The organism is Solwaraspora sp. WMMD937 (assembly GCF_029581175.1).
Lineage (GTDB): Bacteria > Actinomycetota > Actinomycetes > Mycobacteriales > Micromonosporaceae > Micromonospora_E.
This window is the reverse complement of sequence record NZ_CP120738.1, coordinates 1,498,288-1,959,660: the sequence shown is the minus strand read 5'-3', so window position 1 is coordinate 1,959,660 and position 461,373 is coordinate 1,498,288. Positions and strand designations below refer to the sequence as shown.

General features: G+C 71.0%; 371 protein-coding genes, 1 tRNA gene, 7 pseudogenes and 2 riboswitches (2 of these 381 cut by a window edge). Of the genes and pseudogenes, 161 read left to right on the top strand and 218 right to left on the bottom strand.

The features are described 5' to 3' along the window. Positions 1–46, top strand: the 3' end of a protein-coding gene (locus O7621_RS08320; RefSeq protein ID WP_282233484.1) for a DivIVA domain-containing protein. Its footprint begins 389 nt before the window's first position; 46 of the gene's 435 nt are visible here — the last part of the coding sequence; its start codon lies beyond the left edge, outside the window; its stop codon occupies positions 44–46. After that, positions 43–2,031: a hypothetical protein gene (locus O7621_RS08315; protein ID WP_282233483.1), complete on the top strand. Its 1,989-nt coding sequence runs from the start codon at positions 43–45 to the stop codon at positions 2,029–2,031. Before O7621_RS08320 ends, O7621_RS08315 begins: the two co-directional genes overlap by 4 nt. Positions 2,032–2,383: 352 nt before the next feature. On the opposite strand, the gene O7621_RS08310 is transcribed toward O7621_RS08315, so the two are convergent. Both O7621_RS08310 and O7621_RS08305 read right to left on the bottom strand, forming a co-directional pair. Then, positions 2,384–2,938, bottom strand: a complete 555-nt coding sequence (locus tag O7621_RS08310; protein WP_282233482.1) for a hypothetical protein — start codon at positions 2,936–2,938, stop codon at positions 2,384–2,386. Positions 2,939–3,278: 340 nt separating this feature from the next. After that, positions 3,279–3,959 carry a transposase domain-containing protein gene (locus O7621_RS08305; RefSeq protein WP_282233481.1) on the bottom strand — a complete coding sequence of 227 codons (681 nt, stop codon included), beginning with the start codon at positions 3,957–3,959 and terminating at the stop codon, positions 3,279–3,281. An 887-nt stretch (positions 3,960–4,846) separates the two neighbouring features. Between O7621_RS08305 and O7621_RS08300 the strand changes: the two genes are divergently transcribed. From O7621_RS08300 to O7621_RS08270, 7 genes are all read left to right on the top strand, one after another. Then, on the top strand, positions 4,847–5,875 hold the full coding sequence (locus O7621_RS08300) for a hypothetical protein (RefSeq protein ID WP_282233480.1): 1,029 nt from the start codon (positions 4,847–4,849) through the stop codon (positions 5,873–5,875). A 102-nt stretch (positions 5,876–5,977) separates the two neighbouring features. After that, complete coding sequence (locus O7621_RS08295) at positions 5,978–6,955, top strand: hypothetical protein (protein WP_282233479.1); 978 nt, start codon at positions 5,978–5,980, stop codon at positions 6,953–6,955. A gap of 56 nt (positions 6,956–7,011) precedes the next feature. Further along, complete coding sequence (locus O7621_RS08290) at positions 7,012–7,254, top strand: hypothetical protein (protein ID WP_282233478.1); 243 nt, start codon at positions 7,012–7,014, stop codon at positions 7,252–7,254. Then, positions 7,251–7,922 (top strand): ABC transporter ATP-binding protein, encoded by a 672-nt coding sequence (locus O7621_RS08285; RefSeq protein WP_282233477.1) that lies wholly within the window; start codon positions 7,251–7,253, stop codon positions 7,920–7,922. Before O7621_RS08290 ends, O7621_RS08285 begins: the two co-directional genes overlap by 4 nt. Next, positions 7,916–9,163, top strand: a complete 1,248-nt coding sequence (locus O7621_RS08280) for an ABC transporter permease (protein ID WP_282233476.1) — start codon at positions 7,916–7,918, stop codon at positions 9,161–9,163. The genes O7621_RS08285 and O7621_RS08280 overlap by 7 nt, the downstream gene beginning before the upstream one ends. 360 nt (positions 9,164–9,523) lie before the next feature. Beyond that, complete coding sequence (locus O7621_RS08275; protein ID WP_282233475.1) at positions 9,524–10,027, top strand: SigE family RNA polymerase sigma factor; 504 nt, start codon at positions 9,524–9,526, stop codon at positions 10,025–10,027. Next, positions 10,024–11,034 (top strand): hypothetical protein, encoded by a 1,011-nt coding sequence (locus O7621_RS08270; protein ID WP_282233474.1) that lies wholly within the window; start codon positions 10,024–10,026, stop codon positions 11,032–11,034. The genes O7621_RS08275 and O7621_RS08270 overlap by 4 nt, the downstream gene beginning before the upstream one ends. Before the next feature lie 108 nt (positions 11,035–11,142). On the opposite strand, the gene O7621_RS08265 is transcribed toward O7621_RS08270, so the two are convergent. The 3 genes from O7621_RS08265 to O7621_RS08255 are packed head-to-tail and all read right to left on the bottom strand — an operon-like array spanning position 11,143 to position 14,403. Then, entirely contained in the window at positions 11,143–12,708 is a 1,566-nt protein-coding gene (locus tag O7621_RS08265) for an aminotransferase class V-fold PLP-dependent enzyme (RefSeq protein WP_282233473.1), read from the bottom strand. Positions 12,709–12,758: 50 nt separating this feature from the next. Continuing rightward, positions 12,759–14,096 carry an MFS transporter gene (locus O7621_RS08260; RefSeq protein WP_348775292.1) on the bottom strand — a complete coding sequence of 446 codons (1,338 nt, stop codon included), beginning with the start codon at positions 14,094–14,096 and terminating at the stop codon, positions 12,759–12,761. A gap of 4 nt (positions 14,097–14,100) precedes the next feature. Beyond that, complete coding sequence (locus O7621_RS08255) at positions 14,101–14,403, bottom strand: MGMT family protein (protein WP_282233472.1); 303 nt, start codon at positions 14,401–14,403, stop codon at positions 14,101–14,103. A 61-nt stretch (positions 14,404–14,464) separates the two neighbouring features. Here O7621_RS08255 and proB point away from each other — a divergent pair, with 61 nt between their 5' ends. Both proB and O7621_RS08245 read left to right on the top strand, forming a co-directional pair. Then, positions 14,465–15,574 (top strand): glutamate 5-kinase, encoded by a 1,110-nt coding sequence (proB, locus tag O7621_RS08250; protein ID WP_282233471.1) that lies wholly within the window; start codon positions 14,465–14,467, stop codon positions 15,572–15,574. 36 nt (positions 15,575–15,610) lie between these two features. Continuing rightward, positions 15,611–16,855, top strand: coding sequence for a glutamate-5-semialdehyde dehydrogenase (locus O7621_RS08245; protein WP_282234497.1), 1,245 nt, complete (start codon positions 15,611–15,613; stop codon positions 16,853–16,855). Positions 16,856–16,890: 35 nt separating this feature from the next. Here O7621_RS08245 and O7621_RS08240 read toward each other — a convergent pair whose 3' ends face one another. The 5 genes from O7621_RS08240 to O7621_RS08220 form a co-directional block, all read right to left on the bottom strand. Beyond that, a complete protein-coding gene (locus O7621_RS08240; protein ID WP_282234496.1) occupies positions 16,891–17,679 on the bottom strand; it encodes a prenyltransferase/squalene oxidase repeat-containing protein in 789 nt (262 codons plus the stop codon). Positions 17,680–17,805: 126 nt separating this feature from the next. Next, positions 17,806–18,966 (bottom strand): adenylyltransferase/sulfurtransferase MoeZ, encoded by a 1,161-nt coding sequence (moeZ, locus tag O7621_RS08235; protein ID WP_282233470.1) that lies wholly within the window; start codon positions 18,964–18,966, stop codon positions 17,806–17,808. 159 nt (positions 18,967–19,125) lie between these two features. Continuing rightward, positions 19,126–20,016: a DUF3152 domain-containing protein gene (locus tag O7621_RS08230; protein ID WP_282233469.1), complete on the bottom strand. Its 891-nt coding sequence runs from the start codon at positions 20,014–20,016 to the stop codon at positions 19,126–19,128. Between the two features lie 208 nt (positions 20,017–20,224). Beyond that, positions 20,225–21,142 (bottom strand): DUF3152 domain-containing protein, encoded by a 918-nt coding sequence (locus O7621_RS08225; protein WP_282233468.1) that lies wholly within the window; start codon positions 21,140–21,142, stop codon positions 20,225–20,227. A 144-nt stretch (positions 21,143–21,286) separates the two neighbouring features. After that, positions 21,287–24,292, bottom strand: coding sequence for a hypothetical protein (locus tag O7621_RS08220; protein WP_282233467.1), 3,006 nt, complete (start codon positions 24,290–24,292; stop codon positions 21,287–21,289). Between the two features lie 236 nt (positions 24,293–24,528). Between O7621_RS08220 and O7621_RS08215 the strand changes: the two genes are divergently transcribed. The 4 genes from O7621_RS08215 to O7621_RS08200 all read left to right on the top strand — a co-directional run bounded on the left by O7621_RS08215 (position 24,529) and on the right by O7621_RS08200 (position 29,073). Then, positions 24,529–25,167, top strand: a complete 639-nt coding sequence (locus O7621_RS08215; protein ID WP_282233466.1) for a TetR/AcrR family transcriptional regulator — start codon at positions 24,529–24,531, stop codon at positions 25,165–25,167. Positions 25,168–25,233: 66 nt separating this feature from the next. After that, positions 25,234–25,458 carry a DUF3107 domain-containing protein gene (locus tag O7621_RS08210; protein ID WP_282233465.1) on the top strand — a complete coding sequence of 75 codons (225 nt, stop codon included), beginning with the start codon at positions 25,234–25,236 and terminating at the stop codon, positions 25,456–25,458. 685 nt (positions 25,459–26,143) lie between these two features. Further along, the gene (locus O7621_RS08205; protein ID WP_282233464.1) at positions 26,144–27,868 is read left to right on the top strand and encodes a DEAD/DEAH box helicase; all 1,725 of its coding nucleotides are present in this window, start codon (positions 26,144–26,146) and stop codon (positions 27,866–27,868) included. Next, positions 27,865–29,073, top strand: coding sequence for an SAM-dependent methyltransferase (locus tag O7621_RS08200; RefSeq protein WP_282234495.1), 1,209 nt, complete (start codon positions 27,865–27,867; stop codon positions 29,071–29,073). Before O7621_RS08205 ends, O7621_RS08200 begins: the two co-directional genes overlap by 4 nt. Here O7621_RS08200 and O7621_RS08195 read toward each other — a convergent pair. Further along, entirely contained in the window at positions 29,060–30,046 is a 987-nt protein-coding gene (locus O7621_RS08195) for a hypothetical protein (RefSeq protein ID WP_282233463.1), read from the bottom strand. The two genes, O7621_RS08200 and O7621_RS08195, sit on opposite strands and share 14 nt — an antisense overlap. A 125-nt stretch (positions 30,047–30,171) precedes the next feature. Here O7621_RS08195 and O7621_RS08190 point away from each other — a divergent pair, with 125 nt between their 5' ends. Continuing rightward, positions 30,172–31,137, top strand: a complete 966-nt coding sequence (locus O7621_RS08190) for an NlpC/P60 family protein (RefSeq protein ID WP_282233462.1) — start codon at positions 30,172–30,174, stop codon at positions 31,135–31,137. A gap of 49 nt (positions 31,138–31,186) precedes the next feature. Here O7621_RS08190 and O7621_RS08185 read toward each other — a convergent pair whose 3' ends face one another. Both O7621_RS08185 and O7621_RS08180 read right to left on the bottom strand, forming a co-directional pair. After that, positions 31,187–33,433 (bottom strand): DEAD/DEAH box helicase, encoded by a 2,247-nt coding sequence (locus O7621_RS08185; protein WP_282233461.1) that lies wholly within the window; start codon positions 33,431–33,433, stop codon positions 31,187–31,189. 56 nt (positions 33,434–33,489) lie between these two features. Then, positions 33,490–34,602, bottom strand: a complete 1,113-nt coding sequence (locus O7621_RS08180; RefSeq protein ID WP_282233460.1) for a glycerophosphodiester phosphodiesterase — start codon at positions 34,600–34,602, stop codon at positions 33,490–33,492. A 168-nt stretch (positions 34,603–34,770) separates the two neighbouring features. On the opposite strand from O7621_RS08180, the gene O7621_RS08175 reads away from it, so the two are divergent. Beyond that, the gene (locus tag O7621_RS08175) at positions 34,771–36,105 is read left to right on the top strand and encodes a potassium transporter TrkG (RefSeq protein WP_282233459.1); all 1,335 of its coding nucleotides are present in this window, start codon (positions 34,771–34,773) and stop codon (positions 36,103–36,105) included. Beyond that, the gene (locus O7621_RS08170) at positions 36,098–36,772 is read left to right on the top strand and encodes a TrkA family potassium uptake protein (RefSeq protein WP_281551944.1); all 675 of its coding nucleotides are present in this window, start codon (positions 36,098–36,100) and stop codon (positions 36,770–36,772) included. The genes O7621_RS08175 and O7621_RS08170 overlap by 8 nt, the downstream gene beginning before the upstream one ends. Before the next feature lie 30 nt (positions 36,773–36,802). Here the strand turns inward: O7621_RS08170 and O7621_RS08165 are convergent, their stop codons facing one another. The 3 genes from O7621_RS08165 to O7621_RS08155 form a co-directional block, all read right to left on the bottom strand. Next, the gene (locus tag O7621_RS08165; protein WP_282233458.1) at positions 36,803–38,410 is read right to left on the bottom strand and encodes a serine/threonine-protein kinase; all 1,608 of its coding nucleotides are present in this window, start codon (positions 38,408–38,410) and stop codon (positions 36,803–36,805) included. A gap of 48 nt (positions 38,411–38,458) precedes the next feature. Further along, the gene (locus tag O7621_RS08160; RefSeq protein ID WP_282233457.1) at positions 38,459–40,024 is read right to left on the bottom strand and encodes a fused MFS/spermidine synthase; all 1,566 of its coding nucleotides are present in this window, start codon (positions 40,022–40,024) and stop codon (positions 38,459–38,461) included. A 96-nt stretch (positions 40,025–40,120) separates the two neighbouring features. Next, positions 40,121–41,131: a hypothetical protein gene (locus tag O7621_RS08155; protein WP_282234494.1), complete on the bottom strand. Its 1,011-nt coding sequence runs from the start codon at positions 41,129–41,131 to the stop codon at positions 40,121–40,123. 307 nt (positions 41,132–41,438) lie between these two features. Between O7621_RS08155 and O7621_RS08150 the strand changes: the two genes are divergently transcribed. Further along, entirely contained in the window at positions 41,439–41,768 is a 330-nt protein-coding gene (locus O7621_RS08150) for a DUF2218 domain-containing protein (RefSeq protein ID WP_282233456.1), read from the top strand. Here the strand turns inward: O7621_RS08150 and O7621_RS08145 are convergent, their stop codons facing one another. The 4 genes from O7621_RS08145 to O7621_RS08130 are packed head-to-tail and all read right to left on the bottom strand — an operon-like array spanning position 41,769 to position 45,813. Further along, positions 41,769–42,569: an inositol monophosphatase family protein gene (locus O7621_RS08145; protein ID WP_282233455.1), complete on the bottom strand. Its 801-nt coding sequence runs from the start codon at positions 42,567–42,569 to the stop codon at positions 41,769–41,771. Positions 42,570–42,572: 3 nt separating this feature from the next. Next, positions 42,573–43,022, bottom strand: a complete 450-nt coding sequence (locus O7621_RS08140; RefSeq protein WP_282233454.1) for a response regulator — start codon at positions 43,020–43,022, stop codon at positions 42,573–42,575. Continuing rightward, positions 43,022–44,650 carry a sensor histidine kinase gene (locus O7621_RS08135; protein ID WP_282233453.1) on the bottom strand — a complete coding sequence of 543 codons (1,629 nt, stop codon included), beginning with the start codon at positions 44,648–44,650 and terminating at the stop codon, positions 43,022–43,024. Before O7621_RS08135 ends, O7621_RS08140 begins: the two co-directional genes overlap by 1 nt. Then, a complete protein-coding gene (locus tag O7621_RS08130) occupies positions 44,647–45,813 on the bottom strand; it encodes a fused response regulator/phosphatase (protein WP_282233452.1) in 1,167 nt (388 codons plus the stop codon). Before O7621_RS08130 ends, O7621_RS08135 begins: the two co-directional genes overlap by 4 nt. A 268-nt stretch (positions 45,814–46,081) precedes the next feature. On the opposite strand from O7621_RS08130, the gene O7621_RS08125 reads away from it, so the two are divergent. After that, positions 46,082–48,499, top strand: coding sequence for a M28 family peptidase (locus O7621_RS08125; protein ID WP_282233451.1), 2,418 nt, complete (start codon positions 46,082–46,084; stop codon positions 48,497–48,499). Positions 48,500–48,542: 43 nt separating this feature from the next. Here the strand turns inward: O7621_RS08125 and O7621_RS08120 are convergent, their stop codons facing one another. The 5 genes from O7621_RS08120 to O7621_RS08100 all read right to left on the bottom strand — a co-directional run bounded on the left by O7621_RS08120 (position 48,543) and on the right by O7621_RS08100 (position 53,482). Next, positions 48,543–50,750 carry a glycoside hydrolase family 9 protein gene (locus O7621_RS08120; RefSeq protein WP_282234493.1) on the bottom strand — a complete coding sequence of 736 codons (2,208 nt, stop codon included), beginning with the start codon at positions 50,748–50,750 and terminating at the stop codon, positions 48,543–48,545. Between the two features lie 218 nt (positions 50,751–50,968). Then, positions 50,969–51,904, bottom strand: a complete 936-nt coding sequence (rsmI, locus tag O7621_RS08115) for a 16S rRNA (cytidine(1402)-2'-O)-methyltransferase (protein ID WP_282233450.1) — start codon at positions 51,902–51,904, stop codon at positions 50,969–50,971. 54 nt (positions 51,905–51,958) lie between these two features. Further along, entirely contained in the window at positions 51,959–52,672 is a 714-nt protein-coding gene (locus O7621_RS08110) for a cation transporter (RefSeq protein WP_348775291.1), read from the bottom strand. Next, entirely contained in the window at positions 52,672–53,001 is a 330-nt protein-coding gene (locus O7621_RS08105) for a metalloregulator ArsR/SmtB family transcription factor (RefSeq protein ID WP_282233449.1), read from the bottom strand. The genes O7621_RS08110 and O7621_RS08105 overlap by 1 nt, the downstream gene beginning before the upstream one ends. Positions 53,002–53,242: 241 nt before the next feature. Beyond that, positions 53,243–53,482 (bottom strand): hypothetical protein, encoded by a 240-nt coding sequence (locus O7621_RS08100; protein ID WP_282233448.1) that lies wholly within the window; start codon positions 53,480–53,482, stop codon positions 53,243–53,245. Between the two features lie 192 nt (positions 53,483–53,674). Between O7621_RS08100 and O7621_RS08095 the strand changes: the two genes are divergently transcribed. Further along, complete coding sequence (locus O7621_RS08095) at positions 53,675–54,439, top strand: MerR family transcriptional regulator (protein WP_282233447.1); 765 nt, start codon at positions 53,675–53,677, stop codon at positions 54,437–54,439. Continuing rightward, positions 54,436–55,164 (top strand): hypothetical protein, encoded by a 729-nt coding sequence (locus tag O7621_RS08090; protein ID WP_282233446.1) that lies wholly within the window; start codon positions 54,436–54,438, stop codon positions 55,162–55,164. Before O7621_RS08095 ends, O7621_RS08090 begins: the two co-directional genes overlap by 4 nt. Here the strand turns inward: O7621_RS08090 and O7621_RS08085 are convergent. Continuing rightward, positions 55,094–55,843, bottom strand: coding sequence for an SDR family NAD(P)-dependent oxidoreductase (locus O7621_RS08085; protein WP_282233445.1), 750 nt, complete (start codon positions 55,841–55,843; stop codon positions 55,094–55,096). The genes O7621_RS08090 and O7621_RS08085 overlap by 71 nt on opposite strands. Positions 55,844–55,874: 31 nt before the next feature. On the opposite strand from O7621_RS08085, the gene O7621_RS08080 reads away from it, so the two are divergent. After that, positions 55,875–56,489 (top strand): TetR/AcrR family transcriptional regulator, encoded by a 615-nt coding sequence (locus O7621_RS08080; protein WP_282233444.1) that lies wholly within the window; start codon positions 55,875–55,877, stop codon positions 56,487–56,489. 27 nt (positions 56,490–56,516) lie between these two features. Here O7621_RS08080 and O7621_RS08075 read toward each other — a convergent pair whose 3' ends face one another. The 3 genes from O7621_RS08075 to O7621_RS08065 form a co-directional block, all read right to left on the bottom strand. Next, positions 56,517–56,771, bottom strand: coding sequence for a Smr/MutS family protein (locus tag O7621_RS08075; RefSeq protein ID WP_123606272.1), 255 nt, complete (start codon positions 56,769–56,771; stop codon positions 56,517–56,519). Further along, a complete protein-coding gene (locus O7621_RS08070; RefSeq protein ID WP_123607363.1) occupies positions 56,768–57,139 on the bottom strand; it encodes a tetratricopeptide repeat protein in 372 nt (123 codons plus the stop codon). The genes O7621_RS08075 and O7621_RS08070 overlap by 4 nt, the downstream gene beginning before the upstream one ends. Before the next feature lie 186 nt (positions 57,140–57,325). Continuing rightward, entirely contained in the window at positions 57,326–58,078 is a 753-nt protein-coding gene (locus O7621_RS08065; RefSeq protein WP_282233443.1) for an ROK family protein, read from the bottom strand. A 39-nt stretch (positions 58,079–58,117) separates the two neighbouring features. On the opposite strand from O7621_RS08065, the gene O7621_RS08060 reads away from it, so the two are divergent. Continuing rightward, positions 58,118–59,776, top strand: coding sequence for an ABC-F family ATP-binding cassette domain-containing protein (locus O7621_RS08060; protein WP_282233442.1), 1,659 nt, complete (start codon positions 58,118–58,120; stop codon positions 59,774–59,776). A gap of 113 nt (positions 59,777–59,889) precedes the next feature. Here the strand turns inward: O7621_RS08060 and nhaA are convergent, their stop codons facing one another. Continuing rightward, complete coding sequence (gene nhaA, locus O7621_RS08055; protein WP_281551965.1) at positions 59,890–61,278, bottom strand: Na+/H+ antiporter NhaA; 1,389 nt, start codon at positions 61,276–61,278, stop codon at positions 59,890–59,892. Positions 61,279–61,377: 99 nt separating this feature from the next. After that, positions 61,378–63,309 (bottom strand): asparagine synthase-related protein, encoded by a 1,932-nt coding sequence (locus O7621_RS08050; RefSeq protein ID WP_282233441.1) that lies wholly within the window; start codon positions 63,307–63,309, stop codon positions 61,378–61,380. Between the two features lie 168 nt (positions 63,310–63,477). On the opposite strand from O7621_RS08050, the gene O7621_RS08045 reads away from it, so the two are divergent. Beyond that, positions 63,478–64,830, top strand: coding sequence for an LCP family protein (locus O7621_RS08045; protein ID WP_282233440.1), 1,353 nt, complete (start codon positions 63,478–63,480; stop codon positions 64,828–64,830). Positions 64,831–64,859: 29 nt separating this feature from the next. Here the strand turns inward: O7621_RS08045 and O7621_RS08040 are convergent, their stop codons facing one another. After that, positions 64,860–65,861 (bottom strand): bile acid:sodium symporter family protein, encoded by a 1,002-nt coding sequence (locus tag O7621_RS08040; protein WP_282233439.1) that lies wholly within the window; start codon positions 65,859–65,861, stop codon positions 64,860–64,862. A 116-nt stretch (positions 65,862–65,977) separates the two neighbouring features. On the opposite strand from O7621_RS08040, the gene O7621_RS08035 reads away from it, so the two are divergent. The 6 genes from O7621_RS08035 to O7621_RS08010 all read left to right on the top strand — a co-directional run bounded on the left by O7621_RS08035 (position 65,978) and on the right by O7621_RS08010 (position 76,186). Further along, positions 65,978–66,871: a LysR family transcriptional regulator gene (locus O7621_RS08035; protein WP_282233438.1), complete on the top strand. Its 894-nt coding sequence runs from the start codon at positions 65,978–65,980 to the stop codon at positions 66,869–66,871. Between the two features lie 261 nt (positions 66,872–67,132). Further along, positions 67,133–69,328, top strand: coding sequence for a carbohydrate-binding module family 20 domain-containing protein (locus tag O7621_RS08030; RefSeq protein WP_282233437.1), 2,196 nt, complete (start codon positions 67,133–67,135; stop codon positions 69,326–69,328). 119 nt (positions 69,329–69,447) lie between these two features. Further along, positions 69,448–70,383, top strand: a complete 936-nt coding sequence (locus O7621_RS08025) for a glycosyltransferase family 2 protein (RefSeq protein WP_282233436.1) — start codon at positions 69,448–69,450, stop codon at positions 70,381–70,383. Positions 70,384–70,564: 181 nt separating this feature from the next. Next, positions 70,565–73,840, top strand: coding sequence for a methyltransferase domain-containing protein (locus tag O7621_RS08020; protein WP_282233435.1), 3,276 nt, complete (start codon positions 70,565–70,567; stop codon positions 73,838–73,840). A gap of 113 nt (positions 73,841–73,953) precedes the next feature. Next, positions 73,954–75,306: a VWA domain-containing protein gene (locus tag O7621_RS08015; RefSeq protein ID WP_282233434.1), complete on the top strand. Its 1,353-nt coding sequence runs from the start codon at positions 73,954–73,956 to the stop codon at positions 75,304–75,306. A gap of 1 nt (position 75,307) precedes the next feature. Continuing rightward, complete coding sequence (locus O7621_RS08010; protein WP_282233433.1) at positions 75,308–76,186, top strand: peptidase; 879 nt, start codon at positions 75,308–75,310, stop codon at positions 76,184–76,186. A 73-nt stretch (positions 76,187–76,259) separates the two neighbouring features. Here the strand turns inward: O7621_RS08010 and O7621_RS08005 are convergent, their stop codons facing one another. Further along, the gene (locus tag O7621_RS08005) at positions 76,260–77,027 is read right to left on the bottom strand and encodes a hypothetical protein (protein ID WP_282233432.1); all 768 of its coding nucleotides are present in this window, start codon (positions 77,025–77,027) and stop codon (positions 76,260–76,262) included. 226 nt (positions 77,028–77,253) lie between these two features. On the opposite strand from O7621_RS08005, the gene O7621_RS08000 reads away from it, so the two are divergent. Next, positions 77,254–78,465, top strand: a complete 1,212-nt coding sequence (locus O7621_RS08000; RefSeq protein ID WP_282230845.1) for an IS110 family transposase — start codon at positions 77,254–77,256, stop codon at positions 78,463–78,465. 58 nt (positions 78,466–78,523) lie between these two features. On the opposite strand, the gene O7621_RS07995 is transcribed toward O7621_RS08000, so the two are convergent. Further along, the gene (locus O7621_RS07995) at positions 78,524–79,666 is read right to left on the bottom strand and encodes a branched-chain amino acid ABC transporter substrate-binding protein (protein WP_282233431.1); all 1,143 of its coding nucleotides are present in this window, start codon (positions 79,664–79,666) and stop codon (positions 78,524–78,526) included. Positions 79,667–79,725: 59 nt separating this feature from the next. On the opposite strand from O7621_RS07995, the gene O7621_RS07990 reads away from it, so the two are divergent. Then, complete coding sequence (locus O7621_RS07990; RefSeq protein WP_282233430.1) at positions 79,726–80,208, top strand: hypothetical protein; 483 nt, start codon at positions 79,726–79,728, stop codon at positions 80,206–80,208. A gap of 45 nt (positions 80,209–80,253) precedes the next feature. Here O7621_RS07990 and O7621_RS07985 read toward each other — a convergent pair whose 3' ends face one another. The 3 genes from O7621_RS07985 to O7621_RS07975 form a co-directional block, all read right to left on the bottom strand. Continuing rightward, positions 80,254–81,552, bottom strand: coding sequence for a HAMP domain-containing sensor histidine kinase (locus tag O7621_RS07985; RefSeq protein ID WP_282233429.1), 1,299 nt, complete (start codon positions 81,550–81,552; stop codon positions 80,254–80,256). A gap of 28 nt (positions 81,553–81,580) precedes the next feature. Next, positions 81,581–82,249, bottom strand: coding sequence for a response regulator transcription factor (locus O7621_RS07980; protein ID WP_282233428.1), 669 nt, complete (start codon positions 82,247–82,249; stop codon positions 81,581–81,583). A gap of 786 nt (positions 82,250–83,035) precedes the next feature. Next, positions 83,036–83,713: a TrkA family potassium uptake protein gene (locus O7621_RS07975; RefSeq protein ID WP_282233427.1), complete on the bottom strand. Its 678-nt coding sequence runs from the start codon at positions 83,711–83,713 to the stop codon at positions 83,036–83,038. 256 nt (positions 83,714–83,969) lie between these two features. Beyond that, positions 83,970–84,105, top strand: a riboswitch (cyclic di-AMP (ydaO/yuaA leader). A gap of 2 nt (positions 84,106–84,107) precedes the next feature. Between O7621_RS07975 and O7621_RS07970 the strand changes: the two genes are divergently transcribed. Continuing rightward, complete coding sequence (locus O7621_RS07970) at positions 84,108–85,124, top strand: hypothetical protein (protein ID WP_282233426.1); 1,017 nt, start codon at positions 84,108–84,110, stop codon at positions 85,122–85,124. Between the two features lie 74 nt (positions 85,125–85,198). Here the strand turns inward: O7621_RS07970 and O7621_RS07965 are convergent, their stop codons facing one another. From O7621_RS07965 to O7621_RS07950, 4 genes are all read right to left on the bottom strand, one after another. Continuing rightward, positions 85,199–87,568: a glycoside hydrolase family 65 protein gene (locus tag O7621_RS07965; protein WP_282233425.1), complete on the bottom strand. Its 2,370-nt coding sequence runs from the start codon at positions 87,566–87,568 to the stop codon at positions 85,199–85,201. Beyond that, complete coding sequence (locus O7621_RS07960) at positions 87,565–88,314, bottom strand: beta-phosphoglucomutase family hydrolase (protein WP_282233424.1); 750 nt, start codon at positions 88,312–88,314, stop codon at positions 87,565–87,567. The genes O7621_RS07965 and O7621_RS07960 overlap by 4 nt, the downstream gene beginning before the upstream one ends. A 96-nt stretch (positions 88,315–88,410) precedes the next feature. Further along, positions 88,411–89,724 carry an ABC transporter ATP-binding protein gene (locus O7621_RS07955; RefSeq protein ID WP_282233423.1) on the bottom strand — a complete coding sequence of 438 codons (1,314 nt, stop codon included), beginning with the start codon at positions 89,722–89,724 and terminating at the stop codon, positions 88,411–88,413. 126 nt (positions 89,725–89,850) lie between these two features. Continuing rightward, positions 89,851–91,761: a glycosyltransferase gene (locus O7621_RS07950; RefSeq protein ID WP_282233422.1), complete on the bottom strand. Its 1,911-nt coding sequence runs from the start codon at positions 91,759–91,761 to the stop codon at positions 89,851–89,853. 109 nt (positions 91,762–91,870) lie between these two features. Here O7621_RS07950 and O7621_RS07945 point away from each other — a divergent pair, with 109 nt between their 5' ends. After that, the gene (locus O7621_RS07945) at positions 91,871–93,340 is read left to right on the top strand and encodes a hypothetical protein (protein WP_282233421.1); all 1,470 of its coding nucleotides are present in this window, start codon (positions 91,871–91,873) and stop codon (positions 93,338–93,340) included. Between the two features lie 252 nt (positions 93,341–93,592). After that, positions 93,593–95,452 carry a S8 family peptidase gene (locus O7621_RS07940; RefSeq protein WP_282233420.1) on the top strand — a complete coding sequence of 620 codons (1,860 nt, stop codon included), beginning with the start codon at positions 93,593–93,595 and terminating at the stop codon, positions 95,450–95,452. Positions 95,453–95,587: 135 nt separating this feature from the next. On the opposite strand, the gene O7621_RS07935 is transcribed toward O7621_RS07940, so the two are convergent. After that, the gene (locus tag O7621_RS07935; RefSeq protein WP_282233419.1) at positions 95,588–95,884 is read right to left on the bottom strand and encodes an alpha/beta fold hydrolase; all 297 of its coding nucleotides are present in this window, start codon (positions 95,882–95,884) and stop codon (positions 95,588–95,590) included. A gap of 66 nt (positions 95,885–95,950) precedes the next feature. After that, a complete protein-coding gene (locus O7621_RS07930; protein WP_282233418.1) occupies positions 95,951–96,118 on the bottom strand; it encodes a hypothetical protein in 168 nt (55 codons plus the stop codon). A 220-nt stretch (positions 96,119–96,338) separates the two neighbouring features. On the opposite strand from O7621_RS07930, the gene O7621_RS07925 reads away from it, so the two are divergent. Then, complete coding sequence (locus tag O7621_RS07925; RefSeq protein WP_282233417.1) at positions 96,339–96,971, top strand: GNAT family N-acetyltransferase; 633 nt, start codon at positions 96,339–96,341, stop codon at positions 96,969–96,971. A 7-nt stretch (positions 96,972–96,978) separates the two neighbouring features. Here O7621_RS07925 and O7621_RS07920 read toward each other — a convergent pair whose 3' ends face one another. Further along, positions 96,979–97,848, bottom strand: a complete 870-nt coding sequence (locus O7621_RS07920; RefSeq protein WP_282233416.1) for an amidohydrolase family protein — start codon at positions 97,846–97,848, stop codon at positions 96,979–96,981. 108 nt (positions 97,849–97,956) lie between these two features. Here O7621_RS07920 and O7621_RS07915 point away from each other — a divergent pair, with 108 nt between their 5' ends. The 9 genes from O7621_RS07915 (at position 97,957) to O7621_RS07875 (ending at position 105,806) form a co-directional block, all read left to right on the top strand. Further along, on the top strand, positions 97,957–99,201 hold the full coding sequence (locus tag O7621_RS07915; protein ID WP_282233415.1) for a M20 family metallopeptidase: 1,245 nt from the start codon (positions 97,957–97,959) through the stop codon (positions 99,199–99,201). Further along, positions 99,198–100,199 (top strand): Gfo/Idh/MocA family oxidoreductase, encoded by a 1,002-nt coding sequence (locus O7621_RS07910; RefSeq protein ID WP_282233414.1) that lies wholly within the window; start codon positions 99,198–99,200, stop codon positions 100,197–100,199. Before O7621_RS07915 ends, O7621_RS07910 begins: the two co-directional genes overlap by 4 nt. A 16-nt stretch (positions 100,200–100,215) precedes the next feature. Then, positions 100,216–101,514, top strand: a complete 1,299-nt coding sequence (locus O7621_RS07905; protein WP_282233413.1) for an extracellular solute-binding protein — start codon at positions 100,216–100,218, stop codon at positions 101,512–101,514. Between the two features lie 74 nt (positions 101,515–101,588). Beyond that, entirely contained in the window at positions 101,589–102,551 is a 963-nt protein-coding gene (locus tag O7621_RS07900; RefSeq protein WP_282233412.1) for a sugar ABC transporter permease, read from the top strand. Further along, positions 102,548–103,384: a carbohydrate ABC transporter permease gene (locus O7621_RS07895; protein WP_282233411.1), complete on the top strand. Its 837-nt coding sequence runs from the start codon at positions 102,548–102,550 to the stop codon at positions 103,382–103,384. The genes O7621_RS07900 and O7621_RS07895 overlap by 4 nt, the downstream gene beginning before the upstream one ends. Further along, entirely contained in the window at positions 103,381–103,845 is a 465-nt protein-coding gene (locus tag O7621_RS07890) for an L-rhamnose mutarotase (RefSeq protein ID WP_282233410.1), read from the top strand. The genes O7621_RS07895 and O7621_RS07890 overlap by 4 nt, the downstream gene beginning before the upstream one ends. Before the next feature lie 84 nt (positions 103,846–103,929). Next, on the top strand, positions 103,930–104,277 hold the full coding sequence (locus tag O7621_RS07885) for a metalloregulator ArsR/SmtB family transcription factor (protein WP_282233409.1): 348 nt from the start codon (positions 103,930–103,932) through the stop codon (positions 104,275–104,277). A gap of 38 nt (positions 104,278–104,315) precedes the next feature. Continuing rightward, positions 104,316–104,798, top strand: coding sequence for a GNAT family N-acetyltransferase (locus tag O7621_RS07880; RefSeq protein WP_282234491.1), 483 nt, complete (start codon positions 104,316–104,318; stop codon positions 104,796–104,798). A 138-nt stretch (positions 104,799–104,936) separates the two neighbouring features. Continuing rightward, a complete protein-coding gene (locus O7621_RS07875) occupies positions 104,937–105,806 on the top strand; it encodes an AraC family transcriptional regulator (protein WP_282233408.1) in 870 nt (289 codons plus the stop codon). 2 nt (positions 105,807–105,808) lie between these two features. Here the strand turns inward: O7621_RS07875 and O7621_RS07870 are convergent, their stop codons facing one another. After that, the gene (locus tag O7621_RS07870) at positions 105,809–106,357 is read right to left on the bottom strand and encodes a hypothetical protein (protein ID WP_282233407.1); all 549 of its coding nucleotides are present in this window, start codon (positions 106,355–106,357) and stop codon (positions 105,809–105,811) included. 100 nt (positions 106,358–106,457) lie between these two features. Beyond that, positions 106,458–107,588 carry a mandelate racemase/muconate lactonizing enzyme family protein gene (locus tag O7621_RS07865; RefSeq protein ID WP_282233406.1) on the bottom strand — a complete coding sequence of 377 codons (1,131 nt, stop codon included), beginning with the start codon at positions 107,586–107,588 and terminating at the stop codon, positions 106,458–106,460. Positions 107,589–107,703: 115 nt separating this feature from the next. Between O7621_RS07865 and O7621_RS07860 the strand changes: the two genes are divergently transcribed. From O7621_RS07860 to O7621_RS07835, 6 genes are read left to right on the top strand one after another with little or no spacing between them, the layout of a single operon-like run. After that, positions 107,704–108,657, top strand: coding sequence for a thiamine pyrophosphate-dependent dehydrogenase E1 component subunit alpha (locus O7621_RS07860; RefSeq protein ID WP_282233405.1), 954 nt, complete (start codon positions 107,704–107,706; stop codon positions 108,655–108,657). After that, positions 108,650–109,633: a transketolase C-terminal domain-containing protein gene (locus O7621_RS07855; protein WP_282233404.1), complete on the top strand. Its 984-nt coding sequence runs from the start codon at positions 108,650–108,652 to the stop codon at positions 109,631–109,633. Before O7621_RS07860 ends, O7621_RS07855 begins: the two co-directional genes overlap by 8 nt. Continuing rightward, entirely contained in the window at positions 109,630–110,442 is an 813-nt protein-coding gene (locus O7621_RS07850) for an SDR family NAD(P)-dependent oxidoreductase (protein WP_282233403.1), read from the top strand. The genes O7621_RS07855 and O7621_RS07850 overlap by 4 nt, the downstream gene beginning before the upstream one ends. Before the next feature lie 57 nt (positions 110,443–110,499). Then, complete coding sequence (locus tag O7621_RS07845) at positions 110,500–111,822, top strand: hypothetical protein (protein ID WP_282233402.1); 1,323 nt, start codon at positions 110,500–110,502, stop codon at positions 111,820–111,822. Continuing rightward, positions 111,819–112,115: a YciI family protein gene (locus tag O7621_RS07840; protein ID WP_282233401.1), complete on the top strand. Its 297-nt coding sequence runs from the start codon at positions 111,819–111,821 to the stop codon at positions 112,113–112,115. The genes O7621_RS07845 and O7621_RS07840 overlap by 4 nt, the downstream gene beginning before the upstream one ends. A gap of 2 nt (positions 112,116–112,117) precedes the next feature. Then, the gene (locus O7621_RS07835; RefSeq protein ID WP_282233400.1) at positions 112,118–113,725 is read left to right on the top strand and encodes a hypothetical protein; all 1,608 of its coding nucleotides are present in this window, start codon (positions 112,118–112,120) and stop codon (positions 113,723–113,725) included. 49 nt (positions 113,726–113,774) lie between these two features. Here the strand turns inward: O7621_RS07835 and O7621_RS07830 are convergent, their stop codons facing one another. Together O7621_RS07830 and O7621_RS07825 are read right to left on the bottom strand one after the other, a co-directional pair. Beyond that, positions 113,775–114,953 (bottom strand): glycosyltransferase, encoded by a 1,179-nt coding sequence (locus O7621_RS07830; protein ID WP_282233399.1) that lies wholly within the window; start codon positions 114,951–114,953, stop codon positions 113,775–113,777. Then, positions 114,950–115,348: a hypothetical protein gene (locus O7621_RS07825; RefSeq protein WP_282233398.1), complete on the bottom strand. Its 399-nt coding sequence runs from the start codon at positions 115,346–115,348 to the stop codon at positions 114,950–114,952. The genes O7621_RS07830 and O7621_RS07825 overlap by 4 nt, the downstream gene beginning before the upstream one ends. 209 nt (positions 115,349–115,557) lie before the next feature. On the opposite strand from O7621_RS07825, the gene O7621_RS07820 reads away from it, so the two are divergent. Beyond that, on the top strand, positions 115,558–117,171 hold the full coding sequence (locus tag O7621_RS07820) for a glycosyltransferase family 2 protein (RefSeq protein ID WP_282233397.1): 1,614 nt from the start codon (positions 115,558–115,560) through the stop codon (positions 117,169–117,171). A gap of 31 nt (positions 117,172–117,202) precedes the next feature. On the opposite strand, the gene O7621_RS07815 is transcribed toward O7621_RS07820, so the two are convergent. Further along, positions 117,203–119,416 (bottom strand): bifunctional glycosyltransferase family 2 protein/CDP-glycerol:glycerophosphate glycerophosphotransferase, encoded by a 2,214-nt coding sequence (locus tag O7621_RS07815; RefSeq protein ID WP_282233396.1) that lies wholly within the window; start codon positions 119,414–119,416, stop codon positions 117,203–117,205. Then, complete coding sequence (locus tag O7621_RS07810; RefSeq protein WP_282233395.1) at positions 119,413–121,461, bottom strand: DUF5941 domain-containing protein; 2,049 nt, start codon at positions 121,459–121,461, stop codon at positions 119,413–119,415. Before O7621_RS07810 ends, O7621_RS07815 begins: the two co-directional genes overlap by 4 nt. 439 nt (positions 121,462–121,900) lie before the next feature. Between O7621_RS07810 and O7621_RS07805 the strand changes: the two genes are divergently transcribed. After that, positions 121,901–122,107, top strand: a complete 207-nt coding sequence (locus O7621_RS07805; RefSeq protein ID WP_123607371.1) for a PspC domain-containing protein — start codon at positions 121,901–121,903, stop codon at positions 122,105–122,107. Between the two features lie 46 nt (positions 122,108–122,153). On the opposite strand, the gene O7621_RS07800 is transcribed toward O7621_RS07805, so the two are convergent. The 7 genes from O7621_RS07800 to pdxH form a co-directional block, all read right to left on the bottom strand. After that, positions 122,154–124,151 carry an arabinofuranosyltransferase gene (locus O7621_RS07800; RefSeq protein ID WP_282233394.1) on the bottom strand — a complete coding sequence of 666 codons (1,998 nt, stop codon included), beginning with the start codon at positions 124,149–124,151 and terminating at the stop codon, positions 122,154–122,156. A gap of 69 nt (positions 124,152–124,220) precedes the next feature. Next, positions 124,221–125,447: a glycosyltransferase family 2 protein gene (locus O7621_RS07795; protein ID WP_282233393.1), complete on the bottom strand. Its 1,227-nt coding sequence runs from the start codon at positions 125,445–125,447 to the stop codon at positions 124,221–124,223. A 228-nt stretch (positions 125,448–125,675) separates the two neighbouring features. After that, positions 125,676–126,452, bottom strand: a complete 777-nt coding sequence (locus O7621_RS07790; RefSeq protein ID WP_282233392.1) for a DUF4230 domain-containing protein — start codon at positions 126,450–126,452, stop codon at positions 125,676–125,678. Between the two features lie 118 nt (positions 126,453–126,570). Beyond that, on the bottom strand, positions 126,571–126,882 hold the full coding sequence (locus O7621_RS07785; RefSeq protein WP_282233391.1) for a type II toxin-antitoxin system VapB family antitoxin: 312 nt from the start codon (positions 126,880–126,882) through the stop codon (positions 126,571–126,573). Positions 126,883–127,053: 171 nt separating this feature from the next. Continuing rightward, positions 127,054–127,674, bottom strand: a complete 621-nt coding sequence (locus O7621_RS07780; protein WP_282234490.1) for a nitroreductase family protein — start codon at positions 127,672–127,674, stop codon at positions 127,054–127,056. Next, a complete protein-coding gene (locus O7621_RS07775; RefSeq protein ID WP_282233390.1) occupies positions 127,674–128,639 on the bottom strand; it encodes an aldose 1-epimerase family protein in 966 nt (321 codons plus the stop codon). The genes O7621_RS07780 and O7621_RS07775 overlap by 1 nt, the downstream gene beginning before the upstream one ends. A gap of 85 nt (positions 128,640–128,724) precedes the next feature. After that, on the bottom strand, positions 128,725–129,384 hold the full coding sequence (gene pdxH / locus O7621_RS07770) for a pyridoxamine 5'-phosphate oxidase (protein ID WP_282233389.1): 660 nt from the start codon (positions 129,382–129,384) through the stop codon (positions 128,725–128,727). Positions 129,385–129,583: 199 nt separating this feature from the next. Here pdxH and O7621_RS07765 point away from each other — a divergent pair, with 199 nt between their 5' ends. From O7621_RS07765 to sepH, 3 genes are all read left to right on the top strand, one after another. Then, positions 129,584–130,690 carry a citrate synthase 2 gene (locus tag O7621_RS07765; RefSeq protein ID WP_282233388.1) on the top strand — a complete coding sequence of 369 codons (1,107 nt, stop codon included), beginning with the start codon at positions 129,584–129,586 and terminating at the stop codon, positions 130,688–130,690. 157 nt (positions 130,691–130,847) lie between these two features. Continuing rightward, entirely contained in the window at positions 130,848–131,975 is a 1,128-nt protein-coding gene (serC, locus tag O7621_RS07760) for a phosphoserine transaminase (RefSeq protein ID WP_282233387.1), read from the top strand. Between the two features lie 275 nt (positions 131,976–132,250). Then, positions 132,251–133,315 (top strand): septation protein SepH, encoded by a 1,065-nt coding sequence (gene sepH / locus O7621_RS07755; RefSeq protein ID WP_282233386.1) that lies wholly within the window; start codon positions 132,251–132,253, stop codon positions 133,313–133,315. 58 nt (positions 133,316–133,373) lie between these two features. Here sepH and O7621_RS07750 read toward each other — a convergent pair whose 3' ends face one another. From O7621_RS07750 to O7621_RS07740, 3 genes are all read right to left on the bottom strand, one after another. Further along, entirely contained in the window at positions 133,374–134,687 is a 1,314-nt protein-coding gene (locus O7621_RS07750) for an MFS transporter (RefSeq protein WP_282233385.1), read from the bottom strand. Positions 134,688–134,758: 71 nt separating this feature from the next. Then, complete coding sequence (locus O7621_RS07745) at positions 134,759–135,193, bottom strand: MarR family transcriptional regulator (protein ID WP_282234489.1); 435 nt, start codon at positions 135,191–135,193, stop codon at positions 134,759–134,761. Between the two features lie 129 nt (positions 135,194–135,322). Next, positions 135,323–136,786, bottom strand: coding sequence for an NCS2 family permease (locus tag O7621_RS07740; protein WP_282233384.1), 1,464 nt, complete (start codon positions 136,784–136,786; stop codon positions 135,323–135,325). 193 nt (positions 136,787–136,979) lie between these two features. Here O7621_RS07740 and O7621_RS07735 point away from each other — a divergent pair, with 193 nt between their 5' ends. Beyond that, positions 136,980–137,285 carry a DUF2530 domain-containing protein gene (locus O7621_RS07735; protein WP_282234488.1) on the top strand — a complete coding sequence of 102 codons (306 nt, stop codon included), beginning with the start codon at positions 136,980–136,982 and terminating at the stop codon, positions 137,283–137,285. Here O7621_RS07735 and O7621_RS07730 read toward each other — a convergent pair. Then, positions 137,254–138,111: a DUF3027 domain-containing protein gene (locus tag O7621_RS07730; RefSeq protein WP_282234487.1), complete on the bottom strand. Its 858-nt coding sequence runs from the start codon at positions 138,109–138,111 to the stop codon at positions 137,254–137,256. The two genes, O7621_RS07735 and O7621_RS07730, sit on opposite strands and share 32 nt — an antisense overlap. A gap of 85 nt (positions 138,112–138,196) precedes the next feature. On the opposite strand from O7621_RS07730, the gene O7621_RS07725 reads away from it, so the two are divergent. From O7621_RS07725 to O7621_RS07715, 3 genes are all read left to right on the top strand, one after another. After that, complete coding sequence (locus tag O7621_RS07725) at positions 138,197–139,978, top strand: MFS transporter (protein ID WP_282233383.1); 1,782 nt, start codon at positions 138,197–138,199, stop codon at positions 139,976–139,978. Positions 139,979–140,055: 77 nt separating this feature from the next. Beyond that, complete coding sequence (locus O7621_RS07720) at positions 140,056–140,778, top strand: futalosine hydrolase (RefSeq protein WP_282234486.1); 723 nt, start codon at positions 140,056–140,058, stop codon at positions 140,776–140,778. 1 nt (position 140,779) lies between these two features. Then, positions 140,780–141,646, top strand: coding sequence for a 1,4-dihydroxy-6-naphthoate synthase (locus tag O7621_RS07715; RefSeq protein ID WP_282233382.1), 867 nt, complete (start codon positions 140,780–140,782; stop codon positions 141,644–141,646). Between the two features lie 38 nt (positions 141,647–141,684). On the opposite strand, the gene O7621_RS07710 is transcribed toward O7621_RS07715, so the two are convergent. Together O7621_RS07710 and O7621_RS07705 are read right to left on the bottom strand one after the other, a co-directional pair. After that, complete coding sequence (locus tag O7621_RS07710; RefSeq protein ID WP_123607376.1) at positions 141,685–142,071, bottom strand: cold shock domain-containing protein; 387 nt, start codon at positions 142,069–142,071, stop codon at positions 141,685–141,687. A gap of 32 nt (positions 142,072–142,103) precedes the next feature. After that, a complete protein-coding gene (locus O7621_RS07705) occupies positions 142,104–142,718 on the bottom strand; it encodes an HAD hydrolase-like protein (RefSeq protein ID WP_282233381.1) in 615 nt (204 codons plus the stop codon). A 170-nt stretch (positions 142,719–142,888) separates the two neighbouring features. Between O7621_RS07705 and O7621_RS07700 the strand changes: the two genes are divergently transcribed. Beyond that, positions 142,889–145,420 (top strand): helicase-associated domain-containing protein, encoded by a 2,532-nt coding sequence (locus O7621_RS07700; RefSeq protein ID WP_282233380.1) that lies wholly within the window; start codon positions 142,889–142,891, stop codon positions 145,418–145,420. A gap of 73 nt (positions 145,421–145,493) precedes the next feature. Here the strand turns inward: O7621_RS07700 and O7621_RS07695 are convergent, their stop codons facing one another. From O7621_RS07695 to O7621_RS07665, 7 genes and pseudogenes are all read right to left on the bottom strand, one after another. Then, complete coding sequence (locus tag O7621_RS07695; RefSeq protein ID WP_282233379.1) at positions 145,494–145,754, bottom strand: hypothetical protein; 261 nt, start codon at positions 145,752–145,754, stop codon at positions 145,494–145,496. 236 nt (positions 145,755–145,990) lie between these two features. Then, a pseudogene (locus O7621_RS07690) lies at positions 145,991–146,251 on the bottom strand (cellulose binding domain-containing protein); the annotation flags it as partial. 571 nt (positions 146,252–146,822) lie between these two features. After that, positions 146,823–148,145, bottom strand: a complete 1,323-nt coding sequence (locus O7621_RS07685; protein ID WP_282233378.1) for a hypothetical protein — start codon at positions 148,143–148,145, stop codon at positions 146,823–146,825. A gap of 244 nt (positions 148,146–148,389) precedes the next feature. Then, positions 148,390–149,541, bottom strand: a complete 1,152-nt coding sequence (locus O7621_RS07680) for a serine hydrolase domain-containing protein (RefSeq protein WP_282233377.1) — start codon at positions 149,539–149,541, stop codon at positions 148,390–148,392. Positions 149,542–149,543: 2 nt separating this feature from the next. Then, positions 149,544–150,368 (bottom strand): carbohydrate ABC transporter permease, encoded by an 825-nt coding sequence (locus O7621_RS07675; protein WP_278173432.1) that lies wholly within the window; start codon positions 150,366–150,368, stop codon positions 149,544–149,546. Further along, a complete protein-coding gene (locus O7621_RS07670; RefSeq protein WP_282233376.1) occupies positions 150,365–151,291 on the bottom strand; it encodes a sugar ABC transporter permease in 927 nt (308 codons plus the stop codon). The genes O7621_RS07675 and O7621_RS07670 overlap by 4 nt, the downstream gene beginning before the upstream one ends. Continuing rightward, positions 151,288–152,649, bottom strand: coding sequence for an extracellular solute-binding protein (locus O7621_RS07665; protein ID WP_282233375.1), 1,362 nt, complete (start codon positions 152,647–152,649; stop codon positions 151,288–151,290). The genes O7621_RS07670 and O7621_RS07665 overlap by 4 nt, the downstream gene beginning before the upstream one ends. A 274-nt stretch (positions 152,650–152,923) precedes the next feature. On the opposite strand from O7621_RS07665, the gene O7621_RS07655 reads away from it, so the two are divergent. The 3 genes from O7621_RS07655 (at position 152,924) to O7621_RS07645 (ending at position 157,081) form a co-directional block, all read left to right on the top strand. Continuing rightward, positions 152,924–154,012, top strand: a complete 1,089-nt coding sequence (locus O7621_RS07655) for a LacI family DNA-binding transcriptional regulator (RefSeq protein WP_348775290.1) — start codon at positions 152,924–152,926, stop codon at positions 154,010–154,012. A 94-nt stretch (positions 154,013–154,106) separates the two neighbouring features. Then, on the top strand, positions 154,107–155,048 hold the full coding sequence (locus O7621_RS07650; RefSeq protein WP_282233374.1) for a glycoside hydrolase family 68 protein: 942 nt from the start codon (positions 154,107–154,109) through the stop codon (positions 155,046–155,048). Between the two features lie 362 nt (positions 155,049–155,410). Next, a complete protein-coding gene (locus tag O7621_RS07645; RefSeq protein ID WP_282233373.1) occupies positions 155,411–157,081 on the top strand; it encodes a DNA repair helicase XPB in 1,671 nt (556 codons plus the stop codon). On the opposite strand, the gene ligD (O7621_RS07640) is transcribed toward O7621_RS07645, so the two are convergent. Further along, positions 157,073–158,026, bottom strand: a complete 954-nt coding sequence (gene ligD, locus O7621_RS07640; protein ID WP_282233372.1) for a non-homologous end-joining DNA ligase — start codon at positions 158,024–158,026, stop codon at positions 157,073–157,075. The two genes, O7621_RS07645 and ligD (O7621_RS07640), sit on opposite strands and share 9 nt — an antisense overlap. Further along, a complete protein-coding gene (gene ligD / locus O7621_RS07635) occupies positions 158,016–158,987 on the bottom strand; it encodes a non-homologous end-joining DNA ligase (protein WP_282233371.1) in 972 nt (323 codons plus the stop codon). Before ligD (O7621_RS07635) ends, ligD (O7621_RS07640) begins: the two co-directional genes overlap by 11 nt. A 148-nt stretch (positions 158,988–159,135) precedes the next feature. Here ligD (O7621_RS07635) and O7621_RS07630 point away from each other — a divergent pair, with 148 nt between their 5' ends. Then, positions 159,136–160,239 carry a Ku protein gene (locus O7621_RS07630; RefSeq protein WP_282233370.1) on the top strand — a complete coding sequence of 368 codons (1,104 nt, stop codon included), beginning with the start codon at positions 159,136–159,138 and terminating at the stop codon, positions 160,237–160,239. A gap of 88 nt (positions 160,240–160,327) precedes the next feature. Here O7621_RS07630 and O7621_RS07625 read toward each other — a convergent pair whose 3' ends face one another. Further along, positions 160,328–162,076, bottom strand: a complete 1,749-nt coding sequence (locus O7621_RS07625; RefSeq protein WP_282233369.1) for a hypothetical protein — start codon at positions 162,074–162,076, stop codon at positions 160,328–160,330. Then, positions 162,073–162,402, bottom strand: a complete 330-nt coding sequence (locus tag O7621_RS07620; protein WP_282233368.1) for a DivIVA domain-containing protein — start codon at positions 162,400–162,402, stop codon at positions 162,073–162,075. Before O7621_RS07620 ends, O7621_RS07625 begins: the two co-directional genes overlap by 4 nt. 328 nt (positions 162,403–162,730) lie before the next feature. Between O7621_RS07620 and O7621_RS07615 the strand changes: the two genes are divergently transcribed. From O7621_RS07615 to O7621_RS07605, 3 genes are all read left to right on the top strand, one after another. After that, entirely contained in the window at positions 162,731–162,970 is a 240-nt protein-coding gene (locus O7621_RS07615) for a winged helix-turn-helix domain-containing protein (RefSeq protein WP_282233367.1), read from the top strand. 639 nt (positions 162,971–163,609) lie between these two features. Then, the gene (locus O7621_RS07610) at positions 163,610–164,725 is read left to right on the top strand and encodes a cellulose binding domain-containing protein (RefSeq protein ID WP_282233366.1); all 1,116 of its coding nucleotides are present in this window, start codon (positions 163,610–163,612) and stop codon (positions 164,723–164,725) included. Positions 164,726–164,767: 42 nt separating this feature from the next. Next, complete coding sequence (locus tag O7621_RS07605) at positions 164,768–165,931, top strand: DJ-1/PfpI family protein (protein ID WP_282233365.1); 1,164 nt, start codon at positions 164,768–164,770, stop codon at positions 165,929–165,931. A 215-nt stretch (positions 165,932–166,146) separates the two neighbouring features. Here the strand turns inward: O7621_RS07605 and O7621_RS07600 are convergent, their stop codons facing one another. After that, entirely contained in the window at positions 166,147–167,484 is a 1,338-nt protein-coding gene (locus O7621_RS07600) for a transposase (RefSeq protein ID WP_282233364.1), read from the bottom strand. A gap of 19 nt (positions 167,485–167,503) precedes the next feature. On the opposite strand from O7621_RS07600, the gene tnpA reads away from it, so the two are divergent. Next, on the top strand, positions 167,504–167,923 hold the full coding sequence (gene tnpA, locus O7621_RS07595; protein WP_282233363.1) for an IS200/IS605 family transposase: 420 nt from the start codon (positions 167,504–167,506) through the stop codon (positions 167,921–167,923). On the opposite strand, the gene O7621_RS07590 is transcribed toward tnpA, so the two are convergent. The 3 genes from O7621_RS07590 to O7621_RS07580 form a co-directional block, all read right to left on the bottom strand. Then, entirely contained in the window at positions 167,920–168,129 is a 210-nt protein-coding gene (locus O7621_RS07590) for a hypothetical protein (RefSeq protein ID WP_282233362.1), read from the bottom strand. The two genes, tnpA and O7621_RS07590, sit on opposite strands and share 4 nt — an antisense overlap. 138 nt (positions 168,130–168,267) lie before the next feature. After that, positions 168,268–169,365 carry an alkene reductase gene (locus O7621_RS07585; RefSeq protein ID WP_282233361.1) on the bottom strand — a complete coding sequence of 366 codons (1,098 nt, stop codon included), beginning with the start codon at positions 169,363–169,365 and terminating at the stop codon, positions 168,268–168,270. 48 nt (positions 169,366–169,413) lie between these two features. Beyond that, a complete protein-coding gene (locus tag O7621_RS07580; protein ID WP_282233360.1) occupies positions 169,414–169,788 on the bottom strand; it encodes a DoxX family protein in 375 nt (124 codons plus the stop codon). A 117-nt stretch (positions 169,789–169,905) separates the two neighbouring features. On the opposite strand from O7621_RS07580, the gene O7621_RS07575 reads away from it, so the two are divergent. Continuing rightward, positions 169,906–170,391: a MarR family transcriptional regulator gene (locus O7621_RS07575; protein WP_282233359.1), complete on the top strand. Its 486-nt coding sequence runs from the start codon at positions 169,906–169,908 to the stop codon at positions 170,389–170,391. Positions 170,392–170,444: 53 nt separating this feature from the next. On the opposite strand, the gene O7621_RS07570 is transcribed toward O7621_RS07575, so the two are convergent. From O7621_RS07570 to O7621_RS07510, 13 genes are all read right to left on the bottom strand, one after another. Further along, on the bottom strand, positions 170,445–172,313 hold the full coding sequence (locus O7621_RS07570; protein WP_282233358.1) for a LamG domain-containing protein: 1,869 nt from the start codon (positions 172,311–172,313) through the stop codon (positions 170,445–170,447). A 655-nt stretch (positions 172,314–172,968) separates the two neighbouring features. Beyond that, positions 172,969–179,760 carry an RHS repeat-associated core domain-containing protein gene (locus tag O7621_RS07565; RefSeq protein ID WP_282233357.1) on the bottom strand — a complete coding sequence of 2,264 codons (6,792 nt, stop codon included), beginning with the start codon at positions 179,758–179,760 and terminating at the stop codon, positions 172,969–172,971. Positions 179,761–179,808: 48 nt separating this feature from the next. Then, positions 179,809–183,465: a LamG-like jellyroll fold domain-containing protein gene (locus O7621_RS07560; RefSeq protein ID WP_282233356.1), complete on the bottom strand. Its 3,657-nt coding sequence runs from the start codon at positions 183,463–183,465 to the stop codon at positions 179,809–179,811. 23 nt (positions 183,466–183,488) lie between these two features. Beyond that, positions 183,489–186,563: a hypothetical protein gene (locus tag O7621_RS07555; protein WP_282233355.1), complete on the bottom strand. Its 3,075-nt coding sequence runs from the start codon at positions 186,561–186,563 to the stop codon at positions 183,489–183,491. A gap of 224 nt (positions 186,564–186,787) precedes the next feature. Then, the gene (locus tag O7621_RS07550) at positions 186,788–187,282 is read right to left on the bottom strand and encodes a hypothetical protein (protein ID WP_282233354.1); all 495 of its coding nucleotides are present in this window, start codon (positions 187,280–187,282) and stop codon (positions 186,788–186,790) included. A gap of 109 nt (positions 187,283–187,391) precedes the next feature. Beyond that, complete coding sequence (locus O7621_RS07545; protein WP_282233353.1) at positions 187,392–188,162, bottom strand: ABC transporter ATP-binding protein; 771 nt, start codon at positions 188,160–188,162, stop codon at positions 187,392–187,394. After that, complete coding sequence (locus O7621_RS07540) at positions 188,159–189,196, bottom strand: iron chelate uptake ABC transporter family permease subunit (RefSeq protein ID WP_282233352.1); 1,038 nt, start codon at positions 189,194–189,196, stop codon at positions 188,159–188,161. Before O7621_RS07540 ends, O7621_RS07545 begins: the two co-directional genes overlap by 4 nt. Next, positions 189,193–190,002, bottom strand: a complete 810-nt coding sequence (locus O7621_RS07535; RefSeq protein ID WP_282233351.1) for a class I SAM-dependent methyltransferase — start codon at positions 190,000–190,002, stop codon at positions 189,193–189,195. Before O7621_RS07535 ends, O7621_RS07540 begins: the two co-directional genes overlap by 4 nt. Further along, positions 189,999–191,012 (bottom strand): ABC transporter substrate-binding protein, encoded by a 1,014-nt coding sequence (locus O7621_RS07530; protein WP_282233350.1) that lies wholly within the window; start codon positions 191,010–191,012, stop codon positions 189,999–190,001. Before O7621_RS07530 ends, O7621_RS07535 begins: the two co-directional genes overlap by 4 nt. Before the next feature lie 80 nt (positions 191,013–191,092). After that, positions 191,093–191,956 carry a glutaminyl-peptide cyclotransferase gene (locus tag O7621_RS07525; RefSeq protein ID WP_282233349.1) on the bottom strand — a complete coding sequence of 288 codons (864 nt, stop codon included), beginning with the start codon at positions 191,954–191,956 and terminating at the stop codon, positions 191,093–191,095. 124 nt (positions 191,957–192,080) lie between these two features. Beyond that, entirely contained in the window at positions 192,081–193,064 is a 984-nt protein-coding gene (locus O7621_RS07520; RefSeq protein WP_282234484.1) for an NAD(P)-dependent alcohol dehydrogenase, read from the bottom strand. A gap of 32 nt (positions 193,065–193,096) precedes the next feature. Beyond that, positions 193,097–193,384, bottom strand: coding sequence for a hypothetical protein (locus O7621_RS07515; RefSeq protein ID WP_278173392.1), 288 nt, complete (start codon positions 193,382–193,384; stop codon positions 193,097–193,099). Beyond that, complete coding sequence (locus O7621_RS07510; protein ID WP_281552041.1) at positions 193,384–193,737, bottom strand: winged helix-turn-helix domain-containing protein; 354 nt, start codon at positions 193,735–193,737, stop codon at positions 193,384–193,386. The genes O7621_RS07515 and O7621_RS07510 overlap by 1 nt, the downstream gene beginning before the upstream one ends. Positions 193,738–193,872: 135 nt before the next feature. Between O7621_RS07510 and O7621_RS07505 the strand changes: the two genes are divergently transcribed. Continuing rightward, a complete protein-coding gene (locus O7621_RS07505) occupies positions 193,873–194,367 on the top strand; it encodes an NUDIX domain-containing protein (RefSeq protein ID WP_282233348.1) in 495 nt (164 codons plus the stop codon). 17 nt (positions 194,368–194,384) lie between these two features. Here the strand turns inward: O7621_RS07505 and O7621_RS07500 are convergent, their stop codons facing one another. Then, positions 194,385–195,968 (bottom strand): MDR family MFS transporter, encoded by a 1,584-nt coding sequence (locus O7621_RS07500; protein WP_282233347.1) that lies wholly within the window; start codon positions 195,966–195,968, stop codon positions 194,385–194,387. Beyond that, positions 195,965–196,486, bottom strand: a complete 522-nt coding sequence (locus O7621_RS07495) for a MarR family winged helix-turn-helix transcriptional regulator (protein ID WP_282233346.1) — start codon at positions 196,484–196,486, stop codon at positions 195,965–195,967. Before O7621_RS07495 ends, O7621_RS07500 begins: the two co-directional genes overlap by 4 nt. A gap of 129 nt (positions 196,487–196,615) precedes the next feature. On the opposite strand from O7621_RS07495, the gene rfaE2 reads away from it, so the two are divergent. From rfaE2 to O7621_RS07480, 3 genes are read left to right on the top strand one after another with little or no spacing between them, the layout of a single operon-like run. Continuing rightward, the gene (rfaE2, locus tag O7621_RS07490) at positions 196,616–198,337 is read left to right on the top strand and encodes a D-glycero-beta-D-manno-heptose 1-phosphate adenylyltransferase (protein WP_282233345.1); all 1,722 of its coding nucleotides are present in this window, start codon (positions 196,616–196,618) and stop codon (positions 198,335–198,337) included. Then, the gene (locus O7621_RS07485) at positions 198,334–199,263 is read left to right on the top strand and encodes a glycosyltransferase family A protein (RefSeq protein ID WP_282233344.1); all 930 of its coding nucleotides are present in this window, start codon (positions 198,334–198,336) and stop codon (positions 199,261–199,263) included. The genes rfaE2 and O7621_RS07485 overlap by 4 nt, the downstream gene beginning before the upstream one ends. Continuing rightward, entirely contained in the window at positions 199,260–199,664 is a 405-nt protein-coding gene (locus tag O7621_RS07480; RefSeq protein ID WP_282233343.1) for a DUF2267 domain-containing protein, read from the top strand. The genes O7621_RS07485 and O7621_RS07480 overlap by 4 nt, the downstream gene beginning before the upstream one ends. Here the strand turns inward: O7621_RS07480 and O7621_RS07475 are convergent. Both O7621_RS07475 and O7621_RS07470 read right to left on the bottom strand, forming a co-directional pair. Continuing rightward, positions 199,593–200,867 carry a glycosyltransferase family 9 protein gene (locus O7621_RS07475; RefSeq protein WP_282233342.1) on the bottom strand — a complete coding sequence of 425 codons (1,275 nt, stop codon included), beginning with the start codon at positions 200,865–200,867 and terminating at the stop codon, positions 199,593–199,595. The genes O7621_RS07480 and O7621_RS07475 overlap by 72 nt on opposite strands. Next, entirely contained in the window at positions 200,864–201,472 is a 609-nt protein-coding gene (locus O7621_RS07470) for an Hsp20/alpha crystallin family protein (RefSeq protein ID WP_282233341.1), read from the bottom strand. Before O7621_RS07470 ends, O7621_RS07475 begins: the two co-directional genes overlap by 4 nt. Before the next feature lie 158 nt (positions 201,473–201,630). Between O7621_RS07470 and nshR the strand changes: the two genes are divergently transcribed. Then, entirely contained in the window at positions 201,631–202,536 is a 906-nt protein-coding gene (nshR, locus tag O7621_RS07465; protein ID WP_282233340.1) for an NshR/TsnR family 23S rRNA methyltransferase, read from the top strand. A 20-nt stretch (positions 202,537–202,556) separates the two neighbouring features. On the opposite strand, the gene O7621_RS07460 is transcribed toward nshR, so the two are convergent. Together O7621_RS07460 and O7621_RS07455 are read right to left on the bottom strand one after the other, a co-directional pair. Beyond that, on the bottom strand, positions 202,557–204,050 hold the full coding sequence (locus O7621_RS07460; protein WP_282233339.1) for a fibronectin type III domain-containing protein: 1,494 nt from the start codon (positions 204,048–204,050) through the stop codon (positions 202,557–202,559). A 269-nt stretch (positions 204,051–204,319) separates the two neighbouring features. Continuing rightward, on the bottom strand, positions 204,320–204,658 hold the full coding sequence (locus tag O7621_RS07455; protein ID WP_282233338.1) for a hypothetical protein: 339 nt from the start codon (positions 204,656–204,658) through the stop codon (positions 204,320–204,322). Between the two features lie 52 nt (positions 204,659–204,710). Between O7621_RS07455 and O7621_RS07450 the strand changes: the two genes are divergently transcribed. From O7621_RS07450 to O7621_RS07435, 4 genes are read left to right on the top strand one after another with little or no spacing between them, the layout of a single operon-like run. After that, a complete protein-coding gene (locus O7621_RS07450; protein ID WP_282233337.1) occupies positions 204,711–205,637 on the top strand; it encodes a sterol desaturase family protein in 927 nt (308 codons plus the stop codon). A 53-nt stretch (positions 205,638–205,690) separates the two neighbouring features. After that, positions 205,691–215,227: a non-ribosomal peptide synthetase/type I polyketide synthase gene (locus tag O7621_RS07445; protein WP_282233336.1), complete on the top strand. Its 9,537-nt coding sequence runs from the start codon at positions 205,691–205,693 to the stop codon at positions 215,225–215,227. Positions 215,228–215,247: 20 nt separating this feature from the next. Beyond that, positions 215,248–216,978 carry an NAD(P)/FAD-dependent oxidoreductase gene (locus tag O7621_RS07440; RefSeq protein WP_282233335.1) on the top strand — a complete coding sequence of 577 codons (1,731 nt, stop codon included), beginning with the start codon at positions 215,248–215,250 and terminating at the stop codon, positions 216,976–216,978. Between the two features lies 1 nt (position 216,979). Continuing rightward, a complete protein-coding gene (locus O7621_RS07435) occupies positions 216,980–218,035 on the top strand; it encodes an NADP-dependent oxidoreductase (RefSeq protein ID WP_282233334.1) in 1,056 nt (351 codons plus the stop codon). A 160-nt stretch (positions 218,036–218,195) separates the two neighbouring features. Here O7621_RS07435 and O7621_RS07430 read toward each other — a convergent pair whose 3' ends face one another. From O7621_RS07430 to O7621_RS07410, 5 genes and pseudogenes are all read right to left on the bottom strand, one after another. Then, on the bottom strand, positions 218,196–218,654 hold the full coding sequence (locus O7621_RS07430; protein WP_282233333.1) for an rRNA adenine N-6-methyltransferase family protein: 459 nt from the start codon (positions 218,652–218,654) through the stop codon (positions 218,196–218,198). 23 nt (positions 218,655–218,677) lie between these two features. Then, positions 218,678–218,917, bottom strand: a complete 240-nt coding sequence (locus O7621_RS07425) for an rRNA adenine N-6-methyltransferase family protein (protein ID WP_282233332.1) — start codon at positions 218,915–218,917, stop codon at positions 218,678–218,680. A 298-nt stretch (positions 218,918–219,215) separates the two neighbouring features. Then, entirely contained in the window at positions 219,216–220,658 is a 1,443-nt protein-coding gene (desII, locus tag O7621_RS07420; RefSeq protein WP_282233331.1) for a dTDP-4-amino-4,6-dideoxy-D-glucose ammonia-lyase, read from the bottom strand. A 34-nt stretch (positions 220,659–220,692) separates the two neighbouring features. Beyond that, the gene (locus O7621_RS07415; RefSeq protein WP_282233330.1) at positions 220,693–221,910 is read right to left on the bottom strand and encodes a dTDP-4-dehydro-6-deoxyglucose aminotransferase; all 1,218 of its coding nucleotides are present in this window, start codon (positions 221,908–221,910) and stop codon (positions 220,693–220,695) included. Positions 221,911–221,993: 83 nt separating this feature from the next. Continuing rightward, positions 221,994–222,480: pseudogene (locus O7621_RS07410) on the bottom strand (GTPase HflX); the annotation flags it as partial. A 449-nt stretch (positions 222,481–222,929) separates the two neighbouring features. Here O7621_RS07410 and O7621_RS07405 point away from each other — a divergent pair. Next, entirely contained in the window at positions 222,930–224,189 is a 1,260-nt protein-coding gene (locus O7621_RS07405) for a transposase (protein WP_282233329.1), read from the top strand. Here O7621_RS07405 and O7621_RS07400 read toward each other — a convergent pair. The 11 genes from O7621_RS07400 to O7621_RS07350 all read right to left on the bottom strand — a co-directional run bounded on the left by O7621_RS07400 (position 224,186) and on the right by O7621_RS07350 (position 272,714). After that, entirely contained in the window at positions 224,186–226,096 is a 1,911-nt protein-coding gene (locus tag O7621_RS07400; RefSeq protein ID WP_282233328.1) for a helix-turn-helix domain-containing protein, read from the bottom strand. The genes O7621_RS07405 and O7621_RS07400 overlap by 4 nt on opposite strands. A gap of 286 nt (positions 226,097–226,382) precedes the next feature. Beyond that, entirely contained in the window at positions 226,383–227,723 is a 1,341-nt protein-coding gene (gene ccrA / locus O7621_RS07395) for a crotonyl-CoA carboxylase/reductase (protein ID WP_282234483.1), read from the bottom strand. Between the two features lie 102 nt (positions 227,724–227,825). Beyond that, positions 227,826–228,539 carry a class I SAM-dependent methyltransferase gene (locus O7621_RS07390; protein WP_282233327.1) on the bottom strand — a complete coding sequence of 238 codons (714 nt, stop codon included), beginning with the start codon at positions 228,537–228,539 and terminating at the stop codon, positions 227,826–227,828. An 11-nt stretch (positions 228,540–228,550) separates the two neighbouring features. Then, entirely contained in the window at positions 228,551–229,861 is a 1,311-nt protein-coding gene (locus tag O7621_RS07385) for an activator-dependent family glycosyltransferase (protein ID WP_282233326.1), read from the bottom strand. Further along, entirely contained in the window at positions 229,861–231,153 is a 1,293-nt protein-coding gene (locus O7621_RS07380; RefSeq protein WP_282233325.1) for a P450-derived glycosyltransferase activator, read from the bottom strand. The genes O7621_RS07385 and O7621_RS07380 overlap by 1 nt, the downstream gene beginning before the upstream one ends. Positions 231,154–231,207: 54 nt before the next feature. Continuing rightward, positions 231,208–236,577, bottom strand: a complete 5,370-nt coding sequence (locus O7621_RS07375; RefSeq protein ID WP_282233324.1) for a type I polyketide synthase — start codon at positions 236,575–236,577, stop codon at positions 231,208–231,210. A gap of 32 nt (positions 236,578–236,609) precedes the next feature. Further along, a complete protein-coding gene (locus tag O7621_RS07370) occupies positions 236,610–241,319 on the bottom strand; it encodes a type I polyketide synthase (protein ID WP_282233323.1) in 4,710 nt (1,569 codons plus the stop codon). A 58-nt stretch (positions 241,320–241,377) separates the two neighbouring features. Next, the gene (locus tag O7621_RS07365; RefSeq protein ID WP_282233322.1) at positions 241,378–252,438 is read right to left on the bottom strand and encodes a type I polyketide synthase; all 11,061 of its coding nucleotides are present in this window, start codon (positions 252,436–252,438) and stop codon (positions 241,378–241,380) included. Positions 252,439–252,494: 56 nt separating this feature from the next. After that, complete coding sequence (locus tag O7621_RS07360; protein WP_282233321.1) at positions 252,495–258,155, bottom strand: type I polyketide synthase; 5,661 nt, start codon at positions 258,153–258,155, stop codon at positions 252,495–252,497. Further along, positions 258,152–271,375, bottom strand: coding sequence for a type I polyketide synthase (locus O7621_RS07355; RefSeq protein ID WP_282233320.1), 13,224 nt, complete (start codon positions 271,373–271,375; stop codon positions 258,152–258,154). Before O7621_RS07355 ends, O7621_RS07360 begins: the two co-directional genes overlap by 4 nt. 127 nt (positions 271,376–271,502) lie before the next feature. Continuing rightward, the gene (locus tag O7621_RS07350; protein ID WP_282233319.1) at positions 271,503–272,714 is read right to left on the bottom strand and encodes a cytochrome P450; all 1,212 of its coding nucleotides are present in this window, start codon (positions 272,712–272,714) and stop codon (positions 271,503–271,505) included. A 1,106-nt stretch (positions 272,715–273,820) separates the two neighbouring features. Here O7621_RS07350 and O7621_RS07345 point away from each other — a divergent pair. From O7621_RS07345 to O7621_RS07335, 3 genes are read left to right on the top strand one after another with little or no spacing between them, the layout of a single operon-like run. Then, positions 273,821–275,038 (top strand): cytochrome P450, encoded by a 1,218-nt coding sequence (locus O7621_RS07345; RefSeq protein WP_282233318.1) that lies wholly within the window; start codon positions 273,821–273,823, stop codon positions 275,036–275,038. 47 nt (positions 275,039–275,085) lie between these two features. Then, complete coding sequence (locus O7621_RS07340; protein ID WP_282233317.1) at positions 275,086–276,273, top strand: DegT/DnrJ/EryC1/StrS family aminotransferase; 1,188 nt, start codon at positions 275,086–275,088, stop codon at positions 276,271–276,273. 39 nt (positions 276,274–276,312) lie between these two features. Beyond that, a complete protein-coding gene (locus tag O7621_RS07335; RefSeq protein ID WP_282233316.1) occupies positions 276,313–277,095 on the top strand; it encodes an alpha/beta fold hydrolase in 783 nt (260 codons plus the stop codon). On the opposite strand, the gene O7621_RS07330 is transcribed toward O7621_RS07335, so the two are convergent. From O7621_RS07330 to O7621_RS07320, 3 genes and pseudogenes are all read right to left on the bottom strand, one after another. Next, positions 277,052–277,330 (bottom strand): hypothetical protein, encoded by a 279-nt coding sequence (locus O7621_RS07330; protein WP_282234829.1) that lies wholly within the window; start codon positions 277,328–277,330, stop codon positions 277,052–277,054. The genes O7621_RS07335 and O7621_RS07330 overlap by 44 nt on opposite strands. 330 nt (positions 277,331–277,660) lie before the next feature. Further along, positions 277,661–277,707: pseudogene (locus tag O7621_RS07325) on the bottom strand (hypothetical protein); the annotation flags it as partial. Between the two features lie 253 nt (positions 277,708–277,960). Beyond that, a tRNA-Thr gene (locus O7621_RS07320) sits at positions 277,961–278,036 on the bottom strand. A gap of 123 nt (positions 278,037–278,159) precedes the next feature. Here O7621_RS07320 and O7621_RS07315 point away from each other — a divergent pair. Then, positions 278,160–279,941, top strand: a complete 1,782-nt coding sequence (locus O7621_RS07315) for a metallophosphoesterase (RefSeq protein ID WP_282233315.1) — start codon at positions 278,160–278,162, stop codon at positions 279,939–279,941. 27 nt (positions 279,942–279,968) lie between these two features. On the opposite strand, the gene ricT is transcribed toward O7621_RS07315, so the two are convergent. The 13 genes from ricT to O7621_RS07250 form a co-directional block, all read right to left on the bottom strand. Continuing rightward, on the bottom strand, positions 279,969–280,802 hold the full coding sequence (ricT, locus tag O7621_RS07310) for a regulatory iron-sulfur-containing complex subunit RicT (RefSeq protein ID WP_282233314.1): 834 nt from the start codon (positions 280,800–280,802) through the stop codon (positions 279,969–279,971). A gap of 235 nt (positions 280,803–281,037) precedes the next feature. After that, complete coding sequence (locus O7621_RS07305) at positions 281,038–281,769, bottom strand: hypothetical protein (RefSeq protein ID WP_282233313.1); 732 nt, start codon at positions 281,767–281,769, stop codon at positions 281,038–281,040. Then, positions 281,769–282,107 carry a hypothetical protein gene (locus O7621_RS07300; protein WP_282233312.1) on the bottom strand — a complete coding sequence of 113 codons (339 nt, stop codon included), beginning with the start codon at positions 282,105–282,107 and terminating at the stop codon, positions 281,769–281,771. Before O7621_RS07300 ends, O7621_RS07305 begins: the two co-directional genes overlap by 1 nt. Before the next feature lies 1 nt (position 282,108). Further along, positions 282,109–282,435 (bottom strand): YbaB/EbfC family nucleoid-associated protein, encoded by a 327-nt coding sequence (locus O7621_RS07295; RefSeq protein WP_282233311.1) that lies wholly within the window; start codon positions 282,433–282,435, stop codon positions 282,109–282,111. Between the two features lie 96 nt (positions 282,436–282,531). Then, positions 282,532–283,737, bottom strand: a complete 1,206-nt coding sequence (locus O7621_RS07290; protein WP_282234482.1) for a DNA polymerase III subunit delta' — start codon at positions 283,735–283,737, stop codon at positions 282,532–282,534. Positions 283,738–283,766: 29 nt separating this feature from the next. Next, a complete protein-coding gene (gene tmk / locus O7621_RS07285) occupies positions 283,767–285,845 on the bottom strand; it encodes a dTMP kinase (RefSeq protein ID WP_282234481.1) in 2,079 nt (692 codons plus the stop codon). Between the two features lie 202 nt (positions 285,846–286,047). Continuing rightward, on the bottom strand, positions 286,048–286,725 hold the full coding sequence (locus tag O7621_RS07280) for a TetR/AcrR family transcriptional regulator (protein ID WP_282233310.1): 678 nt from the start codon (positions 286,723–286,725) through the stop codon (positions 286,048–286,050). Positions 286,726–286,965: 240 nt separating this feature from the next. Then, positions 286,966–289,902: a type I DNA topoisomerase gene (topA, locus tag O7621_RS07275; RefSeq protein WP_282233309.1), complete on the bottom strand. Its 2,937-nt coding sequence runs from the start codon at positions 289,900–289,902 to the stop codon at positions 286,966–286,968. 354 nt (positions 289,903–290,256) lie between these two features. Beyond that, positions 290,257–290,937 (bottom strand): hypothetical protein, encoded by a 681-nt coding sequence (locus tag O7621_RS07270; protein WP_282233308.1) that lies wholly within the window; start codon positions 290,935–290,937, stop codon positions 290,257–290,259. Then, the gene (locus O7621_RS07265) at positions 290,928–291,473 is read right to left on the bottom strand and encodes a hypothetical protein (RefSeq protein ID WP_282233307.1); all 546 of its coding nucleotides are present in this window, start codon (positions 291,471–291,473) and stop codon (positions 290,928–290,930) included. Before O7621_RS07265 ends, O7621_RS07270 begins: the two co-directional genes overlap by 10 nt. A gap of 114 nt (positions 291,474–291,587) precedes the next feature. After that, on the bottom strand, positions 291,588–293,981 hold the full coding sequence (locus O7621_RS07260) for a sodium-translocating pyrophosphatase (RefSeq protein WP_282233306.1): 2,394 nt from the start codon (positions 293,979–293,981) through the stop codon (positions 291,588–291,590). Between the two features lie 261 nt (positions 293,982–294,242). Then, entirely contained in the window at positions 294,243–294,680 is a 438-nt protein-coding gene (locus O7621_RS07255) for an ATP-binding protein (RefSeq protein ID WP_278173352.1), read from the bottom strand. Continuing rightward, positions 294,677–295,048, bottom strand: a complete 372-nt coding sequence (locus O7621_RS07250) for an STAS domain-containing protein (protein ID WP_123604332.1) — start codon at positions 295,046–295,048, stop codon at positions 294,677–294,679. The genes O7621_RS07255 and O7621_RS07250 overlap by 4 nt, the downstream gene beginning before the upstream one ends. 153 nt (positions 295,049–295,201) lie before the next feature. Between O7621_RS07250 and O7621_RS07245 the strand changes: the two genes are divergently transcribed. Beyond that, on the top strand, positions 295,202–297,712 hold the full coding sequence (locus tag O7621_RS07245; RefSeq protein WP_282233305.1) for a DEAD/DEAH box helicase: 2,511 nt from the start codon (positions 295,202–295,204) through the stop codon (positions 297,710–297,712). Positions 297,713–297,768: 56 nt separating this feature from the next. Here the strand turns inward: O7621_RS07245 and O7621_RS07240 are convergent, their stop codons facing one another. The 9 genes and pseudogenes from O7621_RS07240 to O7621_RS07200 all read right to left on the bottom strand — a co-directional run bounded on the left by O7621_RS07240 (position 297,769) and on the right by O7621_RS07200 (position 302,853). Further along, entirely contained in the window at positions 297,769–298,482 is a 714-nt protein-coding gene (locus O7621_RS07240) for an Rv3654c family TadE-like protein (protein ID WP_282233304.1), read from the bottom strand. Next, the gene (locus tag O7621_RS07235) at positions 298,479–298,934 is read right to left on the bottom strand and encodes a TadE family type IV pilus minor pilin (protein WP_282233303.1); all 456 of its coding nucleotides are present in this window, start codon (positions 298,932–298,934) and stop codon (positions 298,479–298,481) included. The genes O7621_RS07240 and O7621_RS07235 overlap by 4 nt, the downstream gene beginning before the upstream one ends. Further along, the gene (locus O7621_RS07230) at positions 298,931–299,059 is read right to left on the bottom strand and encodes a DUF4244 domain-containing protein (RefSeq protein ID WP_233606454.1); all 129 of its coding nucleotides are present in this window, start codon (positions 299,057–299,059) and stop codon (positions 298,931–298,933) included. The genes O7621_RS07235 and O7621_RS07230 overlap by 4 nt, the downstream gene beginning before the upstream one ends. Before the next feature lie 137 nt (positions 299,060–299,196). Then, on the bottom strand, positions 299,197–299,898 hold the full coding sequence (locus O7621_RS07225) for a type II secretion system F family protein (RefSeq protein ID WP_282233302.1): 702 nt from the start codon (positions 299,896–299,898) through the stop codon (positions 299,197–299,199). After that, a pseudogene (locus O7621_RS07220) lies at positions 299,898–300,215 on the bottom strand (hypothetical protein); the annotation flags it as partial. The gene O7621_RS07225 and the pseudogene O7621_RS07220, both read right to left, overlap by 1 nt. 524 nt (positions 300,216–300,739) lie before the next feature. After that, positions 300,740–301,990 carry a TadA family conjugal transfer-associated ATPase gene (locus O7621_RS07215; protein WP_282233301.1) on the bottom strand — a complete coding sequence of 417 codons (1,251 nt, stop codon included), beginning with the start codon at positions 301,988–301,990 and terminating at the stop codon, positions 300,740–300,742. Between the two features lie 280 nt (positions 301,991–302,270). Continuing rightward, entirely contained in the window at positions 302,271–302,453 is a 183-nt protein-coding gene (locus O7621_RS07210; protein ID WP_282233300.1) for a hypothetical protein, read from the bottom strand. Continuing rightward, entirely contained in the window at positions 302,453–302,671 is a 219-nt protein-coding gene (locus O7621_RS07205) for a hypothetical protein (protein ID WP_282233299.1), read from the bottom strand. Before O7621_RS07205 ends, O7621_RS07210 begins: the two co-directional genes overlap by 1 nt. Continuing rightward, a complete protein-coding gene (locus O7621_RS07200; RefSeq protein WP_282233298.1) occupies positions 302,668–302,853 on the bottom strand; it encodes a hypothetical protein in 186 nt (61 codons plus the stop codon). Before O7621_RS07200 ends, O7621_RS07205 begins: the two co-directional genes overlap by 4 nt. Before the next feature lie 249 nt (positions 302,854–303,102). Here O7621_RS07200 and O7621_RS07195 point away from each other — a divergent pair, with 249 nt between their 5' ends. From O7621_RS07195 to O7621_RS07185, 3 genes and pseudogenes are all read left to right on the top strand, one after another. Continuing rightward, positions 303,103–303,864 carry a transposase family protein gene (locus tag O7621_RS07195; RefSeq protein WP_282230741.1) on the top strand — a complete coding sequence of 254 codons (762 nt, stop codon included), beginning with the start codon at positions 303,103–303,105 and terminating at the stop codon, positions 303,862–303,864. A 94-nt stretch (positions 303,865–303,958) separates the two neighbouring features. After that, a pseudogene (locus tag O7621_RS07190) lies at positions 303,959–304,813 on the top strand (helix-turn-helix transcriptional regulator). Beyond that, on the top strand, positions 304,810–305,001 hold the full coding sequence (locus O7621_RS07185; protein ID WP_282233297.1) for a DUF397 domain-containing protein: 192 nt from the start codon (positions 304,810–304,812) through the stop codon (positions 304,999–305,001). Before O7621_RS07190 ends, O7621_RS07185 begins: the two are co-directional and overlap by 4 nt. Before the next feature lie 687 nt (positions 305,002–305,688). On the opposite strand, the gene O7621_RS07180 is transcribed toward O7621_RS07185, so the two are convergent. Together O7621_RS07180 and ssd are read right to left on the bottom strand one after the other, a co-directional pair. Further along, positions 305,689–306,303: a hypothetical protein gene (locus O7621_RS07180; protein WP_282233296.1), complete on the bottom strand. Its 615-nt coding sequence runs from the start codon at positions 306,301–306,303 to the stop codon at positions 305,689–305,691. Positions 306,304–306,565: 262 nt separating this feature from the next. Next, positions 306,566–307,657 (bottom strand): septum site-determining protein Ssd, encoded by a 1,092-nt coding sequence (gene ssd / locus O7621_RS07175; protein WP_282233295.1) that lies wholly within the window; start codon positions 307,655–307,657, stop codon positions 306,566–306,568. A 525-nt stretch (positions 307,658–308,182) separates the two neighbouring features. Here ssd and O7621_RS07170 point away from each other — a divergent pair. Continuing rightward, complete coding sequence (locus O7621_RS07170; RefSeq protein WP_123604345.1) at positions 308,183–308,983, top strand: HAD-IB family hydrolase; 801 nt, start codon at positions 308,183–308,185, stop codon at positions 308,981–308,983. Positions 308,984–309,123: 140 nt separating this feature from the next. Here the strand turns inward: O7621_RS07170 and O7621_RS07165 are convergent, their stop codons facing one another. After that, complete coding sequence (locus O7621_RS07165; RefSeq protein ID WP_282233294.1) at positions 309,124–309,909, bottom strand: oxidoreductase; 786 nt, start codon at positions 309,907–309,909, stop codon at positions 309,124–309,126. Positions 309,910–310,066: 157 nt separating this feature from the next. Between O7621_RS07165 and acs the strand changes: the two genes are divergently transcribed. The 3 genes from acs (at position 310,067) to O7621_RS07150 (ending at position 315,296) form a co-directional block, all read left to right on the top strand. Beyond that, complete coding sequence (gene acs, locus O7621_RS07160; protein ID WP_282233293.1) at positions 310,067–312,031, top strand: acetate--CoA ligase; 1,965 nt, start codon at positions 310,067–310,069, stop codon at positions 312,029–312,031. 305 nt (positions 312,032–312,336) lie between these two features. Next, positions 312,337–314,715: an immune inhibitor A domain-containing protein gene (locus tag O7621_RS07155; RefSeq protein ID WP_282234480.1), complete on the top strand. Its 2,379-nt coding sequence runs from the start codon at positions 312,337–312,339 to the stop codon at positions 314,713–314,715. Between the two features lie 116 nt (positions 314,716–314,831). Beyond that, positions 314,832–315,296, top strand: coding sequence for a hypothetical protein (locus O7621_RS07150; protein ID WP_282233292.1), 465 nt, complete (start codon positions 314,832–314,834; stop codon positions 315,294–315,296). Here O7621_RS07150 and O7621_RS07145 read toward each other — a convergent pair. Next, positions 315,286–316,524 (bottom strand): C45 family peptidase, encoded by a 1,239-nt coding sequence (locus O7621_RS07145; protein ID WP_282233291.1) that lies wholly within the window; start codon positions 316,522–316,524, stop codon positions 315,286–315,288. The genes O7621_RS07150 and O7621_RS07145 overlap by 11 nt on opposite strands. 161 nt (positions 316,525–316,685) lie before the next feature. Here O7621_RS07145 and O7621_RS07140 point away from each other — a divergent pair, with 161 nt between their 5' ends. Beyond that, positions 316,686–317,624 (top strand): alpha/beta hydrolase, encoded by a 939-nt coding sequence (locus O7621_RS07140; RefSeq protein ID WP_282233290.1) that lies wholly within the window; start codon positions 316,686–316,688, stop codon positions 317,622–317,624. A 13-nt stretch (positions 317,625–317,637) separates the two neighbouring features. Here the strand turns inward: O7621_RS07140 and O7621_RS07135 are convergent, their stop codons facing one another. The 4 genes from O7621_RS07135 to O7621_RS07120 all read right to left on the bottom strand — a co-directional run bounded on the left by O7621_RS07135 (position 317,638) and on the right by O7621_RS07120 (position 320,715). Beyond that, positions 317,638–318,003 carry a hypothetical protein gene (locus tag O7621_RS07135; RefSeq protein ID WP_282233289.1) on the bottom strand — a complete coding sequence of 122 codons (366 nt, stop codon included), beginning with the start codon at positions 318,001–318,003 and terminating at the stop codon, positions 317,638–317,640. After that, positions 318,000–319,823, bottom strand: coding sequence for an SseB family protein (locus O7621_RS07130; RefSeq protein WP_282233288.1), 1,824 nt, complete (start codon positions 319,821–319,823; stop codon positions 318,000–318,002). The genes O7621_RS07135 and O7621_RS07130 overlap by 4 nt, the downstream gene beginning before the upstream one ends. 144 nt (positions 319,824–319,967) lie before the next feature. Next, on the bottom strand, positions 319,968–320,261 hold the full coding sequence (locus O7621_RS07125) for a WXG100 family type VII secretion target (protein ID WP_278174719.1): 294 nt from the start codon (positions 320,259–320,261) through the stop codon (positions 319,968–319,970). Positions 320,262–320,397: 136 nt separating this feature from the next. Beyond that, a complete protein-coding gene (locus O7621_RS07120) occupies positions 320,398–320,715 on the bottom strand; it encodes a WXG100 family type VII secretion target (RefSeq protein ID WP_282233287.1) in 318 nt (105 codons plus the stop codon). Positions 320,716–320,989: 274 nt separating this feature from the next. Here O7621_RS07120 and O7621_RS07115 point away from each other — a divergent pair, with 274 nt between their 5' ends. Then, positions 320,990–321,376, top strand: coding sequence for a phage holin family protein (locus tag O7621_RS07115; protein WP_282233286.1), 387 nt, complete (start codon positions 320,990–320,992; stop codon positions 321,374–321,376). A gap of 44 nt (positions 321,377–321,420) precedes the next feature. Here the strand turns inward: O7621_RS07115 and O7621_RS07110 are convergent, their stop codons facing one another. The 21 genes from O7621_RS07110 to mqnC all read right to left on the bottom strand — a co-directional run bounded on the left by O7621_RS07110 (position 321,421) and on the right by mqnC (position 344,896). After that, positions 321,421–322,110, bottom strand: coding sequence for a zf-HC2 domain-containing protein (locus O7621_RS07110; RefSeq protein WP_282233285.1), 690 nt, complete (start codon positions 322,108–322,110; stop codon positions 321,421–321,423). Continuing rightward, positions 322,107–322,601: a sigma-70 family RNA polymerase sigma factor gene (locus O7621_RS07105; RefSeq protein ID WP_233606748.1), complete on the bottom strand. Its 495-nt coding sequence runs from the start codon at positions 322,599–322,601 to the stop codon at positions 322,107–322,109. The genes O7621_RS07110 and O7621_RS07105 overlap by 4 nt, the downstream gene beginning before the upstream one ends. Positions 322,602–322,693: 92 nt before the next feature. Then, positions 322,694–323,488, bottom strand: coding sequence for a helix-turn-helix domain-containing protein (locus O7621_RS07100; RefSeq protein ID WP_282233284.1), 795 nt, complete (start codon positions 323,486–323,488; stop codon positions 322,694–322,696). 243 nt (positions 323,489–323,731) lie between these two features. Beyond that, entirely contained in the window at positions 323,732–324,790 is a 1,059-nt protein-coding gene (locus tag O7621_RS07095; RefSeq protein WP_282233283.1) for a polyprenyl synthetase family protein, read from the bottom strand. Positions 324,791–324,835: 45 nt separating this feature from the next. After that, positions 324,836–326,392, bottom strand: a complete 1,557-nt coding sequence (gene nuoN, locus O7621_RS07090) for an NADH-quinone oxidoreductase subunit NuoN (RefSeq protein ID WP_282233282.1) — start codon at positions 326,390–326,392, stop codon at positions 324,836–324,838. Continuing rightward, positions 326,389–327,924, bottom strand: a complete 1,536-nt coding sequence (locus O7621_RS07085) for an NADH-quinone oxidoreductase subunit M (RefSeq protein WP_282233281.1) — start codon at positions 327,922–327,924, stop codon at positions 326,389–326,391. The genes nuoN and O7621_RS07085 overlap by 4 nt, the downstream gene beginning before the upstream one ends. After that, positions 327,921–329,840: an NADH-quinone oxidoreductase subunit L gene (gene nuoL, locus O7621_RS07080; protein ID WP_282233280.1), complete on the bottom strand. Its 1,920-nt coding sequence runs from the start codon at positions 329,838–329,840 to the stop codon at positions 327,921–327,923. Before nuoL ends, O7621_RS07085 begins: the two co-directional genes overlap by 4 nt. A 12-nt stretch (positions 329,841–329,852) precedes the next feature. Further along, positions 329,853–330,152, bottom strand: coding sequence for an NADH-quinone oxidoreductase subunit NuoK (nuoK, locus tag O7621_RS07075; RefSeq protein ID WP_123607128.1), 300 nt, complete (start codon positions 330,150–330,152; stop codon positions 329,853–329,855). Continuing rightward, positions 330,149–330,904 carry an NADH-quinone oxidoreductase subunit J gene (locus O7621_RS07070; RefSeq protein ID WP_282233279.1) on the bottom strand — a complete coding sequence of 252 codons (756 nt, stop codon included), beginning with the start codon at positions 330,902–330,904 and terminating at the stop codon, positions 330,149–330,151. Before O7621_RS07070 ends, nuoK begins: the two co-directional genes overlap by 4 nt. Further along, on the bottom strand, positions 330,901–331,494 hold the full coding sequence (gene nuoI / locus O7621_RS07065; RefSeq protein WP_123607126.1) for an NADH-quinone oxidoreductase subunit NuoI: 594 nt from the start codon (positions 331,492–331,494) through the stop codon (positions 330,901–330,903). The genes O7621_RS07070 and nuoI overlap by 4 nt, the downstream gene beginning before the upstream one ends. Position 331,495: 1 nt before the next feature. Beyond that, on the bottom strand, positions 331,496–332,845 hold the full coding sequence (gene nuoH / locus O7621_RS07060) for an NADH-quinone oxidoreductase subunit NuoH (RefSeq protein ID WP_123607125.1): 1,350 nt from the start codon (positions 332,843–332,845) through the stop codon (positions 331,496–331,498). Continuing rightward, the gene (locus tag O7621_RS07055; protein WP_282233278.1) at positions 332,842–335,385 is read right to left on the bottom strand and encodes an NADH-quinone oxidoreductase subunit G; all 2,544 of its coding nucleotides are present in this window, start codon (positions 335,383–335,385) and stop codon (positions 332,842–332,844) included. The genes nuoH and O7621_RS07055 overlap by 4 nt, the downstream gene beginning before the upstream one ends. Then, positions 335,385–336,737: an NADH-quinone oxidoreductase subunit NuoF gene (nuoF, locus tag O7621_RS07050; RefSeq protein WP_278173310.1), complete on the bottom strand. Its 1,353-nt coding sequence runs from the start codon at positions 336,735–336,737 to the stop codon at positions 335,385–335,387. Before nuoF ends, O7621_RS07055 begins: the two co-directional genes overlap by 1 nt. Next, positions 336,734–337,732, bottom strand: coding sequence for an NADH-quinone oxidoreductase subunit NuoE (nuoE, locus tag O7621_RS07045; RefSeq protein WP_282234479.1), 999 nt, complete (start codon positions 337,730–337,732; stop codon positions 336,734–336,736). The genes nuoF and nuoE overlap by 4 nt, the downstream gene beginning before the upstream one ends. Beyond that, positions 337,729–339,051 (bottom strand): NADH-quinone oxidoreductase subunit D, encoded by a 1,323-nt coding sequence (locus O7621_RS07040; protein WP_282233277.1) that lies wholly within the window; start codon positions 339,049–339,051, stop codon positions 337,729–337,731. Before O7621_RS07040 ends, nuoE begins: the two co-directional genes overlap by 4 nt. Continuing rightward, entirely contained in the window at positions 339,048–339,794 is a 747-nt protein-coding gene (locus O7621_RS07035) for an NADH-quinone oxidoreductase subunit C (protein ID WP_282233276.1), read from the bottom strand. The genes O7621_RS07040 and O7621_RS07035 overlap by 4 nt, the downstream gene beginning before the upstream one ends. Before the next feature lie 31 nt (positions 339,795–339,825). Continuing rightward, positions 339,826–340,503, bottom strand: a complete 678-nt coding sequence (locus tag O7621_RS07030) for an NADH-quinone oxidoreductase subunit B (RefSeq protein ID WP_282233275.1) — start codon at positions 340,501–340,503, stop codon at positions 339,826–339,828. Between the two features lie 10 nt (positions 340,504–340,513). Beyond that, the gene (locus O7621_RS07025) at positions 340,514–340,879 is read right to left on the bottom strand and encodes an NADH-quinone oxidoreductase subunit A (protein ID WP_123607118.1); all 366 of its coding nucleotides are present in this window, start codon (positions 340,877–340,879) and stop codon (positions 340,514–340,516) included. A gap of 137 nt (positions 340,880–341,016) precedes the next feature. Then, the gene (locus tag O7621_RS07020) at positions 341,017–342,288 is read right to left on the bottom strand and encodes a geranylgeranyl reductase family protein (protein WP_282233274.1); all 1,272 of its coding nucleotides are present in this window, start codon (positions 342,286–342,288) and stop codon (positions 341,017–341,019) included. Positions 342,289–342,532: 244 nt separating this feature from the next. Then, positions 342,533–343,234 (bottom strand): demethylmenaquinone methyltransferase, encoded by a 702-nt coding sequence (locus tag O7621_RS07015; RefSeq protein ID WP_282234478.1) that lies wholly within the window; start codon positions 343,232–343,234, stop codon positions 342,533–342,535. 471 nt (positions 343,235–343,705) lie between these two features. Continuing rightward, entirely contained in the window at positions 343,706–344,896 is a 1,191-nt protein-coding gene (gene mqnC / locus O7621_RS07010; protein WP_282233273.1) for a cyclic dehypoxanthinyl futalosine synthase, read from the bottom strand. Between the two features lie 2 nt (positions 344,897–344,898). Here mqnC and O7621_RS07005 point away from each other — a divergent pair, with 2 nt between their 5' ends. From O7621_RS07005 to O7621_RS06995, 3 genes are all read left to right on the top strand, one after another. Then, entirely contained in the window at positions 344,899–346,374 is a 1,476-nt protein-coding gene (locus tag O7621_RS07005; protein ID WP_282233272.1) for a phospholipid carrier-dependent glycosyltransferase, read from the top strand. 685 nt (positions 346,375–347,059) lie between these two features. Beyond that, positions 347,060–348,331, top strand: a complete 1,272-nt coding sequence (locus O7621_RS07000; protein WP_282233271.1) for a glycosyltransferase — start codon at positions 347,060–347,062, stop codon at positions 348,329–348,331. 15 nt (positions 348,332–348,346) lie between these two features. Continuing rightward, a complete protein-coding gene (locus O7621_RS06995) occupies positions 348,347–348,892 on the top strand; it encodes an AAA family ATPase (RefSeq protein ID WP_282233270.1) in 546 nt (181 codons plus the stop codon). Positions 348,893–348,918: 26 nt separating this feature from the next. On the opposite strand, the gene paaE is transcribed toward O7621_RS06995, so the two are convergent. Genes paaE through paaA form a run of 5 tightly spaced genes read right to left on the bottom strand, consistent with a single transcriptional unit; the run spans position 348,919 to position 352,784 of the window. Beyond that, positions 348,919–350,052, bottom strand: a complete 1,134-nt coding sequence (paaE, locus tag O7621_RS06990; protein ID WP_282233269.1) for a 1,2-phenylacetyl-CoA epoxidase subunit PaaE — start codon at positions 350,050–350,052, stop codon at positions 348,919–348,921. Beyond that, positions 350,052–350,600: a 1,2-phenylacetyl-CoA epoxidase subunit PaaD gene (paaD, locus tag O7621_RS06985; RefSeq protein ID WP_282233268.1), complete on the bottom strand. Its 549-nt coding sequence runs from the start codon at positions 350,598–350,600 to the stop codon at positions 350,052–350,054. The genes paaE and paaD overlap by 1 nt, the downstream gene beginning before the upstream one ends. Next, complete coding sequence (gene paaC / locus O7621_RS06980; RefSeq protein ID WP_282233267.1) at positions 350,597–351,349, bottom strand: 1,2-phenylacetyl-CoA epoxidase subunit PaaC; 753 nt, start codon at positions 351,347–351,349, stop codon at positions 350,597–350,599. The genes paaD and paaC overlap by 4 nt, the downstream gene beginning before the upstream one ends. Further along, positions 351,346–351,648: a 1,2-phenylacetyl-CoA epoxidase subunit PaaB gene (gene paaB / locus O7621_RS06975; RefSeq protein ID WP_282233266.1), complete on the bottom strand. Its 303-nt coding sequence runs from the start codon at positions 351,646–351,648 to the stop codon at positions 351,346–351,348. Before paaB ends, paaC begins: the two co-directional genes overlap by 4 nt. Next, complete coding sequence (paaA, locus tag O7621_RS06970) at positions 351,645–352,784, bottom strand: 1,2-phenylacetyl-CoA epoxidase subunit PaaA (protein WP_282233265.1); 1,140 nt, start codon at positions 352,782–352,784, stop codon at positions 351,645–351,647. Before paaA ends, paaB begins: the two co-directional genes overlap by 4 nt. A 403-nt stretch (positions 352,785–353,187) precedes the next feature. Here paaA and O7621_RS06965 point away from each other — a divergent pair, with 403 nt between their 5' ends. Together O7621_RS06965 and O7621_RS06960 are read left to right on the top strand one after the other, a co-directional pair. After that, entirely contained in the window at positions 353,188–354,174 is a 987-nt protein-coding gene (locus O7621_RS06965; RefSeq protein WP_282233264.1) for a serine hydrolase, read from the top strand. A gap of 67 nt (positions 354,175–354,241) precedes the next feature. Next, positions 354,242–355,177 (top strand): serine hydrolase, encoded by a 936-nt coding sequence (locus tag O7621_RS06960; protein ID WP_282233263.1) that lies wholly within the window; start codon positions 354,242–354,244, stop codon positions 355,175–355,177. 17 nt (positions 355,178–355,194) lie between these two features. On the opposite strand, the gene O7621_RS06955 is transcribed toward O7621_RS06960, so the two are convergent. Further along, positions 355,195–356,067, bottom strand: coding sequence for a menaquinone biosynthesis protein (locus tag O7621_RS06955; RefSeq protein ID WP_282233262.1), 873 nt, complete (start codon positions 356,065–356,067; stop codon positions 355,195–355,197). Between the two features lie 286 nt (positions 356,068–356,353). Here O7621_RS06955 and O7621_RS06950 point away from each other — a divergent pair, with 286 nt between their 5' ends. Both O7621_RS06950 and O7621_RS06945 read left to right on the top strand, forming a co-directional pair. Then, complete coding sequence (locus O7621_RS06950) at positions 356,354–358,489, top strand: AAA family ATPase (RefSeq protein WP_282233261.1); 2,136 nt, start codon at positions 356,354–356,356, stop codon at positions 358,487–358,489. 92 nt (positions 358,490–358,581) lie between these two features. Beyond that, positions 358,582–359,574, top strand: coding sequence for a hypothetical protein (locus O7621_RS06945; protein ID WP_282233260.1), 993 nt, complete (start codon positions 358,582–358,584; stop codon positions 359,572–359,574). A 16-nt stretch (positions 359,575–359,590) separates the two neighbouring features. Here O7621_RS06945 and O7621_RS06940 read toward each other — a convergent pair whose 3' ends face one another. Next, positions 359,591–361,195, bottom strand: a complete 1,605-nt coding sequence (locus tag O7621_RS06940; protein WP_282233259.1) for an alpha/beta hydrolase fold domain-containing protein — start codon at positions 361,193–361,195, stop codon at positions 359,591–359,593. A 223-nt stretch (positions 361,196–361,418) separates the two neighbouring features. Here O7621_RS06940 and O7621_RS06935 point away from each other — a divergent pair, with 223 nt between their 5' ends. Continuing rightward, positions 361,419–362,186 carry a VOC family protein gene (locus O7621_RS06935; RefSeq protein WP_282233258.1) on the top strand — a complete coding sequence of 256 codons (768 nt, stop codon included), beginning with the start codon at positions 361,419–361,421 and terminating at the stop codon, positions 362,184–362,186. Between the two features lie 27 nt (positions 362,187–362,213). On the opposite strand, the pseudogene O7621_RS06930 reads toward O7621_RS06935, so the two are convergent. The 4 genes and pseudogenes from O7621_RS06930 to O7621_RS06915 all read right to left on the bottom strand — a co-directional run. After that, positions 362,214–362,969, bottom strand: a pseudogene (locus O7621_RS06930) (ABC transporter ATP-binding protein); the annotation flags it as partial. Between the two features lie 59 nt (positions 362,970–363,028). Further along, positions 363,029–364,024, bottom strand: coding sequence for an iron ABC transporter permease (locus tag O7621_RS06925; protein WP_348775311.1), 996 nt, complete (start codon positions 364,022–364,024; stop codon positions 363,029–363,031). Between the two features lie 73 nt (positions 364,025–364,097). Continuing rightward, positions 364,098–365,069: an ABC transporter substrate-binding protein gene (locus O7621_RS06920; protein WP_282233257.1), complete on the bottom strand. Its 972-nt coding sequence runs from the start codon at positions 365,067–365,069 to the stop codon at positions 364,098–364,100. A gap of 122 nt (positions 365,070–365,191) precedes the next feature. Continuing rightward, a riboswitch (cobalamin riboswitch) is annotated at positions 365,192–365,257 on the bottom strand. Between the two features lie 139 nt (positions 365,258–365,396). After that, positions 365,397–367,298 carry a M14 family zinc carboxypeptidase gene (locus O7621_RS06915; RefSeq protein WP_282233256.1) on the bottom strand — a complete coding sequence of 634 codons (1,902 nt, stop codon included), beginning with the start codon at positions 367,296–367,298 and terminating at the stop codon, positions 365,397–365,399. A gap of 391 nt (positions 367,299–367,689) precedes the next feature. On the opposite strand from O7621_RS06915, the gene O7621_RS06910 reads away from it, so the two are divergent. Then, on the top strand, positions 367,690–368,154 hold the full coding sequence (locus tag O7621_RS06910; RefSeq protein WP_282233255.1) for a DUF2809 domain-containing protein: 465 nt from the start codon (positions 367,690–367,692) through the stop codon (positions 368,152–368,154). A gap of 1 nt (position 368,155) precedes the next feature. Here O7621_RS06910 and O7621_RS06905 read toward each other — a convergent pair whose 3' ends face one another. Beyond that, positions 368,156–368,521, bottom strand: a complete 366-nt coding sequence (locus O7621_RS06905; RefSeq protein WP_278173272.1) for a GntR family transcriptional regulator — start codon at positions 368,519–368,521, stop codon at positions 368,156–368,158. Then, a complete protein-coding gene (locus tag O7621_RS06900) occupies positions 368,518–369,297 on the bottom strand; it encodes a hypothetical protein (RefSeq protein WP_282233254.1) in 780 nt (259 codons plus the stop codon). The genes O7621_RS06905 and O7621_RS06900 overlap by 4 nt, the downstream gene beginning before the upstream one ends. A 194-nt stretch (positions 369,298–369,491) precedes the next feature. On the opposite strand from O7621_RS06900, the gene O7621_RS06895 reads away from it, so the two are divergent. The 3 genes from O7621_RS06895 to O7621_RS06885 all read left to right on the top strand — a co-directional run bounded on the left by O7621_RS06895 (position 369,492) and on the right by O7621_RS06885 (position 370,573). After that, positions 369,492–369,731 (top strand): AbrB/MazE/SpoVT family DNA-binding domain-containing protein, encoded by a 240-nt coding sequence (locus O7621_RS06895; RefSeq protein WP_282233253.1) that lies wholly within the window; start codon positions 369,492–369,494, stop codon positions 369,729–369,731. Between the two features lie 13 nt (positions 369,732–369,744). Further along, a complete protein-coding gene (locus tag O7621_RS06890; RefSeq protein WP_282233252.1) occupies positions 369,745–370,185 on the top strand; it encodes a type II toxin-antitoxin system VapC family toxin in 441 nt (146 codons plus the stop codon). A 130-nt stretch (positions 370,186–370,315) separates the two neighbouring features. Then, positions 370,316–370,573, top strand: a complete 258-nt coding sequence (locus tag O7621_RS06885) for a hypothetical protein (RefSeq protein WP_282233251.1) — start codon at positions 370,316–370,318, stop codon at positions 370,571–370,573. Between the two features lie 66 nt (positions 370,574–370,639). Here the strand turns inward: O7621_RS06885 and O7621_RS06880 are convergent, their stop codons facing one another. The 7 genes from O7621_RS06880 to O7621_RS06850 form a co-directional block, all read right to left on the bottom strand. After that, positions 370,640–371,464, bottom strand: a complete 825-nt coding sequence (locus tag O7621_RS06880; RefSeq protein WP_282233250.1) for an SDR family NAD(P)-dependent oxidoreductase — start codon at positions 371,462–371,464, stop codon at positions 370,640–370,642. An 89-nt stretch (positions 371,465–371,553) separates the two neighbouring features. Further along, on the bottom strand, positions 371,554–372,438 hold the full coding sequence (locus O7621_RS06875; protein ID WP_282233249.1) for a LysR family transcriptional regulator: 885 nt from the start codon (positions 372,436–372,438) through the stop codon (positions 371,554–371,556). Between the two features lie 63 nt (positions 372,439–372,501). After that, positions 372,502–372,846, bottom strand: coding sequence for a hypothetical protein (locus O7621_RS06870; RefSeq protein WP_282233248.1), 345 nt, complete (start codon positions 372,844–372,846; stop codon positions 372,502–372,504). Beyond that, positions 372,816–373,154 (bottom strand): GPP34 family phosphoprotein, encoded by a 339-nt coding sequence (locus O7621_RS06865; protein ID WP_282233247.1) that lies wholly within the window; start codon positions 373,152–373,154, stop codon positions 372,816–372,818. Before O7621_RS06865 ends, O7621_RS06870 begins: the two co-directional genes overlap by 31 nt. Before the next feature lie 32 nt (positions 373,155–373,186). Further along, positions 373,187–373,486 carry a DivIVA domain-containing protein gene (locus O7621_RS06860; protein ID WP_282234477.1) on the bottom strand — a complete coding sequence of 100 codons (300 nt, stop codon included), beginning with the start codon at positions 373,484–373,486 and terminating at the stop codon, positions 373,187–373,189. Between the two features lie 162 nt (positions 373,487–373,648). Continuing rightward, the gene (locus tag O7621_RS06855; protein WP_282233246.1) at positions 373,649–373,828 is read right to left on the bottom strand and encodes a hypothetical protein; all 180 of its coding nucleotides are present in this window, start codon (positions 373,826–373,828) and stop codon (positions 373,649–373,651) included. Further along, entirely contained in the window at positions 373,818–374,129 is a 312-nt protein-coding gene (locus O7621_RS06850; protein WP_282233245.1) for a hypothetical protein, read from the bottom strand. The genes O7621_RS06855 and O7621_RS06850 overlap by 11 nt, the downstream gene beginning before the upstream one ends. Before the next feature lie 205 nt (positions 374,130–374,334). Here O7621_RS06850 and O7621_RS06845 point away from each other — a divergent pair, with 205 nt between their 5' ends. From O7621_RS06845 to O7621_RS06825, 5 genes are all read left to right on the top strand, one after another. Continuing rightward, positions 374,335–375,096 (top strand): transposase family protein, encoded by a 762-nt coding sequence (locus O7621_RS06845; protein WP_282230741.1) that lies wholly within the window; start codon positions 374,335–374,337, stop codon positions 375,094–375,096. 49 nt (positions 375,097–375,145) lie between these two features. Next, positions 375,146–375,928, top strand: coding sequence for a helix-turn-helix transcriptional regulator (locus O7621_RS06840; RefSeq protein WP_282233244.1), 783 nt, complete (start codon positions 375,146–375,148; stop codon positions 375,926–375,928). Beyond that, positions 375,925–376,116: a DUF397 domain-containing protein gene (locus tag O7621_RS06835; RefSeq protein WP_282233243.1), complete on the top strand. Its 192-nt coding sequence runs from the start codon at positions 375,925–375,927 to the stop codon at positions 376,114–376,116. The genes O7621_RS06840 and O7621_RS06835 overlap by 4 nt, the downstream gene beginning before the upstream one ends. A 133-nt stretch (positions 376,117–376,249) precedes the next feature. After that, a complete protein-coding gene (locus O7621_RS06830; protein ID WP_282233242.1) occupies positions 376,250–376,438 on the top strand; it encodes a DUF397 domain-containing protein in 189 nt (62 codons plus the stop codon). A gap of 961 nt (positions 376,439–377,399) precedes the next feature. Next, positions 377,400–377,978 (top strand): hypothetical protein, encoded by a 579-nt coding sequence (locus tag O7621_RS06825; RefSeq protein WP_282234476.1) that lies wholly within the window; start codon positions 377,400–377,402, stop codon positions 377,976–377,978. 203 nt (positions 377,979–378,181) lie between these two features. Here the strand turns inward: O7621_RS06825 and O7621_RS06820 are convergent, their stop codons facing one another. Continuing rightward, positions 378,182–379,009: an alpha/beta hydrolase gene (locus tag O7621_RS06820; protein WP_282233241.1), complete on the bottom strand. Its 828-nt coding sequence runs from the start codon at positions 379,007–379,009 to the stop codon at positions 378,182–378,184. A 567-nt stretch (positions 379,010–379,576) separates the two neighbouring features. After that, entirely contained in the window at positions 379,577–380,245 is a 669-nt protein-coding gene (locus O7621_RS06815; RefSeq protein WP_282233240.1) for a class I SAM-dependent methyltransferase, read from the bottom strand. A gap of 35 nt (positions 380,246–380,280) precedes the next feature. On the opposite strand from O7621_RS06815, the gene O7621_RS06810 reads away from it, so the two are divergent. The 6 genes from O7621_RS06810 to O7621_RS06785 all read left to right on the top strand — a co-directional run bounded on the left by O7621_RS06810 (position 380,281) and on the right by O7621_RS06785 (position 386,821). Beyond that, positions 380,281–381,048, top strand: coding sequence for a response regulator transcription factor (locus O7621_RS06810; protein ID WP_281552135.1), 768 nt, complete (start codon positions 380,281–380,283; stop codon positions 381,046–381,048). 3 nt (positions 381,049–381,051) lie between these two features. Next, positions 381,052–382,614, top strand: a complete 1,563-nt coding sequence (locus tag O7621_RS06805) for a HAMP domain-containing sensor histidine kinase (RefSeq protein ID WP_282233239.1) — start codon at positions 381,052–381,054, stop codon at positions 382,612–382,614. Beyond that, entirely contained in the window at positions 382,565–383,527 is a 963-nt protein-coding gene (locus O7621_RS06800; protein ID WP_282233238.1) for an SEC-C domain-containing protein, read from the top strand. Before O7621_RS06805 ends, O7621_RS06800 begins: the two co-directional genes overlap by 50 nt. Before the next feature lie 152 nt (positions 383,528–383,679). Continuing rightward, positions 383,680–384,573: a DUF2993 domain-containing protein gene (locus O7621_RS06795; RefSeq protein WP_282233237.1), complete on the top strand. Its 894-nt coding sequence runs from the start codon at positions 383,680–383,682 to the stop codon at positions 384,571–384,573. Then, positions 384,570–384,743, top strand: coding sequence for a hypothetical protein (locus O7621_RS06790; RefSeq protein WP_282233236.1), 174 nt, complete (start codon positions 384,570–384,572; stop codon positions 384,741–384,743). The genes O7621_RS06795 and O7621_RS06790 overlap by 4 nt, the downstream gene beginning before the upstream one ends. Before the next feature lie 8 nt (positions 384,744–384,751). Further along, complete coding sequence (locus tag O7621_RS06785; RefSeq protein ID WP_282233235.1) at positions 384,752–386,821, top strand: AAA family ATPase; 2,070 nt, start codon at positions 384,752–384,754, stop codon at positions 386,819–386,821. Between the two features lie 22 nt (positions 386,822–386,843). On the opposite strand, the gene O7621_RS06780 is transcribed toward O7621_RS06785, so the two are convergent. Together O7621_RS06780 and O7621_RS06775 are read right to left on the bottom strand one after the other, a co-directional pair. Beyond that, on the bottom strand, positions 386,844–388,874 hold the full coding sequence (locus O7621_RS06780; protein ID WP_282233234.1) for an AAA family ATPase: 2,031 nt from the start codon (positions 388,872–388,874) through the stop codon (positions 386,844–386,846). Positions 388,875–388,971: 97 nt separating this feature from the next. Further along, on the bottom strand, positions 388,972–389,550 hold the full coding sequence (locus O7621_RS06775) for a hypothetical protein (RefSeq protein ID WP_282233233.1): 579 nt from the start codon (positions 389,548–389,550) through the stop codon (positions 388,972–388,974). 200 nt (positions 389,551–389,750) lie between these two features. On the opposite strand from O7621_RS06775, the gene O7621_RS06770 reads away from it, so the two are divergent. After that, positions 389,751–391,724 carry an ABC transporter ATP-binding protein gene (locus O7621_RS06770; RefSeq protein ID WP_282233232.1) on the top strand — a complete coding sequence of 658 codons (1,974 nt, stop codon included), beginning with the start codon at positions 389,751–389,753 and terminating at the stop codon, positions 391,722–391,724. Positions 391,725–391,776: 52 nt separating this feature from the next. Beyond that, entirely contained in the window at positions 391,777–394,017 is a 2,241-nt protein-coding gene (locus O7621_RS06765; protein ID WP_282234475.1) for an ATP-dependent RecD-like DNA helicase, read from the top strand. A gap of 1,085 nt (positions 394,018–395,102) precedes the next feature. On the opposite strand, the gene O7621_RS06760 is transcribed toward O7621_RS06765, so the two are convergent. Together O7621_RS06760 and O7621_RS06755 are read right to left on the bottom strand one after the other, a co-directional pair. Further along, positions 395,103–395,300 carry a DUF397 domain-containing protein gene (locus tag O7621_RS06760; RefSeq protein ID WP_282233231.1) on the bottom strand — a complete coding sequence of 66 codons (198 nt, stop codon included), beginning with the start codon at positions 395,298–395,300 and terminating at the stop codon, positions 395,103–395,105. Beyond that, on the bottom strand, positions 395,297–396,181 hold the full coding sequence (locus O7621_RS06755; protein WP_282233230.1) for a helix-turn-helix transcriptional regulator: 885 nt from the start codon (positions 396,179–396,181) through the stop codon (positions 395,297–395,299). Before O7621_RS06755 ends, O7621_RS06760 begins: the two co-directional genes overlap by 4 nt. A 256-nt stretch (positions 396,182–396,437) precedes the next feature. Here O7621_RS06755 and O7621_RS06750 point away from each other — a divergent pair, with 256 nt between their 5' ends. The 4 genes from O7621_RS06750 (at position 396,438) to O7621_RS06735 (ending at position 397,783) form a co-directional block, all read left to right on the top strand. Continuing rightward, positions 396,438–396,755: a recombinase family protein gene (locus O7621_RS06750; RefSeq protein WP_282233229.1), complete on the top strand. Its 318-nt coding sequence runs from the start codon at positions 396,438–396,440 to the stop codon at positions 396,753–396,755. A gap of 4 nt (positions 396,756–396,759) precedes the next feature. Next, positions 396,760–397,110 (top strand): hypothetical protein, encoded by a 351-nt coding sequence (locus tag O7621_RS06745; RefSeq protein WP_282233228.1) that lies wholly within the window; start codon positions 396,760–396,762, stop codon positions 397,108–397,110. A gap of 120 nt (positions 397,111–397,230) precedes the next feature. Beyond that, complete coding sequence (locus O7621_RS06740) at positions 397,231–397,506, top strand: hypothetical protein (RefSeq protein ID WP_282233227.1); 276 nt, start codon at positions 397,231–397,233, stop codon at positions 397,504–397,506. A 13-nt stretch (positions 397,507–397,519) separates the two neighbouring features. After that, complete coding sequence (locus O7621_RS06735; RefSeq protein ID WP_282233226.1) at positions 397,520–397,783, top strand: hypothetical protein; 264 nt, start codon at positions 397,520–397,522, stop codon at positions 397,781–397,783. A 58-nt stretch (positions 397,784–397,841) separates the two neighbouring features. Here the strand turns inward: O7621_RS06735 and O7621_RS06730 are convergent, their stop codons facing one another. The 5 genes from O7621_RS06730 to mscL all read right to left on the bottom strand — a co-directional run bounded on the left by O7621_RS06730 (position 397,842) and on the right by mscL (position 400,073). After that, positions 397,842–398,537 (bottom strand): DUF6642 family protein, encoded by a 696-nt coding sequence (locus O7621_RS06730; protein WP_282233225.1) that lies wholly within the window; start codon positions 398,535–398,537, stop codon positions 397,842–397,844. Positions 398,538–398,687: 150 nt separating this feature from the next. Further along, positions 398,688–399,041 carry a hypothetical protein gene (locus O7621_RS06725; RefSeq protein ID WP_282233224.1) on the bottom strand — a complete coding sequence of 118 codons (354 nt, stop codon included), beginning with the start codon at positions 399,039–399,041 and terminating at the stop codon, positions 398,688–398,690. 7 nt (positions 399,042–399,048) lie between these two features. Then, positions 399,049–399,339 (bottom strand): hypothetical protein, encoded by a 291-nt coding sequence (locus tag O7621_RS06720; RefSeq protein WP_278173204.1) that lies wholly within the window; start codon positions 399,337–399,339, stop codon positions 399,049–399,051. A gap of 65 nt (positions 399,340–399,404) precedes the next feature. Next, positions 399,405–399,581, bottom strand: a complete 177-nt coding sequence (locus tag O7621_RS06715) for a hypothetical protein (protein ID WP_282233223.1) — start codon at positions 399,579–399,581, stop codon at positions 399,405–399,407. Positions 399,582–399,668: 87 nt separating this feature from the next. Then, positions 399,669–400,073: a large conductance mechanosensitive channel protein MscL gene (gene mscL, locus O7621_RS06710; protein ID WP_282233222.1), complete on the bottom strand. Its 405-nt coding sequence runs from the start codon at positions 400,071–400,073 to the stop codon at positions 399,669–399,671. A 205-nt stretch (positions 400,074–400,278) separates the two neighbouring features. Here mscL and O7621_RS06705 point away from each other — a divergent pair, with 205 nt between their 5' ends. Then, positions 400,279–400,914: a hypothetical protein gene (locus O7621_RS06705; protein WP_282233221.1), complete on the top strand. Its 636-nt coding sequence runs from the start codon at positions 400,279–400,281 to the stop codon at positions 400,912–400,914. Positions 400,915–401,060: 146 nt separating this feature from the next. Here the strand turns inward: O7621_RS06705 and O7621_RS06700 are convergent, their stop codons facing one another. Beyond that, complete coding sequence (locus O7621_RS06700) at positions 401,061–401,762, bottom strand: FadR/GntR family transcriptional regulator (RefSeq protein ID WP_282233220.1); 702 nt, start codon at positions 401,760–401,762, stop codon at positions 401,061–401,063. A gap of 50 nt (positions 401,763–401,812) precedes the next feature. Here O7621_RS06700 and O7621_RS06695 point away from each other — a divergent pair, with 50 nt between their 5' ends. Further along, positions 401,813–403,279 (top strand): MFS transporter, encoded by a 1,467-nt coding sequence (locus O7621_RS06695; RefSeq protein WP_282233219.1) that lies wholly within the window; start codon positions 401,813–401,815, stop codon positions 403,277–403,279. Here the strand turns inward: O7621_RS06695 and O7621_RS06690 are convergent. Further along, positions 403,197–403,553 carry an STAS domain-containing protein gene (locus O7621_RS06690; RefSeq protein WP_282233218.1) on the bottom strand — a complete coding sequence of 119 codons (357 nt, stop codon included), beginning with the start codon at positions 403,551–403,553 and terminating at the stop codon, positions 403,197–403,199. The genes O7621_RS06695 and O7621_RS06690 overlap by 83 nt on opposite strands. Positions 403,554–403,714: 161 nt before the next feature. Beyond that, positions 403,715–405,802, bottom strand: a complete 2,088-nt coding sequence (locus O7621_RS06685) for a S9 family peptidase (RefSeq protein WP_282233217.1) — start codon at positions 405,800–405,802, stop codon at positions 403,715–403,717. Positions 405,803–405,910: 108 nt separating this feature from the next. Between O7621_RS06685 and O7621_RS06680 the strand changes: the two genes are divergently transcribed. Then, positions 405,911–407,176: an FAD-binding oxidoreductase gene (locus O7621_RS06680; protein WP_282233216.1), complete on the top strand. Its 1,266-nt coding sequence runs from the start codon at positions 405,911–405,913 to the stop codon at positions 407,174–407,176. Positions 407,177–407,253: 77 nt separating this feature from the next. Here the strand turns inward: O7621_RS06680 and O7621_RS06675 are convergent. Further along, positions 407,254–409,332: pseudogene (locus O7621_RS06675) on the bottom strand (SpoIIE family protein phosphatase); the annotation flags it as partial. Between the two features lie 111 nt (positions 409,333–409,443). Between O7621_RS06675 and O7621_RS06670 the strand changes: the two are divergent. Then, entirely contained in the window at positions 409,444–413,808 is a 4,365-nt protein-coding gene (locus O7621_RS06670) for a HAMP domain-containing protein (RefSeq protein ID WP_278173192.1), read from the top strand. Further along, the gene (locus O7621_RS06665) at positions 413,805–414,368 is read left to right on the top strand and encodes a response regulator (RefSeq protein ID WP_282233215.1); all 564 of its coding nucleotides are present in this window, start codon (positions 413,805–413,807) and stop codon (positions 414,366–414,368) included. Before O7621_RS06670 ends, O7621_RS06665 begins: the two co-directional genes overlap by 4 nt. 28 nt (positions 414,369–414,396) lie before the next feature. On the opposite strand, the gene O7621_RS06660 is transcribed toward O7621_RS06665, so the two are convergent. After that, positions 414,397–414,726 (bottom strand): STAS domain-containing protein, encoded by a 330-nt coding sequence (locus O7621_RS06660; protein ID WP_281552162.1) that lies wholly within the window; start codon positions 414,724–414,726, stop codon positions 414,397–414,399. A gap of 117 nt (positions 414,727–414,843) precedes the next feature. Here O7621_RS06660 and hemL point away from each other — a divergent pair, with 117 nt between their 5' ends. The 6 genes from hemL to ccsB are packed head-to-tail and all read left to right on the top strand — an operon-like array spanning position 414,844 to position 420,914. Beyond that, positions 414,844–416,223, top strand: a complete 1,380-nt coding sequence (gene hemL / locus O7621_RS06655) for a glutamate-1-semialdehyde 2,1-aminomutase (protein WP_282233214.1) — start codon at positions 414,844–414,846, stop codon at positions 416,221–416,223. Next, entirely contained in the window at positions 416,220–416,867 is a 648-nt protein-coding gene (locus O7621_RS06650) for a histidine phosphatase family protein (protein ID WP_123607031.1), read from the top strand. Before hemL ends, O7621_RS06650 begins: the two co-directional genes overlap by 4 nt. Before the next feature lies 1 nt (position 416,868). Beyond that, positions 416,869–417,531 (top strand): TlpA disulfide reductase family protein, encoded by a 663-nt coding sequence (locus O7621_RS06645; RefSeq protein WP_282233213.1) that lies wholly within the window; start codon positions 416,869–416,871, stop codon positions 417,529–417,531. Continuing rightward, positions 417,524–418,324 carry a cytochrome c biogenesis protein CcdA gene (locus tag O7621_RS06640; RefSeq protein WP_282233212.1) on the top strand — a complete coding sequence of 267 codons (801 nt, stop codon included), beginning with the start codon at positions 417,524–417,526 and terminating at the stop codon, positions 418,322–418,324. The genes O7621_RS06645 and O7621_RS06640 overlap by 8 nt, the downstream gene beginning before the upstream one ends. Continuing rightward, positions 418,324–419,913, top strand: a complete 1,590-nt coding sequence (locus O7621_RS06635) for a cytochrome c biogenesis protein ResB (protein ID WP_282233211.1) — start codon at positions 418,324–418,326, stop codon at positions 419,911–419,913. The genes O7621_RS06640 and O7621_RS06635 overlap by 1 nt, the downstream gene beginning before the upstream one ends. Next, on the top strand, positions 419,913–420,914 hold the full coding sequence (gene ccsB / locus O7621_RS06630) for a c-type cytochrome biogenesis protein CcsB (RefSeq protein ID WP_282233210.1): 1,002 nt from the start codon (positions 419,913–419,915) through the stop codon (positions 420,912–420,914). Before O7621_RS06635 ends, ccsB begins: the two co-directional genes overlap by 1 nt. An 80-nt stretch (positions 420,915–420,994) precedes the next feature. Here the strand turns inward: ccsB and O7621_RS06625 are convergent, their stop codons facing one another. Then, positions 420,995–422,572, bottom strand: a complete 1,578-nt coding sequence (locus tag O7621_RS06625) for a hypothetical protein (protein ID WP_282233209.1) — start codon at positions 422,570–422,572, stop codon at positions 420,995–420,997. A gap of 155 nt (positions 422,573–422,727) precedes the next feature. On the opposite strand from O7621_RS06625, the gene O7621_RS06620 reads away from it, so the two are divergent. Both O7621_RS06620 and mqnP read left to right on the top strand, forming a co-directional pair. Then, on the top strand, positions 422,728–424,191 hold the full coding sequence (locus O7621_RS06620) for a menaquinone biosynthesis decarboxylase (RefSeq protein ID WP_282233208.1): 1,464 nt from the start codon (positions 422,728–422,730) through the stop codon (positions 424,189–424,191). Continuing rightward, a complete protein-coding gene (mqnP, locus tag O7621_RS06615) occupies positions 424,188–425,114 on the top strand; it encodes a menaquinone biosynthesis prenyltransferase MqnP (protein ID WP_282233207.1) in 927 nt (308 codons plus the stop codon). Before O7621_RS06620 ends, mqnP begins: the two co-directional genes overlap by 4 nt. Before the next feature lie 21 nt (positions 425,115–425,135). On the opposite strand, the gene O7621_RS06610 is transcribed toward mqnP, so the two are convergent. Then, on the bottom strand, positions 425,136–426,182 hold the full coding sequence (locus O7621_RS06610) for a terpene synthase (protein WP_282233206.1): 1,047 nt from the start codon (positions 426,180–426,182) through the stop codon (positions 425,136–425,138). A 111-nt stretch (positions 426,183–426,293) separates the two neighbouring features. Here O7621_RS06610 and O7621_RS06605 point away from each other — a divergent pair, with 111 nt between their 5' ends. Continuing rightward, positions 426,294–426,923 (top strand): UbiX family flavin prenyltransferase, encoded by a 630-nt coding sequence (locus tag O7621_RS06605; protein WP_282233205.1) that lies wholly within the window; start codon positions 426,294–426,296, stop codon positions 426,921–426,923. Positions 426,924–426,946: 23 nt separating this feature from the next. Here the strand turns inward: O7621_RS06605 and O7621_RS06600 are convergent, their stop codons facing one another. Further along, a complete protein-coding gene (locus O7621_RS06600; protein WP_347403703.1) occupies positions 426,947–427,207 on the bottom strand; it encodes a BldC family transcriptional regulator in 261 nt (86 codons plus the stop codon). Positions 427,208–427,454: 247 nt separating this feature from the next. Here O7621_RS06600 and O7621_RS06595 point away from each other — a divergent pair, with 247 nt between their 5' ends. Further along, the gene (locus O7621_RS06595; protein ID WP_282233204.1) at positions 427,455–427,904 is read left to right on the top strand and encodes an Lrp/AsnC family transcriptional regulator; all 450 of its coding nucleotides are present in this window, start codon (positions 427,455–427,457) and stop codon (positions 427,902–427,904) included. Positions 427,905–427,934: 30 nt separating this feature from the next. Next, on the top strand, positions 427,935–429,035 hold the full coding sequence (locus tag O7621_RS06590; protein ID WP_282233203.1) for a PLP-dependent cysteine synthase family protein: 1,101 nt from the start codon (positions 427,935–427,937) through the stop codon (positions 429,033–429,035). Between the two features lie 6 nt (positions 429,036–429,041). Here the strand turns inward: O7621_RS06590 and O7621_RS06585 are convergent, their stop codons facing one another. The 3 genes from O7621_RS06585 to O7621_RS06575 all read right to left on the bottom strand — a co-directional run bounded on the left by O7621_RS06585 (position 429,042) and on the right by O7621_RS06575 (position 432,074). After that, the gene (locus O7621_RS06585; RefSeq protein WP_282233202.1) at positions 429,042–429,662 is read right to left on the bottom strand and encodes a putative glycolipid-binding domain-containing protein; all 621 of its coding nucleotides are present in this window, start codon (positions 429,660–429,662) and stop codon (positions 429,042–429,044) included. A gap of 67 nt (positions 429,663–429,729) precedes the next feature. Further along, positions 429,730–431,190 carry a DEAD/DEAH box helicase gene (locus O7621_RS06580; protein WP_282234474.1) on the bottom strand — a complete coding sequence of 487 codons (1,461 nt, stop codon included), beginning with the start codon at positions 431,188–431,190 and terminating at the stop codon, positions 429,730–429,732. Between the two features lie 305 nt (positions 431,191–431,495). Beyond that, the gene (locus O7621_RS06575) at positions 431,496–432,074 is read right to left on the bottom strand and encodes a hypothetical protein (protein ID WP_282233201.1); all 579 of its coding nucleotides are present in this window, start codon (positions 432,072–432,074) and stop codon (positions 431,496–431,498) included. Positions 432,075–432,411: 337 nt separating this feature from the next. On the opposite strand from O7621_RS06575, the gene O7621_RS06570 reads away from it, so the two are divergent. After that, positions 432,412–432,843 carry a hypothetical protein gene (locus O7621_RS06570; protein ID WP_282233200.1) on the top strand — a complete coding sequence of 144 codons (432 nt, stop codon included), beginning with the start codon at positions 432,412–432,414 and terminating at the stop codon, positions 432,841–432,843. 209 nt (positions 432,844–433,052) lie between these two features. Here O7621_RS06570 and O7621_RS06565 read toward each other — a convergent pair whose 3' ends face one another. After that, complete coding sequence (locus O7621_RS06565) at positions 433,053–434,681, bottom strand: C40 family peptidase (protein WP_282233199.1); 1,629 nt, start codon at positions 434,679–434,681, stop codon at positions 433,053–433,055. Positions 434,682–434,978: 297 nt separating this feature from the next. Between O7621_RS06565 and mqnE the strand changes: the two genes are divergently transcribed. Beyond that, positions 434,979–436,148 (top strand): aminofutalosine synthase MqnE, encoded by a 1,170-nt coding sequence (mqnE, locus tag O7621_RS06560; protein ID WP_282234473.1) that lies wholly within the window; start codon positions 434,979–434,981, stop codon positions 436,146–436,148. Between the two features lie 89 nt (positions 436,149–436,237). Then, entirely contained in the window at positions 436,238–437,458 is a 1,221-nt protein-coding gene (locus tag O7621_RS06555; protein WP_282233198.1) for a DUF2254 domain-containing protein, read from the top strand. On the opposite strand, the gene O7621_RS06550 is transcribed toward O7621_RS06555, so the two are convergent. After that, a complete protein-coding gene (locus tag O7621_RS06550; RefSeq protein WP_282233197.1) occupies positions 437,426–438,640 on the bottom strand; it encodes a cation:proton antiporter in 1,215 nt (404 codons plus the stop codon). The two genes, O7621_RS06555 and O7621_RS06550, sit on opposite strands and share 33 nt — an antisense overlap. A gap of 164 nt (positions 438,641–438,804) precedes the next feature. Between O7621_RS06550 and O7621_RS06545 the strand changes: the two genes are divergently transcribed. Then, positions 438,805–439,224, top strand: coding sequence for a hypothetical protein (locus O7621_RS06545; protein WP_282233196.1), 420 nt, complete (start codon positions 438,805–438,807; stop codon positions 439,222–439,224). An 8-nt stretch (positions 439,225–439,232) separates the two neighbouring features. After that, positions 439,233–439,535 carry a DUF4229 domain-containing protein gene (locus tag O7621_RS06540; RefSeq protein ID WP_282233195.1) on the top strand — a complete coding sequence of 101 codons (303 nt, stop codon included), beginning with the start codon at positions 439,233–439,235 and terminating at the stop codon, positions 439,533–439,535. A 128-nt stretch (positions 439,536–439,663) separates the two neighbouring features. Here the strand turns inward: O7621_RS06540 and O7621_RS06535 are convergent, their stop codons facing one another. The 3 genes from O7621_RS06535 to O7621_RS06525 form a co-directional block, all read right to left on the bottom strand. Further along, positions 439,664–440,152 (bottom strand): glutathione peroxidase, encoded by a 489-nt coding sequence (locus tag O7621_RS06535; RefSeq protein WP_282233194.1) that lies wholly within the window; start codon positions 440,150–440,152, stop codon positions 439,664–439,666. Positions 440,153–440,633: 481 nt separating this feature from the next. After that, entirely contained in the window at positions 440,634–442,247 is a 1,614-nt protein-coding gene (locus tag O7621_RS06530; protein ID WP_282233193.1) for a ricin-type beta-trefoil lectin domain protein, read from the bottom strand. Positions 442,248–442,839: 592 nt separating this feature from the next. Further along, entirely contained in the window at positions 442,840–443,097 is a 258-nt protein-coding gene (locus tag O7621_RS06525; RefSeq protein ID WP_282233192.1) for a hypothetical protein, read from the bottom strand. Between the two features lie 387 nt (positions 443,098–443,484). Between O7621_RS06525 and O7621_RS06520 the strand changes: the two genes are divergently transcribed. The 13 genes from O7621_RS06520 to O7621_RS06460 all read left to right on the top strand — a co-directional run bounded on the left by O7621_RS06520 (position 443,485) and on the right by O7621_RS06460 (position 456,700). Then, positions 443,485–443,679, top strand: a complete 195-nt coding sequence (locus O7621_RS06520; protein WP_282233191.1) for a DUF397 domain-containing protein — start codon at positions 443,485–443,487, stop codon at positions 443,677–443,679. Positions 443,680–443,841: 162 nt separating this feature from the next. Next, positions 443,842–444,669 (top strand): hypothetical protein, encoded by an 828-nt coding sequence (locus O7621_RS06515; RefSeq protein ID WP_282233190.1) that lies wholly within the window; start codon positions 443,842–443,844, stop codon positions 444,667–444,669. 112 nt (positions 444,670–444,781) lie between these two features. Further along, on the top strand, positions 444,782–446,092 hold the full coding sequence (locus tag O7621_RS06510; protein WP_282233189.1) for an ATP-grasp domain-containing protein: 1,311 nt from the start codon (positions 444,782–444,784) through the stop codon (positions 446,090–446,092). Then, complete coding sequence (locus O7621_RS06505; RefSeq protein WP_282233188.1) at positions 446,089–446,970, top strand: DUF364 domain-containing protein; 882 nt, start codon at positions 446,089–446,091, stop codon at positions 446,968–446,970. The genes O7621_RS06510 and O7621_RS06505 overlap by 4 nt, the downstream gene beginning before the upstream one ends. Further along, positions 446,967–448,019, top strand: a complete 1,053-nt coding sequence (locus tag O7621_RS06500; protein WP_282233187.1) for a PLP-dependent cysteine synthase family protein — start codon at positions 446,967–446,969, stop codon at positions 448,017–448,019. The genes O7621_RS06505 and O7621_RS06500 overlap by 4 nt, the downstream gene beginning before the upstream one ends. Further along, positions 448,016–449,035, top strand: a complete 1,020-nt coding sequence (locus O7621_RS06495; RefSeq protein WP_282233186.1) for a dipeptide epimerase — start codon at positions 448,016–448,018, stop codon at positions 449,033–449,035. The genes O7621_RS06500 and O7621_RS06495 overlap by 4 nt, the downstream gene beginning before the upstream one ends. Continuing rightward, positions 449,032–450,294, top strand: coding sequence for an MFS transporter (locus O7621_RS06490; RefSeq protein ID WP_282233185.1), 1,263 nt, complete (start codon positions 449,032–449,034; stop codon positions 450,292–450,294). The genes O7621_RS06495 and O7621_RS06490 overlap by 4 nt, the downstream gene beginning before the upstream one ends. Next, positions 450,291–451,124 (top strand): class I SAM-dependent methyltransferase, encoded by an 834-nt coding sequence (locus O7621_RS06485; RefSeq protein WP_282233184.1) that lies wholly within the window; start codon positions 450,291–450,293, stop codon positions 451,122–451,124. The genes O7621_RS06490 and O7621_RS06485 overlap by 4 nt, the downstream gene beginning before the upstream one ends. Positions 451,125–451,160: 36 nt before the next feature. Beyond that, entirely contained in the window at positions 451,161–452,723 is a 1,563-nt protein-coding gene (locus O7621_RS06480) for an ABC transporter substrate-binding protein (RefSeq protein ID WP_282233183.1), read from the top strand. Further along, positions 452,720–453,670, top strand: coding sequence for an ABC transporter permease (locus tag O7621_RS06475; protein ID WP_281552213.1), 951 nt, complete (start codon positions 452,720–452,722; stop codon positions 453,668–453,670). The genes O7621_RS06480 and O7621_RS06475 overlap by 4 nt, the downstream gene beginning before the upstream one ends. Beyond that, positions 453,667–454,512, top strand: coding sequence for an ABC transporter permease subunit (locus O7621_RS06470; RefSeq protein ID WP_281552214.1), 846 nt, complete (start codon positions 453,667–453,669; stop codon positions 454,510–454,512). The genes O7621_RS06475 and O7621_RS06470 overlap by 4 nt, the downstream gene beginning before the upstream one ends. Further along, a complete protein-coding gene (locus O7621_RS06465) occupies positions 454,509–456,092 on the top strand; it encodes an ATP-binding cassette domain-containing protein (RefSeq protein WP_282233182.1) in 1,584 nt (527 codons plus the stop codon). Before O7621_RS06470 ends, O7621_RS06465 begins: the two co-directional genes overlap by 4 nt. Further along, positions 456,089–456,700, top strand: coding sequence for a GNAT family N-acetyltransferase (locus O7621_RS06460; protein ID WP_282233181.1), 612 nt, complete (start codon positions 456,089–456,091; stop codon positions 456,698–456,700). The genes O7621_RS06465 and O7621_RS06460 overlap by 4 nt, the downstream gene beginning before the upstream one ends. 118 nt (positions 456,701–456,818) lie before the next feature. Here O7621_RS06460 and O7621_RS06455 read toward each other — a convergent pair whose 3' ends face one another. Continuing rightward, positions 456,819–457,079, bottom strand: a complete 261-nt coding sequence (locus O7621_RS06455) for a hypothetical protein (protein ID WP_282233180.1) — start codon at positions 457,077–457,079, stop codon at positions 456,819–456,821. A gap of 101 nt (positions 457,080–457,180) precedes the next feature. Between O7621_RS06455 and O7621_RS06450 the strand changes: the two genes are divergently transcribed. Both O7621_RS06450 and O7621_RS06445 read left to right on the top strand, forming a co-directional pair. Continuing rightward, entirely contained in the window at positions 457,181–457,381 is a 201-nt protein-coding gene (locus O7621_RS06450; RefSeq protein ID WP_282233179.1) for a hypothetical protein, read from the top strand. Positions 457,382–457,621: 240 nt separating this feature from the next. Then, complete coding sequence (locus tag O7621_RS06445; protein ID WP_282233178.1) at positions 457,622–458,428, top strand: SAM-dependent methyltransferase; 807 nt, start codon at positions 457,622–457,624, stop codon at positions 458,426–458,428. A 167-nt stretch (positions 458,429–458,595) separates the two neighbouring features. Here the strand turns inward: O7621_RS06445 and O7621_RS06440 are convergent, their stop codons facing one another. After that, positions 458,596–458,988 carry a nuclear transport factor 2 family protein gene (locus tag O7621_RS06440; protein WP_282233177.1) on the bottom strand — a complete coding sequence of 131 codons (393 nt, stop codon included), beginning with the start codon at positions 458,986–458,988 and terminating at the stop codon, positions 458,596–458,598. A 1,028-nt stretch (positions 458,989–460,016) separates the two neighbouring features. Here O7621_RS06440 and O7621_RS06435 point away from each other — a divergent pair. After that, the gene (locus O7621_RS06435; RefSeq protein ID WP_282233176.1) at positions 460,017–460,232 is read left to right on the top strand and encodes a hypothetical protein; all 216 of its coding nucleotides are present in this window, start codon (positions 460,017–460,019) and stop codon (positions 460,230–460,232) included. Between the two features lie 39 nt (positions 460,233–460,271). Here O7621_RS06435 and O7621_RS06430 read toward each other — a convergent pair whose 3' ends face one another. Together O7621_RS06430 and O7621_RS06425 are read right to left on the bottom strand one after the other, a co-directional pair. After that, the gene (locus O7621_RS06430) at positions 460,272–460,490 is read right to left on the bottom strand and encodes a ferredoxin (RefSeq protein WP_348775310.1); all 219 of its coding nucleotides are present in this window, start codon (positions 460,488–460,490) and stop codon (positions 460,272–460,274) included. Further along, on the bottom strand, positions 460,484–461,373 hold the 3' portion of the coding sequence (locus tag O7621_RS06425; RefSeq protein WP_282233174.1) for a cytochrome P450. 325 nt of this gene lie beyond the right edge of the window; the window shows 890 of its 1,215 coding nt (coding positions 326–1,215); its start codon lies beyond the right edge, outside the window — the gene reads right to left on this strand; it ends in the stop codon at positions 460,484–460,486. The genes O7621_RS06430 and O7621_RS06425 overlap by 7 nt, the downstream gene beginning before the upstream one ends.

Below are 461,373 nucleotides of genomic sequence, written 5' to 3'. Positions count from 1 at the left end.
GACCGGCGCCGGCACTCCCACCACCAGGTACGCGGGGCAGTCGTGACCCACGACCCGACCCCGCACCACACTGTCACCGTCGTCAGCTGCCCCCGCTGCGACGGCAGCCCCGCCGCAGCGTGCCCGCGCTGCGGCGGGGCGGGCAAACGCCGCGCCCAGTTCGTGCTCACCGTCGCCAACATCGACACCGCCGCCGTCGCGTCGGCGAACGTCGTACCCGGCGCGGTCACCCCGACCCGCACCGACGACGGCCGCTTCTGGTGCCTCGACCTGGCACCCGTCGTCGACGACCTCGCCGCCCAGGTCGGCGCCGCCCACGTCTACGACCCCGAACTACCTGGCGAACCGATCTTCGCCCCGTGGGCGGAGCTGCCCGCCGGCTGGCAGCCCGACCTGCCCGACCACCAACGGCACGCCCTCGAAGCCGGGCCGATCGCCGGCGAAGGCTACGAACCATGGCGGATCTGGTACGGCCGCAGCGCCGCCCCACCACCACCCGACCCGGCCCGCCGCCTCGGCGAACTCTGCGAAACCGCCGAACTGCTCTGCCTCGACCTGGTCGTCGAAGCCCGCCGCGACCCACTCGCCCCCGACAGCGACCGCTTCCGCTGGGACGTCCGCTTCGAACTGCCCGGCAGCCCGGTCCCCGCCGGCACCGGCCGCTACGGCAGCTTCGCCGAGGCCGCCACCCGGGTCAGTGTCGCCCGCGCCTGCTACGAGCTCGTCGACCGCAGCCAGCACGCCCCCGCCCACTACGTGACCCCACGCCCGGCCAGCGGCATCAGCCTCGGCCCGCCACCGGTCGACGCCGACCAGCTCGAACGCCGCATCGTCGCCGACTGCACCGCGCTGCTCACCGGCGAACCGACCCCCGGCGCGCACGCCATCTGGCGCGACGGCCGCTGGTGGCACACCACCCTGCGCACCACCAGCACCGACACCAGCACCAACACCGACGCCGGCACCAGCACCGACACCGCCGTCAGGCTGGCCCGCTCCTGGCAGCCGCCCCCACCATCGTGGCAGGGACCACCGATCCCGCACCGGCGCTGCCCCGACTGCACCCACCTGCCCCACTGGGAAGACTGCGACTGCGAACCGATCGGTGGCTGCCGCACCTGCGGCGGCAGCCACCGCATCTACCACGGTGCGACCGTCACCATCGCCGCCGGCCGCCGCCGGGTCCGGCACCTCAACTGGCCACCCCTCGGCGGTACGCCGCCAGCCACACCGCCGTGGATCGGCTACCACCCGGGCGGCAAAGCGATCCACCAGCTCCCGCCGGAATACCAGCTCACCCACCATCTGACCGCGCTCGGCCTCGACCCGACTGAGCTGGCCACGCTCGACGGCCTGACCATGCACCTGCGCGACCACGAGCTGCTGCACGGCTACACCACCGTGCACCGGCCCGGCAGCAACCCGGTCACGGCGTACCTCAAAAATGTCACCAACGGGCACCCTGGCGGCCGGATCCTGCTGCACGCCACCCCACCGAAGGTGCCGCCCCTGGCCACAGTGGTCAAACTGGCGTACGCCCTCGGTCTGGCCCTGGTCGTCTCCGTCGCCGACCACCGCCGCAACGACGGCATCCCGTACCAGGTCCAGGGCCTGCGCTGGGGGATCCGCTTCGCCCCACCCGACACCACCACCCACCTCGACCGCTGGAACCCCGGAGCACACCAGCCCAGCCTGCCGAAAGCGATCGCGCAAGCCCTGGAGCACCTGCGCAACGCCAGCGACGTCACCGTGCCCACCGACCCGACGACCCCGGTCCCCGCACCGACCAACCTCGACGACCACGCGGGTGAGCCCGGCGGCGCAGGCGATGCCCGGCCCGACAACGGCACGCCCGACCCGGTGCCGGCGCTCACCGCACTCGCCACCCACCACCCCGGCACCGCCGTCACCGTCCTGCTCACCCCACGGCGATGCGAAGTCCACCTGCCCGACGGACCGCACCACACGAAGCTGATCGCCACCGCCGCCACCCTCGACGGGGCGGTCACCGCGGTGACTGCCGACATCTGACCGCACGCCGCCGGCTCGGCGCCCGGCGATAGTTGGCACCGGGACGATTGATCCCCCATCTCGGGAGGAGGGCGGGTCAACGCCTACGTAAGGCGGAACCCGCCCTCATCCCATTGCGGTGAATGTCACTTATTGAGGCGGCAGGGCCGCCGCCGTAGCCGGCTCGGCCGGTACGAGGCGATACCCTTCGGAAGGCGAGGGTCGTAGGCGGGCACGAGCCGTGGAGCATCTTCCGGCTCGGGAGCACGACGCGCCCGACGAGCGAGTCTCGCGACGAAGTCGCCAAGCCCACGAAGCACGTAGGCTAGATAGGCGGTCGACCGTGCCATACGCCTCCTTCGGACGATCCGACTCAGTCGCAGTTGATGCGTAGGTAGTTGAGCGACTGTACGGACTGGCTGTACGCGCCGAACTGAGCATAGCCCGTGGTGACCACTCGGAAGTCGTGTGTTCCGGTGCCAGCGCACTCGTAGTAGTCCCACAGTTCCTGCCACGGGTCGTACTCCCAGTTACCCGACGCGGAGGACATGGTCTCCCATCCGTACCACCGGCTTCGCTGGATTTTCACATCGACCTTGGCGGGCGTGTACCCGCTGCCGGAGCAGGACTGCCACCCGTTGCCCGAGAGGTAGGTGCCGTTGTGGTCGATGTCCGATGCGTAGACGGTGCAGATCCAGTCGGCCAGCGTGTCGACCCCACCGGAGCCGCTGGTGTTCGTCGATGTGTGTGGGACTGGCGCTTCCCTGGTCGGGAGATCGTTGTCCCATGCGGGAACGTGCGTGGCGACTGAGGCGTGGGTGGGCGCGTCAGCGCCGCCACTGGGCGCGGCTACTGCCACGGTGGGCGTCAGACCGAGAGCGATGAAAGCCGCAGCTAACGCACCGGCTAGAAATCCCCTTGTCCTCATTTCTCTCCTTTCGGACAGGGCGGCTATCGGGGAAGGGTGACTGTGGCGGTTCCTCGCCGCAGTCGTTCCATGATCGTCGCTTTCCGAACTTGAATGACTTCGGAAAGTTGTGATCGATCGATGTCTGAGAGTGGTTAACGACGTTGGTTGTGGCAACCCCGTTGCGAGGATGCTCCACAGGTGAGCTTGTTCACTGCGTTGTACGTCGCGGGCGCGATGACCACCGAGTCCCCCGGTGGCAAGGTCCGCCGGCCGTCGCCGTCCATGGGCCTGGTAGGCGCCGCGTACGGGGTTGCCGGTCAGCTCGGTGACAGCGGAGATGTCGATGACGTCGAGTGGGTCAGGCGCTTCGCGCTCTACGCTCGATGTCGCTAATACCGCCGTCGATACGCATTGCGGGGGTGGGTGGTGTGTCCGGTGCCGATCGCGTCGCAGGCCGCCGCTGTACAGGCTGATCGTGTGAGGCGGGAGCGGGTACCGTCGGACCTGACGGCGCGCCGGGAGGTAGAGACCCTGTCCGCGCCGTGTCGGCCAGGTCGAACACGGTGCCGTCGATCGCGGTGACCAGCAGACCGAACGCGTACGACTCGGGCCCGAACGTCGGTGTGGACCGAGCGCCGGTGGTGAACACCCGCTGGTGCACCGCCGCGGGGAGTCTGCCCCGGGCCTTCGACACCGCCGCGGCGGTCGGGGTGCCCTCCACCCGGGTCCGGGGGATCCGTGAGGTCACCCGTGAGGTCACCACCGACGTGCTCTCCCGCCGGAACAGGCACAGCCCGAGCACGATCATCACCGTGACCGCCCCGGTCAGCACCCGCCGCCGGGCGTCGACGTGCCCCACTACGGCCTGCGCCCGCTCGATCAGTGCGGCATCGGCCAGGAGCGGCCACAACCGGCCGGTCACCTGCTCGTCGAGGGTCCCGACACCGGCGGGCCCGGCGATCACCGCTGCCCGCAGCGTCTCCCGCTGATCGGCGGCCTGTCGCACCGCACCGGTCGACAGCATGGCAGAATCCGACACCGAAGCTCCTGGTTGGAACATGTGGATCTAGTCAATCCATGTCCTACCAGGAGCTTCTTCACGTCCCGCACCCGACCCACACTCACCCCGAAACCGGCGCTATCACCCACAAAACGACCAAAGTTTAGGTCAGTGCATCATAGGCCGTATCGGGCGATGGGCCCAGACACGCGGATTGGCAAAACGTAGTCGAAAAGGCCGAGAGTCACTCTTCGTACTCGCACGACTCCCACAGAGAGCGCAATAATCGCCCGCATTCTAAGCTGGGCACCCGTCCACCCAGCACCGTTCCCAACATCATCCCCTGGCGAGTCATCCTGGCATATGACGTGGGTGAATACGCTCAGTTACCCATTGCACGCGTTCCGCAACCTGGTGCAACGTGTCTCTGCATAGACGGTCGTCAACGGGGAGGCGAGTAGCCTATGGCCGTGCTCCAGGCGCACCACGCTCCCTCCATTAACGAGTGGAGGGCAACATGACAGTCCGATCTGCGTCATCCAAAATGGCGAGCCTCTTGGCAGCAGTAGTACTCACAGGAGCACTAATCGTTTCGCCACAGTCAGCTAGAGCAGACGTTGGCGATGGAACGCTCAATTGTTCTGTCGGTGAAATTTGCCTCAAAAAGCACGACGACGGATACTTCGAGCGCGACCTGCGGCATTTTTGGTACAACGACCTCGATCACGACAACGACAACTGGAGCGGCCCTGAGGGTGGCGTCGTAGGCGAGGCTGCCTCGATGTACTGGAACCGGGATACCGAGTGTGACGTATACGTTCTCGATTACAAGCCAATGATCGGCCTGTTTGCATGGCTCCAAATGTACCAGAACGGGTCGACATGGTACTGGCCAGCAAGCACCTTCATAGGCTGGAACGACAGGAATGACGGCCACCGTCGGTGCGCTCCAGAGTGAGATCCGAACGTCCAGCGAGGACCCGCGGAATCAATGCACCCCGTCCAAGTGGCAAGGTGAAAGGCAATCAAGAAAGATGCGATTGATTCGCAACCGCGCGGCCATACTTAGCGTTTTAACTGGATTTCTCCTGATGGGTTGCGGCACCACCGCGACGGATGGAGCAAGTCGCAATGCAAGTAACGGACAGCAGTCGTTCGACCTGTTCCTCGGGGACAAGGTAGGGGTGATCGACTACGCCCTGAACCTACTCCGCAACCGCTGCCTAGCCGACTCTGGCTACCCCCAGAACCTCCAAGGTATGGCGGCCGGCCCAACGACCAGCTTCCCGTACCTCAAGATTTCTGCAAAATCGTTTGGACCGACCAGTGAAGACGAGGCACGACGCTTAGGTTTCGGCCTTGATGCACCAGCCCAGCCTGGCCGAGTCGTGAGTTTTGACCCGAGCTACGACAGAGTTTTGGAACGTTGCCAGAAGGAGGCATACGATTCACTTGACTCCAACACCAAGAAAATACTGAATTCATATAAAGATCTCGGAAACGTTCTCATGACAGAATTCAGCGTAGCGATGGATAGATTCATCGAAAACGAGATGCCAGATGCGTCCACCGGGCTTCTGCGATGCCTCAAGAACAAGGGCTATCGTCCCGATGACGAGGTAGCGTTTCTCGCGAACCCCGATCATCGTGGTTTCGGCGTCAAGTTCGGGGATGTCGAGGGCGGCGAGGATAACTGGGAGCCCAAGCGAGTGAAAGGCACTGTACAACTGGGACCACCAATTCCAGCGAAACGCTACATTCCCACACCGCAGGAATCGAAGCTCGCGGTGGCCTGGTTTCAGTGCAGGCGTGACATCGGTTTAACCCCGCGCCTGATTGCGTTCTCCAATACAGCCCAGGCAAAAATTGTAGCTCAGCACGAGGCTAGGCTAGTTGAACTGAACACCGATATCGAACGAATAGCGCGGGATGCCGCCCAATTCGCCAATCGGTGAAGAAGCCTTTTTCGGTCGCTACGGATCGCTCACGCAGCGATCCGTAGCGCAATCCAATAGGCACTAGGGGCATGAAGGACTGACGCATTGAGATCAAATTGGATGTTCAGGTCGGCAGTCACCGCAACGCTCGGCGGGATCATCGTCGCGGTAATCGTGTTGGCATTCTTCCTCGGCGGCCGACTACAGTCCCCCGAGCAGGTCGCTGCGGACGCCGCGCCGCCATCGCCGTCCCTTGTCACCGTGGCCGCACAGCAACGGGCACTGGTCGAGCCGGTTGTGATGCGAGGTCAGGTCAGGGCAGGCCCGAGCTTCCATCTGCTACCACCCCCAGGTTCGGTGGGTGACACCAGCGTCGTCACCAAAGTATTGGTCAAGGTTGGAACCTCACTCGTAGAGGGGATGGTCCCTCTCGAGCTATCCGGAGAGCCGATGATTACGCTGCGGCTACCGTTCCCGCTCTGGCGCGACCTAAGCGGGGGAATGAAGGGCCCGGATGTTGTTGAGGTGCAGAAAGCCCTGGGTAGGCTAGGACATCAACTGCCGGTGAGTGGAACGTGGGACGCCTCAACCCAGCGAGCGGTCAGTCGACTATTCTCGGCCCGAGGGTACGACGCACAAGCTGGCGACAGCAAAGCAGCCGAGCAACTCAGCGCTGCCAGGACCGCAGTCGACGACGCCGAGTTCGCGTGGGAGACCGCGAATACCACGGGTGAACGTATCATGGAAGCTCAGCGGCGCCTGGACTCAGCTAAAGACGAACTGCGCCGAGCCGAAATCCTCGCCGGACCGGTGCTGCCACTGCGCACCGTTCTCCAGATCGACCAGGCTAAACGCAAAATAACCAGGGTAGGAGTCCGGCTTGGCTCGGTCTTGAGCGACCCACGCGCCCCACTGCTGGAACTTGACAGCGCGGACCCGTACGTCTCTGCGACCGTCTCAGCCGAGCAGGCCAAACTAGTCACCCCAGGCCAGGAGGGTGTCGTGGTTGACGAGATCGCTGGGAAAAAGCGATTGTCAAGGTATCTTCGGTGGCGACAGAAATGGCACCTGGGGCGACCGGTCTGGAGGTGCGGCTAGCGTTCGTTAGCGCAGCGGTATCGGCAGAAACAGAGCGTTCCGTACGGGTTGATCTAATGTCGGCGACCGACGAGGTCAAGAAGCTCTCCGTCCCTGTTACCGCAGTGTATGCCCGCCCGGATGGAACCATGTTCGTCAGTATCGCCGAAGCTACCGGAGATGTGACTGACGTAACTGTAAAGGTAGACCGAATCGCAGGGGGGTGGGTCGGGATAACCCCCGAGACGGATCTACTACGTCCGGGTACGCTCGTGGTAGTTGGCGAGCACGCCAACGAGCTACAGCCGGCGGACCCGTGACCGCCCTACTGGAGCTGCGCGACGTGAGCCGGACGTATCTCGCCGCGCAGCCGGTATATGCGCTACGCACCACCTCACTAGCCATTGACAGTGGTCAGTATATTACTATCATTGGCGTTTCCGGCTCCGGCAAGTCGACACTCCTGAACATCCTTGGCTTGCTCGACCAGCCTACGTCTGGCTCATACCATGTATGTGGCGTAGCCACGGAACGTCTGGACGAGGTCACTCGGGGAGCAATACGCGGACAGCTATTCGGGTTCGTGTTCCAGGCCTTCCACCTGCTCGCCGGACGCAGCGCGCTGGAGAACGTGGAACTAGGCATGCTCTACGGCGGGCAGCGCGCGCGGATCCGGCGGCAGCTGGCGACGGAGGCCCTGCTGCGGGTTGGGCTCGATAATCGGTTACATTCGGATCCCCGCACCCTTTCGGGTGGTGAGCGGCAGCGGGTGGCTATCGCTCGGGCTATAGCGACACGGCCACGGGTGGTGTTCTGCGACGAGCCGACCGGCAACTTGGACAGCGCGAATACCGAGAACATCTTGAGTCTTCTCCAAGACCTGCACAGGGACGGGCTAACCGTGGTGGTCGTCACGCACGATCCCAAGGTGGCGGGCCACGGCCGGCACCGTCTGAAGGTCAGTGACGGCGAGGTGACCTGGTGCTGAGGCTCCAGCGATTTGTGAGCCGGCGTGCGACGCGGCGTGCCGTTCGTGAGACGCTGGGCGTAACCCTCCCCCGCCTCGGCCTCTCTACCGTGCTCAGAGAGGCTGTCGTTTCGGTCCGGCGGTACCCCAGCCGATCGCTAGTTGCGGCGATCGGTACCGTCTTGGGATCCGCTGCGTTTGTTGCAACACTCGGGCTTGGCTCGACGCTGGAACGGCAGGTCTCCGCGTCATTCGACGTTTGGCGAGCCACCGAGGTGCTGGTACGGCCGGACGACAAGAGCCTCGACCCGTCGTGGCAGGGGCCGGAGGGCCTGACCCGATTGCGTCAACTGAACGGTGTCGAGGCAGCCGGACACCGACTGGTGCTCGGTGAGCGTCTGATTGCACGCGCCCCCGGTGCCGTCGGCATCGCTACGAATATGATCGGCGCAGATCCGCAGGCAGTAGCCGTCGTGACGCCAAGACTGCTAGCCGGCCGCCACTTCGACGAGTTCCACCAACGTCACTCTGTACCCGTGGTGTCGCTGCCTATCTCGGTGGCCGATCGCCTACATATCGGCCGCATCGGTGTCGCCGTCTATATTGCGGATCGCGCATTTACCGTAATCGGAATCTTCGACGATGTGGAGCGTCGGCCGGAGACGCTACTATCGGTGCTTATGCCGGCCTCGGTCGCGGAATCCCTGGTCGACCGGCAAGATGTAAACGTGGATCGGGATGTCGTCATCGCTACCGCTCCGGGTGCTGCACAATTGATCGGTACCCAGGCAGCGCTGGCGCTCTGGCCACAGGCACCGTTCTCACTGCAGGTCGTCGCACCGCCGGACCCACAAACGCTGCGCCGCGAGGTCGAGGCCAGCGTCAGCCGGTCCGGCCTGATCATCAGCGTTGTGGCGCTCGCAATTGGTGCCCTTACGATCGGCAACTCCGCCGCTGCCGCGATCACCGCACGGACTGCGGAGATCGGCCTACGTCGGTCCGTCGGTGCCCGGCCTCGGCACATTCTCGCTCAGCTACTGGCCGAGACAACGGCACTCGGCGGCTTCGGTGGCGTGGTCGGCGCAGTCGTCGGCGTTGTGATTACTATAGGTGTTTCCCTAGGGAACTCCTGGCAACCTGTCATCGATCTGCAGGCCGCGTTTGCGGCTTCGGCCGTCAGTGCCGCGGCCGGTCTACTCGCCGGATTCTGGCCGGCAGTGCGGGCGATGCAGGTCCAGCCGGTGTCCGCCCTCCAAAGGTGAACTGGGGTTGACCCGGTTTGACGGATAGGGTCAGCACGTCGATCCCACGCCACCTTGCTTGCTGACCTGCGGGAGCAGGCCCTAGCTGGTACTTGGCCTGGATTCATGTAGTCCAGGGTGGAATGGCAACGGTGAGTGCTACACCAGCCCTCGATCCCCTCGAAGATCGCCGCCCGTGCGGCGGCTGGCGTCGGCTCGCCCGGCGGTCCAACAGTTCCGTCTTGGCTGGAGCAAGATGCATCGGGTCGAGGATGCTGCTACCAGCGATGCGGGCTCAGCCACATCCGGACCTGCCGTGGTCAACAAATCGGCCCCGTGACCGCGTTTGAAGCGGTAGACACTCGGAGGGATACCAGAGCGATGACGTTCGAGGATTATGTGGTGGCGCGTGGTCCAGCGCTGGTTCGCCTGGCGCGGCTGCTCACCGGTGACTCCCATCGCGCGGAGGACTTGGTACAGGAAGCCCTCGGTCGAGCGTACGCCCGATGGTGGTCGATCAGCCGGATGGACCGGCCGGACGTCTACGTGCGGCGAATCTTGATAAACGTGAACTCGTCCTGGTGGCGACGCCGGTCCAGCCACGAGACACCGGTGACGTCGGAGCTGATGACCGCCGCGCTCGACCGCTCGGCCGCAGGCCGGGTAGGCAGCGACCTGAGCACCGCCGCCGCAGAACGCGACGCGATGTGGCGGCTCATCGCAGCCCTCCCGCCACGACAACGGGCTGTCCTGGTGCTCCGCTACTACGAAGATCTGGACGACGGCACAATCGCCGAGATCCTCGACTGCACTAAGACCACGGTCCGGACCCACACGATGCGGGCGTTGGCGGCGCTGCGCACGCAGCATCCGGTCAACAAATGACGAGGAAGGCCGAACCCATGAATGACGTTGAGGAACTTCTCACCGAAAGTCTGCAAAGCCGCGCCGCCGGCGAGGTGGACGGCGCTGCTCTGCTGGAGCGGGCCAGCTCGCGTGGTCGCGCCTACCGGCGTCGGCGCCGTTTCCTGGTCGGAACGGGGCTCGCCACGGTCACGGCGATCGTCGTCGCTGGCGTGTCCGCCGGAATAGCTCGCTGGCCGGTCGGCGGCGACACCTTCGCACCCGGGGCCGGAGTCATCAGCGCACTGCCCGAGGCGACTGGTGAACCCGGTGCTCGAACCGACCCGACCCGCGTCGGTGCCGACGCCAATCTGGTCCACTTCGACGCGCCGGAACTCATCACCGCCGCGCGCCACTTCGACTGGACCAGCGGCGACGGGTACGAGCAATTGGAGGTAGGCGTAGGCGAGCAGGATCTGGTCTACGCCGCGATCGGACACGACATGGCCGTCCTGGACAGTATCGAGCGCCAGAATGACCTGGGCGTCGTCACCCGAGAGCAGCCAGTGCAGGGTCTCTGGCTGCGGGTGCAGGCCCCGGACGACACATACGCACGGCAGGTGATCGCCGCTCTCGATCTCAACCGGGCACAGCGGATCGTATTGCCGTTCCAACTCGGCACCCTGCCGGACGGAACCCGGATAGTCCGCGCATCGGTGGGCTTCATCGACGGCCGGTACGCCGACGGAGGGGTTGTGCTGGAACGGGAGGGGGCCGACCGGATGGAGGTGCAAGCTCAGTACGCGCCGGGTCAGTCGGGCAATGCCGGACGGGCCAATCATGTGGTCGGTGGCCGGCAGGCATTCCTGTACCCGGGCCGAGACGAGGTGGAGTTGCTCGGTCTGCCGAACCTGAATCTCAGCGCCCGCATCGGCAAGGGCAACCACCAGGGGTTCAGCATCCAGGATGTCGACCTGATCCTTGCTTCGGTGCAGGTGGCAACCGACGTGGACGACATCTCGACCTGGCCTCAGACCCTGGTGCGCTGACGCATCGACCACCGGCGCAGAGGCCATCGATGTGAGGCTGAGCAACGTCGCCTCGCTCGGGATGGGTGTCTTAAGCCTCACATCGAGGTGGCGACCGTGCCGGATGGATCAGTAGCTGGGGCGCTGCAGCAGGCTGAGGAACTCGATGAGCAGCTGCTCCCGCACCCCCGGTGGAGCGAGATCCAGCACGGTGTTGACCACCGCCATCCGCTCCGGCAAAGGAGGCCCAGCAGGGCCACCCAAGCCGAGTTGGCCGGCGAGTGCGCCGACAACGTCCGGAGTAGGGACCGTCCCAGGTGACGCCGACGACCCTGACGAGCCAGGCGATCCCGGCGACGCCAGTGCGGCGAGCATGGTGGCCAGCTCAGGCGGCACCGTCACCAGGCCATGGGCCTGCGCGGCAGAAACGGCATCAGCCAAGGCAGGAGCGAAGGACGGTGCTTCCTCCGCCACTGACGCAGCGACGCTCAAATGGATGCTGGCCGGGATGTCGCCGTACGACATTTGGGGTTGGGTGTGCCAGCCGCGCGCCGCCAACTCGTCGGCCAGGACGAACACGTCGACAACGCCGGAAGTGTCGCCTGCACCGCCCCCGGTGTCAGCGGTGAAGCAGACGACCGTGGACTCTGGCTCGGCGAGCAGCCGTACGCCGTCCGTCGCCCGGACCGCGTCCGCCAGCACGTCGACGGCGGCCATGGTGCGTTCCGCCAGGGCCAGGTAACCGGCCTCACCCAAGTGGCGCAGGACGGCGTACGCGGCGGCGATCGGCCCACCGGAACGGGTGGACGACACCCCTGGGTTGATCATCGTGTAGCCGGGCCAGTCGGCGTACGCGAAGTACTGCGGGCGGCGCAGCGACGGATCCCGGTGCAGCAGCACCGACACCCCCTTCGGCGTGTACGCGTACTTGTGCAGGTCAACCGAGATCGACGTCACCCCGGGCACGGTGAAGTCGAACGCCGGCACCGGCCGGCCCAGCCGCCGCAGCCACGGCAGCGACCAGCCGCCGAAGCAGGCGTCCACATGGCAGCGCACCCCGGCCACCGCCGCCAATGACGCTATCTGCTCCACCGGGTCGATCACCCCGTGCGCGTACGACGGGGCCGAGCACGCCACCAGCACCGTGTCCGGGCCGATCGCCGCCCCGACATCCGCCGGATCCGGGCGCAACGTGACCGGCGACACCGGCACGGTGTCCACCCGTACGCCGAGGTAGTGGGCGGCCTTGGCGAACGCGGCGTGCGCGCTGGCGGGTACCACCATGCGTGGCTGGGTCACCTCCGGCCGGGCGTCCCGGGCCGCCTTGACCGCCAGGATCAGCGACTCGGTGCCGCCGCTGGTGACACTGCCGACGACCTCCGGCGCACCGGACTCAGCGCCGCCGGAGGCCGAGCCGCCGCCGACCGGGCCGCCGCCGAGCAGGGCTGCTGCCGCGCCGACCAGGGCGTTCTCCATCGCCAGCAGCGACGGGAACGCCGTCGGGTCCAGCCCGTTGACGTGCGCCGACAGCCCGTACGCGGCGTGCGCCAACTCGTCGAGCCCGGCGACCGCCGGATCGTAGACGTAGGCGAACAGCCGTCCGCCGTGCGTGGGCGCGTCACCGGCCCGCAACGCCCGGATCTCGTCCAGCACCTGATCACCTGGTACGCCGTCGACCGGCAACGCTCCCGCCATGGCGGTCACGCTAGCTCAGCGCGACGGCGGTCCTGCTAGCGTCATCCCCGTTACCCTGACGCCGTGACCTGGGCAAGCTTCTCCTCGGTCAGGTCGTAGCCGCGCAGCAGCAGCACCGGCACCGCCACCAGGATGGCCGGCAGCAGGGTGAAGCCGAGCAGGACACCGAGCCGCGCCGACGTCGGCTGGGCCGCGTCGACTCCCGCCTGCGACGACACGTAGCCGGAGACTTGCAGCACCAGGGCGTAGATGCCGGGGCCGAGCGCCAGCCCGAACGTCTCCCCGGCCGTCCACAGCCCGGTGAACACCCCGGCTTGCCGCCGACCGGTCCGGGCGGTGTCGTAGGCGACACAGTCCGGCAGCATGGCGAGGGCGAACACCTGCTGGCCGGCGTACCCGGCACCCATCGCCGCGACCAGCACGTACACACCGACTGCCGGCAGGACCAGGGCGGTGGCCAGCACACCGGCCGCCCCGGCGAGCAGCAGTGACGCGACCACCAGGGCGCACAGTTTGCCCCACCGCTTACCGGCCCACGACCACAGTGGCATCACCAGCAGCGCCGGCCCGACGAAGCAGCCGAACAGCAGCGTGGTCCCCAGGTCCGGCGAGTCGAGGATCTGGCCGGCGAAATATTTCACCCCGGCGAGGACGGTAGCGATCCCCGCCGACTGGATCACGAAGCAGGCCAGCAGCAGCCGGAACGGCCGGTTGCCGGCGGCGACGGCGAGCTGGGCGCACAGCGACGGCTCGCTGGCCTGGACCGATCCGGTCGGCGCGCCGGCCGTACCGGCGAAGACGCCGAGCGTGCCGGCGACGATCAACGCGGCGACGAAGACGCCCATCCAGCGGTGCCCGGTGATGCCGTCGCCGCCAGCGGTGACGACCAGCGGGGCGAGCGTGCCGGAGATCAGGATCGCCACCGCCAGGACCGCGATCCGCCAGGTCATCAGCCGGGTACGTTCCTCGTACGAGTCGGTCAGCTCGGCCGGCATCGCCACGTACGGCACCTGGAAGAACGCGAACGCGGTAGCGGTGACCAGGAACGCGACCGCCACATAAAGCGCCGGGCCGGCACCCGCGCCGGTGCCGGACGGGGCGGCGAAGATCGCGGCGAAGCCGGCCGCCAGGGCCAGGCCACCGACAAGCAGGTACGGCCGGCGGGCACCCCAACGGCTGCGGGTCCGGTCGGATATCCGCCCGGCGACCGGGTTGACCAGCACGTCCCAGGCTTTCGGCAGTAGCACCAGCAGACCGGCCAGCCCGGCGGCGACGCCCAGGTTGTCGGTCAGGTACGGCAGCAGCAGCAACCCGGGTACGGTGCCGAACGCCCCGGTGACCAGCGAACCGGACGCGTACCCGAGGCGCACCCGCTGCTGGACGGCCATGCCGTCATGGGTACCAGGCGGCGGCTTTCATGTCGACACCGTCACCGCGCAACGGGCAACCCTCGGCGCGCAGCAACGCCCGCGCCCGCTCCTCGTGCCCTGGCGGCAGCCGGCCGGCCGAGGAAACCACCCGGTGCCAGGGGACGGCGGAGCCGTGCCGCGCCATGATGTTCCCGACCAGGCGGGCAGAACAACGCCCGGAAAACTCAGAGAGCGCATCAGCGACCGCCCCGTACGACATGACCTTCCCAGGTGGGATGCGTTCGACGAGCGCCAGCACTTCCTCCACGTACTCCTGCGGGGTCACGCGCGCCACGATATGAGATCTCGGGCCAGGCGTCGCCGGGCAGGGAAGCAGAATGGGGATCGTGCGTGCCGCAGTTACCCAGGCGAAGCGGGTCGTCGTCAAGATCGGCTCCTCCTCCCTCACGACAGCGGAGGGCGGCCTCGACGGCGACCGGGTCGACGCCCTCGTCGACGTCCTCGCCTCCCTCACGAACGACGGACGGGAGGTCGTGCTCGTCTCCTCCGGGGCGATCGCGGCCGGGCTCGCGCCGCTCGGGCTGACCCGACGCCCAAATGACCTGGCCACCCAGCAGGCGGCGGCCAGCGTCGGGCAGGGCCTGCTGATCGGCCGGTACGCCGCCAGCCTGGCCCGGCACGGTCTGACGACCGGCCAGGTGCTGCTGACAGTCGACGACGTGACCAGGCGGGTGCACTACCGCAACGCGTACCGGACGTTGCGCAAGCTGCTCGACCTCGGCGCGGTCCCGATCGTCAACGAGAACGACACCGTCGCCACCGACGAGATCCGGTTCGGCGACAACGACCGACTGGCCGCCCTGGTCGCCGCCCTGGTCCACGCCGACCTGCTGGTGCTGCTCTCCGACGTCGACGCCCTCTACACCGGCGACCCGGCGAAGCCGGCCAGTGAACGGATCACCGAGGTACGCGACGCCGCCGACCTGGCCGGGGTGGCGATCGGCAGGGCCGGACGGGCCGGGGTCGGCACCGGTGGCATGGTCACCAAGGTGGAGGCGGCCCGGATCGCCACCGGATTCGGTATCCCGGTGGTCCTCACCGCCGCCCCGCTCGCCGCCGAAGCCTTGCGCGGTGACACCGTCGGCACCCTGTTCCACCGGGTGGAGCGCCGGCCCGCTGCCCGGCTGTTCTGGCTGGCACACGCCACCGCCCCCCGGGGCCGGCTGCACCTGGACCCCGGCGCGGTGCAGGCGGTGGTGGCCCGCCGCAAGTCGCTGCTGCCGGCCGGGATCACCGCCGTAGACGGCACGTTCACCGCCGGCGACCCGGTCGACCTGGTCGACGCGGCAGGTGCGCCGGTGGCCCGTGGGCTGGTCAACTACGACGCGGTGGAGTTGCCGACGCTGCTCGGCCGGTCCACCGGTGAGCTGGCCGCGGCACTCGGGCCAGGATATGAGCGGGAGGTCGTGCACCGCGACGACCTGGTACTGCTGTAGCGGACATGTGAGGAGACGACGACAATGAGCGCGAGCGTGAGCGTGACCGAGCAGGCCAAGCGGGCGCGGGTGGCCGCCGACGAGCTGGTCACCGCGACCCGGGCGGCCAAGGACGCCGGGTTGCTGGCGATGGCCGATGCGCTCGTCGCCCGTACCGCCGAGATCGTGGCCGCGAACGCGGCCGACCTCGACGCCGGACGGGCCAACGGCCTGTCGACGGCGATCCTGGACCGCCTGGCGCTCAACGAGCAGCGCATTGAGGACATGGCGCAGGCGTTGCGGGAGATGGCCGGGCTGGCCGACCCGGTCGGCGAGGTGGTGCGCGGCTCGACGCTGCCCAACGGGCTGGAGCTGCGGCAGGTGCGGGTGCCGTTCGGGGTGGTCGGCATCATCTACGAGGCGCGGCCGAACGTGACCGTCGACGCCGCCGGGATCTGCCTGAAGTCGGGCAACGCGGCGCTGCTGCGCGGCTCGTCGTCGGCGGCGCACTCCAACGCGATCCTCGTCGAGGTGCTGCGGGACGCACTGGCCGGCGTCGGACTGCCGGCCGACGCGGTGCAGCTGTTGGACGCCTCGTCGCGCGACTCGGTCAAGGAGCTGATGCGGGCGCGCGGCCTGGTCGACGTGCTGATCCCGCGCGGCGGGGCGGACCTGATCCGCACCGTGGTCGAGGAGTCGACGGTGCCGGTGATCGAGACCGGCGTCGGCAACTGCCACGTGTACGTCGACGCCGCCGCCGACCTGGACAAGGCCCTCGCCGTGGCGGTCAACTCGAAGACGCAGCGGCTGTCGACCTGCAACACCGCCGAGTCGCTGCTGGTGCACGTGGACGTGGCGGCGGCGTTCCTGCCGAAGCTGCTGAAGGAACTGCGTAACGCGAATGTGACCGTGCACGGCACCCCGGAGGTCGCGGCGTTCTCGGCCGACGTGGTGCCGGCCACCGACGACGACTTCGCCACCGAGTACCTGTCGGCGGACATCTCAGTCGCCGTCGTCGACTCACTCGACGCGGCGGTGACGCACATCAAGCGGTACGGCACCGGGCACACCGAGGCGATCGTCACCGACTCGGCGAGCGCCGCCCGTGAGTTCGTCGCCCGGGTCGACGCGGCCGCGGTGATGGTGAACGCGTCGACCCGGTTCACCGATGGCGGCCAGTTCGGCTTCGGCGCGGAGATCGGCATCTCCACGCAGAAGCTGCACGCCCGTGGGCCGATGGGGCTGCCGGAGCTGACCTCGACGAAGTACGTGGTCACCGGCGACGGCCACCTGCGCGGGTGACCCCACCCGACGGCGGGTGCGCACCGGGAGGCCGGTCAGCGGCAGGCGCGGATCGCGGCCAGGACGACGTGCACCTCGAACGGGTCGCCCGCGTCGCTGTCCCAGCCTCCGTCGCTGCGCTGGGTGGCGGCCAGCCGACGGCGGGCGTTGGTGAGCAGCCAGTCGTCGTCGGCCAGGCCGGCCCGGCGCAGCGCGGCGGCCAGCTGGGCGACGTCGCCGGGGGCCATGGTGGCGAGCCGGTCGTTGAGCACCACCTGCATCCGGGCCGACTCGTAGAACATGGTCTGCCGGTAGAGGGTGGCGGCGGCCAGCCAGCCGGCCAGCAGGTACGACGGCCAGGTGCCGTCCGGGCGCATCTGGGCAGCCAGGTAGTGGGCGGCGCGCTGCGCGGCGGCGCGGTGGCCGGGGTCGCCGGCGCCGTCGGTGTCGGCGACGCTCAGCCAGTAGCCGGCGTTGGCGGTCAGGTAGTAGGTGGCTTCCGGGTCGCCGGGCCGTGCCCAGTCGGGTGCCTCAACGGCCAGGCTCTCGTCCTCTTCCCAGCTGCCGTCGGCCCGTTGCCGGCCGGCCAGCCAGTCGAGCGCCTTGCGGGCCGGTGGCCGGTCGAGCGCACCGAGGTCGTCCAGTTCGGCGAGCCGGAAGCAGGTGGCGTCGACCGAGGCGACGTCGCCGGCCCAGAAGGCGGGCCAGCCGCCGTCCGGCGCCTGCCCGACCTCGGCGCTGGTGAGTGCGTCGGGCTGCGGGGCGGTCCCGGTCCGCAACCAGGACAGCCGGGCCCGGTCCACGGTGTCGCCGTGCGCTACGACGAACCCGATGGCGGCATCCATATCGACCACGGACGACAGGCTACCGCCGGGTCCGCCGGTCCGCCTCGGTAACTCAGTCAAGGTCAACTAGCCGGCCGGTGACCGGTGACCGCCGGCCAGGGAGGCGGGCGGTCACCGGCCGCTGGATCAGTAGCTGGGCAGCGACGGGTCGATCTGCTTGACCCAGGAGAGCACCCCGCCCTGGACGTGCACAGCGTCGGCGAAGCCGGCGGCCTTGACCGCGGCGAGGGCTTCGGCCGACCGTACGCCGGACTTGCAGTGCAGCACGATCTGCCGGCCCTGGGGCAGCTTCGCCAGCGCCTCGCCGTTGAGGAACTCGCCCTTGGGGATCAGCGTCGAGCCGGGGATCTTGACGATCTCGTACTCGGCCGGCTCCCGGACGTCGACCAGGAAGAAGTCCTTGCCGGCGTCCTGCCATTCCTTCAGCTCGCGGGCGGTGATCGTGGAGTCGACGACTGCCTCCTCGGCCTCGGCCGACACGGCGCCGCAGAAGTCGTCGTAGTCGATCAGGCCGGTGATCGGCTCGCCGTTCGGGTCCTTGCGGATCTTGATGACCCGGTAGGTCATCTCCAGGGCGTCGTAGACCATCAGCCGGCCGAGCAGCGGGTCACCGATGCCGGTGATCAGCTTGATCGCCTCGGTCACCATGATCGATCCGATCGAGGCGCAGAGCACGCCGAGGACGCCGCCCTCGGCGCAGGACGGCACCATGCCGGGCGGCGGCGGCTCCGGGTAGAGGTCCCGGTAATTCGGGCCGTGCTGGTCCCAGAAGACGCTGACCTGACCGTCGAACCGGTAGATCGACCCCCACACGTACGGCTTGCCGAGCAGTACGCAGGCGTCGTTGACCAGGTAGCGGGTGGCGAAGTTGTCGGTGCCGTCGAGGATCAGGTCGTACTGGCCGAAGATGTCGAAGACGTTGTCGTTGTCCAGCGACACGTCGTGGATCTGGATGTTGACGTACGGGTTGATCTCCCGCACCGACGACGCGGCCGACTCGGCCTTGGACCGGCCGATGTCCGACTGGCCGTGGATGATCTGGCGCTGCAGGTTCGACTCGTCGACGGTGTCGAAGTCGACGATGCCCAGCGTCCCGACACCGGCCGCGGCCAGGTACATCAGGGCGGGTGAGCCGAGCCCGCCGGCGCCCACGCAGAGCACCTTGGCGTTCTTGAGGCGTTTCTGGCCGTCGACCCCGACATCCGGGATGATGAGGTGCCGCGAGTAGCGGCGGATCTCATCGACGGTCAGCTCGGCGGCGGGTTCGACGAGCGGGGGCAACGACACGGTGAACTCCCCGGGATCGGCAATGCTGGCTGCGCTATTGTTGCTCGCTTCGCGCCGACTCGGCCATGAGTAGCGACACCGCCCGCCATCCGGGATCCGGGAATAGCCGTTCCCCGTGCGGATCGGCACCTGGCACTGTCGCCCGGTCACGGCCATCGGTCAGGTCATCGGCGGGCCGGCGTACCGCCTGCCGTCCAGGTACGGCCAGCCGTTGGCCACGCAGCCCTGCATCCCGTACGTCTGCTGCTGCATCACCGGAGCGGGTCGGCCGGGTGCCGGGCAGAGTTCGTGGCCCATGCCGAACTGGTGACCGACCTCGTGGTTGACCACGTAGGCGCGGTACTCGGCGAGCGTTCCGTCGTAGTGCGGTACCGCCTCCAACCAGCGCGCCAGATTGATGATCACCTGACCGGGCAGCCGGCACGAGGTGTACTTCTCGGTGGTCAGCCCTCCGAGCGCGCACATCTGCTCCGAGGTGCCCGGGGTGGCCAGGTAGATGGTGAACTCGGCGGCGTCGAGCCGGGGCACCCGCTGCAGCCGGAACTGCCGGGAGGCGATCCAACTGCGTCCGTCGCCGAGCGTCGCGTCGACGATCGCCGCGAACTCGTCGGCGCGCTGGCCGGTCCCGTCCTCGACGGCGACCCGGAACCGACGGAGTTCCCCGGCCCAGCCGAGCAGTGGGCCGGTCCCGGTGAGGTAGCCGAACGTACCCGGCCCGGTCTCCGGGTAGCTGGCTGGCGACGGTGCCGGTGGCAGACCGGCGCCGTCCGACGGTGCGCTGCCGGCGGGTGCCACCCCGCCGCCGGGGCCGGGCTCGTGTACCGCCGCCGCCAGCAGCCCGGTGGCGCCGGAACCGGCTCGTAGTACATCGGTGACGATCAGCGCCGCCGCCATCGTCACCAGGATGAGTGCCCCGGCCCGGCGGCGTCGGCGACGCGCCGCCCGTCGACGCTCCGGCCGGTGATCCCGCTGACGGTCCGGCCCCTGGCGGTCCGGCCCGTTGCCCGGCCGGCGGTCCGGCTCCTCGGTGACTCGTCGTCGGTCGTGCATCGTGGCCCGCCCCTCATGGCGTGCTTCGCCACCCGCGCCGGTCGGACTGGTGCACGACAGGGGGCGAACCGGCGCGAATCCCTGGCCTGACCTGCCCAGATTGTCACGGCATGTCGGTAAGGCCCGAACGACGCGCGGGGACCATCGGTTCAGGGATTCAATCCGACCGTACGCCCCGTATCCTCCGCCGATCCGCTGAGCGCCCCGGTCACAGCGGGGGACCGGCGTACCGCTCACCAGCCAGGAACGGCCACGGGTTCGCCACACATCCGTTGAGGAACAGGGTCTGCTGCATCATCACCGGGGCCGGTTCGCCCTCCCCCGGGCAGCGCTCGTGGCCGTGGCCCAGCTCGTGGCCGACCTCATGATTGATCACGTACGCCCGGTAGACGTCGAGCGGGACCTCGCCGCTGACGTAGTGGTCGACCGAGAACCGCCAGCGGTCCAGGTTGATGATCGCCTGGCCCTGCGCCCGACACGAGGTGTACGGCTCGCCGTCGATCCGGATGTCCACCCAGCCGGCCTGGCACATCCGGGCGGCGGTCTGCGCCGTGGCCAGGTAGACGGTGAAGTCGTGGCCGGCCTGGTCGGGCACCCGCTGCAGGCGCAGCTGACCGCCGCCGATCCAGCTCCGTTCGTCGGAGAGCAGCTTCTCCACCGCGTCACCGAACGCCTCGACGTCCTCCTCGGCGCCGATCTCCACGGCCACCCGGTAGCGGCGCAGCGTGCCGGACCGACCGGCGATCTTCCCCTGCTTCGTGCTGAAGTCGAACTCGCCGCTGCCAGCCGACGGCGCCGTGCCGGACAGCCGCAGCACCGGCGCGGGTGGCGCGGTCGTCGGGGGCGGGCCGGTCGTCGGGGGCGGTTCGACGCTGGACGTCGCCGCCGTGGTGTCGCCGGGCGGCGCGGCCACCGCGTCCCGATCGCCGCCCACTCCGACCCGGGGCAACGCGAACCCGATCGCCGCCAGCCCGAGCACGGTCACCAGCACCGCCGCCAGCACCGGCCACCGCAGCCACCGTCGGCGGGTACGCGACGCGCCGCGCCGCTGCCGGCGGTGCGCCGACCGGCTCCGTGCCCCGGTCGGGTGGTCACGGCGGGTCGGGCGGGTACGGCGGTCGGACATCGCTGACCAGCGTGCCACAGCCGACGCCGGTCCGGGCACCCCGGACCGGCGCGTCGGTCCGGGCACCCCGTCCCGCCGACCGGGCCACTGAGCGACCAGTCAGGCGGCCGGACCCCTGCGGATCAGGCCGCAGGTGCGTGTCGATCAGGCCAGCAGAGCGTCCAGTCGCCGGTTGACGGCGGCGAGTGTGGCTCTCACCACAGCCTGCCGCGGATCCCCCGAGACGACTGCCGAGCCGGCCAGCTGTTCCACCCAGCCACCACAGGCGAGCAGTACGACGACCACCGCCACCTCACAGCCGCCCATCGGCACCACGGCCGCGTGCTCGACGATGCACCGTCCCCGGTCCGCCGCGCCGGCCGGACCAGCCAACAGCTTCTCGATCGACGAGGCGGCGGCCACCGCGCACAACCGCAGCACGTACCCGTCGACCGCCGGCCCGGTCGCCACCCCGGACGTGGTCCGCTGACCGGCGGTCAGTCGCACCTCGACAGTGGCGTCCACGCCGAACGTGCTGACCTGGACGTGGTCCAGCACGACCCGGGGGCCGGGCCGGCCACCCGGGTTCAGCGGCCGGGGCGGCCCGCTCTCCGGCGCGGTACCGGCCGGCTCCAGGCACGGCACAGCGGATGTCGCGGCGGCCGCACCCGCGTCCCGGGGCGGCGGGTCGTCCTGGCCGGGGCGGGGACCCAACGGCTGACGGCGGCGGCGCGGTACGTCCGCCGGTTCCGGGGCGACCCAGCCGGGTATGCCGCCCGGCGCCGTCGGCGGCGGTGCCGTCAAGCCCGGCGGCCGACTCGGCGCCGGCGGATCGGCGCGGCCGGACAACGCCGGCAGCCCGTGGTCGGGTTCGACACCCGGCAGGTTCTGCGGGGCCGCCGCCAGGCCCATCCGTTCCTGGAGCAGGCGCGCCACCAACCGGCTCACCTCGGCCGGGTCGGCACCCTCGGCCAGATCGAGCCGGAGGCTGTGGGCACCGGCGTCGGTGGTCCGCAGCGAGGCGTCCCGGACTCCGCCGACGCCGCGTACCGCTGCCAGGATCGCTCCGACGTCGAAGCCTTCCGGCCGCTCCTGTGGCTGGTCGACGACGTCGCCTCGGCGCAGGTGGGACGCGATCCGCGCGAGTTCCGGCGTCTCCGCCGCGTGTTCGACCGGCGGCAGCTGCTGTGGCACGGTCGGCACGTCCGGGTCGGCGGGAACCCGCTGCGGCAACGCGTCCAGCGCGGCAGCCGCGATGGGGGTGGTGGACAGATCCGCCGGATGTTCGACCGGCGGCAGCGCACCACCGGCCGGCTCGGCAGTGACCGGTGCCCCAGGCGGCTCCGCGGGGACCGACACGCCAGTCGGCCCGGACGCCGTCGCCTCGCCCGGTTCGTCGTCCGCGCGGCGGGACACCGCCCGGCGGCGGGGCATCAGGTCGTCGGCATCCCCGCCGCTGTCGCCCTGGCCGGGCCGTCCCGGTCCGTACTGCCCGCCGGCGGGAGCCGTCGGTTCGTACCGGGGCTGGCCACTGACCGGCCGGTACCCGGCGGCCTGGCCCAGGTCGGCCGGGCGGTCGGGGCGCCACGGCACCTCCTCCGGCACGGTCGGCGGATCTGGCATCGCCCAGCCCGACTCGCCGCCCGCCGCGCCCGGCCAGCCGCCGCGGTCGTCGCCGCCCCAGCTCGGTGGCGGCGGACCGGACCAGCCGCTGTCAGCCGTGGCGGTCCGATCGTCGGTCCAGGCCGACGGCTCGGGGTCGTCCCGTTCCGCCGGGCCGCTCGGCCCACCGGCCGCCTCGGCCGCCCACACCTGACCGCCGGATTCCGCGGCCGCCCAGCTCGAATCGGTCGGCCCGTCCGTCCAGCCCGGCTCCGACGCCGACCAGTTCTGCCCGTACGACCAGTCCGGATCGCCGGCCGGGGGCCCGGAGGCCGACCCGGAGGGCGACCCCTGACCACGCTGGATTCGCTGGCCCGCCTCGTCGCCGGAGGGCCGGTCCCAGGCGGCGGAGCTGGTCGGTCGCGGCCATTCACCGGTGGCGCTCTGTCGATGCCACTGGTCGGCGACCGGTGCGGCGCTGGTCGGGACCGGCCGTCGCCACTCGTCGGTGGCACCGGGCCGGGGCCATCCGCCGGTCACCTGCCGGGACCACGGCCCGCCAGCACCTGGACCGGGCCATTCACCGGTCGGTTGCCGGAGCGGACCGGCGTTGGACGGCTGCCCAGCAGGCTGTGGCGGTGCCGAGGCGAAGTCATCGGGTCGGGCAGGGTCGTCGCGTCCGGCAAGGTCATCGTGTCCGGCAGGGTCATCGGGTCGGGCGGGGTCGTCACGTCGGGTGGGGTCGTCACGTCGGGTGGGGTCGTCACGTCCAGCTGCGTCCGCCGTACGGCTGGCGGGGCCGCCAGCAGACCGGTCGGCCGGCGCGCCCGGGGGGCCGGGCCGGTCGGGCGACATCCCGGGCCGGTCGGGCGGGAGGTCAGGCTGCTCGGGCGGGAGGTCGGACTGCGCGGTGCGCTGCCGGTCGGGTTCGACCGGGCGGCCGTCGGGCTCGGAACGTTGCCCGCCGGGCCGGCCGGTCGTCGGTGGTTGGAAACCCGGTGGGGTGCCGGGGCGGGTCTGCCGGGCGGGCGACACCGGTGCCGCCGAGGCCACCGGCACCGCGCGCAGCGGCGCGGTCGGCACCACCCGGGCCGTCTCCTGCCAGCGGGGCGGCGGGTTGACCGGCGTCGGGATCGGGCGTGGGTCGTCACCGCCCCGGCGCCCGGCGGGGCGGCCAGCTGCGGGTGGGTCGTGCGCAGGTCCACCGGCCACCCGGGCGGTCGGCTCGTCGTCGGCTCGTCCGGTGTCCGTGCCGCCCGGCTGAATCGACTCGCCGGCCGGCGCGGGGCGTGGGGTCGGTACGACGGTCTCGGCCGGCCCGGAGACCGGTCGGCCGTTGACGGCTGTGGCGCGGCTGTTGTCGGTGCTGCGGGAGCCGCGGGTGGCTGAGCCGCCGCGCGGCGTCCGGGTGAACGGCAGCACCTCGGCGTACCGGGACGGCGGGTCGGCCCAGTGCGGGCCGCTCACCGGTTCGTCGCGGGCGGCCCAGCCGGCACCGGCATGGTCGGCGTCCGGCTCGACCCCCGAGCCGTCCGACCACCGGGTCGGCGACCCTGTCCAACTGCCCATGCCCTGGTCACGACGGTCTCGCGGATCCGCTCCGCCGTCCTCTGGTCCCGGTGCAGCCCCGCGGGGTCCACCTGATTCGTCCACCGTGCGCTCCTCGGTCGCCCCCGCTGAGGCTACCGTGTGCTGACAGTGGCGATAAGTTGCAACGTCGGGCCAATTGACCGGCCAGGTGATATGCACTGATCGTTTCGTCTCATCGCCGACCAGATGGCCGCGACCGGACTCGGAGGTTCGACATGACCGCTGCGTCGAGCGACGCACAGACAGGCGGCCGACCGGCCCGGATGCCGCGGTCCGCCCGCCGCAAGCAGCTACTCGCCGCCGCCCAGGAAGTGTTCGTCGCACAGGGTTACCACGCGGCGGCGATGGATGACATCGCGGAGCGGGCTGGCGTGTCCAAGCCGGTGCTTTATCAGCATTTTCCGGGCAAGCTGGAGTTGTATCTGGCGCTGCTCGACACGCACTGCGACGCCATCATCGCCAAAGTGGCCGCCGCGATGGCCGCGACCTCCGACAACAAGGAACGGGTCAGCGGGGCGGTGCAGGCCTACTTCGACTTCGTCGACGAGGAGAGCGGCGCCTTCCGGCTGGTCTTCGACTCCGACCTGCGCAACGAACCGCTGGTACGGGCCCGGGTGGAACGCGTCGAACGCGAGTGCATCGCGTCGATCACCGACACCATCATCTCGGACACCGGGGTGAGCCGGTCCCGGGCCGAACTGCTCGCCTCCGGGCTGGTCGGCGCGGCCGAGACCGCCGCCCAGTTCTGGCTGGCCGGTGGTCGACAGGTGCCCAAGGACGAAGCCGAGTCGTTGCTCGCCGCGCTCTCCTGGCGGGGCATCGCCGGGTTCCCGCTGCAGGGCGAGGCATCCTGACCACAGCGCGTCCGCATCGGCTAACCTTCGCGTTGGCGTTGTTTTCGCCCACCTCAAGGAGGACCCGTGGAGGTCAAGATCGGCGTGCAGTACGCGCCGCGCGAGCTCGTTCTGGACAGTGCCCAGTCACCGGCTGAGATCGAGCAGATCGTGACCCAGGCAATCATGACCGAGGGGACTCTGTCACTCACCGATGAGCGCGGCCGCCGGGTCATCGTCCCGGTCAGCAAGATCGCGTACGTCGAGATCGCCGAGGCCGCTCCCCGTTCGGTCGGCTTCACCGTCCGCTGACCTGACCTGGCCGGGCCGGCCCCGGAGCCGCCAAGCCAGCTGTCGGCTCCCGGCTGCCGGTTCCCCGCCACCGACCGCACCGATCCGGATCGGTTCACCCTGATCCGGATCGGTCCGCCCAGAGCACCCGCCAGATGGCCGCGCGGGTCACGACTGCGGCTCGGCCGCGGGGCCGTCCGGCCGACACCGCCGACGACCGTGCCGTTCGTCACTGCCGCCGCGCCTGCAGCACCCCGGTGGCGTGACAAGAACCACAGCTGAGTCGTCGGTCCGGCCACCGGCGCCGAGGATCTGCACGTCGACGCGGACCGTCAGCTACCATGGTCAGCAATGCTGCGGCCGTCGAGGATGCTCGAGCGGGGTTCGCGGCGCGCGTGCGGCCCGCGACCTGTCGATCGCGTGTGGCCAGCGCCGTCAACTGACGCACTGCGGCACGCCGCAGACAACGCGTCGCCCCGGCATCGCGACGGCACGTCGCAGCACCCGCACCGCACCGACGCGACGTCGGTGCCGACGACCATCGGACGCGCCGGCTCGGCGCGCGACACAACCGGAGCCCTTCCGGCACCGGCCACAACCGGCGCGCACCGTGCGCACCGCACAACCGGCGCCGTCGCGGCGCCGCATCCGACACGCGCCCTCAGGAACAGGCGGGGCGCACCACGAGAGGCACCCCCGACACCTGATGACTGAGATTTTCGATCACAACGCCGGTGACGAGCCGGCGAAACGCCCACCGGCACGGCCGGACAGCCCCACCTTCGCCGACCTGGGTGCCCGCCCGGAGACCGTGACCGCTCTCGCCGAGGTCGGCATCGTCCACGCCTTCGCCATCCAGGAGTACGCCCTGCCGATCGCGCTGCGCGGCAGCGACCTGATCGGCCAGGCCCCGACCGGGACCGGCAAGACGCTCGGCTTCGGCGTACCGCTCATCGACCGGGTGCTCGCGCCGGCCGAGGGCGGTGACGGCGTGCCGCAGGCACTGGTCGTCGTCCCGACCCGCGAGCTCGGCCTGCAGGTCGCCAAGGACCTGGCCGCCGCCGGCAGCACCCGCGGCGTGCGGGTGCTGCCGATCTACGGTGGCGTCGCGTACGAGCCGCAGATCGAGACGCTGCGTTCCGGCGTGGAGATTCTGGTCGGCACGCCAGGCCGGCTGATGGACCTGGCCAAGCAGAAGAAGCTGCGGCTGGACCGGATCCGGGCGCTGGTGCTGGACGAGGCCGACCGGATGCTCGATCTGGGCTTCCTCGACGACGTCGAGCGGATCCTGGCGATGCTGCCGGAGGACCGGCAGACGATGCTGTTCTCCGCCACCATGCCCGACCCGATCGTGGCCCTCTCCCGGCGGTTCCTGCGCCACCCGGTGACCATCCACGCCGGGCACACCACCGAGGCGGGCGTTCCCCCGCTGACCCGTCAGGTGGTCTACCGCACCCACCCGATGAACAAGATCGAGATCGTCGCCCGGATCCTTCAGGCCGAGGAGCGCGGGCTGACGATGATCTTCACGCGTACCAAGCGGGCGGCCGACCGGGTCGCCGAGGACCTGGACTTCCGTGGCTTCGCGGTGGCCGCCGTGCACGGCGACCTCGGCCAGGGCGCCCGGGAACGGGCGCTGCGCGCCTTCCGTACCGGAAAGATCGACATTCTGGTGGCCACCGACGTCGCCGCCCGCGGTCTGGACGTCTCCGGCGTCACCCACGTGATCAACTACGACTGCCCGGAGGACCAGGACACCTACACCCACCGGATCGGTCGCACCGGCCGGGCCGGCGCGACCGGGGTGGCGGTGACCTTCGTCGACTGGGAGGACATGACCCGGTGGCGGATCATCGACAAGACCCTCGGGCTGGAGATGCCCGAGCCGCCGGAGACGTACCACACCTCTGAGCACCTCTACGCAGACCTGGACATCTCCCGCGACGTCTCCGGCACGCTGCCCAGCGCCGACCGTACCCGCGCCGGGCTGTCCGCCGAGGTCGAGGAGGACCTCGGCGGCCGCAGCGCCGGTCGACGGCGGCGCGGTGACGGCGACGGCCGCGCCGAGCGCGGTGCACGCGGTGACAGCCGGGGCCGCCGGTCATCGCGGTCGCGCCGCTCCGCTGCGCCGGACGACACCGACCGGTCCGCCGCCACCGCGACGACCGCCGGCGAGGACGATGCCCCGACCAGCCGCCGGCCACGTCGGCGGCGGCGCGGCGGCCAGCTCGTCGACGGCGGCGCCGGCACCGACTCCGGTACGGCGTCCACCGGCGGTACGGAGATCACGGCCGCCGCCACGTCGGACGGCGGCTCGGGCGGTTCGACGCGCCGCCGCCGGCGCCGCCGGGGTGGCTCAGGCGGAGCCGGCCGGGCCGAGCAGGTCGGCGGTGCCGGCCGGGCCGAGCAGGGCACCGGCGGCGAAAACTGACTCGGTCCCTCGCCGACGCCCTCGACGACGTCCGGGCGCTGCTGCTCAGCCCGCAGCTCACCCGGGCGGTCGCCGCCGGGCGTCGGCGCACCGCCGCCCCGTCGGTCGTTCGGGCCGAGCTCCGGCCGGTCGCTCTGCGGGCCGGTACCCATCTGCAGATCGTCACCAACGACGGCACCCGGCCGTTGACCCGTAACCTGCCGCCGGGTGCCCCCGCCGAAGCAGCGGTCGACCAGCTGCTCGCCGAGCCGTTCGGCAACTGGCACGTCGAGACCAGCACCAGCACGCTGCAGCTGCGGGTGACGAAGAAGGGCACGGCGCAGGTGCACCGGTCGACCGCCGACCGGGCCGACACCGGCCCCGGCGACCACGACCGGGCCAAGCGGTACCTGCTGGATCCGGACGACCCGCTGTTCGCCGCGATCGGCGCCAACGCCGCGAAACGCCGCCAGGTCGACGCGTTCCTACGGGCGCTCGCCGCCACCCTGCCCGACCCACTGCCCGCCGGGCCGCTGCACGTCGTCGACCTGGGCTGCGGCAACGCCTACCTGACCTTCGCGGCCTACCGCTACCTGGTCGCCCGTGGCGCGCAGCCGGTGGTGACCGGCGTCGACGTCCGCGAGGACCAGCGGCGACGCAACACCGCGCTGGCCGACCAGCTCGGCTGCGCCGGGCAGGTCCGGTTCGTCGCCGGCACGATCCGGCAGGCACCGGTCGAGCCGGCAACGGACCTGGTGCTGGCGTTGCACGCCTGCGACACCGCCACCGACGAGGCGCTGGCCCGGGCCGTCGACTGGCAGGCCCGGTGGGTGCTGGCCGCGCCCTGCTGCCACCACGACATCGCCGCCCAGCTGCGCCGGCAGCCGGCACCGCAGCCGTACGGGCCGCTGGTCTCCGCCGGCATTCTGCGGGAACGGTTCGCCGACGTGCTCACCGACACGCTGCGGGCGACCCTGCTCCGGGCGTACGGCTACCGGGTGGACGTGGTCGAGTTCATCGACTCCCAGCACACGCCGCGCAACCTGCTGCTGCGGGCCCGGCGCGGCGGCGTACCGGACCGGCGCGAGCAGCACCGGGCCTACCGGGCGCTGGTCGACCAGTGGGCGGTGACCCCCCGGCTGCAGACCCTGCTACCGGCGGTGCCGGACGCCGCCGGGGCGGCGGTACCCGACGCCGCCGGGGCGACCGTGGTCAGTCGACCGTGACGGTGAACTCGGCGGTGTGCACCTCGCCGGCCACCTGGAAGTCCAGGAACAGCCGGTAGTCGCCGGAGCTCGGGGCGGTCAGCCAGAACTTCACCGCACCGTCGACCAGCTCGGCCTCCGGATGCACGTGCAGGTAGCCGAGGTCGCCGTCGCGCAGCGCGACCAGATGCCCGTACGCGCCGAGATAGGGCTCCAGTGTCGGGGACCGGCCGGCCCGGCTCACCTCGAACAGCAGCGGCGTGACCACCCCGCGCTGCGCGACCCCACGCATCCGTACGGTGAAGTCGTCCACCTCGGCGGTGTCGGCGGCGGTCGGCAGGTCGGCCGGCAGGTACTCGCCGGCCACCGCGAGGTCGACGCCGAGCGTCAACGCGACCGGCGTACCGCCGGAGTCGCGCAGGGTGAAATCGGTGTAGAGCCGCCAAATGCCGGCGGCAGCCAGCCGGACCGGGACGCTCCAGGTGCCGTCCGGTGCCATCGTCGGGTGCAGATGCTGGTAGCCGGTCAGATCCCGACGGGCGATGATCAGGTGCATCGGCTTGTCGTGCACCACGTCGAAGGCGGTGACCGGCCGCTGATCGGCGTCGATGATCTGGAAGCGCAGGTCGACCTGCTCGCCGACCGGCAGCTGCCGCCGCACCGGCACCAGGGTGTAGCCGCCGGCGCTGACCGACAGGCCGGACACCTGGTCACCGCCGTCGGTGCCGTCGGTGCCGTCGTGCACATGCGGTGTGGTCCCGGGCGGGTGGGTGTGGTCGGCCGCGCCGGCCGCGTACTGGGTGCCGATGCTGGTCGGGGCGGTCACCGCCCGGCCCAGGGCGAACCCGGCGAGCATCGCGAGCACGACGGCGGCGACCCCGGTCGCCAGCCGCACGGTGGACGTCCCCGGCCCCGCCGGGTCTGCCTGATCCGTCGACTCAGCCGGGTCTGTCGGGCCCGTCGGATCGCCGGCACCGGTCACTGTTTCTCCCACCTCGCCGACGGTAGTCGCTACTGGCCGGCGACGCCTCGGCCGGGTCGTCGGCTGGTCGCCGGCTATGTCGTCAGCCGTGGCTTCCGCAACGTACCGTCGTTGTACCATCCGTGACCGTTAATAGCTTGGCAAGTAGGGCAGCCGCCCTCGTCACCGCTGTAACCGCCACGTTGCTGCCGGCTCCGGCCCAGGCGCAGGCCTCGATCGCCGAGTTGGACCGGCGGATCGACCAGGCGGCCCACCAGTTGGAGACGGTGGTCGAGCAGTACAACGAGATCCGGCTGGACCTGCGCCACAACCAGGAACGCGCTGGTGGACTCGGCGAAACGATCATCGAACTTGATCGACAGCTCGCGGCCCGACACGATCAGGTCGGCCAACTCGCGGCCAGCAACTACCGGGTGAACGGCGCCCGACCCGTCGCCACTCTGCTGTCCACCGCATCGGCGGAACACTTCGTCGACCAACTGCTCATCGCCGACGTGATCAACCGCGACAACGAGCGGACGATCGCCGGGCTGCGCGACACCCGGGACCGCAGCGAAGCGGCCCGCCGGGCGGCGAACGCGCTGATCGAGCAGCAGTTGCTGCAGCAGGAGCAGCTGTCCGCGACGCAGCGGCAGATCGAGTCGGACATCCGGGCGCTGACCGAGCTGCGGGACCGCCAGCAGGCACTGTTGGACCGGTCCGGCGCCGCCACCGCCGACCGCAGCCCGGCCGACCCACTGCCCGAGGCGGCGACCGGCAGCGCGGCCAGCGTCGTCGCCTTCGCCCACGCCCAGCTCGGCAAGCCGTACCGATGGGGGTCGGCCGGGCCGCACTCGTACGACTGCTCCGGGCTGACCTCGGCGGCTTGGGCGAAGGCCGGGGTGCAGCTGCCACACAACGCCCGCCGGCAGTTCGGCACCGTCACCCGCATCGGTCGCGCCCAGCTCCGCCCCGGTGACCTGGTCTTCTTCTACAGCAACGTGCAGCACGTCGGGATCTACATCGGGGCCGCCCAGATGATCCACGCGCCGCGGCACGGTGAAGTGGTCCGCGTCGACCGGATCGACCGGATGCCGATCAAGGGCTACGGCCGGCCGGGCTGACTCGGATCAGGCTGACCGGGCCGGGCGACCCCGTCCCGCTCGGACCGGGTCAGTTCGTGGTGGCGAGGGCGAACGGCAGCACCGCCGGGGCGCCGGAGCGCCGCAGCAGCCGGGCCACGGCGGTCAACGTCCAGCCGGTGTCGACCAGGTCGTCGACCAGCAGCACCGGGCCGGTCAGCCCGGACAGCGCCGCGGCCAGCTCCGGCGGTGCGGCGAACGCGTCGTGCACGGTCCGGACCCGTTGCGCGCTGTTACCCCGGCCCTGAGTCGACGGCGGCTCGGCCCAGGCCGGCTCGACCGAGCCGAGCAGCGGCAGCCGACCGACCTCGGCGATCCGTCGGGCGGTGCTTGCCACCAGCTCCGGGCGGGTCCGGGAGGCGACCGCCACCACCCCGACCGGTCGGGCCGGCCACGGTTGGGTGCCGCGCGCCCACTCGCGGAGCACGTCGATCACCGCACCGGCGACGTCGGCCGGCAGCACGGTGTCCGGCCGGCCGGCGGCGAGCAGGTCCCGCAGCCGGCTCCCCCAGCCCAGGTCGGACAGCCGCCCGACGGCCCGGCCGGGCAGTGCCTGCTCGTCGGGGCCGATCTTGCCGCGCAGCGGTACGCCGACCGCCTCCAGCCCGGTCGGCCAGAGCTTCTTCGGAGGGATTTCCACTCCGGCCCGGCCGAGGAAGGTCTCGGCGGCGCGCAGCGCGTCCGGGCTCACCTCGGACGGCAGCCACCCGCCGGCGCAGCGGTCGCAGCGCCCGCACGGCTGGGCCTGCGGGTCGTCCAGGCAGTGGCGGAGGAACTCCATCCGGCAGCCGGGCCGGCCGGCCGGCGGCGCGGTGTCGGCCGGTACCGCGTACTCCTGCATGATCTGCTGTTCGGCGGTGCGGGCCTGGGCCACCCGGTGCAGCCGGGCGGCGTCGTAGTGCCATGGCGCGCCGGTGGCGACCCAGCCGCCGCGCACCCGGCGTACCGCGCCGTCCACGTCTAGCACCTTGAGCATCAGTTCGAGCCGGGTGCGCCGCAGGTCGACGATCGGCTCCAGGGCCTGGGTGGACAGCGGACGGCCGGCGTCTTCGAGGGCGGCGAGCACCGAGCGCACCTGTTCCTCGCGGGGGAAGGCCAGTGACGCGAAGTACCGCCAGATCGCCTGGTCCTCGGGGCCGGGCAGCAGCACCACGTCGGCGTACCGGTCACCGTCCAGCGCCCGGCCGGCCCGACCCACCTGCTGGTAGTAGGCGATCGGCGACGGCGGCGCGCCGAGGTGCACCACGAAGCCGAGGTCCGGCTTGTCGAAACCCATGCCGAGCGCGGACGTCGCCACCAGGGCTTTGATCTTGTTGTCCAGCAGGTCCTGTTCGGCGGCGCGGCGTTGCGCGTCGTCGGACTGGCCGCTGTACGCGGCGACGGCGTAGCCCCGGGAGCGCAGGAACTCGGCGGTCTCGGCGGCCGCCGCGACGGTGAGCGTGTAGACGATGCCGGAGCCGGGCAGCGTTTCCAGGTGGTCGGCGAGCCAGCCGAGCCGGTGCGCGGTGCCGGGCAGGTCGAGCACGGCCAGCCGCAGCGACCGGCGGTCCAGTGGACCGCGCAGCACCAGCGTGTCGCCGAGCCTGCCGGCCTCGCCCTCGCTGGTGGCGCTGGTGGCGTCGAGCTGTTCGGCGACGTCGTCGGTGACCCGGGTATTTGCGGTCGCGGTGGTGGCCAGCACCGGCGTGCCGGGGCGCAGCTCGCGCAGGAAGGTCCGGATCCGCCGGTAGTCGGGGCGGAAGTCGTGCCCCCAGTCCGACACGCAGTGCGCCTCGTCGATGACCAGCAGGCCGGTGGTAGCGGCCAGGCTGGGCAGCACGTTGTCCCGAAAGTCCGGGTTGTTCAGTCGCTCCGGGCTGATCAGCAGTACGTCGACCGCGCCGGCCCGGATCTCCGCGCTGACGGTGTCCCACTCGTCGAGGTTGGCGGAGTTGATCGTGCGGGCCTGGATGCCGGCCCGTTCGGCGGCGGCAACCTGGTTGCGCATCAGCGCCAGCAGCGGCGAGACGATCACCGTCGGCCCGGCCGACGCGGTCGGCACCGGCCCGGCCGGGGTGGCCGGGCCGGTGCCGGCGCGCAGCAGCGCGGTGGCGATGAAGTAGACCGCCGACTTGCCCCACCCGGTGCGCTGTACGCAGAGCACCCGCCGCCGGTCGACGACCAGCGCCTCGATGGCCCGCCACTGGTCGTCGCGCAACGTCGCGCCCGGCCCGGCCAGCCGGTGCAGGATCTGCTCGGCGCGGTCGCGCAACTCGGCCCGGTCCGGCGTATCGGTCATCGGTGGACGGTAGCAAGGACCGGCGGAACCGACCGGCCGGCGGCCCCGGGCCGGGCTCAGCGGGTGGCGGCGCGGACCGCCACGGCGGTGTCCGGATGGTCGGCGAACAGTCCGTCCAGCCCGAGTCCGTAGAACAGTTCGTACTCTGCGGTGATGTCGCCCCGGGCAGCCGGGTCGGCACCGATGCGGTGGTCGGCCGGCAGGAACTGGTTCTCCGCCCGGAACGTCCAGGCGTGCACCGCCAGCCGGGCCCGGTGGGCGTCGCGGATCAGCGAGGTCGGGGCCAGCAGCGCGCCGTCGGCGTCGCGCGGCACGATCAGGTCCTTGGTGGGCCCGATGGCGTCGGCGTACCGGCTGATCCAGGCGAGCCCGTCCGGGGTGGCCAGGTCGGCGTAGCCGCGCGGGTCACCGGCCACGACGAAATCGTACGGCCGGCCGCTGCCGCCGAGCAGCTGCACCAGCCGCACGTCGGTCATCCGGCTCAGCTTGCGCAGGTTGGCCGTCTCGAAGGACTGGATGAACACCGCGTCGGTACGCCGGGTCAGCTTGTTGCGTCGCAGCGTGTCGACCAGCGGCTCCTCCAGGGGCAGCCCGATCGACTGGAAGTAGGTGGGGTGCTTGGTCTCCGGGTAGATGCCGATGGTCCGACCCAGCCGCCGGCTCTCCGACCGGGCCAGGTCGATGACCTCCTGCAAGGTCGGCACCGCGAACTCACCGTCAAAGGCCGTGTTGGTCGGCCGGACCTGCGGCAGTCGCTCCACGGCCCGCAGGGTACGCAGCTCGGCCAGGGTGAAGTCCTCGGTGAACCAGCCGGTGACGGATCGCCCGTCGATGGTCTTGGTTGCCCGCCGGTCGGCGAATTCGGCGCGGTCGGCGACGTCGGTGGTGCCGGAGATCTCGTTCTCGTGCCGGGCGACCAGCACCCCGTCGGCGGTCGACACCAGGTCGGGCTCGATGTAGTCGGCGCCTTGACGGATCGCCAGCCGGTACGCCTCCAGGGTGTGCTCCGGCCGGTAGCCGCTGGCCCCTCGGTGCGCGATGACCAGTGGTTTCGACTCGGCCTGCGGCTTGCCGCGGGTCGCCGGGTCGGTAGCGGTGGCGGCGGACGGGATCGCCATGGTGGCCAGCAGGGTGCCGGCGAGCAGCATGATCGGCAGAGTACGCGACAACGTCGTCTCCTCACAGGGGTTCCCGGGCACGGTCGGGCGTCAGTGAAGACGCCCCAGACGACGGGCGGGAGACCGGTGGGCGACAGGCGGACGGTGACCGGTCGACCACTACATGAATGTCAATCAATATACGGTGTTTTCCGGTTTTGCGGTGGTATGACATCATTGATGCGCCGGCCGCTGCGAAACCCCGCCCGGATCGTGCCGATCGCGTTCCTCGGGGCGATCGCCGTGGGCACCGTACTGATGATGGTGCCGGCCAGCCGCCAGGGACCCGACTCGGCTCCCTTCGTCACGGCCCTGTTCACCGCCACCTCGACGGTCTGCGTGACCGGGCTGGCCGTCACCGACACCCCGACCTACTGGACGCCGCTCGGCCTGGTGCTGATCACCGTGCTCACCCAGCTCGGCGGCTTCGGGATCATGTCGCTGGCCACCCTGCTCGGCCTGCTGGTGTCGCGCCGGCTGGGGCTGCGCAGCCGGCTCACCGCGCAGGCGGAGACCAACAGCCTCGCGCTGTCCGACATCCGGCGGGTGCTGCTGCGGATCGCGGCGACGATGCTCGGCGCCGAAACGGCGATCACCCTCATCCTGGCTGCCCGGCTGTGGCTGCACTACGACTACCCGCCGCCCCGGGCCCTGTGGTACGGGCTGTTCCACGCCGTCCAGGCGTTCAACAACGGCGGCTTCGTCCTCTACTCCGACGGGCTGGTCCAGTTCGTCGGCGACTGGTGGATCTGCCTGCCGCTGATCGTCGGCGTGGTGGTCGGCGGGCTCGGCTTCCCGGCCCTGTTCGAGCTGGCCCGCGAGCGCAGCCGGCCGCGGCGCTGGTCGGTGCACACCCGGCTGACCGTGTGGGGCACGTTAGCGCTGATCGGCATCGGCTTCGTCAGCATGCTCACCTTCGAGTGGGCCAACCCGCGTACCCTGGGCCCGCTCGACCTGCCGGAGAAGCTGTTGGCCGCGCTGTTCCAGGACGTGATGACCCGGTCCGGCGGGTTCAACACGGTCGACCCGGGAGAGTTCAACCCGGAGACGACGGCGGTCTCCATCGGGATGATGTTCATCGGCGGTGGCAGCGCCAGCACCGCCGGCGGGATCAAGGTGACCACCTTCTTCCTGCTCGCCTTCGTCATCTGGTCGGAGCTGCGCGGCGAGCACGACGTGGTGATCGGCCGACGCCGGATCGCGGCGGCCAGCCAGCGTCAGGCGCTGACCGTCGCGCTGATCGGCGTGGCGTTGGTCGGGGCCGGCACCCTGGCCCTGATCAGCCTGACCGACGACATCGGCGGTGAACAGGCGCTGTACGAGGTGACGTCGGCGTTCGGCACGACCGGGCTGTCCACCGGGATCACCGGCGACCTGCCCGACCCTGCTCAGGTGCTGCTCGTCGTGCTGATGTTCGTCGGCCGGATCGGCAGCGTCACGTTGGGCTCGGCGATCGCGTTGAACACCCGGCGGCGACGGTTCCACTACCCGGAGGAGCGACCCATCGTTGGCTGACCGTACCGGCACCAGGTCCACCCGGACCGTGGTCATCATCGGGCTCGGCCGGTTCGGCGGCCAGGTCGCCGACTCGATGCTGCGGATGGGTTTCGACGTGCTCGGCGTCGATTCCAATCCGGCGGTGGTCCAGCGGTGGGCGGACCGGCTCACGTACGTGGTGCAGGCCGACTCTACCGACACCGAGGCGCTGCGCCAGCTGGGTCTGCGGGACTTCCAGCGGGTGGTGGTCGGCATCGGCTCGGATGTCGAGGCCAGCGTGTTGACCGTGCTCAGCCTCGCCGAGATCGGCGTCACCGAGGTGTGGGCCAAGGCGGTCTCCGGCAAGCACGGCAAGATCCTGCGTTCCGTCGGCGCCCGGCACGTCATCTACCCGGAGGCCGCGATGGGCGACCGGGTGGCGCACCTGATCACCAGCAAGATGCTCGATTTCATCGAATTCGACGACGGCTTCTCGATCGCCGAGACCCGGCTGCCGAGCGGTACGGCGGGCCGGCGGCTCGGTGAGACCGACATCCGGTCGCGGTACGGCGTGACGGTGATCGGGGTGAAGATGCCGGGGGAACGGTTCACCTACGCCGACCGGGAGACCGAACTTCGTGACGGCGCCCTGCTGATCGTCTCCGGCACCACCGAACAGGTGCAGCGGTTCGCCGCCGCCACCTGAACCTGAACCAGTACCCCGGTCACCCGAGCCCTACCGCCCACCGGTGGCCGACCGGGCCGGGGACGGGTCGGTGGCGGGCTGCCCGGTCGCCGTTTCCAACAGTTCGGTCGTCGCGCCCGCCGCCTGTCCGGCGACCGCCGCGACGGACACGTCGCAGATCAGCTCGTCGAGGTGGAACTCCAGCGGCAGCGTGTTGACCCCGTCGTAGTCACCCGCCAGCTGGAGCTGTGCGGTCGCCCCCGGGGCCAGGGTGGTGGCGTCGGCCGCGGGCCGCAGCCGTACGTCGCCGCCCTGCTGTTCCCACTGCCCGCCCCGCACCGCGGTGAGCCGTTGGGTGCCGGGGAAGGCGAAGCGCAGCGACCAGTCGGTCAGCTCGGCGGACCCGGTGTTGGTGACGGTGGCCGCAGCGACGAACTCCCGTCCGGAGTCGCCGCGCACCGTGTATTCGACCCGGCAGGGCGCCGAGGACTGGGCGGCGAGCCCGAAGTCCGGCGGCGCGGCCACCGCCTCACGGAACCGGTCGGTGGCCGGCGTGGCACCGGCTCCGGCCCAGACCAGGGCGCTGAGCATCATCAGGCCGACCCCGATCACCACGGCTTCCGCCCGGCGCTGCACCCACGAGGTCCGTAGCCGGCGCCGCCGGCCCGTGCCGGTCGCGACCGGCAGGTCCAGCCCGGTGACCTCCAGCCCGCAGGTGACGTCAACGCCGACGGGTGGCGGGCCGTCGTCGGTGCCGTCGTCGGTGGCGGAGCCCGGCCGGTTCGGCAGCGGCGACACCATCGACGGCGACAGCCCGGCGGCGACCCCGACGGCTGCCGCCAACGTCTTCGCCACCTCCTCGCTGGTCGGCCGGTCCGCCGGGCATTTGGCCAGGCACCGCAGGGTGAGGTCGACCACCTCCGCCGGCAGTCCGGCGACCGGCGGCATCGGGTCGGGCACGGTGTGCAGGTGTGCCCGCAGCATCTGGGTGACGCTCGCGGCCTGCCAGGGCAGCCGGCCGGTGAGTGAGCGGTAGAGCAGCAGGCCGACGGCGTACACGTCGGTGGCCGGGGAGACCTGGTTGCCGTTGAGGCGCTCCGGCGCCAGGTATGCCGGGGTGCCGAGCAGGTTGCCGTCCGGGCCGACGTCGCTCTCGCCGGCCAACGCGGAGATGCCGAAGTCGACGACCTTTGCTCCGGTGCTGGTCAGCATGACGTTGGCCGGGGTGACGTCGCGGTGGACGACGCCGGTGGCGTGCGCGGCGGCCAGCGCCGAGGCGACCTCGGCGCAGGCCACCACCGCGTCCCGCCAGGACAGGATGTGTTCCCGGCGCAGCCGGGTGGCCAGCGACTCACCGTCGACCAGTTCCATCACCACGTACGGCAGGGTGGCTTCGTCCCGGACGGCTTCGCCGTAGTCGTAGACGTTGGTGATGTGTGGGTGGCACAGTCGGGCGGCGGCCTGCGCCTCCACCCGGATCCGGTGGCGGAACACCTGGTCCGGGGCGTACTGCGGGGCGAGGACCTTGATCGCGACCTGCCGGTCGAGGATCTCGTCGTAGCCACGCCAGACCACCGACGTCCCGCCGGTGCCGAGCCGTTCGATCAGCCGGTACCGGTCACCGAGCAGTTGCCCGCAGTCGTTCGCCACCCCACCCATGACTCCCGAGTTGCCCGATCTGGCCCGAGCTACACCTGCGGAAACGCGTCAGGGGGCGACGAGCAGCTGGTCGACCGGGGCATAGTCGTCGGTGAGCGGCTGCGCACCGGCCACGAAATCGGTCAGCTCGTCCCCGGCGAGCAGATCGAACTCGGCGCCGGCCGAAGCCGTCAACCGGGCCCGTACCTCGTCCAACGGCAGTGGCCGGTCGGCGGCGAGGATGACGAAGTTGCTCCCGCTGAGCCGGGTCGACGCCCCCGGCCGGGTGATCAGCGCCACCTCGGGGAACTCGGCCGCGACGGTGGCCACCTCGGCCTGGATGAACCGCAGCGGCGGGTAGTCGATCACGTTCTGCAGGTAGATGCCGTCCGGTCGGGTCACCCGACGGATCTCGGCGGCCATCTCCCGGGTGGCCAGGTGCCAGGGCACGACCAGGTGCCCGAACGCGTCCCCGACGACCACGTCGGCGCTGTCCGTGGGCAGGTCGGTGACCAGGATCCGGGCGTCGCCGACCACCACGGCCAGGTTGGGACCCGGCTGTACGTCGAGCTCCCGCACGCCCAGGTCGACCAGTCCACCGTCGATCTCGTAGACGGTGTTGCGGGTGCCCGGCCGGGTGGCGCTGAGGTACCGGGGCATGGTGAAGCCGCCGCCGCCGAGGTGCAGCGCGTCGAGCGGTTCCCCGGGTGGGGCGGTCACGTCGAGGGCGGCACCGATCCACTTGGTGTAGGCGAACTCCAGGTGGGTGGGGTCGTCGAGGTCCACGTACGAGTGGCGGGCCGAGTTGAGCAGCAGCAGCCGGCCGGAGCCGCGGTCCGGATCGGCCTGCACGGTGGCGCAGTGGTACTCGGTCTCCACATCGCACGGGTCGGGTGCGGCAACGGCGAGGCCGACGGCGAGCAGCCCGATCACGGCGACGGCGGACCGCGTGGCGGTGCCGGTCCGGCCACCGGGCGCTGCGCCGCCGTCGGCGCCACCGCCGGTGGCGGTGGCGTCGGTGGGTGGCCGGGTGCGGTGCAGATACACCCCGAGGGCGATACCGCTGCCGCCGAGCAGCAGCGCCAGCGTCATCATGATCACGCTGCTGGGTAGCGTGGCGACCAGGAAGAAGCCGGTGCCGAGGGTGGCGGTGATCGCGCCGAGCGTACCGATGCTGGACAGCTTGCCGACCACCTCGCCGGTGCGGCTCAGATCGCCGAGCTGCAGTTTGATCACCAGTGGGGTGACCGCCGACAGCAGCGCGGCCGGCAGCACGATGGCCACCATGGTGAGCAGCAGGATGCCCACCACGGCGCTGCCGCGCAGCAGCTCACCGGCGTAGCGCACCAGCGGAAGGGTGATCGCGGTGGTGATCCCGGCGAGGGCCAGCGCGGCCGGCAGCAGCGGGCGGGGGTCGCGCCGGTCGGCGATCCGGCCACCGATCCAGGTGCCGTAGGCGATCGCGGCCAGCGCGACGCCGATCACCGCGCTGTTGGTCTGCAGGGTCACCCCGATGTACGGCCCGACCAGCCGCAGCGCGACGATCTCCAGCACCAGGACGGCGCCGCTGGAGACGAAGACCAGCGCGGCGGCCAGGCCGGGCCGCAGCGGCGTGTCCGGTGGTGGCGAGTCCATCGCTGTGATGGTACGCATCCCGCCTGCCGTCCGACGGGCGGTCGAGCGGGATGCAGGGATGGTGGTTCGAAGCATCGACAGATGCGCCTGGTTGGGTCAGAGCATCGACAGATGCACGTGGTTGGTGTGGTCGCCGGCCGGGCTGCCGCCGCCGTTGTAGGACCGCCAACCGGTGCCGGGCATCCAGATCTGCCGGTACCAGATGACGTAGAGCACACCGAGCCGGTCGGCGTTGTTGATGTAGTAGCTGGCGAGGTTGTTGCCGTACGTGCGGTTGCCCCCGGTGGCGGCGCGGTTCTGGAATCCGCCGGCTTCGGCGGAGAAGTCGCAGGCCCGGCCCTTGGGATGCTCGCCGCTGCCGCCGTTGCGGAAGCAGGAGACGTACCGGGTGAAGCCGGCGGACTTCGCCTGGTTCAAGGCGTGCAGGGTGCGCGGGGTGATGCAGCCGGAGGTGGTCGGGTCGTCGACGTTGCAGGATTCGGAGGGCCAGGAGCCGTCGGAGTTGCGGGGCGCGGGTTTTGCGGCGGCCGAGGTGGTGCTGACGAATCCGCCGCTGGACTGGCCGCCGACGGCCGCCAGGGCGCGCTCGGCGTCCTGCTTCTTGCGGGCCATGATGGCGACCTGCTTTTCCTGCTCCCGTACCTCGTTGTCGATTGCGGCCTTGGCCCGGGCGGCCTGCTCGTGAGCTTCGGTGAGGGCCCGCAGGTTGCGGCCCTCCCGCTGGGCCATCACCTCCAGCCCGGCGGCGCGGTCCAGCATGTCGGCCGGAGAAGCGCTGTTCAGCAGCATGGTGACCGAGGTCAGTCGCCCCACCCGGTAGGACTCGGCCGCCATCAGCCCGACCTCGTCGGTGAGCGAGACGAGGCGCTCCTGTACGGCGTCGTACTGAGCGGTCAGCTCCTTCTGGCGCTTCTTGGAGTTGTCCAGCTTGGCCTTCGCCTCGATGTGCCCCTTGGAAGCGGCCTCCAGGACCTCGCGCAGGCTCTTGTTGTCGCCTTCGTCCGGCGCGTCGGGTGCAGCCGAGGCGACCGGCGCGCCGATCACCAGCGCGATCGCGGTGACCAGCGCAACGAGTGACGCCGCCACACCGCAGCGCCGCCGGAATATCGTCGTGCCGACCACAGTCGCGTCCTCCTGGATCACTTTGTCGGGTCGTGGTCCGTAAACCGGGCACAGCTTACCGGATTTCACCGTCGCCACTGGAACACCGGCGCGTCGAGCGCATTACCACACTATGCAGATGGCGCGCAGTCGAGTCCCAACTATTACCTGCAGCAATGAACCCATCACGCAGAATCAACACGATTTACAGATCGTGACAGCCGGCGTGTCGCACAGTCATCCCGGCAATGCCGAAGGTCGCCGGTTCATTAAGCTAGCCTAACCTTATCCAAAATCTCCAGTGAGGATTCCGGTGCCACGTTCCGAGGCTCACGTCCGGACCCCACGGTCGCGGCATCACCTGGCACACCTGTGCGAACACTTCGCCACCGCCGTACCCGTCAAACGGACCGCCGACCAGGGGCTGATCGACTTCGGCTTCGGCACCTGCCGGCTCGACGCCGCCGACGAGAACCTCCGGCTGCACGCCGACAGCGACGACGACATCGGGCTCGCCCGAGTGGAGTACCTCGTCGGCGAGCATCTGGAACGCGCCGGCGCCCGGGAGAGCCTCGCCGTCGACTGGCAGCCGGCTGACCCGGACCAGCCGACCGCCCCGGAGCACCCTACCGGCGGCGGCTGATCACCCGCCCGGCAGCAGCGCCACCCGTACCTCCTGCCAGGCCGCGTCGGTCCGGGCCACCAGCAGCCCCGCCCGATCGTCGGTGAAGTCGTACGGGCTGCCATCCAGCCGCATCGCCACCCCACCGGTCTCCCGCACCAGCAACGTGCCCGGCACGTGGTCCCACGGCAGGGTCCGCCAGAACACCGCGAAGTCCTGCTCCCCGGCGGCGATGTCCCAGTGCTCCCGACCGGCGCAGCGCTGCCCCGGCAGCACCGCACCCACCCGGACACCGCCGGCCTCGACAGCGGCCCGCACCGGCACCGGCAGATACTCCAGCGGCACCGCCCCACGCAGCCGACCCACCGGTGGTGTGGTCGACGGCGGTGCCAGCCGCACCCCGTCCAACCAGCAACCGGACCCGCGCTCGGCGGACACCAGCGACCCGGCCACCGGATCGAGAATCCAGCTCGCCACCGGCTCACCCCCGGCGAGCAGAGCCACCATCATCACGAACGGCCGACGGCCGGCCGCGTAGTTCGCCGTACCGTCGATCGGGTCGACCAGCCAGACCCGGTCGGCGTCGCCCAGCCGACGCAGCAGCCGCGGATCGACGGCGACCGCCTCCTCACCGACCACCACCGAACCCGGCACCAGCCGACGCAGCCCGGCCGCGATGACCTCCTCGGCCTGCTGGTCGGCCACGGTGACCAGGTCACCTGGAGCCTTCTCGGTGATGTGCTCGGCGGACAGCCGGTTGAACCAGGGCAGCACCGCCCGTGCCGCCGCTTCGCGCAGCAGCTCACCCACCTCGTCGATCATGAGTCAGCCGCGCGGGGGCAGCTTCACCACGCTGACGAAGAACTCGTCGATCTGCCGAATCACCGCGATGAACCGCTCGAAGTCCACCGGCTTTGTCACGTACGCGTTCGCGTGCAACTGGTAGGAACGCAGGATGTCCTCGTCGGCCTGCGAGGTGGTGAGCACCACCACCGGGATCCGACACAGCTCCTCGTCCTTCTTTATCTCCTCGAGGACCTCACGGCCGTCCCGTCGGGGCAGATTCAGGTCGAGCAGGATCAGGTCGGGCAGCACCGCGTCGGCGTACTTGCCCTCCCTGCGCAGATAGGCCAGGGCCTCGGCACCATCCGAGACGACGGTCAGCCGGTTACGGACCTTGTGCTCCTCGAACGCCTCCTGGGTCATCAGCACGTCACCCGGATCGTCCTCGACCAGCAGCACCTCTATCGGGCTCTTGCCGTCCGGTTCAGTCATCACACGCTCGCCTCCTTCTCGTTGCCGCCGTCAGCCGACGCGGCGGACACCGGGTCCGGGCGGGCGGTCACCGGAAGCGTAAAACGAATCGCCGTACCCTGGTCGACCTGGGTATCCACCCAGATTCGACCGCCGTGGTACTCGACGATCTTCTTGCCGATCGCCAGCCCGATCCCGGTGCCCGGGTAGGCGTCCTTGGAGTGCAGCCGCTGGAAGATCACGAAGATCTTGTCGGCGAACTCGGGCTCGATCCCGATGCCGTTGTCCCGGCAGGTGATTTCCCACTCGCCGGCCAGCTCACGGGCGGAGATCTCCACCCGGGGCGGTACCTGCGGCTGACGGAACTTGAACGCGTTGCTCACCAGGTTGACCAGCAGGTTCGTCAGCAGCGGCTCCTCGCCGGAAATCACCGGCAGCTGCGACCAGGTCAGCTCGCCGTCGGCGTACTCCCGACTCGCCTCCGTCTGAGCGGCCACCTCGGTCATCACCTTGTTCAGGTCGACGTCGGAGAAACCGGAGGTCATCCGGCCGATCCGGGAGAAGGCCAGCAGATCGTTGATCAGCCGCTGCATCCGTTGCGCGCCGTCGACCGCGAAGGCGATGTACTGGTCCGCGCGGGCGTCCAGCTGACCGGCGTACCGGCGCTGCAGCAACTGGCAGAAGCTGGCCACCTTGCGCAGCGGCTCCTGTAGGTCGTGCGACGCCACATAGGCGAACTGCTCCAGGTCACGGTTGGACCGGACCAGCTCCTCGGCCTGCTTCTGAAGCTGGCCGTTCACCCGCTCGACCTGCTCCCGGGCCTGCCGCACCTCGGCCAGATCGGCGGCGATCTTGCGTCGCATGCCGTCCACGTCGCTGGCCAGCGCGGCCAGCTCCGGTGGCCCGATGTTGGCGATGTCCCGGTGGTACTCGCCGTTGGCCACCTGCCGCACCTGCGCGGCGAGACCAGTGACCGGGCCGATCACCAGGCGGTTCAGCGACATCAGCAGGACCACCCCGGCCAGGACCACCACCGCCGCCGCCACGGCCAGCAAGCCGGCCAGGGTCCGACTGGTACTCCGGGCGTTCGCCGCGACCCGCTCCCGGACCGTCAGGATGTCCGCCTGCAGTTGGTCGACGTCGGCCCGTAGCTCGTCGAAACGTTCCCGGGCGGCGTCGCCGAGCAGCGCCTGCCCGGCGTCGGTCCCGTCGGACTCGACCGCAGCGATCGCCGGCTCGGCGACCAGGTCACGCCATTGCCGTGCCTGGTCGGCGATGGCCTCGATCTGGCCGCGCAGCGGATCGTCCTCCGCGATCAGACTCAGCATGTGGTCGATCAGCTGCCGTTCCTGCACCGCCCCCTGCCGGTACGGCGCGAGATCGGCCGGATCACCGGACACCGCGTAACCACGTACCCCGGTCTCCTGGTCGACCAGCACGGTCAACAAGCTCTCCGCGTCGGTCCGCAGCGGGCCGATTCTGGTGAGCATGGTGTCGATGTGGTCCTGGTTGGCTCGGGCGACCAGCGCCGCGCTGCCGGCCAGGGCCGCCAGCAGTCCGCCCACCACGACACAGAGCAGCGTCACCCGGGCGCGTAGCGTCAGCCGGCTGGCCGGGGACACCCCGGCCGGTGGCGGAGCGGCGGTCACCGGCCACCACCCCGGCTGACCAGCAGCATCGCCACGTCATCGGCGAGCGGACCACCGTTGCTCTCCTCGGCCCGGCCGACCAGCCAGCCGGGCAGCGCCGGCAGCGGCACATCCCGGGCCGCCGGCTCGGCCACCAGCCGTTGCAGGCCCGCCACGTCCAGCCGTTCGTCGGAGTCGCCGAGCCGCCCCTCGATCAGACCGTCGGTGTACATCAACAGGGACCACTCATCGGCGTCGAACTCCACATCGAAGGCGCGGGGCGGGCGGGGGTGGACGCCGAGCAGCAGGCCGCCCGGGGCGGGTACCGGCGCGACCTGACCGTGGCGGAACAGCAGCGGCGGCGGATGTCCCGCCAACCGTACAGTGGCCCGGTTGGCGGCCAGGTCCAGCCGGACGGCGGCCACCGTCGCGAAGATCTCCCGCAGCCGGCGTTCGCTCATCAGCACCTGCTCCAGCGCCGGCAGCACCGCGTCGTCGGCCACCCCGGCGAGCACCAGCGCCCGCCAGGCGACCCGCAGCTCGACCCCGAGCGCGGCCTCGTCGGCGCCGTGCCCGCAGACGTCGCCGACGATCAGGTCGATCCGCTCGGGCGTGGTCTGCACCACGTCGAAGAAGTCCCCGCCGATCAGCGCGGCGTGCCGACCCGGCCGGTAGAAGGTGTGCACCGAAACCTCGTCGGTGTCCATCAGCGGCTGCGGCAGCAGCCCGCGCTCCAGCCGGGCCGACTCGGCCTGCCGCAGCTCGACCTCACGCAGCCGGCGGGCATTCTCGTCGGCCCGCTTACGCTCCACGGCGTACCGCAGTGCCCGGCTCAGAAGTACCCCGTCGACCTGACCCTTGACCAGGTAGTCCTGGGCGCCTTCGGCGACCGCGCCGATGCCGAGGTGCTCATCCTGCCGGCCGGTGAGCACGCAGACCGCCGCCCGGCCGGCCACCCCGAGCACCCGGCGCAGACCGTCCAGCCCTTGCGCGTCCGGCAGCCCCAGATCGAGCAGGACGCAGTCAACCCCGGCGATCCGCTCCCGGGCCTGGTTCAGGCTGTTCGCCACCACCAGGTCGACCGCCGCCTGCGCCTCCGCCAGCAACTCGCCGACGAGGAACGCGTCGCCCTCGTCGTCCTCGACCAACAGCACCCGCAGCCGCTCCGTCGGTGCGACAGCCACCGGCGGGCCCGGCTCGGACCGAGGATCGGAACGGGGCGGAACGAGTGACGAACCGGTCATGCCGGCCTGCCGCTGGTCCGCCGCCGCGCCAGGTGAGTGTCGATGGTGAGCTCCTTCTCGATGACCCGCTGATCGTCTCCCAGCCAAACAGGGCACACAACAGCAAGCACTTGCACAAAGTAGGCCACCCGGCCGATGCCTGGTTACCCGGCCAGCCCGGATTGGGCAGGATGTAGCCACCCTTACCCACGCAGCGCAGGAGAGCACCATGGGCGTACCCCTCGTCGCCGCCGCCCACCGGGCGTTCGCCCGGCCCCACCGGCGGCCGGCCGCCGCGCTGGCCGCGCTGGCCGCCCTCGGCCTGGTGGCCGCCGCCGCGCTGGTCGACCTGCGCCCACCCGCGCCGCGCGGCGTCGACGCGCCAACCACCGAGTTCAGCGCCGACCGGGCGCACCGGCACATCGAACGGATTGCGCGCCGGCCGCATCCGAGCGGCAGCGCCGCCAACGACGACGTCCGCGACTACCTGATCGACACGCTGACCGGGCTGGGGCTGGCCCCGCAGACCCAGGACGCGGTCGGCGGCGAGGCCGGTCAGCTCAGCGGCGCGGCCAGTGGCGCCACCCTGGCCCGGGTACGCAACGTGGTCGCCCAGATCAAGGGAACCGACCCGACCGGACGGATCGTGCTGGTCACCCACTACGACTCAGTCCAGGTCAGTCCGGGTGCAAACGACGACGGCGCCGGCGTCGGCACCCTGCTGGAGGTGGCCCGTGCCATCATCGAAGGTGACCGGCCGCGCAACGACGTCGTGCTGCTGTTCACCGACGCCGAGGAGGCGTGCCTGTGCGGGGCGGCGGCGTTCGTCGCCGGGCATCCGCTGGCCGACGCCGACGACACCGTGGTGCTCAACCTGGAGGCGCGGGGCAGCGGCGGGCCGGTGGTCACCTTCGAGACGTCCCGCGACAACGCCGCCCTGGTCGACGTGTTCGGCCGCGCCGCCCCGCACCCGATCGGCACGTCGTTCGCCGTCGAGGTCTACCGGCTGCTGCCCAACGACACCGACTTCACCCCGTTCCTGGACGCCGGTTTCGCCGGGCTGAACTCGGCGTACATCGACGGCTCGGCCATCTACCACACCCCGCAGGACACCCCCGCGTCGATGGACCGGGCCAGCCTGCAGCACCACGGCGACAACACCCTCGGCCTGGCCCGCGGGTTCGGCGCGGCGGACATCCCGGCGCTGGCCGCCGACTCCGACGCCACCTACTTTCCCACCCCGCTCGGGCTGGCCCGCTACCCCGGCACACTGACCTGGCCGTTGGCGGTGCTGGCCGCCGTCGCGGTCGGCGTACTGGCGTGGGCGACCCGGCGACGTGGCCGGGCCGACTGGCCGCGACTGGCCGCCGGGTTCGGCCTGGCGGCGATCCCGCTGGTCGCCGCGCCGGCCACCGCGCAACTGCTGTGGACCGTCGTGGTCCGGCTCCGGCCGGAGTACGCCGACCTGCTCGACCCGTACCGGCCGGTGCCGTACCGGCTGGCGGTGCTGGCGCTGACCACGGCCGTGGTTTTCACCTGGTACGCGTTGCTACGGCGGCGGGTCGGCCCGGCGGCGCTGGCCGTCGGCGGGCTGGCCTGGCTTGCGCTGATCGGTCTGCTGCTCGCCGCCCTCGCCCCCGGCGGGTCGTACCTGGCGACGCTGCCGGCCCTGGCCGGCACGGCCGGTTGCCTGGTCGCGCTGTCGCTGCGGACAACCGGTCCGTGGCCGGTGGTGGCGCTGGCCGCCGGGGCGACGGTCGGCGTGCTGTTGCTGGCACCGACGGTGGTACTGCTCTTCCCGGCGCTGGGCATGGGTCTGGCCGCAGCCGCCGCGTTCGTCGCGACGCTGCTGGCGTTGGCTGCGCTGCCGGTGCTGGACCTGCTGCTGCCGCAGGCCGGCGGGCAGCGCGGCGTCGCCGCGGTCCGGGCCCGCCGGGCCGGGCCGGTGCCAGCGGTCGCCGCCGGGCTCGCCGCGCTGGTGCTCGCCGTGGTCGGCTTCGTAGTGGACCGGTTCGACGCCGACCATCCGGTACCCACCCAGCTGATGTACGCGCTGGACACCGACACCGGCGAGGCCCGCTGGTTGAGCTGGGAGACCCGGCCGCAGCCGTGGACCGCCGGGTACGTCGACCAGGCCGCCTCGGTGGCGGACGAGTTTCCGCTGATCGGCGACCATCCGCTGCGTACCGGGCCGGCCGAGGCGGCGGACCTGCCGGCGCCGGCGCTGGACCTGCTCGACGACAGCGGGGTGGCCGCCGACGGGCTGCGTACCCTGCGGTTGCGCCTGCTGCAGCAGCGGCCGGTCCGGCTGGTGGGGCTGCACGTGGCGGCCGGCGGGCCCGAGGTGGTGTCGGCGACGGTCGCCGGCCGGGAGGTGCCGGTCGAGCCGACCGGCACCTCGTCCGGTGACGGCTGGAGCTTCGGGACGGTGTTCCACGCCCCGCCGCCGCAAGGGCTGGAGGTCGTGCTGGTGCTGCGGGCCGGCGACGGCGCGAACGCCGCCACCGGCCCGGTCCGGGTGCGGGTGGCCGACGGCAGCGACGGCCTGGCGGACCTGCCCGGCTTCACCCCCCGGCCGACCGGGGTCGGGGTGGCCGGTTCACACACCAGCGAACTGGTGACCGTCGCCCGGACCTACACGTTCTGACCGCCACGCCCCTGCGCCGCCGGGCGGCGCAGGGGCGGTGGATTCAGCCGCGGCCCTGGTCGGCGATGAAGGCCGCGATCCAGGACAGCGGGGCGTTCCAGTTGATGGTCAGCTCGTTGGTGGCCCAGGACTCGATGTCGTCGACGTAGCAGAACTGCGGCGCGCAGCCGGTCAGCAGCCGCTGCGCCACCGGGTCCTGGATCGACGAGTTCGGACCGCCGGCGAGCGTGCCGCGCGGCGGGTTCGGCAGCTCGGGGTTGAGCTGGCGGGCGTACCAGCGGGAGTGCTGGTTCTGCGACGAGACCGTGCCGTAGCCGGTGACGTAGGAGATGTTCAGCGCGTTGCGGCCGAAGATGTAGTCCATCGTCTGCAGCACCCCGTCGCGGTACTTCTCCTTACCGGTCAGGTCGTACGCGGTGGCGATCACGATCGCGTTGTTGACGATGACGCTGTTCGAACCCCAGTCGTAGAGGTTGCCGACCGGGGCGTACGGGATACCGTACGGGTGGGCATCGAGCGTGGCCAGGTAGCGGTCCGCCGCATCGATCACCGATGCCCGCACCTGCCACCAGCCCGGCAGGCTGTTCGGCGTCGTGGCCAGCGCCATCCGGCCCAGCGGAGCGGTCCACTGCCAGCCGAAGGCGCCCTCCTTGAAGATGTCACCGGTGTGGTGCGGCGAGGCGAGCACGAAGTCGCGGAACTCGCGCTCCCCGGTGGTCAGGTACAGCTCGGCCGCCGCCCAGTAGAACTCGTCGGTGACGTCGGTGTCGTCGTAGGGGCCGCCGCCGATGGCGTCGGCCGGGTCGGCGTACATCTGCGGGTTGGCCTTGGCCGCCGCCCACGCGGTGCGGGCCGCGTCCAGGTTGCGGTCGGCGAAGGCCTCGTCGTACGGCTTGAACACCCGCGCAGCCTGGGCGGCGGTGGCCGCCAGGTTGAGCGTGGCGGCGGTCGACGGCGGGTGCAGCTCGCGCAGCTGGGAGTCGAGGTGCGGCAGCAGCGGCAGGCCGGTCCACGCCGCGTCGTGGATCTTGTGGTGGGCCATGCCAGCCAGCGGCTGCCCGGCCGGGACCTGCATCTTGAGCAGGAACTCCTGCTGCCAGCGCACCTCGTCGAGGATGTCCGGCAGCTTGTTGCCGCTCTCCGGCAGGTCGAGCACGCCGTCACGCTGCAGCCACGGCTTGCCCCGGTGCACCCGCAGGGCCCGCTCGTACTCGTTCATCAGCTGGTAGACGGAGATGCCACCGTTGACCACGTACTTGCCGTGGTCGCCGGCGTCGTACCAGCCGCCGGAGACGTCCAGGGTGTAGTCACAGACGCCGGGCTGGCACGGCACCTCCAGGTCGCCCTGGTTGGGCGCGACGCCGACGTGCCCGGCCGGGCGGCCGTAGCCGGGCCGCAGCTCGTCGGAGATCTCGATGCCGCTGCGCTGGGTGTAGTAGAACTTCAGCGCATCGGCGCGCAGCTGCGTGTAGAAGCTGGTGCCGATCTCGAACGGGAAGCTGGTTTCGCCGTCGGCGACCAGGGTGTAACCGGTGCCGGGCCGGACGAAGCGGCTGAACGTGATCGAGTGGACATTCTGCCCGGAGGATTGGTCCAGCCCACGCGGCTTGGTCTTGCCGTTGACGACGACCTTGCCGCCTGAGTCGTACAGTTTCCACGGCAGCGGGTCGGTGGCGTCGGTGACCAGGGTGGCGTTCTTCGGCCCCTTCGGCAGGTAGCCGACCTGGTTGACCCGCACCCGGGGTCCGGTGTCCGGCACGTACTCCTCCGGTTCGGCGCCGCCGCGCAGCGACACGTCGTCGAGGCACAGCCGCCACGGGTCGGCGCTGCCGCCGACCTGGAAGGCGACCTGGGCGTTGGGCAGGTCGGTCGGGGCGGTGAAGGTGTACGTGTAGTTGTTGCCGGAGACGCTGACCTCGGGGTTGGCCGCCATGAACTGGGTCCACGGGTCGACCGGCAGTTGGATCAGCGCCCGGATCACCTTGTTGGGGGTGGCGGTGGCGAAGAACTTGTATTCGTACGTCTCACCGGCGACCAGCGGGACGTCGTCCTGGCCGATGATGACGTCCCACGGGTTGACGGTGCCACCGGGGATGTCGGCGCAGAGCTGCTGGCTGCTGGAGTCGAGGGTGATGTTGGCGGTGCCCCACCAGGGGGCGTGGCCGTCGTCGAAGGTGCCGTTGACGATCTGTTCGGGTGCCTCGTCCTGCGCGTGCGCAGGAGCAGCGGCGGTGAGTGCGGTGGCGGTCAGCGCCGCCACCGCGGTGACGGCGAGCGGAACGGTCCGCCGCCGGGAGAATATCGACACGCCGGGTCCTTCCGATGGTCGTGCGGCGCGGGCGAGGCTCTGCCCGGCGCGCCGCGTCAGCGGTCATGCATCGAAAGCAGCGGATGGGAGCGCTCCCACCCGCAGTACTCGAATATTCTCAGCGTGTTTCGAGCATGTCAATAGATCTATGCAGGCGGCCTTCAGCGCGGGCGCAGCGCCGACACCCGGTCGTAGACCTCGTTGCGGGCCAGCCCGGTCAACTGGCCGGCCAACGACCGTACCGTCCGGGTGTCCAACCCGGCACCGAGCAACAACTCGATCACCCGGTCCGGGTCGAGGCCGCCGGCCCCGACGCCGCCGCCGTTGCTCGACTCACCCCGCCGGACGCCCTCCACCACCACGGTGATCTCGCCCCTGACCTCGTCGCGGGCGGCCAGGTCGGCGTGCACCCGGGACAGCGGGCCGCGCAGCCACTCCTCGTGTGACTTGGTCAGGTTGCGCACCAGCGCCGCCGACCGGTCGCCGAGCACCTCGCGTACGTCGGCGAGCATCTCCACCACCCGGTGCGGCGCCTCGAAGAAGATCAACGTGGCGGACAACGGGGCGAGCTCGGTCAACGCGGTGCGCCGCGCCGCCGACTTGCGGGGCAGGAAACCGACGTACAGGAATCGGTTGGCCGGCAGCCCGGAGCCGACCAGCGCGCTCAGCGCGGCGCTCGCCCCGGGCAGCGGGTCGACCCGCAGCCCGTCGGCCAGCGCCGCCCCGACCACCAGGTAGCCAGGGTCGTTGACCAACGGCGTACCGGCGTCGGAGATCAACGCGACGTCGGTGCCGGCGTTCAGCACGGAGATCAACTCGGCGGTACGGGCCTGCTCGTTGTGGTCGTAACAGCTGACGATACGGACGTCGATGTCGTGCGCGTCGAGCAGCCGCCTGGCCCGCCGGGTGTCCTCGGCGGCGACCAACCCGGCGGTACGCAGCACGTCCAACGCCCGCAGCGTGATGTCGCGCGGGTTGCCGATCGGCGTCGGCACCACCGACAACGTGCCGCGCCGCTCGTCACCCCGGCCGCTCGGGTCGACCTGCCCACCCGCATCGCCCTGGTCGCCCCTGCTGCCGCCGGCTGCCTCGTTCACCCGGCGATGGTAGCCACCCGGCCGACAGCTCTGCCGCCTCACCTCGATCAGGTTTCAGGCACAGCAGGTGTCGCCGCGCCAGGCCTCCCGGCCTTCCTTGACGGCGACGGCGGCGATGACCAGAGCGGCGGCGGGGTCGGCCCACCACCAGCCGAACAGCGAGTTGACCGCCAGCCCGACTAGCAGGACAGCGGACAGGTAGGTGCAGAGCAAAGTCTGTTTGGAGTCAGCGACGGCCGACACCGAGCCGAGCTCCCGCCCGGCGCGGCGCTGCGCGGTCGAGAGCACCGGCATGACCGCCAGGGAGAGCGCGGCGAGGATCAGCCCGACCGTGGAGTGGTCCGGGCGGTGCGCGTTCAGCAGCGCCCGTACCGATTCGGATCCGACGTAGCCGGCGAGGGCGAAGAACGACACGGCGATGACCCGTAGCGCGGCGCGTTCGCGGCTTTCGCGGCGCTCGTGGTCGGCGCCGGTGAACTGCCAGGCGACCGCGGCGGCGGAGGCCACCTCGACCACCGAGTCGAGGCCGAACCCGATGAGCGCGGTGGAGGAGGCGACGGTTCCGGCGCTGATCGCGACGATCGCCTCGATCACGTTGTAGGCGATGGTGGCGGCGACGAACCATCGGATCCGCCGGGCGAGCGTCGCCTGCCGGGCAGCGGACAGGTGGGCGCCGGACGGCTCGACGGCGGACGGGCAGGCGCCGGACGGCTTGACGGCGGACGGCCGGGTCGGACCGATCGGGATGAGCGGCAGCTGGGCGGACATCAGCAGCAGCCGTCGGTGTCAGCCGACGGGCAGGCCGCCGGGTCGACGGCCAGCACCAGGCCGAGCAGGTCACCCAGGGCGTGGGCGAGCCGGGGGTCGGCCAGCTCGTAGCGGGACCGCCGGCCTTCGGGCACGGCCACGACCAGGCCGCAGCCGCGCAGGCAGGCCAGGTGGTTGGAGAGGTTCTGCCGGCTGGTGCCGAGCAGGTCGGCCAGCTCGGCGGGATAGCCAGGGCCGTCGCGCAGTGCGAGCAGCAGCCGGGCCCGGACCGGGTCGGACAGGGCGTGCCCGAAGCGCGCCAGCACCTGCCCGTACGTCAGCGTCTCCATGGTACGACGGTACATCGAGCGCTGAATAAAGCAAAGACTGAACCGTTGCTCCGGTCGCTCTGGCCGACCTGGGACGACCTAGATCGAGCTGGCCGCTCGGGTTGCCCCGGAGCAGGAGTCTCCGCCGGCCTGATGCCGCAGGCGCATCCTGATGCATCTCTGGCATCCCCGGCCACCCCGAACGCCGCCCACACCACCGCCAGATGCTCCTCACAGAACCGGCACCCCGACCCTCTCGGAATCACGTTATGTGCACATCGAGGATGCTCAGCGTCATCGGCTTGTCCTGTGCAGACCCGGCCTGTCGTCGCGCCGGCAACGGCCGATCGAGGTGAGGCTGACGCACGTCAAAACGCGAAATAACGTGTGTCAACCTCACCTCGATGAGGGTGGAGGCGGTGGGCGTCGCCGCGACGATGGCGACATTTCGGGCGGCAAGTGCGGTGAGCAGGGCGACCGGGTCTTCGTCCTTGGCGAGCAAGCCGGTGGGGTCAGCTACGGCGGGACACTGTGATCATGTTGGTGTGATCGCCGTACGCCGTACCCGCCGTCATGGTCTGCGGCCGCCATAGCTGCTTTCCCCGACGTCTACCGGCGCTGACGCCACGGACGGCCACTCGCTGCGCCGCACGTTGCTTGACCTTGTCGTAGCGGCAACGTTTCTACTGGTGGCATGCGGATCGGCGAGCTCGCCGCGCTGGTCGGGGTCTCCACCCGGACCGTGCGCCACTACCACCATCTCGGGTTGCTGCCTGAGCCGGAGCGGCTGTCCAACGGCTACCGGGAGTACCGGCTACGGGATGCGGTCGCGCTGGCCCGGGTACGCCGGTTGACCGAGCTGGGGCTCTCGCTCGACGAGATCCGTGACGTGATCGCCGACGACCAGGGCCGGGAGCTACGCGAGGTGCTCACCGAGCTGGACGCCGACCTGGCCCGCCAGCAGGCGGCGATCGCCGAGCAACGGCGACGGCTCGCCGCGCTCCTGGCTGCAGGTGAGAACCTCGACGAGCTGGACGCCGATGCCACGGTCTCCGAGCCGATGGCGGCGGTGCTGCGGCAGCTGCCGACCGACGGCTCCGCGTTCGCCGCCCTGGACCGGGAGATGCTGGCGCTGCTGGACACCGGGGTCGGGCCGGAGCAGCGGGGTGAGTTCAGCGCGCTGTTCCAGCCGCTGACCGAGCCGGCGATGCTGGCCCGTACGCAGGAGTTCTACCGACGGCTCGACGAGATCGCCGACGCGGACCCGGCCGACGCGCGGGTGGCGTCGCTCGCCGCCGACCTGGAAGGCTTCCTGCCGGCCGAGATGACCGACGCGATCGCCACGAATGCCGGCGACGCGGACGGCGTCCAGTGGCTGACCGCGATCACCCGCGAGTTCTCCCCCGCCCAGGCCGAGGTGTTCCGGCTGCTGGTCGCCCGGTTACGAGGCCGACGATGACCGCGCGACGGCTCGGGGTGGTGCTGCGCCGGCTGGTCGGGTTCGAAGCCGCCGGCATGGTCAGCCTCTGGCTGTGGGTACGCCGTCGCCGCCACGGCGTACCGGAGTCGGCGACGGCGGTGCCCTACGCCGGGGCGGTGGCGTCGACGATGGTGATGTTCCTGGTGGTGTCGATCGTGGAGCTGGTCGCGGTGGAGATCCTGCTGCGGGCGATCGGTGCCCCGGACCCGCTACGGCACGCGATTCTGCTGATCGACGCGTACGGCGTACTGATCGCATTGGCCGTGATCGCCGCGACCGTGACCCGGCCGCATGTGATCGGGCCCGACGAGATCCGGGTCCGCAACGCCGCGTTCCTGGACGTACAGGTGCCCCGTCGGCTGGTCACCGAGGTCCGCCTGGTCCGCAACTACAACGAGCAGGGCACCATCCGGGTCGACGGTGACGTGCTCATCGTGTCGGCGATCGCGCAGACCAACCTGGTGGTCGAGCTGGCCGAGCCGCTGCGGGTGGTCCGCCCGTTGGGCAGGCTCGCACACGTACGGACGATCCGGTTCTTCGCCGACGATCCGGTTGCCGCGCTGTCGGCCTGGTCAACCCGGCAGGCCGCGAGCGGCCGGGATACGGCGACGCGGCCTGCGGCGGCGACGCCGGTCAGCCGAGCAGCTGCTCCGAGCGCTCCCACAGCCGGCGGGCGAGCTCAGGGTCGTACGCCTGGGAGTTGACGCGCTTGGCGGGCCGGCGCTTCTCGTAGTAGCGGCCGGGCTCCCAGTCGATGCCGGGCCGGCTGGCGGCAAGCCAGACCAGCTGGTCGGCACCCTTCTCCGGGGTGGTCAGCATGGCCCGGGTGACCGGGTTGGTGGTGATGAACCGCATCAGCCGGCTCGCCGACTGGGTGCCGAAGCTGGTCGCGACGTTGCCCGGGTGGAACGCGGCGGCGGCGATGCCGTCAGCGTGGTAGCGACGGTGCAGTTCCGTGGTGAACAGGATGTTCTCCAGTTTGGCGGCACTGTAGGCACGTACCGGGTCGAAGTTGCGGTCGAGGTTGAGGTCGTCGACGTCGAGCTTGCCGGCCAGCCGTGCGCCGACGCTCGACGTCTGGATCACGGTGGCCCGCGACGCGGTCAGCTTGTCGATGAGCAGCCGGGTCAGCAGGAACGGTGCCAGGTGGTTGATCTGGAAGGTCAGTTCGAAGCCGTCGGTCGTCCTGGTCGGGTCGCCGAAGACGCCACCGGCGTTGTTGGCGAGCACGTCGATCCGCGGGTACGCGGCGTCCAGCTCGGCGGCGAGCCGGCGCTGTGCAGCTGGCGGGCGGCCGCGGCACCGATGCCGTCGCTGGATCCGGTTATGACGATCACCTTGGTCATGACGACACTGTACGCCGAAACTGTCAGCTACTGGCAACTTCGACGGGCGGCGCTAGGCTGACCACATCATGACTGGAAAGCAACCGACCCTGCGCGAACGCACCCGCCGAGCCGTGCAGCGCGACATCGCCGACGCAGCCTTGCAGCTCTTCGTGTCCCGGGGCTACGACGCCACCACGATCGACGACATCGCGGCGGCCGTCGGCATGTCCCAACGCAGCGTCTTCCGCTACTTCCCGACGAAGGAGGACATCGTCGTCGGCAAGTTCGACCTCGGTGCCGACGACATGCTCGACAACCTGCGGGAGCGACCGGCCGACGAACCCGTCTGGACGTCGCTACGCCGGCTGTTCGACATCGTGGACGCCACAGCGGACACGTCAGGCCAGCAGCAGGTCAGCAAGCCCGTCCAGCGGGTGATCCTGGAGACGCCCGCGCTGCTCGCCGTCTACCTGCGCAAGCTGCAGAGCATGCAGCACGCCGTCGTCGCGGTGCTGCGGGAGCGGGCGGCGGCGGCCGGCGCCCCGTACGCCGCTGACGACCCGACGCCGGGAGCGCTCGCCGCCGCCGCCTTCGGTTGCCTGGTCGCGGCGCAGCACGCCTGGCTGGCGTCCACGACCGAACACTCACTCGCCGACTACGTCGACCGGGCGATGGCGGCCCTCAGCCCCCGATCCGGGTGACGCCTCACCGCCGGCGGGTACGCCGGGTCACTTCCAGCGGAAGTGGACGAACAGTCGGCCGAAGTTCTTCGAGTCCTTCTCCACCCGGTGGTAGAGCTGCTTGACGTCCTTCTGGTCGAGGAACCGCAGCACCCGCTTCTTCAGCTGGCCGGAGCCCTTGCCAGGGATGATCTCGACGAGGGTGGCCTTCTTGGCCACCGCCTCGTCGATGACACCCCGCAGCGCCCGGTCGATGTCCTGGCCACGGTTGTAGATGTCGTGCAGGTCCAGTTTGATCTTCACGACGCCCTTCCGTTGACCTTCGCCTCGACCCGGCGCAGCGCGGCCAGGTAGTCCGAATGCTCGGAGCGCATGGCGGCGGCGAGCCGCAGGTGCCGCAGCGCCTGCGACGGCCGACCGAGCCGTTCCAGGGTACGGCCCAGCACGTGATGGGCGTAGTGGTCACTCGGGTCGCGGTCGATCAGCTCGCGCAGCTGCTCCTCGGCCCGGCCGAGCTGCGCAGACTTGAAGTAGGAGCGGGCCAGCAGCTGGCGGACCGCCGAGTTGTCGGGCTCGGCGGCGATGATCGGCTCCAGCAGCCGGGCCGCCCCGGACGGGTCGCCGGACTCGAAGTACAGGTTCGCCCGGCGGTACTCCTCCAACAGATCCATGGCCGCCCCACCTTCCCGGTCGCGATCACCGACACCCTTGACGCTGGCACAACCACCGGCGGAATGCGACTGTTCCCGTACCGGACATCCGCCGGTCACCCAGCCAGCTTCGGGACGATCCGGCACAGACCAGTCAGGGTCGCGACCGGTCTCATGTGTCGGAACGGTCTCGCGGCCGGAGCGGTCTCAGGGGCGGATCAGCGTCCAGGCCCGTACGCCGCCGACGATGCCGGCCGTGTTCGGCACCACCACCACGTCGTCACCCATCCGGGCCACCTGCTCGGGACGGATCAGCCGCGAGTTGCCGCCGCCGAGGTAGAGCCGGTCCCAACAGAACACCGGTCGCAGACCGTCGACGGCGCCGCGTACCCGCCGGGACCAGAACGCGTCGCCGAGCCGGCGGCGTTCGTGCTCGCCGACGTAGGTGTCGTAGCTCTGCCCCCAGCGCACCGGCGCCTGGGACAGCTCCAGGTGCGGGGCGAGCCGGCCGCCGTCGAACAGCGCGCAGCCGAGCCCGGTGCCGAGGGTCAGGACCAGTTCGCAGCCGGCGCCGGCGACCACCCCGGCACCGTGCACCTCGGCGTCGTTGAGCACCAGCACCGGCAGGTCGAAGGCGGCGCCGAGCGCCGCACGGGCGTCGAAGCCGGACCATTCGGCGAACAGTCCCGGGTCGACCCTGGTCCGCGGACCGGCCTTCGTCACATAGTGCGGGGTGGCGACCACGACACCGTGCCGGATCATGCCGGGCATCCCGACGGTGACCCGGTCGGCCGCCGGCAGCTGGTCACTCAATCCGCGCAGGGTGTCGACGAACCGTTTCGGCGGCAGCGGGTACGGGGTCGGCACCCGCAGCGGCCGGGCCCGCATGGTGCCGGCCTCGTCGAGTACGGACGCCTTGATGCCGCCGCCGCCACAGTCGATCGCCAGCGTGGAAATCATCAGCACAGTGTGCCGGTCGGCGGCTACGATCGCCGGGCCATGAGCGCCACATTGATCGCCAGAGACCTGTCCGCCGGGCACGGTGACCGGCAGCTCTTCACCGGGCTGGACCTTGTCGTCGCGCCCGGCGACGTGATCGGGTTGGTCGGCGCGAACGGTGCCGGCAAGTCGACGCTCCTGCGGATCCTGGCCGGGGTGGCGGCACCCGAGTCGGGCGCGGTCACCCGCAACCCGCCGACCGCCACCGTCGGGCTGCTGCCGCAGGAGCCGCAGCGCCGGCCGGGTGAGGCGGTACGCGACTACCTGGCCCGCCGGACCGGGGTGGCGGCGGCGCAGCAGGCGATGGACGCCGCCGCCGAGGCGCTGGCCGCCGGGCAGCCCGGCGCCGACGACACCTATGCGGTGGCGCTGGAACGCTGGCTGGATCTCGGCGGCGCCGACCTGGCCGAACGCGCCGAGCAGGTGGTCGCGGACCTGGGTCTGACGGTGGCGTTGGATCAGCCGACGACGGCTCTCTCCGGCGGTCAGGCGGCCCGCGCCCAGCTCGCGTCGCTGCTGCTCAGCCGGTACGACGTGGTGCTGCTCGACGAGCCGACCAACGACCTGGACCTGGCCGGGCTGGCTCGGCTGGAGCAGTTCGTCACCGGGCTGCGCGCCGGAGCCGTACTGGTCTCGCACGACCGGGAGTTCCTGGCCCGTACGGTGAATCGGGTGGTCGAGCTGGATCTGGCCCAGCAGCAGGTCAACCACTACGGCGGCGGGTACGCCGGGTATCTGGCCGAGCGGGAGGTGGCCCGACGGCGCGCCCGGGAGGCGTACGAGGAGTACGCCGACACCCGGGCCGGGCTGCAGGCCCGCGCCCGCACTCAGCGGGCCTGGACGGACAAGGGCGTGCGCAACGCCCGGCGCAAGGCCAGCGACAGCGACAAGTTGACCACCAACGCCCGGACCGAGGCCGCGGAGAAGCAGGCGGCGAAGGCGCGGCAGACCGAGCGGATGATTGAGCGGCTGGAGGTCGTCGAGGAGCCGCGCAAGGAGTGGGAGCTGCGGATGGAGATCGCCGCCGCGCCCCGGGCCGGCGCGGTGGTCGCGGTGCTGCGCCGGGCGGTGGTACGCCGGGGCGGGTTCACTCTCGGCCCGGTGGATCTGCAGATCGACTGGGCGGACCGGGTGGCGATCACCGGGCCGAACGGGTCCGGCAAGTCGACGCTGCTCGGTGCGTTGCTGGGGCGGCTGTCACTGGATTCGGGCGAGTCGTGGCTCGGCCCCGGGGTGGTGGTCGGCGAGATCGACCAGGCCCGCCGGCTGTTCCTGCGCGACGAGCCGGTGCTGGACGCGTTCCGGGCGGCGGCCGACCTGGCCCCCGCCGAGGCCCGTACGGTGCTGGCGAAGTTCGGGCTGCGGGCCGACCATGTGCTGCGGCCGGCGGCCACCCTGTCGCCGGGCGAGCGGACCCGTACGGCGTTGGCGTTGCTGCAGGCGCGCGGGGTGAACCTGCTGGTCCTCGACGAGCCGACGAACCATCTGGATCTGCCGGCGATCGAGCAGTTGGAGTCGGCGCTGGCGTCGTTCACCGGCACGTTGCTGCTGGTCACGCACGACCGGCGGATGTTGGAGTCGGTGCGGCTGACCCGGCGGATCACGCTGGACGGCGACGGCCCCGCGTTCCGGTCGCTGCTGGACCTGTCCCTCGACTAGGGGCAGGACCAGGGGGTACGACCAGGTTGCGGGGCCGCCGCCGGTCGATCCGGGTCAGCGGCGGTCGCCGCCGGTCAATCCGGGTTAGCGGCGGTCGCCGCCGGCACTCCGGCTCAGCGTCGGTCGTCGTCCGGTGTCGGTTGCGGCAGTTGCTGGTAGATGTCCGGAATTCCGTCGCCGTCGCGGTCCTGCCGTTCCTGTTCGGAGATCCGCCGGTAGACCTTGTTTCGCCGGCTGAGAACGATGGCGGCGAGCAGCGCCGCGGTCAGCGAGCCGATCAGGACGGCCGCCTTGACGTGGGCGTCGCGGTCACTGCCGGCACCGAACGCCAACTCGCCGATCAGCAGCGAGACGGTGAACCCGATACCGGCCAGCAGGGAGACCCCGAGCAGGTCGACCCATTTCAGCCCGCCCAGGTCGGCGCGGGTGAAGCGGGTCATCAGCCCGGTGGCGCCCAGGATGCCGATCGTCTTGCCGAGGACCAGACCGGCGATCACGCCGATCGCCACCGGATCGGTCAGCACCGAGCCGATGCCGCCGTCACGCAGCGACACCCCGGCGGCGAAGAAGGCGAAGACCGGCACGGCGAAGCCGGCGGAGACCGGCCGCCACCGGTGTTCGAAGTGCTCGGCCATGCCGTGCTGCTCGCCCTTGCGGGGCAGCACCGGCACCATGAAGCCGAGCAGTACGCCGGCGATGGTGGCGTGTACGCCGGAGGCGTGCATCAGCGTCCAGGTGATGGCGGCCAGCGGGATCAGCGCCCACCACCAGGTCCTGCCGAACCGCAGCAGCAGCGCGAAGGCGAGCAGCGGTAGCAGGGAACCGGCCAGTGCCAGGAAGTTGACCTGTTCGGTGTAGAAGAACGCGATGATGGTGATCGCCAGCAGGTCGTCGACGACGGCCAGGGTGAGCAGGAAGGCGCGCAGGCCCTGCGGCAGGTGGGAGCCGATGACGGCGAGCACGGCGAGGGCGAACGCGATGTCGGTGGCGGTGGGGATCGCCCAGCCGCGCAGCGCACTGTCGCCGGTGTTGAGGTTGATCAGTACGTAGATGAGCGCCGGCATGGCCATGCCGCCGACCGCGGCGATCACCGGCAGCGCGGCCCGGCGTGGGCTGCGCAGTTCACCGGCGACGAATTCGCGTTTGAGTTCCAGACCGACCACGAAGAAGAAGATCGCCAGCAGGCCGTCCGCCGCCCAGTGCGCCAGGTCGACGTCCAGGTGCAGCGGTGCCCCGCCGGGCCAGGGCACGAACTGGCCCAGGTCCGTGTAGGCGTCACCCCACGGCGAGTTGGCCCAGATCAGCGCGATGACCGCGCCGAGCAGCAGCAGCCCGCCGCCGACGGTCTCGGTGCGGAGCACGTCGCCGATGAACTTGGCTTCCGCCCAGGAGGAGAGCTGGAACGGACGCCGGGACTCCGGCGGCCTGGTTGAGTCCGACTTTTTGCTCGATCCGGACTTGTCACCGGATCCGGAGGCCTTGGTGGGGGTCGGGTCGGTCATGTAGAAAACTCCACCTCCACGTACATGCAGCAGGTACAGCGACGCCGGTCCTGGTTGACCGGCGCGTCGATGATGATCACACTATCCGTTCCGGCACGGTTACCGAAGGTCTCCGGTTGGCGATGCCGCCGCCGGACAACCTCCGGCACCAGCTGTGCCGTACCCCGATTCTTCCAAGGTCATGTCGCGCTGACCAGCAAGTGCGGGGTCTCTCACCGACCCCGGCCGGTGCCGCAGCCAGAGTTCGAGTTGCAGCAACGTGTAGATCTCGCCGGCGTGGTCGAGCCCGGCCTGGTGCTCGTCGAGCAGCCGGCGGACCGCAGCCGGCTGGAACAGGCCACGGTCCTGGAAGGTCCGGTCGGTGAGCAGGTCCCCGGCGATTTCGCGCAGCTCGCCCCGCAGCCAGCTGGCCAGCGGTGGCCGGGCGTCCACCGGATCGGAGGTGACCACCCGGCCCGGCAACCAGCCGGCCGCCGCCCGCCGCGCCAGGTTCCGCCGCCGCCCCGGCACCTTCCACGATGCCGGCAGGCCGGCCACCCACTCGAGCAGCCGGTGGTCGAGTAACGGCGCCTGCAGCCGTAGTCCCGCGCCGGCCGACACGGTCGACCACCGGGCGAGTACGTCGCCGGGCAGGTATCCGAGCAGGTCCGCATCGGTCATCCGGGCCGCCTGGGAGTCCCCTGACGAGGCGAGGTAGGCCGCCTCGGCCAGCAGGCCGCTGTCCACGTCGGCGAGTTCGTCGCGCAGCCGCGCCGCGTAGAGGGCGTTCTTCTGCTCGGCGCTGCACTCAGCGACGATCCGCGCGTACCGGGTCGGCGGTGGGCAGCCGGCGACCTCGAGCAGCCGGCCGAGCCGACGCACCGGGGTTCCGGCCATGCTCCGCCGCACCAGCGCGGCCCCGGCCCGCTGCAACCCCGGCAGTCCGGCCGGCCGCTGCGGCCAGCCGTTGAGCCAGCCGAGCAGCAGGTGGTGCGGTGACCCGCCGTACAACAGGGCACCGCCTAGGCCGCAGAACGCCTCCGCCCGGCGCACCCCGGCGTACCTGGCGACCAGGTAGGCCGGGATCGCGGCCGGGCTGGCGAACGGTTCATCGAACAGGCCGGCGATCTGCTGCGGTACGGCCGGGTCGAGCCCGGTCACCCGATACTCCTGGTGCTCGGTGCCGAGCGCCCGGGCGACGGCTCGCGCCGCCGCCCGCTGGTCGAGCCGGGGTTCGCCGAACCCGACGGAGCAGGTGTGCGTCCTGACGCTGGTGCTGCGGGTCACGGCCGCCGCGACCAGCGTGGCGCTGATCCCGCCGGAGAGCAGCACCTGCGGTGGCCCGGTGGCCGGCAGCCGGGAGCGCACGGCGTCGACCAGCCGCCCGCGTAGCTGCTTGGCGGCCTGGTCGACACCGGGTGCCGACGGCCCGGCAGCGGTGTCGAGTGTCCAGTAGCGACGGGTGGTGACCCGCCCGTCCGCCCAGATCAGCGATGTGCCCGGGGGAAGCTTGCGGATGCCGGCGTAGATCGTCCAGGGCGCGGGGACGTACCGGTAGGTCAGGTAGTGGTGCAGTGCGACCGGGTCGAGCTCCTGGCTGGCATGCGGATCGGCCAGCAACGCCCGCAGCTGCGAGGCGAAGATCAACCGGCCGCCGCTGAGCCGCCAGTACAGCGTCCGCTCGCCGGTCCGGTCGGCCGCCAGCAGCAGTCGGTTCCGGTCGCGGTCCCAGACCGCGATCGCGAAGTCGCCGGTCAGCTGTGTGACGGCCGCCGTACCGTGCCGCCGGTACAGGTCGAGCAGGTCGGGTTGGGCAGTGCAGCTGACCGCGACCGCGTCCGCCGTGGCCGTGTAGTACGGCGACCGACCCGCGTAGCGCGGCGACCGGGCCACGGCCCGGTCCTCGTCGGACCAGCGGGCAACGATCGCCGCTCGGTCGTCCAGGTAACGGCTGGTCCGCTGGAGGTCGTGCGGGGTGCAGGCCAGGGCGAGTTGGTCGGCGCTCTGGCTGCGACCGCCGGCCTCACCGACAATACCGACTATTGCTGACATATTGTGACGCTAAACCGAGTTGGCTGTGCCGGGTGCCGAGTTGTCGATCCGGTTCACCCGACGACGCCGGCCAGCCCGAGTCTCGTCTTGATTTTAGCCGATTGGCGTTATAGATACGTAATGTCTGGTTAGCCTGGGTCTCTCAGCGATCGAGCCAGAGGTGATCACATGACCGGGCGACCTGACGATCAGGACAATCCGGCACCGGCCCGGGAGAACTGGGTTGATGCGCCCGCGCACGACCAGGGCCAGCACCGCCCCGCCACGGCGGACGACGACTGGGCCGAGTCACACCAGTGGACCATCGACCAGCAGCACGACCAATGGGCCACCACCGACCAGGCGTACGGCCAGTGGGCCACGACCGCGGACCAGCCGCAATGGACCGTCCAGCAGCAGTCGGCGGACCGGACGCAGTGGTCCGACCAGCCGGCGGCGGGTCCGGCGACCAGCCCGATGACGTTGACCCGATCGGGCGCCGGCATTGGCCAGCACCGGCGGCCACCGGCCCGGCACAACCGTCGCCGGCTGCGCCGCATCGCCCTGCTCGGCATCACCGGACTGGTGGTCGCCGCCCTCGCCGGGGTGGCCGGGGTGGCCGTCGTCAGTCACTACTACCTCGGCGAGATCAAGCGGATCCCCGACCCGTTCGCCACGATCCCGGCCGACCAGCGGCCGGCACCGACGCCGGAAGGGCTGACCGTGCTGCTCGCCGGCGTCGACAGCCTCGCCTCCAGCGCCACCGGCGCGGACTCCCCCACCGGACCGTACGGCCGGACCGACTCGCTGATGGTGGTCCGGATCACCGCCGACCGGGAGCGGGCGTACGTCGTCTCCATCCCCCGCGACTCGTGGGTGCCGGTCCCCGGGCACGGCAACCTCAAGATCAATTCCGCGTACGCGCTCGGTGGTGCCAGCCTCGCCGTGCAGACGGTCGAGAGCGTGACCGGGCTGCGCATCGACCACGTCGCCCTGATCGACCTCGTCGGGCTGCAGGACCTGACCGACGCGGTCGGCGGGGTGACCGTGGAGATCCCCGCCGGGACGCCCGGACCGAGCCTGCAATCCAACTGGCCCGCCGGACCGCAGCGGCTCAACGGCGAGCAGGCCGTCAAGTACGTACGCCAGCGCTACGGCCTGCCGGAGGGCGACTTCGACCGGATGCGCCGCCACCAGAACTACCTGCGCGCGCTGCTCGACGAGACCCTCGACCGGGACACCCTGACCAGCCCACGACAGCTCGGTGCGCTGCTCGACGCGATCACCGCGACCGTCACCGTCGACGACGGCCTGACCAACCACAAGCTCCGGCAGCTCACCTTCGACCTGCGCAAGATCCGCAACGACGTCCGGTTCGTCACCGCGCCGGTGGCGAACACCGGGTACGTCGGCGACCAGTGGGTGATGTGGCTGGACACCGATCGGGGCGTCGACTTCTGGACCGCGGTGCGCGACGGCACCTTGGAGCAGTACATCGAGCGGTACGGCGCCGAGCAGCTCGACTCGGTCGTCGTCCGCTGACCGGCCGACCCACCGTCGGCCGACCCCACCTACACCCGGGTCGTCTCGCCTGACGGACGGGCCGCTGGTGCCCGGTTCGACCACCACCGGGCCAGGGCCGCGCAGACGATCAACTGGATCTGGTGGAAGATCATCAGCGGCAGGACCAGCAGGCCGAGCAGCTGCGGGCTGAACAGCACGGCCGCCATCGGCAGCCCGGTGGCCAGGCTCTTCTTGGCACCGCAGAAGACCGTCGCAGCCCGGTCGGCGTGGTCGAAGCCGAGCAGCCGGGTGACGCCGAAGAGCAACCCCATCACCACCGCCAGCAGGGCGCCGACCGTGGCCCCGAGGACCAGTAGCTGGCTGACGGCGATCTGCTGCCAGATCCCGGCGACCACACCGGCGCTGAACGCGGTGTAGACCACCAGCAGGATCGAGCCCCGGTCGACCACCGAGGTCAGGCTCTTGTGTCGGCCGATCCAGTCAGCGGTCCACCGCCGGGACAGCTGACCCGCGACGAACGGTAGCAGCAGCTGCCCGACGATCGAGCCGATCGAACCTGCGGTCAGCCGCAGGTCACCGGTGTTCTGCATGAGCAGCACGGCGAGCAGTGGGGTGAGCGCGACCCCGGCGATGTTGGAGAACGACGCGCTGAACACGGCGGCCGGCACGTTGCCCCGGGCGATCGAGGTGAACGCGATCGACGACTGCACCGTCGAGGGGACCACGCAGAGGAAGAGGACCCCCTGGTAGAGCTCGGCCGGCAGCAGTTGCGGGCTGATCAGCGCAACGGCCAGACCGAGCAGCGGGAAGACCACGAAGGTGGTGCTCAGCACCACGGTGTGCAGGCGCCAGTGCCGGGCGCCGGCGAGCGCCGCCGCCGGGGCGATCCTGGCCCCGTGCAGGAAGAACAGCAGGGCGATGCCGACGCTGGCGACGACACCGGCGACCGAGGCGGCGGTGCCGCGCACCGGGAGCAGCGCGGCGAGCGCCACGACGGCGAACAGCATCGCGATGAACGGGTCGATGATCAGCCAGCGGGGCCAGCGCATCCGGGTGCTCCAGGTGGACAAGGGGGTTGGTCCACCCATTCTGAGCGGCTGGCCGATCAGCGGGAAAGCTGATCACCGCACTGACTGTCATCGCGCAACGCGATAGCATGCAGGTCGTGTACGAGCCTGTCCAGCTGCGCAGCTTCCTGGCGGTGAGCCAGTTGCTGAGCTTCACCCGGGCCGCCGAGCGGCTCGGTCTGCGGCAGTCCACGGTCAGCGCGCACGTGCGGCGGTTGGAGGAGGCGGCCGGGCGGCCGCTGCTGCTGCGCGACACGCACACCGTGCAGCTGACGGTGGACGGCGAAGCGATGGTCAGCTTCGCCCGGGACATTCTCGACGCGCACGACCGGGCCCGCCGGCATTTCAGCACCACGGTGGTACGCGGCAAGCTGCGCCTCGGCGTCTCCGAGGACCTGATCTCCAGCTATCTGCCGGACGTGCTGCAGACCTTCCGCCGCCGCAACCCGCTGGTCGACGTCGAGCTGACCGTGGCGCTGAGCGGCACGCTGCACCAGTTGCTGGACGCCCGGGCACTCGACCTGGTCTTCGCCAAGCGCCTGGCCGGTCAGTCCCGGGGTGCCCTGGTCTGGCGTGACCGACTGGTCTGGCTGGGCGCGGCGGACCAGCCGACACCGCCGTGGCGGACCGCCGGGGAACCGGTGCCGCTGGTGGTCTATCCGCCGCCGAGCATCTCCCGGGCGCAGGCGCTCGCCGCGCTCTCGTCGGCCGGTCAGCCGTGGCGGATCGCCTGCACCAGCGGGAGTCTCGGCGGTCTGGTGGCCGCCGCCCGCGCCGGCCTCGGCCTGCTGCCGCACTCGGCCCGGCTGGTGCCGGCCGGCCTGATCCCGGTGACCCCGGCCGATCTGCCGCCGCTGGGCGAGGTGGAGTTCATCCTGCTGTCCCGTCCGGACGCCGATCCGGCGGTGGTGGCGGCGGTCAGTGAGGCGGTGGGGGCCGCCGGTCGGCCGACCGGCGGTGGCCGGGAGCGGGCTCCGCGGACCGCAGGCTGACCCCAGCCCGGATCCCCAGAGCGACAGATCTTGCTGCAAGAGAATGTCGGTTCTTGCGGCCCTGTCGTCGGGCACAGCTCGGAGCACCCCAGCCTGGCGGCCGAAACAAGCTGTTCACAGCGAGACGTCTGATTGTTACCCTCACCACATGCCTGAAAGTGTTTGCGATCCTTGCAGATTCTTTCAGAACCCTGACCTATGCCTCCTCGCAGGCAAGCCATCACCAGCATTGGAGCGCTGATGTCCGTACCCGGATCGACCGTGTCCAGACCGATGGCCGCCGCCGTAGCGGCCGTCATCGGGATCCCGTTGGCCGTCACCCTGCCCGCGCCCGCCACCGCCACTACCCACGCAGCAGCCCTCGCCACAGACCCGGCAGCGGCCCCGGTCACGACCGCCGAGGCGACCGCCACCGCCGTCGGCAACGGCGACGCGATCGTGCACCTGTTCCAGTGGCGGTGGGACTCCATCGCCGAGGAGTGCGAGACAACACTCGGCCCGGACGGCTGGGGCGGGGTCCAGGTATCCCCTCCGCAGGAGCATGTGGTGCTGCCCAGCGCCGAAGGTGCCAGCTACCCCTGGTGGCAGGACTACCAGCCGGTCTCGTACCGGATCGACCAGACCCGGCGTGGCGGCCGGGCCGACTTCGTCGACATGGTCGAACGCTGCCGCGACCAGGGCGTGAAGATCTACGTCGACATGGTGCTCAACCACATGAGCGGCACCGGATCGGTCGGCAGCGGGCCGGGCAGCGCCGGCACCGTCTACAGCAAGTACGGCTACCCGGACCTGTTCGGCGACGGCTCCGGCGACAGCTACGGCTACGCCGACTTCGGCCCCTGCTACCGCACCATCAGCAACTGGGGCAGCAAGACCGAGGTACAGGACTGCGAACTGCTCGACCTGGCCGACCTCAACACCGCCGACCCGGAGGTACGCCGCAAGATCGCCAAGTACATGAACTCGGTGATCGCGCTCGGCGTCGCCGGGTTCCGGGTGGACGCCGCAAAACACGTCCAGGAAGCCCACCTGGCGGACATCATCTCCCGACTCGACGACGTGCCCGGCTTCGGCGGCCGACCCGACCTGTTCCACGAGGTGTACGGCGACGGCACCATCCCGTACACCGCGTACGCGCCGTACGGCAAGGTCACCAACTTCGACTACCAGCGGGCGGTCTCCGCGGCCTTTCGCGACGGCACCATCGCCCAGCTGGCCAGCATGCCGGACTACGGCGGGCTGACCGGCGACCAGGCCGTCGTCTTCATCGACAACCACGACACCCAGCGGGCCACCCCGACGCTCACCTACCAGGACGGCGACCGCTACTACCTGGCCGACGCGTTCATGCTCGCCCACCCGTACGGGACCCCCCAGTTGATGTCCAGCTATGCCTTCGGCCCGGTGGTCGCCCAGGGGCCGCCGAGCACCGGCGACGGCACCACGCTGCCGACCGACTGCGCCAGCGCAGAGTGGATCTGTGAGCACCGCGACGAGCAGGTCGCCGGGATGGTCGGCTTCCGCAACGCCACCGCCGGCGCCGGCATCAGCGCCGTGGTCACCGACGGCAACGGCCGGCTCGGCTTCGCCCGCGCCGACCGCGGGTACGCCGCGTTCAACGCGACCGGCAGCACCTGGAGCCGCAGCTTCACCACCAGCCTGCCGGACGGCTGGTACTGCAACGTGGCCCGGGGCACCTACCGGGCGGACAGTGGCACCTGCACCGGTGGCACGATCGCCGTCACCGACGGCGGCTTCCACGCCGACATCCCGGCGAACCGGGCGGTGGCACTGCACGTCGCGGCGCGGCTCGACTGCACCGACCCAGCCGGCTGCGGCCCGGTCGACCCGCCCCCGGGCGACGGCACCCCGGTAACGGTGACCGTGCAGACCACGCCCGGCCAGCAGGTACGGGTGGTCGGCTCGCTGCCTGAACTCGGCTCCTGGGACCCTGCCGACGCGGCACCGCTGGGCACCGACGCGGCCAGCTACCCGACCTGGACCGGCTCCGTCGACGTCCCGGACGGTACGGCGTTCGAGTGGAAACTGGTCAAGGTGGCGTCGAACGGCGCGGTCGAGTGGGAAGCTGGCGCCAACCGCAGCGGCGTCGGCGGCACCCCGCTCATCGCCACCTGGGGCCAGCCCGGCTCCGGCGGAGAGCAGCCGGGCACCGTCGCGGTCACCTTCGACGTCACCGCGACCACCTGGTACGGCCAGGACGTCCTGGTCGTCGGCTCGGTCCCGGCGCTGGGCTCGTGGGACCCGACCCGGGCGGTCGCCCTCGCTGCGGACGACTACCCGGTCTGGTCGGGCAGCGTCACGCTGCCGGCCGGCGAGTCCTTCGAGTACAAGTACGTCAAGCGCGCACCGGACGGCACCGTCGACTGGGAGTCGGGCGGCAACCGCAGTGCCACCCCGGCCGGCGACGCGACGACCCTCACCGACACCTGGCGATGACCAATCGGTGTACGGCGGACCGGCTCCGCGCGGTCCGCCGTACGCCCGGTGGCCGAGCTGATAGCCTCGGCCCAGGTGGACGGACCGGCTGCGGACGCCTGCCGTTCGGGAGGTCACCGGTGCGAATCGGGCCGCGGGTAGCAACCGTCGTAGTCAACTACCGGCACTACGACGACACTGTCCGTTGCCTCACCTCGCTGCAGGCCAGTGACACCGCCGACCAGCGGGTGATCGTCGTCGACAACACCGAACGGGAGCACCACGGGCCCAATCTCACCGACCTGCTGGATCCGGCCGTGGAGGTCGTCTCGGCCGGCGACAACGTCGGCTTCGCCGCCGGCTGCAACATCGGGATCCGGGCCGCTCTGACGTCGTCCGCCGAGTTCGTCTGGCTGCTCAACCCGGATGCGGTCGTCAGCGCGGAGACGTTGACCCGCCTGCTGCGCACCGCCGAGGAGCATCCGGACGCAGGGATCGTCGGCAGCCGTATCCTCGACGGCGGGCACCCGGCCCGCATCCTGTTCAACGGCGGCGTGATCAAGGGCCACGGGTCCACGTACCACGCCGACGCCGGGGTGTTCGATCCGTCCGTGCCGGACGGAGCGGTGCGCGACGTCGACTACGTCACCGGCGCGTGTTTCCTGATCCGCCGGGAGACGTTACGCCAGATCGGCCTGCTCTCCGAGGACTACTTCCTCTACTACGAGGAGACCGACTACTGTTTGCGTGCCCAGCAGGCCGGCTGGCGCACCGTCCTCGCGCCCTACTCCCGGGTGTGGCACTACAAACGGTCGGCCGGCAGGTACCCGCCGCCGTACTACGTCTACTACATGTGCCGGAACCGGTTGCACTTCAGCAAGCGGTTCTTCACCGCCCCGCTGAGCGAAATCGAGTCGGAGCTCGAGGCGTTCGTCACCTGTTGGCTCCGGCAGGTCGCCACCCATGCCCCGCAGTTGCGCGGCGGCTACGAAAAGCTCGTCGAACTGGCTCTCGCCGACGGCCGGGACGGTCGACTCGGCCGCCGCGACGACATCGACGCACTCGTCTCGGGCTAGCCGCAGACGGGCGGTTCGCTAACCGGGTCGGGTCGGCCCGGTAACCGGACTTGACATGGTTGCTGTCGCTTCGCCGCCAGTCACCCCGTTGATCCAGTAAAGTTGCTGTTCAGCCACCCCCTGCGCCCCCACTACGCACCGCCCGGCCGACGAGGCCCACGGCGCACCCGCGGAGGCGGACGTGAGCAGATACTCCTACAGCTTCGAGCCGGAGGACACCAACAACACCGCCGCCGCCGTCTACCGGCTGGCGGCGAGCGGTGGCCCCCGGGTGCTCGATCTGGGCTCGGGGCCGGGCGTCGTCTCCAGCATGCTCGCCACCGTCGCGGGGCGCACCGTCACCTGCGCCGACGTCGACGCCGAAGCGCTCGCCGAGGCCCGGGCCGGCGGCGTACAGGAGACAGTGGTCGTCGACCTGCGGGAACCGGACTGGCCCGGTGCGCTGGCCGGCCGCGAGTACGACGTGGTGATCCTCGCCGACGTGCTGGAGCATCTGATCGAACCGGGTTCCGTCCTGCGCGCACTGCGGGACGACAAGATCCTCGCGCCGGACGGTCTGCTGGTCGTCAGCTTCCCGAACATGGCGCACGAGTCGATCATCATCGAGTTGATGACGGGCAACTTCGAGTACACCAGGACGGGCCTGCTGGACTCGACCCACCTGCGCTTCTTCACCCGGACCAGCATGCAGACGCTGCTGGAGTCGAACGGGTTCCTGGTCAGCGCGACACACCGGACGATCCGGTCCGCCGAGCAGACTCCGCACCGCGCCCGCGCCTTCGAGATCAGCGCCGAGCTGCGCCGGGTGGTGGCCCAGCTCGGTGCGGAGGCCGAGACCTACCAGTACGTCGTGGAGTGCCGGCCGTCCACCGAAGCGGTCCGGATCAGCCTGGCCGAGCAGCGGCTCACCGCCGAGCATTCGGCCCACCTCGACGCGCTGGCCGTCAACGAGCGGCTGACCGCGCAACTCGACGACCTCCAGCACCGGCACCGGCAACTGGACGAGCAGTTCCGCCTCGCCCAGGACCTGGTCGGCCAGGAACGACTCGACGCGCTGCAGGCCCGCGAGACGCTGCGCCGGGCCGAGCAGGAACGGACGCAGTTCCAGGCAAAGTTGAAGGACTCGCAGCAGAAGGTCAAGGAACTGCAGGAGACGGCCACCAGGCTGCAGACCCGGATCAACAAGATGACCAACAGCAACACGTACCGGGCCGGAAAGATGGTCCGGTACGTGTTCCGGCCGAACGAGGGCCTGCGGGCCGTCAAACGCCGACGGAGCCGGTCGACCAACCGACGCGCCACGACCGGCACCGGTGCCGGTGCCGACGGCTCGGAGGGCCGCAGGGCGCCGGCCACCAACGTGCCGGCCCAGTTCCACGGGCTGACCGCTGATCCGGTGCTGTGCGACGCCTACCGGCGGGCCTGCGCGCAGGACCGGTTTCACCGCTCGGACGCGGTGCGGGTGGCGTTCTGCGTCTCCACCGTCGACCTGGACGCCGGCCGTGGCGACCTCTACGTCGCCGTCGGGATCGGCCGCTACCTGCAGCGGCACGGCTACGAGGTCGCGTACCTGCCGGCAGAGCGCTGGGCGGAGCTGCCACCGGAGACCGACGTGGCGCTCGCCATGATCCCGACGTTCGACCCGCTGACCGTGCCGGGCCGCTGCCGGATCGTCGCCTGGGTCCGCAACGAGACCGACCGCTGGCGGGAACATCCGCACCTCGCCCTGTTCGACACGGTGGTCGCCTCCTCGTCCGCCTCGGTCAGCCGGCTGCGCGAGCACTACGACGGGCCGGTCGGGTTGCTGCCGCTCGGGGTGGACACCGAGCTGTTCACCCTGCCCGGTGCCGACCAGGTCCGCGGTGGCGCGGTGACGACGGTCAACTCGTGGGGCCGGGAGCGGCACCTGTACCAGTGCCTGCGCGGGGTGGACATCACCTTCCCGTTCGTCGTCTTCGGCGAGCAGCGCGGGCTGAACTCGTACTTCTCCCGGTACGCCGGCGGCCCGACCAGCTATTTCAACCTGCCGGGCCTGTACCGGCGGGCGCTGCTGGTGCTCGACGACCTCAACCACACCACCCGGCCGTACGGCAACGTCAACTCCCGGCTGCTGGAGAGCCTGGCGGCGGGCGCGCTGCCCCTGACGAACTGCCGGATCGGGCTCGCCGAACTCGGGCTGGCGGAGCTGCCCACGTACAGCGACGCGGCCAGCCTCGGCGACCTGATCGCCCGGCTGACCGGCGACCCGGCCGGCACCGTCGCGCTGGCCGGCCAGCTGTCCGCGGTGGTACGCGAACGGCACTCGTTCGCCCGCCGGGCGGCGGACCTGCACGCGGTGATCGACGGACTGGACCCGCAGCCACGCCGGGCCAACAGCCGGTTCGTCGGCACGTACCCCTACTACGTGGACAATCCCTACCAGCAGCTGCTGATGTCGGGGCTACGCGACGTCGGGGTGCGCTGGTTCCCGGTCGCCGACGCCGTCCGAGGCTCCACCGCCCCGCACCTGGCCGCCGGTCGGCTGGACAACTACGTCCTGCACGTGCACTGGACCGACCCGATCGTGCACCCGGCCACCGACGCCCAGCAGGCGGCGACGCGGCTGGCCGAGTTCCAGAACCGGATCGCCGACCTACGGCGTCGGGGCGGCCGGCTGATCTGGACCATCCACAACGTCTTCCCGCACGAGTGGAAGTACCCGGAGGTGGAGAAGGAACTGGCCCGGTACCTCGCCGCCGAGGCCGATGTCGTGCACCTGCTCTGCCCGGAGACGGTGGCGGCGACCGCGCCGCACTATCCGCTGCCGCCGGAGAAGGTCCGGATCGTCCGGCACAGCAGCTACCTCGGGGTGTACCCCGACTCGGTCAGCCGGCTCGCGGCCCGTCGTCGGTTCGGGTATGCCGCAGACGACCACGTTTTGCTGTTCTTCGGTGGGATCCGGCCGTACAAGGGGGTCAGCGAACTGCTCGACGCGTTCAACGCAGCCGGTGCGCAGGATCCCCGGCTGCGGCTGATCGTCGCGGGGGCGCCGAAGCGGCTCGACCCGCGCGACGGGCTGGCCGAACGCTGCGAAGGTGACCCCCGGATCACCACGATGTTCGATCCGGTCCCGCACGACGAGGTCCAGTTCTACTTCAAGGCCGCGGACACGGTGGTGCTGCCGTACCGCACGGTGCTCAACTCGGGCAGCTTCCATCTGGCGGTCTCGTTCGGCCGCCCGGTGGTGGCGCCACGGCTGGGCGCGTTGACCGCACTGCTCGATCCGGCGTACACCATCGGCTTCGATCCGGCGGCCCGCGACGGGCTGACCGACGCCCTGCTGGCCTCGACCAAGCTGCGCGGCAGACACGTCGAACTGGCGGCCCGGGCCGCCGCCCGCAGCTACCAGTTCGGCGACATGGCCCGCGACTACGCCAAGATGGTCACTGAACTGTTCGAGACCCCACACCCCGACTGAGCCGGTACGCGCGACGACCACCCGGTCGCACCCTCATGGCCGCTGCCCGGTCCTGCAACGGGTCGCGCCCTGCCACTGTGGATAGCACATCGGATGATCACTAGGATCGCCCGGTGATCATCCGACGTACCGCCCAGGCTGTCCTGATCGGACTACTGGGCGTCATCATCCTGCCCGGAACCCCGCCCGCCGGTGCCGACGAAACCACCGAGAACCTGCGGATGCAGCTGGTCCTGGACGTCAGCGGCTCGATGCGGGAGCCCGACATGAACGGCCAGACCCGGATGGCCGTCGCCCAACACGCGTTCAACGAGGTCGTCGACGCCGTGCCGGCCGGCACCGACCTGGGCATCCGGGTCCTCGGTGCCACCTACCCCGGCGACGACAAGGCACTCGGCTGCCAGGACACCCAGCAGATCGTGCGGGTCGGGCCGGTCGACCGTGATCAGGCGAAGGCCGCGATCGCCAGCCTGCGGCCCACCGGCTTCACCCCGATCGGGCTGGCGCTGCGGGAGGCGGCCAAGGATCTCGGCTCTGGTGAGACCGCCCGCCGCATCGTCCTGATCACCGACGGTGAGGACACCTGCGCCCCACCCGACCCGTGTGACGTCGCCCGGGAACTCGCCGCCCAGGGCACCCGGCTGATCGTCGACACGCTCGGCCTCACCCTCGACGACAAGGTCCGCCAGCAGCTGGTCTGCATCGCCGGGGCCACCGGCGGCACATACACCACCGCGCAGAGCGCCGACCAGCTCGCCGACCGGATCAACCAGCTGGTCGACCGGGCCCAGGACACCTACACCCAGACCCCGGAGCTGGTCACCGGCAGCACCGACTGCACCGCGGCACCACTGCTCGCGGCCGGCGTCTACACCGACCGGGAACGCTTCGAGGAGCACCGCTGGTACCGCGTACCGATCCGAGCGGACCAGGAGCTGCGCGCCTCGGTGAGCATCGCGCTGGACCGACCGGTGAACCGGGACTACGGGATCCTGCTCCGCGCGGTCCATCCCAACGGCCGTGAACTGGTCCGGGGTACCGACGCCGGCAGCGGCCGGACCGACGTACTGTCCACCGGCCTGCGCTGGTCCGCCGGCCCGGAAGACGACCAGGCCGACGACACCGACCAGGCCAACACCGACCGAGCCGACGACACCGACGGAACTGCCGACCTGGCCGGTACGCCGTCCGCCGCCGCGCCGACGGCCGCCGGCGTGGAGCCACCGCCCGCCGAGGTCTGCCTGGTGGTCAGCAACTCGTTCGCCGCCGCCGGCGGGGCCGGGGACGCCCCGGGCATGCCGATCGAGCTCACCGTCGATCTGGTCGCCGCCTCCCCCACCCCGGACAGCCCGGGTCTCGGCCGTGGCTGGCTGCTGCTGGTCGTGCTGAGCCTCGCCGGGCTGGTCACCGGAGTCCTCGCCGGCTGGCTGACCCGCTGGTGGACCACTGTCTGGAAGGAGAGCTGAGTTGACCCGTCGTACATCCCGGCTGACCCGCGCCGGCCTGGCCGTCGGCGCCGCTGGCGCCGCCGTCCTCCTTGTCGCGACCCCGGCGGCGGCCGACGGCCCCACCCCGGCACCGGCGGAGGCCACGCTGACCAAGGCCGGCACGTCGTTCCTCACCGCCGCGGCGGTCCACATCGACCAGCCGGTCCGGGTCTCCGCCGCGACCGGCGAGTACCTGTACTGGTCGTTCCCGGCCCAGGCCGGCCAGACCAGCTCGATCGCGGCGACCGTGACCCTCGCCGATGCGGCGACGCGCAGCGGTGCGTCGACCTGGACCATCGACGTGTTCGACGGGCTGCGCCGCCGCCAGCCGTGCACCGCGGGCATGCAGTCACCCGTAGGATCCGCCACCGACCGGCAGGTACGGGCGGGCTGCGTACTGCGGCAGGTCCGGGCCTGGGCGGAGCCGTGGTCCGCCGATCCGCTACCCGGCACCTACTACGTCCGGCTCTCCGTCACCGACCTGCCGGAGCAGGACCTCGGTCTGCCGGTGCAGGTCGAGCTGCGGGTGAGCGCCGATATCTCGGACGACACCAGCCCGGAGGGCGGCCGGCTGGAGGCGCCGCTGACGCCGACCGTACGGCAGGGGGCGGTGCTCACCAGCGCGGCCGACGGCACCGACCCGGCGGACGCCACCGACCCGGCGGACGCCACCGGTCAGGTCAGCGAAGAGTCCTGGTGGGATGGCGTCGTCGGCTGGTTCAGCGACTGGTTGCCCGGCCTGACGAGTCGGTGGATCTGGACGGTGGCCGGTGGTGTACTGGCCGCCGTCGGTGGCGTGGTCGGCTTCGGGCTGACCCGCCGGCCGCGCCACCGGGCCGGCCCCACCGCAGCCGGCTGACCTGTTGACCGGCTGCGGACTCGGTCGGCCCGGCCGGTGGACTCGGTCGGCTGGCGGCCGCCAGCCGGCGCGGTCAGCCGGCGGCCGCCAGCCGGCGCATGGGTTCGGCCGGCAGCCGGCGGCCGACCGCCGCCACCGGCCGACCGCCGGGCGTGCTGTCACCCGCACCGGCGACGGCCGGGTCGATCTCGGTCAGCAGCCGGCGGAACAGCGTCGGGCGGTCCACCCGGATCACGGTGCTGCGCCCGCTGCGCTCGACGACCGTGTGCGGCAGCGCCAACGCCGGCGCGGCACTGCGCAGCAGCGCCGCCGCCGGGGTGCTCACCGAGATGGCGAGCACCCCGGCGGTCCGGTCCGCCGGAGCCAGCAGCGCGGCCATCCGCCAGACGGCCAGCGCAGCGGGGTAGTGCGCGGCCGCCAGCCCGGGACTGCCGAGCATCCGCCGCCCGTCGCGCCACGCGCCGGCCAACGCGCGCAACACCCGGTGGTACCCGTCCGAGGACACCTCGACCCTGGTCAGCGACGTGCATTCGCCGACCGGGCTGGTCACCGACCAGGTGATCGTGGACAGCAGGCGGGCGGTCCGGGCCGCGGCCGCGGGCTGCTCGGTCTGCGCCACCGGTAGCTGCCGGTCCGCGGTAACCGGCGCCGCCCCCAGCCGGCGCCAGCCGACCGGCCGCCGCTCGTTCCAGCAGAATGCGGCCTCCAACAACGGGTACGCGCCGAGCGGGCCGGCCGCGACGGCGCGCAGCACCTTCTCGGTGCCACCACCGGGCCGGTCGCCCGCCCCGGTGCAGGCGTCGCCGGCACCGCCACTGCCAGCCGTGGTCGGTAGGGTCATGACTGAACTCCATAAGGTTGTTGATCGTCTGGGGTTGGTACCTCAGATCCCCGGAGCGCAGGGTGTGGCTGATGACTGCTTGCCGTGAGGTGGCCTCGTGGGAGTGGCCGCCCTGCCGTTCTGGACGCCCCGGCTGCTGATTGAAATCTGTGCGTGGGTCGCTGTTTATGGAGCTGCTGGCGGGGTCGTCCACGGGGTCGAGGTGTAGGAGGGGAGGACGGGCCCGGTGAAGGTCCGCGAGATGATCTGGGTCGGTATCGATGTGGGCAAGACCCATCACCACGCCTGCGCGGTCGATGAGACCGGCAAGGTGGTGTTCAGTAAACGGCTGGTCAACAGCCAGGCCGATATCGAGGCGTTGATCGGCCGGGCGGGCAAGGCCGCCGAGCAGGTGCGGTGGGCTCTGGATATGACCTCGGGCACCGCCGGGTTGCTGCTGGCGGTGCTGCTCGCCGGTCAGGCGCGGGTGCTGTACGTGCCCGGCCGGCTGGTCAACCGGATGGCCGGCGCGTTCGCCGGGGAAGGCAAAAGCGATGCCAAGGACGCGTTCACCATCGCCGAGACCGCCCGGCTGCGTCGCGACCTGACCGCGATCACCAGCCCCGACCAGGTCGTTGCCGATCTGCGGGTGCTCACCGCACGCCGGGAGGACCTGATGGGCGACTGGGTACGCGGCATCAACCGGCTGCGGGCCCTGCTCGCCTCGATCTTCCCGGCCCTGGAGGCGTCGTTCGACTACTCCACCCGCTCGGCGCTGGTCCTGCTGACCGGGTTCCAGACCCCGCAGAGCATCCGAGACGCCGGAGCGGACGGTGTCACGGCGCATCTGCTGGCCGGCGGGGCCTGGCCCAAGGGCATCCCGGCCATGGTGGACAAGGCCCTGGCCGCCGCGGCCGCGCAGACCATCGCGCTGCCCACCGAGGCCACCACCGCACCGCTGATCGCCCGGCTGGCCGAGCAGCTGCTGGACCTGGACCGAGAGATCAAGGACCTCGACAAGCAACTGACCGATCGGTTCGCCGAGCATCCCCACGCGTCGCGGATCACCAGCGTGCCCGGCTTCGGGCCGATCCTCGGGGCCCAGCTGCTCGCCGACACCGGCGGCGACCTGCCCGCCGCGTTCGAGACCGCCGGCCGATTGGCCGCCTACGCCGGCCTGGCGCCGGTACCCCGCGACTCCGGCCGGATACGCGGCAACCTGCGCCGCCCCAAGCGCTACCACCGTGGCCTGCGCCGGGTGTTCTACATGGCCGCCCTGTCCGCGATCAGGCCGGACGGCCCGTCGCGGGTGTTCTACCAGCGCAAACGTGCCGAGGGCAAGCTGCACACCCAGGCGCTGATCGCCCTGGCCCGCCGGCTGATCGATGTCATCTGGGCACTGCTGCGCGACGGCCGCGAGTTCCATGACTCACCACCGCTCACCGCAAACGCGGCTTGACACGATCATTGAAACTCCTCTGCCACGTTCACGGGCGCGCCCGCCAGGGGCGCGCAGGTCAACTTGCCGGGATGGACCGCTCCGCCACGAACCGGCCCTGCTGGACGCGGAACGCCCAGACCACCACCGACGACGCCACCAGCTCGCCGGTGCCGGTCCAGGCGATCCGGGTGGTGACCCCGGGCGCGTCGTAGTCGTCGACGAACGCGGCCATCGCGGCCCGGTCTCCGTGTCCGGCCTGGATTCCGGCGAGGAACACCGTCGCCGCGTCGTACGACTCGGCGGAGTTGGTGCCCGGATCCACCCCGAAGCGTTCCCGGTATCGCTGCGGGAACTCGGCCCCGGCCCGCTCCGGCGGCAGGCAGGGGCAGGTGATCACCACCCCGGTCTCGGCGTCGTCGCCGGCCTCGCGGAGAAAGCCGTCCGCCTTCGCCCCGTCACCGGCGACGAAGGTCGCCGGGATGCCGGCCGCGCGGAGCTGGCGGCGCAGCCGACCGGCTTCCGCGTAGTACCCGCCGTAGAAGACCACGTCGGCGTCGGCGGAACGGATCTGTCCGACGACCGCGCTGAAGTCGGTCGCACCGGCGGCGACCGTCGCCCGCTGCACCACCTTGGCGCCGAGTCCGGCAGCCACCTGGTCGGCCAGCCCCTGGCCGTACGCCCCACCGTCGTCGACGACGAACACCGCCGTGCCGCCCAGCGCCTGGTCGATGTACCGACCGGCGGCACGCCCCTGCGCGGCGTCGTTACCGACCAACCGGTGAAAGGTGGACCAGCCGCGTTCGCTGAGTTCGGTACGGGTCGCCGAGGTGGTGATGGTGGCGACGCCACCCTGGTCGAGGATCGGCAGTGCCGCTTCGGCCTCGCCGGAGAAACCCGGACCGACCACCCCGATGACGCCGGCGTCGTTGACGATCTGCTGGGCCAGCGCGGGGGCCTGCTTCGGGTCGCCCTGCGAATCGAACTCGACCAGTTCCACCGGGCAGTCCGGATGCTCCGCCCGGTACTGGTCGAAGGCCAGGCGGGCACCGTCGCGGACGTTGCCGCCGAGGTCGGCCGAGTCACCGGAGAGCGGGCCGAGGACCGCGATGCGGCTGCCGCAGGCGCTGGCCGGTGCCGCCTGCTCGCCACCGGCCGCGACGCATCCGGTCAGCACCGACAGCAGGCCGAGCACCGCCGTCGGCCGCAGCAACGTGCGCACGTCCACCTCCTGTACCCGGTCGGACCCGCCTATCCTGCTGGTAGGAGCGTGAGGTTTTGATGAGACGGTCGATCCTGGGTGCGGTGCTGACCCTCACCGGGTTGGTCCTCACCGGGTGCAGTGACCCCGGGGCGGGGACCCCGGCGGGTGTCTCCGCCGCGCCGTCGTCCACCGCGACCGGCACCGCGTTGTACGCGGTCGACTCCCGGACGCTGGACGAGATCGTCATCGACGCGCAGGGGTTCGTGCTGTACCGGTCCGACCGGGACACCGCAGCACCGACCTGGTCCGCCTGCGAGGGACAGTGCCGGCAGTCCTGGCTTCCGGCACCCTGTGAGGGCGAGGTACGGGTGGAGGGGATCGACCGGCAGCTGGTTGGCTGCTTCGACCGGCCCGACGGGAGCCGGCAGCTGAGCCTGGCCGGCTGGCCACTGTACGGGTACGCCGGTGACCGGATGCCCGGCGACGCGAACGGTCACGGCCAGTCGGGCATCTGGTTCGCGATCCGCCCTGACGGCGACAACGCGGTCTACGTGCCCTGATCGGGTGGTCCCGGCACACTGGCCTGTCCGCTCGGGCATACCGCCCTACCCGCCCTGACCGCCGGGCAGCCGCAGCCGGGCCTCGGCACCGCCGCCTTCGGCGTTGACCAGCCGCAGCTGCCCGCCGTGCAGTTGCGCCACCCAGCTGGCGATGGCCAGCCCGAGCCCGGTGCCGTCCTCGGTGCCGCTGCGGAACCGCTGCTCAGGTGCGGCCGCGACGGCTTCGCTGAGCCCGGTGCCACGGTCGCGTACCCGTACCGTCGGCGGTCCAGGGGTGACCTCGAGTCGGATCTCGGCCGGCTGGTCGGCGGCCCGACCGTGCTGGACCGCGTTCTGAATCAGGTTGCGCAGCGCGATCCGGACCAGCGCCGGGTCGCCGTACGCCACCACCGCCTCGGTGACCGGCACCGCGCGGTGCGGCGCGACGACGGTGTCGGTCAGCACCTCCTCGGCCAGTTGGTCCAGGCGAAACGGCTCGCGGCGCAGGTCGCGCAGGCCGGCGACGAGCTGGGCCCGGGTGAGCAGGACGGAGACCGAGTCGGCGAGCCGGTCGGCGGAGCGCACCACCTGGCGCAGCGCCGCCGGGCGGCGCTGCGGCTCGGCCAGCGCGGTCTCGGAGACCGCACGGATCACGGTCAACGGGGTGCGCAGCTCGTGCGCGGCGTCGGCGACGAACCGTTCCTGCTGGTTGAGCGCGTCGGCGATGGGCTCGGTGCCGCGGCGGGCGAGCAGGTAACCGCCGGCGCAGGCCAGCGCGGTGAAGCTGACGCCGCCGGCGACCAGGGCCAGGGCCAGCCGCCGGTTGGCGGTCTCGGCCGGCCCGGTGTCGCCGAGCACCACGACGGCGCCGGCCACCGCCCCGGTGACGGCGTGCTGGAACGGCACGGCGAGCAGCGGGGTGGGGGTACCGGCGGTGTCGCCGACCCCACCGGCGAGCTCGGTGCCGGAGGTCCAGACCGTCCGGGCCGGTGCGAGCAGGTTGTCCGGCGGGACGACCGGCAGCCGGGCCGGGTACGCGAAGACCAGGCTGAGGTCGGTTCGGCCAGCCTCGTAGACGTAGACGGCGGTGGTGCCGTTGGCGACCGCGTTGTCGAACAGTTTGTCGAGCTGCAGCGCCCCGGACTCGTAGTAGAGCAGGGCGGCGGCGGTGCTGGCGGTACGCCGCAGCTCGGCGGCGACCACCTCGTCGCGCTGCCGCCCGTCGACCAGCAGCGCGACGGCGCCCATTCCGGCCAGGCCGACCACGTTGATCGCCATCACCAGCAGCGTGATCCGGATCCGCAGGTTGCGCAGCCGGTCGGCGGTCTGCAGCGGCTTGCCGCCCCGCCGGTCGCGGCGGTTCACGACGGCGCCCCGCCGATTCGGCCGGCGGTCACGGCGGCGCCCCGCCAACCCGGTAGCCGACCCCGCGTACGGTGTGGATCAGCTGCGGCTCGCCGAGCTTGCGGCGCAGCTGGGCGACCACCGCGTCCACCACGTTCGAGCTGGGGTCGGCGAGCTCGTCCCAGCAGTGTTCGAACAGGTCGCTCCGGCTGACCACCGCTGGGCGCCGGACCAGCAGCATCTCCAGGACGGCGAACTCCTTGCGGGTGAGCGTCAGTAGGACGCCGGCGCGGCGCACCTCCCGGCGGGCGGCGTCGACCTCCAGATCCGCCACCCGCAGCAGCGGCGGGGTGGTGGCGCCGCGGCGTCGGCAGAGCGCCCGGACCCGCAGCACCAGTTCGGCGGTGACGAAGGGCTTCACCACGTAGTCGTCGACACCGGCCTGGAAGCCGGCGATCCGATCCCCGGCGCTGTCCAGCGCGGTGAGCACCAGGGCCGGTGTGGTGAGCCCGGCCCGCCGTCGGTGGCCGAGCTGGTGCAGTGAGTCGCCTTCCGGGAGGATCCGGTCGAGCACCAGGCAGTCGTAGTCGTTGATGCTCATGCTCAGGTCGGCCTGGCTCCAGTCGGCCGCCTGGTCGACGGCGAATCCGCCGGAGCGCAGCGCGGTGACGACGGCGCTGCGTACCTCGGGGTCGTCCTCGACCACCAGCACCCGCATGCGGGCGAGGCTAGCAAGCCGCCGTCACCAGCGCGTCTTTGACGAGGGGTCCACCCGAGGACGTGCACCGGTCGCCGTTGAGCAGGAAGTTCGTCGGTGGCGGGTTGCTCGCCGAGTAGCTAGCCGGGCACCACCGCGCCGGCGGCGCGTGACCGGGTCGTCCGGTCGCGACCAGCTGATCGACCGACTGTGAGCTTGCCCACTACCTATCGACGAGCCTCGAACCCTTGCGGGACGACGGAAGGGCCCGGGCCGATCGTCACCGCAGACCGGGCGCGGCGGCCCAGCCACTGGCCAGGCCCTAATATACAACGAAGCCTGCCGATGCATCGGCAGGCTGGGCAGCGCTGTCGGACAGACCGGCGTCGCGGTCCTGACTTGTCGGCGATTCCCCGCCGTAACAATCGAGGACTAGCGTGGGGACGGGGAGGGCAACCCCCGTCCCCACCATCAGTTGCTAAACACGCACGAGCGGTCTGGCGTCCAGGTCGTGCGTGACGCGCGGGAGCCGGGCCACGCGAGTGGCTCTGGTTCCACCTCCTCTCGACAGGTGGTGCGCGGGCTGGCGGCGGAGTCCGGGCTTGGCCCGCCGCCAGCCCGGGGAGCTGTGCGGTTGACACGGTGATGTCGCCATCGCCGCGCCACGCGTCGACTACTTCAACGGGGGCACATCCATCGATGGAAGCGCTCCCATGCAGGGACTGTAGCCTGAGTCACGAGTTTGCGAAAGTCCAGCGGCTGATCAGCTCACGAAATGAAGGTGTGATGAGGCGGTCACGCCCATGTTCACCGGCCGAACTGCTGAACCGCCGTGGTCGCCCCGGCGACGATCAGCAGCGCATCCGGCGGGATCAACGTCTCAGGTCCCGCGTACCTCAGCTGCTGGTCCCGCTCCTTGATCCCGACCACCGTAATGCCGTACCGCTGACGTAGCCGGGACTCGGCCAACGTCCGGCCGGCGGCGTCCGGCGGGGCGCAGACCTTGGCGATGGCGAACCCGTCGTCGAACTCGATGAAGTCGAGCATCCGACTGGCCAGCAGGTGGGCCACCCGGTCACCCATCGCCGCCTCCGGAAAGATCACATGGTGCGCGCCGACTGAGGCGAGGATCCGGCCGTGCTTGGCGGTGATCGCCTTTGCCCAGACCTCCGGGACACCCAGTTCGGTCAGCGCCACCACGGTGAGGATGCTTGCCTCGACGTCCGAGCCGATGCCGACCACCGCGCGGGGGTAGTCGGCGACGCCACACTGGCGCAACGCCCGGTCATCGGTCGAATCCGCCTCGACCACCCTCGGCAGCCGCTCGGACCAGCGGTGCACCCGTTTGGGATGCTCGTCGATACCCAGCACGTCGTGGCCGAGGCGGAGCAGAGACTGGGCGACCTGACCACCGAACCGGCCGAGGCCGATCACCACCACGCTGTCGGCGTCCGGCGGCCCGACCGGGGAATCGTCATCTCTCACCGAGGATCCGTCCGACGCTACGACTTTCCCGCTTTTCCTCATACGCACTGTAGTCAGCCGCTAACCTCGGCGCAGCGATATCCCGGCCCCTGACGACTTGTCGTACGCCGCCGGACGCAGAAAGTGGACATCACCGAAAGTCGTTGCCTGGTAACGGATTTTTCCAGCTCAGTCAGGATTGTCGAGGTGTTGATGCCGGTGACCGATCCGGTAAGCTTGCCGGCGGTCTCCGCCAGGCGGCGCCCACCGGTGCCGGCGGTGACCGCCGCCCAATCACCCTCCGGGGTGAGCCGGGGAACCACGTTTCCACCGGGGTGAATCCGCGCCAGCGGTAGGGATCGTTCCGTCCCGAACCCGTCAGCTAACTCGGTCGGCGGCCAAGGAAAGGAACAGGATGACCGCACCCCTCCGCCGGCGGATTCCGACGGCTGCGGCGCTCGCCGCCGTCGCCGCCCTGCTCGCCGGCTTCGTCGTAGCGTCGCCGGCCGCCGCTCAGGATCCGGACGACGAAGGCGCCCCGCCACTGCTCAGCGAAGTGCTCGAATCGACCGGCCGAGGCTTCGTCGAAGCCAAGGCGGCGGTCGACGAGTCCCGCAAACGCCAGTTGAAGCTCAACCTCGAGTTGGAAAAGGTCGAGGAGCGGATAGCGGCGCTGACCCCACAGATCGGCCAGGTCGCCTCCAACTCGTACCGCCTCGGTCGGATCACCCCGGTGATGGTCCTGCTCAACAGCGCAGACCCGGACGCGTTGCTGGAACGCGCCGAAGGCCTGGACATGATCGCCATGCACGACAACAAGCGGATTCGGCAGCTCAACGAGGCCCGCGAACAGGCCGCCCGGGCGGTCGCCGCGATCGACGCCGAAGTGGCCCGCGAGGAACAGCAACTCGAGGCGATGGCCCGACAGAAGAAAGAGGCCGAAAAGGCCCTCCAACTGGTCGGCGCGGTCGCCACCAACGGGTTCGTCTCGGCCACCTCGCCGGTCGCCGCCCAGGCGCCGCGTAACTCGGACGGTTCCTGGCCGTCCCAGTCGTGCAGTCTGGACGACCCCACCACGAGCGGCTGCATCACGCCGCGCACCATGCACGCGCTGAACGAAGCGAAGAAGGCCGGCTTCACCCGCTTCGTCTCCTGCTTCCGCCCCGGTGGGCCGTTCGAGCACCCCAAGGGGCGGGCCTGCGACTTCTCCGCCCAGCAGCAGGGGTTCGGCGGCGACGCCTTCGGCGACGACCGGCTGTACGGCAACAACCTGACCGCCTTCCTGGTCCGCAACGCCGACAAGCTGGGCATCCTCTACGTCATCTGGTACCGCCAGTTCTGGTCACCGACCACCGGTTGGAGTTCGTACAGCGGTGCCGGCGGCGACCCGAACAGCGACCACACCAACCACGTACACCTGTCCCTGCTGTGACCACCTGACCTCGCTTCGCGCGGTGCCGGGCCGGGCCGGCACCGCGCGAAGAAACTGTCAGCCGGTACGCGCCGTCAGCCGGTACGCGCCGACCGGCGTACCGGTGACCGGCCGGTCGGCTGCTGCGGCGGCGGACCGACCGGATTGGCCGGCGGGATCGCCCGGGTGACCGGCTTGTCCGCAGCCACCGTGATCGGCTCGCCGTGGTGAGTGAGGTCAACGGTGGCGTTCGGGTCGACGTCACGCAGCGAATAGGTCACCTCGTCGTGTTGGACCGCCACCCGCAGCCGCAGGCCCCGCCACATCATGGCGAACTCCAGCCGGTTGATCCGCTGCGGCAACCGGGGAGCGAAGGCCAGCTCCCCGCCGTGGTCACGCATCCCCCCGAAGCCGGCGACCAGCGCGAGCCACGCCCCGGCCAGGGCGGCCACGTGGATGCCGTCGCGGGTGTTGCGGTTGATGTCGTGCAGGTCCATCAACGCGGCCTCACCCATGTAGTCGTGGGCGAGCTCCAGATGGCCGGTCTCCGCGGCGATCACCGACTGGGTGCACGCCGACAACGACGAGTCCCGCACCGTACGCCGCTCGTAGTAGGCGAAGTTGCGGGCCTTCTCCTCCTCGGTGAACGCGTCGCCCCGCCAGTGCATCGCCAGCGCCAGGTCGGCCTGCTTGACCACCTGCTTGCGGTACAGATCGAAGTACGGGTAGTGCAGCAGCAGCGGATAGTGGTCCTGCGGGGTGCCGGCGAAGTCCCACTCCTGGTGCCGGGTGAACCCGGCCGACTGCGGGTGCACGCCCAGCTCGTCGTCGTACGGGACGTGCATCGACAGCGCCGCGTCCCGCCAGGCCGCGGTCTCCTCGTCGTCGACGCCGAGCACCCAGGCCCGGTCGGCGTAGCGCAGCGCGCAGTCGGCAGCGGTCAGCAGGTTCCGCTGCGCCATCAGGTTGGTGTAGATGTTGTCGTCGACCACGGCGGTGTACTCGTCCGGCCCGGTCACCCCGTCGATGTGGAACCGGCCGTGCCGGTCGTGGTGGCCCAGCGAACGCCACAACCGAGCGGTCTCCACCAGCAGTTCCAGGCCGATCTCCCGCTCGAACTCGACGTCCCCGGTGGCGTGCACGTACCGCCGGACCGCGTCGGCGATGTCGGCCGCCACGTGGAACGCGGCCGTGCCGGCCGGCCAGTACGCCGAGCACTCCTGGCCGCGGATGGTCCGCCACGGGAACGCCGCCCCGTTGAGCCCGAGCATCCGGGCCCGCTCCCGCGCCTGGTCCAGGGTCGAGTGCCGCCAGCGCAGCACCGAGGCGACCGCCCCCGGCTGGGTGTAGGTCAGCACCGGCAGCACGAACATCTCGGTGTCCCAGAAGGCATGCCCGTCGTACCCCGGGCCGGTCAGCCCTTTCGCCGCGATCGGCCGCTGCTCGGCTCGGGCACCGGCCTGCAGCACGTGGAACAGCCCGAACCGGACCGCCTGCTGGATCTCCGGGTCGCCGTCCACCCGCACGTCCGAGTGGCCCCAGAAGTCGTCGAGGTACTTGCGCTGCTCGGCGCAGAGCCCTTCCCAGCTGGAGATCCGGGCGCCGGCCAACGCCGCGCCGACCTGGTCGCGCAGCGCCGGCAACGAGCGCTGGCTGGACCAGCCGTACGTCAGCAGCTTCACCATCCGCAGCCGCTGCCCCGGCTCCAGCAGGCAGGAGACGGTGGTCCGGACCCAGTCGTCGAAACCCTCGGTGCTGACCGAGACCTCGCCGGGGCCGTCGATCTCGTGCCCCATCGCCGCCGCCATCCGCAGCCCGCTGGCCTTGGTCCGGTGGATGAGCAGCCCGCCGTCGGGCTGCACCAGCCGCTCCTCGGCCTGCAGCGGCGTCTCCAGCACCGCGGCGACGCGCGGGTCCTTGCTCTGTGCCGGCAGCTCCTCGTTGGCGACCAGCTCGGACTGCACGATGATGCGCAACGGCTCGTCGACCGCCTCCACCTCGAAGCAGATCGCCGCGACCGCCCGTTGGGTGAACGACACCAGCCGGGTGCTGCGGACCCGGGCGGTACGCCCGGCCGGCGAGCGCCACTCCAGCCGGCGGTCCAGCAGACCGGCCCGCAGGTCGAGCACCCGCTCGTGGGAGAGCAGGTCGCCGTAGCGCACGTCGAACGGCTCGTCGTCGATCAGCAGCCGGATCGGTTTGCCGTTGGTGACGTTGACCAGCGTCTGGCCGGACTCGGGGAAGCCGTAGCCGGCTTCGGCGTACGGCAGCGGCCGCAACTCGTAGAACGAGTTGAGGTAGGTGCCGGGCAGCCCGTGCGGTTCGCCCTCGTCCAGGTTGCCGCGGAAACCGACGTGCCCGTTCGCGAGGGCGAAGACCGACTCCGACTGGGCCAGGATGTCGAAGTCGAGCCGGGTCTCCCGCACGTGCCAGGGCTCCACCGGGTAGGCCCGCTCCCGGATCACCGTTCGGCTCCGACCAGCAACTCCCCCAGATCGCTCACCACGATGTCGGCACCGTTGGCGAGCAGCTCGTCACCGATGCCGACCCGGTCGACACCGATGACACAGCCGAACTCCCCCGCACGCGCCGCCGTCACGCCGGCCAGCGCGTCCTCGAACACCGCGGCGTTGCCCGGCTCGACGCCGAGCTGCGCGGCAGCGGCCAGAAACGTGTCCGGTTCCGGCTTGCCCCGCAGGCCCTTTTCGCGCGCGATCACCCCGTCTACCCGCACCTCGACCAACTCCTCAATCCCCGCCGCGATCAGCACGTCCCGGCAGTTGGCGCTGGCCGAGACGACGGCCCGGTGCAGCCCGACCCAACGGGCAGCATGAAGGTAGGCCAATGAACCGTCGTAGACCTGCACCCCGTCTTCGGCGATGCGTCGCAGCAGCACCTCGTTCTTCCGGGTGCCGATGCCGTACACGGTGTCGGCCTCCGGGGGGTCGTCCGCCGACCCCTCGGGAAGCTCAACGCCTCGCGAGGCGAGGAAGGAACGCACCCCGTCGGCTCGTGGCCGACCGTCGACGTACCGGCTGTAGTCGGCGCCCGGATCGAATGGCTGGAACGGCTCGCCGGTCTCGTCGGCGCGGGCGCGGAGGAAGGTGTTGAAGATTTCCTCCCACGCCGCGTTGTGCACTTTCGCGGTCTGAGTCAACACCCCATCGAGGTCGAACAGGCAGGCGGTCACATGAGCGGGTAGACCGAGCACGCAGCCAATCTAACCTGATCTCCGGTCGGCCGGCTCGGTTTCCACCGGCGCGCCAGCCCATGGTGACCAGTCAGTTGCTCATCGCCATCTGCCCTCTCATCGCCAGCCGACGTCGATCCGGTCGCCCCGTTCGTCGAAGAAGTGCAGGGCGTCCATCCGGACCGAGACGGCCAGTGGATGGCCGGGGGTGACCGCCGGGTACGGAGCCAGTCGCACGGCCAGCTCGGCCGGCCGGCGGTGGTGCCGCCCCGGGTCGCTGAGCACGCTCTCCCGGTCCGGGCCGGACTCGGCCGACTGCTCGCCGACGGCCGCCCGGCCGACGGACCGACCGGTGAGCCGCTGCATCACGCTGCCGAACCGGCGCAGGCGGCCGCCGGCACCGGTCGGCTCCACCGCCGTGCCGGCGAGGTCGTCGACCACGATCGCGGTGGCCCCGATGTCGAGGTAGGCCAGCGACTCGTGGCCGTGGTGTTCGAGGAACCGGATCCGGCCCTGCAGCACGTCACCCGGGCTACCGGGGGCTACCGGGGTCAGGGCCTCGGCCCGCAGGCCGACCACGATGCGTTCCCCGTGGTAGTGCGACACGGCACGGGCGCGCAGATCGGTCCAGGGCAGGTAGAGGGTCTGTTCGCCCAGGTTGAGCGCGACATAGCGGTCGAGATGGACGTAGACCGACGCCTCCAGCAGGTTCATCCGAGGGCTGCCGAGGAACGCGGCGACGTAGAGGGTGGCCGGCCGACCGTACACCTCGGTCGGGGTGCCGACGTCCTGCAGCACGCCCTTGCGCATGATCGCCACCCGGTCGGCCATGGTGAGCGCCTCGGCCTGGTCGTGGGTGACGTAGACGGTGCTGACGCCGAGCTCGCGGACCAGCCCGGAGATCTCCGCCCGCAGTTCGGCCCGCAGCCCGCTGTCCAGGTTGGATAGCGGCTCGTCCATCAGGAACAGGCCGGGACGGCGGACGATGGCCCGCCCCATCGCCACCCGTTGCCGCTGGCCACCGGATAGCTGACTGGGCTTGCGGGCGAGTACGTCGCCGATGCCCAACGCGCTGGCGACGTCCGCCACTCGCTCCTGCCGGGACGCCATCTCCACTCCGGACAGGCGCAGCGGGAAGGCGATGTTGTCCCCCACCGACATGTGCGGATAGAGGGCGAAGTCCTGGAAGACCATCGCGACCCGGCGGTCCCGGGGCGGAATGTCGTTGGCCAACTCGCCGTCCAGCAGCACCGCACCGCTGCTCGGATCCTCCAGCCCGGCGATCATCCGCAGCACGGTCGACTTGCCGCAGCCGGACGGGCCGAGGAGCACCATGAACTCACCGTCGTTGACGTCGAGGTTCACCTTGTCGACGGCGACGGTCCCGTCGGCAAAGACCTTGGATACATCCTTGAGCGCGACGGTGGTCACCGTCACCTCCCCCAGCCATCGGTTGCCGGCCCCCGAATGACTGTGACGAGCACCATCGCCCTGGCACATCGGGTAAACGTGCCATGTTCATATTGTGACAGCTCGATTACCAGGAGGTCGGGTGGATTACCGAGCGGTTACTTCGGGTAGTCCGACCGGCGACGTACCGAACTCCGGATGCCGGGGCACCCCGTCCCACTGCTGGCCACCTCGACGTAGGAAGTAGTCGAGACCGGCGTCCCAGGTGTGCCCGGCCGCCCGCCGTTCGTACAGGTAGCCGAGCGGATGGGTGCGGTAGATCAGCCCGCCGGCACGCAGCACCCGGTCCATCAGGCCACGGTCCACCGACCGAGGCACCGGCCGCCAACCACCGACCGCCTCCAGGTCACCGCGCGCCATCAACATCGTGCCGCCGGCTACCGGGGCGCCGTACGCCTCCGGCGGCACCGCGGCCCGGCGGACCGTGACCCCGAGCATCTGCAGCACCACGAACTCGGCCGCCTTGCCGACCAGCATCGCGCCCGAGTACTCCCGGGCCAGCACCAGGTCCCAGATGTGCTCCGGGCCGTACACGTCGTCGTCGTCGACCTTGGTGACCAGGCTGCCCCGCGCCCGCGCGGTAGCCGCGCCCATCACCTCGCCGAAGCTGAACCCGGCCGGCGCGCTGAAGATCTGGATCGGGCGGCCACACTCACCGAGCCGCGCCCGCAGGTCCGCCGTCAACTCGATACCGTGCAGGCAGAGCACGATCTCCAGTTCCGGGTAGGTCTGCCCGGCCAGCTGCCGCACCACGTCCGGCAGGTACTCGGGCCGCCGGGTGACCAGCACCGCGCTCACCGACGGCGGTGCCGCCAGCGCCGGAAACGTGTCGGCGGTGACGTCACCGGCGGCGAACGCGGCGGCGTGCCCACGCAACGCCGCCGACCGCTGCCGTACGCTGCGGATCTCCCACTCCAACGGATCCGCGCCGACCCCGGGCAGGTCGCTGTGCAGCACCGCCAGCAACGGCTCGGCCAGCCGGTCCGCCACCGCCGGGGGCAGTTGCGGCACCCGCAGCACGGCACCGGTCGCCGCCAGCTGGGCCAGCAGCGTCGCCTCCGCCGCCGGCGCGACCGCCGGCACGTCGGGGCAGATCAGATGGGTGAACCGGCGGATCGCCGCCAGCTGGTCGCCGGACAGCGGCACGCCGGCCAACCCGCCGCGCGCCACCGGCACCGCACCGGCCGGCTCAGCACCGGCTCCGGCTGCCGGTGCCGGATCGGACTCAGCCGGCCGCACCTGCCAGCCCGGCACCGGGTCGCCGGGCAGGAACTCCAGCACCCCGATCGGCTCCGTCGGCCCGTACCGGCGGCCCCGGCCGACCGGGTTCGCCACCGCCGAATCGATCAGCACCAGCGGCTGCCGGTTGGCCACCCGGGCACCGGTGCCACCGGCGGTCACCGCCACCCCGACCAGGTCCGCCGCGGCGGCCAGCGTCGCCGCGTCCGGGGCGAGCGCCACGTCGTACCCACGGATCTCGGGGTTCGTCGTCAACGCCCCGGTCACCGAGTGGTTGGCGTCGACCGGCAGCCAGCCGGGCGCCACCCCGACCGCAGCGACGTCGGCGCTGGCCGGTCGGGGCAACGGCCGGACCGGCGCCAGCACCGCCAGCGCGGCGGTGAGCAGATCGTGCAGCGGGACCGGCTCGGCCAGGTCGACGCTGAGCCGTGCGTTGCCGCCACCGCGCGGCAGCCGCACCCGGTGCCGCCGCAGGCCCGGTACCGGACCCAGGCGGCCGGACCAGCCGGCGGTCGGCGGACGCCAACGGCGTACCCGGACCACCAGCTGGCGGGTCGGCGTGGCCGCGGCCGGCTCAGCCAACAGGCGGCGCAGCGCCGCCACCGAGTCAGCGTCCACCAGCGCCCGGCGGGCCGCCCCGGTGGTCGGCCCGGACACCGGACGGCCGTCCGGTCGATCAGTCAACCGGACCCGCCACCACCAGCGCCGGTGATCGGGGCTCCCGCCGCGCACGACGCCACCCACCGCATTCTCCGCCACCTGCGCCACCTTGTCGTTCCGGCTCGGAGCACCACGTCGGGCCGACGCACGCGACACCGACCCACATCACGGCAGAGGCTACCGGCCGGGCTTCCGGTACGCTGCACGCGTGTCCCTGCCTGGTGCCGTGTCCGCCGCTCCGTCACCACACAACGACTGGACCCTGATCGCTCCCGTGGAGCCCGGTCACCCGGCGCCCACCGCCCAGGTGAGCGTGCTGGTGGTCGGCGACGGTGGCGACCCGGCGGGCGCCGCCCGTACCGTCGCCGCGCTGCGCCAGCAGCGGTACCCGGACCGGCTGTTGCAGATCGTCACCGTCACCGCCGACAGCGACTTCGCCGACCAGGTCGGCACCGCGAAGGGCGAGATCATCGTCCGGATTCCGGCCGGGGCGGTCCCGGCACCGGACCTGGTCTCGGCGCTCACCCGCTGGCAGCAGGCCAGTCCGGCGGCGGTCAGTGTCGCCGTACCGATGATCTTCTCTGGCCGGGCCCCGGACCCGGATGTGATCGTGGCCCATGCCAGCGCCGGCACCCTCGGCCAGCTCTTCCCGGGCAGTACGGTCGACCCCGGGCTGGCCCGGCTGCTCGACACCACGCATCAGCTCCGCACCGCGGACCATCTCGTTTTCCTGGCCGCCGCCGGCACCGGTTACGCCTTCCAGCGGGACCGCTACCAGGCCGGCTCCGACCGGTTCCAGGGCACTGACGTCGAGGTCGCCTACCGGCTGGCGCAGGCTGGGGCGGTGTTCGTGCCGGAGCCGGCGGCGACGCTGTGGACGGCCGCCCCGGCGGACCCGGTCACCGCCGGGCAGCGGGCCGACGCCGAGCTGACCGACCTGGTGCCGTTCCCCCGCGAGCGTCGCAACCGGCCCGGCCGGGTCTGGCAGGTGCCACTGGTGACCGCCGTGGTGCCGGTCGACCAGCCGTACCAGGTGGTCCGGTCCTGCGTCGACCGGCTGCTCGGCGGCGACGAGCGCGACCTGCACGTGGCCCTGGTCGGCGACTGGGCCGTGGCCGGGACCGACAACAGCGGAGCCGACAGCAGCCGAGCCGACCTGCGGCTGCTGGCCGCCGAGTACCGCAGCGAACCACGGGTACGCATGGTCAGCAGCGCCCCGGTGACCGCTTTCCCCGCGCCGTACCTGCTCCGGGTGCCGGCCCGGCTGGGCGTCGGTCCGCGGACCGTCCGCTCGCTGGTCGCGGCGATGGAGAAGTGGCGGTGCGGGCTGCTCCGGGTGCTGCCGGCCGGTGCCGGTGCCCCGACCCACGCCGTCGAGTTGTGGTCCACCGCGGCCCGCAGCCGGGCGCTGCACGCCGGTACCGCCGACGGCGCGCTGGTCGAGGCGGTTGCCGCCAGCCACGGGCAACGGTGGGAGACCGGCAGCGAGTACGACGTCGTCGACCTGACCGCAGCCGGGTCGGGCGCGGCGGGCGGCTCGGCTACGGCCGGACCGCGCGGCGGCCGACGAGCCGGGCAGACGGTCACCGTCGGTGGGGCCCGCAGCCTCGGCCGGGCGACCGTCTTCGTCGCCCGCAAGTACGCCCGCGGGGTGCGCCGCCGGCTGGTCTCCCGCTGAGCCTCGAATGCCGCCCCGACCAAGGGCGATCATGAAAATTCCTTGTTTCAGACCGCCCGGCACCACCTGCTCTTCGGGCACGGCATTGCAGGTGGGCGATGATTCCGTCGGTTCCATCGCACCAGTGGTATAGACGTTTCGGAATATAACTTCCCAGTGTCGACTCAGATTACTCTCAGCAAGATCGGCGTTCACTGATCCGCTGTCACCGTCAGCGGACTGACGCCTGCCGATCTGATGGGAGGACGGGAGATGAATCTCCCCCGCAGGATCATCATCGTCGGTGCCACCGCACTGGCCATGGTGGCGGCAGTCACCGGACCGGTCACCGCCGCCGAACCGGAGGGGACGATCCGGCACGCCGGTGGACCGACCGCTGTACCGGACAGCTACATCGTGGTCTTCAAGAAGAGCGCGGTCACCCGGGGACAGGTCGCCGCGACCGCCCGCAATCTGGCCAGTCAGCACGGTCGGACGGTCGCCCGCACCTACACCGCCGCGCTGCGCGGCTTCGAGATCTCCGCCAACGCCAAGCAGGCGGCCCGGATCGCCGCCCACCCGGCGGTCGAGTACGTCGAGCAGAACCACACCGTACGGATCGCCGACACCCAGCCGAACCCGCCGTCGTGGGGGCTGGACCGGATCGACCAGCGCGATCTGCCGCTGGATGACTCGTACACCTACCCGAACACCGCGTCCAACGTGCACGCGTACATCATCGACACCGGAATCCGGTTCAGCCACAACGATTTCGGCGGCCGGGCGGTCAGCGGCTTCGACGCCGTCGACGGCGGGTCGGCGGACGACTGCAACGGCCACGGCACGCACGTCGCCGGCACCGTCGGCGGCACCGCGTACGGCGTCGCCAAGGGCGTCACCCTGGTCGGCGTCCGGGTGCTGAACTGCTCCGGCAGCGGCACCACCGCCGGCGTCATCGCCGGAGTGGACTGGGTGACCGACAACGCCGAACTGCCGGCGGTGGCCAACATGAGCCTCGGCGGCGGCGCCAACACCTCGCTGGACACCGCCGTGCGCAACTCGATCGCGGCCGGTGTGACCTACAGCCTGGCGGCGGGCAACAGCAACGCCAACGCCTGCAACACCTCCCCGGCCCGGGTCACCGAAGCGATCACCGTCGGCTCCACCACCAGCAACGACGGCCGGTCCAGCTTCTCCAACTACGGCACCTGCCTTGACGTGTTCGCCCCCGGGTCGTCGATCACCTCGGCCTGGCACACCAGCAACACCGCGACGAACACCATCAGCGGCACCTCGATGGCCGCGCCGCACGTGGCCGGCGCGGCGGCCCTGGTCGCCTCGACCAACCCCGGCTGGAGCCCGCAGGAGGTCCGCGACTACCTGTACGACAACGCGACGGTGGGCGCGGTGGGCAACCCGGGCAGCGGCTCGCCCAACCGGCTGCTGTACGTGGTCAACGACGGCACCCCGCCGGCGGACAACTTCTCCATGTCGGTCAGCCCGACGTCCGGCTCGACCACGCCGGGTGGTTCGGTGACGGCGACCGTCTCCACCGCCACCACGTCCGGCTCGGCGCAGTCGGTCAGCTTCTCGGCCAGCGGTCTGCCGAGCGGCGCGACCGCCAGCTTCAGCCCGTCGAGCGTCACCTCAGGCGGCTCGGCCACCCTGACCGTCAGCACCTCGGCGAGCACTCCGGGCGGCAGCTACCCGGTCACCGTCACCGGCACCGGCAGCACGGCGACCCGTACCGCGACGTTCACCCTGACGGTGATCGGTCCGGGCGGCAGCTGCACCGGCACCAACGGCACCGACGTGGCGATCCCGGACAGCGGGTCGTGGGTGAGCAGCAGCATCTCGATCAGCGGCTGCAGCAGCACCCCCTCGTCGTCGTCGACGGTGGACGTCAACATCCAGCACACCTACCGGGGTGACCTGATCGTCGACCTGATCGCCCCGGACGGCTCCTCCTACCGGTTGAAGAGCTGGGCGTTCTTCGACGGAGCCGACAACGTGATCGAGACGTACACGGTTAACCTGTCGTCGGAGACCGCCAACGGGACCTGGCAGCTGCGGGTCCGCGACATCTTCAGCGGGGACACCGGCTACATCAACACCTGGTCGCTCGAGCTGTGATCCTGTCCCGGGCCCGGTCGAGTCGACCCTGACCGGCTCCGACAGGCACTGCACCGGACCGGGGGCCTCGCAGGTCTGCGACGCCCCCGGTCCGGTTGCGCGCCGGGCTCACGCTCGGCGGGCAATCCGGTTGGGTCAGTCGAGGAGGTACGCCTCCAACTGGTCGGCCAGCTCCCGGTGGTGGGTGAGCGCCGCCAGATGGCCACCGCCGGTCTCGTCGGGCGTGATGCCGAGCCGCTGCGCGACCAGGCCACGGATGAACCCGGCGGGAAAGAACCGGTCGTCGCGGCAGACGACGAACCGGGTCGGCACATCCGGCCAGGCCGGCAGCGGCCAGGGCTGCCCGAACGGCGTGCCGGACTGGTCGCGGTCGTGCCGCAGCACCTCCGCCGCCAGGTCGTCCGGCATCCCGTGGGTGAACAACGCGAGCACGTCGACTCGGGCTGTCCGCCCAGGGCAGCCGCATGGCCGGTGTTCGCCCACCAGTCCCCGGTGGTCTCACCGGGCGCCGACGGTGTCGGCATACTCGTCGAGCCCTGCGGCGTCGTCCTCGCACGGCAGGTCGACCGAGATCGCCTCATGCCCACGGACCCGCAACTCGTCGACCAGCCGGTGCCAGTACCACGGATCGGTCCCACCGCCAGGGATCAGTACGAACGTCGCCATCGAGCCTCCAGCACACTCGGCTTTCAGCTGCCACAAACGGGACCAGCTGTCACACCGACGCCGGTCGGCGTATTGCAGTTTTCACCACCGAGGGTACAAGTGTCGGGCATCTGACCTGCCACTACGCCATCCGGCCCGGTCCCACGGGCGTCACCTGCATTGCCCGGCCCACCGGCTGGGCAACCGTCACGCAGATACGCCGACCGGCAGGAGGCCGCTGATGACCGCGATCCACCCAGCCGCGGTGACGATCCGTACCGCCGGAGTGGACGACCTTCCGCAGGCCGCCACCCTGCTCACCGAGGCGTTCCTGATCGCGCCGGTGTCGCAGTGGCTGATCAGTGACCTGGAGGCACGGGCGGAGGTTTTCCGGACGCTGTTCTCCATCGAGCTGGAGCACGCCATCCGGGCCGGCGGCACGGTGCACATCGCCGGCCAGTTCAGCGGGGTCGCGGTCTGGCACCCGCGCGGGCGGCGTACGCCCACCGACCCGGAGACGGTCAGCGACCACGAGCTGCACCTGCTCACCGCGACCGGCCGGTGGCAGCCCCGCTTCGCCGCGTTGGGCCGGATCCTGGCGGCGCACCATCCGTGGCAGCCGCACTGGCATCTGGCCTACCTGGCGGTGGCGCCGTGGCGGCAGGGCGGCGGGCTGGGCAGTGCGCTGCTGCGGCACCACCACCGGCATCTGGACGGTTACGGCACCCCCGGTTACCTGGAGGCGACCACGCCCCGCAACCGGGACCTCTACCTCCGGCACGGCTACCGACCGCACGGACCGGTCCGGCTGCCCGACGGCCCGCCGATCTGGCCGATGTGGCGCGAGCCCCGGCCCCGAGCGCACGACCGTTGACCGGCCGTTATCCGTTGTCGCCGAGAGCCCTCAGCAGGTTCCGGCCGGCCACGTCCGCGTGTTCGCCGACGCTCAGGCCGGCCAGGCCGACCGGATCGAGTGTCTGGGCGAACGAGACGTGGTCCAGACAGGGCGGGAAATCGGAGCCCCAGTAGAGCCGTTGTGGCCCGTACCACTCGATCAGCTGCTCGACGAAGGGCCGCGCGGCCGCGTGCGGGTGGTCGTACGGGGGGTCGCTGACCGCGTACAGACCGGAGACCTTCACCCCGACGTGGGGCAGCCTGGCCAGCCGACCCAGCGGGGCGAGGATGGTCGCTGCCGTCGACGGTGCCGGCGGTGTGGGTTGCCGGCCAGGCAGACCGAGGTGGCTGAACAGTACGGTGCAGTCGCCGACCGCGGCGAGCGCCGGGCCGAGCCGGGCGACGGCAGCCGGTACGGCGTTCAAGCTGAGCAGGCAGTGCGCCCGGTTGACGGTGGCGGTGTGCCGAGTCAACCAGTCGGCGAACCAGTCGGCGCTGTCCCGGTCGCCCAGGTACGCGGCGAAGCCGACGAACCCGGCGCCCAGCCATTGGCCGGGTGTGGTGTCACCGGTCTGGCTCCGCCGGCCGCCGCTCTCGTCGCCGGGTTTCGGTCCGCCGGGGTGCAGGTAGGCGACCGGGGCCAGCCAGTCGTGTACGGCGGCGAGGCTCGCCAGGTAGTGGTTGTTGCCGGCGAAGCGGGGCTCGCCCTCGTAGCCGACGACGAGAGCACGACTAATCCCGTGTTCACGTCGAATGTCCTGGTATACGGATATTTCTTGTCCGCCTGACGGGGATCTGCCGTACCGGCCCGGATAGCCGTCGGCGAACAGGTGCAGGTGTGCGTCGGCCCGTTCCATGGCCGGACCCTAACCCGGATCCGACCAGCCCATTGACGCGACGCACCCGCTGACCTAAGTTCTGTCTCTATTAGGTCCGGATTTATGTCACACGTGAGGTGAAGCTAGGTGACGCTGGCAGGCGACGAGGTCGAAGCGCTGACGCAGTTGCGGCGCCAACTTCACCAGCACCCTGAGCTGCGCTTCGAGGAGCAGCAGACGGCAGCCACACTGCAGAGACTGCTGGGGCCACTGGGCCGGCTACACACTGGCATAGCCGGCACCGGACTACTTCTGGAGCTCAACTCCGCCACACCTGGACCAGCCGTACTTATTCGGGCCGATATGGATGCGTACCCGGTCTCGGATGCCAAGGAGGTGCCTTACGCCTCCCGCACCCCGGGCGTCTGCCACGCCTGCGGGCACGACGTACACATGACCGTCGCGTACGGGGTCGCCGCCCGGATCGCCAGCGACCCGCCACCGGCCGGCAGCGTCACCGTGCTCTTCCAGCCCGCAGAGGAGATCCCGTTCGGCGCCGACTCAGGGGCCGCCGCCGTGCTCGCCGACCCGGCACTCGCCGACCGGCGCTTCGACGCCGTACTCGGCCTGCACTGCTGGCCAGGACTACCCGCCGGAGCCCTCGGTGTCGACCGGACCACCGCGATGGCTGCCAAGGACGCCTTCCGCGTCGAGTTGGTCGGCCGGGCCGCACACGCCGCCACCCCGGCCAGCGGTCGCGACGCCATCCTCGGTCTCGCCACCACTGTGACCGCCCTGCACGCCGCCGTCGCCCGCGCACAGAACCCCGACGATCTGGTCGCCTTCAACATCGGCACGATCACCGGCGGCGCCAGCCAGAGCCAGGTCGCCGAACGCGCCGAAGCGACCGGCACGCTGCGCACCCACGATCCGGCCGCCCGGGCCCGGCTGAAACAGGCGATCGAACGGGTCGCCCTCGGGCAGGCCGACGCTCTCGACCTCGACCTACGCTTCGCCTGGGCCAACGAGATGCCGCCCGTACGCAACGCGGACTGGCTCGTCGCCCTTGCCGACGCCGTACTGCCCGGTCTGGTCGACCTGCACCCGCTGTCGGTCCCACCGCTGACCACCGACGACTTCGCGCTGCTCGGCGCGCTCGGCCCCAGCTTGTACGTCAAACTCGGCGTGTCGAACGGCACAGTCGGCGGTGCACCACTGCACTCCGGCTCGTTCGACGTCGACGAACGGTGCATCGGCGTCGGGGTGACGGTGCTGGAACGGCTGACCCGGGCCGTCCTCGCCGGCGGGCTCGCCCAGCCCGGCACCACGATCCCGGCACAGCCGTCCGCACGAGCCGAACCGGCACGGGTCACCGGGACGGCGGACCGATGAACTCCGGACCGCGGCTCGCCGTGCTCGGAGCCGGTACGTTCGGCACCCGGCACGTGGCCGCCTACCGGTCACTCGGTGTCACCGTCGACGCCGTCGTCGACCCCGACCCGGCCGCCCGGGAACACGTCGCCCGGCAGTACGGCGTCGGCCGCACCTTCGGCACCGTCACCGAACTGCTCGCCGTGGCCCGGCCCGACGCCGCCTCGGTCTGCGTACCCGGCCCGGTCCACCGGGCGGTCGCCGTCGCCCTGCTCGCCGCCGGTGTACCCGTACTGGTGGAAAAGCCGCTGGCCACGACGGTCGACGACGCCGCCGCGATCGTCGCGGCCGCCCAGGCGCACGACGTGCTCTGCCAGCCCGGCCACATCCTGCGGTTCAGTCCCGCGCACCGGGCACTGTACGACGCCGTACGCGCCGGCCGACTCGGCCAGGTGCTGGCCGTCTCATCGCGCCGGGACCGGCCCCGCACGTTGAGCCGACTCTTCCCGCACGAGCATCCCGCACTGCTCACCGCGGTGCACGACATCGACCTCGCTCTGTGGTACGCGCAGGCGCCGGTGGTCGAGGTGCGCGCCACGGCCCGGACCCGACCCGGACCGGCCACGCCGGTCCTGGTCTGGGCGGAGCTGCGACACGCCAACGACGTCGTGTCGTCGATCCGCAACAGCTACCTGCTGCCCGAACACACGCCCAACCACACCAGCGACCTCGTCGAGGTGTACGGCACCGACGGGGTCGGTCACGTCGACCTCGCCCACCCCACCCTGCTGGTGCAGGCCGAACAGACCGAAGCGCCGGACTGGCAGGTGTCGCCCGCCGACGGCGGCGGTGCGCTCGCCGCCGAGCTGCGGCACTTCCTGCACCGCGTCGACGGCAGCGACCGCCGTCCGGTCGTACCGCTCGCCGACGGCCTGCACGTGGTCGAGGTCGCCGCCGCCATCGCCGCCAGCGCCGCCGCCGGTGGCGCTACCCACCGGATCCGCCACATTTCTCGCTGATTAGGAGCTTCACCGGATGAATCGACGACGTACCCTTGCCGGCCTCGCCGCCGCTGGGACGGCAGCCGCCGTGCTGCTCACCGGCTGCGGCGGTGACGACGGCACCGCCGACGGACCGGTCACCCTCAAGGTGCTGACCTGGGAGCCGGGCGGTGCCGAGTACTGGCAGCAGGTCAAGAGCCGCTTCGAGGCCAGCCACCCGGACATCAAGCTGGAGATGGAATCGGTCCCGTTCGACAAGTACCCCGAGGTACAGGGACCCTACATCACCTCCCAGTCCGGGCCGGACGTGATGGCCAACAACGCCGGGCTGGAGCTGTTCGATCGGCGCAACGCGTACGTGCCGCTCGGCGAGCAGGCGGCCGAGATCAACAAGGACCTGGTCTCCTACAGCGGCGCCTGCGAGGACTTCGACACCAGCAGGAACTGCTACGGCGTGCCGTTCTCCTACCAGGGCAACGTCCTCTACTACAACAAGGACGTGCTGGCCGCCGCCGGGCTCGACCCGGAACAGCCGCCGGCCACCTGGGACGAGTTCGGCGCGGCCTGCGAGGCGGTCGCCGCCACCGGCAAGACCTGCCTGGCGCTCGGGCTGTCCGGCACCTTCCCGGCGTACTGGGACTTTCCGGAGATTGCCCGCAACTACCTGACCGAGGACGACATCCGCGCCCTGCTGGCCGGCACCATCTCCTGGACCGACCCGAAACTGGTGTCCACACTGGAAAAGCTGGCGGAGATCACCACCAGCGGTTGGGCCAACGACAACGCTCCGTCGATCACCATGCTGCCCGACGGCGCGGACATCTTCCAGCGCGGTGACGCCGCCTTCGCCGGCACGATCATCTCCGACGCGGTGAACTGGCAGGCGTTCGGCGAGGCCCTCGGCGACGAGATCCTCGGTGTCACCCGCTGGCCGGTGATCAACCCGGACGCGCCGCTGGCGCAGAAGTTCTCCGGCATCGAAGGCGCCGTCTACGGCGTCACCCAGTGGAGCGACAAGAAGGACGCCGGTCTGACCTTCATCTCCTGGCTGGCCAGCAAGGAGAACGGCGAGCTGTGGGTGGAGTACGCCAAGGGGCAGCCGTTGAACAGCAACGTGGACTCCGCGCTGCTGCCCGACTCACCGGCGTTCCTCAAGATCCAGGAACTGGTCGCCAACCCGACCCTGCACGCCGGCGTGATGCTCTCCGGCCCGGAGGCCGACGCGCTGGCCCGCGGCTGGCAGCAGGTCACGCTCGGCCAGCTCACCGTTGACGCGTGGGCCGAACAGATGCAGCAGGCCCTGGAACGCAGCCCGACCAAGCAGCACAACTGACCGCCGCGTCGGTGGGCAGGCCGGCACCGCCTGCCCACCGACCGGTACCCCTGCCTGCCAGGTTAAGGACTCTGATGACGCTCTCCACCGCGCCTGCGCCGGAACCGACATCCGCCGACCGTACGCCCACCACCGCCCGCCGGCCGGCCCGCCGCCACCGGCACGCCCGCGAGTGGTGGCTGGCCGCGCTGCTGGTGACCCCGGCGTTGGCCTTGGCCGTGGCGTTCAAACTGGTGCCGCTGGTACGGGGCGTGATCACCAGCATGGAGTCATCGGCCGGCTTCGGCGGCGCCACGTTCGCCGGCGCCGACAACTACCTGCGGATGCTCGACGACCCGATGGTCATCACCAGCTTCCGCAACGCGCTGATGGTGGTCGCCACCCTGCCGGTGTGGGTGGTGCTGCCGCTGGTGCTGGCGGTGCTGATCCACCAGCGGGCCCCCGGCTGGAAGTTCTTCCGGGCCGTCTACTTCGTCCCGTACACGATCGCGCCGATCGTCGTCGGCATCATGTTCCGCCAGATCCTCGCCCCCGACGGCCCGATCAACGCCGGTCTGCGCACGATCGGGCTCGACCCGTTGGCGGTCGCCTGGCTCAACGGCCGCTACAGCGCGCTCTTCTCGCTGGTCGCCGTCGCGTTGTGGAGCTTCTTCGGGCTCGGGGTGATGACCTACCTGGCCGGGCTGGCCACCATTCCCGACGAGATGCTCGAAGCGGCGTACCTCGACGGGGCCGGTTTCTGGCGACGGCTGTTCTCGATCGTGGTGCCGATGCTGCGCCCGACCGTGGCGTACTGGAGTGTGCTGTGCGCCTCCGGGGTGCTGATCTGGCTGTTCCCGCTGATCTACGCGCTGACCCAGGGCGGCCCCGGTGACGCCACCATGCTGCCGGAGTACCTGGTCTTCCTGACCACCTTCACCTTCCTCGACCGCGGTTACGGGTCCGCGATCGGCATCGCCCTGTTCGTCTTCGTCGCCGTGCTGTCGATCTTCTCCGTGCGGCACATGTTCAAAGAGGGGACCCGCAAGCCGCGATGAGCCGACGGACCACCGCCCGACTCGGGCGCTACCTGCTGACGTTCGCGCTGGTCGTCGTCGCGGTCGCGGCGATCTACCCGCTGCTGTTCACCGTGATCAGCTCACTGAAGACGCAGTACGGCTTCGCCGAGGACCCGCTCGGGCTGCCGACCACCGGGGTGACCCTGGAGAACTACGCCGAGGCGTTCCGCCGGATGGACATGCCCCGGCTGCTGCTCAACTCGCTGATCACCACCGCGGGGGGGCTGGTGCTGTCGGTGCTGGCCGCGCTGCTCGTCGCGTACGCGGTGACGAAGCTGCGTTTCCGCGGCGGCAAGGCCGTCTTCCTGCTGATCATCATCACGCTGACCATCCCCAGCCAAGCGATCATCTACCCGCTCTACCAGACCGTGCTCGACCTGGGCATGTCCGGCGAATACCAGGGGCTGATCCTGGCGTACGCGGCGTTCGGCCTGCCGCTGGGCACCTACCAGCTGGCCGGCTACTTCCAGCAGGTGCCCGACGAGCTGATCGAAGCCGCCCGGATGGACGGTGCCGGGCACTTCACCATCCTGTTCCGGCTCCTGGTGCCGATCGCCACCCCGGCTCTGGCCGCGCTGGCCATATTCAACTTCGTGTGGATGTGGAACGACCTACTGCTTCCGCTGGTCATCATGGGCGGGTCGGACTCCAAGACCCTGATGGTCGGGGTGTCGCTGCTGTCCGGCCAGTACGACGTGTCGGTGCCGCTGGTCAGCGCCGGCCTGATCGTGGCGCTGCTGCCGGTACTGATCGTCTACCTGGTGTTCCAGCGGCAGCTGGTCTCCGGCGCGCTCGCGGGCTCCGGCAAGTGAGCGCACCTGCCGACAGCGAGAGGCCGGGCGCACAGCTGTGTCACGTGTACCGGCTGCGCCCCGGCGCCGAGCAGGAGTACGAGCGGCGGCACGCCGAGGTCTGGCCGGAGTTGTCGGCGCTGATCGACGAGGCCGGCATCTACGACTACCACATCTACCGGTACGGGCTGCTGCTGATCTGCGTGCTGCGGACCCGCAACGGCTTCGGTCACGCCAGCCGGGTCTCCGCCGCCTCGCAGGTGCAAGCCCGGTGGACCCGTTCGCTGGCACACCTGTTCGCCGAGGTCGCCGACGCCGACGGCGAGCCGCTGTGGGCGTACCCGGTCTTCGACCATCCGGGCCACCCGCCGCCGTCTGAGGGCGGACCGCTACGAGCACCAGCCGGTGGGGGACGAGCCGCCGGTCGCGGCGGTGACCTGCGCCCGACTTGGCAACGGGACGTCCCACGTCTCGATCATTGAGTAGACGGATACCTAGACAGCAAGCTTGCGCGCTGACTTGATGATCGTCAAGCTAGACGTGTGTCGAGACAAGAGTTACCGGTCGTGCCGGACCCGTCGACCTGCTGCGCCCCGCTGACCGACCAGGCGCTCACCGACGAGGCGGCGACGGGCCTGGCCCCCGGGTTCAAGGCCCTCGGCGACCCGGTACGCCTGCGGCTGCTGTCGCTGATCGCGTCCCAGGCCGACGGCGAGGTGTGCGTCTGCGACCTGACCGAGGCGTTCACCCTGACCGGGCCGACCATCTCCCACCACCTGAAGGTGCTGCGGGAAGCCGGCCTGATCGACTGTGAACGTCGGGGGACCTGGGTGTACTACTGGATCGTCCCGACCCGGCTCGCCGCCCTGTCCCGGCTCCTCGACGTCGCCGCAGCTGCCGGAGCCGGGCGGTGACCGCAGCTGGATCGGCACCGCCGGTGGTCCTCACCCCGATGACCGACGCGCACCGCGACGTCGTGCTCGACATCTACCGACTCGGCATCGCCACCGGCAACGCCACCTTCGAAACCGAACCACCCGGCTGGGACAGGTTCACCGCCACCCGATTGCCGGACCACCGCTGGGTCGCCGTCGACGCCGATGCCGCTCACCGCACCGTCCTCGGCTGGACCGCCTGCACACCGGTCTCCGACCGGTGCGTCTACGCCGGGGTCGTCGAACATTCCGTCTACGTCCACCCGGACGCCCGTGGGCGCGGCGTGGGCCGGCTGCTGCTCCGGCAGTTGATCGCCGCAACCGAGCAGGCCGGCATCTGGACCATCCAGTCCGGGGTGTTTCCCGAGAACACCGCCAGCCTCGCCCTGCACCACAGCTGCGGTTTCCGCACCATCGGCACCCGTGAGCGCGTCGGTCGCCACCACGGTCGCTGGCGCGATGTCGTGCTGCTCGAACGCCGCAGCCCGACCATCGGCTGACGTCTGACCGGCGCCCAAGGGCCTGACCGGCGCCCGAGTCGGCGGTCGGCGGTCGGCGGTCGATGATCGGATCGGGCCACGACGGTCGGGCGCGGCCAGGGGGCGTTCGGCCAGGCTGGAGGTCGAAGGGAGGCCTACGTGATCTCGGCACTCAACCGGCTGGTCGACCTCGTCGAAGAGCATCTGACCGACGAGCTCGACATGGACGCGCTGGCCAGGACGCTCGGCACGACCCAGTACCACCTGCGGCGGATGTTCTCGTCGCTGGCCGGGATGCCGCTGTCGGAGTACGTGCGCCGACGCCGGATGACGGTCGCCGGCGCCGAGTTGGTCCGCGGCGACGACGATCTGCTGAGCATCGCCGTCCGGCACGGGTACGGCTCGACCGAGGCGTTCGGGCGGGCGTTCCGGGCGGTCCACGGCGTCGGCCCGAGTGACGTGCGCCGTGACGGAGGCCCCCTTCGCAGCCAGTCACAGCTCAGGTTCCGCCTGACCGTCGAAGGGAGCATCCCGATGGACAACCGTATCGTCGACCGGCCCGAGTTTCGGCTCGTTGGACACGCGACCCGGGTCCCGCTGATCCACCACGGCGTCAACCCGCACATCCAGCAGCACATCGCCGCGCTGCCGGCGCAGGAGCATCTGCGGCTGAAGGCGCTGTGCAACACCGAGCCGACCGGCATCCTGCAGGTCTTCGCCGACCTCGACCCGGACGCCACCGAAGGCAGCGAGCTGACCTACCTGCACGGGGTCGCGGTCGCGGCGGAGACGTCCACGCCCGCCGACCTGGACGCCGTGGCGGCGCCGGCCGGCAGGTGGGCGGTCTTCCGCGTCACCGGGTCGTACCCGCAGGCCCTGCAGTCGGCCTGGGCGGCGACGGCGGCCGAATGGTTTCCGTCGAATCCGTGGCGGCTGCGGCCGGGTCCGTCGGTGGTCGCGGTGCTCGACCGCGCCGCCGATTTCAGCACCGCGACCTGCGAGCTGTGGCTACCGGTCGAGCCGGAGTGAAGTTACCGCGCCGCCGCCTCGCCGTGCTGGCGGCGACGCAGTAGCAGCCGGGCGATGAACATCGGTGCCAGATGCAGGAGGGCTGCGATCATCCCGGCGAGCACCGCGATCTGACCGACCGACAGCCCTTGCCACGCCAGCACCAGTGCCGCGCAGGCGACGGTGAACAGCGCGCCGCGCACGGCACGCAGCAGGACCCGGCTGGGCGGGGTGTCCGCGCCAGCTCGCTCAGCCGGGGTGGCGCGCCGCTGGACCAGGGTGGTGACGACCGTCGAGATCGCGATCAGCGTGGCGAACTGCAGGGCCCACAGCGCGGTCGCCGCGACGCTGGCCCCGCTGGTCGCCGACGGTGCGACGGCGGTCGCCACCGCGAGGACGACGAAGGCCGGCAGCCAGCTGAAGACGTAGGCGAACAGCGTGACCCGTACCAGCTCGGCCGCCGCGGGTTGCTGGATCTGCGGCTGGACCTGCTGCGCGATACGGCCCATCACCTCGTCGGAGGCGAAGACCAGTTGCCGGTCCGGACGGGTGTCGGGCGTCGGTTGCGACATGCCGACAAGCGTATCGACCCCTCGCTCGTCCGACCTGTCGGAATTTGCGTGACACAGTACGCCGGAGGGGTCCGGGTCGGGCAGGCCGGGGCTGTCGGGCTCAGACGGCGTAGGCGACGGAGCCGTCGGCGCGGCGCGGGATCCGGGTCAGTGGCCGGCCGGTGAGGTCCAGTGGTGCGGCGTCGGTCAGGTCGAGGGTGACGCCGAGGCCCGGCTGGTCGGGCACCGGCAGGTAGCCGCCGTCACGGCGGACCGCCGGGCGGGCGGGGCCGGTGGCGAGGGTGTCGTCCAGTGGCGAGTACTCCTGCACGACGAAGTTCGGGATCGCCGCGTCGAGGTGCACCGACGCCATGGTCAGCAGCGGGCCCAGGCAGTTGTGGGTGACCACGGCGGCGTGGTGCGCCTCGGCCAGGGCGGCGATCTTACGGGCGTGACTGAGTCCGCCGGCCAGGCCGACGTCGGGGCGCACGTACTGGGCACCGCCCTGGGCGAGCAACTCCTTGAACTCCCAGATGGTGTGCAGTCGTTCGCCGTTGGCCATCGGTACGCCGGCCGCCCGACGCGCCACGTCGGCTTGGCTGCTGACGCTGTCGATCTGGATCGGGTCCTCGACCAGCAGCGGCAGGTGCCGGGCCAGTGCGGGTACGACCGATTCGGCCTGCAGCGGGGTGAGTTTGCGGTGCAGTTCGATCAGCAGGTCGACGTCGGGCCCGACGGTGTCGCGTACGGCTGCGGTGGTGGCTTCGGTCTGCGCGACCAGCCGGGCCACCGACAGGTTCGCGTAGTCGGCCGGCAGTGGGTCGAACTTGACGGCGGTGAAGCCGTCGGCGACGGCGGCCGCCGCCTGGGCGGCCAGGTCGTCGGCGCCGGTTCCGCCCAGCAGCAGGTGCAGCCGGATCCGGTCCCGGACCTGGCCGCCGAGCAACTGCCAGACGGGTACGCCGAGTCGCTTGCCGAGCACGTCCCACAGCGCGATGTCGATCGCGGAGACGGCGGCGGTGAGCACCGAGCCGCGGAACGGCCCCATCCGGTACAGGTGGTGCCAGTGGTGCTCGATCCGCCGCGGGTCGGCGCCGAGCAGGTACGGGCGGAAGGCTTCGACCACGGCGTGCACCGCCGCGGGGTAGCCCCAGCAGGCGGACTGGCCGACGCCGGTCAGCCCGTCGGCGGTGTGCACCTGGACGAAGTGCGCGTCGCCGAGCACCACCGAGTCGACGGCGGTGATCTCCATAGCTGCCCCCAGAAAATTTGAGACCTATAACGGCCAGAAACTTGCCGCCTCACTCTTCCATAGCATGATGGCCCTGGTCTAGGCTCCATTCTCAACGAGCCTCAATAAGGGACTAATGAGCGTTGGGGGTGTGATGGGGCTGCCGGACGACTACCGGTCGATGGCCCGGATCCGCCGGTTCGAGGAGCGGCTGACCGCCCTCAAGGACGGCGGCGAGATTCCGGGGTCGATCCACCTGTGCAACGGCCAGGAGGCGGTCCCGGTCGGTGCCTGCCGCACGCTGCGCGACGGCGACTACGTGACTGCCACCTACCGTGGCCACGGCTGGGCGATCGCTCGCGGCGTCGACCTCGCCGGACTGTTCGCCGAGATGATGGGCCGCGACAGCGCGCTGTGCGGCGGCCGGGCCGCCTCGCCGTACCTGTCGGATCCGAGCCGCTGGTTCGTCGGAGAGAACTCCATCGTCGGTGCCGGGGTGCCGGTGGCCACCGGGGCCGCGCTGACCGCGCAGCGCACCGGCTCCGGCGCGGTGTCGGTGGTGAGCATCGGCGACGGCGCCATGAACCAGGGCAACGTGCACGAGGCGATCAACATGGCCGCCGTGCTGGACCTGCCGCTGGTCGTCGTCGTGGAGAACAACGTCTACTCGGAAATGTCGCGCATCTCCGACATGGTGCGGGTACGCCAGCTCACCGAGCGGGCACCCGGCTACGGCGTACCCGGTCGGGTCGTCGACGGCAACGACCCGGACGCGGTCGCGGCCGCCGTCGACGAGGCGGTGGCCCGCGCCCGCGAGGGCTCCGGCCCATCCATCGTGGAGACAATGACCGAACGCCTGGTCGGGCACTACAGCGGCGACGCCCAGCACTACCGGCCGGCCGGCGAGATCGCCGCCGCCCGCCAGCGTGAACCGCTCGCCCGCATCCGGCAGGCCGCCGACGCGGCGCTGACCGCCGCCCTGGACGCGATCGACGCCGAGATCGAAGCCGAGATCGAAGCCGCCGTCGCCGCCGCCCGCACCACGCCGCTGCCCGACCCGGCGACCGTCAAGGAGCACGTCCATGCCTGAGTCCTTGCGCTACATCCAGGCCGTCAACGCCGCCCTCACCTGGGCGTTGGACAGTCGGGACGACACCATCTACTTCGGCGAGGACGTCGCCCTGCCCGGCGGACCGTTCGGCGCGACGAAGGGGCTGCACAAGCGGTTCGGCTCGGCACGGATCTTTGACACCCCGATCTCCGAGTCCGGCTTCCTCGGCATGGCGCTCGGCGCGGCCATGACCGGCCTGCGGCCGATCGCCGAGATCATGTACGCCGATTTCTCGTTCGTCGCGATGGACCAGTTCGTCAACCAGATCCCGACGATCCACTACGCCAGCAACGGCCGGTGGCGGGTGCCGTTGGTGATCCGGATGCAGCAGGGCTACTCCCCCGGTGCCTGCGCCCAGCACTCGCACTCTCCGGAGGCGTACTTCGCGCACACCCCCGGGCTGCGGCTGGCTCTACCGGCCACTCCGGACGACGCGTTCCAGATGCTGCGTACCGCCGTGGCCAGCGACGACCCGGTGGTCGTCGCCGAGGCCCGGATGCTGTACCCGACCCGGGGCGAGGTCCGCACCGACGCGGCGGTGGAGCCGGTCGGCGGCGCGCGGGTGGTCCGCACCGGCGCCGACGTCACCGTGGTCGCCTGGTCCCGGATGGTGTCCGCGTCGCTGGACGCCGCCGGGCAGCTGCACGCCGACGACGGCATCGACGCCGAGGTGATCGACCTACGCTGGCTCAATCCGCTCGACTTCGACACCGTCGCGGCGTCGGTGGCCCGTACCGGCCGGCTCGTCGTGGCCCACGAGGCCAACCTGACTGGCGGCTTCGGCGCGGAGATCGCCGCCCGTGCCGCCGCCGAGTGCTTCGCCGACCTGCGTGCCCCCATCGCCCGGGTCGCCTGCCCGGACGTGCCGATGCCGGCCGCACCGGCGTTGCAGGCCGTCGTCGTGCCGGAGGCCGCCGATGTGGCCGCCGCCGTGCGCCGGACGGTCGGCGCGTGACCAGCGACGCCCGGGACGCCCCGCCGGCGGAGGATCCGGCGGCGGCCACACCGGCCAGCGGTACGGCGTCCGTGCTGGCCGGACGGCGGGTCGTGGTGCTCGGCGGCGCCTCCGGCATTGGGCTGGCCACCGTCCGGGCCGCCGCCACGGCTGGCGCCGCTGCGGTCGCCGTCCTCGACGCGGACGGACCCGGCGCGGCCCGCGCCGCCGACGAGATCCGCCACCTCGGCGTCACGGCGTACTCCCGTCAGGTCGACGTCACGGTCGAGATTGAGGTGGCCGACGCGTTCGGCGGCGTCGCCGCCGCCTGGGGCGGCATCGACGCGGTGCTGCACGTCGCCGGGATCATGCAGGGCCAGGGCCTGGACGTGGCAGGTGTGCCGATCGAGCTGTGGCATCGGGTGCTCTCGGTCAACCTGACCGGGCCGTTCCTGGTCGCCAAGCACGCCGTGCCGCACCTGGCCGCCGGCACTGGGGTGCTGGTGCTGGTCGGCTCCAAGGCGGGCGTGCTCACCGGATCCGGGTCGGTACCCTACGGCGCGAGCAAGGGAGGGTTGCACGGCCTGGCACTGACCCTGGACCGCCAGCTTCGCCCACGGGGGGTCAGAGTGCACGCGCTCTGCCCCGGCGACATCGACACCCCGTTGATGCGCCGCTCGCTGGACGAGGCGCGGACCAACGGGGTCGATGCCGGCCGGGTCGCCGGCATCGAAGCCGACCTGGGCCGGCCGGAAGATGTGGCGTCGGCGTTGGTGCTGCTCGCGGCACCACAGTCGGCCAGCATCACCGGCACCGTCTACACCGGCTGAACGGCCTGGCTCAGCAGCCCGCCCGCGAGCCGGCGACGACGTGGAGGCAAGCAACACATGATCGGCATCATCGGGCCGGAGGACTCCATCCGGCTGGTCCAGGAGGTCGCCGCCGGCGAAGGGCGGGCCGGCGAACTCACCAGCCGCGCGTACGCCCGGCCGGAGCAGGCCCCCGAACTGGCCCGCGAGCTCGACGAGCTCTGCCAGGTACTGCTGTTCACCGGCCGTATCCCGCACGCGCTCGCCACCGCCGCCGGTGACCTGCGCGCCGAGGTCGACTACATCCGCCACGGCGGCATCGACCTTTACCGCACCCTGTCCCGGATGCTGCTGGCGACCGGCGGGCAACTGCCGACGGTCAGCGTCGACACCATCGAGCCTGGGGTGGTACGGGAGACATACCACGACATCGAGGTGCCCGCACCGACCGAGATCCTGCCGATCGCCGACTCGACCGGACTGCTCTACGCCACCCTCGACGACGTCACCGCCTACCACCGTGACCGGTACGCCACCGGTGCCGTCGAAGCCTGCCTGACCTGCCTCGGTGCGGTGCACCGCGACCTGCGCGAGGCGGGCGTGCCGGTCTGGCGGGTCGAGCACACCCGCGCGTCGGTGCGCGACGCGCTGCGCCGCGCCTGGCTGGCCGCCGAGATCCGGCAGTCCCGGGCCACCCAGATCGCCGTGATGATGATCGAGTTCGCCGAGCCGACCAGCCGCCGGCAGGACCCGTACGAGGTGGAACGGCAGCGGCTGCGGCTGCGCGAGGCGCTGCTGGAACACGCCGAACGGATGCGCGGGCGGCTCAGCATGATCGACGACCGGACGATGGTGATCACCACCACCCGGGGCACCGTGGACAGCGCCCTCGCCCGCCACCGGGCCGGCCACGCCTCCCTGCTCACCCTGCGCGGCGTCGATGGCGGCCACACCGTCGGCTTCGGCGCCGGCACGACGATCGCCGCCGCCGAGGACAACGCCCGCAAGGCCCTCGCGTTGAGCCGGGGCAGCAGCGACACCCACGTCGTCTTCCCCGACGGGGAGATCCACTCCACCCGGGTGAGCCCGGTCAAGCAGCGCCTGCGGGAGACCGCGCCCGGCATCCTGCGCGTCTCCGAACAGCTCAGACTCGGCCCGCTGTCCACCCGACGCCTGCTGGAGGCGCTGCATCAACTGGACCCCAACGAGGTCACCGCCCGCGGCCTGGCCGATGCGTACGGGGTGGAGGCCCGCTCGGCACGCCGGCTGCTCAACTCGCTGCGCGCCGCCGGCTACGCCGACGAGGTCGGAGTGCACGTCAGCACCGGAGCCGGCCGCCCGCAGACGGTCTACCGGGTGGCGATGCAGCGGCTGTTCGAAGCAATCGGCGGTGACGCGTGAAGTTCGAGCCGACCTACCTGGTCATTGCCAGGTACGCCGCCGACGCGGCGCAGCGGCGCGGGCCGCACCGGTCCGCGCACCTGGACCGGGTCGCCACCCTGCTCGCCGACGGCATTGCGCTGGTCGCCGGCGCGTACGCCGATCTGAGCGCGTCGGTGCTCATCGTGCGGGCCGGCGACGACGCCGCCGCCCGCGCGGTGTGCGAGGCCGACCCGTACTGGCGGCACGGGGTGTGGACGGCCATCGAGGTGGCCGAGTACCTGGCCGCCACACCGCAATCCCTCGGGAGGTAGACATGTCGCAGTTACGCCGGATCGCCGGAGTCCAGGTACGCGGTGCCGAATCCGCGCCGTACGCCGCCCGGCTGCTCGCCGAGACCTTCGGCAGCTCCACCGACGGGGTGCCGGTGCACCTCGACGCCGACCCGGCGCTGCCGGAGGGTGCCTACCGGATCGAAGTTCCGGACGGTGGCGGGCCGGGTGCGGACCCGACCGGTGACGGTGGGATCCGGCTGACCGGCGACCCGTTCGCCGGCCTGATCTACGCCGCCCGGGAGCTGACCGACGCGGCCACTCCCGGCGGTGTCCCGGTGGGGGTACGGGAGCAGGCACCCGGGCTGGCACTGCGCACCCTGTGGACCTGGGACCACTCGACCAACTGGGATCTGCGCCAGCTCGGCCTACAGGAGATCGGCGCGCTCAACCCGTACGCCAAGTCAGCCGACGCGTTCGGCGCCGACTACCGGCGACTGGTCGACTTCTGCAGCCGGGAACGGATCGGCGGAATCGTCGTGTACGGGCTGCTGCGCGACGCGCACGGCGGTGTCGACGCGGCCCGCGACCTGTGCGGGTACGCCAACGAGCGGGGCGTGCGGATCATCGCCGGGATCGGGGTCAACGCCTACGGTGGCATCTACTTCGACGGCCGGCACCGCTACAACCTGGCCACCTGGCTGCGGCAACGTCCCGACCTGGCCGCCGAGCTGCCGAAGAAGATCGGCTTCGACATCGACGAGTTCGGCGACCTGCACTTCCCGGCCAGCGAGTACATGATGGCCGCCTGCCCGTCCCAGCCGGACAATCTGGCCTGGAATCGCGACGCCGTCGACTGGCTGCTGGAGACGATCCCGGTGGGCGGGATCAACTTCGAGACCGGCGACTACGGCAGTTGCGCCTGCGCTCGGTGCACCCGGCGCACCGGCGGGGAACGCACCTCCTGGTCGTACGAGGCGATGCGGTCGGTCTACCCGACGCTGCTGGACACGGCCCGGCGTACCGGGCCGGCCGGGGTGCCGCTGCGGCACCTGGTCGAGGTCTACTGGGACAACATCTTCGACCTGCCGGCACAGCGTCCGCTGGCCGACCTGCCCGACGACGTGGCCTACCAGTACTGCGTCAACCGGGGATTCTGGTACGACAACCGGGACCGGTTGACCGCCGCGCACGTCGAAGCGCTTCCGCACACGACGAACGTGCTGCGTACCCACGCCGGATCGCAGTGGAACCGGCAGCGGCACTCCTGGGTACCTCAGCTGTACGCCGACATGGCGGCCCGGGTCGGCGCGGCCGGCATGCAAGGGCTGACCATCTTCGGCGAGGCGGGCGCCTACCACCCGACGAACGAGATCAGCTATCTGGCGTACGCCCGGTTCGGCTGGAACCCGGAGCTGGACTGGGCGGACTTCTGGCGCGACGAGGTCGCTCCCCGGTTCGGTGGCGGGGCCGAGGCGGAGGCGTTCCGCGACGGAGCCGGGCTGCTCGACGCCCCGGCGGCTGACGCCGTCGCACTGGACAGGGTCCGCACCGACGCGCTCGGCATGGTCGCCGCGACCAGCGGGGCGGTGCAGCGCCGGTGGCTGTGGTTGGCCGAACGGGCCGCCCGGTACGCGTACAGCGCCGGCTGAGTCCGGCGGCGCGACCAGTCGGCAGGGCCGCCAGCCACTGGGCGCCCCGTCACGCCAGCGGGTCGAGGTGCCGCCGCAGCTCGGCCGCGAACCGGGCGCTGACCTTTGCCGGGGCCAGGGCTTCGACGTGGTCGCGGACCGCCGCGCGGACCGGTTCGGCACGGTCCCAGGCCCCACCGGACTCGGTGATCGTCTCGGCGGTCTTGTCCGGGTCGGACAGGTCGAACCGGCGCAGCGCGGCGTCCGGCAGCAGACCACCGACGGTGGTGCCGGTCGACACGTACGCCGGCAGGCCGAATCCGGCGGTCAGCGCCAGTGCGCCGGAGTTCAGCGACGACCGGTACGGATAGACGGCGGCGTCGGCCGCCCGCAGGAAGTACTGCACGTCGGTGTCGGGCGCGAAGCCGGGATGAAAGATCACCGCCGGGTGCTCGGCGGCCCGGCGCATGAACTCGGGGCCGCCGGCCTCCTCGCGTACCTTGCCGGCGACCAGCCAGCGCAACCGCTGGTCGTGCCGGACCGCGACGTCGAGCGCGTCGAGGAAGTCGCCGTGCCCCTTGTACGGCCGGACCTGCCCGAAGGTGACCAGCACCCGGGCGCCGAGCGGAATGCCGAGATGGCTGCGGGCGGCGGGCCGGTCCACCCAGTCCGGATAGGCGCCGGCGAAGGTGGGGTGCGGGGCGATCACGACGCGTCGGGGCTCGGCTCCGAAGGTGTCCCGCAGGATGTCGAGGTGGCTGTCGTGCATCAGGTGCACCACGTCGGCGGCAGCGAGCATGACCTGGCGCAGCCGGGTCTCGGTCGCCCGGTGCACGGTCTCGTGCGGGAGCAGGTTGTGCACCGTCCAGACCAGCCGTACGCCCTGGTCGCGCAGGGTGTCCAGCCGCTTGGCGAAGGCATCGACCGCTGCCTCGGCCTGGCCGGTGGTGGTGCAACCGGAGGTGACGTCGTAGAGCCAGTGCACGTGCAGCACCCGGCCGATGCCGTCGGGTAGTGCGGGCAGCAGCTTGTCCAGCTGGTCGAGTCGGCGGACCCGGATCGGCGTCAGGTTGTGCTGGGAGAACCGGCTGTACAGCAACGACTGGTACGGGTTGGCCATGTCGATCGGCCAGTGCAGCCAGGCGACCGGGGGGCGGCCGGTGTCGGACCAGTCGGCGGCGGCCAGCGCGCTCAGCGCGTCGTCAAGCAGGTGTCCGGCAGAGGTGCCACGGCGCCAGGGAACGATCACGGCTGCCCACCGTACCGTGCACCGGTGCCGGCGGCGACCGCTCGGGCGACGGAGGTGCTGGCCGGGTCGCCGGCACGCACCTCGGTGACGCCGCCGGTCGCCGCAAGTCGGGTGAGGACACTGGTGGTGAGCTGGTCTTGCAGGTCGGACGGCAGCCCTGCCCAGGCAGGACGCCAGTAGGACAGCGGTGTGGGTCGGCCGGTGACGGTGGCCTCGATCGGGGCGGCCGGATCGGGTCGGTGCAGGGTGAGCCGGACCTCGTCGCCGGCCGGTCGACCGGCGGGCGGCGGGTCGGCCGCCGGGGCGGGGGCGCCGACGCCGACGGACCGGACCCGCCGCTGCTCGGTCTCGTTCGCCGCCCCGCGCTGCACCAGTCGGAGCAGGGCCGCCGTCACGCCTTGACGATCGCCCTTGCGCTCGGCGATGCCGGCGAGAAGACGAACGTCGCTCGCGGTAACGTTCGGGCTGTAGAGTTGCGCCGCTGGCCGGCCGGCCACGCGCTGTAACCGACCAACCATCCGCCGGGCCGGGCGCAGCACGCGACGTACTCTACGAATCAGGGTCACCGATCCAGATTACCCAGTCGTGACGTGAGGTGAACGCGGTGCCATCCCCGACGGTCAGCGTCGTCGTGCCGGTCTACAACACAGAGAAATGGCTCGCGGAAGCGCTCGGATCCATCGAACGCCAGCCTGGTCGGGATCTGATCGAGGTCGTCGTGGTCGACGACGGCTCGACTGACGGGTCAGCCGAGATCGCCCAGCGGTACGCCGGTGAGGCCACCGCGGTGCGCTACGTCCGGCAGGACAACGCCGGGCTCGGCGCGGCCCGCAACCATGGCGTGCGCCTCGCCACCGGCCGTTACCTGGCATTCCTCGACTCGGACGACATCTACCCGGACGGCGCGCTCAGTCACCTGACCGGGCTCGCCGACCACCATGAGGCGGCGATCGCCGTCGGCGACATGCAAGGGCTGCCGCCCCGGCCGAACCCCGCCTGGCGTCGTGAACTGCTCATCGGTGAACGGGTCGTCGAGCACATCGCGCACGCCCCGGACCTGGTCGGCAACCCGTCGGCCTGCAACAAGATCTTCCGCCGGGATCTGGTCGACGCAGTCGGCGTCAAGTTCACCGAGGGCACCGCGTTCGAGGACGTATTGTTCACCATTCCGTTGCTGGCCAGGTCGCCCCGGACGATCCTCACTCCCCGGCTGAGCTACCTCTACCGGCAGCGGGGGGACAATTCCTCGCTGATGGATTCCCGCAGCCAGCCGGCCCGGATCATGCAGCATCTGACCATCATCGAACAGCTCGCCGACGAGGTGCGTGACCTGCGCCCGGACGACCGCGAAGCGGTGTACCGGTGGATCGCCTACATGCAGCTGCATTACGCGTGGCGGGCGGCGGCCGGCTGCGATGACGATCAGCTCGCCGAGTTCACCGCCCGGATGCACAGCCTCTTCAAGGACATCCCGATCGATGTGGCCAGCGAGTTCGTCGGCAATGCCGGGGCCGGGTTGCGCGCCGTCGCGATCTACGAGCAGGACGCCGCGACAGTACGCCGGCCGCGTTCCAGCCGACCGCTGCGGGTGCACGCCGGCCAGCCGTACCTCGGGCACCCCGACTTCGACACCTACCGCGATCTGCTCCGGGTCCGCGAGATGACGGTCAGCGTCAAGGCGCTGCGTGGCAGTCGGCCGGTCACCGGCCCGACAGCCGCTGGCCCGACAGTCGCTGTCGAGGGCACGGTGCGCTGCGCCGGCATCGACGGCGAACCCGGTCAGGTCCGCTCCGACCTGCTACTGGAGGTCGGTGACGGGCTGCTCCGCCAACCGGTCACCGTCGAGTACCGCAAGAGCAACGATCTGCGCTGGTCCTGCCGGCTGGCCGCCAGCGAGCTGGCTCCTGGCCGCTACCCGGTCCGACTGGTCGTCCGGGACAGCGGCCGCGAGTACGACGTACCGCCGGGTCCGGAGCGCGGCGGCCGGGGCACCCTCGGCACCCGACCGACCCGGGTCGGCACCCGGGTGCTCTGGCTGACGCCGGACGCCGCCGGGCCGACGCTGGTCGTCACCGACGGCACCGCCGGCACCCTGGCCCGCAGTCCGCAGTGGCTGTCCGAGATGGGTGCCCGGCAGAGCCGGAATCTGCTCCGCCGGGCATGGCGGACGGCACGGTCCGGTCGACGGCGGCTGACGTCCCGCCGTACCGACAGCTGACCGACCACCGTCCGTCCGCCCCGATCCGGGATCAGCTGGCGGCCGGCGATGCCGGCTCGCCGAGCAACGCGCGGCGGACCACCCGCTCGGCGGCGTGCCCGTCGTCGAGGTGGCAGAACCGCCCCCGGAACTGGGTCCGGGCCTTGGCCGCGGCGTCGTCGTCGACCGCTCCGGTACGGAACACGTCCAGCAGGTGGCCGAAGGTGGTGGCGACCGCTCCCGGAGGTTCCGCGGTGATGTCGAAGTAGACGCCGCGCGCCATCGCGTACGCTGCGGCGTCCGGCGCGTAGATCACGATCGGTCGGTCCAGGATCGCGTAGTCGAACATCGCCGACGAGTAGTCCGTGATCAGCACGTCGGCGGCGAGGTACAGGTCCTCGACCACCGGGTGCGCCGACACGTCCCGGACCCGGCCACTGGCCGGGGCGTTGGGCGCCCGGCCGGTCCGCTGCCGGTCGTGGAAGTAGTGGCTGCGGATCAGCAGCCAGGCGTCCGGGCCGAGGACCTCGGCGAAGGCGTCGGCGTCGAAGTCGGGCCGCCAGCCGGGCTGGTGTTCGCGGTGGGTCGGCAGGTACAGCACCACCCGCTCGCCGGGAGCGATGCCGAGCGCCTCCCGGGCCGCGGCCACCTCGGCGTCGGTGGCCAGCGCCAGCCGGTCGTTGCGTGGATAGCCGGTGTCCAGCGATTCGAAGCTGGCCGGGTAGGCGCGCTCCCACATCTGGGTGGAGAAGTGGTTGGCACTGACGCTGTAGTCCCACCGGTCCACCCGGCGCAGCAGCAGGGAGAAGTTCATCGAGGTGGCACCGATCGGGTGCCGCTGCTGGTCCAGGCCCATCACCTTGACCGGCGTGCCGTGGTGGGTCTGCACGTGCACGGAGCCGGGCCGCTTGCGCACGTAGTCGGGGAAGTTCACGTTGTTGATCAGCCACTTCGACCGGGCCAGGGCCCGGTAGTAGCCCCGGGTGCCGGCGACGACGTACGGCACCCCGGGCGGCATGCTCGGGGCCCGGTCCCGCCGGACCACCCAGACACTTCTGATCTGCGGGGCGATCTGCGCCGCCTTGGCGTGGATCGCCGCCGGGTTGCAGCTGTAGCCCCGATACCAGTACGCGGCGTACAGCGCCAGCGACTCGTCCATCGGCAGCCGCAGCTGCAGCCGGTAGTAGCCACGCAGCAACGTCCGCCGGCCGATCCGGGCCAGGCTGATCAGCCGCCGCTTGACCGGCCGACCGAACCGTCGGGTGACCGAGGGCAGCTTCTTGCGGGCCTGCTGGCCGACCCGCAACGCTGCGAAGGTACGCCACCGGTTGGCGGCCAGCAGCCGCCGCTTCAGTCCTTCCACGCCGTCCGGCTCGGGGTAACCGCCGGCCGGCAGCCGACGCTGGTAGTCGGCGTGTGCCCGGGCGAAGAACTCCCGGTGCAGCTCGCGGGGGAGCCGACCGCCGTGTCCCAGCACCATCAGGTAGTGGGAAATCATCAGACCGAACAGCTCGGGCCGGACCGGATCGGCTTGCGGGCCGCGGGCGTCCAACCAGTCGAAGGTGTGGCCCCAGTGGTCGAACATCTCGAAGTGCCGGGCGCTGCGGGTCCGGGTGATCGCCCCGGTGCGGCGCTGCCGGTAGTTGACGCACGCCCGGTCGAGTACGGTGATCCGCTCGGCCGCGACCAGCAGCGGGAAGGTGAACGAAACGTCCTCGTACCAGCCCGTCTCGAACCGCAGCCCGAGATCGACCAGGAACTCCCGGCGGGTGACCTTGTTCCAGGCGGTGTGCAGGACCTTGAGCGTCTCCGGTCGGGTCCGTACGTCGAACACCTCGGCACCGGGCGAGGTCGGGAACGCCTGACGGAGCGCGCTACCCGCCTGGTAGTTGTTCCAGAACACCCGTACGTGGTCGACGATCAGCACGTCGGGGGTGGTGTCGCGGAGCCGGTTGGCGACCGCCCGCAGCGCACCGTCGGTCAGCCAGTCGTCGCTGTCCAGAAACCAGACATACTCGCCGGTCGCCGCGTCCAGGCCGGCGTTTCGGGCCTTGCCCAGGCCGACGTTGGCCGGCAGCGACAGCACGGTCAGCCGGGGGTCGCGGGCGGCGTACTCGGCGAGGATCTGCCCGGAGGTGTCCGGCGAGCAGTCGTCGACCGCGATCACCTCGACGTCGGTGAACGACTGCCCGAGGATGGAGTCAAGGCACTCCCGCAGATAGCCCTGCACCTTGTACACCGGCACAACGATACTGATCAACGTCATCGGTCATCACCTGCGATCGTGCCGGCGGGGCGGCCGGCGGGGTGGAGGGAGGGAGCCGGGCCAACCGGCATGGCCGGCGGCCGGCGGGGTGCCGGGATCCGGGCGACGGCCCCCGGCGGGCGGTGATCCGCTGCTCGATCCGGCGCCGCCGGCCGATGATCGATCACCGCAGTCACGAGGAAGTGCAGCATCAGGTAGCCGGCGAACGCGGCGACCACACCGGTGGTCACCGCGACCGGGTCGACCGTCGCGGGCAGCCCTGCAGCGAGCAGCATCGGTCCGGCAGCGGCGGCGGCGAGCAGCAGTGTTCGGCCGTCCCAGCCGAGGCTCCACCGGCGCAGCGGTGGTCCGTCGAGCCGTTTCTCCAGCCGGGCGGTCAGATCGTAGTGGTGCAGGGCGAGGATCAGCAGCAGCCCGTAGGTGACCGCGGCCGGCACGCCGGCGACCACGCCGGCCGCGACGACGAAGAGAAGCTCGGCCGCCCGCAGCGCCGCCGGCACCAGCCAGTCGAGCGCGCCGGTGGCCGGCCGGGCCGCGCTGGCCGAGCCGGTCGCCAGCACGGCCGCCGCGCCGACGAGAACGGCACCGGCACCGGCGAACACGCCGGTCGTGGTCAGGGCCAGCAGGATCGCGGCTGTCCCGGCGGCGGCCACCGCGAGGGGCAACTGCCCGGCGGGGGACCGACCGGTCAGCAGACCGGCGATCCGACCGGCCAGGAAACCGTCGTCACGGTAGTTCGCGGTGTCCACCGCCGCCAGTACCGGGACCCGCATCGACCGGGCCCGCAGGGTCCGCAGGCCCGCCGTCCAGATGGCCGCGAGCAGCCCCCAGCCGAGTACGGCCCACAGGCTGACCAGCGGGCCGAACAGCGCCACGGTGACGGCGATCAGCGCCCACCGCTCGCCGATCGGAAAGACGATGGTCCGTTTCGCCCAGTAGATCGGCGAGCGCGGCCCGGCGAGCACCCGATCGGAGGCCTGGCTGAGCCGGTTGCCGAGCCCGCCCGCCGACGCGCCGGTGACCGGTCGGCCCGGCGTCCGGTGGGCGGCTTCGTCGTGCAGCGCCCCGTACCAGGCGTCGGTCATGTGCCGGACGGTCTGCAACACGATCGCTGCGGTGGCCAGCACCCATCCGTCGGTCGCCCACCCACCGGCCAGTCCCGCCTGGTGCACACCGACGCCGAGCCCCGCGTAGACCAGGTACTCCTTGCCCCGGTCGGCGATGGTGTCCAGCCAACCGCCGAACGCGCTGAACCGGCCGGTGTAGCGGGCCAGCTGGCCGTCGACGCAGTCGAGCACGAAGCCGAGATAGAGCAGGACCGCGCCGAGCAGCAGCAACGGCCGGTCACCGACGGCGAACAACAGCGCGGCGGCGGCGGCGAACGCGACCGAGATGGCGGTGACCCCGGTCGGGCTCAGCCCGATCCGGGCCGCGAGCTTCGCGACCATCGGTGACCAACTGCTCACGAAGTAGGTGGCGAACAGGTCGTCCTGTTCCTTCACCACGAGTCGCAGGCGGGCCCGGTCGGGGTCGACGGCACGGATCCGGGCCTCGGCGTCAGACAGACCCACCGGGTCGGCCACCCGCCGGGCCACCAGGTGCCGCAACGGGTACGCACCGACGACGGCGCCGTCGGCGACGAACTCGGCGAGGATCGCGTCCAACGGGTGGGTGCCCGGGGGCAGCAGCCGCCGGGTGGCGGCGGTCCGGGCCGCCGTGGCCAACGCGGACAGGTCACCGACGCCGACCCGCAGTACGCCGCCGAAGAGCGGAAGCGGGCCGGCGCCGGCCGGACCGGTGGCGACTTCGATGATCCGGCCGCGCAGCGCGCTGACGGCGGCGGCCTGACCGCCGCCGGAGCCGTCCGCGGCGGGCAGCAGCAACGCCCGGGTGGACTCGGCCGGCGCCACGGAGAGGATCCGGATCACCTCGGTGTGGGCGACGACGTCGGTGGCGCACAGCAGGACCGGCCCACCGGCCCGCTCGACGAGGTCGGCGACGCCGGCCGGTTCCGCCGTCCGCACCTCGGCCGCGCCGACCGCCACAAGCTGTTCCCGGAGGTGATCGTCAAGCGACAATCCGCTTGCGGTGCGCAACTCTCCGGCATCGACGCTGGTAGGGGTAGCAGAAGCCCGGTTCGCCGAAATTAGGATCGCCAGTGTCACATTCGCGCGCTTCCGTCTAGACGAGCGCGCGAGGCGCTCCGAGGGGTGTCGTCGCCCGAGCGCACCGACGAAGGTGGGGGCAGCGTCAGCGTGGGCAACGCCGGCAAGATTAGCAGTCGGTGAACAACGCGGGTAGCTCGCACGTCCGCGAGATGACGCCACCTGGGCGCGGCCCCCTGAATGATCTTGAATCGGTCAGGGTAACGCCGTACGGGAGCCACGCCGCGAATCGGTCCGTGGACCGAGGCGACCGCCTCCCGGCGTACCTACCGTGGAACGTGGCGGACCGGCCAGCAAACGACACCCGAAGGAGCGTCCGATGAGCCGCAAACTGGTACGTCCCCGCAACGGACGGATGATCGCCGGCGTCTGCGCCGGGCTCGGCCAACGGTTCGGCATCTCAGCGGGAATGGTGCGGTTGATCTTCCTGCTCTCACTGCTACTGCCCGGCACCCAGGTGATCATTTACCTGGCGCTGTGGATCGTGATGCCGAACGAGGACCGTAACCTCGCCACGTCGTACTGAGCACCCGTCCCGGGCACCCGCCCGCCCCGGCAACGGCCGACCACGGTCACCGACGGACCGAGACCACTACCTGTCCCGGCAGGTCGTCGCGGACCACCCAGTACCGCGGGTCGAACTGGTCGCGATGGAACCGCAGGTCCCGCCAGATCAGCTCGTCACCGTCCCGGGTCAGGACGAAGACGTCGATCGGGCCGAACGCGGTCGCCGCAGATTCGGCGGCGAACGCCGCCGGGTCCTCCTGGTCGGCCAGATCGCGCAGCTCGGCCCGGCGTTCGTCCCACCGGGACAGGGTGCCCGCCGCAGTCCGGTCGTTGCTCAGGTAACCGGGCCACGGCAGGTACGAGAAGAGCCGTTCGTCGACGCTGAGGGTGACTCGGTCCGGGTCCGGCCCGGTGACCTGCTCGACCGCTCGACGTACCGGCTCGACCGGGAACCAGTCGGCGCGGCCGGTGTCGGGCGCGTACCGGGGATGGCCGCCGCCGGGCAGCGGCTCGGCGTGCGCGGCCGCCGCATACCCCGAACCGGAGCCGTTGGTGCCCGGCATCCAAGTCGTGGAGTAGACCGGCACCGCCCAGGCCAGCAGCACCGCCAGTGGCACGCCGGCCAGCCCGACCGGCGGGCTGATCCGCAGCCGACGCAGCAGCAGCGGCACCGCGTGCACCAGGGTCAGCACCCCGGCGACGGCCAGTACGACGCCGTACAGCCGGGCCGTGTAGTGCGCGAAGGCGGTGTGCCCGGTCAGCACGAACCGCACCAGCGACAGCAGTCGGTAGGCGAACGCACCGGCGGCGATCAGCAGCAGCGGCCGGGCCCACCAGGTCGACCGGATCAGCCACACCGAGCCCACCAGGCCGGTCAGCTGCAGGCCACGCAGCGGCAAGTCACCCCGGTCCAGGAACGGCAGCAGACCGTCGAGATAGTACGGCGACACGAACAGGTCGGAAACCAGTTGTCCGCCGCCGCCGGTGGTCAACGCCCACAGGTACGGCAGCACGTACCACGCCGACGAGACGGCGGCGACCGCCGCGACCAGCAGCAGCCGCCGCAGGTACGCCCACCGGTCCGGCTCGGCCCGCCAGGCCGACCCGACGATCACCGCGAGGCCGAGCGCCGCGTAGACCAGCCAGGCCTGGTAGAGCACCACCAGCAGACCCCCGAGCAGCCCGCAGGCCAGCCAGTGCAGCCGGCTGCGAGGCGGACGGGTGAAGGTCTCCAGCACCCACGGGATGAAAACCATCAAGGCGAGGACCTCGTACGCCTTCCGCGGGTCGGACCAGGCCAGCACCGCCACGCAGGAGATCGCCAGTGCTGTCCAGGGCCCCACCTGGCGGCGCCACAGCAGGAAGCCGACCAGCACCGACGCCGAGACGAACAGCACCTCGGCGTCACCGAGCAACCGCCAGGCCGGCTGGTCGAGCAGCACCGCCGCCCGGCCGACCAACCAGGCGTACAGCGGCGGGTACTCCGACGGCAGCCCGGGCACCGTGGTGTCCGCGCTGGCCACGGTGACCGTGTACCGGGTGGCGGTGGCGGTCATCCGCAGCATGTCCCCGGACAGGCCGCCGAAGCCGAACGGGGTGCCGTACAGCGCGGCCCGCAGGATCAGCGCCAGCCAGGCCGAGGCCAGGCCGGCGCTGACTCCGGCCAGTGCCGGCATCGCGGTGGGCTGCCATCGCCCGACGGCGGCAGCGGCCAGTCCGCCGAGGCAGACCAGCAGCAGGCCACTGGCGACCGGCAGCGCCCGACCGGCCACCGTGAAAGGGTCGGCGCGCGCCACCGACGGCAGCACGACCGCCACCGGTGTGGCCACCAGCCAGGTCAGTACGGCGAGCAGCCCCGGCCGGCCGGCCAGTGCCGAAAACCGGCTGGCCCGGGGCCGACCCGGCCCTGGCCCTGACTCCGGTCTACGAGATCCGTCCGGATTGTCCTGCTCCGGGATCCGGCCCGATGCCGTCCGGCCTTGCGAGCCTGACGCCCGGCCGGGCGAACCGACCTCCCGGCCGGACGGCTCGCCAGCGCCGGCCGGGGATGTCTCGACAGTCATGGTGCTCCGCGGAACCGTTCGTTGTCGTGACGCGCGCCGGCCGTGTCGTGCATCGGCGGGCCGTCCTGGTCAGTGGGTGCTGACGACCAGCGGGCCGGGCTCCGAGATCTGCTGATCGGCCACGGCGACGGAGACCCGCCGCAGGCTGAGCAGGCTGGAGAAGAGCCCGGCGAAGATCAGTGTCGCGCCGAGGCCGATCGCGGTCGAGGAGGGCAGCACTACCCGCATGGTGTCACTCGCGTCCTGGGCGCCGAAGCCGGTCGCACCCCAGGTGGCGACCGCCAGGATGGTGCCGGCCAGACCCAGCAGGATCAACGCGATCCCGCCGGCCGTGCAGGTCTCCAGTCTGACGTACCGGCTCCACCGGTCGGACTGTCGCAGGTCGGTGATGCCCTCGTATCTGCCGTAGATCAGCGCGAACGCTCCGAAGAGCAGCAGCTGTGCGCCCGCGAGCATGGCGAGACAGGTGTAGACGAGGGTGCTGACGTCGAAACCGATCCCGCCGACGACCAATGGGCCGACGGCCAACGTGACGGTGCCGATCAGGCCGACCGTGAACAGCACCGCACCGGGCCAGATCAGCATCTTCCGGGGGGCGAACACCAACAGGAACCGCAGGTGACGCCAGCCGTCCCGCCAGGTCCGCAGGTGGGGCGGCCGGCTCCGGCCGTCGGGGCGCAGGGTGGTCGGCACCTCGGTGATGTCGTAGCCGTTGAGCGCGGCCCGGACGACCAGTTCGGAGGCGAATTCCATGCCCGGCATGCACAGTTGCAACTGCCGGACCCGGTCCCGGTTGAACCCACGGATCCCACAGTGAAAATCACCCACGTTCAGGTTGAACAGCCGACGGCCCAGCCAGGAGAGCACCGGGTTGCCGAGATGGCGGTGCAGAAACGGCATCGCGCCGTCGGCTATACCGCCACGGAACCGGTTCCCCATCACCACGTCCCGACCGCGCCGCAGTTCATGAATGAAGGGTCCAAGGTCGGAAAGGTCGTACGAGTCGTCGGCGTCGGCCATGATGACGTACCGACCGCGGGCCTGCTCGACGCCGTTGATCAGCGCTCCGCCGTAGCCGCGCATGGGGGCGTGCGACACCCGGGCACCGGCGCGCACGGCGATTTCCTGTGAGCCGTCGGTGGAGCCATTGTCGCTGACCAGGACCTCGCCCCGGACCCCGAGCTCATCGAGGGACCGGCGGGCCTTGCGGATGCACACCTCCAGCGTCTCCGCCTCGTTCAGACACGGCAGAAGGACAGTGACCTCGACCTCGTCGTTGCGCACCGAACGCGCCATGGGTGCACCCCCGAATTAGAGACTGACCACAGTCAGGCCGCCGTACCAGTCATGAGTCAATTTCATTTTCTGGCCCGCCATTTCCCGCGCGGATCCGGCCCTCAACTGCACTCTAGCGCGCCCCACGCGGAACGAGTGCCCACCCCTGGACAGAAAACGCCGGACCGAAGGATGATTCGGTCCGGCGGATCATCACCCTTCACGGGCGGTTCTAGCCTACGAAAATGGCTATGGCGTCACAAAGGTGACTGAGATCTCCTCGTATCCCAGAGAGCGCAGCAGCCCCGTCAGCATCTTGCGGGTGTTCTCCTCGGCCCGCCCAGCGATCCCGCTCTCCCGGGCGGCGGCCGTGATCCGGTCCTCGGCCAACCGGTAGACCTGCTGCCGCCGGTTCGGGTCACCGCCGAACACCTCACCGAGACGGTTGAGCAGGCCACGCTCCTCGGCGAAGACATAGCTGTTGTCGAGATTGAGATCCGCGTCGGTCAACTGCGGGGCCGGCAACTTGATTTGCGCCGAATAACCATCCTCAGAGACAGATATGGCTTCCTCGCCGATTTGCCCGAAATCGACGTATGCCTCGACCGTTCCGACCCCGACGAACAGGGTTCGTTCGTTAAGCAGGAAGTCGGGCACGTACCGTCGGTCCTGCTCGAGGTCGACGACGACCTGGTAGTTGCCCTCCGCCGCGACGAACCGGCTGAGATCCTGGATCGACTGCAGCACCGGCGGCTGGGTGCGATCGGTCTCCTGTTGGGCGAAGGGGTTGCGCCAGTTCGGCAGCAACCCGGCGGCCTGGGTCGACAGCAGCAGCACCACGACCAGGCCGACGATGGCGGCGAGCCCGAGCAGCCCGCGCCGACGTCCGCCGGACTCCGCCGGCGGCTTAGCCGGCTCGACCGGCTCCGGCGTACCGTCGGGATATTCCGGAAATTCCCGAGTAGGAGTGTTGACATCGCCGCTACGGGACATCCACATCACCGTCCTCACCAGACGCCGGCCCACCGCCGGGACGTCTGGATTCACCGTACGGCCCCGGTACGACAACCGCATCCGGAGCCGGCCGGCGGATCATCGCGCCCGGCGGACGAATCGGGCCGGCAGGCAGGGCCGGGCCGGCAGATCAGCCGGCGACCCGCTGCTGGATGAGCAGGTACACCCGGGCGTGAATCTGGTTGCGCTGCTGAAGCGCGGCCCGTAGGGCACGGTGCAGGCCGTCCTCCAGGTAGAGACCGCCGTTCCACTGGACCACGTGCGGGAAAAGGTCGCCGTAGAACGTCGAGTCCTCGGCGAGCAGCTTGTCCAGCGCCAGCTCCCGCTTGGTGGTGATCAGCTGATCGAGCCGCAGCGGGCGGGGCGGAATCTCCGCCCACTGCTTCAGGGTCAGACCGTGCTCAGGGTAAGGACGACCGTCCCGCACCGCTTTGAAGATCACGACGGCGCGCTCCTCCCATGTCGCCTACCGAACCGTCTGTCTGTCGAACCGCCACCCGCCGGCCGGACGCCACCGTACGCCGGCACGTCTGCCAGCGTAGCGACCTGCCGCGACCAATCGGAGCGATCCTGTGGCCCGTACCGCAGCGTCACCGCCCGCAACCGGTCCCGGTCAACCGTTCCACCGGCCACGATGAACCACCTCGTCGACCGGACGGCGACCGCGACGCAGCGACGGGGAACGCGTGTCGGGTGCCCGGTAGCCGACGGTGATCGCACCGATCGGGACGAACTCGTCCGGCACGCCGAACGCCTCCCGGAAATTCGGTGTGCGCTCCGGCGGGATACCGAAGAAGCAGGCTCCCAGCCCTTCGTCCACGGCGGTCAGCAGCATCAGCAACGCCGCGAACCCGGTGTCGATGTGCCAGTACGGCACCGGCCAGCGCGCCTCGTCGCGGTCGGTCCAACCCTTGTCCGGCTGGGCATACCGGTCCAGGTACGCCGACCGGTTGGCGTGCGGGACGATGATCAGTGGCGCCTGGGTCATGCCGGCCAGCCAGCGGCTGCGCCGCTCGGTGTCCGGGTCCGCCGCCACCGGGGTGGTCGCCGCCCAGAATGCCGCCCGGTCGTCCGGCCGGTCCAGCACCAGGAATGCCCAGCCCTGGGAGAACCCGGCCGACGGCGCGTGAATGGCGTGCTCCAGCAACCGGTTGACGATCTCGGGCGGTACCGGGCGGTCCGGATCGTAGTTGCGGACCATCCGCCGCCGACGTACCGCGTCGCGGAACTCCATCACCGGCCCTCCGGTCCCGGTCCCGCCGGCTCCTGCCCTGCCCGGATGCCCCAGCTCGCCTGCCAGGTCTCGGCCGGCGCCAGAACGATCAGATCCCGCCCGGACCGGAACGCGTCCGGCGGGCAGGTCATCGGCTCGACCGCCACCGACCGCCGGTGGCGCGGCTCCGCCAGAGTGTCCCCGCTGAACAACTGCCACCAGCCAAAGGCGGCATCGGCCCAGATCGTCACGCCTTCCGATCCATCCTGGTTGGACAACCGGACCGCGGAGCCGCCCGAAGAATCCCGGTCAGGATCGCCGAACGCGGTGTCCAGCACCACCGGACCGATCCGCCGCGGCTTGGTGAAGTCGTACTCGCCACCGGCTACCTTGGCCGCACCGATCGGCAGCAGTCGGCCGTCCACCAGCAGCCGGCTGCGGGCCGGCAGGTGCAGGGTCAGGTCGTCGACGGCGGTGTCCGGCAGCCGCAGGTACGGATGGGCCCCGAGCCCGAACGGTGCCGGCTCGGCGCTGGCGTTGGTCACCTGATGGGTCACCCGCAGTCCGTCGGCGCCGACCGCCCAGCGGGTACGCAGCACCAGCGACCACGGGTAGCCGGGTTGTGGGAAGAGGGTGCAGCCGACCACCACTTCGTCCGCTGTCTTGCTGATCAGTTGCCAGGGCAGCCAGCAGACCAGCCCGTGCAGCGCGGTGTGCCGGTCCGGCTCGGACAGGTGCAGCTGCCGGGTGACCTCGGCGAAGGTGTAGCGGCCGTCGCGGATCCGGTTCGGCCACGGAGCCAGGACCTGGCCGGCACTGCCGACACAGAGCTCGTCCTCGGCGTACCCGTCAACGTAGTCGACCCCACCGGCGCGGTACGCCCGCAGCCCGCCACCCACCTCGACCACGACGGCCTCGTGCCCGTCCGCCGCGATCGTCCACTGCGCTCCGGACGGCGGGCCCGGACGTGCATCGACGTTGTCCATGCGGCGACGATAACGGTTCAAACCAGCTCGCGGGTCACCCGCCGACCAATGATCCACAATAGCTAAGAGTAAATTAAAGGTTGCGCTACGGCGCGATCCGCTCGATCGACCAGCCACCGCCGGCATCCCGGCGGTACCGCAACCGATCGTGCAGCCGGTCGGCCCGACCCTGCCAGAACTCGACGGTCCACGGCGTGACCCGCAGGCCGCCCCAGTGCGGCGGCGGTGGCACCACGGTCGGCTCCGGGAACCGCCGCCGGGCGGCGGCCAAACCGGCGTCGACCGCCGCCCGGTTCGGCACCACCTGCGACTGCGGGCTGGCCCAGGCGCCGAGCTGGGAGCCGCGGGGCCGGGTGACGAAGTACGCCTCGGTCTGCGCCCGGGGGACCGGTGCCACCACCCCACGTACCTCCACCTGCCGGGACATCGCGAACCATGGAAAGAGCAGGCTGACCGAGGGATTGGCGGTGGCCTCGGTGCCCTTGCGGGACCGGTAGTTGGTGAAGAAGACGATTCCCGTCTCGTCGTACCCTTTCATCAGCACCGTCCGGGTACTCGGTCGCCCATCGACGTCGGCCGTGGCCAGCACCATCGCATTAGGCTCGGGCAACCCGGCCGCCACCGCGTCGGCGAACCACCGGGCGAACTGGGTGTGCCAGTCGACGGCGAGGTCGCGGCGACGCAGTTCCGGGGCACCGCGATAGTCACGACGCGGCAGACTCGGTCGTGGTGTGTCTCCGGTCACGTCGCTCTCCTGAACTAGGGCTACCCCTGGCACCGAACTTACGCTGGGTACCCACCAGGCACGAACAACCGGTCACCCACCGGGCACGAACGACCAGTCACCGCAGCACACGGACGTCAGTGAAAGCCGTTCAGGGCAGCCTGCAGCAGTTCTACCCGGCGCTCGGGCAGCACCGCCAAATCCCCACCAGGAGAGCCACATGTCCGACTTCAAACCGGGTCTCGAAGGTGTGATCGCATTCGAGACCGAAATCGCCGAGCCTGACAAGGAGGGCGGTGCCCTACGGTACCGCGGCGTCGACATCGAGGATCTGATCGGACAGGTCTCCTTCGGCAACGTCTGGGCACTGCTGGTCGACGGCCGGTTCGGGCCGGGTCTGCCGCCCGCCGAGCCGTTCCCGGTGCCGGTGCACTCCGGCGACATCCGGGTGGACGTGCAGTCGGCGGTCGCCATGCTCGCCCCGTACTGGGGGCTGTCCCAGCTGCTCGACATCTCCGACGAGCAGGCCCGCGCTGACCTGGCCCGGGTGTCGGTCACCGCGTTGTCGTTCGTCGCCCAGTCGGCCCGCGGGCTCGGTCTGCCGGCCGTGCCGCAGAAGGAGATCGACAAGGCGCAGACCATCGTCGAGCGGTTCATGCGCCGGTGGCGAGGCGAACCCGATCCCCGGCACGTCAAGGCGGTCGACGCGTACTTCATTTCCGCCGCCGAACACGGCATGAACGCCTCCACCTTCACCGCCCGGGTGGTCGCCTCCACCGGAGCCGACGCCGCCGCCTGCATCTCGTCGGGCATCGGCGCGCTCTCCGGGCCGCTGCACGGTGGTGCCCCGTCCCGCGTGCTGCACATGATCGAGGGCGTCGAGCGCAGCGGCGACGCCGAGTCGTACGTCAAGGGCGTGCTCGACCGCGGCGAACGGCTGATGGGGTTCGGTCACCGGGTGTACCGGGCCGAGGACCCGCGCGCCCGGGTGCTGCGCCGCACCGCCAAGGAGCTCGGCGCGCCCCGCTACGAGGTGGCCGAGGCGCTGGAGAAGGCCGCTCTGGAGGAGCTGCACAACCGCAAGCCGGACCGGGTACTGGCGACCAACGTCGAATTCTGGTCGGCGGTGGTGCTCGACTTCGCCGAGGTGCCGGCGCACATGTTCACCTCGATGTTCACCTGTGCCCGGATGGGCGGCTGGAGCGCTCACATCCTGGAGCAGAAGCGGCTCAAGCGGCTGGTCCGCCCGTCCGCCCGGTACGTCGGCCCGCAGCTGCGCAAACCGCAGCAGGTCGCCGGCTGGGACGCGGTCCCGCACGACGTCTGATCCGGCACCGGTCCGGATCCGGTACGGATTCCACCGGCACCGGCCCGGGGATGTGGGACACGCCTCAGTCGTAGACGTGGGACCACACCCCGGGGCCAGCCGGTCGGGTGCAAGGATTGGTCGACCCGTAGCGCCTCTGGAAGGACTGCTGACCACCGTGGCTGACGTTGCGACCATCCGCATCCCAGACGAGATCAAGCCCGCCGACGGCAGGTTCGGCTGCGGCCCGTCGAAGGTCCGCCCGGCAGCCGTCGAGGCGCTGTCCGAGGTCGCCACCAGCTACCTGGGCACCTCCCACCGGCAGCGCACCGTCCGCGACGAGGTGGCCCGGCTGCGGCGCGGCATCGCCGAATTCTTCGCGCTGCCCGATGGCTACGAGGTGATTCTCGGCAACGGCGGTACGACGGCGTTCTGGGAGTTCGCCACGTTCGGTCTGGTCCGCGACCGGGCGCAGTTCGCCAGCTTCGGCGAGTTCGGGGCCAAGTTCGCCAAGGCGGTACGCGACGCGCCGTTCCTCGGCGAGCCGACGGTGCACAAGGCCGAGCCGGGCAGCGCCCCGGCCCTGGTCGCCGAGGCGGGCGTCGACGTCTACGCGACGCCGCACAACGAGACCTCCACCGGGGTCGCGGTGCCGATCCGGCGGGTCGCCGGGGCCGACGACGGCGCGCTGATGCTGGTCGACGCCACGTCCGGCGCCGGTGGCCTGGAGGTCGACCCGACCGAGACCGACGTCTACTACTTCGCCCCGCAGAAGTGCTTCGGCTCGGACGGCGGCATCTGGCTGGCCCTGATGTCGCCGGCTGCCCTGGACCGGGCCGCCCAGGTGAAGGCGTCCGGCCGGTACATCCCGGCGTTCCTGGACCTGGTGACCGCGATCGACAACTCACGGTTGGAGCAGACCTACAACACCCCGGCACTGGCGACGATCTTCCTCGCCGCCGAGCAGACCGACTGGATGAACGCCCAGGGTGGGCTGGCCTGGGCGGCGAAGCGGACGGCGGAGAGCGCGGCGGCGATCTACGGCTGGGCTCAGCGGTCCGCGGTGGCCACCCCGTTCGTCACCGATCCGGCACTGCGGTCGAACGTGGTGGCGACCATCGACTTCGTCGACGGAGTGGACGCCGCCCAGGTCGCCAAGGTACTTCGGGCCAATGGCATCGTGGACACCGAGCCGTACCGCAAGCTCGGCCGCAACCAGTTGCGGGTGGCGCTGTTCCCCGCGATCGACCCGGCCGACGTCGAGGCGTTGACCGCCTGCGTCGACTTCGTGATCGAGCGACTCTGAGGCATATCGGGCGATAAGGCCGGTTCGGTGTTGATTGTCGCCGAACCGGCCGGTCTGCTCTAGGATGACGATCAACCGCTGACCATCCGTGATCGCCGACGCTCGATCACCGTCCGCCACCGACCCGCCCAGCCGGACGGATCGGGGCAGCTCACTCGACATGCCCGGCGTGGCCTACTCCCATCGGGTGGCATATCGGCGTACCGTGTGCGGAGGACGTCGCGGGCGGGTCGACCTTGCGGCGTGGGGCAGCTCAGCGGGACGGAGGCAACGCGATGCGCCCGGTACGCTTCGTCGCCCTCTCCGAGGACGGTCAGGCCCTGGTCCTCGCTGACGAGGTCGGCCGACTGCTCGCCCTACCGATTGACGACCGCGTCTCCACCGCCGTGCAGGCGGACCCGGACAGCTCGACCACGTTGACGGTGGCCAGCCAGCCCGGTGATCCCCAGCCGTCGCTGTCTCCCCGGGACATCCAGGCCCGGATCCGGTCCGGCGAGTCGGCCGACGACGTCGCGCGGATCGCCGGAGTGCCGGTCGACCGGGTGCTGCGCTACGCCGGACCGGTGCTGCAGGAGCGGGCCATGCTCGCCCAGCACGCCCGGCGTACCAGGCTGAAGAACTCCGACAAGGGTGCCCCGCTCGCCGAGGTCGTCGACGGCCGGCTGGCCCAGCACGGCATCGACGCGGAGAAGATCTCCTGGGACGCGTACCGGCGCGACGACGGCACCTGGCGGATCATCGCCACCTGGCCGTCCGGCAAGGCCACCGCCCAGGCCATCTGGGAGCTCGACAAGAGCCGCCAGGTGATCTCGCCGCACGACGACATGGCGCAGTACCTCTGCACCGAGCGGCCCACCCAGATCCTCGGTCAGGAGCCGGCGCCGGAGCGGGGCGGGCACGCGCTGCCCGGTCCGTCGCGGGCCGAGCCGGGCCGGGGTGGGCACGGCCTCCCGGCTGCCCCGGGTGACCAGCCACGACCCAGCCGGGACCCGATCCGGGCCGGGCGGGACGCGTTGCTCGCCTCGCTGGACCGACCGCTCGGTTCGGCGGCCGGTCGCGGCCTGGAGCCGGCGGCCAACGCCGAGACGCCCCGGCAGCGGCCGGTGGCCGGTGGTGCCGCCGCCCTGCTCGGCGGCGGCGCGGGTTCCGCCTTCGACGACGATGCCGACGCGCCCAAGGAGGTCCCGGCGGTGCCGTCCCTGGCGGTGCTGCGGCCCCGGCGCGCCGCGTCCGGTGCCACCGAGACCCCGGCCGACAGCTCCGGCAAGCCCCGCAAGCGACTGCCGAGCTGGGACGATGTCCTGTTCGGTAGCGGCCCGGCCGACCGCGCGAGCTCCTGACCCGTCGGCGGCCGCCAGCGGCCTGGGGACCGTTCGGCCCCGGGCAGTAGGCTCCAGGTCAGGCTCGGACTGCTCCGGCATGGGCCGGCGCGGGTCGGGCCGGCAGGACGTAGAGCCGGGGCATCGGTGCCCACCTCAGCCGCAGTCGGCCGCCGGTGCGCCGCAACTGCCAGGCCAGCGCGGCGGCGGCGGTCAGAAAGGACAGCAGGCCGCCCAGCCAGATGCTGGCCCCGGCTCCGAAGCGCTCGGCGACCCAGCCGATGATCGGTGCGCCGACCGGGTTGGTGCCCAGGAAGACCAGCACCCACAGCGCCATCACCCGGCCCCGGAAGGCCGGGTCGACGCCGAGCTGCACCCGCTGGTTGGCGGCCTGTGCGAAGTAGACCATGAAGAATCCGGTCGGCAGCAGCAGGAGCACCACCAGCCAGTACGTCGGGGCCAGCCCGACCAGGGTGCCGAGGCCGGCGAAGGTCAACGCACTGCCCAGCACGACGTAGACCGACGGCCGGTCGCGTCGGCCGCTGGCAGCGAGGGCACCGGCCAGCGCGCCGACCGCGAGCGCCGTGGTGAACAGCCCGAACGACGCCGCACCGGTCTCGAACACTGTCTTGGCCAACGCGGCGAGGGTCAACTGGAAGTTGAACAGCAACAGGCCGAGCACGGCCATCAGGGCCATCGGCAGCATCAGGTCGGGGCGGCGGGCGACGTAGCGCAACCCGTCGACCACCTTGGCGGCGTCCCGCTGCGCTCCGACCGGCAGGCCGACCCGGTGCAGTTCGCCGGAGCGCATCCGAACCAGTCCGACCAGCGGGGCCGTCGACGCGAGCGCGCTGATCAGGAAGACCGGCCCGACGTCGAACGCCGCGATGGCCAGCCCGGCCACGGCCGGGCCGACGATCCGGGCGGTGTTGAACGTCGCCGAGGACAACGCGAGGGCATTGGGCAGCAGCGGGGTCCCGACCAGTTCGGAGACGAACGCCTGCCGGACCGGGGTCTCCAGGGCGTTGCCGACGCCGAGCAGGCCGGCAAAGACGAAGACGTGCCAGAGCGCCACCACGCCGGTCAGCACCAGCACGCTCATCACCAGGGCCAGCACGCACCAGATGGCGTTGGCGACGAACAGCAGCAGCCGCTTGTCGTAGCGGTCGGCGAGCCGGCCGAAGATCAGGGTGAACGCCAGCACCGGGGTGAACTGGAGGGCGACGACCACGCCGAGCGCGGTGGCGGAGTCGTCCGACAGCTGCAGGACGAGCCAGTCCTGCGCGATGAACATCATCCACACACCGATCAGCTTGATCAGCTGCCCGGTTGCGAAGATCCGGTAGTTGCGGACCTGTAGGGACTGGAAGGTGGTGTTCAGTGTCGCCCGCACTCGGGGTGCGCCTCCTCGGATCGTACGCGTCATCCACGTGGGACGAAGCGGACCCGGTGGCGACTGTCGCGTCAGCCGCGGGCGACCTGCTGCAGGATCTCCGCCGCCTGCCGTAACGTGTCCCGTTCGGCAGGGCTCAGCGCGGCGAGCCGGGTGGCGAGCCACTCGTCACGTATCCGCTCAAACCCGGCGATCACCTCGCGGCCTGACCCGGTGGCCGACAGGATCACCTGGCGGCCGTCGGTCGGGTGCGGGGTGCGTTGCACCAGTCCGCGCTCCTCGAGCTTGGCGACGATCCTGGTCATCGTCGGCGGTTGGACCCGCTCGATGTCGGCCAGCTCCCGCGGCGTCATCGCACCGACCAGCTCGAGGCTGGTGAGCGCGGACAGCTGGGTGACCGTCAGATCGCCGACCGGCCGGGCCCGTCGGACCCGCCGGTTGAGTCGGGTGATGGCATCGCGCAGGGACGTCGCCAGTTGCGCGGCCGTGACCTGCTGCTCTCCCATCACCGCCCACTCCGTCACGTTCGTTAGCCTAACTAACGAACACGCCGACCGACCAGCCGTTATGACCACCGTCACCGGCGGCACCAGGGTACCGCCGGTGACGGCCGACGTTGCGACGAGGCGGTCGGCTCAGCCGATCAGCAACTCCAGCGGATGCCGCAGGAAGTAGAGGGTGAACAGCGCGGCCACCCCGTACAGCAGCGGATGCACCTGCGCCGCGCGGCCTTTCACCAACTTGATCAGCACGAAGGTGATCACCCCCGCGCCGATCCCGTTGGAGATCGAATAGGTGAACGGCATCAGCACGATGGTGAGGAACGCCGGGATGGCGATCTCGTAGTCGGTCCAGTCGATGGTGCGTACCGCGGTCAGCATCAGGAAGCCGACCACCACCAGCGCGGTCGACGCCGCCTCGAACGGCACCACCTCGACCAACGGGGACAGGAAGACGGCCAGTAGGAACAACCCGCCGGTGACCAGGTTCGCCGCTCCGGTCCGGGCGCCCTCCGCCACCCCGGCGGCGCTTTCGATGTACGAGGTGTTGCTCGACGTACTCGCCATGCCGCCCGCCGCCGCCGCGATCGAGTCGACGACCAGGATCTCCCTGGTCCTCGGCGGCATCCCCTCGGCGTCGAGCAGGCCGCCCTCCTGACCGACCGCGACCATGGTGCCCATCGTGTCGAAGAAGTCGGTCAGCAGCAGGGTGAAGACGAACATCAGGGCGATCAGCCAGGTCGCCGAGTCCCACGCGCCCAGCACGGAGAAGTTGCCAAGCAGCGACAGGTCGGGCAGGCCGACGACCTGGTCGGGCAGGCTCGGCACGGTCAACGCCCAACCGCCGGGTCGGCCGTCCGGGCCGCCGGCCGGCCCGAACCCGCCGATCGCCTCGACGACGATGGCCAACACCGTGGAGCCGAGGATGCCGATCAGGATCGCACCTCGCACCTTGCGGACCACCAGCACCAGGGTGAGCAGCAGGCCGAGTACGAAGACGAACGCCGGCCAGGTGGCGATCATGCCGTTGACGCCCAGGCCGAGCGGCGGCGACGCGGTGCCACCGGTGACGAACCCGGCGTTGACGAAGCCGATCAACGCGAGGAACAGCCCGATGCCGACCCCGATGGCGGTCTTCAGCTGGGTCGGCACGGCCCGGAAGACGGCGGTACGTAGCCCGGTCAGCACCAAGACCAGGATGATCACGCCCTCGATGACCACCAGGCCCATCGCGTCGGCCCAGGTCATCTGCGGTGCGATCTCGAAGGCGACGAGGGCGTTCACCCCGAGACCGGCGGCCAGCGCCAGCGGGAACCGGGCGACCACCCCCATCAGCAGCGTCATCAACCCGGCGATCAGGGCGGTCGCGGCGGCGATCGCCGGGATCGCCAGCGCGGCGCCCTCGCCGTCGACCGCGCTACCCAGGATCAACGGGTTGAGCACCACGATGTACGCCATCGTGAAGAAGGTGGCCAGGCCGCCGCGTGCCTCCCGGCCGGGGGTGGAGCCGCGGGCGGTGATTTCGAAGAACCGGTCGAACGCGTTACGTGGGCTGCGGTCCGGAGTCGACCCGGTCGTCTCTGCCGGCACTGTCGCCATGGGTCCTCACAGCTGATCATCAGGTTGACTGGGTTGCGCGCATCGTCTCAGATCAGCTGTTACCAGCGAAGGTCCATCCGGTTACGTCCCGCGACATCGATGGCCGACTCAGCCGCCGTCCGGGTCGACCGGCCCGTCGCGGCGGTCTCGATCAACCGGGACGTACCCTGGTAGGGTGCCCGACTCGCCGCCGATGACCCCGCCGGACGCCCCGACCGGCCCGGTGCGGCTGCCGAGGGCACCCCGACCGGCACCACTGGACCCACCGATGGTGCCGTTCGCCGTCGGCGGGATGATCGCCTGGGCCGTCGCCGGGCTGGTCTGCCTGCTCGCCCGAGACTGGCTGGCCGACACCGGGCGTACCGACTGGCTCTGGACCTGCCTGGCCGGTCTCCTGCTCGGGCTGCCTGGACTCGCGGTGATGCTGCGGCACGACGCCAACCGGCGACAGCGCCACGCCGACCAGGTCAGTCGCCGGCCGGACCCGAACGCACCGTGACCGTCTCGACCTCGCCGTCGTCGTAGACCGTGGGCAGCTCGTCCACCGGGGTCACCGCCGGGCCGGTCAGCGTCTCCGAGTGCGCGCCGCAGCCGTGGTCCACGCTCACCACCCGGCCGTCGTCCGGTGCGTACACGTTGCCGCACACCCCGAACGCCTGCCGCAGCGCCCCAGCCAGCATCAGGTAAAACCCGCAGGCGCCGCAGCGGGCCGTGTCCGGCGCGGCGACCGAGATTGGTGCCTGCGGGCCGTGTTCGCCGTCATACCAGCGCTGCGCGGTGTCGGCGCGGCCCTCACGAGACATCACCCGGCTCCGGCCGAGCCCGAGCTCCCAGGAGACCTCCTCGACGGCCGGGTCGTCCGACTGCAGGTAACCGGGCGCGAGCCGGTCGTCGTCGAACGAGGTCGGCAGCAGGTCACCGACGCCCAGGTCACCGGGCTGCAGCCGGTCGTGCCAGGGCAGCCAACCCGGTGCCAGCAACGCGTCCGGGCCGGGCAGCAGCACCGTCTCACAGACGGTCACCTGCCGGCTGCGGGACACCCGGGTCACGGTGACCGCCCACCGCCAGCCCTGGTACCCGCCAAGATGGCAGTCGAAGAGGTGGGTCACCAGCCGGTCGCCTTCGGCGACTGCCTGCAGGTGCTCGCCGACCTCGGCGGGATCCACCGCGTCGGTCAGCGCGGCGTACGCCACGTCGACGGCTTTGGCGCAGACCGAGTCGAGGCGGGCGGCACGAGCGGTGCTCCTGGTCACCGTCCCATTGTTGCCTACCGGCCGGCACCGCCGACAGGCACTCCCCCGCCGACAGCGACTCGTTGTCGCCAGGCACTCCCCCGCCGACCTGGACCCGCGACCGCGAAAACCGGCACAGCCCGAGACGGGACGGCTGCGGATAGGTGAGGATGGGCGCATGGGGCTGTTTCGCTCGCTCGGGCACACGGCCGGGACCGCCTTCCGCGGCACCCGCGCGGTGCTGCGCGGCACGGCGCACAGCGGTCGCTGGGCCGGACACAAGGTTCTGCAGGTACGCCACCGCGGGGCGGGCGGTGAGCCGGGCATGTCGCGCCTGTTCGACCTGCACGCTGCCTCCTGCGCCGGGGACACCCTGATCACGATCGGGCTCGCCGGGACCATCTTCTTCAGCGCGCCGCTCGGCGAGGCCCGCAGCAGCGTGGCGCTCTACCTGCTGGTGACGATGGTTCCGTTCGCGCTGCTGGCCCCAGTGGTCGGCCCGGTGCTCGACCACTTCCGGCACGGCCGGCGGTACGCGCTGGCCACCACCATGCTCGGCCGGGCCTTCCTGGCCTGGTTGATCGCCGACCACCTGAACGGGTTCGGGCTGTATCCGGCGGCGTTCGGGGTGCTAGCCCTGTCCCGGGCGTACGGCGTCGGCCGCTCCGCCGCCGTGCCCCGGCTGCTGCCGGCCGGGCTTGGGTTGTCCCAGGCCGGGGCCAGGGCCAGCGTCTACGGCACGATCGCCGGAGCGCTGGTCGCACCGCTGGGGCTGGCGGCGTTCTGGTTCGGGCCGCAGTGGCCGCTGCGGGTCGCGTCGGTGATCTTCCTGGTCGGCATGGTGATCGCGCTGCGGCTGCCGCCTCGGGCCGACTCCGAGCCCGCCGAGCGGGTGCCACGGGCGTTCCGGGTGTTCGGGATACGGCGGGGCATTGACCGGCAGCGGATCCTCACCGGGAGCCGGCTGGTGGTCGCCACCCTGGTCGGCAGCGGCACGTTGCGCTGCCTCTACGGCTTCCTGCTGCTCTTCCTCGCCTTCGCGATCAAGGCGGGCGACCTGACCACCGTGGTCGTCGGTCGGCAGCTCGGCGACGAGGGCGCGCTGGGGTTGGTCGGAGCGGCGCTGGCCGCCGGCAGCTTCGCCGCCACCGCGATCGGCAGCCGGATGCGGATCAACCGTCCACTCGCCCTGCAGTCCAGCGGGCTGGTGATCGTGGCCGGTGTCGGCGTACTCGCCACCCTGCAGTTCTCGCTGCTGATGGTGGCGCTGTTCTGTTTCGTCACCGCGATCATCAGCGGCATCGCGAAGCTCGCGGTGGACGCCACCATCCAGGAGCGGCTGCCGGAACGGCTGCGGGCCAGCGCATTCGCCCACTCCGAGACCATTCTGATGCTGTCGTTCGTCGCTGGTGGCGCGTTCGGGCTTATCCCGGTGGACGGCCGGATCGGTGTCGTCGCGGCGGCCGGCTTCGGCATCCTCGCCGCCGCCCGTGCGATGATCGTCGCCGGCCGGCAGCGCAAGGACCGGCTCAACGGCCGGCCGGTCGACGCAGCCGACGACGTCCCAGACACGCCCGAACCTGGCCCGCCCGAACCTGGCCCCGCCGATCCCGGTACGCCCGAAGCCGGCTCACCCGACGACGGCGGCACGGTTGTTCCGCCACGCGCCCGCCGGTCGATCGTCCCGGCCCGGATCCGGCCACGTCCGCGACCCGCCCCGCCGACGCCGGCGGCGCCGGCACCGGTCGGCGCTGGGCAGGGCGGCACCGGTCCGGTCGGTGCCGAGCCGGTCGGCGTCCCGGCCGCCGGCGCACCCGCCGGTCACCGCGACGACGACCGGGCCGACGGCCAAGCCGACGACGATCCGACGCCACCCGGATTCCACATCTACCGCCCGTCGTCGACGCTGCGCCGCGCGGCCGAGGACGATCGACCCGACCGGCCGGACAACGGAAGCTGACCCACGGGCAGGTGACGAGTCGCCGGGCAACGACCCTGCCCGGCGACCGGTAGGTCCAGGAAGGCGCGGTGGGTAGGGTGCGGCAGGTGCGGATTCTGATCGTGACCGCGGTCGAGGCCGAGGCGGTCGCCCTTCGACGCGCAATCGCCCCGGGTGGCGACACGGCGGGCAGCAGCACAGCCGGTAGCGGCACGACGGGCGACGCAGCCGACCGAGCGGTCGATGTCGCGGTGGTCGGGGTCGGTTCGGCGGCCGCCGCCGCCGGGACCACCCGGCAGCTGGCACTCGCGGCGAGCAGCGGACGCCCGTACGACGCGGTGGTCAGCGCGGGGATCGGCGGCGGATTCCCCGGCCGGATCGCCGTCGGGCAGACCGCCGTCGCCACCCGCAGCGTCGCGGCCGACCTCGGCGCCGAATCGCCGGATGGATTCCTGACGATCGACGAACTCGGCTTCGGCACCGCGGTCGCCACCGCCGACGGCGCGCTCACCAACTGGCTGCGAACGGTGCTGCCGGACGCCGTACACGGCGCGGTGTTGACGGTGAACACCGTGACCGGCACCGCGACGACCGCCGGGACGCTCACTGGCCGTTACCCCGACGCGGTGGCTGAGGCCATGGAGGGGTACGGGGTGGCTTGCGCCGCCGAGCTGGCCGGGCTGCCCTTCGCAGAGCTGCGTACCATCTCCAACCCGGTCGGCCCGCGCGACCGGGCCGGCTGGCGGATCCCGTCGGCGCTGGCCGCGCTGACCACGGCGGCCAGCGCGCTGACCAGCCGCAGCGCCGACTACCGTGGCTGACGTGACCCTCCGGCTGGCTTTCTCCCCCTGCCCCAACGACACGTTCGTCTTCCACGCCCTGGTGCACGGGCTGGTGCCGGACGCCCCGCCGGTCGCCGTCCGCTACGCCGACGTGGACGTCACCAACTCCGCCGCCGAACGCGGCGAGTTCGACCTGGTCAAGGTCAGTTTCGCCGCGTTGCCCTGGCTGCTGCCGGACTACCACCTGCTGCCCTGTGGGGGTGCGTTGGGCCGGGGCTGCGGCCCGCTGCTGCTGACCGGCGGTACGGCCGGGGAGGGCCGCTGGGCGGCCGGCGACCTGACCGGGGCGACTGTCGCCGTACCCGGTGCGCGGACCACCGCGTACCTGCTGTTCCGGCTCTGGTCGGCGGGTCGGCCGCCGGCCCGGATCGAGGTCGTGCCGTTCCACGAGATCATGCCCGGCGTCGCCGCCGGCCGGTACGACGCCGGCCTGGTGATCCACGAAGCGCGGTTCACCTACCAGCGGTACGGGCTCACCGCGCTGGTCGACCTCGGAGCGTGGTGGGAGTCGGACACCGGGCTGCCGATCCCGTTGGGCGCGATCCTGGCCCGACGGGGCGTCGTCGACCCGGCGCAGGCTACCGGCTGGGTACGCGAGTCGGTCCGACTGGCCTGGGCCGATCCGGGCGCCTCCCGGGACTACGTGCTGGCCCACGCACAGGAGATGGAGCCGGACGTGGTGGACCGGCACATCGGGCTGTACGTCAACGGATTCACCGCCGACCTCGGTGCCGACGGGTACGCGGCGGTCGCCGCGCTACTGGACCGGGCGGCGGCGCACGGGCTCACCCCACCTACGGCAGGGCTGCTCGCGCCACCGCCCGACGACCAGCTACGGCGGCGGTAGAGAATCGCCCACTGCGATCCGGGGACCGCGACCGTGGGTCAGACCTCCAGTTCGCGGGCGACCGCGTGCACCAGCTGGGCCACGGTCTGCGCCGTCTTGCGGTCCGGGAACCGGCCCCGCCGCAGGTCCGGCTGGACCTTGGCCTCCAGCACCTTGATCATGTCTTCGACCAGTCCGTGCAGCTCCTCCGGCGGTCGCCGACGCAGCTCGGCGACGGACGGCGGGGCCTCCAGCAGCTGTACGCCGAGCGCCTGCGCGCCGCGCCGGCTGTCCACCACCCCGAACTCCACCCGTTGCCCGGACTTGAGGTCGGTGACGCCAGCCGGCAACGCACCCTTGGGCAGGAACACGTCGCCACCCTCGTCACTGGTGACGAATCCGTACCCCTTTCCCGCGTCGTACCATTTCACTCGACCCGTCGGCACCACTGACCTCGACTTCACTCGCAGGATTGACCTCACCAGGCTAGCCGGAGCAGTGCGTCGGCCGCCGCCGGGAATCCGGTCAGGTCGTCAATCACCGCAGCCGCTCCGGTGGACCGCAGCTCAGCCGCCGAACAGGGGCCGGAGGCCACCCCGAGACCCGGGATCCCGGCGGTCCGCGCGGCCACCATGTCCGCCGTGTGGTCACCCACATACAGCTGTACGGCGTACTCGCGCAGGGCGACCGCCTTGCCCTCGGCGAACAGGTCCCCGGCGACCTCGTCCGCCGGCAGCCTCAGATGGTCCAGATGCAGGCGAGCCAGCCGGCCGAGCTTCGAGGTGACCACCACCACCCGCCCACCCCGCTCCCGGACCAGTTCGAGCGCGGCGACCGCCCCGGGCATCGGCAGGGTCGGATCGACCGCGTAGCGGGGGTAGAGCGACCGGAACTGCTCGACCGCGGCATCGACCTGGTTGGCCGGAAACCACTGGCTGATCTCGTGGCGCAGCGGCGGGCCGAGCCGGGACACCGCGACCTCGGCGTCCACCTGCACCCCGGTGAGCTCGGTCAACGCCCGGTAGGTGGCGGCGACCCCCGGCCGCGAGTCGATCAATGTCATGTCCAGGTCGAATCCGACCACCGGCGACATGCGCGAGTCCCTCCCTCGTCACGCCCGCCACGACGGGTGGGTCCGGCCGGCGGGTGGCCGGCCGGGTGGCGGCCGAAGAGTGAGCCTATGCGGGCGACTCCCGAGCCGGCGCATCTGCTCCGGACGGCCGAGGCCACCTGGGGCGTCCGGCGGGCTAGCGTGGAACAACCATGGCCAACACACTCGCCGACCACCTGCGTTCCCGCTCCGACGCGGAGCTGGGTGACCTGCTGCGCCTGCGTCCGGATCTGGTGGTGCCGGCGCCGACCGACATCGCCACGCTGGCCGCCCGGGCCCAGTCGCGGGTATCCGCTGCCCGCGCGCTCGACGACCTCGACGAGTTCACCCTGCGGATCCTTGACGCCGCGCGGCTGTGCCGGGAACCGTCGGCCGGGGCCGGTTCGGCCGACGCCGCCGTCGAACTGGACGCGGTGCTGGCGATGGCCACCGCGCCGGGCAGCGGGGCGACTGCGGCTCAGGTCCGCGCGGCGGTGGACCGGCTGCTGGCCCGTTGCCTGCTGTACGGGTCGGCCGGGCGGTTCCGGGTGGCCGGCGGGGTGGACGAGGCGAGTTCGCCGTACCCGGCGGGGCTGGGCCGGCCCGCCGCCGACCTGGACGACCGGGTGGCGCGACGGTGCGCCGACCCGGCCGCGTTGCGCCGGACGTTGCTCAGCGCCCCGCCGTCGGCCCGGGCGGTGCTCGACCGGCTCGCCGCCGGTCCGCCGCTCGGCACGGTGACTACCGCCGCTGCCGGCCCGGCCGCCGGTACTCAGGCCCGCGAGGCCCCCGCCACTGCTGCCCCGGCCGCCCTGGGTCCAGGCGACGGGGTGAGCCCGGTCCGTTGGCTGGTCGAGGCCGGCCTGCTGGCGGTGGTCACCGACGAGCCGGCGACGGCCGGCAGCCAGGCCGTGGAGTTGCCCCGCGAGGTCGGGCTGTTGCTGCGTCGGGACACCGGGCCGCTCGGCACGCTGCGCCCCGACCCGCCTGCGGCCGGTTCCGCCGAACGCGATCCGAAGGCGGTTGACTCGACCGGTGCCGGGCAGGCGATGGAGCTGGTCCGGCTGGCCGGCGCGCTGCTGGAGGCGTTGGCCGCCGAGCCGGCGCCGCTGCTGCGTACCGGCGGGATCGGGGTGCGGGAGCTGCGCCGGTTGGCCCGCGCAGGTGGGGTCAGCGAGTCGCTGGCCGGGCTGCTGATCGAGATCGGGTACGCCGCCGGGCTGCTCGGTGCCGCCGAACTGCCCGCCACGGCGAGTCGCACCGCCGTCGACCAGCAGATCCTGCCGACCGGCAGCTACGACCAGTGGATCAACGAGCCGGTGGCCCGGCGGTGGGAGCGGCTGGCCGGGGCGTGGCTGGCGATGACCCGGCGGGCCGGGCTGATCGGCCGCCGGGACGACCGGGACCGGCCGATCACCGCCCTGTCGACCGACGTGGAGCGGGCCGGCGCGCCGACGGTTCGCCGTACCGTGCTCGGGGTGCTGGCCGCGCTGCCGCCGGGGGCCGCCCCGACCGCCGACGAAGTGCTCACGCTGCTCGCCTGGCAGGCGCCGCGGCGCAGCCGGGGCCGCGACGAGCTGCACCGCGAGGTCCTCGACGAGGCAGCTCAACTGGGCGTCACCGGGCTGGGCGTGTTGACCGGGTACGGCCGCTCGCTGCTCGCCGGGGAGGGCCGGGACGGTCGGGACATCGCGGCCGACGACGATCCGCTCGGCGTACGGGTTACCGAACGGGAGCATCGAGGTGCGGCGTCGACGGTGGAACGCGCGCTGGACGACCTGCTGCCGTCCCCGGTGGACCACGTCCTGGTGCAGGCCGATCTGACCGTGGTGGTGCCCGGTCCACCGGAGCCGACCCTGGCTGCCGAGTTGGAGCTGGTTGCCGAGTTGGAGTCGACCGGGGCGGCCAGTGTGCACCGGGTCACGCCGGCGAGTGTGCGTCGGGCGTTGGACGCCGGCTACCAGGCGGCCGAGCTGCATGAGTTGTTCGCCCGGCGGTCCCGCACCCCGGTGCCGCAGGGCCTCACCTACCTGATCGACGACTCGGCGCGTACCCATGGCGGGTTGCGCGCTGGATCGGCCGGCGGTTATCTGCGCAGCGACGACGAGGCGTTGCTGGCCACGGTGCTGGCGGACCGCCGGCTGGCTGCCCTGTCGCTGCGTCGGCTGGCGCCGACGGTGCTGGTCAGCGTGGTGCCCGCCGGCCGGATGCTGGAGGCGCTGCGGCAGGCCGGCTACGCCCCGGTGCCGGAGGACGGCACCGGGGCCGCACTGCGCACTGGCCGGCCCCGGGCCCGGCGGGCACCGGTGCGGCATCCGGTGACGTTGCGGTCGGTCGATCCGCTGGCCGCGCCGAAGCTGACCGCCCCCCGGATCAGCGGTCTGGTCGAGCAGCTTCGCCGGGGTGAGGCGGCGGCCCGTGCGGTACGGCGCGCGCCCGGTCCGGTCCGGGCGGCGGCCGGGCAGGCGGTCGACGGGTTGGCCGCGGTGCAGGCGCACTCGCAGGCGCTGGCCGTGCTGCAGCAGGCGGTACGGGACAAGGCGCTGGTCTGGGTGGGCTACGTGGACGCGCACGGTGCCGCCGCTTCCCGGCTGGTCCGTCCGGTGTCGATCGGCGCGGGTTACCTGCGGGCCGAGGACGAGCGGACCGAGACGCTGCACACCTTCGCGTTGCAGCGGGTGACCGCCGCGGTGGTGCACGACTGACTGACCGCGCGGCGGCCTGCCACGGCGGTCGGCCCGGACCGCGCGGCGGCCCCGGTCGGTACGCCCGGAGCCGTCAGCCCGTGGGCCGGCCGTCGTGCCGGTGCCGGCGAGCCGCCTCGATCACCGACACCGTGAGCAGCAGCGCGGATCCGGTGCCGAGTGCCTCACCGACCGAGTCGACGAAGCCCTGACGCAGCACCAGCCAGCCGAACAGGAACCAGCCGACGAGCAGGGTCGACGCGAACGCGTACCAGAACAACGTGGCCCGCGAGACCGACGCCGGGTAGCCCCGGTCGGTCGACCCCGGTCGATCCGCACTGTCGTTGACCGCCATGACCGCCTCCCGGCCCGATCGCTGCCCTTCACTGTCTCCAGACTGGCAGGTCGGGGCCGGATCGGACAGTAACCGGCACCGGCCGACGTGTCCGGTGCCGGCCGGCACCGTCGGGGTCGGGATGCCGGTGCGGGCGGGGACCCGCACCGGCGCCCGCTGCCCTGAGTGGGCGGGATCACCAGGGTTGTCTTCCCGTCACCGGTGTAGGCGGTCACCTCCAGCGGCGACGCCTTGGAGCTCTTGGTCAGCGTCGTGTTCCACGCCTGGGTCACGGTCTGGCCTGCGCCGAACGACCAGGTGTGGGTCCAGCCGTCGATCGGAGCACCGAGGTTGTTGACGGTGACGTTGGCGTCGAATTCGCCGGGCCACTGGGACGACACGGCGTAGTCCACAGAGCACCCGGCTGCTGCGGCGGCGGTTGCGGGCAGGACCACGGTAGCCGCCGAGGCGACCAGGCCACCGGCCGCCGCGAGCAGCGCTGCTCGTTTGTGACACAGGTTGGGATGGCGGCGTCGGCCACGGTGCGGGCTGGGCACCGTGGCCGACGCCTGCAGGGCACCGGCACCGCCGGGCAGCCGCGTCGCACGGCGTGGCCCGGGGACGCTTCACCGAGGTGGCCTCGCCCGGCCCGCGACGCCCGGCGCCCGAGGCCCGGCTCGAAAGGCGGGAACGCTGCTGGCCAGCACACCCGGCTGACTCCCGACAAGGCCGGTGCAAGCAGGTGGGACGCGCCCCGCGCCCCACAGCAGGAGCATAGGTGTTATCGCTAACACCATCAATACATCGAGACAACCAGGTCTATCATTGGCGGATTGTAACGATGTGAATGGGAAGCTGCGGCACCCTCACTGCCGATCGACCCGCCGAGCACCTTCGACCAGCCATCGCTTGTTTGCGATAACAAGGGCACTCGAACCGTTTCGAGAGGTTGCCGGACCGTGGAGCCAGGGCTGGCGGCCGGAGACACGCGTGAGCCCGTCGGAGGATTCGGCGATCCTCCGACGGGCTCACGGTCGGACGGTGGTCAGACCGACCCGGATCCGGTTACCCGGAGCCGGGTCCGTCGGCTCAGGAGGCGCTGTCGTTGCGCTGGCTGAGCAGCCACTTCAAAATGCTGCGGTCCTCGTACGTCGGACCGTAGGCGGCGTGGTAGTCGGGCAGCGAGAACGCGTCGTTGCCGTACTCGGTGTAGCGCACCAGGTCGGCGATCTCCTGCTCGCTCTTGCCCTGCGCCGCGTGCGCTGTCTGCAGCGCGTCGCGGGAGTTGCGCCCCAGCGAGATGTTCAGCAGGTGGTCGTTGACGCCGTGGGTGACGTACACCGGCATCTCCGCCTCAGCCACCGCGGCGGCCTGCTCCTCGTTGATCTGGAACCCACCGGTGATCAGACCGGCGGCGAACAGGTCGGGCCGCTGCTCGAACGCCGCCCAGGCCAGCTGCGATCCGTAGGAGACGGTGGTGGTGTAGATCCGGGTGGAGTCGACGCTGTACTCGTCGACGAACTCGTCGATCAGCTTGATCAGCAGCGCGGCCTCGGCCGCCGCACCGACCCGCTGGTTTTGCGGGGCGAGCACGATCACGTCCTCGTCGCTGCCGGTCCACTTACGCTCCAGCCAGGCCACCGCGGGAATGTCCGCCGCGATCTGTACCCCGGTGTTGCCCCCGTCGAAGCCCATCCCGTGGCCGGGCAGCACGACCATCAGCGGATACCGCCTTGCCGGGTCGTAGTTCTTCGGCAGGTGGTAGTGGTACGGCAGCACCATGCCGCCACTCAGGTACGAGTCGTAGGCGAACTCGTCGACCAACAGGTTCACCGGCTCCTCGGTCATCGCCCGGACCCGGTGCGGGGTGCCCGGTGCGAGCACCGGCCCCAGACCGTTGCCGTTGCCCGGCTTGGCGTGGATCCGCTTGCGCTGGGTCAGCGTGGTCGGCAGATCCGGGTTGACCTTCACCGTGCACAGGAAGGTCGGGCACTTCGAGACGATCACGGTCCAGCCGCCCACATCGGCCGGGTCGAGTTCGATGATCACGTAGCGTCCGGTGACCGACCGCTGGTCGAACCGGGTGTGCGCCCGGCTGTTTGTGTAGACGTTGGTGATGGTCCGATCGGCCATCTTGGTCAGGTCCTCGATCGGGTTGAACCGGAAGTTGTACACGGTGTCCGACACGGTGTACGTGCTCGGGTCGATCGAGTCGGGGTTGACGATCTCGCCGTACTCGACCGCCACGGCGGAGACCCGCTGACCGTACGTGTAGACCTCGGTGATCGGGGTGATGCTCTGGATGCCGGTGGTGATGCCGCCGCCGTCGCCGCCCTGGGCGTTCGCCGCCCCGGCGGTGCTCAGCACCGCGGCTGCGGCGAGCAGGGCAACCGCCTTCTTGCGGAGGGTCATGCGTCCTTCCTTCCCGCGCGAGCGCGTGTGCCCAGCCAGGCCTGCGGGTGGGGGTTCGCAGAGAGGGGGACCGGCAGTCAAGCTGAGCGAGTAGATCGACGCTAAACTGATTTAGCTGAGCATGCTCGTCATGATCGGGCCATGTCAAGATACGTGCCGGAAATCAACTGGACATATGGTTGTTGCTGGTGGGACGGGGGATGCTCGCTCCGAGCCCCGACGGGGAAATATCCGGTCGGAGCCCTCAGTCCAGGCAGTCCCGCAACGCGGCCGTCAGCCGGTTGGCCCGGTCGTCGTCCGCCGCCCCCATCTGGTTCAGCACGTACCCGAACCCGACCCGGTAGCGGTCGTCGGCGAAGCCCAGATGCCCGCCCGCCCCGTCGTGACCGAAGCTGCGGTCGCCGAGCATCGGGCGGATTCGGGGCGACCCGAGCAGGAATCCGGTTCCCCAGCGCTGCCCGGCGTCCGGGCCGCCGAACCGCTGCCGGCCCTGCGAACGCACCACCACCGCGTCGTCCACCGAGGCGGTGGTCAGCAGCGGTGGTCCGGCCACCGGCGCGACGCAGGCGGCGTACAGCCGGGCCAGGCCGGCGGCGGAGCTCACCCCACCGGCCCCGGGGACCTCGGCCGCCTGGACGGCCGGGTCGTTGAAGCTGACCAGGCCGGCGGCGTCCGCCGGGAAGTCGAACGCGCCGCCCATGGTCAACGACCGCTCGCTGACCCGGTCCGGGTAGCTGACCGGGTTGTCCGGCGGAGCCAGCGTCCAGGCGACGCTGTCGCACTCGGCGGCCGGCAGCCCGATCCAGGTCCGCAGGCCGAGCGGCCCGGCCAGGGTGTCGCGGAAGAACTCCCCCACCGGTACGCCGGTGATCCGCCGGATCACTTCGCCGACCAGCCAGCCGTAGGTCAGCGCGTGGTACGTGTACGCCGTGCCCGGCTGCCACAGCGGAGTCTGCTCCTCGATCGCGGCGATCACCGGATCCCAGGCCAGCACCTGTTCCCGGGTCAGGTCACGGTCCAGCGCCGGCAGGCCGGCCCGGTGGGTGAACAGGTCACGGACCACGATGTCGGCCTTGCCGTTGCGACCGAACCCGGGCCAGTAGCGGGTGACCGGGGCGGCCAGGTCCAACCGGCCGGACTGCACCAGCAGATAGGCGCAGACCGCCAGGATGCCCTTGGTGCAGGAGAAGACCACCGCCGGGGTGTCCCGCTGCCAGACCCGGCCGGTACGCGGATCGGCGAGCCCGCCGTACAGGTCGACCACCGGGCGGCCGTCGACGTAGACGGCCAGGCCGGCGCCGACCTCGCCCCGGGTGGCGAAGTTGTCCCGGAACACGTCGGCGACCCGGCCGAAGCCGTCGGCGACGTCGCCATGGACGATCGGATCGTTGGACACGGTCACCCCTTCACCGAGCCCTGCAGCAGGGCCTTGATGAACTGACGCTGGAAGATCAGGAAGACGATCAGCGTCGGGGTGAGGATCAGCAGCGACCCGGCGCACAGCAGCACCTGGTCGGTGCCCCACTGCCCCTGGAAGGCGCCGAGCGCGCCGGCCATGGTCCGCTTGGTGCCGTCGTCGACGAGCACGATGGCCAGCAGGAACTGGTTCCACGTCCAGAGGAACAGCAGGATGGTCAGCGAGGCGATCGCCGGCCGGGCCAGCGGCAGGTGGATCCGCCAGAACAGCTGCCAGGTGCTGCTGCCGTCGACCCGGGCGGCCTCGGACAACTCGGCCGGCACGTTGATGAAGTGGGTCCGCATCCAGAACACGCCGAACGGCATGAAGAGCCCGATCAGCGGCAGGATGATCGCCCACCGGGTGTTCAGCAGACCGAAGTCCTGGATCTGGTAGTAGAGCGGAGTGATCACCGCCTCGAACGGCATGGTCAGGCCGAGCAGGAAGAAGACGAAGACGAACCGGGCGCCGGGGATCTTCAGGTGACCGAGGCCGAAGCCGGCCATGGTGGCGATCACCACGGCGACCGGCACCACCCCGGCGACGATCAGGCCGCTGGACTTGAGCAGCGCGCCCATGTTGGCCACGGTGAAGGCGTCGGCGAAGTTGCCCCACTGCGGGTCGGACGGCCAGGTCAGCCCGGTCGGCACCGTGCCGCGGGGTTGCAGCGCCGCCGACAGCATGCTCACGAACGGCAGCAGGGTGACCAGGACCAGCAGGATCAGGAAGACCCGTCCGGTCACCTGCTCACTGCGACTGAGCCTCATCCCTTCTCCTCCCGGGTCAGACGCTGGATCGGCAGTACGCAGAGCAGCACCAGCGCCATCAGCACGATGGCCAGCGCGGAGGCGAGACCGACCTGCCGCTGGGCGAACGCCAGCCGGTAGATCTCCAGGCCCGGCACGGTGGTCTGGTATCCGGGCCCGCCGCTGGTGGAGATGTAGACGATGTCGAAGCTGGCCAGCGCGGCGATGACGGTCACGGTCAGGCAGACGCCGATCTCGCGGCGCAGGCCGGGCAGGGTGACCGCGACGAATTCCCGGACCGGGCCGGCGCCGTCCATCCGGGCCGCCTCGTACAGGCTCGGATCGATCTTGCCGATGCCGGTGATCAGCAGGATGGTGCACAGGCCGAGGGAGACCCAGGCGCCGATCATGCCGACCGACGGCAGGGCGGTGTCGAAGTCACCGAGCCACGGCCGGGCCAGCCCGCCCAGGCCGACGGCGCGCAACGCCTGGTTGACCACGCCGGACGACGAGAGCAGCCAGCTCCACGCGATGCCGGCGGCGACCAGCGGGATGACCTGCGGGAGAAACAGAATCGTCCGTACGGCGGTGCCGAACAGGCCGGTGGCCATCCGCCGGACCAGGCTGGCCACCAGCAACCCGACCCCGACCGGGACGAAACTGAAGAAGATGATCAGCACGAACGCGTTCCCGATGATCTTCAGCAGGTCGGAGTCGGTGAAGACGGTGAGGTAGTTGTCCAGCCCGGCCCACCGCGCGACGCCGATGCCGTTCCAGTCGTAGAGCGAGTACTGGAAGGTCAGCGTCAACGGGCGGACCACGAAGACCACGTACATCACCAGGGCCGGCACCACCCACAACCAGCCGGACCAGCGGCCCGAACGGGCCCACCGGTTCCGGTGGGCCCGCGCGGGTGACGTGCTGCCGGTAGCGGGCAGCGTCATCGAGACAGTTCCTCTTCGTACTGGGCCTGGACCGCCTGCACGTACCCCTCCGGGGTCTGCTCGCCGACGATCAGCTTCTGCAGCTCCGGGGTGATCGCCGAGGCGAAGATCGAGCCGGTCGCGTTGGCGGTGAAGTCCACCGCGCCGTTCTCCTCGGCCAGCTGCCCGCTGGCGGCGAGGGTCTGGGCGAGGACGGTGCCCTCGGCCGCGGTCGGCACCTCGAGATCGGCCGGGCCGCCGGGGCTGGAGCCACCGACCTGCACCGAGATCTCCCGGGCCTTCTCGTTGGTGTGCACCCAGTTCAGGAAGAAGGCGGCGGCGTCGGGGTTCTTCGCCTTGGCGCCGACCCCGAAGGTGTTCGGGGCGGACATCGCCACGTGCGAGGCGCCCGCGGTCTCCCCCGGGAACAGGAAGAAGCCGACCTCGCCCGGCATGTTGGTGTCCAGGTTGCCGGACTCCCAGTCACCGTTGAACATGAACAGGCCGTTGCCCTCCTGGAACTGGCCCATCATCGCGGTGTAGTCGATGGCGTTGGCGTCCGCCGGGAAGTAGCCGGCCTGGGCCCACTTCTCGATGGTCTGGGTGGCCTTGAGCGCGGCCGGCGTGTCGAAGGTGGCGCCTTCCTTCTGGAAGATCCAGTCGGCGATCTCCTGCGGGTCGCCGTACTGGTTCTGCAGCGCCTGGTGCGGGAAGTTGATTCCGGCGGTGTCCTGGTTGAACTGCATGATCGGCTGGATGCCGGCGTCCTTGGCCGCGGCGAGCAGCTCCTCGAACTCGGCGATGGTCGCCGGCGGCTCGGTCATCCCGACCTGCTCGGCGAGTTCCTTGTTGTAGAACACGCCGGTGACGCTGTAGCCGAGGCCCATGCCGTAGAGCGAGCCGCTGCCCCGGGTGCCGTCGTCGGAGATCCGCAGCTGCTCCAGCTGCGAGGCGGGGAAGCTGTCCCAGCCGTACGCGTCGAAGTAGGGGTCGAGGTTCTTCAGCAGGCCGTCGGAGACCAGGTCGATCATGGTGGGCAGCCGGATGATGTCCGGCGCGTTGTCGCCGGCCAGCACCCGGGGGGCGTTCTCGACGATGACGGTGAACTGGTCCTCGCGCACGTTGAACGTGACGTTCGGGTACTGGTTGCTGAACTCGTCGGCGAGCGCCTTGGCCAGCGGGAAGCCGGTCTCGGCGTACATCTCCAGGGTGATCGGGTCGCTGCCCAGTTCGGTGCTGACCTCGGTGTCACCGCCGTCCTCGGTGACCGGGTCGGCACCCGGGGCCGAGCAGGCGGTGACGGCAAGGGTGGCCGCCATCAGCGGCGCCAGCGCCAGCGCCGGGCGACCGGCGTGGAGCTTCCGCGCATATCTACGCATCTCGGGACTCCTTGAGTTGTCGCCGCCCCGCCGATCCCACGCGGCGCAGCGGTTCGTGATGTTTTCGCCTGCGACGGCTGCGGTGCACCGTCGCGCTGGGGTTCCGCCCGCGAGTGGCCTGGGCGGATAGTCCAGCTAAACTGATTTAGCAGAGCATGCTGCGCGAAGCTCGTTGCTGTCAAGGACCAGTTGGCAACGGTCCGGAAACGGCTCGTTCACAGGTGGCGGGTCAACCCGCCTGCCCCGGACCCGGGGCGGCATCGCATGATGGAGCATGGGCATGACCGGCGGAGGCAGTGCGGTGGACAGTGAACCCTCATCAAGAGGAGCAACGGCGCGAAACCGGGCCACCTTGGCCGATGTCGCCCGCCGAGCCGGCCTGTCCAAGACCGCCGCGTCGATGGTGCTGAACGGACGGGAGGGAACGCGCCTCTCCGTCGAGGCGCACCAGCGGGTCTTCGCCGCCGCCAAAGAACTAGGCTACCGCCCGAACGTCGCCGCACGAAGCCTACGGACCAGGAAAACCGCCACGATTGCCTTCGTATCCGACATCGTGGCAACTACCCGTTTTGCCGGTGGGTTGATCCGGGGGGCGCTGGACGCCGCCCGGGAGCGCGACCACGTACTGCTGATCACCGAGACGCAGGGCGACGCCGAGTTCGAGCGGTACGCGATCGAAGCCATGCTGGACCGGCAGGTCGACGGGGTGATCTACGCCGCGATGGCCACCCGCCGGCTGACCGTGCCGCCGGCCATCCTGGGCGGCCCGGTGGTGCTGCTCAACGCCACCAGCCCGGACAACCTGCCGTGCGTGCTGCCGGACGACGAACTGGCCGGTCGGGCGGTCACCGAAGCCCTGCTCAAGCAGGGCCACCGGCAACGGATCGCGCTGATCGGGCGCAACCGCCTCAAGGAACGCGACCCGGAGGTGTCGCTGGCCGCCGAGGCCAGGCTGCTCGGTATCCGGCACGCTCTGTCGGCCGCCGACGCCACGCTCTACGCCGAGCCGTTCTGCCGGGAGTGGCTGCCCGAGCACGGCTACACCGCGATGCGCACCCTGCTCGCCCGAGCCGTCCCACCCACTGCGGTGATCTGCATGAACGACCGCCTCGCCTTCGGCGCGTACCAGGCGATCGCCGACGCCGGGCTGACCGTGCCCACTGACATCTCGGTCGTCTCGTTCGACGACGACCCGATCGCCACCTGGCTGCGGCCCGGTCTGTTCACGGCGGCGCTGCCGCACGAGCGGATGGGCCAGCGGGCGGTGGAGATCCTGCTCGACGGCGAATCCACCGAGCGGTGCGTGGTGCCGATGCCGCTGCATCGCCGGAAGTCGATCGCCGCACCGGCGGACGGCGGCTGAGCAGCGACGCCGGCCGGCCCCTGGAGGTCCGTCCCAGCACGCCGGGTAGCGACACAGATTTGGCGCTAAACCGATTCACTGCTAGGTTTCCGGCATGCTTCGGCTACCGGATCACTGGGTGTGGGACAGCTGGTACGCACGGGACGACAGCGGCCGCTGGCACGTCTTCTTCCTGCGTGCCTCCCGGGCGTTGGGCGACCCGCACCGACGGCACCACCGCGCCAGCATCGGCCACGCGGTCTCCACCGACCTGCGCAACTGGCGGCTGGTCGCCGACGCGCTGGTCCCGGCGGACGCACCCGCCTGGGACGACCTCGCCACCTGGACCGGCAGCACCGTCCGGGGTCCGGACGGCCGCTGGTACCTCTTCTACACCGGGGTCAGCCGGGCCGAGCAGGGGCTGGTGCAGCGAATCGGCCTGGCCGTCTCGGACGACCTGATGACCTGGCACCGGCACGGCACCGAACCGCTGGTCGAGGCCGACCCGACCTGGTACGAACTGCTCGACCGGGACGCCTGGTACGAACAGGCGTGGCGCGACCCGTGGGTCTTCCCGGATCCGACGGGTGCGGGCTGGCACATGCTGATCACCGCCCGGTCCGCCACCGGGCCGACCGACACCCGGGGCGTGATCGGGCACGCCACCTCGGACGATCTGATCACCTGGCAGGTACGGGCACCACTGTCCGTACCAGCGGGGTTCGGGCACCTGGAGGTCCCGCAGGTGGTGGTGATCGACGGACAGCCGTTGTTGCTGTTCTGCACCAACAACGCCGTGTCGCCGGCCCGGGGCGCGGCCACCGACCAGATCTGGGTGGTGCCCGGCCCCGCCACCACCGGCCCGTGGGACGTCGCCGCCGCCCAGCCGTTCACCCGCCCCGGCCTGTACGCACCGCGCCTCGTACCCGACGCCGACCAGGACGGCTGGCAACTGATCGGCTTCCTGGACCACCTGGACGGGCGGTTCATCGGCGAGATCATCGACCCGGTCCCGGTGCGGTACACCCCCGGCGTCGGGCTCACCCCGGCTCGCTGAGGTGGTGGCCGCCGGCTGCTCGCTGGAGAGTCGCCAGCAGCCGGTGGCCACCACCCGGCCGTCGCACGGGTGCGGACCGCTCGCCCCCGTTGCTCCGCCCGCGTCGCCGCTCCCCGGGCTGCCTCTCCGGCCCGGACGGGTCACGGTGCGGATCGAACGCGTCCGTCGGCACCGGCCAGTGTGACGCTGCCCTGAGCGGGACAGCCGTCGTGGTGTAAGACGCCGCAGCCGCCGCTGAGGTTGCGATATTCACCAGGTACGCAACGATCGTCACTCCGACAGTGGCGTCGGTCACCGGGGCCGCCCGGGGCCGGGCAGTCGCGTGCGAGACTGGTGGGTCGGCCAGAAGGGGGATACCGACAGTGAACAACGGACCACTGATCGTCCAGTCGGACAAGACCTTGCTGCTGGAGATCGACCACCCGGACGCCACCGCGTGCCGGATGGCGATCGCCCCGTTCGCCGAGCTGGAGCGCTCGCCCGAGCACGTACACACGTACCGGCTCACCCCGCTCGGCCTGTGGAACGCCCGCGCCGCCGGGCACGACGCCGAGAGCGTCGTCGACGCGCTGCTGAAGTACTCCCGCTACCCGGTACCGCACGCGCTGCTGGTCGACGTCGCCGACACCATGGACCGGTACGGCCGGCTGCAGCTGGCCAACGACCCCGCGTACGGGCTGGTGCTGCGGACCACCGACCGGGCCGTGCTGACCGAGGTGACCAAGAGCAAGAAGCTCGCCGGCATGTTCGGCGACAAGATCGACGACGACACGGTGGCGGTGCACCCGTCCGAGCGGGGCCGGCTCAAGCAGGGCCTGCTCAAGCTCGGCTGGCCGGCCGAGGACCTGGCCGGCTACGTCGACGGCGAGGCGCACCCGATCGAGCTGGACACCGCCGGCGCCGACGGGCGTCCCGGCTGGTCGCTGCGCTCCTACCAGCAGGAGGCGGTCGAGCAGTTCTGGGCCGGCGGCTCCGGAGTGGTGGTGCTGCCCTGCGGCGCCGGCAAGACGCTGGTCGGTGCGGCCGCGATGGCCGAGGCCAAGGCGACCACCCTGATCCTGGTCACCAACACGGTCGCCGGCCGGCAGTGGAAGCGGGAGCTGGTCGCCCGCACCTCGCTGACCGCCGACGAGATCGGCGAGTACTCCGGCGAGCGCAAGGAGATCCGCCCGGTCACCATCGCCACGTACCAGGTGCTGACCTCGCGCCGCAAGGGCGCCTTCACCCACCTTGACCTGTTCAACGCCCGCGACTGGGGCCTGGTGATCTACGACGAGGTGCATCTGCTGCCGGCGCCGATCTTCCGGTTCACCGCCGATCTGCAGGCCCGCCGCCGGCTCGGCCTGACCGCCACCCTGGTCCGCGAGGACGGCCGGGAAGGCGACGTCTTCTCGCTGATCGGGCCGAAACGCTACGACGCGCCGTGGAAGGACATCGAGGCGCAGGGCTGGATCGCCCCGGCCGAATGCGTCGAGGTGCGGGTCACCCTCACCGACGCGGAACGGATGGGGTACGCGGTCACCGAGACCGAGGAGCGGTACCGGGCGGCGGCCACCGCGCGTACCAAGCTGCCGGTGGTCAAGGCGCTGGTCGACCGGCACCACGGTGACCAGGTGCTGGTCATCGGGGCGTACATCGACCAGCTGCACCAGCTCGGCGAGTTCCTGGGCGCGCCGATCGTGCAGGGCTCCACCACCAACAAGGAGCGGGAACGGCTGTTCGACGCGTTCCGCAACGGTGAGATCCCCACGCTGATCATCTCCAAGGTCGGGAACTTCTCCATCGACCTGCCGGAGGCGGCGGTGGCGATCCAGGTGTCCGGCACGTTCGGCTCCCGGCAGGAGGAGGCACAACGGCTCGGCCGGGTGCTGCGCCCCAAGGCCGACGGCCGGCAGGCGCACTTCTACACCGTGGTTTCCCGGGACACCATCGACACCGAGTACGCCGCGCACCGGCAGCGGTTCCTCGCCGAGCAGGGGTACGCGTACACGATCGTCGACGCCGACGACGTCCTCGGCCCGGCCCTACCCTGACCCTTGTCGGCGGTCCGGGACCGGCGGCCCGACGGTCAGCAGGTCGGCGAGCAGGTCGCCGTACTCGGCGAGCCGGTCCAGCACCTCGGCGGCGGTGAACTGGCGGACGACGCCCGGCTCGCCGGCCGCCGCGGCCTCCACCTCCGGCCAGGTCAGCGGCGCGGAGGCGGCCGGCACCGGGCCGGCCCGCAGCGAGTACGGCGCCACCGTCGTCTTCGCCGCGTGGTTCTGACTCCAGTCGATGAAGACCCGGCCGGGGCGCAGCCGCTTGGCCATCTTCGACGTGATCGTCTTCGGTGAGCGGCGTTCCAGCTCCTCGGCGACCCGCTTCACGTAGCCGGAGACGACGTCGGCCGGCTGCCCGGCCGACACCGGCGCGCCGAGCTGCATGCCCTTGCGGCCGGAGGTCTTCGGGAAGCAGGCGATGCCGTCGTCGGCGAACCGGTCGCGGATCAGCACCGCGACCGCGCAGCACTCCTCGATCCCGGCGGGTGCTCCCGGGTCGAGGTCGACGACCAGCAGGTCCGGGTCTGCGCCGACCCGCCACTGCGGGGTGTGCAGCTCCAACGCGGCCAGATTGGCCAGCCAGACCAGGGTGGGCAGGTCGTCGGCGACCACGAAGTCGAGCTCGTCGCGGCCCCGTGACGACCCGGGGGTCGGCAGCCGCTCGGTACGCACCCAGTCCGGGGTGCTGGCCGGGGCGTTCTTCTCGAAGAAGAACTGGCCGTCGACGCCGTTCGGGTAGCGGATCCGGGTGAGCGCCCGGTCGGCGAGGTGCGGCAGCAGCGCACCGGAGACCCGGGTGTAGTAGTCGATCACCTCGCCCTTGGTGAACCCGGCCGCCGGGTACAGCACCTTGTCCAGGTTGGACAGCTCCAGCGACCGGCCGGCGACGTCCACCCGGATCCGGCGCTCGCCCGCGCCGAGACCGCGGTCAGCCCGCATCGGCGTCCTCCTCGGTGACGTCGGTGGCCGGCACGTCCGGGCGGATCCGCATGAACCGGGGGAACCGCAGCCGCCCGTCCGGGGTCTGCTGGCCGTACCGTACTTCGATCACCACCTCTGGGCGTACCCAGATCGCACCGCGGGCGTCCTCCCGGGGCAGCGCAGCGTCGAACGGCGACATGTCGGTGCGCAGCGGCTCCAACGCGGCCAGCAGGGCCCGCTCGGCAGCCGAGCCGATCCCGCCGCCGACCCGGCCGGTGAGCCGCAGTGCGCCGGTCGCCACTCCGGCCGCGTCCCGCACCGGTACGCCGACCAGCAGCCCACCGATCCGGCGGGCCCCGGGACGCCAGCCACCGACGACGAAGTCCCGGGTCAGCTCGATTTTCACCTTGACCCAGTCGGGGCTGCGGGCACCCGGCCGGTAGATCGCGTCGCGCCGCTTGGCGACCACGCCTTCCAGCCCGTGCTCGGCGGCGGCGGCCCGGGTCGCCGGCCCGTCGGTGAAGCTGGGCGGCACCGCCCACGCCGGCCCGGCCAGCCCGAGCGCTTCGAGGGCGTGCCGCCGGTCGTGGTACGGCCAGCCGGTCAGGTCGGCGCCGCGCAGCCGCAGCAGGTCGAAGATCATGTACGTGGCCGGCGCACCGGCGGCCAGTCGGGCCGCCCGCCCCGGGTCCCGTACGTGCATCCGTTCGGCGAGCAGGGTGAACGACGGCCGGCCGGCGGCGTCGAGCAGCACCATCTCCCCGTCGAGCAGGGCGTCGTCCAGGGCGCGGGGCAGCCCGGACAGCTCCGGGTAGGCGATGGTGATCTCAGCACCGGACCGGGCGTACAGCCGCTGCCCCCCGCCGGATATATCGGCTAAAGCGCGCACGCCGTCCCATTTGAACTCGTACCACCAGCCGGGGCCTGTGGGCAGCTCCCCGGTCGTCGCGAGCATCGGCCGCAGCGGTCCACCCGGCACCCTGCCACTGTAAAACCAGCAACGAAGTGGTCGCGCTCAGTTCTGTCGGATGCGATCCTGGATCAACACCGGGCCGACCTGGCGATCTTGACCTTGGGGAAGGGCGGGACAGGTCGGCGGCCGCCGGTGGTGGCGAAGGGGATCAGCCATGCGCGCGATCTGGAAAGGCGCGGTGTCGTTCGGCCTCGTGTCGATCGGGGTACGCCTGTACTCCGCCACCGAGGAGAAGGACATCCGGTTCCACCAGGTGCACCGGGAGGACGGCGGGCGCATCCGGTACAAGCGGGTCTGCTCGGTCGACGGCGAGGAGGTCAGCTACGACGACATCGCCAAGGGCTACGACCTCGGCGGCGGCGAGATGGTGATCCTCACCGACGAGGACTTCGCCGACCTGCCGTTGAGCACCTCCCGGGCGATCGACGTACTGGAGTTCGTGCCGGCCGACCAGGTCGACCCGATGCTCTACAACAAGGCCTACTACCTGGAGCCGGAAGGTACCGCGACCAAGCCGTACGTGCTGCTGCGTGACGCGCTGGCCGACTCGGACCGGGTGGCGATCGTCAAGGTCGCGATCCGGCAACGCGAGCAGCTGGCCACCTTGCGGGTACGCGACAACGTGCTGGTGCTCAACACGATGCTCTGGCCGGACGAGATCCGCCAGGCATCGTTCGGCTTCCTCGACGACGACATCCAGGTCCGCCCGCCGGAGCTGGCGATGGCCGCCTCGCTGATCGACTCGATGGCCGGCGAGTTCGCTCCGGACGAGTACACCGACGACTACCGGGCGGCACTGCAGGAGGTCATCGACGCCAAGGTGGAGGGCCGGGAGATCGTCGCCCCGGAGGAGGAAGAGGAGGCACCGGCCGCCGCGGTCGACCTGATGGCCGCACTGCGCGCCTCGGTCGAACGGGCCCGGGTGGCGCGCGGGGAAGCCGCTGGCGAAGCTTCGGACGAGGCTGCTGGCAAGGACCGGGAGCCCGCCGAGCCGACCCCGATCACGTCCGCCAAGTCGGCCAAGGCCGCCGCCGCTCCGGCGGCGAAGAAAGCGGCCCCGGCCAGGAAGACAGCCCCGGCGAAGAAGGCAGCGTCCGCGGACCAGAAGAGGACCACCGCCAAGAAGGCCCAGCCGGAGAAGAAGACCGACGCCCGCAAGGCCGCCGCAAAGAGCACCGGTCAGAAAACCGACGGTACGCAGAAGTCAGGTGCCCGCAAGACCGCCGCGAAGAAGACCGCTGACCGCAAATCCGCCTGAACCGCCCAACTCCGGACCCTCCCCGGGGCAGGTACGAGTTTCAGCTTGATGCCACAGGTGCATCAAGATGCACCTGTGGCATCAAGCGTCAGCGGCTCGGGGCGACCCAGAATCGGCAGCCGACCTGGTCCAGATGCGCGGCCACCACCTGCCCGGCGTGCGCGGCGGCCAGCTCGGTGAGCTGCCCGACGATGTCCGGCACGACCGGCGGCGCCAGCTGCTGCGGCACCGGGATCGGCCGCGCCGGGTCGGCCGGCAGCGACTCGACCACCGCCAGCTCCAGGTAGCGCAGGCAGCAGCCGATCGCCTGCGGCACGCTGCGGCTCAACGGCTCGTCCACCGGCTCCAGCTCATCCACCTGCCCCAGCTCATCCACCTGCTCCTTTCCACCGGCCGGGTTCGTCCCGCCGGCCGCAGTGCTGGTCACCGGCAACGCCTCGACGCCCCAGAGCAGGTCGTACACCACCATCGGATCGTCGACGTACGGCCGCATGTCCCGCGCGGTCACCCGCAGCGCCAGACCGAGCCCGACCACCAGCGCAGCGAACGCGTCGAACGCCGGCAGTTCGGCCCAGTCGGTGGCGTGCACCAGCAGGCGGGCACCAGGTCGGCCGGCGGCGGCAGCCCGCAGGTACCGCCGGATCGGGTCCGGCCCGTCGCCGAGCACCGGCACCACCCCGTCGCGCAGCTCCTGCGGGACCACCCGCTCGCCGGTCAGGTCGAGCAGGTCCACCGGCCGTACGCCGAACACCCCGGCCAGCCGGCCCAGCCGGAACCGTTCCGGCAGCCGCGCCACCGGCAGCCCACCCGATGCGATGACGGGCGCACCGGTGGCCGGGCTCGTGGTGCGGCTCGGCCGCCACTCGACGTACGTCGCCCGGTCCCGAAGATTGGTGACGGTGACGACGGCAGCGTCGAACTGCCGGCCGTGGCCACCGCACCGCCGACAGGTCAGCACCGGATGCCGCCAGCCGGTGGCGTGACAGTCCGGGCACGGCACACTGGGGATCGGCTCGCCGAGCCACGGCGGCAGCGGCGGCTGCCAGGTCCGGCGCAGCACCGGTGCCCGTTCGGGGATCGCCGGCCGGGGGCCCGGGATCCGGCACAGCGACGTGTGGTGCCAGCGGCGGTCCCGCCAGATGGCCTGCGCCCCGGCGGTCCACTCCCCCGCGCTGGCCGGTGCCGGCGGCGGCGTACCGCAGTCCTGGACGATGCGGCGCTCCAGCCGATCGACGTCGATCCCGTCGGGCGGCGCCGCCGACCGCAGCGCCGGCAGCAGGAAGTGCGCCGGCGCGGTCAACGACCGTTCGGCCAGCCCGGCCAACGCGTCCGCCACGGCGGTACCGTCGACGGCAGCGGGCAGGCTCGCGGCGTACCCGCGCTGGTCACGGGGCACGGCCGCGCCGGGCGTCTCGAACCTGATGTCCCAGTTGAGATCGGCCGCGAACACCCCCCACCGGGCCTCGAGGACCAGGTCGAGGCAGAGCAGGTCGGCCAGCGCGCACAGCCGGCCCAACGACTCGTCGACGCTGACCGGCGGCTCAGCCACCGTACGCCCGAAGTGGATCGACCAGGCCGGGTGGCCGGGACCGGTGTGCGCCGCCGCGAGCCCGGCGGCCCGCTCGGCGTCCGGATAGCGCAGGTCACGCAGCGTCGACCGGTCGACCTTGACCTGCGCCGCCAGCTCGTCACGCACCGGCCACAGTGGCATCTCCCAGCCGCCGTGCGGTGCCGGCTCCGGCTCGATGTCGCCGGGCATCACGCTGGTGGAGGCGACCGCGCCGGTGTCCAGGTTCGCGACGGTCAGCACCAGTTGGGTACGCGGCCCGGCGGTCATGCGTACATCCGGGTTTGGGCGGACTGCCATTCGCGCAGCGCCAGCTTGATCCGCAGGTTCTCGTCGTCGGTGCGCCGCAGGTCGTCCCGCAGGGCGGTCAGGTCCTCTGCGACGTAGTGCAGGAAGGCGTACACCTCGGCAGGGTCGAGGCCGCGCCGCACTTCGCGGAACCGGCGGTCGCGGACCTGGCCGGGGTGGATCCGGGGCCGCAGCGGCGGCCGGCGGAACACTCCGGCGTTGCGGGGCCGCCGGTGCTGCGGTGGCTCGACCACCGGGTTTACTCGCCGGCCTGGTCGGTTGAAGATCCGGTGGAGAAGGTTGCGCATCGTCGGGGTTCCCCTTCGGTCAGGAGTACGCCGACAGCCGGTGCCGCCGACGCGATGCCGCGCTGGTGCTGTGCCTGATCTGCTCCCGGTGCTGGTGCGGGCGGGTTTGGCGCTGATCCGCTCGGGTAGGGCGGTCGGGGCGGGCAGGCCGCGCGCCACCACCCCGCCCCGACCAGTGCACGAACACCCCATCGTTGCCACGCGAGGAGCGCCCGCAGGAAGCAACTTATATGAGGAAGCCAAGTAACTCAAGTTCCATTGCTCGTGCACCTTCCTTGTGATCAAATTGGAGTTGCCACGCGAGGAGCCCTCGACAAGCAGGAGCGCCATGCCTGCCAAGCCCGACTACCTGCGGATCGCCGACGAGATCATGGCGGACATCCGCGCAGGCAAGTACGCACCCGGCGACAAGCTGCCGTCGATCGCCGAGTTTTGCAAGATCTACACGGTCAGCCCGTCCACCATGCAACTGGTGCACATTCGACTCGAAGCCCTTGAGGTGATCCGCCGACACCAAGGCAAGGGCATCTTCGTCACCGATCCGGCGACGTGGATGCGCAAGCCGTAGGCCCCTCTCCCGGTCACCGGTGACCTGTTATCTGCGTCTCGTCAGGGCATCGTCGGGCGATGATCCACTGCTCTTCATCGAGTCGACATACCGACGCCTGCCAGAAGGCGCGCATCCGATCACCGCGCTCGGACTACAACCAAGACCGCCGCCCTCGTCAGACCCGCACGGCCAACTCAGGCTTACCTACCCGGCTTCTCTTTCACTCTCAGTGACCACCAATGCCAGGACGGGCGGTCAACATCGGACCTTCGCGTCGAGGTGAGGCTGACGCACGTTACTCCGCGGTTTGACGTGCGTCAGCCTCACCTCGACATAAGCGGAGTGGGCACCACTCTGCACCGTTGACGGTCAGTGACGCGGAGTCCCGTCAGATAGGGAGCAAATACCGCGTAAGCCACGTTCCCGACGCTCGGGGCAGGCACCGGGCGGCCATACCCAGCGCGCCGTCACACCCGTTGTACATTGACAGTCACTGATGTAACGATGAGGGTGCCTACAGTGGCCTGGGCCGGCGGACAACTGTGGGACCGTCCGTCCTGCCGGCCCAGCTGGGTCGGCACGGGTTCCTGGGATCAAGGGAGACCAGCCCCCATGTCGTTGTCGTCCACCCCACCGACGCGTCACCGTACCGATGAAGTGCCCCGCAGCCGCCGACGGACCTCGTGGTGGCGGGCCGCGTGGTGGCGGGCCGCGGCCGGCGTCGCCGCCGCGATACTTCTCGCCACCAGCGGTACGACGGCGGCCAGCGCCCCGGCACACGCGGCCGGCACGACCGCCGGGGCCGCCACCAGTGCCGGATGCCTGACGGTGACAATCGAGAGCAGCTACTGGAACAACGGCCCGGACAGCGGTGGCGTCTTCCGCGACATCACCATCACCAACACCTGCGCCACGGCGGTCACCGGCTGGAAACTGGTTTTGACGCTGCCGGCCGGCGAAACGGTCCAGCAGGGCTGGAACGCCAACTGGACCCTGGACGGCAAAACCCTCACTGCCACCCCGACGACGTGGAACAACGTCATCGCCGCCGGCAGATCGGTCGAGATCGGATACGTCGGTGCCTGGACCGGCGACCGACCGCAGGATCCGGGCTGCACCATCAACGGCGACCCGTGCGACGGCAACCAACCCGGGCCGGGGCCGGCACCCGAGGTGACGCTGACCAGTCCGGTCGACAACAGCTACCTGGTGTCAGTCTGCGCCATCCGGATGACCGCCGACGCCAGCACCAAGACCGGGACGATCGAACGGGTCGAGTTCCACATCAACGACCAGCTCGTCGGCAGCGACACGACGGCCCCGTACGGCATCGACGTTCCACCCGACCACCCGGCGCTGCGCGACGGCGACACCAGTGACGGCTTCCCACGGCACACCGCCTTCGCTCGGGTCGTCACCGTCTCACCGGCGGACACCGCCGACTCGGCGACGATCACCTTCAGCCAGGCCGCGCCGCCACCGGCGCTGATGGTGATCGCCTGTCCGTCGCAGGTGGAGGTGCCGGCCGGTGGCTCAGCGACCATGACGTTCGTGACCGTCTGCGCCGCCACCCCGGCGCTGCACCTGACGGTGACCGGCGACCCCGGAGTCAGCGTCACCCCGACGGTCACCCGGCCCGGCAGCACGGAACACCCGGTCACCATCACCGCCGCACCGGGCAGCGCCGGAGCCGTAGCCCAGGTCAGGGCGACGGCCGACACCGGCTCGTGTCTGCCTGCCACAGCAACGGTCACCGTCGGCCCGCCCGGGTGACGGCTCGGAACCACCCTGGCCGGTGTGCGGCACGCTGGTGAGGTGACCCGCCACCGCGCTGCCCCGCCCCGGGTGGTGGCCGTGATCGGCTACCCGGACGCCGAGTTGCTGGATATCGCCTGCCTGACGACGACGTTCGACTATGCCAACCGGGGCGCGGACCCGCCGTACGAGCTGGTGGTCGCCGCCCCGGCGGGGCGACCGATCAGCTGCCAGTCCGGGTTGACGCTGCACGCCCAGGCTGCGCTCGAACGGCTTCACGGCCCGCTCGACTCGGTCATCGTGTCGGGAGGGGAGGGGCATCTCGCCGCCTCCGGGGACACCCGGCTGGTCGCCCACGTACGGCGGCTGGCCCGGGAGTCCCGCCGGGTCGCCTCGGTCTGCACCGGCGCGTCGGTGCTGGCCGCCGCCGGGCTGCTGGACGGGCGGCGGGCCACCACCCACTGGATGTACGCCGACCAGCTCTCCGCCCGCCACCCCGCCGTACGGGTGGACGCCCGTCCGCTGTGGATCCGCGACGGCGTGGTGACCACGGCGGCCGGTGTCACCAGCGCCCTCGATCTCGCTCTGGCCTTCGTCGAGGAGGACCACGGCGCGGAGCTGGCCCGCCACGTCGCCCGCGCACTGGTCACCTACCTGCAACGACCGGCCAACCAGGCCCAGGTCAGCATGTTCCTGGCCGCCCCGGTCCCCGAGCACAGCCTGGTCCGCGACCTGGTCTGGGCGATCCGGGACGCGCCCCACGCCGACCTGAGCGTGCCGGCGCTCGCCGCCCGGGCGGCGGTCAGCGAACGTCACCTCACCCGGCTGTTCGTCGCCCACCTGGGGCAGAACCCGGCCAGCTTCGTCCGAGGCGTACGGACCGAGGCGGCGGCCCACCTGCTGGTCACCAGCCGGCTACCGCTGGCCGCGATCGCCGCCCGGTGCGGGCTTCGGCTCCACCGACGCGCTGCGCCAGTCCTTCATGGACCGGTACGGCATCACCCCGTCCGGTTACCGGGCCGCGTACCGCAGCAGCCGCACCGGTGCGGCGGACGACCTGGCCGGATCCGCCGGATCACCTGGGTCACCTGGGTCACCTGGGTCAGCCGGAAACGGTGCCGGTGGCGGCGAGGGCCAGGAAGCCGAGTCCTAACGGGACATCCAGCAGTACGCAGAACTCGGCCAGCAACCGGGGCACCACCTCGTCACGCCGGTGGTGGATGACGTCCCAGACGCCGTGCGCGGCCAACGCCAGCCCGGCCAGCACCATCCCGACCGCCGGAACGACCAGCACCGCGGTGACCGCGAGCCCCCCGTAGCCGAGCAGCGCAACCGTCTGCGCGGTGAGCGGCGCCCTCGGCACACCGCCGACCAGGCCACCGGCCACCAGCACCACCGCGACTAAGCCGAGGCCGGCCCACCACGGCAGGCCGGTCAGCTTACTCGCCGCGACCACCCCCGAGCCGGCGCCGAGTCCTACCCAGGCCATCCAGCGCCGCCGGGTCGCGGCGGCGGTGAGTTGACATCCTCTCCGCCCTGAAGAAGGACGGAGATTCCTCCACGCTGCGCGTGGAACACGCAGCGTCCGGGTGGGTCACCGCTTCACTGCGCGCCGCCGGGACAAGTCCCGGTCTTACGTGCGCTCGACGGTCGTTGAAGTCCGCCTGTCCGGCGGCCTTGATGTTGATGGCGGCGTTGATGTCCCGGTCGTGGTGACTGCCGCACGGGCAGTCCCACTCCCGGACGTTCAACGCGATCTTCTCGTTGATCCGGCCGCAGTCGCAGCACATCCGGGTGGACGGGAGCCACCGGTCCACCCGGGCGAACGCGCGCCCGTACCGCTCCGCCTTGTACTCCAGCATGCCGGTGAAGGCGGCCCAGCCCGCATCGTGCACGGACTTCGCCAGCCGAGTCCGGCCGAGACCAACAACGCACAGGTCCTCGACGTACACCGCTTGGTTCTCGCGGATGATCGCCGTGGACAGCTTGTGCTGCCAGTCCCGCCGGGTGTCGGCTACCCGCGCGTGAGCGCGGGCCACCTCGATCACGGCTTTCCTGCGGCGGTTGCTGCCCCTCTGCTTGCGTGAGAGTGCCTGCTGCAACCGCTTGAGCTTGCGGGCCGCGCGGCGCAGGAACTTCGGTGCGGTCACCTTCGTGCCGTCGGACATGACCGCGAAGTGGGTCAGGCCCAGATCGATGCCGATCTCGGAGTCGACCGGCGGCAGCGTCTCGTCCTCGCCGATCTGCACGACGAACGAGGCGAAGTACCGGCCTGCTGTGTCCTTGATCACGGTGACCGAGGTGGGATCCGACGGCAGGCCGCGCGACCAGCGCACCGCAACGTCGCCGATCTTCGGCAGCCGTAGGCGGCCGTTGTCACGGACCTTGAACCGAGAGTTCTTCGTGAACCGGATCGCCTGCCGGTTGTCCTTACGGGACCGGTACCGGGGTGGGGCGACCTTGCGGCCCCGGCGTTTGCCGGACAGCGAGTTGAGGAAGTTGCGGTACGCGGTGTTCAGATCGGCGAGGGCCTGCTGCAACACCACGGCCGACACCTCACCCAGCCAGGCCCGGTCCTCGCTGGCCTTGGCCGCTGTGATGACCAACTTCGACAGGTCGCCGTCGGAGATGTACTTCTCGCCCGCCTCGCGGGCCTGCTGACGCAGCCTGAGTCCGTCGTTGAAAACCACCCGGGCGCACCCGAACGCCTGCGCCAGCGCGGTGCGCTGGGCGGCGTCCGGGGTGATCCGGTAGTTGTAACGGAGCTGCACGGCCATCACTGTATCATGTTGGTTTATGGTCGAACTTCGAGGCATCCGCACCGGCAGGCACTGCACTTTCGCGATGCATGTCCACTTGGTTTTCGTGACGAAGTTCCGGCACAACGTGTTCGCCGACCGGCACCTGACCCGGATGGAGGCGATCATGCGAGACGTGTGCGCCGACTTCGAGGCCGAACTGGTCGAGTTCAACGGCGGCCACAACCACGTCCACCTGCTGGTCAACTTCCCGCCCAAGGTCGCCGTGGCCAGGCTGGTCAACAGCCTCAAAGGGGTCTCCTCGCGCCGCCTCCGGCAGGAGTTCCCCGACCTGGCACGCCACCACTACTACCGGGCCAACAAACTCTGGTCCGGCTCGTACTTCGCCGGGTCTGTCGGCGGCGCACCGTTGATCGTCATCAAGCAGTACATCGAGCAGCAGAACCGTCCCGGTTAAGGCACTGCTCGGGCCCGGCGGCCCTCCCAGCGCGGGCCTTCACCCCCGGCCTGAACGCCGGAGCACTGGCCCGCATTCCGGTAGCAGAGCACGGCGACACCGAGCACGACCGCCAGGACTTCACGCCCGGCCCCGGCCACCAGGACCAGCACGGCACACCCCAGGCCGAGCGCGCTCGGCCAGCGGTGCAGCAGATTCGAGGTCATACCGATGACGGTGCCGGGGCCGGCGGCGGATGACGAGGCCCCGGTCGCGGCCTGTCCGGATTCCCGGGCATCCTGTCCGTTGAACCCGCAGTGCCGCGAGACCGGAGCCCCGCAGGGCCGCAGTGCTGCCGTCGGGGCCTATCCGGCGTCGGCCGAGGTGCTGGCGCCGTCCAGGAACGGGTAGTCGGTGTAGCCGTGGGCGTCACCGCCGTACACCGTCGCCTGGTCGACCTCGTTGAGCGGAGCCTGCTCACGCCAGCGGCGTACCAGGTCGGGGTTGGCGATGAACGGCCGACCGACCGCGACGGCCGCCGCTCTCCCGCCACGTACCAGGGTCTGCGCGGTTTCCCGGTCGGTGACCGTCGCGAACCCGGTGTTGACCACGACCGGGCCGCCGAACCGGGCCGACAGGTCCGCGAGCAGCGGATCGGCCGGGTCGATCGACAGGTGCAGGAAGGCCAGGCCGAGCGGGGCGATCGCGTCGACCAGCGCCCGGTAGGTGGCGGCGGTCTCGGCCGGATCGTCCTCGACCAGCCCGTTGGCGCCGTTGGCCGGGGAGAGCCGCAGCCCGACCCGTTCCGGGCCGATCTCCTGGGCGACGGCGGTGACCGTCTCGGCGACGAACCGGGCACGGGCGGCCGGCGAACCGCCGTACCCGTCGGTGCGCTGATTGGTCGGCGGGGCGAGAAACTGGTGCAACAGGTAGCCGTTGGCGCCGTGCAGCTCGACCCCGTCGAGGCCGGCGTCGACGGCCGACCGCGCCGCCTGCCGGAACTCGTCGACCACCTGCGGAAGCTCGTCGGTGGTCAGGGCTCGGGGCGTCGGGTACGGCTGCCTACCGGTGGCCGTGATCATGGCGCCGTCGGCGGTGACGGCGCTCGGCGCGACGGTCTCCAGCCCGTGCTTGTTGTCCGGGTGGGCGATCCGGCCGGCGTGCATCAGCTGGGCGACGATCCGCCCGTCGGCGGCGTGCACCGCGTCGGCGATCCGCCGCCAGCCGTCGACCTGCTCGGGTGTGTGCAGGCCGGGGGTGTTCGGGTAGCCCTGCCCGACGGCGCTGGGCTGCACCCCCTCGGTGATGATCAGGCCGGCGGTGGCCCGCTGCTGGTAGTAGGTGGCGGCGTGCTCGTTGGGTACCCCGTCGGGCTGCGCCCGGTTGCGGGTCATGGGTGCCATGAAGACCCGGTTGGGCAGGTTCCACTTGCCGATGGTCACCGGCTCGAACAGCTCAGGCATGGTCAGGTCTCCCCAGGAGGTGGTGAATGGTCAGAAGGCGTACGGGCGTCAGAAGGCGTACGGGCCGAATCGGCCCCAGGCGACGACGGCGGCCATCGCCAGGAGGACCAGGTTGGGCAGAATCGCCGGGTACTCCTTGCGCCGGGCGTGCACGATCGCGGCGCCGATCATCATCGCGACCAGGCCGAGGGCGGCCAGCGGCACGAACACCGGGGCGATCCCGGTGACCGCCGGCAGGATCAGGCCGATCGCGGCAAGGATCTCCAGCGCGCCGATGGTCCGCACCAGACCCATCGGGAAGTCGGCGGCGAAGCCCATGCCCTTCTCGACAAGCTTCTCCCTCGACTGGCTGACCTTCATCAGCCCCGCGCCGAGAAACGCTGCGGCGAGCAGTCCGGCGAGCACCCAAAGAACGATGTTCATATCTGTCTCCGATGTCGGATCGCTTTAAGCTTGAAGCGAGGCTAGTCCGCGATGACTTCAAGCGTCAAGTGACGCAGCTCTCGTGATCACTTGACGCTTGAAGCTAGACTCGACGACATGGCCACCCCGACCGAGCAGCCCAACTGGCTCGACAAGGAGGAACTGGAGACCTGGTTCGCCCTCGTCGGCGTACTGGCCAGGCTGCCGGCGGCGCTCGACCGGCAGCTGCAGCGCGACGCCGGGATCAGCCACTTCGAGTACCAGGTGATGGCCGCACTGTCCGAGACGCCCGAGCGCACCATGCGGATGAGCCGGCTCGCCATGATCGCCGACGGGTCGTTGTCGCGGCTGTCGCAGGTGGTCACCCGGCTGGAGAAACGCGGCTGGGTCAGCCGTACGCCGGACCCGACCGACGGCCGCTACACCCTTGCGACGCTGACCGACGACGGCTGGGACAAGCTGGTCGCCACGGCACCCGGGCACGTCGCCGAGGTGCGTCGACTCGTCTTCGACCCGATGACGAAGGCCCAGTGCCGGCAGCTGCGCGACATTGGCCGACGCATCACCACCACCATCGACCCCGACGACTCCTGCCTGCGCTGAGCGCGGCGGCCTGCGCACCCTGTGCCGGTACGCAGGCCGCGCTCAACGAACGGTCACCCGATCGGGCCACCCGCCATTCCAGCCATCCGGGCGATCATCGTCGCGTCGGCGGCTCCCGCGTACACCCGGATTTCGTCGACGACGCCGGTGAGGTACTGGCCGAAGCTCCCGTTGTGCAACGCCCGGCCCACCTGCAGGCCGCCGTTCGCCCGCCAGCCGGCCGTGTACGCGGCAGTGCCAGTCGCGGAGAGTCGGCCGTCGACGTAGAGTCTCACCTCCTGGCGCGCCGAGTCGTAGACCACCGCCAGGTGCTGGCCGAAGTAATCCCATTCCGGGTACGTCGAGTTGTCCTGAATGACCGTCGACGCCGGGTCGGTGGTGTCCTGGTGTGGCAGGACCAGCTCCCAGCGATTCGACGCGGCGTTGCAGCGGATGACGAACCCGCTGGCCGTCGTACCAGCCTGGGACAGCACCGCCTGATCGGTGTCACCGCAGGTTGGGCCCGGCAGCCGCACCCGTACGCCGACCGTGAAACTGCGGTCGGTCACCGCGACCGGCCCGTCGGTCTGAGCCCAGTCGTCGACGCCGTCGAGCGCCAGATGCCCATCAGCTACCAGCGGCGGCTCAGCGAACGGGTCCTCGTCCATATCCGGGGCGTACAGGTGCGAATCGCCGTACAACCGCAGGTCCGCACCGCCGCCGTACTCCGGGCTGTTGCCGTCGGTGACCTCGTCCAGCGGCCAGTAGCCGAACGAGGTCGGCGGCCGAGCCGACAGGTCCCGCACCTCGCGGGACACCAGTACGCGGTCGAAGACCGCGACGTCGGCCAAGTCTCCGGCCCAGCCCGCGGTGTAGCCGCTGCCGCTGACGGCACGACCGATCTGCACCGCACCCTGCGACGCCCACACCGACTGACGCAGCGCCACCGGCTGTTCGTCGCCGTGTACGTACAGCGTCATCGTGGTGAGCTCCGGGTCGTACGCGGCCGCCAGGTGGGTCCACTCGCCGAGAGCGACCGGCGCGGTGCTGGTCACCGACCACACCGCCGGTGAAGGCGAGTCCGATGCGGCGATCTCGAACGCCCAACGGCCACTGTCTGCGTCGAAGCCGAGGGTGAAGCCGGGCGCGTCGGTGCCGTCCTGGCTGACCGCGACCCGGTCGACCGAGTTGTCGGTCAACCGCACCCAGGCGCTGGCTCCGAACCCGGTCGACGTGTCGATCAGGCCGGAACTGCTGGTAGCCAGGTAGCTGGTAGCCGCGTCGCCGGTGAGTTGGGCCGCCCGGCCGAGTTGGCACTGCGCGCCCAGGTCAGCGCACTCCGACCCGGGAACGCCGAACGTGACGCCGCTGCCGGCGGCCACCGGGTGGTTGCCGCGCGCGTCCGCCGCCGAAGTGGCACCGGCCGCGTCGTCGAGCGGCCACTCGCCAGCAGCGAGCCGGGTCGGTACGGAGAAAAGGCAGTATGCGATCGGCGAACGTCCTCCGTCGGCGTCGACCGCCTGCACGGTGACTGAGGTCGTCCGGTCCTGCACCGGCATCCAGCGCAGCGACACCGGCGCACCGATGCTCGCGGGCACCAGGACGTTGTCCGGCAAGGGGTTGGTGTTGAAGCCGTACAGGTACTTGACGACCTGGGGGGACGGCGAGTGGAAGGTGAAGGTGCCGTACACACCGATCGACCCACGGTGCTGGTTGTCCTCGGCGCAGGCGCTGGTGTGTTCGTCGGCGTCGAGCGGCAGGTACTCCGGCGAGTCGATGTCCGGCGCGATCGGCGCGACGACGTTGCTCGACGTCGCAGTTTCGTGCCCGGTCGGTCCGGCCACCGCCGGAGCGGCGGCCACGGTGTGTACGCCGAGCACCAACGCGATCAGCACTGCCACCCGCCGCAGCCCGCGCACGGATCCACGATTATCCACTGTCATCTACTACTCCCCCTTGCCAGGCACTGAATACGCGCGATAATCATGCTTCTATGAAAGAACGATTAGTGTCGATGCATGGCACCAGAGCTAATCGACTTGCATCTTCCGCATACAGCGGCACGAGAGCCATCGCACTACCCAAACTTCCACGGACAGCCCAAACGCCCACAAGCGAATAGAATCATCCCGCGACGAGGCAGCAACGACAGTCTGCGGTCTTAACCAAGGCGACCAGACAGACCAACCAATGTCCACATCCTGACCTCAACCAGCAACAATGAGCTCACTTTCTCCACCTGGAACTTCCAAGCCAGATGATTCACTCGAACGATGCATTCGGACAACAAATGACAGACAGGCAACGAAGCCTTCTCCAAGGTCGGACGACAAGAGCACCGGAATTACTCTACCGGCACGATCTTCGATCCTCAAAAAATCTAGGATAATTTGTCGATCATTATTATTGGCACAACTCAGGGTCAACGACGAGTACACTGACTTTAGTTTCACCCCCACTACACCATAGAAGAGTGCGCGCGTCGTTACACCACTACCCTCTCCTCTAATCTCCAACTCAGAATGACTGACGCTATATCGCCACGGTCGAAACTTACCATCCAACACAACAGGAAGTTCCGCATAGCGAGCCAATTCGCTAGCCAAATGGATTCGCCACCTTTTCGCCATTCCGATAGAATGTTGTGCGCGACACCGCAGACTTGCTATTTTTGACGAGATTCAGCTCCCAGGCCGTGGAGTGCCCATCGAAAATTGGGTCGACTTCCTTTCCGCGCACAGCAAAGGCCACTGGATCGTCGATCCCATCAAGATTGAAGTGAATCTTGGTTTTTCTGTCTTTCACATATCCCTTCAGCTCCGATACCCAGTTCTCGCCGCGAGACGGCCAGTCATGGTATGACTTCGCGCCTACCGAGTCGGCAAACTCATGCAAGGCCATCGGATTACCATCAACTTCACTCATCCCCAGAGCAATGCTGCAATTATGAACAAGGATCGCCGTTTTGCCGGCCACCACATGATACGTGTGGATGCCGGCGACGGTGAGGTTGTGGACCGTACGGGTTTCGGACCACTGACGTACGGCGGTGACCTGGACCCATGTACCGGCGGAGGTCTGCAGCCACTGCCCAGCCGCCAACTCGGCTGCGTCGCGCCACTCACCCATCTCCGGCACCCAGAACGGATGACCGTCCGTCGCGACCAACACCCCCAAGGCCCCACTCCGGTCACCGTCGACATCGACGGTTATCTCGACCAGATCCTTTCGCCCCTGCCCGACAATGGTGGCCACAACCGCCTTCGCCGCCGACTCGCCAGACTCCGGATCGGACGCCACCACCAGATCGCCGACGACGATATCCTCGATCGGCTTCGACGAACCATCCGCGAGCAGCACCAACGTGCCCGGCACGAAGCTATTCGAGGTAAGACAATTTCCCAGGTCGTCGAGCTTTTTTCGGCTTCTGAGGAAGGTGCCGACGGCGTCCTTCAACTTGCCGCCCAGGTTCCACAACCGCTCCCCGAGCGCCTTCAGCCTCATCGGCTTCAAGCCGTAACGGGCCAACAACTTCCCTGCGGCGCCACCAACCGCCGTCAACACCACGTTCAACGCCGTCATCGCACAAGCGCCCATGTCGCCGTTGATGAAACAGTCAACCGCGTCGGTGATCCCCAACTCGTCCATTAAAATCTGGCCGAGCTCCTTCGCCACCGCCACCACGACCTGCTTTGCGTCCTCCACATCCCGACGCGCCTGCGCCACCTCCGGCGGCACCGTCGACGCCGGCGGCGGCCGGGGCACCACCGTCCAACGGTTCGACGACATCGAGTACACCAACTGCTCACCGCGCTTCTTCCAGTACGCGTCCTCCTCCGCACCACCACCCGTCGCCAACGGGCGCAACCCATCCGGATCCGTAAACGACACCGGCGAATTGTTCGCATACGCGTACCCGTGCATTTGCTGCGGATCACTCACATCGATGATCGGATCCACCGAAATGAACCGACCAGTCTGCGGGTCATACTCCCGCGCACCCAGATGCGTCAACCCCGTCGACGCGTCCTGCGTACCACCGACGAAGCCCTTCTCACCCAACCACTGACCAACCCCCGGCTGGGTGCCGCGCGGCGTGCCGAACGGCGCCATCCGCCGATGCGTGATCTGCCCCGTCGCCCCGTCCACTGCGGCCTGCCCGGAACCGTGATGGTCCGCAGCCTGCACCTGCACACCCGCGACCGTCCGCACTACCGTCAACTGACCGCCGACCGGGTAGTAGCGCGTCCCATCGACCACCGAGTTGGAGCGGTTCAGCTTCAACTCCATGTTCGGCAGATACACCGTGATCGAATCCGGATCCTTCCGGACCAACCGACCGCCATCGGCGTCGTAGACGAAACTGGTGGTCTCCCCGTCCTCGGTGACCGACTCCAGCCGACCCTCGGCGTTCCAGACCAGGTCCTGCTCCTCGCCGACCCGGACCCGCTTCGTCGTGTTGCCCGCTGCGTCGTACTCGTACGAGTACAACCGATCACCAGCCGAGGTCTCCTCGACCACCTGCGACAACGTGTGCGGCTGCGCCTGACCCGGCTGCGGATACGAATACGTCCGCTCGACCTCGTCGGCCCCACCCGCAGCGTGGATCGTCTCACTCAGCCGGTTACCAGCCAGGTCGTAGCTGTAGGAGTGGTGGTACGGCGCCGGCCCGCCCATCCCGCTGGTGCCCGGCCCACCCGCACACGGATCACTCGCCGTAGTCGCCGTGCTCCACGCCCGCGTCATCCGCCGCAAGTAGTCGTACTGGAAACACTGGATGTCCCGCACACCGGAGCCCGGCCGGTCAGCGATCGACAGCACATTACCGGCGTCGTCGTACTCGTAGTGCTGGTCGATGTCGCTGGTCGGCATTGCCGGGTTGTCACCCTCAATCGGCTGCCGGCGCAGCATCGATCGGATCAGCCGATTGGTGCCCTCCTCGTAGGTGTAGGCACCTTCGACCTTACGGCTACCGGCGCTGACCTGCGCCGACTGAAGCTCACCGGTCGACGTGTAGGTAGCGTCGCTGAGATATGACTCGTCACCAGTAATCCTTGTGACCCGCTGCAGGCTGTCGTAGGTGTAACTGACACCTTCGACCGACAGACCGCCCCCCTTTGGGAATGTCGTACCCTTAACAGTGCCGTCGTCGTTGTAAACGGTGAGGAATTTGTAGAATCCGCCGAGCTCCGCATCCGTGTCGCCTGCGGGAATGCTGTATCGCACTTCGGTCGCTCGATAGTGGGCATCTCGAGCAACGTAGACGGTGTGATACTTGTGGCCGCCGTCTACGATGCGGGTGGCGAAGTAAAGCTGTCCCTTGGCGACGGTGTCGTATCCCCACTCCGCAAGCTTCGTACCGGTCTCGACCGAGCCCTGGTAGGTGCCGGTCTTTCGGCCGAGCACGTCGTAGGTGTGGCTGACAGTGACGCCCCGACCGTCCGTGGTGGAGGTCAACTGGTCGTAGTCGTTGTAGGTGAAGGTGCTGGTTCCGCTGTCCGGGTCGACCGCTTCGGTTTTGCGACCCCGTTGGTCGTACTCGTAGGTCCACACGTTGCCGGCCGGGTCGGTGACGCTGGCCTGCTGACCGGCAGGGGTATAGGTGTACGTGGTGCTGTCGAAGCTGCCACTCGGCCCGGCACCGTGGTACTGCCGTAGCTCGACGACCTGACCACGGGCATCGGTGATGGTGGTCGTCGGGGTGCCGCCCGTCGGCGGGTCGACATGTACCCGGTCGCCACCGTAGGTGGTGACCGTTCGCCACTTCTCGTCCGAGGCGACGAGGGTGATGGTGTCGGTGACCCGGTCCACGCCGTCGTACTGATACACCGTCTGCAGGTCGACATCGCCGTTGACCGTCTTCAGCAGAGTGCCTGACGGGGCACCGGAGGCGTGGAACTTGTCGTTGAACTTCGCCACCTTGCCGGTGGCGGTGTAGAAGGTTTCCGAGACGAGCCGTCCACCATCCGGTCCGGGCACCTGAATCTGCCGGGGGCGGAGGAAGCCGTCGTAAATCGTAAACTCGGCGTTCGATACGCCGTTGACGATTTGCTCCTTCTTCACTGACACAGGCGCGTTGTCCTGGTTCTGGTACGTATACCGGACACTCGGCTCGTTGGGGTTACTCGCCTTGGTCTTGTCCGGTAGCCAGACCCGCACGGTGCGGCCCAGCTTGTCGTACTCGACGTCGGTGCGCTTGCCGTTCCAGTCGATCTGGGTGACCGGCTGTCCCCATGCCGGGTGGTAGTCGGTGGTCGCGATGAACCGGGTGTCGGCGGTGCCGACCCGGATCTGCGGCCCGGTCTCCATCTTGCGGGTGGTCAGACCGTTCGTCTCGGTGTAGGCGATGTTGGTGACCGCGCCGGAGCCGTCCTGCGCCGTCAGCGGCCGGCCGTACATGTCGAAGGTGCCTTCACCGACGGTGACAAAGCTCGGGGCGGAACCGCTGTGGCTGGCGAGCTTCTCGATCCGGGTGGCGTTGCCCTTGGTCGGCGTCGCACCGTATGCCTGGCCGTCGTACGAGGTCCGGTTGTCGGTCAGCAGTTGGGTGGCCAGGTCGGGGTTGGTGACCGAGCAGGCGACCGACACGGTCTCCTCCCGGGCGACCAGGGTCCGTAGCCGCAGGCTGTGGTTGTCGGCGTAGGTGGTCCGGGTGCACTGGTCGTCGGCGGCGGTGCTGACGTCGCCGAAATCTTCGACCTGAGTGACCCGCCCGACCGGGTCGGTGTATCCGCTGGTCGCCGGGTCGTAGGTGGTGATCGACTTCGTTTCCCGCCAGCCGCCGCCAGCCAGCGCGGTGAAGCCCCGACTGACCCGCGGCTTGACGAAGAACGCCCGATCGGTGCCCCACGGCCGGCTGTAGCTGGCGGTCTCGTAACGCCACGGGCTGGTCACCGATTTGCTGCTGACCTGGGAGCCGTTGTAGACGGCGGTCTCGATCTCGAAGCCGGCGAGTTCGTCGTAGTCGGTGTGGGAAGTGCCGACCGAGTCGGTACGGGCGACCGTGCGGGTGCCGCCGGCCGGGTTCTTGTCGCCGTGCATGCCGCGCAGATAGGTGTGCTCGGTGCGGGTGGTGAAGGTCTCGCCGTCGCCGCGCCGGACGCGCACCTTCTCGTAGCCGCGCCACTGGTTCCAGGTCAGCAACTCGGTGTCACCGATGCCGTCCGGATCGGCGTGCCGCCAGGCCGCGTCGCCCAGATACTCGTAGCTGGTCACCATGTCCGGGGCCAGGGCGGTGCCGGGCTCGACGTTCGTGCGGTCCGTTTCGGTGACCGACTCGACGACGTACTTGTGGAACCAGTCGGTGATCGGATTCACCTCGCCGCTCGGCGACCACTTCACCGGGTAGCAGCGGCGGGTGCTGTTGCCGGGGGTCGGCAGCGAGTTGGCCGAGCAGTCCGGCGACTTGTAGGTGACATCGACCTGACCGCCGGAGTCGGTGTAGACGGTAGTCAGTCGAGGCCGGATCAGTGGGGCGACGTTGTCGCCAGGGATGTCGATCCGGTTGGGCAGCTGCAGCGGGCCCAACTCGACCGAGGGCACGGTCAGCGGGTCGCCGCCACCGTAGCGGCCCTGGTGGTCGATCTTGTGCAGCCACAGCGACCGGCTGCCGTCGGCGTTGTTGGTGAACAGGTGGGTCAGGTTCCACGAGTCGACCGGCGTCCATCCGCTGGTGGTGCGGATCTCGGTGGTGATCTGGCCGACTCGCTTGCGGGTCCAGAAGCTGGGTGACGACTGACCGGCTGTGCAGTGGGTTCCGGCAGCGCAGTTGCGGTCCCACGGCACGTCCGGCCAGGAGTTGGCCGTGCTGTTGTTCAACTGACCCGGCGCGCAGGTGATACTGCCGCTCGGGATGCACCGTTCGGCGTCGGTGAACACCACCCGGGCCGGTGCCGGGGTGGAGTAGACCGCGTTGTGCCGCTGGCCGTAGTCGATCCGCTTGAGCCAACCACCCCGGTGGTATGCGGTGCCGTTGACGGTGGTCTGCGCCCGCAGCGCGTAGTGGTTCGTCTCCCGCTCGTAGAAGTACGAGGTGACGTTGCCGTGCCGGTCCTTGACGTAGTCGAGGTTCCACCGCCAGGCCTGGTGGCACCAGGCGTTCGCCAGTGTCGAGTTGTAGCAGGGTTCGCCGCTGTCGTCGCCGAAGACCGGCACCGTCCACACCGAGTTGGTTTCGGCGTTTCCGGACGCCCATCCGGGCAGCCGGTTCAGCCCGAAGTAGTGCTCGGTGCCGTCGATCGTGGTGACCTTCCAGAACTCGCGGTCGTTGTCACCATTGACGGCGCCGTCGACCGTCCCGCTGTACCGCTCGATCTTCGACCCGTCGTCGTTGGCGAACCGCCAGGTGCTGCCGGTCCGCACCAGCGTGCTGGACCGCCCGTTGAGCATCAGTACGGCGTTGTCGTGCGCCCAGCACAGGTCGCCCATGCCGTCGCGGCCGTCGTCGAGGCAGGTGTTGTAGCGGCGTTCGACGTACCCGGGGTCGTAGCTGAAGCCCTCGCCCAGCCAGGAGCCCTGGTTGTTGGTGGTCGCAGTCCGCCCGTCGGTGGCCTGCGAGTTGTAGCCGAGCACCACCGACGGGGTCAGCCCGCCCGGCACCGGCGGCACCCGCATCGGGTACGACCAGTTGAACGCACCCGATGACGGTGACACGTTCCACTTCGACGACGGCGCGAACTCGGTCGTGCCGAAGCTGCCCTGCGCCGAAGCCTCCGAAGCGACCATTGCGAACAGCGCCGAGCCGGCACCGACGTCGATCGTGGCGGTAAGGGTGTCGGTTCCCGCGTTGTTGACCGCCGGTACCGGCTCCGGCGCACACGCCGACGCGTCCGGCGTGGTCAACGCGCAGTCGGGCAACCGGACCAGCCGCAGTCGGGCACCGAAATCGCCGCCGTACGCATCGGCGATCCCGGCGTAGCTCAACGCCACCCGGACGGTGCCGGCACCGGTCTCGCCGGCAGCCCGCCCGATCCGGGTGACCGGTCCGTCGACCTTCGCTTTCGTCGACACCGCGCGGTCGAGGGTCTGCACCCGCACTCTGCTCGGCGGCGCGGTGCCGGCCGCACGGCCCGCCCCACTGGTCGGGCTGGCCACCGGCGTCGCCGGCACCTCCACCGTCCCGGCCGCCGGCCAGGCAACCTCCGGTGCGGTACGCAGCGCCGCCTGCACCACCGGGTTCGGCTCACGGGGCGGCACCGGAGCCGCCGGGCGGTCCGGAGCCGGTTCGTCATGTTGCTGGACCGGGGGTGCCGCGGAGGACGGCTCGGCTTGGGCCGGGCTCTCCACCCCCTGCAGCAGCCCGGCTGCGACGACGACCGCCGTCGCCCAGGTGACAGCGGCGGTCAGCCGTCGACGGCGGTCCGGGGTCGTAGCCAGAATCCGGGAACTCATCACCACTCCAAGGGGGGAAGGAGGCGAAGCGGACGGGAAATCGGCGATTCACAGGTACGGATTCGGCTCAGGAAGGACAAGCCGCTGAATCGACCCGTCGTCAGCGACCCCGGTATAGGCGCGTACCTCGTCGACGACACCGCCGAGGTACTGGCCGAAGGCGCCGTTGTGCAGCGCCCGGCCCACCTGCAGCGGTCCGCCCGCCCGCCAGCCGGCGGTGTAGGTGGCGGCGGCGGTCACAGCGACCTCGCCGTTGATGTAGAGCCGCACCTCGTTGCGGAATGCGTCGTAGACCACCGCCAGGTGCTGGCCGTGCTGGTCTGCGCTCGGCAGCAGATCGACGTCGAAGACCACCGTGGCCTGCGGGTCGTTGGTATCGCTGTGCGGTAGCACCAACTCCCAGCGGTTGGCGCTGCCACAGCGGATCACGAATCCGCTCGCGACGGTGCCCGCCTGGGAGAGCACCGCCTGGTCCCGGTCGCCACAGGTCGGGCTGGGCAACCGGACCCGGGCGGCGACGGTGAAGCTGCCGTCGGTCACCGCCACCGGCGCGTCGGTGCGGGCCCGGCCGTCGACCCCGTCGAGCACCAGATGTCCGCCGCCGACCAGCGGCAACTCGACGAACGGATCCTCGTCGACGTCCGGTGCGTACAGGTGGGCACCGCCTTCCAACAGCAGCTCCTGGCCGTTTTCGTCGTAGGCGGGGCTGCGGTCGCCGGAGACGTCGTCCAGCGGCCAGTAGGCGAGGCGAATCGGCCGCAGTGTGGACAGTTCGCTGACCTCCCGGTGCACCAGCACCCGGTCGTAGACGGCGATGTCGGCCAGCTCACCGGCCCAGCCGGCGGTGTGGCCGCTGCGGGCGTACGCCCGACCGATCTGCACCGCGCCCCGGGACTTCCACGCCGACCGACGCTGCACCGTCGGCTGGACGTCTCCGTTGACGTACAGCGTCATCGTTTTGAGCTCCGGGTCGTACGCGGCCGCCAGATGAGTCCATTCGTCGCGAATCGCCGGAGCGGTGCTGGTCACCGCCCAGCCGCCCAGCGACAGCACGTCCGTCGACGGGATCGCGAACTCCCACTTGCCGGTGGCGGCGTCGAAGCCGAGGGTGAAGCCGGGCTCGCCGCTGCCGTCCTGGCTGACCGCGACCCGGTCGGTGGTGTCGTCGGTGAGCCGCACCCAGGCGCTGGCTCCGAACCCGGTCGATGTGTCGACCAGCGCCGAGCTGGTGGTGGCCAGGTAGCTGTCGGCGGCGTCGCCGGTGAACTGGATTGCCCGGTCGAACTGGCACTCGGAGCCGGAGTCACCGCAGCCCGGCCCGGACACTCCGAACGTCACCCCGGCTCCGGCGACCGCCGGATGGTTGCCCCGGGCGTCCTCGGCCGACGCGGCACCGGCTGCCTCGCCGAGCCCCCATTCGCCTGCCGCCAGCCGGGTCGGCACGGAGAACACGCAGGTGGCGATCGCCGACCGCAGGCCGGACTGGTCGACCGCCTGCACCGTGACGCTAGTCAATCTGTCATCGACCGGCATCCAGCGCAGTGACACCGGGCCGCCAGGGCTGGCCGGCACCAGTTCGTTGTCCGGCAACGGGTTGGTGTTGAACCCGTACAGGTAGCGGACGGTGTCGGTGGAGATTGAGTCGAAAATGAAGGTGCCGTAGATGCCGACCCCGCCCCGGTGCTGGTCGTCCTCGACGCAGGCGCTGGTGTGCTCACCGGCGTCGAGTGGCAGATACTCCGGAGAGTCGATGTCCGGCGCGGCCGGCGCGGTGGAGTCGTAGACGAACTGGCAGGCGGTCTGAGTGCTGCCTTCCCAGCTCCACGGCCCCCAGACCTCCGAGTCGCCGGCCCGGACCTCCCAGGTGATCGGCGTGTTCTGCGGGATGCTCGATGGCAGGGTGTACTGGAAGCGGGAACCGCTGGCCTTCCACCCGGTGGTGACGTAGTTGTTGACCCGGGTGCCGGCCGAGTCGTACCAGTAGTAGAGGATCTGGCCCCGGACATCCTCGGTGTGCGACGAGCTGTGGTCCGGGTCGCGTAGCACCATGAACAGCGTCGGCGGGGTGTCCACGTACGGTCGGTTGGTGCCGGTGACGCACTGGCCACCGGGCGACATGGTCAACTCGGACTGCTTCGGTTGGCTCGGTGTCCGGTTGTAGTGCACGGCCAGGAGCGCGTTTCCGCAGAACCGCTTGAACGCCGTCTGGTCGTTCTCGTCCGTGGCGGCGAGCCCGAACGTGGTCGTCGACCAGCCCTTGGTCACAGCTTCCCGCACCGCCGCGGTGGCGGTGAAGCCGACGTTCTGGTTCGTCGAGGTGCAGGAGTCCTTCTTCGCGGTCGGTGCCTTCGTCTGCAGCAGGACGCCGAGCGCCGGTTTGTTGTTCCAGTTCGTGCCGGAACTGATGCCGGACGACGCCCGGTACAACGAGACGTTCCTCGGGGTCGAGTTGTACGTGTGGGTCATCGTCACCCGGAACTCCGCGCTCAGGATGGTCCGCCCCGCGTACGGCGTGGGCAACGCGTAGTAGATCCGCTTCTTCCCGACCTTGTTGCACTGCCCGGAGTCGACCGGGCAGTCGCCGACGCCTTCGGTGCCGGAGAACTTGTGGTACGACATGTGCGGGTAGCCGCTGGCAACCATCGCCCAGTCGCTCCTGCGGGTGTCCTGCCAGACCGGGTCGATGTAGACCGGCCAGCGGGTGTCGGGATCGGTGAGCATCGCCTGGTCGGGCAGCAGGGTGAGGGTGTCGCCGTCGATCCGCCAGCCGATCGGCGCCTGGCTGGCACCCGGCGGGGCGGACTCGGTGGCGTCGACAGCGGTCACGTCTCCGGCGTCGGAAGCGGTCCGGCCCGGCGTCGCGGCGTCGGTGCCGGCGGGGTCGTCACCCGAGTCCCACATCGCCGGTGCGGCGGCCTCCAGCACCGGCGCGCCGGACACCGCGTCGACGGCGGCCAGCCCACCTTCGAGGCCGTCCTGCACGGTCAGCCCGGCGGTGGCCAGGCCGAACTCCAGCTCGGCCAGTTCTGGATGCTGTGCCGCCTCCGGGGTCTTGACCACGAGTACGTGGGAGAAGCCGGTGACCTCGACATCGACCACCAGGTCCACGTCGGGCAGCACCTCGGCGTAGATGGCCTGGTCACCGTCGACCGTCGGCTCCGGCAGGGCACCGGGCCAGTCGAGGGTCATACTGCGGCCGGCGCGCTCCACCCGTACCAGGGGGGTGTCGCCACCACCGGAGAGCCGCAGCCCGAGGGTGGCGGCCCGGGGGCCGATGCTGCCGTCGGCGGCGGTGACCAGGGTCGGGTCGGTCGGCACCCATTGGCCGTCGCGGACCACCCGGAACGGCTGGGCGTGCTGCACCGAAGTCAGCGTGCCGTCCGGGTTGGCGAACGTCTGGGTGCTCTCACCCTGCAGGGCACCGATTTCGACCCGCTCTCCAATCTCGACGGCGTGGGCGAACGCCTCGGCTTCTGTCTGCCGGACCGGCTCCGCGCCGTCCACGGCCGTTGCCGGTGCCGGTTCGTCCGACTCCGCCGCCGGTTCGGGGACGGCCTGCTCCGTCCGGTCCGGGGCCGCCGTCGCCGGGCTGGCCACCACCGCGTACGCGGTCAGCAGCCCGGCCAGGCCGAGGCTCAGCCCGAGTCGGCGTCGGCCACTGAACTTCGTGTTGCCACCGATCATGTCGCGGTCCTCCCCCGTCACGCCGTTCCACCTGTCGATGGCCATCAGTCGACCGCCGTCCCGAAGGCGACCGCTCCGGCGGGGAAGCCGTCTTCACCGGCCCGCCAGACGTGCTCGGGCGTCGCCGACCCGGCGGCCAGCGTCGACCAGGGGATGGCGTAGACCGCCTGGTCGGAGTACGGGCTGGCAACGTACAGATGGGTCTGGTTGCCGGCGATCGCCAGGCCGAGTAGTTCCTGCGCGGCGGGTGCCCCGGGCAGGGCACCGGACACCCGTTCCACGGTCGCGTAGCCGGTGATCGGGTCCACGGCCGCACCGAACACCCGGATCACTCCGGCGTCGGAGGCTGACCCGGTGTCCTCACCGGGGGCGCCGACCGCCAGCAGCAGATTCTGCGCGGTCGCGGCCGATCCGGGTGCCAGGTTGACGAGGTGGACCCGCTCACCGAAGTAGTCGCCCTCCTCGTCGCCGCTGGGTACGCCGACGATGTGCTGGGCGAGGACCGGCAGTTCGGTGAATCCGCTGTCGGTGACGTGGAACCGCTGTACGACGCCGGTGTCGGCGATGCCGGCGGCACCGTACTCCTCACCGGGAGCGCCGACGGCGAGGAACGAGTCGGTCCCGCTGGCGGGCGCACCGGCCGCACGGTAGTCGACCATGGACAGTGACTTGCCGAAGGTGTCGTTCGCGGTCGAGGTGCCCCACACGCCGGCCCGGTCCTGGTCGATCGCGCCGACCGGGGTGGGGAGGCCGGACGTGTACTGGTGGCGGAAGACGTTGACCGCGCCGGCGAAGACCTCGGCGCCGATCGCCTCACCCGGCGAGCCGATGGCGAAGTGATGGCTCGACGCGGCCAGCGCATAGCCGGTCCTGTCGTCGTTCTCCAGCGCGCCGACCACACCGTTGCCGCCCTGGCTGAGCAGAATGTTCCCGGTGCCTCGCAGGTAGTGCACCACGCCGGTGTCGACTGCGGTGCCGACGTCCTCACCGGGCGCGCCAATCAGCAGAAACGGCTCACCGACCACGGTGTGCCCGGCGGCGAGGGAGAACCCGAACCAGTCGCCGGCCTCGGTTGTCTCCGGGAATTCCGACTGACTCTGGTACAGCATGATCGACGACGGGCCACCGGCGAGCCCGTCCGTGGAGCCGAGCAGCAGGTACACCAGGCCGCCGTCGACCTGGCCGCCGAGATCGTCGTACGGTACCCCGACGGCGAGGTCGGTGCAGCCGTCGTTGTTCACGTCGTAACTGGCCAACGCCGCACCGAACTGGTCGCCGGCCGCAGCGATCCCGGACCCCTGGATGTTGTTCTCGTGCAGGGTGTCGACGGTGCCGCTGCCGCCGTAGCGCACGTGCACCTGGCCGGCCTCGGCCTGCCCAGCGACGGTGGCTCCCGGGTCGGCGATCGCCGCGTCGGTGACTCCGTCGCCGTCGTAGTCGTTGACGACCCCACCGACGCAGCCTTCCGCTGGTGGCGCGGTCACGTAGACGGTCATCTCGCAGAAGTCGGACCAGACGGCGCTGCCGCTGACGCCGTCGTCGGCCCGCACCCGCCACTGGTAGCGGCCGCCGTCGAGGAACGCGCCGGCCGGCACGGTGACGCTCGCGGTTGCACCGGAGGCGACGGTGCCGACCGTCTGGCCGCCGAGCGGCGCCGAGGCACCGACCGCCCACCATTCGAACTCGACCGACATCGCGGTGCCGTCGTCGTCGGCGACGCTGGCCTGCAGCTGCGGGGTCAAGGTGTTGACCAGTGGCCGGTTGGTGCCGGTGACGCAGGCGGTGGTCGGCACCGTCGACCGGGCGGTCACCGTCGGCCACGAGTTGTACGTGACGACGGCGTACGGCACCTGCGAGGAAGTGGAGGTGTCCCGGGAGCGGAACTGCTTGAAGGTGGCGGTGTCGGCCTCGTCGGTGGCCCGGATGCCCATGTGTGCCTGACTAGCCCCGGCGGTCGCGGCCCGCTGGAAGAACCCGGTGCCGCTGATCGTGGACCAGCCGTCGTCGCAGCTGGAGTCGTAGCCCTTGGTCATGGTGGAGCTGGCTTCGTGGTGCAGCCACTGCGGCTGGTTGGTCCACCGGGTGGCGGTGCTGGCCGCGCCGGTGGACCAGATCTCCCATGCCTTCGGGGTGCAGGTGTGCGACCACCAGTTCCAGAAGTGGACGGTCGCCGAGTTGATCTGCTTGCCGGCGAGCACCGCCGCATCCCAGGTGACGAACGACCGGGTGATCGTCGGTGGACTGGTGGCAAGCAGCCCGATCTGCAGGTCGTTGGTGCCGCTCTGGTTCGTGGTGACGCTTTCCCGGACGTACGCGTCGAAGGTGGTGGACAGTGGGTCGACCGTCGGGTCGAGGGTGACCGGGTAGACGGTGTCGGGCGAGTCCAGCCAATCGGTGGCGGGGCGCAGCACCAGGTCGATGCCGTCGGCGCGGGCGGTGACCGTGGTGCCGATCGGTGCGGTGCGGGCCGGTGTGCCGGCCGGGGTGGTCTGCGCGTCCCACATAGCGGGTGCCGGGACGGTGGCGATGGGGTCACCGTCGGCACCGGTCAGGGTGATGCCACCGAGTTCGTCGTGGCGGTGCCCGGCGATGCCCGGTCCGCTCAGCGTGAGGGGGATCTCGCGGACCCGGTCGGCAGCGTCACGGTCGTGCACAGTGAGCAGTTGCTCGAAGCCGGTCCGGGTGGCCCGCACCACCAGGTCCACATCGGGCAGCACGTCGGGGTAGGTGGCGACGGGTCCGTCGAGCCGCGGCTCCGGCAGTGCGCCGGTCCAGCTCATCGCGACTCGGGCGGCGTCGTGGCCGACGGCGGCCAGCTCGTGGGTGCCAGCCGGGCGGGCACCGGAGATCCGCAGGTCGTTCGGGTGTGCGGCGGGCGCGATGCTGCCGTCGGCGGCCCGGCTCAGCCGCAGGTCGACCGGCAGCCAGGCACCGTCGCGGCGAACTCGGACGACGTCGGCGGCGATCCGTGCCTCGAGGTGGCCGTCCGGACGGGCCCACACCTCGGTGGTCTCCGAGGTCTGCCCGTCGATGCGGACCGGCTTACCGCTGTTCCGGGCGGCCTGCAGTGCCTGCCCCTGCGCCGTGGTGGGTGCGGCGAGCAGGGTATCTGACCGCACTGGATCCTCGGCGCTGACTGTGGCCGCCACAGCCAGCAGTACCGCCGCAGCGGTCAGCGCTGCGGTCCATCGTGGCGCATCTCCGGACGCGCGCCATCGACCCACGGCCATGCGGTCCTCCCCCGTGCGAGACCCTCAAGCTGAGTGGTCTGTGACGCTACGGGGTCGATTCCTGACTGTCAATGAAAGTCGATGGGGTAGCGGCGCGACGCAGCGACCAGCAGCTAAAGTCCACGATAGACGTATGTAGTCGGATCGTCGTCGCTTGGACCGTAGTCTTCGAAGTCCATGTTGGCCAGTGTCAGGTTGCCGTGCACGCTCAGCACCGTCTCAGGGAGCAGCCGAAACGGTTGATCGCGGGTCGGCTCCACGAACCCGTCGTCGTCCTCGTCACCCTCGTCCGGAGCGTCGTCCTCGTCGTCCGGGACCTTGACGGCGAGCAGCGGCTGCTCGCCGCGCATGGTCACAGCATCGGCGACGAAGAACACCGCCGGGCTGTCGTCCGCCGCGAACGCCGCCAGGACCTCCTCGACAGTGGCGCCGTCGAAGGCCGGGTCGTCGACGACCGCCGCCGCAGGGAGGTCGGTGGAACGTACCGGGTCGTTGTTCAGCCGACGCAGAACCTGCTGCCAGGCCGCCTCATCGGAGAAGTCAGTCCGCACCACGCACGGCTCGAACTCGAGGTCATCGGTCCGGACGATCAGCGGACGGGTAGGCATCTCGGTTGGCTCCTTCGGATCGGCGGCGACACCGGGCCCCACGCCGCAGAGACGTGAGCCGGATCGGCGGCATCGTAGCGGAATCGGTCCGATCGGTCGGGCATGCGCGTCACCCCCACACCACGCTTCGCAAGTGGACGTACGGACGGCCGTCCGGGTCGTCGTCGACCTGCGCGTGGACCTCGTAGACCTCGGCGATCCGGGCCGGTGTGAGCACCTGTGCCGGGGAGCCGGCGGCCACCACCCTGCCGCCGTTCAGCAGCACGATCCGATCGCAGAACCGCGCCGCCAGATTGATGTCGTGCAGGGCTGCTATCACCGTCGGCGGGCCGGCCGCCAGCCGTTCCAGCAGGTCCAGCTGGTAGCGGACGTCCAGGTGGTTGGTCGGCTCGTCGAGCAGCAGCACCTGCGGTTGCTGCAGCAGCGCACGGGCGATGTCGACCCGCTGCCGCTCCCCGCCGGACAGCGTCGACCAGCGCCGGTCGGCGAAGCCGGCCAACCCGGCGTCGACCAGTGCCTGCTCGGCGGCGGCGACGTCAGCGGCCGAGCCGGCCGCCAGCAGCGGCCGATGCGGGATCCGGGCCAGCAGCAGCACGTCCAGCACCGACATGTCCGCGTCGGAGGCGTGATGCTGGGTGACCACGGCGAGCCGCCGGGCCAGCACCCGGCGCGGCATGGACCGGGTGTCGACCCCGTCGAGCAGCACCCGGCCGGAGTCGGGTCGCTGCAGGCCGGCGAGCACCCGCAGCAGGCTGGACTTGCCGGAGCCGTTCGGGCCGAGCAGCCCGACCAGGGTGCCGTCGGGCGCGTCGAGGGTGACGTCGGCGAGCAGCGGCTTTCCGCGTACCGCCCAGGTGATCCTCTCAGCCCGTAGTCTCATGCCGGCGCCTGCCGGCGGCGGATGAGCAGCGCGAACGCGGGCACCCCGAGCAGCGCGGTGACCACCCCGACCGGCACCTCCTGCGGCGCGAACACGGTCCGGGCGGCGGTGTCCGCCCAGATCAGGAAGGTGGCACCGATGACGGCGCAGGTGGGCAGCAGGATCCGGTGCCGGGAACCGACCAGGTACCGGGCGGCGTGTGGCACGGTCAGCCCGACGAAGCCGATCGCGCCGCTCGCCGCGACCAGCACCGCGGCCAGCAACGCGGTGGTGGCGAACAGCAGCGCCCGCACGATGACCGGGGAGAATCCCAGCGACTGGGCGACGTCGGTGCCGAACGCGAACGCGTCCAGCGCCGGGGTGGCCGCCCAGCAGATCAGCAGCGCCCCGGCGGCCACGGCTGCGGCCAGCGCCACCGTCGACCAGCCGGCCATGGTCAGCGAACCGAGCAGCCAGAAGGTGACCCCCCGGGTCTGCTGCGGTGACGCGGCGGAGACCACGATCAGGCTGGTGACGGCGGCGAACAGCTGGCCGACGGCGACCCCGGCGAGCAGAATCCGGGACGGTTCGGTCCACCGTCGACCGGCCAGGGCCAGGGTGGCGAGGAACGCGGCGACCGCACCGGCGAACGCGCCACCGGTGAGCGCACCGGCGCCGACGCCGAGCCCGAGGACCAGCACCGACACCGCGCCGGTCGAGGCACCGGCGGAGATGCCCAGCAGGTACGGGTCGGCGAGCGGGTTGCGGGTCAACGCCTGCAGCACCGCGCCGCAGACCGCCAGGCCGCCGCCGACCAGCCCGGCGAGCAGCACCCGGGGCGTACGCAGGTTCCACACGATGCTGTCGGCCAGTGCGGGCAGCGGCTCCAGCGGCAGCCCGAGGTGTACGCCGTGGGTGCGGAACACGTCGGTGACGGTCAGATCGGCGGTGCCGATGGTGGTCGCGGCCGCGACGCTCAGGGTCAGGACGGCCAGGGCGAGGACGAACACCGGTGTCCGGGTGGTCGGCGGTGTCCGCCAGGGGGTGCGGGTCATCGTCGGGCGAACACCACGTGGTCGTCGAGGTACTGCCAGACCGTGCCGACCTCGGTGAACCCGGCGGTACGCAGCGCGGCGAGGTGGAACTCCAGTGGCGCGTCGGGCGGCTTCGGACGGTCGCCGAACCGCCGTTGCCGTTCGGCGACCAGCGCGGCGAGGGCCGGTACCCGGGCCGCTTCGGTGTGCCAGTCCTGGTAGCGCAGCGCCCCGGCGGCGAAGCCGGCCTGCTGGGTGCGTTCGTCGTGCCGCTGTGCGACCGCCGCCAGCGTCGGATGCTCCGGCCCGAAGTGCAGGTGGTCGGCGTTGAGCAGGATGCCGCCGGGACGCAGCAGCCCGGCGGCGGCGGTGTAGACGGCGAGCAGTTGTGTCGGGGTGAGCCAGTGCAGGGCGGTGGAGCTGAGCACCGCGTCGACCTGGTCGACGCCGAGCCGGTCGGTCCAGTCGTCGGCGACCAGGTCGACGTCGCGTACGTCGATCCGGTCGCCGTGACCGGCGAGTGCCCCGGCGGCGATGCGCAGCAGAACCGGGTCGTAGTCGACGGCGACGCACCGGGCCCGGGGCAGCGCGGCGAGCACCCGGTCGGAGATCGCTCCGGGCCCGCAGGCCAGGTCGAGCACGGTGATCGGCCGGTCACCGAGGTGCAGGCTGAGCAGGTCGAGCAGCACCTGGAAGCGGTTTTCCCGGTAGGCGACGTACGCGGACTGCTGGGTGTCCCACAGGTCGAGCAGCCGCCGCGCCTCGGCGGGGTCGAGCGGCGGCGCGGTGGTCGGGTCGGGTGCGGGTTCGGTGGTCAGGTCGGTCACTGGTTCAGCTCCTTGAGACCGGCGGCGACCGCTTCGACGGCGGTGACGCTGCGTACGGACGGGTCCATCGACGAACCGGGGACGGTGATGAACCGGCCGGCCTTGACGGCGTCGAGTGCGGCGGTGGTCGGGTTGCTCCGCATGAAGTCGATCTTCGACTGGGCGCTGTCGCCGTCTCCGCCGCGGGTCAGGTCGGCGAGGACGATCACGTCGGGGTTGCGGGCGGCGATCTCCTCCCAGTTGCCGGCCGGCCAGGTCTGCTCGGCGTCGCCGTAGGCGTTGGTCACCCCAAGTTCGGCGCTGATGGCGGCGGGCACGCCGCCGGCTCCGGCGACGTACGGGGTGGCGGTGCCGGAGTAGTACCAGAGCAGGTCGGTGCCGGCCGGGGCGTCGGCGGTCGCGGTCGCGGTCGCGGCGGCCAGCCGGTCACGCTGGTCGACGACGACCTGCTCGCCCCGCTCGGCGACGCCGAAGATGGTGGCGATCTCGTTGATCTCGGCGAAGATGCCGTCGAAGTGGAACTCGGTCTCGCCGGTAGCCGGGTCCTCGCAGGCGAACCGGGACAGGTAGGCGGGGACGTCCAGGGCCGCGAGGTCCGCGCGCGGGCCGGCGGCGTCCGGGCCGTACGCGGAGGTGAAGGTGGAGTAGACGAAGTCGGGTGCGGCGTCGAGGACGGCCTCGCGGTTGGGGTAGAGGTCGGCGAGTACCGGCACGTCGGCGTAGTCGGCGGCCAGTTCGGGCAGCACCGGGTCGGTCTGGTAGCTGGTGCCGATCATGTGGTCGGCCAGCCCGAGGCTGAGCATGATCTCGGTGGCGTTCTGTTCCATGGTGAGGGCACGGCGCGGCGGTTCGGTCACGGTCAGCGTGGTGCCGCAGTTGGTGATCTCGACGGCACCGGCTTCCGGGGGCGCAGCGGCCTCGGCATCGACATCGGGGCTGGCGGTGGCACAGCCGGACAAGCCGACCGTCAGCACCACCGCCAGCCCAGCGGAAACGGTAACGATTTTCATGTCGGCAAGCTAGCACGGCTCCGCCGCAGGTCAAGCAGGGGGTACTGGCTCCGAGCGCACCGACGGCGCTGAGTTGTGAGTCAGGAGCCTGGGACGAACCGGACCCGGAACAGCGCCGGCCAGTACTTGCCGGTGATCAGGAACTCGTCGGTGCCGGGCACCGCCGCGATGCCGTTGAGCACGTCCGCCCCGGCCCGCTCCGCACCGGCCAGCAGCCCACCGGCGTCGACCTCGGCGACCACCTGCCCGCTCGCCGGGTCGATCCGGACGATCTCGTCGGTCCGCCAGACGTTCGCCCAGACATGGCCGTCGACGCATTCCAGCTCGTTGATGTCGCGTACCGGCGTACCGGCGCGGGTCACCGTGACCGACCCGATCTGGTCGAAGGTGGCCGGATCGCGATAGGTGAGCCGGTCGGTGCCGTCGCTCATCACCAGCCGGTCCGCCGCGTCGTCGTGGCAGATGCCCCAGCCCTCGCCGTCGTAGGTCACCTCGCGCAGCACGTCGAGGGTTTCCCGGTCGCGCTCGTACGCGACACCCTCCCGCCAGGTGATCTGCCAGATTCGCGACTCGAGCACGGTGATGCCCTCGCCGAAGACGGTGTCCGGCAGACTCACCCGACGCCGTACCGTGCCGCTGGCCGGGTCGACGACCCGCAACTCGGACTCGCCGTACTGGCCGGTGCCCTCATACAGGTCCGAACCGACCAGCTCCAGCCCCTGGGTGAACGCCACGGTGTCGTGCGGGTAGCGGGCCAGCACCTCCACCCGCAACTGTTCGACGGGCACGACCGCCGCGGACCGCCCGTCGACGAGCGGTACCGTCGCCGGCCCGGCGGACCGCGACCCGGCGTACGCCGCGGCGGCGGCCACTGTGACGGCGGCCAGCAGCACCACCACGGCCCGTCGCCGACCCAGCACGCCGCCCACCTCCGCTCCGCTCACGGCTGCACCCCCGCGCACGGCTCCGGTCCGCCGTCGGGTCGTCGACAAGTGTCGCGCACCGGCGGCCGGGTGTCCCGCACCCGGCGGACGGGCCGGGACGCCCGAGCCGGCCAGCGTGTGTCGATCACGACCCGGCCGGGGTCACCTCGACCACGATCTTCGATCGGGGATGCTCCTCGACCGAGTACCGCACCGCCTCGGCCGCGCGGTCCAACGGAAACGTCCGCTCCACCGGGAGGACCATCCGGCCGGCCTCGATCAGCTCGGTCAGCTCCCGCAGCGGCTGCTGCCCCGGCCTGGCCAGGAACCCGGTCACCCGTTGACTGACGAACGGCGCCCAGACCTTCGACCGCAGCAGCCGGCCCACCGGGCCGAACCAGCGGCTACCCGTACCGCCACACAGGACCAACGTCCCGCGCGGGGTCAACGCCCGGCAGCAGTCGGTCAGCCGGTGCCGACCTGCCACGTCGAAGATCAGATCCCACTGCCGACCCGACCGGGTGAAGTCCTCGCGGGTGTAGTCGATCACGTCGTCCGCGCCGAGTGAGCGCACCAGGTCGACGTTGCGGTCCCGGCAGACCCCGGTGACCTCGGCACCGAGCGCCTTGGCGAGCTGCACCGCGAAGGTGCCGACCCCGCCGGAGGCCCCGTTGACCAGCACCCGTTGACCGGGCTGGAGCCGGCCGTGGTCCCGCAACCCCTGCCAGGCGGTGACCCCGGCGAGCGGCACCGTCGCCGCCTGCACCGGGGTGACGTTCCCCGGGGTACGCCAGGCCCGGTCGGCGGGGACGGCGGCATACTCGGCGAAGCTGCCGCTGTCGATCTCGGCGTACACCCGGTCGCCGGGGCGGAAGTCGGAGACCGCCGCACCGACCGCGACGACCTCGCCGGCGACGTCGCGCCCGCGCACCTTCGCCCGGGGGCCGGACAGGCCGAAGGCCAACCGGGCGAGGTACGGCTCACCGGTGACGAACACCCGGTCGGCGTAGTTGATCGAGGCGGCCTGTACCCGTACCAACAGCTCCTTGTCCGTGATGGACGGACACGGCAGCTGCTGCACGGTCAGCACCTCGGCGGACCCGTAGCGGTCCTGGACGATCGCCCGCATGGTGTCGGTGACCGGGGTGGTCCGACCGGCGCTCATTCGACGGTCCGCAGAATCTGCTCGATGGCGCTGGTCCGGGTCCGCAGCTCGGCCAGGTCGGCCGCGACCCGCTGCTGCGTGTCGACCGAGTTCTCAGCGAGTTGCTCGTAGCGGCGGACAAGCTGACGCATCGCCTCCTCCTGGCTGGCGAGCAGCTTCGTCTTGCGGAACTCGTGCAGAGAGGCGACGACCACCACGATCAGGAACACGCCGAGGGTCAGTACGCCGAGGATGAACACGACATCTGGCCAGGTGTTGCCGCCCTCGGCGGCGAAGACGTACATCAGGACTTCTCCTTACGCGCGGGGCCCGCTGCCGACGGGTCCGGTCCGGTGAGGGTGGTCGCCGCCGCCGCCAGCGTCGACGGGGTCAGGTGCAGGGTGAAATCGGCAACCTCGTAGTACTTCATGGCTTTTCCGTCCTCGGACAGCTCGAGACTCCCGACGATCAGGCCGGCGGCTTCCAGCCGCTGCAGGTGCATGTGCAACAGCGGACGACTGATGCCGATCTCGCGGGAGAGGTGACTGACGTAGTCCCGACCGGCGGCGAGCCGGCCGAGGATCCGCAGCCGCAGCGGGTTGGCCAGCGCCGCCAGCTTCTCGACCAGATCGTCACCGGAGGGCGTGGCCGATGTCATCGCTCTCCTTCATGTGTCATGTTTATCTGACAGGTGAAAGCGTAACAGGTCGGGACCACCCCGCCAACGGACGCTGAGCGATCGCAGTCGTCCGGCCACGCGAACGTCGGTGCCCGGCTGGCCTAAGGTTGACCCATGGCCAGCATCTCCTGGGCGGATTCGTACCTCGGGCAGCTACGGGCGCTGGCCGGCGACCGTACCCTGATGTTCGTCGGTGCCCGCTGTGTGGTCCGCGACCCCGACGACCGGGTCCTGCTGATCCGGCGGTCGGACAACGGGCTGTGGGCGCTACCGGCCGGCGCGATGGAGCTCGGCGAGTCGATCGCCGGCTGCGCCGCCCGGGAGGTCTACGAGGAGACCGGGCTGCGGGCCGCCGGGGTCACCCCGTTCGCCATGCACACCGGGGCCGACTACACCTTCACCAACATGTTCGACGACACGTACCAGCTCTTCGTGGTCTGCTTCCGGGTCGACGGCTTCGCCGGCGAGCTGCTGACCGTCACCGACGAGACCACCGACGCCGGGTTCTTCGCGCACGCCGAGATGCCGGCCCCGTTGGCCGGCACCGTCGGCGAGACCCTCACCGATCTGGCCGCCTTCGAGCACTCCGGCCAGCTGGTGTTGAAGTAGACCCGGACGCCTGCGGGCTATCCGGCGAGGTCGGCGGAGGTGGTCTGCGACTCGACCTCGCCGCGCAGCTCCCGGTCCGGCAGCACCAACGTGATCAGCACGGCGACAACCGCGACCATGCCGGTCACCAGGAACACCGTGTGCAGCGACTCCACGAAGGCGTACTGGATGGCGTCCCGGACCGGGTCGGGCAGCGCCAGGATCACCGCCGGCTGGTCGATCGAGATCTCCGCGCCGCCGGCGGCGGCGATGTCGGCGGCCTGCTCCGGCGGCAGCTGGGCGATCGCGGCGGGCATCCGGTCGGCCAGCTCACCGGTCAGCCGGGCGTTGAGCACCGCGCCGAGGATCGCGACCCCGAACGAGCCGCCGAGCGTCCGGAAAAAGGTCACCGTGGAGGTGCCGGCACCCAGGTCGCGCAGCGGGATCGCGTTCTGCACGGCGAGCACCAGCGACTGCATGGACAGCCCGAGCCCGACGCCGACCGCCACCATCACCAGGAACGCCTGCCAGAGCGGGCTGGTCACCTCCAGCTGAGTGAAGAGCAGACCACCGGCGACCAGCGCCCCCGAGCCGGCCACCGGGAACCACTTGTACCGGCCGTACCGGGTCATCGCTCGCCCGGCGGCCACCGAGGTGACGATGATGCCGGCCATCATCGGCAGCATCAGCAGACCACTGGCCGTCGGTGAGGCGCCCTTGACGATCTGCAGGTAGAGCGGGATGAAGATGATCGAGCCGAACATGGCCAGACCGAGCACGAAGCCGGCGGCGTTGGCTAGCGCGAAGGTCGGTTCCCGGAACAGCCTCAGCGGCAGGATCGGCTCGGCGACCCGGGACTCCTGGACGAGGAAGATCGCGGCGAGGACCGCACCGACGGCGAACAGTCCGATGATCACCGGGGAGCCCCAGGCGTACTCGCCGCCACCCCAGCTCAGCGCCAGCAGGATGGCGCTGACCCCGGCCACCAGCAGGGTCGCGCCGAGCCAGTCGATCGCGTGGTCCCGCCGCCGGAACGGGATCAGCCGCATCACGTACCAGCAGATGACCATCGCGATGATCGCCAGCGGCACGTTGAGGTAGAAGATCCAGCGCCAGTTCGTCTCCGCGAAGTAGCCGCCGGCCAGCGGCCCGGCCACCGACGCCAGGCCGAAGACGGCACCGAACAGGCCCTGGTAGCGCCCGCGGTCACGGGGCGACACCACGTCCGAGATGATGGTGAACGCAAGGGTCATCAGACCGCCTGCGCCGAGCCCCTGCAGGCCCCGGGTGACGATCAGCTGGGTCATGTTCTGCGACATGCCGGCCAGCAACGAGCCCAGCAGGAACATCCCGATCGCGAACAGGAACACCGGTCGGCGGCCGATCAGGTCGGCGGTCTTGCCGTACAGCGGCGTCGACGCGGTGGACGCCAGCAGGTACGCGGTGACCACCCACGAGTAGTGGTTGATCCCGCCCAGCTCGCCGACGATGGTGGGCAGCGCCACCCCGACGATGGTCTGGTCGAGCGCGGCCAGCAGCATCCCGGTCATCAGGCTGGCCAGCAGCAGCAGGATCTGCCGGCGACTGAGCGCTGGCGCGACCCGCTCCTCGGTGGTCGTCATTGTGGTGTTTCCCCTTCCCCCCGCGGACAGCGATCCGCCGGATCCGTCCCCCCGTAGCGGGCGGTGATCGTCTCGTTGAGCCGGGTCAGCAGCCGCCCGAACTCGCTCATCTCGGCCGGGGACCAGTCGGCCAGCAGGTCCCGCATCGCGCCCACCCAGATCGCCCGGTTGCGGGTGTAGACCTGCACGCCGAGCTCGGTCGCCGCGATCACGCTGGCCCGCCGGTCGGTGGGATCCGGCGTACGGGTGGCCAGGCCGGCCGCCTCCAGCGCGGCGACCTGGCGGCTCACCGTGGACAGGTCCAGGCCGAGGCCGTCGGCGAGCACGCTGAGCCGGGCCGGCCGGTCGCCGGCGATCCGCACCAGCAGGGTGTACGCCGCCCGCTCCAGCGGCGGGTCGAACCGCAGCCGTTGGTAGAACATGTGCACCGACCGGTGGAAGACGCCGAACTGCTTGCCGAGGGCGATGAGCTCCGCGTCGGGACCGGTCGGCGGGTCGGTGTGCACCGCCGACCTCACCCCATCCGATAGTTGCTTGCTACAAGCATTCTGCCATGCCGGAGCGGAAAGCCAACCGATTTATCTGTGATCCCCGACATGTACCGACCCGCACGTTTGACCGCGCCCGTCCCGGGCACCCGCTGCCCCATGCGGCCCTCGTCCAACGACCAGCGGCACCGCACCGGGCCGGCCGGCCCTGCCGGACCGCCCGGCGGCGCCGATCCCACCTTCCTCGTCGACCTCGTCGACCAGTGGTCCGGCCGCCCCGTCCTGGTCGTCGGGGACGCGATGCTCGACGAATGGCGGTTCGCCACCTCCACCCGGCTCTGCCGGGAGGCACCCGCCCCGGTGCTCACCCTGGACCGGCGCCAGATCGCCGCCGGCGGTGCCGCGAACACCGCGGTCAACCTCGCCGCGCTCGGCGCCCGCCCGCTGCTGGTCGCCCCGATCGGCGTCGACCCGGTCGGCGACCAGGTGGCCCGCTGCCTGCACCGGGCCGGCGTGCAGGACCGGATGGTCGCCCAGCCGGGCACCCGTACCCCGGCGAAACGTCGGCTGCTCGCCGCCGACCAGATCCTGCTCCGCGAGGACGACGGCGGGCCGACCGGCCCGCTCCCGGCCGAACAGGTCGAACGGCTGCTCGCCGCGCTCGTCGCCAGCACCGAGGAGATCCGGCTCGGCCCCGCCGAGCCGGATGTCGACGGCACCGGGGCGAATCCCGACGTGGTCCGGCCCGACCTGGTCATCTGCGACTACGGGCTCGGCGCGCTGCCCGACCGGATCCGCCGATGGCTGATCCGGCACCGGGACCGGTACGGCACCGTGGCCCTCGACGCCCACGACCTCACCCGGTGGTCCGGGCTGCGACCGACCCTGATCACGCCCAGCATCGCCGAGGCCGCACCGGTCGTCGGCGAACCCACGCCGGACCGCGACCGCGTCGCCGCCGCCCGGCGGCTGCTGCCCCGGCTGCACGCCGCAACCGGGGCGGACCTGGTGGCGGTGACCCTGGACACCGACGGCTCAGTCGTCGGCGACCGCAGCGGCGCCACGCACCACTGCCGTACCGGGCCGGTCGCGGCCAGCCGGGCGGTCGGCGCCGGCGACACCTACCTGGCCGCTCTCACCCTGTCGGTGGTCGCCGGCGCCACCCTGCCGGTCGCCGCCGAGCTGGCCCAGCTCGCCGCCGCGCTGACCGTGCGCGACTGCGGCACCTGTATCTGCCACCGCGACGCGCTGACCGCCGCGCTGACCGAGGCGTTCCCGGCCTCGGCATCGGGCGGCGGCCGGCGGGTCGCCAGCTCGGCGCTGACCCCGGCCGCCGGCACCGACCCGGCCGACCTCGTCGAGCAGGTACGCGTACAGCGTGCCGCCGGAGCCCGGATCGTCTTCACCAACGGCTGCTTCGACGTGCTGCACCGCGGTCACGTCGGCTACCTGGCGGAGGCCGCCGCCCTCGGCGACCTGCTGATCGTCGCCGTCAACTCGGACCACAGCGTGCGGCGGCTGAAAGGGCCGGACCGGCCGGTCAACCCGGTCGAGGACCGGGTCGCCGTGCTCGCCGCGCTGACCAGCGTCGACCACGTGGTGGTCTTCGAGGAGGACTCCCCGGCCGGGCTGATCGAGCGGATCCGGCCGGACGTCTACGTCAAGGGCGGCGACTACCCGCCGGACATGGTGCCCGAAGCGCCGCTGGTCCGCCAGCTCGGCGGGGCGGTGCACATCCTCGGCTACGTCGCGGACCGGTCCACCACGGCGGTCATCGAACGGATCCGGTCGGCGGCCGCCCCGACCAACCCGGCCAGCGGGCAGGCCGGCCCACCCGAAGCGCACCCGGAACCCCAGGCACACCCGGAAGGAGCCCGATGAGCCGACCGCTGCCGCCCGGGGACCCGGTCGAGTTCCGCCGCAACCGGCTGCTCGACGTACTCGTCCCGACCCGCAACCGAGCCGCCGAGCTGGCCGCCACGCTCGCCGGGCTCGCCGCGCAAGATGCCCCCGACGGGTTCGGGGTGGTGGTCAGCGACCAGTCCGACGGCGGCCCGGCGTGGGCCGACCCGGCCGCCGCCACCATGGTGCGGGCGCTGCGGCACACCGGTCACCCGGTGCTGCTCACCCGGCGGCTGCCCCGGCGCGGGCTGGCCGAGCACCGGGCGTACCTGCTCAGTCTCTCCACCGCCCGGCTGGTGCTGATGCTCGACGACGACGTCTGGCTCGCCCCCGGCACGATCGACCGACTGGTCACCGCGATCGCCGAACTGCGTTGTGGCTTCGTCGGCAACGCCGTACACGGATTGTCCTACCTGGATGACGTGCGGCCGCAGGACCACGACGGGTACGTCGAATGGGACGGCCGGCCGGAGCCGGAACGGATCCGCCCCGGTACGCCGCAGTGGTCGCGCGCCCGGCTGCACTCGGCCGCCAACCTGCTGCACGTCACCGAACGGCTCCAGCTGGGCGAGGGCCAGTGGCGGGCGTACCGGGTGTCCTGGATCGGCGGGTGCGTGCTGTTCGACCGGGCCAAGCTGGTCGCCGCCGGCGGTTTCGACTTCTGGCGTCGGATGCCGGTCGACCACCAGGGCGAGGACGTCGCCGCCCAGCTGGCGGTGCTCAGCCGCTACGGCGGTGCCGGCATCGTGCCCAGCGGCGCGTTCCACCTGGAATCGCCGACCACGGTCACCGACCGGCGGGTCGAATGCTGGCAGCTGCTGCTCGACGAGGAGGACGCCGCCGGGTACGCCCCGGCGGCGGCCGACAGCGGGGTGCGGCATCAGCGGCAGGAGGTCGGACCGTGACGGTACGGCTGGCCCGCCCGACCACCACGATCTGGCAGCTGGACGTGGCGGTGCTGCGTACGCTCGTCGAACTGCTGCCCGACGGCGAGGCGGCGCTGCTGGTCGACGCGCTGCCACCGCTGCTGGCGATGGCGGCCCGTCCGGACCCGGACCACCGCCCGGACCCGGAGCACCAGCCGGAGCGGTTCGACGCCGCCGAGCTGGTCCGGCGGGTCCGCCGCCGGACCGCCCGGTACGACGCCGACGACCGGACGGTTCGCGACGGGGTGCGGTCCGCGTTGGACCGCGTCGTGGGCTACTGCCCGGCCGGGGTGCTGTACCGGGTGCAGCTACCGTTGCCCGACGACGTCCGGAAGTTGTTCCCCCCGCCGGTCCAGGTGCACGCCGCCGGTGCCGGCTGACTCCCCCCAGCCGCCGGGCGCCGCAGGGGCCAGCTCCAGCACCGCGTCGACCACCTCGGCGACCGGCACGTCGGTCACGAACGACTCCCGATGGCCGCAGTCGCGCCCGTCGCCCCGGGCCGGGAAGCCGACCGTACTGACGTCCATCCCGCACACCGGGCAGTGGATGGTGAACGCGGCCAGCGGGCGGTGCCGGCCGCGTACCGGCGGGGCGCCGTTGAGCAGGTTGCCGATCCAGTAGATGCCGACCGTCGGCGCGCCGACCGCGGCCGCCAGGTGCAACGGGCCGGTGTCGTTGGCGACCAGCACCGCGCAGCCGGCCAGCAGCCCGGCCAGCCCACCCAGGCTCAACTCGTCCACCACGGTCCGCACCGGCCGGGCAGTCGCCGCGCTGACCTCGGCGACCACGTCCCGCTCCGGCCCGGTGCCGGTCACCAGCACCTCGAAACCACGGTCGGTGAGCGCGTCGGCGACCGCCGCGAACCGGTCCGCGGGCCACCGCCGGCGCGGGTCGCTGGCGCCCGGGTGCAGCACCACCCGGGGTTGCCGGGCCGGGCCGAGCACCCGGTCCGCCTCGGCCCGGTCGGCACCGGTCACCGGCACCGTGGGCTGCAGCGTCACCGGTTCGGCGCCGACCAGCCCGGCCACCTCCAGGTAGCGGAACACCTCGGGCTGGTAGTAGACGTACCGGATCCAGCGGTCCAGCGGCGGCGCGTCGGCCGCCCGCAATCCGGCGGTGACCCGCGCGCCCAGCGCCGCGACCAGCGGATTGCTGTTGCGGCCGCCGCCGTGCAACTGCACCGCAAGGTCGAACGACTCACGCCGGGCCCGGTCCAGGAACTGGGTCATCGTGACCGGCTCGTCGTCGGGCTGCGCCGCCCGGATACCGTCCGCGGCCGGCACCACCAGCACCCGGTCCACCGGGCCCGGCCGGTCGGCCACCGGCCGGGCATCAAGCCAGCGGGCATGCCAGGGCGCGCCGAGCAGCACCAGCTCCGCCTGCGGGTACGCGGCCCGCAACGCGGTCAACGCCGGTACGGCGAAAATGAAGTCACCGAGCGCGTTGGCGCGCAGCACCGCGATCCGGTGCACGTCCGGCACCAGCCGGTCACCGGCAGCGTCGACGGTCAGGCCCAGCGTGGCCGGCCGGGCCGGTTCGGCGTCCAGGTCCGGCGTGGCCGGCCGGGCCGGTTCGGCGGTCATCGGGCGGTGCTGGCCTGCTGCCGCTGCATGTCCGCCTCACCCGCGTACGGATGGTGCATCTCCCGGTCGGCGGCCGGATCGATCTCTTCGGCGACGGTCCCGGCGCCGTCCGTGGTGATCCGGACCTGTTCGGCCCGCCCGGACCGGGCAGCGGCCGAACCGGCGGTCGGCTGCTGGTGCTGCGGCCGGCCCACGGTGATCGACCGGCGGCCACCCGGCTCGGCCCGGGGCATCGTGACGGTGAGCAGCCCGTGGTCCATCACCGCGTCCATCCGGTGCACGTCCACCCCGCTGGGCAGGCGCAGCCGGTACTCGAAGCCGCGCTCGGTCGAACCGGTGTCCGCCAGCCCGTTGTCGACGTTGACCTCCTGCTCGGACCGGCCCCGCAGGCACAGGTCCGCGCCGTCGATCTCCACCGCCACCTCTTCCGGCGCGACGCCGGGCAGCCGGGCGACCACCCGCCAGCCGTCGTCGGTGTCCAGCAGCTCGACCTCGGGTACGTCGGCGTCGCCGCCGAAGACCCGGCCCAGCTCCGACCAGAGCGACTGCAGACTGCCGATCGGATCCCAGCCGCGTTCCTGCATCTGGTCGCGGGGTTGGCTCATCGGACACCTCCCGTACGGTTCGGCCGGGCGGGAGGGTGGACCCGCCCGGTCAGTGGGGCAGCATCCCCGGCGCGTACCCCCGGATCGGGGCGGCAAACCCGGTGCGGTGCCGGCGCTCGACGGCGGGGCCGGACCCGGGGTGGGTTAGGGTCGTTGCCGTGGCGGAACTCGATGTCATCACCGAGCGGTCGGATCCGGCCGTCCAGCGGATCATCGACGTCACCAAGCATTCGCGATCCGTCGTGCGGACCGTGCTGATCGAGGACGCCGAGCCGCTGGTCCAGGCGATCCACGCCGGGCTGGAGTTCATCGAGGTCTACGGGGCGCAGACCAGCCCGCTGCCCGGCGAGGTGGTCACCGCATGCCGGCGGGAAGGAATCCCGGTCCGCCTGGTCGCGGCCCCGATCATGAACGACCTGTTCCGAACCGACAAGAAGCCCAAGGCGTTCGGGATAGCCCGGGTCCCGAGACCGTGGAGCTTCGACGAGTTGTCCCGTACGACCGGCGACCTCGTCGTCCTGGACGGGGTGAAGATCGTCGGCAACATCGGGGCCATCGTGCGGACGTCGTTCGCGCTCGGCGCCGGTGGCATCGTGCTGGTGGACAGCGACCTGACCACCATCGCGGACCGGCGGCTGATCAGAGCCAGCCGGGGCTACGTCTTCTCGCTGCCGATCGTGCTCGCGTCGCGGGCCGAGGCGACCGGCTACTTCCGGCGTACCGGCATCCCGCTGGTCGCATTCGACGCCGACGGCGATCTCGCGGTCAGCGATCTACGCGACGCGGACGAGCAGCTCGCCCTGCTGCTGGGTAGCGAGAAGACCGGTACGTCGCGCTCCTTCGAGAGCATCTCCCGCCATTCGGTGTCGATTCCCATCGACCCGGCCGCGGAGTCGCTGAACGTCTCCGTCTGTGCGGGCATCGCACTGTACGAGCGTTACCACTGGAACCTCGCCGACCGGCGGCGCCCGCCACAGGCCACCGCACCGAACCCGCAGCAGCCCGCCAAGCGCCGCGCCAGAAGGCCTGCGTCGTCGTCCGGCGGGCCGGGCCGCCGCCGCTGAGCCACACGGCGTCGCCTGCCCTACGGCGGCGGATAGAACATGCCCTGTGCGGTCACCGACGGACTGGCCGCCGACTCGTTGCCGGCGGCGTCGACGGCGACCACCGTGTACGTGTGCCAGGTCGCCCCGCCCACCGCCAGCGTCAACTGAGTCCCGTCGGTCGCGCCGACGACGGTCGCGCCCTCGTACACCCGGTAGCTGACGGCGGGCTCGCCTCCGGTGGAGGCAGACCACACCAGGGTGAGCTGAGCGTCGGTGGGCCAGTTGCCGGGGGCGTTGCCGGTCACCTCGAGCGACGCCGGTGCCGCCGGCCGGGCGGCAGGACCGGGCGCGGTGGTGACCCGCGCCTGGGCGGAGCGTGGGGTCTCGCCGCAGGACTGGGGGAGGGTCGCGCTGACCCGGTAGATGTGCCGGGACGCGGACGGCAGCCCGGAGATGACCGTCTCCGGGTAGCGGGAGGTGGCGACAGCCGTGTCACCGTCCCAGACGGTGTACGAGGTGGCGGTGGCGTCGAAGGTCCAGTTCAGCCGCACCGACGACGGGGAGAGCGCGGTCGCCGCCAGCCCGACCGGCCGGGGCGGGCTGCCCAGGCAGGTCTCGGTACTGGCTGACACCGCTGGGCTGTGCGCCGACTCGTTGCCGGCGGAATCGAGCGCGGCGATGGTGAAGCGGTGCCAGGTGGCGTGGAAGAGCCGCTGGATGGTGGCCGTGGTGCCGACGCTGACGGCGACCCGGGTGCCGCCCTCGTGGACCGCGTACCGGTCCGGCGGCGGTCCGGCCGGCGCGGTCCAGGCCAGGCTGATCGTGGTGTCGGTGCGCCCGGTGACGGTGAGGCCGGTAGGCGGGCCGTGCCGCGCGGGATCACCGGCGGCAGTCGTGGCCCTGGTCGAGCCGACCGGTTCGGTGGATCCGGGACCGCACTGGTTGTGCCGGTAGAGCTGGATCTGGTGATCGGTGGCAGGTGCCAGACCGCCGACCCGGGCGCTGGTCAGCGACGTCCAGCCCAGGCTGACGCCGTCCACCCGCAGTTCCAGTTCGCCGCCGAGCGGGTGCCGGGGCCAGGAGAGCGAGACCGCCGACGCGGTGACGGCGGTGACGGTGATCGGCAGGGTCGGGGTCGGCAGACACTCCGGGTTGACCCCGGAGAGCCAGGAGCGGCCGGTCACCGGGTCGGTCGGCGCCGACTCCCGCCCGTGCCGGTCGACGGCGGTGACGGCGTACGCGTGCGACGACCCGAAGGGCACGTTCATCGTCGTCGACGTGGTGCTGGTGCGGGCGACCACTTCTCCGCCCTCGTACACCCGGAAGGAGTGGACCCGTGGCCCGGTGGGCGGTTGCTGCCAGGTCAGGCTGATCGCGACGCCGTTGGTGCTGGCCCAGAGCGCGGTCGGGGTCGTCGGGCCGGCCGGTCCGTCGTGCCGCGCGGCGGCGGGGGACGCGCCGAGCAGGACGGCGGCGACGAGTGCGACGTTGGTCAGCGCGGCGGCGCCGCGCCAGTGGGATGGGGTACGCACGGCTGTCCCTCCGTTGGACACCGATCGGTTATCGACTTCAATCGATCCCACCTAGAGAACCGGCGCATCGACGCCATGTCAAGCGCGGGCCGACCGCACCGTGGGCATCGCTGCGCTCATCGCCGCCCATCTCGCCCGCACCCCGCAGACCGACCAGGTGCCGTGCGATGAGCGACGGCCCTACGGAAGGTTGAGAGGCCGCCGCACTCCCACCCTGAACTAAACAGCTAAGTGGACAGAGGGCCCGGTCCCTCAAAAAGACCCTTATGTCATGACAAAAATGAACCAGTTCTTGTTTGAGTTGCAGGCTTGAGATATTCAGATGGTGATAGAGAACTACCGATCATGACTTCTATTTGGATTACTGACTGGGGACCGGCAACGCAGAACAAAAGATGATCTGGCACCACCCAGACGTGAACCGGTTTCTCACAAAGAAGTTCACGCATGACCGACACCCGATGGACCGCAGCAAGATTCAGGCCCACACCAAGGGATCGCGCTCTTCGTTGATCAAGGCGCATTTTGGTGAAGGCCAGAGGACCCGCAAGGCTAGCTGTTTCATCTGTTGGAAAGTGCGCCTCCACCGCACCCCCTGCGTTCAACACGATTGGTCACCCCTCGGCGGTGACCAACTGAACGACCTGCGATGGAGAGAACGTGAACATATCCCACCAGTACGACAGCGCCCTGTCCCCGCCTGCGCCAGAGCCCTGCTCCATTGCCATGGTTCGCGCCGCCGCACGGATCGTGACGTATCCGATCCTGATCATCGCCATGATCACGGTCAGCGTGATCGCGCTGCGGCACGGGTGGAATCTGGGTGCCGTCAACTTCGCCTTTCTGATCGGTACGCTCGCCTATCTCGCAATGCTTGAGCGTCTGATCCCGTACGAACCTACCTGGCACCCGAGCCTACGTGAGTGGCGCTGGTACGGGATCTATTTCCTGCTTACTCTACTCGGCGGCGGGCTGGCACAGCTGCCGATCATGGCTGTCGTCGGGGCGGTCGCCGCGCCCCAGGGGTGGCTCCCCCTGTGGGTGGAGATGCCGTTCGCGCTGCTGCTCGGTTCGCTGGCCAGCTATGTGATGCACCGGCTCGGGCACACCAACGCCTGGCTGTGGCGACTCCACGGGGTACACCACGTGCCTGACAAGGTCAATGTCGGCAACAACGGCGTCAACCACATCCTCGACATCGTGCTCGCTCAGGGTGTGGTGCAGTTGACGCTCGCCTTCGCCGGTTTCTCCGAGCCGGCCGTCTTCGTCATCGGGCTGCTTGTCATCGTGCAGGGCTACTTCATCCACGCCAACATCGACGTACGCATCGGTTGGCTGAACTATGTCTTCACCAGTCCAGAGCAGCATCGTCTGCATCACAGCACGGACCTTGCCGAGGCAGGTAACTTCGGCTCCGATCTGTCGATCTGGGATCAGCTTTTCGGCACCTTCACATGGCGTTCGGATCGCCGCCCGGTAGCGGTCGGGCTGCACAATCCGACATCATTCCCACCGACCGGCGACGTCGTCGCCAGTCTGTTGCACCCATGGCGCGCCCGCGCCGGTGCCAGAGGTCCACGTCGCTGACAACCAAGCGCATTCCTCAGCTCGTCCGTACCGCGACTCAGAAGGACTTGACAATGATGTACTCCCGCGCGGCCGGGGCACAAGTGCAGGATCCGGCAAATGCCGGCGGCTCGGAAAAGATCGCCATCATCGGCATCGGCTGCCGTATGCCCGGTGGCGCCTCGGACTACCGGACGTTCTGGCAAAACGTCGTCAACGGTCGGGATTGCATTACCGAAACGCCATCGGACCGCTACGACGTCGCCACCCTCGGCAGCGGGGACAGGACCAAACCGGGGCGACTGGTCGGTGGCCGGGGCGGCTACATCGACGGAGTGGCCGAATTCGACCCGGCCTTCTTCGGCATCAGCCCTCGGGAGGCCGAGCACATGGATCCGCAGCAGCGCAAGCTGCTGGAGGTCAGCTGGGATGCGCTGGAGGACGGCGGACAGAAGCCGACGGAGCTGGCCGGACGGGACGTCGGGGTGTTCATCGGCGCGTTCACCTTGGACTACAAGATCCTGCAGTTCGCGGACCTGAGCTTCGAGACCCTGGCGGCGCACACCGCGACCGGAACCATGATGACGATGGTGTCGAACCGCATCTCGTACTGCTTCGACTTCCGCGGCCCCAGCGTGTCGATCGACACCGCGTGTAGTTCCTCCCTGGTAGCCGTACACCTGGCCCGGCAGAGCCTGCTGCGCGGGGAGATCGACCTCGCGCTCGCCGGCGGGACACTACTGCACCTGACCCCGCAGTACACCATCGCCGAGACGAAGGGGGGCTTCCTCTCCGCGGAGGGCCGCTCACGCCCCTTCGACGCGTCGGCCAACGGGTACGTCCGCGCCGAGGGCGTCGGGGCGGTCGCGCTGAAACGCCTGTCGGACGCGCTGGCGGACGGTGATCCGATCCACGCGGTGATCATCGGCAGTGGCGTCAATCAGGACGGCCGGACCAATGGCATCACCGTGCCGAACGCCGACGCTCAGGCCATCCTCATCGAGCGGGTGTGCGCCGAGGCCGGGATCGCCCCTGGCAGCCTGCAGTACGTGGAGGCGCACGGCACCTCCACCCCGGTCGGTGACCCTGTCGAGGCCAGGGCGCTGGGCCGGGTGCTGACGATCGGCCGCCGGCCCGGGGAGACCTGCTACATCGGGTCGGTGAAGACGAACATCGGGCACACCGAGTCCGCTGCCGGCGTCGCCGGCCTGATCAAGACCGCGATGTCCGTGAAGCACCGCACCATCGCCCCGCAGATCAACTTCGATCAGGTCAACCCCGAGATCGATCTGTCGTCCCTGCCGTTCGAGATCCCTACCGCGCCCACGCCGTGGCCGCGGCACCAGGGGCCGGCCCGTGCCGGGGTCAACTCCTTCGGCTTCGGCGGCACCAATGCGCATGTGCTGCTCGAGGAGCCACCGCAACGGCCGGACGTGGTCGCGCCCTCGGCCGGCCCTCCGGCGTACACGATCCTTCCCCTGACCGCCCGCGACCCCGACGTGCTGCCGGCTCTCGCCGAAGGCATCCGCAGGGAGTTGGCCGGGGCCGACGGACACGATGCCGTCGCGCTGGCCGATCTCGGCTACACGCTGGCCCGCCGCCGCCAGCACCACGAACACCGTGTGTCTATCGTGTACCCGAGCCGGACTCCGACGCACTCGGACCGGGCCTCGCTGGACGCGGCGTTGGCCGCCTATCTACGCGGTGATCCGCATCCACACGTGTTCGTCGACCAGCGGCGCGACACCCACGAGCGTGCGCTGGTGTGGGTGTTCACCGGCATGGGTCCCCAGTGGTGGGCGATGGGTCGCCAACTGTACGCCGACGAGCCGGTGTACCGGGACGCGATCGACCGCTGCGACCGGGCGATCCGGCGGATCACCGGCTGGTCGTTGATCAACGAGCTGAACGCCGACGAGATCGACTCGCGCATGGCCGAGACCTGGCTCGCGCAACCGGCCAACTTCGCGGTCCAGGTCGGCCTGGCAGCTCTGTGGCGCAGCTACGGCGTGCGGCCCGACGCGATCGTCGGACACAGCACCGGTGAGGTGGCGGCCTTCTACGAGGCCGGTGTCTACTCCCTCGACGAGGCGGTCAGGATCGTCGTACACCGCAGCCGGCTGCAGCAGAAGCTCGTCGGGACCGGCACCATGCTCGCGGTCGGGCTCACCGAAGCCGCGGCCGAACGCCGGATCCGACCGTACGGCGACCGGGTCTCCGTGGCCGCGGTCAACAGCCCCGCAGCGGTGACCCTCGCCGGTGACGAGACCGCCCTCGCCGCCCTCGCCGCCGACCTCACCGCGGAACGGACCTTCGCCAAACTCGTCGCCGTACGCGTGCCGTACCACAGCGCCGCCATGGACATGATCAAGGACGAGTTGCTCGACTCACTGCACGGCCTCGCCCCGCGCCCCGCCCGGGTGCCCGTCTACCTCACCGGACAGGACGGCGTGGCGCAGGGCCCCGAACTCGACGCCGGCTACTGGTGGCGCAACGTCCGCGACAGCGTACGGTTCCGGGGCGCGGTCAATCGGCTCATCGACGACGGGTACCGGCTCTTTCTCGAGATCGGCCCGCACCCGGTACTCAGCCACTCCATCCAGGAATGTCTCGCCAGCAGGGACGTGCATGGTCGTACCCTGCCGTCGATCCGGCGGGGCGCAGACGAACCGCAGCGCGTGGTCATGACCCTCGCCGCCCTGCACAGCCTCGGTGTGGAGATCGCCTGGGACGTCCTGCACCCGGTCGGGGCCCCGGTGCCGCTCCCCCGGTACCCGTTCCGACGCGACCGCTACTGGGTGGAGCCGCGCTCGGTCGCGCAGATCCGGCTCGGACACCGGGACCACCCGCTACTCGGCCGCCGGTTGTCCAACGCCGAGCCCACCTGGGAGGTGAAGCTCGACACCGAGGACATGCCGTACCTCGACGACCACCGCATCCAGGGAAACGCCGTGTTCCCAGCCGCGGGCTACCTCGAGATGGCGGCGCAGGCGGTCAACGCGCTCACCGGCGGCGGCGGGGCGACCCTGGCCGGCATCGAACTGCGCAGGGCCCTGTTCCTGTCCGCCGGTGAGTCCCGGACCGTGCAGCTGTCGGTGACCGCCGAATCCGGCGAGTTCACCGTGGCTTCGATCACCGGCGACGCCGCCGACCACCCTGTGCATGCCAGCGGGATCCTGCTCGCCGGCCAACCCGGCCGGCACGTTCCCCGGTTGGCCGCCGACACGGTACGGCAGCGCCTGGCACACCACCGCGACGGCGTGCGGTGCTACGCCGACCTCGCCGCCCTCGGCTACCACTACGGCCCGGCCTTCCAGGGCATCGAACAGGTGTGGATCGGCCCGGACGAGGCACTGGCCCGGATCCGGCTCCCCGCCGCACTCGACGGCTCCGCCGACGGCTACCACGTCCACCCGGTGCTGCTCGACGCCTGCTTCCAGACCCTGCTGACCCCGCAACTGCTCGACGCCGCGGGTCCGGGCGAGGAACACACCGGCATCCGGCTGCCGTTGTCGATCGCGGAGGTACGCCTCGACCCCGTCGGTGATCAGGCGCTGTGGGCGCACGCGACGATTGTGCGGCGCGACGCCGACGGATTGACCGGCGACATCGCGGTCTACGCCGACGACGGCACCCCGGTGGGCCGTATCGGCGGCTTCCGCGCCACAGACGTGGAGAAGACCACCGCCGCTGTCGGGGTCGGCACGATCGACAGCTGGCTCGCCGAACTCCAGTGGATCCGGCGGGAACCCCTGACCGACCCTGCGGCGCAACCCACCGCCGCCGATCGCCCCGGTGACCGGTGGCTGGTCTTCGCCGACCGGGCCGGCCTGGCCGAGGAGCTGGCCGATCTGGTGTCGATCCGCGGCGGCCAATGCCACCTCGTACGGCCCGGACCTGGCTACCACCTCGACCACGATGGCGCGGGCTCGACGGTGCGACCGGGCCGCGCCGACGAACTGCACCGCCTCCTCACCGAGTTGCGCGCGGCCGGCTCCGGACCGTTCCACAACGTGGTGCACCTGTGGGGCCTGGACCTGCCGCCGCTTGACCGCGCCGCCATCGACGACTTCGCCGAGCACACCAGCCTCGGCGTCTACTCCCTGGTCGCGCTCGCCCAGGCACTGCTGGCCCAGGGAACCGACGGTCGGCTGCACGTCGTCGCCAGAGGCGCCCAGGCAGTGCAGGCAGCGGATCCGGTTGCGCCGATGGCCGCCCCGGCCTGGGGCGTCTGCCGAGTGCTGCGCCACCAGGAGGGGATCAACCACCCGGGCAAGTTGATCGACCTCGACCCGGCCGGCGGCCGGGATCGGGCCGGACGGCGGGCGGAGGCGGCGGCCCTGCTACGGGAGCTGGCCGTCGACGACGAGGACGAGATCGCCCTGCGCGGCGACCACCGGTACACCAGCCGACTACGCCCGGCCGGCGGGCTGACCCGCCCGCTGCCGCTGCGCCTGCGCGCCGACGGCACCTACCTGGTGACCGGCGCGTTCGGCGCGCTGGGCCGGCTGCTGTGCCGCACCCTGGTACGCCGGGGTGCCCGCCGGCTCATCCTCCTCGGGCGCAGCCCGGTGCCGGCCCGGCAGCGGTGGGGCGAGCCTGGCTGGGACGGCGCGGTCCGCGACCGGATCGACTTTCTCATGGAGCTGGAGAAGCTTGGCTGTCAACCGATCCTGGCCCGGCTCGACGTCGCTGACGAAGCCGCGCTGACCGGCTGGCTGGCCGATCACCGCGCCAGCCAGGCACCGCCGATCCGCGGCGTGTTCCACCTCGCCGGCCAGGTCCGCGACACGCTGCTCCCCGAGATGGACCGGGCGGCGTTCGACACCGCGTACGCGCCGAAGGTGCTCGGCGCCTATCTGCTGCACCGCCACCTGAGCGACGAGCCGCTGGAGCACTTCGTGCTGTTCGCCTCGATCGCCTCGCTGCTCACCACCGCCGGGCAGAGCAACTACGCGGCCGGCAACGCCTTCCTGGACGCGCTGGCGCAGCATCGCCGCGCCACCGGACTGCCGGCGCTGAGCCTGGACTGGGGGCCGTGGGCCACCGGAATGATCGAGGAACTCGGCCTGGTCCACCACTACCGGCACAGCCGCGGGATGAGTTCGCTGTCGCCGGCCGCGGGCATGGCGGTGCTCGAACGGGTGATCGGTCAGGACCGGGCCCAGCTGCTGGTGGCCACCATCGTGGACTGGCCAACCTTCCTGTCCTGGTACACCTCCTTACCCCCGTTGGTGGCCGACCTCGCGGCGACGGCCGCGCAGCCGCCGGACGCTGGCGGCGACACCTTCCTGGACGTGTTCCGCGACGCGGACGGTGACCAGCGGCACCAGCTGCTCCGCGAGCGGTTCACCGCGGTGGTGGCGGCCGTGCTCAGGGTTCCCCCGGAACGGGTGGACCCGGCATCCAGCATCGCCGCGCTGGGACTGGACTCGCTGCTCGCCATGGAGCTGCGCGCCCGCATCGCGGCCGAGATCCACGTCGCCCTGCCGGTGGTGGCGCTACTCAGCGGCGCACCGGTCGCCGACCTTGTCGAGCAGGCGTACGAGGAGCTCGTCGACCTGCTCGCCGCGGACGCCGCCACCGTCGGCGCCGACGTCGAGGTGTACAGCGACGAGCAATGCTATCCGTTGACCCAGAACCAGAAGGCGCTGTGGTTCCTCAAGCAGCTCAACCCCGACGGCTACGCCTACAACATCGGCGGCGCGGTCGAGGTGCGGGTCGAACTGGACGCGGAGCTGATGTTCGAGGCCGTCCGGGCCCTCATCGCGCGCCATCCCAGCCTGCGGGCGAACTTCCTGCTCGAACAGGGCCAGTCGGACCGGGGCCGGGCCGGCCACCGCCAGCCGGTACAACGGATCCACCCGGAGATCCGGGCGGACGTCGCCCTGTTCGACGTGCGCGACCGGGCGTGGACCGACGTCTACCAGATGATCATCCAGGAATACCGCCGCCCGTACGACCTCGAGCGCGACCCGCTGGTGCGCTTCCGGCTGTTCCGGCTCGGCCCACAGCGGTGGGTCATCATGAAGGCCGTCCACCACATCATCTCGGACGCCATCTCCACCTTCACCTTCATCGAAGAACTGCTCGCCGTCTACGAAGGGCTGCGCCGGGGCGCACCCGCGCAGCTGCCGCCGGTGTCCGCCCGCTACCTGGACTTCCTCAACTGGCAGAACAGGTTCCTCGGCAGCCCGCAGGCGCGTAGGTCGCTGGACTACTGGCGTTCGCACCTGCCAGCCGAGGTGCCGACGCTGAACCTGCCGACCGACAAACCACGTCCGGCGGTGCAGACCAACAACGGAGCCTCGGAGTTCTTCACCCTGGATCCGGACCTCACCGCACGGGTACACGCGACGGCCCGAGACCACAACGCGACCGTGTTCATGGTGCTGCTGTGCGCCTACTTCGTCCTGCTGCACCGCTACTCAGGGCAGGACGACGTCACCGTGGGCAGCCCGGTGACCGGGCGGACCGAGGAGGAGTTCGGTTCGACCTACGGGTACTTCGTCAACCCCCTACCGCTGCACGCCGACCTGTCCGGCGATCCGTCGATCGCCGACCTGCTCAACCAGGTACGCACGACGGTGCTCAACGGGCTGGACAACCAGGACTACCCGTTCGTGCTGCTGGTGGAGCAGCTGGGCCTGCACCACGATCCCAGCCGGTCGGCGGTCTTCCAGACGATGTTCATCCTGCTCACCCACAAGGTGGCGACTGAGAAGTACGGCTACCGGCTGGAGTACATCGAACTTCCGGAGGAGGAAGGGCAGTTCGACCTGACGCTGTCGGTCTACGAGGACGAGGCCGACCACCAGTTCCACTGCGTCCTCAAGTACAACACCGACCTGTTCCTGCCCGAGACCGTACGACGGATCGCCCGGCACTACGTCCAGCTGCTCGACACGATGAGCCGGTCGGCGCCCGAGCAGCCGGTCCGACAGCTCGAGCTGCTCGACGCGGACGAACGCGAACGTCTCCTCGACGACTGGAGTGGCGCCCGGCAGCAGGTCGCGCACGACGTCCCGGTCCACGAGCTGGTGTCCAGGGTCGCCGCGCGGCAGCCGGACGCCGTCGCCGTCGTGGCGCCGGCGGGTCCCAGCGGCGCGGCCGGCGGATCCGCCGACACTCGCCGGCTGGACTACGCCACCCTGGAACGGCGGTCGCGGCAACTCGCGCACCAGCTGCGCCGCCTCGGCGTACGGGACGGCGCGGTGGTCGCCCTCTGCCTGGACAAGTCTCCCGAGCTGATCACCGCGGTGCTCGCGGTACTCCGGGCCGGCGGTGCCTATCTGCCGCTCGACGCCGGCTACCCGGCTGATCGGCTGGCGTACATGCTGCGCAACGCCGAGGCCACCCTGGTGCTCGCCGACGGCGCGGCCCACGACAGCATCAGCTGCATGGTCGGCGGGTCCGGCCAGGTGCTGGACCTGCACTCGCTGCTGCGGGCGGCCGGAAACGAGCCCGACGCCGCCCTCGACGTACGCATCGGACTGGACGACCCGGCCTACGTCATCTACACCTCCGGCTCGACCGGTCTGCCGAAGGCCGTCCAGGTCACCCACCGCAACCTGGCTGCGGTGTACGGCGGCTGGCGACAGGAGTACCGCCTCGACGAGGTGCGGGTACACCTGCAGATGGCCAGCTTCGCGTTCGACGTGTTCGCCGGCGACCTCGTCCGCGCGCTCTGCTCCGGCGGCACCCTGGTCCTGGTCGACCGCGATCTGTTGTTCAACACCGACCGGCTGTACCGCACGATGGTCAGCGAACGCGTCGACTGCGGCGAGTTCGTCCCCGCCGTCGCCCGCGGGCTGGTCACCTACTGTGCACGGGAGGGGCGCCGGCTGGATTTCATGCGCCTGCTGATCGTCGGCTCCGACATCTGGACCGTCGAGGAGTACCAACGGCTGCGCGCGCTCGGCGGCCCGCGCACCCGGGTGGTCAACTCGTACGGTCTGAGCGAAGCGACCATCGACAGCACCTATTTCGAGGGCTCGCCGGCCGCCCTCGATCCCGGCCACGTCGTGCCAATCGGACGGCCGTTCCCGAACAGCGCCGTCTACCTGCTCGACGAGCAGGGCGGGCTGGTGCCGCCCGGCGTGCCCGGCGAGTTGTGGGTCGGTGGCCACGGCGTAGCGACCGGCTATGTCGGCGACGCCGAACAGACCGCGCAGCGCTTCGTCACCCGGACGTTGAGCCGTCGGCCGGGTGCCCTGCCGGTGCGGCTGTACCGCACCGGAGACCTCGCCCGCTGGGCGGCCGACGGCGTCCTGCACCTGTTGGGCCGGGCGGACACCCAGGTCAAGGTACGCGGACATCGAGTCGAGACCGGTGAAGTCGAGTCCCTGCTGAAGGCGCTGCCCGCCGTGGCGGAGGCGGTGGTCGTGGTCCGCCCGGACGCCGGTGGCGAAGCCGTCCTGTGTGCGTACTACGTGCCGGCCGACGGTGCGGAGCTGGACCGGCGGGAACTGCGCAGCCACCTCGCCGGCCAGCTGCCCACGTTCATGATCCCGGCGTACCTCGGCCAGCTGTCGGCGCTGCCGCTGACCCCCAACGGCAAGGTCGACGTGGCGGCCCTCCCACCGCCTGGTCCAGACCCCGAACAGGGGCGGTACGACCCGCCGGTGACGCTGTACGAGACCCGGATGGCCGAGCACTGGCGGGCGCTGCTCAACATCGACGAGATCGGACTTCGGCAGGACTTCTTCGAGGTGGGAGGAAGCTCGATCAAACTCGTCGAGCTGATCAACAGCCTGCAGACCGAGTTCAACATAGAGATCCCGGTCAGCCGTCTCTTCCAGATCACCACCCTGCACGGCATGGCGAAGACTGTGGAGCACATCGTCACCGGGCGGCTCAGCGGCGGGCAGCCGTACCTGACGTTCAACCCGGCGAACCGGCCCGCGCTGTTCTGCTTCCCGCCGGCCGGCGGGCACGGGCTGATCTACCGGCAGTTCGTCATGCATCTGCCCGAGTACCACGCCGTGGGGTTCAACCACATTTCCGGTGACGACAAGGTCGCCCAGTATGCGGACCTGGTCGACGAGCTACAGCCGGACGGCGGCTGCCGGCTGCTCGGTTATTCGCTCGGCGGCAACCTCGCCTTCGAGGTGGCGAAGGAGCTCGAGCGCCGGGGCCGGACAGTGCGGCACGTAATCATCGTCGACTCGTACCGCATCGGCGCGGAGTTCGAGTTCGGCCCGGAACAGTTCGCGGCGTTCGAGCGGGAACTCGCCGAGCACCTGCGCCGGCACACCGGTTCGGAGATCGTCGCCCAGGAGACCCGGGAGCAGGCCGGCGAGTACATCGAGTTCTGCGCCCGTACCCCGAACCTGGGGTCCGTCGCGGCACCGGTGACGGTGATCAGCGACCAGGACCGGATGGAGTTCTACGCGGCGGGTGCGCGCGGCAGCTGGGCTGGCGCGTCACGCTGCCGCGACGGCCTGCTCGCCGGGTTCGGCGCGCACGCCGAGATGTTCGACCAGGAGTACGCCTCCCGCAACGCCGGCCTGGTCCGTGCCGTCCTGGCGGGTTCCGGTGCCGAACCCGGCACCGGAGAACGCCCCGCGCCCGCCATGAACCCCGACCCGTCGCTCGCCCCAGTTGACTGACCATCGAGGAGGCACCGACCATGCCAGAGTCGAAACCCGCCCGGGAAACGATGATCATCATCGGTGGTGGCCTGGGTGGTCTCGCCACCGGCTGCTACGCGCAGATGAACGGCTACCGCACCCACACCTTCGAGATGCACGAGTTGCCGGGCGGCTGCTGCACAGCCTGGGACCAGGGTGAGTTCACCTTCGACTGGTGCGTGAGCTGGCTGCTCGGTAGCGGGCCCGGCAACGACATGCACCAGATCTGGCTCGAACTCGGTGCGCTGCAGGGCAAGGAGATGCGCGACTTCGAGACGTTCAACATCGTCCGTGGCCGGGACGGGCGGACCGTCTACTTCTACTCCGACCCTGACCGGTTGCAGGAGCACCTGCTGTGGCACTCGCCCGCCGACGCGCGGCTCATCCGCGACTTCTGCGCCGGGATACGCACCTTCAAGAAGCTGCTCAACGCCTACCCGTTCCTCAAGCCGGTCGGCCTGATGCGGCCGTGGGAACGGTGGCGGATGCTCGCCGCCTTCCTGCCGCACTTCAACACCATCCGCAGGTCGATCACGACACTGATGACCGACTATTCCGCCAGATTCAAGGATCCGCTGCTGCGGGAGGCGTTCAACTTCATCCTGTACGAGCGACATGCGAGCTTTCCGGTGCTGCCCTTCTACTTTCAACTCGCGGCGCACGCCGGGCGCACCGCCGGCGTGCCGGAGGGGGGTTCACTCGGGCTGGCCCGCTCGATCGAGCAGCGCTACCTGCGGCTCGGCGGCAAGGTCACGTACAACGCGAAGGTCGACGAGGTGCTGGTCGAGAACGACCGGGCGGTCGGGGTCCGACTCAGCGACGGACGTGAGCACCGCGCCGACATCGTCGTCGCCACCTGCGACGGGCACACGACGGTCACCAAGCTGCTGAACGGCCGCTACCTCAACGAGACCTACCGTCGCCTGTACACCGAGACCATCGACGAGCCAGGCCAGGTCTACCCCGGGTACGTCAGTGCGTTCTTCGGCCTCGACCGGCCGTATCCGGACGCAGACCCGTGCACCACTCACCTGCTGTCGCCCGAGGAGGCGACGGGCCTGGTCGGCATCGGCGAGCACCCCAGCGTCAACGTACAGTTCCGCAGCCGGCACTACCCCGAGCTCTCCCCGGCGGAAACCTCGGTCGTGTTCGTCACCTTCTTCTCCGACACCGGAGCCTGGCGGCAACTGGTGGCGGGACCGGAGCAGGCGAGCCGGGTCCGCAAGGGCGAACTGCTGCACACCCTGCGGGTGCGCCGTGGCCGCACCTACTACGCCGCGAAGCGACAGGTGCGCACCGCCCTGCTCGGCCTGCTGGACCAGCGTTACCCCGGGCTCGCGGACTCGGTCGTGGCGCACGACATCGCGACGCCGCTGACACAGATCCGCTACACCGCCAACCACGACGGCTCGATCGCCGGCTGGCAACCGTTCGTCGACGGCGGCGAAACGATGGAGAAGGAGCTGGAAAAGCACGGCCCAGTGCTCCCTGGGCTGGAGAATTTCTATCTGGCCGGTGTCTGGACCACGATCGGCGGGCTCATCCGGGCCGCTGCCAGCGGCCGACATGTCGTGCAGTTCATCTGCCGCGACGACGGTCGGCCCTTCACCGCCGACATCGACGACACAGCGCCGCCGCCCACGCAGGTGACGGTGCCCGTGCCGGCCACACCCTCGCTGGCCTTCCCCGCTGAGGGACACCCGTCCGTTCTCACCCGGCAAGGAGCCTGACTTGAAGATTGCAAAGTGGGTCGTACGCGAGCACGTCGACGGCGTCCCCGACACCGACCGGATCTACGAGAAGGTGACCGAGGAGGCACCGGTAGCGCTCGGCGACGACGAGATGCTGTTTCAGACGCGGTACGTCTCGGTCGATCCGTACCTGCACGGGCTCGCCCTGGAGACGCCGGTCGGGCAGCACATGATCGCAGACTCGATCATGGAGGTGGTGGAGGCCGGACCGGACGCCCGCTTCCAGGTGGGAGACCTGGTCCAGGGCTATGGCGGTTGGCGTAGCCACGTCGTCGGCACCGGCGGCGAGGTGCTGTGGCAGGGTGAGTCGTTCCCGATGGTCTTTCCCGCCTACCGCAAGCTGAATCCGCAGCACTACGACGACGTGCTGCCGGTGGCGACGGCGCTGGGAATCATGGGAGGGCCGGGCATCACCGCGTGGGGCACGCTGACGCATTTCCTGACGGTCCGCCCTGGTGACACGCTGGTGATCAGCGGCGCCTCGGGGGCCGTCGGGACCCTGGTCGGGCAGCTCGCCAAGCGGGCCGGTGCGCGGCTGGTGGGGACTACCGCGTCCGCGGAGAAGGTCCCGTTCCTCACCGAACTCGGCTTCGACGCCGTCGTCGAGTACCGACACGGTGACGAGCCGGGCCGGGTACGGGAGGCGCTGGTCAAAGCCGCCCCGGACGGCATCGACAGCTACTTCGACAACCTCGGTGGCACGGTCACCGACGTGGTCTTCACCATGCTGAACGTGCACAGCCGGGTCGCGGTCTGCTGGCAGTGGGCCACCCAGGTGGGCCGCGAACAGACCGGGCTACGTCTCCTACCGATGATCATGTACCCCCGTGCGACCATCCGGGGCATCTTCGCACACGAGTGGTTCACCGAGGAGAACCTGTCGAGGATGCGCGACGAACTCGGCGGCATGGTCCGTCGCGGGGAACTGACCTACCAGCAGACCGTCCACCACGGATTCGACGAGATCCCGAACGCGTACCACAGTCTCTACCATGACCGGGGCGGTAACCGGGGTAAGGTCCTGGTCGCCGTTTGACATCCTCGCCGCCCTGAACTAAACGGCGGCGATTCCAGCCACGCCGCGCGTGACACGCGCAGCGTTCTGGTGGGTTACCGTTTCACCGCGCGGTGCCGGGACGGGTCCCGGTCCTACCCGCGCTCCACGGTCGTTGAATTTGGTGGCAGCCACGTGGGAATCACGCCGCCATGGCCTGACGAGTTGGTCGTGGGGCCGGGACAGGACCGGCCCCACGGTTGGCCCGCGTCCAGTCCTGCAGGTCGGGTCGGCTGATTCGCCCCGACCGCTGGATGATCTTCGCGAGGCCATGTCCTCGACCGGTGAAGACCGTCCGGACGAGGTCCTGGTAGCCCTTGCGGTCGGTCACCAGCGGCGTCTCCCGACGATCGATCGTAGACAGTCCACCGTCCACCGAGGGCACCGGCCGAAAAGCTCGCGCCGGCACCCGTGAGTGCAACTCGAAGTCGTACCAGGGCCACCAGCTGCCCGCACCGACGGCACCACCGCGCCAGCTCGCAGTCAGCAGCGTCGCGCCGCCGACACCCGCCCGGCGGCGGGCCACCTCCCACTGCACCAGCAGCACAGCCGCGTGCCAGTGGTCGGCGGCGAGCAGGGTCCGGATGATGGAGGTAGTCATGTGGAAGGGGGACGTCTCGACGATCACGTGGGGGGTTCTGGGGAAGCCGGAAGCGCAGGATGTCGGCGCAGACCACGGTGACGTTCTCTGGGGTCTGTCGGCCCAACCGCTTGGCGCTTGGGGTCGATCTCCACGGCGGTTACTTTCCTGTCCTGCCGGCTCAGCGGAAGGGTGAGGGCGCCGTCGCCGGCTCCGATCTCTACGATCGGGCCCTCGGTCCGGGCGACGAGGTCGGTCAGATCGGTGATCAGCGAGCGGTCCACCAGGAAGTTCTGGCCGAACTCGTGTCGTCCGACGTGCTCGTGGTAAGGCGTGTGCGTGCTCCGCGTTCATCGTTTCGGAGCCGGTCGGCTGGAAATACCGCACCGGCGGTGATCCGTTGCGCGGCGGAGCTCAAAAGAGCGATAGTCCGCCGCTATGCGCGGCGGGACCTGATGAAACACACAACACCCATCTCCGACACTAGACCCGACTCTGCGGAAGACGTGGGCCCGGACGCGGCTCAAACGCCGGGCACGTCGGTTTTTTCACATTTGTCGCCCGCGCCGCCGCCGATCTCCGTCAGCGGAGAAAACCGCGTCGTACCCCCCACCCGTCAGCGATGTCAATCTCCATCTGGTTCAACCGCGCGGTCACGGCCTGGTCGAATCCGTCCAGGAAGTACTCGTCGTCCGCCTGGGGGGTAACCGTCGCGCCGCTGGTCACGAAGGACTCCGTCACCTCGGTGAGGGTGGTGCCTGGCCCCACCGTGCCGATGCGGTAGCGGTCCGCCCCGGCCAGGCCAGGGAAGCCCGCCTCCCGATAGAGGTAGACGTCCCCCAGCAGATCCACCTGCACCGACACCTGGGGGTGCGCGGTGGGCCGCATGGTCTCCGGCCGGATTCGGACCAGTTGTACGTCGGCGCCCATCATCAGGCTGTGCAGGGCGTAGCCGTAGTCGACATGCAACGTCGGGGTACGCTGCGCCGCCTTCTCCCGGAACCGGTTCAACTCGTCCTGGAGTTCGGCACGCTCGTCCGGGGAGAGTTTCCCGTCCGGCCGGCCACTGTAGTCCTCGCGTAGGTTGATGTAGTCCAGTGGGCGGTCCGGCGCCGCCTCGTTGAGTTCGACGATGAAGTCGACCAGCGCGCTCAACCGCCCGGCGCGACCGGGCAGGACGATGTAGCTGAGCCCGAGGCGGATCGGCGCCTGCCGCTCGGCGCGCAACTGCTGGAACCGCACGAGGTTGTCCCGGACCCGGCTGAACGAGCCCTGCTTACCGGTGGTGGCCTGGTACTCCTCGTCGGTCAGCCCGTACAGCGACGTCCGGACGGCGTGCAGGTCCCACAGGCCCTGCTCGCCCTTGAGCTTCTGCTCGGTCAGCGCGAAGGAGTTGGTGTAGAGGACGATCCGGAAACCCCGCCCGGCTGCCCGGCTGACCAGGGCACCGAGTCCGGGATTGGTGAGCGGTTCCAGGCCACCGGAGACGTACATAGCGTCGCGGTTGCCGGCGGGAACTTCGTCGATGACAGCCGCGAACATCTCGTTTCCGCCGGCCAGCGAGGATGCCTGGTACCGGGCACCGGTGACCCGGACGCAGAAGTGGCAGCGGAACATGCAGGTAGGCCCGGGGTATAGACCGACAAGATGCGGGAACGTCGGCTTTCTGGCGAGCACGGCGTCGAAGACACCCGCCCTTTCCAGGCTCAACACGGTGTTCGTCCAGTAGCGGCCCGAGGGGCCGTTCTCGACGGCGGACCGCAGCGCCGGGATCCGGGTGAACAGTTCCAGCAACCGCTCGAAGCCGGCCCGGTCCACGCCGAGTTCGTGGCGCGCCTGTTCGAGCGGCACGAAGGGCGAGTTCCCGTAGACACGCGCCAGTGCCGCCAACCGGTGAGCGACCGGGCCGATCTCAGCCGGCGGCACGAGCCCGGTGCCCGTCACCTCCTCGTGCAGTGCCTGCGCTACCGCCGTCAGATCGCTGCCAGGTATCGCGGAGTTCGTCACGGACATCTCTACCGTCATGGGCCCTCCCCCACGTTCATCCGGTACCGGTCGGTCAGCCGGCCGGCACCACGCCCTCGGACTGCTGGTGCCACCGGGCGGTCAGTTCGGATCCCCGGGTGGCCGCCAACCGCACGATGTTGCACACCCTGCGGATGTCCTCACGGGAGATCATGGATCCGGTCGGCAGCGCCACGACCCTCGCCGAGAGGCGCTCGGTATGCGGCAGGTGCAGCACCTCCTGCCGGGACCGGTACGGTTCGATCTGGTGGCACGGCGGGGAGAAGTAGCGCTGCGCGACGACATTCTCCGCCCGCAGCAGTTCGACGAGCAGGTCCCGGGGGAGCCCGGTGATCTCCTCGTCGATCTCGACGATCACGTACTGATAGTTGTGCCGCTCATCGGGATCGATGTCGATCACGCTGAGGCCGGGTACCCGGGCCAGCTCGCTGCGGTACTGCTCGTAGTTGTCCCGGTTGTGGCGGGCCACCTCGGGGAACGCGTCGAGCGAGGTGAGCCCCATGGCGGCGGACGCCTCGCTCATCTTGGCGTTGGTGCCGCCGGCCGGGCTGGGGGTCCGCAGGTTGAAGCCGAAGTTCGCCAGGCTGCGGATCCGATCGGCCAGGTCGTCGTCGTCGGTGACGATCGCCCCGCCCTCGAAGGCGTTGACCACCTTGGTCGCGTGGAAGCTGAACACCTCCGCATCGCCGAAGCTTCCCAGCGGTCGCCCCTGCGAGGTGCAGCCGATGGCGTGGGCGGCGTCGAAGAACAGCCGCAGGCCGGTGTCGGCGGCCAACTTCTCCAGCGCGTCCACGTCACAGGGGCGCCCCCACAGGTGGACGCCGAAGATCCCCGACGTGCGGGGGGTCACGGCGGCGGCCACCGCCGCCGGGTCGATACCCCCGGTACGCGGATCGATGTCGCAGAAGACCGGCTCCAGGCCGAGCCACCGGACCGCATGCGCGGTTGCGGCGAAGGTCAGTGACGGCATGATCGCCTCGCCGGTCAGCTCCGCCGCGTGCACGAGCAGTTGCAGGGCCACCGTCGCGTTGCAGGTGGCCACGCAGTTACGGACCCCGGCCAGGTCGGCCACCCGCTCCTCGAACTCCCGCGCCAGCGGCCCGTTGTTGGTCAGCCACTGGTTGTCCAACGCCCAGGACAGGCGGTCGAAGAACCGCGCCCGTTCGATCCGGTTGGGTCGCCCGACGTGGATCTGCTGGAGGAAGCTGGCGTGCCCTCCGAAGAGCGCCAGGTCCCCGAGATCGCGCTTCATGGTCCTGCCTCCTCCCGCGGTTCACGGCTGCGTCCGGCCCCGGGCGCCCCCGGACCCGGCTCAGGTCCTGGCGTACTCGCCCAGAGCGACTGACCCCAGCCACGCAACCGGGGCGGCATGTACTGCATCTGGGCCAGAGCCACCTGCGCCTTGCCCTCGCGGGACGTGGCGTGCTGAGCGAAGACGTCGAGGATCAGCGCGGTGCGGTCCACCACCTTCGCGTCGACGACCAATTCCAGGCGTACCGACTGGGCGGGACGGAGACCCGAGGTAGGTCCCCGGGTCCGGCCGGTCGCGGCGCTGGATCACCCCGTCGAGCACCATCGCTCCCGCCGTCTCAGCCAACGCCGCCAGTTCGGCCAGGGACCGTTCGGCCTCGTCGAGCGTGCCGGCAATCCGGACCCCGACCAGCACCACCCGTTCCAGCCGGACCTGCCGGTACTCGACCTCGGTGACGTCGGTCGTCTCGGTGGACAGGCCGGCGACCCGCCGCAGCGCGGCCCGGTCGTCCCGGTCGAGTTGCGCGCCGTCGATGTCCTCGGCGCCCGGCCGGACATCGGCGTTGTCCATCAGGGCGTCAGCCCTAGCCGAGTACCGAGGACGGTGCGCTGCGGAGGTCATCGGGCTCCTTAGCAGGTCGGTGGGGCGGCGGGTCGCGGGTAGGACCCGACGGGGCTGGAACCCGGGGGGGGCAGGACCGGCGCCTGCCGCACATCACGACGATTGCCGATCTCCTAGAAAGGCTTCCGCAGAGTGGCGCGGGATGCGAGGTTCGCCGGTCACACATTTCGCTGCAGTCCGGGCTGTGAGGTGTGGTGGCGTCACCGGGTGCCGGGACCGCAATCGACCGACACTCTCGGATGCACACCCAACTACGTTCGGTACGCAACCACCATCGATGGTCAAGTGTGGTTCCAACGCACCTGGGCAAGATCGGGCCACCGGGCGATCGTGGGACGAGGGCCGGGCCCTGGCCGTGATCAGCGCATCGCCCCACCAGCAGCCGGAGGAGAGTGCCGATGCCCGACGTCCAGGAGAAGAGCCGAACGCGACGGGCCGATCTGGACACGGTGTCCAGGGCGTGCGGCACCCTGCTGGCCTCGCTGCCCCGCGCCGACCAGCGACGCAAGGGCGAGATGTACGTCCGGGGCCTGCTGACCTCACCCGGTCGCAAGACCATGCGCAACCTGGCCACCAGCACCGACGATCCGGCGGCGGCGCAGAGCCTGCACCACTTCATCAGTTGCTCCACCTGGGACTGGACGGTCGTCCGCGCCTCCCTCGCCCGCCATCTGGACCGGCTGCTGTCGCCCCGGGCCTGGGTGGTGCGGTCGATGCTGGTGCCGAAGACCGGCCGGCACTCGGTCGGAGTGGAACGTCGGTACGCGCCGGCGCTCGGCGAGACGGTGAACAGCCAGCAGAGCTACGGGCTCTGGCTCGCCTCGGAGACGGCCGCCGCGCCGATCAACTGGCAACTCTCCATCAGCAAAGGGTGGCTCCAGGACAACCGGACCCGGATCCGCGCCACCGTCCCTGCGGACGAGGACGGCACGGCCGGCGACGGAGCGGCGGTCCAGGCAGTGCTGAAGGCCGCGGCCTGGGGCATCGAGCCGCGTCCGGTGGTGATGGACGCGCGGTACTCGGCGCTGCCCCCGCTGGTGGAGGCGTTCACCGCAGCGGGGTTGCCGTTCCTGCTGCGGGTCAGCGGGGGCTGCACCCTGCTGGCCGCCGGGGTCGGCCAGGGCAAGACCCGGGTCTCGGCGGCCTCCGCCGAACACCTGCTCGGCCTGGCGCGGGGCCAGCGCCGCCCGGTGGAGTGGATCGACCCGGCCAGCCCCGGGGCCCGGCGCACCAGCCTGGTGGCGCCCTTGCAGGTGTACTGGCCGGGTACGCCGGACGCCCGCCCGCCCGGCTCGTACGCCGGATCCGCCGCCGGGTCGATCCGGACGACCGCACTCGGGCTACCGCTGACGCTGCTCGGCACGTGGCAGACGTACGAGCGCGGGGTACGGCAGGTGTGGCTGACCAACATGACCGGCGCCGGGTACGGCCCGCTGCTGCGGCTGAGTCGGCTCACCCGCCGGGTCGAGACCGATTTCTCCGACATCAGCCTCGACGTCGGGGTGCAGGACTTCGAGGGTCGGTCGTACCCGGGCTGGCACCGGCACGTGACCCTCGCGTCCGTGGCGCACGCCCTGCGGATGCTGGGGCGCCAGGAGGCGTCGGTAGGCCCGGCCGGCGGCCCGGGTGCCGCCCACCGGGCCGGAAGTGGGGCCTAGTCGTCGCGTTCCGCGCAGAGCAGGTCCCGGACCCGGTGCAGGCGCAGGGCGAGCTGCATGTCGAGGGCCCGGTCCGGTCTCTGCCAGTCGTCGCCGAGGAGCTGGGCGATGCGGTCCAGCCTTCGGGAGACGGTGTTCGGGTGGACGTGCAGCATCTCCGCCGCGCGGGTTCGGCTGCCGCCCGAGTCGAAGTAGATCTCTAGGGTCTCGGCGAGGTTGGCGAACCGCCGGGCGTCGTAGTCGAGCACCGGCCCGAGGACCCGGACGACGAAGCCGGGGACGTCGCGGCCGTCGGCCACCAGCAGCCCGAGGAAGCCCAAGTCCCGCGAGCAGGCCGCCCGTCCCGTCGCGTCCAGCGCGACCAGGGCGTCGACGCACCGGGCCGCCTCCTGGTAGGTACCTCTGACCGCGTCGGCGGTCCGCACCGGGCCGGCCCCGCCGGCGGTGACCGGCAGGCCGAGCATCCCGCCCAGTTCGCGGGAGACGTCCCGGGCCCGGGCTCCCGGGTCTTCCCCGGGCAGCAGCAGCACCGCGTGTCCGTCGCGCATCGCCTTCATACCGTCCAGCCCGTGCGCGACGGAGACCGCCCGTTCGACCACGCCGGGCGGGGCGGTGCCCTCGGGCCGGGCGACCACCACCACGTACGGCCGGTCCAGCTCGAACCGGGTCCGGCGGCCACGTTTGCCGTCCCGGTCCAGTTCCGGCCAGGGACCCAGCAGATCCTCCAGCAGCCGGTCGCCCGGACGACCCCGGATTCCGGCGGTCTGGGTCAGCAGCAGTGCGACGGACTGGGCGACAGCCGGCAGGATCGCCACCCGCTCGACGTCGAACGTCTCGTCGGGGTGGAACAGCACACAGCCGAGGTCGTCGGCGCCGGCGGTCACCGGCACCACCCAGGAGCCGGTGCTCAGCCGGGCGGGCCGGCCGGTGGTGCGGGCGCCGAGCCGGGCGCGGGACACTTCCCGCTCGTCGGGTGCAGGGAGGCCACCGACCACGACCAGCGCGACGCCGGCCCGGTCGCGGACCTGCAACGCCCCACCCAGCCGACGTACCGCGCTGGCGGCCAGGGCGTCCAGTCCGCCGCTGTCGAGGACAAGCTGGACCAGTTCGGGTTGCAGGCCGCTCACCTCCCGGACCGCGCTCAGCTCGGCGCGGGCCTGGGCGGCCTCCTGCTGGGCCTGCTTGAGGTCGGCCAAGGTGTCGCAGAGCACGCTGATCCGGTTCACGGCGGTCGCCGCGAGGTCGGCGAGCAGGCGCAGGGCGGCCACCTCGTCCGGGGCGAAGTGCCGGATCTGCCGGTGGCCGACGTGCAGGTCCCCGAGGTGCTGGCCGTCCACCCACAGGGCCACCGACAGGACGGCGTGCAGCCCCTCCGCGCGGATCAGGCCGTCGGTGACCGGGTGACGTTCGAGCCGCTCGTCGGTGAGGTGGTCGGCCGTCCAGGAGATCGGCTCACCGCCGCCGACGGGGACGAGCAGGCCGCGACGGCGGGGCAGCCGGAAGCCGTCGTTCAGTGTGGTTGCCGCGCCGACGGCCGAGGCGATGTAGGAGTCGCCGGTCACCTTGTCGACCAGGCTGACGAACGCCACGTCGATGGCGAGCAACAGTTGCGCCCGCCGGACGACCAGGTGCAGACCGGCCTCCAGATTCGGGGCCCCGGCGAGGTCCCGGGCGGTGTCGACGAGGGCGGCCAGTTCGGCTCCGCGCCGGCACCGCCGGCCGACGGTCTCCCGCAGCTCCAGGGCAAGCCGCTTGACCGTCACTATCCGGTCGAGCGCGGCCCGGTCCACGCCGTCGCGCTGCGCCTGCTGCACCAGCTCCTCGTAGCGTAGGACGGGCGCCTCCCGGGCCAGGAGTTCGAAGAACTGGAGTTCGTGGTCTCGCGACGGAGAACCGGAGCCAGTCATGCGTCCCACCACCTCGCACACAACGCCTACGGACATGGGCCAGGAATCCGGGAATCTCCGTTTACGGCCGTCGATACATCTAGCGTATCCCGCGCGGACCGCAACCGATCCCGCATGATCCTTTGTCGACGCTCCGGCGTGCACGGATCGCACTGTGCCCTGCCGCACCCGCGCAGAGCTGGTTTTTCGCCGTCGCAACCGGGCGCTCAGACCAGCCGGTCCGGCCCGTGCGAGTCTGCAGACACCTCCTGACTCTCCTGTCTGTCGCCAACCGTCGTGAGAGGTCTCACTCCGGCACGCGGAACCGGTTGATCTCGGGTAGGTGGCGCTCCCGCAGCTCGGCGTTCCGCACCCCGAGCCCGGACCGTGGCGCGAGTGCCAGGACGCCCACCTTGCCCTGGTGGAGGTTGTGGTGTATTTCGTACACCGCCTGGCCGGCCTCCTCCATCGGGTAGCAGCGGGACAGCGTCGGGTGGATCTTCCCCTTCACGACCAGCCGGTTGGCCTCCCACGCCTCCCGGTAGTTGGCGAAGTGGGTACCGATGATTCGCTTCAGGGACATCCACAGGTACCGGTTGTCGTAGACGTGCTCGAAGCCACTCGTCGAGGCGCAGGTGACCACGGTGCCGCCCTTGCGGGTGACGTAGACCGAGGCGCCGAAGGTCTCCCGGCCGGGATGCTCGAAGGCGATGTCGACGTCCTCGCCGCCGGTCAGCTCCCGGATCTGCCGGCCGAACCGCTTCCACTCCCGGGGGTTCTGGGTGTGCTCGTCGGACCAGAAGCGGTAGTCCTCGGCGACCCGGTCGATGATGGCCTCTGCGCCCATCCGGCGGCAGATCTCGGCTTTCTGCGGACTGGAGACCACGCAGACCGGGTTGGCCCCGCCAGCCAGCGCGAGCTGGGTGGCGTGCGCTCCGAGACCGCCGGTGGCGCCCCAGATGAGGACGTTGTCGCCCTGCTTCATCCGGGCCCCGTTGCCGGAGACGAGCTGCCGGTAGGCGGTGGAGTTGACCAGCCCCAGCGAGGCGGCCTCCTCCCAGGTCAGGTGAGCCGGCTTGGGCATCAGCTGGTTGGCCTTGACCAGCGCGATCTCGGCGAGCCCGCCGAAGTTGGTCTCGAAACCCCAGATGCGCTGCTCCGGGTCGAGCATGGTGTCGCTGTGGCCGTCGGCGGACTCCAGCTCCACCGAGAGGCAGTGCGCGACGACCTCGTCGCCCGGCCGCCAGCGGTTCACCCCCGGTCCGACGCGTAGCACCACGCCGGCCAGGTCCGAGCCGAGGACGTGGTACGGCAGGTCGTGTCGCCGGGCCAGCTCGGACAGGCGACCGTACCGTTCCAGGAAACCGAAGGTGGCCAACGGTTCGAAGATCGACGACCAGACGGTGTTGTAGTTGACCGAGCTGGCCAGCACCGCGACGAGGGCCTCCCCGGGACCGAGTCCGGGGACAGGCACCTCCTCCACGTGCATCGACTTGCGCGGATCCTTCTCCCGGCGGGAAAGGCCCGCGAACATCTCCGTCTCGTCCTTGTGCACGGTCACTGCCCGGTACGAGGACGGCAACGGCAGGGCGGCCAGCTCCCGCGCGTCCGGCTCCGGAGCGAGGATCGCGTCGAGGATGCGGTTCATTTCGGTGGTTTCTCGCACCTGTGTCTCCAGGAGTCGGGTGGGCGGGAAGGGGTCAGGTCACGTTCCGGCGTCCGGGGCCCAGCCCGGGGCCGGGCCGGGCGGTCAGGGGTGGACGCCGACGAAGAGCCCCCGGCCGGACGGGCCGGGTGTCAGGTACTCCGTGGTGAAGCCGGACCGCGCGAAGGCGCGCTCGTAGTCGGCCCGCTCGAATAGGGTGATCAGATGGCTCTCGTCGAAGTGCCGGATCCCACCGTCGGCGCTGGCCACCAGGTAGTGCACGGTGATCCGGGTGGTGCCGCCCTCACGCACCGAGTGGGAAACGCGGGAGATGGTGCGGCCGTCGACCTCCAGCAGGCTCGCGCCCACGTACCCGGGCGTGAACGTCTCCGGGAACCACCACGGCTCGAGGATCACCACACCCCCGGGGGACAGATGCGCGGCGAACCGGGCCAGCGTCGCGTCCAGCTCGGCTGTTGTCCCCAAGTGGCCCACCGAGCTGAACATGCAGGTGATGACGTCGTAGCGATGCCCCAGGTCGAAGGTACGCATGTCCCCGAGGTGCAGGGCCGCGCCGGGGTTGCGCTGCTGGGCGATGCTCAGCATGTCCGGGGCCAGCTCGACGCCGCCCACGTCGTCGAAGAGCCCGGCGAGGTGCCGCAAGTGCAGGCCGGTACCGCAGGCCACGTCCAGCAACGTCCGGGCACCTGGCCGACGGGCCCTGGCCAACGCCGTCAGCTCCTCCGCCTCTGCCGCGTAGTCCTTGCCTTTCCCCTGATACACCAGGTCGTAGACCTCGGCGATAGCGTCCGCGTACATCATGGATCGTGTCAGCCCTTCCACAAGTGGTCGGTGGCAGTGCCGGCCGGACGGCCGGACCGGTGCGCTGCGATGAGGGACTCCAGGATCCGGACCACCTCGGCCGGCGACGGTGCGGCAAGCAGCTCGTCGCGTTGCCGACGGGCAGCGGCCGTGATCGACGGATCGCCGAGGACCCGGGCCACGGCGGCACGCAGGGAGTCGGCGGTCAGCTCCTCCGGCCGGATGGCGATGCCCGCCCCGAGCCGTTCCGCCTGCTGTGCCTTGAGCGGGGCGTCCCACAACGACGGGATCATGATCTGCGGGACGCCGTAGAGCGTCGCCGCCGACCAGGTGCCCGCGCCACCGTGGTGGATGATCACGGCGCAGCTCGGCAGTAGCACGTCGAGTGGCACGAAGTCGCAGATCCGGACGTTGTCCGGAAGGTCGCCGAGGTGGTTGCGCTGGGCGTCGCTCAGCGTAGCCACGACCTCCACGTCCAGGTCGCCGAGGGCGCCGAGCAGCTCCTGGAAGGAGACCGCGTCCTTGCCGTACGTCTCCCGGCTCGACACCCCCAGGGTCAGGCAGACCCGGGGCCGCTCGGCCTTGGCCACCCACTCGGGCACCACCGACGGACTGTTGTACGGCACGTACCGCATGGCCACCCGGCGGCCGGGGACGGGCAGGCGGGTGCTCCCCGGTGTGGGGTCGACGGTCCACTCGCCGGTGACCAGGGTCTCCACCTCGTCCTCGCCGATCTGGCAGCCGTACCGGTGCAGCGTCCAGCGCAGCCATTCGGCCATCGGGTCCTCGCGCTGCTCGGCCGGCAGCCCCGCCAGCGCCTCGGTGAACAGCCGCCGGGAGTTGCCCACCACGTCGGGCCCCCAGAGCAGCCGGGCGTGCACCGCCCCGACGACCCGGGCCGCGAGCGGCCCGGCGTAGGTGAACGGCTCCCAGAGCACCAGGTCCGGCTGCCAGGAGCGGGCCAGCGCGACCATGTCATCCATGGTGGAGTCGCCGTTGAGCGGGGCGAAGCACAGCGCCGTGAGCATCGTCTGCTGGCCGAGAAGGTACTCCCAGGTCAGCACCTCGGGCCGGGTCTCGGTGAAGTCCAGGCCCCGCTGGTACGGCACCAGGTCGCCACCGATCTCGGTGAGCAGGTCGATGATCGCCTGGTCGTCGCCGACCGGGACGGCGGTCAGCCCGGACGTCACGATGGTGTCGGTGAGCGAGGGCTGGCTCGCCACCCGGACCTCGTGGCCGGCCGCACGCAGCGCCCAGGCAAGCGGTACCAGGCTGTAGTAGTGGGTGTTGTGCGCAAAGGACGTGATCAAAACACGCATCAGCTGGCCTCTTTCGTCGCCGGGCGGTCATCGGACTCAGGGGTACCGCCGTCCCGGGTGACCGGGAGCCGGGCGTGGCCGAGCAGGACGGGCGAGCGTCGCCACCGGACCCCGCGCCCGGCCGGCCGCAGCGTGGGTGCCGCCTCGGCCAGGGTCCGCAGGGCGGTCGTGACGACGAGCCGGATCAGCTCCCCCGCCCCGGCCAGGTGCGGCACCCCGACGAGTCCGAGCGCCGGGGCCGCCGGGCGGGTCAGGTCGAAGCCGTCCCGACCGGGGTCGCCCGCCGCGAGCACCGCCCGGTTCGCGGCTGCGACCAGCACGACCAGGTGACCGTCCGCCGGGACGAGCTGCCCGACGACGGTGACGTCCTCCAGCGCGACCCGGCTCTCCAGACGCACCGGAGGGAACCAGCGCAGGGTCTCCTCGACGGCGATGGCGGCCAGATCGGGGTCGGCGCGGAGCAGGGCCCACTGCGCGGGTCGGTCCAGCAGTGCCCGGACCGCGTTGCAGAGCAGGGTCGTCGCCGGTTCGGCGGTGCCGACCGCCAGGGCAAGCCCGGCGGTCACCCGGTCGTCGGCCCGCACGTCAGTGGCCGGGCCGGCTGCGGACGCGCCCTGGGTCGCCGCGGACGCCTCGGCGAGCAGGCCGGCCAGTTCGGCGGTGGCGGCCGCCATGGCCAGGGCGTGCGCCACGGTCTGCGGGCAGAGCCGGCTGTCCAGGGTCCGGCCGGCGGCGGCCAGGGTCTGCTCGAACCGGCCCTGCCGACCGGCCGGCACCCCGAGCAGGTCGGCCAGGACCGACGCGGTCAGTCGGCGGGCCAGGGTGGCGAGGTCCACGTCGGTCCCGGCCCCGTCGAGCAGGGTCAGGGTGCTCTTCTCGACCCGGATCCGCAGCCCTGCGGCGTCGGTGCGCAGGACCGGGCCGCCGAGCCTGGTGAGCGCGTCGAGTCGCCGCCGCGTCTCCGGCCCGTAGTCCAGCGCGGTACCGGCCAGCGGCAGGGTCTGCTCGGCGGGGCGGTGCCCCGACCGGTTCAGCCAGCCGAACCGGTCGTCGGTCAGCACCTCGCCGGCCACCGCGGCGTCCCCGGTCACCCAGGTGTCAAGGTGGTCGCTGCGGAACAGCGGCCCGTGCGCGACCACCTGTTGCTCGTACCGGGTCGGGTCGTCGGTCTCCGCCCGCAGGATCAGCGCGTACGGGTCGCCGTGGTTGCCGGCGAACCACTGCGCCGCGCGGGTCAGTTGCAGCCGGCGAGCCCAGGTCGCGGGGTCTCCGTCAATGAGGGCTGTGGTCATCTGCGTTTCCTCCTGCTGTCGTCGGGTCAGCGGGGACGGACCGGACCGGACGGGTCACGGCACGCGGGTCGGGCACACCTCGTCGAGCCACGTGTGCACGGTCGCGGCGGTGACCACCGCGTGTTCGGTCATCATCGAGAAGTGGGTGCCGGGCACCTCGGTGCTGGTGTGCGCGCCGGCCCAGTGCGAGCGCCAGTCCTGCCTGGCGTCGTCCGGCCAGGTGCTCATCGGCTCGCCGGCGTACAAATGCAGCACGGGTGCCCGGGTCGGCCGGGGCGCCCAGTCCAGGAGCATCCGGTGGTACGCGCCCATGGCGGTCAACCGGGTGTCGTCGACCGGCAGGACGGACCGTTCGGTGGCCCAGGCCAGCATCTCCTCACGCCACATCCCCATCGCCCCGGGGGCGGCGGGGGTGTAGATGTCCATCAGCACCAGGGCCACCGGCCCGCTGCACTGGGCCTCCAGGTGCAACGCCAGCGCGTGTGCCATGTTCGCCCCGGCGGAGTGGCCCACCAGGACGAAGGGTCTCCCGGCGGCGTACGCCCGGACGGCGTCGGCCTGGGCGTCGAGCAGAGCGTCCAGCCCGGCGGGCAACGGCTCGCCGGGCAGGAAGCCGGTCTGCGGCAGCACAGCGACGTCGCGCTGGCCGGCCAATGCCGCGGCGAAGGCCGTGAACTCCCGGGGGCCGGACGCCACGGCGGTGCCCGCGCAGCAGATCAGCAGAGGGCCGCCCGCCCCGGTAGCGAGCGGCACCGGCGTCGGCTGCCGCCCGTCCAACTCAGCCGGGCCGGTGAAGAGGGGACGGAAGGTGGCGACGGCGCCGAGGACCGTCACCGCTTCGCCGGCCCGACCGTCGCCGACCGCCCGCCGGTACATGCCGACCAGGGCGCTCTCAGCCGCCGACGGGGCCGCTGCGCCGGCCACGTCCGAGCCCAACCGGTGCAGATGCGCGGCGAGGGCGTCGGGGGTGCCGTGGTCGAAGACCACGGCACCCGGCAGATCCAGCCCGGTGGCCGCAGCGAGCCGGCGGCGCAGGTGCACGGCGGCCAGAGAATCGACACCGAGGGCGGCGAACTCCGCGTCGGCCGGGACGTCGTCGGTGCCGTCGTGCCCCAGCACCTCGGCCGCCTCGGCGCGGACCAGGGCCAGCAGGGCGGCCCGGTCGGCGGTCGCCGGCAGGCGCCGCGGCAGGTCGGCGGGTGCCGGGTCGGCCGGGCCGGGCTCCCCGGCCGGCAGATCAGCCAACAGCGGGGCGGGTCGGGCGGCGGCGAACCCGGCGGCGAACCGGGCCCAGTCCGTGTCGGAAACGGTCACCCCGGTCTCGTCGGCGTCCAGGATCCGCCCGAGTGCGGTGAGCGCGGCCTCCGGGGCCATCGCGCGCACGCCCCGCCGGCGCAGGTACTCCTCCCCCGCGCCCTCGCCCATCCCGGCCCCGCCCCAGACGCCCCAGGAGACGGAGGTGGCGGGCAGCCCGGCGGCGCGGCGGCGCGCGGCGAGCGCGTCGAGGGCGGCGTTGGCTGCCGCGTACGCGCACTGCCCGCCGCTGCCCCATACCCCGGCGGCGGACGCGAAGGTGACGAAGGCGTTCAGGTCGCCGGTGAGGTCGTGCAGGTGCAGCGCCCCGGCGACCTTTCCGGCGAAGACCTCGGCGAACGACTCCGCGCTGGTCTCGCACAGTGGTGACACCTGCGGCACGCCCGCCGCGTGGAAGACTGCGGTGAGCGGCGCGTCGGCAGGCAGATCGGCGAGCAGGCCGGCCACCGCGGCCCGGTCGGCGACGTCGCAGGCGACCACGGTCACCGAGGCGCCGAGCGCGGTCAGTTCCGCCCGCAACGCGGCGGCACCGGGGGCGTCGTCGCCCTGGCGGCTGGTGAGCACGAGGTGCGCCGCCCCGGCGCGCGCCAGCCAGCGGGCGGTGTGCGCGCCGAGCGCCCCGGTGCCGCCGGTCACCAACACCGTGCCGCGTGGACGCCAGGACCGCGCGGCCGCCGGCGGCAGGGCGGGGACCAGCCGGCGGGCGTACGCGACGCCGTCCCGGACCGCTACCTGGTCCTCCGCGCCGGTCAGGGCGGCCCGGAGCCGGTCCCAGTCCTGGTCGTCCGGCTCGGCCGGCAGATCCACCAGGCCGCCCCAGAGCCGGGGCAGTTCCAGCGCGGCGACCCGGCCGAAGCCCCAGAGCTGGGCCCCGGCGACTGACGGACCCTCGCCGGCCGTCACGGTGACCGACTGCCGGGTCACACACCACAGTGGCGCGGGTACCGCCCGGTCGGCCAGGGCCTGGGTGAGGAACAGGGTCGCCAGCACCCCGCTGGGCACCGCGACGAACCGGGGATGCGGCCGGTCGTCGTCGCCCAGCAGGCTGAGCACACCGTCCGGACGGGTGCCGCCGACGGCGTCAGCCAGCAGCGCGGCGAGGGTGTCCCGGTCGACGTCGGAGGCGTCCACAGTCACCGGGGTCACCGTGGCACCGGCGCGCCGCAGGGCTGCCTCGGCCGCGCCGGGCAGCGACGGGCGGCCCGGGTGGGTGGGCGCCAGGAGGATCCAGTGCCCGCTCCGCGAACCGCGGCCGGCGGCCGGCGGCGGCAGAGGCCGCCAGTCGATCCGGTACCGCCAGTCGTCGACGCGCGGGGCCGGCGGGGCGGGCGGGGACACCCAGTACCGCCGGTGCTGGAAGGCGTACGTGGGCAGCTCGACCCGGCGGGCGCCGGTGCCGGCGAAGAGCCGGGACCAGTCCAGTTCGGTGCCGCCCGCGTACGCGGTGGCGAGCGCGGTCAGCAGGGTGGCCGCCTCCGGCCGGCCGGGGCGCAGCAGCGGTACCAGCACCGGCTCCCGCCCGGTGTCGGTGTCGGTGAGGCTCTCCTCGGCCAGCCCACACAGCACCCCGTCGGGGCCGAGTTCGACGAAGGTGGCGACACCCCGGTCCCGGGCCGCGTGCACCCCGTCACGGAACCGGACGGGCCGGCGGACGTGCCGGACCCAGTACTCGGGGTCGCGCAGCTCCTCGGCGGTGGCGAACCGACCGGTCACGTTCGACACCACCGGGATACGCGGGGGGTGGTAGGTGAGGCCCCGCGCCACCTGCCGGAACGGCTCCAGCATCGGATCCATCAGGGGCGAGTGGAACGCGTGGCTGACGGTGAGGCGCTTCGCCTTGTGGCCGAGGGCGGCGCAGCGCTCAGCGACGGCCAGCACGATCTCCTCGTCGCCGGAGAGGACGACCGCGCGAGGCCCGTTTACCGCAGCCACCGCGGCCCGGTCCCCAAGCCCGGCCAGCAGCGGCGCGACCTCGGCCTCGGTGGCCCGGACCGCCACCATCGCGCCGCCTGGCGGCAGCTCGCCCATCAGCCGCCCGCGCGCCGCGACCAGCGCGCACGCGTCGTCGACGGCGAGCACCCCGGCAACGTGGGCAGCGGCCAGTTCGCCCACCGAATGGCCGAGCAGCGCGTCGGGGCGCACTCCCCAGCCGTCGAGCAGCCGGAACAGCGCCACCTCGACGGCGAAGAGGGCGGCCTGCGCGTACCGGGTGCCGTCCAGCAGCCGGGCGTCGGCCGAGTCCGGCTCGGCGAAGAGCACCCGCAGAAGGGGACGGTCGAGGTACCGGTCCAGCCCGGCGACGAGCTGGTCCAGGGCGGCGGCGAAGGCCGGGTAGGCCCGGTACAGCTCCCGCGCCGCACCCACCCGCTGGCTGCCCTGCCCGGTGAAGAGGAAGGCGGTCCCGCTATCGCGCCGTACCGTGTCCCGGACCAGGCCGGGTGCGGGGCCGCCGGCGGCCAGCGCGTCGAGGGCGTGGCGCAGGCCGTTCCCGTCGGGTGCCAGCAGCACCGCCCGGTGGGCCAGGGCGGCCCGGGTGGTGGCCAGGGAGAACCCGACGTCCAGTGGGTCCGGTTCGGTGGCCGCAGCCAGGTGCGCACGCAGGCGATCGGCCTGGGCGCGCAGCGCGGCTTCGGTGCGGGCGGAGAGCACCCATGGCATCAGCGGCATGGCCGTCGGAGGGGCCGCCCCGGCGGGCGGGGCCGGGGCGGCGGTGGAGGGTGTGGGCGGCTGCTCGACGATCACGTGGGCGTTGGTGCCGCTGACGCCGAACGCGGAGATCGCGGCCCGTCGGGGCGCCCCGGACACCGCCGGCCAGGGCACCGCCCCGGTCGCCAGCCGGACTGCCCCGGTAGACCAGTCGACCAGCGGGGTCGGCACCTCGGCATGCAGGGTGGGTGGGATCGTCCCGGCCCGCATCGCCATCAGCATCTTGATCAGTCCGCCGACGCCGGCCGCCGCCTGAGCGTGGCCGATGTTGGACTTCAGTGAGCCGAGCCAGAGCGGCCGGTCCTGGTCCCGGTCGGCGCCGTAGGTGGCGAGCAGGGCCTGCGCCTCGATCGGGTCGCCGAGCCGGGTACCGGTGCCATGCGCCTCAACCACGTCGACCTGGTCGGAACCGAGCCGGGCGTCGGCCAGGGCCAGCCGGATGACCCGCTGCTGGGCCGGGCCGCTCGGGGCGGTCAGCCCGTTGCTGGCACCGTCCTGGTTGACCGCCGAGCCCCGAATCAGCCCCAGCACCCACCGGCCGTCACGGACGGCGTCGGAGAGGCGTTGCAGAACCAGGACGCCGACGCCCTCCGCCCAGCCGGTGCCGTCCGCGCCCGCGCCGAAGGCCTTGCAGCGGCCGTCGGCCGCCAGGCCCCGCTGCCGGGAGAACTCGACGAAGGCCGCCGGGTCCGGCATCACGGCCACCCCACCAGCCAGCGCCAGCCCACACTCCCCCCGGCGCAGCGCCTGCACCGCCAGGTGCACCGCGACCAGCGAGGACGAGCAGGCCGTTTCGACGGTCAGCGCCGGGCCCTCCAGCCCGAGTACGTACGAGATCCGTCCGGACAGGACGGCGTCCGCGCCGCCGGTCAGCCGGAAGCCCGCCGACCCCTCGGGCACCTGCGACGGGTCGGTCGCGTACCCCTGGTGGGCGGCGCCGACGTACACCCCGGTCCGAGAGCCGCGCAGGCTCCGCGGATCCGTCCCGGCGCGCTCCAGCGCCTCCCAGGACACCTCCAGCAGCAGCCGCTGCTGCGGGTCCATCACGATCGCCTCGTGCGGGGAGATCCCGAAGAAGGCGGCGTCGAAGTCGCCCGCCCCGGTCAGGAACCCGCCCTGCCGGCAGTAGGTGGTGTGCGGCGACTCGGGATCCGGGTCGAACACCGCGTCAACGTCCCAGCCCCGGTCGGCGGGGAAATCACCGATCGCGTCGGTGCCCGACGCGACCAGCCGCCACAGGTCCTCGGGGGAGGCCACCCCGCCCGGGTAGCGGCAGGCCATCCCCAGCACGGCGACGGGCTCGTGGAGCGCTGCGAGCAGTTCCCGGTGTTGTCGGCGCAGCCGCTCGGTCTCCTTGACGGAGGTCCGCAGCGCCTCGATCACCTTGTCGGGGGGCATGGCCATGGGTGGGCTCCTTGAGAAAGGGGTCGGGCGGGTCAGGAGCCGGCGCTGTCCAGCGCCATCCGCACCAGTTCCTCCGAGTCGAGGTCGTCGATCTCGTCGGTGACCGGGTCCGGCCGGGACGCCACCGCGTCGTCGCGCAGCCCAGCCAGCGCGAGCAGGCCGTCCAGCAGCCCGGCGTCACGCAGTCGGGCCAGCGGCAGGGTGGCCAACGCCCGCCGGACCTCGGCCTCACCGGGTTCGCCGCCGGTTGGCGCGGGCGCCACCAGCCCGTCCAGATGCCCGGCGACCGCCGCCGCGGTGGGGTGGTCGAAGACCAGCGTCGCAGGCAGCGGCACACCGACTGCGGCCTTGAGCCGCTTGGCCAGGTCGACGGCGGTCAGCGAGTCGAAGCCGATCTCCCGGAACGCGGCGTCCGGGCCGACGTGCTCCGGGCCGGGGTGCCCGAGGACGGCGGCGACGTGCCGGCGGACGAGGTCGAGCAGAATCCGGTGGCGTTCCTGCGGGGCCGCCGCGGCGAGCCGCTGCGCCAGGTCGTTGTCGGCGGGTGCCGCCCCCGGCGACACGGCGGCGGCCAGCGCGGCACCGACCTCCGGCAGGTCGCCGATCAGCGCGCTGGGTCGGAACGCGGTGAACCCGGCGGTGAACAGGGCCCAGTCCACATCGGCGACGGCGACGAAGGTCTCGTCCCGGTCCAGGGCCGCCAGCAGGGCGTCCACGCCCCGCTCGGGCGGCATCGGCCGCAGGCCCCGGCGGCTGAGGTAGTCCCCGGCGGCGCCATCCCCCATGCCGCCCGCGCCCCACAGGCCCCAGGCGACAGAGGTGGCGACGTGGCCCTCGGCGCGACGCCGTTCGGCGAGCGCGTCCAGGGCCGCGTTGGCCGCCCCGTACGCGCTCTGCCCGCTGCTGCCCCACACGCCCGCGTTCGAGGAGTACAGGACAAAAGCGTCCAGGTCGTACCGCCGGGTGAGCTCGTCGAGGTGCCGGGCCCCGGCGACCTTCCCGGCGAACACCTCGGCGACCTCGGGCAGACCGGTCTCGTCGATCGGCACCGAGTGCGCGACGCCCGCCGTGTGGAACACAGCGGTCAGCGGCGGGTCGGCGGGCAGGCCGGCGAGCAGCTCCGCCACGGCGGCCCGGTCCGCGACGTCGCAGGCGGCCACGGTCACCTCGACGCCCAGCGCACGCAACTCCTTGACCAGGTCGGACGTGCCCGGGGCGTTTGACCCGCGCCGGCTGGTCAGCACGAGGTGCGCGGCCCCTTCGGCGGCCAGCCGGCGGGCCACGTGCGCGCCGAGCGCGCCGGTGCCGCCGGTGACCAGGACGGTGCCCCGGGGACGGTACGCGCGCTTCTGTGGCAGCGTGGGCGCGCGCCGCAGCCGACGGCCGTAGGCGACCGCGCCACGCAGCGCGACCTGGTCTTCCGCGCCGGTCAGCAGGTCGACCAGCAGGTCCCAGACCGGCCCGTCCGCTGCGGTGGGCAGGTCGACAAGTCCGCCCCACGACCGGGGCAGTTCGAGCGCGGCGACGCGGCCGAACCCCCAGACCTGCGCCTGGTGGTCGTCGGCGGTCTCGGTCGGCGCGACGGCGACCGCGCCCCGGGTGACGGTCCACAGCCGGGCCGCGGGCAGGGCATCAGCGACGGCCTGGGTGAGCAGCAAGGTCGCGATGGTGGCGACGGCGACGGCCGGGTGCTCGGGGTGCGGACGACGGTCGGTGCCGAGCAGGGACAGCACGCCCTCGGTGTCCGGGCCGGCGGCGGTGGTGAGCAGCGCGGCGAGGGCGGCCCGGTCGGCGGTGACCGGATCGACGCTCAGGTGCCGCACCTGCGCGCCCCGCGCGGTGAGCGCCGCCGTGGCCGCCTCGACCGGCTCCGCCGGCTGGTCCCCGGCCGTGACCAGCAGCCACCGTCCGGTCAGCGGGCCACCGGTGTGCGCCAGCCGCTTCCAGCCGACCCGGTACCGCCAGCCGTCCACTGTCGTCGCGGCGGCGGCCGGAGCGACGGGCTCCAGCCAGTAGCGCTGCCGCTGGAAGGCGTAGGTGGGCAGGTCCACGGCGGTGCGGGCGGTACCGGCCAGGGCCCGGGACCAGTCCACGGCCACCCCCTGGGTGAACGCTTCGGCCGCCGAGGTCAGGAACCGGGCCAGGCCGCCCGCGTCCCGGCGCAGCGACCCGACGGCCACCACCCGGACGCCGGCCGCGTCCGCGATCTGCTGGATGCCGGGAACGAGGACGGCGTGCGCGGCGGCCTCCACGAAGGTGCGGTGCCCGGCGTCGAGCAGTAGCCCGACGGTCTCCGCGAAGCGGACCTGACCGCGGAGGTTCCGGTACCAGTACCCGGCGTCCAGGGCGGTGGTGTCGATCCGGGCGGCATCCACCGTGGAGTAGAAGGGGATCTGCGCCGGGCGGGCGGCCACCGGGCCGAGGGCGGTGAGCAGGTCGTCGCGCAGCCGCTCGACGTGCGCCGAGTGGGAGGCGTAGTCCACCGGGATCCGCCGGACCCGGACCTGCTCCGCCTCGTACGCCGCGACCAGGGTGGTGACCGCGTCGGCGTACCCGGAGACCACGGTGGACTGCGGCCCGTTGACGGCGGCCACGTCGAGCCGCCCCGCCCAGTCAGCCAGCCGAGGCGCGACCTGGTCGGCCGGAAGCTGGACCGAGGCCATGCCACCAGGGCCGGAGAGCACCCGGCCGATGACCTGGGACCGCAGCGCGACCACCCGGGCGGCGTCGGCCAGGGTCAACGCGCCGCACACCACGGCGGCGGCGATCTCGCCCTGGGAGTGGCCGACCACCGCGTCCGGCTCGACGCCGAGCGAGCGCCACAGCTCGGCCAGGGACACCATCACCGCCCAGGAAACCGGCTGGAGCACGTCGACGCGCTCCAGCGGCGGGCTGCCGGCAGCGCCCCGGACCACGTCGCCGAGCTTCCAGGCGGTGTACGCCGCCAGCGCCTGCTCGCAGCGGGCCATCGACTCGGCGAAGACCGGCGCCTCGTCGAGCAGGTCGGCGGCCATGCCGGCCCAGTGCGTGCCCTGGCCGGGGAAGACGAAGACGGTCCGCCCGGTCGACGCGGCGAGACCGGTCGTCACGGTGGGGCCGGGTTCGCCCGTGGCCAGCAGATCCAGCGCGTCGAGCGCCGGTTGCAGGTCGGTGGCCGTCACCACCGCCCGGTGGTCGAAGACGGACCGGGTGGTGGCCAGTGCGAGGCCGGTGGCGGCCAGGTCGGGGGCCGGGGTGGCCGCCAGGGTGTCGCGCAACCGCCGGGCCTGCCCGGCCAGCGCCGCCGCCGACCGGGCGGAGAGCACCAGCGGCACCACCGGCGGCGGGCTGCCGGTCGTGGCGGTCGGATCGGCAGACCCGGGGGCCTGTTCCAGCACCACGTGGGCGTTGGTGCCGCTGACCCCGAAGGAGGAGACCCCGGCGCGGCGCGGCCGGTCCGTCTGCGGCCACGGCCTCGCCTCGCGCAGCAGGGCAAGCTGACCGGTCGACCAGTCGACCTCGGTGGTCGGGGTGTCCACGTGCAGGGTCGGCGGCAGGATCCCGTGCCGCATCGCCAGCACTGTCTTGATCACCCCACCAACTCCGGCGGCGGCCTGGGCGTGGCCGATGTTCGACTTCAGCGAGCCGAGCCAGAGTGGCCGGTCGGCGGGCCGGCCGGCACCGTAGACGGCCATCAGGGCCCGCGCCTCGATCGGGTCGCCGAGCCGGGTACCCGTGCCGTGGGCCTCGATCACGTCGACGTCCGCCGCCGGCACCTGGGCGTCGACCAGCGCCTGCCGCAACACCCGTTCCTGGGCCGGGCCGCTGGGCGCGGTGAGCCCGTTGCTGGCCCCGTCCTGATTGACCGCTGTGCCGGTGACCAGGGCCAGCACCCGGCGCCCGTGCCGGACAGCGTCGGAGAGCCGCTCCACGACCAGCATGCCGACTCCCTCGGCCGGGCCGAACCCGTCCGCCGCGTCGGCGAACGCCTTGCAGCGGCCGTCTGGGGCCAGCCCTCGTTGCCGGGAGAACTGTACGAACACCGCCGGGTCGGCCAGCACCGTGGCCCCGCCGGCCAGCACCAGGTCGCACTCCCCCTGCCGCAGCGCCCGTACCGCCAGGTGGAGGGCCACCAGCGACGACGAGCAGGCGGTGTCCACGGTGACCGCCGGGCCCTCCAGGCCCAGAAGGTACGAGATGCGCCCGGAGGTGAAGCTGACCACGCCGCCGGTCAGCAGGTGCCCCTCCAGTTCTGCCGAGGGTTGCCCGGCCAGGTCGGTGTAGCCGTCGTTCCAGGCCCCGACGAACACTCCGGTACGGCTGCCCCGCAGCAGGTCAGGGGGGATACCGGCCCGCTCCAGTGCTTCCCAGGAGGTCTCCAGCAGCAGCCGCTGTTGCGGATCCATGGTCAGCGCCTCGCGGGGCGAGGTGCCGAAGAAGGCAGCGTCGAAGTCACCGACCCCGTCGAGGAAGCCACCCTCCCGGCAGTACGTACGCCCCGCGGCCGCCGGGTCCGGATCGTACAGTGCGTGGCCGTCCCAGCCATGGTCGTCGGGAAACGGGGAGATCGCATCCGTACCCGAGGCCACCAACTCCCACAGCTCCTCCGGGGAGCTGACCCCGCCCGGGTAGCGGCAGGCCATGCCGACAATCGCGATCGGCTCGTGCGCCCGCGACTCGACCGCGCGCAGCCGGTCGGAGACCCGGGTGAGTTCGGTGGTGGTCCACTTCAGGTACTCGCGGAGCTTCTGCTCGTCCGACATGCCCAAACCCATCCTTGTCCGTCGGTTCCGTCCGTCTCGTCGCCGTCCCGAGCGCCGGTCAGGAGGTGCGGAACCGCTCATCGATGAACGCGAAGATGTCGTCGTCGGCGGCGGACTCCAGCATCTCGGCCGCCTCGGCGCCGTCGGGTTCGGCCGCGTCGTCCCGGATGGCACCCCACCGGCCGGACAGCGCCGCGAGCCGGACGCCGATCTCCCGCCGCACCAGGTCGTCAAGCTCGTCGAGGATGGCCCCGTCGGTGCCGGCCAGGGCGGCCTCCAGCCGGCTCAACTCGGCCAGCAACGGCACCTGCGCCGTGGCCGGCTCGGGTGCGAGGGCGGCGAGCAGGTGCGCGGCGAGAGCGTCCGGGGTGGGGTGGTCGAAGACCAGCGTCGCCGGCAGACGCAGCCCGGACGCGGTGGCGAGCCGGTTGCGCAGTTCCACCGCCGTCAGGGAGTCGAAGCCGATCTCCCGGAAGGCACGGTCGGCGTCGACGGCCTGCGGATCGGTGTGCCCGAGGACGGCTGCGGCGTGCCCTCGGACGCTCTCCAGCACCACGTCCCGCTGCTCGTCGGCGGTCAACCCGGCGAGCCGGTCGGCGAGGGTGCGCTCCCCGTCGCCGCGGGCCACGGCACCGGTCGCGCTGCCGGTCGCCGCGCTCGGCACCAGGTCGGTCAGGAACGCCGGGACGGGGCCGGCGGCCCGTAGCGCGCCGACGGTGAGCCGGATCGGGACCTGGAGCGCCTCGTCCACCCGCTGCGCGGCGTCGAACAGGGCCAGGCCCTGGTCGACGTTGAGCGGCAGCACGCCGCCCCGGGCCATCCGGCGGCGCATCCCCTCCTGGTCGAGGTGCCCGGCCATCCGACTGCTGTCCGCCCACAGGCCCCAGGCCAGCGACACCGCCGGGAGTCCCTGCGCACGCCGGTACTGGGCGAACGCGTCGACGAACCCGTTGGCTGCCGCGTAGTTGCCCTGACCTGGGCTGCCGAACAGGGCCGCCGCCGAGGAGAACAGCACGAACGCGGACAGGTCCCGATCCCTGGTCAGCTCGTGCAGGTTGATCACCGCATCGGCCTTGGGCCGCAGCACGGCGTCCACCTGCCCGGGGGTCAGCGCGGTCATGGTGGCGTCGTCGAGGGCACCGGCGGTGTGCACGACGGCGGTGAGCGGGTAGGCGGCCGGGATGCCGTCGAGCAGGCGGCGCAGCGCCTCCCGGTCGGCGACGTCGCAGGTGACGACGACGGCCGACGCGCCGGCCGTAGCCAGCTCCTCGACGAGCGCGGACGCGCCCTCGCCGGCAGGTCCACCCCGGCTGGCCAGTACCAGGTGCCGGACCCCGTGCCGGGCGACCAGGTGCCGAGCGACGGCGCTGCCGAGCGCCCCGGTGCCGCCGGTGATCAGCACCGTGCCGTACGGGTCGAACGCGGGCGGCATGGTCAGCACCACCTTGCCGACGTGCCGGGCCTGGCTGATCAGGCGGAACGCGTCCCGGGACCGACGCACGTCCCGGACGGTCAGCGGCAGTGGCCGCAGCACGCCCGCGTCGAAGAGCGCCATCAGCTCCCCGAGCAGCTGCCCGACCAGCTCCGGCCCGGCCTGCACGAGGTCGAACGCCCGGTAGTCGACGCCCGGGTGCCCGGTGGCGATCCGTTCGGGGTCACGGATGTCGGCCTTGCCCAGCTCCAGGAAGTGACCGCCGCGCGGCAGCAGCCGCAGGGAGGCGTCCACGAACTCCCCAGCGAGGGAGTTCAGCACCACGTCCACGCCCCGCCCGCCGGTGGCCGCCAGGACCTGGTCGGCGAAGTCGAGGCTGCGTGAGTCGGCGATGTGCGCGTCGTCGAGGCCGAGGTCACGCAGGACCTCCCACTTGCCCCGGCTGGCCGTGGCGTAGACCTCCACGCCCAGCTGCCGAGCGAGTTGGAGGGTCGCCATGCCGACCCCGCCAGCGCCGGCATGCACCAGCAGCGACTGTCCGGGGCGGATCCCGGCGAGCCGGGTGAGCACGTAGTAGGCGGTGAGGAACACGGCCGGCACGGACGCGGCCTCGGCGAACGACCAGCCGGCCGGTACCGGTGCGACCATCCGGGCGTCGGCCACGGCCACCGGGCCGAACCCACCGGTCCACATGCCCAGCACCCGGTCGCCGGGGGCGATCCCAGTCACGTCCGGCGCGACCTCGGTGATCACCCCGGCGCCCTCCGCGCCCAGCACCGGGTTGCCCGGGTAGAGGCCGAGGGCGATGAGGGTGTCCCGGAAGTTGACCCCGGCGGCGCGGACCGCGACCCGGACGTGGCCGGCCGGCAACGGCGCCTCGGCGTCCGGGGCCGGCACCAGCGCCAGGCCGTCCAGGGTGCCCCGCCCACCGGCGGCGAGCCGCCAGGCGACGTCGGTCGGGGGCGTCAGCGGGCCGTCGGGCCGGGACCGGGGCCGGGTCAACCGGGGCACGTACGCCGTTCCGGCGCGCACCGCCACCTGCGGTTCCCCGGTGCACAGCGCGGCCGGCAGGGCCTGCGCGGCGGCCGGGTCGGCGTCCACGTCCACGTCGACGAGGACGAACCGGTCCGGTTCCTCGGACTGGGCGGACCGCACCAGCCCCCACACGGCGGCGGGGACCGGATTGACCTGCTCGGGTCCGTAGCCGACCGACACGGCCCCGGTGGTGACGAACGCCAGGGTGGCCGCGCCCAGCCGGCCGTCGACCGCGAGCCACGACCGGGTCAGCTCCAGGGCCCGGAGCACGACCGCGCGGACCGCGTCCGGCCCGACCGGCGCCCCGGCGGCGACCGGCACGGCGACAACGTCGGGCACCGCAGCGCCCTCAGCCACCGCCGCCACCAGGGCGGCCAGATCCGGGTACGGGTCGCAGACCGTACCGGCCCGGGCCAGCCCTCCGGTCAGCCCGTGGTCGTCGCCACCGACGACCGCCCAGCGCTGGACCGGTACGGCGGTCAGGGCCGGCCGGGCGGCCCAGGTCACCTGGTACAGCACGCCGTCCCCGGTGCCGGAAGCACCCGAGGTGAGCGCCGCCACCGGGACCGGACGCACCAGCAGCGAGTCGACCGCCACCACCGTGCGGTCCTGCTCGTCGGCGCAGATGATCCGCACCGCGTCGTCGCCTGCCGGGCTGACCGTGACCCGCAGCTGGTCGGCGGCACCACCGGACGACGACACGCCGCGCAGCGCAAACGGCATCCGCAGCTGCCCGTCCTCGGGAAAGAACGCGCCTAGGCTCATCACCTGGAACGCCGCGTCGAGCAGCGCGGGGTGGATCCCGAAGCGGGGCTGCCCGGCCTGCGGGGTGGGCAGGGCCACCTCGGCGTACACGGTGTCGCCGGCCCGCCAGGCGGCCCGTACCCCCCGGAACAGCGGCCCGTACTGGTAGCCCCGGTCGGCGAAGCGGTCGTACATGTCCGCCACGTCGACGGGTTCCGCGTCGGCCGACGGCCAGGTCGGCTCCGGCGTACCGTCGTCGGCGGGGTCGGCCGGGCCGAGGGTGCCCTGGGCGTGCCGGGTCCACGCGGTGTCCGGTTCCGCCCCGTCGACGCGGGAGTGGACGGTGAGCTGCCGCCGTCCGTCCGCGTCCGCCTGGCCGACCACCAGCCGGACCTGCACCGCCCCGTCGTCGGCCAGCACCAGCGGCGCGTCCAGGGTGAGCTCCTCGATCCGCTCGGCCCCGTTGCGCCGTCCCGCCCAGAGAGCCAGCTCGGCGTAGGCGGCGCCGGGCAGGATCGCCGTGCCCAGCAGGGTGTGCTCGGTAAGCCACGGGTGGCTGCGGGGACCGAGCCGGGCCGAGTACACCTGACCGCCCTGGTCGGGCAACTCGACGGCGCCGCCGAGCAGCGGATGGTCGGTGCCGCTGAGACCGACGGAGGCGAGGTTCCCGGCCACGGCCGGTGCCTGGTACCAGTACCGTTCCCGTTGGAACGGGTACGTCGGCAAGTCGACCCGGCGAGAGTCGGTGCCGAAGAGCACCGCAGCGTCGATCTCGACGCCGTGCGCATGGGCGAGGCCGAGCGCGACCCCGAAGCCCCGGGCACCGCCCTTGCCGCGCCGCAGCGTCCCCAGCGCCGCCACCGTGGCGTCGACGTCCGCCGCCGTACCCTGCACCGAAACCGCGAGCATCGGATGTGGGCTGGGCTCCAGGAACGCCCGGTGCCCCTCGGCGAGCATTGCCCTGGTGGCCTGCTCGAACTCCACCGGATCACGCATGTTGCGGTACCAGTAGTCGGCGTCGAGCTGCGCGGTGTCCAGCAGCCCGCCGGTGACGGTGGAGAAGAACGGGATCTGCGAGCTACGCGGCGACACCGGGGCGAGGACCGCCATTAGATGGTCCTTGAGCACGTCCACCTGCGCGGAGTGCCCGGCCGTGTCCACCCCGGGGATGGCCCGCGCGTGCACCTCCTCGGCGGTCAGCTCCTCGACGAGGTCGGCGAGCGCGTCGGGGTAGCCGCTGACCGCGGCCGTCCCGGGACTGTTGACGGCCGCGACTGAGAGCCGGTCGCCGAAGCGGGCCAGTCGGGCGCGGAGCTGGTCGACCGGCAGCGACACGGCCACCATTCCGCCCTGGCCGGCCAGCCGCAGCCACGCCTGGCTGCGCAGCGCGACGATCCGCGCGGCGTCGTCGAGGGTGAGGCCACCGGCCACGTAGGCCGCCGCGATCTCGCCCTGGGAGTGGCCGACCACGGCGGCGGGGTGCACGCCCAGCGCCCGCCAGGCCGCGGCCAGCGACACCATCATCGTGAACAGCACCGGCTGGACCACGTCCACCCGGCTCAATGACGGTGCGGCCGGTTCGCACCGGAGCACGTCCAGCACCGACCAGTCGAGGTACGCTCGCAGCGCCGTGTCGCACTCCTCGGCGCTGGCCCGGAACGCCGGGGAGCGGTCCAGCAGCTCGTCGGCCATCTCGGCCCACTGCGAGCCCTGCCCCGGGAAGACGAACGCGACCCCGCCCTCGGTGGCGGCCCGGCCCCGCAGCAGCGACGGGTGCTCCTCGCCCCGGGCCAACGCGGCGAGGGCGTCGAGCGCCTCGGCCCGGCTCTCCCCGACGACGACGGCCCGGTGCTCGAAGTGCGCCCGGCTACCGGCCAGGGTGTACCCGACCTCGGCGATGTCCAGGTCTGGTGCCTCGATCAGCCGGGCCCGCAGCCGGCCGGCCTGCGCACCGAGCGCGGTGGTGCTCCGTGCCGACAGGAACAGCGGGACGGTGACCTCGTCGGAGGGGTGGTCGTGCAACTCGTGCACGGTGGGCGGGGCCTGCTCGACGATCACGTGGGCGTTGGTGCCGCTGATACCGAAGGAGGAGACCGCCGCCCGGCGTGGCTCGTCGCCCGCCGGCCACGGCACCGCCTCGGTCAGCAGGGACACCGAGCCGGAGGCCCAATCCACCTTGGGGGTCGGCAGGTCCACATGCAGGGTGCGGGGCAACGTGTCGTGGCGCAGCGCCAGGATCACCTTCAGCACCCCGGCGACACCGGCGGCCGCCTGGGTGTGGCCGATATTCGACTTCAGCGACCCGAGCCACAGCGGCCGGTCCGCCGGCCGCCCCTGCCCGTACGTCGCCAGCAGCGCCTGCGCCTCGATGGGGTCGCCCAGGGCGGTGCCGGTACCGTGTGCCTCCACGGCGTCGACCTGGTCGGCGCGCAGGCCCGCGTCGGCCAGCGCCTGCCGGATGACCGCTTGCTGGGCGGTGCCGTTCGGGGCGGTGAGGCCGTTGCTGGCGCCGTCCTGGTTGACCGCCGTGCCCCGGATGACGGCGAGGACCTCCTGACCGTCCCGGCGCGCGTCGGAGAGCCGTCGCACCACCATCATGGCGGCGCCCTCGCTGAGCCCCACGCCGTCGGCCGCGGCGGCGAACGCCTTGGACCGGCCGTCCGGTGACATGGCCCGCTGCCGGGAGAACTCCACCAACATGTCCGGCGTGGACATCACGGTGGCCCCGCCGACCAGGGCCAGGCCGCACTCGCCCCGACACAGCGCCTGGACGGCCAGGTGCAGGGCGACCAGCGAGGCGGAGCAGGCGGTGTCGACGGTTACCGCTGGGCCCTCCAGGCCGAACACGTAGGAGAGCCGGCCGGACATCACGCTGGCCGAGTTGCCGGTGCCGAGATAGCCGTCGAAGTCGTCCGCGCCGCCGCGCAGCAGCGGCATGTAGTGCTGGCCGTTGGTGCCCACGAAGACTCCGGTCCGGGTACCCCGCAACGTGGTCGGGTCGAGGCCGGCCCGTTCCAGGGACTCCCAGGTAGTCTCCAGCAGCAGTCGCTGCTGCGGGTCCATGGCCAGCGCCTCACGGGGGGAGATCCCGAAAAAGGCGGCGTCGAAGTCCGGCGCGTCGTGCAGAAAGCCGCTCTCCCGGACGTAGGTGCGGCCGGGTGCGGCCGGGTCCGGGTCGTACAGCCCGTCGACGTCCCAGCCCCGGTTGGTGGGGAACGTCGAAATGGCGTCCCTGCCCTTGTCCAGCAGTTCCCACAGCTCCTCCGGGGAGGTGACACCGCCGGGGAACCGACAGGCCATCCCGATCACCGCGACCGGCTCGTCGTCGCCCACCGTCGACGGGGCGACCGGCAGGTCGCCAGCGGTGGGGTCCGCCGGGCCGTCGCCGGCCGCCGGGCCGAGTAGTTCGGTACGCAGGAACGCGGCCAACGCGCGGGAGCTCGGATGGTCGAACACGACCGAGGCCGGCAGGGCGAGTCCGGTGGCGGCGTTGAGCCGGTTACGCAGTTCGACCGCCCCCACGGAGGTGAAGCCCAGCTCCCGGAACGCCCGGCCCGGGTCGACGTCCTCGGTCCCGTCATGGCCGAGGACGACCGAGACGTGGGCCTGGACCATCCGCAGCAGCGCACGGTGCTGGTCGGCCACGGGCCGGCCGCGCAGGGATCGGGCCAGGTCGGAGCCGGCGTCGTCGGCAGGGGCGTGGTCGGCGTCGCGGAACGCGCCCGTCCCGGGCAACTCGTCGAAGAGCGTGCTCGGCCGCGCAGCCGTGTACGAGGCGACGAAGCGGGCCCAGTCCACGTCAGCCACGGTGACGTGGCCCTCGCCCAGGACCACGGCCCGCGCCAGCGCATCGAGCGCGGCCCCTGGCTCCAGGGGAGTGAGCCCGGTACGACGCAGCAGGTCGAGGTCGGGGCCGACCCCGTCGACGGGCTCCGGGTGCGCCCACGGTGCCCAGGCGACCGCCGTCCCGGGCAACCCCCGGGCCCGCCGGGCTTCGGCGAGCGCGTCCAGCAGGGCGGTCCCGGCCGCGTAGCCGGCGTGCCCGGCACCGCCCCAGGTGCCGGTGACCGAGGAGCAGACGACGAAGGCGTCCAGATCCAGATCCAGTTCCGTCACGAGGGCGTCGAGGTGGTCGGCGGTCGTGGTCTTGGCTGCGACGGCGGCGGCGAGATCCATGCGGCTGGTGTCGGTCAGGGCGGCGGCCGCGACGGGCGGCGGGGCCACCACGACCGCGCGGGGCCGGTGGGCGGCGAGCAGGGCGGCGAGCGCGGCGCGGTCGGTCGGGTCGCAGTCGACCAGGGTCACCCGGTCGGCGGGCAGGTCGGTGCTGGACGCGTCGGCCGGGCCGGCGAGCACCACGTGCGCCGCGCCACCGTCGAAGAGACGACGGACCAGGGGTAGGGTGACCGGCCCGGGCTCGCCGACGACCAGTGCGGTGTCCCGGAGCTGCCAGTCGCCGGTGGCGGGCCGGGCGTGGACGAGGCGTCGGCCGTGCAGCCCGGAGACCCGGACGGCGACCTGGTCCTCGCCGCCCGTGCCGGCCAGCGCGGCGGCCAGGTGAGGGTAGGCGCGGGGGTCGGGGCTGGCTGGCAGGTCGACCAGGCCACCCCAGCGGTCGGGCAGCTCCAGTGCGGCGACCCGGCCGAGTCCCCACACCGGGGCCTGCCCGGCGTCCGGCGAATCGCCTGGGAAGACGGCCACTGCGCCCCGGGTGACCGCCCAGAGACGGGCTGGCGTGTCGGTGTCGGCCAGGGCCTGGATCAGGGCGAGCGTGGCGGTCAGGCCGAGCAGCGCAGCGTCCGGCTCGTCGCCGCCGGCGTGGGCCAACAGGGAGACCACGCCGGTCAGGCCGGCCGGGTCCGTCGCGGTGGCGGCGGTCAGGTGCTCGGCGAGGCGGACCCGGTCGGTCGCCGGGTCGACGGTCAGCAGGTCCACGGTGGCGCCCCGGGCGGTCAGGGCCTGCCGGACGCTGTCGGTCGTCTCGTCACCGCCCTGCGCCTCGGGCGCCACCAGCAGCCAGCGTCCGGTGAGCCACCGAGGACTACCGGCCGGAAGCGGCTTCCAGGTGATCCGGTACCGCCAGCCCGTCGTCGGGTCGGTGTCACCGCCGACAGCGGTAACCGGCCTGGGAGCCTCGGCCCAGTAGTGGCGTCGCTGAAACGGATACGTAGGCAAATCAACCACCCGACCCCCAACACCAGCAAACACCGCACCCCAATCCACATCAACCCCACCAACAAAAGCCTCCGCTACCGAAACCAAAAACCGATCCAACCCACCATCATCACGCCGCAACGACCCCACCACCACAACCGGACCCCCACCACCCACCACCCCAACAGTCTCCTCCACACCCGGCACCAACACCGGATGCGCACTACACTCCACAAACCCCGAAAACCCATCCCCCACCAAACGCCCCACAGTCTCACCAAACAACACCCGCTGCCGCAAATTCCGATACCAATACCCCCCATCCAAACCAACACCATCCACCACACCAGCCTCCACCGTCGAATAAAACGGCACCTCCCCCCGACGCGGAACCACCCCCGCCAACACCTCCAACAACTCAGCCTCAACAGCCTCCACCCGCACCGAATGCGACGCATAATCCACCGGAATCCTCCGCGCCCGAACCCCCTCCCCCTCACACCACGCCACAAAATCCACCACCGCACCCACATCCCCCGAAACAACAGTCCCCGACGGACCATTCACCGCCGCCACACCCAACCCACCCCCAAACCCCACAAGCCTCGACTCCACCTCCGCCACCGGCAACGCAACAGACGCCATCGCACCCGGACCCGCCAAAACCCGACCAATCACCCGAGACCGCTCCGCCACCACCCGCGCACCATCAGACAAACTCAACACACCAGCCACCACCGCCGCCGCAATCTCACCCTGCGAATGACCCACCACCGCCGACGGCACCACACCCACCGACCGCCACAACCGCGCCAACGACACCATCACCGCCCACGACACCGGCTGCACCACATCAACCCGACCAAACACATCCACCCCACCACCACGCACCACCTCCACCAAATCCCAATCCACAAACTCCGACAACACCCCCGCACACTCCACCATCGACTCAGCAAACACCGACGACTCATCCATCAACCGCGCACCCATACCCACCCACTGCGCCCCCTGACCCGGAAACACAAACACCACCCGACCCCCCGACAACCCACCCGACCCCCCAGACACCACACCACCCACACCAAAATCACCCGACGCCACAGCCGCCAACCCACGATCCACAACCACAGAATCAGCACCAAAAACCACCGCCCGACGCTCAAACACCGACCGCGTCGACACCAACGACCACCCAACATCCACCAACCGCGCACCCCCCAAAACACCCCGAAGACGATCAGCCTGCGCCCGCAACGCCACCTCCGACCTACCCGACAACACCACCGGAACCACCGGAAGCTCCCGCACCACCACCGAATCACCGACACCACCAACAGAAACAGACTCCTCCACCACAGGAGCCTCCTCCAAAATCAAATGAGCATTCGTACCACTAACCCCGAACGCAGAAACCCCAGCCCGACGCGGCCGACCAGTCACCGGCCAATCACGCCGCTCCGACAACAACTCCACCGACCCCGACGACCAATCCACAAACGGCGACGGCTCATCCACATGCAACGTCGCCGGCAACACCCCCGCCCGCAACGCCAACACCATCTTCATCACACCAGCAACACCCGCGGCCGCCTGCGTATGACCCACATTCGACTTCAACGACCCCAACCACAACGGACCACCCGAACGACCACGCCCATAAGTCGCCAACAACGCCTCAGCCTCAATCGGATCCCCCAACCGAGTCCCCGTACCATGCGCCTCCACCACATCAACCTCATCAGCCGCCACACCCGCCACCGCCAACGCATCACGAATCACCCGCTGCTGCGCAACCCCCGACGGCGCCGTCAAACCATTCGACGCCCCATCCTGATTAACCGCAGAACCCCGCACCACCGCCAACACCCGATGACCACGCTCCCGCGCCACCGACAACCGCTCCAACACCACAACACCAGCACCCTCAGCCCAACCCGTACCATCCGCACCACCCCCAAAAGCACGACACCGCCCATCAACCGACAACCCACCCTGCCGCGAAAACTCCACAAACAAACCCGGCCCCGCAATAACCGTCACCCCACCCGCCAACGCCACATCACACTCACCCAACCGCAACCCCTGACACGCCAAATGCAACGCCACCAACGACGACGAACACGCCGTATCAACAGAAACCGCAGGACCCTCCAACCCGAAAGCATAGGACACCCGACCCGACACCACACTCGGCGTCGTCCCCGTCAACAAAAACCCCTCAAACCCGCCACTCCCCTCCGACAACCGAGGCCCGTACTCCTGCCCCATCACCCCCACATACACACCAGTCCGCGACCCCCGCAAACCCGCCGGATCAATACCCGCATGCTCCAACGCCTCCCACGACGTCTCCAACAACAACCGCTGCTGCGGATCCATCGCCAACGCCTCACGAGGAGAAATCCCAAAAAACTCGGCGTCGAAAAACCCCGCGTCATACACAAAACCCCCCTCACGCACATACGACTTCCCCGCCACCCCCCGCACCGGATCAAACAGCGACTCCACATCCCAACCCCGATCCACCGGAAAACCAGAAACCGCATCCCCACCCGACACCACCAAATCCCACAAACCAGCCGGAGACACCACACCACCCGGCAACCGACAACCCATCCCCACAATCACCACCGGATCATCATTCGCAACAGCAGCGGACTCGTACTGCCGGATCCGCTCGCGGGCCTCATGGAGGTCGCCCATCGCGCGGCGCAGGTATTCGCGGAGCTTCTCTTCGTTGGTGACGGGCACGGTGCTCCCCCTGTGGTCCGGTGTCGTCGTGGGGTCGGGCGTTGGGTCGGTCGGCGCTACGACAGCCGGAAGTCGCTGTCGAGCAGGTCGAACAGTTCCTCGTCGGAGGCGGTCCGCAACCGGTCGGAGACCTCGGCTCTGGAGCCGTCGTCGGGGTCGGGGGGGCCGGCGGTGCCACCGACCTCCGCGAGCAGGGCACGGAGCAGATCGGTGGCGCGGGTGCGGTCCGTGTCGTCCCGCACCGCCGCCGCGATCCCGGTGCGGAGCTGGTCCAGCGACGCCAGGACGCCGGCGGCGTCGGTCGGCACCCGGTCGCCAGAGGACCGGCGGTCGAGTTCGGTTCCCAGGTAGGCGGCGAGTGCGGCGGGGGTCGGGTGGTCGAAGACGATGGCGGCGGGCAGGCGGAGGCCCGTCGCCGCGCTGAGCCGGTTGCGCAGGTCCACGGCGGTGAGCGAATCGAAACCCGCGTCCCGGAAGGACCGTTTCGCACTCAACATCGTCACCCCGGCGTGGCCGAGTACGGCTGCTGCCTCGGCACGGACCAGATCGGTGAGGATCGCCGCGCGCTCGGCTGCCGACCTGCCCGCCAGTTGCGCGGTGATGGTGGCCTCGGCCGGCTGCTCCGGCGTACCGGGTCTCGGTCGTGCCCGGGTCGGGCCGGTCAGGACGGCGGGCACCGCGCCGACCGGACCGTCCGCGCGCAGCACCGCCGGGTCGAGGCGGACCGGGTAGAAGACCGCCCCGGGGCGGACGCAGGCGGCGTCGAGGAGCACCAGCGCGTCCTCGACGCCGAGTGGCACGAGCCCGGACCGACGCAGGCGGGCGAGGTCCGCGCGGCCCAGGCCGGCGGCCATCCCGCCGTCCAGCGGCCCCCAGGCGAGCGAGGTCGCGGGCAGCCCACGGCCCCGCCGCCAGTCGGCGAAGGCGTCGAGAAAGGCGTTGGCGGCGGCATACCCGGCCTGGCCGGCGCTGCCGATGGTGCCGGCCACGGACGAGAACAGCACGAAGGCGGTGAGGTCGGAGTCGTGAGTGAGGTCGTGGAGGTTGATTGCCGCGTCCGTCTTGGCGCGGAGCACCGCCGCGACCCGGTCCCCGGTCTGAGCGGTCAGCGCACCGTCATCGGCGATACCCGCGGTGTGCACCACGGCGGTGAGTGGATGCCCGGGCGGGATCTCGGCCAGCAGCCGGGCCAGGGCGTCGCGGTCGGCGACGTCGCAGGCGGCGACCCGGACGGAGGCGCCCAGGGCCACCAGGTCCCGGGTCAGGTCGGCCGCACCGGGGGCGTCCGGCCCGCGCCGGCTGACCAGCAGCAGGTGCCGTACCCCGTGCCGGCGGGCCAGGTGCCGGGCCATGGCCCCACCGAGCAGCCCGGTCCCCCCGGTGACGAGCACCGTGCCGGTGCCCGACCAGGGCGCCACAGCATCGTCGGCGGCCGGTGCCCGGACGAGACCCGGGACGGTGGCCGTCCCGGCGCGCAGGGCGAGTTGCGGTTCGGCCATTCGCACCGCCCCCGGCAGGGTACGCAGCGAGTCCGGGTGGTCGTCGACGTCGACGAGGAGGAACCGTTGCGGGTGCTCGGTCTGGGCGACCCGCAGCAGCCCCCAGACCCCGGCGGCGGTGGGATCCGTGACACCGGTGCCGGCCTGAGCCGCACCGGTGGTCAGCACGACCAGCTGGTAGCCGGTGAACCGGTCCTCGGCGAGCCACCGCTGGACGAGGTCGAGCGCCTGCCGGGTGGCCCGGTCCACACCGACGGCCGTCACCTCACCGGCCGGCACGCCGTCGGCCGGGCCGGTAGTGACGACGACGTGGGTTGGTTCCGGGCCGTCGGCCAGGGCGGCGACCAGCGCGTCCAGGTCCGGGTATGCCTGCGTGGGCGCCTCAGCCGACAGGGCGGCGAGCAGCGCCGGATGATCGGGGCCGACGAGGGCGAACCGGACCTCCCCGGTCGGCGGAGCGGACGGCACGGCCGCCCAGTCCAGCCGGTACAGCGGCGCCTGGCTGGTGACGGCGGCGGCGATCCGGTCGGCAGGTACCCGGCGCAGGGCCAGGGAGGCGGCGGTGAGCACCGGAACACCGGTGCCGTCGGCGGCGGTGACGCTGACCGACTCGGGACCGGCCGGGGCGATCCGGAGCCGGAGTTGGTCGGTCCCGGTGGCGGAAAGCCGGACGTCGGTCCAGGCGAACGGCAGCATCCCGTGCGCGCCATCGGGGAACTGGTCGCCGAGGACGATCGCGTGCAGGGCGGCGTCCAGCAGCGCCGGATGGATCCGATAGCGGACCGCCTCTGGGGCGTACTCCTCGGGAAGCCGGACCTCGGCGAACGTCTCGTCGCCGCGTTGCCAGGCGGCGCGCAGCCCTCGGAACGCGGGGCCGTACCCGATGCCCGCATCGGCGAACCGCTCGTACTCGCCCTCAACCTCCACGGGCTGCGCCCCCTCGGGGGGCCAGACGCCGGCGAGGTCAGTGGCCGGCCCGGCCCCGCCGGCGGGCGGCTCCTCGGTGGTGTCGGTCACCCGGCCGGTGGCGTGCCGGGTCCACTCTGGTCCGGCGACGGCCGGCCTGGAGTGGACCTGGACGGTCCGGGTGCCGTCCGGGTGCGGGCCACTCAGCACGACCCGCAACCGGACGCCTTCGTCCTCGGGGACCACCAACGGCGCTTCGAAGGTCAGCTCCGCCACTCGGCCGCAGCCGGCGGCGGCACCCACCTCGTGCAGGATCTCCAGCAGGGCGGCGCCCGGCAACACCGTGCGCCCCCACACGCTGTGATCGGCGAGCCACGGGTGGGTGCGGACGGAGAGCAGGCCGGTCCAGACCGTGCCGGTGCCGTCGGGCAGGTCCACCGCGACGGCGAGCAGCGGGTGCCCGGCCAAGTCGAGCCCCACGGTGGTGAGGTCGGGTGTGCCGGGGCGCGGGTCTAGCCAGTAGCGGGTCCGCTGGAACGGGTAGGTGGGCAGGTCGGTGCTGCGTGGTCCGTCGCCGAGTGCCGCGACCGGGTCGACCGAAAGGCCGTAGACGTGGGCGGTGGCCAGCGCCTCCCCGACGGCGATGTCGTCGTCGCGGTCCCGGCGGAGGAAGGGCAGGAACAGCAGGGGCCGGTCGGTCCCGGCGGGGTCCGAGGACTCGGCCAGGCAGTCCCGCGCCATCGCCGTGAGCACGCCGTCCGGACCGAGTTCGACGAAAGTGTCGATGCCTTCGGCGCGGAGCCGGCGTACGCCGTCGAGGAAGCGCACCGGGTCGCGGGCGTGCCGGACCCAGTACTCCGGGGTCCGCAGGTCGCCGCCGGTCACCGGCGCGCCCGTCACGGTGCCGACAACGGGGATAGTCGGTTCCCGGTAGTCGAGGTCCCAAATGGTCTTCTCGAACTGCGCGAGCATCCCGTCCATCCGGGGGGAGTGGAAGGCGTGGCTGACCCGCAGCCGCGTGGCCCGGCGACCCCGCTCGCGCCACCAGGCGACCTGTTCCTCGACAGCGCCCTCGTCGCCCGCGACGAGGATGGCCTGCGGCCCGTTGACCGCAGCGATGGCAAGTTCGTGTCCGCGTCCGGCGAGTAGCGGGGCGACCTCGGACTCGGTGGCCTCGACCGCGGCCATCGCGCCGCCGGCGGGCAGGCCCGCCATGAGCCGGCCGCGTGCGGTCACCAGCAGGGCGGCGCCGGCCAGGGTGAGCACGCCCGCGACGTGCGCCGCGCTGATCTCCCCCACCGAGTGCCCCAGCAGGGCGTCTGGGCGCAGCCCCCAGCTCGTGACAAGCCGGAACAGCGCCACTTCCAGGGCGAACAGCGCCGGCTGGGTGTATGCGGTGTCGTCCAGCAGGGCCGCCGCGTCGCTGCCCGGCTCGGCGAACATGACGTCCCGTAGTGGCCGGTCCAGGTGCCGGTCTACTTCGGTGAGCACCTCGTCGAGCGCCTGCGCGAAGGTGGGGTGCCGGGCGTACAGGTCCCGCCCCGCCCCCGGCCGCTGGCTGCCCTGGCCGGTGAAGAGAACGGCGACGCGGCGTTCCGGGATGGCCCGACCGGTGACCAGCCCGGCGGCGCTGCGGCCGGTGGCGACAGCCCTCAGCCCGTCGAGCAGGGTGGCGGTGTCGGGCCCGAGCACTGCGGCCCGGTACGGGAACGCTGTGCGGGTTCGGGCGAGCGCGCGGGCGACGGCGTCGGCGGAATCGGGCCGGCCGGTCAGGTGGCTGTGCAGCCGCCGGGCCTGCTCGCGCAGGGCCGCCTCGTCGCGGCCGGACAGGACCCAGGCGGGTACCCCGGCGGCCGGGGGCGACGCGGCGGTGGGTTCCGCCCCCGGCCGGCCGGGGGCAGCTTCCAGGATGGCGTGGGCGTTGGTGCCACTGGCGCCGAACGACGAGACGCCGGCCCGCCGGGGGAGGTCGTCGACCGCGGGCCACGGTCGGCTCTCGGTCAGCAGTCGGACCGCGCCGGAGGACCAGTCCACCCTGGTCGAGGGCCGGTCGACGTGCAGGGTCCGAGGCAACCGGCCGTGGTGCATCGCCAGCACCGTCTTAATCACACCGGAGACCCCGGCGGCGGCCTGGGTGTGGCCGACGTTGGACTTCAGCGACCCGAGCCACAGCGGCCGGTCCGCCGGCCGCCCCTGCCCGTACGTCGCCAGCAGCGCCTGCGCCTCGATTGGGTCACCGAGCCGGGTGCCGGTACCGTGCGCCTCCACCGCGTCCACCTCGTCGGCGGCCAGCCCCGCGTCGGCCAGCGCCTGCCGGATGACCGCCTGCTGGGCGGTACCGTTCGGGGCGGTCAGGCCGTTGCTCGCCCCGTCCTGGTTGACCGCCGTGCCCCGGACGACGGCCAGTACCCGGTGCCCGTTACGGACCGCGGCCGAGAGCCGTTCCAGCAGCAGCATCCCGACGCCCTCGCCAAAGCCGGTGCCGTCCGCCGCATCCGAAAACGCCTTGCAGCGGCCGTCCATGGCCAGTCCACGCTGGCGGGAGAAGTCGACGAACATCGTCGGGGTGGCGAGCACCGTCGCCCCGCCCGCCAGGGCCAGGTCACACTCGCCGGACCGCAGGGCCCGCACCGCCAGGTGCAGCGCCACCAGCGACGACGAGCAGGCCGTGTCGACCGTGACCGCCGGCCCCTGCAACCCCAGGGTGTACGCGATCCGACCGGAGGCGACACTGCCCGCGCTGCCGTTGACCAGGTAGCCCTCCAGGTCGTGCGGGACCTCGGCGAGCCGGGTGCCGTAGTCGTCGTACATCACCCCGACGTAGGTCCCGGTGCGGGTGCCGCGGACCTCGCCGGGTGCGATGCCCGCCCGTTCGAGGACCTCCCACGCGGTCTCCAGCAGCAGCCGCTGCTGCGGGTCCATGGCCAGGGCCTCGCGCGGTGAGATGGCGAAGAACTCCGGGTCGAAGTCGGCGCAGTCGTGGAGGAAGCCACCCTCGCGGGCGTAGCTGGTGCCGGTGGCGTCCGGGTCGGGGTCGTAGAGCTTCTCCATGTCCCAGCCCCGGTCGTCGGGGAAGCCCGAGATGGCGTCGGTCCCGCCGTCGACCAGCCGCCAGAGTTCCTCGGGGGTCTGCACCCCGCCCGGCAACCGGCAGCTCATCCCGACGATGGCGATGGGCTCACGCGCGCCGTCCTCCAGCTCGCGTAGCCGTCGCCGCGTGCCGGCCAGCTCGGCGGTGACGCGCTTGAGGTACTCACGAATCCGGTCCTCGTTGGCGGCCATCTGCCGGTTGTCTCCTCGGTCGGAGTTCACAACTGCTCCTCGATGAAGGCGAACAGCTCGTCGTCGTCGGTCGCCGAGGCCAGCCGCTCGGCGACCGTTGTATCCGCCAGCCCGTCCTCCGCCGGCCGGGACCGGGGCCCGCCGACCAGGGCGAGCATCTCCTCCAGTCGACGGCGGACGATGTTCCGGCGGATGTCGTCGGTCTTCATCCCACCGAGCGCGGCGGCCAGGGTGTCGAGCCCGGTCAGCGCTGTCGCGCCCGCGTCGGCCACCCCGTCGGCGGCGAGTTCGTCAGCCAGGTGCTCAGCCACGGCCTGCGGGTCCGGGTGGTCGAACACCAGGCTCGGGGCCAGCCGCAGGCCGGTCGCGGTGCTCAGCCGGTTACGCAGTTCGACGGCGGTCAACGAATCGAACCCGATCTCCCGGAATGGTCGTCTCGGGTCCGCCCCCGCGGCCCCCGCGTCAAGGGCGAGCACTCCCGCCACGTGGGTGCGGACCAGGTCCAGCAACTCCCGGATCCGGGCCGGGGTGTCCTGCCCGGCCAGGCGCCTCCGCAGGTGGTCCGCCTGCTCCGCGGGGGCGGTGGCCGGCGCGGATGCCCTGCCCGCGCCCCCCGATGTGGTGGCCCGCCGGATCGGTGCCGGCGGGACCAGGCCGCGTAGCAGCGCCGGAACCGCGTCCGGTCCGCTGGCGACCTGCTCCCGCCGCAACGCCGCGAGGTCCAGACGCGCGGGTACGAGCAGGGCTTCGTGCCGGGCCCGGTCGAGCGCCCGGTCGAAAAGCAGGAGCCCCTCCTCGGCGGTCATCGGCGCGATGCCGGAGCGGCGCATCCGCCGCAGGTCGTTCTCACCGAGGTGGCCCGTCATGTCGCTGGCTGGTCCCCACAGGCCCCAGGCGAGGGCGGCGCCGGGCCGCCCCTGGGCCTGCCGGTGCTGCGCCAGGGCGTCCAGAAAGGTGTTCGCCGCCGCGTAGTTCGCCTGACCGGGGCGGCCCAGGATGCCCGCCGCCCCGGAGAACAGGACGAACGCAACCAGGGGCAGTCCTGCGGTCAACTCGTGCAGGTTCAGCGCGGCGTCGACCTTCGGCCGCAGCACCGCGTCGATCCGGTCGGGGGTCAGCGCCTGGAGCGCCCCGTCGTCGAGGACGCCGGCCACGTGCACCACGGCGGTCAGCGGGTGCGCGGTGGGGATGCACTGTAGGACATCGGCCAGGGCCGCGCGGTCGGCGGCATCACAGGCGACCAGCGACACGTGCGCGCCGAGCCCGGTCAGCTCCTCGGTCAGCCGGTCGGCTCCGGCGGCGCCGGGTCCGCTGCGGCTGACCAGCAGCAGCCGACGTACCCCGTGCCCGGTCACCAGATGCCGGGCGAGCAGGCCGCCGAGGGTGCCGGTGGCGCCAGTCACCAGGACGGTGCCGGCTGGGTCGAGCCCGCCCGTCAGCGGGTCGGCGGGCACCGGTTCCGCGCGCAGCGGCTCGATCTCGGGCACCCGGATCTCGCCGGCCCGAACCACGAGCTGCGGCGCGTCCACGGTGAGCGCCGACGGGACCATGGAGATGGAGGTGTCGTCGGCGTCGACGTCGAGCAGGACGAACCGGTCCGGGTGTTCGGACTGGGCCGACCGCACCATGCCCCAGAGTCCGGCGTGAACGAGGTCCGGCACGTCCTCGTCGGTGCCGGCAGCCACGGCCCGTTCAGTGAGCATGACGAGTTTCGCCGCTGCGAACCGCTCGTCGGCCAGCCAACCCTGGAGCAGCTCCAGCCCGGCCCGGGCCTCCGCCCGGACCGCCTCGGCGACGTGGGCGGGTTCGGTGGAGTAGGAGTCCATGCGGAAGTCGGCAAGGACGACGCTGGGAGCTTCCGCGCCCGCGTCCAGGGCCGCCCGTAGGGAGGCCAGGTCGGCGTGGATGTCGATGGCGGCGACCGGCCAGCCGTACCGCGCGGCGGCACCGATCACCTCGGCGCCGTGCGGGCCGACGACCGCCCACCGCCGCTGCTGCGGCGCGGCCACGGCGGTCCTTCGCCGCCAGCCCACCCGGTACAGCGGCAGGGTAGGGGTCGTACCGGCGACGCCGAGGCGTTCCCGGGCGAGCGGCAGCAGGACGAGCGCGTCGAGCGAGAGGACGGGGGCCCCGGCAAGGTCCACCGCCTGCATCGACACCGCTGCCTCGCCGGCCCGGCCGAGGCGGACCCGCAGCGTGTCGGCGCCGGTAGTGTGCAGGGTGACGCCCTGCCAGGCGAACGGGAGCAGCACACTGCCGTCCGGGACGTCGACGAGTCCGCCAGCCAGCCACGGTTGCAGGGCCGCGTCGAGCAGCGCGGGGTGCACCCCGAACCGGGTGGCCTCGGCGGCGACCCGGGATGGCAGGCGCACCTCGGCGAAGACCTCACCGTCGCGCCGCCAGACGTTCTGGAGTCCGGCGAAGACCTCGCCGTACTCGTAACCCAGCGTGGCGAACCGCTCGTAGAGGGCGTCCACGTCGACGGGTTCGGTGCCGGCGGGGGGCCAGGTCTCGGTGTGCCACGAGGTCGCCGGGACGGATCGCGGCCCGGTGGTCAGGACACCGACCGCGTGGCGGGTCCAGGCGGCCTCGTCGGCTGCGGACTCGGCACGGGAGAAGACCTTCACCGGCCGGTGGCCGGATCCCTCGGCCGGTTCGTCCACCAGCACCTGGAGCCGTACACCGCCGGTGGGCGGCACCATCAGCGGCGCCTCCAGACGCAGCTCCTCGACACCGGTGCAGCCGGCCACCTCGGCGGCGTGCAGCGTCAGTTCCATGAAGGCCGTACCGGGCACCAGGACGGTGCCGGAGACGGCGTGGTCGGCGAGCCAGGCGTGCGAAGCGAGCGAGAGCCGGCCGGCGAGCAGGAGACTCCGGGTGCCGCCGACCGGCAACGCGCCGCCGAGCAGCGGGTGGTCCTCCCACTCCATGCCGAACCTGGCCGCGGCGGCGGTCCCGACGCCTGCCGGAGAGGTGTGCGCCCAGTAGTGGCGTCGCTGAAACGGATACGTAGGCAAATCAACCACCCGACCCCCAACACCAGCAAACACCGCACCCCAATCCACATCAACCCCACCAACAAAAGCCTCCGCCACCGAAACCAAAAACCGATCCAACCCACCATCATCACGCCGCAACGACCCCACCACCACAACCGGACCCCCACCACCCACCACCCCAACAGTCTCCTCCACACCCGGCACCAACACCGGATGCGCACTACACTCCACAAACCCCGAAAACCCATCCCCCACCAAACGCCCCACAGTCTCACCAAACAACACCCGCTGCCGCAAATTCCGATACCAATACCCCCCATCCAAACCAACACCATCCACCACACCAGCCTCCACCGTCGAATAAAACGGCACCTCCCCCCGACGCGGAACCACCCCCGCCAACACCTCCAACAACTCAGCCTCAACAGCCTCCACCCGCACCGAATGCGACGCATAATCCACCGGAATCCTCCGCGCCCGAACCCCCTCCCCCTCACACCACGCCACAAAATCCACCACCGCACCCACATCCCCCGAAACAACAGTCCCCGACGGACCATTCACCGCCGCCACACCCAACCCACCCCCAAACCCCACAAGCCTCGACTCCACCTCCGCCACCGGCAACGCAACAGACGCCATCGCACCCGGACCCGCCAAAACCCGACCAATCACCCGAGACCGCTCCGCCACCACCCGCGCACCATCAGACAAACTCAACACACCAGCCACCACCGCCGCCGCAATCTCACCCTGCGAATGACCCACCACCGCCGACGGCACCACACCCACCGACCGCCACAACCGCGCCAACGACACCATCACCGCCCACGACACCGGCTGCACCACATCAACCCGACCAAACACATCCACCCCACCACCACGCACCACCTCCACCAAATCCCAATCCACAAACTCCGACAACACCCCCGCACACTCCACCATCGACTCAGCAAACACCGACGACTCATCCATCAACCGCGCACCCATACCCACCCACTGCGCCCCCTGACCCGGAAACACAAACACCACCCGACCCCCCGACAACCCACCCGACCCCCCAGACACCACACCACCCACACCAAAATCACCCGACGCCACAGCCGCCAACCCACGATCCACAACCACAGAATCAGCACCAAAAACCACCGCCCGACGCTCGAACACCGACCGCGTCGACACCAACGACCACCCAACATCCACCAACCGCGCACCCCCCAAAACACCCCGAAGACGATCAGCCTGCGCCCGCAACGCCACCTCCGACCTACCCGACAACACCACCGGAACCACCGGAAGCTCCCGCACCACCACCGAATCACCGACACCACCAACAGAAACAGACTCCTCCACCACAGGAGCCTCCTCCAAAATCAAATGAGCATTCGTACCACTAACCCCGAACGCAGAAACCCCAGCCCGACGCGGCCGACCAGTCACCGGCCAATCACGCCGCTCCGACAACAACTCCACCGACCCCGACGACCAATCCACAAACGGCGACGGCTCATCCACATGCAACGTCGCCGGCAACACCCCCGCCCGCAACGCCAACACCATCTTCATCACACCAGCAACACCCGCGGCCGCCTGCGTATGACCCACATTCGACTTCAACGACCCCAACCACAACGGACCACCCGAACGACCACGCCCATAAGTCGCCAACAACGCCTCAGCCTCAATCGGATCCCCCAACCGAGTCCCCGTACCATGCGCCTCCACCACATCAACCTCATCAGCCGCCACACCCGCCACCGCCAACGCATCACGAATCACCCGCTGCTGCGCAACCCCCGACGGCGCCGTCAAACCATTCGACGCCCCATCCTGATTAACCGCAGAACCCCGCACCACCGCCAACACCCGATGACCACGCTCCCGCGCCACCGACAACCGCTCCAACACCACAACACCAGCACCCTCAGCCCAACCCGTACCATCCGCACCACCCCCAAAAGCACGACACCGCCCATCAACCGACAACCCACCCTGCCGCGAAAACTCCACAAACAAACCCGGCCCCGCAATAACCGTCACCCCACCCGCCAACGCCACATCACACTCACCCAACCGCAACCCCTGACACGCCAAATGCAACGCCACCAACGACGACGAACACGCCGTATCAACAGAAACCGCAGGACCCTCCAACCCGAAAGCATAGGACACCCGACCGGAAGCGACACTGACCGACTTTCCGGTGAGCAGATACCCCTCGAACTCATGAGGCGCTTCGTGGAGGCGGGCAGCGTACTCCTGGTGAGTGAGCCCGGAATAGACACCGGTGCGACTGCCCCGCAATCCCTCCGGGTCGATGCCGGCGCGCTCCAGTGCCTCCCAGGACGTCTCCAGCAGCAGACGCTGCTGGGGATCCATGGCCAAGGCCTCGCGGGGGGAGATCCCGAAGAACTCGGCGTCGAAGAACGCCGCGTCGTACAAGAACCCTCCGTCGCGCACGTACGATTTGCCCGCCGCGCCGGGGGTAGGGTCGAAGAAGGAATCGACGTCCCAGCCCCGGTCATCGGGGGCGGGACCGATGACGTCGGCCATGTTCAGCAGCAGTTCCCAGAGCTTCTCGGGGGTGTCCGCCCCGCCGGGGTAGCGGCAGGCCATGCCGACGATCGCGATCGGTTCGTCGACCCGCGCGAGCCCGGTCGCCATCGGGACAACGGGTTCGGGGGTGGCGCCGGTGAGGGCCTCCTCCACGAACGAGGCCAGGGCCGATGGGCTCGGGTGGTCGAAGACGACGGTGGACGGCAGGGTGAGCCCGGTCGTCGTGTTCAAGCGGTTGCGCAGTTCCAGCGCGGTGAGCGAGTCGAACCCCGCAGCCTTGAAGGCCCGGCCGGGGGTGACCGCCTCCACGGTGTCATGGCCGAGGACGGCCGCCGCTTCCCTGCGCACCAGTTGCAGCAGGACCTGCTGCCGTTCCGACTCGGACATGCCCACCACGCGCTGCGCCAGGCCGGAGGTCTCCGCTGCGGCGTCGGCCCGGCGGGCGTCGAGCGCGCTCCTGGCCTCGGGAACACCGTCGAAGAGCCGGCCCGGCCGCAGGTCGGCGAGTCGGGGGGCGAAGTCCGCCCAGTCGACATCGGCGACGGTCACGCAGACGTCGTCGCGGTCGAGGGCCCGCTGGAGGGCGCGGATGCCGCCGTCCGGGTCCATGGCGGTGATGCCGCGTCGGTTCAGGTTCCGCTCCCCGACCCCCTCAGCCATGCCGCCGCCAGCCCACAGCCCCCACGCGATGGCGGTGGCGGGGAGGCCGGCGGCGCGGCGCTGCTCGGCGAGTACGTCCAGAGACGCGTTGGCTGCGGCGTAGGCCGCCTGGCCGCCGTTGCCCCAGACCCCGGTGATGGACGAGAAGAGGACGAAGGCATCGAGGTCCCGGTGTCGGGTGAGTTCGTCGAGGAGCAGTGCGGCGTCCGCCTTCGGACGGAACACCGCCTCGACCTGGGCGAGGGTGAGGGTCTCCAGCACACCGTCGTGGAGGGCGCCGGCGGTGTGAAAGACGGCGGTCGGCGGGTGAGCCTCCAGGAGGGTGGCGAGCGCGGCGCGGTCGGACACGTCACACGCGACGATGGTCACCGCCGCGCCTAGCGCCAGCAGATCCGCTTCCAACTCGACCGCACCGGGGGACTGGGCACCTCGCCGGCTGATGAGGACCAGGTGCTCGGCACCGGTGCGGGCGAGCCAGCGCGCCACCTGCGCGCCCAATGCCCCCGTACCGCCGGTGACCAGGACCGTGCCACGGGGGCGCCACTCCCGGCGAGGCGTATCCGAGGCGCGCGTCACCCGTCGCCCGTAGACCCCGGAGTCGCGTACCGCGATCTGGTCCTCGCCCTCTCCTCCGGCCACCGCGCTGGCCAGGTGGTCCAGGGCCCGGGAGTCCGGTTCCTGCGGCAGGTCGACCAGACCACCCCAGCGGTCGGGCAGCTCCAGTGCGGCCACCTGGCCGAGCGCCCACACCTGCGCGCCGGCTGCGTCGGGCACCTCCCGAGACGTCACGCCGACCGCCGCCTGGGTCACGGTCCACAGCGGCACGTCGAGGCCCGCGTCACCGGCGGCCTGCACCAATGCCAGCGAGGCGGCTACGCCCCGCGCGATGGACGGGTGGTCGGGATGGGTGCCGGGTACCAGTCCGAGCAGGGACACGACGCCTGCCAGGGTGGTCGCGCCGTCGCCCATGGCGGCGAGCAGGTCGGCGAGGCGGGTACGGCTGCCGAGCGGATCCAGGCTCAGCAGCTCGACCTCGGCACCCCGACGGGAGAGTGCCGCGGTGATGTCGGCGGGCAGAGCCGACTCGGCCGTCGCGGGGTCGGCCACCAGCAGCCAGCGTCCGGTGAGCCACCGAGGACTACCGACCGGAAGCGGCTTCCAGGTGATCCGGTACCGCCAGCCCGTCGTCGGGTCGGTGTCACCGCCGACAGCGGTAACCGGCCTGGGAGCCTCGGCCCAGTAGTGGCGTCGCTGAAACGGATACGTAGGCAAATCAACCACCCGACCCCCAACACCAGCAAACACCGCACCCCAATCCACATCAACCCCACCAACAAAAGCCTCCGCCACCGAAACCAAAAACCGATCCAACCCACCATCATCACGCCGCAACGACCCCACCACCACAACCGGACCCCCACCACCCACCACCCCAACAGTCTCCTCCACACCCGGCACCAACACCGGATGCGCACTACACTCCACAAACCCCGAAAACCCATCCCCCACCAAACGCCCCACAGTCTCACCAAACAACACCCGCTGCCGCAAATTCCGATACCAATACCCCCCATCCAAACCAACACCATCCACCACACCAGCCTCCACCGTCGAATAAAACGGCACCTCCCCCCGACGCGGAACCACCCCCGCCAACACCTCCAACAACTCAGCCTCAACAGCCTCCACCCGCACCGAATGCGACGCATAATCCACCGGAATCCTCCGCGCCCGAACCCCCTCCCCCTCACACCACGCCACAAAATCCACCACCGCACCCACATCCCCCGAAACAACAGTCCCCGACGGACCATTCACCGCCGCCACACCCAACCCACCCCCAAACCCCACAAGCCTCGACTCCACCTCCGCCACCGGCAACGCAACAGACGCCATCGCACCCGGACCCGCCAAAACCCGACCAATCACCCGAGACCGCTCCGCCACCACCCGCGCACCATCAGACAAACTCAACACACCAGCCACCACCGCCGCCGCAATCTCACCCTGCGAATGACCCACCACCGCCGACGGCACCACACCCACCGACCGCCACAACCGCGCCAACGACACCATCACCGCCCACGACACCGGCTGCACCACATCAACCCGACCAAACACATCCACCCCACCACCACGCACCACCTCCACCAAATCCCAATCCACAAACTCCGACAACACCCCCGCACACTCCACCATCGACTCAGCAAACACCGACGACTCATCCATCAACCGCGCACCCATACCCACCCACTGCGCCCCCTGACCCGGAAACACAAACACCACCCGACCCCCCGACAACCCACCCGACCCCCCAGACACCACACCACCCACACCAAAATCACCCGACGCCACAGCCGCCAACCCACGATCCACAACCACAGAATCAGCACCAAAAACCACCGCCCGACGCTCAAACACCGACCGCGTCGACACCAACGACCACCCAACATCCACCAACCGCGCACCCCCCAAAACACCCCGAAGACGATCAGCCTGCGCCCGCAACGCCACCTCCGACCTACCCGACAACACCACCGGAACCACCGGAAGCTCCCGCACCACCACCGAATCACCGACACCACCAACAGAAACAGACTCCTCCACCACAGGAGCCTCCTCCAAAATCAAATGAGCATTCGTACCACTAACCCCGAACGCAGAAACCCCAGCCCGACGCGGCCGACCAGTCACCGGCCAATCACGCCGCTCCGACAACAACTCCACCGACCCCGACGACCAATCCACAAACGGCGACGGCTCATCCACATGCAACGTCGCCGGCAACACCCCCGCCCGCAACGCCAACACCATCTTCATCACACCAGCAACACCCGCGGCCGCCTGCGTATGACCCACATTCGACTTCAACGACCCCAACCACAACGGACCACCCGAACGACCACGCCCATAAGTCGCCAACAACGCCTCAGCCTCAATCGGATCCCCCAACCGAGTCCCCGTACCATGCGCCTCCACCACATCAACCTCATCAGCCGCCACACCCGCCACCGCCAACGCATCACGAATCACCCGCTGCTGCGCAACCCCCGACGGCGCCGTCAAACCATTCGACGCCCCATCCTGATTAACCGCAGAACCCCGCACCACCGCCAACACCCGATGACCACGCTCCCGCGCCACCGACAACCGCTCCAACACCACAACACCAGCACCCTCAGCCCAACCCGTACCATCCGCACCACCCCCAAAAGCACGACACCGCCCATCAACCGACAACCCACCCTGCCGCGAAAACTCCACAAACAAACCCGGCCCCGCAATAACCGTCACCCCACCCGCCAACGCCACATCACACTCACCCAACCGCAACCCCTGACACGCCAAATGCAACGCCACCAACGACGACGAACACGCCGTATCAACAGAAACCGCAGGACCCTCCAACCCGAAAGCATAGGACACCCGACCCGACACCACACTCGGCGTCGTCCCCGTCAACAAAAACCCCTCAAACCCGCCACTCCCCTCCGACAACCGAGGCCCGTACTCCTGCCCCATCACCCCCACATACACACCAGTCCGCGACCCCCGCAAACCCGCCGGATCAATACCCGCATGCTCCAACGCCTCCCACGACGTCTCCAACAACAACCGCTGCTGCGGATCCATCGCCAACGCCTCACGAGGAGAAATCCCAAAAAACTCGGCGTCGAAAAACCCCGCGTCATACACAAAACCCCCCTCACGCACATACGACTTCCCCGCCACCCCCCGCACCGGATCAAACAGCGACTCCACATCCCAACCCCGATCCACCGGAAAACCAGAAACCGCATCCCCACCCGACACCACCAAATCCCACAAACCAGCCGGAGACACCACACCACCCGGCAACCGACAACCCATCCCCACAATCACCACCGGATCATCATCCGCAACAGCCGTGCGAGCGGCAGGAGGATGACTGTCCTGGGTAGTCGATCGACCGAGAATTTCGTCGCGAAGGTGACGGGCGGCGGCCAACGGGGTGGGGTGGCTGTAGACGAGGGTGGTCGGCACCCGCTTGCCGGTGCCGAGTCGCAGGTGGTTGCAGAGTTCGACGGCGGTGATGGACTCGAAGCCCTGCTCCTTGAAGGTCCGCTCCGGATCGACTGCCTCGGCGGAGTCGAGGCCCAGCACGACGGCGGCGCTCGCCCGGACGACGGTCAGCAGCCGGTTCAGTTGCTCGGTGTCGGACAGCGTCAGTAGTTCCGCGCGAAGTCCTGGCGCGCCGACTTCCGGGGCAAGCTCCGGCTCTGCCTGGTCGTCGACCAGGACCGGTGAGGTGGCCCCGTCCGTCCGCGGCGCCCAGTGGTGGCGTCGTTGAAACGGATACGTAGGCAAATCAACCACCCGACCCCCAACACCAGCAAACACCGCACCCCAATCCACATCAACCCCACCAACAAAAGCCTCCGCCACCGAAACCAAAAACCGATCCAACCCACCATCATCACGCCGCAACGACCCCACCACCACAACCGGACCCCCACCACCCACCACCCCAACAGTCTCCTCCACACCCGGCACCAACACCGGATGCGCACTACACTCCACAAACCCCGAAAACCCATCCCCCACCAAACGCCCCACAGTCTCACCAAACAACACCCGCTGCCGCAAATTCCGATACCAATACCCCCCATCCAAACCAACACCATCCACCACACCAGCCTCCACCGTCGAATAAAACGGCACCTCCCCCCGACGCGGAACCACCCCCGCCAACACCTCCAACAACTCAGCCTCAACAGCCTCCACCCGCACCGAATGCGACGCATAATCCACCGGAATCCTCCGCGCCCGAACCCCCTCCCCCTCACACCACGCCACAAAATCCACCACCGCACCCACATCCCCCGAAACAACAGTCCCCGACGGACCATTCACCGCCGCCACACCCAACCCACCCCCAAACCCCACAAGCCTCGACTCCACCTCCGCCACCGGCAACGCAACAGACGCCATCGCACCCGGACCCGCCAAAACCCGACCAATCACCCGAGACCGCTCCGCCACCACCCGCGCACCATCAGACAAACTCAACACACCAGCCACCACCGCCGCCGCAATCTCACCCTGCGAATGACCCACCACCGCCGACGGCACCACACCCACCGACCGCCACAACCGCGCCAACGACACCATCACCGCCCACGACACCGGCTGCACCACATCAACCCGACCAAACACATCCACCCCACCACCACGCACCACCTCCACCAAATCCCAATCCACAAACTCCGACAACACCCCCGCACACTCCACCATCGACTCAGCAAACACCGACGACTCATCCATCAACCGCGCACCCATACCCACCCACTGCGCCCCCTGACCCGGAAACACAAACACCACCCGCCCCCCCGACAACCCACCCGACCCCCCAGACACCACACCACCCACACCAAAATCACCCGACGCCACAGCCGCCAACCCACGATCCACAACCACAGAATCAGCACCAAAAACCACCGCCCGACGCTCAAACACCGACCGCGTCGACACCAACGACCACCCAACATCCACCAACCGCGCACCCCCCAAAACACCCCGAAGACGATCAGCCTGCGCCCGCAACGCCACCTCCGACCTACCCGACAACACCACCGGAACCACCGGAAGCTCCCGCACCACCACCGAATCACCGACACCACCAACAGAAACAGACTCCTCCACCACAGGAGCCTCCTCCAAAATCAAATGAGCATTCGTACCGCCCATTCCGAAGGAACTGACTCCGGCGAGGCGTGGCAGGCCGGCCTCGCGTCCCGGCCACCGCTGGAGGTCCGTCTGCACCCGCAGGTTGAGGTCGTCGAGCGGGATGTCCGGGTTCGGCGTCTGGAAGTTGAGGCTCGGGGGCAGCATTCCCTCCCGCACGGCGAGCACCGCCTTGAGCAGGCCGGCGATGCCGGCGGCCCCCTCAAGATGGCCGATGTTGGTCTTGACCGATCCGACGGCGAGTCTGGTGTCGGGGGTACGGGCCGCGCCGAGTACCGCCCCGAGGGCGGCCGCCTCTACGGGGTCGCCGGCCTTCGTTCCGGTGCCGTGAAGTTCGACGTAGGCGATCTGCTCCGGCGCGACCATGGCCCGCTCGTACGCCCGACGCAGCAGCGCTTCCTGGGCCGCCCGGTCGGGGTGGGTAAGGCTCGGGCCACCACCGTCGTTGTTGACGGCGCCGCCACGGATCACACAGTGCACCCGGTCGCCGTCGTCGATCGCCTGGTCGAAGGGCTTGAGGACGAGCGCTACGCCGCCCTCACCACGGACATAGCCGTTGGCGCGGGCGTCGAAGGTGAAGCACCGTCCGTCGGGAGACAGTGCGCCCATCAGCGCCATGCCGACGCTGCTCTCCTCGGCCAGGACGAGGCTCACGCCGCCGACGAGCGCGACCGTGCTCTCGCCCCGGCGCAGGCTCTCGCACGCGAGGTGGACGGCGACCAGGGACGACGACTGCGCGGAGTCGACGGTGAGGCTGGGCCCGCGCAGGCCGAGCAGGTACGACAGGCGGTTCGCGGTGAGGCTGCGGTGCAGGCCGGTGGCAGTGTGGCCGTTGATCGCAGCGCCGGAGCGGTGCAGCAGGGTGGCGTAGTCGTCGGCGGCGATGCCGACGAAGACACCGGTGTCGGTGCCTTTGAGGTCGGCGGGCCGGATCCGGGCATGCTCCAGTGCCTCCCAGCCGAGTTCGAGCATCAGGCGCTGCTGCGGGTCCACCGCGGCAGCCTGCCGCGGGGACATCCCGAAGAATGTGTCGTCGAACTCCGCCTTACCCTCCACCACGGCCCGCCAACTGCCGTCGGGTTGGCGTTCGACCGCACTCCGACCGGTACGTAGCAGTTCCCAGAATTCCTCGATGCCGGGCGCGCCGGGCAGCCGGCACGCCATTCCGACCACGGCAATATCGCTGGTGTGCAGCACGCTGCTCTTCACGGTCATGAGGTCTCCTGGGTCGAGAAGAACGCGCTCGGGAGACTCACCGACGATCCGAAAAACGGCTCTGGCGCGCTGCGCGTCCGCGCGCGGCTCGATCATTCTCCCGGCGAGAATACGTAAAGATGGTGGCCGACAGGGTGGCATCACCAGCCCGCGTCTAGATTGGGCCGTGGCGGATCATCCGATGCTTACTCGGCCCCTCATCCGAACTGGTCGTGGAGCTGGATCACCACCTCACCGGTAGGGCCACGAGGCTCCGTACCATCATCCCCCGGTGCCATTCGAGTTCGTTCTCCTTGACCGCTAGGCGAAGGTTGGGAAGTCGTCTGACCAGAGCTCCGATGGTGGCCTGGATCTCCAGTCGGGCGAGGCTGGCACCAATGCAGAAATGCGGGCCGTGTCCAAACGCGATGTGCGCATTGGGTTCGCGGTCGAGGACGACGTCGGCGGCGTCCGGGAAGGCGTCATCGTCGAGGTTGGCGGAGGTCAAGGAGAAGATCACGGCGTCACCGGCACGGATGGTGGCCCCGTTGAGTTCCATGTCCTCGGTGGCGATGCGGGTGGGCCCCACTGTGGCCCACATCGGAGCGACGCGGAGCAGCTCCTCGACGGCTGTCGGGATCAGCTCGGGCCGGGCGCACAGGGTCTCGTACCGGGTCCGGTCGCGCAGCAGGACGAACAGGTGCGAGGCGATCTGGCTGGCGGTTGTCTCATGGCCGCCGACAAGGAGGCCGCCGGTGAGCATGATCAGCTCTTCCTCGCTGAGCCGGTCGCCATCGTCGCGGGCCTCGATCAGTGCACCGATGAGGTCGTCGGTACGGTTGGCGCGGCGGTGCGCGAGTAGGCCGCCGAGGTACGCCACGAACTCCTGGACGGCCTGTTCGACCTCGTCGTCCGAGTAGCGGGTGCTGGACATCAGGGCATCGCTGAAGGCCCGGAAGATGGGCTGCTCCTCGGTGGCGACCCCCATCATCTCGCAGATGATCGTGACCGGGACGGGGAGGGCGATCTGGCGTACGAGGTCCGCTGGCGGGCCGGTCTCGATCACGTCGGCGACGAGTCGGTCGGCGATCTCGGCGACCCGGGGGGCGATGTCCCGGACGCGTTTCGGGGTGAACGCGGTGGCGACGAGGCGGCGCAGCCGGGCGTGCGCCTCGGGGGGCATACCCATCAGCCCGTCCGCCTCCTGAATTCGGGGGGAGGCGCGGGGCACGTCCCGGCCGGCGCCGGCGGCGATGCTGAGCCGCGGGTCGGAGAGCGCCTTCTTGGCGTCGGCGTGCCGGGTGACCAGCCAGGCGTCCCCACCGCCGTAGGGCATGCGGACGCGGGCGACCGGCTCCTTTGAGCGCAGGTCCCCGTAGGTCGGGTCGACGGTGAGGTCGGCGCGGTCGCTGAAGGGGTAGAGCCGTAAGGATCCGGCTGTTACGGGACACTTCATGGCTGCTTCTCCTCCAGAAAGGGGCCGTCCTGTACCGATCTTGACAAGTTCCCTCCCTGAGAGCCCGCCCTTTCCCGACAGCCCGCCCTTCCCCGATTCACCCAACATGAGCCAGCGACACGCTGTCACGAAATCACAGAGGACTATGTCAGGTCCCGTAATTTAACTAACCGAACCGCCTGTGACAATCGCTACATTCGATCTCCTTCGGGCGCACTCTCAGCGTTGGAGACGGCACTATGTCAAGTCCAGCCTTGCGGCTGCGGGCACCGGGCCGTAACTTTCAATGCCACGGAACGGTTCTCGGCATGCCCCCCCCCGACAGCTCGGCCCGGTGCACGGTTCGACGCCAGCACATCGACCGCAACGGCACACATTGCAGGCTATCTTCCGCCGTAGCTGGTTTCGATTCGTTTTCGCGCCTACCAACGTCCCGAAAAGAGTCGCCATAACCGGCACACCTACCGATCCCGGCAACCGCTACTGTCAGCCCGTCGAATTCTGGCAAGGTTGAGTTCCTCCCCACCCTAAAAGACGGAAATCCCCTCGGTCGCCCTCGGGGTTTCCTGTTTCGTCGACGACCGCCCGTCCGAGAGGAGGACTCCCGTTGATGTCTGACACCGCCTCCACAGGCGATCACGGAGAGTCTTCCCAGGGCGCCGCATGCGGAGCACAGCCGGGTCGACGGGAACCAGCGGTCCACGACCACCAGGTCTCGGCCGTACCAGTCGGCCTTGTCCGCCAGCATGGTCCGGAACTGCCGCAGCGCCTACTGCAACGGCACCGACGAGACCTCGGTGAGGAAGGCGAACTCGTCGGTCGCCTCGGTGCGGACAGCCAACGCCATGTGGTAGATCGGCCGGACACAACCGAACGTCCGGGCAAGCTCGGCCGCCTACCCCAGGGTGGTGTAGAGGCGGTACCGGAACGCCCACTTCACGGTCCCGGGAACAGTCCACAATCTCGCAATCCGGTCGGGAAACCTGGGGTGGCGTGTGGATGGACGCCGATCCGCCCTGGCGGCAGATCGGCCTTCCCTGTCCTGCTCCGCAAGAGTTCCGTTTCCTCCCCGACCTGACGGCCGACGTATCCACGGAAGGGCTCCGATGACGCAGACGGACAACGCAGCCGCGCCACCGCTCGACATGCCCAAGGGCGCGGACGCCCAGGGGCTGCTGGACTGGTTCGCCTACATGCGGGAGCACCGTCCCGTCTCCTGGGACGAGACCCGGCAGGCCTGGCACGTGTTCAACTACCGGGACTACCTGACCGTCACCGCCAGCCCGCTGATCTTCTCCTCGGACTTCAGCCCGGTCTTCCCGGTTCCGCCGGAGCTGGCCCTGCTCATGGGGCCAGGCACCATCGGCGGCATCGACCCGCCCCGACACGGTCCGATGCGTAAACTGGTGAGCCAGGCGTTCACCCCCCGGCGGATCGCCCAGATGGAGGCGCGGATCGAGATGATCACCGCCGACATCCTCGAGCAGGTTCGCGGCCAGGAGCGGATCGACATCGCCGCCGACCTCGCGTACCCGCTGCCGGTGGCGGTCATCGCCGACATGCTGGGCATCCCGAACGAGGACCACGAAAAGTTCCGCGAGTGGGTCGACATCATCCTCAGCAACGAGGGCCTGGAGTACCCGAACCTTCCGGACGACTTCACCGAGACGGTCGGCCCGGCCATCGCGGAGTGGTCGGAGTTCCTCTACGCCCAGATCGCCGAGAAGCGGGCCCGGCCGCAGGACGACCTGATGAGCGGGCTGCTGGCGGTAGAGGTCGAGGGCCGCAAGCTGACCGACGAGGAGATGGTCAACATCGTGGCGCTCCTGCTGACCGCCGGGCACATCTCCAGCGCCACGCTGCTCAGCAACCTCTTCCTGGTACTGGAGGAGCACCCGGAGGCGCTGGCGGCCGTCCGCGCCGACCGCAGCCTTGTCCCCGGTGTGGTCGAGGAGACCCTTCGCTGGCGATCCCCCTTCAACTGCATCTTCCGGCTGCTCGCCGAGGACACCGAGATCTTCGGCCAGCCGATGCGCAAGGGGCAGATGGTGATCGCCTGGATCGCCTCCGCGAACCGCGACACCGAGGTGTTCACGGACCCGGACCTCTTCGATATCCGGCGCGAGTCGAACAAGCACCTGGCCTTCGGTTACGGCATCCACCACTGCCTGGGCGCGTTCCTGGCCCGACAGGAGGCCAGGGTCTTCCTCAACCACGTCCTCGACGAGTTCAGCGAGTTCACCATCGACCACGACGAGGTCGAGTTCTACGACCCGGACCAGCTCACCGCGCGGCACCTGCCTGTCCAGGTGGTCCGCGGCTGATCGCCGTCGGCCCGCTGACCTGCCCGACCCCACGCACGGAACCCGAGGTGACAGTGGAGGTTCCCTTCCTCGACCTGGTTGCGGCCAACGACGAGGTACGGGCCGACCTGGACGCGGCGTACGCGCGGGTGTCCGCGTCGGGCCGCTACCTGCTCGGTCCGGAGCTGGCGGCGTTCGAGACGGAGTTCGCGGCGTACTGCACGGCGCGGCACTGCGTCGGGGTGGGCAGCGGGCTGGACGCGCTGGTGCTGGCCCTGCGGGCGCTCGGCGTCGGGCCGGGAGACGAGGTGATCGTGCCGGCGCACACGTTCATCGCGACGTGGCTGGCGGTGTCGGCCACCGGTGCCCGCCCGGTGCCGGTGGAGCCGGGCGGGTCCAGTTTCGGCATCTGCCCGGAGCGGTTGGCGGACGCGCTCACCCCGCAGATCAAGGCGGTGCTCGTCGTACATCTCTACGGGCACCCTGTCGACCTGAACGCGGTGCGGGCGGTCGCCGACCGGTACGGCGTACCGGTGGTGGAGGACGCGGCGCAGGCCCACGCCGCCACCTACCGGGGGCGGCCGATCGGTGCCGGCGGGGTGGTCGCGTTCAGCTTCTACCCAGCGAAGAACCTCGGCGCGCTGGGCGACGGCGGCGCCGTGGTCACCGACGATGCGCAGCTCGCCGAGCGGGTCCGGCTGTTGCGCAACTACGGCTCCGCACGCAAGTACGAACACCAGGTACAGGGCGGCAACTCGCGGCTGGACGAGTTCCAGGCGGCGGTACTGCGGGCCAAGCTGCCGTACCTGGACGAGTGGACCGCGCGACGGGACCGGGTGGCCCGGCGGTACGCGGAGGCGCTGAGTGAGGTGCCCGATCTCGTCCTGCCCACCGTCGCGCCCTGGGCCACGTCCGCGTGGCACCTGTACGTGATCCGGACCCGGCATCGTGAGCTGTTGCGGGGTCGGCTGGCCGAGGCCGGGGTGGAGACGCTGGTGCACTACCCGACCCCGGTGCACCGGTCCGGCGCGTACCGGGACACCGAGACGGTCCGCCGGGCCGGCCCGTTACCACTCAGTGAACGCCTCGCCGAAGAGGTCCTAAGCCTACCCATCGGCCCCCACCTGTCCGGCGAGAGCGTCGAGATGGTGGTCTCCGTGGTCCGCGCCGCCCTGACCGACGTGGCGGCGCAGGTCGGGGCCGCATCGTCCCGGTCGGTGCGCCGGGCCGCCCCCACCAGGTCACCGACCACCTGAGCACCGCGTCATCGAGGAAATCGAGGAGCGTCCACCTTCATGTCCCGGGCCGCCGATTCACCCGAGCTCTGGCTGCGTCGTTACCAGCCGGACAACGACCCCGCCGTACGGCTGTTCTGCTTCCCGCACGCTGGCGGCGCAGCCAGCGCGTACCTGCCGTTCGCGCGCCGGCTGCCGGCCACGGTGGACGTGGCGGCGGTCCAGTATCCGGGCCGGCAGGACCGCCGGGACGAGCCCTTCGTCGACTCCATCGACGCCCTCGTGGAGCGGCTGCTGCCCATCCTGCTCGCCGCGGCGGACCGGCCGATCGCCTTCTTCGGACACAGCATGGGCGCCACGGTCGCCTTCGAGGTCGGTCGGCGGCTCCCACCCGCCGCCGCCGACCGGCTGGTCCACCTCTTCGCCTCCGGCCGGCGCAGCCCGGCCACCCCCCGCCACGACCGGTACTACCACGCAGACGACGAGCTGATCGCGGAGATCCGCCGGCTGGAGGGCACCGACTCCAGCCTGTTGGCCGACGAGGAACTGCTGCAGATGGTCCTCCCGGCGATTCGCAACGACTATCGAGCGGCGGCGACCTACGACTACCGCACCGGGCCACTGCTGCGCTGCCCGGTCACCGTGCTCACCGGCGACAGCGACCCTAACGTCACGGCCGAGGAGGCGGCGGCGTGGGCCGAGGTGACGACGGCAACGACGGTGGTCCACACCTACTCCGGCGGGCATTTCTACCTCAACGGCCAGATCGACGCGGTCTGCGGGCGGGTCACCGCCGTGCTCAAGGCGCTGACCCCGGCGCGGACCGGCGGCGTCGGCGGCTGAGGTACTCCTCCCGCCCGGCCGTCACACCCGCGTGGAGCCGGTCGCCGACCCGAACGTCGGTCAACTGGGCGCAGAGGGTGTCGGCGTCCACCGGGCCCGCCGGGACGCACGCGGTGAACCGCAACGGGTCGGCGGGGCGCGGAACCGGCTCCTCCCGGAGGCGGCGCAGCCGTTCGTTGGCGTTGCGGGCCTTGCTGAACGCCGCCGCACCCTTGCGGGAGATGGACCGGAGCATCTCGCCGGCCCGCTCCGCGAGGTTGGTCTGCCGGTCGACCTCGGCCAGCCAGTCCGCATACGCGCGCTCCCAGGCGGCCCGGGAGGTGGCCTTTCCCCGCAGGTAGTTGGCGTAGCCGTCCCCGTACCGGCGCGGCGGCCAGGGTGGCCGCGAGGGCGAGCCGGGACCGTTCCCCGCCGGAGAGGGTGTCGACCGCCCGGTCCCGGTCGAGGTCGGGCAGGCCGAGGCCGTGCAGTGCTGCGTCCACCCGGGCGGCGGCCGCGTAGCCGCCCCGGGCTTCGAACTCGGTGAGCAGCGTGCCGGAGCAGGGTCGACTTGCCCGACCCGTCCTCGCCGATGACACCGACCCGCTCCCCCAGCTTGACGGTGAGCGACACCCGATCCAGGACGACCCGTTCGGGGTAGCGCTTGGTGACCTCGTCAAGGACGAGTTGCGAGTCGGGTGACGACGGGCAAGTCCGCACGAGGGAACTCCTGCTTCGGGCTGGGCCGAACAGCCTCAGTCAACCACGCGGCCGTCCGCCACGCGTCGTGGAAGGCTCTGCCGCGCGGTCGCGGCCACCGCGTCCCTGGAAACCTGACCGGCGAAGAGATGCCCTGACCAGCAGGCCTGCTGGTCAGGGCATCTGTTGGAGCCGCCTGACGGAATCGAACCGTCGACCTACGCATTACGAGTGCGTCGCTCTGCCGACTGAGCTAAGGCGGCAACGATCAACCAGTGTACGGCACCGGGCGGAGATCACGCCGGGCGGCCGAGAGGCACCGACGGGACAGCCGAGGGCCGGCCACGGGTGACAGGCGTCGATGACCGACAGTAGGCTCCGGACGTGTGACGGACGAACCGAGCACGCCAGCCCCAGCCGCCGGCCCAGCCGGCGCCAACCCGGCCGGCACCGGGCCGGTCGATCCGGCCCCACCCGCCGCCGAGCATCACCGGCCCCGGTCGCTGGACCCGAGGGAGCTCGGCTTCACCCCCCGACCCCCGGTGCCCTGGCTGGCCCCGATGCTGCTGCTCAGCACCGGCCTGCGCACCCTGCTGGCGACGCTGTTCGGCGCGTACCTCGACAAGCGGGAACTGCAGGGCGCGCTCCCCGGCGACGTGCACCACCACGACGCCGTCGACGGGGAGCTGTGGATCGACTACGTGGCCGACCTCGGTGACGGCTTCCCGGCGACCTACTCGCTGGCGTACCTGCTGGCGCAGCCGGAGCTGGACGTCGACGGCGCCGGCCGGCTGCGCCGCGGCGACCTGCTGGTGATGGGCGGCGACCAGGTCTACCCGGCGGCCAGCGGCGAGGCGTACGAGGACCGGAGCAAGGGGCCGTACCAGGCAGCCTTCCCGAAGCCGCCGGCCGGGCAGCCGCGACCGACGCTGTACGCCATCCCCGGTAACCATGACTGGTACGACGGGCTCACCGCGTTCCTGCGGCTGTTCGCCCGTCGGCGCGACGCCACCATCGGCGGCTGGCGGACCGAGCAGAAACGGTCGTACTTCGCCACCCGGCTGCCGAACGACTGGTGGCTGTTCGCCATCGACGAGCAGTTCGGCGCGTACCTGGACGACCCGCAGTTGATCTACTTCGAGAAGGCGTCCGAGCAGCTCAAGCCGGGTGACCGGGTGATCCTGGCGGTGCCGGAACCGACCTGGGTCAAGGCGGTCGGCGACCCGCATGCCTACGACGCGGTCGACTACTTCCTGCGTACGGTGATCAAGCCGACCGGTGCCCGGGTGCCGCTGATGGTCTCCGGCGACCAGCACCACTACGCCCGGTACGCCAACCCGGACCGGCAGTTGATCACCTGTGGCGGCGGCGGCGCCTACCTGTCGGCGACGCACAAGCTGCCCGAGCGGATCACCGTACCGCCGGTCGACACCCTTTCCCGCAACGCCAGCCCGCAACTCGACTACGAGCTGGCCGGCCGCTACCCGGAGGCGGCCCGGTCCCGCCGCTACAGCTGGGGGATCTTCCACCGGCTGCCGCGCCGCAACCCGGGCTTCGCCACCCTGCTCGGCACCCTGCAGACGCTGCTGATGCTGGCCGTCGCCGGGGTCATCGTCTCCTGGGCCGATCCCGACAACCAGCGACTGTTCAGCATCCCGCTGGTCGCGATGGTGGTGCTCACCCTCGCCGCGTCGGTGGTCTTCGCCAAGCCGCCGAGCGCCAGCGGTGTCCGACATTCCCGGCACTGGCTGCTCGGGCTCGGCCACGGTGTCGCGCACATCGCGCTGGCCTGGGTCGGTGCGCTGATCTGGCTGGAGCTACCGTTCGTCGACTGGCCCTGGCCATTGCCGGTGGTCGCCGCCGCGGTCGTCTACGGCCCGGTCGCCGGGCTGGTCGCGAGCCAGTTGACCGCCGGTTACCTGGTGCTGGCCGGCGCGTTCGACGTCAACCTCAACGAGCTGTTCGCCGGGCAGGGCATCGAGGACTCGAAGTGCTTCATCCGGATGCGGATCGCCGCCGACGGGTCGCTGACCCTCTACCCGGTGGCCGTCGACCGGGTGTGCCAGCGCTGGCGGGCCGACCCGCAGGCCCCGCCGCACGCCCCGTGGATCGTGCCGGAGCAGCCGCTGGCCACCCGACTGGCCGAGGAACCGATCACCATCCGCTGAGCCGGCGACGTCCGGTGAGCCGCGAGGTCAGCCGTACGCCTGGTCGTGGGCGCGGCGCGGACCGCAGACGTCGGCCAGGGCGCACCGTTTCACCGCCCCGTCGGAGATCTGCCGTACGGTGACCGACTCGCTCGGCGGATGCCGCGACACCACCTTGGCCGGCCCGTCCGGGGTCTCGACCCGCTGACCCGAGGTGGGGTAGTTGCCGCTGTCCGCGTACAGCGGATGCTCGTACTTGAGGCAGCACATCAGCCGGCCGCAGGCGCCGGAGATGCGCAGCGGGTTGAGCGGCAGATCCTGGTCCTTGGCCATCCGGATGGTCACCGGCTCGAAGTCGGTGAGGAAGGTGGCGCAACACAGGTCCCGGCCGCAGGAGCCGATTCCGCCCTGCACCCGGGCCGAGTCGCGGGCCGACAACTGCCGCAGCTCCACCCGGCAGTGCAGGGTCGCACCGAGGTCACGCACCAGCGACCGGAAGTCGACCCGGTGCGGTGCGGTGAAGTAGATGGTGGCCCGGGCGCTGTTCAGCGACCCCGGCTCCAGTACGTGGTCGACGGCGACCACCTTCATCGGCAGCCCATGCTCGCGGATCAGCCGCTTCGCCGCGACCTTCGCCTCCGCCTTGCGTTTGCGTTGCACCTCGTCGCGGTGCAGGTCCTGCTCGGTGGCCAGCCCGGCCAGCCGGGGAAACCCGTCGGTGGGATCGTCGACCCACTGCGGGGCCCAGACGCACTCGGCGACCTCGGTGCCGTCGTCGGTGGGCACCAGCACCTTGTCGCCGACCGCCGGTCGCAGATCACCGGGGTCGAGGTAGAAGAGGCGCCCGTACCGGTTGAAGCTGACCGCGCAGAGCATCCCCATGGCCCTACCCTACGTCGACCTTCCGGCATCGAGAAGGCAGCCGGCGGCAGCCGATCCGTCGGATGGGCCGGCTGAACGGGTGAATGTGCCGGGCGGCCCGCAACCTGTCCGGGTCGGCCGCGTTCCCTCCGGTATCAAGAGCCTGCGGGGGGTGCAGGGAAAGGCCACGGCGTCGCAGCCGGAGCAACAGGCGAAAAGCCGTGCTCCTGAGCGCGGCGCCGTTGCCTGTTCCGGGTCAGTAGCGCAGCCGGATCGTCCCGTCTGATCCAACACCCGGGCTGGCGACATCGGCAGGCCGGGACCCGCCGGCCGGCGCCAACCGGGGCCGCCAGCGCTCCAGCAGGTCCTCGCCCCGCTCGGTGATCTCCAGGATCGCGGTCAGCACCGCCGCCGCGATCGTGGCGGCGGCGTCGGCCGCCACCGACCCCGACGGTCCGACCTGCCCAACCGCGGACCACCCTGGGCCGGCGTCGGCGGCGGTCCGTACGGTGACCGCCTCGGCCGAGCCCAGCGCCTCGGCCAGCACTGCGGCCAGCCCGGCCCGGCTCAGCGCTGCCCAGCCGGCGACCGCCTCGGCATACCCGGCGGTGGCCGTCAACCGCCCGGCCAGGCTGTCCGGGTCGGCAGCGCCACCGCCACCACCACCGCCGGTCAGCCGGGTGGCGAGGGTACGGCGTGCCGCGTCGTACGCCTGGGCCGCCGGTCCGGACCAGTCGAGCCGGCCGGCCAGAACGTCGACCGCTTCGGCGTACCCGTCCAGTTGCGGGCGGAGCGCGGCGCCGGCGGCGGCCAGCGGCTCCGGGCGCACCGCGACGAACGCGTCCACCGCGTCACCGGGCAACGCCCGTACCTGGCACAGCAGCGGCCAGACCGGATGCCCCGGGGGCGCGCCGTTGCCGACGAGCAGCACGTCCACCCTGGCCAGCAGATCCCGGGCCGGGGCGGCGACCCGGTCCAGCACGTCCATCAGCTGCCCTCCGTCGACTGCCGGCGGCGGGCCGTCAGGTCGACGTCCCGGTACGCGCCGACCACGGACCGCAACCCGGCTGCGGTGTCAGCGAGCCGCCGGCCGGCGTCGTCCGCTTCAGCCGCCCGCTGCGCCACCGCGTCCCGCCACTGCCGGCCCAGCGCGGCGGTGAGCGCGCCCAACCGGCCGGCCGCCGCCGCCTGCGGCCCGCCGACGGCGGCGCCGCGTAACCCACGGTCGGTGGCGTCGCGCAGCCCGGTCAGTTGGCTCGCGGTGCCAGCCAGCTGGTCGGCGCAGCGCGTCAGCTCGGCGGCGATCAGCTGCACGGTGGTGTCCATGTCAGACCTCCCGCAGCGACGGGTGGGCGCTGAACGTCTCGGCCCACAGTTTCTCGCGCGCCCAGCGGGCGGCGTCGGCGGCCGCCGCCACCGTGGACCGCACCGCGCCGGCCAGTTCGGTGTTGCTCCGGGTGTGCAGTGGACCGAGAATCCGCACGTCGGTCACGGTGCCGGCGGCGTTGACCACGATCTCGACGGACCCGTCCGGCGAGCGCACCGTCACCTCGACGGCGTGCACCGCCTTGTCGAACTCGACCTGCCGGGCCTCGATCTGGCGGTACCGCTCGACCGCGTTCTCGATCCACGCCTCGTCGATCTGCCGTACCACGGGGTCCTCACCATCGTCGGCAAGCGGGCACAAACCGGTCTGCACCCTACGTACGGATGGGGCTGCGCTACGGCACCGAACCGTACCGGCAGTGACCTAGCCGCGCCAGAGGCTGAGCATCATCGCTTCGACGGCGATCCGTGGCTTGACGTTACCGGTGATCGCTTCTCGGCAGCTCAGCACTGCTTCCAGCCGGCGCAGCGCCGACTCCGCTGTCCACTTTTCGGCAGCTGCGCCGGTGAGCCCGGCGATGTCGGTGTGCACCGGGGCCACCGGAGCCCGCAGCGCGGAAACCAGTACGTCCCGGTAGAAGCCGGCCAGATCGACCAGCGCCCGGTCCAACGCGTCCCGCTGCGCCCGGGTGGCCCGGGACTTCTGCCGCCGCTCCAGCTCCTTGATCTGCCCGGCGGTCCCCCGGGCAGCGCCGGCGGCGCCGCGCCCGGTACCGCCGGCACCCAGCGCGGTCTGCAGCGCCGTACGCTCCGCCGCGTCGATCTCGGCGACCGCCGCCTCGGCCTCCGCCTCGGCGGCGGCGATCAACGCCGACGCGGCGTCGAAGCAGGCTCCGACCGTGGTCAGCCGGCGCGGCACCGCCAGAACGGCGTCCCGGCGCTCCCGCGCCTGCTGGTCCTGGGCCAGCCGGCGGGCCCGGCCGACGTGCCCCTGCGCGGCCGCCGCCGCCCAGGTGGCGGTCTCCGCCGGTACGCCGTCCCGCTCGGCCAGCACCTGGGCGACCGCCTCGGCCGGCGGCTGCCGCAGGCTGACCACCCGGCAGCGGGACCGGATGGTCACCGAGATGTCGTCCGGGTGGGTGGACGGCGTGCAGAGCAGGAACACCGTCCTGGGCGGCGGTTCCTCGATCGCCTTGAGCAGCGCGTTGCCGGCCGCCTCGGTGAGCCGGTCGGCGTCCTCGATCACCAGCACCTGCCAGCGTCCGGCCGACGGGGTACTGGCCGCCCGCAGCACCAGCGCGCGCATCTCGCCGACGCTGATCGACAGGCCGTCCGGCACGACGAACCGGACGTCGGCGTGGGTACCGGCCCGGGTGGTGTGGCAGCCGGCGCACCTGCCGCAGCCCTGCCCGTGCAGGCACTGCAGCGCGGCGGCCAGCGCGCGGGCGGCCACCGACCGCCCGGATCCGGGTGGCCCGGTGAAGATCCAGGCGTGGGTCATCGCCCCGGCCGACGGCGGCGGGTCGCCGTCACCGGCGGCGAGCAGCTCGCCGGCTGCCGCTGCGGCCCGGCGCAGGGTCTGCACGGCCTCGTCCTGGCCGACCAGGTCGGCGAAGACGTCAGCGGGCATGCTCGTGGTCGTCACGTCGGTCGCGGTCGTCACGTCGGTCGCCCCGCTTCGGCGTCGGCTTTCGGCTCGGCGTCGGCTTTCGGCTCGGCGTCGGCTTTCGGCTCGGCGTCGGCTTTCGGCTGGGTGACGGCGACGGGTGCCGCCGGGTCGGCCCGGCCGGTCAGCACCTCGACCCGGTCGAGCACCGCGCCGCGTACCTCGTCGACGCCCCGGGTGGCGTCCAACACCAGGTAGCGTTTCGGCTCGGCGGCGGCCAGGTCGAGGAACGCGTACCGGACCCGTTCGTGGAACGCCAGCGACTCGCTCTCCAGCCGGTCGGCACCGGCCCCGCGCCGCTGCGCCCGGTCCAGGCCGGCCCGTGGCTCGATGTCCAGCAGCACGACCAGGTCGGGTTTGAGGCCGCCGGTGGCCCAGGAGGAGAGCCAGGAGACCTCGTCGACCGGCAGGGTCCGTCCGGCACCCTGGTACGCCAGCGACGAGTCGACGTAGCGGTCGCTGACCACCACCGCGCCCCGGGCCAGCGCCGGCCGGACCACGGTCGCCACGTGGTGGGCCCGGTCGGCGGCGTACAGCAGGGCCTCCGCGCGGGGCGACGGCGCGTCCGGGCCGCCGTCGAGCACCAGCCGGCGGATCTTCTCGCCGAGGCCGCTGGCCCCCGGTTCGCGGGTCACCACCACTTCCCGGCCCCGCTCGCGCAGCGCCTGCGCCAACGCTGTCACCTGTGTCGACTTGCCGGCGCCCTCGCCGCCTTCGAAGACGACGAAGACCCCGTTGGCGGTGAACGGCTCCGCCGACGTCAACGGCCGCCCCCTGATCGACCCCCACAGGTCGGCCAGGACCGGAACGCCCGGTTTGTCATCCATCTGGCGGAAGGCGCTGAGCCCGGCGAAGATGCCGAACACCCCGGCGAGCAGCAGCAACAACCGGGTCGAGGAGAACGAGACGCCCAGGTTGGCGATCTGCAGCTGGCGGGAGCCGCCCACGCCGACCAGCACGCTGCTGACCGAGATTGCCAGCATCAGCACCACCCGGGTGCCGGTCTGCACCACGGCGAAGACCCGGCCCCGGACGTCGTCGGCGATCTCCCCGCCGAGCAGGGTGATCCCGGCCAGGAACGCCATCCCGGCCGCCGCTCCGACCAGGACCGCGCCGAGGATGGCCATGGACAGATGGATGGACAGAGCGAGGATCAGCACCGAGCCGCTGGCCAGCACGATGCTGAGCCCGAACCAGCGCCGCCGGGACAGGTCGCGCACCACCGTCGGGCCGAGCCCGATCCCGGCGCCCAGACCGACGAAGATCGCCGCGAAGAGCAGGTAGAACGCGGCGTCACCGGCGCTCAGCGAGGCGGTGAAGAATTTCGCGGTGCCGATCACGATGCCGCCACCGGCGAACGCGCCGAAGATGCCCAGCACCAGGCCGCGGACCAGCGGGGTCTGGCCGATGAACCGCCATCCCTCGACGAACTGCCGGATAAGGCTCTGATCGGCGTGCCCGGCGGCGCCGGCCCGCCCGCTGATCTCCTTGATGCCGTAGAAGACCACGATCGCGGTGGCCAGTCGGGAGGCGGCGTTGAAGAACAGCGCCAGCTGCGCCGGCTCCGCCCAGGATGGCAGATCGGTCACCGTCGCCGCCCGGACGGCGGCGTCGAGGACGGCCAGGCTGATCGCGGCGAGCACCGGGGTGAGCCCGTACGTGGCGATCAGGGTGAGCTGGTTGGCGATCTCCAGCCGGGCCTTGGGGATCAGGTTGGGGACCGCCGCCTCCTTCGCCGGGATCCAGATCAACGTGACCGTCTCGATCAGGAAGATCGCGATTGCCGCCCAGGCGACCGTGAGTGCGCCGCTCGCTCCGAACATCGGCAGCAGCGGGATGGAGGCGAACAGCACGAACCGGAGCAGGTCGCAGATGACCATCGTGTAGCGGCGGTCGAACCGGTCGGCGAGCACCCCGGCGACCGGGCCGAGGACCAACGCCGGCAGCAGCCGTACGGCGATGACACCGCCGAACGCCGCGCCCTGCGCCGCACCGCCGGAGACCTGCCCGGCCGCGAAGATCGAGGTGGCGAGCAGGCCCAGCCAGTCGCTGAACGAGGCGACCCCGAGCACGATCCACAGCCGCCGGAACGGACGGATACGCAGCACCGAACGCAGCGCCGGCAGACCGGACAGGTCGACCGGGGCGGCTGCCTGATCGGTCGGCGGTGTGTCGGGCGCACCACCGCGCTGCGACCTGGTGGCGTTGTCGTCGATGACCGTTCCTCCCCGTCGGCCCGGCGGCGGGGCCCCGGTCACACTCTAATCCCGGCGCTCACCCGGGTCGGTCACGGTCACCGTCGCGGTCACGGTCACCGGCCGCGGCGGGGTCGACGTGGCGGTGCAGGTATTCGCGGATCAGCGCCTTCGCTTCGCGCAGTACGCTCTCATCGCCCTCGGCGGTACGCCGGAACGCCAGCTTGATCAGCGCGTCGGCAGCCTCCACCGCGATCTGCAGCGCGAACCGCAGCCGGGGTTCGTCCGGGATGCCGAACCGCCCCACGAGTACCTTGGCCAGCTCACTGGCGATCACCGCGTTGTTGTCCCTGCTCTCGTCCAGCAGCCGTACGTCGACCACGTCGCCGAAGTGCAGGGTGCGAAATCCGGGCACCGTCCGGTGCATGCAGATGTACTCGTCGATGCCGGCGGCAACACCGTCCCACCAGTGGTCGAACTCGCCGCCGGTGAACCGTTCGTTGAGCCGCTGCACGTACGCCTCGATGTTGCGCAGCGTCAGCGCCTGCACGATCGCCCGCTTGTCCGGGAAGAACTGATAGACGGAACCGATGGCCACCTCGGCTCTTTCGGCGAGCAGGGTCGTCGTCAGACCCTCGTAGCCAACCTCGTCCACGATCTCGGCGCACGCGTCGAGCATGCGCTGGACCCGGGCGAGACTGCGCCCCTGGACCGGCACCCGCCGCAGCGGGCCACTGGTGACGGCTGGTGTCGACACTCGTCCCACTCCTTCCGAGAAAGATCCCCCGCGCGTCGGAACCACCGTCGGCAGCAGTGAGATCAAAAACGTTACTCGGATTAACGAGCGAAACGGATATCGGTATTCACCTGTCCCAGATCATCCTGACCATGAAGATCATTTACGAAGATCATTCATGACAATCTGGCCGGCGGCGGACCACCGCCGGCCAGGAGCACGGCCAGGAGTCATCTGCCCGGCGTGCGGTCTGCGGCGCGGTCAGGAGTCGTCGGACTGGTCTGCGGCCCGGCTGGCGGTGGCCTTCTTCGGCGCCGCCTTCTTGGCCGCGGTCTTCTTCGCACCGGTCGCCTTGGCGGTGGTCGCCTTGGCCGCGGTCTTCTTCGCACCGGCGTTCTTGGCGGTGGTCTTCTTCGCCGGCGCTTTCTTCGCCGCCTTCTTACGCGGCGCCGGGCCCTTCGCCCGCTTTTCGGCCAACATCTCCGATGCCTGCTCGATCGTCAACGACTCGGGCGTCTGGCCACGCCGCAGCGAGGCGTTGCTCTCGCCGTCGGTGACGTACGGGCCGAACCGGCCGTCCTTGATCACCAACGGGCGTTCGGTGAGCGGATCCGCGCCCATCTCCCGCAACGGCGGCGCGGCGGCCCGCCGCTGCCGGGTCTTCGGCGCGGCGAGCAACGTCAGCGCCTCGTCCAGCGAGACGGTGAACAGCTGTTCCTCGGACTCCAGCGACCGGAACTCGTCGCCCTTCTTGACGTACGGGCCGTACCGGCCGGCGGCGGCGAGCACCTCGGCACCGTCCGGTGCCACCCCGACCACCCGGGGCAGCGACAGCAGCCGCAGCGCCTCGGCGATGCTCAGCGTCTCCGGTGACTGGGAGCGCAGCAATGAGGAGCGGCGCTCGCCACTGGCGACGTACGGGCCGAACCGGCCGGACTTGAGCACGATCGGCTCGCCGGTCTCCGGGTGTTCGCCGAGCTTGCGCTCGCCACCACCGCCGAGGAACAGTTCGTTGATCTTCTCCGGGGTCAACTCGTCCGGCGCGATCCCCTCCGGCAGCGAAACGCGGTCCCCGCCGGCTCCGGCTGCCGCCCCGTCCGCCTCGTCGCCGCCACCGGCCGCCGGCTCGGCACCGCCGGCAGCGCCCGCTGTGGGCGCGGCCGCTGAGCCATCACCGGTCGCCCCGGCCGCCGCATGGTCGGCACCCTCCGTGTCGGGCAGGAACCGCTGCAGGTACGGACCGTAGCGGCCGACCCGGACGACGACCTGACGGCCCTCGTCGTCGACACCGAGCGGGATCGAATTGACGCTGCGGGCGTCGATCTCGGCGAGCTTCTCGGTGACCAGCCGCTTGAGACCACCGGAGCGGGCGACCGACTCGTCCCCCGCGGTGTCACTGCCGAAGTAGAACGAGGTAAGGAAGTCCACTGCCTGGTGGTCGCCGGACGCGATCTCGTCCAGCTCGTTCTCCATGCTGGCGGTGAAGTTGTAGTCGACCAATCGCGGATAGTGCCGCTCCAGCAGCCCGATCACCGCGAAGGCCAGGAACGACGGGATGAGCGCCTGGCCGCGTTTGGCCACGTACCCCCGGTCCTGGATGGTCTGCATGATCGACGCGTAGGTGGACGGGCGCCCGATGCCCAGCTCCTCCAACGCCTTGACCAGGGAAGCCTCGGTGTAGCGGGCCGGCGGCTGGGTGCTGTGCCCGACCGCCGCCAGCTCCCGCGCGGTGAGCGGCTGGTCCCTGGTCAGGTTGGGCAGCCGGCGCTCGGCGTCCTCCGCCTCGGCCGACTCGTCGTCGGAGGACTCGACGTAGGCGCGCAGGAAGCCCGGGTCGGTGATCGTCTTGCCGGTCGCACCGAAGTCGCAATCCTCGCCAGCGGTCGAGACGGCCCGGATCCGTACCGAAACGCTGGAACCCACCGCGTCGGTCATCTGGGACGCGATGGTCCGCCGCCAGATCAGCTCGTAGAGCTTGAACTCCTCGGCGGACAGTTCGTTGGCCAACTCCCCGGGGGTGCGGAACTGGTCACCGGCGGGGCGGATGGCCTCGTGCGCCTCCTGGGCGTTCTTCACCTTGCCGGTGTACCGGCGCGGCTCCGGTGGAACGAAACGGTCGCCGTACAGCTCGGCGACCTGGCTGCGGGCGGCGGCGATCGCCGTTTCCGACAGGTTGACCGAGTCGGTCCGCATGTAGGTGATGTAGCCGTTCTCGTACAGCCGCTGCGCCGTGCGCATCGTCTGCTGCGACGAGAACCGCAGCTTACGGGCCGCTTCCTGCTGCAGGGTGGAGGTGATGAACGGGGCGTACGGCCGCCGGCGGTACGGCTTCTCCTCGACCCGGGTGACGGTGAACGGCCGACCGTCGAGCCGGGCCGCCAGGCCCCGCGCCCCGTCGCCGTCCAGGTGCACCACCGACGCCTCCGGGCGGACCCGTCCGGTGCTCGGCTCAAAATCCTTGCCGGTGGCGATCCGGTCGCCGCCGAGCGCGATCAGGTTGGCGGTGAACGAGCGGGGTCCGTCGGCGTCGGCCGCCGGCTGGCCGGTCACCGCCAGGGTGGCCTGGATGTCCCAATACTCGGCGGTACGGAACGCCATCCGCTGCCGCTCGCGCTCCACCACGATCCGGGTGGCCACCGACTGCACCCGGCCGGCGGACAGCCGGGGCATCACCTTCTTCCACAGCACCGGCGAGACCTCGTAGCCGTACAGCCGGTCCAGGATCCGCCGCGCCTCCTGGGCGTCGACCAGGTTGCGGTCGATCTCCCGCGGGTTGGCCACCGCGGCCCGGATGGCTGCCCGGGTGATCTCGTGGAAGACCATCCGGCGCACCGGCACCTTGGGCTTGAGGGTCTCCACCAGGTGCCAGGCGATTGCTTCGCCCTCGCGGTCCTCGTCCGTGGCGAGCAGGACCTCGTCGACCTCCTTGGCCAGCTTGGTCAACTTGGCGATCTGCTGCTTACGGTCGGCCGAGACGACGTACAGCGCGGCGAAGCCGTTGTCGACGTCGACGCCGAGCCGTGCCCACGGCTCCTTCTTGTAGCGGGCCGGCACGTCGGCGGCGTTGCGCGGCAGGTCCCGGACATGCCCGAGGCTCGCCTCGACGACGTACCCCGGGCCCAGGTAGCCCGAGATCGTCTTGGCCTTCGCCGGCGACTCGACGATGACCAGACGGCTGGTTGAGGTGTTGCTCGGCACGTCTCTCCTGACCTCGACCCACTCGGACCGCCCGGCGACAGGCGGCGGCCCGGATCGACCGGCGCCCGCCACGACAAGCGGGCGGGCGACGGTCACGATGTCCAACGTAACGCGAACCCGGGGCCGGTGGAGCACACGCACCCAAGCCTTCGGCCCGATTTGCGTCGGTCGTCCGGTTGGTTCACCGCAGCCGGTCCGCAGCCCACCCGATGCTGAACCAGCTCGTTCCTACCGCACCAACGGCGACACGGTACACCCACGGGCCGGCGTGACGTGGCGCACCGCACCGCAGCAGCCGCTGGCGTCGGTCGATGTTCCGGCTGTTCTGTCAGCGATCAGACAGCGATCGTGTCGTCACGCCCAGCCGTCCTCGGGGGCGGCGGCGGGCCGGTCGCCGAGCAGCTCGGCCAGTCTGGTCAGCCGGCGTCGGCCCACGATCCGGTACGCCGGACCGCCGGACCGGGCATCGAGCAGCACCGCCGGCAGCCCGATCGCGGCGAGCGCGGCACCCACCTGGGGCCAGTTGTCCGCGTCCGACTCGGCCAACCGCAACCGGTAGCCGAGCGGGTCCTTGGCGCCGGCCGCCGCCGCCCACAGGCGCAGCCGCTGACCGGCCAGGTGGAAACCGGTCGGCGGCCGCTTGACCAGCCGATCGTCCTCGCCACGCACCGGCCCGGCCTCCGGCAGGTCGGCGTCCGGTTGGTCCGGCGCCGGCGGATGCAGCCAGGCCGCGCCCAGCCGGGCCAGCACCGCCGTGTACGCCGTCCGCACCGTCAGCCGGCCGTCCGGCAGCTGACGCCAACTCGGCGCCAGCCCACGCCGCCGGAACTCAGCAACCAGCACGTGCACCCGCCAGGCCGGCTCGACGTCCACCGACACCCGCACCGTGCCGCCCATCCGGCTGATCCGGCCCGGACCGGCGAGCAGACCCGCCAGGTCGCCCGGCGTCGGATCCGCCGCCGCCACGCCGAACAGCGACAACTGCCGGGCCGTCGGGGCGCCGGCGGAGGAGTCGGTCGGCGGCGTCAGCGACACTCCGGGACCTCGTCGAAGGCCCGATTGAGCTCCGCGGAATCCAGTGAGCTGGTGTCCAGCGCGCTGCGCTGGTAGTCGTCGGTGAGGGTGGCGAGCACCGCCTCGACCCCGTCGTAGAAGCTGTCCGCCGGTCCGGTGGCGTCCAGCCCGGCGATGCCCTCCTCGGCCTTGCCGTACGCGTCGCGCACCGCGCCGAGCGAGTCGGCGAACCCGCTGGCCACCTGCTCACCCTGGTCCGCGTCGGGCACCCCGGCCTCCACCACCCGGACCCGGGCGGTCTCGGTCGCGGCGGCCGCGCCGGACAGCAGCCGGACCAGGTTCTCCTGCGCCTGCGCCGGCGTCGTCTGCGCGGTCATCTGCTGCTGGGTACTGCTGGTCAGATTGCTGATCTCCGCCCGCCACGGACGCAGCGCGGTGCACACCTCGGCCGCCCAGACGACCGGGCTGGGCCCTCCACCGCAGCCCGACAGCGTCAACGCCACGGCAGTGAGCACCACTGCGATCCGGGCAGTGGACACCACGCGGCGCGCTCCCATGCTGTGCAGCGTACGCACCGGTGACGACAGCCGTACGGCCCGCCGCCGGTCGGCGGTACGTCGAAGCCGGTGGCTCCACCCGGTCCACCGGGATCGGGCGGAGCCACCGGTCGGTCAGACGCTCACCCGCTCCGATTCGGACCCGGTGCTGCCGCCACCGGCCGGACCGCCGTCGATGTTCTCCCCCATCGCCATCGGCTTGCGCTTGGTGAACACCACGGCGGCCACCACGACCAGGGTCGCCAGCACGGCGATGGCGATGCGCAGCGGGTCGTTCTGGTCGGTGCCCACGCCCCACATGATCACCGCGGGGGCGATCAGCAGCGCCACCAGGTTCATCACCTTGAGCAGCGGGTTGATCGCCGGGCCGGCGGTGTCCTTGAACGGGTCGCCGACGGTGTCGCCGATGACCGTGGCGGCGTGCGCCTCGGAACCCTTGCCGCCGTGCGCGCCGTCCTCCACCAGCTTCTTGGCGTTGTCCCAGGCACCGCCCGAGTTGGCCAGGAAGACCGCCATCAGCACACCGGTGCCGATCGCGCCGGCCAGGTACGCGGCGAGTGCACCGGCACCGAGGCCGAAACCGACCGCGATCGGCGCCAGCACCGCCAGCAGACCCGGGGTGAGCAGCTCCCGCTGGGCGTCGCGGGTGCAGATGTCGACCACCTTGCCGTACTCCGGCCGTTGGGTCCGCTCCATGATCCCTGGGTTGTCGCGGAACTGGCGGCGGACCTCCAGCACAACGGCGCCGGCCGAGCGGGACACCGCGTTGATGGCCAGCCCGGAGAAGAGGAAGACCACCGCGGCACCGATGATCAGTCCGACCAGGTTGCCCGGGTTGGCGACGTTGAGCGAGTCGGCCAGGTAACCGGGCACGTCGTCGATCCCGGCGTCGTTCAGCGCGATGCTGACCGTGTCGGTGTAGGAGCCGAACAGCGCCGTCGCGGCGAGCACGGCGGTGGCGATCGCGATGCCCTTGGTGATCGCCTTGGTGGTGTTGCCGACCGCGTCCAGCTCGGTGAGGGTACGGGCACCGGCCTCGTCGATGTCACCGGACATCTCGGCGATGCCCTGCGCGTTGTCGGAGATCGGGCCGAAGGTGTCCATCGCCACGATCACGCCGACCGTGGTGAGCAGGCCGGTGCCGGCCAGCGCCACGGCGAACAGCGACAGGGTGATGGAGCCGCCGCCGAGCAGGAACGCCCCGAACACACCCGCCCCGACCAGCAGCGCCGAGTAGACCGCCGACTCCAGGCCGACGCTGATGCCGGCCAGGATGACGGTGGCCGCGCCGGTCTGCGAACTCTTGCCGATGTCCTGCACCGGGCGGCGGTGCACCTCGGTGAAGTAGCCGGTGAGCAGCTGGATCGCGGCGGCCAGCACGATACCGATGAGTACCGCGCCGATGGCCAGGCCGGCCGGGGACAGCAGCAGGTCGGTCCCGTCGTCGACGCCGAGCTGCGTACGCCAGTCGTCGCCGAGCATCTCGGTCCAACTGCTCGGCAGGTAGAGGAAGGCAGCGACGGCGACCAGCACCGCGGCCAGCACCGCCGAGGTGAAGAACGCCCGGTTGATCGCCACCATGCCGTTGCGGTCCGACGGACGCAGCCGGGTGATCAGTACGCCGAACAGCGCGATCACCGCACCGATGGTGGAGACGATCAGCGGGAAGACCAGGCCTTCCTCGCCGAACGCGGCCCGGCCCAGGATCAGCGCGGCGACCAGGGTCACCGCGTACGACTCGAACAGGTCGGCGGCCATGCCGGCGCAGTCACCGACGTTGTCGCCCACGTTGTCGGCGATGGTCGCCGGGTTACGGGCGTCGTCCTCCGGGATGCCCTGCTCGACCTTGCCGACCAGGTCGGCACCGACGTCGGCGGCCTTGGTGAAGATGCCGCCGCCGACCCGCATGAACATGGCCAGCAGGGCCGCACCGAAGCCGAAGCCCTCCAGCACGGTCGGCGCGTCGACCCGGTAGAGGACGACCACCAGGGCCGCGCCGAACAGGCCGAGGCCCACCGTGAGGAAGCCGACCACGCCGCCGGTCCGGAAGGCGATCTTCATCGCGTTCTCCCGGCCACCGGCGCCGGTGCCGGCCGCCGCGGCGACCCGCAGGTTCGCCCGGGTGGCCAGCGCCATCCCGGCGCCGCCGATGAACGCGCTGAACACCGCGCCCACCACGAAAAAGACGGATCGACCGACCTTCACCATCGTCTCGCTGCCCTGTGTCTCGTGCACAGGGAGCAGGAAGAGCAGTATGACGGCGAGTACGACGAACACGCCGAGGGTTTTGAACTGGCGGAACAGGTACGCCGACGCGCCTTCCTGCACGGCGCCGGCGATCTCCTGCATGTTCGTGGTGCCCTTACCGGTCGCCAGCACCGCCCGTACCAGGGCGGCGGCGAAACCCAGCGCCACCAGCGCGATGACCGCGGCGATGACGACGTACGTCAGGTGTGTGCCGGTAAGGGACAGCCCGCCGCCTTCGGCGGCCAAGGTGGTCCCGGACATCAGTGTCCTCCTGTACCGAACGCTCGCCCCGGTCGGTGGACGAACCGGCGGGGCGACTCCACGCGGGGAGCAACGAGGTCTGCTGGCACCCACAGGTTTGTGGGGCCAGGACAGTTGGTGATAACCCGCGTACTCTAGCCGGACCGGGTAAGGCAGGTCACACCGTCCACCCACCGAGTTGTGGATCATTCCTGCAGGCGGAACGGACAGATGTGACGATGGAGGTTGATCTTCAGCTGGTGTGCCGGGCCGACGCGGGTCTCACCGGCCGACCGGCCAGACCATCCGCACCTCGGTTCCGACACCTTCGTCGACCGGCCGCACCTGGAGGTCTTCCACGAAACCGGCCAGCAGGGCGAAACCGACACCGACCGTCAGGGCCTCGTCGGTCAACGACTCGTCGGCCAGCTCGTCGGGCGGCAGCGCGCTCAGACCGAGCCCGGCTTCGATCGGAGCCCGGTCGATCACCCGTACGGTGTAGGTCTCCTCATCGGACATCTCCACCTGAACCAGGTCGGCCAGCCCGTACTGGCGATGCAGGGCGACGGCCCTGGTGCAGGCCTCGCCGATCGCCAGCCGGACCTCGTCGAGCAGCTCCTCGGCGACTCCGGCCCGGCGGGCGACGGCGACGCCGACCAGGCGGGCGGTGCGCACGTGCACCGGCGCCGGGGAGAACGAGAGGCGGACGGTGGCCATCACGCCGTCGGCGCTGCGCCAGCTGAGCCATCCGGTTCCCCACCGGTGGCGGCCTGTACGGTCGGAAAGATCGGGAAGACCTGGTCCAGCGCGGTGATCCGGAAGATCTTCAGCAGGGACTCCTTGTCGCAGACCAGCCCGAAGGTGCCGCCAGCCGGGCGGAGTCGCTTCAGCGCGCCGACCAGCACGCCGAGCCCGGTGGAGTCGAGGAAGTCGACCCGGTGGAGATCAACGACGATCTTGTGGTTGCCGGCGTCGATCAGCTCAATCAACCGCTCCCGCAGCCGGGGAGCGGTATAGACGTCCACTTCGCCGCCGACCTCCAGCACCGTGTACTCGCCAACGGTGCGAGTCGACAGCGACAGCTCCATCGGTCCCCTCCTCGGCTGCGATGCACGCCTATGGCATCTAACCACCGCGCGGCGCGGTTGCGCCGCGCGACTCCGCACGGTCGATGATCTCCCTGCATCCCACAGACCTACCCCGGGATGCCAGCGTCGGCGCCCCGGTGCGAGAGTGCAGACGTGACCTCACCCGCCACCGTAACGCCCGGACCGGGTCCGGACCCGGCGGGGTTGCTGCGTCGGTGGGGCGCCGCCGGGGAGGTGCCGCGCCAGACCAGCACCGCACCAGCGGGCCGGACGGCGCCCGGGCAGCAGGCAACGCCGGCTAGGCCGACCGCTGGACCGGACCCGACTCCGTACCCGGCTGCGGTCACCCATGTCGAGCGGTTGCCGGTGCGCCCCGGTGCCACCGCGCCGTGGCCCGACTGGGTGCCCGCCGACCTGCGGGACGTGTTGACCGCACGCGGGGTCCACCAGCCTTGGCGGCACCAGGCGTACGCAGCCGATTTGGCCTACTCCGGCCGGCACGTCATCGTCGCCACCGGCACCGGGTCCGGCAAGTCGCTGGCGTACCTGCTGCCGGCGTTGGCGAAGCTGCTGGCCGACCCTCGGGCCACTGTGCTGTACCTGGCGCCGACGAAGGCACTCGCCGCCGACCAGTTGCGCGCCGTCGCCGAGCTGGGACTCGACGGGGTACGGCCGGCCTGCTACGACGGCGACACTCCGCAGTCGGAGCGAGCCTGGATCCGGCAGCACGCCCGCTTTGTGCTGACGAATCCGGACATGCTGCACCGAGGTATCCTGCCCCGGCACGGGGCCTGGTCAAACTTCCTCCGCCGGCTGACCTACGTCATCGTCGACGAGTGCCACAGCTACCGGGGCGTGTTCGGCTCGCACGTGGCCCACGTACTGCGTCGACTGCGTCGCCAGACCGAGCGGTACCAGCGGGTCCGGCCCGGCGCCGGGTCCAGCGGCCGGCCCACCCTCGGGTCCGGAGCCCGACCCGGCACCGGGTCCGGCACGCCGGTGTTCATCCTGGCCTCGGCGACCTCGGGAGAGCCGGCGCGGGCGGGCAGCCAGCTGACCGGGCTGCCGGTGGAGCCGGTCACCGAGGACAGCGCGCCGCGTGGGGCGGTGACCTTCGCCCTGTGGGAGCCACCGCTGCTGCCCGGTGCCCGCGCCGACACCGACGACCTCACCCCGGTACGCCGGTCGGCGCTGCGGGAAAGCGCCGACCTGCTCGCCGACGCGGTCGCCGCCGGGGTACGCACGCTCGCGTTCGTCCGGTCCCGGCGCGGGGCCGAGGTGGTGGCCAGCAACGCGCGCCGGGCGCTCGACGAGGTGGCTCCCGGGCTCGGTGACCGGGTGGCGGCGTACCGGGCCGGTTTCCTGGCCGAGGAGCGACGGGCGTTGGAGCGCGCACTCACCTCCGGCGAACTGCTCGGGCTGGCCTCGACGAACGCACTCGAGCTCGGGGTGGATCTGGTCGGCCTCGACGCGGTGCTGATCTGCGGGTACCCCGGCACCCGGGCGTCGCTGTGGCAGCAGGCCGGCCGGGCCGGACGCGCCGGACGCGAGGCGCTGGCGGTGCTGATCGCCCGGGACGACCCGCTCGACACGTACCTGGTGCACCATCCGGAGGCGGTCTTCGGCCGGCCGGTGGAGGCGACGGTGCTCGACCCGACCAATCCGTACGTGCTCGGGCCGCAACTGTGCTGCGCAGCCGCCGAGGGTGCGCTGACCTCGGCCGACATCGAACTGTTCGGCGGCGCGTCGGTCAAGCAGACGCTGGACGACCTGGTCGCCGCCGGGCTGCTGCGGCGACGCCCCACCGGCTGGTACTGGACCGCCGCCGGCCGTCCCGAGGTCGACCTGCGCGGCGAGGGCGGCGCCCCGGTCGACGTCGTGGAGACGTCGACCGGTCGGCTGCTCGGCACGGTCGACCCCGGCTCGTCGCACTTCCTCATCCATCCGGGCGCGGTCTACCTGCACCAGGGCGTGTCGTACGTGGTGGACGACCTCGACCTGGACGGGGCGTGCGCGCTGGTGCACGCCGAGGAGCCGGACTGGTCCACCCACGCCCGGGAAATCACCTCGCTGTCGGTGGCGGCGGTACGCGAGTACCGCGATGCCGGCCCGGTCGGCCTGTTCGTCGGCGACGTCGACGTGACCAGCCAGGTCGTCTCCTACCAGCGGCGCCGGATCGGGTCGGGCGAGGTGCTGGACACCCGACCGCTGGACCTGCCGGCCCGACAGTTGCGCACCGTCGCCGTGTGGTTCACCGTCTCGCCGGCCGCGCTCGCCGCCGCCGGGGTCGAGCCGGCAGACGTGCCCGGCGCGCTGCACGCCGCCGAGCACGCGGCGATCGGCCTGCTGCCGTTGATCGCCACCTGCGACCGGTGGGACATTGGTGGGCTCTCCACCGCCGCGCACGCCGACACCGAGGCGCCGACGGTGTTCGTCTACGACGGCCACCCAGGGGGAGCCGGGTTCGCCGAACGCGCCTACCAGGCGGCCCGGACCTGGTTGGGGGCCACCCGCGATCTGATCGCCGCGTGTGGCTGCGAGACCGGCTGCCCGTCCTGCGTGCAGTCGCCGAAGTGCGGCAACGGCAACAACCCGCTGGGCAAGGCCGACGCGGTCCGGGTGCTCGACGTGGTGCTGGCCAGCCTGCCGGAAAGTCCTGACTGATCCGGCACCGGACCATGTGCGATCTACTGGCATGAATTTCTCCTGATCTGGATAGATTAGACGTTGGGAGCGCTTCCAGCACGCCACCGGAGGAGAACGCCGTGGCCGACACCGTGGCCGACACCGTCGAACTGCTCTACTCGATCGACCCGCAGAACCTCACCGTCGACCAGCAGATCGCCCTGGCCCAGGCGTACGCGGCCCTGGCCCAGGCGGAACGCCTCGAACTGATCCAGCAGCGGCTCTACAACATCCACCAGGTGATTTCCCGCTGGGCCATGCACGCCACCACCGCCGACGGCCCGACCCGCTGACCAGGGGTCGGCCCGCGCGTCGGCGCCCTCCCACGGGTCGGCCCGCAGCGGACCGGCCCGGGCGGTCGCACTCACCGGCCGACCGACGCCGGTGGCCGGAAGCGGCGTCACCTCGACGGTGACCACCACCTCCATCCCGTCGACGGAGCAGGCACGCAACCGCCCGCCGTTGCGTCCGGCCACCTCGGCCGCCCGCTCGCAGACCACGCCCTGGCCGGCGAACACCCGGGCGGCACCGGCGAGCGCGGCCAGGTCTGCGGCCACCGAGGCCTGCTGCCGGGCGAGCCGGACCGCACCGATCAGCGCGCCGGCCATCCCGGCGGCGACCAGCGTCAACCCGACAGCGAGCAGCCACAGGCTGGCGCTACCGCGCTGCCCGACGTCGGCCCCGGGCCGGCGTGGGCGGCCTGGGTCACGCAGCCCACGCAGCCCACGCTGGCATCGTCGGCCGGTCACCGGTGACGCTCCGGCGGCGGTCCCGCGCCGGAACCGCCATCGACGGCACCGCCGGTAACGGAACCGCTGCTGCCGGCGTTTCCAGTCGCGCCGGCAGCAGTCCCGGTGACGCCGGGCTCAACCGCGGCGGTCACGGACGCGGTGACCGACGCCGGCCCGAGCCGGGCGCCCAACGCCCGCAGCGGTGCCCGGACCGTGACGGTGACCAGGTCACCGTCGACAACCACGGAGACCTCGGCTCCCGGTGGCCCGGCCAGGGCTGCCGCGTCACGGTCGCCCCGGGCGGTGGCCAGCGCGACCGACCGTGCCATGTCGAGACACTCGGACTTGGTGACCACGGCGCTGACGGCGGACAGCCCGACCGCCAGCAGCAGGACCAGCGCCGGCAGACCGGCGGCCAACTCGGCGGTGAACGAGCCCCGGTCACCGCCGGCCTGCCGGCGCGGCCTCACCCGAGCGCCCGATCGATGACCGAGGCGAGGGCGGCCTGCACACCCTCGCTGGTCAACACCTTGAGCAGGATCCCGGCGAAGGCGACGGCGGCCAGGGTGCCGACGGCGTACTCGGCGGTGTTCATCCCCGCGTCGTCGCGCAACCGGCCGACCAGGTGGCCGCGCCACCGGCCGACCGCCCGCCGTCCGGACACCGTCGTCGCTGTCGTCGGCACCGCCGCGTCGGGCGGAACCTTCGTCGACCGCATGATGACTCCTTTCCTCAGAGGACGTCGCCGAGGACGGCGACGATCACCGGCACCAGACCGGCGAGAATGAAGGCGGGCAGGAAACACAGCCCGAGGGGAAGCACGATCAGCACCCCGGCGCGGCGGGCCGCCGCCTCGGCCGCTGCCGAGCGACCGGCCCGCAGATCGTCGGCGAGCCTGGTCGCCGCGCCGGCGAGGGCGGCGCCGCTGGCCGCGGAGCGGATCGCGGCAGCGGCCAGGCGCTCGCCGCCCGGGACCGCGTCGACATGCCGCCATGCCTCGGCCGGCTCGGCACCGAGCCGCAGCGCCCGGGCCACCCGACTCAGCCCGGAACCAAGCGGCCCGGCCAGCGCGTCGGCCACCGCGATCACCGCCTGATCCACCGGTGCCCCGGCGCGCAGCGCCGCCGCCAGCAGATCGGCGGCCAGCGGCAGGTCGGCTGCCGCACGTAGCCGCCGACGGCGTACCGACGGTGGCTCGATCCGGCGCAGTGACCGGTCGACACCGACAGCGGCCGCAACGGCCAGCGGCACGGAGAGCCAATTGCCACCGATCACCAGCACCGCCAGGCCGGACAGCACCGCGACCGGCCGGACGAGCCGCGACAGGTCGGACTCCGGTGGCTGACTGTCACTAAGCCGGGCGAGCCGGCGACGGGCGGCGAGCGCCGTGACCGGGCGGACCGCGGGCGGCAGCATCGCGCGGGTGCCGGTCATCAGCGGGTCGCCTCCGGTGCCCGGTTCAGCCGCTCGGTCCAGGCCAGCCCAGCCACTTGCAGGGCCACCGCGGCAAGCGCGCAGGTCGCGCCGATCGGGGTCCGCAACAGCACTGCCAACGGGTCCACCCCGATGCTGTAGCCGAGGGCCAGGCCGCCGACGGGCAGCGCGGCCAGCAGCCAGGCGGTCATCTGCGCACCGGCGGCCTGCGCACCGGCCGCCTCCCGCGACCGGTCCAGTGCACGGGCGTCGGCTTCGATCCGTTCGATCAAGTCGGCCAGTGGCGCGCCGGTGCGCTCCGCCAGCCGTACGGCGGCGGTCGACAAGCCGGCGAGCCGGGTCGCGGCGGTGCCCGTCGTTGGGCCCGGGTCCGGCAACGTCGCCGGCTGCGGGAACGTCTTCGGCCGCGCCGGCAGTCCGGCCCGCAGGTCGGCGGCGTGGGCGGCCAGTGCGTCCAACTGCCGTACCCGCTGGTCTCGCCGGGCCTTCGCGGCGGCACGGTTCGCCGCCGTCCGCAGGCCGAGCCCCAGGTACGCGGCGGTGATCGCCGCCGCCACCGGCCCGGCCGACCAGCCGGCGACGAGCCCGCCGGTGCCGGCGACTGCCACCAGCGCCCGGCGTGGATGCCGGCGCGCGGCGTTGCCGAGCCACAGCACCCGGGACCGCAGCGCCCGGGACCGCAGCCGGACGCTGAACCGGACGGTGGCCGGTGTCGGCGAGTCCGGACCGCCGCTGGACCGGACCGGGGTCGGACCGGTCACGGCCAGCAGCCGACGGCGGTGTCCCCACGGGCGGCGCAGCCGCATCGGCCAACGCCGGCGGGACGTGCCGGGTAGCCGGCTCATCGCGGCCCCCGGCTGTCGAGCACCGCCGGCACCGGTACGCCGCGTTCGATGAGCAGCCTGGCCAGGGCCGGGCCGGCCTGCTGTGGGCCGGCCCCGCGCCGCCAGGCCGGGGTGACCGTGATCAGCCGCTCCGGCCCGTGCGGGGTGAGCAGACAGATCGCGTCGACGAATCGCCGCCCGGCGAACCGGCGCAGCTGGACGACCACCTGGATGGCGGCCGCGATCTGTGCATGCAATGCGGCGCGGGGCAACCCACCGAGCAGTCCCAACGCCTCCAGCCGGGCCGGCACGTCGCTGGCCGCGTTCGCGTGCAGGGTGCCGGCGCCGCCGTCGTGGCCGGTGTTGAGCGCGGCCAGCAGGTCGACCACCTCGGCGCCCCGGCATTCGCCGACGACGAGCCGGTCCGGCCGCATCCGCAACGCCTGCCGGACCAACGCACCGAGCCCGACCGACCCGACCCCCTCGACGTTGGCCGTCCGTGCCTGCAACGTCACCACGTGCGGATGCTCCGGCCGCAGCTCGGCCGCGTCCTCCACCATCACGATCCGCTCGTCGGCCGGCACCAGCCCGAGCAACGTGTTCAACAAGGTCGTCTTGCCCGACCCCGTGCCGCCCGTGATCAGGTACGCCAACCGCCCCGCCACCACCGCCCGCAGCAACTCCGCCACCGGGCCGTCAACCATGCCGTTGCCCGCCAGCTCGGCCAGCTGGAACGGACGCTGCCGGAAGGTCCGCAACGACAGGTACGGCCCCGTCGCCGCCACCGGCGGCAACACCGCGTGCAACCGGGTACCGTCCGGCAACCGGGCATCGACGTACGGGCAACCGTCATCGAGCCGACGCCCGCAGGCCGCCGCCAACCGCTGCGCCAACCGACGCACCTCGTCCACGGAACCGACGCCCACCGCCGCCCGCTCCAGCCCGGCGCCCCGGTCCACCCACACCTGGGTGCCGTTCACCAGGACGTCGGTCACCCGCGCGTCGGCCAGCAACGGTGCCAACGGCCCGGCCCCGGCCAACTCACCGTGCACCCGGTCGGCCAGCCGCAACAGCCCGGCGTCACCCCGCAACGCCGCCCCCGGCTCGGCCCGCACCGCACCGACCACCGACGCCGGCGTCACCGCCGTGCCGTCCGCGATGAACCGCTCCCGCACGCGGGCCGCCACCACCGCCTCGTCGACACCCGTGCCACCCGGCCACCCGGCCGGCGCGACGAAACCGCCCGTATGGGCCGACCCGGCCGTCATGCCGCCGCCACCGAACGATCGACCAGCCCCGCCACGTCACGCCGTGGTCTTGCCTCGGCGGTGACGAGCGGCGGGCAGGTGCGGCGAATCGTGACGGGGTACAGCGGCGGCATCTGAGCCCTCCTACGGCTCGGGGAGCGATGCCGAAACTGTGGACGCTGACGCGGCGTCCACGCCTGGACGATCAGGCAGGCTGTGGACAACCGACCTGCCTGTGGATAACTCCTCCCGGCCGGAGGTGATCTGCTACGGCGGCCGCGTAGGCAATGAACCGGCAGGGTCAGATCGAGCGGCGTGGCCAGCGCTTGCGGGGGCGCGGCTCCTCCTCACGGTGATGACGCTTGTGCTCGTGCACGCGGTCCTCCCACGCCTGCTGGTCGTCGTCGGCGGGATCGAACGGGTACCAGCGGTGCGAACCGTCCTCGAAGTGCATGTCCTCGTCACCGGGCCGGATGACCGACATCAGCGCCACCATCCCATGAATCGCCGGTACAGGTAGCCGCTGCGGCTGTCGGCCAGGTCGATCATCGCGTCGAGAAGGCACGTCGCCATGTAGACCGACACCGACACCGTCGCCCCCGCGTACTCCGCGAGCAGTTCCTGACGGCGGGTGTGACAGGGCCACGGATCCGCGCATCCCGCGCAGGTCCACGCCGGCTGGATCGGGGTGTGGAAGCTCACGCGCCCTCCCCTGGCCAGTGACCCCGGTTGATCGGTATCCGGTGCCGCGCCCGGCAGGGCAGCGCCGACCCGCACCGACAGACCTGCTGCCACTTGCTCCAGGACCACACCGGCCGGTGTCGCCGGGCCAGTGTCCGTGCGACTGCGACGACGTACGCCTCGTAGCTGACGCGCTGGGTCATCCGCCCCTGCTTGAGTGAGGGGATGTGACGGCCGGGCCTATCGGTCATCCGAGCGCCACACCCAGCAACCATGGTTCCTGAATGCAATATTACATTTCAGATGAAACATTTGACGATATCTCATCTATTGAGGCTTATTCAGCAGGGCCCCGCTAGCCCACAGTGGACCCCCCTCGATAAACGAGACGGCCCGCCCTCCCATAGGATGGAGTTACCACACAACAACCAAAGAAAAGCGGACCGCCGAACATGTATCATACCACCGGCTTCACGACCGATCAGATCCGCGACCTCTGCGTGCTGGTCCGCACCGAATGCCGGAACCTGGGCATGGAACCGTGGCCACCGATCCTCGGCCTCTACCGCGCCCTCGTGGTCACGTTGACCTACATGCGGCGCAACCGCGTCCAAGCGGAGATCGCCGAGGCGCACGGTGTCTCCCAGTCGACGATCTCCCGGGCGGTCACCGGCATCACCCCGGTCCTCGACCGCGTGCTGGCGGGGTTCGCGCCGACCGCCGACGAGCTCGACCCGACCGTCCAGTACATCGTCGACGGCACTCTGTTCCCCTGCTGGTCATGGCGCACGGACCGCTGTCTGTACTCCGGCAAGCACAAGACCACGGGCATGAGCGTCCAGGTCGCCTGCACCCTCGACGGCGCGCTCGCCTGGGTCTCCGATCCTGTCACCGGCAACCACCACGACTCGTACGCGATCAACGACACCGGTGTTCTCGCCAGCCTGAACCCTGGAGACTGGATCGGCGACAAAGGATACGTCGGCAACGGCATGATCACTCCGTACAAGAAGCCCAAGGGCGGCGAGCTCACAGAGTGGCAGAAGGAATACAACAGGCAGGTCAACAAGATCCGCTGGGTCGTCGAACAGGTCATCGCGAACCTGAAGACCTGGAGAATCCTGCACACCGACTACCGCAGACCGCTCGCGACCTTCACAGAAACGATCTCCTGTGCCATCGGGCTGCATTTCTACAGGATCGCCTGTGAATAAACCTCATTGATGTTTCATTGCTGAGTGTGGTCGATGGGTGCTACATATCGAGTGGGAATGTCGCCCGGTGTGTAGTCACGGAGAGGAGAATCCAGTGACGACCGACACCGGCTCGACCGTCCCGAGGCGACAGCTCGGCAGGCATCTACGGCAGCTCCGCGAGGAGGCTCGCGTGACCGTGAAGGCTGCGGCCAGCGCACTGGAATGGTCCACGCCGAAGATCTGGCGCATCGAAACCGGTGCCACGTCGATGCGATCCCTCGACGTCGAAGCCATGTGAAAGGTCTACGGAGCGTCACCAGAAATCACCGAGGCGTTGATGGGTCTCGCCAAGGAGACCAGGGCCCGTGGCTGGTGGCACTCGTACGGCGACGCCATCCCCGAGTGGTTCGAGCTGCACGTCGGCCTTGAGTAAGGCGCCACCCGGCTGCACAAGTACGAGGCGCACCTGGTCCCCGGCCTTCTGCAGACCAAGGCGTACGCGACCCGGGTATACGAGGCCGGACGCCCCGACATGAAGCGCGAGGACATCGACCGAGGGGTTGCCTTGCGGCTCGACCGTCAGGCACTGCTGACCCGAGCCACCCCACCCGCGCCGCAGGTCGACATCATCCTCGACGAGGCTGTGCTCCGGCGCGACATCAACGCCGAGCAGCTCAACCTGATCGTCACCGTCAGCCGCCAGCCCAATGTCTCCGTCCGGGTGGTGCCGTTCAGCGCAGGCCTGCACCGCGCCACGTTGGCGAACGGCGCGTTCACCATCCTGGATTTCGACGGCTCCGACGAACCGACGATCATCTACGCCGACGGACTGACCGGCGCCCTCTACCTCGACAAGCCCGCCGAGGCGGCGGCGTACGAAGAGGTCTGGTCAGCCGTCGAGTCCACGGCACTCAGCGAGGCGCAGTCTCGCAAACTCATCGCATCGATCGCGGAGGAACTGTCTTGACCGAACTCGCGTGGAAGAAGAGCACCCGCAGCAACGCCGGCGGGGACTGTGTCGAGGTCGCCAGCCCCAGCCGAGCAGTCCTGGTCCGTGACAGCAAGGACCAGGCCGGACCGGTGCTGTCGTTCACCGCCGATACCTGGACCGGCTTCGTTCAGGGGATCAAGATCGGCCAGTTCGACCACGGCTGACCCCGATGAACGTCTGCCCCTGATCCCACGACCGGACCAGGGGCAGACCCCGGTGTCAGCTCACCCCCACGGCCGTACGACGACCCACGATCTTGTCCCCGACCCGGACAGAGCCCGCCTGGTTCTTGACGGACAGTGCTCCGCATGTGCATCTCCTGCCTTGACTAAGCAGCATCTGGGAGGGAGGACGGTCCCGCGTGCCGCTGCGGCATTCGGGCCTTGTCCCGGTGCAGGGCTGCGACAGCCGCGCAGATGAAGATGGGGTCGAGGCCCTTGCGGATTCGCCGACGACCAGCCGGTCCGGCCGCAGTTCGACCGCTGACATCGATGCAGCTAATCGCAGCGAGCCCTTGGGTTCAGGGGGTCGTCGAGCATCGGCTAGTGGTTCAGGTCTCGAACCTAAGGTTGACGCACGTCACCCTCCACGCATCAACGTGCACGAAGTAGTCACACACCACGGAGCCAAGCGGTCCGGCGTCGACTCGCGATCGGTAGCACGGAGGGAATGGCGCCTCTGGCTCATCCCCGGACTCGCCGACGTGGTGCCCCATTTCAAGACGTGCTCGGGGCACAGCGGCCGGATTGTTGGCAAGTTGCGTTAGCCACGCAGCAAACGACTGCCGAAGGTGCGACGGGAGGCCGTCGAGGTCGCCGAGTCGGTCGACGAAACCTTCGAGTTCCCAGCGGCTACCGGCTGCCACGGCCAGCGACCTTGGCGAGGAGCGCGTCAAGGTCGTCTGGTTCGGCTGGTGGGCTTGCCGCCTGGACACGGCGAATCTCTGCGGCAGTCTGCCGCAGGCGTTCCAGGCTGTCGTGCTCGACCGGTTCCAAGGCGCCGTCACCGGTGAAGAAGGCCCGCATCATCGCATGGTTGATGGCCTGCCCAGCCATGGTGTTCTGCCACGGCGGTTCGGCGCGGGCCAAACGGTCGAGGTCGCCGGTGGTGGTTTTGCCGTAGCGGGTGGCGACGGCCAGGACGACGTTGAGCAGCCAGTCGTCCAGAACCCCGGGGGTATGGGGTTGGTGCTGGTCGACGAAGTCCTCGACAGCCGCACCATTCGTCGAGGCGAGGATCCGGTTGGGGAACGCGGGCTTGCCGGTGTAGGCAAGGTGGTGGCCTTGGACGTAGTACAGCAGCCAGTGCAGTTTGGTGCCGTCGACTTGGGGCAGGTGCACGCGTAGTGCTGCGGCGGCCTGGTTTGCGGTGACAGCCATCGGGCCAACGTATCGGCTGGTCATCGATGGTTCGACCCGGTGAGTGTGTCGGATTTCAGATGGGGCGTGGGCATGGAGCAGCGTCATGGGTGGCCTCCCGCTTCGCGCCAGCACTGACCACCAAGAGTATCGACACGACTACTTCTCGCGTGTCGGGTGGGCGACAGCTCAACACACCTGCCGTTCAAACGCCGCCAAGCATCCTGACGTCTGACGTAGCCCTGTCATCTCATCGAGCCCTTGCCACACATGACGGCGGGGCCAGATCACCAGCCGGCTGCGTAGACACCCGCACCACCTGGCCACCCGGCCGGCCCGTTGGATCAGCCCTTACGGGCCGAACCCGCTGTCACGACGCTGCCGCCGTACGGTCGACCAGGCCGGCGACGACCCGCTGACACAGCTCCGCCAACGGGCCCCGGCCCGACGAACCTGGAGCGTCGCCGCGCTCCAGCCCTCGGCTGACCCGTGGCTCAGGTTGCAGCACCCCGGTCACCGGCAGCCCCAGGGTCCGCCCGATCTCCCGGGCCCGCAGCCGGCCCGGAGCCGGACCGCGCACGACCAGCGACAGGTCGGTGCAGTGCCGCTGGATGTCGGCGATCACCCGGGCGGTCGCCGCGGTCGCCCGCAACTCGGCCGGGACCAGTACGAGGACTCGGTCGGTGGCGTGCATCGCGGCGATCGCGGCGTCGTCGGGCCGCCGGGGCAGGTCGACGACGACCACGTCGCGCTCCCGCCGGGCCGCGTCGAGCGCGGCGGTCATCGTGGCGGCGGGCAGGGGCAACGGTTCGCCCCGGTCCCAGGAGAGCAGTCCGAGGTCGCCCCGGCAGGGCAGCGCACCGGCCAGTGCCGACGGGTCGATCCGGCCGTCGCTGTCGGCAAGCGCCGGCCAGCGCAACCCGTCGATTTGCTCCCAGCCGAGGACCAGATCGAGGCCGCCACCGAGCGGGTCGGCGTCGACCAGCAGGCTACGCAGCCCGAGCCGGGCGGCGGTGACCGACAGGGCACCGGCCAGCACGCTGGCGCCGGCCCCGCCCCGGCCGCCGATCACCCCGATGACAGCTGCGGCTGGTTTGTCGGTGCCGCCGTTGTCGGTGAGGCGGTCGACCAGCCACGGCTCCGCCGCCGGCAGGATCGCGACGTGCTCGGCGCCGAGCAGTTCGGCGACCTGCCATGGCTGGTCCTGGTCGGCCCGGCCGACCAGGACCAGCCGGGGTCGGCGGGGCATTCTGGCCCGCAGGTAGGCGTCCGCCTGGTCGGCACCGACCAGGACGAGCGGGGCGGCGGCCTGCCGGGACCGGGCGGCGGCTGGGTCGGCCGCCAGGTCGACGTCGGTGCCGGCGAGCGCCGCAAGGCGCAGCAGGTCGTCGAGCAGCCGTTCGTCTGCGGTGACGACCAGTGGCAGCCGACGGGGTACGGCGATGCTGGTGCGCGGCGGCATCCGGACCTCCTGCGGTCGGTGAGGGATGCCGCAACTGTGGGTGCCGACCCGGTGCCGGCGTGCCCTCGGCGGGGCTGCCTGTGGACAACGGGACTGGCTGTGGACAACGTCGGCGCCGGTCAGCTGATCTGTTAAGGGACGCGGACCGGGGGCGGAACGCGCCAGGAGTCGGAACACGCCGGGAATAGCGACGACCCCCGCCGGGGGGAGACGGGGGTCGCCTGGGGTTCGGCTCCGGGGGGGTCGAGCCGAACCCGCTCAGCGGTCACGGGGGGTGCAACCGCCGAGTGTCTTCCGGATGAAGCCTGGGACGGGAAAGATAACTGTGTCATGACAAGCATGCCTGAGCAGACCGCCACCCGTCGAGTGGCGTTTTCACCGGAGTCGCACCGCTGACGGCTCGGGACGCAGGCTGGGCCATTCAGCTTCCTGATCGTTGGATCAGATCCCGGGGGATCCCCGTCGCCGGCCGGCGACGGAGCACCGGCCGTCGCCGGCGTCCCGCTCCGGCTAGACTGCACCGTCGTGGGCCGCAGCGCCGCTTTTTTTGATCTCGACAAGACTGTCATCGCCAAGTCCAGCGCCTTGGCGTTCGGCCGGCCGTTCTACCGCGACGGGCTGATCACCAGGCGAGACGTGGTCAAGTCCGCGTACGCCCAGCTGATGTTCCGGCTCGGCGGCTCCGACGAACAGACCATGGCCCGCACCCGCGACTACCTGGCCGCGCTGTGCAAGGGCTGGCAGGTGGAGCAGGTCCGGCAGATCGTCGCGGAGACGTTGCACGAGCTGATCAACCCGTACGTCTACGCCGAGGCGGCGGCGCTGATCGAGGAGCACCAGAACGCCGGGCGGGACGTGGTGCTGGTCTCCGCGTCGGGCGAGGAGATGGTACGCCCGATCGGCGAACTACTCGGCGTCACCGACGTGATCGCCACCCGGATGGCTGTGGAGAACGGCCGGTACAGCGGAGAGATCGAGTTCTACGCGGCTGGGGCGGCCAAGGTCACCGGCGTCACCGAGCTCGCTGAGCAGCGCGGATACGACCTCGCCGAGTGCTACGCCTATTCCGACTCGGTGACCGACGTACCGATGCTCGAATGCGTCGGGCACCCGACGGTGGTCAACCCGGACCGCCAGCTCCGCAAGCTCGCCACCGAGCAGGGCTGGCCGGTCCTCGCCTTCCGCCACCCGATCCCGCTCGGCCGCAGGTTGCGGGAGCGGCCGGCGGTCCCGGTGGCGGCCGCCGCGTTGAGCGTCGGGGTCGGGGTCGCGATCGGCATCGCCTGGTACGGCCGGCACCGTCGGACAAAGACGGCCTCGGCCTGACCGCGCAGCTGCCAAGCAAGATCAGGTGAGCGTGATGGACCTCTCAAGCGACCGGTGAGGTCCATGACGCTCACCTGATCTTGGTCTAGGATGCACGGCCGACCCGACAGGCTCGCACCAGCGCCCCGGCCAGTAGCGGCTCAGGCGTTGGCCAGCACTTCGTCGGCGACCCGGGTCAGCTCCTGCGCGCCCAGCTCGACCGCGGTCAGATAGTGCCGCAGCCAGGAGCGGACGCCGTCCGGCGTACCTGTCGCGAAGGCGCCCGCTGAACCCACGTACTCGGGTTGCCGTTCGCGGTGGCCGACCTCGACGGCGAGCAGGCCACGCGGGTCCGTGCCGGCCGCGACCAGGGTGAGCCGTGCGGCGGCCCGGGCCACCACGCCGCCCGGCCCGGCGAACGGCCGCAGCGCGAGCAGCTCCGCGTGCACCACGGCGGCCAACAGCAGCGCCGGCACCGAGGTACCGCCGCCGACCAGTGCGGATATCCCGTCCAGCCGCAGCGTCACATCCGGCCCCGGCGCCACGCCTGACTGCGGTGTCACGTCAGGCCGAGCGACCGGACGACCCAGCTGGTCGGCCGGCACCAGCCCGCGCGCGGCGAGCACGTGCAACCGGGCCAGCACCTGACGGGGGGCACGGGGCCAGCGGTCGGCCAGTGTGGGAACGGCCTCGGCCACCCGCAGCGCCCCCTGCACCACCGGATCGGTGACCGTCCCGGCGCGTACGTCGGCAACCGGATGATCGTGCCCGTCCAACGCGGCACTGGCGACTGCCGAGCGGAGGCTGATCTCGGCCGCCACCGACCCGCCGTGCCGACGCAGCGCCCGGTGCCGCAACGCGGCGTCGACCTGCTCGCGGGCGCGGTCCAGCGCGGGTGCCACGTCGGCGAGGTCGAGCAGCGGGGCCAGCGGGTCGGTCTCGGTCACCAACGACACGGTACAAGCTTGGCCAGCTGAACCGCCCGCCGCGCCGGTGTGGCCGCTCGGCGCGTGATGGGTACCCGGGTATCCGCCAAGTCTCGTGCCGGCGGGACGGCGACACTAACCTCGGAGCAAGTCAAGCGACGTGTGAGGAGCCCCACGCATGAGCGAAACGCTGGAGAACCTACTTCAGGAGAATCGCCGGTTCGAGCCGCCCGCCGAGCTGGCCGGGGCGGCCAACGTCACCGCGGCCGCGTACGACGAGGCAGCCGCCGACCGGCTCGGCTTCTGGGCGGACCAGGCCCGCCGGCTGCACTGGGCCAAGGAGTGGGACCAGGTGCTGGACTGGTCGAACCCGCCGTTCGCCAAGTGGTTCGTCGGCGGTCAGCTCAACGTTGCGTACAACTGTCTGGACCGGCACGTCGCCGCCGGGGCCGGTGACCGGGTCGCCATCCACTGGGAGGGTGAGCCGGGCGACACCCGCACCATCACCTACGCCGACCTGCACCGGATGACCTGCCAGGCGGCGAACGCGCTGACCGAACTCGGTGTGACGGCGGGTGACCGGGTGGCGATCTACCTGCCGATGATCCCGGAGGCCGCGGTCGCGATGCTGGCCTGCGCCCGGATCGGTGCGACGCACAACGTCGTGTTCGGCGGCTTCTCGGTCGACGCGCTCTCCGGCCGGGTGCAGGACGCCAGCGCCAAGGTGATCATCACCGCCGACGGCGGCTACCGGCGCGGCAAGCCCTCGGCCCTGAAGCCGACCGTCGACGAGGCGGTGGCCCAGTGCCCGTCGGTGGAGCACGTCCTGGTGGTCCGGCGAACCGGCGAGGAGGTCACCTGGACCGGCAAGGACCACTGGTGGCACGAGACGGTGGAGAATGCGAGCACCGAACACGAGGCGCAGCCATTCGACGCCGAGCAGCCGCTGTTCATCCTCTACACCAGCGGCACCACAGCCAAGCCGAAGGGCATCCTGCACACCACCGGCGGCTACCTCACCCAGGCGTCGTACACCCATCACGCGGTCTTCGACCTCAAGCCGGAGACCGACGTCTACTGGTGCACCGCCGACATCGGCTGGGTCACCGGGCACTCCTACATCGTGTACGGTCCGCTGTCCAACGGCGCCACCCAGCTGATGTACGAGGGCACCCCGGACACCCCGCACAAGGGCCGGTTCTGGGAGCTCGTGCAGAAGTACAAGGTGAGCATCCTCTACACCGCGCCGACGCTGATCCGCACCATGATGAAGTGGGGCGAGGACATCCCAACCAGGTACGACCTCAGTTCGCTGCGGCTGCTCGGCAGCGTCGGAGAGCCGATCAACCCGGAGGCCTGGATGTGGTACCGGGAACACATCGGCGGGGGGCGGTGTCCGATCGTGGACACCTGGTGGCAGACCGAGACAGGCTCGATCATGATCTCGCCGTTGCCCGGGGTGACCGCCACCAAGCCGGGCAGCGCGATGACCCCGCTGCCCGGGATCAGCGCCGACGTGGTCGACGACCAGGCCGAGTCGGTGCCCGACGGCGGCGGCGGTTACCTGGTGCTGCGCGAGCCGTGGCCGTCGATGCTGCGCACCATCTGGGGCGACGACCAGCGGTTCATCGACACCTACTGGTCCCGGTTCGACAAGATGTACTTCGCCGGTGACGGGGCCAAGAAGGACGCCGACGGGCACGTCTGGCTGCTCGGCCGGGTGGACGACGTGATGCTGGTCTCCGGGCACAACATCTCCACCACCGAGGTGGAGTCGGCGCTGGTGTCGCACCCGTCGGTGGCGGAGGCCGCCGTGGTCGGTGCCACCGACCCGACGACCGGTCAGGCCATCGTCGCGTTCACCATCCCGCGCGGCAGCGCGGAGATCGCGGGTGAGGCCGGCGAGGCGCTGATCCAGGAGCTGCGCAACCATGTGGCGCGTACGCTCGGGCCGATCGCCAAGCCCCGCCAGATCATGCTGGTGCCGGAGCTGCCGAAGACCCGATCCGGCAAGATCATGCGCCGGTTGCTGCGGGACGTCGCTGAGAACCGGTCGCTCGGCGACGTGACCACGCTGCAGGACTCCACCGTGATGGAGCTGATCTCCTCCGGCATGCAGGGCGGCAAGTCCGACGACGGCTGACGTCCGCCGACGGCGGTGGCGCGGTCCCGGCGTGCCGCTGGCTGTGGACGACTCGAGGCCGGCCCGGTCGCTTCGGCGGCTGGGCCGGCCACTTTTCACGCCGTGATCGTTGTGACATATCAGGGCGATCCAGCCGGGAGCGTGAAACAAATCGACGCATCGACCTTCACAGGGGTTCCCTCGGGTGACTAGGTTCACGGTGGCCCCAACAACGGTGGCCACATCATCCGGACATCGTGCCGCCCTCACCCAAGTGGCGGCGTTGATTCCCCCGAACCGGAGGTATCCAGGTGCGCAAAGTCATGGTGGGGATGCTCACCGTGTCGCTCGCCTCGGGCATGGGCTTTGCTCTACCCGCGACGGCGATGGCCGCACCATCGGTGGACACACCGGTGGCGGCTCCTTCCCGGGCCGAAACCCCGAGCCTCGACGACCTGCCCAACCCGCTCGGCGAGAAGCGTCGTGAGCTGCGCGAACGAGCAGTGAGCGAAGTGGTCAGTGGCCGGCTCACCCCGGAACGGCGCGGTGCGAGCACCGTCGCGAAGGTCGGTGAGACGCCGGGCACCGGCGTCGCCGGCCGGGCCGCCCGTGGCGGCGCCGGGTCCGGCAAGGACCAGTACGTCGAGCTGGAGCGGGAGACCACCGACCGGATCTTCGTGATCCTGGCGGAGTTCGGCAACGAACGGCACCCCAGCTACCCGGACGTGGACAGCAACCCGAACTGGGACGGCCCGGCCCGGTTCGACGGACCGCTGCACAACGAGATTCCCGCGCCGGACCGGACGGTCGACAACACCACCATCTGGCAGGCCGACTACTCCCCCGAGCACTACCGGGAGCTGTACTTCGGCGCGGGTGAAGGCGTCGAGTCGGTCAAGACCTACTACGAGACCCAGTCCTCCGGGCGGTACAGCGTCGAGGGCACCGTCACCGACTGGGTCAAGGTCCGCTACAACGAGGCCCGGTACGGCCGCGACCTGTGCGGCGGCAACGTCTGCAGCAACGTCTGGCAGTTGCTGCGCGATGCCGCCAACCAGTGGGTCGCCGACCAGCAGGCACTCGGCCGCACCGACGAGGAGATCGCCGCCGAGCTGCGCGAGTTCGACAAGTGGGACCGGTACGACTACGACGGCGACGGCGACTTCAACGAGGCCGACGGCTACATCGACCACTTTCAGATCGTGCACGCCGGTGGCGACCAGGCCGACCGTGACCCGTGGCAGGGTGAGGACGCGATCTGGAGCCACCGCTGGTACGCCTTTGCCACCGACATCGGGCTGACCGGCCCGGCGCAGAACCCGGCCGGTGGCACCCAGATCGGCGACAGCGGGCTGTGGATCGGCGACTACACCATCCAACCGGAGAACGGCGGACTGAGCGTCTTCGTCCACGAGTACGGCCACGACCTGGGCCTGCCGGACGACTACGACACCTCCGGCGGCGGTGACAACAACAACGAACACTGGACGCTCATGGCGCAGAGCCGCCTCGGTGCCGCCACCGACGGCGGGATCGGCGAGCGCCCCGGTGACCTCGGCGCATGGAACAAACTCCAGCTGGGCTGGCTGGACTACGAAGTGGTGGTGGCCGGGCAGAAACGCACCCTGCACCTGGGTCCACAGGAGTACAACACCAAGCGGGCCCAGGCGGTCGTCGTCGTGCTGCCGAAGAAGGAGGTCACCACCGAGCTCGGCGAGCCGTACGCCGGTGAGATGCAGTACTTCTCCGGCAACGAGGACGACATGAGCAACACGATGACCCGTGAGTTCGACCTCGCCGGTGCCTCGACCGCCGCACTGTCGATGAAGGCGCGTTACGACATCGAGGACGACTACGACTACCTGTACTTCCAGGCGTCCGCCGACGGTGGGGCGAGCTGGACCTCGCTCGAAGGTACCGTCAACGGTGTCCCGTACGGCACCGATGGCAGCGGCACCCCGGCGATCGACAGCTCGACCGGTGGCCAGTGGGTCGACATCAACGTGCCGCTGGACGCGTACGCCGGGGACGCCGTACTGGTCCGGCTGCTCTACCGCACCGATGGCGCGGTGGCGTACGGCGGCTTCTTCGGTGACGAGATGACCGTGACCGCCGACGGCTCGCCGATCTTCACTGACGGCGCCGAGGGCGACGGCGGTTGGGCGCTCGACGGTTGGACCACGGTCGGGGCCAGCGTGACCGCTGACTACGACAACTACTACATCGCCGGGCACCGCTCATACGTCTCGTACGACCGCTATCTGCAGACCGGCCCGTACTACTTCGGGTACGCCGACACCAAGCCCGACATGGTGGACCACTACGCATACCAGGAGGGTCTGCTGATTTCGTACTGGGACACCTCCCAGGTCGACAACAACACGAACGTGCACCCGGGTGAGGGGCGCAACCTGTACATCGACTCGCGTCCGCGGCCGATGTACAACCTGACCGGCGCGCCGTGGCGGGCCCGGGTCCAGGTGTACGACGCGCCGTTCAGCCTCAAGAAGGCCGACGGGTTCACCCTGCACATCAACGGCGAACCGCACTGGGTACGCGGCCAGGCGGCGCAGCCGCTGTTCGACGACACCCGGAAGTACTACTACGAGGAACTGCCCAACCACGGAGTGAAGCTGCCCGCGGTCGGCGTGAAGATCCGGGTGGTGTCGGTGGACGGCACCACGATGAAGATCCGGATTTCCTGATCCGGCGGTGACGCGGTCCCGGCCGGCCGGTGGAACTCCGGCCGGCCGGGCGGCGTCCAACCGGCATGGCAGTACCGACGCTGATCCGACAGTCAGCCTGCCGGTCAGTCGCCGTCATGCTGACCGGCGTGGTGCTGATCGCCGTCGCCGGTTGCGGCGGCGGCCCCACGCCAGGAGCACCGATGCCGCCGACCCCGGACGCCGCGCAGGGCGGATCCGACGAGTCGGATGCCCCGCAGCGCGGATCCAACGGACCGGCGACACCGACACCGACACCGACCGAAACACCGGGTCTGTCCCGGACCGACCCGCCGACGCTGCCCCGACCCGGGACACCCCCGAAGACCCCGTCCGACCTGATTTCCGGCGACTGGCTGGTCGGCACGGTGACCCGGGGTGGCACCGGACCCTGCTACGGGCTGGTCACCGACGACGGGACCGAACACGCGCTGTACGGCGGCGACGGCACCACACTCACCCAGCACACCCGGATCCGGGCGAAGGTGGCTCCGCTGCGGATCCGGATCCGTTGCGGGCCGGGCCAGCACTGGCAGCTGATCCGGGCGGAGGTCATCCGGTGACGGCGTCGGCCAGCTCCAGCCAATGGTAGTCGTGCTGGCACGGCGGGCCGGCGGCCAGCCCCAGCCGGCGGGCGTCCAGGTCGATCAGCACCGAGTAGACCGTTTCCGCCTGGTCCGCCGGCGCGTCCCGCTCGTCGAGATGCCGACAGATCGCCAACGGCAGGCCCAAATGATCATGAAATACGTCGGCCAGGTCGGCCAGGCTCAACGGCGCACCGGCCGCCCGTTCGACCAGCAGCCGCCGGGCCCGCGCCGCCCGGAACATCGACGAGCCGCCGAGGTTCTTCGTCGTGTCCCGTACCGGCAGGGCCGTCTCCAGGTGGTTCGCGTGGGTGAGCACCCCGTCCACCGGGTGGGTCCACCCGACGTCACCGGGGACCACCTCCAGGTCGAGCAGTTCCCCGCCGGCCGGGCCGGCCTGGCCGAGCAGTAGGTTGATCGACGCGTTCCGGGGGGTACGGCAGGCCACCCGGGTCGCCTGCCCGAGGCTGCCGGCCTCCAGCACGGCGCGCAGCAGCACGTGGTACGGCACGCCGGGCGGACGGCCCGGCGCCAGCCCGTCCCGGTCGCTGCCGAGCATGTTGATGCAGACTCCCAGCCCTGCCGAGTTCAGCCCGGCCTTGGCGAGCATGCCCGCCTCGGTGAGGGTGAGCACGGTCAGTCCTCGCTCGTCCGTGGTCCGCAGCAGCACCATGGTGTCCCGCTGATCGGGATGCCAGTCCCAGTTCTGGCCGAGCAGCAGGTGGCCGTCGGCGGTCCGGGAGCCGAGCACCCCGGCCGCCGTACAGCCGCCGGCCGACCCGTCCGGACCGGCGTCGCGGCCGGGGCCGGGATCGGTGGGTTCCAGCTCCGTGGGGCCGCTGGGCGGCGGGTCGGCCGCCGTCCGCCCGGTGCCGTACAGCAGTTCGGTACGGGCGTTCAGCGCGTAGACCTCGTCGACGTGCACCCCGGCTCCGCCGGCCACCGCGTCGAGCGCCTCGACGATCCTCGGGTGATCGGCCCGGCTGGCATTGCGGAAGGTCCCGCCGGCGATCCGGACCGCCGACCTGCTCAACCCGGCCTCGTCGCGAAACCGCCGCAGGTAGTGCTCGATGTTGCGGGCGATCACCGATGCCGCCGCCGCACCGTAGCCGGCGCCGTACTCGGCCGGCGGCCCGGCGACGCTGATCAACGGGACGGGTGGCGGTTGGGGGTTGCCCGGCGCGGGTCCGGCAGCATCGTCGGCCATCCGGCAACCGTATCGCCGCCCGACCGGGTCCCGCCGCCAGCGGCGGAAGTCCGCCACCCCCGGTGGACCACCCTGAGCCCACGCCGGTGATCGCCCTGAACCAACCTCTATTGTTTGCCCAGGCCGGATACGGTGGTGCGGGGCCGGCCTACGCTGTCGCCATGGGAGAACGTGGCAGTACAGCGGGCCCGGTCGACGAGTCCTGTGTGCTCATCAAGGGCCCCTGGGAGCACCGGTACGTCGGTGCCAACGGTAGCCGGTTCCACGTGGTCGAGGCCGGCACCGGCCCGCTGGTCCTTTTCCTGCACGGCTTTCCCGAGTTCTGGTGGGCCTGGCACGAGGTGCTGCCGGCGGTGGCCGACGCCGGTTACCGTGCCGTCGCGGTCGACATGCGCGGTTTCGGCGCGAGCGACAAGCCGCCGCGCGGGTACGACGGATACACGCTGGCCGCCGACGTCACCGGCATGATCAGGGCGCTCGGCGAGCGTTCGGCGATCATCGTCGGCGCCGGCTTCGGCGGCATGATCGGGTGGACCGCCGCCGCGTTCCACCCGAGGATGGTGCGCCGGCTGATCGTCATCGGGGCCGCCCACCCGCTGCGGCTACGCTCGGCGATCTTCACCGACCCGCGTGGGCAGGCCGCCGCCTCCACCCCGTCGCTGCGCTTCCAGCTGCCCCGCTACGAACACGTGCTGACCCGTGACGACGCGGCGATGGTCGGTGGGTTCCTCCGCCAGTGGGGTGGGCCGGCGTGGACGGGTGGAGCCCGGTTCACCGAGTACGAGCAGCTGTGCCGGACCGCGATGCGGATCCCGCAGGCGTCGTTCTGCGCGCTGGAGGGATACCGCTGGGCGTTCCGGTCGCTGCTGCGGCTGCACGGCTACCGCTTCGTCAAGCTGTTGCAGGAGCCGCTGGTGACACCGACCTTGCAGCTGCACGGAGCGTTGGACCCGGCAGTGCTGCCCCGGACGGCGCAAGGCTCCGGGCGGTACGTGATCGCCCCGTACGAGTGGCGGTTACTGGACGAGGTGGGTCACTTCCCGCACGTCGAGTCGCCGGAGGTGGTGCTCGGCGAGGTACTGCGCTGGGCCAAGAGCTGATCCGCCAGCCGGGTCAGACCCGGTGCTCGCGCAGCTCGGTCACCTCGTTGGCCGCCGCCCAGCCCTGGTAGACGCCGAAGTCGAACTCCTCCAGCCCGAGCGACTGGGCGACCGGTGCCCGACCGCCGGTGTACTCGACCCGCAGCCAGCCGTCGTGCTTGGCGAGCACGACGAATGGCTGGCCGTGCCAGGTGCAGGTGGTACGGACGTACGCCAAGTCGTCGACCTCGGACATCGGCACCACCCGGACGTACCGGCCGGAGCGGATCTCGATGAAGCCTTCGCCCTCCGTCGGCTGATAGATCCGCACCTCGTCGCCGGCCGGGCTGGCATCGTACTCCTGCCCCTGCCAGCGGGCGACGTAGCCGTCGCGCATCACTCCTCCTTGACCTGCTGCCAGGCGGTCTCGTCGGCGTCCAGCCGGGCGACGAGCGTCCCGGTGCCGTCCGCGCCGAGCCGCCACAGCTGCGAGCCGTGCGGCAGCCGGATCCCGTCGACCTTGAATTCGGCCACGACGTCGCTGCTCTCCCCCGGGGCGAAGCCGTTGCCACGGAACGGCGGGCGCTCGATCACCCAGCCTTCCATCGCCCGCATAGCGTTCTCGTTCTGACCGCCGTAGGGGATCCGGTAGAGGCTCGGCCGGTAGGCCGGCCACCGCAGTACGAAGATCTCCTCTGCGTCCGGGGCGAACGGTGACCCGGCGTAGCCGAGCCCGAGTGCCGCGTACAGCTTGGCTGGGGTGTCCAGGTGGGCGACCTCGGCGGCGCGGTGCACGAACCCTGACACCCGGTCGTAGCCACGGTCCAGGTAGTAGCCGACCTGGCTGGCGGCCACGGTCTTCTGCATCGTGGTCGGCTGCCCCGGGACGTCCGGCCCGCTGGACACAGCCGGCTTCGGCGCCGCCGACGCGCCGGGTTGGGGTTCGGCCGGCTGTTCGACGTCGGCTTCCTCGTCTCCCAGCCCGACTTCGGCCGCCCAGCTGGCCAGGCCGACGATCTCGGTACCGGGCAGCTTCGCGCCGACCGGGGTGCCGGGGTTGATGACGAACGACCACTGCGGGTCCGGCCAGCGGCGGATCAGCTGGACGAACTTCACTTCGACGGTCTCGACCGGGGTGTCGAAGTGATCGGCGATCCGCTCCGGCGAGGTGAACACCACGACGAACGTGCCGTCGGCGGCGGTCTCGGTCCGCCAGGTGAAGCCCTCGTCGCCGGGTCTGGACCCGGCCACGGACGATTCGGAGACGGGCAGCAGCACCTTGGCGAGCAGGAGGGTGGACAGGAACGAGTTGCTGCCACCGCCGCCCGCCGCCGCGACCAGGTCCCGCTCCACGTCGTTGGCCGGCTCGAAGGCCGGACCGGACGCGGGCCCGGACGGCGGCTCGGTGGCCGACCCGACGACCGGGCCGCCGGCCGCACCGCGCTGTTCCGCCGCTGGTGCCGGGTCTTCGGTGGGCGGCGCGGGAGTCGGCACCCGGCGGGGCAGGCCGCCGGCCGACAGCCCGGCGGTCGCACCGGCCGGGGATCGGGTCGAACCGTACGGTGGGGGCGAGCCGGGCGACACCGGACGGGCGGTCGGCGGCGTCGGGTCGGCGGCCGCGTTGCCCGGGTGCGGCCACTGACCTTCCGGAGCCGGAGCGGTCGGCGCCGGAGCGGCCGGAGCCGGAGCGGCCGGAGCCGGTGGTGGGCTGACAGCGGCGGTGGCTTCGGCGGCGTACCGGGTGGGATGGCCGGCCGGACCGGGGACGGTGGCGGTCGCGCGGGCTCGGGCGGCGGCATCGGCGCGGCCCTCGGAGTGGCCGCCACGATTCGGCAGTCGCGCGTCTCCGCGGGCCAGCTGAGCGACGAACCAGGCCGGCAGCCAGCCTTCGATCGGCAGACCCGGGTTGACCGCCAGCCACCACTCCAGGTTCGGCCAGGTGGCGGCCAGCTCGGCGAACGTCACCCGACGGGCGGAACTGCCGCTGTCACCAAGGCAGGCGTGCAGCGTGACCGGCGAAGTGAACGCGAGAACGTGGGTCCGCCCGTTCGTCGTCCAGGTGCCCCATCCCATCGGGGCCTGGCCGGCCAGGGCCTGAGCCGAAACCGGGAGCAGCAACTCGGTGCCGGCAAGTAGTTGGAAGTAGAGCTCCTGGTCCTGACGGAGCAGGGCGTCACGCATCGCGGCCTCAATCTCGGTGGCCGGTTGCCAATCGGTCACGGCCGACCCCCCTTTCCACCGGACAGGCCACACGCGTCCGGTACAACCTACAAGGTGGTGCCACGATCACAACGGCCGGCGGACGCCTTGCAGATCAACTAATGTGAGAAAACACTTCGCGTAGTCGAGGGAACACCGTTCGGCTCATCGGAACAGGTCGGCGTTGCGCCGTTCGGTGCTCAGATAGTCGGCGGCCGACTCGTCGACCGCGACCTTGATCTCCCGCAGCAGAGCCTGGAGATTCTGCGCCGCGCCGCGCCACCGGGCCTGCCGTTGCTCGTACGCCTGACGGGCTGCACCCTCCCAGGTCGCTACCAGTGGCGCAGCCTCCCGTTCCACCTGGTGCAACTGCGACCCCAGAGTACGCAGCGCCTGCCCGATGTCGGCGCTGGCCTGTTGCAGCGCTCGGAAATCCACCACCAGCTCGCCGTCGGCCACCCGGTCACCTCCTCCGTGTCATGCCATCGTGCCGCCCACCAGGCAGCGCCCGGAGCAGCTGGCCGCCAAGTCGTGCCCCGGAGCAGCTGGCCGCCAGGCCGTGCCGAAGCGACCGGCCGTCAGGCTGCAGTGCGGCTCAGAGCGGCAGCTCGATCCGTCGCCCCGCCCGGGTCACCCGGTCCGCCGCCGCAGCGTCAGTCGCCTGGTACTGCGTCCCGGCGGTACGGATCGCTCCGGCCGTCTCGCGCAATGCCCGGTGCAACACCGCCTGCTCCCTGGCCCACCCGGCTGTGACCTGCTCGAAGGATCGGCCACCGGCGCCACGCCAGGCGTGCTGAAGCACCTCCAGACGCTGCAGCAGACCGCGCAGCATCGCGTCGAGCTCCTCGTCGACCTGGTCGAAACGGCTGGCCGCCCGCTGCATGATCGCCAACTCGGCTTGCGTCTGCGACACGCTGTGCCCCTCTCGGTCCCGGTCCAAGCCGGGTGCCTACCACCCCGGTGCCTACCGGCCGACGCCTCCCGCGCCGGACGGTGGCCAGTCACCTCCGCCGCGACGGCGGTGAACGTCACCTCGCCGACCGTAGTCGGGTCGACCCGCCGCCGCAGCCCCACCTCGTCCGCTGTGGATAACGGCTCGGTTGCGGTGGCACCGGCGAAGGGACGTCGACGGCGCAGCTGCGGGACCGATGGGCCACGGCCGGCGGTCGGCATGGCAGGATTCCCGGATGGGTTTCCTCAAAAGCCTCCTCATCCGCCTGGGTAGTACGGCGTTGGCATTCTGGCTGGCCACCCTGATCATTCCGGGCATCACGTTGCAGACCGACGCGTTCGGCGAGGCGGTCGTCACGCTGCTGCTCGTGTCGGTCATCTTCGGCGTGGTGAACGCGGTGCTGCAGCCGATCGTCAAGACCGTCGGGTGTGGCCTGTACCTGCTGACCCTTGGGCTGATCGCGGTGGTCGTCAACGGACTGCTGTTCCTGTTGACCGGATTCATCGCCGGACAGCTCGACCTACCGTTCGAGGTGGATGGTTTCTGGCCGGCCGCCGTGCTCGGGGCGCTGCTGGTCGGGGTGGTCACCTGGCTGCTGGGTCTGATCCTGGACCGGGACTGACCGGCCAACCAGTCCGGGCCGGAACCGACCGGCAACCGACCAGGTCAACCGACCTGGTATGCCAGGATCGCCGCGCCGTCGGAACGAACCAGTTCGAGCCGTTCCAACTGGTCGTGCTCGAACCGGGTCGCCCCGGTGAAGACGATCTCGGCTCCGGGACTGACCGCCCACGAGCCGACCTGCTGCTTGGCCCCGTTCCGGTCGTAGGCGACCAGCTCGAAATCCATCGGTCGGCCGTCCGGGTTGGTCGGCTCCCACCAGCAGCGCATGGTGACCTCGGTGCCGTTGACCGCCGCCTGCAGACCCACCTCGGCGTGAATCGGCAACTGCGAGGCCACCGGCTGCATCGCGACGAACTGGGAGCCGGGCGTGGTCTCCGGCGTACCGCCGGCTCCCACCCAGCCGACCCCGAAGCCGACCACGATCGCGAGACCGGCGGCGGCCAGCGCCGCCCCGGCGGTCTGCCACCGGCGCATCCGCCGGCCCCGGCGGCGGGCCCGGCCAGCCGCGTCGACCAGGGACGCCAACCGGGGCTCGGTCGACGGCGGGTCGCTGATCTGCTCGAAGCCGGCCGGATCCAGCCGGCCGAGCAGTCCGGGCAGCACCGCGATGTCGGAGACCGCCTGCCGGCAGCTCGGGCAGCCGGCGAGGTGATGCTCGTACGCCGCTCGCTCCGCAGGCGACAGGGCACCCAGGACGTACGCGCCGTCGTCATGCGCGTAGTCACACCTCACTGGGTCACCCCCATCTCCTCCAGCACCAGCCGCAACGAGCGCAGTGCGTAATGTGTCCGTGACTTCACGGTACCTGGCGGAACACCGAGCCTGGCCGCCGCCTCGGATACCGAACGCCCCCGGTAGAAGCACTCGATCAGCACCTCCCGGTGTGGTTGGGAGAGCCGGCCGAGGGCTTCGGCGACGGTCCACGCCTCCACGGCACGGTCCGCCTCGTCCACCGCTGGAGGTGGTTCCGGCAGTTCGTCGGTGACCACCTCACCGACCCGGACACTGCGTCGCCGCCAGGCGTCGATCGCGAGGTTGCGGGCCGTGGTGAACAGCCAGGCCCGGACGGATCCGCGCTCCGGGTCCAGCGACTCGGGATGTCGCCAGGCCCGCAGCAGCGTCTCCTGGACCAGGTCCTCGGCTCGCTGCCGGTCGCCACCGGCCAGCCGCAGCGCATGGGCGAAGAGCGCGTCACCATGCTCTTCGTGCAACGCGCGCATCAGTTGTGAATCCTGGTCGGTCAAGAGGCGCCCTTCCCTTCCGCCTCATGACACGTAGTCACCGGCCGGACGGTTCAAGGTCTTGGAGAAACTGTTCAGCTGCCCGGATGCTCCGGGCCGGTCATCGCCTCGGCGACCGCCCGGGCGGCGGTGAGCAGCTTCGCGCGGACCACCCGGGCCGAGGTCATCATCTCGGCCGCCGGCAACGCGCAGGCGATCGCCACCCGCCGCTCGACGTCCTTGTCCGTGTTGACCATCACCGCGGCGCAGGCGAGGCCCTGCCGGTACTGGCCGATCTCCAGGTACATACCGCGCCGGTCGCCAACCGCGAGATCGGCTTCGAAGCCCTCAATGGTGGTGATCGTGGCCGAGGTGAACGGCCGCATGCCGAACTCTTTGAGGTAGCGGAACCGCTGGTCGGGGGTGAGAGTGGCGAGCAGCGCCTTGCCCAGTGCGGTGGCGTGTGCCCCCTCGTCGAACCCGGGCACCAGGTCTTCCAGGTACGGCGAGCGCAGCCCGTCGGCCGATGCGGTGACCGCTACCTGGGACCCGACGAAGCGACCGAGGTAGTGGCTGTAGCCGGTCTCCGCCGCTGCGCGGCGCAGCGCCTCACCAACCGCCGGTGGGCCGCGGAACGCGGCAACCAGCTCGCGGTAGCGGTCCGCCACCTCGAGGCCGACGATGTAGGTGCCGTCCTCGCGACGGATCACGTAGCCCTCGTACGCCAGGGTGCGCACCAGGTGGTAGGTGGTCGCCACGGTCAGCTCGCAGCGCCGGGCAATCTGTTTGACGGTCAGTCCGCGCGGGGCACGTCCGACCGCTTCGAGCACACGCAGTGCCCGTGAAACGCTCCGGATGAGGTCCGAAGGTTCCGCCAAGGGGTCGCGCACAACCACCTCCGCCGCCGGGGACTTACACCATATGAAAAGACAGCCGCCTGTGGAATGCCCTTTCGAATCAGGGGCACCAGGTGGCGACTATCGGTGTGGCGCCCGACACGTACGGTTCATGCTATTGGCTAACGCAACATCATCGCAAATGGCGGTGCCGTTCGTCGCCCCGTACCGTCGCCGGCCAGCGGGAATCCGCCCCGGGAAACCGGACCGGACCAGGACCGGACCTCGGCCACCCGGCTAGTTCGTCCGGTCGGCGATGAAGTCGCACAGCGACTGCATCGCCTGCCGGGCCGGGCCGGGTGGCAGCGGCGCGAGCCGGGACCGGGCGTCCTCGGCGTAGCCGCGCACCGTCTCCCGGGCCCGCTTCAGCGCCGGTGACTCGCGTAGCAGACCCAGCGCCTCGGCGTGCAGGTCGTCGTCGGTGACCGGCCCGGCGGCCAGGATCTCCCGCAACCGTCGGGAGGCGGCGTCGCCGTCGTCCGAGCCGAGCGCGTAGAGCACTGGAAGCGTATGGACCCCTTCGCGAAGGTCGGTGCCGGGTGTCTTGCCCGACTGGGCGGAGTCCGACGCGATGTCGAGCAGATCGTCGGATAGCTGGAACGCCACCCCGATGGTCTCGCCGTACCCGGCCAATGCCTCGACGTGCTCCGCTGGCGCGCCACCGAACATCCCGCCGAACCGTGCGGACGTCGCGATCAACGACCCGGTCTTGTCCCCGATCACCTGCAGGTAGTGGTCGACCGAAGGCTCGCCGCCATGCGGGCCGACCGTCTCGGCGATCTGGCCGTGCACCAGCCGGGCGAACGTGCGGGCCTGCAGCCGTACCGCCTCGATACCGAGGTCTGCGGCGAGGTCGGCGGCCCGGGCGAACAGGTAGTCCCCGACCAGGATCGCCACCGAGTTGGTCCACCGCGAGTTGGCGCTCGGTGCACCGCGACGCACCGGCGCCTCATCCATCACGTCGTCGTGGTAGAGCGTCGCCAGGTGAGTCAGCTCCATCACCACGGCCGCCGGCACCACCAGCCGCGCCGCCGGGTCGCCGAAGTGCGCACCGAGCGCCACCAGCAGCGGACGGAACCGTTTGCCGCCGGCCTCGACCAGATGGCGGGCCGCCTCGGTGACGAACGGGTCGGCGCTGAACACGCTGCCCCGCAGCTCGGCCTCGACGTCGGCCAGGATCCCGGCGATGGACGCCTGCAGCTGCGGGTCGACGATGTCGATCCCGATCGAGGTCACCGCTCCCGCACCGGACGCGAAGGAGCTGCCGTCAGCCGTCCTCACCACACCCCCAACCATGCCACAGCGGCGGTGGCGGCCCAGGTTGGGGGCGGGTGAGGTGGTTCATCGGACAAACTCGGCGGCGTTGCTGGTCAGATCCAGCAGCGCGCCCGGCGCGACCCCGAGCAGCAGCGTAGCCAGTACACCGATCATCAGCGCCGCCGAGGTCAGCGCACCGGGGATGACCACCGTCGGGGTGGCGTCGCTCGGCTCGCTCAGCCACATCATCACCACCACCCGCAGGTACGGGAAGGCGAGGATCATGCTGGTCACCACCCCGGCGATCACCAGCCAGATCTGGCCGTCCCCGACCGCCGCCCCGAAGACTGCGAACTTGCTGGTGAAACCGCTGGTCAACGGGATGCCGGCGAACGCCAGGAGGATGAAGGTGAAGATGCCGGCGAACATCGGCGAGCGCCGGCCCAGCCCCGCCCAGCGGGACAGGTGGGTGGCCTCGCCGTCGGCGTCGCGGACCAGGGTGACCACCGCGAACGCGGCGAGCACGATGAAGCCGTACGCCACCAGGTAGAACATCGTGCTGGCCAGGCCCTCGGCGGACAGCGACAGCACGCCGACCAGCAGGTAACCGGCGTTGGCCACCGACGAGTACGCCAGCAGCCGCTTGATGTCGGTCTGGGTGACCGCCAGGATCGCCCCGACCAGCATGGTCAGGATGGCGACCGTGCCGAGCACCGGGGTGAAGTCCCAGGCGGCCCCGTAGAAGGCCACGTGCAGCACCCGCAGCAGCGCGCCGAACGCGGCGACCTTGGTGCAGGCGGCCATGAAGCCGGTCACCGGCGTCGGTGCCCCCTGGTAGACGTCCGGGGCCCAGACGTGGAACGGGGCGGCGGTCGCCTTGAACAGCAGGCCGACCGAGATCAGCGCGATGCCGGCGAACAACAGCACCGGGCTGGACTGCGAGGTCTCCACCGCCGCCCGGATGGTGGCGAAGTCCACCCCGGGCCCGGTCGGGCTGTCCACCCCAGAGGTGAAACCGTAGGTCAGCGCCAGCCCGAACAGGAAGAACGCCGACGAGTAGGCGCCCAGCATGAAGTACTTGAGGGCCGCCTCCTGGCTGAGCAGCCGCCGCCGCCGGGCCAGCGCGCAGAGCAGGTACAGCGGAAGCGAGAACGCCTCCAGGGCGATGAACATGGTCAGCAGGTCGTTGGCCGCGACGAACAGCAGCATGCCGGCGAGGGCGAACAACGCCAACGGGTAGACCTCGGTGGCGCCGGACCGGCCGGCCGCCTGTTTGCGGTCCTCGGCCGAGTTGACCACGATCGCCGCCTGGGCGACGAAGGCGCCGCCGGTCTCCAACGACCGCTCACCGATCAGCAGCATCGCCATCACGCCGAGCACCAGGATCGCGCCCTGCAGGAACAGCGTCGGGCCGTCGACGGCGATCGCCTCGCCGGCGGTCACCGTCCGGGTACTGCCCTGCAGGACCACCGCGACCAGCGCGCCGACCATGCTGGCCAGGGCCAGCACCAGCTGCACCGGGTTGCGCAGTGAGCGGGGCACGAACGCCTCGACGAGGACGCCGATCATCGCCGCGCCGAACAGGATCAGCATCGGCGAGATCGCCGCGTAGTCGATCGCGGGGGATGAGAACTCGCTCACCGGGCCGCCTCCTGGATTACGCCCTCGGTCGGGGCGGGGTCGGACGTGCCGACGTCATCGAACAACGTCGCCTCGATGGCCGGGTTGATGACGTCGGTCAACGGCTTCGGGTAGAAGCCGAACAGCAGGATCAGGGCGATCAGCGGGGCCACCACGACCTTCTCCCGCAGGGTGATGTCCCGCTTCATGCCGTCGACCGTGGACAGCGCCGGGTTCAACGTGCCCTGGGTGGTGCGCTGCACCATCCACAGCACGTACGCCGCAGCCAGAATGATGCCGAGGGTGGCGATCACCGCGACCGGTTTGTTCACCGAGAAGGTGCCGATCAGCACGAGGAACTCGGAGATGAACGGGGCGGTGCCGGGCAGCGCCAGCGACGCCAGACCGGCGAAGAAGAACACCCCGGCGAGCACCGGGACCATCTTGCCGGCCCCGCCGAAGTCGCTGATCAACGCGGAGCCGCGGCGGGCCACGAACATCCCGACGACCAGGAAGAGCAGGCCGGTGGCGAGCCCGTGGTTGACCATGTAGAGCACCGCGCCGGTGCCGGCCTGGGTGGTGAACGCGAAGATGCCGACCCCGATGAAGCCGAAGTGCGAGATCGAGGTGTACGACACCAGCCGCTTCAGGTCGTTCTGACCGACCGCCAGCAGGGCCGCGTAGATGATGCCGATCACGGCCAGAGCCAGCGCCCACGGGGCGAACCACTGCGACGCCTCCGGGAACAGCCCCAGACAGTAACGCAGGATGCCGAACGTACCGACCTTGTCCATCACGCCGACCAGCAGCGCGGCCGAGCCGGCCGGCGCGGCACCACCGGCGTCCGGCAGCCAGGTGTGGAACGGGAAGAACGGCGCCTTGATCGCGAACGCCACGAAGAAGCCGAGGAACAGCCAGCGTTCCACGCCGGTGGACATGTCGATCTCGCTGAGCGCCTGCCAGTCGAAGGTCTGCCCGCCGACCACCCACAGCCCGATCACCGCGGCCAGCATGAACAGGCCGCCGACCAGCGAGTAGAGGAAGAACTTCACCGCCGCGTACTGCCGCTGGTGGCCGCCGTAGCTGCCGATCAGGAAGTACATCGGCACCAGCATGACCTCGAAGAACACGTAGAACAGGAAGATGTCGGCGGCGGCGAAGACGCCGATCATCGTGCCTTCGAGCAGCAGCAACAGGCCGAAGTAGACCGGCACCGACCGCTTCGACGCCTCCGCGTCGTGCCAGGAGGCGAGGATCACCAACGGCACCAGCACCGCGATCAGCATCAGCATGACCAGCGCGATGCCGTCGGCCGCGAAGGTGAAGTTGACCCCCCAGTTGGGGATCCACGGGTAGGACTCACGGAACTGGAACCGGTCGCCGCCGACGGTGAAGGCGAACCACATCACCAGTGACAGCACCAGTACCGCCGCCGACCAGCCGAGCGCCAGCCACTTGGCCAGCTCCCCCTGGCGGCGCGGGACGAGCGCCACCACGAGCGCGCCGACCAGCGGCGCCACGGTCAGCACCGAGAGGAACGGAAAGTCGTTCACGCCAGCCATCCCATCTGCAGGGCGAGGAACGCCGCGACCACCACGAAGGCACCGGCGAGCACGGACATCGCGTACGAGCGCACGAATCCGGTCTGCAGCCGCCGCAGCCGCCCGGAGCTGCCACCGATCACGGCGGCGAGGCCGTTGACCAGGCCGTCGACTCCCCGGTTGTCGAGGAAGACCAGCGCCCGGGTGAGGAAGACGCCCGGCTTTTCGAACACCACCCGGTTGACCGCGTCGGTGTAGAGGTTGTGCCGGGCGGCGGTGACCAGCACCCCGGCCGGCTGCTCCTGCTCGGCGGTGCCGTTGCGGAACAGCAGCCAGCCGAGCAGCGCGCCGAGCACGGTGATCACCAGCGCCAGGATGGTGACCACTCCGTGCGACAGCACCGCCTCGTGGTGGCCCTCCTCGGTGCCCAGCACCGGGGTCAGCCACTCGGGCACCGAGGTGGACATCAACCAGCCGGCGGCGACCGACCCGACCGCCAGCAGGACCAGCGGCACCCACATCAGCGCCGGCGACTCGTGCGGGTGGTCGATGTCTTCGGTCCACCGCTTCGGGCCGTGGAAGGTGAGGATGAACAGCCGGGTCATGTAGAAGGCGGTCAGCCCGGCACCGAGCAGGGCGGCCCCGCCGAACAGCCAGGCGGTCCAGCCCTCCCGCTCGAAGGCGGCCGCGATGATCGGTTCCTTGGAGAAGTAGCCGGACAACGGCCAGATGCCGATGATCGCCAGCCAGGCCAACCCGAAGGTCGCCCAGGTGATCTTCATGTGCCGCCACAGGCCGCCGAACCGCCGGATGTCGGTCTGGTCCTTCATCCCGTGCATCACCGAGCCGGCACCGAGGAACAGCCCGGCCTTGAAGAAGCCGTGCGCCAGCAGGTGCACGATCGCCAGCGCGTACGCGCCGCCGCCCAGCCCGACCCCGAGGAACATGTAGCCGATCTGGGAGACCGTCGACCAGGCCAGCACCCGCTTGATGTCGTCCTTGGCGCAGCCGATGACCGCGCCGATCAGCAGGGTGAGCGCGCCGACGCTGACCACCACGGTCTGCAGCGTCGGGTTGGCCGAGAAGATCGGGTTGGACCGGGCGATCAGGTAGACGCCGGCGGTGACCATCGTCGCCGCGTGGATCAGCGCCGAGACCGGGGTCGGGCCCTCCATCGCGTCCGGCAACCACGCCTGCAGCGGGAACTGACCGGACTTGCCGGTGGCGCCGAGCAGCAGCAACAGGCCCATCGCCAGGATGGTGCCGGAGGCCAGCGCCCCGGCACCGGTGAACACCGCCTCGAACTGGGTGGTCCCGAGCGTGGCGAACATCAGGAAGATCGCCAGCACCAGGCCGGCGTCGCCGACCCGGTTCATCAGGAACGCCTTCTTGCCGGCGGTCGCCGCGGCCGGCAGGTGGTACCAGAACGAGATCAGCAGGTACGACGCCAGACCGACGCCCTCCCAGCCGAGGAAGAGCATCACGTAGTTGTTGCCCAGTACCAGCACCAGCATCGCGGCGACGAACAGGTTGAAGTACGCGAAGAAGCGCCGTCGTCCCGGGTCGTGCGACATGTACTCGACCGCGTACACGTGGATCAGGAAACCCACGCCGGTGATCAGCAGCACGAAGACCGCCGACAGCGGGTCGAACAGCAGCCCGAAGTCCACCGACAGGCCACCGACCTCGATGAACTCCCACAGGCTCAGCTCGACCGCCCGGTTGTCCAAACCGCGTAGCTGGAAGAAGTAGGTCAGGCCGAGGACGAAGGCCGCTCCGACGGCGACCACCCCGAGCCAGTGTCCCCACTTGTCGGCGCGCTTGCCGAGCAGCAGCAGGATCGCCGCGCTGGCCAGCGGGATGGCCACCAGCAGCCACACGCTACTCAGCAGCCCCGTGGCCTGGGCGTACTCCACAGTCGATTCCACGCGTGGGCCCCTTTAGTACTTCAGCAGGTTGGCGTCGTCGACGCTCGCCGAGCGTCGAGTCCGGAAGATGGTCATGATGATGGCGAGCCCCACGACCACCTCGGCTGCCGCCACGACCATCACGAAGAAGGCGATGATCTGGCCGTTGAGGTCACCGTTGATCCGGCTGAACGTGACCAGCGCCAGGTTCGCGGAGTTGAGCATCAGCTCGATGCACATGAACAGCACGATCGCGTTGCGGCGGACCAGCACGCCGACCGCGCCGATGGTGAACAGCACCGCCGACAGGATCAGGTAGTTGTCCGGAGTCATTTGTCAGTCCCCTTCGGGGCGGCCTCGCTGGGCGAGAGTTCGCGCGTCGGCAGGATCGCCGGGATGCTCCGGTCGGTGAGCGTGCCGTCCGGCAGCCGGCCGGGGGTGGCCACCGAGGTGGAGGTGGCGTAGACACCCGGACCCGGCTTCGGGCCGGGGTAGTTGCCGGGGGCGAACCGGGCCCGCATCATCTCCGGTTGGCCGCGTCGCTGCTCCTTGCGCTTCTCGATGTGCGCCAGGATCAGCGCGCCGATCGCGGCGGTGGTCAGCAGGGCGGCGGTCACCTCGAACGCGACCAGGTACCGGCCGAACAGCAGGGCGGCGATGCCCTGCACGTTGCCGTCCGCGTTGGCCTGCTGCAGACCGACCGCCTGCACCCCGCCGAGGCCCCGGTACAGCCCGGTGCCGACCAGCGCGGCGAAGCCGACGCCGAGGGCGACCGCGGCGATCCGCTGCCCGCGCAGCGTCTCGATCAGCGAGTCGGAGGCGTCCCGGCCGACCAGCATCAGCACGAACAGGAAGAGCATCATGATCGCGCCGGTGTAGACGATGATCTGCACCAGGCCGATGAACGGCCCGCCCTGCACGACGTAGAACACGCCGAGGCAGAGCATGGTCAGCACCAGCCAGAGCGCGGAGTGCACCGCGTTGCGGGCCCACACCATGCCGATCGCGCCGAGCAGCGCGAGCGGAGCCAGGATCCAGAAGGTCACCGCCTCCCCGGTGGAGACCTCCGCTGCGAGCTCGGTCATGGCTTGCCCTCTCCCGTCGTCCCCGAGCCGTCCTGGGTGCCCTGCTCCGACCAGGGCGCCCGTTCGGCACCCGCCGAGGTGCCCGGATTGGTCAGCGCGCCGACGTAGTAGTCCTTCTCGCTGTCGCCCAACCGCATCGGGTGCGGCGGCTGCTCCATCCCAGGCAGCAGCGGCGCCAGCAGCTGCTCCTTGGTGAAGATCAGGTCCTGCCGGGAGTCGCGGGCCAACTCGTACTCGTTGCTCATGGTCAACGACCGGGTCGGACAGGCCTCGATGCACAGCCCGCAGAAGATGCACCGGGCGTAGTTGATCTGGTACGTGCTGGCGTACCGCTCACCCGGGGAGAACCGCTGTTCCTCGGTGTTGTCGCCGCCCTCGACGTAGATCGCGTCCGCCGGGCAGGCCCAGGCGCACAGCTCACAGCCGATGCACTTCTCCAGCCCGTCCGGGTGCCGGTTGAGGATGTGCCGGCCGTGGTAGCGCGGCGCGGACACCGGCGGCTTGAACGGGTAGTCGGTGGTGACCACCTTGCGGAACATGTGGGAGAAGGTGACCCCGAAGCCCTTGAACGTTCCCGTGATCGCGCCCACGTCACACCTCCTTGTCGTCGGTGGCGGGACCGACCTGGGCCGGCTCCCGTTCGGCTACCGCCCGCTTGGCCCGTGGGCTGGGCGGGACCTGCAGGTCCATCGGGGGCAGCGGGAAGCTGCCCGGTGGCCGTGAGTCGACCTGCTCCTGCAGGGTCGGCGCCGGCCGCTCCTTGCGCGTCGGCCAGAAGATCACCACGGCGAGCAGGATGGCGACCGGGATACCGATCGCGATCAGCCGGTCGTTGCGCTCCCAGCCGCTGGTCACCCGGATCCCGCCGAGGGCCAGGATCCAGGCCAGGTTGATCGGCAGCAGCACCTTCCAGCCGAACCGCATGAACTGGTCGTAGCGCAGCCGGGGCAGGGTGCCGCGGAGCCAGACGAAGACGAAGATCAGCGCGATCACCTTGCCCATGAACCAGAGCATCGGCCACCAGCCGCTGTTCGCCCCGTCCCAGATGCTGATCGGCCAGGGGGCCCGCCAGCCGCCGAGGAACAGTGTCACCGTCACCGCCGACATGGTCACCATGGCGACGTACTCGGAGAGCATGAACAACGCGAACTTCAGCGAGCTGTACTCGGTCATGTACCCGGCGACCAGCTCGGACTCCGCCTCGGGCAGATCGAACGGCGCCCGGTTGGTCTCCGCCACCGCAGCGATGAAGAAGATGATGAAGCTGGGCAGCAGCAGGATCGCGTACCAGCCCGGGGCGTACAGGTCGAACCCACCGATCGAGGTGAACAGGTCACCGCCGGACTGGGCGGCGACGATTCCGCTGGTCGACATGGTGCCGGCGGTCATGAAGACGCCGACCACCGACAACCCGAGCGCGATCTCGTACGAGATCACCTGCGCCGTCGAGCGCAGGCCACCGAGCAGCGGGTACGTCGACCCGGACGCCCAGCCGCCGAGCACCAGCCCGTACACACCCATCGACGAGCAGGCCAGCAGCACCAGCACCGCCACCGGCACGTCGGTGACCTGCAGCGGGGTCCGGGTGCCGAAGATGCTCACCATCGGGCCGAACGGGATGACCGACAGCGCGGTGACCGCGCAGATCACCGAGATGGTCGGGGCGAAGAAGTAGACCACCTTGTCCGACGCCTTGGGGAGGATGTCCTCCTTGAAGGCCATCTTCAGCCCGTCGGCCAGGGTCTGCAGCAGGCCGAACGGGCCGGCCTGGTTGGGGCCGGGGCGGACCTGCATCCGGCCGACCACCCGCCGCTCGAACCAGACCCCGAGCAGGGTGCCCAGCAGCCCGAAGACAAAGGCGAAGACCACCTTGATCAGGATCAGCCACCAGGGGTCCAGCCCGAAGTCGGACAGCGTCGGTTCCTGTGCCAGTGGGTTCACCGCAGACCCCCTAGGTTCGGGTTCGTCGCGCCGTTGTGGCTGATCCGCCCGTTGCCGTCCGAGCCGCTAGCCGTGCCGTCCGAGCCGGTGACGGCGCTGACCTTGACCAGTGCGCCGGAGACCGCGCCGAGGTTGCGGCGCACCGTCGAACCGGGCGAGTTCGTCGGTAGCCAGACCACCCCGTCGGGCAGCAGATCGGTGACCGCCGCCGGCAGGGTGACCGCGCCCCGGTCGGTGCCGACGGTGACCGGATCCCCGTCGGCCACCCCGAGCGCTCCGGCCAGTGACTTGGCCAGCCGGACCACCGGCGGCCGTGCGGTGCCACCCAGGTAGGGATCACCGTCGGTGAGGGTGCCGAGGTCGATCAGGTGGTGCCAGGTGGCCAGCACCGCCTCGCCGGCACCCGGGCGGGCCGGTGCCGTCGGGTCGACCAGCGGCAGCCCGGGACGCTGCGCCTTGGTGGCCGGCAGCGCGCCGAGCTCCCGGCGGATCAGGTTCACCTCGCCGGTGCCGAGCGCGACACCGAGCTGGGCGGCGAGCGCGTCGAGCACCCGGGAGTCGGCCATCGCGGTGGTGTTCAGCACCGCCTCGAAGGTACGCAGCCGGCCCTCCCAGTCGAGGTAGCTGCCGGCCTTTTCCACCGCCGGCGCCACCGGCAGGACCACGTCCGCGCGGCGGGTCACCGCGCTGTGCCGGATCTCCAGGCTGACCAGGAACGGCACCGCGTCGAGGGCCTGCTCGGCGAGCCGCGGGTCGGCCAGATCGGCTGGGTCGACCCCGGCGACGACCAGCGCGCCGATCTTGCCGGCGGCGGTCGCCGCGACGATCGCGTCGACGTCGCGGCCAGGCTCGGACGGAATGGTCCCGGCACCGATGTCCCAGGCCCCGGTCAGCTCCGCCCGCGCGGCCGCGTCGGCGACCGGACGGCCGCCGGGCAGCAGGTTCGGCAGGCAGCCGGCGTCGACCGCGCCCCGGTCGCCGGCCCGCCGCGGCACCCAGGCCAGCTTCGCGCCGGCCCGCTCGGCGACCGCGCCGGCGGTCGACAACCCACCGGGTACGGTGGCCAGCCGCTCGCCGACGAGCAGGATCGCGCCGGACCGGCCGAGCGCCTCGGTGACCGCGCGGTCCTCGGTGAGCAGCCGCGCCTCGTCGCCGGGCACGGTCGGCACCAACGTGGCGCCCAGCTTCTCCAGGCCCCGGCTCAGGTACGGGGCCAGGGCGATCACCCGCAGCCCCTTCTTGGTGTACGCCTTGCGTAGCCGCAGGAAGAGGATCGGGCACTCCTCCTCCGGCTCCAGCCCGGCGATCACCACCACCGGGGCCCGCTCGATGTCGGCGTAGGTGACGTCGGAGTTGCCGGCCACCCGGGCGGCCAGGAAATCGGCCTCCTCGGTGGAGCCGGCGGCACCGGTGACCGGTCGGGCCCGGAAGTCGATGTCGTTGGTGCGCAGCGCCACCCGGGCGAACTTGGCGTACGCGTAGGCGTCCTCGACGGTGAGCCGACCGCCGGTGAGCACCCCGACGCCGTATGCCCCGTCGCGGGCGTTGCGCAGCCCGTCGGCGGCGACCGCAAGGGCCTCGCTCCAGGACGCCTCGCGCAGCTCACCGGTGCCGGCGTCGCGGACCAGCGGGGTGGTGAGCCGGTTGGTGGCGGTGGCGTAGCGGAACCCCCACCGGCCCTTGTCGCAGTTCCACTCCTCGTTGACCGCCGGGTCGTCGCCGGCCAGCCGGCGCATCACCTTGCCGCGCCGGTGGTCGGTACGCTGCGCGCAGCCGGCCGAGCAGTGCTCACAGACGCTCGGCGAGGAGACCAGGTCGAACGGGCGGGCCCGGAACCGGTACTGGGCACCGGTGAGCGCGCCGACCGGGCAGATCTGCACCGTGTTGCCGGAGAAGTAGGAGTTGAACGGCACGTCGCCGTCGCCTTCACCGTCCGGCGTCGGTTCGGCGCCGAACGCCTCGTCCCGGTAGACGTTGATCTGCTCGCCGGAGGAGCGGTCCATCAGGTCGATGAATGCGTCGCCGGCGATCTCCTCGGAGAACCGGGTGCAGCGCTGGCAGAGCACGCAGCGCTCGCGGTCCAGCAGCACCTGGGTGGAGATCTCGACGGGCTTCGGGTACTCCCGCTTGTGCTCGTGGAAGCGGGAGTCCGGCCGGCCGGTGGACATCGCCTGGTTCTGCAGCGGGCACTCGCCACCCTTGTCGCACATCGGGCAGTCGAGCGGGTGGTTGACCAGCAGCAGCTCCATGATCCCCTGCTGGGCCTTCTTGGCCACCTCGGAGGTGAGCTGGGTGCGGACCACCATGCCGTCGGCGACGGTCTGGGTGCAGGAGGCGACCGGTTTACGCTGCCCCTCCACGTCGACCAGGCACTGCCGGCAGGCGCCGGCCGGGGCGAGCAGCGGGTGATCGCAGAACCGGGGGATCTCGATGCCCAGCTTCTCGGCCACCCGGATCAACAGTGCGCCCTTGGGCGCGGTGACCTCGACACCGTCGATGGTCAACGTCACCGTCTCGGTGGTCTTGGCTACCTCTGCCATTAGTGCGCACCTACCAATGCTTTCTCCGACAGCTTCGGTGCCGTGCGGCCCTCGATGTAGTCGAGGTAGTCCTGCTTGAAGTACTTCAGCGAGGACGTCACCGAGCTGGTCGCGCCGTCGCCGAGGCCGCAGAACGAGCGGCCGAGGATGTTGTCGCAGGTGTCGAGCAGGGTGTCCAGGTCCTCGTGGGTGCCCTGACCGGCGAGGATCCGCCGGAAGACCCGCACCATCCAGTAGTTGCCCTCCCGGCACGGGGTGCACTTGCCGCACGACTCGTGGTGGTAGAACTCCAGCCACCGGTAGGTGGCGTACACCGGACAGTCCTGGTCGGAGAAGATCTGGGTGGCGGTGGTGCCGAGGATCGAGCCGGCGCCGGCCACCCCTTCGAAATCCAGCGGTACGTCCAGGTGCTCGGCGGTGAGCAGCGGGGTCGACGAACCGCCGGGCGTCCAGAACCGCAGCTCGTGACCGGGCTGCATCCCGCCGGCCAGCTCAATCAGCTCGCGCAGGGTGATGCCCATCGAGCACTCGTACTGCCCCGGGTTGGCGATCCGGCCGGACAGCGAGTAGATCATCGGGCCGGACGACTTCTCCGTACCCATGCTCTTCCACCAGGCGGCGCCACCGAGCACGATGTACGGCACGCTGGAGATGGTGCCGACGTTGTTGACCACGGTCGGGCAGGCGTACAGGCCGTGGGTGGCCGGGAACGGCGGACGCAGCCGGGGCTGGCCACGGAACCCTTCGAGGGAGTCCAGCAGTGCCGTCTCCTCGCCGCAGATGTAGGCACCCGCCCCGCTGTGCACCACCAGGTCCAGGTCGAACCCGGAGCCGAGGATGTCCTTGCCGAGGTAGCCGGCCCGGTATGCCTCGTCGACCGCGTTGCGCAGCCGGCGGGCGGCGTGCACCGCCTCACCCCGGATGTAGATGTAGGCGCGGCTGGCCCGGATCGCGTACGAGGCGATGATGACGCCTTCGACCAGCGAGTGCGGGTCGTACATCATCAGCGGCAGGTCCTTGCAGGTGCCCGGCTCGCCCTCGTCGGCGTTGACCACCAGGTAGTGCGGCTTGCCGTCGCCCTGTGGGATGAACCCCCACTTGAGGCCGGTGGGGAAGCCGGCCCCGCCCCGGCCGCGCAGCCCGGAGTCCTTGATCAGCTTGATCAGGTCGTCCGGGTGCACCGGGTCGGCGTCGCGGCCCCGGCCGTCCGGCGTACCGGTCAGCACCTTGCGCAGCGCGGCGTAGCCGTCTAGCTGCTGGTAGACGTCGATCTTCCAGGCGTCCGGTGACAACCAACGCTTGGTCAGCACCGGGGTCAGCTTCTGCAGGGTTTCCGGTCGCGGCTGGGTCATCGGGTGCCCTCCTCGCTGCGCGCGTCCCGCAGCGACCCGCGCTGTGGCTGCGAGTTGTCGCCGGCCGGCTTGGCGTCACCGGCGGGCGGGTTGGCGGCGGCGCCGGCCGACTCGGCGGCCTCGGCGTCGCTGTCCGGCTCGGCCCGGTCGGTCGGCACGGTGGTGCCGGGGGCATCCGGGGCCGGGGTCTTCGCGTCCGGGGCGCGGGTCTCGGCGGCCCGGATCTCCGGCGACTTGGCCTGCGGTGCCTTGACGTCCGGGGCGGTGCTGCCGGTCGCCGCCGGTGCCGGCCGGCTGGGTGCCGGGGCGGGGGTGTCGCCGCTGATCGGTGTGTTCGGGTCGAAGCCGGCGACCGAGACGCCGTGCTGCTGGGCCAGCCGCAGGCCGCGCAGCGTGGCATCGCCGGCCGGTCCGTCGGCGACCGCGCCCTCGCGGGTGTCGGAGAAGCCGGCCAGCTGCAGCGACATCTCCTTCAGCGTGCACAGCCGGGCACCCCGGGTGGGTGCCGGGCGGCCGCCGGCGCGCAACTCCTCGACAACGCCGAGCGCGACGTCCGGGTCGACCTTGTCGAAGAAGTCGTAGTTGACCGTCATCACCGGGCCGTAGTCGCAGGCGGCCAGGCACTCGGCGTGCTCCAGGGTGATGGTGCCGTCGGCGGTGGTCTCCTCGTGCCCGACACCGAGGTGCTCGCTGAGCGCGTCGTAGACCCGCTGGCCGCCGAGTACGTCGCACATGGTGTTGGTGCAGACGCTGACGAGCCAGTCACCGGTGGGCCGGCGCTTGTACATGGTGTAGAAGGTGGCGACTGCGCTGACCTGGGCCTTGTTGATGCCCAGCGCTTCGGCGCAGAACTCGACGCCGGCCGGCGAGACGTAGCCCTCCTCGGACTGCACCAGGTGCAGCAGTGGCAGCAGTGCCGACCGGGAGCGGTCCGCCGGGTAGCGGGCGATGATCTCCCGGGCCCGGTCGTGCGTTTCCTGACTGAAGCCCATCAGCGGTCACACCCACCCATCACGGGGTCCAACGAGGCGCCCCCGGCGATCACGTCGGCGAGCAGCCCGCCTTCGGCCATGGCCGGGATCGCCTGGAGGTTGACGAAGCTCGGTTCGCGGTAGTGCACCCGGTACGGCCTGGTGCCGCCGTCGGAGACGGCGTGCACGCCCAACTCGCCGCGGGGCGACTCGATGCCGACGTACACCTGGCCGGGCGGCACCCGGAAGCCCTCGGTCACCAGCTTGAAGTGATGGATCAGCGACTCCATCGACTGGCCCATGATCTTGGCGACGTGCTCCAGCGAGTTGCCCATGCCGTCCACGCCGATGGCCAACTGCGCCGGCCAGGCGATCTTCTTGTCGGCGACCATGATCGGACCGGGCTTCAGCCGGTCCAACGCCTGCTCGATGATCTTCAGCGACTCGCGCATCTCGGCCATCCGGACCAGGTAACGGCCCCAGACGTCGGCGGTCGGCGTGGTCGGCACGTCGAACTCGTAGTCCTCGTAGCCGCAGTACGGCATGGTCTTGCGCAGGTCCCAGGCCAGCCCGGCGGAGCGGAGCACCGGCCCGGTGACGCCCAGCGCGAGGCAGCCGGTGACGTCGAGCACCGCGACGTTCTGCGTCCGCTCCAGCCAGATCGGCTGCCCGGAGAGCAGGTCCTCGTACTCCTTGAGCCGCTTCGGCATCACCTTGAGGAATTCGCGGATCTTGGCGATCGCCTCGTCCGGCACGTCCTGGGCGACCCCGCCGGGCCGCACGTAGGCCATGTTCATCCGGAGCCCGGAGACCAGTTCGAAGATCTCCAGGATGTACTCGCGCTCCCGGAAGCAGTACAGCATGATCGAGATCGCGCCGAGCTCCAGGCCGGTGGTGCCCAGCCAGATCAGGTGCGAGGAGATCCGGTTGAGCTCCATCATCAGCACCCGGATGGTGTTCGCCCGCTCGGTGACGTCGTCGGTGATCCCGAGCAGCTTCTCCACCGCCAGGCTGTACGCCGTCTCGTTGAAGATCGGCGCCAGGTAGTCCATCCGGGTGACGAACGTGGTGCCCTGCACCCAGTTGCGGTACTCGAGGTTCTTCTCGATCCCGGTGTGCAGGTAGCCGACGACCGTCCGAGCCTCCCGGACGGTCTCCCCCTCCAGCTCCAGCACCAGGCGCAGCACCCCGTGGGTGGACGGGTGCTGCGGCCCCATGTTGACGATGATCCGCTCGTCGGTGAGCGGGTCCGTACCGCCGACCACGGTGTCCCAGTCGCCACCGGTGACGGTGAAGACCTTGCCCTCGTCGGTCTCGCGTTCGGTTGCGTATCCGGCCGTCATTGGTAGCTCCTCCGCTTGTCCGGCGGTGGGATCTCGGCACCCTTGTACTCCACCGGGACACCGCCCAGCGGGTAGTCCTTGCGCTGCGGGTGGCCCTCCCAGTCGTCCGGCATCAGGATCCGGGTCAGCGCCGGGTGGCCGTCGAAGATCACCCCGAACATGTCGTACGTCTCCCGTTCCTGCCAGTCGGCGGTCGGGTAGACGGCGGTGACGCTCGGCAGGTGCGGATCCTCGGCGGTGACCGCCGCCTCCAGCCGGACCCGGCGCCGGTAGGTCATCGAGGTCAGCTGGTAGACGACGTGCAGCCGACGCTCGTCGGCACCCAGGTAGTCCGCCCCGGACACCGAGGAGCAGAGTTCGAAGCGCAGCGCCTCGTCGTCGCGCATCACCCGACAGACCTCGGCAATCCGCTCCGGCTTGATGTGCAGGGTCAGCTCACCCCGGTCGACCACGACCTTTTCGATCGCGTCGGCGAAGGCCGGGTACGCCTCCTCGAGGGCGTCGCACACCTCGTCGAAGTAGCCGCCGTACGGCCGTTCGCTGCCGGCCACGCTGGACCGGCGGCGGACCAGGCCGCCGAAGCCGGACGTGTCGCCGGAGCCCTGGATGCCGAACATTCCCCGGCCGGCCCCGCTGGCCGGCGGGAACTCGGCCGGCGCGCCGCTGGTCGCCCCGACCGGCGGGGCGGCGGCGGGTACGCCACCGCCCGGCTGCTCACTGGGCGCGTTGGTGGGCCCGGTCACTGGATCGTCCTTTCGCTGGTCGACGCGGGAATCACTTCAGCCGCTCCCGGGCGTGCAGGTGGTTCTGGGCCTTCATCCAGTTCTCGATCCGCAGCTGCTCCTCGCGGCCCTCCCGGACGGCCTGCTCCCACTCGGCCCGGCGGGCCTTGTCGGAGCGGTACGACGATGGCATCGCCCCGGGCGCGACCACCGGCACGTCACCGCGGGCCCGGCGGGCCTCCAGCATCCTGCGGCCGTTCGGGCCGAGCGGCTCGTGGCCGATCTTCTCCCGCAGCTTGAGGACCGCGTCGATGAGCATCTCCGGGCGGGGCGGGCAGCCGGGCAGGTACATGTCGACCGGCACCACGTGGTCCACGCCCTGCACGATGGCGTAGTTGTTGAACATGCCGCCGCTGGAGGCACAGACCCCCATCGACAACACCCAGCGGGGCTCGGCCATCTGGTCGTAGATCTGCCGCAGCACCGGGGCCATCTTCTGACTGACCCGGCCGGCGACGATCATCAGGTCCGCCTGCCGCGGCGAGGCCCGGAACACCTCCATGCCCCAGCGACCCATGTCGTAGTGCGGGGCACCGGCCGCCATCATTTCGATCGCGCAGCAGGCCAGTCCGAAGGTCGCCCCCCAGACGGAGGTCTTGCGGGACCAGTTGACCAGCTTCTCCACCGAGGTGAGCAGTACGCCGGCGGGGAGTTTCTCCTCGATTCCCATGGTTCCTCCGTCAGTCCCAGTCGAGCCCGCCGCGCCGCCACTCGTACACGTAGGCGACCGAGACGGCGACGATGAACAGCGAGACCGCGACGTAGCCGAACGCGCCGAGCGGGTCCAGCGAGACCGCCCACGGGATCAGGAAGATGATCTCGATGTCGAAGATGATGAACATCATCGCGGTCAGATAGAACTTGATCGGGATCCGACCGCCGCCGACCGGCTCCGGGCTGGGCTCGATCCCACACTCGTACGCTTCGAGCTTGGCCCGGTTGTAGCGCAGCGGCCCGGCCAGCCGGGCGGCCGCCACCGAGAACAGCGCGAAGGCCGAGGCGAGGGCGAACACCCCGACGATGGGTATGTAAGGCGAGAGCGACATGGGCTTCTCCTGCTCGTCCTTCCCTGCCCGCGGTCAGTTTCAGCGATCTGTGATGTCTCCCGCCGGGACCGGGCGTCGTTGCCCCATCCTGGCGACTACTGCGGTGGGCCGACGGCCCGGGGGTGATGCCGGCGGCGTCACACGGCCGGAGCCACCTTGGTCATCGCGTTGATCATCCGGTCCATCGCGTCCCCGCCACGCGGATCGGTCAGGTTCGCCAGCAGCTTCAGCACGAACCGCATCAGTGTCGGATGCGGCATGCCGTGCTTGGTAGCGATTCGCATGATTTGTGGGTTGCCGATCATCTTCACGAAGATGTTCCCGAGCCGGTAGTAGCCGCCGTAGCGGGCCTTCAGCTCGTTCGGGTAGTGCGCCAGCGCCCGCTCCCGGTCGGCGCCGGCCGGCCGGGCCAACGCCTGCACCGCCACCTCGGCGGCCAGCTCACCGGACTCCATCGCGTACGCGATGCCTTCGCCGTTGAACGGGTTGACCATACCGCCGGAGTCACCGACCAGCAGAACTCCCCGGGTGTAGTGCGGGACCCGGTTAAAGCCCATCGGCAGGGCCGCGCCGAGGGTCGGGCCGTCGGCGTTGGCCTCGTCGGCCAGCCCCCAGTCCGGTGGCGTGCTGCCCAGCCAGTCGGTCAGCATCCGCCGGTAGTTGGTCTTGCCGAAGGCGCTGGACGAGTTGAGCACGCCCAGGCCGACGTTGACCCGGCCGTCGCCCATGCCGAAGATCCAGCCGTAGCCGGGCAGCAGCTTTTCGCCGCCCTCCCGGCTGCGCAGCTCCAGCCAGGACTCCAGGTACTCGTCCCGGTGCCGCGCCGGCGACCGGTAGTACCGTCGGACCGCGACCCCGATCGGCCGGTCCTCGCGCTTGGCCAGCCCCATGGCGAGCGGGAACCGGCCGGACACCCCGTCCGCGGCGACGATCAACGGGGCATGGAAGGTGGCCGGCTGCTTGTCCGGGCCGACCTCGGCGGTCACGCCGACCGCCCGCCCGGTGGCGTCCAGTACCGGAGCCACCACGTTGGTGCCGGTGTGCAGCACCGCTCCCGCCTCGACCGCCTGTCGGGCCAGCAGGTCGTCGAAGTCCAGTCGGGTCCGGACCAGGCCGTAGTTGGGGAAGCTGGCCAGGTCCGGCCAGTCGAGCTCGAGCCGGATGCCGCCGCCGATCACCCGCAGGCCGCGGTTGCGCAGCCAGCCGGCCTCGGGCGAGGTGTCGACACCCAACTTGATCAACTGCTTGACGGCACGGGGCGTGAGCCCGTCACCACAGACCTTCTCCCGGGGAAAGGTGGTCTTCTCCAGCAGGAGCACCCGTACGCCGTGCCGGGCGAGGTGGAAGGCGGTCGCGGAACCGCCGGGGCCCGCCCCGACGACGATCACATCGGCTTCGGTCTCGCTCACAGCCACCTCCCGTTCGCCTCTCAGTCGCTCGTGAAATGCTTCACAAGCCGTCTCGCAGGTGAGTCTAGAACCGTTAACAGGGCGGCAATCGGTTAGGCGACCCTAACCCTGCGAGGTAGCGACCTCGGCGGGTGACCGACGACCCGAAATCACCCATTGACGGACACCGAGGAGTGACCGCCCGTCGCCCGAACACCCGGATCCGACGTACGGCCGCACGGCGCTACTTTCCGGTGGCACGGCGCTACCGCCGGGTGGCGCGGTGCAGCGCCACGATCCCACCGGTGAGATTGCGCCACTGCGCCGACCGCCACCCCGCCGCCGCGATCCGCCCGGCGAGCGCCGCCTGGTCCGGCCACTGCCGGATGGACTCGGCCAGATAGACGTACGCATCCGGGTTGCTCGCCACCGCACGGGCCACCGCCGGCAACGACCGCATCAGATAGGACAGGTAGAGCGTCCGGAAGGCGGGACTGGTCGGCTGACTGAACTCGCACACCACCAGCCGCCCGCCGGGCCGGGTCACCCGGGCCAACTCGGCCAGCGCGGCGTCGGTGTCGACCACGTTGCGCAGCGCGAACGAGATGGTCACCGCGTCGAAGCTGGCGTCCCGGAACGGCAACGCCAGGGCGTCCCCGGCGAGCAGTGGCACCTGTGGACGGGCCCGGCGGCCGGCCCGCAGCATGCCGAGCGAGATGTCCGAACCGACGGCCCACACCCCGCCCCGGCCGAGTTCGGCGGTGGAGACCCCGGTGCCGGCGCCGACGTCGAGCACCCGGTCGCCGGGAAGCAGGTCGAGCGCCGCCCGGGTGGCGCGGCGCCACCGTCGGTCCTGGCCGAAGGAGATCACCGTGTTGGTCAGGTCGTACCGGCCGGCCACGCCGTCGAACATCGCGGCGACCTCGGCCGGCTGCTTGTCCAGGCCGGCGCGGACCGGCGGCGGGATGTCAGTCACGCCCGACCACTTTGCCAGTCGCCCGTCCCGACCTGCGGCGCGGGGCCGGCGGCAAGGGTGACCGAGGCCACATACAGTACGGGCGAGGTGGGTTGAACCACCTCGCCCGTACTGCCGTGCGTTATGTAGACGGCCCCCTCGGACCGCTGGAGTACGGCTCCGGCGACCACCGCCATCAGGGGACGTGACCTGCGACGACCAAGGGGACGGCGTCGCGGCGCGGGCGGCTGCCGGAACGTTGTTGACGAGGACGTTAGCGGCCGACGGCAAGCTTCGCGCCCCTCGTGATCAACACGTTATGGCCCCTTGGCCTAAGGTTCGCGCCAACTCGCCGCATCGACAGCGCTGCCCGCCACGACCGGCCGACCACCGGCCCACCCGCCAGCCGAGAAGGGCTGACTGGTCGGCCTCACCAGCCACCCGATCGGACGAATCCGGGCCGGTCAGTGCACGTCCGGTCAGTCAACGCGCGTCGACCAGCGGCAAATCGCGGCGGGCCCCGCCATTGGGCAACGCGATCGACGAGAAGTGCGACACCACCCGCTCGTCGGTCGGGTCGTCCGCCGGATCACGGTGCACAGCGAGGTGGTGGTACTCGGTGTCCCGCTGGGCGGGGATCCGGCCCGCCGAACGGATCATCCAGATCAGCTCGTGCAGGTTCGACCGGTGCCGGGCACCGGCTGAGGAGATCACGTTCTCCTCCAGCATGATCGAACCGAGATCGTCGACCCCCATGTGCAGCGCCAACTGCCCGACGTCCTTGCCGGTGGTCAGCCAGGACGCCTGCAGATGCGCCACCTGGTCGAAAAAGAGCCGGGAGACCGCGATCATCCGTAGATACTCCAGGGTCGTCGCCTGGGTGCGGCCCTTGAGATGGTTGTTCTCCGGCTGATAGGTCCAGGGAATGAACGCCCGGAAACCACCGGTGGAGTCCTGGACGTCCCGAATCATCCGCAGATGCTCGATCCGCTCCGCGTTGGTCTCCCCGGTGCCCATCATCATCGTGGCGGTCGACTCGATGCCGTGCCGGTGCGCCAGCTCCATGACCTCCAGCCAGCGCGCCCCGGACTCCTTGAGGGGGGCGATCGCCCGACGGGGTCGGTCCGGCAGCATCTCGGCGCCAGCGCCGGCGATCGAGTCCAGCCCGGCGGCCTTGATCCGGGTGATCGCCTCGTCCAGCGAGACGTCGGACACCTTCGCCATGTGCAGGATCTCGCTCGGCCCGATCGAGTGGATCACCAACCGGGGGTACGCCGCCTTGACCGCGCCGAACAGCTGCTCGTAGTACTCCACCCCGAAATCGGGATGGTGGCCACCCTGGAGCATCACCTGGGTAGCGCCCAGCTCGACCGCCTCGCCGCAGCGACGCAGAATCTCCTCGATTGGGTGGGCCCAGCCCTCGGCGTGCTTGGGCGCCCGGTAGAAAGCGCAGAAACGACACGCGGTGACGCAGACGTTGGTGTAATTGATGTTGCGATCGATCAGATACGTCACGACGTTGTCCGGGTACCGGCGACGGCGCACCGCGTCCGCGGCCTCGCCGAGGGCGTGGAACGGCGCTTCGGTGTAGATCAGCAGCGCCTCCTCGGCGGAGATCCGCCCACCGTCGGCGCCACGCTGCAGGATGCTGTCGATCTCCCGGCTGGTAGTCACGCATGAAGCGTACTGCCATGTCGAGGGAGGGGCAGAGCGACCGGATGACGCCACTGCGCCGCCACCTGCCCCTGGTGATCCTGCTCGCCGCCGGTTTCGGACTGCGGATCGCCTACCTGGTCGCGTATCAGCCGGCGTTCTGGTTCCACGGCGACAGCGGCGAGTACCTGCTGATGCTGCAGCAGCCGCTGGAGCCGCACCCGAACCGGCCGATCGGCTACGTGCTGCTGCTGTCCGCGCTACAGCAGATCCGGACGCTCGCCGCCGTCGCAGCCGTGCAACACCTGCTCGGCCTGCTGCTCGCCGTCGGCCTGTACGCCCTGCTGCTGCGCCGGGGCGTGGTCCGCTGGCTGGCCACCCTGGCCGCCGTACCGCTGATCTTCGACTCCCTGGTCCTCACCATGGGGCACTACCTGCTGCCCGACCTGATGTTCATGGTGCTGTTCGCCGCCGCCGTCGGGGCGCTGCTCTGGTCGCCCCGCCCCGGTCCGGTGGCGGCCGTCGCGTCTGGCGGGCTGATCGCCGTCGCCTGGGTGACCAAACCCACCGCGCTGCCGGTGGCCGTGCTGCTCGCCGGCTATCTGGTGGTACGTCGGGTCGGCTGGCGGCCGGTGCTGGGCTACCTGCTCGCCTTCGGCGTGCCGTACGTCATGGTGATGGTCTGGATCGGCGACCGGCAGAGCGTCTACAGCGCGCAGAGCGGCACCGCCCTGTACGGCCGGGCCGCGATGATCGCCGACTGCGACCGCATCGAGCTGACCGACGAGGAGCGAATCGCCTGCCCCGACCAGCCGCCCGACCAGCGCTGGGACCGGGCCGACGCGTTCTTCTGGCGGCGGCCGGCCCGACTCGGCGACTGGGTGTACACCTCGGAGGGCGCCCAGGTGCTGACCAGCTTCTCCCGGTCGGTGATCAGCCAGCAGCCCGGCGACTACCTCGCGACGGTCGGCCGGGAGAGCGCGGCACACTTCGTCCCCGGTCTGTACCTCGGGCCGATGAACGAGTGCCTGCGGCAGCGGCTGGTGCCGCCGGTCCGGTTCCGCTCCGCCGACGTACGCGTCGAGCAGAGCTGTCCGCCAGCCCAGGCGTCCACCGGATACCAGGCAGCGGTCGCCGAGCCGGTCGTCGCGGACCCGGCCACCCCGCTGACCCGGGCACTGCACCAGTACGGCAGCTGGACCCGGGGCATCCCGGTGGTGATGTCGTTGGCGGTGCTGCTGACCGTCGCGGCGCTGGCCGCCGGACGGCGGGTCGCCGGCTGGATCCGGCTCGACACCGTACTGCTGGTGGTCGCCGGCCCAGGGTTGGCCGTGTTCACCGTGGCGATCGGCATGTACGAGCCCCGGTACGCGTTGCCGGCCCTGCCGCTGGCTGCTGCGGCAGCGGCCCTGGCCGCCCAGGGGCTGATCCATCGTCGACCGCTGGCCGGTGCTCCCGCTGTCGGCGGTTCGGCCAAGCAGAGCGGAACGATCGATTGACCGGCCGACTCGCAACTCGTATGGGCCAGGCCGCATAACGTGAACAAACCCGAGAATGAGTCACGAAGAGCATTCAGAAATGCGATCGCAACGCAGATGAACTCACGTTTGTCATGTGATTCACAGGCGATGATGCATCTAGCGCTTTGTCGCCGACGCAACTACTCTTGGCTGCGGCCGAACCAGGCACCGCCCGGTCACCGCCTTCGGCCGGCATCACAACAGCCAGTCGGGTCTCCGTCTCCCATACATCAACCGGACCCCCGTCCGAACGTGCCGCCGAATACCGATCTCGGCGAACCCTCGTGCGCAAAATCCCCCTATCCGCCCGCAGTCAAGGAGACAACGTCATGTCAGGTGATTCCCTGCCGCGGACCGGCGCGAACCTTGCGGTCACCCTCGGTGGTGTGGCCGGTCTCGGGCAGCTCAGCCTGCCACTGCCACTCATGATGGCAGTCACCGCAGCAGTCATGATCATCATCGGAGCGGTTCTCATCCGGTTGTCGTTCCGTCGAGGTCGCTCCGCCGCCCATCGATGACCGCGGCCCTCGTCAGGGGCCGGATCCTCACCGCCGCAGCATTCCTTCTGGCGGCAGTTGCGGTATGGGCGGCCCACCACGCGTTTGCAGCAATCGGTTTACTCAGCGCAGGCAACGGGCATCAGTTCGCGGCGATCTACATCCTGATGTACGGACTGCTGGTGTGGCAGCTGGGATTTGCCTACCTCAACCAGCCCTACCAGGTTGGCCCGGCCAGACAGCGGCTCCTCGACACGCTGGACGTGGCCGCGTTGGTCCCCGCGTACAACGAGGACCCCGCCGCGCTGCGCGCATGCCTCGAGTCCATGATCGGTCAACGACGACGGCCGCAGACGATCGTCGTGGTGGATGACGGCTCCACCACCGGCGACGTCGGGTACGCCGAGACCCGCATCTGGTTTCAGCGGGCAGCCAGCGACAGTGGCATCCGGCCGGTATGGCTGCGCCAGGACAATGCCGGCAAGAGACACGCGCAGGCGGCCGGGGTCGGCCAGGCGCCGGACGCGGATGTGTACTGGACGGTCGACTCGGACACGATCAGCGACCCGGAAACACTCAACGAGCTACTCAAACCCCTCGCTGATCAGACGGTGCAGTCCGTCGCCGGGATCGTGATGGCAGCCAATGTTCACGCGTCGTTCCTGACCCGGTTCACCGACCTGTGGTTCGTCACCGGCCAGCTGACCGATCGGTCCAGCCTGTCGGTGTTCGGCGCGGTCTGGGTCAACTCGGGGCCCATCGCCGTCTACCGAGGCCAGGTGATCCGCGACAATCTGGACAGCTATCTGCATGAAAGGTTCGCAGGACGTCGGGTGCCGTTCAGCGACGACTCGATGCTGACCCTGTTCGCCATGCTGCGCGGCCGAACCGTGCAACAGCCCAGCGCGTTCGCCTTCGCGCTGATGCCGGAGCAGACCGGCCACTTCATGCGGATGTTCATCCGCTGGATGCGCGGATCGTTCATCCGGTCACTGTGGCGGATGCGATACCTGCCGTTGCGGTCGTGGGCGTACTGGCTACACCTGATTCGATGGGCGACGACGCTACTGTCCACCGCACTGTTCCTGACCATCGCGGTGGTACAACCGATCCGGGAGCCCTCGCTGGCCGCGTTACCCTGGCTCATCTGTGTGCCAATGGCGATCGGCTACGCACAGTGCCTCCGCTACCTGGCGATCCGCCGGTCCGACCAGTCGGCGGCGTACCAGTTGGGGACTTGGACGCTCGCCCCGGTCGCAGTGCTCTGGGCGATGCTGGTACTGCGCGCCGCCCGGTGGTACGGCGTGGTCACCTGCTGGAAGACCGGATGGGGCACCCGAAAGACGGTCGAGGTCACGTTGAGCGCACCGTCGATTCCCGAGCAGCGGACCGCCCACGTCGAGCAGCCCTCCGAAGCCAGTGCCAAGGTGGTCTCCTGACGCTAGCCTGCATCCATGCGACGGGTGTCGGTCATGGGGGCACCAGGCTCAGGTAAGTCCACTCTGGCCGCCGAGTTGGCCGTACGGCTCGGTGTGCCGCACATCGAGTTGGACGCCCTGTTCCACCAGCAGGACTGGCAGCCGACGCCGACGCCGCAGTTCCGGGAACGGGTGGCGGCCGCAGTCTCCGGCGACGGCTGGGTGGTGGACGGCAACTACTCGACGGTGCGCGACCTGATCTGGCAGCGGACCGAAACGGTGATCTGGTTCGACCTGCCGCGCCGGCAGGTGATGCAGCAGATCGTCCGACGTACGGTGCGCCGTGCGGCGCGCCGGGTGGAGCTGTGGAACGGCAACCGGGAACGCTGGTCGAACGTGTTCAGCCTCGATCCGGCAGAGTCGATCATTGTCTGGGCCTGGCAACAGCACGCCCGTTACCGGAGCCGCCTCCAGGCCGCTTCGGCCGACCCCCAGTGGCGCCGTCTGCGGTTCGTCCGGCTCACCTCCCACCAGCAGGCCCGCCAACTGCTCGACCAGCTCGGTCGACGATCATCCCCGTGACTCACGCCAGGCGTCGTAGTCGACAGTCAGGCGTCGTAGTCGACGGTGAGCGTCGGCGTGGTGGGCGTCGACTGGCAGGTAAGCACGTAACCGGCCGCCAGCTCGTCCGGCTCCAGGGCATAGTTGCGGGCCATCGTCACCGCGCCGTCGACGATCTTCGCCCGGCAGGTGGAGCAGACCCCGCCCTTGCAGGCGTACGGTAGCTCGGCCCGGACTCGTAGGGCCGCGTCGAGCACCCGCTCCTCCGGCCGCGTCCGCACCGTCGACGCCCGGCCGTCGAGCAGTACGGTCACCTCGGTGCCGGCCGGATCGGTGCCTGGTGCCGCGTCGACATCGGTGACCGCGTCGGCGCCGGCCGGCCGCGCGTCCCCGGCGTGAAAGAGTTCGCTGTGTACGGCCTCGTCCGGCACGCCCCGCTCGGCGAGCACCTGCCGGGCCGTCATCACCAGCGCGTACGGTCCGCAGAGGAACCATTCGTCCACCTGGTGTCCCGGCACCACGGTGTCCAGCAACCGGCCGAACCGGGCGGCGTCGATCCGCCCGGTGAGCAGCTCCGCGTCCTGCGTCTCGCGGGACAGCACGTGCACCACCTGCAGCCGGTCCGGGTACCGGTCCTTCAGGTCGGCGATCTCGTCGGCGAACATCACGGTGTGCGCGGACCGGTTGCCGAAGACGAGCGTGAACCGGCTGCCCGGCTCGGTGGCCAACCCGGTGGCGAGCAGGGACAACACCGGGGTGATGCCGGAGCCGGCGGCCAGCGCGCCGTAGTACCGGCTGCGGCCCGGCTCGAACCCGGTGGTGAAATGCCCGAGCGGCGGCATCACCTCAACGGTGGTCCCGGCGGCAAGTTGGCGCACCGCGTACCCGGAGAAGGCGCCACCGGCGACGTGCCGCACGCCGATTCGCAGCCGGCCGTGGTCGGCGAGCTCCGCCGGGGTCGAGCAGATGGAGTACGAGCGGCGGACCTCCGGGCCGCCGGCCGGGTCGACCAGCCGTACGGTCAAGTGCTGTCCGGCCTGGAACCGGTACGCGTCGCGCAGCTCGGGTGGTACGGCGAAGGTGACCGCCACGGCGTCGGCGGTGAGCTGGTCGACATCGGCGACCGGGAGTGGATGGAACACCGGGCGTCGGCGCGCCGGTCGGCTGATCGTCACCGCCATCAGAACGCCTTCATCTGCTCGAACGGCTCGGTGCAGTCCTGGCACCGCCACAGCGCCTTGCAGGCCGTGGCACCGAATCGGCTCAGCTGCTCGGTGCGCGGTGAGCCGCAGGCCGGGCAGCGTACGGCCAACGGGACGGGTACTGGACCGGTGGTGGCTGACGCAGGTGGGGCGATCCCGGCGGCGGCGAGCTTGTGCCGGCCCGCCTCGGTGATCCAGTCGGTGCTCCACGCGGGCGCCAGTTCGGTGACGACCACGACGTCGGTGAAGCCGGACCGGTGCAGCGCCGCCCGGATCTCGGCCCGGATCAGCTCCATCGCCGGGCACCCGCTGTAAGTGGGAGTGACCGTCACCCTGACCGCGCCGGTGGCCTCGGTGACCTCGACGGCACGGAGGATGCCGAGCTCGGCGATGGTGAGTACGCGGATCTCCGGGTCGACGACGGCTTCGACCGCCGCCCGGGCTGCCGACCCGACCCCGCCAGCGGCCGAGCTGTCGACACCGGCAACCGGGCTGGCCTCGCCAGCGGCTGCCGGGCGGCCGGTCACCATCGCGCACCCGGGTGGGCCCGGTGCACCACCTGCATCTCGGCCAGCAGGTACGACAGATGTTCGGTGTGCCGGCCCAGCCGACCGCCGCCGGGCCGCCAGCCGCCACCAGGCGCGGCCAGGGTCGCTTCGGCAAGGATGGGACCGACCGTGGCGAGCCAGTCGGACCGCAGGTCAGCCAGGTCGCTGCCGGGCACCGGGGCGACCAGCTCATAGGTGTACGGCCAGAGTTCGTCGACCGCGTACTGCATGCGGCGGTGCGACTCCTCGGTGCCGTCGCCGAGCCGCAGGGTCCACAGCCGCGCGTGGTCGAGATGGTAGGTGGACTCCTTGGCCGCCTTGCCGGCGATCGCGGCGAGCCGCTGGTCGGCGCCGGCACTCAGCACGGCGTAGAGCCGGACCTGGTACGCGGCGAGGAACAGCAGCTTGCCGATGGTCATCGCGTAGTCGTCGTCCGGCAGCTCCACCAGCAGGCAGTTGCGAAACTCCTGGTCGGAGCGGAGAAAGGCCAGGGTGTCCTCGGTGACCGGCCGGTCGGCCGGCGCGGCCGGCACCGCATCGGGGGTGGGCTGCTCGGCGGCGTACGACAGCAGCAGCCGGGCCACGCCGAGCTGGTCGAGCGCGATGTTGGTGAGGGCGACGTCCTCCTCCAGTTCGGGGGCGCGGGCGCACCAGGCGGCGAGCCGTTGGGCGGTGATCAACGCGTCGTCGGCCCAGCAGAGCAACTGGTCGGGGGGTGTCGTGGTCACAGGTGCCGCGCTCCGTCCGGCACCTGGTAGAACGTCGGGTGCCGGTAGACCTTGTCGGCCGCCGGGTCGAAGAACGCGTCCTTCTCGTCGGGGCTGGACGCGGTGATCGACTCCGCCGGTACCACCCAGATGGAGACGCCTTCCTGCCGGCGGGTGTACAGGTCGCGGGCGTGCCGCAGGGCGAGCGTCGCGTCCGGCGCGTGCAGGCTGCCGACGTGGGTGTGGGCAAGCCCGCGCCGGGACCTGATGAAGACCTCCCACAGCGGGGTGGGCGGGGTCCGGACCGGTTCGCCGCTCATCCGGCACCCGCTCCGACCGGCGGAGCGCCCACTCCCGCCGTCGCGACGCCGGCTTTCCGCCGGCCGGCCTGCTTCTCCGCGTACGCCCGGGACGCCTCGCGGACCCAGCCGCCGGCGGCGTGCGCGGCCCGCCGGTGGGCGAGTCGCTGCCGGTTGCACGGCCCGTCGCCACGGATCACCCGGAGCAGCTCGTCGTAGTCCGGGGGAGTGAAGTCGTACGCCTGACGCTGCTCGTTCCACCGTAGGCCGGAATCGGGCAGGGTGAGCCCGAGCGGACCGACCTGCTGGACGCACATGTCAACGAAGCGTTGGCGCAGGTCGTCGTTGGAGAACCGCTTGATTTTCCAGCGCATCGACTGCTCCGAATGGGTCGAGTCGGCGTCCGGCGGCCCGAACATCGCCAGCGACGGGTACCACCAGCGGTCCACCGCGTCCTGGGCCATCTGACGTTGGGCCGGTGTGCCGTGCGCGAGGGTGTGCAGGATCTCGTAGCCCTGCCGCTGGTGGAACGACTCCTCCTTGCAGATGCGGATCATGGCGCGGGCGTACGGGCCGTACGAGCAGCGGCACAGCGGGACCTGGTTGATGATCGCCGCGCCGTCCACCAACCAGCCGATCGCGCCGACGTCCGCCCAGCTCAGCGTGGGGTAGTTGAAGATGGAGCTGTACTTCTGCCGGCCGGCGAGCAGCAAATCGACCAACTCTTCCCGACTGACGCCGAGGGTTTCAGCCGCGGCGTACAGGTACAGCCCGTGGCCGGCCTCGTCCTGGACCTTTGCCAGCAGGATCGCCTTGCGGTGCAGGCTGGGTGCCCGGGTCAGCCAGTTGCCCTCAGGCTGCATGCCAATGATCTCGGAGTGCGCGTGTTGCGCGATCTGCCGGATCAGTGTGCGCCGGTAGCCGTCCGGCATCCAGTCGCGCGGCTCGATCTTCTGGTCGGCGTCGATCATCTCGATGAAGTCCCGGTCGGGATCGCCCGGTTTGCCGGGGCAGGTCGGATCGTCGGCGGCGCGTGGACCGGGGATCCGGCCGCGCAGCGCCGCGTCGCGCAGGGCAGCTTCAGCGGCCTCGACCTCGTCGAGAATCCCGCTGCGGGCGCCACTCACCGTCTGGGCGTCGTCACCGTCCACCGACATAGTGTTACAAGAAACCCCGGTCGCAGCCAAGCCCTGTAACAGCACTCAAAAATCTTCACTGCCAGGGATCGGTCCAGCACAGCGAGTGCCCAGACGCGCCGAAGCGAACGTGACTTTTATCCACTTATCATCATGAAAATACTCAGCTATTCGGACTAATCATCTGTATTCATCACTCATCTCCAGGATCTCCGGCGCGCGAGGGCTGGCACTCCAAGATTCGCCCCGTAAACTGCCCAATGGCGCGGCGGTGTCGAGGCGCGCACCGGCCCACCTGACCCACATCTGTCGGAGAAACCCGCACTTCAAGGAACACCCGGTACGAGGACCTTCCCTCGCCGACGTAACCCGCCCGAGCACCGACGAGCTGAAACCACCGATTCACTCCCCGGAGCCGCCTTCCATGAGTTCACGCGTGACACTCACTGTCGTGCTGGCAGCCCTGGTGGTCGGTGCCGTCCTGGTGATCCCCACCGCCTCGGCCCGGTTCGTCGGCGGAACCGGGCCGGACGCCAACCGGTCCGCCGTCGAGCTGATCGATCCGACCCTCGCCATGGCCGAGTCCCCCGAGCCGCCGGCCGTTCCGACGTTGCGGGCCGTACCGGTTTCGGTCCCGGTCGACGGTTTCATGACCTGGGCGCTGCTGGACCGCGACAGTGGCGAGATCGGCGGCTCGGCCAACATGACCGAGACCAGCTCCACCGAATCGATGATCAAAATCTGGATCGTCGCGGACTACCTACGGCAGCTCGATGACGCCGAGCCTGATTCGACGATCCTGCAGCAGGCCAGCCTGGCCATCCGTGATAGCGACGACCGGGCCACGGACCTGCTGTTCTACAGGGCCGGCGGCGAAGACGTGATCACCCGGATGATCAAGATGTGCGGCCTGCAGCAGACCCGGATGGTCGTGCCGCCGGAGGAGGACAACGTCTGGTGGAGCTACACCCAGATGTCCGCCCGCGATGCCGTGCTGATGGGCGAGTGCGTCAAGAACGGCACCGCCGCCGGCCCGCTGTGGACGGACTGGGTGCTCGACGAGATGTCTCAGGTGCGGGGCGGGATCGCCGCGTCCGAGCAGGAACCCACCTCCGGCGGTGGCCGCTGGGGCATCATCGATGGACTACCGGAGAGCCTGTTGCGGGAGTCGCCGGTCGGCATCAAGAACGGCTGGACGCTGATCTGGGCGGACGGCATGTGGCATCTCAACTGCCTGGCCGTGCACGACGACTGGGTCCTCGCGGTGATGACTCGTTACCCGGGCCCTTACGGCCTCGAGTACGGAGCGGGCATCTGCCGTGAGGTGGCCCGGCAACTGGTCACCCCACACGCTGGTGCCGCCATCCAGCCTCCCGCCGTACTGCCGCCCTCCGCGACACCGACCAGCTGAGATGCCACCCACCTCCTGGTTTCCGAGCGGCCGACCACTCCGGCTCCTGGCCCGCCGACCGAGCGGCGTGGCCCGCCACGCCCGAGCCGGGTGGCGTACGCCGTTGATCGCGCTCGGCGTAGTCGCACTGGCAGCCGCTGGTATCGCCGGACCGCGGCTGGTTCCCGACGCCCCGTTGGCCGCCGCCGACGAACAGCCGGCCGACCAGCGGTCCCGCTGGCGTCAGCCGACGGTCGGCCCGAGCGAGAGCCCGGCCCCGGAGCCCGACCCGACGCTGTCGCCACTGGGCGTCGCACCGGTGACGGTATCGCTGGACGCCGTCGACGGCTGGTGGTCGTGGGCGATGCTCGACCAACGCACCGGCGAGATCCACGGATCGGCCAATCTGGCCGAGACCAGTACCACGGCGTCGCTGATCAAGGCGTGGATCGCCGCCGACTACCTGCGTACCTCGGCCGAGGCTGGCCGGTCACCGAACGACTTCCGGATGCGGCAGCTCGAGATCATGATCAGGGACAGCGACAACCAGGTCGCTGAGGAGCTGTGGCAGGAGATCGGCCGAACCGCGGCGACCGAGCGGATGATCCGGATCTGCGGGCTCACCGACAGCCGCAGCTCGACCGAGAACCGGTGGAGCACCACCCGGCTCTCCCCCCGCGACGTGGCCCGGCTCGGAGCGTGCATCACCGACGGCCGGGCGGCCGGCGCCGAGTGGACCGACTGGCTGCTGGCCGAGATGCGCAGCGTACGCAGTCCCGGCGACTTCGGGGTGATCGAGGCATTCCCGGCAGCCGAAGCTGCTCGAATCGCCATCAAGAACGGCTGGGTCATCCGCGACGCCGATCGGGAGTGGCACGTCAACTGCCTGGCGATCGGCGACGGATGGACCATCGGGGTGATGACCCGGTTCCCGGCCGACCGGCCATTCGCGTACGGCGGGCAGATCTGCCGTGAGGTGGCCGAGCAGTTGCGGGCAGCGGCGACCGCCTCGACCGGCGGCTGAGCCGAGGAGTGCGCCGGTCAGGGCAGGAAGAACTCGGGGCCCGCCGGTGGCAGCGCCGGGGCGGCACCCGACCGGGCCGCCCGCCGGGCGAACTCCCGCAGCCCGGCCACCTGCCGGTCGCCGAGCGAAAAGTCCAACGCCCGGAAGTACGACGCCAAGGTCGGCGCGTCGAACGGCTCCCACCGAGCGGCGGACCGCGCCACCTCGTCGAGCTCGGCGAGGCAGAGGTCACGCGATCGCAGGAACGCCTGGTGGACCTCCTTGACCTGGCCGGGGTGGGCGGCGGCGAAGTCCCGGCGGACCGCCCAGACGGCGAAGACCATCGGCAGCCCGGTCCAGTCCCGCCACGCCTGCCCCAGGTCGATGACGGCCAGACCGCGCTCCGGCGCCTCGTGGTGGGCCCGCAACGCGACGTCGCCGATCAGCACAGCGGCGTCAGCCTCCAGCAGCATCTGGGTGACGTCCGGCGGGCAGGTGAAGTAGTCCGGTTCGACGCCGTACCGCTCGGCCAGCAGCATCCGGGCCAGCAGCACGCCGGTCCGCGAGGTGGAGCCCAGCGCCACCGGCCGGCCGGACAGTTCGCCAAGTGGCCGGGTGGCGACGACGTTCACCGACAGCACCGGCCCGTCGCTGCCGACCGCGATGTCCGGCAGCAGCAGGAACTGGTCGGCGTGCCGCAGGTACTCGACCAACGAGATCGGGCCGATGTCCAGCTCGCCGGCGACCAGGGCGGCACCGAGCCGCTCCGGGGAGTCCTTGTGCAGGTCGACGTCGAGCAGCGCGCCGGAGCGCATCAGCCCCCAGTAGATGGGCAGGCAGTTCAGGAACTGGATGTGCCCGACCCGTGGGCGGCGCAGCCCGCCGCCCTCGCCCCCGTCACCGTGACTCATGATCTCCACGGTAGCCGTCGAGCGGTCGCCACGCCCGGCGGCGGCCCGGCCTGTGGCGCACCCCGCACCCTCCCCGGGCACCTGTCGAGCAGATCGCTCCGGCAACCCTGTCGCGTCGGCATCGCGGGGAAATCTGGTTGACCCGCGACGGGCCAGGGGTAAAGTCGATGTCCGCTTGACGGCCGCGGTGAGTCGCACCGCAGCGGACGTCCCCCGCGCCGGGCACCGGCCGAACCGGGTCCGGACACGCGAGCGAGCACGCCGGCGATCCTAGCCAGGAGTCAGCATGCCCGCACCCGACCTCGACCACCCCGCGCCCGACCGCCACCCCGCACCCGATCTGGACGGCGAACTCGCCGCCGAACGGGCCCATCTGACCGCGTCCCGCGCCGCGCTCGCCCGGATGCGCGACCGGGCCGAAGCCCTGTTCAGCACCGGCGACCGGGTCGCCGGGGACGCGTACACCGCCGAGACCCTGGGCCGGCACCTGGCCCGCCGGGTCGCCGAGCTGGCCGACAACCCGGACACGCCGCTGTTCTTCGGCCGGCTCGACGTCGACATCGATCCCGACCTCGACGACGACATCGACGACCTCGTGCCAGGCCATGAGCCCGATCCGGGCGGGCTGCGGATCAGTCGGCACCACATCGGCCGCAGGCATGTCGCCGACGACATCGGCGAGCCACTGGTCCTCGACTGGCGGGCGCCGATCAGCCGGGCCTTTTACCAGGCCAGTGTCCGCGACCCGCAGCGGGTACTGGTCCGCCGCCGGTTCGGCTTCGCCGGCGGCGAACTCACCAGCTTCGAGGACGAACACCTCGACCGGGGCGAGGAGCTCGGCACCGCTTCCCGCATCCTGACCACCGAGATCGAGCGGCCCCGGGTCGGCCCGATGCGGGACATCGTCGCCACCATCCAGCCCGAACAGGACGAGCTGGTCCGGGCCGCGCTGGCCGAGTCGATCTGCGTACAGGGCGCGCCCGGCACCGGCAAGACCGCGGTCGGCCTGCACCGGGCCGCCTACCTGCTGTACGCGCACCGGGAACGGTTGCGCAAGGCCGGAGTGCTGATCGTCGGGCCGAACCAGGTGTTCCTGTCCTACATCGCCAACGTGCTGCCCGCCCTCGGTGAGGTCGAGGTGGCCCAGTGCACGGTCGCCGACCTGATCGACTCGGTGCCGGTACGGGCCGAGGACACCCCGGCCGCCGCCGCGCTCAAACACGACCCCAGGATGGCGCAGGTGCTGCGCCGCGCGGTCGAGGCGTACCTCGGCGAACCGGACGAGTCGATCGTGGTGCCGGACGGCTCCTACCGCTGGCGGATCGGCGTCGAGGCGTTGCACCGCATCGTGCGGACGGTCCGCGAGGAGGAACCGCCGTACCGGATCGGTCGGGAACGGGTACAGGCCCGGATCGTCGCGCTGCTGCAACGCCAAGCCGAGACCCGGCGCGCCGAATCACCGGGCGACGCCTGGCTGCGGCGGATGACCCGGGTGGCACCGGTACGCACCCTGCTGGACCGGGTCTGGCCGGCGCTCACCCCGACCGGGGTGGTGTCCACGCTGCTCACCGATCCGCAGCGGCTGGCGACGGCCGCCACCGGGCTGCTCGACGAGGCCGAACAGGCGGCGCTGCTGCGGCCACCGGCCAGGTCGGTCCGCACCACCAGGTGGACCGAGGCCGACCTGGTGCTGATCGACGAGGTCGCCGGGCTGCTCGACCGGCCCACCGGGTACGGACACGTGGTGATCGACGAGGCGCAGGACCTGTCGCCGATGCAGTGCCGGGCGATCGCCCGGCGCAGCGAACACGGCTCGGTCACCCTGCTCGGCGACCTGGCGCAGGGCACCGCCCCGTGGGCGGCCACCGACTGGCACCGCACGCTGACCCACCTCGGTCGGCCCGACGCCCCGGTGGTGCCGCTGACGGTCGGCTTCCGGGTGCCGGCGGTGGTGGTCGAGCTGGCCAACCGGCTGCTGCCGGCGCTCGAAGTGGACGTACCACCGGCGGTGTCGCTGCGTCGGGACGGGTCGCTGTCGCTGCGTACGGTCGACGATCTGACCGGTGCCACGGTGGCCGAGGTACGCGCGGCGCTGAACCACGACGGCTCGGTCGGGGTGATCGCCGTCGAGTCCGCGGTGACCGGCCTGCGCGACGCGCTGACCGCAGCCGGTGTCGAGGTCACCGGAGCCGCTGGCGACCCCGGGATCCGGGTGTCGGTGGTCGCCGCGACCGAGGTGAAAGGGCTGGAGTACGACCACGTGGTGGTGGTCGAGCCGGCCGGTATCGTCGCGGCCGAGCCGCGTGGGCTGCACCGGCTGTACGTGGTGCTGACCCGGGCAGTGTCCCGGTTGACGGTGCTGCACGTCGAACCGTTGCCCCCCGCGCTGACCGACCACGCCCGGACCGACCACCGGCATTAGCAGAACCGATCGGCGGCACTAGCAGAACGGCGCGCGCCACACCGCCCGCCCCCTCCAGGTTGGCCCGGCGGCAGCTGGGAAACAATCGCCAGGTGAGCGATGGAGGGACGGCCGGGCAGGACCGCGCCGGTGGCGGCGGCCGGCGGCTACTCGGTTTCCTGCTCGCTGTGCTCGCGGTCGCCGTGGTGCCGTTGACCGCCGAGGTGCTGCGGCACCGGCTGCCGGACCGGCTACCGATGCACTGGAACACGGCCGATGTCGTCGACGCGACCAGTTCGCTGACGAACAGCGTGACCGGCTACACGATCGGCGCGGCCGCCGGGGCGGTGCTCGCCGCAGTCGGGGTGCTGCCGCTCGGGCTACGGTGGCAGCTGCGGCGGTGGCTGATCACCATCGGCGCGGCGGTCGCCGGCTTCGTTGCCGGGATCTGGCTGACCACCGTGGCACTTTCGGTCGATGTACTGGACCCGACCCGGGCGCCGGCTCCGAGCTGGCACATTCCCGCGCTGATGGTCGGGGTGACGGGTTGGACGGTGCTCGCGTACGCGGCGTGCGGTCAGCCGCCGGCCCGGCCGGCGGCTGACGGCCGACCCGCCGCCGAGCTGCCCCGGGTGCCGCTGCCGGCCGACGGTGCGGGATGGACCGAGCAGACATCGGTGTCCCGCACCGGGCTGTGGATCCTGGTCCCGTTGCTGCTGCTCGCCGGGGTCCTGGCGGTCTGGATCAACGTCTGGGTGGCCAGCCCGGTGTTGCTCACCGTGGCGTTGGTGATGCTGCTGCTGGTCAACCGGCTGACCATCGACCGACAAGGCATCCACATCGGATTCGGTCCGTTCGGGTGGCCGCGGATCAGCGTACCGGCGCGGGAGGTCGTCGGGGCCGTCCAGACGACGGTACGGGTGTCCGAATGGGGCGGCTGGGGCTACCGCTACCACCCCGACACGCGTGGACGTGGATTGATCACCCGATCCGGTCCGGGCATCCGGGTGCAGCTGTCCGGTGGGCGCTATCTCGTGCTGACCACCCGGGAGCCGCAGACCGCAGCCGGTCTGGTGAACACCATCGCCGACCTCGCCGACCGCTGATTCCGGTCCCGGAGGCTCACAGGCCGGTCGGCCAGCCACTCGACGACTGACCGGACGGGTTGAACACGGTGTGCAGCTCCGCCGCCACCCGGTCCTGAGCCGCCTCCGCCACGTCCAGCACCGCGCCCATCCCGAAGAACTCGTGCGGTACGCCGTCGTAGTGGATGTGCTCGACCGGCACCCCGGCCGCCCGCAGCCGCTGCACGAACGCCTGCCCCTGGTCGCGCAGCGGATCCCGTTCCACGGTCAGCACCACCGCCGGCGGCAGGCCGGCGAGCCGTTGCACCGGCAGGTCGAGCAACGCCACCCGAGGGTCGTCGAGCATCTCCGGCCGGGGGAAGGCGTGCCGGGCGAACCAGCTCAGCATCGGGCGGTTCAGCGGTGCCGCGTCGGCGGCGTCCACTCCGGAGCCGTCGTCGACCGTCACCCTGGTCACCGGGTAGATCAGCACCTGCAGCAGTGGCAGCCGCTGACCGGCGTCGCGCAACTGCAGACAGGTGGCCACCGCCATGTTGCCGCCGGCGGCCTCACCGGCGATGGCGATCCGCCCCGGGTCACCGCCGATCTCCCCGGCGTTGTCCAGCAGCCAGCGGGTCGCGGCGAGCACGTCGTCGTGGGCGGCCGGGAACGGATGCTCAGGGGCGTGCCGGTAGTCCACCGCCACCACCAGACACCGTTCCTTGTTGCACAGCGCGCGGGGGGTGGCGTCGTAGGTGTCCAGGCTGCCGACCACCCAGCCACCCGCGTACAGGTAGATCAGCACCGGCAGGCCGCCGGCCGGTGACGCCGACGTCGGCCGGTAGACCCGCAGGGTCAGCTCCCCGCCGGGACCGTCGATGGCGAAGTCGAAGACCGAGTCGACCGGCTCCCGTTCCGCCAGATCTCCCCGGTCGGTACGGATCCGGGCCACCGCGTCGGACAGGGTCGGCTGGCGCCGCGCCTCGACCGGATCGAGGATCTCCGTGGGTCGGGGGCCGAGCGCGGCGAATGCGTCCAGCAGCGCCTGCGACTGCGGTTCCAGCAGCCCGGACGCGTCGGTGGCGAACCAGCCACGCCGCCCCGAGGTCCGGTCGCGGAGCCGGTCGACCAGCGCGGCCGGGCCGCCCAGCAGCCGGCTGCTGCGGGAGGTGTTCGGTGTCTGCGGGTGCGGATGGGTGGGTGCACGGTACTTCGCGGCGGTGAACTGCGCCCCGAGTTCGGCCATCCGCTGCGGACCGACCGCGGCCCGCAGCGCCGGCAACAGCACCCCTTCCTGGTCGGCGGCCTGCCGGCGGACGTCGGCGATCAGATGGTTGAGCGCTTCTTCGAAGTCCAGGTTCCCGGGTCTGGACCGGTCGACCTCGGCCGCCGCCTCCTTGATCCGCTGACGGGTGTCCCGCCCCCGCTGGACCAGCTCCGCCACCGCCCCGACGGACAACCGGTCGGTCACCGCCGGCTCGTCGAAGACCGGGTCGAGGATCTGTTCCTCGGCCGCCAGGTGCATGGAGATCCGGTAGACCACCTGGTCGGCCAGAATCCGCCGGTCGCCCTGGCCGGTTTCCAGCCGCCGGAAAAGCTGGTCCAGCAGGACGTGATCGTCGTTGATCGCCCGGTCGATGTCGCCCGGCAACACCTCGATCACCCGTACCATCGTTCTCCCCCGCTGTCCCGCGTCCCGGCCGGTGTCCGGCACCCCGCCTGGCTTCGGTCGGTGACGTCAGCCCGGTGCGCGGTTACCCTCGGCGCGGGCCATGATTCCGCGTGCCGGGCGATTGCTTCGGCGAATCTCCCCCGACCGTCGTCGACCGGGTGCCAGGATTCGGTCAGCAGGGTCCACCCAGCCGATCAGCAGGAGGAGATCCGCCATGTCCGTCGCCGCGGCCGGGGTGCCCGCCTGGGTCGACCTCGGTACCTCCGACCTGCCCGGTGCGATCCGGTTCTACGGCGAACTGTTCGGCTGGTCCGCGCAGCCGCCCGACGGCCCGGACGCCGAGGGTTACACCCTGTTCAGCAAGGACGACAAACTGGTCGCCGGGGCCGGCTCGGTGTCCACCGGCGGGCAGCCGCCGACCTGGACCACGTACATCGGCACGCTGGACGCCCAGGCGAGCGCCAAGCTCGTCGAGTCGGCCGGCGGCACCGTGCTGATGCCGCCGTTCGACGTGCTCGACCGGGGTAGGGCGGCGGTCTTCACCGACCCGGCCGGGGCCAGCTTCGCCGTCTGGCAGCCGCTGTCCATGGCCGGCGCGGAGCTGGCGAACGTGCCCGGCTCACTGTGCTGGAACGAGCTGACCACCCGCGACCCGGAGGGCGCGAAGGAGTTCTACGGCGCGGTCTTCGACTGGGAGTGCCGGGACACCCCGTTCCCGCCGATCATGTACACCGAATGGCTGGTCGAACAGCAGCCCGTCGCCGGGATGATGCCGATGGTCGGCGACGACTGGCCGGCGGACCTGCCGGCCCACTGGATGGTGTATTTCGCGGTGAACGACTGCGACGCCACCGCCGCGCACGCCGCCGCGCTCGGCGGCACCGTCTCAGTCCCGCCCACCGACCTGCCGCACGGCCGGTTCGCCGTGCTCAACGACCCGCAGGGGGCCTTCTTCTCGGTGATCCGGATCGCCGGCGACTGACGAATCTGGTCGGGGAACGTCCCGGTCGCGGACCGGGACGACCAGCGGGCCGTGTGCGCCTGGCAGCACCCGCACCCGGGCCCGGTAGTACCGGGCCAGGTTCTCCTCGGTGAGCACCTCGGCCGGCGGGCCGGCGGCGACCGTCCGGCCGGCGGCGAGCAGCACCAGCCGGTCGGCGTACTCGCCGGCCACCGACAGGTCGTGCATGGTGGCCAGCACGGTCAGCCCACGGTCCCGGCGCAGCTCGTCGACCAGCTCCAGCACCTCCTGCTGATGGCCGATGTCCAGGGCGCTGGTCGGCTCGTCGAGCAGCAGCAGCGGGGCGCCCTGGGCCAGCGCCCGGGCCAGCAGCACCCGCTGACGTTCACCACCGGACAGCGTGGCCAGCCGCCGGTGCGCGAACCCGGTCAGGTCGAGCCGGGCCAGCACGTCGTCGACCACCGCCAGGTCGGCCGCCGACTCCCGGCCCAGCAGCGGGACGTACGGGGTACGGCCGAGCAGCACGTAGTCGGCGACGGCGATCCCGGCCGGCACCACCGGCGACTGTACGACGGTGGCGACCAGCCGGGCCCGGTCCCGGCGGCCGAGCCGGGTGATCGGCGTACCGAACAGCTCCAGGCTGCCGTCGACCGGTTGCAGCCCGCCGACCGCCCGCAGCAGGGTCGACTTGCCGGCCCCGTTCGGCCCGATCACCGCCACCCACTCACCGGCGACCGCGGTCAGGTCGACACCGTCCAGCACCGGCGCGCCGCCGAGGCGTACCCGCAGGTCACGGCCGACCACCGGGGTGCTCCCAGCCGCCGCCGGCCCGGTCTCGGGCGCGGACCCGGGCGCGGGCGCGGTCACAGCGCCACCGTCCGGCGGGTGGTACGCAGCACCAGCACGAAGAACGGGGCGCCGAAGAAGGCGGTGACCACACCGATCGGGATCTCGGCCGGCGCGGTCACGGTCCGGGCCACCACGTCGGTGACGGTCAGGAACGCGCCGCCGAGCAGCATCGACAGCGGCAGGATCACCCGGTAGCTGCTGCCTGCTACCAGTCGGACCAGGTGCGGCACGATCAACCCGACGAAGCCGATCAGCCCGGACACCGACACCGCCGCGGCGGTGCCCAGCGACGCGGCGGCGAGCAGCAGGTATCGGGACCGCTGCGGGTGCAGGCCGAGGCTGGCCGCCTCCTCGTCACCGACCGACAGCACGTCCAGCTCGCGGCGGTGCGCCAACACCACCACGGCGGCGATCACCGCGTACGGCAGGACCAGCCGGACCTCGTGCCAGCCGTCGGTGGCCAGCCGACCCAGCAGCCACGAGTACACCTCCCGGATGGTGTCGACGTGGCGTTGCAGCAGGTAGGTCTGCCCGGCGGCGAGGAACGCCGACACCGCCACCCCGGCCAGGATCAGCGCCGCGGTGGACCGGTCCGGCCCGGCCGCGCCCGTACCGAGCAGGTAGGTCAGCGCGACCGCCCCGACCGCACCGACGAACGCGGCCAGCGGCACCGTCACCGGCAGCCCGGTCAGCACCCCGGTGCCGGAGCGCAGCGCGATGACCGCAGTCACCGCCAGCCCGGCCCCGGCGGCGACGCCGAGCAGGTGCGGGTCGGCCAGCGGGTTGCGGAACACCCCCTGGTAGCAGCCACCGGCCAGGGCCAGCATGCCGCCGACCAGCAGCGCCAGCACCACCCGGGGCAGCCGCAGCTGGGTGACGATCGCCACCTGCCGGTCGTTGAGTCCACTGTCCACCTCGACGCCGGGCAGCAGGTTGAGCAGTTCGGCGGCGACCGCCAGCGGCGGCAGACTGGCCGGGCCGAACGCCAGCCCGGCCAGGGCTGCCAGCATGACGGCGGCCAGCGCGCCGGCGAACCAGCCGGCGGTCAGCCCGGGCCGCCGCCGGACCGGCGTACGGAGCACGTCAGGACGCCGCCGCCGCGTCGACCGCGTCGACGATCGCCCGGACCAGGTCGACCACCCGGGGACCCCAGCGGGAGGCGACGTCGTCGTCGAGCTCGACCACCTGGCCGGCCTGTACGGCGGTGATGGTGGACCAGCCGGCCCGCTGCGCCACCGTCTGCGCGTTCTGCTGGCAGCACCTGGTGTCGGCCAGGAAGATCAGGTCCGGGTCGGCATCGATCAGCGCCTCGGCGGACAGCTGCGGGTAGCCACCGGCCTCCCCGGACGGGTCCGCCGGGTCGGCCACGTTGGTCAGCCCGACCATGGTGAACAGCGAGCCGACGAAGGTTTCGCTGGTCACCGTGTAGAGGGTCGGGTCGAGCTCGTAGTAGTAGCTGAGCGGCTCGGCCGGCTGCGCCACGTCGGAGACCAGCTTGTCGATGTCGGACCGCATGGTGCCGACCAGGTCGGCCGCCGCCTCCGGGTGCCCGGTGAGGGCGCCAAGTTCGGTGATCTGGCGGTACGTATCGTCCAGAGTGACCGCCGCCCCGGCCTGGTAGACCGGGATCGACAGTCGGGTCAGCCCGGCCACCACCTCGTTGGTGTCGCCGGAGAGCACCACCAGGTCGGGTTCGTAGCCGGCGATCGCCTCGACGTTCGGGGTGAACCCGGACAGCTCGGTGGTCGGCACCTCGGCCGGGTGGTTGGAGTTGTCGTCGACGGCGGCCACCTGGTCGCCGGCGCCGATCGCGAAGAGCATCTCGGTCGCGGTCGGCGACAGTGCGACGATCCGCTCCGGGCGTACCTCCAGGGTCAGGTCACCGACGGTGACCGGGTAGCTGGCGGCGATCTCCGGGCTGACGCCGGGCTGCGCGTCGTCGGGCCCGCCGGAGCCGTCGCCGGCCTGGCCGCATCCGGTCAGGGCGAGCGTCGCGGCGGTGGCGACCGCGGCGGTACGCAGCAACGCTGCCCGCAGCGGAAGGGGTCTGCTCATCTGGTCCTCCTGTCGGTCGAGGGCTGGTGCTTCGCCGACAGGTCGGGGTGATGACGCCGGCCCCGGCCAGGTGGCGAGGCGCCCTTCCTCGAGAGCGCGGTTCGCGACCACGCCGCAGGCGACCTGGCTAGCCCCCGGCTGTCGGCCGGGGCATCACAGTTGCGGGACAGCGCCGGGTTCGCACCGGCTTCGCTGCGGGGCGGTCAGTAGCACGGTAACTTACCGGCGCCGGCCGGTAGACATCGCGACAGCGCAGGGCTGCCGTACGGTGATGTTCACCGCACGGCAGCCCTGCGTGCCGTCAGTAGCCGGCAGCCCTGCCCGACGTCAGGACCTGGTGATCCGGACGTCGTCGATGGCCGCCTCGACCAGGCTGGCGGTGGAGGCGTCCGCTGCCTCGACCAGGATCCGCACCGTCTGACCCGCGTACGGGGTCAGGTTGTAGCTGCTGGTCGACCAGGACCCGTACCGGTTGCTCCCCGCGCCGGACTGGTTCAACAGCGTCGTCGTGCCGCCACTGTGCACCACGCTGATCCGCAGGTAGTCGGCCGACGACGAGTTGTTCAGGTGGGCCAGGTACCAGGCGAGCGACAAGGTGAGGGTGCCGCTCGACGGCAACGCGACAGCCGGGGAGCGGGCGCTGGTAGCCCCGCTGTCGATGTCGTACGAGCCGGCCGAGGAGCCGGCCAGCCGACCGGTGACCAGGCTGTTGCTGCCCTGGTAGGCGGTCAGCTGCAGGGCCCCGCCGGAGCTGGTGGCCTGCGCGACGCCGCGCTCCCACTGCCCGGTGGTGGCGGTGTCGGTGCCGCTCGGGTCGGTCGTCCAGCCGGTCGCGGACTCGAAGTCGTCCGCCCAGACGGTGCTGCCCGGCGGGTCGACCGGACCGCCGCCGCAGTACTGCGACTCCTTGCCGATCACCCGGTACGGGCAGTCGGCGTACTCGCTGAGCAGCAGCACCGCTTCCCGGTTGCGGGCGGTCTGGGTGGGGATCACCTCGTCGGGCGGGTAGAAGCCGCCGCCGCTGGACGATCCGGGGTACAGCTCGAAGGTGTACGCCCAGATGCCGTGCACGCCCCACATCCAGTCGATGCTGCTGCCGTCGGTGATGTAGAGGTCGGACGACTGTTCCGGGGTGTAGCCGTTGGTCGCCGCCATCTGCGTACCGAGGGTGGCGAAGGTGTTGTACTGGTCGGTGGTCATCCCGGACGGGGTGTTGGCTGTGGTCCAACCGAACGGCCAGAGCACCAGCTCCGAGTAGCTGTGGAAGTCGATGTTGGCCTTGATCTGCTGCTCACCGCCGACGACCCGGCTGTTGACGAAGTCACGCAGCGCCTGGGTCTCCGGGGCGGAGAAGGCGTACGGGCCTCGGTAGGTCGACGACGACGGGGAGCCGGAGGATCCGCCGCAGCAGCCCCACAGGTAGTCCCAGTTGCGGTTCAGGTCGGTGCCGACGGCGAGCGCACCGCTGTTCGGCTGCCGGTTTTTGCGCCAGGACCGGTACGAGCCGGTGGCGATGTCGTACTCGCTGCCGTCCGGGTTGACGGTCGGCACGATCCAGATCTCGCGGGTATTGACGATGTTGGTGATCCGCGAGTCGCTGCCGTAGCCGTCGGTGAACAGGTTCAGCAGGTAGATCGCCATCTCGACGGTGAGGTGCTCGCGGGCGTGCTGCTGTGAGTTGAACAGGATCTCCGGCTCGTCCTCGTCGGTGCCGACGTTGTCGGAGATCTTGACCGCCATCAGGTCGCGGCCCTCGTACGAGGTCCCGATGCTGATCTTCCGGGCGATGTTCGAGTGGCTGGAGACTACCTGGTTGACCACCGTGGTCAGCTCTGCGTAGTTGTGGTACGCCGAGTCGGACGGCGGGAAGTCCAACGTGGTGACGTCGCCGGATGCGTCGGTCCTGGTGGGTGCCCGCACCGCTTCGACCTCGAAGCCGAGCGCCTGGATCGCGCTGACTTCGGCCCGGGTCGCGGTGATGTTGAGGATGCCATGCTCGATGTAGTCGATCGCGGCGCCGGTCCCGGCCACCGCGTCGCGGTCGGCGAAGGTACGCGGTCCGAGGACCCGGTACGGGCCGGCGATCGACTCCCGGTCGGAACCGCTGGGCTTGGGATCGGCCGACACCGGGCCGGTCACGACGGCGAACAGGCCGACGACGGTCGCGATCAGCAGGACGGTGGTCCTGCGCCACGAGCCGGCGTTGGCAGTTGGTGCGCGGAATCGCATATAGACCTCCTGGGGGTGGGGAGGACTCCGCTGGTGAGCACAACTGCACCACCTGTCACATGGTCATATCAATATCTTTCGCGATCAATTCCATGCCAAGCTGATCATCACACGGCATCGATACTTCTCGTACCGGACACCATGCGGGGAGGGACAGTCCTGTCCGTGGCGGATCTCAGCCACTACGGACTCCTCGATCCACTGCGCCGCGAGCACCAGGCGGACACGGCCGTCCGCGACCGACGGCGCAACCCTCAACTCATGATCAGGTGAGCGCTATGAACGTCTCGTCGCGGTTGTGAGGTCCACAGCGCTCACCTGATCATGAATCCCGCCCGCCGGAGCGCCGGACGCCCGCCGGTAAACCGGGTGAACTGTAGGGTCGGGCGCCGTGGCAGGTCTCAGGTGGCGGGTACGGTCGGCGGGTCTGGCCGCCGCCGGCGGGTTCCTCGCCGTGGCACTCGGCATCCGGGTACTGGCCGGCGGGGACGGTGTGCTGGACAGTTCCGGTGCGCTGCAGCAGTACTCCGGTACCGCCCTGTACGCGTCGATGGTCTACGCCGGGGTGTTCGTCCTGGCACCGGGTGCCGGGCCGATCGTGGCCGGGGCGGGTGCCGTCGCCTTCTGCTGGCTCGTCGAGTTCCTGCAGCTGACCGGCGTACCGGCGGAGCTGTCCGAGCGCAGTCTGCTGGCACGGCTGGTCCTTGGTGTCCATTTCGACCCCACCGACCTGGCCTGGTACGTGGTGGGCGTACTGCCGTTGGTGCTGCTGCACGCGGGCGTCGACCGTTGGCGGCTGCGCCACCGGGACCGGCAGCCGGCTGGCGCCGGTGCCGGTCCCGGGTGTGGCCGGTGAGTCACGGTGTGGCCGGGCGGCCCAGGGCCGCCTGGACGATCCGGATCGCCTCCGCTGGGTCTATGCCGCTCCGGGCGATGATCGTCGCGTAGTCGCGGGCGGCGCGGTGGGCCTGTTCGAGGGCCTGGTCGCCGGCGGCTGTGACGAACGATCCGGCCCGCCCACGGGTCTCGATCAGCCCGGCCTCCTCCAGCTCCCGGTACGCCCGACCGACGGTGTTCACGGCCAGGCCGAGGTCGGCGGCGAGCCGGCGGACCGTCGGCAGCCGGGTGCCGACGGCCAGCGACCGGTCCTGGATCTGCCGGGCGAGCTGGGCCCGCAGCTGCTCGTACGGCGGCGTCGGCGAGGCGGCGTCGATGACGATCATCGGACGATCATGGCCTGCCGTGCGGTCGCCCCGACAGCCATGGTCCGGGTCTGGACCAGACCGAACGCGACGACACCGGCCACGACGAGTCCGATAGCGACTGCGTTCCACCAGCCCAGCGACTCCCCGTACAGGAAGATGGCCGGCAGCATCCAGACCAGGCTGGGGGTGACGAGGGCGCGCGCGTCCTCGACCCGCATGACGACGTCTGCCGTGAGCGACGCCTCGTCCTCGGCGACGGCCGGGCTGGTCAGCACCTGACGCAGCTGCATGACCATGCCGGCTCCGGCACCGGCGAGCCCGATCAACACGACGGCGGCCCCGGCCCGCAGCACCGGGTCGGAAACCGGCAGTACGCTCACCGCGAGCACCAGCGCGCCGGTGTAGGCGGCGACCGTGAAGACGGCGTACGGCCGGCCGAGCACCGCCGGCCAGCCGAACCCGACCGGATGGGCCACCCGCCGGGGCAGTTGCGCGCCGGCTCGCCGGTCGACGCGGCGGACCCATTGACGGAGCAGCCACTGCGCCACCAGCATGCCGGCCACCAGCGCGGTGAGCACCAGCAACGGCAGCCAGGAGTACGCCGTGTCGGTGACCCGGCCCGTCGCGTGGGTGAGTGCCGCGCCGATCAGGAACCCGGCCAGCAGGATGTCGCCGACGAGCTTGGCCCGCCGTCGCACGGCCAGCCGGGTCGCCAGCAGCGGCGTCGGCTCGGCCTCGGTCAGACCGTGCCGGTCCAGCCACTGCCTGGTCTCGCTGTGCTCTGTCTGGCGCATCGCCACCACCTCCATAGTCGCAAGCTTTGTCTCACAACCATGAGTCATAACATGCGACAAAGTCAAGTCAGTCAGGCGATGACCTCGTCCCCGCCCTGCGCTGGAACCCAGAGGAGGGGAGGAAACCCTCGCAGCCCTGAAACACAACCGCTAGTATTACGTAGTACAAGTAATACGTGACATATGGAGGCACGGTGAAGCTGAACAGCAAGGGTCAGGTGACCATCCCTGCGCCGCTGCGCGCCAAACACGGCCTGCATGAAGGCGACGAGATCGAGGTTGTCGAGGAGGGCGGCGCGCTGCGGATCGTGCGGGTCGACGGTGCCCTCTCCAGAGGACAACGGCTTGTGCGGCATCTACGCGGGCAGGGCACCGCACGCGAGACGGAGGGCATGACCACGGACCAGCTCATGGAGTTGCTCCGTGGCGAGTGAACGGCTTCGCGCAGTGCCCCAGAGGCATTCGGACGGGACCGTCACCCTGGTCGACTCCAACGTCCTGCTCGACATCCTCACCGAGGATCCGACGTGGTCACAGTGGTCGGGTTCAGCGCTCGCCGCCTCCCGCGACGCAGGCGTGCTCGTGATCAACCCGATCGTGTACGCCGAGATCTCGGTACGGTTCGACCGCATCGAGGATCTGGACGAGGTCGTCCCGGCATCGGATTTTCTCCGCGAACTACTGCCTTACCCTGCGGGTTTCCTGGCGGGGAAGGCATATGTCAAGTACCGCAGGCAAGGTGGCACCAGGAGCTCGCCGATCGCCGACTTCTACATCGGCGCCCATGCGGCAGTATGCGGCTATCAGCTCCTCACCCGGGACTCCGCCCGGTACCGCAGCTACTTCCCCAGGCTGGCCGTGGTCGCCCCCGACTCGTCGCAGGCATAGCCGAGGTCTGCGGCGCCCAAGCCTTCCCATGGGCCAACCACGATGGCATCATGAAATCGTTACACGTCGATCTTGTGATGCCTGGAGACAGGCGAAGATCGGCGAGTGCCCCGACCCCATGGGAGGATGTATGCGAAGACTGACCACACTGCTGGTGGCGTTCATGATCGCCATGGCCGGCATGTTCGCGACCACCGCCGCCCCAGCCTCGGCGGACTACCCGGACCCGCCGGGCGGCACCCTGCGTAACGTCTACAGCAGCCTGAGCTTCTGTCAGTCGTACGGCAACTACGGGGTCCAGAACGACCTGTGGAGCTCGTACCTCTGCCAGTACCGCGCGTACGGCAACCCGCCCACCGTCTACTACTTCTTCTGGACGTTCGAGTAGCAGGTGGCTCCTGGGGAGGCTCCACCGTAGGGCTACGGTCTGCTTCCAGCAACGCCCTCACCCACGTCAACCGGGCGTGTGAGACGGGGGCCGGCGAGCGGGGTCGAAGACGCGGGCCATCATCAGGGCGGCCCGGCGCCGACTCACGAATCGGCTCACGAGCACGCCGAGCCGGTTGCCACCGCCGTCGACGACGATCGGGCCCGGATCCCGGAGCTCAAGGTGGCGCAGCGCGGTCGCGACGACGTCCTCTGCGGCCCGCAGCTTCCCTGCGGTCAGCACCGCCGCGTCCGGACCCATCCCGGCCGTGAAATCGGTGCCGGTGGCTCCGGGTGCGACAGCGAACACCGTCAGGCCGGTGCCACGCAGCTCCGTCCATAGTGATTCAGTGAAGCTGAGCATGAACGCCTTTGCGGCGCTGTAGACGGCCATCCGGGGAGTCGGGAAGTACGCGGACACGCTGGCAAGGTTGATGATGAAGCCGTTGCCGGCACCCGTCAGCTGCGGCATGAAGGCCGCTGTCAGCGCGACCGGTGCCATCACGTCAACGGCGACCTCGGCGGTCGACTGACTCGGATCCACATCGGCAAACAGGGCGAAAGAGCCGATCGCGGCATTGTTGATCAGGCTTGTCACCTCGACGCCCCGGTCGGCGACCACTCGGCGGATCTCGGACGGCGCAGCGGGACTGGACAGGTCCGTGGGGACGACCTCGATTCGTACATCAGCAGTGCGGCGCAGTTCGTCCGCGATCGACGCCAACCGGTCGGCGCGCCGCGCGACCAGCACGAGGTTCGCGCCGCGCCCGGCCAGCGCCCTGGCGAAGGCGGCACCGATCCCGGAGCTCGCCCCGGTGAGCAGAACGGTCTGTGAGCGGTAGTCGACAGGCATACGACCAGCCAACGTTCTGCCGGCGGCCGTGTCCAAGACCTGTTTCGCACCCCGTCGTGCAACAGGCGCATGACGATCGGGACCCAGGGTCAGCCAACGAGGAGCCGCTCAGCAGAGCGGACGAACTCCGCGACCAACGGGTTGCCGTCCCCGGCGCGGGTGACCACGGCGACCTGGCAGGGCTCGACCTCGTGGATGGCAACGGTGACCAGGTCCGGACGTAGGCTGAACCGCCGGTCATTGGCCGGGACGACGGCGATGGCGCTGCCGTCGGCGATGGCTTCGAGCTTGTCGTCGTAGGTGTCGGCCAGCGTGGGACCGAGCTGGGCGGGACCGCCGTCCGGGCGGGGTTCGAGCCGCCAGAAGCCGGTCCAGTCGGCACCCATGCCGGTGCAGCCGACCAGCGGTTCCGCGGCGATGTCCGCGGCGGTCACCGACTCCTTGCCGGCCAGCCGGTGCGCGGCGGGCACGACCAGGACCCGGGGTTCGTCGTAGAGGACAGCCACGTCGAGGTCGTCGGCCGGAACCGGCAGCGGCGTACGGATGACCAGGGCGTCGGCCTGCCGGCGCAGCAGTGCGTCGGCATCCCGGGTGTCGAGGTGGCGGGTGCGGACGTGGGCGTCGGGAAACCGGTGGCGCAGTTCGCGTACGGCGGGGGTGACGATCAGATCATCGACGTACCCGATGGTGATGGTGCGCTCCGGTGCCGCCGCCCGCGCGGCGAGCACCGCCTGTTCAGCACCGTGCAGTAGCTGCTCGGCGCGGGGCAGGAACGCCGAACCGGCGGCGGTGAGCCGGCTGCCCTGGCTGGTGCGTTCCAGCAGGCGTACGCCGAGAGCATCCTCCAGCCGCTGGATCTGTCGGCTCAGCGACGGCTGCGCGACCCGGAGCTGCTCAGCGGCGCGCGCGAAGTTCAGCTGCTCGGCGACCACGGTGAAGTACCGGACCAGCCGCAGGTCCAGATCCGGAAGCATGCCAACAGCCTAGTCGTCATGCAGTTCCTGCATAGCGACGTGCGCAGCAGATTGGTGGAGCGCTCAGCCCGCTGGTCCGCGACGCCATCGGCCGCTCCGGCGGCGGTGGGATGCGCCGTCGAGGCGATTGCGGGCAATGGTGAACAGCTCGCCGACCTCGGTCGGCAGTCGTCCGGAGGTCTCCCGGTGCAGGTGCCGACGGGCCGCCGTCGGGAGACCGGTGAGCAGGGCGTCGTCCAGCCCGGTGACCAGGCAGAGCCCGGCTAGCCGGGCCTCCAGGTCGGGCAACGGCTCGCCGCGCTGCAGCCGTACGGTCAGCCGGGCCCACGCCCACGCGGCCCGGTTCGGGTCGACCGGCACATGGCGCACGGCGGTGGTCAGCAGACGGCGTACCGTCCGGGGCCGCACCACACCCGCCGCGACCAGCCGCCGAGCGCGTCCACCGGCACGTGCCGCGCCACCGGCCAGAGCCGGCCGTCGCGCACCCGCAGTGCCCCGGCGTCGACCAGGTCCACCAGCAGCGCGGCGGCCAGACCGAACCCGACCGCCCGGTCCGGCAGCCGCGGCCGACCGGTCACCGCGTCCTGCGCCAGCAGGAAGAACTCGTCGGCCAGCAACGGTCTCCGCAGGTGCACCGCCGGCAACGGCAGCGTCGCAGCTGCGACGGCGGCGGCCCCGACTCCAGCCCTGGCCGTGGCCCCGGCGCGGTCAACCATCGTGGCTCCCTTCGCGGTCATTGGCCGACGGCCTACGCCGGCATCCGGGCCTGGAACTGCCGCGACTGCCAGTCCCGCAGCGCCTGCTTTATCCGTACGTTCTCGTCGCGGGTCATCGCCAGCTCGGCCCGCACCGTGGCCAGCTCGTCGGCGACCAGGTGCAGGAAGGCGCGTACCTCGGCCGGGTCGAGACCGCGCCGGGTGCGCTCCAGGAACTGACGGTCGCGGACCAGCCCGGGGCTGATCGACGGCCGGACCGCAGCGCGGTAGTGGCGGGCACCGGCGTTGCGGGTGTGCGGCCGGGACTGCCGCCGGGTACGCCGGGGGAACAGGACGAGGTGGAGAAGCCTGCGCACGGTGGAACCGCCTTTCGCATTTCGACTGAATCGCTGTCAGGGTGTTTCTGATCAGGAGCGAGATTCGGGGGTACGGCCGTCGCGCTCGAGGACGCCGGGCCGCCGCAAGGCGTGTTTGAACACCGACAGCAGCATCATCTAGCCGGCGCGGGGGCCGCTGACGAAGGTGCCCATCACCGCGATCATGGTCACGTGCGGAATGTCGTGACCGTGCCGCAGATGAGATACCCGGATCGCCACCGGGCCGTTGCCGAATGCCCAGTCTTCGGCGCGCAGCCGCAACACGTCGCCGACCTTGATCAACGGTTCACCGGACAATTTCGCACCACCCTCCGCCGCTGCCGCTCCGGCCGTCGTCGCTGCTCTCCGGTGGGTGCGGGAACTCCGGCGGCGACAGGCCGGCGACGGTGAGCACGGTCCGGATCCGCCGGGCCTGTGGCACGTCGCGCCGGTCGAGGATCGCCAGGGCCATGGTGAACGGTGCGCAGAACGCCACCGATCCGCACGTCGGGCATTCGCCGATCCGCCTCGGTAGATGCTTCTCGGCGGTCTCCCTTGCGTGCCGCAACACCGGGTCGTCGTCCGGGTCCGCCCCGGCGGCCACCACCTTATTGATCATCGAATCCCTCCCGATTTTTCTGCTGTCAGCAGATCCACCCTGGACCCGCAGCGCCAGCAGTGGAAGGATTCCCACCAACAGAACCCGGAGGCTTATTCAGCAGGGCCCCGATAGCCCACAGTGGACCCCCCGATAAACGAGACGGCCCGCCCTCCCATAGGATGGAGTTACCACACAACAACCAAAGAAAAGCGGACCGCCGAACATGTATCATACCACCGGCTTCACGACCGATCAGATCCGCGACCTCTGCGTGCTGGTCCGCACCGAATGCCGGAACCTGGGCATGGAACCGTGGCCACCGATCCTCGGCCTCTACCGCGCCCTCGTGGTCACGTTGACCTACATGCGGCGCAACCGCGTCCAAGCGGAGATCGCCGAGGCGCACGGTGTCTCCCAGTCGACGATCTCCCGGGCGGTCACCGGCATCACCCCGGTCCTCGACCGCGTGCTGGCGGGGTTCGCGCCGACCGCCGACGAGCTCGACCCGACCGTCCAGTACATCGTCGACGGCACTCTGTTCCCCTGCTGGTCATGGCGCACGGACCGCTGTCTGTACTCTGGCAAGCACAAGACCACGGGCATGAGCGTCCAGGTCGCCTGCACCCTCGACGGCGCGCTCGCCTGGGTCTCCGATCCTGTCACCGGCAACCACCACGACTCGTACGCGATCAACGACACCGGTGTTCTCGCCAGCCTGAACCCTGGAGACTGGATCGGCGACAAAGGATACGTCGGCAACGGCATGATCACTCCGTACAAGAAGCCCAAGGGCGGCGAGCTCACAGAGTGGCAGAAGGAATACAACAGGCAGGTCAACAAGATCCGCTGGGTCGTCGAACAGGTCATCGCGAACCTGAAGACCTGGAGAATCCTGCACACCGACTACCGCAGACCGCTCGCGACCTTCACAGAAACGATCTCCTGTGCCATCGGGCTGCATTTCTACAGGATCGCCTGTGAATAGACCTCCCGTTCCGAAACTTCGATCTTGAATCGGGAAGGACCGGTAATTCGTGAGCAGCAACGGGGTTCCTCGCACTCTCAAGTTCCTCCGTACGCTCAACGGAGGCATGACCCAGGAGCAGTTGGCGCAGCGGCTGAGCGTCTCCACCTCGCTTATCGCCAAGTTCGAGACGGCCCGGCAGATCCCCCTGCCGGACACCGCCGAGCAGATCGACGATGTCTTCGGCAGCGGCACCCTGGTGCAGGAGACCGCCGAGGACGCCCGCAACGCCGTCCCGCCGGACTGGTTCCAGCCGTGGCCGGAGTACGAGGCCCAGGCCGAGATGCTGCGCGGGTACGAGTCGACCTACGTCCCCGGGCTGTTGCAGACCGAGGCGTACGCCCGCGCGGTGCTCGCCGTTGGCATGCTTGCGCCGGAGGTGGCCGAGCAGCGGCTGGCCCATCGGCTCGCCCGCCAGGTGACCGTCTTCGACCGCCGGACGCCGCCGGTCACCTCGTTCATCGTCGACGAGGCGGCGCTGCGCCGGGGCGACCCGGTGATGATGAAGGAGCAGTTGCTGCACCTGGTGGAGATGTCGCGGCGCGACCGGGTGCTGCTGCACGTGGTGCCGCTCGACGCCGGACTCTACGCCGGCCAGCTGGGCAACTTCGCGCTGGCCACACTGCCGGACGGGGCGACGGTGGCCTATGCGGAGAACCCGGTGGACGGCCGCACCTACGAGGAGCCGGCGAAGGTCGGCATCTTCGTCAACGCATGGGAGGCGATACGCTCAGTGGCACTGCCCCGGGACGCGTCCCGGGACCTGATCGCGAGAATGGCAGAGGAGCTATGACCGAGCCAGCGTGGCGCACCGCCAGCCGCAGCAACAGCAACGGCGGCAACTGTGTCGAGGTCGCCGACAACTTGCCGGGCCGGGTGCTGGTCCGCGACAGCAAAAACCGCACCGGCGGCACCCTCACCTTTACCCCCACCGCCTGGTCCACCTTCATCACCCAGGCCACCGCCACCCACCACCACTGACCACCCGACACAACGCTGCGGCCCCGTCCTGCGCACCTACGCCGGGTCAATGGCAGGTCCGCAGCGACGGGACATTTCCCTCCCGGCTGGTCACCCGGGCCAGTCGCCTGATCGCGAGGATCGGCAGGCAGCTATGACCCAGCCAGCGTGGCGCACCGCCAGCCGCAGCAACAGCAACGGCGGCGAATGCGTCGAAGTCGCCGACAACCTGCCCGGCCAGGTACTGGTCCGCGACAGCAAGAACCGCACCAGCGGCACCCTCACCTTCACCCCCACCGCTTGGTCCACCTTCATCACCCAGGTCAGCACCGCCGGCCATTGACCACCCCGACACCGGCCTGCTTGGAGGAGGACGCGTAGCCGGCGCGCATCGGCGCCGACCTATCCGCCGGATGCATCCGCTACTCGACGTGCAGGGCGTCGGCCCTCAGCACGTCCGAGCGGCCGCACTCGCCGCCGAGATTCCGTACAACCCCGACGGGCGGCCGGCCGAGCCTCCTGGCACGCATCAGCTGTTTCCGGATCGGGCGGGCACCAGCGCGCGCTCATGCCGAGAAGCGCGCACCTCGGTCCGTCGACTCTCGGTCCGCCGTCGAGTGGAGGGCTCAGGCACGTTACTCGCCCGAATAACGTGTCTGAGCCCTCCACTCGAAGCAATGTCGCCGATCGCGGCGTCCGAATCTGAACCTGCCGCCACGGGCCGCCCCGGCGGTTGAAGGTGTCGGGGCGGTACAGCGAGATCCGCTCATGCCGCGAAGCCGCATCCTGCGCCACATCTGGCCGCGAGGTGCTCCTGAGCATGAGGTGCTGCTTATGATCGATATCATGCGTGCGTGGCGAGGGTCCTGGTGACGGGTATGTCGGACCGTCGAGCCTCGTCTGCGACGCGGCGCCACGACCGAGCTCGATGGGCGTCGTGACGTGTCCGAGCTGGCCGACACCCTTGAGAAGCTTGTGAGGGCAACGAACTGATCTGCCGCGATTGAGTCGTCGCGATGCGTGCGCCCTCGGTGGGGCATGCAGCAGGTCGAGCGCCGTCCGGTCGGTCGGAGGCGGGCGCTGCGTCGGCGATCAACCTGTCGCTTCGCTCATGCCGCCGATCAGGCGTCACTTTGCGTGTACATGGCCAAAGTGTCGAGTGCGTTCGGCGGTTACCGACGTCAGCACCTCGGCGCGATGACGACGGCACCGATCCAGGGCGCGTGCACGGGGTAGAGTTTCGCGTCGTGGTAGTAGGGCTCGATCAACATGCTGAGGATGGCCGCCGTATTGGCCAGGAAGCGATGCGGCGGCTACGGCTCAGATCCGTCTGTGCGGTCGACCCCGGGCTGACCGACTCGGAACTCGACCGGATCGAGCAAGAATTCGGGTTCCGTTTCGCCGTTGACCATCGAGCCTTTCTGTCCGCAGGACTACCGGTGAACACCCGCCCCGAGCCGCGCGAGCCGGGCGTGATCTACACACACCCGAAGCCGTGGCCGGACTGGCGTAACGGGGACCGTGACAAGCTGCGCAGCCTGCTGTACTGGCCCTGCGAAGGGGTGCTGTTCGACGTCGAGAACAACGGCTTCTGGCACAACAGCTGGGGTTCAAGGCCAAGCGGCACCGCATCGGCATTGGCGACAGCGACGCGCTCGCTGGCGCAGGTTCCGAAGATGGTACCGGTGTATGGGCACCGGTATCTCCCTGGTGAGTCCGGGGCCTTCGGCCACCCGGTGCTTTCGATGTGGCAGACCGACATCATCTACTACGGGTTGCATCTGGCAGACTACGTCGACCGGGAGTTCGGTAACGTTGGCGTAGGCAAAACTCCGTGGGAGCCGAAGGCAAGCGTCGAGTTCTGGCGCGATCTAGTCTGTTGAGCCGTAGGCTTCCCGTCGTCTCGTTCGCCGGGGAATCCCCAAACCAGAGCAGGTGTGCGGCGAGCAAGGCGGCGGCGATTCCGCTGCGGAGGGGCTGTCTCTACCGCCCATGACTGTATGCGCACATCTTCCGCGATCCGAGCATCACGATGCGTCACAACGATCGGTGTGCGCTCATGCCGATGAGCGGATGTTGAACCGCATCAAGTCCTCGTGGCCTCAGAGGTGAGCCAACCGTGCAACGTCGTGGCCAGTTGTACGGGCTGGTCAAGCTGGACCAGGTGACCTGCCCCATCGATCAGCTCGAGTTGAGCGCCCGGGATGAGTTCTGTCAGTAGGTGAGCACGGTCGACAGGTATCCACGTGTCGTTCTTGCCCCACACCACCAGAACGGGCAGGTCCAGACGCGGGTAGAGACCCTGAATCTCGTCCGTATAGGTCTGGTCCGCCTGGGCGATCTGTCGGTAGAACGCGGCTTGCCCGTCGGTGTCCAGCCAGGGAGAAACGAGGTCCTGCATCTGGCTAGGCGTCAGGCCCATGTGACTGGCTCCTGCGATGTAGGCCCGGAGCGCTCCTTCGTGGACGGCCTTTGGCAACGCGCTGAAAGCTTCGGCGTTGTCGCGTACGAGCCGGAAGAAGTCCGACCCCCAGGGAGCCAGCGCCACCACGTCGACGAGCGCCAACGACGCGAACGAACAGCCGTGCAAGAGAAGGGCCCTCAACGCGACGGCGCCGCCGTAGTCGTGAGCTACGACATGTGGGGACGGCAGCTCCCAATGCGAGACGAGGTCAGCCAGTAACTCACCCTGGACGTCCAGAGACACCCGGTGATCTGGAAACTTTGAGGACTGCCCGTAACCGGGCATATCCCACAGGTGAACCGTGAACTGGGCGCTCAGAGCCTCGGCGTAGGGGCCCCACAACTGCGAGGACCACGGCGTCCCATGGCAGAACACGACGTCGGGCCCAGAACCCGTCCGACACCATCGGACCTCACGTCCGCGCCACTCGAACTCTTCCGTCAGATGCACCCGGCCAACATTGCCAGACGATCGCCCTTCCCTGAACATCCGCACATGCCGCGAGCCACGCGTCACGGAAAGCTGACCGGCTCGGACGTACGCCGACTCCCGCGCCGAGCACCACGTCCTGCTCGACCAGGATTTCGACGGCGTACTCGCCGGGTGACACGGTCTGGGCGGACGCTTAGTGGGTGACTTCGCCAGCGGGGAAGCCCTCTGGCGGTTCGGCGGCCACCAGTCGACCGCTGCCCCAGCCGTCGTTCCGGTCGGAAGTGCGGCGGCCGGGATGTCCGGCCCGATCCGATCATGCCCCACCGATCGCCGTCGAGCCCGGCGTGCGTCGGGCTGTCACGCCCCGGCACGTTTGTCGAGTGGAGGGTCCGGGCACGTCATCCCCGATGAATTACGTGCCTGGACCCTCCACTCGACGCGTACCGACAGGCGCGGGAAGAGGCGATGCACACGCTGCCCCGTAGCGCCCGAACAACTCGGCCCCCTTCACCGCCACTGGGCTGCCGGCGTCGAGGCTCAGCAGACAAAGTTGGACGGCGACCAGCTGGACATCGTCCCCACCGGTCAGAGTTTGCGGGCGACCAGCATGCCCAGCGGCGGCCGGTCCGGCGCCGGCGCAGTCTGCTCGACGGTCACCAGGACCTGGAAACCGGCTCCGGTCAGCAACCGCGCCACCTCAGCCGGCCGCTGCCGGTGGAAGCTCAGGTCGATCCGCTTACCCTCGAACTCGTCCCGGTGCCGAACGTGGTCGCCGATCTGGAAGGCCAACATCAGGTAGCCGCCCGGCACCAGCACCCGATGGAACTCGGCGAACGCCTGCGGCCGCCGCTGCCACGGCAGATGGATGATCGAGAAGAAGGCGAGCAACCCGCCGAGCCCACCGTCGGGCAGATCCAGATCGAGCATCGAGCCGACCTCGAACCGCAGCCCCGGGTACGCCCGGCGGGCATGGTCGATCATGCCTGGGGACAGGTCGACACCGAACGCGTCCAGCCCGTGCCCGGCCAAGAGCACGGTGACCCGGCCCGGCCCGCAGCCGACATCGGCGACCGCCGTGTTACCTGTCGAACGCACCAGCTCGGCGAACATGCCCAGCATGGCCCGGTCCAGCGGTGACTCGTCCAGCTCCGACTTCACCGCCTCGGCGTACTCGCCGACGATCGCGTCGTAGGAGTCACGGGTGGTGGTCAGGAAGTCGGCGTCGGACACCCGCAGCACGTTACCCGTTCTCATCCTTCTCCCATGATGGCGTGATCTGATCAGCGGACATGGGCAACACATCGGCGCGCATCCTGGTCGTCGACGACCAGCCGAACATCGTCGACATGCTGGTCACCGTGCTCACCTTCCACGGCTTCGCCGTCGACTCCGCGACCACGGTGGCGCAGGCGGAGCAGCTCGCCGAGTCGGGTCGACCGGACCTCGTCGTACTCGACGTGATGCTGCCCGACGGCGACGGCTTCGACCTGTGCCGGCGGCTACGGCAACGCGGCCACCGGTTCGGCATCGTCTTCCTGACCGCCCGCGACGCCCGCCGCGACCTGGTCTCCGGGCTAACCCTCGGCGGTGACGACTACCTGACCAAGCCGTTCGCGGTGGAGGAACTGCTGGCCCGGGTACGGGCGGTGCTGCGCCGGGTCGGCTCCGGTCCCGCCGGGCGCGACGGTCCCGCCGGCCGGGACGGCCCCGCCGGGCCGGGCGATCCGGCTGGTACGGCCGGCCGGGCCGGCTCCGTGCTGCGCTACGCCGACCTGGAGCTGGACGAGGACACCCTGCTGGTGTCCCGGGCCGGCGCACCGGTGCAGTTGTCGCCGACCGAGTTCAAACTGCTGCGCTACCTGATGCTCAACTCCGGTCGGGTACTGTCCCGCAGTCAGATCCTGGAGGCGGTGTGGCGCTACGACTTCGGTGGTGAGTCGAACGTCGTCGACACCTACATCGGCTACCTGCGCCGCAAACTGGACCCGCTCGGTGAGCCGCTGATCGTCACCCACCGCGGCTTCGGCTACGCGCTGCGTACCGCCGTGCAGGGGTGAGCCGTGCTGCCGCGCAGTCGCACCCGGCGGGCACCGCGCAGTCGCACCCGGCGGGCACCGCGCTGGTCGCTGCGCGGGTCGCTGATCGCCGCCACCGTGGCGCTCACCTGCGCCGCGCTGCTGATCACCGGCGTGGTCAGCGCGGTCGCGATGCGCCAGCAGCTGATGAACCGCACCGACGAACAGCTCACCACCGCCGCCGCGCTGGTCGCCAGCGGCAGCCGGCAGATCGCCCGGGTCGGCGAGCGGGACCTGCGGGACCAGACGGTACGCGCGGTGATCGGCCCCACCGAGTTTCTGGTGGAGTTCCGCACCGGTGACGGCGAGCTGACCCGGTTCGCGTCGACCGCGCCGGTGCCGGCGACCCCGCTGCTGGACGCCGCACCGGCCCCGCCGCCCGGCGGGCGGTCCCCGCTGACCAGCATCACCACGCCGGAAGGGGGGTACCGGGTGGTGACCGTCGACGCCGGCCCCGGCGTGGTGCTGCTGGGGCTGCCGCTGGCCCCGGTCCGGGAGACCGTGGCGCGGCTGCTCGGCATCGAGGTGCTGGTGTCGGTGGCGGTCGCCGTACTGCTGGCGTTTCTGGCCCGGATGCTGATCGTGGCCCGGATGCGGCCGTTGGACGACATCGCGCGGACCGCCGACGCGATCGCCGGTGGGCAGCTGGACCGCCGGGTGCCGATAACCGACGACCCCCGACGGGTACGGCGTACCGAAGCGGGCCGGCTGACCCTGGCGGTCAACGGCATGCTGGACCGGATCCTCGCCGCGTTGGCCGTGCGGGAGCGATCCGAACAGCGGATGCGGTCGTTCGTCGCGGACGCGTCGCATGAGCTGCGCACCCCGCTGACCGTGATCCGCGGCTACACCCAGCTGTTACGCGGCGACATGGTCGACGAGCAGCGCCGGCCGGACGTGCTGCGCCGGCTCGACGAGGAGGCAGCCCGGATGTCCAAGATGGTGTCCGACCTGCTGTTTCTGGCCCGGTTGGACGCCGAGCCGCAGCTGCGGGACGAGCCGGTCGACATCGCCGTGCTGGCTCGCGACGCGGTCGCCGACGCGCTCGCTGTCGAGCCGCAACGGGTGATCGCGTTGGACTCGCCGCCGCATCTGCTCGTCGCCGGTGACCCGGACGCGTTACGGCGGGTGCTGGCGAACCTGCTGGCCAACGTACGGGCGCACACGCCGGTCGAGGCGAACGCCGAGGTGTCGGTGCACGCCGACGCCGGGTTGGTGCGGGTGGCGGTGTCGGACACCGGACCGGGGCTGACGCCGAGGGCCGCCGAGCGAATCTTCGACCGCTTCTACCGGGCGGACGCGGCGGGCGGCGCAGCCGAGGGCAGCGGGCTCGGGCTGGCGATCGTCGCCGGCACGGTACGGGCTCTCGGCGGCGAGGTCGGTGTCGGCACCACTCCCGGCGGCGGGACCACCATCTGGTTCACCGTCCCCACCGGACCGGCGCCCAACGGGAGTGTCGCGGTGACGTCGACGGGCACAACGGGTACGGTCTCCGGCCGTGGCGACGAAACCGGCGAACCAGGCCGCCGCGCGGGCGGCGGCGATTGAGGCCGACGCGGAGAAGTATCCGGACGAGCGGGCCGAACTCCTGCTGGAAGCGGCCGAGGCGTGGCGGGCGGCCGGCCAACTCGACCGGGCACGCAAGCTGCTCGCCGAGCTGATCGCGGCGGGCGGCGTGGACGGCTGCTACGCCCGGTGCGACCTGGTCGGGATCGAGTTCGAGGCTGGGGCGGACAGCGAGGCGTACGAGGAGCTGGCCCGGCTCGCCCGCGACCCCGACCTCAGTGAGGGACAGTGCACTCTCGTCGCCGAGTTGCTGGCCGAACGCGGTGACCTGCCGGCGGCGCTGGTCTGGTACGACCGGGCCGTCGCTCGCCTGACGGCGGACGATCTCGAGGCGCTGCGCGGGCCGAACGGCTGGATGCAGATGTCGTCGGTGCTGGTCCGGGGCCGCCGCGAGGTCCGGCGCCGGCTCGGGTTGCCGGCCGACGCCACCGACGAGATAGCTCCGGCGGCACCGGCGCAGCGGATGGCCGAATCGACCGGACTGCCGACGACCCTGGACGAGGCGCGTGAGCACTTCGAGTCGGGTCGGAAGCCTGACCAGTTGCGGCTGCTGGTGTTTCAGCGCGCCGAGCGGGCCGAGGCCCGCCGCCGGTGGCCCGACGCGTACGTCGACCCTGACGAGGCGTACTTCCCGGCGGCGGAGCGTCGCTGGCGCGGCCTGGCCGAAAGCGGGGTGCCGGCCATCCGCGTGGTGCCAGCCACGGTTGCCGGGTTGTCGGAGTTCGCCGAGCGGATCGGTGAGTCGCCGCTCGACTCGGCGGTGAAGACCCGGTACGCCCAGCTGGTCGCCGACCAGGACACGATTGTCTGGCCACCGGCACGCAACGATCCGTGCTGGTGCGGGTCGGGCACCAAGTACAAGAAGTGCTGCGGCCGAGCAGGCCTGGGCTCGTGACGCCGTAGTCCGACCCGGCCTCGTCGCTGCAGCTACGACTCGACCACCGTACCTACGCCCGAGCCGCTGCCGGAAACGACAGGGACTCAGTTCATAACGGGTTCTCATCGAACTCACGTCCGGCTTGCACCACAGCCGGGTGTGATCGGGGCATGCGCATCTGGAGACCTCGCAACCGGCGGGGATGGCTGCTGCTCACCGCGGCGCTGCTGATCCCCGGGAGTCTGGTCGTCGCGGACCGGATCGCCGCCGGGGTGGTCGGCGGCCGGCTCGCCGACGCCGCCGGCTGTGTCCTCGGGCTGGCCGAGCCGCCGCAGGTCGACGTACACGGCTTCCCGTTCGTGACGCAGGCGTTGGCGGGCCGGTTCGCCGGTCTCACCGTCACCGCCGACGGCGTCGGCCAGAGCGAACTGCCGATCGCCGGGGTCACCGCCGAGGTGTCCGACGTCGAGATCGACGGCGACCTGGCGGCGGCCGGTGCCGGCTCCGCCGGGTCGGGCCCGGTCGAGATCCGGATCGGTCGGCTGTACGCCGCGCTCACGGTCGACCTCACGCGACTGGACGCGCTGGCCGGCAACCGGGCCGACGGCGGGGCCGAGGACCGGTCCGACAGCGAGGCCGCGGACTCCGGCGGCGGCCTGTTCGCCGGGGCCGACGTGCGGATTCGCGGCAGCGACAACGGCCAGCTGATCGTCGACGTGACGGCGACGGTCTTCGGCCAGGCCGTGCCGGTGACCGTGTACGCCGTACCCGTGCTCGACGGCCGGATGTTGCGGATCGAGCCGGTGGAGGTCGAGGTGTTCGGGCTGCGCCGCTCCGCCGACCAGCTGGCCGGTGCCGTCGGCGCCGGTGCCCTCGGCGAACGCCGGATCGAACGGGAACTGCCCGAGCTGCCGGCCGGGCTGGCGTACCAGGGGCTGACCGCGACCGCCGACGGGCTGCGCCTGGAGATCACCGGCGAGTCCGTCGCCGTCGGCGGCGACGAGTTGCGACCCGCCGGGCGGGCGACGCCGTCAGGGACCGACAAGTGCGGGGAGTCAGCGTGAACACGGTGCAGACCGGTGCCGTCCACCTGATCGCCGGCTTCGGCCGGCCGGCCGGCGGGGACACCCAGACGGACACCCAGCGCGACGGGCTGCTACCGGCCGGCGAAGCGGGTCGACCACTCGACGCAGGAGCAGGGCTGCCGTTCAGCACCGGCGGTAACCCACCGTAGTATGCCGGGTGGACCAGATCACGGGGGGTGCGGTGGCTGGGCGGCTGGCAAACCGACTGGGAACGGCCCGCGAGGAGGCGTTCGTCGGCCGTACTGCCGAACTGGACGCCTTCCGGGCCGCACTGGCCGGCACGCACGACGGATGTCCGGTGTGGTTCGTGCACGGCCCCGGCGGTATCGGCAAGTCCATGTTGCTGCGTCGGTTCGCCGCCCTCGCCCGCGACGCCGGCCGGATCGTCGTCCAGGTCGACGGTGCCGGCATCGACCCGTCCCCGGCCGGATTCACCGCAGCCGCCTACGCCGCGCTCAGCGGTGCGCCGGCCGTCCTGCTCGTCGACACGTTCGAACGCTGCCAGGGCCTGGAAGGCTGGCTGCGGGACCGGTTCCTGCCGCGCATCCCGGACGGCGTCGTCGTGGTGGTCGCCGGCCGGCAGGCACCGGACTGCGAGTGGCAGGCCGACCTCGGCTGGTCCGGCGTACTGCGGGTGGAGAGCCTCGGCGGTCTGCCGCCGGACGCGGCCACCGAACTGCTGGACCGGCGCGGCGTACCGCGTGAGCTCTGGGACGCGGTGCTGCGCTTCGCCGGCGGCCATCCGCTCGCGCTCAACCTCTCCGCCGCGGTCGCCGTCGGTGACCGGCGGGCCGCCGCCACCTGGACACCGACCCCGGACGTCGTCGCAACCCTGCTGCACCACCTGGTCGGCGAGGTGCCGTCGGCGCAGCATCGGCTCGCGCTGGAGACCTGCTCACACGCGCTGACCACCACCGAGGACCTGCTGCGTTCGGTGGTCGGTGAGGCGGCGGCGGAGCTGTTCGCCTGGCTGCGCCGGCTACCGTTCGTCCAAAGTGACCGTGATGGGGTCGTCCCGCACGACGTGGTGCGCAGTGTGCTGGACGCGGATCTGCGCTGGCGGGACCCGCACGGCTACCAGGTGATGCACGCCCGGGTGGCGGCCCACCTGCTGCACCGGGCACGGGCCGCCAGCGGCGACGCCGTCCTACCGGCGGTCCGCTCGCTGTACCACATCCTGCAGGACACCGCCGTGATGGCGCCGTTCGCGCTGCGCCACGGCGGCGGCGCGGTCTACCCGGACCAGATGGCACCCGGCGACCACGCCACCCTGCGACGGATCGTGCGGGAATCCGGCGACGGGACCGACGATCTGGTCGGCTTCTGGCTGGACCGCCAACCGGAGGCGTTCGACGTCTACCGGCGCTCGCACGACGGGGCCGTCGCCGGGTTCCAGGTGACGCTGCGGCTGACCGGTCCGGATCCGGACGAGGTCGCCGCCGACCCGGTGGTCGCGGCGGTGTGGCGGCATGCCGCAGCCGCGCAGCCACGGGCCGGCGAACACATCCTGCTCACCCGGTTCAGCTACCCGCTGGCGGCGCGGCGGCGCTCCGCAGTCCGGGATCTGATGCACGTCCGGACCCTGCAGTGGTGGATTCGGTCGCAGCGGCTCGCCTGGTCGTTCCTCACGCTTGCCGACGAGGCGGTCGGAGTGGCCGAGTTCATCGACCACCAGCCGGTCCGGCCCCGGCCGGTGGTGGACGGCCGGGCGTACGACCTGTACGCGCACGACTGGCGGGCGGTCCCGGTGGACGTGTGGGCGGCCCGGGTGACCGCGTGGCCGCTGACCGCTGCGCCGGCCCGGTCCTCGACCGGCGCGAGCACCGCCGTCGCGACCCCGGTCCACACGGTGCTGTCCCGGCCCGACTTCGACGCGGCGGTCCGGTCGGCGCTGCGGCGGCTGCACGACGGGTCGGCACTGCGGGCCAACCCGTTGACCCGCAGCCGGCTGGTGGTCGACCCCGGGGGTGGCTCCGCCGCCGATCAGTCGAGCGTCCGGGACCCGGTGGACACGCTGCGGACGCTGCTGACCGACGCGGCGGAGTCGCTGCGGCATGACCCCCGCGACGCCAAGCTGTACCGGGTGCTGTCCGCCACCTACCTCGCCGGGCCGACCACCCAGGAGGCGGCGGCGGACCGGCTCGGCCTACCGACCAGCACGTACAAGCGGCATCTGCGGGCCGCCATCGACCGGGTCTGTGAGCTGTTGTGGCGCCGGGAGTCGTGACCCGACCGTCGCTCAACTTGAGTCAGCCGTGCAGTTCGCGGTGCCACAGGGCATCGCTGATCCGGTCCAACGCCCGGGTCAGATGCCGCCGGTAGGTGCTGAACGGCAGGCCGAGCCGGTCCGCCGCCGCCTCCTGCGTCGGGGTGCCGTGCACGAACGTGGTGACCAGCACCCGGTGTGACCGGGTGTCGTCGCGCAGGCCGTCGAGCGCGGCACCGAGTACGCCGCGCAGCGCGTCGACCGGGTCGCCGTCCGGGCGGTCGGCGACCAGCCGGGTACGGACCAGCGGGTTGGCGGCGAGCGCGTCGGGGCGGCGCCAGGCCCGCATCGCGGACCGGACCGCCGCGTCGAACTCGGGGCGGGACAACACCAGCAGGTCGGCGCCGGGCCGGGCGGTACGCGGCTGCAGCCCGTACAACAGTTGCCGCTGGTTGTGGTCGAGCCAGTGCATCAGCGGCGTGACCCGCCAGTCGTGGAAGAACAGATGATACGGGCGTCCGCCGACCTGCGGCACCGTCTCGACGGGATGGTCGTCGAAGTACGCCAGGTGCGGCCCCCAGAACTCAGCGTCGTGCAGTACCAGGTAGTGCAGGGCCAGCCCTTTGTCATGCAGGTAGTGGGCCAGCATCCGCATCTGGATCATGTCGGTCACCGGCGACGGTCGCTGGTAGGACGGGGGATGCACCATGAATCGAGCCAGACCGATGTGTTCGCCGCCGCGCAGTGGGGCGCTGGCCCGGCAGTGCCGCCAGGCGGTGTCGACGACCGGATCGGCTTCCAGCTCGGCCGGCTGCGGGTCGTCCAGGTCCAGCCAGATCATGAAGCCCACCACCTCGCCGGTGCCGGAGCTGCGGTAGACGTGGCAGCCCTCGGGCTGGCGGTCCAGCCAGAAGCCGACCAGCGCGGCGGACTCCGGGCCTTCGGCCTCGCCAGCGAGGTCCAGCACCGTCGGCCGGTCCGCCGGCTGGTACGGATCCTCGTAGACCTCGCCCTCGCCGGCAAAGGTGAAGTAGCGGCGGATCTCCTGCGCGTGCCGTTGCAGGTACATCATTGCGCCGACCGCCGGCAGCACCGCCGGCCCGGTGGCGGCCAACGCCTGCTCGAGCAGGTAGGCGTGCAACCGCCGGTGCATCGTCTCGTAGCCCTGCGGGTCACGCCAACGCAGGTCGTCGTTGAGCGCGTCGCGGACCACGTCGTGCGGGCGCAGGCCGCGGGTGTCGGACTCGATGAACGGCAACTCACGCAGCCAGGCGAAGATCGGCCCGGGGTCGCGGTCCAGGGCCGCCCGCAGCAGTCCTTCGGTGGTCGTCTGGGCGTGCGCGCAAATCTCCAGCGCCTGCCGGTGCAGCGGCGACGGCGTCTCCCCGATAAGCTGGGTGAGCAGGGTCTCCACCACGTTCAGGCTGGGCCGCCAGGCGGCGGTGGCGGCGTCGTGGGTGACCGCGACCTCGGCTGCGAGCCGCAGCGCCAGCGGGTGACCGCCGGCGAACGACAACACCGACGGATGCAGATCCGGCGGTACGCCCCGGCGGTTGAGCAGCGCGACCGCATGCTCCCGGGACAGGTTGCCCATCGGGATCACTTTCAGCAGGTCACGCCAGGCCGGATCGGCCCGCCACTGCGGCCCGGGGCCGCCCCGGCCGGCCAGCACCACCAGGACGGACTCCGGCAGTCGGGGCAGAAACCGGTCCCGCAGCCAGTCCTCCAGCCCTTGGCAGTGCTCGAAGGAGTCAACCAGCAGCACCGCCGTGTCGTCGGCCAGCGCGTCGCCGGCGGCGAGCTCGAAGCGGGCCGGTGACGGACTGACCGCCCGGCCGTCCACATGCACCACGCGTCGCCCGGCGGCGGCCGCCTCGTCACTGAAGTACCGCAGCAGGGTGGACTTGCCGATGCCGCCCGGCCCGTGCAGGTAGAGCACTCCGAGCGGCTCGGGGGCGCGCTCCAACGCCTGCCGCAGCAGAGCGAGCTCGGCGGCCCGGCCGACGAAGTGGTGCTCCCGGGTCTGCCGCAGCCGTCGGTCCAGACTGGTGGTCGCTTGCCCACATCCGGCCATCACAAATCGATATCTTAGTGAAGCCGGTACGCCAGCGGCCTCCCCGGCCCGGCAGCCGGGATGGGACCACCAGTCGTCCCGGGGCGGGATCGGCAGGTCAGCGTGACTGCAGGGTGTCCAGTGCGACGGCCATGGCGATCACCAGGCGGCGGTCCAGTTGCGGGTGGTGGATGTCGACCTGGTAGTTGTCCCGCAGGCTCCACTTGCGTACCACGGAGAAGGCCGGTTGGCCGTCGATGGTGAAGTCGAAGTGGTACGGCAGCCAGGGGGGCAGGTCGCCGATCCGGCGCAGCACGGCGACCACCATGTTGCGCTCCGCGCCGGTCGCCATGCCGAGGCCGGGCTGCTCCAGGTGCCAGGTGGAGCGCAGCAGCGACCGGGTGAAGTCCTTGCGGAACAGTCCGATCGGGTGGCCGGCGGCGTCCGTCACGTCGTAGGTCGCCCCGAGGTCGATCACCTGCCGGGCCTTGAAGCCGAGTACGGGCTGCTGACGCTGGTCGTCGGCGTAGAAAGTGACCTGTTCACGGAAGGCCAGCCGCTTCTGCTGGGCGAAGGCGAGCAGCGGCCCGGGTGCGCCGTCCGGGCCGACGGCGCGGACCTCGTACTGATTGACGACTGGCCGGATGCGTTGCCGTACGTGCATCTGTCGCAGCGTCTGCAGTTGCTGCTGGTCCATTGGTCGGTGGCTCTCTTCCGTCGGGGGTGTGCGGCCGTGCGCCGCCGGCACGGTGGGCGGCCGTGCGCCACCGGATCGAGAGTTTGCCATGGATATCCGGTACGACACTCACCGGCATCACCGACCACATATCCTTCAGTAGCCTCCACGCTACGTTCCGTCAGCCCCTGCGGCAGGCCGACAACAAAGGATTTGGACGTATGTGGCCTATTCGGCAAAAGGCTTCCGCTGCCACCCAACCATCCAACTCTCCCGATGACCGCGAGGCGCTGCCCGAACTCGCCGACGCGGACTGGATGCACCACGCCCGCGGGTTCGCCGAGACCAGCTTCTGGACGGTCGCCCGCCGGCTGCCCGGAATCCTCGCCGAGGCGGTCAAATTGGCCTGGTCGGTGAGCCCACGCGACACGGTCGCCGCGATCGGGCTGAACGTCGTGGCCGGGGTGATGACCACCTTCGGGCTGCTGGCCACCAGCAGCGTACTGCGGGAACTGTTCGCCTCCGGGCCGACGCCGGACCGGATCCGCGCGGCCGCTCCAGCGCTCGCCGTCGCCGCGCTCGCCGTAGCGGCCCGGGGCGGGCTGACCATCGCCGCCGGCTGGGCCCAGGCCCGGCTGATGCCACAGGTCACCTACCGGGCCGAGCTACGGCTGTTCGAGGCCACCACGTCGGTGGAGCTGGCCGCCTTCGACGACGCCGGCTTCGCCGAGGAGATGGACCGGGCCCGCGACCGGGGCACCGTCGAAGCGGCGTCCATTGTCGATGACGCGGTGAACCTCACCACCGGGGTCGTCGGGGTGGCCGCCACCGCCGCAGCGGTCACCGTCATCGAGCCGCTGCTGCTGCCGTGTCTGCTGCTGGCGGCGGTACCGGCCGCCGTCACCGCCATTCGGATCGCCCGCCGCGAGTACCTCGCGTTGCTGGCCCGGATCACCCGCCGGCGACGGATGTGGATGTTGGCCCACCTGATGGCCAACCGGCACACCGCTGCGGAAATCCGCACCTACCAGATGCGGGACTTCCTGCTCGGCGAGTACCACCGCACGATGACCACCGAGACCCGGGCCCAGCTGCGACTGGTCCGGGCACAGACCGGCACCCGGGTCGTCGGCGGCGCGTTCAGCGGCACCGCCACCTTCGTCGTCTACGCCGTACTCGGCGGTCTGCTCCTGGTCGGCATGATCCCGCTGGCCGCCGCCGCCACCGCGATGATCGCGCTCCAGGCCGCCCGGGCCAACCTCAACACCGCCATCCACGCCACCAATTCGCTGTACGAGGACGCCCTGTACTACCGCGACTACCGCGACTTCCTGGCCCGCGCCGACCGGCAGGTGCCGCCGGCCGGCGGCCGGCGGATCGGCGGGTACGACGAGATCGAGCTGGACGGCGTCAGCCTGAGCTACCCGGACACCGACCGGCCGGCGGTCGACGGAGTCAGCCTGACCCTGCGTCGGGGTGAGGTGATCGCGCTGGTCGGCGAGAACGGCTCTGGAAAGTCGTCGCTGGCCAAGCTGATCGCCGGGCTGTACCGGCCGAGCAGCGGCACCATCCGCTGGGACGGCGTCGACATCGACGAGATCGACCCGCAGCGGCTCGCCGGCCAGGTCGCGGTGGTGAGCCAGGACTGGTGGCGGTTCCCGTTCACCGCCGGGCAGAACATCACTATCGGCCGACCGGACCTCGACCGGTCAGGGTACGGTCAGCCGGACCAGCACCGGGCGGAGCGCGACCGGGTACGGCCGTCCATGGTGGATGCGGCGACCGCCGCCACCGCCCACGACATGATCGAGAGCCTGCCCCGGGGGTATCGGACTCTGCTCGACCGCAACTTCCGGGAGGGTCACGACCTCTCCGGTGGCCAGTGGCAGCGGCTGGTCGCCGCCCGTGGCATCTACCGCGACGCGCCGCTGCTGATCTGCGACGAACCGTCCGCCGCGCTGGACGCCCGCGCCGAACACGCCTTGTTTCAGCAGCTCAAACGCCGACCCGACCGGACTGTCGTGCTGATCACCCACCGGCTGGCGAACGTCCGTCAGGCCGACCGGATCTACGTGCTGCGGTCGGGTCGGCTGGTCGAGGCCGGTACGCACGACGAACTGCTCGCCGCCGACGGGCTGTACCGGGAACTGTTCGAACTGCAGGCGAGCGGGTACGCCGACACGCCGGTCGGATAATCAATCGGTGACCGCCACCACCGGACCCACCGCCCCGGCCACGCCGCCAGCCATGCCCTCTGCCGCCACCTCGGCCGCGCCGCCGACCCGGGCTCCGGCAGCGGTGCTGGAGGCGGTCCTGGAACGGATCACCTACGCCAACGAGGAGACCGGCTACACCATCGCGCGGGTCGCCACCGAGCGGTCCGGCACCGACCTGCTGACCGTGGTCGGCTCGCTGCTCGGCGTACAGCCCGGGGAGAGCGTCCGGCTGGTCGGCCGGTGGGGGTCGCACCCGAAGTACGGCCGACAGTTCGAGGTCCACTCGTACACCACGGTGCTGCCGGCCACCGTGCAGGGCATCGAACGCTACCTCGGCTCCGGCCTAATCAAGGGAATCGGGCCGAAGATGGCCGGCCGGATCGTCGCCCACTTCGGCGCCGACACGCTACGGGTCGTCGAGGAAGAGGCTGGCCGGCTGGTCGAAGTCCCCGGTCTCGGGCCGAAACGGACCTCGCTGATCGCCAAGGCGTGGATCGAGCAACAGGCGATCAAGGAAGTGATGATTTTCCTGCAGGGGGTCGGGGTCACCACCTCACTCGCCGTACGGATCTACAAGAAGTACGGCGACGGGTCGATCTCGATCGTCCGCAACGAGCCGTACCGGCTGGCCGCCGACGTCTGGGGCATCGGGTTCAAGACCGCCGACACCATCGCCCAGGCGGTCGGCATCCCGCACGACAGCCCGGAACGGATCAAGGCCGGCATCCAGTACACCCTCTCCGAGGCCGCCGACAACGGCCACTGCTACCTGCCGGAGCCCAACCTGTGTACGGACGCCGCCGGCATCCTCGGCGTCGCCGTCGAACTGGTCCGCGACGCGCTCACCGCGCTGGTCGCCGAGGAAGGCGTGGTACGCGAGGCGGTGCCGAACCCGACCAGCGAGGGCGGCACCATCCCGGCCGTCTACCTGGTGCCGTTCCACCGCGCCGAATGCTCACTGGCCGGCAGCCTGCTGCGGCTGCTGCAGCACCGCGCCGACCGGTTGTCGGCGTTCGCCGACGTCGACTGGGGCCGGGCGCTGGCCTGGCTGCGCGCCGGCACCGGCGCCGACCTCGCCCCCGAACAGGAGCAGGCAGTACGCCTGGCGCTGACCTCGAAGGTCGCGGTGCTCACCGGCGGCCCCGGCTGCGGCAAGTCGTTCACCGTCAAGTCGATCATCACGCTGGCCGCTGCCAAAGGCGCCAAGATCGTGCTCGCCGCGCCGACCGGCCGAGCGGCGAAACGGATGACCGAGCTCACCGGCCACCCGGCCGCCACCGTGCACCGGCTGCTGCAGCTGCGGCCCGGCGGCGATCCGACGTACGACCGGGACAACCCGATCGACGCGGACCTGATCGTCGTCGACGAGGCCTCGATGCTCGACCTGATCCTGGCCAACAAGCTGGTCAAGGCGGTGGCGCCCGGTGCCCACCTGCTGCTGGTCGGCGACGTCGACCAGTTGCCGTCGGTCGGTGCCGGCGAGGTGCTGCGCGACGTGCTCGCCGCCCCGGCCGTACCGCAGGTACGGCTGACCCGGATCTTCCGGCAGGCCCAGGAGTCCGGGGTGGTGGTCAACGCGCACCGGATCAACGCCGGCGAGCAGCCGCGCACCGACGGCATGGCCGACTTCTTCCTGTTCGCCGCCGACGACCCGGAGGCGGTCGCCGGCCTGGTGGTGGACATCGTCGCCCGGCGGATCCCGCGCAAGTTCCGGGTGCCGGCCCGCGACATCCAGGTGCTCGCGCCGATGCACCGAGGGCCGGCCGGCGCCGGCAACCTCAACACCGCCCTGCAGGAGGCGCTCGCCCCGCCGCGCGACGACCGGCCGGAGCGGCGGCACGGCGCCCGGGTGTTCCGGATCAACGACAAGGTCATCCAGATCCGCAACAACTACGACAAGGGCACCGCCGGAGTCTTCAACGGCACCATCGGGGTGGTCACCGCGGTCAGCACCGAGGAGCGCAAGCTGACCGTGCGCACCGACGAGGACGAGGACATCGAATACGAGTTCGACGAACTGGACGAGCTGCAGCACGCGTACGCGATCACCGTGCACCGTTCACAGGGCAGCGAGTATCCGGCGGTGGTCATCCCGGTGACGATGAGCTCGTACACGCTGCTGCAGCGCAACCTGCTCTACACGGCGGTGACCCGGGCGAAGAAGCTCGTCGTGCTGGTCGGCTCCCGCAAGGCGATCGCAATCGCGGTCCGGACCGCCGGGGCCGGCCGCCGGCACACCGCACTCACCCACCGCCTGGCACCCGACGACTGACCCATGATGATCAATATCATGTACGGGTTGGGTCAATGCGCACCTGCCGGCCAGGATGAGGATCTTGGTGTCGAGCAGGCCGTGTATCTCAGCCCGCTACGAACGCGCCAGCCTCATCGTCATCTCGAACAAGCCCTTGGGCCGCTGGGCGCTGGTCAAACTTCGACCGTCGCCAGAGCCAATTTCACATGTCGTCGACACGGTTGCTGGCTCGAATTCGTCCGCTGCATGATCCGGTCAGTTCCACTTCACTTGTCCCGGCTGCACGGCGCGATGTTCGGTCGCTGACGCTGAGCACATCGGTGGGCTCTGCAGCATGTGCACGGCCGGTCAGGTCTGGCAGTCGTTGTCGGTTGGTGACCGGCAGACCGTGGACGCGGCCCCTGAGTCGCGGCCCGATCGCGGTGCTCCTAGCCATGCGGGAGCTGACTCCGGCGATCCGGCTACCCCATGCGGCTGACCTGCTTGCCTTCCGTCCACGAGAGGGCGATCAAGCCAAGGCCTCGCCGCCGGTGTAGGCGCGTCCTCACCAACGGCACTGTCTGCCATACTCCGCCCACTTCGAGGTGAGGATGACGCACGTTAAAACGCATGAATAACGTGCGTAATCCTCACCTCGACGCAGCCACCTTCCGGGCTCGCTAGAGCCGGAGAGCGATCTACACCGAAGGACAGCTCCCGAGAGAGCTGCGACACGAGGGCCTGATCACCGTGATCCAGGGCAGCGGCATGCCTCAATGAAGGGCAGGCCCCGAGAGAGCTGCGACAGAATACCGATTCTACCCCTCCTGACCTGCGGCGGAGCGAGCGGTCCGCGAAGGGTCCGCCCGGAGAGAGCACGACGACAGCCCAAACGCCACCGACGTCCACTCTCGAACCATACTTGAGCTGCGTAAACAGCTCCGCGAAGGGTCCGCGCTCACGGACGTCATGACGGAGCCTTCGCAGCGCAGAGCGGACCGACCAACCCGGCCGGCGATCAGGCGGCCCTGACTCACCGCGTCCGGCGCGCGATGCAGGAGCGCCGACCCTGCTGAGGCGGGGTCGGCGCTCGTTGGCTGTCCGCCGGGGTAGGCGTCAAGCGATCAGTGGTGCTGCTTGGCCAGTTCGACGAACGAGTGCCACGCGGACGGCGCGAAGGTCAGGGTGCCACCGTCGCGGTTCTTGGTGTCCCGGACCAGGACCCGGCCGGGCAGGTTGTCGGCCACTTCGACGCAGTTGTTCTGTCCGTTGCTCCGGCTTGACGTGAACCAACGAGCCGCTGAAACATCGCCAGTGATCATTTGCCCATCTCCTTCATCGCGTCCCTGATTGCCTGCCTCGATGCCTGTTCATCGAGCGAGGCGTCCCAGATGTTGGTGAATGCTGCCTCGTACCGGTCGATCTCATGCGGCTTGTCCAGGAACAGCGCCCCGGTGAAACCGTCGACGTAGACTGTGGGTGGTTCGGTGGCCTGGCCGTTGCCGTTGGTGGGGAACTCCAACACGACGAACGAACCCGACATGATGCCGGCGTGTGTCCCGACCGCGAAGGGCAGCACCCGCAGTGCCACGTTCGGCATCTCGCTCACGGCGATCAGCCGTTCCAGCTGGGCGCTCATGACCTCCTGCCCGCCCACCGGCCGACGGAGGATCGACTCGTTGAGCACCACCCTCAGCTCCGGTGCCGCGACCGGTCTGGTGAGCAGCGCCTGCCGGGCGATGCGAAGCTTAACCCGTCGGGCGATCTCGTCCGGCTCCGTGCCGGGGTTGTCGGCCTCGATCAGCGTACGGGCGTAGTCTGCGGTTTGCAGTAGTCCTGGCACGAGCTCAGCTTCGTACCACCGCAAGTGACTGCAGGACTCCTCCAGGCCAATGTAAACGTCGAATCCTTCGTTGATGACGTCGGTGTACGACAGCCACCAGCCCTTGCTCTTGGTCTCCTTGGCGAGAGCCATGAGCGATGTCGTCGTCTCGGCCAACGCGCCGTAGACACGGCACATCTGCTCGACGTCGAGCGATCGCATGGACGTCTGCCCGGTCTCGATCCGCCAGATCTTCGCTTCGCTCCACTCCAGAGCATCGGCAGCAGCTCTGACCGTGAACCGGGCCTGCATCCGGAGATCACGCAGGCAGCGACCCAGTTGCCGTCTCGGCACCGTTGACCCTGTCGGTCCTTCCGCCATGTCTCGTCCTCCGCTCCTCGCCTCACGGCGAGGCGATCCTGTCACTCACGATGAAAGCACCCGTACGCCTGTTTTGCAATGCATGCTTCGCTCTCTATGACCGACTTATGGGTACCCTAAATGAAGTCTTGCAGATCGATACACGCAGTGCTCTACTCGTCTTCGATACCCGGGCATGCCGCACCGCCCAGCAGCCGGCGAGTGGTCGCCCGAGCAGGCACATGTCGTCGGTCCCGCTCGACTCGAAGAGGGCTCCATGGTGAAGCCGCTGATGTACGGCTACCTGCGGGTGGACCGCGACACCCTCGACGGCGACATCCGGCAGATGGAACTCGCCCTCAAGTTCTGGGCCGAGCACGAGGGCTACTGCCTCGCAGGGCTCTTCCATGAGTACGACAGCGCACTGAACCGCCCCGCCCTCACCGCACTGATCGAAGAGACCCGCCGCTCCAACGCCCGGCGCGTGATCACGCCCAGCCTTGCGCACCTCTCCACGCACCCGGTGGTCCAGCACCACCTTCTCAACGCGCTGGAAGACACCGGCGTCCAGGTCCACACCCTGCAGGAGAACTGAACCCATGAAACTGCCGCTGTACGGCTACATCCGCCTACTGCCGCCGCACGCCAACACCAGCAACGCCATCGTGGACCAAGCCGAGCGACGCATGCAGCAGTTCGCCGACAGCCACGACTACGAGCTGACCGCCGTCTTCATCGAACGCGCGACCAGCCGAGCCGCGTTCGACCACCTCATGCATGACCTCCTCGTCGAGGACGCCCACCACATCATCGTCCCCGCCCACGAAACCCTCTCCGCACACCACAGCCACCTCTTCGACGACCTGATCGAGGAACTTCACGCGGCAGACGCGCTCATCTTCGACCTCGAAGCCATCGACACCTGCGACAGGAGAATGCGGCCATGCTAGGAATCGGGGCGGCTATCGGCGCAGCGCTACTCGGCTTCTGCGCCGGGTTGTGGTCGTTCAAGATCAAATCCAGGTGGTGCCCAGACTGCGGGCGTACGACCTACCCGATAGCGGATCGGCGTGACGGGTAACCGACTACTCGCCACGCCCGAGCCGAAACCCGGCGACGTCCTGATCATCGGCCGGCAAGCCAGCGTCCAGTTCGCCGACGACCGCGCCATCCGACTCCGGGTCATCGCCGTCGACCGCAAGTGGACCTACGACGGGTGGATTTGGCTGGCCGGATACGTGATCGACCGGTACGGCAACGCCGCCGAACGGCGGGAGATATTCGTCCAGCGCCACGGACTCTACCGACTGCCCCGGCACACAGAAACCCGACCATCGACCAACTGATCAAGGGAGAGAAATGATCACCGAGATGATCCGTGACTGGTGGCTACGCTGGCTCGACTGGCGCTCCGGCCGGCCGACGGCCTCCCAGCGGCTGCACCACCTGCGCCGCGAGTCGCGGCGACAACGGCAGACGACATCGGCCCGCCACCGCCGACTCGACAGCAACCGGGGACACCACTGGACCACACAGGCGACCGAACTGGTCCCGACCCTGCGCCCGTTGATGACCTACGGCCAGCAACTCGGCTACCGCCTACCGCCCACCACCACATGGTGATGCCGCCAGTGGCGATCGGGCGATCGGCGTACGCCAGCGGTACGTCTGCCGGCGGTGGTTATCTGCCGGCAGACGTACGGCTGGCCCGACCGCCGCGACCACTGCCCTGCGCCGGCACCTGCGGCGGACTCGCCGGCCCCGGCGTCTGGCCGACCGACCCGCGTTGCCGGCCCGCCGGGCGCCAGGTACGGCCGTTGGCGTAGACGATCCGGAACCCCAGGTACGCCGCCAGCGGCGCCCAGTGCGACGAGCCCATCCGCAGCTCGGCGGCGTTGTTGTAGACCCCGTTGGCGAGCACGTCGAGCAGCACCGTCTCGAACGCCGCCGACTCCACCCAGTCGACCTCCCGGGTGTAGCCGCAGATCAGCGAGGCCCCGGTGGTGGCGAGGAACTCGCGCATCCGGGCGTCGGAGGCGCGGAGCACGGAACAGCTGCCGAAGTACAGCCGCTTGCCGGCGCACCGGCCGGCCATCTGCTCGGCCACGTCGTCCAGGTCGACGTGGTGCCGCTCGGTCAGGCACAGTTTGGTCGGCTCGCCGTGCATGGCGAAGAAGCCGACCCGGTAGTCGGCGTACTGGCGCAGCAGCCAGCGGTCCAGGAAGTAGGCCAGCTCGTCGGGGGTGGCGGCGTCGCGGTGGATGAACCGGATCCGGCTGAGCCGTTCCAGCAGCTCCAGGGTCGGCAGCACCGAGCCGCGCTCGTTCAGGTCGCGATGCCACTGCCCCTCGATGCAGAAGACGCCACCGCGCGCCACGTCGCCTCCCACCGTCGGATCGCCCGCCGGACCGCCCAGGCCAGCAGCCAGCCCGGACCACCGAGGTCCGCAGCCGGCCCGGCCGCCCGATCGGCAGCCCGGCCGGGCCCGCCGCCCGCCTGTCGGTCCGGTCAGTGACCATACCGCCGGTCAGGCCGGCGGTGTCACCTCGGACCGGGGCACCGCGAGACGGACCACCCCGGCGTCGACCGCCGCCAACTGTTCGACGCTGGCGTAGCCGACGCCGCCCGCCAGCGCCGCCGGCTCCGTCGTGCTGATCTTGATGAAGCCGGTACGCAGCAGCCGGGCCGCCACGTCGGGCGCGGTGGCTGGCTCGTCGCCCACCTGCGGGTGGGGCACCTCGTCGCCGATCGCGTCCTGCGGATCGACCGCGCCTTCTACCGTCACCGCGTTCGGATCCGCCGGACGGACCAGGGCGACGGTGCCGATCTCCTCACCCCGTGCGTCGACCACCGGCATGCCGGTGGTGATCCGGTCTGTCACAGATGCGTCAGCCGCGTTCATGGACGTCCGGTTCCCCGTGTCGGCGTGCGACAAACCGTCCGTCGGAGACCTCGCGCCAGGCGCCGGGGCCGTCGATCAGGCGACGGACCGCGTCGTACGCGGACTCCTCGGTGTCGTACTCGGTGAACCGTGACCTGCCCTCGGCGCCGCCGACGCGGGCCTCGACGAACCACCGGTCGGCGTCGGCGCGGAGGAACACGTCCCGCCGGGCCAGCCGCCCCCAACTGCCGTTCCACCAGTGTTTACGCTGCTCCACCCGACGGACCCTATCGAACATTTGTTCGAGTGGGTACGGCGGTGGTGGGTGGCCACCGGATCGGGCGACCGACCCGGGTACGGCGGTCAGTCCGTCTCCGGCCGCTGGTAGCAGGTGCCGCAGGTGGGGTCGTCACAGCGGGGCCGGACAAGGGTGGCCACCGCCCGCCCGCCAGCGGGTTGGGCGGTCGGCCGACCGAGGTCGGCGACGGGTCGGGTAGGGGTTGCGCAGTCCTGGGACGTGATCCCGGCTAGCTGCTCCATGTGTCAAGTGTCACGCAGATCACGTCCCGCCGCCGCCATTTTTCAACTGCTGGGAGTGATAGGGCAACTACGGAGAGGTCTCCGAAGTCAGCGGTCGGTGCGACGGGTCACCAGCGCGTCCCGGATCTCGGTGAGCAACTTGATCTCCTCGCTCGGCGCGGCCGGCGGCGGCTCCTCGCCCCGACGCCGACGCTCCGCGAGCCGGTTCATCGGCATGACGACCAGGAAGTACAGCGCGGCGGCGGTGAGCACGAAGGTGATCACCGCGTTTACGAAGGCCGGCCAGTCGAAGACCACGCCACGGTACTCAAACCCGGCACCGCCGATGCCCTCCTCGCCGGTCAGCAGCACGGACAGCAGCCTGATGAACGGCTCCAGGAACGACTTGGTCAACTGGGTCACCACGGCGGTGAACGCCGCTCCGATGACGATGCCGACCGCGAGGTCGACAACGTTCCCGCGCAGGATGAAATTCTTGAAGCCGTTGATCATGAGGGGCACTCCCGGCAGCTGAGCGGAATAATCGGTCGACAACCTACCGCGACGATCTGCCCGCCCCGCCAGCGCACGCCCCGCCGCCCGGCCCCGGCAGCGCGGTGGAATGCCTGGTGACCGGCTGTCGTTGTGCATGGTCCGCCCCCGCACCGCACGACCACCTGGAACGGCGATCCCCCCGGCACGGAGAGGTGGACCCCCCATGAACACGATCATCACCGGTACGCTCCGCGACAAGCTGCGTAACACCGCCCTCGGCATCGCCGGGTTGGCCCTGGCCGGCGGCGCGATCGCCGCCCCCGCTCTGGCCGCCCAGCACACCCCCGGCGTCCAGGCCGCCACCCCGGACACCGCCGTCACCACCAGTGACACCGGCGCCACCAGCGACCGCGTCGACACCGACAAGCTGACCCCGCACGGCGTGCAGGGCGAACAGTCCCGCATCACCCTGTCCGGCGAGCAGACCGACAACGTCAAGGGCATCATCGCCGCCACGAAGAAGGCCGGCATGGACGAGCGGGCCGCCGTGGTCGCCATCGCCACCGCCCTGCAGGAGTCCAAGCTGGAGAACCTCGGCCACCTCGGTGACCGCAACGACCACGACTCGCAGGGCCTGTTCCAGCAGCGCCCGTCGTCGGGCTGGGGCACCGTCGAGCAGATCACCGACGTCGAGTACTCCACCACCGCGTTCCTGAACGGGCTCAGGGCCGTCGACGGCTGGCAGGACATGCCGCTGACCGAGGCCGCCCAGACCGTCCAGGTGTCGGCGTTCCCGTTCCACTACGCCCAGTGGGAGACCCAGGCCGCCGAACTGGTCGCCCAGCACTGGAACAGCTGACCCACCGCACCATCCGCAGCAGCGCGCCGCAGCGCAGCACTACCGCGCAACGCCGCTGGTCAGCACGAGGGCCGGGCCCCGCCCCCCCGGGGCCCGGCCCTCGTTGCGTGAGCGTCACGGGCCGGTCTTGCGCAAGCGGTCTCGGGTCAGTCGGTGCCGAGGTAGACGGCCGCCTCCCGGGCCGCCCGATCCGGGTCCCCGTCGCGGATCGCCGCGACCAGGCGGGCGTGGTCGACGTGCCGGTCCGGGTGCAGGTCCGGGCCGACCGCCTCAGCGACGGTGGCCCGCATCGCCGCGCCGATCGAGTCGTACAACTCGGCCAGCATCACGTTGTGTGCGGCGGCCATGATCGCCCGGTGCAGCGTCAGGTCCGCGTCGACGAACCGGGCCAGGTCGCCCCCGCGCCAGGCCGCCTCGCGGTCGGCCAGCGCCGCGTCCAGTGAAGCCACATCCGCCGGGGTACGTCGCTGCGCCGCGAGCCGGGCCGCCTCGACCTCGAACGCCCGGCGGACCTCCACGGTCTCCCGCCACTCGGCGGTGGCGCAGCGGCGGGCCACCGCGCCGGCCAACTCGTCAGTGGAGATCACGTAGGTGCCGGAGCCCTGTCGGCACTCCAGGACGCCGGCGTGCACCAACGCGCGTACCGCCTCCCGGACCGTGTTGCGCCCAACGCCGAGCGCCTCGGCCAGCCGTGGCTCGGTCGGGATCCGGGTGCCGAGCGGCCAGTCGCCGGCGGCGATCTGCTCGCGCAGCGAGTCGATCGCCTGCCGGACCAGAGTCTGCCGGGACCTGCGGGAAGTGCCGGACCGGCCGGCGGGTACCGGCGGGGAAGCTGCCGAGGGTGTCATCGGTTACATCACCCGACCATAAATCATCCCATGATTTTAGGATGGTCGACATGACTCCGCCAACCGCCCTCACCGGCCGCCCGGCTACCCGGACCGCACCGGGGTCGACCGTGCCGAGGCCGGCCTCATCCGGGCCGGGCGCACCAGGGCGGACCCGGCCGGCGCAGGCCACTGCGCCGGCCGGGACGGCGACCGGCGGGGCCGGCCGGCGCGGCACGGTCGTGGTGCTGATCGCGATGATCCTCGTCGCGCTCAACCTGCGGCTGGCGATCACCAGCCTCGGCCCGCTGCTGGACGAGGTTCGTACCGGCCTGGCGCTGTCCGGCCTGCTGGCCGGCGTGGTGACCATGCTGCCGGCGTTGGCCTTCGCCTCGGTCGGCGCGTTCACCCCCTGGCTGGTCCGCCGGTTCTCGCCACCACGGCTGCTGGTGGCCTCGATGGCGGCGCTCGCCACCGGTCAACTGCTCCGGGTCACCACCAGCTCTGCCTGGCTGTTCGTGGCGACCAGCGCCTTGGCCCTGGCCGGGATCGCGGTGGCGAACGTGCTGCTGCCGATGCTGGTCCGGCAGTACTTCCCGCATCGGGCCGGCCTGGTCACCGGTGCGTACATGATGTCCTTGACGATCGGCGCGTCGGTGTCGGCCGGCACCGCGGTCCCGATCGCCCACGCGGCCGGCAGTTGGCGGGCCGGACTCGGCTTCTGGGCGCTGATCGCAGTCGCCGCCGCGGCGTTCTGGGTGCCGGTCGCCTGGCGGGACCGACGACGCCCGGCGGCGACGATCGTCGGTGCGACAAAGCGGGGCGCCGGTCTGCGGCCGCTGGCGGGGCCGGGCGCGACAGCGGTGATTCGACCGGGCCGGACCCGGCTCGGTTGGCTGATGGCCGGCTTCTTCGGCGCGCAGTCGTTCGGCGCGTACGCGCAGATGGGTTGGCTGGCGCAGGTCTTCCGCGACGCCGGTTTCCGACCGGAGACCGCCGGGCTGCTGCTGGCCGGGGTCACTGCGGTCGCTGTGCCGATCGCGCTGCTGATGCCGACGCTGGCCACCCGGATGTCGAGTCTGCGGCCGCTTGTGCTCGGTACCTCCGTGGCGTCCGCACTCAGCTACGCGGGGCTGCTCTGGCTGCCGTACGAGGGTGCCCTGGCGTGGATGGTGCTGCTCGCGCTCGGCCAGGGCACCTTCCCGCTGGCGCTGGCAATGATCGGGCTCCGGGCCCGGACCGGGGCCGGCGTCGTGTCGTTGTCGGCGTTCACCCAGAGCACCGGTTACCTGATCGCCGCACTCGGCCCGCTCACGGTGGGTCTGCTCTACGAGCAGACCGGCGGCTGGTTGGTGCCGATCGGTCTGCTCGGTGTGGCGCTACTGGTGCAGACCGGTACGGGTTGGGCGATCGCCCGACCCCGCTGGATCGAGGACGAGGCGGGCACCGCCGCAATCAGTCGGCCGGAGCCGGCTGGGGGGCCGAGACCGCTTCGTCGACGGTCGGGAAGGTCTGCAGGACCTCGACCAGGCCGCTGACCTCCAGGATGCGCAGCACCCCGCGCTGCGGTGCGGCGAGCCGGACGACGCCGCCGGCCTCGTCGCACCCGTTCTTCGCCCGGACGAAGACCGACAGACCGGTGGAGTCGCAGAACGACACGTCGGCCAGATCGAAGACCAGCCGACTGCGACCTTTGTCCAGTAGATCCGTTATCTGGTCCTGGAGCTGGGGTGCGGTGGCCATGTCCAACTCACCACCGACCGACACGACGACGATGTCGCCACGCTGCTCCGTCTGCACCGTCAGGGACATTCGAGACCTCCAGCCATTCCGCTCGAACGGTACTCCACTTGCTGTCGTCCGCGCAGGACCGGGAGTTCGTTGCCCCTGTCACCATAATCCCCCAGGCCGGTCGGCGACCCGCCGCGGCCGGCGTCATCGCGGCGACGGCGGGTCGCACCCGGCTGGCCGGGTCAGCCGGCCAGCCCCACCCGGTCCAGGATCCAGGCCGTGACGAAGGCCTCCTCGTGCCAGGCGTCGTAGCGCCCGCTCGGGCCACCGTGACCGGCACCCATCTCCGTCTTCAGCAGGTACGACCCGCCGGGGGCGACCGCGCGCAGTTTCGCCACCCACTTCGCCGGCTCGTGGTAGAAGACCCGGGTGTCGTTGAGGCTGGTCACGGCCAGGATCGGCGGGTAATCGACCGCGGCGACGTTCTCGTACGGGGTGTACGAGCGCATGTACGCGTACACGTCGGGGTCCTCCAGGGGGTTGCCCCATTCCTCCCATTCGGTGACCGTCAACGGCAGCGTCGGGTCGAGGATCGTGTTCAGCGCGTCCACGAACGGCACCTGCGCCACGATGCCGCCGAACGCGTCCGGGGCGAGGTTGACCACCGCGCCCATCAGCAGCCCACCGGCCGAGCCGCCCCGGGCGATCAGCCGGTCCGGGGTGGTCCAGCCCGCCTTCACCAGGTGTCGGGCGCAGGCCACGAAGTCGGTGAACGAGTTCTTCTTGGCCATCATCTTGCCGTCGTCGTACCAACGTCGGCCCAGCTCACCGCCGCCTCGCACGTGCGCGACAGCGAACACCACGCCACGGTCCAGCAGCGACAGCCGGGGCACCGAGAACCAGGGGTCCATGCTGATTTCGTACGACCCGTACCCGTAGATCACGCACGGCGCGGAACCGTCCCGGGGAGTCCCGGCGCGGCACACCACCGAGATCGGCACCCGGGTGCCGTCATCAGCGACCGCCCACTCCCGGTGCTGCTCGTAGCCGGCGGGGTCGTAGCCGCCGAGCACCGGCTTGCGCTTGCGCAGCGCCAGGTCACGGGTGACCAGGTCATAGTCGTAGATGGAGTCGGGGGTGATCAGCGAGGTGTACCGGATCCGCAGGCTGGTGGTGGTGTACTCGGGGTTGGCGTCCAGCCCGACGCTGTAGATCGGTTCGGGGAACTCGATGTCGAAGGTGTCGGTACTGCCGACCGGGAGCACCCGCAGCCCGGTCAGTCCGTCAGTACGCAGCGACACCACCAGGTGGTTGGCGAACGCGTCCACCGATTCGAGCCGGGTGCCGGGGGTGTGCCCGATCAGCGGAACCCAGTCGCCGGGGGCGTCCACAGAGGTGTACGCGAGGGCGAAGTCCTCCGCGCCGTCGTTGTGCAGGATCAGGAACCGGTGCCCATGGTGCTCGACCGAGTAGTCCACCCCCTGCCGGCGCGGGGCGATGACCACCGGCTCGGCGGTCGGGTCGGTGGCCGGCAGTGCCCGTACCTCGCTGGTGGTCTTGCTGTGCGCGTCGATCAGGATGAACCGCTCGGAGCGGGTCAGCTCGACGCCGACCCAGAACCGCTCGTCGTCCTCCTGGTGGACGATGACGTCGCGGTCCGCGCCGGTGCCGATCTGGTGGCGCCAGACCCGGTACGGCCGCCACGCGTCGTCCACGGTCAGGTAGAACAGCGCGCTGCCGTCGGCCGACCAGGCGGTGCCGTAGAAGGTCGACGGCACCTCGTCGGGCAGCACCTCGCCGGTGGCCAGGTCCTTGATCCGCAGGGTGAAGCGCTCGTCGCCGGAGAAGTCGGTGGAGTACGCCAGCCAGCGGCCGTCCGGGCTGACGTCGAAGGTGCCCATCGCGAAGAAGTCGTGCCCCTCGGCGAGGGCGTTGCCGTCGAGCAGGATCTCCTCGCCGTCGATCGACACGCCGTCGACAGTGGCCGGCGGGGCCGAATCGCCGGGCCGGACGGCAAGCCGGCAGTGGATGCCGTACTGCTGGCCTTCGACAGTTCGGGTGTAGTACCAGTAGTCGCCCTTGCGGGTCGGTACCGACAGGTCGGTCTCCTGGGTACGCCGCTTCGTCTCGCCGAACAGTGTTTCGCGCAGCGCGGCGAGGTGTGCCGTGGCACCCTCGGTGTAGGCGTTCTCCGCCTGCAGGTAGGCGATCGTGTCCGGGTCGTCCTTGGCGGCGAGCCAGGCGTAGTCGTCGACGACCGTGTCGCCGTGGTGGACGCGCTCGGTCGGGACACGCTTGGCGGTCGGCGGAACCGGTGTCTGGGTCGTCACCCGGCCACGGTACCGCCCGGAGCGGGCCGCCCGGTCGCGGCGGCACACCGCACGGCCATCCGGATCGATTAGAACACGTGTACGATCAGCGCGGGGGGTGACTCGACGGTGATTCAGGACGTGGCCGCTCGACTGGCTGAGATCTGTGGTGCCGCGCACGTGCGCGACGCCGGGCCGAACGACGAGGTGGCGGCCGCCGCTCCGCGTTGGGTGGCGGCACCGGGCACGGCCTCGGCGACCGCCGAGGTGCTGCGCCTGTGCGCCGACCGGGATCTGACCCTGATCCCCCGCGGCTCCGGCAGCAAACTGGACTGGTGGACTCCACCATCCCAGGTGGACATCGTGCTGGACACCTCCCGGCTGGCCGGCGTCTGGCACCGCCCGCCAGGATCACGCACCGTCCGGGTCGGCGCGGGCACCCCGCTGCACACCGCGCAGCAGGCCGTCGGCCGGGCCGGCTGGCGGATGCCGCTGGACCCGCCCTCCGCGTCGGCGACGGTCGGCGGGATCGTCGCCACCGACGAGACCGGACCATTGAGCCACCGGCACGGTCCGCCGTGCCGGCACGTGACCGGGGTCGACTACGTCGACGCCGCCGGGCGGCTGGTCCGGGCGGCGGAGACCGACGACGCCGGTGACGAACTGCCCCAGCTGCTCTGCGGTTCGCAGGGGGCCCTGGCGGTGCTGGTCGCCGCGACGGTCCGGCTGCAGCCGGTGCCGGCCGACCGACGCTGGGTGCGACGTACCGTGCACACCCCGCTGGAGGTACGCGACCTGGTCGGCGAGCTGACCGTCGACGGGCTGCACCCGGTGGCGGTCGAGCTGGACCTGCCGGCACACGCCGCGGGCACCGTCCGGCCGTCCCAGGTGCCGCCCGGCGGGCAGCTCGCGGTGCTGTTCGAGGGCGAGCCGGGTCTGAACCGGCAACGCGCCGGCCGGGCGGCGGCGCTGCTCGGCGGGGACGCCGTCGACACCGCCCGACCGCCGGTCTGGTGGCGGCGTTACCCGTTCACCGCCACCGATATCGCCCTACGGCTCGACGTACCGGCCGCGCACCTGCACGCCGCGATCTACGCGGTGCGCGACGCGGTCGGCGCACCCATCGGTGTTCGCGGTTCGGTCGGCACCGGCCTGGTGCACGCCGTACTTCCCGGGTCGACCACGCCGGAGCGGGTCGCCGAGACCCTGGCGACGGTCCGGTCGGTGCTGCTGGCGCGCAGCGGCAGCTGCGTGGTGCTGACCGCGCCCGCCGAGGTCCGACAGGCCGTCGACATCTGGGGCCACCGGCCGGGCCTGCCCCGGCTACTTGAGCTCAAGCAACGGTTCGACCCGCAGCACCGGCTGGCGCCCGGCCGGTTCACCGGCGGGTCGTGACCGGGTCACCCGGTCAGTCGGTCACGCGCTGGTCTGGGTGGGCGGCGAAGGCCGGCCGGGCCGGCCTTCGCCGCCGGCTCGTTACGTATCACCAGGATCGCGATGTCGTCGCGAGGTGCCTCGACCGAGAAGTCCAGCGTCGTGGTACGCAGCCGGGCCGCCACCACGTCGGCGGAGAAGCCGGCCAGCGGTGCCGCCGCGCGGCGCAGCCGCTCGGCGCCGAACAGCTCCCGCCCGTTGCGCCGCTCGGTGATCCCGTCGGTGTAGAAGACCAGCGAGTCGCCGGGTGCCAGGCTGAGGTCCACCGACGGTGCGACGATCTCCTCCAGCAGCCCGAGCGCCGTGCCGCCGGCACCGACGAACCGGGCCTGCCCGTACCCGCTGATCAGCACCGGCCGGTCGTGGCCGGCCAGGTGCAGCCGGACGTCCAGCTGTTGGTCGGCGGTCACCGTCACGGCGGCCATCGCGAGCGTGCAGTAGCGGCCACCGCCCCGTTCGACGAGCGTGTCGTTGAGCCGGGCCAGCACCTCCGGCAACGCCTTGCCGTCGCGTACCAGCACCCGGATGACGTCCCGGACCAGCCCGGTGACGGTGGCAGCCTGCACCCCTTTGCCGGACACGTCGCCGACCACCACCAGCCAGCGGCCCTCCGACAGCGGCACCACGTCGTAGAAGTCCCCGCCGACCTCGACCGCGTCGCCGCTGGGCACATACTCGGCGGCCAGCCCGATCCCGCCGATGGTGGGCAGTCCCGGCGGCAGCAGTGACTGTTGCAGGGTGTGTGCGACCCGTCGGCGCTCCTGATGGATTCGGGCGTTGTCGATGGCCAGCGCGGCCCGCCGGGCCACGTCCTCCAGGACCGACACCTCGTCCGGGTCGTGCCGGTGCCGCTGGTGCCGGCCGACCGCGAGGGTGCCGAGCCGCTGGCCCCGGGCCACCAGCGGTACGGCGAAGCCCTCCATCGGCGCGCCGAGCGGCACCTGTGATCCGCTGCGCGACGCCTCCCGCAGCCGGGCCAGCACCGAGTCAGGGCCGGACTCGCGCAGCGCGGCGTGCAGTGTGGGCAGGACTGTTTCGTCGGCGTGGCTCGCGGCGGCCAACTGCAGCTGGCCCCACTCGTCCGCGGTGTGCACCGCGCACCACCGGCCGAGCCGGGGTACCACCAGCTGCGGGATCAACGCCATTGTCAGGTCGACGTCGAGTGATTGGGCGAGCAGTTCACTCGCTTCGGCCAGGAAGGTCAGCCAGGTTTGCCGGCGCAGGTCGGCGCGGCGCAGCCGGTCGTTCTCCAGGTGCAGCGAGAGCCGTTCGGCGACGAGCGCGGCCAGCGGCCGGGCGTAGTCCGACGGTGCGGCGTCGAGTTCGAGTTCCCCGGAGTACGGCCGGTGCACGGTCAGCGGTACGCGCAGCAGTTCACCGGAGCGTGGCTGCCGGCCGTACCGCGCCAGGATCTGGACCCCGTTGCCGTCGCCACGGTCCAGCCGGACGGTGCCACCGGCCGCGCCGACCAGGTCCGCGACCCGGGCGAGCAGGCTGCCGGCCAGGTCCGCGAGCGGATCGTCGGCATGCGGTTCCGGCCCGGCCTGCATCAGCGCGGCGAGTGTCCCGGCGCTGGGCGCGGCCGGCGGCCGGGTGTGGTGATCATCGTCGGCGGCGGGTGCCGGCCGGGTGCCGGCCGGCCACGGCGGGAACCAGTCGTCCGGTGCCGGTGGGGTGCCGTGCCGGTCGAGCCGGAACCAGACCCCCTTGCCGGTCCGCAGGTGGGTGGTGCCCCACCGACTGGCGAAGTGGTCGACGAGGAGCAGGCCCCGGCCCCGCTCGGACACCTCGGAGATGTTCTGCCGCTCGTTGCGGGGCAGCGCGGCGACGTTCTCGATCGGGCCGGCGGCGAAGTCGGTGACCGTGACGGTCAGCCCGACCGGGTCGGCCACCACCTCGATGATCAGCTCGGTGCCGGCGTGTACGACCGCGTTGGTGGACAGCTCGGTGGTGAGCAGTAGCGCCTCGTTGATCAGTTCATCCAGGGCGGCTTCGGAAAGCACCGATCTGACTACCGCACGTGCGGTGGCCGGGGTCCGTCGGTCGGCCGGCAGACGAACCCGCCGGACATGCTCACTCCCGGTGCCGGTGGCGGAACGCTCGGCCCTAGCTGTCACCTGCCGGTTCCTCCGATCCCCTGACCGATTGGTGCGGGCATGCGCCTCGCATCTGCCACGGTAGTCGAGCAATGATGAGGTCAGCCCACTCCCAGAGCTGAGCGAGGAGTTATGACCAGCGCGAAACAGCTGTCCTCCGACCAACGGCCGGCGATCGACGAGACCGCGCTGCTGACCGAGCTCGCCGAGGCACTGCGCCGGGTGGGGCAGGGGGATCTGAAGGTACGGCTGCCCCGCCGGGTCGGGGTGGCCGGCGAGGTTGCCGACGCCTTCAACGAGGTGGTCTCGCTGCAGGAACGGCAGCACCTGGACCTGCGCCGGATCAGTCGAATCGTCGGCCGGGACGGCCGGCTCAGCGAACGCCTCGACGAGGAGGGCTTCGGTGGTGCCTGGGCGGACAACCACCAGGCGATCAACGCGCTGATCGACGACCTGGGTCGACCGACCACCGAGATCGCCCGGGTGATCCGGGCGGTCGCCGAAGGTGACCTGTCCCAGCACATGGAGCTGGAGATCGACGGACAGCCGCTGCGCGGCGAGTTCCTGCGGATCGGCCGGACGGTGAACACGATGGTCGGCCAGCTGTCGTCGTTCGCCGACGAGGTCACCCGGGTCGCCCGCGAGGTGGGCACCGAGGGCAAGCTGGGTGGCCAGGCGCGGGTCAAGGGGGTCTCCGGCACCTGGAAGGACCTGACCGACAACGTCAACTCGATGGCCTCCAACCTGACCCACCAGGTCCGGTCGATCTCCCAGGTGGCCACCGCGATGTCGCGGGGCGACCTGTCGCAGAAGATCACCGTGTCGGCCAAGGGTGAGGTCGCCGAGCTCGCCGACACGATCAACATGCTGACCGACACGCTGCGGTTGTTCGCCGAGCAGGTCACCCGGGTCGCCCGCGAAGTCGGTACGGAGGGCAAGCTGGGCGGGCAGGCCCAGGTGCCGAACGTGGCCGGCACCTGGAAGGACCTGACCGACAGCGTCAACTCGATGGCGTCGAACCTGACCGCCCAGGTCCGCAACATCGCCCAGGTCTCCACGGCGGTCGCCAAGGGCGACCTGTCCCAGAAGATCACCGTCGCCGCGCAGGGCGAGATCCTCGAACTGAAGTCGACGGTCAACACGATGGTGGATCAGCTGTCGTGGTTCGCCGACGAGGTCACCCGGGTCGCCCGCGAGGTCGGTATCGAAGGCAAGTTGGGTGGTCAGGCCCAGGTCCGAGGGCTCTCCGGGACGTGGCGTGACCTCACGCAGAACGTGAACCAGCTGGCCGGCAACCTGACCAGTCAGGTCCGTAACATCTCCCAGGTCTCCACGGCGGTCGCCAAGGGCGACCTCTCCCAGAAGATCACCGTCGACGCACGCGGCGAGATCCTCGAACTCAAGTCGACCGTCAACACCATGGTCGACCAACTGTCGCTGTTCGCCGACGAGGTCACCCGGGTCGCCCGCGAAGTCGGCACCGAAGGCAAACTCGGCGGCCAGGCACAGGTCAAGGGCGTCTCCGGCACCTGGCGCGACCTCACCGACAACGTCAACTCGATGGCCTCCAACCTCACCAGCCAGGTCCGCAACATCGCCTCGGTCACCACCGCGGTCGCCAAGGGCGACCTCTCCCAGAAGATCACCGTCGACGCACGCGGCGAAATCCTTGAACTCAAATCGACCGTCAACACCATGGTCGACCAGCTGTCCTCGTTCGCCGACGAAGTCACCCGGGTCGCCCGCGAAGTCGGCACCGAAGGCAAACTCGGCGGCCAGGCACAGGTGCGCGGGGTGGCCGGGACGTGGCGGGACCTGACCGACAACGTCAACTCGATGGCGTCGAACCTGACCGCCCAGGTACGGAACATCGCCCAGGTCTCCACGGCGGTTGCCAAGGGCGACCTCTCCCAGAAGATCACCGTCGACGCACAGGGCGAAATCCTCGAACTCAAATCGACCGTCAACACCATGGTCGACCAGCTCTCATCCTTCGCCGACGAAGTCACCCGGGTCGCCCGCGAAGTCGGCACCGAAGGCAAACTCGGCGGCCAGGCACAGGTCAAGGGCGTCTCCGGCACCTGGCGCGACCTCACCGACAACGTCAACTCGATGGCCTCCAACCTCACCAGCCAGGTCCGCAACATCGCCTCGGTCACCACCGCGGTCGCCAAGGGCGACCTCTCCCAGAAGATCACCGTCGACGCACAGGGCGAAATCCTCGAACTCAAATCGACCGTCAACACCATGGTCGACCAGCTCTCATCCTTCGCCGACGAAGTCACCCGGGTCGCCCGCGAAGTCGGCACCGAGGGGGAGCTCGGCGGTCAGGCACAGGTCAAGGGCGTCTCCGGCACCTGGCGCGACCTCACCGAGAACGTCAACCAGCTGGCGTCCACCCTGACCACCCAGCTGCGGGCGATCGCGCAGGTCTCCACCTCGGTGACCCGTGGCGACATGACCCAGCACATCACGGTTCAGGCGCAGGGCGAGGTCGCCGAGCTGAAGGACAACATCAACCAGATGATCGTCACCCTGCGGGACACCACCAAGAAGAACGCCGAGCAGGGCTGGCTGGACTCGAACCTGGCGCGGATCGGTGGTCTGCTGCAGGGGCAGCGGGACCTCGGCGAGGTCTGTCGCATGATCATGAATGAGGTGACGCCGCTGGTCGACGCGCAGCTCGGCGCGTTCTTCCTCGCCGACGCCGACGACGGGGTGACCCGCCTCGGGCTCACCGCCGCGTACGGCTACGTGGCCCGGGACCACAAGATCATTTTTGGTCCGGGTGAAGGGCTGGTCGGCCAGGCCGCTGTCTCCCGCCGGACCATCCGGGTCGGCGCCGGCGCCACCGGCGCGCTCACCCTGCGCTCCGGTCTGCTCAGCATCCCGCCCCGGGACCACGTGGTGCTGCCGGTGCTGTTCGAAGGCGAAATGCTCGGAGTGATCGAGTTCGCCTCCGTCGCCGCCTTCTCCGAGCTGCACCTGGCGTTCCTGGAGCGGCTGGTCGCCACGATCGGCATCGCGGTCAACACCATCCAGGCCAACAAGCGCACCGAGGAGCTGCTCGCCCAGTCGCAGCGGCTGGCCAACGAGATGCAGGCCCAGTCGGCCGAGCTGCAGCGCACCAACGCCGAACTGGAGGACAAGGCCCGGCTGCTGTCCGAGCAGAAGGGCAACATCGAGACCAAGAACCGGGAGATCGAACTGGCCCGGATCGGCCTGGAGGAGAAGGCCCAGCAGCTGTCCCGGGCCTCGGCGTACAAGTCGGAGTTCCTGGCCAACATGAGCCACGAGCTGCGTACCCCGCTGAACTCGCTGCTCCTGCTGGCCCGGCTGCTGGCCGACAACCCGGACGACAACCTCACCGGCAAGCAGATCGAGTTCGCCAAGACCATCCACAGTGCCGGCTCCGATCTGCTGTCACTCATCGACGACATCCTCGACCTGTCGAAGATCGAGGCCGGCCGGATGGACGTGCAGCCGGCCGAGGTGCCGTTCGGCGAGATCCGGTCGTACGTCGAGCAGGCGTTCGCGCCGCAGGTCGACGAGAAAGGGCTGGAACTACGCGTCGAGGTGGCGCCGGACCTGCCGCCGGCGGTCGTCACCGACGCGCAGCGGCTGCAGCAGATCCTGCGCAACCTGCTGTCCAACGCGGTGAAGTTCACCGACGCCGGGTCGGTGACGCTGCAGATCGCCCCCGCCCCGCCGGACCTGACCTTCGAACAACCCGCACTGTCCACCGCCGACCAGGTGGTCGCCTTCACGGTGATCGACACCGGAATCGGCATCTCCGACGACAAGCTCTCGCTGATCTTCGAGGCGTTCCAGCAGGCGGACGGAACGACCAGCAGGCGGTACGGCGGCACCGGCCTCGGCCTGTCGATCAGTCGCGACCTGGCCCGGCTGATCGGCGGTGCAATCTCTGTCTCGTCGGTGCCGGGCGAAGGATCCACCTTCACGCTGTACGTTCCCGACGTGCTCAACACCGACGCGGTGCTGCCGCCAGCACCGTTGCCGGCCGCGGCGCCGATCCGCACCGCGCTGCCACCGCTGACCCGGCCGATCGAGGTGGACCGCCCCGAACCGCCGACCACCCGGCGGCTGGACGGGGCCACCGTACTGATCATCGACGACGACGTCCGCAACGTCTTCGCGTTGACCAGCGCGTTGGAGCTGCACGGGATGACCGTGATCTACGCGGACAACGGGGTCGACGGCGTACGTAAACTCGCCGAACGCCCCGAAGTGAACATCGTGCTGATGGACGCGATGATGCCGGACCAGGACGGTTACGAGACGACCCGGATCATCCGCCGCAACGAACGCTTCGCGGACCTGCCGGTTGTCTTCCTGACCGCGAAGGCGATGCCGGGTGACCGGGAGTCCGCGCTGCAGGCCGGGGCGACGGATTACATCACCAAACCGGTGGACCTGGATGAACTGATCACCCTGATGGTGACCTGGATCAACGCGGCTGAGGAGTTGAACTCGTGACTGCCGGATCGGCGAAGGTACTACTGGTGGACGACCGGCGGGACAACCTGCTCGCTCTGGAGGCGATCCTGCAGGGGATGCCGGTGCAGGCCGTCGCGGTGGAGAGCGGCGAGGACGCGCTGAAGAAGCTGCTGGTGGACGACTTCGCGGTGATCCTGCTGGACGCCCAGATGCCGGAGATGGACGGATTTGAGACGGCCAACCACATCAAGCGTCGCGAACGCACCCGGCACGTACCGATCCTGTTCCTGACCGCTGCGGACCGCGACGCCCAACTCGCCCTGCGCGGGTACGCCGCCGGCGCGGTCGACTACCTGATCAAGCCCTTCGACCCATGGGTGCTGCGGGCCAAGGTCAGCGTCTTCGTCGACCTCTGGATGAAGAACCGCCAACTCGCCACCCAGGCGGACCTGGTCCGGCAGCGGGACGAACAGGTACGGCAACTGCGTGCGGCGATCGACCGGGCAACCGCCCGGCTGCGCGACGGCGAGGTGAACCCGGCCGAGGTCGCCGACGAGTTGGAGACGGCCCGCTGGGGCGGCGACGGCCGGGTCGGCTGACCGCAGCGGCCGAGTTGGCCGGCCCGGGTCAGCCGGCGCCGTTGCGGATGGTGAGCGCCGACCGCAGCCCGGTGATGTTCAACACCCGGTGCAGGAACTCGCCGACGTTGGTGAGCAGCAGCAGACTCTGCGCGTGGCTGGCCTTGCGGGTGAGCACCACCAGGGTGCCCAGCCCCTGCGAGTCGCAGAAGGTGACACCGGCCATGTCCAGCACGATCCGGGCCGGCGCGTCACCGAGCAGATCGTTGACGGTAGTGGACAGCTGGGCGGCGGTGAGCATGTCGATCTCACCGACGAGGCGTAGCACAGCCTCGTCGGGAGTGCGCCGCAACGCGATCGACAACTCCGCCCGCTCCACCCGGCCAGCGTATCGCGACAGCGCGAACCCGGCCCTGGTACGGCGGTCGCCGCAACCCGGGCGTTGGGCAGGGTCGGATGTGCGGTCGCCTGGTGACGCTGCCACAATGGCAGGGCCGTGACTGCCACCGAAACTGCCGGCGCCCGCCCGTACCCGGCGCACGCGCCCGCATCCCAGGCCCTGTTCGACCGCGCCACCGGGATCATCCCTGGCGGGGTCAACTCGCCCGTGCGCGCCTTCAGGGCGGTCGGCGGGACCCCCAGGTTCATGGTCCGGGGGTCCGGCCCGTGGCTGTTCGACGCCGACGACCGCCGCTACCTCGACCTGGTCTGCTCCTGGGGACCGCTGATCCTCGGCCACGCCCACCCCGAGGTGGTCGCCGCGCTCAGCGCAGCCGCCGCGCACGGCACCAGCTTCGGTACGCCGACGCCCGGCGAGGTGGAGCTGGCCGCCGAGATCGTCGACCGTACCCCGGTGGAGCAGATCCGGCTGGTCAACTCCGGCACCGAGGCGACGATGTCGGCGATCCGGCTGGCCCGGGGGCACACCGGTCGACCCCGGATCGTCAAGTTCGCCGGCTGCTACCACGGCCACGTCGACGCACTGCTCGCCGCCGCCGGCAGCGGGGTGGCCACCCTCGGGCTGCCCGACTCGCCCGGGGTGACCGGTGCCGCCGCAAGCGAGACGATCGTGCTGCCGTACAACGACGTGGCGGCGGTGGAGGCGACCTTCGCCGAACACGGCGACCAGATCGCCGCGATCATCACCGAAGCGGCCGCCGGCAACATGGGTGTGGTGCCGCCGGCCCCCGGCTTCAACGCCGCGCTGGCCCGGATCGCCCACGCGCACGGCGCGCTACTGATCGTCGACGAGGTGATGACCGGGTTCCGGGTGGCCCGGGGCGGCTGGGCCGAGCTGGAGCCGGTCGACGCCGACCTCTACACGTACGGCAAGGTGATGGGTGGCGGCCTGCCGGCCGCCGCGTTCGGTGGCCGGGCCGAGATCATGCGGCAGCTGGCCCCGGCCGGCCCGGTCTACCAGGCCGGCACGCTCTCCGGGAACCCGCTGGCCTGCGCCGCCGGGCTGGCCACGCTCCGGCTGGCCGACACCGACCTGTACCGGCAGCTCGCCGACACCGCGACCCGGGTCGCCGAGCTGGCCACCGGGGCGCTCACCGCCGCCGGGGTGCCGCACCGGCTCTCCACCGCCGGCACCATGTTCTCGATCTTCTTCACCGACGCCGAGGTCACCGACTACGCTGGCGCCCGCCGGCAGGACGTCGACGCGTACCGGGCCTTCTTCCACGCGATGCTCGCGCACGGCGTCTACCTGCCCCCCAGCGCGTTCGAGGCATGGTTCGTCTCGGCGGCGATCGACGACGCCGCCCTGGAGCAGCTCGCGGCGGCGCTGCCGTCCGCCGCCGCCGCCGCCGCTGCGGCGGCGGCGGCGGCGGCGGACGGCACGCTGCGGGCACCGACGCTGGGGGACAACGGATGAAACGGACGGTCGTCCACGTACTGCGACACGGCGAGGTCCACAACCCGGAGAAGATCCTGTACGGCCGACTGCCCGGTTTCCGCCTCTCCGAACTCGGTGTGCAGATGGCGAAGGCGGCCAGCCAGGCCCTCGCCGACCGGGACGTGGTGCACGTGGTCGCCAGTCCGTTGGAACGCGCCCAGGAGACCGCCGAGCCGATCGCGGCCCAGTTCCGTCTGCCGGTCTCGGTCGACGAACGGCTGATCGAGTCAGCCAACTGGTTCGAGGGCCGGCGCGTCTCCCCCGGCGACGGGTCGTTCCGCGACCCGCGCAACTGGTGGGTGCTGCGCGATCCGGTCACCCCGTCGTGGGGCGAGGCATACACGGCGATCGCCGAGCGGATGTTCGCTGCGGTGCACGCCGCCCGGGTCGCCGCCGAGGGCCATGAGGCAGTCTGCGTCTCCCACCAGCTGCCGATCTGGACGCTGCGCCGCTACCTGGAACGCAAGCGGCTCTGGCACGACCCGCGCCGCCGGCAGTGCGGCCTGGCCAGCCTGACCGCGATCCACTTCGAGGACGCGAAGGTGGTCGGCATTGGCTACTCCGAGCCGGCCGCCCACCTGATCGCCATGTCGCCGTCGGCGCGGACGGCCAAGGGCGCCTGAGATGCGGTCGGCACGTCGTGGGCTGATCGCGCCGGGCCGCCGGTCTGGAGCCGGGCTCGCCCGGTCTGCCGTCCTTCTCGCCGGTACGCTGGCCGCCGCGCTCGCCCTGACCGGCTGCGCGGCCAGCGACTGGGCGACCGACTGCGAGACCGATCAGCGAGGCGTGATCCGGTGCACCGGTGACGACCGGCCGGCAGCGCCGGAGCTGGACGCCGAGCTGCTCGACGGCTCCGCGTTCGATCCGGCGGCGTACCGGGGCCAGGTCCTGGTGGTCAACTTCTGGGGCTCCTGGTGCCCGCCCTGCCGGGCCGAGGCCGCCGACCTGGAGGCCACCTACCAGGCGACCCGGGACCGGGGGGTGCGGTTCCTCGGCATCAACGTCCGCGACGAACGGGACAAGGCACGCGCCTTCGAGGCGGGCCGGGTGACGTACCCGAGCCTGTTCGACCCGGCCAGCCGGCTCGCCCTGGACTTCAACATCCCGCCGAACAGCATCCCCGCGACGATGATCATCGACCGGAGCGGCCGGATCGCCACCGTCGTACGCGCCGAGATCCGTCAGGACGACCTGCAGCCGCTGGTCGAACAGGTCGCCGCCGAGGCGACCGGCGACGATGCCGAGGCGTCCGGCACCGGCACCGAGCCGGATCCGGCCGATGGGTGAGACGTTCGCCGAGATCGCCCGGGGCGGTCCGGTACTGCTGGCTCTCGGCCTGGCCGCGCTGGCCGGACTGGTCAGTTTCCTCTCCCCGTGCATCCTGCCGCTCGCCCCCGGCTACCTGTCGTACGTCACCGGACTGGCCGGCTCCGATCTCGACGCCGCCGGTGGCCGCAGCGGCAGCGGTGGCGGCGCGGGTGCCGGCAGTTCCTTCGGCGGCCGGCACGGCCGGGTGCTGGCCGGGACCCTGCTGTTCATCAGCGGGTTCACTGTGGTCTTCACCCTCACCGCGATCCTGATGGCCAGCGTCGGCCGCCACCTGTTCGTCTACCAGCGGCCGGTGGAGATCGGCGTCGGGCTGCTGATCATCCTGTTCGGGCTCGCCTTCCTCGGTCTGGTACCCGGCCTGCAACGCGAGGTGCGGGTACGCCGGCTGCCGGAGGCCGGCCTGGTCGGCGCCCCGGTGTTCGGCGCGGTATTCGCGCTGTCCTGGACGCCGTGCGTCGGCCCCACCCTCGGTGCGGTGATGGGGATGGCGACGGTCAGCGGCCAGACCGACCGGGCGGTGGCGCTCGCCGTGGCGTACTGCCTCGGACTCGGTCTGCCGTTCGTCGTCTTCGGCCTGGCGTTCCGCCGGCTGCTCGGCGTGTTCACGGTGATCCGGCGCAACAGTCGCTGGGTCACCCGGGTCGGCGGGGCGATGCTGATCCTGGTCGGGGCGGCGCTGGTCACCGGTGCCTGGACCGACTTCGTCATCTGGTTCCAGGCCACCGTCGGGGCCGGCGAGGTCGGCATCTGATGTCCCGGCCGAATCCGGCGCTGGCTCTGCTGCGCAACTCGTGGCGGCAGCTGACCAGCATGCGGACCGCGCTGATTCTGCTCTTCCTGTTGGCGGTGGCGGCGATCCCCGGTTCGCTGCTGCCGCAACGCGACGTCAACATCGAAAACGTCAACGCGTACTTCGCGGCGAACCCGCGGCTGGCCCCGGCGCTCGACCGGCTCGGCATGTTCGACGTGTTCGCCTCGACCTGGTTCGCGGCGATCTACCTGCTGCTGTTCACCTCACTGGTCGGCTGCATCGTGCCTCGGCTGCGCGAGCACATCCGTGCGCTACGGGCCGCGCCACCGGCCGCGCCGCGCCGGCTGGACCGGCTGCCGCAACATGCCCGCTGGGCCACCGCCGGCGACGCCGCGACCGGCGACGCACCCACCGCCGCGCGGTACGCGATCGCCGCCGAGCTGCGCCGCCGTCGCTGGCGGGTCACCGTCACCGAGGACAGCGTCGCCGCCGAGAAAGGCCACCTGAAGGAGACCGGCAACCTGGTCTTCCACCTGTCGCTGATCGGCGTCCTGCTCGGGGTCGCCGTGGGCAGCTGGTTCGGCTGGAACGGCAACCGGCTGCTGGTCGCCGGGCCGGACACCGCGTTCTGCAACACCGTGCAGCAGTACGACGAGTACCGGCTCGGCCCGCGGATCTCCGACCGCGACCTGCCCCGGTTCTGCCTGGAGCTGACCAACTTCACCGCCGCCTTCCTGGACACCGGACAGCCGGCCAGTTACTCCGCCGAGGTGCGGGTCGACGCCGACGGCGGTGCCGCCCGGACCGAGACGTTCTCGGTGAACTCCCCGCTGCGCCTTGACGGCGCCAACATCTACCTGCTCGGGCACGGCTACGTGCCGGTGCTGCGCTACACCGACCGCTACGGGCAGGCGCAGACCGTCTCCGCGCCGTTCCTGGCCGTCGACGGGATGCTGACCAGCGAAGGGGTCGCCAGCTTCCCGGACGCCAACGTCGACCCGGCGAACGGCGAACGTGATCCGCAGCTCCAGGTGGCCTTCGAAGGGCTCTTCCTGCCGTCCGCCCCGCAGCAGCCGCCGTATGTCCGCTCCACCCACCCGGAGCTGCGCGACCCGGCGGTGATGCTGTGGGCGTACCGGGGCAACCTTGGGCTGGACGCCGGTATCCCCGGCTCGGTCTACCAGATCGACCAGCGGCAGGTGGAGGCCGGCAGGCTGCTGCCGGTCGGTGACCCGCAGCTGCTGCGGGTCGGCGAGGCCATGACCCTGGACGACGGCACCACCATCGAATTTCTCGACATCTCGCAGTACGTGACCCTGTCGGTCCGGCACGATCCCGGCAGTGGCCTGCTGCTGGCCAGCTCGGCGGCGTTGCTGCTCGGGCTGATGCCGGCACTGTTCGGCCGACGACGCCGGCTGTGGTTCCGGGTCACACCGGCCGGCCCCGACGCAGCTGCAACGACACCCGGTAGTAGCTTGGTCGAGGCCGGTGGGCTGCCGCGCACCGACCATCCCGGGTTCGGCGACGAGTTCCGGGAGCTCATCCGGGCGCTCGGCGGCGACGCCGGGCCACGGGAAGGACGGCACTGATGTCAGCACTGTCGGATCAACTCCTGGTGGTGGCGATCTTCGCGTACCTGCTCGCGATGATCTGCCACGCGGTCGAAGCCGGGTTCGGCACCCGGCGTACCGCCGCCGCATCGGTGCCCGACCGCGAACTCGCCGCCGTCGCGGCTGCCGGGACCGGCGGCGGGCCCGCGCAGCCGGCGCCCGGATCCGACCTGACCGGTCCGGCCAGCTACAAGACCACGGGTACGGGCAGCGAGCGGACCGGCTGGCCGGCGGTCGGACTCGCCGGCTGGTTCGCCGTCGGCGCCACCGTGCTGGGTGCCCTGTTCCACCTGGCCTGCCTGGTCACCCGAGGGGTCGCCGCCGAGCGGCTGCCGTGGGGCAACATGTACGAGTACGTGCTGGCGATCACCTTCGTCGGGGTGGCCGCCTGGCTGGTGCTGGTCTACCGCCGGCCGTCGCTGCGGCTGCTCGGCCTGTTCGTCGCGCTCGTCATGGTGGCCCTGCTCGGCTTGGCCGGCCTGGTGTTCTACACCCCGATCACGCCGCTGGTGCCGGCCCTGCAGTCCTACTGGTACAGCATCCACGTCTCGACGATCATGGCGTCCTCCGGTCTGCTGCTGCTCGGCTCGGTCCCGGCCGCCATGTTCCTGCTCCGGTCCGGCTACGAGCAGGGCCGGCGTGGCTTCCCCTACCTGCTCGCCAAGCGGGTCCCGGCCGCCGCCTCGCTGGAACGGCTCACCTTCGGGCTGCACGCGATCGGCTTCCCGGTGTTCACCTTCGCGGTGATCGCCGGGGCGATCTGGGCGGAACACGCCTGGAGCCGGGCCTGGGCCTGGGACCCGAAGGAGACCTGGGCGTTCATCTCCTGGGTGATCTACGCCGGCTACCTGCACGCCCGGGCGACCCCGAGCGTGCGGCGGACCACGGTCACCTGGATCGCGATCCTCGGCTTCCTCACCATGCTGATGAACCTGTTCGGGGTCAACTACTTCTTCGAAAGCCTGCACTCGTACGCGTGACGCCCGACCGGGGCGGGCCGCATCCGCCGGGATCTCTCCGACCTCTGCGACCCGCCCCGGGTCAGCGAACTGGTGTCGCGTTACTTCGACGAACCGGTCTCGTCGTCGCCGGTGACCAGCACGACCCGCTTGCGCCGGCCGAGCAGGAGGACCACCACGCCGGCGATCAGGATCGCGGCGCCACCCGCCGCGACCAGCCCGGCCTTGGCCCCGGTGACCGGCAGTCCGCCGCCGGCACCGGACCCGCCGCCTGACCCACCGCCGGTGCCCGGCTGCTCGCCGGTCGGGTTGATCAGCACCAGCGCCTCGTTGTTGTCCAGGTTCCGGTCGTACCACGGCTCCGGCGAGCCGTCCCAGTCACTGATCTCGACCAGGCCTTCGGCGTCCGGAATCACTTCGTTGATCAGCAACGTGAAGGTGTGCTCGAACTCCTCGCCCGACCGGGAGATCCAGTCCGGGCTACCGCACACGTACCATGATTCGCCCGGCCCGGCACCGCTTGGGAAGCCGTTCTCGTCGAGCGTGTAGCACCCCTCCGGCACCTCGGTGACCTCAGTGCCCTCCGGGGTGTGGAAGGCGAAGTGGACCGCCGGGTCACCGCTGCGCCGGGTCACCGTCCCGGGCCCCAGGTTGGCGGCGCCGAGAGTGACCTGGACGGTGTCGCCGACCACGCCCTCGGCAGTGGCGCCGACCGCGGCCATGTCCGCCTGGTTGTCGACCTCGACCGACACGTAACCGATGTTGTCCAGCTCGTCGAGGTCAGCGGCGGCCCGGCCCATCGCCGGACCGCCGGTCGTCACGGCGCCGAGCGTCCGGCCACTTCCCCGGGTCAGTCCGGCCCGGGCGGACAGGCTGACCTCGCCACCAGGCAGCACCGTGTAGTCGGCGGACTCGCGCAGCGCGGTCTCGGTCGGGGTGACTTCGAAGCCGCCGACGATCTCGAAGCCTTCTCCCGGTGCGAGTTCGAGGTCGATGTCACACACTGCGTAGCTGTCGTCCGGGAAGGTCGTGTACGAGCAGTTGTCGTACCGGGTGAGCTCCATCGCCGTACCACTGAAGATCAACTGCAGTCCGTCGGTCGGCTGGTTGCCGGCGTTGTAGCCGTCGATCGGCACCGCGACCGTCTCACCGGGGGCCACCAGTCCGAGGTCCTCGCCGCCGCTGGTGACCACCAGATCAGGGCCGTCGCCGAGAGTGATCCTTGCCGAACCGGGGTTGTCGCGGGCGTTGGCCGCAGAAGCCGTCCAGCTGATCTGCCCGCTGTCGCCGACGTCGGCGCCGCTCGCGGCGGCGAGTCCGATCGGCATCACGAAGGATCCGTACGGGCCGGCGTCGAACAGGTCCAACTCGCAGGTGACGGTGCCAACGTCGGCGGTGCATCGCGACGGGAACTCGACGTCGACGACCCCGGCCAGCCCGGAGACGTCGACAGTGACCAGCGGGTCGACGATCCCGTCAGACAGGTAGATCTGCGCCGGTACGTACTTGCCGGGGGAACCGGGGCCGCCGATGGTGACGTCGTTGAGCCAGAACTCCAGGTAGCCATCCTCGCTCTGGGCTGACGCGGCGGTCGGCAGGGCGACGAGCAGCGCGCCGGCGGCCACCAGTGAAACCCCCAGGCAGGCCGAGAGATGCCGCCGGGATCCGTCGAAGACCATGGGTGTCCTTATGGGAAGTGAGAGGGACGCACGATCCTAAGCGGGCCGACCGGCAGCACGCCGCCCCGCAAGGCCAAGACGGGATGAACCGGACGCGGCGCGAATCACCGCCCCGGGTGGTGGCACCGGCCGCCAGGTAGGCCAGACTTGGCGGTATGGCGGCTCCAGGTTTCCCGTACCAGGATCTGAAGGACTTCGTCGCGGCGCTGGAGACGGCCGGTGAGCTGCGGCGGGTCGACGTACCGGTGGATCCGACGCTGGAGATCAGCGAGGTCGTCACCCGGACCGTGCGGGCCGGCGGGCCGGCGCTGCTGTTCGACCGGCCCACCCGGGGCGAGATGCCGGTGGCGATCAACCTGTTCGGCACCGAGAAGCGCACCGCGATGGCGCTCGGCGTCGAGAACCTGAACGAGATCGGCGACCGGATCGGGGCGATGATCAAGCCCGACCTGCCGGTCGGCTGGTCCGGCATCCGCGACGGACTCGGCAAGGTCATGCAGCTCACCTCGCTGCCCCCGCGCAAGGTCAAGACCGCGCCCTGCCAGGAGGTCGTCTACACCGGTGCGGACGTCGACCTGAACCGGCTGCCCGGGCTGCAGGTCTGGCCCGGCGACGGCGGGATCTTCCACAACTACGGGCTGACCCACACCAAGCACCCGGAGACCGGCAAGCGCAACCTGGGCCTGTACCGGCTGCAGCAGCACTCGCCCACCACGCTCGGGATGCACTGGCAGATCCACAAGGACTCCACCGCCCACCACGCAGTCGCCGAACGGCGCGGCGAGCGGCTTCCGGTTGCGGTGGCGATCGGCTGCGACCCGGTGGTCAGCTACTCGGCGTCGGCACCGCTGCCCGGCGACATCGACGAGTACCTGTTCGCCGGGTTCCTGCGCGGCCAGCGGGTCGAGATGGTCGACTGCAAGACCGTACCGTTGCAGGTGCCGGCGCACGCCCAGATCGTGCTGGAGGGCTATCTGGAGCCGGGCGAGCGGCTGCCGGAGGGCCCGTTCGGCGACCACACCGGCTTCTACACCCCGGTCGAACCGTTCCCGGTGCTGCACATCGAATGCATGACCACGCAGCGCGACCCGCTCTACCACTCGATCATCACCTCGAAGCCGCCCCAGGAGGACCACGGGCTCGGCAAGGCCACCGAACGGATCTTCCTGCCGCTGCTGCGGATGCTGATCCCGGACATCGTCGACTACGACCTGCCGGCCGCCGGGGTGTTCCACAACTGCGTGATCGTGTCGATCCGCAAGCGCTACCCGAAGCACGCCCAGAAGATCATGTCGGCGATCTGGGGCGCCCACCTGCTGTCGCTGTCGAAGCTGATCGTCGTGGTCGACGACGACTGCGACGTGCACGACTACCACGAGGTGGCGTTCCGCGCCTTCGGCAACGTCGACTACGCCCGCGACCTGCTGCTCACCGAAGGCCCGGTGGACCACCTCGACCACTCGTCGTACCAGCAGTTCTGGGGCGGCAAGGCCGGCGTGGACGCGACCCGCAAGCTGCCCACCGAGGGCTACACCCGGGGCTGGCCGCAGGAGATGACGATGTCTCCGGAGATCGTCTCGCTGGTGGACAAGCGGTGGCGGGAGTACGGGATCTCGTGAGCGCCGCAGCCACCGCCGGACCGGCCGGCGCGCCCGCCGCCCCGGTCGGCAGGATCCGAGCCTTCCTACGGCTCGTCGCGATCGAACACTCGGTCTTCGCGCTGCCGTTCGCGTACCTGTCCGCGCTGACCGTGATGGCCCGCCTCGACGGTGGCGTCCGCTGGCTCGACCTGCTGCTGATCACCGTGGCGATGGTCGGTGCCCGGACGTTCGCCATGGCCGCGAACCGGATCATCGACCGGCACGTCGACGCGCGCAATCCGCGTACCGCCGGTCGGGAACTGGTGACCGGGGCGGTCAGCGTCCGGACGGCCTGGACCGGCGCGGTGGTCGCGCTGGTGGTCTTCCTCGGCGCCGCCGCCGCGCTGAACCCGCTCTGCCTGGCGCTCGCCCCGCTGGCGGCGGTCCCGCTGGTGGTCTACCCGTACGCCAAGCGGTTCACCGACTGGCCGCACGCGGTGCTCGGGCTGGCCCAGCTGGTCGGCCCGGTCGGTGCCTGGCTGGCGGTCACCGGCACCTTCGACGGAGCCGGGCCGGCGATCCTGCTCGGCGCGGCGGTCGGGCTGTGGATCGGCGGCTTCGACCTGATCTACGCCTGTCAGGACGCCGAGGTCGACCGGGAAATCGGGGTACGCAGCGTACCCGCCCGGTACGGTCGACGTTTCGCGCTGCACGCCTCGACGGTGGCGCACCTGGTGACGTTCGCCCTGTTCGGGTGGTTCGGCGTGCTGGTCGGCTTCGGCTGGCCGTGGTGGATCGGGTTGGCGTTGACCGCGGTGGCGTTCGGCTACCAGCATCTGGTGGTGACGCCGACCGACCTGTCCCGGGTCAACCGGGCGTTCTTCACCGCCAACGGCTTCGTCGGCATCGCGTTGTTCGCGTTCGCCCTGGTCGATCTGGTGGTACGGCTCGGCCTGCGTTGACCGTTGACCGCCCCGGCCGGGTCAGCGCCGCTGCTGGTAGCGGGCGCTCTCGAACGACCAGTCGATGGTGCCGCGGACGGCGTATCCGACCCCGGCCAGCAGGCCGCGCGCCGCCCGGTCGTGGTCCGGCCCGAACGACGGCACCTCGGCTTGGCGTGCGCCGAACGCCGCCATCTCGGCCCGCCACCGGTGCGCGACGATGACCAGCGCGTCGCCGATCGGCACCCGCCGCGTCTCGGCGACCGCCACCACCAGGTTGTGACCGCCGGCGGTGGTCAGGTCGCGAGGCAGTGAGAAGAAGTCGTTGTACCAGGAGAGCAGGTCGTTGCCGGCGACAAGGACATCGCGCACCCGGGGGTGGTGGAAGACGGCGTCCGGCACCGGGTCGCCGGTCGCGTACTCGATCAGGGTGTACGCCACGTGCGCCGCCGAGGTGGCTCGGCGCAACTCGACGTACTCGTCCGGGCCGGGGCGGTAACCGGCCGCTTTGTTCGCCGCCTCGCGTACCGCTCCGTCGAGGTGCTCCGCCACCGCCTCGACGAACCGTCGGTGCCACCAGTCGGGCATCGACTGGCGCACGGTCTGCCACGGACCGGCGAGCATCCGGCGCAGCGGCCCGGCCATGACCGGGTGACTGCCCGGCGCCGGGTCACTGCGCAGCACCGCCAGCACTTCGTCGGCGAGTTGGCGCAACCTCCCCTCCTGCGGATCCGCGACCCCGTCGAACTCGTCGTCGAGCAGGAAGAACCAGGCGAACATGGCGGCTACCACACGCAGCCGGCCGATCGGCGCACCCGGATAGAGCCGGGCGGCGTACCGGCCGATTCGGGCCCCGGCGAGCCGACGGTGGGTGGCGGTGCCCGGTGGCAGGCCGCACCGCTGCAGCCAGCCGGGCAGCCAGGCGTCGGCCTGCGCCGCGTACGGGGACAGCACGGTGGGCAGCGGGCACGCGGCGCGCAACTCCACGAGCAGTTCGCCGAGCAGTTCGGCGGCCGGCCCGTCGAGGTAGGCAGAGCCGTACGGGATGTCGCGGCGGTGTGGCGACGGGGTGAATTTGCGGGAGTCCATGGGCTGCCTGCGAAGTTGCTGCCAATGTGTCCGTAAGGCGGGTCGTCTTACCCTATGGGGTGACCGGGCACCGGCGACAGCCCGCGACCAGCCACGCGAACAGGGATTTCGATGAGAAGACCATGGGTGATCGGCGTCTCCGGGGCGTCCGGTACGCCGTACCCGGCCGCGGTGCTCCGCGCGCTGCTCGACGCCGGCCATCCGGTCGACCTGGTGGTGTCCCGCGCGGCCCGGCTCACCCTGCTCGACGAGACAGGCGCGCCGCTGCGGGACAGTCACTGGCACGCCGACCTGGCCCGCTGGCTCGGCCGTGGGCTGGACGACGCGGACGTACGGTTCTGGCCGGCGGGTGATCTCGCCGCCGGGCCGAGCAGTGGCTCGTACCAGGTACGCGGGATGGTGGTCGTACCGGCCAGCACGGCCGCCTGTGCCGGCATCGCCATCGGGCTGTCGAAGGATCTGCTGCAGCGGGCCGCCGAGGTGAACCTCAAGGAACGCCGGCCGGTCGTGCTGGTCCCCCGGGAGACCCCGGTGACCCGCAGTCACCTGGAGCACCTGCTCGCCCTGCACGATGCGGGGGCGGTGGTGCTGCCGGCCAGTCCGGGCTTCTACGGTGCGGGTGCCGGGGCCACCGCCGCCCAGCTGGTCGACTTCGTCGCCGGCAAGGTGCTGGACGCGCTCGGCGTACCGCACGATCTGTTCCGGCGGTGGTCCGGCGAGTTGGGCGCGGACCGGCCGTGACCACCGGCTCAGTACCGCCGGTGTCAGTACGGCCCGGCCGCTCCTGATCCGTTTTCGGTGTGCCGGGGCCGGGTGGTCTCCGCGCTTTCCGCCTGCATCTCCTCCAGCACGCCTTCGCCTTCGAGTAGCGCACGCACCTCGGACTCCCGAAACCGGCGATGGCCTCCGGGAGTTCGGATACTGCCGATCCGGCCGGCCGCTGCCCATCGTGTGACGGTCTTCGGGTCGACACGGAACAGCGCGGCCACCTCGCCCGGCGTCAGCAGACGATCTCCAGTGTCCACGGTCCCCTCCTCGCGTCCACGACGGCTCTGGCGTGGCCAGTCAGCCCCCCGATGGACCGTGTGCCAGATGCCGTAGTGCCAGACGTACGGCCATTAGAGCACCGGCCGACCGCCGTGTCCGGGAAATGAGGAAAGCTACCCGACTGGGCAGTTAACCGGTAGGATTTGCGCCCTATGTTGTAATTTACCCCAGCTCGTCGACCAGCGGGCCACCCGGGCGCGCGACAGGCACTAGGGTCTACATCCCGTGGACGCCATCGACCTCCGGCTCGTCGACCTGCTGCGCGGCAACGCCCGGTTCTCCTACGCCGAACTCGCCCGCCAGGTCGGACTCTCCGCACCCGCCGTACACGAACGGATCGGCAAGCTCGAAACCTCCGGCGTGCTGCGCGGCTACCGGGCCGACGTACAGCCGGAATCGGTCGGCCTCGGCGTCACCGCCCTGATCGGACTGGTCGAAGATTCAGGTGCTGACACCGAGGCGGTGCTCGACGCGCTGCGCGACATGCCGGAAATCGAGTCCTGCTACTTCATGGCCGGCACCGAGTCGTTCCTCTGCCTCGCCCGGGTCGGCACCATCGCCGAGCTGGAACAGCTCATCATGCGGCTGAATCGGACACCGGGCATCGCCAACACCCGGACCAGCGTCACGCTGTCCACCAAATGGGAGAACCGGCCCCGCCCCCTGACCGGGTGATACGGCGAGGTCACTTGTTACCGTCTGCGAGTGAATCAACTGGACCGGTACGACGACGCCGGCCGGGCCTGGGTGACCGACGCGATCGCCAAGGTCGAGGCGGACGCCAACCGGTCCGCCGACACCCACCTGTTGCCGTTCCCACTCCCCCCGTCCTGGGGCATCGACCTCTACCTCAAGGACGAGTCGGTGCACCCTACCGGCTCGCTCAAGCACCGGCTGGCCCGCTCGTTGTTCCTCTACGGCCTGTGCAACGGGTGGATCGGGCCGCGGACCACGATCGTCGAGGCGTCGTCCGGCTCCACCGCCATCTCCGAGGCGTACTTCGCCCGCATGCTCGGCCTGCCGTTCGTCGCGGTGATGCCCGCCGGCACCTCGGCGGAGAAGATCGCCCAGATCGAGTTCCACGGTGCCCGCTCCCACCTGGTCCGCGACCCGGCCGCGGTAGTGATCGAGGCACGGTGGCTCGCCGAAGACCTTGGCGGGCACTTCATGGACCAGTTCACCTACGCCGAACGGGCCACCGACTGGCGGGGCAACAACAACATCGCCGAGTCGATCTTCGCCCAGCTGGCGCTGGAACGGCACCCGGTCCCGCACTGGATCGTGGTCGGTGCCGGCACCGGCGGCACCAGCGCCACCATCGGCCGGTACGTCCGCTACCAGCGGCACCGCACCAAGATCTGCGTCGTCGACCCGGAGAACTCCGCCTTCTACCCGGCATGGTGCAGCGGTGACTGGTCGACCTCGACCGGCCGGGGGTCGGTGATCGAGGGGATCGGTCGGCCGACCGTCGAAGCGTCCTTCCAGCCGTCCGTGGTGGACCGGATGATCCAGGTCCCGGACGCCGCCTCACTGGCCGCCATGCGCATCGCCAGCGAACTGCTGGGTCGGCGGGTCGGCGGATCGACCGGCACCAACCTGTGGGGCGCGTTCGCGCTGATCGCACAGATGCGGGCCGCCGGCGAGCAGGGCTCGGTGGTGACGCTGCTGTGCGACAGCGGCGAACGGTACGCCGCCAGCTACTACTCGGCCGACTGGCTGACCCGGCACGGGATCGATCTGGCACCGTACCGGGCCGTGGCCGAACAGTTCCTGCGTACCGGCGAATGGCCGACCGACGTGCGTTGATCGGGATCAGGCGCGCTGCGCCAGCCCCGGGTAGTGCAGCACGAACCCGTCCGGATCCACCATCACATCGGCAGTGAAGCTGTCGCTGCGGTACCGGACCCGGTCAGCGTCGAGCACCGTGTAGGTCTGCTCCATCGGTATCACCTCCAGGCTCGGCACCCGGACCCAGGCCGCGACCAGCCGGTGCTCCTGCCCGACCGGCTGCTCCGACAACCGCAACCGGCGGATCGGCAGGGTGTTGAACAGCGGCGCCCCGCCCAGATCGACGTCGAACGCCGCGTCGAGCCGGCCCGGTTCCTCGGTGCCTGGCAGGCCGACCGGGCTGCGCCCGGCCGACCGCAGAGCACGGTCCAGGTCACCCTGTTCGGCGGTGCTCACCCGCCACCGGCCGAGCGCCCGTTCCATCCGTACGGTCCGCAGCCAGCCGGCACCCTCGACGGTGACGGTGAGCCGGACGGCGGCCCACTGCTCGTCGGTGGCGAGCTCGTAGTGGCAGCTGTACGGCAGTGGCGCCGCCGCCACCGCCACCCCGCGAGCGGTCAGCCCGCGCTGGTCGTCGAAGAGGACCTGATCGGCACCGCCGGTGTCCGTCCGCGTCCAGACGATCGATTTCGGCAACGTCGGCATGTTCCCGACCGTACCGGCCCGACGAGCCGCCGCGGAGCGGGTCGCCGGCGCCGGCCACGCACGCGCGTCAGTAGCTGCGGCTCGGCCGCCGATCGGTGAAGCGCCGGTCACCACCGCCGCGCCGCCGGTCACCACCCGCCCGGTCGGCGCCACCGCGGCCGGCGCGGTCGGCACCACCCCGCGCACCCCGCTCGCCGTCGCCCCGGAAGCGGTCAGCCCCGTCGGATCGGGAGCGGTCGCCCCGCCCCCGGAAGCGGTCGGTGCGGTCCGGCCGGAACCGGTCCCCCCGCGCGCGGGACTGCCGGGGCGGCTCCGGCTCGTTCACGATCGGTACGCCGCTCGGCTCGGTTGCTCCGGTCAGCTCGGACAGCGCGGCGTCGCCGCGGCGTACCCGGGTCTGGGCCGGCTCCACCCCGGCCTTCTCCAGCATGGCCAGGGTGCTGCGCCGCTGTTTCGGCAGCACCAGGGTGGCGACCGCGCCGGACTCGCCGGCCCGCGCGGTCCGCCCCGCCCGGTGCAGGTAGTCCTTGGGGTCCTTCGGCGGGTCGACGTGCACCACCAGCGAGACCCCGTCCACGTGGATACCTCGGGCGGCCACGTCCGTGGCAACCAGGACGTTCGTCCGCCCTTCCTTGAACTCGGCGAGGGTACGGGTGCGTACCCGCTGGGTCTTGCCGCCGTGCAGGGCACCGGCCCGCACCCCGACCGACGCCAGCTGGTCCACCAGCCGATCCACGCCCAGCTGGGTACGGGCGAACATCATGGTCCGCCCGGAACGGGCGGCGATCGAAGCAGCCACGGCGAACTTGTCGCTCGGCGGGATCAGCAGCAGATGATGGTCCATGGTGGTCACGGCGGCGGTGGCCGGCGCGGTGGAATGGGTGACCGGGTCGGTCATGAACCGCTGGACCAGTGTGTCGACGTCGTTGTCCAAGGTGGCCGAGAAGAGCAGCCGCTGAGCATCCGCCGGAGTCTTGGCCAACAGCTCGGTGACCTCCGGCAGGAAGCCCATGTCGGCCATCTGGTCCGCCTCGTCCAGGACGGTGATCTCGATGTCGTCCAGCTGGCAGACGCCGCGCTGGATCAAGTCACCGAGCCGCCCCGGCGTGGCCACGATGATCTCCACACCGCGACGCAGCGAATCGATCTGCCGGTCGTACGGGACGCCGCCGACCGCTGTCTTGAGGAAGACCCCGACCGCCCGGCCCAGCGGGAACAACGCGTCGTTGACCTGCATCGCCAGCTCGCGGGTGGGGACCAGGATCAGTGCCCGGGGCCGCAGTGGGCGGGCTCGGCGGCCGTCGGCGATCCGAGCCAGCAACGGCAGGCCGAACGCCAGGGTCTTGCCGGAGCCGGTCTGGCCCCGGCCGAGCACGTCCCGGCCGGCCAACGCGTCGGGCACGGTGGCGCGCTGGATCTCGAACGGAGTGGTGATGCCCTCCCGGGCGAGCGTCCGGACCAGTTGCCGGGGCAACCCGAGCGCCGCGAAGTCAGGCTCGGCGGCAACCGGCCCGGCGGCCGTGGCCACGACGACCGGCTCGGCGGTCTGGCTGGTCGCCGGCTCCGCCGGCAGGTCGGCGGCTTCGGGCACGGTGTCGAGAACGGAGGGGAACGTGCTGGGATCAGCGAAGGTGGTCAAGAAAACCTCTCAGAGCGGGGCGGATCTTCGCGAATGGCCCGTTCCGGTGTGCACCGTTGAATCGCCCGCAAGATCGCCCATGAGCACGCGGTAGCGCGCCGGGTTGATGATCGAGTGACAAGTGTACGGGTTTGCCGCGCTGCTGCCACCTGACCCGTCCGACCGGTGGGCCGACTCACCCAGCCGATCCGGCGTCAACCGCCCAGCAGCCCGTCGAAGATGTCGGTGAAGGTGTTACCCACGGCGAGCACCGCGACGATGCCGATCACCACCATCACGGCCAGACCGACCACCATGGCCAGCACCACCTTGGTGGTGCTGCGGTCCTCCCGCTCGGGCAGATCCGCCCAGCCCTGGGCCAGGATGTGGCCGGTCAGCGAGCCGGAGTTCTCCACGGCGGGGTTGAAGACCACGCCGCCGGGTGCGCCGGACATCCCGCCGGGTGCCCCCATCGGCAGACCCATCGTCGGATCGGCCGCTGGCCGGTTGGCCGCACCGGGTTGGGAAGGTACGCCGGGAGCACCGGCCGGGCCGGGTCCGGGCGTGTCGCTGTCGGGCCGACGGGCCCCGTACACCCGCCCGGCCGCCGGGGCCGGGGTGCTGCGTGCCCACTGCCCGTAGGCCGGCGAAGGCTCCGGCGGCACGACCGGCTCCGGCGGCACGACCGGCTCCGGCGGCGCCGGCGGCTGGTGCCAGGGCGTCGGCGGTGACTCGCGCCACGACGTCGGTGGAACCGCCGGTGGGATCGTGTAGCCGCCGGCCGCCTGGGTCATCTGGTACGCGGTCCCGGCTGGCGGCGGGACCGGCGGCGGCGGAGTCGGGCCCGGTGGATTCGGACCCGGGCCCGGCGGGTACGGGCCCGGCACCGGATCGGGTGAGGTCGGCCGTGGCGGCAACGGCGGAGCCGGGGCCGGGGCGGGTTCCGGCTCGGGTGCGGTCGGCCCGGACGGCGGTTCCGCAGGTGCGGGTGGCTGTACCGGGTCGGGGGGTAGGGCCGGACCGCTGGGCGAGGGCTCCTCGGTACGACGCGCACCGTAGATCCGGGTCCCGCCGGTCGGCATCCGGAGCGCCCCGACGTCGCTGGCGGAGACCCGTTGCGCTCCGGCCACCGTGGCGCGGGCACGGGCCGACGCGGCCTCCCCGCTGGCCGCCGGAGGCGACGACATCGCGGCGGGTTGCTCGCTCGCGGCGGCTGCGGACGCCGACGCAGCATGGTCGACCGACGGCTGGTCAGATGTGGCCGACGGCTGGTCGGTTGTGGCCGGCGGCTGCCAGGGCAAGGCGAACGCCGACCATGCGGAAGCCGGCGAGGCGGAAGCGGACGGCCCGGCCGCTGGCGAGATCGGAGCCGACGGCTCGGCCGACGACGGGGAAGACGTACCAGGCACGACCGGGACGTCGGCACTGGAGCCGGTGCCGACCGACGATGCCCACAGCGCCCCCGCCGGTGGCGGCGGCGGCGGACTGAACGGAGCCGGCAACTCCTCTGCCGGTGGCGGCGCCGATCCGGACCGGTCGACCTGGTCGGGCACCCGCCGCTGACCACCGTCGACCTGGTCCACCGACGACCAGGGCCGAGCTTCGTCCATCACTGCCTCCCGTGCCAGCTCACCGGAACACCTCCGGCCGGTGAGGAGTCCGCCGGTTTACCGTGCCATACCGATGCACCTCGGCACAGCCGGAGTATCGGCGTACCGACCGTGGCCGTCTGTCCGGTCCTGGGCGCAACGGTCCGACCGGAGGACGTACGGTCACCCTTCCAGCGGGCCTGCGCTCGGGGTGCCGGTCGACGTCGCCGACGCGCTCGGGCCGGCCGATGCGGAACTCGACTCGCTCGGGGTACTGGTCGGCGTCCCGGAGCCGCTCGCGTCCGGATCCGGGGTCCCGGAGCCGGGGTCGGTCGGCGATGGGCTCGGATCACTCGGCGTCGGCATCGGACCGGGCGTGGACGGGCTGGTCGACGGCGACGGGGAAGGCGACGGCGAATCCGTCGGGTCCGGGGACGGCGAGTCGGACGGATCGGGCGACGGCGAATCCGTGGGGTCCGGCGACGGTGTGGGCGTCGGAGTCGGTGTGGGCGTAGGCGTCGGAGTCGGTGTGGGTGTGGGTGTGGGTGTGGGTGTGGGCGTCGGAGTCGGTGTGGGCGTAGGCGTCGGTGCGACCTCGCGGATGACCCGGGTCGCCGCGTAGAACCGGGACCACCAGACGGTGGAAACTTTGACCACGTCTCCGGTGGTCGGCGCGTGCACCATCTTGCCGTTACCGACGTACATCCCGACATGGTGCACCGTCGTCCAGCTGGACCCGGAGGCGAAAAAGATCAGGTCACCGGGTAGCAGTGCCGACCGGTCCACCTTGTTGTGCCGGGTCGCGTAGTACTGGTCCTTGGCCACCCGGGGCAGGCTGAAGTAGTCGGCGCCGGGCGACCGGTACGCCGCCCACATCAGGCCGGAACAGTCGTAGCGGTGCGGCCCCTCGGCCCCCCACAGGTACGGCTTGCCGAGCTGCTTGAGGGCGAACTCCAGGGCGGCGACGGCACGGGGATGGGCGGCGGCACCGTCGATCCCGTCGATGCCCTGTCCGATTTCCTGCTCGGCGGCCTCCCGCTGGCGTTCGATCGCCACCAGCTGCTCGGTGTTCTGCTCTTTCAGCGCGAGCAGCGCGGTCTCCCGCTGCTTGAAGGTGCCCTCGGTGCTGCCGAACTCGCTGCGCAACGCGTCGACCAGGGCCAGCGCCGCCGTGTACGTCTGGTACGCCTCCTGCTCGGCGGCTGCGGCGAGCGAGACGTCCCGGTTGGCGGCGTCGGTGCCGACGCCAGGCTGCTGGCCCCGCTGCAGCCGGGATAGGGCACCGAGTCCGTGCAGGTCACCGCGGTACTCGCCGGGCGGCATCGCGGCGGCGTCCTTCAACGCGTAAGACGCCGCGCTGTCCGCGTCCCGCTGCGCCTCGATCAGCGCGGTTCGCGCCTCGCGCAGCGACTGCTCGGCGGCGGCCAGCGCGGTCTCCGCCGCGGTCCGCTCCTGTTCGAGCTCGAGCAGCTGCTGACCGAGCAGCGCGACCTCGGTCTCACCGGCGTAGATCTGCGCGGCGAGCGGGCCCTCCACCGGGGTGGGGGTGATGGCCGGCGCGTTGGTCGTCGGGCCGGTGCCGGGCAGCTGCAGGCCGCCGGCGGGCACCGGCCGACTGCCGGTGTCCGGCACGGTCGCCGGCTGGGCGTACACCGGGGAGGCGAGGGCGACTGCGGTGACGGCACCGAGCAGGCCGGCCCACAGGGCCGGGCTCAGCCGGACCGGAACGGCACCGACCATCACGAACCGGCGTTGCCGTCGTGCTCCGTCGCGCCGCTGGCCCACTGCCGCGCCCCTGCTTCTTCGTGCCATGCCTGCCCGCTCGCTCCCGTACGGCGCGTTTGTCCGGTGCTGATGCGCCGGAACCGAGTCGCGTCGCCTGGTGTCGCCCGTCCCACATCGGTCTTACCGCACGGGGCTGCTGATGTCGATGATTCGTGAGGTAACGAGAAGCTGAGAGGTTGGCGACCCGGGCATGACGCAGGTCGCTCTGCCGCCGGGCGACGAGCCGACCGGCGGTCCTGAGACGTACGCTCGAACGCGGATCACGGCTGATGGTCGTCGACGGCGGGTCGTCGGCGTGGCCGGCCGGGAAGGGGCATGGCGGACGTGGACGCTGGTCGCAAGCGTGAGCTCGAGGAGAAGGTGTACGCCGGGGAGCGGCTGGACTACACCGACGGGGTGGACCTGTACGCCAGCGACGACCTCGCCTGGCTGGGCCGGCTGGCGCACCACCGGCGGACCGAGCTCAACGGCGACCGGGTCATGTTCAACGTCAACCGGCACCTGAATCTGACCAACGTGTGCAGCGCCTCCTGCGCGTACTGCTCGTTCCAGCGCAAGCCGGGCGAGAAGGACGCGTACACGATGCGCATCGACGAGGCCGTCCGTAAGGCCAAGGAGATGGAGGACGAGCAGCTCACCGAGCTGCACATCGTCAACGGCCTGCACCCGACCCTGCCCTGGCGGTACTACCCGAAGGTGCTGCGCGAGCTCAAGGCTGCGCTGCCGAACGTCAAGCTCAAGGCGTTCACCGCGACCGAGGTGCAGTGGTTCGAAAAGATCAGCGGGCTGCCGGCGGACGAGATCCTCGACGAGCTGATGGACGCCGGTCTGGAGTCGCTGACCGGTGGCGGCGCGGAAATCTTCGACTGGGAGGTCCGCCAGCACATCGTCGACCACGCCTGTCACTGGGAGGACTGGTCACGGATTCACCGGCTGGCGCACAGCAAGGGGCTACGGACGCCGTCGACGATGCTCTACGGCCACATCGAGGAGCCCCGGCACCGGGTGGACCACGTGCTGCGGCTGCGCGAGTTGCAGGACGAGACCGGCGGTTTCACCGTCTTCATCCCGCTGCGCTACCAGCACGACTTCGTCGACTCGGCGGACGGCAAGATCCGTAACCGGATCCAGGAGCGCACCACGATGGCGGCACCGGCCGAGTCGTTGAAGACCTTCGCGGTGTCCCGGCTGCTGTTCGACAACGTGCCGCACGTCAAGTGTTTCTGGGTGATGCACGGGCTGTCCGTGGCGCAGTTGTCGCTCAACTTCGGTGTCGACGACCTGGACGGGTCGGTGGTCGAGTACAAGATCACCCACGACGCGGACTCCTACGGCACGCCGAACACCATGCACCGCGAGGACCTGCTGCACCTGATCTGGGACGCCGGCTTCCAGCCGGTTGAGCGGGACACCCGCTACCAGGTGGTACGCGAGTACGACCGGCCGCCGGCGCTGGCCGACCGGCGGGCCGAGCCACAGCAGATCTGGGCCTGACACAGCCGGTCCGGCAAGGCCCGGAGGCAGCCGCACCGGCCTGCCCCGGCGGCAGGTGTGGATCGACCCGGCGTGGGTAGGACGCTGCGGTGAGTCAGCCGCGCGGCATGCTGCCCCGCCTCCGTGGCGTGTGGGGCAGTTTCTGGGCGGTACCGGCGGCGATCGCCACCGGCGCGGTGCTCGGCGCGATTCTGCTCACCGCCCTGGACCTGCGGCTGCGACTGCCGCTGGACGGCTTCCTGCCGAGCGGACCGGAGGGCGCGAGATCGCTGCTGTCGTCGGTGATCACCGCGATGATCTCGTTCACCGCGCTGGTCTTCTCCATCACGGTGGTCGCGGTGCAGCTGGCTTCCAGCCAGTACTCACCCCGGGTGCTGCGGACGTTCCTGCGCGACCGGGTCAGCCAGGCCACCCTGGGCACATTCGTCGCGACGTTCCTGTTCGCGATGGTGGTCCTCGCCGCGCTACCGGGCCGTTCCGAGGCCCGGCTGCCGGCGCTGTCGCTGGCCGTGTCGATGGCCCTGGTGCTGGGCAGCACCGGGATGTTCATCTACTACCTGCACCACATGACCGCGCTGATGCGGGTCTCGCACATGATCGCGGCGATCGGGGTGCAGAGCAGGCACAGCATCGACCGGTGGGCGGCCCGGCCGACCGATCCGACCGGTTCCCCGGACGGCCCGATCGTCGACGTGCTGGCCGCACCGGATACCGGGGTGGTCGTCGAAGTCGAGGTCGGTCTGCTGGCGCGGCTCGCCCGCCGGCACGGCTGCGCCTTCACGGTCGAGCGGATCCCCGGTGACTTCGTCGTGGCCGGCATGCCGCTGGTCGCCGTACACGCCGTCGGTGACACCCCGCCAGGCCCGGTCGACGCGAAGCTGGTCGGGCAGGCCGTCGAGGTGGGCGTCGAACGGATCTCCGGCCAGGACGTGGGCTTCGGGCTACGGCAGCTCGCCGACATCGCCGAACGGGCGCTCTCCCCCGGCATCAACGACGCCACCACCGCCGTCCGCGCCCTGCAGGAGGCGCACGACCTGCTACGCCGACTGGCCGACCGGCCGGACCGACCGAGGATCGTCCAGGACGACGACGGGACGGTCCGGGTCCACGTCCGCCGGCAGTCGTTCGCCAGCCACCTCGCCACCTCGATCACCGACGTCCGACGGGCCGCCGCGGACCAGCCGAGGGTCATTGAGCTGATCGACAGCATTCTCGCCGACCTGACCACGACGGCCCGGCCCGAGCACCGGCCGGACATCCAGCGGTGCCAGACGGCCTCACCGGTCGCCGGCACTCCGGGACGTCGTTGAGTACCAGCGGCGACCGGCGGTGGCGGTCACCCCGTGCACCAGGGTGCTGGCCGCGATCACCAGCGACCCGGCCGTCCACAGCCGGGAATCCGTCGCCCCCTCGGCGTAGCTGTACGTCAGGTAGAACAGCGCGGACACGCCGATCGGGCCGAACCAGCCGAGAAACACGGTGTCCCGCCACGGCATGCCCAGCGCCGGCCGCAGGGCCAGCACCACCGGCAGCCGGCGCAGCAGCAGCACGGCCACCGGGAACGCCACGACGGGCCAGCCGAGCTCCAGCCACTGCCGCCACGGGACCACCAGACCCAGCAGGAAGAACACCGGAAGGACGAGGTACCGGGTGAGCGCGTCGTCGAGTTGCTGCTCGGACGCCCGGGACCGGCGGCCGATCATCCGGTTGTAGGCCAGGCCGGTGACGAACACGGCGAGGATCGCGTCGGTTCCGGCGACCCGGGCGACCCCCAGGGCGGCCACGCCGAGAACCACGGCGAAGACCAGCAGCGAGCCCTGGTCGACCTGCTCCCGCGCCTCGGCTGCCCGTACCGCCCAACCGGCCAGGTAGCCGACCGCCACACCGACCAGGACCGCCCCGCCGACGCCCCAGGCCGCCTCGGCCACCTGCTGCCCGGCCGGGCGGGCGGCGGCTGCGATCAACGCCAGCGCGACCAGCAGGTACGCGAGCCCGTCGTTGATCCCGGACTCACCGCTGATCACCTGACGCAGCCGGGCCGGCAGTGCCCGTTCGGCTGGTGTCCCGGACACGACGCTCGACGCCAGCACCGGGTCGGTCGGGGTCAGGCAGACCCCGAGCAGCACCGCCAGGGCGATCGGTAGGCCGAGCAGCAGCCAGGCCAGTCCGGCGCTGACCACTGCCATCCCGACCATGCCCAGGGTCAGCAGCACCCCGACCGGGCGGGTCACCGTCAGGTACCCGGTGGCGGGGAACCGCAGCGCGACGGCCATCAGCGACACGGCCAGCAGGATCCGGCTGGCCTCGCGGAGCAGGTCGGTGGTGTCGGGGCGGGCCGGGTCGATCAGCCCGGACACCGGGCCGACCAGGACGCCGAGCAGCAGCGCGAGCAGCGGTTCGCTGACCGGCGCGCGGCGGATGGCGCTCGACCAGAAGGCCAGCAGTACGGCGAGCACGCCGACCAGCGCGTAGCTCAGGTGCAGCGGATGCATCCGGACACCTTCACCGCAGCGGCCGGCGGTTCAAACCTGGCAGCGCCGACCCTCGGTGCCCCGTGCCATCGGGGGTCGGCAGTCACCTGGGCCGGTTATCCGGATGCCGGCCCGGCAAACCTGGTCCGGGGGCGGCACAAGCCCAGGCGTACCCTCGTGGGGTCATGACGGAATCGAAGAGCGACAGTCTCCCGCGCCGGGACGCCGCAGGTCGGGTCGTCGCGTTGCCGGATCTGCTCGGCGTGGTCGGCGCCGGACTGGTGATCGGACTGGTCGTGCTGCTGCTGTTCGACGGCGTGTTCACGCTGATCGGCGACGGCCGACTCGGCCAGTCGAACGGCTGGCTGGCGGTGATCCTGCCGGCGTGGCTGTTCGCCGACGACTTCCGGGCGTGGGCCGGCGGCTCCGCCCGGTTCGTCGCCGCTGCCGTCGCGACCGGGGTCGGGGTCGCCTCCGGGCTGCTCGCCGCCGGGATAGCGGCCGAGCTGCCGGCGACGGCCGGCGGCGGGATCGGGGCGGCGGTCTTCGCCCTGGTGTACGCGGCGGTCTGGTTCCATGGCGTCCGGTGGCTGGACGGCCAGTGAGGAGAGGCATGAGCCCTGCGGTGAAGTACACGCTCGGCCGGATCGGGCTGTTCGTGGTCGTCGTGCTGGCCCTCTGGCCGATCGACCTCAACATTTTTCTGAAGCTCATGATCGCGGTCATTTTCTCGGCCGCGTTGTCGTGGTTCCTGATGCGCGGTTGGCGGGACGAGATGGCGCAGCAGATCGCCGAGTCCGCCGAGCGCCGCCGCTCCGAGAAGGAACGGCTGCGGTCCGCGCTGGCCGGCGAGGGCCAGACCGACGGTACGGTCGGCAAGTCCGGTACGGTCGGCAAGTCCCAGGAGGATTCCTAGCATTCGCCCACCGGCCCCGCTCGATCTGGTACTGCGTGGGTCACTCGAAGCAGACCCTCAACCAGCGGTGACCGTACGGCCGGCCGACCCCAGCCCGGGGCCGGCCGGTACCACGCGGCAGTCCTGCCCTAGCCGGGCAGTTGTGCCTCGATCGCGGCGACCACCGCGTCGTCGGTCGGCTCGACCCGGGGCCGGAACCGGCCGACCACCCGACCGTCCGGCGCAATCAGGAACTTCTCGAAGTTCCACTGGATGTCACCGGCGGCACCGTCGGCGTCGGCGGTGCCGGTCAGCTCGGCGTAGACCGGGTGTCGGCCGGGCCCGTTGACCTCGACCTTGGCGAACATCGGGAACGTCACACCGTACGTCGCCGAGCAGAACTCCTGGATCTCCTCGGCGCTGCCCGGCTCCTGGCCACCGAACTGGTTGCACGGGAAGCCGACCACCGAGAAGCCCCGGTCGGCGTACCGCTCGTGCAGCTGTTCCAGGCCGGCGTACTGCGGGGTCAGCCCGCACTTCGACGCCACGTTGACCACCAGCAGGGCCTTGCCGGCGAAGTCCCCCAGCGAGCCGGGCTGCCCGGCCAGGGTGGTGAGTGGAATGTCGTAGATCCCCACGTCTCGATCCTCTCTCCCGCCCAGTGCGGTCGCACCGGCCGGCCGTCGTACAGGTAGGCGACGTTTCCGTGATCGGCCGCCGCGAGTGCACACCGCACCCGCCTGCCAACATAAGCTGCGGCAGCCGTCCGACCGCCTCGGGGCAGACGAGTAGAGCGGGTGCCTTCGGCCGCCGGGTCGAGCTCGTCGAAGGAGAGATCTGGCCAGCGGTAATCGTTTCGTGGCGCGGCGACACCACCGGTCAACTGCTGGCGCTGCTGCCGAGATCCGGGGTCCGGGTGACGACTGCGACCCTGCCGACCGGGGAGTCGCTTCCCGATCCAGGACCTCAACGTCAAGGCCAGGCTCTACGGTCGGGCCGGTTACCCCCGTGTACTGGGTGGTCACCCAGAAGGCGATCTACGAGCACACCGCGTCTCGGCTGACCGCCCCATTCCTTTCCCACCTGGTGCCACCGGTACCAGCACCGCGGTTCGGTCGGTCAGCCGCGCCGCCACTTCTGGTTGGCACCGCCGTGGCACTCGTAGATGATCAGCCGAGCACCGTCGGCGGTGTTCCAGTCGACCACGTCGACGCACTTGTTGGCCTGCGGGTTGACCAGGTCACCGGCGCCGGAGAGCACCCACTGCTGGGCCGGGTTGCCGCTGCAGTTCGCGAGCTGCACCACGGCACCGTTGGCGGTCGAGCCCCAGGCGACGTCCATGCAGAGGCCGAACGCCCGGATGGTGCCGTCGCCGGGGAAGGTCCAGTTCTGCGCGTTGGTGCCGTTGCACCGGTACAGCTGCAGGTACTGGCCGTCGACTCCGTTGGAGTTCGGCACGTCGAGACACTTGTCGGCGAGCCCGATGATCCGGCTGGTCTGGCCGCCGCCGGTGGTGGTGGTCAACGACAGCCCGTAGCGGGACAGGATCTCGTTGACCGGCTGGTAGACGGTGGTGCCGCCGGAGCTGCAGTTGCCACCGGCGCCGGAGGTGATGCCCTGTGCCTGGGTGCCGGCGATGAACGAGCCGCCGGAGTCACCGGGCTGCGCGCAGGCGCTGCTGGAGACCAGTCCGTAGACGAGCTGACCCGAGTAGTTGACGGTGACGTTCTTGGCGGTGATGATGCCGCACCGCCAGCCGGTGGTCCGGCCGGACCGGCAGACGGCGGCCCCGACGGCCGCTTCCTGCGAGCCGGTGACGTTGGCCGTGCCGCCGCCGTAGTTGTTCACCCAGGGCCGGGGCACCCAGTTGGCGTTGGTCTGCACCCAGGCGAGGTCGTCGCCGGGGAACGACGACCCCCGGAAGGTGCCCTGCGCGACCCCGCTGCCGGCGGTGGAGGCCCCGACGCCGCCGCAGTGGCCGGCGGTGACGAATCCACCGGCGACGGCGAAGCCGACCGAGCAGAGCACGCTGTTGTTGATCACGTACTGGTCGCCGCCCCGGATGTCGTACACCGGGCGGTAGGCGTCGTCGCTGCGTACCACTGAGGTGGCGGCGCTGGGCAGCCCGGCGGCGCGGGCGAAGCCGGTGGCCGCCGCGACGTCGGCGGCCACGATGGTCACCGTGTTGGTGACCGGGTCGACATACCAGGAGTGCACGGCGTCACCGGCGCTGGCGGCCCGGCGGTCGAGTCCGGCGGCGAGCCGGTCGAGCTCGGCGAGGCTGTGGGTGACGGTCCGGGGTTCGGCCCCGGCCGCGCGGACCCGGGCGGCCTGCGCCGGGTCGGTCACCCCGACGACGACGGTACGGCCGTCGGCAGCGACCCAGGTGCCGGCGTACGCGTCGGCCAGTTCGGTGCGCAGGCGGTGTTCGATCGGTACGGCGGCGGCCTCGACGGCGAGCCGGGTGGCCAGCTGGTCCGGGGTGAGGTCGAGATCCCGGCGCAGCGCGGCGAGCTGGCCGGCGGGCAGCGCGTCGAAATCGGCGGCTGCTGCAGAGTCGGCCGGATCGGTGGTGGTAGTCGGGTCGGCGGCCTCGGCGGTGGTGGCCGGTGCGGTCGTGGCGGGGGCGGGGCCGGGGCTGCCGGCGGTTGGCGCGGCGGCGGCCGGCGGCGGTACGGCGAGCAGGCTGGCGCCAAGGGTCAGGCCCAGCAGCGCACCCAGCTTGCGGTTCATCTGCATACCTCCGGGAGGTCGATGTGAGCAAGTCGCGAGAGCGCTCTCAAATAGGAAAGTTTACTAATTGACAACCTTCTGTCAATATCCACAGAGGTCGACCCGGCCCTGGCGCCTACACCGAGGTGCTGGCGATCGGTCTGCTCGTCGCCTACGCCGTGGTCAGCGGGCTGCCGACGCCACGTTGGGCGACGGCAGGGTTGAGTGGCCGGCGCGGTGTTCGTCCCAGGTCATCCAGTACGGCCCACGCCGGGCCGGCGTCGCTGTGATGCGCCATTGGTCCAGCGGCGTGCACCCGGGCAACCACGGCCGGGCACGCGCTACACCCTGCCGGGCACCCCGTGCTGCGCCGGCCCGACTCCGGTCGTCGCGGTCAGCCTCGCGGTCGTCGACGCACTCGGGAACGCGCTAGCCAGCTGGGAATATCCGCCGGTGAGGTGTACGGAGCCGAGGGCACAGATCCTCCTCCCCGGCAAGTGGATCACCGACGCCACCATGTGAGGCTGAGATACCTTATCCGCCGGTCGAAAGGTATCTCAGCCTCACATGATCTTGGTGATCCCGGCTTCGTGTGTGTAGGGGGCGGGGCCGGTCAGGGTGAGCCGTGCGGGAGGACCCGGTAGCCGAGTTGCTGGCCGTAGGTCATCAACGGGCGCAGGGTCGGGACGAGTTCGGTGGCCTGCGTGGACCAGTGGTGTCCCCGGTTGCCGCCGAGTCGGCGGTTACTGTCGAGTCGGCGGTGGCGGGCCGGTGTCGTCTGCCGTTGTCGCCGCAGGTGGTGCAGCCGCCGGGAGGCCGTGGACCGGCCGGAGCGCCGGTCGAGCCAGCGCAGCCACCAGTCACGGATCATCTCGATGATCATTTCTCGCCCTTGATCATTTGGTCGATGGTCAAGTTTCTGCGCGCCGGGGCAGTCGGTAGAGTCCGTGGCGCTGGACGAATATCTCCCGCCGTTCGGCGGCGTTGCCGTACCGGTCGATCACGTATCCGGCCAGCCAGCCCGCAGTCCGGGCACCACCTGGACTTGACCTTGAACGACCACAGCCAGGCGTAGAAACCGAGCAGCGCCGCGCTGAACAACGCTCCCACTCCATCATCGACATCCCCTCGGAGACCTCTACGCTGAAGGTGAGGATGTGCGCAGATGCGCCAAGGTCTTCGACGACCTGCGAGCATCTGCCCTGTCACCCGCAGCATCGGCCGAGATGATCAAGGACCTCCGGGATAGGGAGACACCATGAAGGCACTCGACAACCAGTGGCGCACGAGCAGCCGCAGCGGCGGCAACGGTGCCTGCGTGGAGGCGCGGTACGTCGACCAGGCCGCCCAGGTGCGTGACAGCAAGGACCAGGCTGGGCCGGTGCTGTCCTTCACCCCTACCCAGTGGACCGGCTTCGTCCAGGACATCAGGACCGGCAGGTTCGAAGCCTGACACCCGTCCGACCGCTGGCCCGACAAGCGAATGCCAGCGGTGCTGCTCCGTCGATGTCTGCCTGGAGCTTTTGTGAGCGATCCGACCGCTGGCAGAGGGTCGAGTTGGATTCACCCGGTGCGTCGCGGACCGGTTCTCCTGACCGCCGCAGCCGGATGCGCCGTGATCCACGTCGTCGGCGTCCTGACGGACAGTCCGGTCTGGCGCTACACCGAGGTGCTGGCGATCGGTCTGCTCGTCGCCTATGCCGTGGTCAGCGGGCTGCCGACGCCACGTTGGGCGGTGCCGGCGGCGCTCGCCGTACTGATGCTGGACGCCGTCCGAACGATGCCTGCCGACCGGGCCGAGGGTCGTGGCTGGCAGGTGCTGCGGCCGGATACCTCCGGCGTCGACCGGCTCGCGGGCGCCGAGGCGGGCCTCGCCATCTGCTGGGCGTCGCTGACCGCGGTGGCGATACTGCTCGCGGTGTGGCACCGCCACCCCCGGCGGCGCCGGACAACGGTCGCCACAGCACTGGCAGCCGCGGTGATCACCGGGTACACGGTGATCCGGATCTCTGCCATCTGGCTGATCTTGGCGGCGGACCACCGTGACCATCCGACCGGGGCGGACCTGGCCGGCTCGGTGATCGCCGTGAGCCTGGCGGTGCTGCCGCCGTTGGGGCTCGGGTTGGCCGCGCTGGCGCTCGCCACGGCGCTGGCCGGGCACCGCCGGTGGCTCGCCTCGGCCGGGGCGGCGCTGCTCGCCGTCACCGCGCTGCCCCATGTGGACGCGGCCATCCGAGCCGTGCCGCTGCCCCTGTACGTGGGCGACCCGCTCGCCTGGTCCGCCGCGTACGCCATCGCGTCCACGCCGTCGACGCCGTACCCGGTCACGGCGCTCATCACGCTGCTGGAACTGACCGCGTACCTGCTGCTCGTCACGGGCTTGACCAATCTCCACCCGCCGACACCCACTGCCCGGACCGAGGCAGACCAGTCGCGGCGGTGAACCCCCGGGGTCGCTGCCGCACTCGCTGACCAACTGCCGGACGACGGCGCCTATCCTCAGTAAACGATAACCGTTATCATCACCATGCCGGTTGCCGAGCGAGGAGGCGTCGATGGCGCATGTGTTGCTGGTGGAAAGCTGGGTCGGAGCGATGGCGCATCTGCTGCCCAGGGCCGTGCTGGAGGCCGGGCACCGGTTCTCCTTCCTGACCCGCGACCTGCACCACTACCTGCGCAGCGCGCCAGCCGGGGGCGCGCATCCGTTGCTCGCCGCGCACAACGTGCTGACCGCCGAGACCAACGACCTGTCCAAACTGCTGGAGCACACGGAACAGCTGCACCGGGCGCTGCGCTTCGACGGCGTACTCACCTCCTGCGACTACTACCTCGACACCGCCGCCCAGCTGGCCGCCCACCTGGGACTGCCCGGCGCGGACCCAGCGGCGGTGCGCCGGGCGTACCGCAAGGACCTCGCCCGGGCGGCGATGGACGCCGCCGACGTGCCGCAACCCCGGTACGCGCTCGCGCAGAGCTGGTCCGACGTCGCGCAGGCCGCCCGGGAGCTGGGCTTCCCGCTGGTGGTCAAACCGGTCGACCTCTGCGCCGGCATGTACGTGCGCGAAGTCGCCGACGAGGCCGGGCTACGGGCGGCGTTCGACGCCCTCACCGGGTTCCCGGTCAACGCCAGACGCCAGCCCCGGGTGCCGACGGTGCTGCTGGAGGAGCTGCTGTCCGGCCCGGAGGTGAGCGTGGAGACGGTCACCGTGGACGGACACACGACGGTCGTCGGGGTGACCGACAAGAGCCTCGGCGGTGCCTCGGGGTTCGTCGAGACCGGACACATGTTCCCGGCGTCGCTCGACCCGGCGACCACCAGCCGGGCCGGTGAGGTGGCGGTGGCCGCGCTGGCGGCGGTCGGGCTGGACCGCGGGGTCGCCCACACCGAGCTGCGGTTGACCCCGGCCGGGCCCCGGGTGGTCGAGGTCAACCCCCGGCCGGCCGGCAACCAGATCACCGAGCTGGTGCGCCGGGTCACCGGCATCGACCTGCCCATGGTGTACGCGCAACTGGCGCTCGGAGAGACCGCCGACCTCACACCCGCCGACACCGGCGTACGCAGCGCGGCGATCGCATTCGTGCTGCCGCCGCGCCCCGGTGTCGTCGCCCGGATCGACGGAACCGGGGCCTGGGAAACCGACCCACGGGTCGTCGACTGGTCGGTGAAACCCGCCGGCCACCGGGCCGGTGACAGCGGCAGCAACAACGACTACCTGGGCCACGTCATGGTGGTCGACACGGCCGGGGCCGGCGCGCGGACCGTCGCCGACGGCCTGGCCGCGCAGGTACGGGTCGGGTACGTCGACGACGGCGGCGGCACCGACCGGCACCGGTCCGCCGCCGCGCCGGCCGGAGCGGCGGTATGACGGCGTCCACCGACAGCACCACGGCGTCGTCCGTGTCGCCGGACCAGCCGGCGTCGTCCGTGTCGCCGGCCCGGCCGGCGTACCGGTCCCTCGCCGCGCTGATCGACGCGGTACGGGCCGGACGGCACGGCGTGGACCCGACCCGCTGCCAGGTCAGTGTGGGGTTCGTGACCAGGCAGGGCGCGCGGCACGCGAATCGGCTGCGCAGCTACCGCAATCAGGTGCTGAGTCTGCGGGTCGACACGGCGGTAGGCTCCTGCGCGGTCGAACCCGGCGAGCTGCCCGACGAGGTCGTCTACGACTGTGTCGGCGCCACGGTCGCCGACCTGCTCGCCCATCCGTTGCTGCCGGTGCGGGTGGCCGCGCTCGACGCGTACCTGATGGCGCAGCACCCGCACGCCGAGGCGGCCGACACGGTGGTCACCGTGCCCGCCGGCAGCTCGCTGGCCAAGTCGCAGACCCGGGCCGCCGCCGTGGTCGACCTGCTGCCGCCGACCAGCGGCCCGGTCCTGGTCGTCGGGGTGGTGAACTCGCTGCTGGCCCGGCTCCGGGCCGACGGCCGACGGTATCTGCCGTGCGACCTGGCCGGCGGCCACACCGAATGGGACGAGCCGTGCCTGCCCGACGCGGCGGCGCTGCTGGACCGCTGCGACGCGATCCTCGCCTCGGGAATGACGCTCGGCAACGGCACCTTCGAGCCGCTGCTGACCCACGCCGCCGCCGAGGGCAAGCCGTTCGTGGCGTTCGCGCAGACCGGCAGCGCGGTGCTGCCGTGGTTCCGCGGAGCCGGGCTGACGGCGGTGTCGGCCGAGCCGTACCCGTTCTTCTGGCTCGACGGCGGCCCGACGGCCCTCTACCGGTACGGGGTGTCCGGGTGAGCGCGCCGCAGCTGCTGAACCTGGTGGGGCACACCCCGCTGATCTACGTCGACGCGCCGCTGCCGCACCCGCACGGCGGCTTCTGGGCCAAGGTCGAGTCCGTCGCGCCGGGCGGGATGAAGGCCCGCGCGGCGGTGGCGATGCTGGCCGGCGCGCGGCGGCGCGGCGAACTCCGCGACGGCGCACCGGTGGTGGAGTCGACCAGCGGCACCCTCGGCATCGGGCTGGTGTTCGCCGGGCAGGCCCTCGGCCACCCGGTGGTGCTGGTCGTCGACCGGGAGCTGGAGCCGTCGATGCGGGCGCTGCTGCGCGCGTACGGAGCCCGGCTGGAGGTGGTCGAGCAGCCCCACCCGACAGGTGGCTGGCAGCAGGCCCGCCGGGAACGGCTGACGCAGGTGCTGGCGACGCTGCCCGGCGCGTACTGGCCGGACCAGTACCACAACCCCGACAACGTCGCCGGGTACGCGAGCCTCGGTGACGAGATCGCCGCCCAGGTCGACGCCGTCGACGTGCTGGTGTGCAGCGTCGGCACCGGCGGGCACAGCGCCGGGCTGGCCCGGACGCTGCGCCGGCACTGGCAGCAGCTGCGGCTGATCGGCGTGGACACCATCGGCTCGACGATCTTCGGCCAGCCGGCCCGGCGGCGGGTGATGCGCGGGCTGGGCAGCAGCATCTATCCGGACAACGTGGACTATCCGGCGTTCGACGAGGTGCACTGGCTGGGCCCGGCGGAGGCGGTGGACACCTGCCGCCGGCTGGCCCGGACGGCGTTCGTCACCGGCGGATGGTCCACCGGCGCGGTCGCCAGGGTCGCCGCCTGGGTGGCCCGCACCCAGCCGGACACCCGGGTGCTGGCGGTCTTCCCCGACGGCCCGCACCGCTACCTCGACTCCATCTTCGACGACGGCTGGTGCGGCCGGCACGGGCTGCTCGGCCCCACCCCCGGCCATCCGGTCGAGATACCGCACCCCGGTGCGGTGGAGGTCACCCGGTGGAGCCGCTGCCGGGTGGTCGGCGATCCGGTACGCCACGAGCGGGTGCCGGCATGAAACTGTCCTGGCACCCGTACCGACTGGTGCTGCGCGAACCGCTGCGGATCTCCCGGTCGGTGATGGCGCACCGCGAAGCGGTCCAGCTGACCGTCACCCACGACGGGCTCGCCGGCCACGGCGAGGTCGTCACCAGCGGCTACTACGGACTCGACCGGGCCGCGATCGAACGTACCTGTGCCGGCTGGACCGGCCGGCTCGCCGGCTGTTCGGATCCGGCGGCGCTGCGCGACGAGCTGAACACGTTCGACGGACCCGCCGGGGTGCTCGCGGCGCTGGACACCGCCGTACACGACCTGCTCGGCCAGGCCCGGGGGCTGCCGGTGCACCGACTGCTGGCAGCGCCGGCGCCGACGCCGGTCGCCACGGCGTACACGATCGGGCTGGTGCCGGTCGCGGACGCGGCGGCGACCGCGCGTCGGCTGGTCGCCGCCGGGTTCGCGGTGCTGAAGGTGAAGGCCGGTGACGACGCCGACGTGGCCCGGGTGGCGGCGGTACGCGCGGAGGCGCCGACGGCCCGGCTGCTGCTCGACCCCAACGGCGGCTGGTCCGCCGAGCAGGCGGTTCGGCGGCTCGACGCGCTCACCCCGTACCGGATCGACGCCGTCGAGCAGCCGATCCCGCCGGGACGGCCCGACCTGCTGGCCCGGGTGGCCGCCCGCACCGCGATCCCGGTCGTCGCCGACGAGGACGCCGAGCGCCTCGCCGACCTGGACCGGCTCACCGGCGCGGTCGCCGGGGTGAACGTCAAGCTGGCCAAGTGCGGTGGGATCGCCGCCGCCACCCGGATCGTCGAGGCGGCCAGGGAACGCGGCCTGGACATCATGCTCGGCTGCCTGGTCGCCAGCACGCTCGGCGTCGCACCGGCCGTGCATCTGGCCGGCCTCGCCCGCTGGGTCGACCTGGACGGGCACCTGCTGATCGCCGATGACCCGTGGACCGGGATCGGCGGCCACGACGGCGTGCTGCGCCTGGCGGACACCCCCGGCCTCGGCGTGACGGAGGCGGTGCGGTGAGGGCGACCTGGACGACGCTGACCAGCTTTCCACCGGCGATCCGGCTGCTGGTGGTCAATCAGCTCGGGGTCAACGTCGGCTTCTACATGCTGCTGCCCTACCTGGCCGGTTACCTGCGCGACGACATCGGCCTGTCGGCCACCCTGGTCGGCCTGGTCCTCGGGGTACGCAACCTGAGCCAGCAGGGACTGTTCCTGGTCGGCGGATCGGCCGCCGACCGGCTCGGCGCACGTGGCGTGATCATCGCGGGCTGCGGGCTGCGGGCGGTCGGCTTCGCGGTGTTCGCGGTCGGCGGGTCGCTGCCCGCACTGCTGGCCGCCTCGGTGCTGACCGGGCTGGCCGGGGCGCTGTTCAACCCGGCGGTACGCGCCTACCTCGCCGAGGCCGCCCCCGAGCGCCGGGCCGAGGCTTTCGCCCTGTTCAACGTCTTCGCCAGCGCCGGTGCGCTGCTCGGGCCGCTGCTCGGCAGCGCGCTGCTGCTGGTCGACTTCCGGGCCGCCGCGATCGGCGCGACGGTGGTGTTCGCCGCGCTGACCGTGGCGCAACTGCTGGTGCTGCCACCGCACCCGGTGACCCGCAGCGGGCAGAGCGTCGGCCGGGACTGGCGGGAGGCGCTGACCGACGGTCGGTTCCTGGCGTTCACGGTGGCGTTGAGTGCGCTGTTCGCCCTGCAGACCCAGCTGTACCTGGTGCTACCGGTGCAGGCCGAGGCCGCCGCCGGCACCGCGCTGGCGGTGGCGGCACTCTTCGTCGTGTCCACGGTGGTCACTCTCGTCTGGCAGGTGCGGTTGACCGGCTGGCTGCGCCAGCGGGGCAGCCGTGGGGTGTCCATCGCGGCCGGGTTGGCGGTGGCCGGTCTCGGATTCCTGCTGCCGCTGCTGCCGGTGACCGGCCCGCCTCCGGTGCGGGCGCTGCCGACGCTGGTCGCCGCGCTGGCGCTGGCGGTCGGGGTGATGATGGCGCAGCCGTTCGTCCTGGAACTGGTGCCCGGCTTCGCCCGCGACGGGCTGACCGGCACCTACTTCGGCGTGTTCTACCTGGCCTCCGGGGTTGTGGCGGCGCTGGCCACCACCGCCGTCGGCCGGTTCATGCAGACCGGTGGCCAGCCGGACGGGGCGGCGCAGGGCGTACCCGCCGGAGCGTGGCTGCTCTGCGCCGGGCTGGGCCTGGCCTGCGGCGCCGCTGTGTGGGCGCTGCACCGCCGGGGCCTGCTCGCCCCACGTACGGTGCCGACCACCGCCGGAAAGGCGGCCCGGTGAGCCGGCCGGTGGTCGGGAGCGGGCCGGTGGTGTCGGGCGGCAACCTGCTCACCGACAACCCGCAGCTGTACGAGGCCCAGTTTCCCGACCCGGAGCACCGGGCGGCCAGGTTCGTGGCCGACCTGGTCGACCGGTTCGCGCCCGGCCCGCCCGGCCGGCGGCTGCTCGACCTCGGCTGCGGCACCGGCCGCGACGCCGGGTACCTCGCCGACGCCGGCTTCGACGTCACCGGGTTGGACCTGTCCCCCCGGATGCTGGCCTACGCCCGCCGCCGCCACCAGCGGGTCCGGTTCGTCGAAGGTGACCTGCGTACGTTCGACCTCGACCTGCGCTTCGACGTGGTCACCTGCCTGGACAGTGCGCTGCTGTACTGCCACCACAACGCCGACCTGACCGCCGCGCTGGCCAACTGCCGACGGCAGCTGGCCCCCGGCGGGCTGCTCATCGCCGAGATGCGCAACGGCGCGTACTTCCTCGGCAACACCGACCTGGTCGACGGGCCCAGCATCCGGTCGGTGCGCTGGCAGGGCGTCACCTACACGTCCCGTACCACCTTGTGGATCGACGCCGCGGCGCAGCTGCTGCGCCGCCGTCGGATGTGGACCTGGCCGGGTGCGGAGCAGGAACTCGTGCAGAACTCCGCATGGCGGCTGCTCTTCCCGCAGGAGCTGCGCCATCTGCTGGAGGGCGCCGGGTTCGACGTCCTCGCCCTGTTCGACGCCCCCGGCCCGCGTACCGAACCGCCCTGGCGTCCCGGCGCCGAGCTGGCGACCGGCCTACGCGGCGACCGCCTGCACCTGGTCGCCCGCCGCCGCGACGACGCGGCCTGAAATCCCCGCTGAAACCCCTTGGAAGGAAGAACTGACATGTCGACTGTTGCCCGACTACGCCGCCGAACATTGCTCGGCGGCGGTGCCGCCGTGACCGCCGCGCTCCTCGCCGGCTGCGGCGCCGACACCCCCGCTGATTCCGACACCGGCGTCAACGGCGGCACGCCGAAGCGGGGTGGCCGGCTGCGGGTCGCGTTCGCCGGTGGCGGCGCCACCGAGAACCTCGACCCGCACCTGGCGAACCTGTTCAACGAGGCGTCCCGGGCCAAAGCGATCTTCGACAAGCTCGCCGACTACGGCCCGGACGTGTCGATCCAGCCCCGGCTCGCGCTGAGTTGGGAGCCCAACGCCGACCTCACCCGCTGGCGGGTGCCGTTGCGGGAGGCGACCTTCCACGACGGCCGGCCGGTGCGGGCCGCCGACGTACTGGCCAGCTACGCCCGGATCACCGACCCGGACCGGGCGTTCCGCGCCAAGGCCAGCCTGTCCCTGATCGATCTGCGGGCCAGCCGGGCCGTCGACGACCGTACGGTCGAGTTCGCGCTGACCCGTCCGTTCGCCGAGTTCGGCAACGTGCTCGCCGCATTCGGCGCGTACATCGTGCCGGAGGGCAGCGAGTCGTTCGACCGGCCGATCGGCTCCGGGCCGTTCACGTTCAGCAGCTTCACCCCCGGCACGTCGCTGCTGCTGGCCCGGTACCCGGACTACTGGGACGGCGCCGCGCACCTCGACGAGCTGGAGTACGTGATCGCCAACGAGGAGTCGGCGCGGGTCAACGCCCTGCTCGCCGGGCAGGTCGACTACGCGCACGACATCAGCCCCACCACGGCCCGCAGCTACGCCGCCGACGACCGGATCGCCATCACCCGGATGGCCAACAGCGGCCTGCAGGGCTTCACCATGAAGCTGGACCGGCCCCCGTTCGACAACCGTGACCTACGGGAGGCGATGTTCCTGCTCACCGACCGGCAGCAGCTGGTCGAGACGGTCCTGTCCGGATCCGGGCAGGTCGGCAACGACCTGTTCGGCAAGGGCTACCAGTACTACGCCGACGACATCCCGCAGCGCGAGCCCGACCTCGACCGGGCCCGGGCGCTCATCGACCGGGCCGGCGCAAGCGGCCTGCGGATCCCGCTGGACACCGCGCCGGTGGCCGCCGGGTTCGTCGAGGCGGCCAGTGTCTTCGCCGACCAGGCCCGCGCGGTCGGGCTGAACGTCGAACCGGTGCAACGCAACAAGGACACGTACTGGCGAGAGGTGCTCGACAATGGAGTGATGGCCTGCTTCCGCTCCGGTGCCATGCCGATCGAGACCCACATCTCGCAGCGGTTGCTGAGCACCTCGACGACGAACGCCACCAAGTGGACGCGGCCCGAGTTCGACGACCTCTACGCCACCGCCGTCTCCACCGCCGACGAAGCGGGCCGGCGGCAGGCGTACGGCGAGATGCAGCGGATGCTGCACGCCGAGGGCGGGCTGCTGGTGTGGGGCTTCGCCGACTTCCTCGTCGCCACCGCGCCCCGGGTCGGCGGCGTGTCCGCCGAGGCCCCCGCCAACACCCTCGACTGGGCCCGGTTCGACAAGGTGTGGCTGGCTTGAGCCTGACCCGCTACACGGTTCGGCGGCTGCTGCTCGGCGTCGGGCAGGTCGCCGGCATCACCACCATCGTGTTCGTGCTCACCGAGGCGCTGCCCGGCGACGCGGCGGTGGTGATCGCCGGTGACCAGCCCGACCCGGAGCGGATCGCGCTGATCCGCGAACAGCTCGACCTTGACCAGCCACCGTGGCAGCGGTACCTCGACTGGCTCACCGGGCTGCTGCACGGAGACTTCGGCGAATCGCTGATCTCCCAACGGCCGGTCCTGGACATGATCGTCGGCAGCGCCGCCGCGACCGTACTGCTGGCCGCCGTGACGCTGCTCGTCCTCGTCCCGATCGCGATCGGCCTCGGCATGCTCGCCGCCCGGCGCGAAGGCGGCCGGCTCGACCGCGCCATCAGCGCCGTCGCCGTCGGTCTCTACGCGGTACCGGAGTTCGCCCTGGCCATCCTGCTGGTCGCGGTTTTCGGCGTACGGCTGGGCTGGTTTCCGCCGACCGCCGTCGGCACCGGCCCCAACCTGCTCGCCCAGCCGGCCGTGCTGGTCCTGCCGCTGCTGGTGCTGCTGGCCCGACCGATCTGCTCACTCAGCCGGCTGACCCGCGCCGGCATGGTCGACGCGCTGCGCTCCGAGTACGTCGCCCACGCCCGCCGCCTCGGCCTCGGTGCCCGTCGCCGGTGGCTGGCCCACGCACTGCCCACCGCCGCCGCGCCGGTCGTGCAGCAACTCGCCCGCACCACCGACTGGCTGCTCGGCGGCGTCATCGTCGTCGAGGCGGTCTTCGTCATCCCCGGTCTGGGTACCGCCCTGGTCGACGCGGTCGCCGCCCGGGACGTCCCCACCGTCCAAGGGCTGTGCGTGATCGTGGCGGTCACCACCGTGGTCGTCAACCTGGCCGCCGACCTGGTCGCGTTCCGGCTCGCCCCGCGTGCGGCAGGTGCCCGATGACCGGCCGGGCTCCGATGATCAGCCGGGTTCGGCGGACCGGCCGGGTTCCGCGCCTGGTCACCGGGGTCGTCCTGCTCGCCGTACCGCTGCTGCTCGCTCTCGCCGGTCCGGCCCTGGTCGATCTGGCCCTGGTCGGCAACGGCGCGGACCGGACCCGGCCGTTCGACCAGGCAGGGCTGCTCGGCACCGACTTCGTCGGCCGGGACGTCACCGGGCAGCTCCTGCTCGGCGGCCGGTCCGTCGTCGCGGTCGCCGCCGCCGCGACCGCCCTGGCCTACCTGATCGGCGTACCCGTCGGTTTGTTCGCCGCGCTCACCCGCCGGCGCTGGCTCGACGAGGTGCTGATGCGCCCGCTGGACCTGCTCCTCGCCGTCCCGTCGCTGCTGCTGCTCATCCTGCTCGCCGCCACCGCACCCCAGGGGCCGGTGACGCTGGTGGTAATCGTCGCCGTCATCGCCCTGCCGGAGATCGCCCGGATCACCCGCGCCGCGGCCCTGCCGCTGGCCCACGGACCCGCGATGGAAGCGATGCGGCTCTACCGGGAGACGTGGTGGCGGCGGGCGGTCGGGTACGTCGCCCGGGGTATCCGCCGGGTCCTGCTGGCCGACGCCGGGATCCGGTTCATCGGCGCCGTCTACCTCGTCGCCACCGCCAGTTTCCTGGGCATCGGCGTCGCCCCGGACGCCGCCGACTGGGCCGTCATGGTCGACCGCAACCGCGCCGGGATCTTCCTGCAGCCGTGGGCGGTGGTGGTGCCCGCCGCGCTGCTCGTCGCGCTCGCCGTCGGGGTCAACCTGGTCACCGATCAGCTGCTGGCCACCCGGCCGGAGGTCACGAAGTGATCCGGGTCGACGGGCTGTGCGCCGACGCCGGTGGACAGCGGCTGCTGCGCGACGTGTCGTTCACCGTGGCGGCCGGCGACATCCTCGCCGTCGTCGGCCCGTCCGGCAGCGGCAAGACCACGCTCGGGCGGGCGCTGCTCGGCGAAGCCGGACCCGGCGTCGGGCTTACCGGCGACGTCGAGATCCATGGTCGCCCGGTCAGCCCAGAGACACCGCCGGCCGGCGGCACCGTCGGCTACATTCCGCAGCAGCCGGCGGCGGCGCTGACCCCGGTACGCCGGATCGGCCCGGTGCTGCGCGAGATCGCCCGCCGGCACACCCCGACGCCGTCGCGTCGGACACGGCGCGCCGCCACCCGGCAGGCGGTCCGGGCGGTACTGGCCCGGGTCGGCCTGCCGGACGACCGCGACCTGCTGCGGCGCTACCCGCACCAGCTCTCCGGCGGCCAGCAGCAGCGGCTGGTCATCGCGCACGCCCTGCTGGCCGGTGCCCGCGTCCTGGTCGCCGACGAACCGACCACCGGGCAGGACAGCCTCAACCGCCGCGACGTCGCCGCCGAACTACGCCGTCTCGCCGGCTCCGGCGTCGCGGTCGTCCTGCTCACCCACGACCTGCACCTGGTACGGGCGGTCGCCGATGGCGTCCTCATGCTCGACCGGGGCACCGTCGTCGCCTCCGGTCCACCGGACGCGGTCCTTCCTGACACCCCAGCTCGGCCAGCGCGGACCCCCGCCGCTGACCCGCCGGGCGGTGTCGGTCAGCTGCTGCGGGTCGCCGGGCTCACCGCAGCGCACCACGGCAGCACCGTCCTGCACGACATCGACATGGTCATCGGCCCCGGACAGCGCCTCGCCCTGGTCGGCCGCTCCGGCAGCGGCAAGACCACCGTCGCCCGCTGCCTGGCCGGCCTGCACCCACCGAGCGGCGGCAGTATCGAACTCGACGGCCGCCGGCTCGCCGGCTCGATCGACCGCCGGCAGCGGGGCGACCTCACCACCGTGCAGTACGTCTTCCAGGATCCGCGGGCCAGTTTCCAGCCGTCCGCCGCCCTGCTCGACCAGGTCGCCCGCCCCGCCGTACGGCTGCACCGCCAACCGACCGTCGACGCGCTGCGGACCGCCCACGACCTGCTGCGTCAGGTCGGGATCGACGATGCTCTCGCCGCCCGCCGCCCCGACCAGCTCTCCGGCGGTGAACTGCAACGCGCCGCTCTGGCCCGCGCCCTGGTGGCCCGACCCCGGCTGCTGGTCTGCGACGAGATCACGTCCGGTCTCGACCGCGTCAACCAGGACCGGATCCTCGACCTGCTCGACGAAGTGTGCCGCACCCACCGGCTCGCGCTGCTGGTCATCACGCACGACCCGGACGTGGTCGACCGCCTCGCCGACCACGTCACCGTGCTCGAACACGGCCGGGTCGTGGAACACGGTCCCGCCGCCACCGTGCTGCGCGCCGGCCGGCAGCCGCTGACCCGCGCCCTGCTCGACCCTGACCTGCCGCGACCGCGCGACTCCGACCTGCCGCGACATCTGCCGCGACCCGCAACCACGTCCAGCACCGGAGAGATGAGCACCACGTGAACGACCAGAACATCGGTCCGTACGACATCCGTACCGCCACGCCGCAGCACCTCGACGGTGCCCGCAGCGTCATGCTCGACACCTTCTACCAGGTGTTCGGCTACGGCTATCAGCCGCGGTGGCACGCCGACGTCATCGACCTCGCCGGCACCTACCTACGGCCTGATCGGCATGCGCTGTTCGTCGCGGTCAAGGGCGACGAGGTGGTCGCCACCACCGCCGTCCGCGCCGCCGCGCCGAACAGCCCGCCGCATCCCCGCTGGCTGGTCGACCGCTACCCGGCGGCGAGCACCGCCCAGCTGTTCCGGGTCTACGTACGCCCGGAACACCGCCGCAACGGGCTGGCCCGCGCACTGGTCCGACGGGCCGTCGCGTTCGCCGCCGGGCACCCCGGCTACCGGGCGGTCTACCTGCACACCGACACCGGGGTCCCCGGGGCGGAGGCGTTCTGGCGGAGCGTGGCCGAGGTGGTGCACGACCCCCGCGACGGCAGCCCGCACGCCTCCCGGGTGGTGCACTTCGAGATACCGATCCCCGTCAAAACCCGGCGCGTCCCGGTGGCAGCGGGTTCGGCAGGTCGGAGCCGATGGTCGCGGTCACCATGCTAGGAGAGAGCCCGTCTGCAAAGGTCACCGTGCTCGGGGCTGCGGCGCGGCCAGGAAGTTCGGGTAGGTGAGAACCTTGGTGTAGTTGGCGAACCGGCGAGGACCGGAGTCTCCTGGACGATCACGTTGTCCCGGAACGAGTAGCCATGCCGAGGACCGGTTCTCCTGTGCTGCGGGCGAGTGCGTCGGGCAGGGTCTTCGAGGCGGCGCCGGTGAGCAGCTGTTGCTTGGCCGAGGCGTACGGCGCGCTCAGCAACTCGATCTCAATGTTCGGGTTCTGCGCGGTGAACTCGTCGATGATCCGGTCGAACTTTGCCGACTGGTCCGACGCACCGTCGTCCACACCACACGCCGCGACGAACGCGACTGTCGTCGCGGTCACCGCCCCGCACCGACCGCGCCGTCGACCAGCGGCTCAGCCTGCAGGAGAAGGAGAAGATCGCGGCACTGGCCGCGGCGTTGGTTGAGGACAGCTCGACCATCATGATCAACAGAGGGACGACGACCCTGGCGGTCGCCCGCAACCTGGGCCAGCACCGCGACCTCACCGTGGCGGCGAACAATCTGCTGGTGCCCGGGGCGCTGCCACCCACCGCCATCGGCGTCGGTGCGGTCGATGCGGAGGCCGGTCGCACGACTCCTCGAAGTTCGGCCGCCGACTCTTCGCCCAGGTCTCCGAGCTAAGCAGCGCGGACTACCTGATCACCGACACCCTGCCGCCCGCCGAACTACGGGAGGCGCTGGCCGCGAGCGATGTGAAGGTCGTCACCCCGCCGGCCCCACCACGACAGAGAGAGGCCCGCAACGCGGTCTGCCGGACACGATCTCCACTCACCACCAGGGGTGCCCTACTGGAGCTCGGCCTGGCCGTCGAACCGCCGCCCCAGTTGCGTCGTCACCCCGCCGTTGCGGAAGAATTACCCCATGACCGAGGATTGGGAGCTCCCTTCAGGCTCCAAGCTAGACACCGCTGTTCCGCACTCGGCGCGGATATGGAACTACTGGCTCGGCGGCAAGGATCACTTCGCGGTAGACCGGGCCGCCGGCGATGAGGTCATCGCCCACATCCCGGACATCCCCATCGGAGCCAAGTCCGAGCGCGCGTTCCTCCAGCGGGTGGTCAGGTTCCTCGTCGGGGACGCCGGCATCCGCCAGTTCCTCGACGTCGGCACCGGGCTGCCCACGGCGGACAACACCCACGAGGTCGCGCAGTCCCTGGACCCGCGCTGCCGGGTGGTCTACATCGACAACGACCCGCTCGTCATGGCACACGCGCGTGCGCTGCTGGCCAGCACGCCGGAAGGCAGTTGCGACTACGTCGAAGCCGATTTGCGGCAGCCGGACGCGATCCTCGCGTCCGCGCGGCGGACGCTCGACTTCTCGCAGCCGATCGGGCTCATGCTCCTCGGCGTCGTCAACCACATCATGGACGACGACGTGGCGTACGGCTCCGTCGCACAACTGGTGCAGGCGATGCCCGCCGGCAGCCACCTGGTGCTCACCCACTCCACGGCGGAGATCCACGGCGAGCCGATGCTGCGCGTGATGCGGGAAACCACCGAACGCGGCGGCACGCCGATCCGCGCCAGGACCAAGGTGGAGCTCGAACGCTTCTTCGACGGGTTGGACCTGCTGGAACCCGGCGTCGTCACCTGCTCACGCTGGCGCCCGGACCCGGAGTCCGACGAGCCCGAGGTCTACCTGTTCGGCGGTGTCGGCCGCATCGGCTGAGCTGGCCGCGTTGCTCCTGGCACTTCCGCATACGCAGGGCCGTGCACACCCTTCCGCCCGGATTCTTGCCCGAATCCGGACAGCGACACGCAGTATCGGCAGGCCAGCGCGGCCGCCACTCACTGTCGTCGCCTGATCGGCAGCCGCTCGGGGGGGAATCAGACGGGTCAGAACATGCCGTTGTCGTTTGCGGAGGTGCTGGGGACGACCTGCAGAACGTCCCAGTGTTCGACGATCTTGCCGTCTTCGTCGAGGCGGAAGATGTCGATGCCGGCGTAGTCGTGGTCGCCGGGCCAGGTCTGGTGGCAGTGAAGTACGACGTGGTCGGCTTCGGCGATGGCTCGCACGAACCGGACGTGTTTGCCGGGGTGCTCCGCTGCCATCCGTTCGAAGTAGTCGATGAAGGCTTGTTTGCCGTCGCCGACGTGCGGGTTGTGCTGGATGTAGGTCGCGCCGGCGTACCGCTCGAGGGCTTCGGCGGGTCGGCACTGGTTGAACATCAGGTCGTAGAACGCCTTGACGCTGTCCTTGTTGCCCCGCAACTGCTCGTCGGTCGGCATTTCGGCTCCTGTGGTGGTCATTGGCGGTGCCGTCGGTCCACGTCCGGCCGGAGACCGGGTGGCGACCTGCGCGGTCGGGGCACTTCATCGGCCACCACCATTGTCCCTGGCTCACCGGCTCCTGCACGTCGAGACCGGAGCGCTCCTTCGGCGCTGCGTTGTCGCAGGTAGGGCTTGAGGGCGTCGAGCATGCTGTCCCAGACGGTGCCGTTCGGGCCGAGGAGATGGGGGCATCGGCGTAGCGGCGCACAATCTTCGGGTCCAGACCGAGCCGCCGGGCGATCGTGTAGACACCGAGGAACACCAGCGATGCCCGCACTGGGGAAGTACGCCGACGAGCTGCGTGAGCGCGCGACCCGGTTGGCGGTCGACGCCCGCCGGGACGCGGCGTCCGCGCGGTGGGCTCGATCCGGCGGATCGCCGACCAACTCGGCGTGCATCCCGAGGCGTTGCGGGTCTGGGTGAAGCCGGCGCAGCCTCAATACAAGCGACCGCCCAACTGCGCGCCACGATCCGGACGCAGGAGAGACAGCCCGCCATCGGCCGCTGGTACACCGACGATCAGCACCTGCGACATGAACCGTCTGGACCATCGCGGGCATGGTCGCCATCGTGGTCGGAGGGCTGCCGTACCCTAGTTGCGTCGGTCTGGAGCGCGTTGCCGCTGGTCCGTCCCCTCCAGACCGCTCGCCGAACCCGCTCACACTGCCGTCGGCGGCTGTACGGGTGCCGGACCGGACCCTGCCCGCCCCGCGCGCCTCCGATGCACGGGGCCCGGCCGGCACGGCGTCGGCGACCCGTCCTCACCCGATGACCACCGGTACCGCAGGCGTGGACCGGCCGAGCGGTACCTGGGCGACGCCAAGGACTGTTCCGCTGCCGGTCTTGGCCTTCCAGGCCCGCGTATCCACCCCTGACTATCCGCAGGCGCGCTGACCCGCTGCGGCCCGCCGTGCCGACCCGCCGGCCTCCCCTCTGCGGCCGGTGAATTCCCTCCACCTGATGTCACCGGAAGGACCACCCCTGCCATGACCAGCTCCGACCACCAATTCGCCGACCGCCCCGGCCCGGACAGCGAGCAGCCCGACGACACCGTCTGGACCGCCGACCGTATTCGCGCCCTCGGCCCGGTCACCGACATCACCACCGGGGCGCGGATCTTCGGCCTGTCCCGCGCCGCCGCCTACGAACTCGCCGCACGCGACCAGTTCCCGGTCGCCGTGCTGCGCTTCGACAGCCAGTGAGCTGGTTGATACAGGCGGGTGGATCCCCGCCTTTACCGGTCAGTTCGTGATCGAGAGGGCAACGGCGGGGCAGTTGTGCACGGCGTTCTCGATGTCCGCCGTCACCGCCGCGGGCGGCGTGCCGCCACGGAAGATCACCAGGCCATCCTCCTCGTCCTGATCGAACACCTCGGGTGCCATCGCCAGGCACTGGCCCGAGCCCAGGCAGCGCTCCCGGTCGATGGCCACGGGGCCGGTCCCGGCCGGCGCGCTCACCAGGTCACCTTCAGTTCCTCGATGCCCCACACCAGGTGCCGGTACTTGAACGGCAACTCCTCGAACGGGGTGACCAGCTTGAGCCCCGGCAGCCGCCGCAGCACGGTGTCGAGGGCTACCTGCATCTCCACCCGCGCCAGGTTCTGCCCCATGCACTGGTGGATGCCGTGGCTGAAGGCGAGGTGGTTGCGGGCGTTCCGGTGGATATCGAACTTGTGCGGCTCGGGGAAGATCTCGCCGTCACGGGCGATGGTGTTGAGCACCAGCAGCATGCTCTCCCCCTCACGGACCAGCTCGTCGCCAACCTGCAGGTCGGCCATCGCGATCCGGGACACGGCGATGGCGACGCTGAAGTAGCGCAGGAACTCCTCGACCGCCGAGGGCATCAACGAGGGGTCGGACCGCAGCTCCACGGCGATCTCCGGCCGCTCCAGCATGGTCGCGGTGGCGAGCGTGAGGGTGTTGGCGGTCGTCTCGTGCCCGCCCACCAGCAGCAGCAGGCCCAGGGCGACCAGCGCTTCGTGGTCGAAGGCCTGCGCCTCGCGGTTGCTGACGATCAGCCGGCTCAGCAGGTCGTCGCCGGGACGGCGGCCCTTCTCCTGGATGAGCTGCTCGAAGTACGCCAGCAGGTCGTCGATCGCCTGCTTCTGGTCGGCGACGGTCACGTCGCGCCGCAGCTGCAGCGCGGTGCGCTCCTGGAAGTAGTCGTGGTCGGCGAACGGCACGCCGAGCATCTCGCAGATGACTGCCGACGGGACCTTCATCGCGAAGTTGCTGCTGAAGTCGGCGCCCGGGCCTGCGGCGATGAGCTGGTCGAGGTGGAAGTCGACGAGCTGCTGGATGCGGGGACGCATCGCCTGCGCCTGCCGCACGGTGAACTCGCTGA

What these genes read in the sequence shown, in the direction of transcription:
- O7621_RS08310 (WP_282233482.1), bottom strand. Translation starts at nt 2,938, where the DNA reads ATGAGGACAAGGGGATTTCTAGCCGGTGCGTTAGCTGCGGCTTTCATC.
- O7621_RS08300 (WP_282233480.1), top strand. Translation starts at nt 4,847, where the DNA reads ATGACGGCCACCGTCGGTGCGCTCCAGAGTGAGATCCGAACGTCCAGC.
- O7621_RS08295 (WP_282233479.1), top strand. Translation starts at nt 5,978, where the DNA reads ATGTTCAGGTCGGCAGTCACCGCAACGCTCGGCGGGATCATCGTCGCG.
- O7621_RS08290 (WP_282233478.1), top strand. Translation starts at nt 7,012, where the DNA reads ATGTCGGCGACCGACGAGGTCAAGAAGCTCTCCGTCCCTGTTACCGCA.
- O7621_RS08275 (WP_282233475.1), top strand. Translation starts at nt 9,524, where the DNA reads ATGACGTTCGAGGATTATGTGGTGGCGCGTGGTCCAGCGCTGGTTCGC.
- O7621_RS08270 (WP_282233474.1), top strand. Translation starts at nt 10,024, where the DNA reads ATGACGAGGAAGGCCGAACCCATGAATGACGTTGAGGAACTTCTCACC.
- O7621_RS08265 (WP_282233473.1), bottom strand. Translation starts at nt 12,708, where the DNA reads ATGGCGGGAGCGTTGCCGGTCGACGGCGTACCAGGTGATCAGGTGCTG.
- O7621_RS08260 (WP_348775292.1), bottom strand. Translation starts at nt 14,096, where the DNA reads ATGGCCGTCCAGCAGCGGGTGCGCCTCGGGTACGCGTCCGGTTCGCTG.
- O7621_RS08240 (WP_282234496.1), bottom strand. Translation starts at nt 17,679, where the DNA reads ATGGATGCCGCCATCGGGTTCGTCGTAGCGCACGGCGACACCGTGGAC.
- O7621_RS08230 (WP_282233469.1), bottom strand. Translation starts at nt 20,016, where the DNA reads ATGCACGACCGACGACGAGTCACCGAGGAGCCGGACCGCCGGCCGGGC.
- O7621_RS08225 (WP_282233468.1), bottom strand. Translation starts at nt 21,142, where the DNA reads ATGTCCGACCGCCGTACCCGCCCGACCCGCCGTGACCACCCGACCGGG.
- O7621_RS08220 (WP_282233467.1), bottom strand. Translation starts at nt 24,292, where the DNA reads ATGGGCAGTTGGACAGGGTCGCCGACCCGGTGGTCGGACGGCTCGGGG.
- O7621_RS08215 (WP_282233466.1), top strand. Translation starts at nt 24,529, where the DNA reads ATGACCGCTGCGTCGAGCGACGCACAGACAGGCGGCCGACCGGCCCGG.
- O7621_RS08205 (WP_282233464.1), top strand. Translation starts at nt 26,144, where the DNA reads ATGACTGAGATTTTCGATCACAACGCCGGTGACGAGCCGGCGAAACGC.
- O7621_RS08185 (WP_282233461.1), bottom strand. Translation starts at nt 33,433, where the DNA reads ATGACCGATACGCCGGACCGGGCCGAGTTGCGCGACCGCGCCGAGCAG.
- O7621_RS08175 (WP_282233459.1), top strand. Translation starts at nt 34,771, where the DNA reads ATGCGCCGGCCGCTGCGAAACCCCGCCCGGATCGTGCCGATCGCGTTC.
- O7621_RS08165 (WP_282233458.1), bottom strand. Translation starts at nt 38,410, where the DNA reads ATGGGTGGGGTGGCGAACGACTGCGGGCAACTGCTCGGTGACCGGTAC.
- O7621_RS08160 (WP_282233457.1), bottom strand. Translation starts at nt 40,024, where the DNA reads ATGGACTCGCCACCACCGGACACGCCGCTGCGGCCCGGCCTGGCCGCC.
- O7621_RS08145 (WP_282233455.1), bottom strand. Translation starts at nt 42,569, where the DNA reads ATGATCGACGAGGTGGGTGAGCTGCTGCGCGAAGCGGCGGCACGGGCG.
- O7621_RS08140 (WP_282233454.1), bottom strand. Translation starts at nt 43,022, where the DNA reads ATGACTGAACCGGACGGCAAGAGCCCGATAGAGGTGCTGCTGGTCGAG.
- O7621_RS08125 (WP_282233451.1), top strand. Translation starts at nt 46,082, where the DNA reads ATGGGCGTACCCCTCGTCGCCGCCGCCCACCGGGCGTTCGCCCGGCCC.
- O7621_RS08110 (WP_348775291.1), bottom strand. Translation starts at nt 52,672, where the DNA reads ATGTCCGCCCAGCTGCCGCTCATCCCGATCGGTCCGACCCGGCCGTCC.
- O7621_RS08105 (WP_282233449.1), bottom strand. Translation starts at nt 53,001, where the DNA reads ATGGAGACGCTGACGTACGGGCAGGTGCTGGCGCGCTTCGGGCACGCC.
- O7621_RS08095 (WP_282233447.1), top strand. Translation starts at nt 53,675, where the DNA reads ATGCGGATCGGCGAGCTCGCCGCGCTGGTCGGGGTCTCCACCCGGACC.
- O7621_RS08090 (WP_282233446.1), top strand. Translation starts at nt 54,436, where the DNA reads ATGACCGCGCGACGGCTCGGGGTGGTGCTGCGCCGGCTGGTCGGGTTC.
- O7621_RS08080 (WP_282233444.1), top strand. Translation starts at nt 55,875, where the DNA reads ATGACTGGAAAGCAACCGACCCTGCGCGAACGCACCCGCCGAGCCGTG.
- O7621_RS08070 (WP_123607363.1), bottom strand. Translation starts at nt 57,139, where the DNA reads ATGGATCTGTTGGAGGAGTACCGCCGGGCGAACCTGTACTTCGAGTCC.
- O7621_RS08065 (WP_282233443.1), bottom strand. Translation starts at nt 58,078, where the DNA reads ATGATTTCCACGCTGGCGATCGACTGTGGCGGCGGCGGCATCAAGGCG.
- O7621_RS08060 (WP_282233442.1), top strand. Translation starts at nt 58,118, where the DNA reads ATGAGCGCCACATTGATCGCCAGAGACCTGTCCGCCGGGCACGGTGAC.
- nhaA (WP_281551965.1), bottom strand. Translation starts at nt 61,278, where the DNA reads ATGACCGACCCGACCCCCACCAAGGCCTCCGGATCCGGTGACAAGTCC.
- O7621_RS08050 (WP_282233441.1), bottom strand. Translation starts at nt 63,309, where the DNA reads ATGTCAGCAATAGTCGGTATTGTCGGTGAGGCCGGCGGTCGCAGCCAG.
- O7621_RS08045 (WP_282233440.1), top strand. Translation starts at nt 63,478, where the DNA reads ATGACCGGGCGACCTGACGATCAGGACAATCCGGCACCGGCCCGGGAG.
- O7621_RS08040 (WP_282233439.1), bottom strand. Translation starts at nt 65,861, where the DNA reads ATGCGCTGGCCCCGCTGGCTGATCATCGACCCGTTCATCGCGATGCTG.
- O7621_RS08005 (WP_282233432.1), bottom strand. Translation starts at nt 77,027, where the DNA reads ATGACCCTACCGACCACGGCTGGCAGTGGCGGTGCCGGCGACGCCTGC.
- O7621_RS07990 (WP_282233430.1), top strand. Translation starts at nt 79,726, where the DNA reads ATGAGACGGTCGATCCTGGGTGCGGTGCTGACCCTCACCGGGTTGGTC.
- O7621_RS07980 (WP_282233428.1), bottom strand. Translation starts at nt 82,249, where the DNA reads ATGCGGGTGCTGGTGGTCGAGGACGACCCCGAGGTACGCAGCGCCGTC.
- O7621_RS07970 (WP_282233426.1), top strand. Translation starts at nt 84,108, where the DNA reads ATGACCGCACCCCTCCGCCGGCGGATTCCGACGGCTGCGGCGCTCGCC.
- O7621_RS07940 (WP_282233420.1), top strand. Translation starts at nt 93,593, where the DNA reads ATGAATCTCCCCCGCAGGATCATCATCGTCGGTGCCACCGCACTGGCC.
- O7621_RS07930 (WP_282233418.1), bottom strand. Translation starts at nt 96,118, where the DNA reads ATGGCGACGTTCGTACTGATCCCTGGCGGTGGGACCGATCCGTGGTAC.
- O7621_RS07925 (WP_282233417.1), top strand. Translation starts at nt 96,339, where the DNA reads ATGACCGCGATCCACCCAGCCGCGGTGACGATCCGTACCGCCGGAGTG.
- O7621_RS07920 (WP_282233416.1), bottom strand. Translation starts at nt 97,848, where the DNA reads ATGGAACGGGCCGACGCACACCTGCACCTGTTCGCCGACGGCTATCCG.
- O7621_RS07910 (WP_282233414.1), top strand. Translation starts at nt 99,198, where the DNA reads ATGAACTCCGGACCGCGGCTCGCCGTGCTCGGAGCCGGTACGTTCGGC.
- O7621_RS07905 (WP_282233413.1), top strand. Translation starts at nt 100,216, where the DNA reads ATGAATCGACGACGTACCCTTGCCGGCCTCGCCGCCGCTGGGACGGCA.
- O7621_RS07900 (WP_282233412.1), top strand. Translation starts at nt 101,589, where the DNA reads ATGACGCTCTCCACCGCGCCTGCGCCGGAACCGACATCCGCCGACCGT.
- O7621_RS07895 (WP_282233411.1), top strand. Translation starts at nt 102,548, where the DNA reads ATGAGCCGACGGACCACCGCCCGACTCGGGCGCTACCTGCTGACGTTC.
- O7621_RS07880 (WP_282234491.1), top strand. Translation starts at nt 104,316, where the DNA reads ATGACCGACGCGCACCGCGACGTCGTGCTCGACATCTACCGACTCGGC.
- O7621_RS07870 (WP_282233407.1), bottom strand. Translation starts at nt 106,357, where the DNA reads ATGTCGCAACCGACGCCCGACACCCGTCCGGACCGGCAACTGGTCTTC.
- O7621_RS07865 (WP_282233406.1), bottom strand. Translation starts at nt 107,588, where the DNA reads ATGGAGATCACCGCCGTCGACTCGGTGGTGCTCGGCGACGCGCACTTC.
- O7621_RS07860 (WP_282233405.1), top strand. Translation starts at nt 107,704, where the DNA reads ATGAGCGTTGGGGGTGTGATGGGGCTGCCGGACGACTACCGGTCGATG.
- O7621_RS07855 (WP_282233404.1), top strand. Translation starts at nt 108,650, where the DNA reads ATGCCTGAGTCCTTGCGCTACATCCAGGCCGTCAACGCCGCCCTCACC.
- O7621_RS07845 (WP_282233402.1), top strand. Translation starts at nt 110,500, where the DNA reads ATGATCGGCATCATCGGGCCGGAGGACTCCATCCGGCTGGTCCAGGAG.
- O7621_RS07835 (WP_282233400.1), top strand. Translation starts at nt 112,118, where the DNA reads ATGTCGCAGTTACGCCGGATCGCCGGAGTCCAGGTACGCGGTGCCGAA.
- O7621_RS07815 (WP_282233396.1), bottom strand. Translation starts at nt 119,416, where the DNA reads ATGACGTTGATCAGTATCGTTGTGCCGGTGTACAAGGTGCAGGGCTAT.
- O7621_RS07805 (WP_123607371.1), top strand. Translation starts at nt 121,901, where the DNA reads ATGAGCCGCAAACTGGTACGTCCCCGCAACGGACGGATGATCGCCGGC.
- O7621_RS07800 (WP_282233394.1), bottom strand. Translation starts at nt 124,151, where the DNA reads ATGACTGTCGAGACATCCCCGGCCGGCGCTGGCGAGCCGTCCGGCCGG.
- O7621_RS07795 (WP_282233393.1), bottom strand. Translation starts at nt 125,447, where the DNA reads ATGGCGCGTTCGGTGCGCAACGACGAGGTCGAGGTCACTGTCCTTCTG.
- O7621_RS07780 (WP_282234490.1), bottom strand. Translation starts at nt 127,674, where the DNA reads ATGGAGTTCCGCGACGCGGTACGTCGGCGGCGGATGGTCCGCAACTAC.
- O7621_RS07775 (WP_282233390.1), bottom strand. Translation starts at nt 128,639, where the DNA reads ATGGACAACGTCGATGCACGTCCGGGCCCGCCGTCCGGAGCGCAGTGG.
- O7621_RS07765 (WP_282233388.1), top strand. Translation starts at nt 129,584, where the DNA reads ATGTCCGACTTCAAACCGGGTCTCGAAGGTGTGATCGCATTCGAGACC.
- sepH (WP_282233386.1), top strand. Translation starts at nt 132,251, where the DNA reads ATGCGCCCGGTACGCTTCGTCGCCCTCTCCGAGGACGGTCAGGCCCTG.
- O7621_RS07745 (WP_282234489.1), bottom strand. Translation starts at nt 135,193, where the DNA reads ATGGGAGAGCAGCAGGTCACGGCCGCGCAACTGGCGACGTCCCTGCGC.
- O7621_RS07740 (WP_282233384.1), bottom strand. Translation starts at nt 136,786, where the DNA reads ATGGCGACAGTGCCGGCAGAGACGACCGGGTCGACTCCGGACCGCAGC.
- O7621_RS07735 (WP_282234488.1), top strand. Translation starts at nt 136,980, where the DNA reads ATGACCCCGCCGGACGCCCCGACCGGCCCGGTGCGGCTGCCGAGGGCA.
- O7621_RS07725 (WP_282233383.1), top strand. Translation starts at nt 138,197, where the DNA reads ATGGGGCTGTTTCGCTCGCTCGGGCACACGGCCGGGACCGCCTTCCGC.
- O7621_RS07705 (WP_282233381.1), bottom strand. Translation starts at nt 142,718, where the DNA reads ATGTCGCCGGTGGTCGGATTCGACCTGGACATGACATTGATCGACTCG.
- O7621_RS07700 (WP_282233380.1), top strand. Translation starts at nt 142,889, where the DNA reads ATGGCCAACACACTCGCCGACCACCTGCGTTCCCGCTCCGACGCGGAG.
- O7621_RS07695 (WP_282233379.1), bottom strand. Translation starts at nt 145,754, where the DNA reads ATGGCGGTCAACGACAGTGCGGATCGACCGGGGTCGACCGACCGGGGC.
- O7621_RS07685 (WP_282233378.1), bottom strand. Translation starts at nt 148,145, where the DNA reads ATGACCCTCCGCAAGAAGGCGGTTGCCCTGCTCGCCGCAGCCGCGGTG.
- O7621_RS07675 (WP_278173432.1), bottom strand. Translation starts at nt 150,368, where the DNA reads ATGAGGCTCAGTCGCAGTGAGCAGGTGACCGGACGGGTCTTCCTGATC.
- O7621_RS07670 (WP_282233376.1), bottom strand. Translation starts at nt 151,291, where the DNA reads ATGACGCTGCCCGCTACCGGCAGCACGTCACCCGCGCGGGCCCACCGG.
- O7621_RS07665 (WP_282233375.1), bottom strand. Translation starts at nt 152,649, where the DNA reads ATGCGTAGATATGCGCGGAAGCTCCACGCCGGTCGCCCGGCGCTGGCG.
- O7621_RS07655 (WP_348775290.1), top strand. Translation starts at nt 152,924, where the DNA reads ATGGGCATGACCGGCGGAGGCAGTGCGGTGGACAGTGAACCCTCATCA.
- O7621_RS07650 (WP_282233374.1), top strand. Translation starts at nt 154,107, where the DNA reads ATGCTTCGGCTACCGGATCACTGGGTGTGGGACAGCTGGTACGCACGG.
- ligD (WP_282233372.1), bottom strand. Translation starts at nt 158,026, where the DNA reads ATGCGGGCTGACCGCGGTCTCGGCGCGGGCGAGCGCCGGATCCGGGTG.
- O7621_RS07630 (WP_282233370.1), top strand. Translation starts at nt 159,136, where the DNA reads ATGCGCGCGATCTGGAAAGGCGCGGTGTCGTTCGGCCTCGTGTCGATC.
- O7621_RS07625 (WP_282233369.1), bottom strand. Translation starts at nt 162,076, where the DNA reads ATGACCGCCGGGCCGCGTACCCAACTGGTGCTGACCGTCGCGAACCTG.
- O7621_RS07620 (WP_282233368.1), bottom strand. Translation starts at nt 162,402, where the DNA reads ATGCGCAACCTTCTCCACCGGATCTTCAACCGACCAGGCCGGCGAGTA.
- O7621_RS07615 (WP_282233367.1), top strand. Translation starts at nt 162,731, where the DNA reads ATGCCTGCCAAGCCCGACTACCTGCGGATCGCCGACGAGATCATGGCG.
- O7621_RS07600 (WP_282233364.1), bottom strand. Translation starts at nt 167,484, where the DNA reads ATGGCCGTGCAGCTCCGTTACAACTACCGGATCACCCCGGACGCCGCC.
- tnpA (WP_282233363.1), top strand. Translation starts at nt 167,504, where the DNA reads ATGGTCGAACTTCGAGGCATCCGCACCGGCAGGCACTGCACTTTCGCG.
- O7621_RS07590 (WP_282233362.1), bottom strand. Translation starts at nt 168,129, where the DNA reads ATGACCTCGAATCTGCTGCACCGCTGGCCGAGCGCGCTCGGCCTGGGG.
- O7621_RS07585 (WP_282233361.1), bottom strand. Translation starts at nt 169,365, where the DNA reads ATGCCTGAGCTGTTCGAGCCGGTGACCATCGGCAAGTGGAACCTGCCC.
- O7621_RS07580 (WP_282233360.1), bottom strand. Translation starts at nt 169,788, where the DNA reads ATGAACATCGTTCTTTGGGTGCTCGCCGGACTGCTCGCCGCAGCGTTT.
- O7621_RS07575 (WP_282233359.1), top strand. Translation starts at nt 169,906, where the DNA reads ATGGCCACCCCGACCGAGCAGCCCAACTGGCTCGACAAGGAGGAACTG.
- O7621_RS07570 (WP_282233358.1), bottom strand. Translation starts at nt 172,313, where the DNA reads ATGACAGTGGATAATCGTGGATCCGTGCGCGGGCTGCGGCGGGTGGCA.
- O7621_RS07565 (WP_282233357.1), bottom strand. Translation starts at nt 179,760, where the DNA reads ATGAGTTCCCGGATTCTGGCTACGACCCCGGACCGCCGTCGACGGCTG.
- O7621_RS07550 (WP_282233354.1), bottom strand. Translation starts at nt 187,282, where the DNA reads ATGCCTACCCGTCCGCTGATCGTCCGGACCGATGACCTCGAGTTCGAG.
- O7621_RS07545 (WP_282233353.1), bottom strand. Translation starts at nt 188,162, where the DNA reads ATGAGACTACGGGCTGAGAGGATCACCTGGGCGGTACGCGGAAAGCCG.
- O7621_RS07540 (WP_282233352.1), bottom strand. Translation starts at nt 189,196, where the DNA reads ATGACCCGCACCCCCTGGCGGACACCGCCGACCACCCGGACACCGGTG.
- O7621_RS07530 (WP_282233350.1), bottom strand. Translation starts at nt 191,012, where the DNA reads ATGAAAATCGTTACCGTTTCCGCTGGGCTGGCGGTGGTGCTGACGGTC.
- O7621_RS07520 (WP_282234484.1), bottom strand. Translation starts at nt 193,064, where the DNA reads ATGCGGGCGATCGTCCAGGACCGCTACGGGTCCGCCGAGGTGCTGACC.
- O7621_RS07515 (WP_278173392.1), bottom strand. Translation starts at nt 193,384, where the DNA reads ATGTACGTCTTCGCCGCCGAGGGCGGCAACACCTGGCCAGATGTCGTG.
- O7621_RS07510 (WP_281552041.1), bottom strand. Translation starts at nt 193,737, where the DNA reads ATGACATCGGCCACGCCCTCCGGTGACGATCTGGTCGAGAAGCTGGCG.
- O7621_RS07505 (WP_282233348.1), top strand. Translation starts at nt 193,873, where the DNA reads ATGGCCAGCATCTCCTGGGCGGATTCGTACCTCGGGCAGCTACGGGCG.
- O7621_RS07500 (WP_282233347.1), bottom strand. Translation starts at nt 195,968, where the DNA reads ATGACGACCACCGAGGAGCGGGTCGCGCCAGCGCTCAGTCGCCGGCAG.
- rfaE2 (WP_282233345.1), top strand. Translation starts at nt 196,616, where the DNA reads ATGCGGCCCTCGTCCAACGACCAGCGGCACCGCACCGGGCCGGCCGGC.
- O7621_RS07485 (WP_282233344.1), top strand. Translation starts at nt 198,334, where the DNA reads ATGAGCCGACCGCTGCCGCCCGGGGACCCGGTCGAGTTCCGCCGCAAC.
- O7621_RS07475 (WP_282233342.1), bottom strand. Translation starts at nt 200,867, where the DNA reads ATGACCGCCGAACCGGCCCGGCCGGCCACGCCGGACCTGGACGCCGAA.
- O7621_RS07470 (WP_282233341.1), bottom strand. Translation starts at nt 201,472, where the DNA reads ATGAGCCAACCCCGCGACCAGATGCAGGAACGCGGCTGGGATCCGATC.
- O7621_RS07445 (WP_282233336.1), top strand. Translation starts at nt 205,691, where the DNA reads ATGATGTACTCCCGCGCGGCCGGGGCACAAGTGCAGGATCCGGCAAAT.
- O7621_RS07440 (WP_282233335.1), top strand. Translation starts at nt 215,248, where the DNA reads ATGCCAGAGTCGAAACCCGCCCGGGAAACGATGATCATCATCGGTGGT.
- O7621_RS07430 (WP_282233333.1), bottom strand. Translation starts at nt 218,654, where the DNA reads ATGACTACCTCCATCATCCGGACCCTGCTCGCCGCCGACCACTGGCAC.
- desII (WP_282233331.1), bottom strand. Translation starts at nt 220,658, where the DNA reads ATGACGGTAGAGATGTCCGTGACGAACTCCGCGATACCTGGCAGCGAT.
- O7621_RS07415 (WP_282233330.1), bottom strand. Translation starts at nt 221,910, where the DNA reads ATGAAGCGCGATCTCGGGGACCTGGCGCTCTTCGGAGGGCACGCCAGC.
- O7621_RS07405 (WP_282233329.1), top strand. Translation starts at nt 222,930, where the DNA reads ATGCCCGACGTCCAGGAGAAGAGCCGAACGCGACGGGCCGATCTGGAC.
- O7621_RS07400 (WP_282233328.1), bottom strand. Translation starts at nt 226,096, where the DNA reads ATGACTGGCTCCGGTTCTCCGTCGCGAGACCACGAACTCCAGTTCTTC.
- ccrA (WP_282234483.1), bottom strand. Translation starts at nt 227,723, where the DNA reads ATGAACCGCATCCTCGACGCGATCCTCGCTCCGGAGCCGGACGCGCGG.
- O7621_RS07390 (WP_282233327.1), bottom strand. Translation starts at nt 228,539, where the DNA reads ATGTACGCGGACGCTATCGCCGAGGTCTACGACCTGGTGTATCAGGGG.
- O7621_RS07385 (WP_282233326.1), bottom strand. Translation starts at nt 229,861, where the DNA reads ATGCGTGTTTTGATCACGTCCTTTGCGCACAACACCCACTACTACAGC.
- O7621_RS07380 (WP_282233325.1), bottom strand. Translation starts at nt 231,153, where the DNA reads ATGACCACAGCCCTCATTGACGGAGACCCCGCGACCTGGGCTCGCCGG.
- O7621_RS07375 (WP_282233324.1), bottom strand. Translation starts at nt 236,577, where the DNA reads ATGGCCATGCCCCCCGACAAGGTGATCGAGGCGCTGCGGACCTCCGTC.
- O7621_RS07370 (WP_282233323.1), bottom strand. Translation starts at nt 241,319, where the DNA reads ATGTCGGACGAGCAGAAGCTCCGCGAGTACCTGAAGTGGACCACCACC.
- O7621_RS07355 (WP_282233320.1), bottom strand. Translation starts at nt 271,375, where the DNA reads ATGATCGAGCCGCGCGCGGACGCGCAGCGCGCCAGAGCCGTTTTTCGG.
- O7621_RS07350 (WP_282233319.1), bottom strand. Translation starts at nt 272,714, where the DNA reads ATGAAGTGTCCCGTAACAGCCGGATCCTTACGGCTCTACCCCTTCAGC.
- O7621_RS07345 (WP_282233318.1), top strand. Translation starts at nt 273,821, where the DNA reads ATGACGCAGACGGACAACGCAGCCGCGCCACCGCTCGACATGCCCAAG.
- O7621_RS07335 (WP_282233316.1), top strand. Translation starts at nt 276,313, where the DNA reads ATGTCCCGGGCCGCCGATTCACCCGAGCTCTGGCTGCGTCGTTACCAG.
- O7621_RS07330 (WP_282234829.1), bottom strand. Translation starts at nt 277,330, where the DNA reads ATGCTCCGGTCCATCTCCCGCAAGGGTGCGGCGGCGTTCAGCAAGGCC.
- ricT (WP_282233314.1), bottom strand. Translation starts at nt 280,802, where the DNA reads ATGGGGATGCTCTGCGCGGTCAGCTTCAACCGGTACGGGCGCCTCTTC.
- O7621_RS07305 (WP_282233313.1), bottom strand. Translation starts at nt 281,769, where the DNA reads ATGGACGTGCTGGACCGGGTCGCCGCCCCGGCCCGGGATCTGCTGGCC.
- O7621_RS07300 (WP_282233312.1), bottom strand. Translation starts at nt 282,107, where the DNA reads ATGGACACCACCGTGCAGCTGATCGCCGCCGAGCTGACGCGCTGCGCC.
- O7621_RS07290 (WP_282234482.1), bottom strand. Translation starts at nt 283,737, where the DNA reads ATGCCCGCTGACGTCTTCGCCGACCTGGTCGGCCAGGACGAGGCCGTG.
- O7621_RS07265 (WP_282233307.1), bottom strand. Translation starts at nt 291,473, where the DNA reads ATGGGAGCGCGCCGCGTGGTGTCCACTGCCCGGATCGCAGTGGTGCTC.
- O7621_RS07260 (WP_282233306.1), bottom strand. Translation starts at nt 293,981, where the DNA reads ATGTCCGGGACCACCTTGGCCGCCGAAGGCGGCGGGCTGTCCCTTACC.
- O7621_RS07250 (WP_123604332.1), bottom strand. Translation starts at nt 295,048, where the DNA reads ATGGAGCTGTCGCTGTCGACTCGCACCGTTGGCGAGTACACGGTGCTG.
- O7621_RS07230 (WP_233606454.1), bottom strand. Translation starts at nt 299,059, where the DNA reads ATGAACACCGCCGAGTACGCCGTCGGCACCCTGGCCGCCGTCGCCTTC.
- O7621_RS07225 (WP_282233302.1), bottom strand. Translation starts at nt 299,898, where the DNA reads ATGACCGGCACCCGCGCGATGCTGCCGCCCGCGGTCCGCCCGGTCACG.
- O7621_RS07215 (WP_282233301.1), bottom strand. Translation starts at nt 301,990, where the DNA reads ATGACGGCCGGGTCGGCCCATACGGGCGGTTTCGTCGCGCCGGCCGGG.
- O7621_RS07210 (WP_282233300.1), bottom strand. Translation starts at nt 302,453, where the DNA reads ATGTCGGTCATCCGGCCCGGTGACGAGGACATGCACTTCGAGGACGGT.
- O7621_RS07200 (WP_282233298.1), bottom strand. Translation starts at nt 302,853, where the DNA reads ATGACCCAGCGCGTCAGCTACGAGGCGTACGTCGTCGCAGTCGCACGG.
- O7621_RS07195 (WP_282230741.1), top strand. Translation starts at nt 303,103, where the DNA reads ATGTATCATACCACCGGCTTCACGACCGATCAGATCCGCGACCTCTGC.
- O7621_RS07180 (WP_282233296.1), bottom strand. Translation starts at nt 306,303, where the DNA reads ATGACGCTGCTCCATGCCCACGCCCCATCTGAAATCCGACACACTCAC.
- ssd (WP_282233295.1), bottom strand. Translation starts at nt 307,657, where the DNA reads ATGCCGCCGCGCACCAGCATCGCCGTACCCCGTCGGCTGCCACTGGTC.
- acs (WP_282233293.1), top strand. Translation starts at nt 310,067, where the DNA reads ATGAGCGAAACGCTGGAGAACCTACTTCAGGAGAATCGCCGGTTCGAG.
- O7621_RS07150 (WP_282233292.1), top strand. Translation starts at nt 314,832, where the DNA reads ATGCTGACCGGCGTGGTGCTGATCGCCGTCGCCGGTTGCGGCGGCGGC.
- O7621_RS07145 (WP_282233291.1), bottom strand. Translation starts at nt 316,524, where the DNA reads ATGGCCGACGATGCTGCCGGACCCGCGCCGGGCAACCCCCAACCGCCA.
- O7621_RS07140 (WP_282233290.1), top strand. Translation starts at nt 316,686, where the DNA reads ATGGGAGAACGTGGCAGTACAGCGGGCCCGGTCGACGAGTCCTGTGTG.
- O7621_RS07115 (WP_282233286.1), top strand. Translation starts at nt 320,990, where the DNA reads ATGGGTTTCCTCAAAAGCCTCCTCATCCGCCTGGGTAGTACGGCGTTG.
- O7621_RS07095 (WP_282233283.1), bottom strand. Translation starts at nt 324,790, where the DNA reads ATGGTTGGGGGTGTGGTGAGGACGGCTGACGGCAGCTCCTTCGCGTCC.
- nuoK (WP_123607128.1), bottom strand. Translation starts at nt 330,152, where the DNA reads ATGACTCCGGACAACTACCTGATCCTGTCGGCGGTGCTGTTCACCATC.
- O7621_RS07070 (WP_282233279.1), bottom strand. Translation starts at nt 330,904, where the DNA reads ATGACCGAGCTCGCAGCGGAGGTCTCCACCGGGGAGGCGGTGACCTTC.
- O7621_RS07055 (WP_282233278.1), bottom strand. Translation starts at nt 335,385, where the DNA reads ATGGCAGAGGTAGCCAAGACCACCGAGACGGTGACGTTGACCATCGAC.
- nuoF (WP_278173310.1), bottom strand. Translation starts at nt 336,737, where the DNA reads ATGACCCAGCCGCGACCGGAAACCCTGCAGAAGCTGACCCCGGTGCTG.
- O7621_RS07040 (WP_282233277.1), bottom strand. Translation starts at nt 339,051, where the DNA reads ATGACGGCCGGATACGCAACCGAACGCGAGACCGACGAGGGCAAGGTC.
- O7621_RS07030 (WP_282233275.1), bottom strand. Translation starts at nt 340,503, where the DNA reads ATGGGAATCGAGGAGAAACTCCCCGCCGGCGTACTGCTCACCTCGGTG.
- O7621_RS07025 (WP_123607118.1), bottom strand. Translation starts at nt 340,879, where the DNA reads ATGTCGCTCTCGCCTTACATACCCATCGTCGGGGTGTTCGCCCTCGCC.
- O7621_RS07005 (WP_282233272.1), top strand. Translation starts at nt 344,899, where the DNA reads ATGAAGCGTACTGCCATGTCGAGGGAGGGGCAGAGCGACCGGATGACG.
- O7621_RS07000 (WP_282233271.1), top strand. Translation starts at nt 347,060, where the DNA reads ATGTACGGACTGCTGGTGTGGCAGCTGGGATTTGCCTACCTCAACCAG.
- O7621_RS06995 (WP_282233270.1), top strand. Translation starts at nt 348,347, where the DNA reads ATGCGACGGGTGTCGGTCATGGGGGCACCAGGCTCAGGTAAGTCCACT.
- paaE (WP_282233269.1), bottom strand. Translation starts at nt 350,052, where the DNA reads ATGGCGGTGACGATCAGCCGACCGGCGCGCCGACGCCCGGTGTTCCAT.
- paaB (WP_282233266.1), bottom strand. Translation starts at nt 351,648, where the DNA reads ATGAGCGGCGAACCGGTCCGGACCCCGCCCACCCCGCTGTGGGAGGTC.
- paaA (WP_282233265.1), bottom strand. Translation starts at nt 352,784, where the DNA reads ATGTCGGTGGACGGTGACGACGCCCAGACGGTGAGTGGCGCCCGCAGC.
- O7621_RS06965 (WP_282233264.1), top strand. Translation starts at nt 353,188, where the DNA reads ATGAGTTCACGCGTGACACTCACTGTCGTGCTGGCAGCCCTGGTGGTC.
- O7621_RS06955 (WP_282233262.1), bottom strand. Translation starts at nt 356,067, where the DNA reads ATGAGTCACGGTGACGGGGGCGAGGGCGGCGGGCTGCGCCGCCCACGG.
- O7621_RS06950 (WP_282233261.1), top strand. Translation starts at nt 356,354, where the DNA reads ATGCCCGCACCCGACCTCGACCACCCCGCGCCCGACCGCCACCCCGCA.
- O7621_RS06935 (WP_282233258.1), top strand. Translation starts at nt 361,419, where the DNA reads ATGTCCGTCGCCGCGGCCGGGGTGCCCGCCTGGGTCGACCTCGGTACC.
- O7621_RS06925 (WP_348775311.1), bottom strand. Translation starts at nt 364,024, where the DNA reads ATGCTGGCAGCCCTGGCCGGGCTGGCGTTCGGCCCGGCCAGTCTGCCG.
- O7621_RS06920 (WP_282233257.1), bottom strand. Translation starts at nt 365,069, where the DNA reads ATGAGCAGACCCCTTCCGCTGCGGGCAGCGTTGCTGCGTACCGCCGCG.
- O7621_RS06915 (WP_282233256.1), bottom strand. Translation starts at nt 367,298, where the DNA reads ATGCGATTCCGCGCACCAACTGCCAACGCCGGCTCGTGGCGCAGGACC.
- O7621_RS06905 (WP_278173272.1), bottom strand. Translation starts at nt 368,521, where the DNA reads ATGATCGTCATCGACGCCGCCTCGCCGACGCCGCCGTACGAGCAGCTG.
- O7621_RS06900 (WP_282233254.1), bottom strand. Translation starts at nt 369,297, where the DNA reads ATGCGCCAGACAGAGCACAGCGAGACCAGGCAGTGGCTGGACCGGCAC.
- O7621_RS06885 (WP_282233251.1), top strand. Translation starts at nt 370,316, where the DNA reads ATGCGAAGACTGACCACACTGCTGGTGGCGTTCATGATCGCCATGGCC.
- O7621_RS06880 (WP_282233250.1), bottom strand. Translation starts at nt 371,464, where the DNA reads ATGCCTGTCGACTACCGCTCACAGACCGTTCTGCTCACCGGGGCGAGC.
- O7621_RS06875 (WP_282233249.1), bottom strand. Translation starts at nt 372,438, where the DNA reads ATGCTTCCGGATCTGGACCTGCGGCTGGTCCGGTACTTCACCGTGGTC.
- O7621_RS06865 (WP_282233247.1), bottom strand. Translation starts at nt 373,154, where the DNA reads ATGGTTGACCGCGCCGGGGCCACGGCCAGGGCTGGAGTCGGGGCCGCC.
- O7621_RS06850 (WP_282233245.1), bottom strand. Translation starts at nt 374,129, where the DNA reads ATGATCAATAAGGTGGTGGCCGCCGGGGCGGACCCGGACGACGACCCG.
- O7621_RS06845 (WP_282230741.1), top strand. Translation starts at nt 374,335, where the DNA reads ATGTATCATACCACCGGCTTCACGACCGATCAGATCCGCGACCTCTGC.
- O7621_RS06835 (WP_282233243.1), top strand. Translation starts at nt 375,925, where the DNA reads ATGACCGAGCCAGCGTGGCGCACCGCCAGCCGCAGCAACAGCAACGGC.
- O7621_RS06830 (WP_282233242.1), top strand. Translation starts at nt 376,250, where the DNA reads ATGACCCAGCCAGCGTGGCGCACCGCCAGCCGCAGCAACAGCAACGGC.
- O7621_RS06825 (WP_282234476.1), top strand. Translation starts at nt 377,400, where the DNA reads ATGCGGCGGCTACGGCTCAGATCCGTCTGTGCGGTCGACCCCGGGCTG.
- O7621_RS06815 (WP_282233240.1), bottom strand. Translation starts at nt 380,245, where the DNA reads ATGAGAACGGGTAACGTGCTGCGGGTGTCCGACGCCGACTTCCTGACC.
- O7621_RS06810 (WP_281552135.1), top strand. Translation starts at nt 380,281, where the DNA reads ATGGGCAACACATCGGCGCGCATCCTGGTCGTCGACGACCAGCCGAAC.
- O7621_RS06795 (WP_282233237.1), top strand. Translation starts at nt 383,680, where the DNA reads ATGCGCATCTGGAGACCTCGCAACCGGCGGGGATGGCTGCTGCTCACC.
- O7621_RS06780 (WP_282233234.1), bottom strand. Translation starts at nt 388,874, where the DNA reads ATGGCCGGATGTGGGCAAGCGACCACCAGTCTGGACCGACGGCTGCGG.
- O7621_RS06775 (WP_282233233.1), bottom strand. Translation starts at nt 389,550, where the DNA reads ATGGACCAGCAGCAACTGCAGACGCTGCGACAGATGCACGTACGGCAA.
- O7621_RS06770 (WP_282233232.1), top strand. Translation starts at nt 389,751, where the DNA reads ATGTGGCCTATTCGGCAAAAGGCTTCCGCTGCCACCCAACCATCCAAC.
- O7621_RS06765 (WP_282234475.1), top strand. Translation starts at nt 391,777, where the DNA reads ATGCCCTCTGCCGCCACCTCGGCCGCGCCGCCGACCCGGGCTCCGGCA.
- O7621_RS06760 (WP_282233231.1), bottom strand. Translation starts at nt 395,300, where the DNA reads ATGATCACTGGCGATGTTTCAGCGGCTCGTTGGTTCACGTCAAGCCGG.
- O7621_RS06755 (WP_282233230.1), bottom strand. Translation starts at nt 396,181, where the DNA reads ATGGCGGAAGGACCGACAGGGTCAACGGTGCCGAGACGGCAACTGGGT.
- O7621_RS06750 (WP_282233229.1), top strand. Translation starts at nt 396,438, where the DNA reads ATGGTGAAGCCGCTGATGTACGGCTACCTGCGGGTGGACCGCGACACC.
- O7621_RS06745 (WP_282233228.1), top strand. Translation starts at nt 396,760, where the DNA reads ATGAAACTGCCGCTGTACGGCTACATCCGCCTACTGCCGCCGCACGCC.
- O7621_RS06735 (WP_282233226.1), top strand. Translation starts at nt 397,520, where the DNA reads ATGATCACCGAGATGATCCGTGACTGGTGGCTACGCTGGCTCGACTGG.
- O7621_RS06720 (WP_278173204.1), bottom strand. Translation starts at nt 399,339, where the DNA reads ATGTTCGATAGGGTCCGTCGGGTGGAGCAGCGTAAACACTGGTGGAAC.
- O7621_RS06715 (WP_282233223.1), bottom strand. Translation starts at nt 399,581, where the DNA reads ATGGAGCAGCTAGCCGGGATCACGTCCCAGGACTGCGCAACCCCTACC.
- mscL (WP_282233222.1), bottom strand. Translation starts at nt 400,073, where the DNA reads ATGATCAACGGCTTCAAGAATTTCATCCTGCGCGGGAACGTTGTCGAC.
- O7621_RS06705 (WP_282233221.1), top strand. Translation starts at nt 400,279, where the DNA reads ATGAACACGATCATCACCGGTACGCTCCGCGACAAGCTGCGTAACACC.
- O7621_RS06700 (WP_282233220.1), bottom strand. Translation starts at nt 401,762, where the DNA reads ATGACACCCTCGGCAGCTTCCCCGCCGGTACCCGCCGGCCGGTCCGGC.
- O7621_RS06695 (WP_282233219.1), top strand. Translation starts at nt 401,813, where the DNA reads ATGACTCCGCCAACCGCCCTCACCGGCCGCCCGGCTACCCGGACCGCA.
- O7621_RS06690 (WP_282233218.1), bottom strand. Translation starts at nt 403,553, where the DNA reads ATGTCCCTGACGGTGCAGACGGAGCAGCGTGGCGACATCGTCGTCGTG.
- O7621_RS06670 (WP_278173192.1), top strand. Translation starts at nt 409,444, where the DNA reads ATGACCAGCGCGAAACAGCTGTCCTCCGACCAACGGCCGGCGATCGAC.
- O7621_RS06650 (WP_123607031.1), top strand. Translation starts at nt 416,220, where the DNA reads ATGAAACGGACGGTCGTCCACGTACTGCGACACGGCGAGGTCCACAAC.
- O7621_RS06645 (WP_282233213.1), top strand. Translation starts at nt 416,869, where the DNA reads ATGCGGTCGGCACGTCGTGGGCTGATCGCGCCGGGCCGCCGGTCTGGA.
- O7621_RS06640 (WP_282233212.1), top strand. Translation starts at nt 417,524, where the DNA reads ATGGGTGAGACGTTCGCCGAGATCGCCCGGGGCGGTCCGGTACTGCTG.
- O7621_RS06635 (WP_282233211.1), top strand. Translation starts at nt 418,324, where the DNA reads ATGTCCCGGCCGAATCCGGCGCTGGCTCTGCTGCGCAACTCGTGGCGG.
- ccsB (WP_282233210.1), top strand. Translation starts at nt 419,913, where the DNA reads ATGTCAGCACTGTCGGATCAACTCCTGGTGGTGGCGATCTTCGCGTAC.
- O7621_RS06625 (WP_282233209.1), bottom strand. Translation starts at nt 422,572, where the DNA reads ATGGTCTTCGACGGATCCCGGCGGCATCTCTCGGCCTGCCTGGGGGTT.
- O7621_RS06620 (WP_282233208.1), top strand. Translation starts at nt 422,728, where the DNA reads ATGGCGGCTCCAGGTTTCCCGTACCAGGATCTGAAGGACTTCGTCGCG.
- O7621_RS06610 (WP_282233206.1), bottom strand. Translation starts at nt 426,182, where the DNA reads ATGGACTCCCGCAAATTCACCCCGTCGCCACACCGCCGCGACATCCCG.
- O7621_RS06605 (WP_282233205.1), top strand. Translation starts at nt 426,294, where the DNA reads ATGAGAAGACCATGGGTGATCGGCGTCTCCGGGGCGTCCGGTACGCCG.
- O7621_RS06585 (WP_282233202.1), bottom strand. Translation starts at nt 429,662, where the DNA reads ATGCCGACGTTGCCGAAATCGATCGTCTGGACGCGGACGGACACCGGC.
- O7621_RS06575 (WP_282233201.1), bottom strand. Translation starts at nt 432,074, where the DNA reads ATGACCCAGGCGGCCGGCGGCTACACGATCCCACCGGCGGTTCCACCG.
- O7621_RS06565 (WP_282233199.1), bottom strand. Translation starts at nt 434,681, where the DNA reads ATGGCACGAAGAAGCAGGGGCGCGGCAGTGGGCCAGCGGCGCGACGGA.
- O7621_RS06550 (WP_282233197.1), bottom strand. Translation starts at nt 438,640, where the DNA reads ATGCATCCGCTGCACCTGAGCTACGCGCTGGTCGGCGTGCTCGCCGTA.
- O7621_RS06545 (WP_282233196.1), top strand. Translation starts at nt 438,805, where the DNA reads ATGACGGAATCGAAGAGCGACAGTCTCCCGCGCCGGGACGCCGCAGGT.
- O7621_RS06540 (WP_282233195.1), top strand. Translation starts at nt 439,233, where the DNA reads ATGAGCCCTGCGGTGAAGTACACGCTCGGCCGGATCGGGCTGTTCGTG.
- O7621_RS06530 (WP_282233193.1), bottom strand. Translation starts at nt 442,247, where the DNA reads ATGAACCGCAAGCTGGGTGCGCTGCTGGGCCTGACCCTTGGCGCCAGC.
- O7621_RS06525 (WP_282233192.1), bottom strand. Translation starts at nt 443,097, where the DNA reads ATGATCCGTGACTGGTGGCTGCGCTGGCTCGACCGGCGCTCCGGCCGG.
- O7621_RS06520 (WP_282233191.1), top strand. Translation starts at nt 443,485, where the DNA reads ATGAAGGCACTCGACAACCAGTGGCGCACGAGCAGCCGCAGCGGCGGC.
- O7621_RS06510 (WP_282233189.1), top strand. Translation starts at nt 444,782, where the DNA reads ATGGCGCATGTGTTGCTGGTGGAAAGCTGGGTCGGAGCGATGGCGCAT.
- O7621_RS06505 (WP_282233188.1), top strand. Translation starts at nt 446,089, where the DNA reads ATGACGGCGTCCACCGACAGCACCACGGCGTCGTCCGTGTCGCCGGAC.
- O7621_RS06495 (WP_282233186.1), top strand. Translation starts at nt 448,016, where the DNA reads ATGAAACTGTCCTGGCACCCGTACCGACTGGTGCTGCGCGAACCGCTG.
- O7621_RS06480 (WP_282233183.1), top strand. Translation starts at nt 451,161, where the DNA reads ATGTCGACTGTTGCCCGACTACGCCGCCGAACATTGCTCGGCGGCGGT.
- O7621_RS06470 (WP_281552214.1), top strand. Translation starts at nt 453,667, where the DNA reads ATGACCGGCCGGGCTCCGATGATCAGCCGGGTTCGGCGGACCGGCCGG.
- O7621_RS06450 (WP_282233179.1), top strand. Translation starts at nt 457,181, where the DNA reads ATGATCAACAGAGGGACGACGACCCTGGCGGTCGCCCGCAACCTGGGC.
- O7621_RS06445 (WP_282233178.1), top strand. Translation starts at nt 457,622, where the DNA reads ATGACCGAGGATTGGGAGCTCCCTTCAGGCTCCAAGCTAGACACCGCT.
- O7621_RS06440 (WP_282233177.1), bottom strand. Translation starts at nt 458,988, where the DNA reads ATGCCGACCGACGAGCAGTTGCGGGGCAACAAGGACAGCGTCAAGGCG.
- O7621_RS06435 (WP_282233176.1), top strand. Translation starts at nt 460,017, where the DNA reads ATGACCAGCTCCGACCACCAATTCGCCGACCGCCCCGGCCCGGACAGC.